The sequence below is a fragment of the Aeromonas sp. QDB03 genome (assembly GCF_027707985.1).
GTDB lineage: Bacteria > Pseudomonadota > Gammaproteobacteria > Enterobacterales > Aeromonadaceae > Aeromonas > Aeromonas hydrophila.
In genome coordinates this window covers 115,343-576,715 of record NZ_JAPCJG010000001.1, presented here as the reverse complement: position 1 = coordinate 576,715, position 461,373 = coordinate 115,343, and the positions used below count along the sequence as shown (strand labels likewise).

Sequence of the window (461,373 nt, the reverse complement as noted above, 5' to 3'; positions counted from 1 at the left end):
CGCCACCAGGTTGGCGATGGCGGAGTTGTCACCGTAGCCGTTGTTCTCTATCTCCATCAGCCCCACCACATCGGCATTGAGGCGGGTGATGGCGCTGACGATCTTGGTGCGCTGCAGCTCGAACTCCGCCACCGTCGGGGCGCCCCGGTTGCTGCCGGTGGGGTTGGCATCGCCCCCCACGACCGTGGTGAAGAAGTTGAGCACATTGAAGCTGGCGACCCGCAGATCCCCCGCCTCGGCAAGTTCCGGCGTTTCCACCCGATCCCAGCCACTGTGATCTATCTGGCTGGCGCCAATGCGGTTGCTGGCCACCAGTCGGAACAGGTTGTAGGAGTAGCCAAGCGCCCCTTCCAGCCCGTTGAGCTTGTCGCCGATGCGCAGGTAACCGTACTCGGCGTTGAAGCCGGGGAACCAGGGCAGCACGCCATCCGGCGCCTTGGCGTCGGTCTCCACCACCAGCTGGTTCTGCTGGTTGCGCAGGGCCCAGTTGCTCGCCTCCTGGCTCATGGCGGCAAATTTCTGGGTCGACTTGATGAGCGGCGCGCCATAGGCCAGCACCAGGTTGTTGCGCTTGCCGTCGTAATCGAAGCTGAAGTTGCGGGTCACCACCAGGCTGGAGCCCGGCACCAGCCGTACCTGCATCCCCTCGTGACGCTCCAGCAGCTGGCTCAGGCTCTCGCCCGCCACCGGCAGCAGATCCACCGCGGCCGGGATGGCCCCCAGCGGCCGGGTCACCACCAGCTCGTCGGCGTTGAGCTGGGTCTGGTTGAAATACTCCTTCACCTTGCCAGAGACGCACACTTCGGCCCCCGGCACGACGGCAGCATTGGCCTTGGTGCTGTAAACGAAGAGGCCGTCGGAGGTGGCCGGATCGCCATCCCCCTGCTCATCCTGAATGAAGAAGCCCTTGTAGAGGCCGCTGACTACCTGGGTCACCACGCCGCGGGTGGCGTAGGCCTGTTCGGACTCGAACTTGCCGGCCGGCACCAGCGGGCTGCTGGTGCCGGGGCCCTGAATGGCGGGCACCGGCACCAGGCTGTCCACCGGGCAGACGAAGGCGGGCGGCTGGGTACCATCGCAGGGACCATCGCCGCTGCAACCCAGGCCACTGCCGTCATCTTTCGGGGCGGCCACGTATTCCAGCGCCGGATCGAAGGGGGCGGTTGCATCAGTCCGACCCATGGTGACGGTGGCCTTGCGGCGCAGGGTCATGTCCAGGGTCGAGACGCCGCCCGACACCCAGGCCGAGCCCGGATCCACCCCCACCTGGCCGAAGCTGTCCACTATCTCGCTGCCGCGATAGAGCACCAGAGCGTCGTCACCGTTGAACACCAGGTTGCCGCTGGTGCGGTTGGCCTTGGCCAGGATCTCGCTGCTGGCGGAGGGGTTGGCCAGCACCAAGGTGGCGCCAGGGGCCAGCGTGCCTTGCAGCGCCAGACTGTTGGTGGGTGATTCGCTGATGGGTTTGCCGTTGGCGTAGAGCGCCAACCGATATTGGGAGAGATCGACAAGGTCGCTGCCGAGGTTGCTCAGCTCCACCGCCTTGTTGTTGCCCGAGCCTTCCAGGTATTCGCTGATGAGCAGCTGTGCCTGTGCCGGTCCCGCCAGCGCCAGCCCGACGGCCAGCGCTACCAGAGAGTGTCTTCCTGACATGCCAGTTTCCTTTTTCTTTTTGATGTTATGTTTTGCGCCCCGCCAGACGGGCCGCAGCACCTGATTACAACCCTGATTGCGCATCATGGCGGCCTTTGCCGACCATGGCGCCTACTCTGCCCGTTTGCGCGAAGGGTCACCGCGAGCTGGCTAACAATTACAGAAAAATGTTGCGACCAGGTGACAAAAAAGGGGGCTTTTTTCAGACCCCTTGCCACTATTTTCCGTTATTTCCCGCCCGCCGGTATTTGCTGCCGCCAATAGGCAAAAGGGGCGCACAAGATGGCGACACAAGCTGACATATCGCGTAAAAACAGTCGCTTGCCACCCCACCAGCTGCCGCACGCAGCAGCCTGTTTATTAATTAGGCGATCTGGTAAGCGACACCGGATGGGTGCCCCCCATTGCCCGCCCAAAATAACCAGATGCACGCTTGAGCGGCGGGGTGAAAATAACCTCCCAGCCTATTTCAGGCGCCGTCATGTCAGTGCCGAACGACGGTTTGCAAGGCTCATCGAGGGGCGACTCCGTCACCCCTTGCAGCACTTCTTCACCGCCCGCACCACGTTCTGATAACCGGTGCAGCGACACAGATTCCCCGACAGGCCTCGGCGGATCTCCGCCTCGGTCAAGGGTCGGCGATCTGTCTTGTCGAGCAGGGCGGCGCTCGCCATCACAAGGCCCGGGGTACAAAAACCACACTGCACTGCCCCCTCGTCGATGAAGGCCTGCTGCACATCGGAGAGCTGATTCCCCTTACGCTCCCCCTCCACGGTGCGAATGGATTTGCCATCGGCCCATACCGCCAGATAGAGGCAGCTGTCGATGGCGGTGCCATCCACCCGCACGGTACAGGCGCCGCACTCACCGACACTGCACCCCTCTTTCACGCTGATCAGCCCCTGGCCGCGCAGGAAGTGGAGCAGCGACATATTGGGGGACACAGCGTAGCAGTAAGGCTTGCCGTTGATTTCGCACTGGATTTCCACGGCGGGACAGGTTTGCGGTTGCATCATAGAATTTTGCCTCCGGCACGTTCGACGGCGCAGGTGATCACCCGCTGCGCCAGGGTCTTGATCAGGTGCAGGCGAAAGGCTTTCTCCGCCCGCCAGGAGGAGCGCGGCGCCACATCGGCCACCACCGCCTCGGCAATCGCGGCCAGCGTGGCGCGAGTCAGGGGTTGCCCCTCGGCCGCGGCTTCCGCGTGAGGCGTGCGCACCGGTGTCGGTGCCGCCACCCCGTAGGCCAGCCGCAGGCATTTGAAGTGGCCATCCTCAATCTGGCAGTAGGCGGCGCAGCCGATGGTGGCGATATCCATGGCACCCCGCATGGCGTACTTGAAGTAGTGGGAGCCCACCTGGGGGTGCGCGTCCGGGGCAAAGTGAAACGCCACCAGGATTTCCGCCGGTTGCAGCGCCACCTTGCCCGGGCCGGTATGAAATCCGGCGATGGGGATGCGGCGCGTGCCATCGGGGCCGGCGATTTCCAGCTCGGCCTCCAGCGCAACCGTAGGCGCCGCCGAGTCGGCACTGGTGGCGCCGTTGCAGATGTTGCCGCCATAGGTGGCCACGTTGCGGATCTGCGGGCCGGCGATGGTGGCGGCGGCCTCGGCCAGCATCGGCAGGCGGCGCTGCACCAGCTCGTTTTCGATGAGCTCGGTAAAGGTGGTGCCAGAGCCGATGCGAATAGAGCCGTCGGCCAGCTCGCTCACCCCCTTGAGTTCGGGCAAGTCGTGAATATCGACGATATGACGATAGGCTGCGTTGAGGTGATGGAGCTGGATCATCACATCGGTGCCACCGGCCAAGAGGCGCGCCTCTGGGTCGGCCTGGCGCAAGGCGATTGCCTCGGCCACGCTGTGGGCCTTGTAGTAACGGGCAATATCAAACATGGCGTTGCTCCTCCCCTGCTCCCTCGCCAATCAGACCCGCCGCGACAAACTCCCGAAACAGGGTCTTGGGGGTGATGGGCAGCTCGTTGATGGCGACCCCGGTCGCCATGCGAATGGCGTTACGGATCGCCGGGCCCGGCGAGATGATGGGCGGTTCCCCCAGGGATTTATGGCCATAGACCGACTGGGGCTCGTAGGTCTGCACGAAATCGCATTCAAGCTCGGGCAAGTCCAGCATGGTGGGGAACTTGTAGTCGAGCAGGTTGGGGTTGCGCACCACGCCGGTCTTGGCGTCGATGATCATCTCCTCGAACAGGGACCAGCCGATCCCCATCCCCATGCCGCCGTGCACCTGCCCCTCCGCCAGCTGCGGGTTGAGGATCTTGCCCGCATCGTGCAGGTTGAGAATGCGGTTGATGGTCACCTTGCAGAGATCGATGTCGACACTGAGATCGACGAAGGTGCAGCCAAAACTGGGCGGGTTGGTGGTGGTCTTGTGGGAGACCTCCGAGGTGATCTGGCCGCCGATGGTGAGGTGGTAATAGGCGTTGACCGATACCTCGGCGACGCTTATCAGCACCTTGTCCGGCGCACCGGCCAGCACCACGTAACCGTCGATCAGGGTGAGCGACCCCACATCCTGATGGCAGAGCTGGGCTGCCAGCGACAAAATGCGGGCCCGCAACTGCAGCGCCGCCTGATGGATGGCGGGGGCCGCCACATAGCTCTGGCGCGAGGCGAACGAGCCCGGATCGTAGGCGGTGATGTCGGTATCCTGGGTCGAAATGACCCGGATCTGCTCAAACGGAATGCCCAAGGTCTGGGCCGCCATCTGGGCAAAGACGGTGTCCGATCCCTGTCCTATCTCGGTGGCGCCGATCTGCAGATTGACGGTGCCATCCTGATTGAGCAGCATACGGGCGCCGGCAATTTCGACCCCCACCGGATAGGTGTTGGAGCCGTAGCTGAAGCAGGCCACCCCGATGCCGCGTCGTACCCGGCTCGCCGGATCCTGTGCCAGACACTCGGCCTTGAGCCGCTCCCACTGGAACTGCTCGCCGCCCCGACGCAGACACTCAGGGAGCCCTGCGCTGTAGATGGTCTTCTGGTTGACCTGATTGACGTCCCCTTCGCGGGCCACGTTGGCGATGCGCACCGCAAGCGGATCCAGACCCAACTCGGCGCAGGCATCGTCCAGCATGCATTCGAGGGCAAACACCACCTGCGGCGCGCCGTAACCGCGCATGGCACCGGCGGTGGGCAGGTTGCTGTAGAAGGTTTTGGCGTCATAGCCAAAGGCGCTGCGCGGATAGAGGTAGCTTATCTTGTTGGCGCCGGCGCTGGCGATGGAGTGGCCGTGGGAGGCATAGCCGCCGGTGTTGGAGAGCACGTCCAGCTGATACCCCTTGAGGGTGCCATCCCGGCTGATGCCGAGGGTGCCGTCGATGGCAAAGCCGTGGCGGGTGCGGGAGGCAAAGAAGCACTCCTCCCGGCTCAGGGTCACCTTGACCGGCACGCCACCGAGCTGGTAGCTCAGAAACGCCGCCATCGGCTCTTCCAGCACATCCTGCTTGTTGCCAAAACCGCCGCCCATGTAGGGCTTAATCACCCGCACGCTCGACCAGGGCAGGCCGAGGGATTTGGCCACCCGGCTGCGCACAATCTGGGGGATCTGGGTGCTGCTGACGACGATGATGTGGTCCGGCTGATCCATGTAGGCGTAGCAGGTGACCGTCTCCAGATGGCAGTGCTGCACCACCGGCGTCTGGTAGTGCCCCTTGAACTGCAAGTCGGCGGCGGCGATGGCCTGCTCCGGTTCCCCCGCCCGGATCTGGCTCTGGCGCAGCAGGTTGCCGGTTGGGTGTATGGGATAGGCCCCCTCGGCCAGGGCGCTGGCCGCATCCGTCATCACCGGCAGCGGCTCGTAGGTCACCTTGACCAGGGCGGCGGCCTTCTCGGCAACCAGGGGATCGCGGGCCACCACGATGGCGACGCCATCGCCGAAGTGACGCACATGGTCGGTGAGCAGGCGCCGGTCTTTCACGTCCCGCTTGGTCTCATCGAGGGACCAGGCGTGACCGGCGGTACGAAAACAGGTGGTGGGCACATCCTCGTGGGTGAACACGGCTTCGACCCCGTGCAGGGCCAGCGCCTCGCTGGCATCGATGGTGAGCACCTTGCCGTGGGCGATATGGCTTCGCACGTACTTGGCGTGGCGCATGCCGAGCATGATGTTGTCGTCGGTGTAGCGGGCGCTGCCGGTCACCTTGGCCTCGGCATCCACCCGCTTGAGCGGTAATCCTATGGACATATGCAAGTCCTTTGTCAGGCAGAAAAAATCAGAACCGGTATAAAAAACAGCAAGATATGCGCCCGTTTCCGGCAAGGCGGGCCAACCGGGGGGCAAAGGCGGCGAGCAAAGGGAAGAAGTGTGAAGAAGATCCCATCCGGCGCCCATCAGGCTCTCCGTCATGGCCGTGGCCAGCCCCGCAGCAGCAGCCCATGGAGGACTCGGCGGCGCCAGTGGTCGGCGGCGTTATCAATCTGGTAAGCCCCGTTATCAAAATGGTATGAGTGCGGTTTGAAGGGCGGGGCCGGCCAAGAGAGGCTGGCCCCGCGATAGAGAAGGACGCGATGCGGACTAGATGGCCCAGCCGCCAGCGTAGAAGAGCACCAGCGCCAGGGCGATGATGACGGTGCCGACGTTGAGCTTGCGCCACTCCTTCGAGCAGATGCGGCCGATCACCAGGGCGCTGAAGCCCAGCATGATGCCGGTGACGATGTTGCAGGTGAGCACGATGAAGACGGCGCACAGCAGGCCGGACATGGCCCCGACGAAGTCATCGAAGTCGAGTCGGGCGACGTTGCTCAGCATCAAGAGACCCACGTACATCAATGCCGGTGCGGTGGCATAGGCCGGCACCAGGTAGGAGAGCGGCGAGAGGAACAACATCAACAGGAACAAGACCCCCACCACGGTGGCGGTGAGACCGGTCTTGCCGCCTGCCGCGGTGCCCGCCGCCGATTCGATGTAGACGGCGGCCGGCGCGGCCCCCACCAGACCGGAGAAGATGCTGCTGATGGAGTCGGCGCTGAGCGCCTTGCCGCTGTTGATGATGTGGCCATCCTTGTCCAGCAGATTGGCCTGCCCCGCCACGGCGCGAATGGTGCCGGTTGCATCAAACACCGCCGTCATCACCAGCGCCAGCACGCTTGGCAGCACCAGCGGCGAGAGCGCCCCCATGATGTCCAGGCTGAAGATGAGGGACTTGCCCTGCTCGTCGGCGAGGCTCGGCATGGCGAACAACCCCTGGTACTTGACCGCCGGATCGAAGATGAGACCGAAAATGGAGATGGCGATGATCACCAAGAGGATCCCGCCCGGCACCTTGAGCTTCTCCAGCCCGACGATGACCGCCAGCCCGATGAGAGACATGATGACCGGCATGGAGGTGAAGGCCCCCAGCGCCACCGGCAGCCCCTCCAGCGGGTTCTTGATCACCAGCCCCACCCCGTTGGCGGCGATCAGCAGCAGGAAGAGCCCGATGCCGATGCCGGTGCCGTGGGCAATCCCCATCGGCAGGTTGTCGAGGATCCAGCTGCGCACTCCGGTCACCGAGATGGCGGTAAACAGCACCCCCATCAGAAAGACGGCGCCGAGCGCCACCGGGATGGCGATCTGCTGCCCCAGCACCAGGCTGAAGGCGGTAAAGGCGGTAAGCGAGATGGCGCAGCCGATGGCCATCGGCAGCTTGGCCCAGAGCCCCATCAGCAGCGAACCAAAGCCTGCCACCAGACAGGTGGCCACGAACACGGCGCCGGGGGGAAAGCCCGCCTTGCCGAGCATGCTGGGCACCACGATCACCGAATAGACCATGGCGAGAAAGGTGGTGAGCCCCGCCAGCACCTCCTGGCGCACATTGCTGCCCCGCTCGCTGATCATGAAGTAGCGATCAAGCGCGCCGCCGGCGGGCTGTCGTCCCGCCGCCGCCCCTTTGTCCGCAACTGCCCCGTCCATCTCGTTTATCCTGCTTGTCTGGCTCATGGCCGACTCCTTCCTGCATCCCTGAATGTGTCGTGACGAAATGGCGGTCGGTGCCGTGGATCTCTGCTGCCACGGTCGCCGGCATCATGGGGTTGGCAGGCAAGGCAAACGTTTGACTTGCCGTCTAAAAAAACCGGGCCATTTCACCTGCTGTGGCGGGGCAAGCGCCTCGCCTGTCGTGCGGCGCAGGCACCACGCTGGTCCCTGCTGCCGTGTTCCCGGGGCGAGCATGCCCGCCCCTCTGCTTTGAAAACCGGATCAACCCCGCTCGTGCACCAGCTGACCATCCACGTAGGTGCGATAGATGGATCTGTCATCCCCCAGGGTCAGCAGCACGAACAGCTTGTCGCGCAAGGTGGTGGAGTTGTCGTAGCGCAGCTGCTGCAACGGGGTGGCGACCGGGTCGAGCACCACGAAATCCGCCTCCTTGCCCACCGCGAAGCTGCCGATCTGCTCGTCCAGCCCCAGCGCATGGGCGCCGCCCAGGGTGGCCAGGTAGAAGGCCTGATAGGCCGAGAGCCGCTCGCCCTGCAACTGCATCACCTTGTAGGCCTCGTTGAGGGTCTGCAGCATGTTGAAGGTGGTACCGGCGCCGATGTCGGTGCCCATCCCCACCTTCACCTGCTTGTGCCACGCCTTGTGCAGCTTGAAGAGGCCACTGCCCAGATAGAGGTTGGAGGTGGGGCAGAAGGCGATGGTGGAGCCGGTCTCCTTCAGGCAATCCCACTCCTGCTCTTCCAGATGGACGCAGTGGGCAAACACGCAGTTGTGGCCGGTGAGCCCGTGCTGGTGATAGACGTCGAGATAGCCCTGATGCTCTGGGAAGAGAGATTTCACCCAGGCTATCTCGGCCTTGTTCTCGCACAGGTGGGTGTGCAGATAGGTGGTCGGGTACTCTTCGCGCAGTCGTCTCGCCATCGCCAGCTGCGCCGGGGTCGAGGTGGGGGCAAAACGCGGCGTGATGGCGTAGAGCAAACGGCCATTGCCGTGCCAGCGCTCGATGAGTGCCTTGCTCTGCGCATAGCTGCTCTCGGCAGTGTCCAGCAGATAATCTGGCGCGTTGCGATCCATCATCACCTTGCCCGCGATCATCCGCATGTTGATGCGACTGGCCGCCTCGAACAGGGCATCCACCGACTCGGGGTGGACGGTGCCGAACACCAGCGCCGTGGTGGTGCCGTTTCGCAGCAGCTGCTTGATGAAGAAGGTGGACATCTCGCGGGCGTACTCGAGATCGTTGTAGCGCCGCTCGGCCGGGAAGGTGTGGCGGTTGAGCCACTCCAGCAGCTGCTCCCCATAGGCCCCCACCATCTCGCTTTGCGGGTAGTGGATGTGGGTATCGACGAAGCCGGGCACTATCATCTTGCCGCGATAATCCCGCACCCGTACCTGGGCCGGAATGCGATCACGGCCCTCCTCCCACTGGCCGAACCAGTCGATGCAGCCGTTGCGGATGATCAGCAGGCCGTCTTCGATGAGGCGGGCATTGGGCTCTATCTCCTCGGGCTGGCTCACCACCCGGGTGATGTCAAAGAAGCTGCCGCGCACCGCCTTGACGGAGTTGTCGTTTTTCATCTCTCAATTCCCTCTTGTTGTTCGTTAGCCGCGATCCACTTGCGGGGCGCGCACCTGGGCCTCGTCCATCGCCAGCCCCTGTTGGCGGGCGGTGGCCGACGGAATGGGCCGGGTGGCAAAACGGGTGTCGGGCTTGTCGCTCAGCTGGATCAGCTCCACCGCCTCGGCGGCATTGGCGGCCGCCTTGCGTCTGCGGCTCTGGGGCAGCACCAGGTTCATGATGATGGCGGTGATGCCGCCGGCGCAGATGGGGTTCTCCACCAGCATGTAGATCCCCGCCGGCAGCACCTTGAAGACGTTCGGGTCGTAGGAGACCCCGAGCCCCAGCCCGAGCGAGGTGGCGACGATCAGGGTCTCGCGCCGATCGAAGCCGTGACTGATGATGATGCGCCCGCCGGCGATGGCGATCATGGAGAACATGATGACCATGGCCCCCCCCATCACCGGTGACGGTATGGTGGTGAAGAAGCGCCCCACCACCGGGAAGAGGCCGAGCAGCACCAGGATGACGGCGATGAACTTGCCCACGTGGCGCGAGGCCACCCCGGTCATCTGGATGACGCCGTTGTTCTGGGCGAAGGTGGTGAGCGGCAGGGAGCCAAGTGCCGAGGCGATCACCGAGACCAACCCATCAGCCAGCACACCGCCGGAGAGCCGTTTTTGAAATTCAGGCCCCTGAATATCCCGGTGGGAGACCATGGCGGTGGCGGTGATGTCCCCCACCGCCTCCAGCACGCTCAGCAGATAGATAGTGCCCGCCAACATAAAGGCGTGAAAATCGAAGGAGAAACCGTACTTGAACGGGATGGGCACAGTGATGAGCGGCAGGTTATCAAGGGCGGAGAAATCCACCATGCCGAGCATCAGGGCCACCGCATAGCCCACCAGCAGGCCGATGGCGATGCCACTCATGCGAAGCAAGGGGCTCTTGCTGCAGTTGAAGGCGACGATGACGCAGAGCACCAAGAGCCCCAGGCCGATGTTCTCGTATTTGCCGAAGGTGCCGCTGCTCATGGCGGAGAAACCGCCGCCAAAGTCGATGATCCCCACCTTGATGAGGCTCAGGCCAATCATCAGCACCACCACCCCGCTCACGGTGGGGGTGATCACCCGCTTGAGATAGGGCAGCACGAAGGAGGAGCCCATCACCAGGAAGGCCCCGACGAAGGAGACCCCGAGCAGGGTCGAGACGATCAGCTCCTCGTGCAGGCCATCTTTTTTCATGGCGCTGCCAAGCGCAATCATCACGGTGACAAAGGAGAAGTTGACCGACTGAATGGAGAGCAGCCCCGAGCCGATGGGGCCGTAGCGGTTCACCTGCAGCCAGGTGCCGATGCCGGAGGCGATCATCGCCATGGAGACCAGGTAGGCGGTGGTCTCGGTGGAGAGGCCAAGGGCCCCGCCCACGATGAGGGCCGGCGTCACCATGGGCACGAAGATGGCCAGCAGGTGGGTCACGGCCCCCATCAGGGTTTGGTAAAAGGGAGGTTTGTCTTCGAGCGCGTAAATCAGGTCCGAGTGCTTGCGTGTTGTTTTAGACATCTTGATTGTCCCATCACACAGAATATGGGCGGAGTACTCATTCCGCTGTCAGGTGCTGGGGGCGAGCCTGCGCCCGCCCCTCACCTTTTCTTTTGTTATGCCGACGCTTGTTGCTCCAGCTTGCCCAGTTCGCGCAGGATCTGCTCCGGCGTGAAGTGCCACTTGCGCAGCCAGACACCGCAGGCGTCGTGGATGGCGGTGGCGATGGCAGGCGCCGCGCCGTTGACCCCGATCTCCGAGATGGACTTGGCGCCGTAAGGGCCGACCTTGTCGTCACTCGGTACCAGGAAGGCCCTAAAATCGCGCGGAATGTCGCCAATTTTGGGCGCGCCATAACTCTTCAGATCCCGGGTGAGCGGGATGCCCTTGCCGTCGTAGCAGATCTCCTCGGTCAGGGAGTGGCCGATGGCCCGCATGGTCGCCCCGTAGATCTGGCCGAGCGCCAGCTCCGGGTTGATGGGGGTGCCGCAGTCGAGCAGGGCGTAGAACTTGTCGAGCCGGATCTCGCCGGTTCTGACATTGACCGCCACCTCGGCGAAGTTGGCCCCGTACGGGAAGGCAAGCTCCGAGGTGATGTAGCTGGCGGTGCCCACCAGGATACCGAAGCCGGTCCCTGTCTCCGCCTTGTGGGCCAGCTTGGCGAGGCTCACCTCCCCCAGCTTGCCGCGCACCAGGCCCGGAAACGCCAGTTCAACATCGGCTACCGGCTCGCCCAGCATGGCGGCTCCGTGGAACAGGATCTTCTCCTTGAGGTTCTCGGCCGCCTTCTTGGCCGCGTTGCCGGAGAAGCAGGTGCCTGACGAGGCGTAGGCCCCCTTGTCAAACAGAGCGTGGTCGGTGTCACCTGAGATGACGTGCACATCCCCGAGCGGACAGTGCAGCACTTCGGCAGTCAGCTTGGCCACCACGGTATCGAGGCCAGTGCCGATATCGGCGCCACCTGAGTGGACGATAAAGGTGCCGTCCGATTCCAGCTTGACCATGCAGTTGGCCTGATCGATGTCCGGGATCCCCGATTTTTGCATGATGATGGCGACGCCACGACCAATGCGCCAATCCCCGTCGGCGGCTTTGGGGCTATCCCACTGGATAAGCTCGCGACCCTGTTTGAGGATGGGTTCGAGGGCGCAGCTGGCCGCATGGGGCACCGAGGTAGGCATCTTGCCCTCGCCGATGGCCCCCAGCACCTTGAGGATGTCCCCTTCGTGCACCCGGTTGTGCTCCACCATGTCGAGCTGATCGATGCCGAGTTTCTCGGCCAGTTCCGCAATGGCCATGGTCAGCGCGAAGTTGCCCTTGGGCGCACCATAACCCTGATAGGCGCCGGTCGGGCAGATGTTGCTGTAGTAGGTGTTGACGGTGAAGCGCACGTTCTCGCACGGATAGAGCGGCAAAGAGAGCGCCGGGCCGTTGCTCGGCACCGTCAACGAGTGGTTGCCGTAAGGGCCTGTGTTGGCACGAAAATCCATGTCGATGGCGGTGATGGTGCCATCCTTCTTGGCCCCCACTTTCACCTTCACCTTGGCCACGTGGCGGGAGGTGTTGCTGATGAACTCCTCTTCCCGGGTGTAGCGGAAGGTAACCGGGCGGCCGGTGACCTTGGTCGCCCAGGCGCACACCTCTTCCAGCAGGATGTCCTGCTTGGAGCCAAAGCCGCCCCCTACCCGCTCCTTGATCACATGCACCTGGTGCTGCTTCATGCCGACGATACGCGCCACCTGACGGCGCACGTGCCAGGGCACCTGGGTGGAGGCATGAATGACCAGACGCTCCCCATCCATGTAGGTAAAGCAGATATGCGGCTCGGTCGGGCACTGCTGGGCCTGGGTTGATTCGTAGGTGCGCTCGACAATCTCGTCCGCCTCGGCAAAGCCCTTGGCCACATCGCCAATCTGGCCATGGACGCTGGCGGCCAGGTTCTCGTGGGGGCGGGAGCCGATGGGGAAGTTGATGATCATGTGCTCGTCGCCGCGGCGCACCGAGCAGGCGTTCTGCTGCTCCAGATCCGCCGGCGCTCCGGCCATGTAGACGATGGGCTCGTCATGCACCAAGGGTGCATTGGGGGCCATCGCCTGGTCTATGTTCATGACCGCCGGCAGCACCTGATACTCGACCTCGATGAGTTTGAGCGCCGCCAATGCGATGGCTTCGCTCTCGGCCACCACGGCGGCCACCCGATCACCGACGTGGCGCAGCTTGCGGCCAAACATGCGGCGATCGAGCGGTGACGGCTCGGGCGCGCTCTGGCCACCCGGGGTGTAGTAGACATCCGGGCAGTTGAGGTGGGTGATGACGTGCACCACCCCCGCCATGGCTTCGGCGCGGCTCACATCGAGCTTGGTGATCACCGCATGGGGATGGGGGCTTCGCAGCATCTTGATGACCAGCGCATCCTCGGTGACCCTGTCCTCCACGTAGCAGGGTTTGGCCTGCACCATTTTTGCAGCGTCCACTTTCGGGCAGCTCTTGCCGATATGGCGCAGGTCGTCACGAAACTCGGGGGCAATCTGGCACAGATAATCGGGATCCTTCATCCGTGAACTGGCAAGCTCGATGGCCTGATAGAACTGCTGGTAGCCGCCATCGCGGTGAAAGAGGCCCGAGAGGGCGTCGTCGATTTGATCACGGTTGGGGTTGGGATGGCGATCAAGCAGGTCGGTGACAATCAGCGCCGCAGCCGGATCGTTGTAACCCGACTGCACCACCCCTACGTCCACCATGGCCTGCTGCACAAGACTGAGCTGGTTCCAGCTGCCCAGCGACTCGGCGGTGCGCACCTGCGCCCCATCCAGCTGGGCGGCGATCAGCAGGGAGGCGTTGATCACCTTGCCGTTGAACAAGATGGCGTCGGAGCCGGCAAAGCCGAAGCCGTCGTCGCTGTTGCGCACCGAGTGCATCCGGCACTGGTTGAACAGCACTCGCTGGGCATTCTCGCCCGCCGGGGTGATGACGGTGCGCAGGGCACCGTTCAGGGTAAAGTTGAGTTCCATCATGCCTGTACCTCCTGCTGCTGGCACTCCACCAGCAGATCCGCCACCACCACGCCGCTGATATAGCGCTTGTAGGCCACGCTGCCACCGAGATCCGCGCGCGGTGCAATCAGCGCGCTCACCGCCGCCTCGAGCGCCGCATCCCGCAGCTCATGACGCTCCACATCCCGCAGACGCATCGGCTGCGGCGTGACGCCCGCCAGGGCGACCCGCATTTCGCCAAGGGCATCGAGGGCCACCGCAGCAGTCATCACCGCCAGGCCGTCGGCGTTGCGGCTGATGCGGCGAGTGGCGCAGCGCAGCTCGGGCTCCGGCAGCACCACCCCCAGCACCAGCTCCTTGCGCTGGCCGGCCAGGTAGGCGTCGATGGGTTGCAGCTGGTTGTTCTCCAGCACCACCACGGCTTCAAGCACCAGCAGCACCGCCAACACTGGGGAGTCCTGCTGCTGGCAGGCAATTTCGCCGCCTAGGGTAGCCTGATTGCGCAGATGGCGGGAGTAGACAAACCCCAGCGCCTCGCACAGGGCGGCCGGGGTGCGGGGGTCATCTTTGAGGGCTTGCAGGGTAACGGTAGCGCCGATGTGGAGCTGACCGTGCTGCTGCTCAATCTGGCCAAGTCCGAGCTTGTCCAGCGAGATGGCGACCTTCTTGTCGGTGCGGGTCGGCGCGGCGTTGAGCTTGCTGCCGCCCCCCATGTAGACGGCGTCGTTACCGAAGCTGGCTTTGAGTTCCAAAGCCTGACCCAGTTGCTCGGGTCGGAAGAATTGCTCAATCATGTGTCGTCCTTACTCTTGCTGCCCGCCGCCGGGAAAATCCACAGAGCGGGCAATCCAGTCCAAACGTGCGGAGGGTGGCCTCAGGCCAGCGCGTCCATTCGTTGCCACAGGCGGCTCGCCACCTTGCTGGCCTGCTCATAAAGGGGCTCGACGTCAAAGGCGAACTCGCGATCCTGATAGACCATACGCCCCTCTACCATCACGCTGTTGACCGAGGATGAGCCCATGCCGAAGGCGAGATGGCCACCGAGGTTGCGCGGCGCCAGCGGGGTCGGTGCGGCGTAGTCGCAGATGGTGAGGTCGGCCTTGTAGCCAGGCTCCAGACGGCCAAATTTGGCGCCGAAGTTTCGCTCAAGCAATGTGTTGCCGTTCCAGAGGAACCGGGCAAAGCTGTCAGGCCAGAGCGCTCCGCCGGCATCCTTGTGTTTGAAGTAGGCGAACTTGAGCTCTTCGAGCATGTCGGAGCCGATACCGTCGGTGCCGAGCGCCAGGTTGCGGTATTCCGGCAGGTGCAGGTTGTAGCCCACGTGGTTGTTCATGTTGGAGCGGGCGTTATGTACCAGGAAGGCATCGCGGCTGTTGAGCAGCTCGATGTCGGCCGGGCTCAGGTAGATGCCGTGGGCGATCAGAGTCTTGCTGTCGACAAGACCAAACTCGTCCAGCCGGGCGATGGGCTCCTTGCCATGGTGGTGGTGGCCGTGGGCCATGTCGTATCTGTCTTCCGCCACATGGATATGCAGCCCGCGACCGGTGACCTGCACCGCTTCGCGCAGCATGGCGAGCCCCTCGTCAGGTACGGTGAAGGGGGCGTGGGCACCGATATGGGCCTCCACCAGATAGGGCTCGTTCCCCTTGGCCTTGGCGGCATCGATTGCTTGCGCGAACAATATGTTCTCCTCCACCCCGGCCTGCAGCTCGGCGAGGCCGCCGTTGCGATCCGTGGTCTCGAAGCAGGTCATGCCGCGCAACCCCGCCTCCACAAACCCTTTGCGCAGCACGTTTAGAGAGCCCTTGATGAGGTTGGGCGAAGCGTGGTGGTCGATCACCGCGCTGCAGCCACTCTTGATCGCTTCCAGCGAGCAGATGAGGCCGCTGTAGTAGAGAGACTCTTCATCGAGCGCCCGATCCAGCCGCCACCAGAGGTTTTTCAGGGTGGAGATAAAGTCCGGGCAAGGGGCGATATTGGCCATGATCCCCCGCGACAGGCCGGAGTAGAAGTGGTTGTGGGCACAGACGATGCCCGGCATCACCAGCTTGCCGCCCATCTCCCGATAGTTGGCCTGCGGGTAGAGGGCCCGCAGATTGGGCCCCACCGCTTTGATAAGGGTGCCTTCGATGGCGATATCCACCCCTTCCAACACCCGGGTCGGCTCCAGCTGGACGGCGGTGACGTTCTTCAGAATAAACATGGTTTGCTCCTTCGCTTATTCGTGGTTCGCTCAGGCCTCGACGGCCCCCAGCAGGTAGTGGTGATGAGCGTGGACATGGCTGATGATGCGGCACATGTCGCCAAGGGCCGCAGGCGCATCCTTGATCCGGCTCTGGGCGTCTATGGTCAGGCGATAGGTCTCGCCGCCCTGACGTACCCGCAGCTCACCGCCATCCGCCAGATAGAAACCGGGGTTGCGGCTGTTGTCGAAGTCCTCGGGCAGGCTGAAGATGGTGACCTTGTCCTGATAGGGCTTGCCCTGCCAGGGGCAGAACTGGGCGCAGTTGCCACATTCGTTGCAGTAGGCATCCAGGTGCAGGGTCTGGAACTGGTCCTTGAAGCCCGGCACAGCGATGGCGACGTTGGCCCGGTTGGGGCAGACGTCCACACACTTGCTGCAGAGGTAGTTGCACTCGAGGCAACGGTGCGCCTCTTGCGCCACGAAGGCCTCCCGCTCGCCCTTGTCCACCAGGGTGACGGCGATGTTTCCCTTGCGGCGGTAGATCTCGTCTTTGCCCGACGGCTGGGTGGTCACGTCACGCTGCTGGCTGGCGATATGCTCGCGGGTCAGCACCAGATCCGCGGCGCGGCGGGCACCGCCGATGGCACCGACGATGGAGGACGGGCCACTTTGCACGTCGCCAATCAAGAAGACGTTGCGACGGCTGGTTTCGCCGGTCTGGCTATCCACCTCGGGCCAGCCATCGCTGCCAAGGGGAATGCCCATGGCTTTCAATACTTCGCAATCAGGCTGCTCGCCGATGGCGGTGATCAGCGCATCCATCTGCATCACTTCGGTCTGCTCGGTGGGCACCGGACGGCGGCGACCCTGCTCGTCAGGTTCCCCCAGCGCCATCATCCGAACTGTGAGCTTGCCATCTTTCTCAAAGCGCTCCGGATTGGTGAGGAAGCAAAAACGCACCCCATCCTCCACCGCTTCCAGATACTCCTCGCGATAGGCGGGCATCTCTTTTTCGCTGCGGCGGTAGATCACGGTGACATCGCTGACACCGGGTACCTTGAGGGCGGCGCGGGCGCAGTCCATGGCGGTGTTGCCGGCACCGATCACCGCCACATGGCGGCCCAGCGGCAGCGGTTTGCCCTGATTGAAGCTTCGCAGGAAGTGGAAGGACTTGTAGACCCGATCATGACCCCCTTCGAGGCGCATGCCACCGTTCTTGTCGGCGCCGATGCCAACGAAGACATAGGTAAAGCCCTGGGCGTGCAGCTTGTCGACGGTGAGCGCCGGATCGCAGCCAAACTCGAACTTGACCCCGTGGGCGGCGACAAAGTCGATGTCGTGCTGGATCAGCTCCGCCGGAATGCGAAACTCGGGGATGATGTGCTTGACCACGCCACCGGCATCGGCTTCGCGCTCGAACACGGTGACCGGATGGCCGGCACGGGCCAGAAAGTAACCGGCGGAGAGACCGGCCGGGCCGGCGCCAATCACCGCAACCGGGTGCTTGTCACCACTGCCTGCCGGTTTGTGCCAGCGCGCCTTGTACCCTTCCCAGCCCCGCTCCAGCGCGACCTTCTTGAGCTCACGGATATTGAGCGGGCTGTCGTAATCGAGACGGGTACAGTTGTACTGGCACTGGTGATCGCAGATATGGCCGGTGATGGCGGGCAAGGCGTTGCGCTGATAAATCAGCTCAAGGGCTGCCACATATTCCCCCTCGCCCATCAGGCGAATGTACTCGGGGATGTCCTGATGCACGGCGCAGGCGGTAACGCAGGGCGCCACGTAGCAGTCAGTCAGCGGCAGGCCGCCACCCACTTCGATGCGATCGTCGGACTTCCACTCCTTCTGGGTGTAATCCATGGTGAGGGCCTTGGCGGCAAGGGTTTCCAGCTTCTCGACATCTACCTGGGTCATGGCCCAGCAATCGGAAGCGTCGATCTCGTTGAGGCACTCGATCTGGCGCAGGTAGCCACCCGGTTTGAGCAGGTCGGTGGCCATTGTGATGGGACGGATGCCGGTCTCGAAGATATCACTGATGTTGAACTTGCTGGCGCCACCGGAGTAGGAGATGGGCAGCTTGCCATCGAAGGCTCGCGACAGCACGGCGGCAACGTTGATGGAGAGCGGGAACAGCGCGCGGCCGGACATGTACATCTCATCCCCCGGCAGCGCCCCCTTGCGGTTGATGGTGCCGAGGGTATTGGTGAGTTTGACCCCAAAGGTGAGCCCCTTCTCGGTCCCCAGCGCCATCAGGCGGGTCAGCATCGCCTTGGCCTGATCCAGCTTGAGGTCGTGATCGAACGACGCTTCGCTCAAACCGATGTAATCAAAACCGCAGGTGTCGAGGATCTCGCGCACCCGCGGGTAGCCCAGCAGGGTCGGGTTGAGTTTGACGAAGGTGTTGAGCCCCTTCTCTTCCAGCATGTAACGGCAGATGGCCTCAATTTCATTCGGTGGGCAGCCATGCATGGTGGAGAGGGTGACGCCGTGCACCAGATTGGCCGGAATGCGCTCCACCAGCTGTTGCAGGCGAGCGCGGCGCGCCCCCAGTCCCAGCTCGGCGATAAACTGCTCGTCGGCCACCAGCTCGCGTACCACCTGCTGGTACTCGGCAAATTTCGGATTGCTGCCGGCATCCATCAGGCTGTGGATGAACTGCTGCATCGGTGGCTGTTTGATGCCGTCTAGGTTGTAGCCCACGCTCATGTTGAAGATGAAGGACTTGGCCTCCCCGTCGAGGCGCGGGTCGAACACCTCCTCCAGCAGGTAGAGGGCAAACCAGGCTTTCAGGTACTCGTCAAACGCCTTGGGCAGGGTGAACTCGGTGGACCATTCGGTGTTGAAGCACTCGTCTTCGGCATCGATGCAGGGCTTTTCCAGTTCGAGACGGTCCAGGATCTGCACCGTCTTGAGCTCGATAAAGCGCCCGCCGGTCAGCCAGGAGGTGACGATGTTCTGGGCCAACTGGGTATGGGGACCGGCTGCCGGGCCGATGGGAGTCTCGCAGGTTTCACCGAACACCTTGATCTTGCGCTCGTCCTGCTTGCGATAGAATTGCGCGGCGGGAATGCCGAAGATGGATTGACTCGCTTTATATTCCGAGAAGATACGGACCAGAAGGTTCTTGAAGGGAACGGGTCGCATAATATCGCCCATGTTGATCTCCTTGCAGCGGCACTGCTCATTGACAGGGTGAATAAATGGGGCCCATCCACAACCACGCATAAAAAGCCCCTTAAAACTGACAAGAGCAACAATCAGGCCAGCGCCGGATCTTTTTATTTTTCAGCCATAAAAACGTGAGGCACCTCCAATTAATAAAACATCGAAAGCCGATACCAGTTTCGACAATGAGAGTGGCTATCAACACCGAGTTTAAATAATGGAAACGCCGCCCTCACGGCTAAAAATGATCTCACTTTGGCGCGGCGCGCTATCAGTTTGATAAAGAGCGAGGCCGCCGCCATTATCAGGCCGGCCAGGATGATAACGGCCGCTGTCGGCCCCGGATAACGGGTTAGACAAGGGGATAAATATGCAAACCAAGGCCGGACAAGCCTCTGCCAGCCGACCCGTTCAGCGCTCGAATGCTTCGTTTTCCAGCAGCGCCTGATAGCGCTCCGGGGTGTCCACATCCTGCAGGATGGCGTCGCTTTGCACCTCGATGAATCGATGGGGGTGCGCCAGCAGCCAGCGGCGCACCGAACCCTGTGCCGGTGCCGCCGCCAGCGCTGTGGCAAGGGCTCTGGGCAACAGCACGGGGTGGCCCGCCTCCCCCTGATAGGAGGGAAAGAGGGTCCCATCCCCCCGCGCCTGCCAGAGCGTGCGGTACACCTCGGGGGGGATGCAGGGCAGATCGCCGTGGCTCACGAAGAGGTGATCGCTGCTACAGGCGGCGAGTCCCGCACGGATGGAGCTGCCGAGCCCCTGTGCATAATCATGGTTGTGTACCAGCCGGATACGGGGGTGATTGACGTAGCGACTGATCAGCTCATCGGCGCGATGTCCCACCACCAGAATGACCCGGTCACACAGCACCAGGGCATTTTTGAGACTCTCATCAAGAATCGTGCTCTGGCGATACGGTAGCATCAATTTCCACGCGCCCATTCGTGATGAGAGGCCGGCCGCCGTAATTAGGCAGTCACACCGCTCGCGCGAATGCCAGTGCTTCTCACTGACCGCGCCTCTATTTTCATCGGTCGTCGCCATGGCTATTTCATCACCCATTTTGCTCACCTCGCCAAATATCGAGAGTGTATTAAACCCGCTCACCGAAAATATTGATGGGCGTACCACTTTAATTAGTCTTTGCGGCGCCGGGGGCAAAACCAGCACCCTCTTCTGGCTGGCCGACTATTTCCATCAACAGGGCAAGAAGGTGCTGCTCACCACCAGTACCCGGATGTTTCTGCCCGCCCCCTCCCCTCGGCGCACCCTGCTGATCGAGGCCGACCCCATCCGGCAGCTGACCCGCTGTCAGGCGCTGCCCGATGAACCGATGCAGCTGGTGCTGTTCAGCCACCTCGATCGGGCCAGCGGCAAGGCGGTGGGGCCAAGCCCTCAGCAGATCGATCTGCTCAAGGGGCAGCAACGCTTCGACATCATCCTGGTGGAGGCGGACGGCGCCCATCACAAGTTATTGAAAGCGCCCGCTTTGCACGAACCTTGCATTCCTCAGCACAGTGATTGGGTGATCGCCCTGGTGGGCGGCGCCATGGTGGGCGCCAGCGCCGACCCGGCGCAGATCCACCGCTGGGCCGAGTTCCAGGCCCTGTGCGGGATTGCGGCCGGTGAGCCACTCGACTGGGCCCTGTTTGACCGGCTCATCGCCCACCCCGAAGGGGCGTTCAAAGGCACCCCGCCCGGGGCGCGCCGAGTCTGGTTTATCAATGGCGATTATCAAAATGAGCAGCAGTGGCTGCCCGCCCTGATAAACCTGCTGCAACGCCACCCCGAGCTCCACGCCATCTGGCAGGGGGCCGTGCGTGAACCCGGCGCCATTCACCATGTTTGCTGTCGGCCTGCCCCCGAAGCCGCGCAGTCGCTGACCCGTTAAGGATGATACGAGGTACCTTATGAATCTGTTTGCACACGCTGCCCGACTGGAGCAGGAGAACACCCCCTTTGCCATGGCCCAGATCATCGAGAGTCGCGGCTCCACCCCGCGCCATCAGGCCCAGATGCTGGTGATGGCCGATGGCCGGATCCTCGGCACCATCGGCGGCGGCATGATAGAGCGGCTGGTGATCGAAGAAGCCATGGCCGCCATTGCCGAGCGCAAACCGCGCATCTTCCACGGCCGGATGGCCCGCAACGGCGAGCATGCGGTGGGCTCGGATTGCGGCGGCGCCATGTCGGTCTATATCGACGTCTACGGCCTGCGCCCCCGTCTGGTATTGATCGGCGCCGGCCACGTCAACCGGGCACTGGCCCATGCCGCGGCGCCGCTCGGCTTTGACATCCATGTAGGGGATTGCTTCGAGGGGAGCCTCAGCCCAGATCGCTTCCCGGCCGGCACCCATCTCAAACAGGCCGACACCATCAGCGCAGTGATCGAGCAGCTTGCCATCGAGCCCGCCAACTTCGTCATCATCGCCACCAACCATCAGGACAAGGAGGCGCTGGAGCGGCTCATCAGCCGTCCCCTTGCCTACCTGGGGCTGCTCGCCAGCAAGCGCAAGGTGCAGACCTTCACCCAGGCCCTGCGCCAGCAAGGGGTGAGCCAAGAGCAATTGCAGCGGCTGCACGCCCCCATCGGCTACAACATAGGTGCCGAGACCCCCGAGGAGATCGCCATCAGCATCCTCGCCGAGCTGCTGCAGGTGAAAAACGGCAAGGCTGGCGGCCTGATGCAGGATGATGTGCGCCTCAAGCGGGATCAGCTGGTGGTGATGCGCGGCTCAGGCGATATCGCCACCGGGGTGGCGCTGCGCCTGCACAATGCCGGCTTCAAGGTGGTGATGCTGGATCTCGACAAGCCCACGGTGATCCGCCGCACCGTCGCCTTCGCCCAGGGGATGTTCGACGGTGAAACCAGTGTCGAAGGGGTGCGAGCCAAGCGGGTCGAGAGCGTCGAGCAGGCGTTCGAGCAGCTGGATCTGGGCGTCATTCCGCTGCTGGTTGACCCCGACTGCGCGACCCTCGCCGAACTCAAGCCCCGCTATCTGGTGGATGCCATCCTCGCCAAGCAGAATCTCGGCACCCACAGGGAGATGGCCCCCATCACGGTGGCCCTTGGCCCGGGTTTCGAGGCGGGGCGCGACTGCGATGCGGTCATCGAGACCAACCGTGGCCACCATCTGGGGCGGGTCATCTATCAGGGCCCCGCCCAGCCCAATACCGGCATTCCCGGGGTGATCGAGGGGCACTCCGCCCGCCGGGTGGTGCGCGCCCCCGTCGCCGGCGTGATGAAGAGCCTGATCAAGCTCGGCGATCTGGTGCAGGAGGGGGACGTGATCGCCCACGTGGGGGACGCCCCCATCATAGCGCCGCTCTCCGGCATGGTGCGGGGGCTGCTCAGCGATGGCATCGAGGTGACCGTCGGCTTCAAGATCGGTGATATCGACCCCAGGGGCGAGCGGGCCGATCCCACTACCGTCTCTGACAAGGCGCGGGCCATCGGCGGCGCCGTGCTGGAAGCCATGATGCATCTGGCCCAGCGCAGATAAGCCAGCGCGCCAACAAAAAGGGCCCGCCATGATGGCGGGCCCTTTTTATTTCGTTGCCGACAATAGACTTAGCCCTGCTTGATGCGGGTCTCCCCCGCCACCGACACCAGGGACCGTTTGCCCTTGCGGCTGATGACGACAAGCGCCAGCACGATAAGGCCGATGCCGCTCCCCTCCACCGGCCCCGGATTTTCACCGAGCAGCCACCAGGAGAGCAGCACGCCGCTCACCGGCACCGCCAGGGTGCTGAGCCCGGCAATCCCGGCCGGCAGCTTTTTCAGCACGAACAGCCAGAGGCTCCAGGCCAGCGCCGTGGCGAAGATGGCGCTGTAGGCGAGCGCACCAAACACGTAGGGCTGCCAGTCAATGGGTCGCTCCGGCACCAGGGCCGCCACCAGCGCCATCACCACGGTGGCGTAGATCATCTGCCAGGTGGTGAGGGACATGAGATCCACCCCGGGGTGGCGGACATACATCCGCTTGGCGATGATGGCACTGATCCCCCAGCAGATGCCGGAGGCGATGCCCAGCAGCGCGCTCTTCATGGAATCCAGGTGCAGCTGCCAGGGCTCGATCACCAACAGCAGGCCGCAGGCGGCCACCCCGACCGCCAGATAGTGCAGCTTGCGCATCCGCTCACCCAGAAAGAGCGCCGCGAAGATCACCACCCAGAACGGCATGGTGTAACTCAGAATGGCCACCTTGCCCGCCCCGCCGCTGATCAGCGCCCACTGGGCCAGCCCCACCATGCCGCAGGTCTGGAACAGGGCGATGGCGAGGGTGTAGCGAAACGGGGTGGGTTTGAGATAACGGCGGCCGCGCAGGCACTGCACCAGCAGCAACACCAGGGATCCGCACAGGCAGCGCAGAGCGGTAAACTCGAACGCCCCCGCGTAGAGCATCACCTGCTTCATCACGATCCAGCTGTAACTCCAGATGGCGGTGAGCAGGACCAATCCCCCCAGCGCCGCCATGTTCAACTTGCTATTCATTGTGCTGCCTTGTTGCTGCGGTCGATACGTCCGCCATTCGGGGCGCCATCTTACTCCTCTGCCGCCCCCCTGCCCACCGCGGATAGAGCTGGCCGGCCCATGCTTTCCCTCTGCCAATCCCTGACACCAGCCAACAGAAAGGGGGCCGACGGCCCCCAGGTTACAACCTTGCTCGCCCCTACTGGCTTATCAGGGTGCCGGTCTTGCCGGCAATGCCGTCGGCGGCCTTATCCAGCAGGGTGATCAGGGATTTGCGCCCCGCCATGGAGGTAGCGAACGAGAGCGCCGCCTCCACCTTGGGCAGCATGGAGCCTTTGGCAAACTGCCCCTGGGCGATAAAGCTGTTGGCATCGGCCACGCTCAGGGTGTCGAGCCACTGCACCTCGGGCTTGCCGAAGTTGATGGCCACCTTCTCCACCGCGGTGAGGATGATCAACATGTCGGCGTCAATCAGTTCCGCCAGCTTGGCACTGGCCCAATCCTTGTCGATCACCGCGCTGGCGCCGCGCAGGTGATTGCCCTCGCGCAGCACCGGAATGCCGCCGCCACCGACGGTGATCACCACCTGACCGGCGGCCAGCATGGCGGAGACGGTCTCTTTCTCGATGATGTCGACGGGTTTGGGGGATGCGACCACCCGGCGATAGCCACGGCCGGCATCCTCTTTGAGCCGCTCGCCCCTGGCCATCAATGCCTCGGCCTCCTCCTTGCTGAAGAAACCGCCGATGGGTTTGCTGGGATCGAGGAAGGCAGGATCGTTTTTATCCACCACCACCTGGGTCACCAGAGTGGCGACCGGCTTGTGGATGCCGCGCACCAGCAGGGCCTCGCGCAGGGCGTTTTGCAGGTCATAACCGATATAACCCTGACTCAGGGCCACGCAGACCGACATCGGCAGATGGGGCGCCTTGGGATCGTGGCGGGCCGCCACCTCGAACGCCTGCTGGATCATCCCCACCTGAGGGCCGTTGCCGTGAGTCACCACCACCTCGTGCCCCTGGGCAATCAGGTCGGCAATGGTGCCTGCCGTGCTCTGCACCGCCTTCATCTGCTCGGGCAGGTTGTTGCCCAGCGCATTGCCGCCAAGGGCCAGTACGATTCGCTGTTTCATCTTGTTATCTCCAGTGAGGGGACAAGCCGGCGCGATACCGGCCCACCTTTGGTTGTTCACATAAGCTTGCGGGTCAGCCTGTTTCGAACGAATTGTCAGCCAGCCACCACGGGGCAAGGCGAGTACCGATCCGGCGCCAAGGCCGGGTCAAAGGGCGCTCTGGCCAGAAAGCGGCCGTGACCACGTCGCCCCAGAAACTCGCCATCGCGGGCCACTGTCTCGCCGCGACTCAGGGTCAGCCTGATCCGGCCGGGGCAATGCATCCCCTCATAGGGGCTGTAGTCGCCGTTGTCGTGCAGCAGTGGGTGAGAAATCAGGGTGTCACCGCGGGGATCCATCACCACCAGATCGGCGTCAGACCCAAGTTGCAGGTTGCCCTTGCGCGGCCAGAGGCCAAACAGGCACGCCGGGTTGGCGCTGGTGAGCGCCACAAAGCGCGACGGCGAGATGCGCCCGCCCAATACCCCGTGGGCAAACAGCAGCAGCATCCGGTTTTCGACCCCGGGCAAGCCGTTGGGGCAGCGGCTGAAATCGCCGCCGGAGAGGGTCATGCGCTGGGCGTGGGAGAAGTTGCAGTGATCGGTCGCCACCGTGTCGATGTCACCAGCTGCGATGCCGACCCACAGCTTGTCCTGCTCGCAACGCCCGCGCAGCGGCGGGCTGAGCAAGTAGTCGACCCCGTTCTCCTTGTAATAACACTGCTCATCGAGCAGCAGGTATTGCGGGCAGGTCTCCACCCAGACCGGCTGGCCCTGGCGGCGCGCCAGTTTCAGATACTCCAGCCCCAAGCCATTGGAGAGATGGACAATATAGAGCGGCGCATTGCCAGCGAGCCCCGCCAGATTGATCATCCGGGCGATCGCCTCCGCCTCGCACTCTAGCGGGCGGCTTTGCGGGTGATACCAGGGCTCACAGTGGCCGGCGGCCAGCAGGGCCGCACGGCGCGCCGCAATGGCGGCGTCGTTCTCGGGATGGACGGTGGCAAGCGCCCCCACCTCTTTGAGGCGGGCCAGGGCACGCAGCACGTCGTGATCCCCCAGCTTGTACTGGTAGGTGAGATAGAGCTTGAAGCTGCTGATCCCCTCCTCCTGCACCATGGCGGCCATCTCGTGGAGGATGGCATCATCCACATGCTGAACAACGCCGTGAAAGCTGTAATCGATCACCGCCTGATCGGCGGCATAGTCGTGATAGCGGGCCAGCTGGTGATGCAGGTTGCACCCCGCCGGGCCAAATCCCATGTGATCGACGATGGTGGTGGTGCCACCACAGGCGGCGGCACGGGTACCGCTGAAAAAGTCATCGCAACTGCGGGCAATCCCGACATCGATGTTGAAGTGGGTGTGGACGTCGATGCCGCCCGGCATCACGTAGCAGCCGCTGGCATCGATCACTTCGGTTTCGCCATCGGGCTGGATATCGGCGGCGCGCTCAAGGATCACCCCGTTCTCGATCAGCAGATCCTGACGATATTCACCCTGCGCATCGACCAGCACACCGTTTTTGATCAGCCGTTTCATCCCCACCACCTCGCACATCCGATCGCGTCAAACAGCAAGGCCCCGCCTCAATGGAGACGGGGCACTTGCAACAGCCGGACGGTGATGGCCATCACCGCCCGGCAGACCCCTTACTTGTCCAGCTCGGCCAGATAGAGCATGGGGATCACCGCGTACATGGCGGCGCACTTGACCAGATGCTCCTTCCAGGTCTTCTCGTTCGGCGCGTGGGCCTCCGGCTCTTTGCCCGGGCCAAAGCCGATGACCGGAATGCCGTGGCGACCCATGATGGAGACCCCGTTGGTCGAGAAGGTCCACTTGTCCACCACCGGCGCCTTGTTGAACAGCTGGGTGTACGCCTTGGAGAGGGTTTTAACCGTGATGTGGTCCTCTTCCACCTTCCAGGTCGGGAAGTAGCACTCGGTCGGGTAGACCAGACCGGTATAGGCCGGACGATCGTACTGATACATGGAGACCTCGGCACCGGCGGCTTGCACCGCAGGCAGGGCGCGGATCTCGTCGAGCGCCCCTTGCCAGGTCTCGCCCCAGGTGAGACGGCGGTCGATGGAGACGGCGCAGCTGTCCGCCACGGCGCAGCGGCTTGGGGAGGTGAAGAAGATCTCGGAGACGGTCAGGGTGCCCTTGCCGAGGAAGTCGTCATGGCCGAGGTTGTGGCTGAGTTCCTGCAATTCGCCGAGGATGGGGCCCATCTTGAAGATGGCGTTGTCACCGCGCTCCGGCGCAGAGCCGTGGCAGCTCACCCCCTGCACTTCCACACGGATCTCCATGCGGCCGCGTTGGCCACGGTAGATCTGGCAGTCGGTGGGCTCGGTACTGACCACAAACTCGGGGCGGATCTTGCTCTGCTCGATGATGTACTGCCAGCAGAGACCGTCGCAATCCTCCTCCTGCACGGTGCCGGTCACCAGCAGGGTGTACTCGTCTTCCAGCCCCAGATCCTTGATGATCTTGCCGGCGTAGACCATGGAGGCCATGCCCCCTTCCTGATCGGAGGCACCGCGACCGCCGATGATCTCGTGATCTTCCATCCCCTCATAGGGGTCGAAGGTCCAGTTGGCCATGTTGCCGACCCCCACGGTATCGATGTGGGCATCCATGGCGATCAGGTGCGGGCCGTGGCCGATATAGCCCAGCACGTTGCCCATGGGGTCGATCTCCACCTTGTCAAAACCGACCTTCTCCATCTCCTGCTTGATGCGCAGCACCACCCGCTCTTCATCGCAGCTCTCGCTCGGGATGGCGATCATGTCGCGCAGGAACTGAGTCATCTCGGCCTTGTACTGGTAGGCCTTCTCCAACACCATTTCAAACGGAATTTGCTTGCTCATTGTGATTCTCCATAACAACTGAGAGTGCGCGGCCTGTTCGTCGGCAGCGCCCTGTGCCCGTTACCGCGCCCCGTTGGTGAGGCGCGATCAATGCTTCAATTCGTGTCTCTGTTCTCACAGGAATTAGTCACAGGCAGGGTGCTTGCCTTCCCACACCACTTCCCGGTAATGGGCCACGTCGGTGTCCCCTTCGGTGTTGATCACCAGCACCACCGACTGCTCATCGAGCCCCAGCCGGGCCATCAGCGCCGCGCGATCCGGGTGGTGGCGCACCGCCGCCAGCACGCCAGTGCCGACCGAGCCGGACTCGCCGGAGATGATGCGGGGATCATCACCAAGGGGGTTGCCGAGCACTCGCATGCCGAGCGCCGAGACCTTGTCGTGACAGGAGATGAACTGGGTGGTGCAGCCACGCAGCACAGGCCAGCCGAGAGGATTGGGTTCGCCGCAGGCGAGACCGGCCATGATGGTGCGCATGTCGCCCCCCACGTTGACCATCTCCCCCGCCACGCCGGAGCGGTAGATGCAGTCGGCCTGATCCGGTTCGACCACGATACTGTGCAGGTTCTTCGCCCCGAAGCAGTCCACCAGATAACCGAGCACGCCGCCCGCCAGCGCCCCGACCCCGGCCTGCAGCAGCACGTGGGTGGGCTGCTTGATGCCCATGGCCTGCATCTGCTCGACCGCTTCGTCGGCCAGGGTGGCGTAGCCCTGCATGATCCAGGTCGGGATCTTGGTGTAACCCTCCCAGGCGGTGTCCTGCACTATGTACCAGCCGCGCTCCTCGGCCATCTTCATGGTCAGGCGCACTGTGTCGTCGTAGTTCATGTCGGTGACGATGCACTCGGCCCCCAGCGCCAGGATGTGGTCCACCCGCTCCTGGGCCGAACCCTTGGGCATGTAGACCACCGCATGCTGGCCTACCTGCTTGGCGGCCCAGGCGACGCCACGACCGTGGTTGCCATCTGTGGTGGTGGCGAAGGTCATCGGCTCCTTGATGGTGCGCTTGATGAGATCGAAGGTGAAATCCTCCACCGCCACCCCGTATTTTTCACAGAGCAGGTTGGCGATGGCGTAGACGCCACCCAGCATCTTGAAGGCGTTGAGGCCAAAGCGCTTGGACTCATCCTTCACCAGGATGTGCTTCACCCCGATATAGCCGGCGAGCGCTGTCAGATCGCACAAGGGGGTGGGCTCATAACCGGCCAGTTTTTTATGAAAGGCGCGGGCCTTTTGCGCCTCGATACGGGAAAACAGGGGCAGCGACTCACCGGTAAAGAAACGGTTATCGGCAATCTCCATCTTCAGGGAAAATTGGGACATGAATACCTCGCAAAGAGTCATCTCGCCGGGGATCATCGAGTGAAAAGCGCCCCGGGGAGAGAACCCGTGACAATAATTGCGTGATGACGACGGCCGGACGGGACTTATTTCCCGCCCGGCCAGGCCATTATTTGACGCGTTTTTGCGCCTCTTTTATCAAGCCTTCGAGGGCGGCGCCCGGTGCCGAGAATTTACGGGCGACAATCATGGCGGCGATAATATAGGGCTTCCAGCTCGCCTCCTTATAAGTGGCGATCCGGTATTTTTCGAATACCCCTTCACTCACTTCCCCTTCCTTGCAGGAGACGCCGGAAATATCCGCCGGCAGACAGTGCATATAGAGTGCCTCGCCCCCCTTGGTGAGGGCCATCATCTCTTCGGTGCAGTGCCAATCCTTGTGCTTGGCGTTCTGCGCCAGACAATGCTGCTCCAGCTCTTTGAGGCCCGCGTGATCGTTGGCCCGCAGCAGCTCGGTGCGCTGCTCCATCACCTTGTAGGGCGCCCAGGACTTGGGATAGACGATGTCGGCATCCTTGAACGCCTCTTCCATGGAAGTGACCTGGCGGAAACTCCCACCGGAGGCCTTGGCATTCTCCTTGGCCACCTCGATCACGTCCGGGATCAGGTCATACCCCTCTGGGTGGGCCAGGGTCACGTCCATGCCAAAGCGGGTCATCAGGCCGATGATGCCCTGCGGCACGGAGAGCGGCTTGCCGTAGCTCGGCGAGTAGGCCCAGGTCATGGCAATCTTCTTGCCCTTGAGGTTCTCGAGACTGCCGAAATGCTCCTGCAGCCAGGCGAGATCAGCCATGGACTGGGTCGGGTGATCAATGTCGCACTGCAGGTTGACCAGCGCCGGGCGCTGGGGCAGCACCCCCTTCTCGAACCCTTCGTCAAGCGCGGCGCCCACTTCACGCATGTAGGCGTTGCCGGCGCCCAGGTACATGTCGTCGCGAATGCCGATGGCATCGGCGCAGAAGGAGATCATGTTGGCGGTTTCACGGACGGTCTCGCCGTGGGCGATCTGGGACTTGCCCTCGTCCAGATCCTGCTGGGTCAGGCCGAGCAGGTTGAGGGCGGAGGCGTAGGAGAAACGGGTACGGGTGGAGTTGTCACGAAACACCGAGATGCCAAGACCGGTATTGAACAGCTTGGTGGCGATGTTTTCGGCGCGCAGTCCCTTGAGGGCCTCGGCCAGTTTGAGCACCAGCGCCAGCTCCTGAGGGGTCTGCTCCCAGGTCAGCAGGAAGTCTTTTTCATGCAGGTTGGACTTGAGTTCATTGATCTCTTTGATTAACTGGTTCACTGCTTTCATCGTTAGCCCCAATCTGTTGATGAGAAATGCATTGCTCCCCTTCCACTCACAGGTCACCGAAACAAGGGCCATTGGGTGAGTTCATCGGTCAGCGTCAAATAAGGGCAATCAATAAGCGTGCCAACGCATAAATAAGCGGGAAATAACCAGAAATGGCGTCTTGAATGTGAGCCGGCGCACAGTCTGAGGATATATGGCGCCCCGCCAAGGCAGGTGAACCGGCTTATTTTCCAGCAGATGGCTGCGCGCTGCTGAAATAGCGCAAGAAGAAACGAAGCCGGCCCTGATAATTATCAGTCCGGCTATCACCAGAGCCTGCCAATTGATAGAACGCGGGGTCACATTCTCATAATGATAACGCCGCGATTGTCGGTCGCGGCGCGGTCAAGCGGGCCACCAGGCGACCCGCTGCGGGCTCAGGCCTGCACGGCTATCTCGTACTTCTTTATCTTGCGATAGAGGGTGGCGATGCCAATCCCGAGCGCCTGAGCGGCCAGCTTCTTGTTGCCAAGACGCAGCAGGGTCTCCTCTATCATCTGCTTTTCCATGTTCTCCAGCCCGTTTTCGCCAAGTGGCAGCGCCAACCCGCGCTCGGCCTGACCGGCGGCCGGCTCTGGCAGGCTTGCCTCTGGCAATGACCAGGGCGCTCCCGTAGCCGATGCCGGGTTGCCAGCGGCAGGGCTAAGCCCAGCATCGGCCAGTACGCCATGGGGATAAGGGTCGGGCGAGAGCGGCATGCGCGCGATCTGCGCCATGCTCCGAGGCGGCTCGTCCGCCCCGCTGCGCTGGTTGCGCAGGATATTGGGGGGCAGCAGGATGCTCTCGATCACCTCCCCCGCCTGCACCACGTTCACCAGGTACTCGATGAGGTTGCTGAGCTCGCGCACGTTGCCGGGCCAGCGGTAGCCCTCCAGCAGAGCCATCACCTCCGGGCTCAGCCCCGGATACAGCAGGCCGATGCGACTGGTGTGCAGGTTGAGGAAGTAGTGGGTCAGCAGCGCCACGTCCCCCTCCCGCTCGCGCAGGGGCGGCAGGTGGATGGGAATGACGTTGAGGCGATAGAAGAGATCCTCGCGAAACTTGCCCTCGGCGATGTACTGCTCCAGATGCTGATGGGTCGCGGCTATGATGCGAATGTCCACCGGCACCGGCCGGCTGGCGCCAATGGGGGTCACCTCCCGCAGCTCCAGCACCCGCAGTAGCTTGGCCTGCATGGTGAGCGGCATGTCCCCTATCTCGTCGAGAAACAGGGTGCCCTGCTGGGCGGCCTGGATCAGCCCCTGCTTGCCGGTGCTGGAGGCGCCGGTGAAGGCCCCCTTCACGTAACCGAACAGCTCGCTCTCGAGCAGCTGCTCGGGGATGGCGGCGCAGTTGATGGCGATGAAGGGCTTGTCACGGCGCGGGCTGAGTCGGTGGATGGCGCGGGCCACCACCTCCTTGCCGGTGCCGCTCTCGCCGCATACCAGCACGCTGGAGGGGCTCAGGGCGATGCGATGGAGCAGCTTTTTCAGGGCCCGCATCGGCTTGCTCTCCCCGATCAGCATGCTGACTCCCTCGTCGGGCTCCAGCGGCGGGTTCGGCGTGCCGTGGGACTGGTGAAACGCCATCAGAAACAGCTGCTGGCCTTGCACGTGGTGCAGCTGGCCGATAATCAGCTCCTGGCGATCCCCCAGGGTGACGATATGCTGCAGGTGGCCAGTCAACCCCTGCTGGGCAAAGGTGAGCGGGCGCAGCCCTATCTCGCAGCCCAGCAGCGCCTCCTGCTGGCAGTTGAGCTGCTTGAGCGCCACCTCGTTGGCGTAAAGCAGCTGGCTCTTCTCGTCGAGCAGCAGGCAGCCCTGATCCATGTGGTTCATCAGGCTCAGAAAGACCTTGTTGACCCCGTCCGACAGGCCGCGCGAGTCGAGCAGCTTGGCCACGAAGATGCTGGATATGTGCTGCACATAGTCGCACACCTCCTGCAGGTTGTTGTTGAGGCGGGCCTGCTGCTCCGGGTTGAAGGCCACCAGGCTGATCACCCCGATGCAGTTCTCCTCCACCATGATGGGCACCCCGAGAAAGGCCCGCTCCCGGCAGCTCTCCTTGCAGCTGCACCCCTCGCAGACCGGATCCTCGCTGGTGTGGGTGACGATCTTCTCGCGCTGATGCTCGATGACGTAGCGCAACAGGCGGGAGTCCCCCTCCAGCTGGCGACCAAAAAACTTGCCATAAGGGCCCGTTCCCGCCACCCGCACCATGTTGGCGTCCACGATTTCCACTTCCAGTTGCAGCACACTGGCCAGCATCTTGGCAAAGCGCAAAATAGTGGGCTGGATCTGCATCAACAAACATTGGTTACTGACGGACATCATGTTGTAAATCCCCTGGCTCCCACCCCGGGTGGGATTCATGCTGGCCAGATACTATGCCAATTCGATGGCAACGACTTCGCCGAGGATCACGAAAAGTGAACTTGCACTCGCCCCGCTACCGGGAGTGAGAGCTGGCGCAGAGTGAGGAAGATAAAAGCAAAGGAGCAGGCCACGGACATCATCTGCTGTGCGCAAAAACGGTGAGAACAGCCGGATCAACTGCCCAGATGCAGGGCCAGCCAGACTGCCAGCGGGATCACCAGGACCGAGAGCGCATTGCCGCCGAGCACGATACTGGCCACCTTCTCGGGCTGGCACTGGTACTGCTCGCACAGCATGTAGTTGAGCACCGCAGGCGGCAGCGCCACCGACAGCATCAGGAGCGGGATCCAGGCCGGTTGCAGCGGCAGCAGCCAGACCGCCAGACCAAGGGAGATGCCGCCCGCCAGCAGATAGAGCAGGTTGCACTTGAGGGCGAGCCCCAGGTGATCCAGCTCCCCTTCCATCAGCCGGATGCCGAGGGCAAACAGCATCAGCGGCACCGAGATCTGGCCGAGCAGAGAGGCGCTGGTCACCAGGTATTCGGGTAGCGGGATATGCAGATTGGCCACCAGCAGGCCCGCCAGGGCGGCCCACAGCACAGGGCTGCGTAACCAGAGCCAGCGGGAGGTGTTGGCCGAGAGGATGAACATGCCCACCGAGAAGTGGAGCAGGTTGGAGAGCACGAACAGTATGATGATGGCGCCCAGCTGCTGCTCGCCAAAGGCCAGCACCATCAGCGGAATGCCGAGGTTGCCGGTGTTGCGAAACATGGCGGGCAGGATCAGGGCCGGTCGGCTGATGCTGCGAAGCCTGAGCAGGGAGAGCAGCAGCCCCGGCAGCAGGATCACCAGGGCCCCCGCCGCGATGAGCGAGAGGTGAGCCATCAGATCCAGCGGGTATTTGACCAGCGCCGAGAACACCAGCGCCGGGGTAAACAGCTCGATATTGGCCCGATTGACGTAACCCAGCGCGCCGCCCGGACGCAACCTGCCGTAGAGGGCGCCGAGCCCCACCACCGCAAACACCGGAATGACGATATTGAGCAGCGCGCTGAACATGGGCGAGTCCTTTACAGTTCGCGGGCGGGGGTTCCCATCAGCAGCACGGGATCCAGAGTCACTTCCTGGCGACCGTTGCTCACCCAGAGCTGGCCGTCGGAGATGGTGCCGGTGAGCTGCATGGTGCGCTCGACCATCTCGGTCAGCGGCAGGGTCTGGCTGTCGGAGAGCTCAATCACGGTGAGGTTGTCGTGCAGGCCGAGTTTGCCCTGGTTCTGCTTCCACCAGACGCTGGTGCCACGGCCGCCGTAGAGGTAGAGCACCACATGACGGGAGCGGTTGCACGCCTTCTTGAGACGGCGCTCGTCAGGCTGGCCGAGCTCGATCCAGAGTTCAATCTCGTCGGAATAGTTCTTGCGCCAGAGTTCCGGCTCGTCATCGGCGGAGAGGCCCTTGGTGAACTCCAGCCGCTCGGCGGCATGCCAGGCGAAGGCCGCCAGCCGGATCATCATCCGCTCGTCGGTCTCGGAGGGGTGACGGGCCAGGGTGAGAGAGAAGTCCTGATACAGATTGCGATCCATGTCGGACAGGCTGAGCTGAGCCTTGAATACGGTTGCCTTGAGAGCCATAGAAAACCTTGAATACCTTGGGAAGCGGGCCGAAACGAAAAACTGCGCGCCAGTGTAATCAAAATCGGCGGCCGGTTCGACCTCAAGCAGCACACATTTGGCCCCAGGACCGCAGATAACGGCCTGCCAGGGCTCAAAAAACAAATGCCAGTCCGAAGACTGGCATTTGGCGGTATGAACGAAAGAAGCGGATCACTTCTCGGCGGACTTGACCCCGAAGGCATTGAGCAGCAGGCAGCAGGTCACTGCCACCGCCACAAACCCGCTCAGGAAGATAAAGGGCATGGCCCCGTATCCCAATACAGTCCAGATGGTTTGTTCAAGCAGACTCATTATGTGTCCTTCATCCAGTGAAATGGGTGTCCCTTTCGTGACGGGGTTATCCCCCCGTTCCTGATGATGCTATTTGACCCCAACCAGCGCCTGAGTCCTATGCCACCAAAGTAATAAATAGGGGGCTAGTTTGAGTTGGATCAACAATTTATCCCTTGCCGAGGAAAAATATGGACGGGATTCAACCAGTTGTCAGCCTGCTGCCCCCGCATTTTCCATCTCGGCGCCAAAAAGAAGGAGGCGACCCCGGGGTCGCCTCCTTGTCGGTTGGCCAGTTGCCGCGAGCGGCGCGCACTCAATAGAAGCGCTGCTGCTCCGCCGCCATCGCCTTGAGGCGATCGCAGGGGGCGAAGCGGTCGCCATGGCGCTTCTGGTAGTGCTCAAGGCGCCCCACCAGGTGCTCGATGCCGAGGCTGTCCATGTAGCGGAACGGGCCGCCCAGGAACGGCGGGAAGCCGATGCCGAAGATGGCGCCGATGTCGCCGTCGCGAGCCGAGGCCACCACGCCGCTGTCCAGCGCCATGGCCGCTTCGTTGAGCATCATCAGCACGCAGCGCTCGGCCAGCTCCGCCTTGGCCAGCTTGGCCTGGGGCGAGATGCCGAGCACACCGTAGACGCTCTCGTCCACCGTCTTCTTGCCCTCCTTGCCGGTAAGCTTGCTGCGCGGGGCCGCCTTGCCGTAGAGATAGAAACCCTTGCCGTTCTTGCGCCCCTTGCGATCGTTTTGCAACAGCTTGTCAAAGGCCGCCGGGGCCTGGAACTGCTCGCCCCCCAGCTCTTTTTCAAGGATCGGGGAGATCTTGGCACCCACGTCGATGCCCACCTCGTCCAGCAAGGTGATGGGGCCGACCGGGAAGCCGAAATCGAGCAGGGCACCGTCCAGCACCTCCACCGGCTCCCCTTCCAGCACCAGGCGCGCCGCCTCGTTCATGTAGGGGGCCAGGATGCGGTTGACGTAGAAGCCCGCCTCGTCCTTGACCACGATGGGGGTCTTGCCCTGAGCGCGAGCAAAGGCCAGGGTGGTGGCCACCGTCTCGGCACTGGTGCCGGCGTGGGGGATGATCTCCGCCAGCGGCATCTTGTCCACCGGGCTGAAGTAGTGCAGCCCCACCACCCGCTCCGGGTGCGCTGCCGCCGAGGCGATCTGGTGGATCGGCAGAGAGGAGGTGTTGGAGGCAAACACTGTGTGCTCGCCGCACTCGCGCTCCACGTCCTTCACCATCTGGTGCTTGAGGGAAAGATCTTCAAACACCGCTTCCACCACCATGTCGACCCGGTGGAAACCGGAGTAGTCGAGGGTGCCGGTGAGCAGGCTCATCTGCTTCTCAAGCTCGCTGCGCAGCAGTTGGCGGCGCTTGAGCTTCTTGGCCAGGATGTCGTAGCTGTAGCGCATGGCATTGCCGATGCCGCTGCTGGCCACGTCCTTGATCCGCACCGGCACGCCTGCCTTGGTGGCGGTGACGAAGGCGATGCCGCCCCCCATCAGACCGCCGCCCAGCACGGCGGCATGACCCACCTTGCGCGGCTCGGCCCCCTGATAGGTGACCTCCTTCTTCATCTCGGTGGTGGCAAAGAAGATGGAACGCAGGGCGGCGGATTCGCTGGTCATCACCAGCTCGCCAAAGTGGCGGGATTCGGCGGCAAGGCCGGCCTGCATCCCCTCTTCCACCCCGATGCGCACCACTTCCAGGATCAGATCCGGGGCCGGGTAGTTGCCGCGGGTCTTCGCCTTCACCCCCTTGCGGGCCTGATCGAACAGCACCTTGCGGCCAAGCTTGTTGGTCTCCAGCAGCTTGCCCTGCAGATCCCGCTTGAGCTCGTGACGGGGCTTGCCCTTCTTGGCCAACTTGATGGCGGCGTCCAGCAGGATGGAGGGCGGCACTACATCGTCCACCAGCCCCAGTTTCTTGGCCTGCTTGGCCCGCACCTGCTTGCCGGTCAGCATCAGATCGAGCGCCTTGGCCACCCCGATGAGGCGCGGCAGACGCTGGGTCCCGCCGGAGCCCGGCAGCAAGCCCAGTTGCACCTCGGGCAGGCCGAGCACCGTCTTGCCGTGATCGGTGACCACCCGGCCATGGCAGGCCAGCGCCAGCTCCAGCCCGCCGCCGAGGCAGGGGCCGTGGATGGCGGCGATCACCGGGATCGGCAGCGACTCGATCTCGGCGAAGATCACCTGCCCTTCCCGCGACAGCGTCTCGGCATCCTTGGCGCTGGTACAGGCTGCCAGCATGCTGATGTCGGCGCCGGCGATGAAGGAGTCCTTCTTGCCGGAGACCACCACCAGGCCGATCAGCTCTTTATTGGCTTTCACCTCGGCCAGCACCGCGCGGATCTCCTCCACAAAGGCGGCCTTGAGGGTATTCATGCTCTCACCCGGCACATCCATGGTGAGAATGCCGATGCCATCCTGGCGCACCGCCAGGGAAAAAGTCTTCTCGCTCATCACTCTACCTCCAACACCATGGCCACGCCGAGACCACCCGCCGCACAGGCGGTGTTAAGCCCCAATCCCCCACCCCGGCGCCGCAGCTCGTGCAAAGTTTGGGTGATCATCCGCGCACCGGTCGCGGCAAAGGGGTGACCAAAGGCCAGCGAGCCACCGAGGACGTTGAATTTGTCCATGTCCACCTCGCCGATGGCCTGATCGCGACCCAGCTTGCTCTGGGCAAACTCTTTGCTGGCAAACATCTTGAGGTTGGCCAGGGTCTGGGCGGCAAAGGCCTCGTGCATGTCGATCAGAGTCAGATCGGCCAGCGTGATGCCGGCGCGGTCCAGCGCCAGCGGGGTGGCGTAGGAGGGGCCCATCAGCATGTCCTGCCACACGTCGATGGCAGAAAACGCGAAACTGCGGATGTAGCCGAGCGGCTCGAGGCCAAGCTCGCGGGCCCGCCCTTCGCGCATCAGCAGCACGGCGGCGGCGCCGTCGGTGAGCGGAGTGGCGTTGGCGGCGGTAACGGAGCCGTGCACCCGGTCAAACACCGGCTTGAGCTTGGCGTAGCTCGCCAGATCAGAGCTTTCGCGGATGTTGTTGTCTCGCTCCAGCGGCGCCTTGTAGGGCGGTACGTGGGCGGTGAACACCTCGCCACTGAGCTTGCCATCGGCCCAGGCCTGCGCGGCCAGGGTGTGGGAGCGGTGCGCCAGCGCATCTTGCGCCTCGCGGCTGATCTGATGGCTCTTGGCCATCTGCTCGGCGGTCTGCCCCATGGAGAGACCGGTGGAGTACTCGGCCACGGCGGGCGGTACCGGCAGCAGATCCTTGACCCGCAACTGGCGCAGGATATTGAAACGCTGCTGCAGATTGCGCGCCTTGTTGAGATCCACCAGAGCGCGGGCCAGCTTCTTGCTCACCCCGATGGGCAGCACGGAGGAGGAGTCGGCGCCGCCGGCGATGGCGATGTCCACCGTACCGGCCATGATGGATTCGGTGACGTTGGCGACGGCCTGGAAACTGGTGGCGCAGGCGCGCGACACGCTATAGGCATCGGTGCTGACGCTCATGCCGGTGCCGAGCACGATCTCGCGGGCGATGTTGGGGGCTTCCGGCATCTGTACCACCTGGCCGAACACCAGCTGGTCGATGAGCTTGGGATCGAGATCGGTGCGAGCGAGCATCTCGCTCACCACCAGTTTGCCCAAATCCACCGCAGGCACACCGTGAAAGGCGGTAGCCTGCTTGGCAAAGGGAGTGCGCAAACCCGCCACGACGGCAATCCGTTCGCCCTGGCGAGTCGTCAGTTTCAATGGCTCTTTCATCCTGACTCCTTGGTTAAACGAGAAGACTAAAGGGAGAGGTCTGACCTCATTGCGCCACATCTTAACAATCCACTCACAAATTTCATACGGCTGATTGAAACTAAATTGCCGCCATCTTGGCCCCCTCCCTCGCCCTTGTGCGCCAACTGGAGTATAAAAAGATCAACTTCTATGAAAACAACGGGTTTATTGCATGGCAGCGGCCGAGTTCAGAGCGCTTGGGGACTATCTGGGTAGTCAAATTCTGGGACAGGGCCCCCTCATCGAGGGGCTGCTGATCGCCCTGTTATGTGAAGGACATGTGTTGATCGAAGGCGCCCCCGGTCTTGCCAAGACCCGGGCCGTCAAGGCGCTGGCCGGCGCGGTGGAGGGGCGCTTTGCCCGCATCCAGTTCACCCCAGACCTGCTGCCCGCCGATCTCACCGGCAGCGAGGTGTTTCATCCCCAGGATGCCAGCTTCGTGTTTCAGCCCGGCCCTCTCTTCAACCACCTGGTGCTGGCAGACGAGATCAACCGGGCGCCGGCCAAGGTGCAGTCCGCCCTCTTGGAGGCGATGGCCGAGCATCAGATCACCGTGGGCAAGAAGAGCTGGCGCCTGCCGCCCCTCTTTATGGTGGCCGCCACGCAAAACCCGATAGAACAGGAGGGGACCTATCCCCTGCCGGAGGCACAGCTCGATCGCTTCTTGCTCAAGCTGCTGGTGGACTACCCGAGCCCCGCCATGGAGCTGGCCATCCTCCAGCTCAACGCCCGCGGCGACACCCTGCCGACACCGCCGCTCACCCTGAGCCAAGCCGATCTGCTGGTGGCCCGCAGCGCGGTGCAGGCGGTGCAGATGCAGGGGCGCCTCGAGCACTATCTGGTGCAGCTGGTCTGCGCCACCCGGCCGGGCAGCGGCCTGTGTCCGGAACTCGAACCCCTTGTCGCGGTGGGCGCCAGCCCCAGGGCCAGCATAGGTCTGGCCAGAGCGGCTCGCGCCAGGGCCTGGCTGGCCGGACGGGATTTCGTGCTGCCCGAAGACATCCAGCAGCTGGCGCCGGCCGTGCTGCGCCACCGCCTCATTCCCAGTTATCAGGCGCTGGCGGACAACCTCGACAACGATGCGCTCATCACCCTGTTGCTGGATGCGATCCCATGCCCCTGAGCCCGCTCGTTTCCTCTGTGCGGGCCCTGTTGCGATGACGCACGCCACCGATCCCCTCGCCCACCCCGATATCGCCCTGCCGCTTGCCAGACTGCTGGCGATCAGGCTGTGGGCCCGGCAGGGGCCGCGCTCGCGCATTCAACCGGCGGCGCAGGGCCGGCTTGGCCGCACGCCGGGGCTCACCTTTCGCGAGCTGCGCGCCTATCAGGCTGGCGACGAGGTGCGCCACATCGACTGGCGGGTGACCGCCCGCCTCGGTCGCCCCTATACCCGGCTCTACAGCGAGGAGCAGGATCAGGCCCACTGGCTGCTGCTCGATCTCTCTCCGGCCATGTACTTCGGCTCTTGCCACCAGCTCAAGGCGCGCCTGGGCTGCGAGCTGGCCGCCGCCCTGCTCTGGCAAGGGGAAAAGCAGGCCAACACCCTGATCTGCCACGGCGTGGAGCCGCATCTGCAGCACCAGCGCGGCCCCCTGGTACCCTTGCTGGAGGCCCTCTGCCACCACTACCGGCTGGGACTGGCACGCACGCCGCCCCCCCACGCCCTGGCCCATACCCTGGCCCAGCTCAACCTGCCCCACGGCGCCAGATTGACCCTGATCACCGATCACTGCCCCCTCGACGAGGCGCTCTGTCGCCAGTTGCAACTGCTCGGCCGGCGCCACGACCTGCATTGCTGGCAAATTCGGGATCCGCTGGAGGCAGCCCTGCCCACTCAGGGCCGCCTGGCGGTGCGCGCCGGCCAGCAGAGCGGCTGGCTCGAGGCCGGCGAACCGAGGTTCGCCTTGCGCTATCAAGAGGCCGCCGAGCAGCTGGCCCGCCAGAGCCATCAGCAACTGCTGCCGCTGGTGCAGCGCCTCTACCGGCTCGACAACGGCCAGCCGCTACAACGCCAGTGGCAGGAGGGGGCATGCCGCCAATTCTGAACTGGCTCGCCAGCGCCGTGCCGGGCAGCAGCGTCCCCACCTCGCCGCTGGCGGCGCAGCTGCGCGACATTCACCCCGGCCCGCCGCTGCAGCTGGCCTCTGATCCCCGCCTGCTGGGCTGGTGGTGGCTGCTGATCGCCCTGTTGGTCGGCGCCATGATCATCCTCGGCGTACAGAGCCTGCTGCGTTATCACCGCTGGCGGCGGCAGCTCGACTGGCAGGCCCCCGATCTGGTGCCCCAACTGCAGGCCGTGTTGCGCGAGGCCGTGCTGCCCCGCTGGCCCGAAGCGGCCGTACTGCAAGGCGCGCCCTGGCTCGCCTTTCTTGACTCTCTGGGGCTCGATGCTCTGGGGGGCAGCCGCTTTCGCGAGCTGGCCCCGCACTGGTCTGCCTGGCTCTACGGTGGTCAGAGCCCGGATGCGCAGCAGCGCCTAGCGCTGCGCCGGACCTATCTCGCCTGGGGACGTCACTGCATCTGCCCGCCATCCTGGTTGCTGGACCTGCGCACTCACTGGCGGCGGGCGCGAACCCGCATGAGCGATGCGCACGCCGGGAGAGAGTCATGACCCTCGCCTGGCCCTGGTTTGCCCTGGCGCTGGTGCTGCCGCTGCTGGTGCGCTTTGGTCTGCCGCCCCGCCCCAGCGGCGCACATGATCCTGGCGTATTGAGCCATGGCGGCTTTCCCCTGCTGCGCCCCCATACCGGCCAGCCCCTGTGGCGGATGGCGCTGTGCTGGTGCGCCCTGGTGCTGGCGCTCTGCCGCCCCCAGTGGCAAGAGCCGCCTCAGGTGAGCTACCAGAGCAGCCGGGATCTCATCCTAGCGGTGGATCTTTCCGACAGCATGCGCACCCAGGACATGCTGGATGAAGGGGAGCAAAAAGACCGGCTCAGCGCGGTGCGCCAGCAGATAGACAGGCTCATCGCCGCCCGCCCCGGCGATCGCATCGCCCTCATCGTGTTCGCCGATCACGCCTACCTGCTCTCGCCCCTGACCCAGGAGACCAATGCCCTGCTCGGTTTGACCCGCGAGCTAGATTTCGAGCTGGTGGGACGCACCACCGCCCTTGGCGAGGCCATCCTGCTTGCGCGCCAGCACAAGGCCCCCAATCGCTCTACCGCCCTGTTGCTGGTCACCGACGGGCGCAACACCGCCGGCAGCGCCGATCCCCTGAGCGAGGCCAAGCAGGCCGCCGCCGCAGGTATTCGCCTCTATACCCTGGGGGTGGGCGCCGATCCGGATACCTTTGCCGAGGCGATGACTCCCGCGCAGGCCCCGGCCCAGAGCGACCCCAGTGCCGAACTCGACGAAGCCCTCTTGCAACAACTGGCCGAGGTGGGCCATGGCCGTTACTTTCGGGCACGCACCCAGGGGGATCTCGAGGCCATCAATCAGTCGCTGGACACCCTGGAGCCCGTCGCCACCGCGCAGACCCGCTATCGCCCCAACCTGGAGCTCTACCCCTGGCCGCTGGCGCTGGCCTGGCTGCTGCTGAGCTGGCCCACTAGGTTGCGCTGGCCGCTGCGGCTGAGCCGCAAAACCGCACTGCCTGACACCCCTTCCCGAGGCGCCCCATGATGGAGCTCACCCTGCTGCGCCCGCTCTGGTTGCTGGCCCTGCTGCCCTGGCTGTGGCAGGGATGGCGCCGTCGTCGCCAGGCTCCGCTGCTGGCCCCCGCCATGCAGGCCTATCTGCTGCCGGGGCAGCGGCGCCACTTTCCCTGGCTCTGGCTGGCCTGCCTGCCGCTGATCCTGGCCTTGAGCGGCCCGGCCCTGCGCCAGCAGAGCCAGAGCGTTCCGAGCCCGGCCCTCGACATCTGGCTGCTGGATCTCTCCCGCTCCATGCTGGCCACCGATCTGCTACCGGACCGGGCCACCCGGGTGCGGGTGTTGCTGCAGGATCTGCTGGCTGACCGAGCGCAGCAGGAAGCGGCCCATCCCATCGCCCTCATCCTGTTTGCCGGGGATGCCTACCTCGCCATGCCGCCGACCCGGGATCACCAGGCCCTCGCCCTGCTGCTGCCCGACCTGCGCCCGGCCATCATGCCAAGGCAAGGCAGCGCGCCCGAGCGTGCGGTGGCGCTGGCGCTCAAGCAGATCCCCGCCGGCCAGCAGGCCCGCCTGCTGCTGATCACCGACGACCTGACCGCCCGTCAGGCTGAGCGGATCAAGACGGTGTGGCCCTGCCAGGGCAGCCTCTTTTGCCACGCCCAGGTACAAGCGCGCCTCGACGTCTTGCTGGTCAACAGCGGCCAGGCCAGTCGCCTGCCCGCCGCCATGGGCGGTGGCTTCGGTCGCACCCTGCCGGCCCCCGACGTGGCCACCCTGCAACAGTTGGCCGGCGATCTCGGCGGTCAACTGCAGTGGCTGCAACAGGAGGCGCCACGCTTTGCCCCCCTGCCCATGAGCCAGAGCACAGGCACACACCAGGCCATGGATCTCGGCCCCTGGCTGCTGCTGCCCCTGCTGCCGCTGGCGCTGCTGGCCCGCATTGGCACCCTCTGGCTGGTACTGGTGGGGACGCTCTTGCTGACCCCCCCCTCCCTGCAGGCCAGCCAGGCATCAACGGCGCTGCCGCCTGCTGCCCATGACAATCAGGCCTGGCAGGCCTTCTTGCAAAAGCGCTATCAGGAGGCCGCCCGCGCCTTTGCGGATCCCGTCTGGCAGGGCAATGGCTGGTATCGGGCTGGCGACTACGCCAAGGCGGCCGCCGCCTATGGCCGGGCCAGCACGGCCACTGCCCACTACAACCGGGGCAATGCCCTGGTACAGCTCGGTCAGCTGGCGGCCGCCGAGCAGGCCTATCTGGCGGCGCTGGCGCTGGAGCCGGGCCATCAGGATGCGCGCTACAACCTGACCTTGCTGCGCGCCCAGCCGCCCGAGGCAACCCCACAGGCGCAGGATCCCAAGCCCATCGATGCCCCCGAGCAGGCCGCCACCCCGGACGCTCCCCTGCCTCCGTCGCCTCCCGTCCTGCTGCTGGAGCAGCGGCTGCGCAAGGAAGATCAGCGCAGGCGCCAGCAGGAGAGCGACCGCGGCCTCGCCCCTGGCACATTGAAAGGAGAGGATCCTTGGTGAGCCGCCTCTTCGCCCCTTGCCATACCCTGTGCCTGTTGCTGCTCTGGCTGATGACGGCGCAGGTTTTTGCCGCCCCGCCCCGGGCCGAGCTGCTGCCGGGGGCCGATCGCCGCGACTGGTTGCTGATCATCGAAGCGGACGGCGAGCGCCAGAGCAATGAGCTTGCCATCACCCCTCTGCTGCGCCAGTTTGCGGTGGGCAAGGTGACCATGAGCCGGATCAGCGCCCCGCAGCAGAGCCTGACCCGCTGGCAGATCCCTCTGCACCTGCTGGATACCAGCCCGCAGCAGGTGCCGGCCCTGCCACTGGGGGCGGAGCAGACTCCGTCCATCCCCTTTCCGCCACGCAGCGAAGCCGGCAACCTGGCGCCAGCGCCTGCTGTTTCCCCCATCGAACTGCAGGCCCGGGTGCTGCAACAGGGGCCGCTCTACCCCGGCCAGCCGTTTGTCTATCAGCTCAGCCTCTGGCTGCCGGCTAACATGGAGGCCCCCAACCTCACCGAGCCGGCCAGCGATGCCTTCACCATTCGCCGCCTCGGCAACGATCAGTGGCAGCCACCGGCGAGCCCCGGTCTGCCCGGCCGCCTGACCCGCAGCTGGCTGCTGCAGGCCAAAGAAGCGGGGCGCCATCCACTGGAATCTCCCCGCTTTCAGGGGCGTTTGCCGCAAGATGACGGTGGCAGTGATCCGCTCTCGGCCCGGGCGGCCACCCTGTTCGTGCAGATCGACGAGCCCCCGCTGCAACCGGTGGCGAGCCAACTCACCCTGAGCCAGCGGCTGGATCCCCCGACGGCAGCCAGAGCGGGTGAGCCGGTGATCCGCACCCTGACCCTCACCCTGGAGGGGGGTGATGGCAACCGCCTCAATCTGACACACCTGCTCGGCTCATCCGCCCTGCCCGCCGGCATCCGGGCCAGACCGGATGGGGAGCAGCAGCAGGAGCGCTATCTCGCCAAGGGGACGCTGCGCTTCGAGCGCGAGTGGCGCCAGGCCTTGACCGTGGACGAACCCGGTGACTATCTGCTGCCCGCCATCGAGCTGGCCTGGTTCAACACCCAGCGCGGGCGTATCGAATATGCTCGGCTGCCCGCCACGCCCCTGCACATCGCCGCAAGCACGCAGGCGCAGCCGGTGCAGGATGGGCCGAACGACGAGAGCCTGCTGTGGGTCATCTGGGCTCTGCTGCTGCGGGCCTGCTGGCGCCACGGGCCGCGCTGGCACGCCTTCTATCGCCTGCAACAGGCGCTGTGTCGGGCCGATGCCGAGCAAGCCCGGGCCCGCTTGCTGGCGTGGGCCCGCCTGCGCTGGTCACTGCCCCATCCCCGCCTCGATGCCCTGCCCTGTCGCCGCGATCCCGCCCTTGCGCCCCACTTCGCCGCCCTGGAGCACTCCTGTTTTGCCGCCGCTTCCCCTGCTGAGAGCCACCCGCAAACCTGGACGGGCTTTGCCAGCGCCCTATGCGGCCACGAAACTTTTGCGATAGCCTATGGCCTCAGGCAACTGGCCAGGATCGGTTGATCCTGGCCTTCATTCAAATAAGGAAGCCCAGCGATGGCTTTAGGTTTTTTCAGAAAAAAAGGTGCCACGGTCGGAAAGGATCCCACGACCTCCCCGGTCTATGGAGGCATGGCAGACAAACAAACCAAATACGAAGCCTTGGTACATGCCCTGCACGGGGACATCTACCGCTACGCCTACTGGCTGTGCCGGGATCCGCAAGTGGCGGAAGATCTGGTGCAAGAGACCTTTCTGCGCGCCTGGAAGAGCATCGACTCCCTGCTCGACGACAAGGCCGCCAAGGCCTGGCTCATCACCATACTGCGGCGGGAAAATGCACGCCGGTTCGAGCGCAAGCAGTTTGACCTCGTCGATCTCGACGAGCATCCCCAGAGCGATCAGGAGGCACTGCACAGCGAGCAGGAGATGGAGAACGAGTGGCTCAGACGCCACATCGCCCGCCTGCCGGCCGAATATCAGGAACCCCTGCTGCTGCAGGTGCTGGGGGGCTTTAGCGGCGACGAGATCGCGGCGCAGCTGGGGCTCAACAAGAACACCGTCATGACTCGCCTGTTTCGGGCCCGCAACCAGATAAAAGAGGCCATGGAGTCAACGACCCAACAGAGAGGACACACCAATGGATGAGCTGGAATTTCGCCGTCGGGCCATAGCCCATCCACATGAGCAGGATCCCGCGTTTCTCGAGCAGGCCCAGCGCTCCCCCGCCAATCGCAAGCATCTGGACGAGATGAAGCAGCTCGATCGCAGCCTGCAGCGAGCCATGGAGGTCGAGGTGCCGGCCGGGCTGGCCGAGCGCATCCTGCTCAGACAGGCGCTGGAAGCCGATCAGCCGCAGGTGGTTCCCCTGCCGGTGCGCCCGCGCAGCAACTGGCGTGCGCTGGCGATGGCTGCCTCGGTCGCTTTTCTGCTCGGCATGAGCACTCGCTGGCTGAGCTGGCCGCTGGCCGCGCCCGACGAGCTCTCGCTGGCCCAGGTCGCCATGGCCCACGTCTATGGCGAGGAGCCCTTCATCAAGGATGTGGACGAGCAGGTGAGCCTGCGCACCATCAACGCCAAGATGGAGAAATATGGCGCGACCTTGATGGGCATGCAGGGGCTGAAGATCACCTATGTCAACCACTGCTCCTTCTATCAGGGGCCGGCGCTGCACATGGTATTGCAGGGCAAGATGGGCCCGGTCACCCTGTTCCTGGTGCCCAAGCACGTGCCACTCACCCTGCAGCCCACCTTTGAAGATGGCCAGCTCAAGGGCGAGATCCTGCAACTCAAGGGGGCCAACATGGTGCTGATCGGTGGGATGGAAGAGCCGCTGGCGCCGGTGGCAGAGCAGCTGGAATCCCGGCTGCACTGGTCGATTTAACAGGCATTAACCCAATCTTGACTCGCCTCAAACCGGGTCAAGCCAACGGGCAGACCAATCAGGTTGGCTGCCCGTTTATCTCCTTTCCCGTCACGATTCTCCCCTATTCGCCGCTCATTCCCCGCAAATACCCAAAAATATTTTTGTGATGCAGATCGCCGTATGTGAGTGTTTTTTATCCGATTAATGGTAAAAGAGACTATTTAAGCGGCGAATTCAAACAAATGATTAACACTCTGGAAACTTTTATGTATTCTGCTGTCACTGGTCTGATTTCTTACCTCCTACCAGATCCATAGAATCACGCCAGAATTGAATGGGAAGAAGCTGAAATAACAACAGATCTTGTCACATACAGAGGCAAAATAGCCCTGATGCCGACGGAAAATCTGCCTACAAGAGAGAACACTATGACAACTGCCTTTTTCAAAAAGAGCCTGATCGCTGCCGCCGTCACCCTGGCCAGTACCCAAACCTTCGCCGCCGCGTTCCAATTGAACGAACACTCAGCCTCCGGCCTGGGTCGTGCGTATGCAGGGGAAGCCGCCGTGGCGGACAACGCCTCCGTGTTGTCCCGCAACCCGGCAGCCATGACCCAGTTTGACAAGATGGCGTTCTCTGTCTCCGGTACCTATATCAAGCCGGACGTGGATGTAAATGGTGACATCTATGCAGGCTCCGCCAAGATGGCCGGTGCCAGCGAAAGCGGCATCGCGCCGAGCGCCTTCGTGCCTGCCACCTACTTCATCCAGCCGCTGAACGACCAGTGGGCCTGGGGTATCGGCCTGTTCTCCAACTACGGTCTGTCGACCGAGTACACCGAGAACTTCAACGGTGGCTCCATTGCCGGCAACACCGAACTGCTCACCTTCAACATCAACCCGAACATCGCCTACCGCGTCAACCAGCACTTCAGCGTCGGCGCCGGTCTGAACCTGGTCTATGCCAAGGCTGAACTGAACCGCCGCGCCGGCGTACTGGCCGCCGTGCCGCCACTGAGCAGCGTACCGGGTATCGGCAAGGACACCATCGTCAGCCACCTGAAGGGGGACGACTGGGGCTACGGCTGGAACGTGGGCACCATGTATGAAGTGAACGAGAACAACCGCTTCGCGCTGACCTATCGCTCCCAGGTAGACCTGAAGTTCAAGGGTGACTATCAGGGCTCCTCTTCCCGCTTCAATACCGTCGGTGGCGAACTGCCACTGGATCTGCCGGCCCAGGCCGAGTTCGCCGGTTACCACCGTCTGAACCAGCAATTTGCCGTGCACTACTCCGTCAACTGGACCGACTGGAGCGCCTTCCAGGAGCTCAAGGCCACCAGCGACAGCTGTAAAGATGGGAATATTGTTGGCCAGTGCCTACAAAAACCAGAGAAGTTCAAGGACTCCACCCGTTACTCTCTGGGCGGTACCTGGTACGTCAACCCGTCTTGGGAAGCTCGTATCGGCTTTGCCTACGACAACACCCCGATCGAGCCGGAATACCGCAGTCTGAGCATCCCGGATTCCGACCGCGTATGGTATAGCGCTGGCGCCACCTACCACATCGACAAGGACATGAGCGTCGACTTCGGCATGGCCTATCTGGATGGCAAGAAAGTGGACGTCAACGAGAAGCTGGTCGAAAGCAACGAAGCCCTACGCTGGAAAGGCACCTCCCACGGCAACGCCTTCCTCGCTTCCGCTCAGTTCAACATGAAGTTCTGATAATCAGCGAATTGACCAGAGCGCCTGCGGGCGCTCTTTTCTATTCCAAATTCATGTTTCAGCGTACATCTGTAGTAAACAACTGTACGCTTTTCTTTTTTTATCAAGCTATTAGCAGTACATCCCCCAGCATTTAATTCCGTTTTCATCCCCTTGCCCCCACGCCCGTTGCCTTACTGGTCATACCATATAAAATCCTGCCTCCAACCATAAGAACGTTCGAACTCCAGGTTCATTTTCAAGGACAATGCAATGCACTCCATCATGAAGCCGTCTCTCATCGCCCTGCTGGTGCTGTCGAGCCAGGCCCAAGCGGCAGGTTTTCAGCTGGCCGAACAATCCGCCACCGGCATGGGCCGCGCCTTCGCCGGCGAAGCCGCCATCGCCGACAATGCCAGCGTGCTCTCCCGCAACGCCGCCGCCATGACCCGTTTCGATACCATGGCCTTCTCCGGTGGCTTCATCTATGTACACCCCGATGTCAACATCGAGGGCACCACCCGGGTGCCGACCCCCAAGGGGCCGGTCAGCCTGGATGCGGCGGCCCACGACATCGCCGATGATGCCTGGGTGCCCAACGCCTACCTCATAGTGCCGCTCAATGACCAGTGGCGCCTGGGGCTGGCTGCTACCTCCTATTACGGGCTCGGCGTCAAGATGCCGGACAACTACAATGCCGGTCACTTCGGCAATGTCTCCGACATCAAGACCGTGGATCTGGGGGCGTCGCTGGCCTACCGCGTCAACCGCGTCTGGTCCGTCGGCGCCGGCCTCTCCGCCATTCAGGGCGAAGGGGAAGTGGGTGGCACCTTCCCGTCCAACAACCAGATCGCCAAGCACCTGAAAGGGGATGGCTGGGCCATGGGCTGGAACCTGGGCACCCTGCTGGAACTGTCGGAGGCGACCCGCATCGGCCTCTCCTACCGCCACGACGTCACCCTGAAACTCTCCGGCGACGCCATCGGCATCGATCAGAACGGGCAGCCCTTCACCGATACCGGCAGCCTGGATCTGCCGCTGCCCGCCACCGCCGAGCTGGCCCTGTTCCATCAGCTGACGCCGGCACTGGCGCTGCATTCGAGCATCAACTGGACCAACTGGAGCAAGTTCGTGCAGCTGGAATCCGAGCTCGATCACCACGGTGTCATGCACATCAAGGATGAGCACTGGGAAGACAGCTGGCGCTACGCGCTGGGCCTGACCTACCAGCTGGCACCGCAATGGCAGCTGCGCTCCGGCCTTGCCTATGACCGCAGCCCGGTCCCGGCGGATCGCCGCACCATCTCCATCCCCGACTCGGATCGGGTCTGGTACAGCGCCGGGGTGGGTTATCAGATCGATCGCAACCTCTCGCTGGATCTGGGGGTGACACTGATCGACGGCAAGAAGGTGGACGTGAGCGAGACCATGCAACTCAAACCCGGCATCCCGCAGACCACCTCCACCTTCCAGGGCACCTCGGAAGGGGACGCCTGGCTGGCCGGTCTGCAGCTCAATTACCTGTTCTGAAGCGGGCGGGCATCCTCTGCCCGCCCACTCAAGCACTATGCCAGTTATTGACCGTTTCTGGCCTCCAAGCGCTGGCATAGTGCGCGGCTTCACAATAAAATCAATCCAGTACACACGCTGGAGAGATGCATGTATTCATACGTAGCAAGGCAGCCCATCCTGGATCGGGAGTTGAACACCCACGCCTATGAGCTGCTGTTTCGCGACAGTCTGGATAACGTGTTCCCCCCCATCTCCTCCCAGCAAGCCACCGCCAGACTGGTGGTCGAACAGTTCCTGCAACAGAACATCGATCAGCTGCTCGGCGGTCGCCCCTGCTTCATCAACTTCCCTCATTCGCTGCTGCTGGAAGGGCTGGCCGAGTGCCTGCCGCCGGAGAAGGTGGTGATCGAGATCCTGGAAGATGCCGATCCCGACGATGCACTGCTGGCCAAGGTGAAACAGTTGCACGGGCTGGGCTATCAGCTCGCCCTCGACGACTTCACCCTGTCGCCGGACTGGGAGCGCTTCCTCCCCTACATACACATCATCAAGTTCGATCTGCGCGCCACGTCGCTGCTGCAGATCAAGGTGTTCATCCAGCAGCATCAGCAGCTCAAGCTCACCTATCTGGCGGAGAAGGTGGAGGACAAGGCGGAGTTTGAGCGGGTCAAGCGCCTTGGTATCGACCTGTTCCAGGGCTTCTTCTTCAGTCGACCCGAGATGGTCAAACAGGCAACCATGGAGCCGGCCCAGGTGGTGGTGATGCAACTGCTCAACGTGGTCAACCAGCCTGAGCCCGACCTCAACCGCATCGAGCAACTGCTGAGTCAGGACATCTCCCTGTCCCTCAAGCTGCTGCGTTACGTCAACCACCTCAAGAGCCACGCCAATCCCATCTCCTCCTTTCGCCAGGCGGCGGTCTATCTCGGCCACACCCAGCTCAAACGCTTCGTGACCCTGGTCGCCGCCACCAGCGCCGGCCACGGCAAGAGTGCCGAGCTCTATCAGATGTCGATGATCCGGGCCCGCTTCTGCGAGCTGCTGGCCCACACCCATGCACCAACTCAGGAAGCCCAGCAGGCCTTCATCACCGGCCTCTTCTCCCTGCTCGATGTGTTGATGGAACAGCCGATGGACAAGCTGCTCGGCACCATTCCACTGATCGAAGAGATCCGGGTCGCCCTGCTGGAACGCAAGGGCAATCTGGGGTTCTATCTGTCGTTTTGCGAGGATTACGAGAGTGCGAACTGGCAGCGGATCACAGCCAGAACGGCCCGACTCGGGCTCAATGAAGAGAAGGTCAGTCAGCTCTATCTGACCGCCACCGCCTGGGTCAACCAGCAACTCCAGGCGATGGCGGAGACAGATTAACCCAGCTCGATGGCGACCGCCGTCGCCTCCCCGCCCCCGATACACAGACTGGCCACCCCGCGTTTGAGACCGCGTTCGCGCAGAGCATGGATCAGGGTCACCAAGATCCTGGCACCACTCGCCCCCAGCGGATGACCCAGCGCGCAGGCGCCGCCATTCACGTTGACCTTGTCATGGGGCAGCTGGCAACCGGCCATCGCCAGCAGGCTGACCATGGCAAACGCCTCGTTGACCTCGAACAAGTCCACCTCCTCCACCCGCCAACCCACCTTGGCCAGCAGCCCCTTGATGGCCCCGATCGGCGCGCTGGTAAACTCGGTGGGCAGGGCCGCGTGGCTCTGATAACCCACCAGTCGCGCCAGCACCGGCAGCCCCAGCTGCGCTGCAGTGTCGGAGCGCATCAGGATCAGCGCAGCCGCCCCGTCCGAGATGGAGCTGGCATTGGCCGCCGTGATGGTGCCCGTCTTACTGAAGGCCGGCTTGAGCTGGGGGATCTTCTCGGGCCTGGCCTTGGCAGGCTGCTCATCCTCGGCCAGCAGCAGGGTATCTGCGGCCATCACCGGTGCCAGCTCCGCCGCAAAGGCCCCGCTGCGCTGGGCCGCCAGTGCCCGCTCCAGCGATGTGATGGCAAAAGCATCCATGTCGGCACGGGTCAATCCGGCGCGATCGGCGCTCAGCTGGGCATAATGCCCCATCAACTGCCCTTCGTAGGCATCCTGCAGCCCGTCGAGGAACATGTGATCGAGCACGCTCTGGTGCCCCATCCGAAAACCGCTGCGCGCCTTGTCGAGCAGATAGGGGGCGCGGCTCATGCTCTCCATCCCGCCGGCGATCACCACCTTGGTATCGCCGAGCCGCAAGCCATCGGCCGCCAGCATCACCGCCTTCATGCCGGAACCGCACACCTTGTTGACCGTGGTGCAGGGGATGCTGTCCGGCAGACCCGCCTTCAGCACCGCCTGGCGGGCGGGTGCCTGGCCGACCCCGGCACTCAGCACGTTGCCCAGATAGGCTTCATCGATCTGCTCTCCCTTGAGCCCCACCTCTGCCATGGCCGCGGCAATGGCACAGGCGCCCAGTTCGGGTGCCGTCAGGTTGGCCAGGGTTCCCTGGAAGGCCCCCATGGGGGTACGTTTGGCCGCAACAATCACGATATCCATCAATTGCACTCTCCTTGTTACATTGAAATAACATATGCTGCCGCCGCTGCGGGAACAAGACTTGCGGGGCAGTTGACGTTTGGGTAAGGTGCCAGCCAGGATTGACAGCCAAGATAGCGCCATGAACCGAACCAAGGATGACACGCGGACCTACAGCATCAGCGAACTGGCCCGTGAATTTGATGTTACGACCCGAAGTATTCGTTTTTATGAAGATCAGGGACTTTTGAATCCTGCCCGTCAGGGACAGACCCGGATCTACAGCCGGCAGGACAGAGTGCGGCTCAAGTTGACCCTGCGCGGCAAGCGACTGGGCTTCAGCCTGGCGGATATCCGCGATCTGTTCGATCTCTACGATGCGGACAAGAGCAGCCGTACCCAGCTGCAGACCATGCTGGGGCTGGTGGCCGACAAGCGGGAGACCCTGCAACAGCAGCTGGAAGACATCAAGATGGTGCTGCTGGAGCTGGACGCCGCCGAGCAGCGCTGCCAGCAGGCACTCGCTCAGCTCGGCTGACGCTCACAGCAACAAGCATAAAGAAAGGGGCCCGCGGGCCCCTTGTTCATTGCAGCTGGATTATTTGTTCCAGCGGTCCGGATCGTAATCCGGGCTGTAGCGGTCGACGATGACGGCGCAGGCCGCATCGCCGGTGATGTTGAGGGCGGTACGGATCATGTCGAACAAACGATCCAGCGCGAACAGCAGCGGCAGCCCTTCGATGGGGATCCCGGCTGCCAGCAGCACGGCGACCACCAGGAAGCTCGGGCCCGGCACACCGGCCTGACCGATGGCCCCCAGGGTGGCGGTCACTATGATGGCGGCCCAGGCACCCATGGAGAGATCGATCTGGTAGACCTGGGCGAAGAAGATGGCGACCAGACCGTAATAGATGGCGTTGCCGCTCATGTTGATGGTGGCGCCCAGCGGCAGCACGAAGGAGGCCGTGGCATTGGTCACCTTCAGCTCCTCCTCGCAGGTCTCCATGTTGACCGGCAGGGTCGCCATGGAAGAGGCGGTGGAGAAGGCGACGATCTGCGGCTTCTTCATGGCAGACAGATATTTGCGTACCGGCGTGTTGGAGAAGAGCACGATCAGCAGCGGATAGACCACGAAGGCGAAGATCAGGATGGCGGCCAGATAGACCACGAACAGCTTGAGCACCAGGGTCAGCACGTCGAAACCGTAGGTGCCGATGGCATCGGCCATCAGGCCGAACACGCCGAGCGGCGCGATCAGCATCACCTTGTTTGTTCTGTTTCTCCTACGTAGTACACTGTCCAAAACCAAGGAGAATCCCATGACCCAAGCAATCCTCTACTCCCGCTTCTCAAGTGCTCAACAGGCCGATGGTGATAGTCTACGCCGTCAGACTGAACTAGCTGAAAGGTTCTGTATGACACATGGCCTTGAATTGAGTTCTATGACGTTTGAAGACCTAGGTGTGAGTGGTTGGAAGGAGGTGCAACGGGATGGCCTTAAATCGCTTCTCAGGGCCGTTGAACGAGGTGTGGTTCCAAATGACAGCTATATCCTTGTTGAAGCCGCTGACCGTCTCTCTCGCAAAGGCTGGGAGGATGTAACTGGAATAGTAAGTGAACTCATCTCTTATGGTTGTTCCTTGGTCACTATAGAGAATGGACAAATCTATAATTCCACCAATTTCAAAACACTCGCTGGTGTCTTACCTCTCATGATATCCGCCGACTTAGCAAAACAAGAATCTGATAGAAAGAGTCAGCGGATCCGTTCTGTCAAAACTTCTAAGAGAACAAACCGAGTAATCCAAGGTAATCAGCCTTTTTGGATTGATATTATTGACGGTGTTCCTGTACTCAACAATAAAGCGTCTCTAGCGCGTCGTATAGTCGATTTAAGCCTTTCTGGTAAGAGACCCCTAGCCATAGTAAGAGAATTCAATACAGAGCGATTGGAGAGCCCTAACGGCGGTATATGGCAAGTTGCTGTTATTCGTTCAATTCTGAAAAACACAATACTATATGGGGCCAAGACATATTTTGAATCTCGTGATGGAGAATATAAGGCGGTTGAAACTGTTGCTGGTCTCTATCCTAAGATATGCACCAAACAAGAATTCGATATTATCAAAACCGGGAGTGGTGAGAAGGGAAGAAAAGCAAAAGGCCCATTCTCTACTCTTCTCCGCTGCTCTTGTGGTCGTCCATTAGTTATTAAAGGACGTAGAGGGAATGATACCTATCGCGTCTGTAGTGGTTCTATTGATGGTGTATGTGATCTGAAAGGATATTATAAGAATATTGATGAAATCCTTCTCGGATTAGTTGCATATATTCAAGTTCCTAATGATAAACCGGCTCCTATTAATAACGATGACCGGATATCTGAACTTGAACAAAGATTGATTGATTTGGATACCATGAGAAAAGAGAACAAGGGTAAAACTCGTATTCTCCAAATGGTATTTGAAGAGATAGAAGAGGTTGAGAATGAGTTAGAGGAATTGAATAAGGAAGAAGTTATAGACCAAACGGAAGTTGATTTGAAAACAATTCTTGATATTGAAGACTCTGATAAACAGAATGCAATATTGAAAAGAATTATCAAGAAGATTGAATGTAAAAAGGAAGGTTATCAAACACACGTTCATATAGTGTTCAAAACGAGATTTCAAAGGAAGTTTATTATTGACCAAAGTAGAAAATTGAAAGGAGGATATGAGATTAAGAAGGTTGGTGTTGGTGATGAAAGATTGAAACAAGAATTGGCTCAATTTGGACAAGAGGAAGAATAGAAATGAGATTGTTTCAGAAAGGCGATATTGAATATCAAGATAATGGTGTGTACGAGTACGAGGGTGAAACATGGATGACGTTGTGGGCGTGGAAAATAGCGAATAACAGGCTTGATAATACTCCACAACAGAACACAATAGTTTCGAAACAGCTTACTGCTAATGGGTGTGAGAGTATTGATACCAGACCGGACAATGACAGATGGGGTAAAGTCAAAGCATTTAAGGTAAAACATCTTGATGCTTATTTATAAAGCGAGAAAAGGGATCTCAATAACGGGATCCCTTTTTATTATGACTTTTGATTTGCTTTATCTTGCATGAGAATATCAAGGTGAGTATTCATCTTAACCAATGTCTTAGCAATATCGTTAAACGTTACCATTGATTGTTTATTGAATTCTTTAACTTCGATATTAAATTCCCGTTGAACTTGGTTCTGTTCGCTTTGGGATCTCAAAGCATAATTGATATTATCATCTGCCTTTTGCAAGTCCAATATCATCTTATAATGCTGCTTTCTAAAACCTTGTTCTTCCGCAACTTGAGTTTTCAAGGTCTGTATTTCCGATTGGGTGTTATAGTAATAAGCATATCCACCTGTTATTATTGCAAATACTATAGTTAATACTTTAGCCCAACCAGCAACATTACCACCTTGATTCCAAATCTCCTTTAGTTTACTCATTTATATATTCCGTTTTGTTAATTAGAGAATAACAATTTATTCCCTTTGTTCATATACTATTTACGGAATAATAAATGAGTATTACAAAAGTATTAATGATTTAAACTCCGGGCCAAGTACCAACAGTAGTTAGTTGTTTCATCCCTTCATTTATATCGTTTCTAAGCTGACTCAATAACGCATCTACTTCTGACTTGGTGTAGTTTCTTTCCCATTTAGTCCAAGCACCGGTACTGTATTGAGCACGAGACCAAACCTCAGATGAGTTATAAACGTAATACACTTGAATCGTTCCCGCTGATGTCATCACTTGGAGGTTGCCAGCTTTCTCAACAGGGTAATGCTTTGCAAGAGTTGCCTTAGCATTAGCTACCTGACTATAGAACCCTGCTGTTTTCATGTTGTCTAAATCATCTGTATCTTTCAGTGCAATAATCGAGCTAAGACTTCCTGAGACAGTTTTATCAACATAGGTTTTATTAGTCAGATGACTACCAGTAGTTGGTACTTGATTATTCAAGATAGTCCCATCAGAACCAAATACAGTTTCACCAGTTGGAGTACCAGAACCATTCGGACGAATCACAATACCAGATGAACCACCACCCAAAATAGTACGGTTATCAAAATAGATACTCTGTTGTGTATTAGTCGCATGTTGTAAAACGTAACCAGATGTAGAAGTCATAAACTTATCGGCAGTAACAACGCCAGTATTAATACCGACTTTCTTACCAGCATGGGTAAATTCGGCCCCGACATCACGACTTATTCTAAGTGTACTTGTATCTGCCGACGAACCATCAGAACCGCGACGATATCTAGAAGCAAGGAACAAAGTCCCCTCATATTCCCCAGCGGTTGTTGTATTAGTTGCTTGCCCAATAATTCTAGATAACTGATCACCAGTATGTGGGTCATATCTATTGGTCGCCCCAGCCCTAAAGCTAACTTCACCTATGGTATATGGAACACCAACAGCAACACCATCACGATACTTTTCCTTGGTATAAGATACATAAGGATAAACACTGTCATCGTTGGTTGCGTTATTGTGTCTCAGGATACCAGTTCTATAGGTGTTTACTTGTTCCCACAAACCCGATGAATACCATGGTTGCCAACCTTCGGTTGCATTAATCCAAATTCTGGTAAACTCACGAGGTTCAACAGAACCACCAACGGTTACCCAGTTACTGTATTTCTGAATAGTGAGGTTATCAAATGCCCTCTGTTTAACTTCTACTACACCAACATGAGCTGTTGCATTTGCAGTATTATCAACTCCATTAGCCCAGTTACCCTCTACAGTGAATGTTCCGGTTGTCTTGATTAGGTTGAAGTCACGAACACCTCCTGTAACGGTTGTAGCGTTCGCAGTACCATCACCAACACCAAGACCCATACCACCAACAGGTTGCTTATTCAGCGAGGTATACATCTCTGCCCATGGTTGCCAAACACCAACATATTGACGACGTACCCATACTCTATTTTCTGTATAAGAAAAGAATATTTGAGCATTCGCCCCATTACCCCACTTGGTAACAAGAAGAGTCGAACCACTAGGACCAGTTCCCAATGGAGTATTCTTTGTATTGGCGAAAATACCATAGTTACCCGGTATTAAGGCTTTATCACAATCGTCGTCGATCGGACGATCATAAACAGCCATTGCCTTAACTTCCTCGGCTGTTGGATAGTTTCCACGGTGAAGAATATCGTAGGTGCTCGCCCCTTCAATTCTGACTTTTGGTTGAGTACCAGCAGCCATCATGATTCTGAATTCACTCAGAGGCGTCCCATACCACCCAGAAATAGACATTCTTTGATCTGTTACATCACGGTCTACTTTCCCACCTTGTACATATGTAATTCCATTGGCTGTGACCATACGTTGACCATATACACCAGTCTGGTCATATACCTCGATTTGACTATTAGATTTAATGCGGTTTGCATCTATCGAATATGGAGTAGTAATCGTACTATTACTTTTCGTAATAGTCAGAACTTTTTCTTGTGCCATTAAAATAATTCCTTGTTTGTTAATTGTTCTCCTTGGTATTTAGGGTTTAGGGAAAATAAAAAGGAGCCCGAAGGCCCCTTGTTATTACTTGAAGAAATACTTTCTACGCCAAAGTTCCTGACCGTTTACTTCGATAACAACATCAGTTTCAAAACGATGGTCGTATGGAAATAAAGAAACCCATGCAATAGGCTGCCCATCCTTCCAAGAAACACCATATTCAACCAGTGGATGAGGTACTTCTTGATACGGTAGGGAAGGCTTATACCACATCGGCGGCTTCATTTCGTAAGGCGGTTCAATACTATCTGGAATCAATACTTCTTTCCGCAGTTCAACACCTCTTTCACGCATCACAATTTCTTGTATCACTTTTTATTCCTTCTTCTATAACCACAATTCAAAGCCTGTGGGTACGGCTTTTAGTTTCACCTCGTAAGCTTTACCAGAAGCGAGAATCAATTGATCACTAAGCAACCTACCAGCGGTAATTTCATCGTAATATCCTTTCACTTCATCTTTCCAACCTTGGATTAATGCATCTCCAATTGTCACACCCTCTAAAATATGAACGGCTTGATTCAATGGAGTTTGAGCAAATCCAGACCCTGTGAAGGTCATTGCGGTTTCTACAATCTCTACTCTTAACATTATTTCTTCCTCGTAACGTCAAGTTCTACTCTCCAATTACCTTTGACCGGCGAGAATGCAGCCTCTGGGTCTGTCTTAGACCAGAATTGAACGTCATAGACCCCCGAATTTCTTTTTTCGGTTCCGTACGGCGCTGCAAGAGATTCAGATAGAGTTTTATTTAGTGTGAAATACCCAATACCATTCTTCGCAGAACCAACTATAGTCCATGGAAGAGTGAATACAGGGGTAAGGTCATCTGGTTGGTATCGAGCTTGAAGAACTACTTCCAGATTAGTGAAATCAACCGGAGCTTCTGCCCCTGTTTGGTCGTCTACGTTAACAAATTTCATCTGAATTCGTTTACTGTCACCACGATATATAACCAAGTCATATGTAACTTGTGGAATTGCCATTTTAAAATACCTCTATTTAGTTAATATAAGTTATTTAGGGAGCCTTAGCCCCCTATATTTGCTTTGTGTTGGTTGAAAGCATCGTAGATAGTTTCCATTTGATCGAAACACATCTGCTTGAACTTAGGTTCGAACGATTCATCAATGGTATTACCAGTTATATTGATACTGGCATCGATTGATGTACTTCCACCACCCTTCTTATTGTTTTCGAGATAAGAGGTTAGGTCTTTGTTTGCTTCTGGTTGAACAACTCGTTCACCACCCTTGAGGATGTATGAACCCGTATTGCTTATCTCACCACCATTTGCATAAGGAACAGAATCCGAACCAGAGTGAAACTGACCTAATGTCACACTGGCGGCACCGGCTACTTGTGCAGCTCCCTGAGCGACAGCAGTTACCTTAGCAACAGCCTTTGAAGCGAAAGTAGGAAGAGACGGGTCTTTATCGATAGCTGCAAGCGCGTCAAACGTTCCCAGAGTGACACGACTAATTGTGGCTGCCTTCTCCATAGCAAACGCTGCCTTCTGCATCTTAGAGCCTTCCTTTAGGTTCTGAGACATACCGCTAAACAGCTCACTCATTGTTCCCAACTGGACATTCATCAAATCACGCTTTGCCTTGGTGGCGTTGGCGTCGATTTCAACCATTCGATCTTGATATGCCTGTTCAGACAACAACCCGAGTTCATGTTGTTCTTCAACGAATTGACGCTTCATTTCCCATTTAAGGATTTCACGTTGTTCGTCACTCTGAACGTCCATCAATTCACGTTCGATTTCTTTATCACGGTGTTCCTGACGAAGAGTAGAAATCTTGTCCTGCTTCATCTGCTCGGTGATTACTTCCTTCCCTGCTTTCTCATTGAGAACAGCCATTTGGTTTTCTGCATCACGAACAGCTATTTCAAGTTCAAGGTCTGCTCTTTCCTGAGCAATAACAGCAAATCCCAACTTACCTTGTAAAATGGCTTGTTGTTCATTAAACAACTTCCGTTCTTCTTCAAGCTCTTTATCTCTCGCCTTCTTACGAATATCAGCCAGAGTATTTTGAAGAGTTTGTTCAGCTAGAATTTTCGCTTGGTCAAATTCAGATTGAGTTAATGACCCATCTTGAAGGAATTTATTGAGTTGGTTCAACTGAGATTGATAAGCATATTTTGCATTATCTTCCTCTGTCTTGTTCAAAGTAGCGAGTGCCGCAAATCGCTTCTGTGCGGCTTCCTGGGCAAACTTACCCTGAGCCTCTACAATACCCTTACGTTCTTCTCCATTAGCCTTTAACAGCTCATTCTGTTGCGATAAACGACTCTGTAAAGCTTTGGTACTTTCTTCCCCAATAGAGTTCTGCAATTCAGTTTCAGTTTTACCAATTTCAGCAAGAAGTTTTGTTCTAGCTTTCGCGTTAGCTTCGGCAGCCTTGTTAGCATCAGAAGATGAACCATAATTGACTATAGGAGCATTACCAACAGTACCAACGTTTTCACGATTAATAGAATCAGCATTTCTAATATCAGCAGCTTTGAGGGTAGAATCACGCCATTTAGCTTCACTCTCAGCAATAAGTTCATCCCTACGTTTGCGGAAGTTAGTAGCATCGAATATCGGACTAAATTCCATAGAAGCAGTACCGGCAGCATCAATTCTCATTTGTGTAAGAATACCAGATGCATTCTCCATTACCTCGTTAAAGTTCTTCGCGTTTATCTCTCCACCAGAAGATATATAATCACCAATCACTTGCTGGCTCTTAGAACTCTCACCAATTTCAAATAATGCATCACTAACCTTTTTAGTCATCCTATCGGCAAGATTGATAAGACCGTGAAAACTGTTTGTTAATGCGGCGTTGAAGTTGTTTGAAAGGGTGTCCATATTGGATTGAATACGGGTAATATCATCCATGGTAGAACTTGCTAAAGATGCTCGTTTTGTTGCATATCCAGCAAGCATATTATTAAGCTCTTGTTCACTCATCCTGAGAACAGGAGTTAGCTTACTTGCATCAGAGGAAAGACTTTCAAGGACGAATGTCTGTTGGGCTGCCGATGCCCCTACCCTGTCTAATTCTTGTTGGATCTTCTTTAGTGCATCAAGACCACCAAGACCTTTCAGATCATTGATTGTCATATCAGATTTGCCCTTGATGGTGTCAAACAGGTCTAATAAAGCCCCCCCACCTGTTGAGATATTATCTCCTATGCGATCTAAAACGTCTTTGGAGATGTCTCCTAGCTTCTCCATATCAAGACCAACACCCTGAACAGCCAGACCATATTTATTCATTTCAGCAACAGAGACACCATTTTGTCTTGCCATTGCTTCCATTTGTTTTTGACTCTTGGCGACTTCCGCCCCCATTTGAGCGAGTTTTACCCCTGCTCCATATGCAGCACCGCCAATGATACCAATCGCACCAGCAACAGGCCCAAGACGTGTTAGGAAACCTGTTATAGCGTTACTAGGAAGATTGAAAGCCCCTGTAACCTCGTTCCCCATATCACCGGCTTTCTTGCCGATGTTGTCCATGGATTTGTTACCTTGAGTTTGGGCTTTTTTTATCCGATCTATGTATAATTGCGTTTGTGCGGAGAGCACAATTGAAACCCCGGCCATTTTTATTACCTCTTTTGTTAATTGTTAATATCTCCTTGGTATTTAGGGTTTCGGAAATAAAAAAGGAGCCCGAAGGCCCCTTAGTTGAATTGGTCTAGGTTACTTGTTTCGAAGTAGTTCCATCAACTCACGATGTTGTTGGTCTTTCTTGTGGTTTGGTTCATAGAATACATAAACCAGTTGCCCAATAGGAGATGTGAACAGACCAATGGTCATACACACAACAAAGTTAGTCCCTCTATTATTTTCAGCACCTTGAGCGATTACGAAGGTAGCAAAGACATAGAGAATTGCGACAATTACTAAAAACATAACAGACATTTAATTTTCCTTTTATTCAATTTATTGGTCACTATAACACGGATCCAAACAGATCTTGAACTATAAAAGGGGAAATTATTCTTTCCCCTCTTCCTCTTCTCGTTTTTGGCTAAGTATCGCCTCGTTTACCTTAGCTTTGACCATGAACAGACGACGTATCAGATAGTCATCCCGATCCTCTTTTCCATACTCTTCAACGATAGTTTCATCTATGGTGTCGATTAGGTGTTGTTTGGCTCTAATCGTGCGAGTGTTACCGAACAACATGAAGGCTTTGTTCACCAATTCATGCTCTAGTTCCTTACTAAGCTCACCCTTGAGGAACGGAAGAAGTTCATCCATACCCTTGTACTGGGATTTCTTGGTAATGTTCTGGTTTCTGATAAGGGATATCAGGTAACCCTGTAATTCGTGGTCTACTCGCTTTGTAAACGGGGTAAGTAGATTGTATGCCTTGTATTCATCAATCAATTGTAGGGGCCATTCCTGAATCTCATGGACGGGTTTACCTAGTGATATACTGAGGTCAAACAGGAATTTTCTATCTGAGTTGATACTTAGCTCACGGGCTTTTTTACTATTGATTCTTCTCTTGCTTTAGGGCCAGATGACTTAGCGATTTCAGCAGCCATCAAACCAATAACTTCAAATGGGAATACATCACCAATATGTTCAAGGGGTGTATCTTCTGGGAATGTCATAGAACCATCTTGTTCACATAGACAGTGACGGATCATAGTGAGTTGACGGATAATATCATCTTGTTGATTACCGATAAACACCGCGAGATTATAAGAAATCGACTTTGAATAGAATTCTTTCTTCTCTCCATCAACTTCAATATACATCTTCTTGGGTTTCAGCCCGAACTTATCAAGCATTTTCATTTTGTTTTTCCTTGTGTGGTTGTTATATCCTTATTTAGGACACAAAAAAGCCACCCCGAAGGATGGCTAATTATTAGGTTGCAGCACTCTCAACGGGTGCGCCGTCAACTGCCAGTGTCCAAGCAACAGTACGCTGAGTATCAAACTCGCTAGAAGTTACTTTGGAGCCAATAAAAGCAGTGAACTTAACTTGAGTACCACCTGTTTCACCCGGAGCATCGTGATAGATTGCTATGAATTGGTGGCGCTTTTTACCTGCCCGCGCAGCTTCCAGAGCCTTATAGGAGGCGGATTCAGGGATATAGGTACAAGTCAGTTCATAAGCATCGACAGAACTCGATCCAGGGCGCTTACGGGAGAACTCGGAGTTGTAATTGAAAAATTCGATGATATTGGTATTAATACCACCACCGGTAAGACTTTCAATATCGGTAACTTCAACGTCATCAATTTTGAAAGTCATATAGTTTGCAACTGTTGCATCGGATAATCCGGCCATTTTATGTTTCCTTATATAGTTTCTTTATGAAGAACAATCAGGCGGTATTGCCTTTCGTATTGTCCAGTTGTTGTTTCAAAATCCTCATATCCATCAAAACGAATAGATAAAAGGTTTTCACTCTTGTATTTAGTGACACTCGAAATAAAGTTCGAATCATCACAAATTGATAGATAGCTTGGGTCTTGACGAATTACGAAAAACAGAGCTTCAGATATCTGATAGTTCATGCTGTAATATTTCGTTCTAATCCTATTCCCAATCCTTCGATAAGATATAGCCACACCTGTTTCGGTATCAGGTATTTTGAATGGGTAGACTTTGGCGAATGGAGTTAAGGATTTAGTGAGTTCTGATTCGATCATCTATTATTCTTCCTCTTTCGATATTTGTCTTGTTTCTTAATCTGGGATTGAAGTTCTTGTTCAAGATTCCTTTCGAAATCAGCCCGTAAAGATTCCTCAGTGTTGAATCTGACCTTCTCTACGAAATGAAGACCTTCAGTTACCCCGATATATCTATGTGTTTCTTCTGTTGGTTTACCGAATGAATGGAACTTAGAAACACCCCTCACCCGCGCCAATGGATTACGACGACCATAATTCATGATGGTTGCCATACCGTAAGCACTCTCTTCTCCATATTCACCCTTACGAGTCCTGAATGTTACTTCTGAATAGAGTTCTGAATACTTGTCATCCTTGATATACCCTTTCTTCACCTTCCCCATCTTCTTGTCTGTGTTTACCTTGGTTTTCACAACAACGTCATCAGGCTTCATATTGGTTGGAAGTGAGTTGATCATCTCTTGCTTAACAGATTCTAACGATTTTTTCGCACTGTTCATTAATGCTCTAGCTCTGAATTTAGGTTCGGTGAGAGAATCAAGAAGTTCGTTTAGTTCTTTCAATCCGGATATGTTGGTTTTTGCCATTTAAATATCCTTCTCAAGATAAACAGTGATGTACTTCTGCAAATTGTTCCAAGACTCATATCCTTTAATAGAATACAAGTTGTCTTGCCAACGGATCTTGAAGCTGTTTTTGTTAGTCAAAGTATCCATCAGTGGAAGTGAATATCTTGTCCTCATCACAAGTCGGTTTGCCCATGCATCAGAGAATTTACTATCTGAATCTTCTGTCTTTTGAAAATCCATCGAGCATCTAAGACCATACATATCCTCTAATACACTCTCCTGCTCTCCTACGGAGTTTTGAGTAATGGTCTTATGCATCACCTTTACTTTGTGCCTCATTGCTCCGATTCTAGCCATTAGTAGACACCCCCAGCAGGAAGTGAATAAAGGTCGAGAATCTTTGAAGCTGTATTTGGGATCTCGGTAACGCTTGCAGCAACTACACTATCCTCTCGTAGCTCATACTCTGTTGCACAGATTTTTAAAATTGCTAATTTAATAGCAGCAGGAAGAGGAACATCTTCTTTAATAAAATCAATTTCTAGAGTTACTGGAAGTTGTACCAGTCTATCTATTTTGACCTTGTTTGTTACTCTATCCCATGTATAACCGGTAACAGGCTTACCAGAAGAGTCTGTAATAGATTTTATGGTAATGTCACCAGTAATAGGTGTGTAGGGTATACGGAACTCATGAACGTTCGCATAGACTCTCCCAGACTGTTTAGTGAGAGGTCTATTCATATATCTTTCAGCCATTCTAATTGCAGACTCACGAAGAATAGGAATTTCGGAATCTGAATCAGGTAACCTCAAATAGTTCTGAATTTCATCTTCTTTTACCAGTACTTCAAAATCTACATCGGAATAATCAATTCTATATTCAACTTGTTTCATCTATTTCTCCTTAGTAGTTTCTTTTATTTAGGGATACAAAAAAGCCACCCCGAAGGATGGCTTAATTGATTTATTCAGCTTTTGCCTTACGGGTATATGTCCGTTTAGCAACTGGTTGATTGGCACTCTCGGTTATACTGAGGTCAGAGGCGTTTAGAATATCGTCTCCACCTTGAAAGATTTCGACTTTATCCAACGACTTTCCATCACTGACAATCAGGGAAGAAGAGGCGGATATTCTCACCTCTCCCAATTTACCGTTACCTTCTCAAGCAGCGGCAGGCAGCATCAGACCAGCGATAGCATCGTTAGCACCCATGATGGCAGCAGAGCGCATAGTGATGTCGTAAACCATGTTACCCGGTACACGGTAGATGTTGCTTACAACGTCCAGAGTATTAGGCAGGTTAACGATCTTGAAACCGGCGTCGAAGTCACCGAACATCACAGGGCTGGTCGGGGTCAGCGTTACATCGATAACCACGTCAAAGCCGAAGATTTTCATGTTCAGTGGGTTAGTCGGATCCGGTTGCATCAGACCGCGACCTTGTGCGTCCTTCACATCATGAATAGCTTCATAAGCGGCTTGGCTCATACCCCAACGGGAGTTGCCGTGATACTCTTGCGGAACTTGCAGAACCAGCTTACGCAGAGCGCTTTCAACGTCTTTGATATCAGCCAGAACGGAAGTATGGAATACGTCAACCTTACGTTCTTCAACAGGCTTTTGACCTTCGGCGGTTGCGTCGAAGTGCTTAACAAGACCCTTCGGCTTATTAGAACCATCACCTTGCAGCAGAGCCAGAGCAGATTGAGCAGCAATACGCTTGAGTGCGTCACCTTGTAGGAATGCATAAGCATCGAAGAAGGAGTCAGCAGCATCGTTTTTGTTAATACGCGGGGAGGCTGTCAGAGTGCCTGCGGTTGCTTCGACGTCAACCAGAACAGGAACGGTTGAGTTATATTCACCTTCCCAAGATGCAACGGTGCCACCCTGTGTCATTTTCTTGCTATAGCTGCGACCAGAAGCGGTTTCAGTACCAAAGTGAGAAACCAGTGCGGATTGCTTCATAATACGTTCGGTCAGGAACTTAGCTACTTCATGAACGATGGTATCACCACCTTGACCAAAGGTATTACCAGCATCGGATTTAACTTTCAGCTTACCGTCTTTGATGATTTCACCAGAGAAGGATTTCATGGCAGTCTTGAAAGCTTTACGAGCAGACTTAGCTTCCATTTCTTCTTTATCTTCGTCGTCTTCACCTTCTGCTTTACGACGCTTCATTTCTTCTACTTCGTCTTCGAGTGCTTTGGATTTTGCTTCTTGTTCTTCCAGAGCAGCAACGATAATTTCGTTTTGTTCTACCAGAGTAGCTACCTGATCAAGAGCTTCAATAAGAGCGTCTTCGGTCGGCAGTTCTTCTTCTTTTACAGACTTACGGGATTTCAGTTTAGCCAATGCGGACATTTTATATTTCCTTTTATAGTTTAAAAATAGGATAGAGAAGGAGAACCATTTCTCCTTTTCTCTGATATTATTTAGGGGTGCTAAAATTAGCGGTTTACGATTTGTTTAAGACGCTTTGCAAAAGCAGAAATATCGGACTTGGAGAAAATAGATTCTTCTACTTCGTCTTCTTTTACTGTTTCGATTACATCTTCTTCTTTGGATTTCTTGTAACGGGACTTGATATCAATAAGAAGGCTTGCTTCATTACATGGGAAAGTAACTACGGATACTTCAACCACATGAACAGCAATCAGATAGTTAATACCATCCCTTTCCTCTTCTTCTAATGTCTCGTACTGAATAGAGAACGAATCAAGGTCGCCAGCTTTGAGGTTTTGATAAATCTGTTTGCCTAGATCTGTTTCTAGGTTGATTTTCCCTTTGAGTAGAAGACCGGTATCATCTGCTTCCATGGACAGCCATTTTCCTACCACTTGATTATCTTCATGGTTAAAGAGGAAGCGTGGCATGGTTCCCATTTCTTTGTGATATTCGATACTCGCATCAAATGCACCGGGGAGTGTTACGTCTCCAGCATGATCCAAATAATTGTAAATGTTGCCATAACATGTAAATTCACCAGTTTCAGAAATGGCGAATTGGCTTAGGTCAATACGATTACCTACGCTCTTAATTTTCTTTTCACTCATTTGTTATTTCTCTCTGTTGTTCCTCTTGTTGCCCAAAGGAGTTATTGTTGCTTTGAATCACATATCGTTCTTCGATACCTTCTGATTCCATATCAGCAGTTGCGCGAGTTTCAATATTGGAAATAAGACCGAGCTTGAACATATCCATACCGAGCTTGACGCGAGTTTCGTAATTGCTATTAAGGAAATCTTTCTCTTGATAGTCGATGATGTATTCATAATTCAGTTTGTTATGAATAGCGTCTTCAATTGCCTTGATGATTGGGTTAATAGTGATAGACAAGAATCCTTGGCGGATCTCATTCATATCTTTATAAGAAGAGTCACCAGTACCACCCAATAGTTGAAGAGGTACACCCATCAACATTGCGATTTGTTCTGTACTCAGCTCCAATGATTCCGCAAGCTGGGTATCTTTCATATTGAATGGGTTAGGTGTGAATGTTGCACCCTTATCCAAAATGACGATATCACCAGTGCTTTCATCATTAGCCAATGAGTTAAGGCGAGCGTCTAAGCGGTTGTAAGTTTCATCCTTAAGCTTTTCTTCGTACTGAATAAAACCAGCGTTCTTAGGGCCACGACGGTGATTTTCAGATGCGGATTGAATACCGTTTAAACTCAGATTGAAAATTTCTTTAGAGTTAAGAAGGATATTAACAACTCGTTCATCCAGAGCCACACCAGTAAGACGAACAATTTCACTAGAGATGATTTTCTTGTTCTGGTTATCTACTCCACCATATACCCACTTACCATCGCTTCCCTGAGTACGTGTAACCTTACCAGTAGGGATACATTCGATTGAGCGCAGACGACCGCCTACCCCGTTCCTAGAGCCCATGGTCTTGATTTGAAGATAAGCTTCTGAGTGACAAACCAAGTTGGCAGCAACTTTAGAACTAAGTTGACTAATCGTTTCGTCTTCATTTGGTTTTCGTACTAGAACCGATACACCTTCTGGAATATTATCTGAAAACTCATTGTACTTTTTACCAGCAAACTTACATTCAACTGGAAGTGAACTAACGGTGTTACAGATAATTTTCAAGCAAGCAAGGGCGGTTGGCTCTTGCAAGTAATTTGGTTTGTGATCTCCAAAACTAGGTATATTAAACGGCCCCGTCGCACCAACAAAAGGTGTAGGATCAGCACTCTTTTTATTAAAGTGTTGACCCAAGTTTTTATTTAACATTTTAAGGGGTCTCCATAGTAGACTTTTATTCTCTATGGTATTTAGACCCCATTAAAAATTAACGTATTGTTGGAGTGCTATCAACGGCAGGAACCAGACTTACACCAATCATGGTTGCAATAAGAGGGTCTATTTTAAGAGCGTTATTACTTGTAGGTTTATGAACCCACATATCACCCTTCAAACCACTTTTAACCCGTGCATTTTGGAGTGCCCAAGCAAGCAAGACATCATTCTTATGGAACTTGAACTTACCTATGAAGGAAGATCGAAGAACACGACTAGCAGCGCCTGATAAGTCATATCCTTGAGGAACAATAATCAGTTCATCTGTAAATTGGTCATAGTGCTTTTTACCAAAGTCGATACCACCCGACGCTGGGTCAATACCGCATTTATCCAGGTCAAAATGACGACTAATAGATTCGATGTAATGGTGAATATTATCTAAGTTGGTATAGTTACCTTCTGTCAACTCCATATGACCAGTGCTAACAGCCTTAGCATATATCGCCTTTATCTTGTCTTGAGTCTTATCAAAAGTCGCCTTGGGTAAGAAACTCTTAGTGAATACATCGAACCCACCACCTTCATGAGGAATAATAGTTGAGACTGTACAGAGGTCGTTCGTTTCAGCGAGATCCACACCCAAGAAAGCTTCTGTTCCCTCTTCATAGTCTTCTAGAGTTTTATCAAAATCTTCTGAACACTTCTCTATTAGGTCGGTATCAATAAAGCCATCTTCATTATATGTGTGCCAACGGTTAAGACGCTTAGTCTCGAAAGCAGCCATAGCAGCTGGAGACATCTGAGCGCCTAAGTAATCAGTCTTAAGAAGAGTTGGAACTACAGCGTGACCATATGAAGGGCTTGCTTGTTCCCATGCTATTGGGTCATTTGCTTGTCTTGTCTCTTCTGCTTCGAATATATGAACAAAATAACGGTCATTCGTCTTGATTCCGTCTAATAGTTCGCAGCAGTAATCATAGGTTTGACGGCAATATGAGAATACATCTGTACCGGCTGTGGTGATCATGTACAACATTGGCTCGGCAGTACCAGAACCCTGTGACGATTCGATTACATCATGGACTGTTGAATCTGGATGAGAATGAATCTCATCTAGGATGCCACATAAAATGCGCTTACCATCGAGGTTTTTTGCAACTGAGGATGTAGCCATGATCCGCCCTTTCGTGGGCTTGTACTCGATGTGGCGGGCCATCACCTTAAAACGCTTCTTAATGCTCTTAGAGCCTGTCTGTATCTGGTGTTTGATATCCTCAAATACAATGCTTGCCTGCTCTCTGGTTGCTGCTGACGACGTACAGAGGGGGCTTCCATCTTCATTCAGGAACAGCATACAAATGGTGATGATGGATGCCATTTGGCTTTTACCATTACCCCGAGCCAGGAAGCTGAATACCTTCTTGTACTTGCGCAAGCCATGGAGTGTTTCATCTTCGTGCTTATCGTTGTACTTAAGAGCAAACAGGTTCATGAAGTGGAATATCTGCCAAGGGAGCAAGTAGATAGGAGAACCTGATATAGGGCCTATGCGGTGCTTTAGAGAGTTTGCAATCACAATCACAACTTCTAGATCGTCATAATCGATATACAGGTCTGGTCGCTTTAGATCCTCTATGAATCGTTCACAGGCTTGTTTCTCTCTTTTGCTTGCATGACGAATACCAGTAAGGACTTGATGAACATATACAAAGGCACCTTGCCAACCTTGGAAATAAGGAGAGTTGATAGGGGTTCCTCTATAGTCCTTCAAATTAGGTTCATTCTCTATAAAGTTGAATTGTTCTATCCCCCTTGATTCATCATACTTAAACATTACTTCTTGCCTCGTTTCTTAATCAGATTGGATAATGGATCATCTTCGTCATCCTCTTTATCATCAGGGTTCGATATATCATTCATAGCCTTAGCAGATAGCCCAAGGATATCGGCATACTTAGCAATTTGAATGGTGGTTTGGTTGAATACCTTACATTGGGGATTCTCTTTCTGAACCTCTCCATGTTGTGTTACTGAATACAATACAACCCCATCAGTTACCATACTCATCATTGCTCGTTGATTCAGATACACCTGATTTGAATACGTAGCGATAATAGGTAATTCGGAGTCGTTCACAATTCGTTGTTTCTTAAGGACGTTCAATACCTTCTTATATATGGGAACCACTTCTGGATGTAGGGTAAAGAGCATGACAGGAACGTTAGTTGTTTTCCGTGCTGCCATGTTTAACCTCTCTCAGGATATCAACAATAAGAACCTCATTATCTAAAGGGCGACCGTAGATATCGATAATGTTAATAGTGGATTCATCAATAATGACTCGATAGATTTTCTCTTCAAGAATGACGACTGTATTGATTACTTTCTTCAAATCGAAATTGATAGTAAATTTGACTGATTGCTTACGCAATGCTTCGCTCTTTGATTTCCTTGATTGTTTCCAACGTGTCACGGCGAGGTGCATTGACTTCCAACCAGAGGAAAGTTTCTCTAGTAGGTTTCTCATTTCTTAATCTCCTTTGTAATTCGGCGGTTTTCTTGTTGTGGCAACTATGGCAACAACAGATTAAATTGGATGGGTCTAGCGAATATTCGTCGCCAAATGGGTAACGGATCTCCCAATAGTGGTCAACTAAATCGCTTGTGTCGGCTTGACAAACTTCACAAATAGGTTTCTCAGCTCGAAGATATTTAGACATTCGAACCCACTTACCAGTCTTGTAAAATCGGTCAGATTCAAAAATTCGTTTTACTTTTGACGGTTTGTCGAATGAGTGAATGTCGCAATACGTCTGGCCTTCCGTGATGTTGGAACACCAAGAATACTTACACCTTTTCTTCATTTTAAATTCTCGGGACGGGCTCGAACTATAGTTTGGAAAAAACTATTTCAAACTCCATTTGCACACAAATAGGGGCGATGGGGGTCTCATTACTATGATTTAATTGGATTTTTAGGCCCCCCTATCGATTTCTTTTCTAATTTGGTATCAGGGTATTGCTTAAGCTAACGATTGCTTAGAGAGCGTTACAGAGACTTATCAAGTAATTCTTGTGCTTGCTTAGAAGTGATGGTGTTGAACAAGGTTTCAATTTGTTGTGTGTTCATTTTCTTGTTCCTTTTATTAGTATTTATAAACCAGAACTTCTGTCAGATGAAATTTGTCAGGATCTGTATTGTCATAACAGAACAGCTCAATGTTTCCGGTATAACCTTTAGGTGGGTAGATGATGTTATCTCGAACTTCTACTTCAATAGATTTCTTACCATCCCAATATGAAGGAATGATTGTGCAACCTTCCACCGGTACGATTTCGAATGTTTCATCAACTTTCATATATGTAAATTTAAGTGGAGTCATTTTGTTTATTCCTTTTTACCAGTGATGATGTTATATGTTCTGGTCAGTGTACTATCAACTAATTCAGCAAAATCGAAATCGTCTTTATTGAGTTTGGAATTGAATACCTGAATAGTATGAGTGAACTTGAAATTATGATTGTAGTATGATGCTTCAATATCAAAGCATGTGACACCTTCAACGCGATATGGGTTTACTACTATGTTATGAATGGTAAAGTTTTTAGTTTCCATTTTTGTTTCCTTATATATGGTGGTTTAAGAGTAAGGACTAATCCCTTACCCTCTTATTTACTGCTTTCAATCCTGCTTTAACTTGTTCTTGGTGAGCTTGGATAATTGCCTTAACTACTGACTTGCTAACTATGATTTCTTCAACTTCATCGATTAGAAGGTCTTGTGGGTCATCGTCAACAATTTGGATTTCGTATTTCATTAGATGAACCCTTTCTCTTTCATTACTTCAAAAACTACTTTCTGTTTGATGGATTCTGGAATCTTCATCTCTAATACTTCTTCTAACAGCTCACGGAAGTTTTCGGTTCTCTTACCATCTAGCCAGTTATCAAGCTTCTCTAATCTCTCTACAATGCTCATAGTCCGATTTCCTCTAGTCTGTTCAGTACTGGGATAATTTGTTTTGCTTTGTTTCTCTTGCTCATGGTAGTGGCAAGGATTGCAATAACCTCATCTGCAATATCATCGATAAATTGTTGGTGCATTTTCTTGTTTCCTTTATGTGGTGGTTTAAGGGTAAGGATTCGTTTCTCTCTTACCCTTATTTACGGCTTTACTTTTTCTTGTTTTTAAAATATTCAAAAACTAGGCGGACTGCCAAGCTGATCCAATCTTCGCGTTTATATGAACTCATTTAGACAACTCCATATACTACGCAAGCACCGATCCCAGCCGCGATTAACACCAGAGCTGGATACTTGATTGCAGGGTGAAGCGGGCTAGATTGGATTTTACCAAACAGCATTTTAAGACCGTTTACCATTTTGTTTTCCTTCTTAAAGTGGAACTGAGATATTCAATTCCTTCATGGTTATTTAGTAACCTTCAAATCCACCAGTCCTGATAGTATTGGTAACTCTTTTTGCTCTATTTGGTACTTGTCTTGCCCAGAGCGAATCTAGAGCGTGTCTAGCAGCTTCTTCATAGTTACCTTTATCAAGTGCTCGCCACATGGAAGGAAAGCCCTGTACACCCTTTGCACCGAGGTTAAACACCATATTCTGGATAGCTGTTTGGCGGCTTTGGTCTAGCTTCAAATAGATTGGAAAGAATGCTTGTTTCTTAATTGAATTCATCACCACACTCAAATCTTGTTTGAATAGTTCCGATACCTCTATATCGCTTATCACACCACCCGTAGAACGTTTCATGAGTTGGTCTAGGCGTTGTATTGCCTGTGCCTTAGAAAGCTTCTCACGAGCTATTAGATGGCCTATCCCAATGGTTGGATACCCAAGATGGTCAAAGTAGAGATTGTTCTTCTTTCCTTCATCTAGGATCAGACATTGTTCAATTGTCTTCATCTTCTTATTTCCTTTCTAAATATGTTTAGGCGTTGTTGCCGTATTTATTTAGAAGGAATGGAAAGATGAGTGAATGGAAAGGCTTACCAGATGGGTTTGAGCCTGAGTTAGGAAAGGATTATGGATTTATCTACCATATTCGTAATGTGGTCACTGGTCAGAGGTATATTGGTTCTAAGCAGTTCTTTAGCCATGTGAAGGAGACAAAGAGAAGTAGCCCTAAGTTTGGTAAGAAGGTTTACAAGGAATCGAATTGGCGTAGATATCAGTCTAGTAATGATAAATTTAAGGAGATGGATCCTAACGACTTGGTGAAGACGGTTATCAAGATAGTGGATAGCAAGTTCATGCTAACTTATGAAGAGTGTAGGATATTGATTGAGAGTAAAGCACTGTTGGATGATAACTATGAAAACTATATGCTTTCCTCGTTCCTGCTTGGTAGAGCACCTGCCAAGGATAGATTCAATAGTTTGGAAGACAAATATAAAGAAGCCTAAATAAAGGTATGAAAGGTTGTTCTAGACATTCAACTTTTCTTATTTGGAAATGAAAAAGCCCCTTCTCTTAATTGAGTTGGGGCTTTGTTGTTTATGCAGACAAAGAAAAACCCCGAACGATGAGGAACGGGGCTATAGGAAAACCAAAGCTGTCTAAGGCTCTGGATGTAGAAATACGAGATCTACGCAGATTTGCGTTCATCTTCTAATAGTATTTACAGACACTCAAAATAGAAAGTTTGACATAATTGTATCAGATCTAAACATTCTTGTTCTTTTAACCTTGTCAACATATGCCATATAAACATTTACTTTTGATAAGAATGTATGACCACAAATGTCTTGTAATGTTTTCCAATAATTCCGAAGATCCTTTAATATTTTGTCGTTTGGCTTACCAGTAATATCATAAAGTTTATATTCTGCATATTTATTAACTAATAATCTGTCTGTGTCTATATCAAACAAAAATGATGGACGTTCTTCTAATTTTTTAAATTTCTTTGGCATATCAGAAATTATAGATAAACCGTTCTTCAATATATTTCTTATCTGAGATTCCTTTCGTCTTACATAATAGTGTTTAAAGGTTATCCTATTATGATTATTAACATAAGGATATCTTATATACATAAGCATATCTTTCTCTAACGGTATCTCTTTTTTCTTTGGTGTGTATTCTTTATACAAATCAACAGGTGGAAATTTACAAAACCTCTTTTTAACTCCATACATATCAATTACCTCATCTGGCATAGAATCATATTCTTTCTGAACGTAGATTCCACCCCTAACCTTTTCGTATCCATACTCTTTCATTAGACGATATGTAATTTCGTTTTCGTCAAGCATATTACCCGGAACGTAAGATATTATTTCTATTGGTTTATGTGTTTTAGTCCAGTATGACCCTTTCCCAGCAACATGTTCTTCAAATCTCTGTTCGACCGGTCTTTCTGTAAACCCTACGTAGTAGTTTCCACCTTCTAGGAGAAGAGTATAAACGTATCCTAGTTTGTTAAGGTAATCATGTTTATCCATTTTCTTACTCACTTCAAAAATCCTCTATTCTTGTTTGTCCCTCTTTGGGGCTCGTTATGTCTTCATCCTATCACACGAAAAACGTCATTTTGATTTTGATTCAAAAGAATGCCACCCCGAAGGATGGCTAATGAGTATTTGAAGTGATAGGAGGAACTGTAAGACTCAATCCGGTGGGCGCCTCTTCCCATGGATCCGGAACATCATACAGGCGCAATAGGTAACGCCATCCCTCTACTGTATTTACCTCTCGAAAAATCGAGGTATGAGTGATTATACAATGGATTCAGGACGTTTTAGAGTTTGAAAAAATGACGTTCTGGAAAAAATGACACTCTGAAAAATGACGTTCTGGAGGCTGTGTATATTGATTTTACTAGGGGTGGCTGCCAATAAAAGATAAAGACAAATAAAACAAATCGAGTCCGCTTCGCTCCCCGTAGACTTAGAATATAAGAGATGCGCGCCAGCGCGGGCGAAGCCCCTTGAAGAAATCATTCAGAGTCTTCAAGGATAAAGTTAAAAGATCTCTAAGTAGTAGTTATAATGCCCTTGACCTTTAAAGATCTCTAAAGAAATACTTAAAAATAAAAAGTGCGAACGTAGTGAGCAGGAGCGAAGCGACCATAAGATAACTACTAAGAATAAAGATCTATAATCCTTAGTGATCTCTTCAAGTGCTCGGCTAAAGCCTGCGCCTGTTCGCTTCGCTCACATTTTCTTATTCTAGATCATCTATAAGGATTCCCTTCAAGTCTCTAGGAAGCTCTCTAAGGACTTTCTAGTTAATCTCTATGGATTGGTATCAAGTTCTATTCAAAGTCTATTAGAGAGCTTCCTAGAAGGTTATAGAGGTATTCAAGGTCTTAATAGATTCTTCAAGAAAAGACTGGAAGACAAAAAGACGTCTTCCTATTTCTTAGGGTATAAATACTTGTATAACTACTCATACAAGGATCTAGAAATGTCTCTTTTAAACTCTATCTATAATCAGGTTGAATCCCTTCCTACTGAATTTATAAACAACTCGTGTTTCATTCTAACTAATCCTGATCTACAAACTGTGAGAATTAAGCTCTCAATGTACTTGGACTTCGATTTTGAAAAACCTCTAGAGGCTGGAACATTACTTGGGTTTCCTGTTTATTTGGATTCTTCAAGATCTGAATCGGTTTTTGGAGATCCGAGGTTCTATGATATCGACCCTAACTCTTTAGTGGTACTTGAGATTTAAAATCTAAAAGTAACAGTCAAGTGTGTTATTATATCTTCATTAGCCAATTCACTAGTTTTGTCAATACTTATCTATTGAAAATATTCATTAGGCTTTGAATTCTATTCCAAACCCTCATAATACACACTTTTAAAATTCACCCCAGATCTGACGCGGCTTAGAGGGGTGCACACCCTGTCATCAGTTATAATAACTTTTCGATACTTTTAAGCATAGTAAGGTGATCCTTATAAAGGGTTCGCCTTATTTTTTGTTCCAAATCGAAAAATGACGTTTTTCTGGTTCATTTTTAATGGCCCTAAATATTAGTACAAGGGAAATGCCTCTCCCAATAATTCAATAGGAAATCAAAATGCAAGTTTATATGAACACCAAATACGAAGCCGATAATCAGTGGGTTATCTCTTCCGTTAAATTGAAAGACAACAAAGTGAATACCGATACTGTAAAGGTTGCGAACATCAAAGCTGTTAACAAAATGTTAAATGGCTTTGGTCTTCAAGCTGCCACCACTGCCGGTAAAGCATTCAAGCGAGCTATTAAAAACGTCTGTGAGTTTAACTTTATCGATCCGGATGATTCCGTATACGTCGATTACAACGAATCCATGGGTCGCCTGACTATGGTTCAACTCGAATATACCAACTACAACAACACCATTACTCATTCCGTGGTTACCATCACTAAAGAAAGCCGTGGTGTTGAAGTGAAAACTTCTAACGATTCCCAATTTAAAAATACTTCTAAAGAGAAAAAATCAATGAGCATTAAAACCGATATGAAAAAACTTGAACTCCGTGGTACTGGTTCTTTGAAACGTGCTAACACCGCCGCCCATAAAACTATCGAAGCTAAGATTCAGCATCTTGAAGATGTTCAGAACTTCAACGCTCGTAAAACAGAAATGATGATGGAAGAAATCCTGAATCGTCTGAACAAGAAAGAAACCAATGAAGGTACTATCGCAAAGTATGACGAAATCATTGCTAAGGCAGAAGCAGAGAAAGCCAAGCTGATTGCTAACAACGCTGAATCCGACCTGATCATCATGGATAACGTTATGTCTCTGGGTGGTGATATCAAGAACACTGATAATACTCTGGAAACCATGGGGCTGTGATGCCCCTTTTATAAGGAACCAAAAATGAAATATCTAATTTACTCACTACTAGCAATCACTCTCTCATCGCCAGCACTCGCCATCAACTGGGATGCGATTAATCAATCCAAGGTGCAAGCATATCACCAGCTTGTTGCTGACCGGATGCGAGAGGAACGTCTGAAAGAAGCTGAGAATCATTCTAAGCCGGTTGAGATGATACATGACTCATACCGTATGGAAGCTTGTATAAAGCGCGTAGACCAATATGCAAAGCGCCATGGCCCAGATCTGGGTACTCTTAATGTAAAGATTATTCAATGTTCTAAGGAGGCACGTATTCCACTAGAGCAATACGAACGTGAAATGGAACAGAGGTATATGAATGAACAATAAGCAAGCTTTAATCGTTCTGGGTGTATGTGTATTGATTGGCTGGGTAATCGTTCCCGGCTTCATGCTGTTCTAAGAGGACACCTCAAAACTGAGGGCTGCTAAATTGGGACAAAGCAAAACTGCTTTCACCATAGCCCAGCGCAAAACTGAGCTCGGCTCTAAATTTGTACTCTGTGTCGAATTAGGTAAATCCAAATCTGGATTATCCATAGATAAGCTCAAATCTGAGCCCACCCCAAAACTGGGGACAGCTCAAATCCGTGCTCTCCTAAAACATCCCTTTTTCGAAGGGGCTAAATAATATCAGATAGAGAGAATAGCTACTCTTGAATCTAAACCATACGGGCATACCCGCCCATTAATCGTTATCGGTTTATTGACGTGTTAAAAGTTATTGGAGACGAAGAGGTTTCTTCACCGATAACGATTACTCTTCTATAAGCTTAGGGGACAATAACCGATAACACTATTCAATAAACCGATAAGGATTATAAAATGCAAACTATTACTCTGGTACTGACCAACAAAGAAATTACCCTGTCTACTCACAATGTAGAAGGTTCCCAACTTTATAAAGCTCAAGACCTTCTGAAAGGTTATGGTCTTGACGTGTTGAAAACCCAAGATACCGTAAAACACTGGAAAACTAGTATGGAGTCTAAACAGGCAGATTTCGCCTGTTATAGTTTTAAAGGTAAAAACGGCGGAACTTACTTGACCAAGCGTCAAATTCTGAAACTTGCCGGTTATGTCTCCTATGAATTTGAAGATGCTGTTTATGAAGCGTTCGAAATGCTTATGGATGGTAAAGGTAACGACGCAATAGAAAAGGCTCTGAGTGTTGCTGTGATTCATCCTGTAATGATGCAACCCCGCCCACTTGGGACTTTGAAGAAGTTGTTCAAGGAATCTGGACTTGAAATCGATGTATTCGTTAAGCAGGTTCTTGTCTCTACTATGAACAACCAAGAAGCAACCATCGACGAACGGCTAAAGATGGCTAAAGCTCTGATTGGTCTTACTGAACTTCCTTATACTGGTAAAGACTTCGCCGGTCATGCTTTGCGAATTCTGGCTGCACAAAATGAAATCCATAAGTACCGCGCCACTAAGATGGGTCAGGCTGGGAACATGAAGAAGACTCTTGCTATCAAGGCGAACAGGAAACTTTCCCGTAAGGCAGAAGCTCTCGAAGTTCTGATTGAAGAAACTGAACTTGAACTTGAAGATATGCGCAATAGAGCTAAGAAGATTGGAACTATCGCTATCGAAGACCGTAAACAAAAGAACGAGCTTGAAGGTAAGATTATCGAACTGGAAGAAAAGCTTGTTTCAATGAAAGAAGAATTGGAAGTAATCCCGTTCTAAACTAATTTTCCTGTGGTGGGAAAGTGGGCAACCTGAGTGTTTTCAAACGAGAACATTTTGGTTGCCCTTTTTGTTATAACTGTTTACTATACACAGTTCACTAAAACGACTAATGAATTAGGTATTTATTAAATGACACGATATATTAATTTAAATATTGTTGTTGAAGATCGCTTTGGTTCTGATGGTAATATATGTTCGGCCAAAGCTACTGCTTATATCAACAATAATTTAGAAGTAATGACGATTGAAAACGGAAAAGTCATATACTCTACCCTATGGGAAGATACACAAGAGTATAACGATACTTTTGATATGCTGTCTTCTGCTGTAGAGGAACACAATAAAAACAAATTGAATAAATAAACAACTTTCAATTTTACTTGGGCTCCTAATCAGGGGCCTTTTCTTTATCCCATCCCTAAATACCTCATATAGCAACTAACAAAGAGGTATTTCTAAAAATGCTTATTTTATCAACAAATGATTTTGATATTCAGGAACTCAAAGTCGAACATGAGACCGCTACCCTCTCAAGCGAAACAGTTAGCTGGAAAGAGATTACTATGGGGCGGGGTCTTCATCGTATTGAGGTGAGCGGCAATATCAAGATGAAAGACCAAGACGACGTACAAGCTTGGCAAGGTTTCTTATTGGGCCTACAGGGTCGAGCACAACCATTCATCCTAGATACTGGCTCCAACAACGATTGGCATAATCCATTCTTCAACAATATTCGCGGTGTTACCTGTGTTCACCAAGTGGGAATTGGAGTAACAAAGATTGGAGTCACTAACGCTAACTTGATGAAGGTTGGTATGAATCTTCAACTCGGCGACCAGAAGAAGGTTTATTACATTACTGGTATTGACCGTGCTTCTAACCAGATAACTATCTTTCCACCTAATCGATATCTAACACCACAAGGCAGCCCACTTTCATTTGATGTCAAACCGGTACTTAGATTATCAGAAGACAAATACTCGATGATATATGGCTCTCGTGGTAATGACGTAACATTTAAAGCTATGGAGGTGATGTTGTGATTATATGCTCTCTTTTCGAACTGGATCTAACTTCGGTTCCTAGTGTAAATCAAAAAGTGCGTATGACAGATGGCCCGTTTGACGTTGAATATAATGGTGAAACTTTTCGGGCATTTGGTTCTCTTCTGAAAATGGATAAGGTAAGTACCAAGAACACACTTGATAATAAGACGATGAAGATTACTCTTTCTGGTCTTGATATGAACACGGTAAAGCTCGTGAATAGTTCCTTCTACAAGAAACAGCCTATTACTGTATACAAGGCTCAAATTCGTGATGAAAGTAACATTGTTGAGACCGCTAGTATTCATTTTGCTGGGATCACAGATACACCCGAAATGGTAGTTGATTACCAATCTCAAACCGTAAATTTGGGTCTTTCTTGTAAATCAATTTTCGACATGAGCCAAACCCCTAATTTGATGAGATCAAACAACGCAACTCACCAGCTATACCATCAAGGTGATAAATTCTTTGAATTCTCAAATAATCAGACTATGGAAGATGAATTGTGGGTGAGATAAAATGGATACGCTAACAGTAATTAATAAGTATAACGGTCAAACACTCGATTTAGGCTCACTAGACTGCCTCACAATGCTCTTTGAGATAAGAGGTGATGCTACCCTAGCCGAACAGTGTGAGGGTCGCTATAAAACGATGATAGGAGCTTTAAGAAGCCTACCTAAAGTAAGTGGGTTTGATACTCTCGAATCTTATATGGAAGGATGGGAAACCATTGCACCCGGTTTCGTTCAGGATGGGGATATCATCATTGCAGAAGGGCGACATTGTTATGTTTACTATCAAGCTCATATCTTTGGTGTGTTTGATGAAAACACCTTCAAATGGAAACCAGTAGATTTACCAATTGATATCAAAAACTCAGTAATATTCAGAGCCCCTTAAATGGGGCTTTTTTGTATCCATCCCTAAATAAAGGAGAATCAACTAACAAGAAGGAAAATAACAATGGCAGTCAGTGCAGCCACAGCCGCATACATCGCAATGGCAACATCGGTCGCAGCCGCAGCCGTATCAGTCGCTATGATGATGAGTGCTAAGGGCAAGAACAACGGCGACATCAGTGATAGTGGAACCTCTATCACAAGGAAAGGAAAAGACGATCCTAAGATTATTTGCTACGGGCGGAGTATTGTTCCAGCAACTAAAGTTTTCACAAACGTAAATGATAACAACCGTAAATGGTTGACCGAAATATTCTCTCTTGGTCATGGCCCCCTGAAATCAATCAATCAGATCTATATCGATGAACAACCTTTGTTTGGTGTAGCAGACCAAGACCGTTCTGAACAATGGTTCAACTCTTCTGTATTCAAAGAAGGATTTTGGAATCTTCAAGTCGGTGTTCGTCGTGGTCTCAAACGTAATGCTACTTGGGATCAGATGGTAACCCATGGTGATGGTCTTTGGACTTATGACCATAGGGGTGATGCAACCGGTACTATCAGTATGCTTATTGAGCGTCCTGACCCTAAGAACTCAGGAAGTGATAAGCATCGTATCCTAAGTGATAAATTCCAAGTTGAAGCACTTGTTGAAGGTATCAAGGTAATTGATCCTCGTGTGGATCCTCAACTGACTGGGTGGAATGATTCGGATAATCGTTATTGGATTGCAAATGGAAAAGAAAGTTATCGAAATCCTGCCCTGTGCCTACTCACATATTTGGCTGATCAGGAATTTGGATTCGGTATCAACCCTAAGTTCATTGATCTGAATAGCTTCATCAACACCGCTAACTGGTGTGAAGCTAATAAAATCACTATGGATGGCTTTGTAGACCAAGGTGATACTTTCGGGAATATCGTAAAACAGTTCGTGGCTGCCTTTAATGGCTATCTGTTCTTGGAGAACGGTCGAATCAAGATCATGCCTGATACTGTATCCCCAGTGATGTTTAACGTCACAGAAGATGATATGCACAAGGATATCACTATCTCTAATAACAAAGGGGATTACTTCAACACTGTTAAGGTGAACTTTCAGAACCGCGATACCGAATATAACAAGGATATGTTGGTATTGCCGAAAGATGCATTGACAGATCCAACAATTAAAGAAGATGGTCGGATTTTCGAGAAGACTATTGATTGTACCCTAAGCACTGACCCAGCTTATGCTAAGTTGGTTGCGAATATGGAATTGAAACGGGCTAAATTGTGTCGCCGTGGTGCTGTTCTACATCTTAATAATCTGAATTTACCTTTGAAGGTCGGTTATGTGTTCACTATCGAACACGCTCTATATGAACTTGATAAGAATACTAAATGGCGGATTACATCCATAGAGAATTCCCTTGATAAGGATACTCTAATATCCAAAATCGAAGCAGAAGAGTACAACGAGCGTGTTTATGATACTACTTCATATGATGATGGAAACCTGAGTGGTTCCCTCCCCCGCCCAGATTTTACTATATTGCCTGTAACCAATCTGAAATTTACTCAGAATGCAAGCAATACCGTAGGTTCTGGTATGTTGAGCTTTGATCCTCAATATATGGGTGATGCACGATTCGTTGTTCAATACAAATTGAGTTCATCTAGTGTCTGGACCCTGTATGGTGAGTTCCCATTCTCGAATATCTCCATGGTGAATCTCGTTACTGGTGTTGAGTATGATTATCGGGTGCAAACAAGAGCCCCAATCGGTGCATCTGCATGGACTACTATCACCAACCAGAAAGTAAATCGGGTTATTAATCTACCTGCTGTGAAGAATCTGAAAGCTGATTTCACATCTGCTGATTGTGTTATTACCTTTGACCCTATCACTGGTGCAATACCTAATACAACCGTTGTTGGTGATGGTATCGACGATATGAGTCAACTGGTTCAACACTATAAGGTTGATGTTCAGCATAATACTGGTACTTCACGTTCTTACTACACCAACACAGGTCGTTTTGTTTATACATACGATACAAACGCCAAGAACGGTCTAGAGAGACGTTTGAACATTACTGTTACCCCTGTATCCCTTTATGGTGATAACGGTGATATCGCGGCTGTGAGTGCTTATAACGCACCCATGGATCAAGCTAGTGGTGTATCTGTTATAAGTGAACTGATCACGTTTACAGTTGAATGGAATAATAGAAGTTCTCAAGTAGCAGACTATAGCCATACTAACATCTATATCAAACCAACTAGGACAGAAGACCTTAATATTTCTGCTCATTATGTTGGTCAAAGTTCTTCTGGTTCTTTCACTAAGAACGTGGACCAAACCGAAGGATGGGTGGTTGTTGAAGATGTTGATATGTTTGGTAGTGCTATTCCTGCTATTACTAGTGCTCCTATCTATTATAAAACCGCGACTATTGACGATCTAATAACTGATAGTGCTTTTGAAGGTCAGTTCAAAGATCTCCAAGACAGCGTAAATCAGATTGATACCGAATTGACCGAACTTGGTAAGGAAGTTGATACTAATAAGGTTGAAGTTGATGACGCTCTAACCAATCAGCAAAACCAAATCAATGCTGAAAAAGACCGTCTTAACGGAACAATCGCGGATTTGGCTGAAACGGAAGCGGGTTTGAATCAAGCCAAACTTGATATTCTCAAGAATGCGACCGATATCAAAACCAACAAGACCGAATTAACTTCTCAGGGCGCACGGTTGACAACTGTTGAGCAAGTTGCATCTGATAACACAGGTTCGATTGCTACTGTTTCCCAACGTGTTGAGGCTGTTAATAAAGACTTGAGCGCGAAGATTGAAACAAACCGTCAAAGCATAGTTACTACCAATGCCGCTATGGCAAGTATGGAAACTCGCTTGAAGGCGGATATCGGTAAGAACACAGCTGCTATCACTCAGACTAATAAGACTGTTGCAACCCTAGATTCAACTGTTGCTTCTATGGATACTCGCTTAACTTCGAAAATCGATAAGAACACGGCTGATATATCGACTGTACAACAATCTGTAGCTGATACAAATGGTTCAATGGCAAGCATGGAGACCAAACTTCAAGCTCAAATTGATACTAACAAGGCTGGGGTTGCTTCTAACAAAACAGCGATTGCCGCAACCGATAAAAATCTGGCTGAGTACAAAACTTCTGTTTCGACTGAATTTGGGAAAACCAATGGACGTATCGATACTGTATCTAGTTCCGTAAGTACGCTTGAAAAGACTGTTGCTACTCAAGGACAGACTATCACAGCAAACTATAATGACTTGAATGGTAAAATTCAGACCAACGCAACTGCAATTGTTGATGCGAACAAGGCGATTACCTCACTCGATACTAAATTGTCTGCTCAAATTAAAGGGGTTGATGATAAAGCTAATGGTATTAGAGCTGATGTGACTCAACAGGGTTTGGCTATTGCCGCAACTGGTAAGGCACTGACTGAGTTTAAAACCTCAACTAATGCCCAATTTGGAACTGTTAATAGTCGAATTGATACTGTTCAAACCAACTTGGCGACCACTGATAAGGCTCTTGCTGATTATAAGATTGAGGCTAACGCCAAGATCGGTAAAAACTCGGCAGATATCAAAATCAACGCAACAGCTATCACGACTACCAACACCGCACTTAGTACGTATCAGACTAAGAATGATGCCGAAGTGAATGGTTTGAAAGCATCTGTTCAGACTATCTCTCAAGCTCAAGTTGGTACTGATGGGAAAGTATCTGCGATATACGGCTTGAAAGTTGATTCTAATGGTAAAGTTGCTGGTATGACCCTTGGAGCAACTGATAAGGGATCTACTGTTGATTTCTTGGCTGACACTTTCCGAATTGCTAGTTCGACTAATGGAACTCCTGTTACAGCGTTTGAGGTACGGGGCGGAACCACATACATTCGCAACGCGATGATAGGTGATCTGACAAGTACCAATATCAGAACCGGTTCCTTGACTGGTAATGAAATTGCTTCAACTGGTGTGATTCGTGCTGGTAGTGGTATGACTTCGGCAACTCTTGATGGTGCTTCACCAGATTGGAGAATATATGCTGGCAATGATAATCCATATGCTGCTAAATTCCGTGTTGATAAATATGGTAATGTTTGGGCAGATAATGCCAGTATCAAAGGAAATATTGTTGCAACATCAGGATCATTTACTGGTGAAATATATGCTCAAACTGGTCGGTTCGACGGTGCCGTTTGGTGTGCTAATAATGCATACATCAGCGGCAACCAACAACATCATTTCCTGAGTGGTGCGAATGGTCGTTTCGTTGTTGACCAAAACGGCAACCTGACTTGCCAATATGCTGTTATAAATGGTGGCGATTTCAAAGGCGTTGTGAGCGTCGAACAGCTCCGAGGCGACGTATACCGTAAAGGTTATTACAGCCAGCGAGTTATTGAACGTAGAATCCTTGATGGAAACAGAAATGAGGAACGTGAGTTTTTTAGAGCTAACATTGGTGCACAACCATTTTCCCAACGCTTAGTACTAAGTAACGTAAACGCACCTGTGCAGATGTATGATGGTTATGGCTCTGCCGATTTCTACTGGCAAATTGAAGGTCAAACCCCAGTTTGGTACAGCAAAATTGACGGTCCGGCTGGATCAAGAATACCTGACCTGATGAACTTCATAACAAATATTCCAGCGAATGCTACTTGGATTCGGTTCTTCTGTGTCACTGGCAACAAGACCACTTGGGGTCGTACAAACGAAATCCCCGGTGTTATTGAAACCATGAAGGCGGAACAAGTTGGTATGAGTGTAACAACCAACTAATTTGAGATAACATGCTTCATGGGTGGGATAACACAACCATCTGTAATTCAAAAGCCTCCTTAATTGGGGGCTTTTTTGTTTCTAATCAATGACTTATGAAATTCAGATAAAAGAAATAGCATCACCTTGTTGATCATCCAGACAAAGGCATCCACCAGGGTATTGAGGCCATCCACCAGCGGTTTGGCCCGCTCGCGGGGTTGCTTGGCCAGGGCGATGCCGAGGAACATGCAGAACACCAGGATCTGCAGGATGTTCGCCTCGTTCAGGGCGCTGAACACGTTGGTCGGGATCATCCCGAGCAGGGTGGCCACGGCGTCCGGCAGAGCCCCTTTGTCGGCATAGTCACCGGAGAACATGGAGGCCATGGAGCCGAACTCGACCCCGACACCGGGCTTGAAGATCTGGCCCATCACCAGGGCCAGCAGTACTGCCAGCGCCGAGGTACCGAGGAAGAAGGCCAGCGTGGTGACGCCAATCTTGCCCGCCGCCGGGCTGGCGCCGAGGTTGGCCGCCCCCGACAGGATGGCCACCGCCACCAGCGGGATCACCAGCATCTTGATCAGCTGGATGAAGAGAGTACCGAGCGGCGCAAATACGGTGGCTTGTTCACCCATGAACGCCCCTACCAGTGCCCCCAGCACCATGGCGACCACGACCTGGAAGCCAACGTTCTTAATGAGTCCTTTTGTTAACACAGAATGTTCCTTTAAGTAGCAAATATTCGCACTTTCCCAGTGCAATCAACCAAACAGGGGATGAACAGCTGTCCATTCCACTGAGCGCGCGCTTTATCTCATATTTATTCGCTGTTTTAAATCGTCAAATCGTTAACGGGAGTTATTGATAAGTTTGCAACAAAGTAAAGATTCAAAAGGCTCACGGCGATTTTTCCCGCTTTATTCATGACAACTGGCAAAAGATTGTGCTACTTTGGCTAGGCAAACGTGCATACAGGGATGAAAACATGCTGAAAGTTAACGAGTATTTTGATGGAAATGTAAAATCCATCGGTTTCGAGCAAAAAGGCGACAAAGCCACCGTGGGTGTGATGGAAGCCGGTCACTACCAGTTCAATACCGCCGCCCCCGAGCGGATGACGGTGGTCAAGGGGGCGCTCACCATCCAGCTGGCCGACGAAGACGAATGGCACACCTATGAGCAGGGTCAATCCTTCGACGTGGCCGGCCACTCCTCCTTCAAGCTGGAAGTGAAAACCCCCACCGCCTATCTGTGCGAGTTTCTCGATTAAACCGCCGGCAACCCTTGCCTGAACACGCACAAAGGAGCCGCCCCCGGGCCGCTCCTTCTTTTTTGGCGCAATCCGCCCTCCTCTTTGCAGCCCATCCTCTCTTTCATTTGCGTGCCGCCATCACACCCCTCGGTTTTCCCGCTTTCCATCGACTACAAAAAATTTACAATATTTAGACGAAACCCATAATCGGAGTGGTGTCATGATCAGTGTCTTCGACCTGTTTTCCATCGGGATCGGTCCCTCTTCTTCTCATACCGTGGGGCCGATGCGCGCCTCCTACGCCTTTGTCAACGCGCTCAAGCAGCAGGGAGTGCTGCCCAGTACCGAACGGGTAGAAGTGGAGTGCTACGGCTCGCTCGGCCAGACCGGCAAGGGCCACGGCACCGGCAAGGCCATCATCCTGGGACTGGCCGGTTTCGAACCCGAGTCGGTGGACATCGAAGCCATCCCCGCCTTTTTGACCGAGGTGGAGCGCAGCCAGTCGCTGCTGCTGGCGGGTGAACAACCGAGCCAGTTTGCCCGCAGCGGCGCCATCATCTTCAACCGGCGCAAGACCCTGCCCGCCCACTCCAACGGCATGACCCTGCGCGCCTTTGCCGGGGAACAGCTGCTGTTTAGCCAGACCTACTACTCCATCGGCGGCGGTTTCATCATCGAGGAGAGCCACTTCGCCAATGCCAAGGAGGAGGCTGCCCGCTTCGATGCGGCCCACCCCATTCCCTACCCGTTCGAGAGCGGCGCCCAGTTGCTGGCCCACTGCCAGGAGAGCGGCCTCTCCATCTCCGGGGTGATGCTGGCCAACGAGAAGGTGTTTCGCACCGAAGCCGAGATCAAGGCGGGCCTGCGCAAGATCTGGCAGGCCATGCAGGGCTGCGTCGAGCGTGGTTGCCGCAGCGAAGGGGTGCTGCCCGGCGGCCTCAAGGTGAAACGGCGGGCCCCGGCGCTCTATCGCCAGCTCAGCTGCGAGACCAATTTCAACAAGGATCCGCTGATGGTGATGGAGTGGGTGGATCTGTTTGCGCTGGCCGTCAACGAGGAGAACGCCGCCGGCGGCCGGGTGGTGACCGCCCCCACCAACGGCGCCGCCGGCATCATTCCCGCCGTGCTGCACTATTACGATCGCTTCGTGCGCAAGGTGGATGACGAGCTGCTGCTGAGCTACTTCCTCGCCGCCGCCGCCATCGGCATCCTCTACAAGAAGAACGCATCGCTCTCCGGCGCCGAGGTGGGCTGCCAGGGCGAGGTGGGCGTCGCCTGCTCCATGGCGGCGGGGGCGCTGACCGAGATCCTGGGCGGCAGCCCGGCGATTGTCGAAAACGCCGCCGAAATAGGCATGGAACACAACCTGGGGCTCACCTGCGATCCAGTCGGTGGCCAGGTGCAGGTGCCCTGCATCGAGCGCAACGCCATGGGGGCGGTCAAGGCGATCAACGCCGCGCGCCTGGCCCTGCGCGGTACCGGCGAGCACAAGGTGTCGCTGGACAAGGTGATCAAGACCATGTGGGAAACCGGCAACGACATGAAGACCAAATACAAGGAAACCGCCCGCGGTGGCCTGGCGGTTAACATCACCGAGTGTTAAAAATCGGTAACTTGCTCCATTTGGTTCCTAAATACCCGGCATTGTCGGGTATTTTTATGGGCAAACGCTTAACAAAATGGATAAGCATCAAAATAAATTTTATACTCGCCCGCTCTGATTCAACAAAAATAGATCTATTTCAACTTTTTTTGGGCTTTGAGCCGTTACACTGTGGCTATCTGGTTCATTGACCTCGGCGACGACGCCCTCGTCCCATGGATCACCCCGTTTCTGCGAGTGGGCATGGCGCCCCCTTCTATCCTGAGGTAATTGTTACATGATCAGCGTTTTTGATATCTTCAAAATCGGTGTTGGCCCCTCCTCTTCCCACACTGTCGGCCCGATGAAAGCTGCCAAACAGTTCGTGGATGAACTGCGTGCAGGCGGCAAGATCCGTGACATCACCCGGATCCAGGTCGATGTCTACGGCTCACTCTCCTGGACCGGCAAAGGTCACCACACCGATACCGCTATCATCATGGGTCTGGCGGGCAACCTGCCGGAAAATGTCGACATCGACGGCATTCCCGAGTTCATCTCGCGCGTCGAGCAGACCGGTCGTCTGCCCATCGGCCTGCACTGCCATACCGTCAGCTTCCCGCGCGATGCCATGGTGTTCCATGACGAAGCCCTGCCGCTGCATGAAAACGGCATGAAGCTGACCGCCTTCATCGAAGATGCTGCCGTCTACAGCAAGACCTACTACTCCATCGGCGGTGGCTTCATCGTTGACGAAGAGAACTTCGGCAAGGCCGACAGCGGCGACATGTCCGTCAGCTACCCGTTCAAGAGCGCGGCCGAGCTTATCGCCCACTGCAGCCAGACCGGCCTCTCCATCTCCGCCCTGATGATGGAGAACGAGAAGTGCTTCAATACCCCGGAAGAGATCTACAAGAAACTTGGCAAGATCTGGACCACCATGCGTGAAGGTATCGAGCGCGGCTGCCGCACCGAAGGCGTTCTCGCCGGCCCGCTGCGCGTACCGCGCCGCGCCGCGCCGCTCTATCGTCAGCTGACCACCAACGAGAACCTCTCCAACGATCCGATGAACATCGTGGACTGGGTCAACATGTTCGCCCTGGCGGTGAGTGAAGAGAACGCGGCCGGTGGCCGTGTGGTAACCGCGCCGACCAACGGCGCCGCCGGCATCATCCCGGCCGTGCTGGCCTACTACGACAAGTTCATCCAGCCGGTTGGCCGCGACGACTACACCCGCTTCTATCTGGCCGCCGCCGCCGTCGGCATGCTCTACAAGATGAACGCCTCCATCTCCGGCGCCGAAGTGGGCTGTCAGGGGGAAGTGGGCGTCTCCTGCTCCATGGCCGCCGCCGGTCTGACCGAGTTGATGGGCGGCAGCCCGGAGCACGTCTGTGAAGCCGCCGAGATCGGCATGGAACACAACCTGGGTCTGACCTGTGATCCGGTCGCCGGCCAGGTGCAGGTGCCCTGCATCGAGCGCAACGCCATCGCCGCCATGAAGGCGGTCAACGCCTCCCGCATGGCGCTGCGTCGCACCTCCAAGCCGCGCGTCTCGCTGGACAAGGTGATCGAGACCATGTACATCACCGGCAAGGACATGGACTCCAAGTACCGTGAAACTTCCCGCGGTGGCCTGGCCATCAAGGTGATGCAAGTCGCCTGCGAATAAGTCGGCGTAGCAACAATAAAAACGGCGGGAATTCCCGCCGTTTTTATTGCCTGTCGTTTGGATATTGCGCCCCCTCTCGTTCAGAGAATTTGCCGCATCCGATCGTTATTCCTACGCTGATGGCTTGCCCCCCATGGCATATCCGGCGGCACCATTCCGATCGCTATTCCCACGCTGGCTGCTTGCCCTCGGCGACAAATCCGGCGGCACCATTATCGATTATTCCACGATACGATCGGCCAGGGTGCCCACCGCCACCACGAAATAGTGGGAGCGATTCCAGTCGCGCAGTACCCGATAATTGGGATAGGCGAGATAGGCTGCCCCGCCCTCCCCATCAGGCTGCACCAGCGAGGCCTGCAGCGACGCCCGCGGCAAGTCTGTCCCATCTGCTTTGCGCACTCCGAGGGCCTGCCATGCCAACAGCGCCCGGCTCTCCTCCAGCCCGATCAGCGCAGGATCCAGCCCTGCCGGCACCCTCACCCGACGACCCCAGGTTTCATCCCCGTGCCAGCCGTTCTGATGCAGATAATTGGCTGCCGAACCAAACACATCCGCCAGATTGCCCCACAGATCCTGCTTGCCGTCCCCGTCCTGATCGACCGCATATTTGAGGTAGGACGAGGGCATGAACTGCACCTGCCCCATGGCACCGGCCCAGGATCCCTTGAGATCGGCTGGCGCCATTTTCTGCTGCTCCAGAATGCGCAGGGCGTCGAACAACTGCCCCTTGAAGAAGGCCTCACGGCGCCCCTCCCAGGCCTGGGTCGCCAGCGACGACATCAGCGGATATTTGCCGGTCAATTTGCCGAAATTGGTTTCAATGCCCCACAGGGCGACAATAAAACGAGGTTGCACATCATATTCCGCCCTTATTTTTGTGAGCAGCGGCAAATACTGACGATATAGCCGTTTGGCTTGATTGACTTTCCATTGCGGCACGGCGCGAGGAATATAAGTGGCGAGGGTCTGTTTAAATTCCGGCTGATTTTTATCGTGCCGAATGGCGACCTCGATCAGGTAAATATCGGCGAAGGCGGCGGTGACCGTCGCCGGCGAGATCCCGGCGGCCAGGGCCTCTTGTTTGAGACCCGTCACATAACGTTCAAAATCGGGGCTGGCCTGCAGCGGGTAACTGACGATCCCGCTTATCAATAACAGAGCCAGCCGACCCTTCATTCCCGTTCGGCCTTTAATTGGGCCTTGTGTTGTTCCAGCAGGTTTTCCGGTGGCGGTGGCACCTGCAGATAGAAGCCCTGGCTCTGCAGCGCCTCCATCACCCGGCTGGTGGAGGCGATCCCCAAGGGCTTGGCTGGGTCCAGTTTGGTCATCAATACCAGTTCGGGACGGCCGAATGCACTCATCAGCACCTCGGGTACGCGGGAAAAATCCTCTCTTCTTTCAACAAAAAGATAGGTCTCGGCTTTTTTGCGACTTTTATAGACTGCACACAACATGGAAATTGATATAATCCAACCGGTTTATTGCCTCTGAGGATGGCAAACTATAACATCGGGAATTGAATAACAATAACGGATTACCGTCTCTGTCTCGGGGAAGATTCATGGTTGAGCGCGATAACGAATTGAAAGGGACCACCTTCACTATTTCTGTGTTGCATATCAGCGATGGCAAACCTGAGCGGATCCGCCAGTTGCTGGCGGCCAAAGTGGCTCAGGCGCCCCAGTTTTTTAATTGTGCCCCCCTCGTCATCAATGTGGAACGGCTCACCGATATCCCCGACTTCGAACAGCTCAAGGAGCTGGTGGAATCGGAAGACTTCGTGCTGGTCGGGATCACGGGGGCCCAGAGCGAGGCGATGAAGACGGCCGCCAAGGCGGCCGGACTGGCGGTGATGGCCTCCGGCAAGAGCCGCAAGGCCGAGCCGCAACCCCAGCCAGAGCCGGCTCCAGCCCCGGCCCCCATCGTCGAGGTGAAAGCCGTGCCGGCTCCGCTGGTAGCGAGCAAGGTGCATGTGGGCCCGGTGCGATCCGGCCAGCAGCTCTATGCCGCCGGCACCTCGCTGGTGGTACTGGGCTCGGTCAGTCCGGGCGCCGAAGTGATCGCCGATGACAGTATTCATATTTATGGCACTCTGCGCGGCAGGGCCATTGCCGGTGCCAAGGGCAACCCCCAGGCACGGATCTATTGCCAGCAATTGCAGGCCGAGCTGCTCTCCATCGCAGGCACATTCCAGCTGAGCGATGCGTTGCCGGCCGGCCTCATCCAGCAACCGGTTCATGTCCGGCTGGATAACGAACAACTCCGTATAGACCGTATCAAATAGAGTTACAAGGAAGCGAGAATGGCGCGAATCATAGTCGTTACATCGGGTAAAGGTGGCGTTGGCAAGACCACAACCAGCGCGGCCCTGAGTACCGGTTTAGCTCAGCGTGGCCACAAGACCGTGGTCATCGATTTTGACATTGGTCTGAGAAATCTGGACCTCATCATGGGCTGCGAACGGCGCGTGGTGTATGACTTCGTCAACGTCATCAATGGCGAGGCCAACCTCAACCAGGCCCTCATCAAGGACAAGCGCTGCGAAAACCTGTTCATCCTGCCCGCCTCCCAGACCCGGGACAAGGACGCCCTCACCCGTGAAGGGGTCGAGAAGATCCTGGATCAGCTGACCGAGATGAAGTTCGACTACATCGTCTGCGACTCCCCGGCGGGGATCGAAGCGGGTGCCCTGATGGCGCTCTACTTCGCCGACGAGGCCATCGTCACCACCAACCCGGAAGTCTCGTCGGTGCGAGACTCGGACCGCATCCTCGGCATCCTGGCCTCCAAATCCCGCCGCGCCGAGCGTGGCGAAGACCCTATCAAGGAACACCTGCTGCTCACCCGCTACTGCCCGACTCGCGTCAACCGTGGCGACATGCTGAGCGTGCAGGACGTGCAGGAGATCCTGGCCATCAAACTGCTCGGGGTGATCCCGGAGTCCCAGGCGGTGCTGCGTGCCTCCAACTCGGGGGAACCCGTCATCCTGGACAAGGAGTCCGATGCCGGTCAGGCCTATGAGGATGCCGTTGCCCGCCTGCTGGGCGACACCAAGGATTTTCGTTTTCTGGAAGAAGAAAAGAAGGGCTTCTTTAGCCGACTGTTCGGGAGTTAAGCATGTCATTATTGGATTATTTTCGTTCCAACAAGAAACAGAGCACCGCACAACTGGCCAAGGAGCGGTTGCAGATCATCGTGGCTCACGAGCGTTCATCCAGAGGGGGGCCGGATTACCTGCCCCAGCTCAAGCAGGATATCCTCGACGTGATCCGTAAATATGTGCAGATCGACCCTGATAAGATCACGGTCCAGCTGGACAAGAAGAGTGATGAGTTGTCCGTGCTGGAGCTCAACATCACCTTCGCCGATGACAAGAAGGGATGAGCTGACGCCCTATGCGTGACCCCTTCCCCCAATGAAGACCGGATCCTGTGTCAGGATCCGGTTTTTTATTGCCACGGCGCCGCCAGCCGTACTCGCCAAGCAAGCAGGGGCCAGCTAGAATACCGCGCGCCACCGGCCGGCCTTGCCGACGGGGTTTTTCTTTTATTTTCAGCTGGAACAGATCGCTTATGTCTTTGAACGACGAAATGCACAGCGTCGAGGAACTGCTCGACACCGCTCTGGAACTCTTCATGGAGCTGGCCTCCGACAACCTGCCGGAGCAGGAGATTGCCCGCTTCAATCAGGAGTTCAACGATCGCGGCCTGCTGGCGGAAACCGATCCGGCCGATGACTGGGAAGCGGATGTCGGGTTCGAAGTCAGTGACGCCGAGTATGCCGAAGTCTGGATCGGGCTTGGCAACGAGCAGGAAGAGTACGAGCACCTGTTCGCCCGCATGCTGCTCTCCCGCCGTGTTGACGAGAAGTTCTGCCACATCGAATGGCTGCCCCAATAATTCCGGATCCCGATGATCCCAGCCACTACGTCTGGGAGCCAGAGCCGGAGCCCGACCCCGTGCGTCCCGCCCTCGCCAGACGCCTGCTGAGCGGGCTCGGCAAACTGCTGCTGGCAGCGCTGCTCAGCACCATCGTCTCGGTGGCATTGCTGCGCTTCATCGATCCGCCCATGTGGACCTGGCGCCTCGAGCGGGCGCTGTTTCCACCGGCCAAGGTGGCCGAGGTCAAACACGACTGGGTGCCGCTCGAGCAGATCTCCCGCGAGCTGCAACTGGCGGTGATCGCCGCCGAAGATCAACGCTTTGCCGAGCACAACGGCTTCGATATGGATGCCATCAGCTCGGCGCTCAAGCACAATCAGCACAGCGAACGGGTGCGCGGTGCCAGTACCCTCAGTCAGCAGACCGCCAAGAACCTCTTCATGTGGAGCGATCGCAGCTTCCTGCGCAAGGGGATCGAGGCCTGGTTCACCCTGCTGATGGAGCTGGGCTGGGACAAGTCCCGCATTCTCGAGATGTACCTGAATATCGTGGAGTTCGGGCCCGGCATCTACGGCGCCGAGGCGGCTGCCAGGCACTACTTCGGCAAACCGGCCGCCCGTTTGACCCGCTACGAGGCCTCCCTGCTGGCCGCCGCCCTGCCCAATCCCTGGCGCTACCGGGTCAAGCCTCCTTCACCCTACGTCCAGCAGCGCTCGGCCTGGATCCGCCGTCAGATGGGCCAGCTGGGTCAGATCACCCTCAACAAGGTGCATCAGGCCGATTGACCAGCCGGCTGCCAAGGCTCAACTGCCGGCAGCCGGATCGTCTGCCGGCGGGCCCAGATGGCCGCCTATGGTGCCCCGATGCAGCGGCAGATAGTGCCACCACCAGGCCTCTCGCCGCCGTTTGATCTGCTGTCGCCTTGTCCGTCGTTTCATGGCACCTCTCCCTTGGCCATCCCCCTTCAACCATACCCCTTTGCCGACGCCCTTGCCCAGACCCGGCACACCATGGCCACTGGTCTGGCCGCCACCGCCAATAATTGCTACAGTAGCGAACCTCGATGTATCTGGAGTGATTTCATGGAACAGCGTACCCCGGATCAACTGGTCGAATGGGCCTATGATCAGTTTCTTGAGCAGGCCGCAGACATGCTGGCCCCCGAACAAATCGTCGACATCACCCTGGAGTTCGAACAGCGTGGCGCCGTCGAGGCGACCCTGCCCAACGCCGACTGGTCAGCCGAACTCGGTGTGCCGGTCGACATGGAACGCTGGGTCGAGGTGTGGGTCGGCTTGCTGGATCATCAGGAGGAATTTGAGGTGATTTTTGCCACCTTCCTGCTGCCCCGTCATCTAAATGAGCACGATGTCCATGTGCGCTGGCACCGCCAGCAACAGGCATGAAAAAGGCGCCCTCGGCGCCTTTCTCTTTTCTGCAAAGCCCCTCAGGGGCGGGCCGCAATGGCCTTGACCAGACAGCGGCGGCACCAGCAGGCGCTGGCCTCCCCCATGGGCAGGGCCGGCAACTGGCTGCACCAGCACTCGGCGATGGTCGCACCGGCTGACACGGCGCAAAAGGCCGGTTCACCGCAGCCGGGGCAGCGGTGGGTGCTGGTTGAACCGTCCAGCTGCGCCATCACCGCCAGCTGGGCATCACTGTCCATGGCGGACCAGCGACCTATCTCGGTCAGGGTACGGCCACAGCCAAGACAGAGGCCGTCTTTCGCCTGGCAATGGCCAATGCAGGGGCTCGGCACTTATTCGCCATCCGGCGCGCTATCGGCAACCACGAGCGTGATGCAGTTGTCCTCGAGCACAATCTTGCCCTGCTTGTAGAGGCCGCCGATGGCCTTCTTGAAGGTGCCCTTGCTCATGCCGAGCAGCTTGTAGATGAGCTCGGGTTCGCTCTTGTCACCCACCGCCAGGCTCCCGCCCTGCTTCTTGAGACGGGCCAGGATCAGCTCACCGGCATCGTCCATCCGCGCCATGCCCGGCTTTTGCAGGGTCAGATCCAGCTTGCCGTCGTCACGCACCTGCTTGACCCAGGCGGTCAGTGGCCGGCCTGTGGTGACCCGGCCGAACACCTCGTTCTTGAAAAGCATGCCGGCGTATTCGCCGTTGACGATCGCCTTGATGCCGAGCGGCGTGCGCTCGCCGGGCAGGGCAGTCACTTCGTCACCCGCCTTGAAGGGGGGCTTGTCGGTGCGCAGGAACCGCTCGATGCGGCTGGTGCCCACCATGCGGCCCTCATGATCAAGCATCAGCCGCACCAGATAGACGTGGCCCACCTGCATCGGCTTGTTCTGCTCACGGGTCGGCACGAACAGATCCTTCTTCATGCCCCAGTCGAGGAAGGCACCGATCTTGTTGGCATTGACCACCTTGAGGCCGACGATGTCGTCCACCATGGCAAACGGCTTGTCAGTGGTGATCACCGGTTCGCAGTCGGCATCCAGATAGAGGAAAACCTTGACCTCACTGCCTTCAGCCACCCCTTCCGGCAGTTGGCGTTTGGGCAGCAGCAGCTCGCCATATTCGTCGGCCGCAAGCCAGGCGCCGCGCTCTTCGAGCTCGACTACGGTAAGGGTGTTCATCTTGCCAATCTGTAGCATGGTGTTCTCTTCTTTCATTGTCCGGATGGCCAATTTTTCATTGTCCGTATGGGCGCGCATGTTACCCCAAGAGCGGTAACAGGGCCTAGTCCCTTGCCCTGTTCGCGGGTGATTTTCAGGGCCTTTTGGCCACTTTACGGCGATATAATCGCCAGTCAGCCGCCCTTTAGCTGCAAATAACCCCACTTTTGGGTAGACTTCGCCGCTGTCAAAATCCAGAGGAACTGTCGATGAATCCATCCACTCGTACCCGTCATCTCAATCAATGGATCCAGACCCACAGTGGGCAGGACATGACCTACCCGGCGCTGCACGGCTTTTTGTGCGCCCGCTTGGTCGGGCCGGATGCCCCTGACTGGCAGGCCCCGCTGGCCGGTCTGTTGCCCCATGACGCCGAGCTGGATGAAAAGAGCAGCGACGCGCTGCACCATCTGATCGCCGAGCTGGAAGCCCAGGCCGATGAGGCCCAGCTCGTCCTGCCGAGCCAGTGCCGCCTCTCCACCGAGAGTCCGGAGCAGGTCTTCGAGCAGAGTCACCCGCTCGGTCAGTGGTGCTACGGCTTCAGCCAGGGCTTTGCCACCTGGCCCAAGCCCAAGGATCTGAACGACCCGACCACCCAGTACCGTTTCAGCCTGGCCGCCGAGCTGAGCCTGTTTCGCGACAAACCCATGGCGCAGATGCTGCACTCGGCCGCCGGTAGCGACCTCCCCTTCATGGAGTTCTGCAAGCGCCAGCGCCAGAACATGAAGACCGCCCTCAACCAGCTGCTGCAACTGGACGAGTATCAGGCCGTGCCAAGCTCGGAGCTGACGCTGGACAGCGAGCAGGCCGAGCAGTGGCAACAGTGGTTCGAACGGGCCGACGCCAGTCGCGATCCGCACAGCCGCCTCGGCTGGTTCGACAAGGTGATCGCCGACGCCGAGCCGCTGTTCGACGCTGCCTTCTGGCAGCAGATTGCCGGCCATGGCTGGAGTGCCCACGAAGCGCGCCCGCTGCTGGCCGCCCGGGCTGGACGGGCCGACTGCCTGCTGCGCCTCGGCCAGCTGGAACAGGCGCGCAGCGAATATCTGGCGCTGCTCGAGCTGTGCGTGGCCGACGAGCTGGGTTGCCGCTATCCCCTCTCCAGCCTCTATGCCCTGCAAGGGGAGTGGCAGGCCCTGCAGGCCCTGCTGGTGCGCTTTGATGAAGCCTCCAGCTGGCTGCTCTACAACAAGGCGCTGATGACATTTGTCTGCGCGGGGGCCGAGGCCGCGCAGCCGCTGCTGAGCGCCGCCACCAAGGCCAACGCCCATGTACCGGCCTGTCTGCTGGGCCAGCGCAAGCTGCCCAAACAGGAGCCCCACAGCTGGCAGGCGGGCAGTCGCGACGAGGCGGCGCTCTACACCCTGCAAAGCCGCGAGGCCTGGCTCAAGCACAACGCCTTGATCTGGCTGCGCAAAGGCTGAGCCCGCAGCACAAAACCAGCCTCGAACAGACCCGGTTGCGGCGGATGACGTGCGCAACCGCACATTTCTCTGGTGCATGTTCAGACAAACGGCCTTGTGTTACGTATCATCAAGGCCAAAGTATCAAGAGAAACTGCACCCGATGCAGCCGTCACAGCAGGATGTCATATGTCAAAGATCATAGAGCTGCTTGCCCACTATCCCCCCTATCAGCTGGTTCACGCCGCCGAGATGGTGCGCGACACCTTTGAGCAGTTTTACCAGCAGCGCTATCAGCTGACGGTGCCCCAATGGCGCCTGATGATGGTGCTCGGCCCCAACTACCCCATCAGCCAGAAAGAGCTGGTCGAGGCGAGCGGGATGGACAAGGTGCGGATCTCCCGCGAAATTCACCGGCTGGTGGAGAAAGGGATCCTCTTTACCGAGAGCAGCGAGCACGACAAGCGGGTCAGCCTGGTCTCCTTCACCCAGGCGGGGCTCACCCTGTTCCAGCAGCTCAAGACCGAAGCGGGCAGCTGGCAGCACACCCTCACCGACTACCTGCCGGCCGAGGCACGCCAATCCATCCGTCTGCACCTGCAAAGCGTCAGCGACGCCATCGAACAACTTCACCTGCTGGATAGCGAGCGACCCTCATGAATCTGAACAACTTTGCCACCATGGACGTCAACATGCTGCTGAGCCTAGTCAACATGCAGCTGCGTGATCGCTTCGATGATCTCGATGATCTCTGCAAGGCGCAGGATCTCGACAAGGCGGCGCTGGTCGCCAGGCTGGCCAGCGGCGATTTCCACTACCAGGAAGATCAGAAACAGTTCAGATAGGGATCCGGATCACAACCCGGCCCATGCCGCTGGCTCCGGCGGCAAAAGCTGCTATGGTGATGGCTACCCCGGTCAACTGACCTGCGGCAAGAGGTATGGATACATCTTGCTGTCACAGACCGTGGTTAGCCTTCTACTCACCAGCCGCAGCCAAGGATGACCCATGATGTTCCTGACCCGCCCGACCAGCCTGATCACCCTCTGTGCACTGCTGATGATCAGCCTCTTGTCACCGCGCCTGCCCGACAGCGCCGAGCAGTGGCTCACCACCTTGCTGCTGGGCTCCCTGGTAGCGGTCTGCCTGATGGTCGGCAGCGGCTGTCGCCGCTTTCTGCGGGATTGACCTGTCCGGCCCCATTCGCCACAAGACCCCAAAACAGACAACGCAGCCCGAGGGCTGCGTTGTCGCTTTCTGACGTCTGGCAAAGTGCCGTCTTGATCAGAGTGCCAGGGTCTCCAGCTGGCCTTTGGCCTGCTCGATGCCCTTGGCCTGGGCATCCGGGCCCATGCCCATGCCTTCGGCGTAGATGAAGTCCACCTCCTTGATGCCGATGAAGCCCAGCACGGTACGCATGTAGGGGGTCACCAGATCGGTGGCGCTGCCGACGTGCATGCCGCCGCGGGGGCTGATCACCAGGGCGCGGGTGTTTACCACCAGGCCGACCGGACCGGTTTCGGTGTAACGGAAGGTGACGCCGGCGCGGGCCACCAGATCGATCCAGTTTTTCAGCTGGGTCGGGATGTTGAAGTTGTACATGGGGGCGGCAATCACCACCAGATCGCTTGCCTTCAATTCGGCGATCAGCTCGTCGGACTGTGCCAGCACGGCCAGTTGACGCTCATTGAGGTTCTCACCACCGCGCAGGCCCATGGCCAGCTCGCCATCCAGCACCGGCAGGTTCAGGGACGCCAGATCACGCACGGTGACGGTGTCGGACTGATGGTCGGCCAGAAAGCCGTCGATCAGGGCGTTGGATTGGGAATATTGGCCCAGGATGCTGGACTTGAGTACGAGGATATTGGCCATGGTGAAACTCCATTTGGTTGTCGGTTGAACAGCGGTGCTGTCGATGGAGGTCACTCTAAACATTGGGCTTCTATACAGATAGCGAAAATAGATGCTCAACTTATTCAAAATATTTGATGTTAGCTCACTCTCTCGCCAGCCACCGTTTCGCCGCCCCGCCAAGGCTTGGCAGAACAAACGATTGCCGTTATGATCCGCCGCACTTTTTTCAGCGTTCCGGATCCCATGACACCCTCGCGCAGGCACTCTCCCTTTGCCGGTGCAGTCTGGATGATGGTAGCGGGCCTCTGCTTCGCCGCCGTCAACAGCCTGAGCCAATATGTCAGCTTCAAGCTCGGCCTTCCTTCGACCCAGGTCGCCTTCCATCAATATCTGATTGCCCTGGTCTGCCTGCTGCCCTGGCTGGTTCGTCACGGTCTGCGCCAGTCGCTGATGACCAACCAGCTGCGGCTGCACTTGCTACGGGTCGCCCTGGCGGTGGTCGGTATCCAGTTCTGGCTGTGGGCGCTGGCGGTGCCCGTACCCATCTGGCAGGGCATCGCGCTGCTGATGACGTCGCCGCTGTTTGCCACCCTGGGGTCGGCGCTCTTTCTCAAAGAGCAGGTGAGCCGGGTCCGCATTCTGGCGACCCTGGCCGGCTTTGTCGGCGCCATGCTGATCCTGGCCCCCTGGACCGACGATTTCAGCTGGGCCTCGCTGCTGCCGGTGGCGGCGGCGCTGTTCTGGGCCGGCTACTCCTTGCTGGTGCGCTATCAGGCGGCGAGCGAGTCGTCCCACACCATCGTCGTCTACCTGCTCATCTTCAGCACCCCGTTCAACGCCATGCTGGCGCTGCCGGAGTGGCAGTGGCCGAGCGAAACCCAGTGGCTGCTGGTGGCTGCCTCCGGCGTGCTGTCGGCACTGGCCCAGATGTCCATCGCCCGCGCCTACAGCGTGGCCGAAGCCTCGTTTGTGCAACCCTTTGATTTTGCCAAGCTGCCGATGAACGTGCTGGCCGGCTGGCTGGTGTTTGGCTGGGCGCCGCCCGGTCGATTGTGGCTCGGGGCCGCCATCATCATCGGCGCCATCACCCTGCTCACCCATCTGGAGCAGCGCGCCCACAAATCCGTTTCCTGAGGTACGCCATGCGTGCCTCTTTTTTTGCCCGCTATTCGCGCAATAGCGGCCATCAACCATCACTCACGACATCAGGAGAGATCACATGTTTGGAACCGCTACCCGCCCCGGCGCCACCCGCGCCCTGCTGCTGGGCTCTGGCGAACTTGGCAAGGAGGTCGCCATCGAGCTGCAACGCTTCGGCATCGAGGTGATCGCCGCCGACCGCTATGCCGATGCCCCCGCCATGCAGGTGGCGCACAGAGCCCATGTACTGGACATGCTGGACGGCACCACCCTGCGCGCCCTGGTCAACGAGGTCAAACCGGATCTGATCATTCCCGAGCTTGAAGCCATCGCCACCGATACCCTGGCCGCCCTGGAGCAGGAAGGCGTCAAGGTGGTGCCGAACGCCCGCGCCACCCAGCTCACCATGAACCGGGAGGGGATCCGTCGCCTCGCCGCCGAGACACTGGGCTTGCCCACCTCCCCCTACCGCTTTGCCCAGAGCAAGGAGGAGTTTGTCGCCGCCGTTGACACCATCGGCCTGCCCTGCGTGGTGAAGCCGGTGATGAGCTCGTCCGGCAAGGGCCAGAGTGTGCTGCGCGATCTCGCCAAACTGGACGAGAGCTGGACCTATGCCCAGGAGGGCGGTCGCGCCGGCCGCGGCAAGGTGATCGTCGAGGGCTTCGTCCCCTTCGAGTACGAGATCACCCTGCTCACAGTGCGCGCCGTCGACGGCATCCACTTCTGTCAGCCCATCGGCCATCGGCAGGAAGATGGCGACTACCGCGAATCCTGGCAGCCGCAAGCCATGAGCGAGCTGGCGCTGGCCCGCTCCAAAGAGGTAGCTGCCAAGGTGGTAGAAGCCCTCGGTGGTTACGGTTTGTTCGGGGTCGAACTCTTCATCAGGGGTGACGAGGTGTGGTTCAGCGAGGTCTCGCCGCGCCCCCACGACACCGGCATGGTAACCCTCATCTCTCAGGATCTCTCCGAGTTCGCCCTGTACGTGCGCGCCATTCTGGGGCTGCCCATCGGCACCATCACCCAGTACGGGCCGAGCGCCTCCGCCGTGGTGCTGCGCGAAGGTCACAGCCAGAACATCCGCTATCAGGGGATTGGCGAGGCATTGGCGCTGGTGCCGGGTGCCCAGTTGCGGCTGTTTGGCAAGCCGGAGATCGCCGGCCGCCGCCGACTCGGCGTGGCGCTGGCTCGGGCTGAAGATTGCCCCACCGCCGTCGAGCAGGCCAAAGCCGTGGCCGCCAGGGTGGACGTGCTCTTCTGACCACTGTTTTTTGTCTCGCACAAACAAACGTTTGCCTGCGTGATCCGGCGCAAGGGGCATGGCAATGCCCCTTTTGCATTGAGGCGCCTCGCTTATAATCCCCCCTTCACCTATGTCAGGAGTACAAGATGTTAACTGCCGTGATCTTCGATATGGATGGTGTTCTGATCGACTCGGAACCCTTTTGGCAACGGGCCCAGATGGCCGTGTTCTCCGAGCTGGGACATCCCCACACGGTGGAAGATTGCGAATCGACCATTGGCGTGCGCATCGATCAGCTGGTGGCCCACTGGTATCGACTGCGCCCCTGGAGCGGCCCCAGCCAGGAAGAGGTGGTGCAGCGCATTCTGGATCGGGTCAACGCGCTGATCCTCTCCGAAGGTCAGGCCAAGGCCGGTGTGCTGGAGGCGCTCGATCTCATCGAGGCCCGCGGCCTCAAGGTGGGTCTGGCGACCTCCTCCCCCTTTGCCATGGTGGAAGCGGTACTCGGCAAGCTCGGCATTCGCGATCGCTTCCTGGCGGTCCACTCCGCCGAGGTGGAGCGCTTCGGCAAGCCGCATCCAGATGTCTATATCCACGCCGCCGAGAAGCTGGGAGTGGAGCCGGTGCATTGTCTGGCCATCGAAGACAGCTTCACCGGCCTGCTGGCGGCCAAGGCGGCCTCCATGAAGGCGCTGATCGTGCCGGACCCTGCATTAGTGGGCGATCCCCGTCTGGCCATCGCCGATCACCAGCTACGCTCGCTCACCGAGCTGGATGCCGAGATGCTGGCCAACTGGGTCAAGTAAACAGCACGCAGGTGCTGTCGGACTGACCTCCTGCCTCCCTTGATCCCGGTCATAAACGTGCGCTTGCTCGCGGTCAGGACAGAGCGAACCAACTAGAATCAGGGGAGATAGGCGGCCCACGGGCCCGAGGAGGTCATCATGATCGAGTACACCAGCAAGCGCATCGTCTGCCCCCACTGTGGCCATCATACCCGGGTCGAGCTGGATGCCAGCCAGGGGGATCAGGAGTTCTACGAGGATTGCATGGCCTGCTGCAACCCCATCCACCTGCGGCTGCACCGGGATGAGGCGCGCGACTGCCTGCAACTGTTTGTGGACGCAGACGACGAACAGATGTTCTGACTGCGAGTGAACCCACCCACAAGATCGCCAAGGGCCTGCATGATGCAGGCCCTTATTCTATGGCAAATGGCCGGGGGCACATTGGTTGGTCAACTTATCCCGGCTGACGGGCCGCCAGTACCCGCTCCACCGTGTCGACGATGGCCTGAGTCTGGGGATCAATCTCGATGTTGGTGTGCCAGCCGGCTTTGACCCAACCCAGGTTGGTGCGGGCCAGCGTCTCGGGAATGAGATTGACGCAGAACTCGTTGCTGTGCACCTCACCCACCGTCAGGCTGATGCCGTCGATGCCGATGTAACCCTTGGTCAGCACGTATTTCATAAGCGTTGGGGCAAGGCGATACCACACCTGCCGGTTGTTGGTGGTGTCGATGACCGACACCACCTGCGCGGTGCCCATGATGTGGCCGGACATCGCGTGGCCACCAATCTCGTCGCCAAAGCGGGCGGCCCGCTCCACGTTGACCTTGTCCCCCGGCTGCAACTGGCCGAGGTTGGTGAGGCGCAGGGTCTCCTGCATCAGATCGAAGCTGACCAGCTCCCCCTCGACCCGGGTGACGGTCAGGCAGCAGCCGTTGTGGGCCACGGAGGCGCCCAGCGCCAGCCCCTCGCCCCAGGCCGGGCTCGGCATGCGGATCACGTGGGTACGAAAGTTGGGCTGCTCGTCGATGGCCACCAGTTCGGCGGTCCCCTGTACTATGCCGGTGAACATGTCTCGTCTCCTGCTACGAAAAAAGGCAGGGTAACCTCGCCCCGGGCCCCAGACAAGCGCGCTGGCTGACAAGCGGGCGGCCGATCGCTATAGTGACGGCATTCAAACCAGCGCTGACAAGGAAATAAAAATGCAGGTATATCAATGCTGTGAGGCCATTCGCATCGCCTACAACCAGATTGGCTCCGGGGAGCAGGGCTATGTGCCGCAGGCCATTGCCGCCACCATCAGGGCGCTCAATGCCGTGGCATCGGACGAGCGGGTACCGGCGGATCTGCGCGAACAGGCCGCCTACGCCGCCGCCAACCTGCTGATCAGCGATCACGAAGACGCCTGATCCGGCCCTTGCGCCAAACGTTTCGTCCCGGATGAATTTCAGGCTAGAATGACCCCCCCGCACTTTGCATTCCCGTTTCGGGAGTGCAAAGGCTCTTCCCGCTACCCGCTCTTTTTACGCTTTATCTGATCCACTCGGAGGTGTCAGTGCAACGTTATTGGTCCGAGGCGAGGCAACTCGTTCGTCTAGCCAGTCCCATTCTGGTGGCCCAGGTGGCCCAGGTCGCCATGAGCTTCGTCGATACCGTGATGGCGGGCCAGGTCAGCGCCGTGGATCTGGCCGCGGTGTCGGTGGCCTCCAGTTTCTGGCTGCCGATCATCTTGCTGACCCAGGGCATCATCATGGCGCTCACCCCCATCGTTTCCCAGCTCAACGGGGCCCGCAAGCGGGACGAGGTACGTCCCGCCGTGCATCAGGGCTTCTGGCTGGCGCTGATGGTGATCCCGATCGCCATGCTGGCGCTCTATTTCAGCCCGCTGGCGCTGCACCTGATGAAGGTGGATCCCGTCATGGCCGCCAAGACCACCGGCTTTTTGCACGCCATCATGTGGGGCCTGCCCGCCTTCGTGATGTTCCAGGTGCTGCGCAACTTCAGCGAAGGGCTCTCCCACACCATGCCGACCATGGTGATCGGCTTCGTGGGGCTGGCGGTCAATATTCCCGCCAACTACATCTTCATCCACGGCCACCTCGGCATGCCGAAACTGGGCGGGGTCGGTTGCGGCGTGGCTACCGCCATCGTGCTGTGGGCCATGCTGCTGGCGATGATCGTCTATGTGAAGCTCTCCTCCCACTTCAAGGAGATCAACCTGTTCTCCCGGCTCGCCCGCCCCAATGGCAGCCGGATCTGGCGCCTGTTCCGCTTGGGCTTCCCCATCGCCATGGCCATCTTCTGCGAGGTGACCCTGTTCACCGTGGTGGCGCTGATGCTGGCCCCCTTCGGTGCGGAGACGGTGGCGAGCCATCAGATAGCCCTCAACTTCTCCAGCCTGGTGTTTATGCTGCCCTTGTCGATTGGGGTGGGTGTCACCATCCGGGTCGGCCACAGCATCGGCGAGGGTCAGCCCGAGCACGCCCGCGTCGCCGCCCGCACCGGCCTGATGCTGGGCATGGCGGTGGCTGCCGGTACCGCCGCCCTCACCGTGCTGCTGCGCGAGCATATCGCCAGTATCTACACCGACGACCTGCAGGTGATCACCCTCGCGGCCATACTGCTGTTCTTCGCCGCCATCTATCAGATCTCCGACTCGGTGCAGGTAGTGGCTGCAGCCGCCCTGCGCGGTTACAAGGATACCAAGGCGATCTTCTACGTCACCATCGTCGCCTACTGGGGACTGGGGCTGCCCACCGGCATGATCCTGGGGTTGACCGACTGGGTGGTGCCGCGCATGGGGCCGCAGGGCTTCTGGATCGGTTTCATCGTCGGCCTCACCGGCGCCGCCCTGATGCTGGGCGCCCGCCTGCGTCATATCTATGGCCGCTTTGCCAGCCCGGAGGCCTGCAGCGCCCTCTCCAAGGCGCAATAGGGCAAACTCGCCTGCAAAATCAACAGGCTGCGCAAGAACTGGGCAAACAGTCTGCTTTGTGCGTGCGGCCTGTTGACAGCCTTGGGGGGCATGGGTAGTATGCCGACCACGCCAGCAGTGCTGGCGTGGTGAAACGGGTTTCTGACCCGGTTTGCAAAGTGGGTTTATAGCTCAGTTGGTTAGAGCACTACCTTGACATGGTAGGGGTCGTTGGTTCGAATCCAATTAAACCCACCACTTTTCCGTGATGCGTCCTTAGCTCAGCTGGTTAGAGCACCACCTTGACATGGTGGGGGTCGGTGGTTCGAATCCACTAGGACGCACCATCATGGAAACCTGTTATGCGTCCTTAGCTCAGCTGGTTAGAGCATCACCTTGACATGGTGGGGGTCGGTGGTTCGAATCCACTAGGACGCACCATAACAGCTTGAATATATTGCAGATGTAAGTTTGATACAGGCTTATAGCTCAATTGGTTAGAACAGTACTTTGACATGGCGTAGGCGATGTCGTTGGTTCGAATCCGGTTGAACGCAGATGTGGGTTTATAGCTCAGTTGGTTAGAGCACTACCTTGACATGGTAGGGGTCGTTGGTTCGAATCCAATTAAACCCACCACTCCCCTGCAATCAGACAAAGTCGCCTTGCGCACCCTGCGTCCTTAGCTCAGCTGGTTAGAGCATCACCTTGACATGGTGGGGGTCGGTGGTTCGAATCCACTAGGACGCACCAGATTAGAAAAGCCCGCTCCTCGAGCGGGCTTTTTGCATCTCCCCTTCCCAGCTTCTCCTGGCGTCCGCACGGCTGAACCCGCCGCACCCTCAACCATGCCTGGCCGGTCAACCTCTCCCCGCGCCACACCGCTTAAAAGAGATCGAGCTGCTGGCCGCAGATCCGCTCGAACGACTCGCCAATAAAGGGGAGGATCGCATCGGCAATGGGCCTTAACTGCTTGTCGATGTAGTGCTCGTAGTCGATGGCGCTGCGCCGGTATTCCAGCGGCTCGGGGCCATTGAGAGTCATCAGGTAGGCGATGGAGCCCCTGTGCTGGTAGCGCTGGGGCAGACCGCGGCGCAGGTTCTCCTCGTCCGCCAGACGCGCCGCCCGCACATGGGGTGGCACGTTCTTCTGGTACTCCTCGAGTTTTTGGCGCAGCCGCTTGCGATAGACCAAGAGCTCGTCGTGCTGGCCGGCCCGGGTCTCGTCCACCATGGTGCGCACATAGCCGCTGGGATCCTGGTCGTGAAACACCATTTCGTAGAGGCGGGTCTGAAACGCCTTGGCAAGGGGCGTCCAGTCGGTGCGCACCGATTCGAGCCCCTTGAACACCAGCTGCTCCTCTTCACCTGCCTGATGGCCCGCCACCAATCCGGCATAGCGCTTCTTGCTCCCCTTCTCCAGCCCGCGAATGGTGGGCATCAGGAAGCGGCGATAGTGGGTCTCGTACTGGATCTCCAGATAGCTCGGCAGGTTGAACTCGCGCGTGATCAGTGCCGCCCAGTTGTCGTTGATCATCTTCGCCAGCCGCCGGCCAATCTCGTCCGCCTGCTCGGGGCTGGCATCCCGCCCCAGGTGCACGAAGGTGGAATCGGTGTCGCCATAGATCACCTCGAAGCCCTCCCCTTCGATCCACTCCCGGGTCTGCTGCATGATGCCGTGACCGCGCAAGGTGATGGAGGAAGCAAGCCTTGGGTCGTAGAAGCGGCAGCCCCCCGAGCCCAGCACCCCGTAGAAGGAGTTCATGATGATCTTGATGGCCTGGGAGAGCGCCTTGTTGCTGGCGGCCTTGGCCCGATCCCGCGCCGCCCACAAGGTGGCGATGAGATCCGGCAGGAAGTGGCGCTCACGGGAGAACATGGCGCCGCGAAAGCCCGCAATGGCGTGCTCGGGATGCTGCAGCCCCTCGATGAGCCCCATGGGATCGATGCAGAAGGTGCGGATGATGCTGGGATAGAGGCTCTTGAAATCGAGCACCAGCACGTGGCGATAGAGGCCGGGTTTGGAGTCCATCACATAGCCGCCGGGGCTTGCGAGCCCGCCGTCGGCCGGCAGATTGGGGGCCACGTAGCCGCCGCGATGTAGCCGTGGCAGATAGAGATTGGTAAAGGCGGCCACCGAGCCCCCTACCCGGTCCAGCTCAAGGCCGGTGAGGGAGGCGCGCTCGATGGCAAAGGGGATGAGGTGGCAGAAATCGAAGATCTCCCACACCAGCCGGCAATCTTCCAGGTTGTAGCGGGCCAGCGCCTCCTTGTCGGAGTGGAACAGCTCGGTGATCTTCTCGCCCCGGTTGGCCACGTCCTCGATATCCTTGCCGCGGCCGAGTAGCTCGCTTGCCACCGCATCCAGACTGTAACTCGGGAACTGCCAGGTGGCGCTTTTGAGGGTGTCGATGCCGTCCAGCACCATGCGCCCGGGGATGATGACGCTGCCGCTCTGGGGGTCGTTGCGCGAGGATCGCCAGAAGCAAAGCTCGTGGCCGCGCCCCAGCCGCAGCCGCCGCTTGTTGAGCTCGGCGCGGCGCAGCAGCAGGCGAAAGTCGAAGTTGACCACGTTCCAGCCAATCACCAGATCGGGGTCGTGCCGCACAAACCAGCGCTCCAGCGCATTCAGCAGGGCGCTCTCGTCCGCCACCCACTCGACCTGGGTACTCCAGCTGTCGGCATCCGCCTCCGGCGTACCGATCATGATGACCCGCGCATCCTCTTCGCTATAGAGCCCCACCGAGAAGAGCGCCCCGTCCATGGCGCACTCCACGTCCAGCGACACCCAGGAGAGGGTCGGCGTCACCGCCTGCGGTGCGCAGCGTGCCTCGTTCACCTCCCAGTAGCCGTGCTTGCCCCCTTTCTTGAGGGTGCGCCCCTCGAAGCGCACGCCGGCGGTGATGAAACGCTCCATCAGATAGCGCTCCGGTAGCCGGATATCCGCCTCGAAGTGCTCCAGCCCGCGGATGAGCAGCAGCTCGATGGCGCGGTGAAAGGCGCTCAAGGTGGCAAAGTAGCAGCCCACCACGGCGCGGCCGTCGAAGGTGTGCATCGGCAGGCGGCGAAACCGCCCGCTCACCCCCGCCCCCTTGAACAGCTCGGCGGCTTCTTCCATATGGCTCTGGGGCAGGAAGAAGACCGGCTCCTGTCCCGGTACCACCAGTCGCACCGGCCCCTGCGCGCTCCAGAGCCACATCACGATCTCGGTGCGTTCGCCATGCCCGTTGCGGCCGCGCACATCCCGCCCGTGACGGGTCAGGATGAAGCCATCGAGTGGCAGAGTAACGGGAGGAACAGGCTGGATTTCGGTCATGCAGGCTACTGGGGTCAACGCTGGGATGGAACCATTGTACGTTCATACAGTGCTTTGCTGCAATTGCCACGCCAGCCGCAATGGCCACGCCAGGCTGCGAGTCGCGCCGCAAACTGGTAAGCTCGGCCAGAGTGGCAGCCACTGCCGGTGGCGGCTTTATTCGCCGTGCTATTCATCACCCACTCTTCACCCGACATCAGGAGGTCATGTGGCGCTCTACTCTCTGCTGGATCAGCTGGCCATTCCCTATCAGCGCATCGATCACGCCCCCGTCTTCACCTGCGAGGAGGCCAGTCGGCTGCTGCCCAAGCTGCCCGCCGCCAAGACCAAGAACCTCTTCCTGCGTGACCCGAAGAGCGAGCGACTGTTTCTGGTGGTGACGCCGGAAGAGAGCCGGGTCGATCTCAAAGGTCTGGCTGCCGCCCTTGGCGTCAAGCGGCTGAGCTTTGGCTCGCCAGAGCGCCTGGAAGCCGTGCTTGGCCTCACCCCGGGTTCCGTCACCCTGCTCGCCATGGTGCGCGACAGGGAAAAAGCGGTGGAACTGGTGGTGGATGAAACGATCTGGCAGGCCGAGCGGGTGCAGTGCCACCCGCTGGTCAATACCGCCACCCTGCTTATCCGCCTCGACGACGTGCGCCGCCTGCTGGCCCACCTCGGCCGGGAGGCCACCGTCATGCGGCTGCCGGTCGTGAGCGACTGACCCAAGAGGGAGGGAAGCATAAACTCCCCGGCGTCATGCCCCGCCCCTGATTAATCGAGTCAGCAGCCCTCTTGTGGCGGTTGTTGCCGCGATCGTGCCCGGATCACTTAAACCATTGCTCAGCGGCGCAATTCATGCTGTGATCCGGTCCAGTCACCCGGCCCTGAGGTCGCTGCGCCGTTCCCGGCAGGAAGAGCCCAAACCCTTGATGCAGAGTCTGTTTTCCTCGGCCCAGTTGCTGAGTCTGGTGCTGTTCGTCAGCCTGTCGCACATCGGGGTCGCGGCCATTTTCGCCTACTTGTGGCATACCCAGCGACCGCTGCGCTCCCTGCTCTACTGGTCGGCCAGCGAACTGGCCATCGCCGCTGCCTTTGGCTGCCTGCTGCTGCGAACCCTCACGGGGGAGAGCTCCCTTGCCAATATCCTGCTTACCAACCTGCTGCTCATCGCCACCCCGCTGCTCTATGAGCGGGGGCTGCGCCACTTCTTTCGGCGCGAGGCCGACCGTTTCGGCTGGCTCTGCCCGCTCCTCGCCCTCGCCGGCTTCCTGCTGTTTGCCGTTACCGCCGCGCAGCTGCCACCGGATGACATACACAGCCGGATCGTGGTGCTCTCCGGGGCCATCTCGCTGCAGATTTGCCTGCTGCTGTGGCAGCTCTGGCGCTATCAGCGGCTGGCCCCCGCCTACCGGGTGCTGCGCTTCGCCATCCTGCTGCTCGCCCTGCAACTGGCCCTGCAGCTGGTCAGAATGGCCAAGCATCAGTGGTGGCCGGAGTCGGCCGCCTCCAGCCTGACCGATCCCCTGCTCGGCCCGGTGATCCTGCTCAGCCTGCTTTTTACCATCGCCCGCAGCTTCATTTTGCTGAGCCTGGTGCACACTCGCCAGCAGCAAGCGCTGCTCGCCACCCAGCGCGAGCTGGAGCGACGCGCCAACCTGGATGCTCTGACCGGGCTGGACAGCCGCCACCATTTCGAGCAGCAGCTGGCGGCGCGCGCCTGTCGCAGTGCCCGCCCATGGCAACTGCTGCTGATCGACCTGGACAACTTCAAGCAGATCAACGACCGCCACGGTCACCCCGCCGGCGACGCCATGTTGCGGGCGGTGGGCCGGGTGATCCGGGAGAGCCTGCCACCGGCGGGGCTGGCCGGCCGCCTTGGCGGCGACGAGCTGGCACTGCTGGTGATGGAGACATCGCAAACGCTGCCGGCCTGCTGCCAGACCCTGCAGCAACGGGTCGCAGACGCCACCCGGCCGCTGGCCGGCGGCCCCATCAGCCTCAGCATCGGACTGACCTCGCTGCAGCAGGGTGAGCGCTTCGAGCAGGCCTATCCGCGCGCGGATCGGGCACTCTATGCCGCCAAACAGGCTGGCCGCCAGCGCGCCTGCATCCAGGAGCCGCACCACAGCAAGCCCAGGCCGCTGTGGCCTCTGGCCACCCAGACCTGATGCAACCCCTCATCGAGTGCCGGGCCGCTCGGCTGACCGACGCCCCCGCCTACCGCCGCTACGTGGCCGAGTGTGGCGCCGCCGGGTTGCCGCTTTATCAGGTGGCGCAATTCGACCCGGAGCAGTGGCTGCAGGAGTTGCTCGCCCAGGCCGATGGACTGCATCTGCCGCCGGGCTACCCGCCCACCACCACCTATTTTGCCCTCGAAGGGGAAGAGATCCTCGCCACCTTGCGCCTGCGCCACGGCGACAACCCGGCCACCCGCCAGTGGCTTGGCCACATCGGTTACGAGACCCGTCCCTCCCGCCGGGGTCAAGGCGTCGCCCGCACCCTGCTCGGCTGGCTGCAGCGCCATGTGCTGAGCGAGCCCGTGCTCATCAGCTGTGACGAGGCAAATCCCGCCTCGCTCAAGGTCATTGCCGCCGCCGGCGGGCAATGGCTGGATCGCCGCTACCATACTGGCGATCGCTGCTGGCTCCGGTTTTACCGACTGGTCCCGGCCAAGGGCCAGGGCTGAGCGGCAGACAATAAAAAAGAGCGCCATAAGGCGCTCTTTTTTCACTGGCCACGGCCACCCGCAGCAAGATCAGTAGCTGTCTTCCTCTTCGGCCTTCATCCTGGCCTGACGGGCCAACGCCTCCTCCTGGGCGCTCTCGATCTCGTGCAGCACTGAGTCGAGATCCACCTGCTCGCGGCTCTCCTCGAACAAGCCGGTTAGCTCGCTGTCCGGGGTCAGCTTGCCATCTTCATACAGGGCCCACATCTCCCGGGCGTAGCGGGTCTTGAGCAGCTCGGGGGCATACATGCCGTAGTAGTTGCGCATGTTGTTGACGTCGCGCTCCAGCATGGCTTTGGCCTGGTTGTTGGCGGCGGCATCCACCACCTGGGGCAGGTCGATGATGACCGGGCCTTGGCTGTCCACCAGCACGTTGAACTCGGAGAGATCGCCGTGGATGAGGCCGGCGCAGAGCATGCGCACCACGTAACGGATCACCTTGGCATGGTCGATGACCGCCTGCTCGGCAGAGAGCGCCACGTCGTTGAGACGGGGAGCGACATTGCCCTCTTCGTCGGTGATGAGCTCCATCAGCAGCACGCCATCGAGGCAGACGTAAGGCCTGGGCACCCGCACCCCGGCCGCCGCCAGTTTGAACAGGGCATCCACTTCGGTGTTTTGCCACACCTCTTCGTGCTGCTTGCGACCGTATTTGGAGCCTTTCTCCATGGCGCGGGCATCGCGACTACCGCGCACCTTGCGCCCTTCCTGATAAACCACGGCCTGCTTGAAGCTGCGCTTGGACGCCTCTTTATAGACTTTGGCGCAGCGGATCTCGTTGCCGCAGCGCACCACATAGACGTCGGCCTCTTTGCCGCTCATCAGCCGGCTGATGACGTCATCGACCAGGCCGTCATCAACCAGAGGTTGGATTCGATTTGGAATTTTCATGGCCGCCCTTTTACCCTATTTGCGCATCAGAAGATAGCCCCTCCCGGGCCACTTGCCTATCCCTGTTTCCTGACGGCACCCCGAGTGCCGGCAACCGCGATGATCCCGGTGCGATAACCCGCGCCGCCGGGTCGGCCGGCCTCACTCCCCGGGAGGGAGATCGCCACGGATCCGCTTAATGCCCTCTTCGTAGAACCCATCCGATCCCTGCTGGTGCTCCATGGTCTCGAAGATCTTGAGAAACCACATGTACTGCTCGGGATGCTGGCGCAGCTGCTGCTCCACCATGGCGTTCATGGCACAGACATCGGCCACCAGATCCGCACCGGGATAAGGGTCGAAAGGCGGCTCGATCTCCAGCCGGTAGCAGCCCTCCTCCTCGTCATAACAGGCGAGAATGGGCACCGCCCTGGCACCGGTCAGTTTCACCAGCTTGGGCAGGGCCGGCAGGGTCGCCTTGGGATGGCCGAAGAAAGGCACGAAGATGCTGGCCTCGCGGCCGTGATCCTGATCCGGCAGGTAAAAGAAGCTGGCGCCGCTGCGGATCGCCTTGATGGCCGGCTTGATGCCGACGCTGCGCTCATATACCTTGCCGCCCTTGGCCCGCTCGCGGTTGATGTACCAGTCAAACACCTGATCCTTCGGGCTCTTCATCATGGTGCACATAGTCAGCCCACGAATGGCGAAGTAGCGGCCGATCATGTCCACCGCCCAGGTGTGGGGCACCACCAGGATCACCGGCCGGCCGGCGGCCCGCTCTGCCTCGATATGCTCCCAGCCACGCACCTTGACGCGGCTGGCCAGATGAGCGGCGCTGCGCAGGGTCAGCTCGGCAAAGCCCATGAAGGTCTTGAGACCGACCCGGATCGATTTGAGCAGCAGGGCCTGACGGCCTGCCTCGTCCAGCTCGGGAAAACAGATCTTGAGGTTGGTCTCGGCAATGTAGGCCTGCTTCTTAGAAATCCGCAGTAGGGTGGGTGCCAAACGGTTGGCGAGCCGGTCGCGCAGGCCATGGGGCACCAGCGCCAGCAGACAGAGCAGACCGAGCGCCAGCCAGCTGCCCCACCAGCGCGGATGCAGCAGACGGGGATGAAATGAGGTGTCAAAAACCGGATCGTGTGAGGACATGGCCGCCATCAAGTCATAGAAAATAAACGGTTATTTTAATTATCCTGACAAATTTTTCCACTTTGGCGGCCAGGCCCCCTGCCACCGGGCTGTCAGGCAAGGAAGCCCTCCCCCCATGGCGGGTCACCATCGCCAACAAAAATGGCCCCGCAGGGCCATATGACATAAAGGCGTGTCGCCTCAGGGCAGCGGCTGCAAGCCACTGCGGATGCGCTGGATCCCCGCCTCGTAGCGGCCATCCAGGCCGACCTGATCCTCGCGGGTATCGAAGATCTTGAGGAACCACATGTACTGACCGGGGTCGCGGCAGAGCTGCTGCTGCACCATGTCGTTCATCCGGCAGGTGTCGGCCATCACGTCATCGGTGGGATAGTTGTCAAACGGCGCGTCGATCTCCAGCCGGTAGCAGTGCTTGGCCTCGTCATAGCAGGCCAGCAAGGGCACCGCCTTGGCGCCGCTCACCTGCACCAGTCGTGGCAACGCCGGCAGCGTCGCCTTGGGGTGCCCGAAGAAGGGGGCAAAGATGCTCTTCTCGCGGCCATGATCCTGATCCGGCAGGTAGAAGAAGCTGCGGCCGCCCTTGATGGTACGGATCACCGCCTTGATGCCGGCACTGCGCTCATAGACCCGGCAACCGTTGCGGGCGCGGGCCCGATTGAGGTGCCAGTCAAAGACCGGGTTGCGTGCCCGCTTCATCATGGTGCACATGGGCACCCCGCGCCGGGTGAAGTAGTAACCGGCCGCATCCACCGGCCAGCTGTGGGGCACCACCAGGATCACCGGTCGGCCGGCGGCCTGCTCAGCTTCGATATGTTCCCAGCCGCTGACCTGCATCCGGCTCATCAGATAGGCGGGGCTGCGCACGGAGAACTCGCCAAAACCGAGCAGACTCTTGAGACCGACCCGGATCGAGGTCATCAGGATGGCGTCGCGTTCGGCCTCGCTCTTTTGCGGAAAACAGAGTGCCAGGTTGGTTCTGGCGATATAGATCTGCTTTTTCGAGATACGGAACACCAGCGGTGCCAGGGCGGCGGCGAGACGGTCGCGCAGACGGACCGGCACGAAGGCCAGCAGCATCAGTACGCCAAGCGCCAGCCAGCTGAGCCAATAGCGGGGATGCAGGAATCTGGCCTCGAAGCGGGTGTCAAACACGGGATCATGGGAAGACATGGATGGGGATCAAGCAAAGAAAATGGAGCTGCATTGTATTCGTCCTGACAGGTAATACCAGTGAAATTCATCATTGTCCCCCCAGGCTGGGCGCTGGCGCAAAAAATGGGGCACCAACGGGCATGAATGGCACCTTTCGCTGCCAGAACCGGTACAAAAAGCGCTTCACCCGAGGGTGAAGCGCTTGGTCATTATCCGGTTGATGGCCCCTGTCTGCGGCAAGGTTGCTCATCAACGCCCCGTATCCCGGCTCTCGCCGTCTTCTGTTTAGCGGCTAACCATGCCGTGCGTCACCTCGTCGCTGCTGCCGAGCGGCAGGAAGAACATCAGGTAGCGCAGAGCAACATAGCCGACGATCAGGGTGGCGGCGCCCAGCTCGAAGTGAGCCAGCAGCCGGATCTGCTCGACATACTCGGCCGCCTGGGGCCACTGCTCGACCAGGTGGCTCACCTTGAACAGGGCGGTAGCGCCGATCACCAGCGGGAAGGTGAAGGCGGCGTAGCCCGGTGAGAACGGCAGACGCAGCAGCTTGATGAAGGCCAGATAGATGATGCCGGTCATCAGCACCGCAATCCCCAGCAGTACGGCCACCAGCAGCAGGGAGGGTTCCTCGCTCACGGTCAGGTAACCGGCCAGTGACAGGCTGGCGGGAGCCGCCAGGATGGCGATGGTCGGCTTGGCGGCATCCGGCACTTCATGACTGAAGATGAGGCGATAGAGCATCAGCGGCAGCATCAGGCCGTAGCAGAGCATGCCGAACCAGAGCAGGCCGTTGGCCAGCGCCGCAAACTGACCGCCCGGGAAGGCGACGTCCGCGACTATGATCCCCACCGGCGGCACGAACCAGCTCGGTACCATGTGGTGGATTTCAAACTGTTTGGCCCGATGCCAGACGAAGGTTGCCAGGAACGCCAGGTGCAGCAGCACGGCAAACAGCCAGAGCCCCTCCCCCAGACCGGCGTCGAGCATGCCGACCGCCTTGGAGACCACCATGGTGCCCATGGCATAGGTGGGCACCACGCTGCCGACCACGGGGTGGGCCAGATCTTGCCACAGCAGGCGCGGGTGCAGCAGAAACTTGAAGGTCAGGATCACCAGCAGCACGGCGGCAACGGCAGCCCCCAGCAACTGCAGGCGGCCATCGAAGTGACCGGCATTTTCCCAGCACCAACCGAGACTGGCGATCCCGAGCGCCAGCCCTGCCATGGGAGTCGGGGCTTTGCCTAAGGATTGACGGGTTCTTGCGATCATGTCTGAAACCTCTGATGAGAGACGATGGGCATAGGATAATGGCCCCATATCGTTTACGATATCTAAATGAATTAAATCAATCGTTCAGGATATCCAAACATGAAGCTGACCCTGCAACAACTCAAGGTCTTTGCCACCATCGCCCGTTACGGCAATCTGGGGCTGGCCGCCAATGAACTGTGCCTGAGCAAGGGCGCCGTCTCCCAGTCGTTGCAGGAGCTGGAGCGCCAGCTCGCCACCCCGTTGTTCGATCGCATTCACCCCAGATTGCAGCTCAACAACGAGGGACGCCTGCTGCAACCGGCGGCCGAGGAGTTGCTGACCCGGATGCAGGACATCGAGACCCTGTTCAGCCCGGATGCCGAACCGAGCGGCCAGCTGCGTCTGGGCGCCAGCCAGACCATCGGCAACTACCTGCTGCCGGCCCTGCTCGCCACCAGCAAGCAGGAGCTGGGACAGCCGCCCCGGGTCACCATCACCAATACCCACCAGCTCTGCCACCTGCTGGCCAACTTCGAGCTGGATCTGGCGCTGATCGAGGGGGAGAACCACCACCCGGACCTGGTCAGCGAGCCCTGGCTCCACGACGAGATGCTGATCGTGGCCCAGCCCGCTCACCCCCTCGCCGGCCGCAGCCGTCTCTCCCTCGCCCAGCTGAGCGATGAGACCTGGGTGCTGCGCGAGCCCCAGTCCGGCAGCCGCGAGCAGTTCGAGCAACAGATCCAGCCCGAACTGCCGCGCTGGCAAGCGGGGCTCGAACTCAACACCCTGGAGGCGGTGATGCTGGCGGTAGAGAAGGGGCTTGGCATCTCCTTCATCTCCCACCTGGCGGTGTCGGATCGGTTGCAGGCCGGCCGTCTGGTGGCCCTGCCCCTGACCCGTCGCTTCCCCCGTCAGCTCTCCCTCATCTGGCACCGGCAGAAGTATCACTCCGCCACCCTGCGCCGCTTTCTGCAATTTTGCCGTGCCCAAGAGGATGGGCTCTCCAGCCAGATCAGCAACACCTGAGCCAATGAGATGATCGGGCAACATATTGCCCTTGCCACCGGGGTATCGGCTGCAATAGAAGAGGGAGAGCCCAGGCTCTCCCTCTTTGTCATTCAACCTTGTGACTCAGCGTTTCGCGGGCTGCAATCCCCGCTCGACCCAGCCCAGCACTTGTCTGCTCAGCGCCTGCGGCACCCAGGGCGAATCGCTCAATCCTTCTCTGACGCAGGCGGCAAAGTGATCCGCCTCGTGCTGCATGCCGCCGCCCCCGACCGGCTGCGCGATGTCGTGCGGCCAGGCTGGCAGGGGGTCGCCACCACGCCACGCTATCTGCTGGGGATTCCACCACTTGCCCACCAGCTCCAGCGCCCAGCCGGGCCCGGACAGCCAGGCCGACTTGTCGAGATCCACCACGATGGAGGCAGCAAGTTCGGCCTTGAGCGGGCCGGCAAAATCAAAGCGGGCGGCTTCGTCCACCTCGCCCTCCTGGCGAGACAGCGTGACCTCGGGCTCACCCGCGGCCAGCCCGAGCTGGTGACAGAGGGCGGCATAGAGCCAGAGCGGATAGACCCCCACATCCCAGGCGGCGCCGCCGGCCAGCGCCGGGTCGAACAGCTTGCCATCCCGCTCCTGCACCGAACCAAAGGCGGCCTGCAGCCTGTCGGGGGCCGGCAGGGCCGCAAGCCGCCCCAGCAATTCGCGCATGGCGGGGAAGCACATCACCTTCATCGCCTCCATCAGCAGCAGGCCTCGCTCGGTGGCGAGCCGCACCAGCCGATCCCAGTCCGCCACCCGGGTCACCGCCGGTTTTTCCACCAGCACGTGCTTGCCCGCCAGCAGCATGAGTTCGATCAGGGCGGCATGCTCCGGGTGGATCACCGCCACATAGACCGCCTCCACCTGGATACTGGCCGCCAATGCCTGATAGCAGCCATAGGCGTGGGGCAAGCCCTGCTCGTCGGCAAAGGCCTGCGCCCGCGCTTGATCACGGGCGGCGATCGCCACCACCCGGCTGCCACTGGCGTGCCCGTTCACATCCTGACAAAAACGGCGGGCAATGGCCCCCGCGCCGGCAATCCCCCAGCGCAGCGGCTGGTCGCTTGATCTCTGTTGCATCCCTGTTTCCTTATGCTGTCTGCCGGTCGGTCATCATGCCTTCGCCAGGCTGCGCAACCAGCGGATCTCGTCGCCCCAGATGGACTCGTCGATGGTCTCCAGGATCAGCGGAATGCCGTCGAAGCGATGGTCATTCATGATGTGATGGAACACCGCCTCCCCGAGGTTCCCCTCGCGCAGGCTGTGGTGGCGATCAACCCGGCTGCCGAAGGTGCACTTGGCGCCGTTGATATGCATCCCCTTCAGGTACTGAAAGCCGACCGTCTGTTCGAACTCGGCAAAGACGGCGGCGCAAGCGTCTGCGGTGCGCAGGTCATAACCGGCGGCAAAGGCATGGCAGGTGTCAAAGCAGATGCCGACCCGGCTCTTGTCTTCCACCCCGTCGATGATGGTGGCCAGATGCTCGAACGACCAGCCGAGGTTGGTGCCCTGACCGGCGGTGTTTTCGATCACTGCCGTCACCCCCTGGCTGCGCTCCAGCGCCCAGTTGATGGATTCGCTCACCAGCTTGAGGCTGGCCGCCTCCGGGATCTGCTTCAGGTGGCTGCCCGGATGAAAATTGAGGTAGCAGAGTCCCAGCTGTTCGCAGCGCTTCATTTCGTCCAGAAAGGCATCGCGAGACTTGGCGAGGCCATCGGGGTCGGGATGACCCAGATTGATGAGGTAGCTGTCGTGGGGCAGGATCTGCTCGGGGCGAAAGCCCCCCTTCTCGCAGGCCAGCTTGAAGGCGCGGATGCTGGTCTCGGAGAGCGGCGCCGCCTGCCACTGACGCTGGTTCTTGGTAAACAGGGCGAAGGCATTGGCGCCGATGGCCTGGGCGCGGGCGATGGTATTCTCCACCCCGCCGGCCGCACTGACGTGGGCTCCGATAAATTTCATCTCATCTCCTCTGCACTGTTGCTGGCTCTGGCCGCGCAGCAAAGGGGCGGCCAACATGGGGCGCCATTATGCCAAGCTGCCCGGCCGGCGCCAAACCGGGATTGTCGATGGCAACCATAGAGAGGCCCGCAGTGCCGGCCGCCGATGAGAGTAACGGCAACGAGTCAATCGACCGCGTCGCTCCCGCTGCTTGGCTGCCCGCTATCGCGCAGTTCGTCAGGCTCCAGGGCTGATGCCAGAATGCCGCTCAGCCACTGGATGAACGCCTGCACCCGGGGGGCCAGCTGACGGCGATGGGCATAGAGGGCGTGAATGGGCAGCGGAGGAGCCTGCCACTTTGGCAGGATGGCCACCAGCTCGCCGCTGGCCAGCAGTGGCTCCACCCCGACTCGCGGCAGCTGGATGATGCCAAGCCCGGCCAGCGCCGCCGCCAGATAGGATTCGCTGTCGTTCACCGTGAGCGCCCCGCTCATCGCCAGCACGGCGCGAGAGCCATCCGCCTGCAGGTACTCGAAACCGCTCTCCCTGGGCCCGCTGCCGCCGCCGTAGTGCACCAGCCGATGATCAGTCAGCTCGCTCAGGTTGCGCGGTGTTCCATGGCGGGCCAGGTAGGCAGCACTGGCACAGTTGATCTGGCGGTAGTGGCCAAGGGGGCGCGCCACCAGGCTGGAGGACTCGAGTGCCCCGACCCGGATCACGCAGTCAAAGCCCTCCCGCACCAGATCAACCCGCCGGTCCGTGCTGCTCAGCAGCAGTTGCAGGTCGGGGTGGGCCGCAAGCCAGGCGGGCAGCGCCGGGATCACCAGATGGCGGGCCATCCGGCTCGGCATGTCCACCCTCAGCTGGCCGCTCAGCAGCCCTTGCTGGCGAAACAGCGCGTTGAACTCCTCCATGTCCGCCAGCAGATCCTGGCAGCGGGCGTAGCAGAGCTTGCCATCCGGGGTCAGCTGCACCCGCCGGGTGGTGCGTTGCAGCAAGCGGGTGCCCATCTGCTCCTCCAGCCGCCGAATGGTCGCCGAGAGCGTCGCCTTGGGAACACTCAACTGTTCGGCACTGCGGGTAAAGCTCTCCAGCTCCGCCACCCGTACAAACATCCTCATCGCATCCAGTTGATCCATGCCGCCATTGTCTCGCCAATTGGAACAGTGCATTCATTATCACCTTATTTATCCAATCAACAACGGACAATAGAGTGATCACACCGGCTCATCCCGAGCGCATTACCCACAGACAGGAGTCCTCACATGGCCCACCCCATCGCACTCATCACCGGCGCCAGCCGCGGCCTTGGCAAACAGGCGGCGCTGGCCCTCGCCGCCCGCGGCATCGATCTCATCATCACCTATCGCAGTCAGGCCGATGAAGCGGCGGCCGTGGTGGCCGAGGCGACCGCACTCGGCGTCAAGGCCCACGCCCTGCCCCTCGATGTGGCCGACAGCAGCAGCTTTGCCACCTTCTCCCACCAGGTGCGCGAGCAGCTGAGTGCATGGCAGCGCCAGCAGATCGATTTTCTGGTCAACAACGCCGGCATCGGCATTCACGCCCCCCTAGAACAGACCACCGAACAGCAGTTCGATACCCTGTTCAACATTCACCTGAAGGGGGTGTTCTTTCTGACGCAACAGCTGTTGCCGTTGATCCGCGATGGCGGGCGCATCCTCAACCTGTCGAGCGGGCTCACCCGCTTTGCGCTGCCCGGTTATGCCGCCTATGCGGCCATGAAGGGGGGTGTCGAAGTGCTGACCCGCTATCTGGCCAAGGAGCTGGGGCCGCGCGGTATCGCCGTCAACGTGGTGGCGCCGGGGGCCATCGAGACCGACTTTGGCGGGGGGGTGGTGCGAGACAACCAGGCCGTCAACGACTTCATCGCCAGTCAGACCGCCCTGGGACGGGTGGGCCAGCCGGAGGACATCGGTGGCGTGATTGCCGCCCTGCTCTCCCCTGACAGCCGCTGGATCAATGCCCAGCGCATCGAAGCCTCGGGCGGCATGTTCCTATAGGTCCGTCCCCGCAGAGGATGCGGCGCTGCCAACAGCGGCAGCCCGTCAGTGGCTTGAGCTGACGTCAGGCGCCTGTCCGCAGGCGGCACACAGCACCTGCGGCAGATGAGCGGCCAGGGTCGCAACCACTTCCACATCGACCCGGTTCTGGCTGGCCAGTTGCTGCAAAAAGCCGAGCGCCTGCCCGGCGCTCAACCCCTCCCGGTAGGGTCGGTTCTGCACCATGGCCTGGAAGATATCGGCCACCCGCAGGATCCTCGCCTCCAGCGGCATCGCCTCGGCGGTTAGGTGGAAAGGGTAACCACAGCCATTGGGCTCTTCATGGTGATAGGAGGCCCACAGGGCGATGGCCTCGAAGCCGTCGATATGGCGCAGGATCTGATAGGTCTCGAAACTGTGGGTATTGATGATGGCCCGCTCCCGCTCATCGAGTGACCCCGCCTTGTCGAGGATCTCGTCAGGTACCCGCAGCTTGCCGAGATCGTGCAGCAACCCGGCAATCTCCAGCTGCTCGCAGTGCCCCTCTTCAATGCCCATCAGCTCGGCCAGCAGCCGGGCCAGTCTGGCCACGCCGAGGGAGTGGGCCACGGTGAAGGGACTCTTGGCATCGACGATGGCCGAGAAGATCCGCGCCAGCTGCTTGAGCTCGCCGTTGCTGGTGAGACAGGGTTCCCGCTCGCTCAGCATGTCGTGCATGTAGTCGCTGATGGCACGCCCCTCCAGTTGCAGCCAGAACGCCTCCGAGCGGGACGCCAAGAGGAAGGCCGCCACCAGCTCGGGATCGAAAAACTCACCGGCACACGCCTCGATCCGTTGCCGGATCTCGTGGGTGTGCATCAACAGGGAGCCGTCGCCGTAATGAGGTGCCGCCAGTGCATCCACCCGGTCCACCAGAAAAATGAGATTGGCCTGGCGCATCACGCCCGCCGCCAGTCCAGGGGTTTTTACCAACCGGTGCCAGTGGGTGTGGTGATAACGGATGGGCTCCGCCAGGGGTGCCAGCGGCGGAAAGTCCTTGAGCAGGTCATGACCGACCTCGCAGTGGCGCTGGGAGGACTCCCAGTCAAACTCGCTGACCAGATGGCTGTGGATGAAGGTGGAGGAGACGCCGATGTCGTGCAGCACCCCCAGCTCGAACAGGCAGGCTCGCTCGCTGGCGTTTGCTCCCAGCACCTTGCCGCACTCGGCGGCCATGATGCCGACCCGCTTGCCGTGCGCCACATCGCCGATGCCGACCAGATCCAGCGACGCCGACAAGGCGTATACCACCTGGCGCAGGTCTACCTGCTGGGAAACGTGCTCACCGTTGCGGGTGTATGGGGTGTTGCTGTTCATGATGCGTGTCCACATCTGCCAACGTGAAACATCCCGTGTCTGGGGCCGGGTAAACACATTGAATTTAAATCAGAATATGAGCTCTGGTGGTAGCCTCACCCAGATACCCCTCATCTAATTGACAAAAAGATGAGTTGGATCAATTTGGCAAGGCACGTGCCGGTTGTGTAATAGATGTGAAGAAAATGAGGCCTTGTGGTTACCTTAAACCATCATCAATAGTCATTCGGAAATGGTCTATGGTTAGAGCGAAACGGCCTCAACAGGCTGGATATCAATAAGTTGCCCATAAGGAACCCACCATGAAAGCGCTAACCTTACCCCTGTTTTACCTCTTGTCTTTACTCTTCTGTGGCCAGGCCTACAGTGCCGATGAGGTGATCCTCAGCGTCGCCGCCAAGGGTTGCTGCAACAACGCCGGCAAGATGGAGTACAGCCGCGCCCAGCTGCAGGCGCTGCCGCAAGCCAGCGTCACCACTACCACTCCCTGGACCAAGGGCTCCCATGTCTATCGCGGCGTCTTGCTCAAGACGCTGCTCGATACCCTCGGCGTCACTGCCGACAAGATAAAAGTGATGGCCCAGAACGACTACTTCGCGGTGATCCCGCGGCAAGATGTCGAGAAATACCCCGTGCTGCTGGCCATCGAGGAAGATGGCAAGGCGCTGACCCTGCGCAACAAGGGCCCAGTCTGGGTCATCTACCCCCTGTCGGACCACCCCGAGCTCAATATCGAGCAATATCACAGCCTGATGGTGTGGCAAGTGCTCAAGCTTGAAGGGATGTAACGATGATCAAGGGCAAGTTCCTCTCCCTTGCCTTTATCATGGTCTCTTTTCTGGGGGTGACCATCTGGTCACTCTTCAATTACGATCGCACCTTCAATGACATGGTCAAATACAACCAGCTCTCCGCCTGGTCTCTGGCCCAGCTGGAACTGGAGCTGCACGGTTTTGACGAGCAGCTGTCGCTCTATCGCAGCGGTCAGACCGATGCCGGGCAGTTGAACAAGGCCTATGACATCGCCTGGAACCGGCTGGACATCTTCCTGACCGGACAAGAGACCGCGCTTATTCGTTCCCGCTACCAGGCCAGCGAGAGAGTCGGCGCCTTCTTTGAGGTGCTCAAGGAGTATGAGCAGGACGTGGTCAACCCCACCCCCGATTCAGCCCGGCTGGCCGAGATGGAAACTAGGCTAAGCAAGCTGTTGCCTTCCATCCGGGACCTGATGGTGATGAACTTCACCGGCCCCTCCGCCATCAAGCAGCGTCAGGAGCTGCAGCAGTCCAAGGAAGGGCACGTACTGGTGCTGGTCGTCCTGCTGGCCATCGGCCTGCTCATCCTGTTCGTGGTCTCCCGGGAGATGAAGCTGCAATACTTCCTGGCCTGGAACGACCCACTGACCCTGCTGCCCAACCGGGCCGCCTTCATGACCCGGCTGGAGCGGCTGGCCAAGGGCAAGCAGCCCACCGACGCTACCCTGACCATCTGTCTGGTCGAGTTGAACAACTTCAAGGAGGTCAACGACAGCCTGGGCTATGCCGCCGGGGATGAACTGCTCACCATGGTGGCCAACCAGATCAGAGAGTATGCCCATGAGCAGGCCTTCATCGCCCGCATGGGCGGCGATGAATTTGCCCTCTTCATCTATGGCGCCATGTCCATCGAGCACCGTGTTCCCTACCTTGTCCGGCTGCTGGATGAGTTGAGGCCCACCGTCTTTCAGGCCGATCCGGCGCATCGGGTGCGCGTCAGCATGGGAATAAGCCAGCACCCCATCACGGCCCACAAGATCGAGGAGCTGATCCTGTTCGCCGACATTGCCCTCGCCAATGCCAAAAAGCTCAAGGAGAACCACCTGCAGGTGTTCAACCACCGGATGTTCGAGCACTACAGCCGCAACCGGAAACTGGCCGCCGAGCTGCGTGAACATTTGAATATCATCTCCAACAGCACCCTCTATCTGCACTATCAGCCGGTGATAAAACCGGGCAATGCCTACAACATGGGGGCCGAGGTGCTGATCCGCTGGCATCACCCCGAATACGGCTTCATCAACCCGCTGGACATCATCGCCATGGCGGAGGAGAACGGCCTCGGCGAACTGCTCGGCAAATGGATCTTCAGCCGGGTCAACCACGACATGTCGCAACTGCCGGCCAGCTTCGTGGACAAGCTGGAGCTGGCCATCAACCTCTCCAACTCCATGTTCACCCCGGCCCTGTTCCACCAGGTCAACGAGATGCTGCAACAGAGCCCGCTGCGCGCCGAACAGCTTATTCTGGAGCTGACCGAAACCATCGCCCTCGACGATCTGCCGCTCAGCCAGCGCATCTTCAAGGAGCTCAAACAGATCCACGTGCGCATCGCACTGGATGATTTCGGCACCGGCTGGTCCTCCTTCTCCTATCTGATGTCCCTGAGCTTTGACAAGCTCAAGATTGACAAGTCCTTCGTCAGCAACATCGAGACCGACCCGCGGCAATTCATGTTCGTCGAGTCCATCACCAAGCTATCCCATCAGCTGGGGCTGGTAGTGGTGGCCGAGGGGGTGGAGAGCCTGCATGAACTGCAGCAGCTGGCCCATATCGGGGTGGACGAGATCCAGGGCTACTACTACTCCAAGCCGCTCTCCCCTGCCGAATTTTTCATCTATGCCATGACCCATCTGGTCCACAGCGCCGAGGAGAGCGTGGACGTCAGCTATCACTGAACGCACATCCCATTGCGGGCCACCCCCTCTTTCGCCTCACCGTATCCTTCCCACCAAAAACAACAGGCCCCGCCGGTGGGCGGAGCCTGTCAAAGTACTGCTGCTCGATTTGCTTAGAGCGTTTTGCCGCCCGAGCTTATCACCGTCTGGTACCAGTAGAAGCTGTCCTTCTTGAGCCGGCGCAGGGAGCCGCCCTGCTCGTCACGCTCCACAAAGACGAAGCCGTAGCGCTTCTGGTAGCCGTTGAGCCAGCTCAGGATGTCGGTGAACGACCAGGCGCAATAGCCCAGCAGTTCCACCCCGTCCTGCAGCGCCTCCTGGCACGCCTTGACGTGGCTGCGCAGATAGTCGATGCGGTAGTCGTCGTGCACCCGATCTCCCGCTGCCAGCTTGTCGAACTCGCCGAGGCCGTTCTCGGTGATCATCAGCGGCAGACCGTAGCGAGAGGAGAGCCGGCGCAGGGCGATGCGCATCCCGGTCGGGTCGATGGCCCAGTCCCAGTTGCTGGTCTCAAGGTGCGGGTTGGGAGCCGTCTTGTAGAGGCCAGGAATGCCGCTCGAGGGAGTGGTGCCCTTCTGCCCCGTGGTGTTGATGCGCTGCAGGGTCTGGCCGCCAAGCGGGTTGTCGGTGAAGGTCAGGGTGTAGTAGTAGTTGACCCCGATGTAATCGGGCGTCCCTTCCCGCAGCAGCTCGAGATCGCCCGGCAGGATGTCCGGCGCCTCGCCGGTTTCCCGCAGGTAGGCAAGCGCCGCCTGCGGATAGCGGCCAAAGCAGTAGGCATCCAGCCACCAGAGGTTGGTGAACTCCTCGGCGTTTTCAAACGCCAGCATATCTTTGGGATCGCACGACGCCGGATAGGCGGGCGAGTAGGCAAAGCTTGGGCCGATGAGGCCGTTCGGCACGTGCTGGCGGAACGCCTTGATGACCCGGGCGTTGGCCAGAAACGCGATGTGGTTGGCGGCAAAGAAGCGCTTGCGGTCCTGCACTGCAGGCGGGTGCGTGCCAAGCTGATAGGCGTTGGTCAGGTTGTAGTTCTGCTCGTTGAGCGATACCCAGTACTTCACCTTGCCGGCAAAACGCTGATACAAGGCCACGCAGTAGCGCTCGAAATCCTCGATGATGCGTCGGTCTTCCCAGCCGCCGTATTCATCCTGCAGCGCCTGGGGCAGATCCCAGTGATAGAGGGTGAGCACCGGCTCTATCTGGTGCGCCAGCAGGGTATCGATGAGTTTCTCGTAGAAGGCCAGCCCCGCCTCGTTCACCTCGCCGCGACCGGTGGGATAGATGCGCGGCCAGCTCACCGAGAAGCGGTAGGCCTTGAGCCCCATTTCCGCCATCAGCGCCACGTCCTCCTCCATGCGGTGATAGTGATCCACCGCCACGTCGCCATTGCTGCCCTCAAAGGTCTTGCCCGGCAACTTGGTGAACAGATCCCACACCGAGGGGCCCTTGCCATCGGCGTTCCAGGCCCCTTCCACCTGGTAGGCGGCGGAGGCGGCGCCCCACAGAAAATCGGCGGGGAAGTCGTTGAATTTGTGGTGATGCATCTGGGTTGCTCCTTCTGCGGCGGTGGCACCGGCCACCTCTATCGCGCCGACTGGCGGCGCCCAATGGAATTGGCATAAGCATCGAACAGTTATAAAATTCCGTCCAATGACAAATCAAACCATTCAACATTCCAAACAGGAATCATAGGGGCCGGGATGGAGTTACGGGATCTGAAAGCCTTCGTCACTTTGGGGGAGGTGCTGCACTTCGGTCAGGCAGCGGTGCGCCAGCACGTCACCCAGTCGGCCCTGAGCAAGCAAATACGGCGGCTGGAAGAGGAGCTGGGCGGCGAGCTGTTCGAGCGCAATGCCAGCAGTACCCGCCTCACCGTACTGGGGCGGGCCCTTTACCAGGATGCCAGCGCGTTGGTGGCGGCCAGCGAGCAACTCGGTCGCACCGCCCGTGACGTGCTGGCGGGCAACAGCGGCACCCTACGCATCGGCTTCGGGGTTGCCACCAAGATCCTGGTGCCCGCCGCCATCGCCCGTTTTCGCACCGAACGCCCACAGGTCACCATAGAGCTCAACGATCTCTCCACTCACCACCAGTTGCTGGCTCTGAGCGAGGGCAAGCTGGATCTGGGTTTTTGCCGCCTGCCCGCCCCCAAGGGGTGGCACTGTCTGCCGGTGGTACGGGCGCACTTTGTCGCCGTGCTGCCGGCCAGCTGCGCCGGCGTGCACGAACTGGCGGATCTGGTGGACAAGCCGCTGGCTATCTTGCGCCGGGACAAGGCCCCTTCGTTTTATGATCACCTGATGAACTATCTGGCCCAGAGCGGGCTGCGCTTTCGCGATATCCAGTACGTCAACGACTTCGCCGCCGGCATCGCCACCGCCGCCGCCGACATCGCCTGGACCCTGGTGCCCTCCTCCACCACCATAGAGCACCCGGATGTACTGACCCTGCCGCTGCGTGATACCGAAGCGAGCTGGATCATCGGCCTGATCCGCCCCCCCCACAGCAAGGGCCCGCTCATCGACGCCTTCTGGCAGGTTGTCGCCGATCTGAGTGAGCCGGCTCCCGCGCTGCAAACGGGGCCTTCTCCAGAGCAGCCATGAGCCAGTTCGGCGCCTCTGTCTCCCCCCTGGCAGGCGGCCGCTTGGTGATAGCGCTGACATCCCTTTGCCGATCAAGTGATTATGGTGAAGAAGGGGGTTGGATAGTGATAGCTTTTCGGCAGTTGGCTCCATTAGAATCAATCGTTTTACGATCACTCACCCTCATCGCGGATGCCACACTGCCATGCTGCTTCACCGGTTATTGAAAATTGATCTGCGTCGTCTGATCCTGGCGCTGGCCGTCGTCGGCGTCATGGCGACCCTGAGCAACAGTTTCTATGCCACCTACGAGGCGCAACGGGAGCTGTTGATCTCCAATACCCTGGATGCCAACCGCGTCTACGCCGCCAAGCTGGCCGACATGACCAATACCATGATCCAGTCCAGCCAGAGCCAGCTGGCCTACAGCGCCACCCTGCTCGCCCCTGCCATGGCCGATGACGATGTCCTGCTGGGTGAAGTCCGACGCTTGCAACAGCAGACCGCGACGTTCAACTCGGTGGCCGTGGTCAATGCCGACGCCGTGGTGGTGAGCGTCTATCCGGATACCCTCAAGATCAAGGGCGCCAAGCTCACCTCCGCCGGTTCCAGAGCCGCCATCACGACCCGGCGGCCGGTGATCACGGATCCCTTTATCTCGCTCTCCGGCAACTATCTCATCAGCCTCTCCAGCCCCATCTTCGACAAGGAGAAGAATTATCTCGGCTATGTGGCGGGCACCATCTATCTCCAGTCACCCAATCTGCTCTCCGGCATGCTGGGCCAGCACTACTACCAAGATGGCTCCTCCCTCTATGTGGTCGATCGCAACAGAACCCGCATCTATCACCCGGACCGTGCCAGGGTCGGTGAAAAAATCCGTGACAACGGGGTGGTCGATCGGGTGTTGAACGGCGAAGAGGGGGCGCTTGAGCTGACCGATGAGACAGGCACCGAGATGCTGGCCGGCTTTGCCCCCATCCGCCAGACCCACTGGGGAGTGGTGGCGCAGCGTCCCCGCGCCGCCACCCTGACCGGGCTGGATCAGCAGATGATGCGGGTGCTGCTCAAGATCATTCCCATCAACCTGCTGATCCTGCTGTTCATCTGGATTTCCGCCATCTTCATCTCCAGGCCGCTGTGGCAGCTGGCACACAAGGCCAAGCTGATGGATCAGCAGGAGTCGCTCAAGAACATCGCCAGGATCCGGGCCTGGTACTTCGAGGCGGCGCAGCTCAAGCAGGCCATGCTCAAGGGGCTGGGGCTGCTCAATACCCGGATCACCCAGCTGCACAATGACAGCCATACCGACGCCATGACCGGTCTGTTCAACCGCCGGGGCATGCAGCAGGTGCTCGACAGCTATCAGGCGCTGAGCCAACCCCTCGCCGTGATTGCACTGGATATCGACCATTTTAAGCAGATCAATGACGGCTTCGGTCATGATGTCGGGGATCAGGTGCTGGCCACCCTCGCCACCCTGATGCAGCAAGGCGCCAGGCAGGCCGATGCCGTGTGCCGCAGCGGCGGTGAAGAGTTTCTGATCTTGCTGCCCGGGCTGTCGCTCCCTCTCGCCTTCGAGATCGCCGAGCGGCTGCGCCAGCGGGTTGCCGCGCACCCCATGCCCGGCGCAGGCCACATCACCATCTCGCTCGGGGTCGCCTATTGGCCAGGCAGCGATGACGATCTCAACGTCGTCCTGAAGCAGGCCGACCAGGCACTTTATGAAGCCAAGCGACGGGGCCGCAATCGTACCGTGCAGGCCGGTCGTGACCAGCAGCTCCCATCTGATGGCGCCCTGCCACCGCCCGAGGAGGCCCCCGAGCGCGTGCAGCACGGCTAGACAACGTCAGTTGGGCAACCAGGTGTACAGACCCGGGGCCATGAGCGTCAGCTACGGTAAGCGGCTTGATGCGATAAGCGGTTCGCCGTCAGCCAGCACATGGCCCGACTCGATGGCTCATTGACCCGGTCAGACGTCGAGCCTGCGCTGGGTCAGCCACTCCACCATGGCCGGATCGCGGTGCGAGAAGAAGGCGCTGACCGCCGTATCGAGCGCCGCTATCTGTACCATCTCCACATGACTGAGTTCAAAGTCGAAGATAGCGAGATTCTCCTCCATCCGCTCCTTGCGCACAGACTTGGCCAGCGCCGCTATGCCCCGCTGGTACAGCCAGCGCAGCACTACCTGCCCCACACTTTTCCCGTGTCTCGCCCCGATGGCGGTCAGTTGTGAATGTTGGAACAGTCCGTTTCTGCCCTCTGCGAAAGGAGCCCACGCCTGCGGCTGTATGTGTCTGCTCTGCATCCAGGGCACGGCATGCAGCTGCTGATTGAAGGGGTTCACCTCTATCTGGTTGATGGCAGGCGCCACCTTGTTGAATGCCATGAGATCCGCCAGCCGGTCCGGGTGGAAGTTGCTGACGCCAATCGCCCGGATCTTGCCGGCTTGCTGCAACTCCGCCATCGCCCGCCAGGCGCCGTGGACATCCCCGTAAGGCTGGTGGATGAGATAAAGATCCACATAATCGAGCTGCAGGCGGTTCAAGGAGCGCTCGAATTGCGCCTTGGCCCCCTCATAGTTGGCATCCTGCAACCAGAGTTTGGTGGTGATGAACAGCTCGCCGCGCTCGATGCCACTCAACCTTATCCCGTTGCCGACCTGGGTTTCATTTTGATAGGAGGCGGCGGTATCGATCAGCCGGTAACCTGCATCGATGGCCTCGATGACGGCACGTTCGCACTCTGCCGCCGCCATCTGGAAGACCCCAAAACCCTGCAGGGGCATCTCGATGTCATTGTTCAGCTTTACTGCTTGCATGATCTGCTCCTAGTTGTTTGTCATTGGCATGTCATGAACCGCCACCATGCCAGATCCAGTCAGCCTGGCTGCGGGTAACCGCGTCTTGATGACCTTCAAGATGGCAACGCCGCTCAATCCCGCCACCAGATTGTGAAACCGGCCCGCCCGATACTGAGCGGAATCCTGATGTTCGGGCAGCCCCGATTGCACTACAGACGAGATGATACCGGCCATCGCGGCTCCTGTGAGTCATAACAACAGAACGGCCCCGGCGAACCGGGGCGACGCGAACCAGCGTCTCGACACGCGGCAGTGGCCGGGCTCGCTTTCCAGCAGGGAGCCTCAGCGCCCCACCAGTTTTCCCAGGTGCGCCGGGTAGCGCCCCCCTTCCAGCTCGATGCCTGCCACGGCGGCGTCAATATCGGCCAGCTCGCGGCTGCCGAGCCTGATGGCAGCCGCCCCCAGGTTCTCTTCCAGCCGGTGCAGCTTGGTGGTGCCCGGAATGGGCACGATCCAGGACCGCTGGGCCAGCAACCAGGCAAGCGCAATCTGGGCTGGCGTCACCCCCTTGCTGGCGGCCAGATCCCCCAGCACCTCCACCAGGCGCAGGTTGGCCGCGCGGGCGCCTTCGGCAAAGCGCGGCACTATGCTGCGAAAATCGTTCGCCTCGAACCGGGTATCAGCCTTGATGGCTCCCGTCAGAAAGCCCTTGCCGAGCGGGCTGAACGGCACAAAACCTATCCCCAGCTCGTCAAGCAGCGGCAGGATCCCCTGCTCCGGCTCCCGCCACCAGAGGGAGTATTCGCTCTGCAGCGCCGCTACTGACTGCACCTTGTGGGCACGGCGGATGGAATCGACGCCGGCCTCGGACAGGCCGAAGTGACGCACCTTGCCCTCCTGAATAAGATCGCGCACCGTCCCTGCGACGTCCTCCATCGGCACATCGGGATCGACGCGGTGCTGGTAGAAGAGATCGATGACGTCGGTGTTGAGGCGGCGCAGCGATGCTTCCGCCACGGCGCGGATATTCTCCGGCCGACTGTCCAGCCCATCAGGCACCTTGCCATTTTTGAAGCCGAACTTGGTGGCGATCACCACCTTGTCGCGAAACGGGGCCAGCGCCTCTCCCAGCAACAACTCGTTGTCGCCCGGGCCATAGGCCTCGGCGGTATCGAAGAAGGTGACCCCGAGCTCAAAGGCACGCCGGATCAGGGCGATCGCCTCTGCCTTGTCGGTCGCGGGGCCATAGCCAAAGCTCAAGCCCATGCAACCCAGACCGATGGCGGACACCGTCAGCCCGCTGTTACCCAATTGACGTGTTTGCATGTTTGCTCCTGTTCTCACAATGCAGCCGGAACTGCCCTGATAACCATGGATGCTCAGCCTCTTGTCTCAACCCAACCGGGGGGAGACAAACGTTAAAGGCTGGCACGTTGGATGGACGAACTATAGATATGGGATAAACATCGAACTAGACGGTAAATAGCGGAATCAGTTACAACCAAATGATGTAAATCCATGAGCAAGACCATGATCAACGAATTGCGATCCATCACCACCTTCGTCCACACGGCCGAGCTGGGCAGTCTCAGCAAGGCGGCCGAGGCTCAGCAGATCTCCCCTCAGGCCGCCAGCAAGGCGCTCGGCCAGCTGGAAGCGTATCTGGGGGTGCGTCTGTTTCATCGCACCACCCGCAGCATGTCGCTGACCGAAGAGGGTCAGCGGTTTCTGGAGGCGTCGCAGCCTGCCCTGCTCGGCCTGCAACAGGCTCTGACGGCAGCGCGCCAGACCCGTGAGGAGTTCGCCGGTCCGCTGCGGATCGTGGGCCCGCGTTCCGTGGTGCAGACCATCATAGGGCCGGTGCTGGAGGAGTACTGCCGGCGCTATCCCGATGTGCAACCGGATATCCAGCTCGATGACAGGGTCGGCAACTGGGTGGAGGAGCGGGTCGATGTGGGGTTGCGCATCGGCATCTCTCCTCAGGAGGGGCTGATCGCGCGCCGCCTGTTCCCCATGCAGCTCATCATCTGCGCCGCCCCCGCTTATCTGCGCAAATATGGCGTGCCCCTCACCCTGCATGATCTCGGCCTGCACCGCTGCAGTGCCTTTCGCCACGCGGGCAACGGTCGCCTGGTGCCCTGGCATGTCAAGATAGGGGACGAACTGCAGGAACATCCGGTACGCCCGGCACTCTCCACCAACGACGAGATGGTGGAGCTGGGGGCCGTGCTGGCTGGCGACGTCATCGGCCAGCTGGCCGGGCCAACGGCAGCGGCGCATATCCGCGCCGGCCGCCTGGTGCCCCTGCTGCTCGAGCACATGACCCAGATGCACGGCCTGTTTCTCTACTATGGCAGTCGCGCCGCCCAGCCCGCCAGGGTACGCCACTTCATCGATCTGGCGATAGCCTGCCTCACGGACAAGCGCGACTATGTGCTCGACATGGATGAACTGGCGCAGGCCCATTTGGCCGGCACGGGGTCACTGCAACCGACATAACGTCCCAAATAAGCGCTCGGGGTTGCTGATTGCTGGGTGCGTTCCGGGCTTGGGCGTTGGTGCACGGCAAGCACTTCTCTTTCGAAAAAGGGTCGTAGCGGGGTGAGAATAAAGAGGATGAAATGGCAATAGAGCCCACGGAAAGTGACTGAAGGGAAAATGCTCGCGTAAGGTGCCGGCCCTGAAGATCAAGGGGAAGTTTGCACCAGACTCCAGGCACCTTGCGGTCGTACCTGATAAGTTGCTGCAGAGGGTCGGAGATCCGAGATTAAGAGGCCTGACTCATCCACATAAAGTGGATTACCAAGAGGTCTGAAGGGGGTAATTAGCTGTAACTTATTGATCTGCAGAAACAAGTGGTGGCCCTACCAGCCACATCCCGGCACTCGAGTCCCCCGCCTTGGCTGCTACCTTCCGGTCCTGACCAGGTCGACGGGTTATCAATGCGAGAGGACCAATAGGACCACCGGCGAGGAGAATAGGCAAACTGGCCTCTCAATGCAACGGCTTTCTGCCCTCGCTCATGCTGTTCGCCTTATTTTTCAACAATCTGGCCAAGGGTTCAGCTAAACAGCATGAATTTGGCGCCCACCAGCAGCATCAGCAGGGCGAATGCCTGCTTGAGCCGCTGGGGAGAGAGCCGGTGCGCCAGCTTGGCCCCCACCCGGGCAAACTGGGTACTGGTGAGCACGATGCCGAGCAGCGCCGGCAGGTAGATGAACCCCAGGCTCCACTCTGGCAGGTCTGGATTGTTCCAGCCGGCGTAGAGGTAGCTGAGGCTGCCCGCCAGGGCGATGGGCATGCTGCAAGCGGCGGAGGCCGCCACGGCGTTGCGCATCGGTACGCTGTTCCAGCTCAGATAAGGCACGGTCAGCGAGCCGCCACCGATGCCGAACAAGGCCGACATCCAGCCGATGACGGTGCCAGCGATGCCGGTGCCGAGCGCTCCCGGCAGATGACGCTCCGCCTTGGGCTTGAGGTTGAGCCCCATCTGCAGCGCCATGGTCCAGGCGAAGCAGCCGATGATGATGTTGAGGGTGCTGGCACTGAGCAGGTTGGCGGTCATGCCGCCGAGCCAGGCTCCGACCAGCATGCCGGCGCCGAGCCGGCGGATCATCACCCAGTCGACCGCACCGGCCTCCTGGTGGGCACGCAGCGAGCTGAAGCCGGTGAAGATCATGGTGGGCAGCGAGGTGCCCAGTGCCAGATGGGTAATGATGTCGGGCGCAACGCCCTGGGCGTGAAAGCTCAGCACCAGCACGGGCACTATGATGAGACCGCCGCCGATGCCGAACAATCCCGCCAGCATGCCGGCGAACGCCCCCAGCAGCAGATAACCCATAAACAGCATAAAAATTCCTTCCGAGGCGGTGCAGCGAACAAATGGAGCGCTGCACATAAAAAAAGAGATGGCCCTTGGGCCATCTCTTTATTGTGCCGGTTAACTCAAGGGAATGGTACCGTCCATCACCTTGTAGAAGGCCAGCACCGCGCAACCGAGCAGGGCCGCCGTCATCCCCTGCTCCAGCCGGTTGAGGCCGCGCAGCCCGTGGTGCTGGCGCGCCTTCCAGTAGATGAAGATGCCGGGGCTGTAGAGCAGTGCCACCAGCAGCAGGTACTCAACCCCGGCGGCATAGACCAGCCAGCAGCCGTAGCCGGTGGCCACCAGCGCCAGGAACAGGTCGCGCTTGCGCTGATGGGGCTGGCCTGCGTAGGTCTCCCCTTTCAGCGCCAGCTTCAGCCCGTAGGCGCCGGAGAAGACGTAGGGCACCAGCGCCGCCGAGGTGGCAATGTTGACCAGCGCCAGATAGGTGCTGCTCTGGAAGTAGATGATGATGAGGAAGGTCTGCACCAGGCAGGTGGAGCACCAGAGCGACACCTGCGGCGAGCCGTTCTTGTTCTCCTTGGCAAACCAGCCAGGGAACACGCCGGTCTTACCCGCGATGTAGGGCACTTCCGCCGCCAGCACGGTCCAGCTCAGCAAGGCTCCCATCACCGAGATCACCAGGCCGATGTTGATGAGCCAGGCGCCCCAGGGGCCGACCACAGCTTCCAGGATCATGGCGGTGGAGGGGTTCTTGAGGGCCGCCAGTTGCGGCTGGTTCATGACCCCCAGCGAGAACAGGGTCACCATCACGTAGAGCGCCAGGGCACCCAGCAGCGCCAGCACGGTGGCACGGCCCACGTCCTTGCGATGACGGGCACGGGCGGAGACCACCACGGCCCCCTCGATGCCGATGAAGACCCAGAGCGTCACCTTCATGGTGGACTTGACCTGATCCATCACCGAACCCAGTTCAGGGGTGCCCTGACCCCAGATATCCAGGGTGAAGGTCTCCATGTTGAAGGCGAGCAGGATGGCCACGCAGAACACGATGAGCGGCACCATCTTGGCGATGGTGGTGACGATGTTCACCAGCGCCGCTACCTGAATGCCACGCAGCACCAGGGCATGCACAGACCAGATGAGCAGGGAGGCGAGCGTGATGGCCACCGGCGTGTTGCCGTCACCGAAGATGACCTTGTCCGGCGTGTCGAAGAAGTAGCTCAGCGCACTGAACACCACGATGGCGTAGGAGACGTTGGCCAGCAGCTGACAGAGCCAGTAGCCCCAGGCGGCGTTGAAGCCGATGAAATCGCCGAAACCGGCCTTGGCATAGCTGAAGATACCGCCATCGAGATCCGGGCGACGCATGGAGAGGTTCTGATATACCAGCGCGAGGCAGATCATGCCGATACCGGTGATGGCCCATCCCAGCGCGACGGCCCCGGCACTGGCATGAGCGGCAATGTTTTGCGGCAGACTGAAGACTCCGGCACCGACCATGGAGCCGATCACCAGCGAGATGAGGGCACCAAGCCCCAGTTTCTTGTCCATCTCAATCCTGTTTAATTAGGCGGCGGCAGAGCGTCCGTATTCATACTGCGCGCAATATGGGAGGGGCTAGAAATCCGTACCCCGTGAAAAAGGCGGCAACTATATTGCATGACTATTCCGACCGCAATCCCTCGTACCGTCAATCATGCACCGTCTTGACCGCGCGCAATTTTACAGCACTGACCCCGGGGGCCTGTGAGCTGGTTCAAATTAAGAAAGACCCGTTGATATTTCACATTTTTCCATGACCTGAGCCCCGTTTTTACGGATCAGACCTGCATGAGAATGCAGCTTGCAGCCGAGGTCGACAAATCCGGCTGCTGACAAACGTTTCAATAAAAATGCCCCTGCGCCGAGGGCCAGGAGCATCTGCAACAGAGCGCCGATATTCAGAGGCGCAAGCCGCCGTCCAGCTCGATCATCCGCCCAGACAGATAGTCATTGGCGAGAATAAAATGCACCGTCTGGGCCAGCTGCGCCGCCTGCCCGAGGGTCCCCACCGGGATGGCCTGCTGCATGCGGGCCATCGCCTCCGGCTTCATCGCCGCCGTCATGTCGGTGGCAAACACCCCCGGAGCGATACCCATCACCCGGATGCCGTGGCGGGCCAGCTCCTTCCCCCAGGTGACCACCAGCGAGGCCACCCCCGCCTTGCTGGCGGCATAGTTGCTCTGACCGATGTTGCCGGCGCGGGCGATGGAGGAGATGTTGATGATGACGCCCCCCTCCCCGCCGGTGGCCATCAGCGCCGCCCCTTCGCGCCCGCACAGGAAGGTGCCGGTGAGGTTGACGTCGATGACGCTCTGCCACTGGGCCAGGCTCATCTTCTCCGTCAGCGCCCCCTCCTTCACCTTGATCAGCATGCCGTCGCGCAGAATGCCGGCACAGTTGATGAGGCCGTGCAGAGCACCGAACTGCCCCTTGATGGCGGCGAAGGTCGCCTCGACCTCCGGCTCGCTCGCCACGTTGCAGACGAACAGGGCGCACTGGCCGTCACGGCTGCGCACTTCCGCCTCGGTCACCTCCAGATCGGTGCGGTTGACGTCGATGAGCGCAAGTTGCGCGCCCTGCTCCGCCAGACTCAGGGCGATGGCGCGGCCCAGCCCCCTGCCCGCCCCCGTGATGGCGATGACTTTCTGTGTGATATCCATAAATGCTCCTGGTGAGATGGCCGGTGACTGTCGAGTCAAAGACTATCGGGTAAAAAGGTAGATAGCGGCCCTTAACCCGGCGCTGTCTTGTCCAGATAGAGTTCGACGATGCTGGAAAAATCCCGAGCCCCCTGCCCCTTGGTGGCGTGCAGGTTGAAGAGGTTGCGGGCCAGGGCCCCCATGGGCACGGCGCTGTGGGCATGCTCGGCCAGGGCCATGGCGAGCCCTAGGTCTTTGACCATCAACCGGGTCATGAAGCCCCCCTGATAGTTGCGCGACGCCGGTACGTTTTCCATCACCCCGGGCCAGGGGTTGTAGCGCTCGAGACTCCAGTTGTTGCCCGAACTCTTGCCCATGATGGTGGAGAGCACCCCCGGATCCAGCCCCTCCTTGACCCCGAGCGCCAGCGCCTCGGCAGTGCCCGCCATGTGGATGGCGAGCAGCATGTTGTTGCACATCTTGGCGATCTGGCCGGCGCCGAGCGCCCCGGCGTGAAACAGGTTCTGCCCCATGCAGGCCAGCACGGGTTTGGCCGCCTCAAAATCCACTTGTTCGCCGCCGACGATGAAGGTGAGCGTGCCCGCCGCCGCGCCGGCCACGCCTCCCGAAACGGGGGCATCGAGAAAACGGATGCCGCGCGCCTGCGCCGCCGCCCCCACCTGACGGGCCGAGGCCACGTCGATGGTGGAGCAGTCGATGACCAGAGCGCCGAGCGGCAGGGCCGCCAGCAGATCCTGCCCGCCCCGTTCACCGGCGCTCTCGCCCAGCCAGAGGCTGCGCACATGCTCGCCCGCCGGCAGCATGCTGATCACCAGCTCGCAGCCGCTCACCGCCTCGCGGGCATCGCCGGCGGCGATACAGCCGGCCTCGATGGCGCGGGTCAGGCTCTCGGCCACCAGATCAAACACCTGCACTGTGTGTCCCGCCCGGGCCAGGTTGGCGGCCATGGGGCCCCCCATGTTGCCAAGCCCGATAAATCCAATCCTTGTCATGGTCTGTTCCTTGTGTGTGATCGCCCGTCAGCAGGGACACAGGGGATTGTTCCCCTCGGGCCAACGATAGAAGTCATCCAACCAGGCCTCGCCCGCCTGCGGGCCCTGCCAGCGGGGTGACTTGTCCTTGTCGATGAGCAGCGCCCGTACCCCTTCCACAAAATCCCCTTTGAGCACGCAGTTGACCGAGAGGGCCAGCTCGTCGGCAAACACCTCGGCCAACGACTGGCGCCGTGCCTGCCAGAACTGGCGCCAGAGGATGGCGCGGCTGATGGGGCTGCCGCTCTGGCAGGTCTCCCGCGCCAGGGCCAGCGTCGGTTCATCCAGCTCGGCGCCCTCGAGGCGAGCCAACACCCCTTGCAGGGAGCGACCGGCCAACAGTGCATCGATGCGGGTCTGATGGGGCAAGAGCACGGGAGCTGGCAGCGTCTGGCCAAGGGATCGCTGCAAACCGGCCAGCAACCCCTCGATCTGCTCGCTGGCATCGGCAACACCAGACCAGTCGAGGGTGGCGAGGCGCGCCGGCAGCTCCATCCGCTCACGGCTCGCCATGGCGTGATCCGCCAGACCCAGACCGATGGCATCCGCCCCGTTGAAGCGGGCCCCGGTGAGGCCGAGCCAGAGCCCGAGCCGCCCCGGCATGCGGCTCAAAAACCAGCTGGCCCCCACATCCGGATAGAGGCCTATGGTCACCTCCGGCATGGCGAACAGGCTCTTTTCGGTCACCACTCTAAAACCAGCCCCGGCAAAGAGACCGATGCCGCCGCCCATGCAGATGCCGTCCGCCACGCAGATGAGGGGCTTGCCATAGCGATGGATGTGATGATCGAGCCGGTACTCCTGCAGGAAGAAGTCGCGAGCATAGCCAAACAGTGCCGACTCGCTCGCCTCCTGTTTGCGGTAGTAGAAGGAGCGGATGTCGCCACCGGCGCAAAACGCCTTCTCGCCGGCTCCCTGCAGCAGCACGCAGACGATGGCGGGATCCTGCTCCCAGCGGGTCAGCGCCGCCTGCAACAACTGGATCATCTCAAGGCTCAAGGCGTTGAGGGAGGCGGGGCTGTCCAGGGTCAGCATGCCGATGTGGCGGCCATCCTCCGTGGGGTGGGTCTCGATGCGCACAGGCTCACTCATGGCGAACCCCCGCAGACAGGGTATCAGCCCCTGCGACATGGCGGGCCGCCATCATTACCTCATTCATCCTTCACACCCTCACTCTTTACCGGCTTGGATTGGTCGTAGTGCCAGCGCGGGGCTCGCTTCTCTAGGAAGGCGGCCACCCCTTCACGCTGGTTGGCATCGTCAAACAGGGTGAGAAACAGGCTGCGCTCGAGCGGCAGTGCCGCGTCCCGATGGCCGCTGCGCCCCTGATTGATGAGGGTCTTGCAGGCGCGCAGCGCGCTCGGGCTCTGGCGCTCCACCAGCTGGGCCATCTGGTGCGCCGCCTCCCAGGCGTGGCCCTCCTTCACCACCTCCTCCACCAGCCCCATCTCGTAGGCCAGGGTGGCGCTCACCTTCTCGCCGCAGAGGATCATCCGCTTGGCCCAGCCCGGCCCCACCAGTTCGGTCAGGCGCTGGGTGCCGCCGGCGCAGGGCAGCAAGCCCACCGAGGCCTCCGGCAGGCCCAGCTTGGCCTGCTGCTCGGCAATGCGGATGTCGCAGGCCAGCGCTACCTCGAGGCCGCCCCCCATGGCATAGCCATTGATGGCGGCGATGCTGACCCCGTGAAAGCGGGCCAGCGCTTCGAAGGCGCGGCCAAAGGCCTCGGCCACTTCGCGGGCGTGCTCCAGGTTGCCGTCGGCAAACATGTTGAGATCGGCGCCGGCACAGAAGAACTTGTCCCCGGCCCCGCGGATCACCAGTGCAACCACGTCGGGGCGGCTGTCGAGCTCCACCATCATCTGCAAGAAGGCCTGCAGGCTGGCGAGGGTCCAGGTGTTGGCGGGAGGATGATCGAGGGTGATATAGGCCACGTGACCGTGATATTCGAGCCTGATCCTTGTCATTGCGTTGTCCTTGTCAAAAAACCTGCCCCATGATGACAGGGTTGAATGGAGCCGACCTTCGGCTGGCTCACAAAGCCTGACGACGCGTCACGCCAGCCGCGTCGTCAGGGTGGGCTGCTGGGCACAGCAGCCCACCCCGCTACTCCAGCGCCAGACCGGGCTCGGCCAGCAGGCGGCGGGCGATGATGAGCCGCATCACTTCATTCGTCCCTTCCAGAATGCGGTGGACCCGGGTATCGCGCAGGTAGCGCTCGAGCGGGTACTCGCGGATATAACCATAGCCGCCAAAAAGTTGCAGGGCATCGTCGCAGACGCGGTGCCCCACGTCGGTGGCAAAACGCTTGGCCATGGCGCACCAGGCGCTCTTGTCTGGCGCCCCCGCATCGAGCCTGGCGGCCGCCTGGCGTACCAGCAGCCGGGCAGCCGCCAGTTCGGTGGCCATGTCGGCCAGGCGGAACTGCACGCTCTGGAATTCGCTGATCGGGTGGCCAAATTGCTGGCGCTGTTGCACATGGTCCAGGGCATCGTCGAGGGCCTGCTGGGCAGTGCCGACCGAGCAGGTAGCGATGTTGATGCGCCCGCCATCGAGCGCCTGCATGGCGAACTTGAACCCTTCCCCCTCCTGCCCCAGCCGGTAACGGGCGGGGATGCGCACGGCGCTGAAGTTCACCTCCCGGGTGGGCTGGCTGTTCCAGCCCATCTTCTCCTCCGCCTTGCCGTAACTCACGCCGGGGGTCTGGGCCGGTACCATGAAGGCGGAGATCCCCTTCGCCCCCTCGCCACCGGTGCGGGCCATCACCACCAGCACGTCGGTGCTGCCGGCGCCCGAGATGAACACCTTGCTGCCATCGAGAAGGTAATCCTCGCCGTCACGCACCGCGCGGGTCTTGAGGGCCGCGGCATCGGATCCGGCGCCCGGTTCGGTGAGGCAGTAGGAGCCCAGCAGCTCGCCGCTGGCCAGCCTTGGCACCCACTCCTCGGCCACCTCGGCAGGCAGCCAGCTGCCCAGCATCCAGCTCACCATGTTGTGGATGGTCAGATAGGCGGTGGTGGAGGTGCAGCCCATCGCGAGGCGCTCGAAGATGAGGCTGGCATCGAGCCTCGGCAGGCCGAGGCCGCCGTACTGCTCCGGGGTGTAGAGGCCACAAAAGCCAAGCGCCGCCGCCTGCTTGATGGTAGGGATGGGAAATTCATGCTCCTTGTCCCAGCGCGCGGCGTGGGGCTTGAGCGCCTCCTCGGCAAAAGCGCTGGCGGCCTCCACATAGGCCTGCTGATCCGGGGTCAACGTAAAATCCATCTTGTTCGCTTCCTTGTACTTGTTCGATCCGTTGCTGTCAGTGGGTGCGCCCGGGCAACCTGCCATCAGCGCAGCTGAATGGTCATGTTGGGGCCGCTGGGAATGTCTTCGTCGAACCAGCGTTCGGTGACCGTCTTGGTCTCGGTGTAAAAACGCACCGCCTGCTTGCCGTAGGCGTGCAGATCCCCGTAGAAGGAGCCGCGCCAGCCGGTGAAGGAGAAGAACGGCAGCGGCACCGGGATGGGCACGTTGATCCCCACCTGGCCCACCGCCACCTCGTGGCGAAACTTGCGGGCGGCAGCGCCGCAACCGGTGAAGATGGAGGTGCCGTTGCCGTAGGGGTTGTCGTTGATGAGGGCGAGCGCCTCGTCGAGGCTCGCCACCTCGAGACAGGCCAGCACGGGCCCGAAGATCTCCTCCTTGTAGATGCGCATCTCGGGGGTCACCCCGCGAAACAGGGTCGGCCCCACCCAGTTGCCCACCGGGTAGCCGGGCACGTCGCAAAAGCGGCCGTCCAGCAGGCACTCGGCTCCCTCGGCGATCCCCGCCTCGATGAGCACCTCCACCCTGACTTTGGCCTCCGGGCTGATGAGGGGGCCGTAAGCGGCCTCGGGATCGTGCCAGACGCCGGGTTTCACCTTGGCGAACTCGGCGGCGAGCTCGGGGATCCACTCCCGGGCACTGCCCACGAACACCGCCACGCTGATGGCCATGCAGCGCTGACCGGCGGCGCCGACCCCGGCCCCCACCAGGTTGCTGAGCACCTGCGCCTTGTTGGCATCCGGCATGATCACCATGTGGTTCTTGGCCCCGACAAAGCATTGGGCTCGCTTGAGCTGCGAAGTGGCGCTGCGATAGACGTGGCCGCCGACCCGGGCCGAGCCGACGAAACTGACCGCCTTGATATCGGGGTGGGCCAGCAGCGCATCCACCTGCTCGGCGCCGCCGTGCACCACCGACAGAATGCCCTTGGGGGCTCCCGCCTCGGCAAACAGCTCGGCCAGCCGCATGGGGGTAAGCGGATCCTGCTCGGAGGGCTTGAGCACGAAGCCGTTGCCGCAAGCCACCGCCAGCGGGAACATCCAGAGCGGGATCATGGCCGGAAAGTTGAAGGGAGTGATGCCAAGGCAGACCCCGAGCGGCTGCACCCAGGAGTGGCCGTCGACCCGCCGCGCCACGTTGCCCATGGTCTCCCCCAGGGTTTGGCTGGCGATGGCGCAGGCCTGCTCCACCACCTCGATGCCGCGCCACACATCCCCCTTGGCATCCGCCAGATTCTTGCCGGTCTCCTGGGCCAGCAGGGCCGCCAGCTCGTCGTGATGCGTCTTCAAGAGATGCTGGTAGTTGAACATCACCCGGGCCCGCTCGGAGGCCGGCACCTCCCGCCACAGCAGATAGGCGTCGTGAGCGGTGCGCACCGCCAGTTCAATTTCCGCCGAGGTGGCCTTCGGCACCCGCGCCAGCAGGCTCTGATCCGCCGGGTCGGTCACCTCGATCCACTGCTCGCTCGCGGAAGGATACGCCTCCCCGCCGATGTGCAGCGGCACGTCACCGAACCGGGTCTGATGGTTGTTCATGGGCACTCTCTCCTTGCTGGCACATCATGGGCCGCTTGCGAACGGACCATGGGCACTCCTGTGACGGGGCCATCACGACCGGGCAATCGCCCTTGCCGTCATGGCGCAACAAATTTACCTTAGACTAACAATCAATTTACGTTTACGCTAACGTAAACTTAAATCACAAATGGACTGACCAGTTTGGCTCCCTGTTTCCGCTCGGCCGCCAAGCTGTCACCCCCTTCATATGAGGAGAGCAAGGATGCATGCAGTGATGGACGAGACCCTGTGCGCCCTGACCGAGCAGGTCGAGGCCTTCTGCCAGAAAGTGATCGCGCCGCGCGCTGGCGACATCGATCAGAGCAACGTCTTCCCCCGCGATCTCTGGCCCCGCATGGGGGAGCTGGGTCTGCACGGCATCACGGTGGCAGAGGAGTATGACGGGGTGAACCTCGGCTATCTGGCCCATGTGCTGGTGATGGAGCAGGTGAGCCGCGCCAGCGCCTCGGTCGGCCTCTCCTACGGCGCCCACTCCAATCTCTGCATCAACCAGATCCACCGCCACGGCACGGCGGAGCAAAAAGCGCGCTACCTGCCCCCGCTGGTGAGCGGCGAGCATGTGGGGGCGCTGGCCATGAGCGAGCCGGGAGCCGGTTCAGATGTTGTCAGCATGCGCCTCAGCGCGGTGCGTGAGGGAGATCATTTCGTGCTCAATGGCAACAAGATGTGGATCACCAACGGGCCCGATGCCGACACCTTCGTCATCTATGCCAAGACCGATCCCGCCGCCGGTCCCAAAGGGATTTCCGCCTTTATCGTCGAGGCGGGGACCCCCGGTTTCTCCACCGCCCAGAAACTCGACAAGCTCGGTATGCGCGGCTCCAGCACCTGCGAGCTGGTGTTCGATAACTGCCGGGTGCCGCAGGAAAACCTGCTGGGCCCCTTGCATGGCGGGGTCAAGGTGCTGATGAGCGGGCTGGATTACGAGCGGGTGGTGCTGGCGGCCGGCCCCCTTGGCATCATGCAGGCCTGCATGGATGTGGTGCTGCCCTATGTGCGCGAGCGCAAGCAGTTTGGCCAGCCCATCGGTGAGTTCCAGCTGGTGCAGGGCAAGCTCGCCGACATGTATACCCGCCTCGCCAGCAGCCGGGCGCTGGTCTACTCGGTGGCGAGCGCCTGCGATCAGGGCCGCACCAGCCGCAAGGATTGCGCCGCTGCCATCCTGTTTGCCGCCGAAAATGCCACCCAGATGGCGCTTGATGCCATCCAGCTGCTCGGCGGCAACGGCTACATCAACGAATACCCCACCGGCCGCCTGCTGCGGGACGCCAAGCTCTACGAGATAGGCGCCGGCACCTCGGAGATCCGCCGCTGGCTCATCGGCCGCGAGCTGATGGGAGATAACGCATGAGCAGGATCCACTCCCGCCTCGACACGGCGAGTCCGGAATATGCGGCCAATCTGGCCGCCATGCAGGCACTGGTCGACGATCTCAATGCCCGTCTGGAGGAGATAGCCTTGGGCGGGGGCGCTGCCAACAACGCCCGCCATCAGGCCCGTGGCAAGCTGCTGCCCCGCGAGCGCATCAACCAGCTGCTGGACCCGGGTTCCCCGTTTCTCGAACTGTCGGCGCTGGCCGGCTGGCAGGTCTATGACGAGCCGGTGCCCGCCGCCGGCATCATCACCGGCATCGGCCGGGTCTCTGGGCGCCTGTGCATGCTGGTGGTAAATGATGCCACCGTGAAGGGCGGCACCTACTACCCGCTCACGGTGAAAAAACACCTGCGCGCCCAGGCCATCGCCGAGCGGCTGCGCCTCCCCTGCCTCTATCTGGTGGATTCCGGCGGTGCCTTCCTGCCGATGCAGGACGAGGTGTTCCCCGACCGGGATCACTTTGGCCGCATCTTCTACAACCAGGCCCGCATGTCGGCCCAGAACATCCCCCAGCTGGCGGTGGTGATGGGCCTCTGTACCGCCGGAGGCGCCTATGTGCCCGCCATGGCGGACGAGTCGATCATGGTCAGGGAGCAGGCCACCATCTTTCTGGCGGGGCCGCCGCTGGTCAAGGCCGCCACCGGCGAGGAGATCAGCGCCGAGGCGCTGGGCGGCGCCGAGGTGCACTGCGCCCACTCCGGAGTGGCGGATCACATGGCCCGCGACGATGGCCACGCCCTGGCCATCGCCCGCACCCTGGTGACCCACCTGGGGAGCGAACCGGTAGAGACCAGCCCCGGTTATGAGCCCCCCTGCTACCCCATCGAGGATCTCTACGGTCTGGTGGGCACCGGCCTCAAGCGCCCCTATGACGCACGGGAGCTGATCGCCAGGTTGGTGGATGGCTCGGACTTTGACGAATTCAAGGCGCTGTTCGGCACCACACTGGTGACCGGCTTTGCCCGCATCTGCGGCATGCCGGTGGGGATCCTCGCCAACAATAGCGTGCTGCACAGCGACAGCGCCCAGAAGGGGGCCCACTTCATCCAGCTTTGCAACCGGCGCGCCATCCCGCTGATCTTTTTGCAAAACATCACCGGCTTTATGGTGGGAAGCCAAGCCGAGCGCGAAGGGATCGCCAAGCACGGCGCCAAGCTGGTCACCGCCGTGGCCTGCAGCCGGGTACCCAAGATCACCCTGATCGTCGGCGGCAGCTTCGGTGCCGGCAACTACGGCATGTGCGGCCGCGCCTATGAACCCGATTTTCTCTTTAGCTGGCCCAACAGCCGCATCTCCGTCATGGGCGGCGAGCAGGCGGCCGGGGTGCTGGTGCAGGTACGTCGGGACAAACTGGCAGCCGAGGGCAAGAGCCTGAGCGAGCAGGAAGCTGCCACCATCCGCGCCCCGGTGATCGAGCAGTATGAGCGCCAGGGTCACCCCTACTACGCCAGCGCTCGCCTGTGGGATGACGGCGTCATCGACCCGGCCCAGAGCCGCACCGTGCTGGCGCTGGCGCTGGCGGCCTGTCAGGGGGCCGAGACCGGCCCGGAACAGTACGGCATCTTCCGGATGTAAGGAGTTCACATGTCCGATCCACTCAGTCACGCTCTCCAGCCCGGTTTTCGGCTGGAGCGACACGGCCCGCTGGCCGAGCTGGTGCTCGACCGCCCGGCCCGCCACAACGCCTTCGACGCCGACCTCATGCTGGGGCTGCTCGACTGCCTCGACGAGCTGGCCCACACCCACGGCCAGGCCCTCGCCGATCGCCCCCACGCCTTGCTGCTGCGGGCCGAAGGCAAGCATTTTTGCGCCGGCGCCGACCTCAACTGGATGCGCAACCTGGCTCATGCCGATTTCGAGCACAACCGGGAAGACGCCCGGGTGCTGGCCCGGCTGATGCAAACCCTGGACGAGCTCCCCTTCCCCACGGTGGCGCTGGTACAGGGCGCCGCCTACGGCGGAGCGCTGGGCCTCATCTGCACCTGCGATCTGGTGCTGGCCGCCGATGACGCCCGCTTCTGCCTCTCCGAGGTGAGTCTCGGGCTGGTGCCCGCGGTGATCAGCCCCTACGTGGTGCGCGCCATGGGGATGCGCCAGGCCCGCGCCCTGATGCTCTGTGCCGAACCGTTCGATGCAGTGACCGCCTGCCGGCTCAACGTGGCACACCGACGCTGCCCGCCGGATCAGCTGCTGGCCGAAGGACGCGCGCAGGCCCTGCGCCTGTGCCGCAACGGGCCGGAAGCGATGAAAGAGACCAAGCGGCTGCTGGCCGCCCTCGAGAGCCACGGCGCCAGCCTGCACGAAGAGAAAACCGTCGAGACCATCGCCCGGGTACGGGTCGGTCTTGAAGCCCAGGAGGGGATGCAAGCCTTCTTCGACAAACGCCCCCCCGCCTGGCGCCCCCGTTTCAAGGACGAAGCATGACTCAATACCACCCCATCAAGCGCCTGCTGATCGCCAACTGTGCTCAATATAACTGGCGTGTGGATCAACACGCTTCGCACTTGTGCGCCTTGAACAACAGGGAGTCAGCATGACCCATCACACTCCAATTAAGCGCCTGCTGATCGCCAATCGCGGCGAAATCGCCGTGCGCATCATCAAGACAGCCCGGCGCCTCGGCATTCACACCATCGCCCTCTACTCGGACGCCGACGCCCGCGCCATGCATGTGCGGGAAGCCGACGAAGCCTGGCATCTGGGGCCGGCCCCCGCCCGGGAGAGCTACCTCGACACCGGCAAGGTGCTGCGCATCGCCCAGCAGGCGAACGCCGACGCCATCCACCCGGGTTACGGTTTCCTGTCCGAAAACAGCGATTTTGCCACCGCCTGCGAGCAGCGGGGCTTGCGTTTCATCGGGCCAAGCGGCGCCGCCATTCTCGCCATGGGCGACAAGTCGGGCGCCAAGGCGCTGATGCAGACAGCCGGCGTGCCGGTGCTGCCCGGTTATCACGGCGCGGATCAGCACCCCGACTTTTTGCGCGATCAGACGAGCCAGGTGGGCTTTCCGCTCCTTATCAAGGCGGCCAGCGGCGGCGGTGGCAAGGGGATGCGCCGGGTCGATCAGCTGGCCGACTTTGACGAGGCCCTGGCGGCGGTCAAGCGGGAGGCAAGTTCTGCCTTCGGTGACGACCACGTGCTGCTGGAGCGCTATCTCGCCCGCGCCCGCCACGTGGAGGTGCAGGTGTTTGCCGATACCCTTGGCAACGCCATCTATCTGGGGGACCGGGACTGCTCGTTGCAGCGCCGTCACCAGAAGGTGATCGAGGAGGCCCCCGCCCCCGACATCGCACCGGCGCTGCGCCGCGCCATGGGCGAGGCCGCCGTCGCCGCCGCCCGGGCCATCAAATATCGGGGAGCCGGCACCATCGAGTTTCTGCTGTGCGGGGAGGAGTTCTTCTTCATGGAGATGAACACCCGGCTGCAGGTGGAGCACCCGGTCACCGAGGCCGTCACCGGCCAGGATCTGGTGGCCTGGCAGCTGGCGGTGGCCGAAGGCAAGCCGCTGCCGCTCACCCAGGAGGAAGTGGTGCTGCGCGGCCATGCGGTGGAGGCGCGCCTCTACGCCGAGGACGTGGCGGCCGGTTTTCTGCCCGCCAGCGGCCCCATCAATTGGCTTCACTGGCCGGCTGGTGTGCGCATCGACACCGGCGTCAGTGCCGGCGATGCGGTGAGCCCCTATTACGACCCCATGATCGCCAAGCTGATCGCCCACGCAGCGAGCCGCAGCGAAGCCTTTGCCAGCCTGGCCGACGCGCTGGCGGCGCTGGAACTCGGCCCCTTGGTGCACAACGGCCCGCTCTTGCTGCGCCTGTGCGAAGAGCCTGACGTCTTGGCCATGGGCCACCACACCCAGTGGCCCATTCCCACCGACACCCTGCCCGTTCCGGCGCTCGCCTGGCCGCTCGCCGCCCTCTGGCTCGCCAGTCGCGAGCACGGCGCCTCCCCCTGGCAGCAGGCCGCAGGCTTTCGGCTGGGCCCCACCCGCAGCTTTAGCGCAGCGGTGCGCATCGGCGAGGAGGCCCGCGTGCTGACCCTCGCCGAGCGGGCAGGCAGCCTGCTCTGGCAGGGCGAGCAGATCCCGTTCGAGCTCGGGGCGGATCAGATCCGCCTGCAGCAGGCCGGCAGCTGGCAGCGCTACCCGCTGCACACCCTCGGCGAGGGCGACTATCTGCTGCAACTGGCGGGCAGGCGCATCCGCTTTTCGGCCGATGATCAGCATCATCAGCTGCACCATGATCACGAGGCAGGCGATGCCCCCGGCATCCTGGCCCCCATGCACGGCATCGTCGTGGCGTTGCAGGTCGAGGCCGGCCAGCCGGTCAGCAAGGGACAACCCCTGCTGGTGCTGGAGGCGATGAAGATGGAGCACGTCCTCAAGGCCGACCGGGATGGGGTGATCGAGGCGCTGCAGTGCCGCCAGGGCGAACAGGTGAGTCAGGGCGCCCTGCTGGTGCGCTTTGCCGAGCAGCATACCGCGCAGGAGGAACGCTCATGAGCCGAGCACAGGAGAGCCGGGACGACAAGGTCAGCCTGGTGGAGATGGGGCCGCGGGACGGCCTGCAAAATGAGGCCGCCACCCTCTCGCTGGTGCAGCGGCTGGAGCTCATCGCCCGCCTGGCCGAGTGCGGGCTGCAGCGCATCGAGGTCGGCGCTTTCGTGTCGCCCAGGAAGGTGCCGCAGATGGCGGATTCCGCCGCACTGTTCAACGCCCTGCCGCGCAGGGGGCCGACCCGCTATGGCGCCCTGGTGCCCAATCTGCAGGGTCTGCAGGCCGCCATTGCCGCCCGCGCCGACGAGATAGGCCTCTTCACCGCCTGCTCCGACGGCTTTACTCAGGCCAACATCGGCATCAGTGTGGAGGAGTCGCTGGTACGTTTCGCCCCGCTGGTGCAGGAGGCGCGCAGCCTCGGCATCAAGGTGCGCGGCTACCTCTCCACTGTCATCGCCTGCCCGTTCGATGGCCCCACCCGGCCCAAGCGGGTCGCCGCCATGGCCGAGCGGCTGCTGGATCTGGGCTGCCACGAGATATCGCTCGGCGACACCATCGGCGTCGGCACCCCGGGCACGGTCGCCCCCATGCTGGATGCGGTGCTGCACGAGATCCCGGCCGGCCGGCTCGCAGTCCATTTTCACGACACCTATGGCCAGGGGCTGGCCAACCTGCTGCCAGCGCTGGAGCGCGGCATCCGCACCATCGACAGCTCGGTGGCCGGGCTCGGCGGCTGCCCCTATGCCCCCGGCGCCTCCGGCAACGTCGCCTCGGAGGAGGTGGTCTACCTGCTGCACGGCCTTGGCATGAGCACCGGCGTCGACCTCGACCAGCTGGCTGCCACCGGCCAGTGGGTCAGCGAGCAGCTCGGCCGCCCCAACGGCTCGCGGGTCGGCCGGGCCCTGCACGCCAATGCCGAGCGGCTGCGCACCCGGCTGTGCCAGTCATCCCCGCAATAAGGAACCCCGCCATGTCCAACACCCTCGCCCACGGGCTCGCCGGCAAGGAGGTGACCTACAGCATCTCCGAGCTGGCCCACGAGTTCGACATCACGCCGCGCACCATCCGCTACTACGAGGACGAGGGGCTCATTACCCCGACCCGGGAGGGGCAGACCCGCATCTACAGCCACAAGGACAAGATCCGGCTCAAGCTGACCCTGCGCGGCAAGCGCCTCGGTTTCAGCCTGGCGGAGATCCGCGAGCTGTTCGACATGTATGACACCGACCGCTCCAGCAAGACCCAGCTCAACTCCATGATCCAGCTCATCGAGGCCAAGCGTCACTCCCTGCGCCAGCAGCTGGAGGATATCCAGATGGTGATGGCCGAGCTGGAGGCGGCCGAGCAGCGCTGTGTTAATTCCCTTAACAGCTTGAAAACCAGCGCAGATTAACCGAATCTGGGATCATCTCTGCCTGCTGGGAGACCCCATGAAACGCTGGTGCTGGTTGTTGCTGCTGCTCTGCTGTACGGCATGGGGCCACCCGCTGATCCGGGTCGGTGGTTACCCCTATGCCCCCTTCGTCGTCAAGGACGACAGCGGCCACTATCGCGGGCTGACCCTGGATCTCATCGCCCTGCTCAACGACATCCAGCAGGATGTGCACTTCGTGTTCGTGCCCACCTCGGCCCCCCACCGCTACAAGGCGCTGGCCCTCGGCCGCTTCTCGCTGATGCTATTCGAGGATATCCGCTGGGACTGGAATGCCGATCAGGTGCGCATCAGCCGTCCGCTGCTGCTGGGCGGTGAGCGCTATGTCGCCCTCAAGGCACCGGGGCGGGATCAATCCTTCTTTGACAACCTGGCCGAGCGCCAGCTGATCGGGGTCAGCGGCTATCACTACGGCATCGCCGATTTCGACGCCAGCGCGAGCATCCTGAAGCAGCGTTTCAATATCACCCTGGTCAAGGACAACATCAGCGCCCTGCAGGGGCTGTTCAAGGGGCGCGGCGAGGTGGCCATCCTCAACCTCTCCTACCTCAACCAGTTCGACAAGGAGTACCCCGAGCAGGCCGACCAGCTGCTGCGCTCCAACCGGTGGGATCAGCAGTATGAGCTGCGCGCCCTGCTCAGCCCGGACGCCGGGATCTCGGTACAGCAGCTGGAGCAGTGGCTGGCCCGGCTGAAAGAGAGCGGGAAATTGGCAAGTCTTTGGACAAAGTACGGCGTACAGCATCAAGTGGCACCATGATCATGCCCTGAAAGTTTGTTACCCTATGCGCATCAATTGGAGACCCTCATGCCCAAGCCTCTGCGTGCCCGTCTGCTGCGCTACGCCCTCTACCTCTGCGCCGCCCTGCTGCTCTCCCTGCTTATTCTGTTATGGCAAGCCCCCACGCTGACCCAGCGCCACCTGCCGAGCTGGCTGGCCAAACACTACGGCCTGCACCTGAGCCTGGGGGAGATCGACGTCGGCCTGCGCCACCCCTCCCTCGCCATCGGCCCCACCACCCTGTTCGATGACCAGCAGCAGCCCCTCGTCGCCTTTGAACGCCTGCAGCTCACCCCCTTGCTAGGGGAAAGCTGGCGCCAGCGCGCCCTGATCCTCGACGAGGCGCGCCTCGTCAAGCCAACCGTCAACCTGGTGCGACTGGCGGATCAAGGCAAAACCGTTCGCTTCAATTTGACCGAGGCGCTGGCCAGCCTGCTCGTGCAAAATGATGTGCCCGCCACCAGCAACGAGGCCCCCCTGCTGGTACAGATCAACCAACTGGCGGCAGAGCAGGGTCACATCATCTATCAGGACAGCCGCAAGCAGAGCAGCCCCGGCTGGGTGCCCAGCCTGACCCTGAGCGGGCTCGACCTGCAACTGCCGACCTTCTCCACCGTCCCTGGCCGCGCCAACCCCTTCGCGCTTGCCGCCACCCTCAACCAGCAGAGCCCGCTCAAGGCGAGCGGTGAGTTCGACATCATGAGCGGCGCCGGCAAGGGTAAGATCAGCCTCGGCAAGCTGGCGCTCGCCCCCTTCGCCCCGCTCTGGGCCCCTTATCTCGACGTCAAGCTGGCCAAGGGCGAGGCCAACGCTGAGCTGACCTACCAGATAGCCGAGGGCAAGCAGGGGCTGAGCTGGCAACTCTCCAAGGGCAAGCTGACCCTCAATGACTGGCAGCTCCAGCGTCGCAAGGGCGGCGAATTTGCCCGCTTCAAGCAGCTGGCGCTGACCGGCATCGCACTCGACGGCAACAAGCAGGCGCTGCAGATCGACCGGCTGGCGCTCAAGGCGCCGGCCGTCAGCGCGGTGCTCGATGCCAACCAGCAGCTGGATCTGGCCACCATGCTGCTCCCCCAGCCGCCGGTCAACACCAGTAAAGCCGCCAAACCGGCGGCGCCGGACCAACCCTGGCGCTGGAGCCTCAAGCAGACTCACATCGAGCAGGGCCAGCTCAAGCTGACCGAATCGAGCAGCTGCAAACCGCTGCTGCGCGAGCTCTCCGCACTGACGCTGGCGCTGGGTCCGCTGGGCAGCCAGAGCGGACAGAGCAGTCCGCTGACCTTGAGCGGGGTGCTCAACAATCAGGCGAAACTGGACTTTGACGGCAACCTCGCCCTCACCCCCTTCAGCCTCAACGGCGAGATCAGGCAACAGGGCCTGCCGCTCAGCTGGGCCCAGCCCTATCTGCAGGATCTGCTGCGCATCAGCGTGCGCGACGGCCAGCTTGCCAGCCGCACCAAGCTGGCGCTGGCCACCGATGCCAAGGGGGCATTGAGCAAGCTGGAGTTGAGTGGCGGGCTCGATATCGAACGGCTCAACGTGCTGGATCGGGCCGACAACCAGCGCCTGCTGCAAATTGAGCAGTTGCAGCTGAGCGGCCTGCACTACGACGGCATCAGCCAGCAGGTAAAGATCGACGACATCCTGCTGCGCAAACCCTTCGCCCGCATCGAGATCAACGAGGACAGGGTCACCAACGTGCAGCAACTGCTGCTGCCGCAACCCGCCACGGCCAAGCCCGCCAGCAGCGGGCCGGCCCCCCGCGTCAGCATCGCCCAGGTGCGCACCGAGCAGGGCAACCTGCGCTTTGCCGATCGCAGCCTGAGCCCGGAATTCGTGGTGGACATCGCGGCCCTCAGCGGTCAGAGCCGCCACATCAGCAACATCCCAGGCCAGCGCTCCGAGCTGGCCTTCAACGGCAAGGTGGACCGCTACGCCCCGGTGACCATCCGCGGCGGCACCAATCTGCTGATCGAGCAGCCGGTGCTGGACGTGGCCGTCACCTTCAACAACCTGGAGCTCACCACCTTCACCCCCTACTCCAGCACCTACGCCGGCTATGCCATCGACAAGGGCCAGCTCTCCATGAAGCTCAACTACCAGTTGCAGGGCAATCGGCTGGAGGGGGACAACGACATCACCATCAAGAAGCTGCAGCTGGGGGAAAAGGTCAAGAGCGAGCAGGCCAAGGATCTGCCGCTGGGACTGGCGGTCGCCCTGCTGAGCGATGCCAACGGCGTCATCCAGATGAACCTGAAGGTGAAGGGCAACCTGGATCAGCCGGACTTCAGCCTCGGCAACATCTTCTGGGACGTGCTCGGCAACACCCTGCGCAAGGCCGTCACCTCCCCCTTCTCGCTGCTCGCCTCCCTGGCGGGCGGCAGCGAGGATCTCGATGAGCTGCCCTTCCTGCCCGGTGAGCCGGATCTCACCCCCACCCAGCAGGAGAAACTGGCCAAACTGGCGCAAGCCCTCAAGGATAGGCCCAAGCTCAGCATGAATATCCGCGGCAAGGTCAACTTCAACGAGGAGCGACCCATCCTGCAGCGCCAGAAGCTGGAGCGAGCGCTGGCCAAGATCACCGGCGGCCCGGTGGACCTCGAGCTGCTGGAGCAGGACCCCGCCATGCAATCGGCCCTGGCACAAGCTTATGAGGCCCGTTTCAACGAAGATCTCGGGGATCTGGCCGATCGGCTGAAGCTCGATGAAGAGAGCCCGGCCCTGCGCGCCCAGGCGGTGCTCCTGCTGCGGGATCAGCAGCTCATCACCGCCAAGTCCCTGCGCAATCTGGCCATGCGCCGCGCCCAGAACACCAAGGAGTTTCTGGTGGACCGCCAGGGGATAGCGCCGGAGCGGCTGTTCGTGCTGGACAGCCAGGTCAAGGAGGCCGACAAGGAGGCCAAGGTGGTGCTGACGCTGGACGATTGAGCCGGTGGCATCAGCAGGATGAGGGGGATGCCATGCCTTTCATCCTGCCCGCTCGTCTCCTCCTGGCGCCCATCGCCAAATCCATCATCTCGCCGCAGTCTTGCTTTACCCTTGCAGCAGCCAGCCACTGGCTCTCTCGGCAATTCAGCCACCACACGGCCACGCCTGCGTGATGACACAGCCACTTATCGGGCCAGGATTTTCTCACCCAGCCCCCTAGCCTTCGGTCGTTTAAGCCCTCAACCGTCTCAGCTAACAAGTCCGGCACCTAACAAGTCCGACACAAAGGCCCCTGCTCAACCTTGTCGATGCTGCGAGCAGACAGCTTGGCCGTTTGCCTTAACCAAGCAATGAACACCTCTTGTCTGATGGCATATGAGGGCATTTTTTATGCCTCAAACGTACTCGGGCTTGGCAATGGGCATCCCGTTGACGGCACTGCTCAGCCCATCCGCCCGAATTGTATGAAACTTTCAGAATCGTGCTGCTCAATACAATTTATCAACCTTGTCCGTACCATTCATTCACCTGCCATCTACCTGGATAGCACGAATGGTCAGTTGGGTAAAAAATCCCGTTATTTTTTTACCGTTTCGACCATTCCCCCCCTTGCCCAGCGCCCAGAGCCTGCCTAAAATCGCGCGTCTTTTATCAACCCCCACCTCTATTTTTGGAGAACGCCACGTGAGCGAAAAATTGGCCAACCCTGCCCCTCTGGGTCTGATGGGTTTCGGTATGACCACCATTCTGCTGAACATCCATAACGCAGGTTTCTTCCCCATCAGCGCCATGATCCTGGCCATGGGCCTGTGCTATGGCGGTCTGGCCCAGATCATCGCCGGTATCATGGAGTACAAGCGCGGCAACACCTTCGGTGTGACTGCCTTCATCTCCTACGGCACCTTCTGGTGGAGCCTGGTGTTCCTGCTGGTGATGCCGACCATGGGTCTGGCCGAAGCCACCCCGCACGCCTACATGGGCTGGTACCTGCTGATGTGGGGCATGTTCACCCTGTTCATGCTGATCGGGACCGTCAACTACCCGCGCGTGAAGCAGTTCGTGTTCGCCTCCCTGACCGTGCTGTTCTTCCTGCTGGCCGCCCGTGACTTCACCGGCAGCACCCTGATCGGCACCATCGCCGGTTTCGAAGGCATCATCTGCGGCGCCAGCGCCATCTACCTGGCCATGGCCACCGTGATCAACGAGCAGTTCGGCCGCACCGTGATGCCCATCGGCGATCACAAGAAAGCCGCCGCCGTTCAGCTCAAAGCCGCTGCCTAAGCACCCGGCCGACACAGCTGTCACGAAAAAGGCACCCCGCGGGGTGCCTTTTTGTTGGGCGCGATTTGCCAGGATCGCCCGGCTAGCCGTGATACTCGGGCTCCCCCGCCAGCAGCCGGGTGGCAGGAAAACGCGCGGCCGGTTGCTGGCCGAAGAAGCGGGTGAATTGCTGGTACACCGCCGGATAGGTGTCGCGCAGGCGCAGCGGATCAGTAAAAAAGCACTCGCTGCACACCGCAAAAAATTCGGCCGGGTGCGAGGCAGCGTAAGGATCGATGGCAGTAGGCTCGTGGCGATCCAGCTGCCCCTGCATGGCATCGAATGCCGCCTGCAGCGCACCGCTCCACTGGCGCGGATCCATGCCCGCCGGCAGTGGCGGCGCCCCGTCGGCCTCCCCCCCCAGCATGTCGAGCTTGTGGGTCAGCTCGTGGATCACCAGATTGAAGCCGTCCCAGTCCCCGTCCTGCTGCAGCTCGCTCCAGGCCAGCACCAGCGGCCCCTGTGGCCAGGATTCGCCGGCGTTCTCCTCTTCGACTTCACTCACCAATCCGAACTCGTCCTGCACCTGCTGGCGGCGCACCACCGGCTCGGGGATCAGGATGATCTCGTGAAAACCCCGATACCAGTCGAGCCCCAGATGCAAAATCGGCAGCGCCGCCTGCAGGGCCAGCACCGCCTGCTGACGGGAAGTGAGTGACACCCCGAGCTGGGTCAGGGTCTTGCGGGCCAGCAGCTGCTGTGCCAGCCCGATCAGGGTCTGCTCCTCCTCCCGGGAAAAACCCTGCAAAATGGGCACCGCAGCCAAGGCTTGCTGCCACTCCAGCGCGCCAGGCCCATTGTCATCTTGCCGGGACGCACCACCAAACACACTTCGTAAGCGGGACCAGAACACGCAGACTCCTCTTGCTGATCAGACTGTTTTCACAAACCGTTTCGGACGCTCGACATATCCTTGCGCCAGATAGAAGCGATGGGCCCCTTCCCGCTTGAGGCTGCTGGAGAGCTCCAGCTGGCTGCAACCCAGCGCTCGCGCCCGCTCCTCTGCCGCCACCAGCAGGGCGGCGCCGACGCCGCGTCCCCTTGCACCCTCATCGACAACCAGCGCCGAGATCAGGCCCCACGCTGGTGCAACGTGCAGCGGGCTCAGCCAGTGCCACACCAGCACGCCTGCTATCTCCTCCCCCAGGCAGGCCACCAGCACCTCGCGGGCCGGATCTTGCACCAGCCAGCGCTCGCCCAGCACCTGCGGGCTGACCGGGTAACCCAGCTGGCCGAACAGGTCGGCCATGGCGGCCGTATCCTCGGCACACACCGGGCGGATCATCGCTATTTCTTGCTCCATCTTCATCCTTGGCCTTGATTTTGCTCTCCTTCTCCCGCCGCAGAACGCCGATGAAAGAGGAGATGATACCGGGCCGGCACCGCATTCTGTCCAGTTGCACCGGCCATTTGTTAATGTCAATTCACAAATTAACAAGATAACAACATATTTCGCTGGGAAGCCCCAGCACAAATCGATATGTTAAAACCCGCGGACTGGCCAGTGGAAACATCCACCGACCCGTCCCACACCATAACGAGTGACCCCAGGGTCACCACCAATTTGAGGGAGCGGGGCACAGACCCCGCCAACAAGACAGCACAACAAAGGAGTTGTTGTACATGAATGAGATCGTCAATGCCATCAATGGTGTGATTTGGAGCCCGGCGCTCATCTATCTGTGTCTGGGGGTAGGCCTCTACTTCTCCCTGCGCAGCCGCTTCCTGCAACTGCGTCACATCAAGGAGATGATCCGGCTGATGTTTGATGGCAAGAGCACGGATGCGGGTGTCTCCTCCTTCCAGGCGCTGGCCATGACCCTGGCCGGCCGGGTAGGTACCGGCAACATCGCCGGCGTCGCCACCGCCATCACCTTCGGCGGCCCGGGTGCCATGTTCTGGATGTGGATGGTGGCCTTCCTCGGCTCCAGCTCCGCCTTCGTGGAGTCCACCCTGGGCCAGGTCTACAAGGAGAAGATCAACGGCGAATACCGCGGCGGCCCGGCCTTCTACATCGAGAAAGGGCTCGGCATGAAGTGGTACGCCTGGACGTTCGCCATCGCCACCATCTTTGCCTGCGGCGTGCTGCTGCCGGGGGTGCAGGCCAACTCCATCGGCGCCAGCCTGCAGACCGCGTTTGATATCGATCCGAACGTCACCGCCGCCGGTCTGGCACTGCTGCTCGGCTTCATCATCTTCGGCGGCGTCAAGCGCATCGCCAACTTCGCCAGTACCGTGGTGCCCTTCATGGCGCTCGGCTACATCATCGTCGCCTGCGTCATCATCGCCCTCAACATCCACGCCCTGCCCGGCGTGATCCTGCTGATCTGGAAGAGTGCCTTCGGCTTTGATGCCGGCTTTGGCGCCATTCTGGGTCTGGCCATCATGTGGGGGGTCAAGCGCGGGGTCTACTCCAATGAAGCGGGTCAGGGTACCGGGCCGCACGCCTCCTCTGCCGCCGCAGTAAGTCACCCGGCCAAACAGGGCCTGGTGCAGGCGTTCTCGGTCTATATCGACACCCTGTTCGTCTGCTCCGCCACCGGCTTCATGCTGCTCATCACCGGCCTCTACAACGTGCAGGGACCGGACGGCGCCGCCCTCTACACCGGCATCGCCGGCGTGGCTGCAGGCCCGGGCTACGTGCAGACCGCCATGGAGAGCATGATGCCTGGCTTTGGCAGCATGTTCGTGGCCATCGCGCTGTTCTTCTTCGCCTTCACCACCATCGTCGCCTACTACTACATCGCAGAAACCAACATCGCCTACATCAACCGCAAGGTGAACCGTCCCTGGCTGACCTTCGTGCTGAAATTGACTCTGATGGCCTCCACCGTCTATGGCACAGTGAAAACCGCCGAGCTCGCCTGGGGCATGGGTGACATAGGCGTCGGGCTGATGGCCTGGCTCAACATCATCGCCATCCTGCTGCTGCAAAAGACCGCCTTTGCCTGCCTGCGCGACTATGAAGCGCAGCAAGCCAAGGGGCTGGATCCGGTGTTCCACCCGGAGAAACTCGGCATCAAGAACGCCGACTACTGGGCCGGTCATCGCTCCGAAGACAACCTGGAGCAGGAAAAATCCGGTCACCCCTTCGAACCGGACCAGGATCGCAAGATCTCCTGATCGCGCACCACTCCCCAACAAAAATGGCAGCCTCGGCTGCCATTTTTGTTTCTTTAATTTCAATAAGTTGTATCAACTCAATTAGTTGAGAGCCAAAAGCATCGACGGCGCCTACCTGGACGATGACGAAGAGGCTGGCACTGCCGCCGATGAGGGCGCCCTGCATGCCGTGGCCTGGGCCAGTTGGTGGGGCATTCGCACCTTCCAGCAGATCGGCGGCACACCGGTCGGGGGTCTGGCGCGAGCTGCCCCGCATCAGCAACGCCAAGAAGCATGCCGATATGGTTGGCCCGCCCAAGCCAGTGCTGCAAGACCCGCGCTTTGAGGCGGCCCGCTTTGCCGCGGATAACGGCATCTTTCGCTGCTACCCGCACGCCATGGGCGGCGCACTGGCCACCCGTGCCGACCCCCCATCAAGCTGGCCCACCTTATCGAGGAGCAGGCCAACAGCCATGGCGAACGCCTGATGGGCATTACCTCCGCTCGCCTGGGCATCAAGACCCGCCTGCAAGGGTGGGAAGTCGTGCCTGCCGGCACCCATGAAGCCAGGAAAGCCGCCGAGGCTGCAGCGAGGGAAGTTGGGGTTAAGACGGGCGACAGCCCGGCACCTTGGAGCTCTGACAATAACTGTACGCGGCCAGATCCTGATGCCTTCGCAGACCAGATCATGAAGGAACAATGGGGGTTATCATCCTTCTCCATTGACCGATTGAGGGCGGGTTCCAACGTCACTGTGGACGGCTTCACCCTCTGGTTGGAGAACGGACAGGTGCAGTCGAGTCGATCGCTCCCAAGAGAACCGGATTGGCAGCCAGAAGGAGTGTGGCCTGCCGAACAGGACCAGCCGGATGAATACGCGGTGCCGGAAGGCGATCCGGACTGGCCGATGCTGGTTGAGCTATGCGGCAAGGTGTACCAGGCACAAGGCCATGCAGGGACACACCAATGGATTGAGATGCTGCCACAGCCCTATCAGTCAGAAATGTGGCGGGTATTGGAGGGGCTGGACACACAGGAGTGGCAACAGGATGACTACAGCGGTGAGTGGGTATGAACAACACACCGAATGCTTGGTGGTGTTTTTCGTCGCCACTCCTTGGTTGTGTTTTTACTCAGCGGCAGAGGTAACGCCAAAAGAAGCCAAACGAATACACCTAGACATATGAGATACACTGGTAATATCATGTTCTAAAAGAGGTTTTTTACTATTAGTTATGAGGGCGTGGTGGGGCTATACAGAAGGCTATATTAACGGATTAATACCTCCGTCCATCTAATTACTGTTCAGCACCACAAGTAGGATTTGCAAATGTCACTAATACAAGAAATCTCACGTGTCCTAGCTGAAAGCCGTGTAGAACGACTGAAAATGATTGTTGCCTTGTTAGCTGGCTTACTCAGCATTGGCGTTTCTTTTTACCAAGCATATGAGAAAGCGCAGTTCAAAAAAGAGAGCCTGACGTTTGAATCTCAAATGGAGACCCTTACCGAAGTTCAAAAAAGTATAAATAACTTATCCACATTTGTTGCAACTCAAAAAGAACAACTAAGACAATCAGAAGAAGCCATTAATTCACTAAAAAAAGAAGAAGAAACCCTTAAACCCATGGTTAACGCTGATCGAGATGTTGTCGACTCAATATTGAGACTACAAGCCGAACGAGCAGCTTCAAGTGCTTGGCAGGAACGACTCATCGGGTTTGGTTTAGGAATTGTAGGTTCACTTATTGCCTCACTAATTTGGTCTGGGTTCAGGCGAGGTAAAAGCGTCTAACCAATGATTCAACAAGCGCAACGTTTTATAACATAGATTGGATATAAACATATAACAGGAGAGCTTTTTGATTGACAGATTTAAAATCTGGGTGAGTTCCAAATCCTGGTTTTGGAAGTTCCTAGCAAGGTTAGGGAAAATTAGTTTTTCCTTCGAGCGCAGCGCGTACAAGATAAGATCCTCCGCCTCAAAAACAAAGGGAAATACTCGCATTTTAGGCTCTTTTATATGGGGTGGCGTGAAAGGCTTGCTTTGGGTTATTTTGTGGTTGGCAATCTTAATGTTGGTTGAACATCTCACCAATAACAACCTATCTTCTCTCCCACTACTTAGCGAAGAAGACAAAAAATTTAATATCGATCAGCTCAGACTGTACGCCCAACTGCTCACTGCAATATTCTCAATCTATTTTGCGACAATTGGCATTATACTGAGCGCTGGTTACACTAGGCTTCGCCGGGATATCATCCAAATGCTCACTAACGAGCAAGTCGGTAGCGTCTACTCTCGAGTTTTGGTTTTTTCAGCTATGTTCTGTTTAGCCGCAACAGCCTTACCTTTGTTTGGTTTAGAACCCGGCCTTTTCGTTTATGTCAGTGGTACTATTTTGACTCTGTTGAGCACATTGGTTTTATTTCCATTGGGCCAGAGATTATTTAATTTCTTTGACCTAAACATTCTAGTTCATAGTGAAATACTTCCCAACATTGTGCGTCATATTGAAGGTGCTTCAAACCATAATAATTCAATTTCTTTAGCTAACCATCATTCAAAGGCTGCAAGACTAGGTCTTGAACAACTCTCATATATTGATGAACGTGTAAAATCTAGCAATGAAGGTTTAGAAGATAACCTTCCTGCGTTGACCGACGACTATACTGCTTTGCTTTTTCATTACCTTCAACGAAAACACTCAATAGACCAGGAAAGCTATTGGTTTCCAAGACGGCGCAAGCATAAGCAATGGTTTTTTGCGGATGACACAGCCACTTCGATGGCACTTAAGATGAGTAGCCAGCAACAGCTAATTGAAGAAAAACCTGATTATCAATGGCTCGAAAACGAGATTATCGACAGATTGGCTGGCCATATTGAACTCGCATTTAAAATCGGAGACCTTGATCTCGCATTAAAACTCATAGCTCGCTTTTCGACTCGAATTCCAGCTTATGCTGCACGGTTTCAATTCGATATTGGCATGCAAGAGATTAAGAGATTCAAGGGCATAATTGAACAGGCTTTCGCCTCATTGAATCCCATGGCTGATGACATTTCAATGAAGGCGCAGATTGGTATTGCTGACATATGGGCTGCACTAGGGAGCAATCTCTGTTTAGAAACACTACGCGGAATAATTACCTTTGAGAAAGAACTGAAAACATTCTTTGAGAAGGACGAGTGGACCGAGCAGTCTCTACGCCGTCTACCCGCCTCTTTGCAAGTAGATCTCGCCCTTATCGTCGAACGTATTGAATTTGAGAAAATGGTCGAAGGGAAACGCCTATCCAAGCCAAAATACGTCCAGCAATTGGCAGTCCAGAGATTGTTGCAGCACTATGCGAACGTTCTACCTGCAGTATGCGACTTTTACCAAAGTTTGCTTCCAGACTTTGTGGACTCACTATCAAAACTCAATATGTCCGAGTCCGCAACACAAGTTGTCCTAGCAAGCTTACATAGTCATTGGAAACTACCAAGATGGTTCGACAATATTACCGAGCTCTTGGAGCGGTATTATGAATATGAGCACTACACCCAAGATCAGTACAAACTACCGGAGATAAACACTGCAGATATGACTCAGCAGCTTTCCTCTGCCCGAGATGTTGCAATTACCAGGCTCGGCAATGGAACCATGGTTAGACATATTTTCGAACAAAAACACAACGATGAACTGCCAGACCATTTTGGGCAGATTTACTTCGAGCTTGCCGAAGCATGTATAAGTGCTCTTGAGCAAAATGATATAAGCAAGCTGGATAAGGTTCTACCGACATTCATGTCCCTTGCGATTCTTGCGGCAGATTCGAGATTTGTGGACCCATCGCTGGATGTAAGCAATGAGTTCAGATTTCATCTCATTTCAACAGTGATCAATGATTTGGCTTCGGTCTTAGGCTTTGCCATTCTTTACGGGGCATACTTCGACAACAAAAAGTTATCTGCGGGTGCAATAGAGAAGTTCGATGCTTGGATTGAGCACGTCAATGACAAGCAGCAGTACTTCAAGAGAATGATACTCCTATCAAACCCGCACAATTTTAGTATGAGCACATCACCGCGAGATCTAATCAGAATTAATTGGAAAATATCGTTTGAACAGCGTGCAAGGCGCGATGGTTTTGAGGTCAAAATGGGAATGATGCGAGGGAAGCTACACCCAAACAAAATTGTGAGGGAATTCTTGATGACGCATTCCGATGCGTCTCACTTGTTTTTCGCAAAACATGTCCTGCCGCAACTCGGCCCAATAGACTTCGAGATAGACTACCGTATCACTAATCTTACTCGCCGGTTGCAAGAGGAAGGTAAAGAGGTTCAGAATGAAAATATTTAGGGCCGAACCTTTACTTTGGTACCATCATGAGGCAGACCTTGGGTTAATTGACAAGCTCTTTATTAAGAGCGTTCAAGAGAGGCCTAATTTCAATCGTCAAATGTTTGACGAAGATTTTACGCGATTCTTTGATTTAATAAATCATCGAAACGGAAATGTCTTCGCAATCGTGTCGAATGATGACAAACTAATGCGAAAGCTACTTGGCAATGATAATACGAGATACGCACCATATACGATTGACGAGTCAATAAATAACGTAGTTAAGGATATTGCTCAGTCGCTAATATGGTCCGGGAAAGCGTACTTCTTCCTTCATGAGGATACAGAGCAAGAAGAAATCCACATACATTCAATCAGCTCATGTGGCGTTATACGCTTCTGTGGTGTAAATATTCAGTGGGTACCCAAAAGATGGGAAAGACACTGGAATCAAGAGGACGAGAAACTTCCAAGAGAAATACGTATCTTGGATGAGACCAAAGTAATGCGTTTCGACATTCCCACACCAATCAAACGCATGTTGTCCACACAGAACAGGACTTTGGCAGTCCTTGACAAAAACCAACTTGGGGATGCTAACTTTTACTCTCAGGCAACATACGAGAACCCGAATCCAACCAGCTATTTCGATTTTCGTGTGTGGAGAGATATGCAAGATCAGGTTTTGTATCGTGCCACTCGAAGAACTGGCTGGAACGGTAGAAAGTATGACTCGAAAAAGCGTTCAGACTTCTTCGATTGTCACCGCCTTATCCGCTTTCGACGAAACCAACTTTTGCTCAGAGACAATATTTTGAACCAGCTCAGCAGTGAGCTCTCGAGGATTGGTAGAGGTTACAATGCCAAATTCTCGATTAAAATATCGGTAACTGATGAATTACCTAATGTTGCACACCTTAACGAATTGGAGGAAAGGCTGGTGCATGAGGAGGTGGGATTCGATGAAATCATCGATTATTGCTACAATCGTTGATTAGCTGCTTCGAAGGCTGCAATGCAGTACGCGAAAGTCTGATGAATGCCAGGTGTGAGCAAGAAATAGTCGTAGATGATTACGTTTATTGATTGCATGGCATACATAACAATGCAAAATTACTCAGGCGCTAAATGCGTTTCTCGTTTCTCACTTTGCATTTTACGTTTTTGATTTTCCGATATTAGGTCGCGACGAAACAACATGAAAAATTTTATTACGATATAGAGTGTAACGAACAAGGGGGCTACTGCGCCCCCAATCCTTTCAATACTAACTGCCGCCCCTCTGGCGTGAGCGACCCCATCAAGCTGAGTACCAGCTGATTGGTGGTCTTGGCCGAAGGGCTTAGGGTGTGGGCGAACGACAAGGTGGCCACCCAGCTGTGGCCACACTCGGCATCGGTGCACTGGCAGCAGAGATCCGAGACATCATCGCTCAGTCGGTTGGCCTTGGTAATGCGGCCTCGCTGGCCACACACTTTGCAATAAACCCGCATTGCCCCCTTTACTACTCAAATCAACAGCCTGTCTTGCCACAGAAAACTCTGAGGCCTAGGATCCGACCTATTACACTGCCGTCATCTAGACCGATCACAATCGCGGGTCCAACTACGGCCCCCCTGCAAGCGCTCAAAACCGCTGAGGTCGATGACCAGCACAAGCGGTTCACCATCCTCTGCCCAAATCGGGATCTCATCTACTTACAACCAGAACGGCCAGTATCCGTTCTGCTCCATCGAGCCGATCGAGCAATTCGCCTACCTGGGGCACACCTACCTGCTGGGCCTCGGCATCACCGATGAGCCCAACCCGCGGATAAGGAAAGGAAACCAGAACCGTTTGATCAGATGCTGGGGGCCCTCAATAGCCTTGGCACCAGATCGATACCATTTCTTGTTTATCCCTGCCTGTCAGAGCGCATTGCGGCGCGGCCCGAACGGCAGGCGCCAGCGAAACAGGCTGTTGAGGGTGGCGCGCCACTGATTCGGCCGACCCAGGATCTGCTTTTGCAGCCGGGTCTCTTCTTTGAGCATCGCCTCGTCGCTGCGGGCCCAGGCCTGGTTGTAGAGTTGCTTGATCCCCGCCAGCGCGTCCGGTGACTTGGTGATGAGGGTTCTCGCGAACTCCCGCGCCTGGGCCAGCGGGTCGTCGCAGACCCGGCTCACCAGCCCGAGGGACTTGGCCTCCGGCGCCGGCAGCTCGCGTCCGCTCATGGCCAGCTCCATGGCGGTATCCACCCCCATCAGGTTGCGCATGGTGACGCTGCCGCTCATGTCGGGGATGATGCCCCACTTGATCTCCATCACCGAGAAGCGGCAATCAGGGGTGCTGAAGCGAAAGTCGGCGCCGAGCGCAATCTGCAACCCACCGCCAAAGCAGACCCCCTGGGTCACGGCGATCACCGGCACCGGCAACTGATGCCAGCCATAAGCCACCCGCTGGGCCAGGTTGGTGGCTTCATCCGCCTCGCGTTTTAAAATCTCGAGCGCCGCCACCGGCTGCTTCAGCATGGATTTCACATCCAGCCCGGCACAAAAAGCCCGCCCCTCCCCGTGCAGGATCACCGCCCGCAGCCCCTTGTGCTGGCGCAGCTGGTCGAGTACCTCGTCGATGGCGCTGAACATGGCCCTGTCCAACGCATTGAGCTTGTCGCCCCGTGCCAGCATCACCTCGGCGATGCCGTCCCGGACCTCGCATTTGACCCTTGGTTTTTCCATTTTCCCCTGTCCTCTCCTGAGCTCACACTGGTCATACCACCACGTTATCAGAGTGTTATCGCCAGGTACAGCGAGGAGCCCGGTTTCCCACTGCCACGGCGCGTGCGACTAAAGTCGGCTGGCTGGTCAGGCGCCGCTTTGTCAGACTGGCTTGACGCCACCGGCCAAGGATTGCCATGACCAGCCTGTTCAACTTTGCCCGCCCGCCGTTTGACTGCTTGAGCGCAGAGGAGCGCCAACGGCTCGAGCAGCACCTCTCCATCTGCTACTTTCGCGCCGGCCAGCCAGTGCTCAAGGCAGGTGATGCGCCCCCCGGCCTCTATCTCGTCCTCAAGGGGGCGGTGGAGGAGTCGAGCCCCCATCACCAGTTTGGCGACTATGGCGAGGGGGATCTGTTCGATGTGCGCGCCCAGTTCGACGGCCACTGCCGCCACCAGTTCAGTGCGCTGGAAGATCTGCTCTGCCAGCTGATCCCCAGAGCCACCTTCATCGAGCTGTGCGAGGGCAATCCCGCCTTCGCCCGCTACTTCACCGCCAGCCTGGCACAGCGGCAACAACAGCAGGAGCAGCGCGCCCAGCTGGGACAGAAGAATCTGGCGGAGTTCATCCTGACCCGCATCGAGCCCGGTCATCTGCAGCCGCCGCTCATCGTCGACAGCCGCCTGTCGCTCTTGGCTGCCACCGAGGCCATGGTGGCCAAGGGCACCGACTGCCTGCTCTACCCGGCCACGGATGGCAGCCTGAGTCTGGCGACCCGCAAAACCCTGCTGCACGCCCTGACGCTCAAGGGACTGCCACTGACGACGCCGCTGGCGGTACTGGATCCGACCCCGCTCATCGGCCTGCCACTGGACAGCTATCTGTTCGACGCCCTGCTGCTGATGACCCGTCATCGCATCAAGCGGCTGGTGGTCTGGCAGGGGCAGGAGGTGGCGGGGATCCTGCACCTGACCCAGGTGCTCGGTCTCTTCTCCACCCACTCCCATGTGCTGACCCTGCGCATCGCCCGCGCCGACACCCTGCCGGCGCTGGAAGCGGTCGCCCGGGAGCAGCAACAGCTGACCCGCTCCCTGTTCGGCCAGGGGATCCACACCGCCTTTTTGATGAAGCTCATCGCCACCATCAACGAGCAGCTGATCGCCAAGGCCTTTGCCCTGGTGATCCCGCCTGCGGTGCAGGAGCGGGTCTGCCTGCTGATGCTGGGCTCGGAGGGGCGCGGCGAGCAGATCCTCAAAACCGATCAGGACAATGCCCTGATCCTGCCCGCCGACCTGCACTGGCCGACCCGGCAGGCCGATTTGGCCGCCTTCAGCGATCTGCTGGCCCGGCTCGGCTACCCACCCTGCCCCGGCCGGGTGATGGTCAACAATCCGGCCTGGGTGAAGCCGCTGGCGCTCTGGCTGCAGGAGATCGAGCGGGCCTGCGTCGAGGCCAGTGAAGCAGACCTGCTCTGGCTCGCTACCCTGGCCGACGCCCACCCCATCGCCGGGGATCGCGGTCTGCTCCCCCCTCTTGCCCGCAAGTTGCGCGATCAGCTGGCCGAGCGGGGAGATCTGCTGGCGGAGATGGTGCGACCGGCGGTGGCCTTCCATGCGCCGCTCACCTTGTTTGGCCGCCTGGAGCGGGCGCCAGAGGGACTGGATCTGAAACGTGGCGGCCTCTTCCCGCTGGTACACGGCATTCGCATGCTGGCGTTGGAAGCCGCCATTCTGGAGACCTCTACCCTGGCACGGATCGAGGCGCTGGTGGCGGCCGGGCGGCTCAGTACCGGTTTTGGCGACAATCTGGCGGAGGCGTTCCGGTTGTTCGTCCGCTTGCGGCTGCGCAGCCAACTCAAGGAGGGGGAGAGCCGGGTGCAGGTCAATGACCTTAGCCACGGTGAGCGGGATCTGCTGCGCCAGGCGCTGCATCAGGTGAAGAAGTTCCAGCAGTGGCTCACCTTGCACTTTCGTCTGAGGCAGTAGCCATGTTGAGCCGCCTGCGCCGTCATTGGCATGGCCGCCGCGTTCAAGACCCGGCGTTTGCCCCGCTCTATGCCGACCCACCCGCCGACGAGTGGGTGGCCCTCGACTTCGAGACCACCAGCCTGGATCCCGCCCAGGCCGAGATCGTCGCCATCGGCGCGGTGCGCATCCAGGGCAACCGGGTGCTGACCGGCGAGGCGCTGTCCATCCGGGTGCAAGCGCCGGCCAGCCTGAGCGAACATTCGGTGGTGATCCACGGCCTGCGCCATCAGGATCTGCAACAGGGCATGACGCTGGAGGCCGCGCTGCGCCTGCTTCTGGCCTTTATCGGCCCGCGCGAACTGGTGGGGTATCACATCGCCTACGACCTGCGGATCCTCAACCTCGCCTGCCAGCGATGTTGGGGGCTGACCCTGGCACAGCGAGGGATAGAGGTGAGCCGGCTATACCACGATCACCTCTATCGCCGCTACCCCGATGCCGCCATCGACCTGCATCTGGCCGCCATCAGCAGCCACCTGGGCCTGCCGGCCCTGCCCGCCCACGACGCCCTAAGTGACGCCATCACCGCCGCCCTCATCTTCTTGCGCCTCACCCGGGGCGGGCTACTGGCTTATCCCAAAGTCTAATTGTCCACAAATAACATTTGATTCACATTTTGCTTACATGAGCAGCCCTGCTGCTCGGTAGGGACCTCCCTTCATTCACCGCCGACACTCAATGTCATGGAGCACTGCAATGGAACAGCAACCGTATCTTCGGATCCAGCAAGATCCCACCTTCCAGGAGCTGGTCGCCAAGCGCCAGCGCTTTGCCTGGTCCCTCTCCATCCTGATGCTGGGGCTCTATCTGGCCTTCATCATGCTCATCGCCTTCGCCCCCGGCTGGCTGGGCACCCCTTTGAGCGAAGGCTCCACCATTACCCGCGGCATCCCGGTCGGCGTGGGGTTGATCCTTTCCTCCTTCGTGTTGACCGGCATCTATGTGTTTCGGGCCAACGGCGAGTTTGACGAACTGAACCAGAAGATCCTCAAGGGAGCCCAATCATGAAAGGCAAGTCTCTGCTGTTGCTGGCCACGCTGGCCTCCTCCCCCCTGCTGGCAGCCGATGCGCTGACCGGCGAGGTGCATCGCCAACCGCTCAATATCTCGGCCATCGTGATGTTCGTGATCTTCGTGGCGGCCACCCTGTTCATCACCTACTGGGCCTCCAAGCGCAACCGCTCGGCCTCCGACTACTACGCCGCCGGCGGGCGCATCACCGGCTTCCAGAATGGCCTAGCCATCGCCGGTGACTACATGTCCGCCGCCTCTTTCCTCGGCATCTCCGCGCTGGTCTACACCTCCGGCTACGATGGCCTGATTTACTCCATCGGCTTTCTGGTGGGCTGGCCCATCATCCTGTTCCTGATCGCGGAGCGGCTGCGCAACCTCGGCAAGTACACCTTTGCCGACGTGGCCTCCTACCGCCTCAAGCAGACCGAGGTGCGCACCCTCTCCGCCAGCGGCTCGCTGGTGGTGGTCGCCCTCTACCTGATCGCCCAGATGGTGGGCGCCGGCAAGCTGATCGAGCTGCTGTTCGGCCTGCAATACCATGTGGCCGTGGTGCTGGTCGGCATTCTGATGGTGCTCTACGTGCTGTTCGGCGGCATGCTGGCCACCACCTGGGTGCAGATCATCAAGGCGGTGATGCTGCTCTCCGGTGCCAGCTTCATGGCCATCATGGTGATGAAGTCGGTCAACTTCGACATCGGCACCCTGTTCAGTGAAGCAGTCAAGGTGCATGAGAAGGGCATCGCCATCATGAGCCCGGGCGGCCTGGTCGCCGATCCCATCTCCGCCATCTCGCTGGGTCTGGCCCTGATGTTCGGTACCGCCGGCCTGCCCCACATCCTGATGCGCTTCTTCACCGTGAGTGACGCCAAGGAAGCGCGCAAAAGCGTGTTCTATGCCACCGGCTTTATCGGCTACTTCTACATCCTGACCTTCATCATCGGCTTTGGCGCCATCCTGCTGGTCAGCACCAACCCGGACTTCAAGGACGCCACCGGTGCCCTGCTGGGCGGCACCAACATGGCCGCCATCCACCTGGCCGATGCAGTGGGCGGCAGCCTGTTCCTCGGCTTCATCTCCGCCGTGGCGTTTGCCACTATACTGGCGGTGGTGGCCGGGCTGACCCTGGCCGGTGCCTCTGCGGTCTCCCACGATCTCTATGCCAGCGTCATCAAGAAGGGCAAGGCCAACGAAGCCGACGAGTTGCGCGTCTCCAAGTACACCACTGTGGTGCTGGGGGTGGTGGCCATCGGGCTGGGCATCCTGTTCGAGAAGCAGAACATCGCTTTCATGGTGGGGCTGGCCTTCTCCATCGCCGCCAGCTGCAACTTCCCGGTACTGTTCCTCTCCATGTTCTGGTCTCGCCTGACCACTCGCGGCGCCGTCTACGGCGGCTGGCTGGGGCTGGTGAGCGCGGTCAGCCTGATGATCCTGGGCCCGACCGTGTGGGTGAAGGTGCTGGGCCATGCTCAGGCCATCTTCCCCTACGAGTACCCCGCCCTCTTCTCCATGGCGGTGGCCTTCGTCGGGATCTGGCTGTTCTCGGTCACCGACAAGTCGCAAAATGCGCTCGACGAGCACGCCAAATTCTTCCCGCAGTTCGTCCGCTCCCAGACCGGACTGGGGGCAGCCAGCGCCAGCTCCCACTGAACCTTCGATTGACGGTTGCAAGCCGGCCCCAGGGCCGGCTTTTTTTATACCGACAGGCAGTAGTCAGCGCCCGTTGCAATCGGATCGACGCGGCCATCGCCGCCGGGGGCGCGAGCGCACAGCACCACCCTCTCTATCCCCTCTGCAATAGGCCCGGATCACAGTTCTTGCTAAAACTTTCGGGGGATCTGTGCCATAATACGCGCCATTTGACAGATCAACCGGGACATTCCAGTGCTTTCGAGTAACAACATCACCATGCAGTTCGGCGCCAAGCCGCTGTTTGAGAACATCAGCGTCAAGTTTGGCGGCGGCAACCGCTACGGCCTTATCGGTGCCAACGGCTGTGGCAAGTCCACCTTTATGAAGATCCTCGGCGGCGATCTGGAGCCCACTGGCGGTAATGTGAGCCTGGACGTCAACGAACGCATCGGTAAGCTGCGTCAGGATCAGTTCGCCTACGAAGAGATGCGCGTACTGGACGTGGTCATGATGGGTCACACCGAGCTGTGGGCCGCCATCGCCGAGCGCGATGCCATCTACGCCAACCTGGAAGCGACCGACGATGACTACATGAAGGCCGCCGAGCTGGAAGGTCTGGTCGCCGAGTATGACGGCTATACCGCCGAATCCCGCGCAGGCGAGCTGCTGCTGGGTGCCGGCATTCCCATCGAGCAGCACAACGGCCCGATGAGCGAAGTAGCACCGGGCTGGAAACTGCGGGTGCTGCTGGCACAGGCGCTGTTCTCCAACCCCGACATTCTGTTGCTGGACGAACCGACCAACAACCTGGACATCAACACCATTCGCTGGCTGGAACAGGTGCTCAACGATCGTGAAAGCACCATGATCATCATCTCTCACGACCGTCACTTCCTGAACTCCGTCTGCACCCACATGGCGGATCTGGACTACGGCGAGCTGCGCGTCTACCCAGGCAACTACGACGAGTACATGACGGCCGCCACCCAGGCCCGTGAGCGCCTGCTGGCCGACAACGCCAAGAAGAAGGCCCAGATCGCCGATCTGCAATCCTTCGTGTCGCGTTTCAGCGCCAACGCCTCCAAGTCCAGCCAGGCCACCTCCCGCCTCAAGCAGATCGACAAGATCAAGATTGAGGAAGTGAAGGTCTCCAGCCGGCAGAACCCCTTCATCCGCTTCGAGCAGGAGAAGAAGCTCTACCGCAACATCCTGGAGATCGAAGGCGTCTCCAAAGGCTATGGCGAGGCCCCGCTGTTCAAGGGCCTCAACATGATGCTGGAAGTGGGTGAGAAGGTCGCCATTCTGGGTACCAACGGTATCGGTAAATCCACCCTGATCAAAACCCTGGTAGGCGCGCTGGCACCGGACACCGGCACCATCAAGTGGTCCGAAAACGCCCAGATCGGTTACTACGCCCAGGATCACGCCGAGGACTTCGACACTGATCTCAACGTGTTCGACTGGATGGCCCAGTGGAAACAGGAGAACGAAGACGAGCAGGCGGTACGCTCCGTACTGGGCCGTCTGCTGTTCTCCCAGGACGACATCAAGAAGCCGGTCAAGGTGCTGTCAGGTGGTGAGCAGGGCCGCATGCTGTTTGGCAAGCTGATGATGCAGCGCCCCAACATCCTGATCATGGATGAGCCGACCAACCACCTGGACATGGAATCCATCGAATCCTTGAACCTGGCGCTGGAGATGTACAAGGGCACCCTGATCTTCGTCTCCCACGACCGTGAGTTCGTCTCCTCCCTGGCGACCCGCATCCTGGAGCTGACTGAAGATGGCATCCGCGACTTCGGCGGCACCTACGAGGATTACCTGCGCACCCAGGGCGTGGTATAACCCCCTCCTGCTCGCATATCCCGTCAATGAAAACCGGCACCTCAGTGCCGGTTTTTTTATGCCTGTGATTCTGCTGGACGATGCGGAACATCCCGTGCGCCATATGCCCTTCCCCCTGCCAGGACTGGATTGTCATCCCTCCAGCAAGGAGACCGAACGGCGCCTCGCAGATAAAGAAACGGCCCCATCAAGGGGCCGTTTTCACATGGATTGGGATCGGTTCGACTTATTCGACCGTGGCTTCCACATCGGTGAAGTACTCGATCTTGGCAGACTTGCGCAGCTCGTCGATGAGAGACTTGTAGCTTACCTGAGCCTTGCCCTGACCCAGCTGGCCTTGCAGCAGCTTGGCCATGCCGGACGGCTCCTTGGCGACAGTCACCTTGTCCAGGGCCACCACCACGCGGTCGCCATTGGCTTCGGTCACCAGCTCGACGCTCGGCTTGCCGTCAATCGGATGAGGCATGCGGAAGGCCTGCGCCACCAGGTTCTGATCCAGATCCTGAGCGAAGCGGGCTACCCCGTCATGATTCTCCACCTTCAGACCCAGCGCGGTCAGCTCGGCCTGGATATTCTCGCCAGCCTTGAGCTTGTCCAGCAGACCCTGCGCCTTGCCACGGGCCACTTCACTGGCCTTGTCGTGCTTGATGGCTGCAATCACCTGGTCTTTCACCTCCGCCAGCGGTTTGGCCGCTTTCGGCTGGTGACCGGTGATGTGCATGACCAGCGCCTTGCCATCCGCCAGCTCGATCACGTCGGAGTTGGTGTTGTCATCGCGCAGCTGCTCGGAGAAGGCGGCGGAGAGTGCCTTGGGATCGTTCAGCGGTGCCGGTGCATCAGCCTGGCTGAAGTAACCGGTGGACTGCACCTTGAGACCCATGGTGTCGGCGGTCAAGTCCAGCGAATCCGGGTTCTCGAAGCTGCTGTCGGCCATCTTCTGCTGCTCGGCAAAGAACAGCTCCTTGGCCTTGTCCGCCTGCAGACGGCTGATGGTCTCTGCTTTCACATCGGCAAACGGCTTGGTCTGGGCCGGTTCAACCCCCAGCAGCTTGATGACGTGGAAACCGAACGGGCTCTTCACCACGGTGGAGAGATCGCCGGCCTTGGTCAGTGCAAACGCGGCCTTCTCGAACGCCGGATCCATCACCCCTTTCTCGAACCAGTCCAGCTCGCCGCCTTTTTTGGCGGAGAAGGTATCGGAGGAGTCGGCCTTGGCCAGCGCGGCGAAATTGTCACCGGCCTTGGCTTTGGCCAGCACGGCCTCGGCCTTCTGCTCGGCGGCTTTCTCGTCCTTGCCGAACGGGATCAGGATATGAGCCACATGACGACGCTCGGCACGCTGGAACAGATCCTGGTGCTGATCGTAGTAATCCTGGGCATCCTGCTCGCTCACCTTGACGTCTTTGCCAAGGGTGGCGGCGTCCAGCAGCAGGTAGTCAACCTTGACCTGCTCATCATTCATGAAGTGGCTGCTGTTGGCCTTGTAGTACTGCTCCACCTCTTCATCGGAGACTTTCACGTCCCCCAGATAGGCAGATGCGGCCAGACGCACCAGACGCAGATCGCGAGTCTGGTTGTAGAGCTTGTCCAGTTGCTCGGCTTCGCCCTTGAGTGCAAATTCGGTGCCCAGCAGGGCGCCCATCAGTTGCTGGCGAACCATGTCCTGGCGCAGGGAGTCACGAAACATCTCCGGGGTCATGCCAGCGCGGCGGATCAGCTGCAGATAGCGATCGTTGTTGAACTTGCCATCTTCGGCAAACTCGGGCATGGCGACGATGGCCTGCTTGATCTGCTCATCGCTGACGCGCAGACCCAGTTCACGAGCCTTGCTGTCGAACAGAGCCTGATCGATCAGACGGTCCAGCACGCCACGGCGGAACTGCTTCATGTAGTCAGGATTGGCGGCCAACTGGCTGAAAGACTCCCCCATTTGGGATTCCATGCGGGCCCGCTCGTTGCGATAGGCATTTTCCAGCGCAGCGGAGCTGATGTCATTGCCGTTGACGGTGGCGGGGGCGGTACGAGCCGGGCCGTTGAGGTAGCTACCTACACCGGCCAAGGCAAAGGAGAGGATGATCAGGCCCAAGATAACCTTGGCTACCTTGCCCTGCGCCCCTTCGCGTAGTTTATCCAACATCATGTTTGTACTTATGCTCCCGAACTCGATGGGCGTAAATAATGAAAAGGCGCACCGATTGCGATGCGCCTTGGTCAATCAGTATGAGGGAGAGCCCTCTCACTTGTCTGGTCTGTGACCAAGGACGGTGGCCGATGTGATATCAGCGCCCGGCTTAGTTGACAGCGTCTTTCAGGGCCTTACCGGCTTTGAAGGCAGGAACTTTACCAGCGGCGATTTCGATGGTCGCGCCAGTTTGCGGGTTACGGCCAGAACGGGCAGCACGCTCGCGCACGGCGAAAGTACCGAAACCTACCAGAGCAACCTGGTCACCCTCTTTCAGGGCTTCACCTACGGCGTCAATGAAAGCATCCAGCGCACGGCCAGCAGCGGCTTTGGAGATATCAGCACCGTCTGCAATCTTGTCAATCAGTTGAGATTTATTCACTCTTATATTCCCCTTTTATCGAACATCGCTGCGGCGCCGATTTCCCTGGCCACAACAAGTGGAGGTTTTATAGCAAGCCTCCTGATCAGTTGCAAGTGACAATCTAGCGCAAACCCGCGCCACATCACGCATTGCGACTCATCATGAGTACCCGATCGGTGGTCAAGGCTACTTCCGTTATCCGGCGCATGCAAGCCTTAACCACCCCCCGAATGCGCCAAATTTGCGGCGCATCAACATTTACACGACAGAAACGCGCTCAAACCCTTGTGGATTGTCCTGCAACGCCAGTTCCAGCACCTCGTCAATCCAGCGAACCGGATAGATTTCAAGGTCTTGTTTGACGTTGTCCGGGATCTCCTCGAGGTCACGCTCGTTCTCTTTCGGGATCAGCACCCGCTTGATGCCACCGCGATGGGCGGCCAGCAGCTTCTCTTTGAGACCGCCAATCGGCAGCACTTCGCCGCGCAGGGTGATCTCCCCCGTCATGGCCACATCAGCACGAACCGGATTACCGGTCAAGCTGGAGACCAGGGCGGTACACATGGCGATACCGGCGCTCGGACCGTCTTTCGGGGTCGCCCCTTCCGGTACGTGCACGTGGATATCGCGCTTCTCGTAGAAGTCGGCATTGATGCGCAGCTTCTCGGCACGGGCCCGAACCACCGTCATGGCGGCCTGGATGGACTCCTGCATCACGTCACCCAGGGAACCTGTGTAGGTGAGCTTGCCCTTGCCCGGCATGTTGGTGGTCTCGATGGTGAGCAGATCGCCCCCCACTTCGGTCCACGCCAGACCACACACTTGACCCACCTGGTTCTGGTCGGTGGCCTTGCCGTAGTCAAAGCGCTGCACCCCGAGGAACTCCTTGAGGTTGGCCTGATTGACTTGAACATGCTTGATGCTCTTGTCCAGCAGGATGCGCTTGACCGCTTTGCGACAAATCTTGGAGATCTCGCGCTCCAGGCTACGCACCCCCGCCTCGCGGGTGTAGTAGCGGATCACCCCGACCAGAGCGGAATCCTCGATGGTGATCTCGGACTCTTTCAGGCCGTTGCGCTGGATCTGCTTGGAGACCAGATGCTGCTTGGCGATGTTGAGCTTCTCATCTTCGGTATACCCGGAGAGGCGGATCACTTCCATCCGGTCCAGCAGCGGACCCGGGATGTTCATGGAGTTGGAGGTGGCCACGAACATCACGTCCGACAGGTCATAATCCACTTCCAGATAGTGATCGTTGAAGCTGTTGTTCTGCTCGGGATCCAGCACTTCCAGCAGGGCTGAGGCGGGATCGCCACGCATGTCCGAGCTCATCTTGTCGATTTCATCGAGCAGGAACAGCGGGTTCTTCACCCCGACTTTCGCCATCTTCTGGATGAGCTTGCCGGGCATGGAGCCGATGTAGGTACGGCGGTGACCGCGGATCTCCGCCTCGTCACGCACCCCGCCCAGCGCCATGCGCACGTATTTGCGACCGGTCGCCTTGGCGATGGACTGACCGAGCGAGGTCTTGCCCACGCCGGGAGGCCCTACCAGACAGAGGATGGGGCCCTTGAGCTTGTTGACGCGCGCCTGCACCGCCAGATACTCGAGAATGCGATCCTTGACCTTCTCCAGGCCATAGTGATCGGCATCCAGCACCTCTTGCGCCTTGCCCAGGTCTTTCTTGACCTTGGAGCGCGCCTTCCACGGCACCTGTACCATCCAGTCGACGTAGCTGCGCACCACGGTGGCCTCGGCCGACATGGGCGACATCATCTTCAACTTGGCCAGCTCGGCCTGCGCCTTCTCACGGGCATCTTCCGGCATGCCGGCCTCTTCAATCTTGCGATTGAGGGCTTCGAATTCATCCGGACTGTCTTCCAGCTCACCCAGCTCTTTCTGGATGGCCTTCATCTGCTCGTTGAGGTAGTACTCGCGCTGGCTCTTCTCCATCTGCTTCTTGACCCGGGAGCGGATGCGTTTCTCGACCTGCAGCAGGTCAATCTCCGACTCCATCATGGCCATCAGAAACTCGATGCGCTCGGACACGGAGGCGATTTCCAGCACCTTCTGCTTGTCTTCGAGCTTGAGCGGCATGTGGGCAGCCATGGTATCGGCCAGGCGCGCCGCATCGTCGATCGCCGATATCGAGGTGAGCACCTCGGGCGGGATCTTCTTGTTGAGCTTGATATAGCCTTCGAACTGACCGATGGCGGAGCGCACCAGCACATCCTGGTCCTTCTCCTCAATCGCCTTGGAGGCGATGTACTGCGCCTCGCCAACGAAGAAGTCCCGGTCGTCGATCATCCGCTCAAGACGGGCACGCTGGCCCCCTTCCACCAGCACCTTGACGGTGCCATCGGGCAGCTTGAGCATCTGTAGAATATTGGCCACTGTCCCGACGGAGAAGATCTCCTCCACCGTCGGCTCATCGGTTGACGCATCCTTCTGGGCCACCAGCAGAACTTTCTTGTCCTGCTCCATGGCCGCTTCCAGACAGCGAATGGATTTTTCCCGCCCCACAAAGAGTGGAATGACCATGTGGGGGTAAACCACCACGTCACGAAGAGGCAGGACGGGAATCTCGATGCGTTCTGAACGCTCTAGGTTCATATATGTCCTCTCGGCTTGTTATACCGTTGGCAAAGCGCTTGGCTGAGTATATGGGGGCGCTTAGATGAGATTCAATCGCCGAAACCGCAAAAAGCATGAAAGGGGCAAAAAGCCCCTTTCATTTGATTAAAAATCAGACATTTACTCTGATGCGGCGGCCTGGGTCTCGGGATTTTCGTAGATCATCAAGGGCGCGGAGTCCCCTTTGATCACGGTTTCGTCGATCACCACCTTGCTGACACCGTCCAGCGACGGCAGGTCATACATGGTATCGAGCAGCACGGCTTCCACGATGGAACGCAGACCGCGGGCGCCGGTTTTACGCTCCATCGCCTTGCGGGCAATGGCGTTCAACGCGTCGTCACGGAACTCCAGTTCCACCCCTTCCAGATCGAACAGCGCGGCATACTGCTTGGTCAGCGCGTTCTTCGGCTCTTTCAGGATCTGGATGAGGGCTGCCTCGTCCAGCTCGGTCAGGGTCGCTACCACCGGCAGACGACCGATGAACTCGGGGATCAGACCGTATTTGATCAGATCTTCCGGCTCCACCTTGGCAAAGCTCTCGCTCAATGTCGCCTTGGCGCTCTTGGACTTGACCTCGGCACCAAAACCGATGCCGGTGCCCTTGACGGAGCGCTGCTCGATCACCTTGTCCAGACCGGCAAAGGCACCGCCGCAGATGAACAGGATCTTGGAGGTATCAACCTGCAAGAACTCCTGTTGCGGGTGCTTGCGACCACCTTGCGGCGGCACGGAAGCGATGGTCCCTTCGATCAGCTTGAGCAGGGCCTGCTGCACCCCTTCCCCGGACACGTCGCGGGTGATGGAGGGGTTGTCCGACTTGCGGGAAATCTTGTCGATCTCGTCGATGTAGACGATGCCACGCTGGGCCTTCTCTACGTCGTAGTCGCACTTTTGCAGCAGCTTCTGGATGATGTTCTCCACGTCCTCGCCCACATAACCGGCTTCGGTCAGGGTGGTGGCATCGGCCATGGTGAAGGGAACGTCCAGCAGACGAGCCAGGGTTTCCGCCAGCAGGGTCTTGCCGCTGCCGGTCGGACCGATCAGCAGGATGTTGGATTTGCCCAGCTCCACACCACCGGACTCGCTGCCGCTGCGCAGCCGCTTGTAGTGGTTGTAGACGGCTACCGCCAGCACCTTCTTGGCGTACTCCTGCCCGATCACATAGTCATCCAGATGAGCGCGGATTTCATGAGGGGTCGGCAGCTCGCTACCATCGCGCTTAGGCGAGATCTCGCGGATCTCTTCGCGGATGATGTCGTTGCACAGCTCGACACACTCATCACATATGTAGACGGAAGGGCCAGCGATCAGCTTGCGCACTTCATGCTGGCTTTTGCCGCAAAAAGAGCAGTAGAGCAGCTTATCACCCTCACCCTTGCGTTTTTCTGTCATTCAGCAACCTCGTTTTATCAATAGAGGATGGATTGTCCTGTTGAGTTTACAACAGTCCGGAACACCCTGCCCATGCCTGATCTGCCGATTGAGGGCATCATCAAACAAGATGATGCCCTCGACGATGATACGGGCTAGCTCGTGGCTCAGCCGCGGCGGCTCAGGACACCGTCAACCAGGCCATAAGCCACGGCCTGCTCGGCCGACATGAAGTTGTCACGGTCGGTGTCACGCTCGATGGTGGCCATGTCCTGACCGGTATGGAAGGCCAGGCGCTCGTTCAGGGTATTCTTGATCTTCAGGATCTCCTGGGCATGGATCTGGATATCAGATGCCTGGCCCTGGAAACCGCCCAGCGGCTGGTGGATCATCACGCGGGCATTGGGCAGGCAGAAACGCTTGCCCTTGGCACCACCGGCCAGCAGGAAGGCACCCATGGAGCAGGCCTGCCCCATGCACACCGTGCTGACGTCCGGCTTGATGAACTGCATGGTGTCATAAATGGACATACCGGCCGTGACGGCCCCACCCGGAGAGTTGATGTAGATGCTGATGTCCTGATCCGGATTTTCAGATTCTAGGAACAGCAGCTGAGCCACCACCAGATTCGCCATGTGATCTTCAACCTGACCGGTCAGGAAGATCACCCGCTCCTTCAGCAGACGAGAATAGATGTCGTAGGAACGCTCCCCTTTCGCGGTTTGCTCTACCACCATCGGGATGAGCGCATTGCGTGGGGATTCAGTCACATCGTTATAGTTCTTGTACATAAGGCATTGTCCCTAAAATAAAATGGCCCGAGTGGAGATCACACGAGCCATTATACTTAACAGTCTTGACCTTAAGTCAAATGTTCTTAGGCAGCGGCACCGGACTTGTTGATCACTTCGTCAAATGCAACTTCCTTCTCGGTCACCTGAGCCTTGGACAGGATCAGGTCGATGGCTTGATCTTCGACTGCCAGGTTGCGAACGCCGTTCAGCATCTGTTCGTTCTTCTGGTAGTACTCGATCACTTCCTTCGGATCTTCGTAGGCAGTGGCCATGGATTCGATAATGCTGTTGACGCGCGCTTCATCAGCCTTGATCTCGTTGGTACGGATCACGTCGCCCAGCAGCAGACCTACGCGTACACGACGCTCGGCCTGGCCCTGGAACAGCTCGGCCGGCAGTTCAGGAGCGTTGCCGCCCTGGAAGCCGCCGAAACGCTGCAGTGCCTGCTGACGCAGGGCATCGATTTCCTGAGCAACAGCAGCCTTCGGCAGATCGATCTGGTTGGCTTCAACCAGACCGTTCAGAACCTGCTCTTTCACGCTGTTTTTCAGGGCTTGAGCCAGTTCGCGCTCCATGTTCTTGCGCACTTCGGCTTTCAGCTCTTCAACGTTGCCGCTTTCGATGCCGAAACGCTTGACGAACTCTTCGGTCAGCTCAGGCAGGATCTGCTCTTCAACCTTGTTCAGCTTGGAAGCGAACTTGGCAGCTTTGCCTTTCAGGTTTTCAGCGTGGTAGTCAGCCGGGAAGGTCACGTCGATGGTGAACTCGTCGCCTGCTTTCTTGCCCATGATGGCGTCTTCGAAGCCCGGGATCATGCGACCGGCACCCAGTACCAGGTTGAAGCCTTCGGCCTTGCCGCCGTCGAACTCTTCACCGTCGATGGAACCGACGAAGTCCATGGTCACACGCATGCCATCGGCAGCGGCGGCGTCCACTTCACTCCAGGTAGCGTGCTGCTTGCGCAGGGTGTCGATCATGTTGGCCAGATCTTCATCCTTCACGGTAGCAACCGGCTTCTCGACCTTGATGGTCTCGAGGCCAGCCACTTCAAACTCGGGGTACACTTCGAAGGTCGCGGTGAATTCGAAGTCCTGACCTTCCTGGATCTCTTTCGGATCCATGGTCGGGGCACCGGCCGGGCTCAGTTTGTTTTCGATGATGGCCTTGATGAAGTTGCTCTGCATCATTTCGTCAGCAACGCGAGCATGAGCCATGGCGCCGAACATCTTCTTGATGATGGCAACCGGAGCCTTGCCAGGACGGAAACCGTCGATGCGACGGGTTTTGGCCAGGCCGTTCAATTCTTTGCGCACGGCGGCGTCAACGGTAGCGGCCGGTACGGTGATGGTAAGACGGCGTTCCAGACCCTGGGTTGTCTCTACAGAAACTTGCATTCTTCTACCTCGTTCAACTCAGCACTGCGTGCTGACCCTTTATTGCCCCTGGGCAAAGCCCGGAGTCTTCCTGTTTATAAAGACAACGACTGTCTTTGTGATGAGAAAATATGACGCGACATTATAGCGGCGCACTTTGATCGAGTCGAGCCACACGTCCCCCAACCGGGCAGGGGATGGCACAATTCCCGCCAAACTGCCCCTTATATGGGGAATAGCGGGGCCGACTTCAAGCACACAAGCCGCAAGAATTTGCACTTGCTCACCTTTTTTCGTGCAAGAGCCTACTTTTTCACCTCATATCTCTCCATCGAGGTCTCTTTTCGCCCCCTGCGACCCAAATTGTCCACCCCGCCCCTTCAACCATTGCGTCCATGACCATCGCTCGTTATGGTGGCAGCCATCTTGATAAGTCTGGAGTCACCGACATGGCCTTTTTCCGCTTCTTGTTCAATCTGCTCTGGTTCGTACTGGGAGGCGTCTTCATGGGGCTGGCCTGGTGGTTGGCCGGGCTGATCTGTTTTATCTCCCTCATCGGGATCCCCTGGGGACGCGCCTGCTTCGTCATCGGCACCTTCACCTTCTTCCCGTTTGGCAAGCAGGCGGTCAACCGCAAGACCATGACCGGTCTGAGCGACATGGGTACCGGCACCATGGGGCTGATTGGCAACATCATCTGGTTCGTGCTGATCGGGATCTGGCTGGCCATCGGCCACATCGCCTCGGCGCTGGCCTGCTTCGTCACCATCGTCGGCATCCCGTTCGGCATCCAACACCTCAAGCTGGCGCTCATCAGCCTGGCCCCCATCGGCCAGATGATCGTCACCAATCAGGAGGCCGAATCCGGTCGTTATATTCGCTGAAGGCGATGCCGCCAGCCGTAAAAAAGGGCAGACTAGGGTCTGCCCTTTTTCATTGCCACTCTTCGAGGTCATCCATGCTGCCCAGCCACTTCTTCGCCAATCTCGCCCGCATGAAGCTCATCTACCGCTGGCCGCTGATGCGCAACATCCAGCCCGAAAACATCGCCGAGCACAGTTTGCAGGTAGCCATGGTGGCCCACGCCCTCGGCCTCATCAAAAACCGGCTCTTTGGTGGCAGCGTGGATGCCGATCGCGCCGCCGTCATGGCCCTCTACCACGACAGCAGCGAAGTGCTGACCGGCGATCTGCCCACCCCGGTCAAGTACTTCAATCCCGAGATTGCCCGCGAATACAAGAAGATTGAGCTGGCCGCCGAGCAGCGCCTGCTGGGCATGTTGCCGCCGGAGCTGGTCGAGGATTTTCGCCCGCTGCTCGATTCAGCAGCCCAGGATGGCGAGCTGGCCAGACTGGTGAAGGATGCCGACACCCTCTGCGCCTATACCAAGTGCCTGGAAGAGATCAATGCCGGCAACCGGGAGTTCGAGCCGGCGCGCAAGCGCCTCGAGCAGATGCTGGCGGCCCGGATGAGCGACGAGATGCGCTACTTCATCGACATCTTCGTGGCGAGCTTCTCGCTGCCGCTGGATGAACTCAACGCCCACTAAACCAGCCAGATCCCCCAAACAGCAGGGCCCGCCGGTTTGCACCGGCGGGCCCTTCGTTTTTATCAGCAGCAAGATGCCGCCTATCAGTGCCCCAGCTCGCGCGACGGCACCAGCCCGCTTGCCCGCCAGGCGGGGTAGAGGGTGGCCAGCAGGCTCATCAGGATGGCGGCGCCGGTCACGATGAGCAAGTCCTGCATGTGCAGCTCGGTCGGCAGGAAGTCGATGAAGTAGATGTCCGGGTTGAGGAAACGGTGGCCAATGAGCTTCTCGATGCCCCCCAGGATCTGGGTCAGCTTGCTGGAGAGCAGGCCGCCCAGCAGGGCGCCGAGCAAGGCGCCCGCCACCCCGTTCACCATCCCCTGAATGACGAAGGTGAGCCGGATCTGGCCCGGGCTCGCCCCCATGGTCTTCAAGATGGCGATCTCGCTGCGCTTCTCGTTCACCGCCATCACCAGGGTGGAGACGATGTTGAAACAGGCCACCGCCACCACCATCAGCATCACCACGTACATCACGGTACGCACCATCTGGATGTCCTGATAGAGGTAGCCCTGCCGGCTCATCCAGCTGCTGATGTAGACGTAGTGCGGGAACTTCTGGGCGGCCGCCACCGTGATGGACTGCGCCTTGAGCACGTCGTTCACCTTGAGGCTGAAGCCCTCTACCGCACTGCCCATGCCGGTAATGGCCTGGGCATCCGCCAGATGCATGAAGCCGAGCACACCGTCCAGCTGGCCACCAATCTCGAGCAGCCCCACCACGGTGAGAGACTCGCGCTTCGGGTTCTTGATGCCGGCGGCATCGCCGCCCTGAGGTAGCAGCAGGGTGACAATATCCCCTATCTTGACCCCCAGCTTGTCGGCGATGGTCTTGCCGAGGATGAGGCCGTGCTCGCCGGCTTCCAGCTCGCGCAGACCGCGCCCCGTCATGTAGTTGCCCGCATCGGACAGATTGGCTTCCAGCTCCGGCAGCACGGCGCGCACCTGCAGTCCCTTGAGGGCACTGCCGTGCTCCAGCAGGCCGTCGAGCCGGATCACCGGGGCGGCAGCCTCCACCCCGGGCTGGGCCAGCAGGTAGTCCCGCAGCTTGGGCCAGTTGGGGAGCGGTGCCTCCATCCCCATCAGCTCGCCGTGGGGCACCACGGAGAGCACCCTGTTTTTAAGCTCCCGCTCAAAGCCGTTCATGGCAGAGAGCCCCAGGATCAGCGCCATCACCCCGAGGGCGATACCGATGAGAGAAGAGGCGGAGATAAAGGCGATGAAGCCGTTGCGACGGCGGGAGCGGCTGTAACGCAGGCCCAGAAACAGGGGCAGCGGTTTGAACATCAGGCGACCTCCGCCATCACGCCGCTCACCAGGGTCACCCGGCGATGGAGCTTGGCTGCCAGGCTGAGATCGTGGGTCACCACCACGAACGCGGTGCCGAGCTCGCGGTTGAGCTCGCAGAGCAGTTCATAGACGGCGGTGGCACTGGCGTGATCCAGGTTGCCGGTGGGCTCGTCTGCCAGCACCAGGCTGGGTTCGTTGACCAGGGCACGGGCGATGGCCACCCGCTGGCGCTCGCCACCGGAGAGCTCGGACGGTCGGTGGTTGAGACGGTGGGAGAGCCCTACCCGCCCCAGCATCCGGCTCGCCTTGTCGGTCGCGCTCTTCACCGACTCACCGGCGATCAGCAGCGGCATGGCGGCATTTTCCAGCGCGGTGAATTCGGAGAGCAGGTGGTGGAACTGGTAAACAAAACCCAGCTCCTGATTGCGAAACTTCGCCTGGGTACGGCTGTCCCAGCGATGGATGTCCTGCCCCTTGAACAGCACGGCGCCGCTGGAGGGGTTGTCGAGCGCCCCCATCAGGTGCAGCAGGGTAGTCTTGCCGGAGCCCGAGCTGCCCACCACCGCCAGCATCTCGCCGGGCGCCACGCTAAGATCGATGCCCTTGAGTACCTGGGTCTCCAGATCGCCCTCTTTATAGACATGGTTGAGGGCCTGACAGCGCAGCAGCGGCTCGCAGGAGACGGATTGATTCATAAAGGAGGCTCCACTTGCACCTGTAACAACGCTGGCGCCGGCAGCAACACCGGCACCAGTAACAACAGAAGATGAATTATTCATAACGCAGCGCCTCGGCCGGTTTGACCCGGGCCGCACGGGCCGCCGGGTAGAGGGTGGCGCTGAAGCTGAGCAGCACGGCGCCCAGCAAAATGGTCACGACCTGGGCGGGTTCGACGATGACCGGCAAGCCCGAGCCGCCGGCCGTCATGTAGAGGTTGAGCCCCACCGCATCGAGCAAGGGGTTGAGCCCCATGGAGAGCGCCAGTCCCGCCAGACCGCCGAACAGGGCGCCGATGACCCCGCTGGAGGCCCCCAGCACCATGAAGATCTTGACGATGCCGGCCTCACTCATGCCCATGGTACGCAGGATGGCCACCTCTCCTTCCTTGTCGGTCACCACCATCACCAGGGCGGAGAGGATGTTGAAGGTGGCGACCGCGATGATCAGTACCAGCATCAGCCCCATCATCCGTTTTTCCATGGCCACCGCCTGGAACAGCTCGCCGCGCTCGCGGCGCCAGTCCTGCCACTCCAGCCCGTCCGGCAGCGCCGTCTTCACCACCTCGTCGGCGGCGAAGGGGTCATCCAGCCAGAGGCGGATGCCACCCACCTGATCCGCAGGCAATCGCAGCATGCGCTGGGCATCCCCCAGCGCAATCAGGGCGACCTGGCTGTCCACGTCGGCACCGACCCCGAAGATGCCGGAGACGGTGAAGAGACGCTGGGCCGGCACCCGGCCAAACGGGGTGAAGCGGGTGCCTTCGGTCAGGATCAGACGGACCTGGTCGCCCATGGAGACCTTGAGACGATTGGCCACCCCCTGCCCCAGCACGATGTGGTATTCGCCCGCCTGCAGGCTGTCCAGACGCCCCATCTGCATCTGGGCGTGCAGGATGTCGTCCTTGGGCCACTGGGCGGGATCGATGCCCTGCACGCTGACGCCGGTGAGCTGACCGGGGCTTTGCAACATGCCTTCGCTGTCGAGCATGGGGGCATGGGCAATCACGTGCGGCAGCCTGGTCAGATCGGGCAGGCCCTGCGGCGCGACATCGATGCGCCCCGCCGGGCTGGTCACCACCACATGGGGGATCACCCCCAGGATGCGGCCCTTGAGCTGCCCTTCAAAACCGTTCATCACCGAGATGACCACCATCAGGGCGGCGACCCCGATGGCGATGCCGAAAGTGGAAAACAGGGAGATAAATGAAACGAAGCGATTGCTGCGTCGCGAGCCTGCATAACGCAGGCCGATGGCCAGCGACAGTGGCTGAAAAAGTCCAGTCTTCAAGGATATCTACATTGCCAACAAAATAAGATACCGGATAATAAAGGGAAACCGTCTATGACAACAAGGGATAGCCTCCATGCAGGAACAGTTCTTCAGTGTCACCCATGCCACACCGGTCAATGTGATCCCCATGCCCGGTGACTTTCATCTGCCCTCGCTGGAAGCACTGGAGGCCGAGCTGCCCGAACCCTTTCGCATCGCCTCCGCCATTACCTCCATCGACATGGTGACCAGCCGCCTGATCCGCAATCAGAACGATTCGATGCACGATCTGGTGGAGATCATCAACCAGCAGTCGCGCAAGATCGACATGATCATGGGCTATGTGCTGTCGGTGCAGGATCACCCGGAACATCGCTTCCACACCCTGCGCTTTGGCGCCGGCCAGCTGACCTACCTGCATCCGCGCCAGGGCCACGGCGAGGTGCCGCACCTGCACCAGATAGTGCGGCTCAAGATCTTCCTGCGCGAAGAGGCCTCCGCCATCTACTGCTACGGCCAGGTCAAGCAGCTGGAACCGAGCGAGCACGGCACCCACGTGATGCTCGACTATGTGCGGATCCGCGAGGATGACCGTGAACTGCTGGTACGTGCCAGCCTGCATATCCAGTCCAAACAACTCAAACTTCGTGCGCAAGACCGTCAACGTTAAAAGAATCGAATGATGCCAATGAAGCTTCCCGCCTTGCCCGCCAAGGCGGGCCAAAAGTTAACGCTCGGCCAGCTGACAGGCAGCAGCCTCTCGCTGATGGCCGCCCGCCTCACCCAGGAGGCTCATCGCCCCGTCCTGCTGGTGACCGCCGATACCCCGAGCGCCCTGCGCCTCGAACAGGAACTGCAATACCTGTTGGCCGACACGGGCTGTCCGGTGCTGCTGTTCCCGGACTGGGAGACCCTGCCCTACGACACCTTCTCCCCCCATCAGGACATCATCTCCCAGCGGCTCGAGACCCTCTACAAGCTGCCGCAGATGAGCAGCGGCGTGCTGATCGTGCCCATCTCCACCCTGATGCTGCGCACGGCGCCCCGGGTCTATCTCGACAAGTACAGCCTGATGGTGAAAAGCGGCCAGCGCCTCAATCTGCAGCAGCTGCGCGCGCGCCTCGCCGAGGCGGGCTATGTGGCGGTGGAGCAGGTGCTGGAACACGGCGAATTTGCCGCCCGCGGCTCCCTGCTCGATCTCTTCCCCATGGGCAGCCGCAGTCCCTATCGCATCGACTTCTTCGACGACGAGGTGGACTCCATCCGCCCGTTCGACCCCGAGACCCAGCGCTCCAGCGAGCCGGTCAAGAGCGTCAGCCTGTTGCCGGCCAGGGAGTTTCCCACCGACGAGGGGGCCATCGAGCTGTTTCGTGGCCAGTATCGCGAACAGTTCGAGATCTCCCGCGCCGAGGGCTCCGTCTATCAGGAGGTGAGCAAGGGGCGCTGGCCGGCCGGCATCGAGTACTATCTGCCGCTCTTCTTCCAGCAGACCGCCAGCCTGTTTGACCACCTGCCGGACCACACCCTGCTGCTGACCGTGGGGGAGATCTACCCCGCCGCCCAGCGCTTCTGGAACGACATCGCTCAACGCTACGAAGACAGGCGCTGGGACAATACCCGGCCCCTGCTGCCCCCCCAGCAGATCTATCTGCCGGTGGAGCAGCTGTTTGCGGCGCTCGGCCAGTACGCGGCCGTGCGGCTGCAGGAGGCCCCCACCGCCGGTGATGCGGGCCAGCACGACCTGCCCATCTCGGCGCTGCCCGAGCTGCAGCTCGATCACAGCAAGGAGCAGCCGCTGCTGGCCCTCAACCAGTTCCTGCAAGGTTTTACCGGGCGCACCCTGTTTGCGGTGGAGTCCGAGGGGCGGCGCGAGGTACTGGGCGATCTGCTGGCCCGCATCGCGCTGCAGCCCAAGGAGTTCGCGTCACTCGATGCCTTCATCACCAGCAAGGCCCGTCACGGCCTGCTGGTGGCACCGCTCGAGCGCGGCTTCTTGCTGCGAGAGCCGGGGCAAGAGGAGCTCGCGCTCATCACCGAGACCGAACTGCTGGGCGGCAAGATCCGCAGCAAACGGCAACGGGAGAAGAGCAAGAACCTGAGCTCGGATGCGGTGATCCGAAACCTCGGCGAGCTGACCCAGGGTCAGCCGGTGGTGCACCTGGATCACGGGGTCGGCCGCTATCTGGGGCTGGAAACCATCGATGCCGGCGGCCTACCCACCGAGTTTCTGACCCTGGAATACGCCGGCGGCGACAAGTTGTTCGTGCCGGTCACCAGTTTGCACCTGATCAGCCGTTATACCGGCTCGGACAACCCGCCCAGCCACAAGCTCGGCGGCGAGGCCTGGGTCAAGGCCCGGCGCAAGGCGGCCGAAAAGGTGCGCGACGTGGCAGCCGAGCTGCTGGATGTCTATGCCATGCGGGCGGCCCGTCACGGTTTTGCCTTCAAACATGACCGCGAGGCCTATCGCCAGTTTGCCGCCGGCTTCCCGTTCGAGGAGACCGATGATCAGCTCAACGCCATCAATGCGGTGCTCGGCGACATGTGCCAGGCCAAGAGCATGGATCGGCTGGTGTGCGGCGACGTGGGCTTCGGCAAGACCGAAGTGGCGATGCGGGCGGCGTTTGTGGCAGTGCACGGCGGCAAGCAGGTGGCCGTGCTGGTGCCCACCACATTGCTCGCCCAGCAGCACTACGACAACTTCCGCGACCGCTTCGCCAACTGGCCGGTGCGGGTCGAGGTACTGAGCCGCTTCCGCTCCGCCAAGGAGCAGACCGCCGTGATGAAAGAGCTCGCCGAAGGCAAGGTCGACATCATCATCGGCACCCACAAGCTGCTCGGCGCCGAGCTCACCTTCAAGGATCTGGGGCTGCTCATCGTCGACGAGGAGCATCGCTTCGGGGTGCGCCAGAAGGAGAAGATCAAGGCGCTGCGGGCCGACGTGGACATCCTCACCCTCACCGCCACCCCCATTCCGCGCACCCTCAACATGGCGATGTCGGGCATGCGGGATCTCTCCATCATCGCCACCCCGCCCGCCAAGCGGCTCGCCATCAAGACCTTCGTGCGCCAGCAGGAGCCGGCGGTCACCCGCGAGGCGGTGCTGCGGGAATTGAAGCGCGGCGGCCAGGTCTACTACCTGCACAACGACGTGGAGAGCATCGAGAAGTGCGCGGCGGATCTTGCCGAGCTGGTGCCGGAGGCGCGCATCGGCATCGCCCACGGCCAGATGCGTGAGCGCGAGCTCGAGCGGGTGATGTCGGACTTCTACCACCAGCGCTTCAACCTGCTGGTCTGCACCACCATCATCGAGACCGGCATCGATGTGCCGAGCGCCAACACCATCATCATGGATCGGGCGGATCATCTCGGTCTGGCCCAGCTGCACCAGCTGCGGGGCCGGGTCGGTCGCTCCCACCACCAGGCCTATGCCTACCTGCTCACCCCCCATCCCAAACTGATGACCAAGGATGCGGCCAAGCGGCTGGAGGCCATTGCGTCCCTTGAAGATCTCGGCGCCGGCTTTGCACTGGCCACCCACGATCTGGAGATCCGCGGCGCCGGCGAACTGCTCGGTGACGATCAGAGCGGCCAGATTGAATCGGTCGGCTTCACCCTCTATATGGAGATGCTGGAGCAGGCGGTCGAGGCGCTGAAATCGGGCAAGGAGCCGTCGCTGGAACAGCTCATGAGCCAGCACACCGAGGTGGAGCTGCGCCTGCCGGCGCTGTTGCCGGACGACTATATTCCGGACGTCAACATGCGGCTCTCCATGTACAAACGGATCGCCAGTGCGGCGGACGAGCAGGAGCTGCGCGAACTGAAAGTGGAGCTGATCGACCGCTTCGGCCTGTTGCCGGAGCCAACCAAAACCCTGCTGGAGCTGGCCGCCTTCCGCCAGCGCGCCACGGCGCTGGGCATTCGCCGGGTGGAGATGAGCGAGCGCGGCGGCTATCTGGACTTTACCCAGGAGACCAAGGTCAACCCTGCCTATCTGGTCAAGCTGCTCTCCGAGCAGCCGCGCATCTACAAGATGGACGGGCCGACCCGGCTGCGCTTCCAGGTGCCGACCCAGGACAGGGCCATGCGCCTCAAGCTGGTGGACGGCCTGCTGGCGGATCTCGCCAGCCACGCCAGCCCCTGAGGGGGCGGTGATGGAGCGGCCAGCCGCTCGCCCAACTAAAACGGGAGCCTTGATGGCTCCCGTTTTTTATCCCGTGACGTTGACCGTCATGCCTGATTGGCCGGGTTCTCGTGCGCGGAGAACTCGCGCATGAAGGCCTCGGCCCGATCCACCATCTTGGTGGAGCCCACGAAATAGGGGGTACGCTGGTGCAGCGCGGTGGGTTGGATGTCCATGATGCGGCCAAAGCCGTCTGACGCCTTGCCACCGGCCTGCTCCACCAGGAACGCCATGGGGTTGCACTCATAGAGCAGGCGCAGCTTGCCGTTCGGCGAGTTGGTGCCGGACGGATAGATGTAGATGCCGCCCTTGAGCAGGTTGCGGTGAAAATCGGAGACCAAGGAGCCGATGTAGCGGGAGGTGTAAGGACGGTGGGTAGCCTCGTCCCGCTCCTGACAATATTTGAGGTACTTCTTCACCCCGTCCGGGAACTTGATGTAGTTGCCCTCGTTGATGGAGTAGATCTTGCCCTCCTCCGGAATGCGGATGTTCTCGTGGGAGAGGCAGAAGCAGCCGATGGAAGGGTCGTAGGTAAAGCCGTTGACGCCAAAGCCGGTGGTGTAGACCAGCATGGTCGAGGAGCCGTAGACCACGTAACCGGCGGCGACTTGGCGGTTGCCCGGCTGCAGGAAGTCTTCCAGGGTGACGCCGGCGCCCGGCTTGCTGACCCGGCGGTAGATGGAGAAGATGGTGCCGACGGAGACGTTGACGTCGATGTTGGAGGAGCCATCGAGGGGGTCGATCAATACCACGTACTTGGAGTGACGGGAGAGCTCGGAATCGAAGGAGACGAAATCTTCCTCCTCTTCGGAGGCCATGCCGCACACTTCGCCACGGGCTTCCAGCGCCGCCTTGAAGCGCTCGTTGGCGTAAACGTCCAGCTTCTGCTGCACCTCGCCCTGCACGTTTTCAGCGCCCATGGAGCCGATGATGTCCGCCAGCCCCGCCTTGTTGATCTCCCGGTTCACCACCTTGGCGGCCAGGCGGATGGAGCTGAGCAGCGAGGTCAGCTCGCCGGTCGCGGTGGGATAATCCGCCTGCTTTTTGACGATGAACTCGCCCATGGTGATCATGTTTCGCATTATTGTTCCTTTAAGATCGTTTCCGTTGGCTTTGAAAACGTTTGCACGCATAGACAAAAAAAGTGCCGATCCTCGGCAGCCTTGTTTTGTAACCTAATGTAACGCCTGTTTTTTGTTTTTGCAGCGAATTAAGCCGCTGAATAAACGCACATCTCCCCCGCCTTTTTCGCCCGAAATAGCCCTCAATCTGGTTTCAATCGGTAACTTTTTCGATGTTAATTCGTGGCAAAAACTCACGAAGATGTCGCCATGAGGGTGGCAAGATCCCCGCCATGCCCCCTATCTGGGACACATGCCATGGGGGACCTGTCTGCCTCTTGAGATCTCGCCATCAATCCCGCACACTGGCCCGGCTTTGGAAGCAAAAAAACATAAGGATATTCAATGAAAAGGACACTCATTGCCGGCACGGTTGCCGCCCTGTTCGCACTCCCCGCCCTGGCAGCCCAGGTACCGGCCGGTACCAAGTTGCTGCCGGCAGAACAGCAAACCTTCATCCGCAACATAGGTACCGAACCCGCCTCTATCGACCCCCAGATGGTGGAAGAGAGCGCGGGCAGCGAAATCGTCAACGATCTGTTCGAGGGGCTCTACACCCTGGACGGGGACGGCAAGCTGCAGCCTGCCGGCGCCCTTGGCTACGAGCTCGACTCCACGGGCACCGTCTACACCTTCAAGCTCAGACCCGATGCCAAATGGTCCAACGGCGAGCCGGTGACGGCGGCCGATTACGTCTATGGCTGGCAGCGGGCGGCGGATCCCAAGAATGCCTCCAACTACGCCTGGTTCATCGAGCTGACCGGCGTCACCAATGCCGCCGAGGTCATTCAGGGCAAGCAGAGCCCGGATACGCTGGGCATCAAGGCGCTCGATGCCCATACCCTGCAGATCACCTTGAAAAACCCGGTGCCCTTCTTCCTGAAGACCCTCTCCCACTACACCACCTTCCCGGCGCCGAGGGCGACCATCGAGAAGTTCGGTCATGAGTGGGTCAAGCCGGGCAACATCGTCTCCAACGGGGCCTTCGTGCTCAAGGAGTGGACCCCCAACGAGCGTCTCATCTCCGAGCGCAACCCCCATTACTGGGACAACCAGCATACGGTGTTGAACAAGGTGTTCTATCTGGAGATCGTCTCCGACACCGCCGCCTACAACCGCTATCGCGCCGGCGAGCTGCACTACACCAGCTATCCGCTCGAGCAGTACAAGCAGCTCAAGCAGCAGAGCCCGCAGGAGCTGGTGAGCGTGCCGACCCTGGCCACCTACTACTACGTGTTCAACACCCAGCGCAAACCGTTCGACAATCCCAAGGTGCGCAAGGCGCTCTCCCTGGCCATCGACCGGGACACCATCACCGAGAAGCTCCTGGGGCAGGGTCAGATCTCCGCCTTCAGCCTGACGCCTCCCATAGTGGACGGCTTCGAGCTCAAGCGACCGGCCAGCGAGCAGATGAGCAAGGAGGAGCGGATCAAGCAGGCCAAGGCGCTGCTCGCCGAAGCGGGTTATGGCCCTGGCAAGCCGCTGGCTGTGGACATCCTCTACAACACCAATGAGGGGCACAAGAAGATAGCCTTGGCCATCTCCTCCATGTGGAAGCACAACCTGGGGGTGCAGGCCAAGCTCAACAACATGGAGTGGAAGACCATGGTGTCGGCCCTCAACGAAGGGGACTTCGGGGTCAGCCGCTACGCCTGGAACGGGGATTACAACGATGCCTCCACCTTCCTCGACATCATGACCTCCAGCAGCAGCGCCAACAGCGGCAAGTGGTTCAACAAGCAGTATGACGCCCTGCTGGCCAAGGCCCATGACGCCAGGGATCCGGCCGAACGCAACCAGCTCTATCAGCAGGCCGAGGCCCTGATCGATGCAGAAGCGCCCATCGCCCCGGTCTATTTCTACGTCAAGTCCCGCCTGCTCAAACCCAACATCAAGGGCTACCCCTATCAGAACCCGCAGGATCTGGTCTACTCGAAAGACCTCTATCTGACCGCGCAATAAGGTTCGCTACCCCGCAGACAAAAAGACCGCCTTTCGGCGGTCTTTTTTCTCACTCGTCCCGGCAGGCGGCCAACGCCACCCTGCGCCGGCGCAGCACCACAGGCTGCACCAGCAACTGGGCCAGCAGCACCCCAAACAGGGTCATGCCGCCGCCGATCAGATGATAACTGGTCAATTTCTCGCCGAGCCAGCTGATGGCCAGAGCGGCGGTCATCACCGGCAGCAGGTTCATGAAGATGGCGGTGCGGCTTGCCCCGAGCAGAGCGATGCCCTGCATCCACAGCCAGGGCGACAGGGCCGAGGTCGGGATCCCCGCATAGAGGATCAGCCAGAGTGCCCGGCCGTCCGGCCATTGCCCGTCCACCAGCAGGTAGAACGGGGTGAGAAACAGCAGGCTGCAGAGCACCTGGCCGTAGAGCATGGACCAGTTGTCGAGCCCCAGATCCCACTTCTTGAGCAACACGCTGTAAAGCGCATAGGTGCCCGCCGACAGCAGCATGTAGACGGAGCCGATGTGGATGCCCTGGGTAAAGAGACGGGCGGGATCCCCCTGCCCCAGCAAAATCGCCAGCCCCAGGATGGAGATGACGCCGCCAAGCAGCGCCCCCCAGGTAGGGCGCTCGTGCAGCAACCAGATGCTGAGCAGCACCGTCATCAAGGGGGTGAGCCCCATCATCAGGCCAATCTCGGTGGCCCCCAGGGTCTGCGCCGCGTAATAGCCGAAGGTCTGGTTGAGCACCATGCCAAGCAGGGCCAACGCCGCCAGCTGATAGAAGCCGGCGCGCAGCTTGGCGCGATCCCGCCAGGCTCGGTGCGCAAGGAACGGCGTCAAGATGATGGCGGCCACCATCCAGCGCGACCAGGCCAGCGCCGCCGGCGAGAGCACCCCCACCGCCAGTTTGCTGACGATGGCGTTGCCGGCCCAGATGGCCATGCAGGAGAAGGGAAACAAGAAGGCAAGTGGCATCACTATATCCAGAAAAAAGCAGCGGGTATTTCTGGCGGCAGTATAGGGGGGTCAACAGGATTAGCAAGCGCCGTGCCGCCAAGGCAGAATTGGCTGACATAAAGGGGTTCGAACAGCGCTGAAGAGGCCGGAGGGAGCCCAAAAACAGTCATGCCCGCACGGTGGCGGGCATGACGCGGATCAGCGAGGTGACGAAGCAATCACGCCGCATCCATGTGCAGCCTCGAGATCAACTCGTTGACCTCGACCACGGTCTGGCGGTGGGGAATGTCCGCCGACGTGGGCATCATCAGCAGGCCGGACTGGAAGTCAAAGCGTCCTCTGCCGTGGATGTAAATCCGCCCCTTGAAGAAGGTTTTGACATGTTTTGCCACCATCAGCGGCAGGTACTTCTTGAACACTCTCATCGTTTGCAACCTCTTGCAGTTGTATCCGTATGACAGCAGCTTCTGCGAAATAATTCCGTAAATTCTGTATAAAAATCCGGAAAAATCGCAACTCTCTTCCCCAAAAAACCAATCTATAACTTTTTATTAACTTTTAGCGTATTGTATGTGGTCCTTCCAACCAGAGCAAGACCCCCTTGCCATCTTGCCACTCGATACAGGCCAGACCTGAGGTGGCAAACATGGGGGCACCGGCTGCCGGACAGAGGCTCTGCACCAGATATCCCACCAGCGGCAGGTGGCTCACCATCAGAATGCTGTCGTGCTTGGCCGCCAGCGCGGTGAGGTAACTTGCCACGAAGGCCGGATCGCCATAGGGGGTGATGTCACCACTCTCTTCGACGGCCCCTGCCTTGGGTAATTCACTGCATATGCTCTGCCAGGTTTGTTTGGCGCGCAGATAGTTGCTGTGGATCACCCGATCCAGCTTGTCGCCAAGCTGAGGGGCCAGCCAGCGGGCCATGTGGATGGACTCTTCGATTCCCTGCTCGGTCAGTGGACGCTGTTCATCTGTTTTCGCATTCATGCCAGCCTGGCCATGACGCATGATGTAGATTTTCATTACAACCTCGCCCAACGGGCCTGTTTTGATAGCGGGGGGATCTTACCCCGCCATGCCGGGGGAAACAATTGCGCTACCTCTCAGAAAAGGGTTTGCCTCACCGGGTAGCGGGGTCGATAATCATGTTTAAATTCAAATAAATCCAACAAGAGTCACGCGCCAATGAGCCCATATGCCAGTCCCAACGACCATCGGCAGTACCACTATCTGGAGCTGGCAAACCGGCTCAGGGTCTTGTTGATCTGCGATCCCGACACCGACAAGTCTGCCGCCTCCCTGGCCGTCAACACCGGCCACTTCGACGATCCGGCGGACCGGCAGGGGATGGCTCATTTCCTTGAGCATATGCTGTTCCTTGGCACCTGCACCTATCCCAAACCTGGTGAATACCAGCAATTTATGAGCCGTCATGGCGGCAGCAACAACGCCTGGACCGGTACCGAGTTCACCAACTTCTTCTTCGAGATCGACAACGGCTTCTTCGAGGCCGGGCTGGATCGCTTCTCCCAGTTCTTCATCTGCCCCACCTTCGATCCCGAGTGGGTAGACAAGGAGCGCAACGCGGTCGACTCCGAATACCGCCTCAAGCTGCAGGACGACGTGCGCCGCAGCTACCAGGTGCATAAGGAGACGGTCAATCCCGCTCACCCCTTCGCCAAATTCTCGGTGGGCAACCTGGATACCCTGGCCGACCTGCCCGGCCGGGATCTGCGCTCCGACCTCATCCGGTTTTACGAAACCCACTACAGTGCGGATCGCATGGCGCTGGTGATGATCTCGCCAGCCACTATCGAGACTCAGCTCGGCTGGTGCGATCGCTTTTTCGCTCCCATTTTGAATCGCAATTTGGGAACGCCGACCCTCGAGATGCCCCTCTACCGGCTCGATGATCTGGGCATTCGCATCCAGATCAACCCGGTCAAGGAGACCCGCAAACTCGCGCTCACCTTCCCGTTGCCCAACGTGGATGAGTATTACGACAAGAAGCCCCTCACCTTCCTGAGCCACCTCATCGGCTACGAAGGGGATGGCAGCCTGCTCTCTCTGCTGAAAGCGAAGGGCTGGGTCAACCAGCTCTCCGCCGGCGGTGGCATCAGCGGCGCCAACTTCAAGGATTTTGGCGTCAACTTCGGGCTGACCCCGCTCGGGCTCGAGCACGTCAACGAGATAGTGGCGGCCCTGTTCGGCTACTTGAAGCTCATCGAGCGCGGCGGGGTGGAAACCTGGCGTTATGAAGAGAAACGCACCGTGCTTGAGTCCGCCTTCCGCTTCCAGGAGCGGGGCCGGGCGCTCGACACTGTCTCCGGGCTGGTGTTGAACCTGTTCAGCTATGCTCCCGATGACCTGCTCTACGGCGACTACATGATGCGCGCATACGACGAGCCGCTCATTCGTCGCCTGCTCGCCAAGCTCACCCCCCACAACCTGCGCCTGACCATCACGGCGCCGGAGCTCGGCACGGACCGGCTGGCCCGCTGGTATCAGACCCCCTACAGCGTGACCACCATCACCGAGGCGGAGAAGATCCGCTGGCAGCAGAGCGAACCGGATCCGGCGCTGGCCCTGCCGCTGCCCAACCCCTTCATCAGCAACCGGCTCGACGTGCGCACGCCCGAGCTCATCGCCGACATGCCCGCCTGTCTCATCGATCGGCCCGGCTTTCGGCTCTGGCACCTGCACGAGCATCAGTTCAGCGTGCCCAAGGGCAACCTCTACATCTCCATCGACAGCGAGCACGCGGTCAAGAGCCCGCGCCACATCGCTATGGCACGCCTCGCGGTGGAACTGCTCACCGACCACCTCAACGCCCTCACCTACCCGGCGGAGCTGGCGGGGCTCGGTTACCAGATCTATGCCCACCAGGGCGGCTTTACCATCAACCTGAGCGGCTTTGCCGACAAGCAGCCACTGCTGCTCGACATGATCCTCGGCAACCGCACCTTGGGTTACCCGGATCCGGCCCGCTTTAGCGAGATCAAAGAGCAGCTCATTCGCAACTGGGATAACCAGTCCAAGGCGCGCCCCATCTCCCAGCTGTTCAACCAGCTCACCAGCCTGCTGCAGCCCAACAACCCGCCGTTCGAGCAGTTGTTGCGCCACCTGCGCAGCGTCGAGCTGAACGAGATGCCCGCCTTCGTGGCGAGCCTCTTTGCCGAGGTGCACGTAGAGACCCTGGTGCACGGCGACTGGACCGCCGCCGAGGCCCTCGAGCTCGCCGCCCTGCTGGAGCGCCACCTCGGCGTCAACAGCCAGCCCAGTGCCGAAACCCGTCGCCCGCTCATCTCCATTCAGGACAGGGGCACCCTCATTCGCGAACAGGGCTGCGAGCATGAAGACTCGGCCCTGCTGGTCTACTACCAGTCGCACACCACCCGGGCGCGGGATCTGGCCTGCTTCACCCTGGCCAACCACATCATGTCCTCCACCTTCTTTCACGAGCTGCGCACCCGCCAGCAGCTCGGCTACGTGGTGGGGGCCGGCAACCTGCCCCTCAACCGCCATCCCGGTCTCATCTTCTACATTCAGTCGCCGGTGGCCGGGCCGCAGATCCTGCTGGATGCGGTGGAGGAGTTCATCGACCTGTTTCCGCTGGCCATGCTCGAACTCACCGCCCGCCAGTGGCAGGACAGCAAGGCGGGCCTGCAGGCTCAGCTGAGCGAGCGGGATGCCAACCTGCGCAGTCGGGGCCAGCGGCTGTGGGTCAGCATCGGCAACAAGGATCTGGGCTTTGATCAGCGCGAAAGGGTGTGCGAAGAGGTGGGCAACCTGAGCCGCGCCGATCTGGTGCGCTTTATCACCCAGCTGAGATCGAGAACGTCGGATCGGCTGATCCTCTGCAGCTATGGCCAGGGCCACGAGCACGACGAGCGCATCACCGGCCAGTTCATAGACGACCCGCGTTCGTTCCGACTCAATGCCGTCACCTTCGAGGCCTGATCAGGCCTCCTGTTCCCCTTCTTGCAGCCAATAAAAAGCCGACCCCGTGGGGTCGGCTGGAAAAACCATAATCAATTGCGACCAGAGCCGCCAAAAGTGAACATGAGCGTGAAAATCAGACACTGAGTTGATGGTCGGCGGGCAGTCCCAAACCAGAGCGCGCCTGCCGATGACAACAGTGATTGAGAAACAGGCTCATCTTAGGCACTCCCCTCCCTTGTCACGTTGATCTATGTCAAAGGAGGTAATAAAGAGTCAACCAGCTGCAGCTTTATGGCGAATTTTATCGCCTCGGCTCACGCTTTTGGTCAAGCCTCTGGACGGCGCACCAGCCGGTAGGCCACCTCGTCGAAGTAGGAGAGCTGGCCCGACAGCACCCTGGGGTGATCAAGCTCGGCCGCTCGCCCCAGCACCTCAACCTGGAAGTGGCGCTCGAACAGGGTGCGCACCTCCATCTCCCCCACCGAGAACGGCGGCTGGCGCTGCTGCTCCGGCTGATATTCCAGAGTCACCAGCAGGATCTGACCACCCGCCTCGATAAGCCGGCTCATCAGCTCGGCATATTGACGGCGCATGGCGGTCGGCAGCGCGATGAGAGCCGCCCTGTCGTAGGCCAGCCGATAGCGGCGGCCAAGTTCGGGGGCGGCGAAAAAATCCCCCTCATAGATGCGCAGGCTGTCGTGCTGATGGCACTGATAGGGCCCCTCGGCACTCACAGTGTCGCTCAGCTTGTTCTCGCTGAAAAAGCTGTTGATGGCGACGGACGAGAGCTCGAACCCGTCGACCGGATGGCCCTGCCCGCTCAGCCAGAGCATGTCGCGGGACTTGCCGCACAGGGGCACCAGCACGGGCTCGCCCTGCTGCTGGGCCGACCACCAGGATTGCAGCCAGCGATTGAAATCCGCCTGATGAAAGCCGATCCGGTTCTCTTCCCAACGCTGATGCCAAAAAGCCGCTTCCATCCAGTCACCCCTGTCATGTAAAGATGCCTCAATATCACAACTTAGCCCGCTGCACGCAAGCACCAACAAGGCGGCAGCCGCAACTTTTGCCCAAAAAAGCGGAACAAAACAAAAAAGGGCCCGAAGGCCCCCTTTTGACATCTTTTTGTCATCCACTCCTGCTCTTTTTCGCCTGCTTTGCGCCTGCTACTACCGCGACGGCAGGGCGAGCCGGATCAGAGCAAAACTGGCTCGGCGCAGATGACCGGCGCCACCGCAGCAAGCCTTGCGGCAATCTCGGCAAAGCCGGGACGCACCGCCACCACCTCGGCAAGACAGTCATCCACTAGCGCATGCAGGGCATCCAGCCTGTTGTCACGGGAGGCACAGCGGGCCAGCAGCTCTTCCAGCAGGCAGCCGAAGGCTCTCACTTCCAGGCGCTCCAGCAAGCCGGCCAGCTCACCATCGGTTCGCTCATAACAGGAGGCGGCGCCGAAATCCCCGAGCAGCAGCCGCCCCTCCTCTTGCAAGGAGTGCAGCATGTTGTGGGCGTAGAGATCGCCGTGCAGGATGCCGCGCCCGTGCAGATGCAGCGCAGCGCTCGCCACCCCCTGCACCATGGCCAGCAGCGCAGCCGGAGTAAAGCGGGCATCGGCCGGGTAGATGTCGCGAGTGCAGGAGTCCAGGCTCGGCGGCCCCGCCAGGTTGATAAAATCAGGGTCTATCAGCGCCATCACCAACGCCGGGATGCCGGAGGGGTGATCGCCCACCCGCCCCTCGACCCCGACCAGATGGGGATGACGACCAGCCGCCAGCGACACCGCCAGCTCGCAGCGGGGCAGCCCATCGCTGGTCACGGCCCCCTTGAAGCATTTGACCGCCACCGCCCGCGGCCCCGCCGGCGTGGCCAGCTCCGCGCGATGGATGACACCGGATGCCCCCTGCCCCAGCAGCTCGCCCACCGTCAGTGCAGCCCACGGGATGTCGACTACCGAGGCACACTGGCCAAGCCGCTGCTCCTGTTTGTCGCTGAAGGGGTTGCCCGCATACGCCAGCCAGGCAAGACGCGGCAGCCTCATCAGCCAATCCGAGAGCGCGTCGAGCCGGTTGGCGGCGATGCGCACCAGCTCCAGACGCTGGCAGTTGGCAAGGGTCACCGGCAGCTCGCGCAGGCGATTGCCTGAGAGCATCAGCTTTTGCAGGGCGCCGCACTGACCCAGCTCATCGGGCAGCTGCTCCACCGCGTTGTCGGTCAGGATCAACCAGCGCAGCCCCATCGGCAGCGACGCAGCAGGCACAGTGACAATCTGGTTGGCCTTGAAGCCCACCATGGTGAGTGCCGGGCAGCGCCCCAGCACCTCGGGCAGCTCGGTAAAGCGGTTCTCGGAGCAGAAAATGATGCGCAGCTTGCTGAACTCGGCCAGCTCATCAGGCAGTCGACTCAGCTGGTTGCCGGTGAGATCCAGCACCTCCAGCGTCTCTTTGAGACTAAAGATTTCGGGCGGGAACTCCGTCAGGTTTTCGGCGAGTTTGAGGTGGCGGGCGCCGCAGAGTTCACCTGCGCGCAGCTGTTCCAGGGTATGCATGACATCGTCTCTATCGGGGTGGCCGGTTCGCGGCCAACGGCGCTGCCGGTGGTTGGCCCAGCAGTCAAACCGGCAGTCAAAAAAAGAGGGGGCATTATAGAGAATGACGGCCGAAGATCCCCTGTTTTGTTGCCGCAAGGGCCTGCATCGGCGCACGGTACCGTGATAGGGGGGCAAAGAGAGCAAGATCCGGGTCGTGCCAGCGAGGGCCGGTTGCCATAGTGGGGTCTGAGCGGGGTCAAACCAGAGTGGGTCGACCCCGTTGAAAGTCCAATCCACTGCCAACCCTGTGCGCCCGCACAACACATCTGCGAGGGAACTGCCATGTCATTACTGTCCAACAAGGTCGCCATCATCACCGGCGCCAGCTCCGGCATCGGCCGCGCCAGCGCCATCCTGTTTGCCCGGGAAGGCGCCAGCGTCGTCGTCGGCGCCCGCCGCCAGCCCGAGCTGGATCTGCTGGTGGAGGAGATCCGCCACGAGGGGGGCCAGGCGGTGAGCCTGGCGGGAGATGTGAAAAGCGAAACCTATGCCCGCGCCCTGGTGGATCTCGCGCAGACCCGTTTCGGCGGGCTCGATATCGCCTTCAACAACGCCGGCACCACGGGGACACCGGGCAGCGTGCCGGCGCTTGAACTGGCGCAGTGGCAAGAGACCCTGGATACCAACCTCACCAGCGCCTTTGTGGGGGCCAAGTACCAGATCCCCGCCATGCAGGCACGCGGCGGCGGCTCGCTGATCTTTACCTCCACCTTCGTCGGCCATACTCTGGGGCTGCCCGGCATGGCGGCCTATGCCGCAAGCAAGGCGGGCCTGATTGGCCTGACCCAGGTGCTGGCTGCCGAGTATGGGGCACAAGGGGTGCGGGTCAACGCCCTGCTGCCGGGGGGTACCGACACCCCCATGGGACGGGCCTTTACCGATACGCCGGAGAGCCTTGCCTTTGTGCAGAATATGCATGCCCTCAAACGGCTGGCCCAACCGGAGGAGATCGCCCGCTCGGCCCTTTATCTCGCGTCCGATGCATCCAGCTTTACCACCGGCATTGCCCTGCTGGCCGATGGTGGGGTATCTATTTGTCGCACATGACCTTGTCGCACCCCATATCCTGCGGCTGCAAACCTATCGTGAGAGCGCCTTATGTCTGATTACGCCCGCATCGCCGATGCCATCCGTTTTATCGCAAGCCAGGTGGCGCGCCAGCCCACCCTGGACGAGATAGCGGCGCACGTTCACTTAAGCCCCTTTCACTTCCAGCGGCTGTTCAGCCGCTGGGCCGGGGTGACGCCCAAACGCTATCTGCAGGTGCTGACTCTGGAGCGGGCCAAGGCACTGCTGCAGGAGTCACGCCCGCTGCTGGAGGTGGCCGATACCCTGGGCCTGAGCAGCGGCTCGCGGCTCTACGATCACTTCGTGCAGCTCGAAGCGGTGACGCCGGGCGAGTACAAACAGCGCGGGGCCGGGCTGGTCATCGATCACGGGGTGCACGACACCCCCTTCGGTCAAGCATTTGTCGCCCTGACCCCGCGGGGGGTGTGCAACTTCTCATTTCTCGATGACCAAGCCCCACAGGCGCCGCTGACCGCCCTCACCCACAACTGGCCAGAGGCAGAACTGAGGGAGGCGCCATCACGCACCCAGGGGGTCATCGACACCATGTTCGATGGCAGCAAGGCACAGGATCGCCCCATCTCCTTGCACGTGAGCGGCACCAACTTTCAGATCAGCGTCTGGCGGGCGCTGCTGCAGATCCCGCCCGCCAAGGTGGTGAGCTACGCCCAAGTGGCGAGCGCCGTCGGCAACCCCAAGGCCGCCCGCGCCGTGGGGCTGGCGGTGGGCGCCAACCCCGTCGCCTTGATGATCCCCTGCCACCGGGTCATCCAGCAAAACGGCAGGCTCGGCGGCTATCACTGGGGCGAGACCCGCAAACAGGCGATACACGCCTGGGAAGCGGCGAGGTATGAGTGAACCTGGCCTTTTCTGTTCGCCCTGATGGGGGAGAAACAGGAGTGTTGGTTGTGAGTCAGCAGACAATCAGGCAGCGCCAGACAAGCGTGCGGCGATATAAAGCGGGGACATTAAAAGAGTCGGGGGCAGATCGCCCCTTCTGTTTCTTTGGTTACGGGGTATGGCGATCAGTAACACCACCAGCTTTTTGGCAAGGTATGAAGTGGACAAATTAGCGGTGCAATTCACGTTGTTCATTGTGGGCTGCGGACTAGGAGTTATCACTTATGACACATATGTCTCAATCAAAGATCACACAACCATCCCAATCGCTAAGCTTTTGGAAGATTCTGTGTACGGACAGATCTGTAGGAATGCACTGACAGTTTTGGTAACAAATTTCACAGTCAGAAACAAATGGTAATATTAAAAATTTATCGACATGCGATTCATCTTCTAGAAGATAAACAAATGAAATATTAAAGTCATAACGCTGTTTAATTTCATTTAAATGTCTAAAGTATTTACATGCACCCTTTTTCATTCTGATGCCATTAGCTGCATTAGAATATCTATAATCTATCAGTCCATTGCAAAAGACAAAACAAATTATTTCAACGTCAAAGTCAATCCTGTGCATTTCATTTAATTGCTGTTCGACTTCGTATAAAGAGCCATAAATGCTATTTACGTCAATCTCAGTCGAAATCACAACTTCTCTTTTTACCCCTGAAACCTCGAACTTAATATAACTGTCTTTGCATGCTTTTATTTCTTGCGGTGGATAATGTTTACATAAAACATTATAAATCACTATTGCTCTCCACCAGTTGAATCTTACACTGTAATAACCTGAGTCAAACATCAACTTTCCAAGATTTCTATTACTTAACTCAAGAGAGCTATTCCTATTATTTGATTCATGTTTAAATTTCATTTCTTTTAAAAATTCTACTGTATACGTTCCCTCATCATTATCTATTAATTTGTGATGTGTGGGGCACAAAATAATTAGGTTTTCTTCGGATCGTCTTTTCTCATCATTACTATATATATTATACCTTGCTCCATCCGGTTTACGAGCCTCTATATGACATATTTCTCCAATCAAGTTATTTTTGTCTTGAACTAATTTAGTTGTACAGTCAGTGAAGGCGCATTCATTTCCGGACAGTGCAAAGAGAACTTTAATTGTTGATTCTTTTGGCTTGGTATTATTCATTAAAAGAAAATGCTCCTGAAATAAATATGATAAAGAACATACACATAATATCTCAATAACCAGGATGCGTTAGTGTACTAGGCACCGTAGCTGCACAGTTGATTGACTTGCTATGAGTCCAGGTCACCCAGCTCTCGCCATTTTCCACACTCAATAACGCCCTCATCTTCTAGTTGTTCGTACATTAACCCTTTTTGCAACCAAATAAGTACTGAACGTCCATCATTTTCAAGAGGAATAACTATTTCCTCATATAGGGTCTGGCTATCATTGAAGTGTAATTCGACTTTATTCATTAAGTTTCGAGCATGGAAAAGTGCCTTCTCAATGCCTGCCCTTGAAACTCCAGGCAGAGGAGAGCCATATTCATCTAGAGCAACTACTAAATCGTTGTGCGCTACTCGTTTGTTACGAATTTCTCTAAATTTCTCACATGCAATCGAGAGTTCTTCAAGTTCAGCCTGTAATTCATCTGCAAGCTCAACATTATCACTCTCTCTGACTTTCTCGATTAGGTAATAGAACGACAGATTGTCAGCTCCTCGCATTCTGGCTCTATCAGTTAGCTTGCTCAAAGAAATAACCATATAATCTATTATCAACCACTGAAACTCTACAAAAATATTCGAAGATGTTTTGTTTATTAGCCTAATCCTGCGTGGATTAGTTCCGAACATCTGACGATATAGAGTCCACCGGTAATGAATTTGATTTAACTCTTGCTTCATTCGATCAAATACTTTATGAAGATGCTCATCCACATTGATGCCCTCATTACATCTGCTCATGACGCTTTATTAAGGGGGGGAATACAAATTCTCTGCAAACCACCTCAAAAAATTTAATTAACCCATAGTAAAAATGTCACGCTTTGAAAATAACCCTTCACAATTTATCATTTAACACAAACCTCTCCCAACCTAGTCCTAATTGTATCGCACGCACTATTTATCAAGGCAACAATTTCCTGTTGATTCTTCCTAGCCTCTATATAGTACTCGGGATTATTCCTTTCTACATATTCACTATCAATGCTTTCATGACGACACTTCTCACAAACATGTTTTAATACCGCATATATCTCATGAGGATAGAATAGGCGATTATGCTCTAATACTTTAAATACTGCATTAAATTTTCTGCAAAAAAAATGTAGACGTTCACGAACCCGTTCCTCTTGACTTTGGTTTGGATCAACATAGTCCATAGTCGGCCTTAACTTTAACGTAGCAATTTCAAGCTCAACTAATAGAGCCCAGATATCTTGATAGATCTTGTATTCATGCTCCAACTGCATCTGAGAAATATATGTTGCACTCTGTAGTTCAGCATTAAGTTTTTTGCTGGAATTATCAACCTCCGCTCGAACTTCGAGTAGTTTCTGTTGAATGTTGGCTTTATATGTTTCAATCATTCTTGCCAACCGAACCTTTCCAGTAAACCCAAAGAGTGCAGCTAAAACTACAGTTGTACCTCCGAGTGCCTTAATTATTTCTTTATAATTTTCCACGATATAACCTTGATACTATTAACAAGGTTAAATGGGAGGGAGCTCTGATAGATAAAACAACAGAGCCTTGCATAAAGTCAAAACTTATTACAAATATAAAAAACCAATTAAAAAAATAACATTGAAAACCGACTCATGACAGCTGAACTGTATTTTTCTTACTTACTTTTTTGCCTTATAACTTACGACGAACGGAATACAAAAAGAAATCAGCCAGAGAAAGCGCAACCAAACTACGCCTGCATGAACGAGTCAGGACAGTGATGTGCTTGCATCGCTACAGCATCCATACAGAAAAGTCCTGCTGGTACTCAGTCGCCATTCTATTCCATGAACTGCGGTCCTCACTTGCGCTCGGGATGCTCGCTCCATACTCAAATAACAGCCAAGCTACCGCAGGGCAGCCTCCCATTTGCTGCCTTTGACCCATGTGGTATCTCTGGTCTGGTTCATAGGTGACTCCAAAGAGGCCATATCCAGACGGATATCCTAACGAGCGTGAGAGACAAGGCAAAGAGGAAGATGGGCGTTTCTCAAGCCAGATCAATAAATTACCCCATCTTGGGAGGCGCATCAGCAACTCGTATCACCCTCTTGCATCAATATGGAGCATCAAAGCAGCGGGTATCCGACTCCATTACACGCGCGGCACCAGACGCTCCCCCCCAGCCTAGAGAGGCAACAGCCTGCCGCCATGTGTGGACGCGATAGATGATACTCTGACGATCGACTCGGGCACTCAACACGACAACGTTGGCAACACGGCTTCCAATCCCTGCGCCAGGGGCAAACTTTTCTCGCAAACCATTGGAAAATGAAAAGACGCCCTAAGGCGTCTTTCTTATTGCTGGTTGTTAGAGCCAACCGGTTAGTGGCTATTCCACCTCCCCGCCTTGCCTCGCAACCTAATCAGATCGGGGTGATGGAGGTGATATGGGCCGATCCATCCAGCGACTGGAAGATCTGCACCACGGCTTCCCCGTGGATCGGGTTGGGCAGCGGCACCGTGGTTTTGCATTTGAAGCGGTAGTTGGTGCCGGCGACGACCTGGGTGGAGACTTCAAAGGGGGTGTACTGCACCCCGACAAATCCTTCCAGCGCCTGGTTGAATACGGCCTGATCTTTGGCGCTCAGCTTGTGGTAGGCAGTCCATCCGCCCAACAACACTGCTTGTTCTGACATAACAAACCCTCCGTGATCTCTTGTCCCTACTCGTTTGGCTGTTCGGGTTCCGCCCCGTTTATTCAAGTGGTGTCCGGACTCCACCGGGGGCCACACCAGATATCGGTGCGTTCAGTGTCGACAGCGCACATGAAGGCGTTGCTGTCGCCACCATCCCCTGCTGCCACGACCGCCGCCTCACAGCGTCGGTCTCAATTGGCATGGCTGAGCCTAGTGCGAGATCCATAAAACACCCCCTGTCAGATATGACAGAGGCAGGGAGGTGAGAAAGCGGCTAGCGAGGGGAAAAGTGAGGCGCAAACGATTGGAAAAAGAAAAGACGCCGCAAGGGCGCCTTTTTTACATTTTTATGCCTGAAGGGCGAAAGGGCGTGCGCCGCTTATTCCCATTCGATGGTTGCGGGCGGCTTGCCGGAGACGTCGTACACCACGCGGGAGATGCCGTTGATCTCGTTGATGATGCGATTCGACACGTGACCCAGGAAGTCGTACGGCAGGTGGGCCCAGTGGGCGGTCATGAAGTCGATGGTTTCGACGGCGCGCAGCGCAATGACCCAATCATATTTGCGACCATCGCCCATCACGCCAACGGAGCGCACCGGCAGGAACACGGCGAATGCCTGGCTGACCTGGTTGTAGAGGTCGGCCTTGCGCAGCTCTTCGATAAAGACGGCGTCAGCCTTGCGCAGCAGATCGCAGTACTCTTTCTTCACTTCGCCAAGCACCCGCACGCCCAGACCCGGGCCCGGGAACGGGTGACGGTAGAGCATGTCGTAGGGCAGACCCAGCTCGAGGCCAACACGGCGCACTTCGTCTTTGAACAGCTCGCGCAGCGGTTCCACCAGACCCATCTTCATCTCTTCCGGCAGGCCGCCGACGTTGTGGTGAGACTTGATGACGTGGGCCTTGCCAGTCTTGCTGGCAGCGGATTCGATGACGTCCGGGTAGATGGTGCCTTGCGCCAGCCAGCGGGCGTTTTTCAGCTTTTTCGCTTCATCGTCAAACACTTCGACGAAGACGCGGCCGATGATCTTGCGCTTGGCTTCCGGCTCATCTTCACCCGCCAGGGCAGAGAGGAAGCGCTCTTCGGCATCGACCTTGACGATGTTCAGACCAAAGTGATCGCCAAACATCTCCATCACCTGCTGGCCTTCGTTCAGGCGCAGCAGACCGTTGTCGACGAAGACACAGGTCAGGCGATCGCCGATGGCGCGGTGCACCAGCATGGCAACCACGGAGGAGTCCACCCCGCCGGAGAGGCCCAGGATCACCTCGTCGTCACCCACCTGCTCGCGGATGCGGGCAACGGCGTCGTCGATAATGGTGGCCGGGGTCCACAGGCATTCACAGCCGCAGATGTCTTTGACGAAGTGCTCCAGCATGCGGGCACCCTGACGGGTGTGGGTCACTTCCGGGTGGAACTGCACACCGTAGAAACGCTTGGCCTCGTTGGCCATGGCCGCGTGCGGGCAGGTGGCGGTCTGGGCGATGGTGGTGAAGTCTGCCGGGATGGTGGTGACCTTGTCACCGTGGCTCATCCACACATCCAGCAGCGCATTGCCGTTGTCGGCGATGGCATCTTCGATGTTGCGCAAGAGGGCACTGGTCTTGCCAGAGTTGCCCAGCACTTCCACCTTGGCGTAACCGAATTCACGCTCGGTGGAGGATTGCACCTTGCCACCCAGCTGTTCGGCCATGGTCTGCATGCCGTAGCAGATGCCGAACACCGGCACGCCGGCGTTGAACACGTACTCGGGCGCGCGCGGGCTGCCCGCTTCGGTGACGGACTCGGGCCCGCCGGAGAGGATGATGCCGCTCGGATTGAATTCGCGGATCTGCTCTTCGGTCACATCCCAGGCCCACAGTTCGCAGTAGACGCCGATTTCGCGCACGCGGCGGGCGATCAGCTGGGTGTACTGGGAACCGAAGTCGAGGATAAGGATACGGTGCTGGTGAATGTCTTTAGTCATTTTATTCCTGCATCAGGCTGCTGTTGTCACAAAAAGCACGGGATAAAAAAGCGGTGGAGAAACGGGGCCGCAGCCCCGTTTTATCAGCCCATCCGATAGTTGGGGGCTTCTTTGGTAATGGTCACGTCGTGAACGTGGGACTCTTTCATCCCGGCGCCCGAGATGCGCACGAATTCAGCCTTGGTGCGCATGTCGTCGATGGTGGCGCTGCCGGTCAGCCCCATGGAGGAGCGCAGGCCGCCCATCTGCTGGTGGATGATCTCTTTGAGGCGGCCCTTGTACGGCACGCGGCCTTCGATCCCTTCCGGCACCAGCTTGTCGGCGGCGTTGTCGGTCTGGAAGTAGCGGTCGCTGGAGCCCTTGGACATGGCGCCCAGAGAACCCATGCCACGGTAGGATTTGAAGGAGCGACCCTGATAGAGCTCGATCTCGCCCGGCGCCTCTTCGGTACCGGCGAACATGGAGCCCACCATCACGCAGCTGGCGCCCGCGGCGATGGCCTTGGCCACGTCACCGGAGAAGCGGATGCCACCATCGGCAATCACCGGGATACCGGTGCCTTCCAGCGCGTCGACGGCGTCGGAGATGGCGGTGATCTGGGGTACGCCCACGCCGGTCACGATACGGGTAGTACAGATGGAGCCCGGGCCGATACCGACCTTGACGGCGTTGACGCCGGCAGCGGCCAGCGCTTTGGCACCGGCGGCGGTGGCGACGTTGCCACCGATGATCTGCAGATCAGGGTAGGCTTCACGGGTCGCCTTGATGCGATCCAGCACGCCCTGGGAGTGGCCGTGGGAGGAGTCGATCAGCAGCACGTCCACACCGGCTTCCACCAAGGCGGCGACGCGCTCTTCGTTGCCGGCACCGGCACCGACCGCAGCACCGACCCGCAGACGACCCTTGTCATCTTTACAGGCGTTCGGCTTGCGCTCGGCTTTCTGGAAGTCTTTGACGGTGATCATGCCCTTGAGTTTGAAGTCGGCGTTGACCACCAGCACCTTCTCGATACGGTGCTTCTGCATCAGGCCAACCACCTCTTCGCGGGGGGCGCCTTCACGCACGGTGACCAGACGATCCTTCTGGGTCATGATCTGTTCGACAGTCTGGGAGAGATCGATCACGAAGCGCACATCACGACCGGTGATGATGCCCACCAGCTGATTGCCTTCGGTCACCACCGGATAACCGGCGAAACCGTTCTTGTGGCTCAGCTCTTTGATCTGGGCGATGGTCATGTCGGGGCGTACGGTGACGGGGTCAGTGACCACGCCGCTCTCGTACTTCTTGACCTTGCGCACTTCGGCAGCCTGCTGCTCGATGGACATGTTCTTGTGGATAAAGCCGATACCGCCTTCCTGGGCCAGTGCGATAGCCAGACGGGCTTCGGTCACTGTGTCCATGGCAGCGGAGATCATGGGGATGTTCAGGCTGATGGCAGAGGTCAGCTTGGTACGCAGATCGGCAGTATTGGGAAGAACTTCGGAGTGGGCGGGAACCAACAGTACATCGTCGAAGGTTAACGCTTCTTTGGCAATCCTGAGCATGGCAATATCTCACCGTTGAGGAAGTGGGGGTGTAAAATATTGCCGACGAAGTTTACTCACGCATTGGTCACTGGTAAAGAAGTTTTTTGAATTTTTTATGGCGTTTTGGCCTTTTCAGCCGCCAAGCCGCTAAAAAACCAACATTTTCAGTCGCAAAACAGCCTTTTGGGGACAAAAGAGTTGTCTCATTGCGGTTTTATGCAAAAAAGTTCCCGTTTCATTTTTTCAGGCAGCCCCGCTTCCCCTCCCCCGTTGCAGACCGTTTGGTGCTGCTCGAGCGCACTCGACAACCAGCTCATGCGCGCCTGGCCGTCCCCCTCAAACCCTGAGTCAGGCAGAGCAACATCCGGGGTGTTTCACCCAAACCGGCACACCCAACGCGGGGGCCTTTTCGTGGTGCGGGTTTCCTTTGTGCCTGTGCCTGCGTATCATGATTAACAGTCTGAATTGAAATGGAATTTCATGATGAGCCACGGACACCAGCAAGGGCGCATGGCCATTACCCTGGCGGCACTGGGGGTCGTCTATGGCGATCTCGGCACCAGCCCGCTCTACGCCCTCAAAGAGAGCTTCGCCGGACACCTGGGTCTGCAGCCCACCCCGGAGGGGATCCTCTCCATCGTCTCCCTCTTCTTCTGGACCATCATGATCGTGGTCTCATTCAAATATGTGCTGCTGGTGCTCCGGGCTGACGACAAGGGTGAAGGGGGGATCCTCACCCTCGCCTCACTGGCCTCCCGCCGCCTTCCGGCCAAGCCGCGCGCCCTGCTCATGCTGCTCGGTCTGGTCGGCGTAGGGCTGTTCATCGGGGATGCGGTGATCACCCCCGCCATCTCGGTGCTCTCGGCGGTCGAAGGGTTGCAGGTGATCACCCCGGAGCTGGCGCCGTTCGTGCTGCCCATCACCCTCACCGTGCTGGTGATCCTGTTCGGGGCCCAGCATTACGGCACCGCCGGCATCGGTCGCCTGTTCGGCCCGATCATGCTGCTCTGGTTCGGGGTGCTGGCGGCGCTCGGGGCTTATGAAATCGCGCAAAACCCCGCCATCCTGCAGGCTGTCAACCCGCTCTACGCCCTCGATTTCATGGTCAACCGACCGGGTGTCGCCTTCATCACCCTGGGGGCCGTCGTGCTCTGCGTCACCGGGACGGAGGCACTCTACGCCGACATGGGCCACTTTGGCCGTGGCGCCATCCAGCTGGCCTGGGGTTCTCTGGTGATGCCCGCCCTGCTGCTCAACTACTTTGGCCAGGGGGCCCTGCTGCTGCGCAATCCTGCCGCCATCGAGAATCCCTTCTACCTGCTTGCCCCCTCCTGGCTGGCCTTTCCCCTGCTGATCCTCGCCACCCTGGCCACCGTCATCGCCTCCCAGGCGGTGATCTCGGGCACTTACTCGGTGGTGCGCCAGGCCATTTTGCTCGGTTACCTGCCGCGCCAGGAGATCCGCCACACCTCGGAGCACGAGATAGGCCAGATCTACCTGCCGCTGGTGAACTGGCTGCTGCTGGGGGGCATCGTCATCGTCATCCTCTGGTTCCAGAGTTCAAGCAACCTGGCCGCCGCCTACGGCATCGCGGTGACCGGCACCATGGCGCTCACCACTTTGCTGTTGATGGTGGTGGCCGCCCGCCGCTGGAAGTGGTCGCGCTGGCTGATTGCGCTGGCGTGCGCGCCACTGCTGCTGGTCGATGTCACCTTCTTTGCCGCCAATACCACCAAGTTTCTGGCCGGTGGCTGGCTCCCCATCCTGTTTGCGCTGCTGGCCATCATAGTGATGACCACCTGGAAGCGCGGCCGGGAGCTGGTGCTCGACAAGCTGGAGCACAAGTCACTGGCGCTGAAGGGGTTTGTCGACAACATGCAGGCGCACCCGCCGCTGCAGGTCCCCGGCACCGCCGTGTTTCTCTCCAAATCGGTGCAGGTGGTGCCCCACGCCATGCTGCACAACCTCAAACACAACAAGATCCTGCACGAACGGGTCATTTTTCTGACCGTTCAGATCAAGGACGAACCCTGGCTCTCCTTCAAGGAGCGCATCGAGCTCACCCACCTTGGCGAGGGTTTCTGGCAGGTGGTCGCCCACTTTGGCTACAAGGAGGTGCCCTCCATGGAGGAGATCTTCCAGGCCTGCGCCCAGGAGGATCTGAAGGTCACCATGGCCAAGACCTCTTTCTTCCTCTCCCACGAGAACCTGGTCAGCACCGATCTGCCCGGCATGGCGCGCTGGCGAGAAGGCCTGTTCGTCTGGATGAACCGCAACTCCCTCAAGGCGACCGACTTCTTTCATATTCCCGCCAACCGGGTGGTCGAACTGGGGGTATTGCTGGAGTTGTGACGCATCCAGACAACAGGGGGGCAAGACCGATGCCGGCCCACACCGCTCAACCCGTTGCCAGCCGGGAACGCCGCTTGCCGGCCAGGCTTCTTAATTTCCTGCGAGCCAGCCTCACTACGATTAAAATGCGATTGATAATGGTTGTTGTTTGTGATTCTTATTATCAGGCATGCTAGCGGCCTGACGCCTGTTCTGGCGCCTTCACACTAGCCGTTTGAGTATGAATATGAAGACCTGGAAGGGAGACAAGTGATGGACTCCTGCAGCCCGAGACCAACACTGCCCGCCAACGATCCCGACGCCGCCCGTCTCGTTTGCCTTGCCATCGCGATCGCCCTGCATCTTGCCGCCTTCTGGTGGCTCTATGCACACCAGCCTGCGCCCATCACCCCGCCCTTGCCGCTGACCCTGTCGGCCCGCTGGGTTGGCGAGGCCGCAACCAATGACGCGCCAGCCAAGGCGGCCCCCGCCCCTGCTCCCACAGCGCAGCAAGTACAAAAAGTACCGCAAAAAGCCAAGCCGTTGCCGACCCCCAAAAAACCGCCGCTCAAGCCAGTCAAGAAAAGCGTCAAGCCGGTGGTCAAACCGCTTAAACACCGTACCCCGCCGGTGCAGCCCGCCAAGGTCATGCCGGTGAGCAGTCCGCAACCGCCAGTCACTGCGCCCGCCCCTGCCACGACGGCAACGGCCGCACAGGCGAGCGGCGGAAGTACAAGTCAGAGTCCTGCCCGTAAGGCTGGCGGCGGCGCGGGCAACAGCGCCCCCATCGCCCGCGATGCTCGGCTCAACAACCCCGAGCCCCAATATCCCTATGAGTCGAGACGACGGGGAGAAGAGGGGCGGGTCATCCTCAATGTGCGGGTGACGGCCGAAGGCACCGCCGCCTCGGTGGAGGTGGACAAGAGCAGCGGCTATCGGCGGCTGGACATGACGGCCCGCAAGACCGTCAGCCGCTGGAAATTCATTCCTGCCAAACAGAACAACGTGGCCGTCGAGGCCTCGGCAAAAGTCACCATCATTTTCAAATTAAGGGCTTGAACATGGATCCTGAAATCGCAAGCAACGGCATGGGCATCGCCCACCTGCTCAGCCAGAACAGTGGCGTGGGGCTGATCCCCTTCATCCTGCTGGTATTGATGTCCCTTGGTACCTGCTACTACGCCCTGCTCAAGGGCTACCTCGCGCAGCGGGAACAACGCCTCAACGCCAGCTTCATCGCCGATTTCTGGCAGCATGACAGCGTGCAGGAGATGGAGCGCCAGCTGGCCCACCTACCGCCGCAGGAGGCCTATGGCCGGCTGACCGGCGCCGCACTGGCGGCCGTGGCCCAGCTGAACCGGGCCGAGGAGCGTGCGGTCAGCTGCAAACTGGGCTCGCCGGATGAATATCTGCTGCGCGCCATGCGCCGTGCCATCACCCAGGAGCGGGTGCGGCTGGAGCAGGGGCTGGCCTTCCTCGCCTCGGTGGGCTCGGCAGCCCCCTTCATCGGGCTGTTCGGCACCGTCTGGGGCATCTACCACGCCCTGCTGGCCATCGGCGCCGCCGGTCAGAGCAGTCTGGACAAGGTCGCCGGCCCCGTGGGTGAAGCGCTGATCATGACCGGCTTCGGCCTCGCGGTCGCCCTGCCGGCCGTGCTCATCTACAACTTCTTCGTGCGGCGCAATCGCCTCAGGCTCGCGGCGCTGGAGGAGTTTGGCCACGATCTGTTCACTCTGCTGGTGACCGGCTTCGAGCAGGTCGCCACCAACAACGTCACCCCGCTGGTCGAGCGGGAAACCAGACAGGGGCGCGGCTGATGGCATTTGGCAAACTGTCGGACGAGGGGGACGATCAACCCCTCTCCGAGATCAACATGATCCCGATGATCGACGTCATGCTGGTGCTGCTCATCGTCTTCATGATCACCGCCCCCCTGCTCACCAACGCGGTCAAGCTGGAGCTGCCAGAGGCCAGCAGCCAGCTCAACCAGCCAGACAAGCAGGACATCAATCTCGCCATCGATGGTGCCGGCAAGATCTACTGGAACGATCAGGAGGTCGACGAAGCCGCCCTGCTCGCCAAGATGGAGAGCGCCGGCCAGGCCGAGGGGGAGCTGCCCGAGATCCAACTGCGCATCGATCGCAAGGTGGAGTACGGCATCATCGCCAGGGTGATGGCCCAGGCCTCCCAGCACGGCCTGCACAAGATTGCCTTCGTGAGCCAGCCGGAGCCGTAACGTTCCCGTCACCCACACGCCGGTACCACAGGGCATGGATGCCCTGTTGCCATCCAGGCAGTTGCCAGCACAGGCACCTTGTCGGCATCATGCCGATGCAGCGCCAATATTGGCCACCATCACCTCAAGGACGACACCATGAAACCTGCCGATTATGGGCGCCTGCTTCTGCTGGCCGCCATCTGGGGCGCCAGCTTCCTGTTCATGCGCATCGCCGCCCCGGCGTTTGGCGCCGTCAACACCACCTTCCTGCGGGTACTGTTCGCCCTCATCGGGCTTGCCGTCATGCTCCTGCTGCTGCGCGCCCCCATGGGGTTTCAGGGCAAGCTCAAGTCCGCCATGCTGCTCGGCGTCATCAACTCCGCCATCCCGTTTCTGATGTACGCCATCGCCGCCCTCTGGCTGCCGGCCGGCTACTCGGCCATCCTCAACGCCACTACGCCGCTGATGGGGGCCCTCATCGGCTTTTCCTGCTTCAACGAGCGCCTTGACCGGCGCAAATGGCTGGGGGTGGTATTGGGGGTGATCGGGATCAGCCTCATCACCACCACCGGCGAGGTGAGTGCCGGTGGGCATCTGCTGCCTGGGGTGCTGGCCTGCCTGTTTGCCACCGCCTGCTACGGCCTCGCCGGCTTTCTCACCCGCAGCTGGATCACCCATCGCGGCGGACTCGATGCCAAGCTGGTGGCCTTTGGCAGCCAGCTGGGTGCCAGCCTGTTTCTGCTGCCCTTTTTCGCTTACCAGCTGGCGGCCGGCCCTGCGGTCGACTGGGCCGTGCCCACCGCCTGGGCCAGCGTGCTGGCGGTCGGCGTGGTCTGCACCGCCCTCGCCTACCTACTCTATTTTCGACTGATCGCCGATATCGGCCCGCTGCGCAGCCTCACCGTCACCTTCCTCATTCCCCCCTTCGGCATCTTGTGGGGTGCGCTGGTGCTGGGCGAGACCTTGAGCCAGGGCTTCGTGCTGGGGGGCCTGGTCGTCTGCCTCTCGGTCTGGCTGGTGACCAGCCAGACCAGCACCCCGGCCGTTCAGGCCCGGGCGCAGCCTCAGGATCCGGACGCACGATGAACCCGACAGAGCCAGCGCCGCTCGGCGTTCGCCCTGAACTGCGTTAAGATGGCGCCATTGTTTTATGCCCCCGCCCCCACGGCGGGGCACACAGTGCAGGACCAGCCTTGAACTACCGCAACGAACCGAGTCAAAGCAGACAACAGCAGGTCTTTACCGTCACCCGCCTCAACAGCGCCGTGCGCATGATCCTGGAGCAGGATCTGGGGCTGGTGTGGTTGACCGGCGAGCTCTCCAACCTGGCGATGCCAAGCTCCGGCCACTGGTACTTCTCCCTCAAGGACATGTCGGCCCAGGTGCGCTGCGCCATGTTCAAGGGCAACAACCGGCGGGTAGCATTTCGCCCGCAGGATGGCATGCAGGTGCTGGTGCAGGCGCGGGTCTCGCTCTATGAGCCGCGCGGCGACTACCAGCTGATCATCGAATCGATGCAGCCGGCGGGCGACGGCGTGCTGGCGCTGCGCTTTGAGGAGCTCAAGCGCCGCCTTGGCGCCGAGGGGCTGTTTGACGAGGGGCGCAAGCGCCCCCTGCCCCGTGAACCACGCGCGGTGGGCCTCATCACCTCCGCCACTGGCGCTGCCCTGCACGACATGCTGACCGTGCTCAAACGCCGCGCGCCGGATCTGCCGGTGTTTATCTACCCGACCCAGGTGCAGGGCAGCGCTGCCATCGGCCAGATCGTCTCTGCCATTGCCCTGGCCAACCGCCGCGCCGAGGTGGATGTGCTGATCGTCGGGCGCGGCGGCGGGTCGCTCGAAGATCTCTGGTGCTTCAACGAAGAGGCGGTGGCGCGCGCCATCGCCAACTCCGCCATCCCGGTGGTGAGCGCGGTGGGCCACGAGGTGGACGTCACCATCAGCGACTTTGCCGCCGACCTGCGCGCCCCGACCCCGTCGGCGGCGGCCGAGCTGGTGGCGCCGGATCAGAGTGCCCGCACCCAGCGCCTCGCCCATCTCAAGCAGCAACTGCTGCAGGCGATGAACCGCCAGCAGACCGCCGCCCGCCACGATTTCATCCTGCTGCAAAAGCGGCTCGATCATCAGGATCCGAAGCGGCGGCTGGAGCAGCAATCCCAGCGCCTCGACGAGCTCTCCGCCCGTTTGCAGCAGCTGATGAACCACAGACTGCATCAGGGGGAGCGGCGCCTCGCCAATCTGGAGCTGCGCCTGCAGGGCAAGAGTCCGGAGCGCTTGCTGGCCGCCGGCAAGCGTCGCCACCAGCTGGCCGAGGAGCGCCTCCATGCCCTTATCGCCAAACGCCAAGACCTTGCTAGCCACCGCCTCGCCATGCTCAGCGCCCGCCTCGACGGGGTGAGCCCGCTCGCCACCCTGGGGCGCGGCTACTCCATCACCCGCACCCAAAGCGGTGAGGTGATAAGCCGCGCCGCCCAGGTGGATGCCGGCCAGACGCTGGTCACCCAGCTTGCAGAGGGGCAGCTGCGGGTACGGGTGGAAGAGGTCCACCAGCCATAACGAACAAGGGGGCACATCAGGTGCCCCCTTGTTTATCATCCCCTCTTTACCCGGCCCTCTCGGCCAGCGCACTCACACCAGCACACTCACACCAGCGAATGGCGCACCGCCTGCGCCGGATCGGCTGGCGCCGTACCCGACCCCGCCAGCGGGTTGAGCTGCAAGTATTCAAACAGCCCGGCCTGCAGATTGACGTTCCAGAAACGCCCCGCCAGGGTGAGCTCAAGCCGCGCCTCGCTCAGCGTTGCCAGCCCGTGCTGTTGCCAGGCTTCGAACAAGGGCTGCAGATGTACCCGCAGCGGCGTAGGCAGGCGGGCCAGCGCTAGCCAGCCGCTGTCGAGCGCGCCGCGCAGCAGGCCATCGAGGCGGCCATTGGGATTGCGCCCCATCACCATGCCGGGGGCCCGCAGATCCGCCGCCAGCGCCTCGTGCCAGAGCGCCAGATCCCGGCCATACATGAGGCCGTGCCCATGCACGTTGCCGCCGGCCCCGGCCCCGAAGGGGAGGATCTCGGCGCCGCGCTTGGCCATCTGGTTGTAGCGGCTCTGTTCGGCCTCGCCGCGCCGCCAGTGGCTGCAGGAGAGCCGCTGCCAGTCCCCCTGCTCCAGCGTCTGGGCGCCATAGGCATACATGGTGGCCCGCTGCTGGCCATCGGCGGCCCAGCCGAGTTTGCCCTTTGCCTCGGCACGGGCCAGATTGGTGCCGGCCATGGCGATGAGTTGATAGAGATCCACCCCGTGCACCCCGCTTGCCATCACATCCGCGATGTCCTGACGCCACACGGCATCATCCTGGCCCGGCAGGCCGAAGATGAGATCGGCCACGATCACCGCGTCGTCGTGACGGGTCAGCTCCCCCAGCCGGGTCAACAGGGTCTCCCGGTCGTCGAAGCGGGCCGCCTCCTGGCGCACCTCGGTATCAAAGCTCTGCACCCCGAACGAGAAGCGGTTGAAGCCACCCGCCAGCGCACTGTGCCACTTGGCATCATCAAAGCCATTGAGGCGCCCCTCCAGGGTCACCTCCGCATCCGAAGTCAAAGGAAAACGACGGATGGCGGCGGCCAGCATCGCCAGCTCGTCGGCGCTCATGTCCGTCGGCGTGCCGCCCCCCACATAGACGGCCGAGAAGGGGCGGCTCTGGGTGAAGGGTGTCTCAGCGGCCCGAACAAGCGCGCTGCAGAGCGCGTTGACATAGCGGGTGATGCGGGCCGGGTTGGCGCCATTTTCAAAGAAATTGCAGAAGCTACAGCGCTTGCGGCAAAACGGAATGTGGATATAGAGCGCTCGCTCATCCGCCTCGCTCTCGCGGCGCCACCAGGCTTGCCAGTCGGCATGGTCGAGGGTGAGCGGGCGCATGCCGCCGCGACTGGCGTGGGCCGAGGTCTTGGCGCCAAAGGCAAACTTGAGGGGATCCGGGGTGGCAAGACCGGTCATGGTCGGGGTCAGCAGTGGTGTCATCGCAGGCAAGGTTATCAAGTGAAATAATGCAAATGATAACCAATATCAATAAATACCAAGTTTGTGCTGGATCAACTCAACGACGAACAGCTCTCGTTTGCTACGCACCATTAACCTCCAACACGGATCCAGTTAACAGATAATTTACTCAAGATGAGGTAGGGTGTGCCGATAGAGAACCATCTCCCCCGTTCTGATGAGCGAGCGCGGGGAGAGTCATCAACCATTGACGATCGCTCACCTGCGCATGGACCTGCCAACGATGCAAAATCTGTCTCTGAACTGGAAAATCTTTCTCCCCCTCGCCCTGGTCATCGGCTGCACCTTCGCCCTCAGCTTCGAGCTCTCCGCCTGGCTGCAACGGGATCTCGCCATCCGGCTGGCGGGTGAAAAGGTGGAGAGTGCCGCCAACACCTACATGGATCAGCTCAACGTGCTGATGATGACGGGGGCCATCGCCAACCGCCAGATCGTGCAGACCAAGCTCAAGAGCGAGGCCGGCATCGTCGAGGCCCGTCTGATCCGCGCCCCGGCGGTGACCAGCCTGTTCGGCCCCGGCCACCCGGATCAGCAGATTGAAGACAAGCTGGACGAGCGTGCCATCAACCAGGGGGAGACCATTCTCGAGCAGCAGGGCAACCAGCTCACCCTGATCAAGCCCTTCAAGGCCTACAAGGAGTACCGTGGCACCCAGTGCACCACCTGCCACCAGGTGGCGGAAGGCACCGTCATGGGCGCGGTGCGCATCAGTTACGATCTCAGCCACACCTTTGGCGAGATCCACCGCAACAACCTGATCCTGAGCGGCAGCCTGGTGGCGGTGTTCGGGCTGGGCTTCGGCCTGCTGGGTTGGGTGCTGCAGCGCTACATCAAGCGACCGGTACGCCATCTGCAGCTGGCCATGACCCGCATGGCCAAGGAGCGGGATCTCTCCCTCCCCTTGATCAATCCCAACCGGGATGAGCTGGGCGAGATGACCCGCGCCGTCAGCGACATGGTGCAGGGGTTTCGCCACAGCCTGCAGGAGGTGGAGAGCGCCACTCACCAGCTCTATCAGGAGTCCAACCAGATCCGCCAGGTGGCGACCCAGACCGAAGGCTCGGCCCGCCAGCAGGAGAGCATGACGGTTCAGGTGGCCGCCGCCGTGAGCGAGCTGGCCGCCAGCTCCCACGAGGTGCGCGAGCACGCCCGCAAGAGTGCCGAGCTCTCCGCCCTCACCAACCAGGATGCGGCCAACACCAGTCGCCTCGCCCAGCACTCCATCAACGACATGGGTGAAATGTCGGCGGAGATCGAACGGGTCGACAGGGTGATCCAGCAGCTCGACAACCGCTGTCTGGCAGTCGACGGGGTGCTGGAGGTGATCAAGGGCATTGCGGATCAGACCAATCTGCTGGCCCTCAACGCCGCCATCGAAGCGGCCCGGGCCGGCGAGCAGGGCCGTGGCTTTGCGGTGGTGGCCGACGAGGTGCGCGCCCTCTCCAACCGCAGCCGCGCCGCCAGCGAGGAGATCTCCCAGATGATCGCCGCCCTGCAGAACGAGGCCCAGAGCGCGGTGTCGGTGATCGGGGATGCCAAGGCCAAGGCGGACGAAAGCATCCACAAGACAGAGGCGACCCTGGCCGCCATGCAGAACATCATCGGCCGCATCAGCAGCATCAACGATCTCAACGCCCAGATGGCGCAGTCCGCCGAGGAGCAGGACAGGGTCTGCAACGAGGTGGACGGCTCGGTGAGCGACATTCGCAACACCTCCAACGACACCCTGGGCCAGGCTCACGCCGCCAACCTCGCCAGCGTCCAGCTGGTGGAGCAGTGCCGCAAGCTCGAGCAGTTGCTCAAGACCTACCGCTGGTGATCATGCCTGCCGCCCACTGCGGCCAATAAAAAAGCGCGACCCAGGGTCGCGCTTTTGTTGTGTGTGTCGTAGCTCAGGCGCGCCACGCGGCGCCGCCAGGCCGGGATCAGCCTGCGTTGCGGGTGGCCACCGCATCGGCCAGATTGCGCAGCAGGATTTCGGTGTCGGCCCAGCCGATGCAAGCATCTGTGATGCTCTGACCGACGGTGAGCTCGCACCCTTCCACCAGATCCTGGCGCCCCTCCACCAGATGGCTCTCCACCATGACGCCGAACACAGCCCGGCTGCCGGCACGCAGCTGACCGGCCACGTCCTCGGCCACCAGCATCTGGTTCTTGAACTGCTTGCTGCTGTTGGCGTGGCTGAAGTCGATCATCACCTTCTGCGGCAGACCGGCCTTGTCCAGCCCCTTCACCACCTCGTCCACGTGGGCAGCGCTGTAGTTCGGCTCACGACCGCCGCGCAGGATGATGTGGCAGTCCGGGTTGCCTCGGGTCGCGACGATGGCGGAGTGGCCGTACTTGGTCACCGACAGGAAGTGGTGCGGCGCACTGGCGGCCCCGATGGCGTCGATGGCCACCTTGATGGTGCCGTCGGTGCCGTTCTTGAAGCCCACCGGACAGGAGAGACCGGAGGCCAGCTCGCGGTGTACCTGGGATTCGGTGGTACGGGCACCGATGGCACCCCAGCTCATCAGATCCGCCACGTATTGCGGGGTGATCATGTCGAGGAATTCGGAGGCGGTCGGCAGCCCCATGTCGTTGAGATCCAGCAGCAGCTTGCGACCAATGCGCAGGCCGTCGTTGATCTGGCAGCTGTTGTCGAGGTAAGGGTCGTTGATCAGCCCCTTCCAGCCCACCGTGGTACGCGGCTTCTCGAAGTAGACCCGCATCACGATCTCCAGCTGGCCCTTGAGTTCGTCACGCAGCACCTTGAGGCGCTTGCCGTACTCCAGCGCGGCGGCGGGGTCGTGAATGGAACAGGGGCCGATCACCACCAGCAGGCGCTGATCTTCACCGGCCAGGATCTGATGGATGGCCTGACGGGATTCAAAGACGGTACTTGATGCGGTCTCGGTGGCCGGAAACTTCTCAAGCACCGCAACCGGGGGCAATAACTCTTTGATTTCACTGATACGAACGTCGTCGGTTTGATGCTGCATGACAAGGCTTCCTGCTAGATGACTGCGATAAAGAAACTTCAATCTAGCCCGCACGGACAGCGGTGTAAATAGAAAATTACATTATCCAGGAAGGAATTTTCTTATCCCACCTTGCAAGTTTTAATAATACTGCTAGGCGAGGATGAAGAGAGAGAGGTAGCAGAGCGGGACAGCCCAAAGAAACAGGCCCGCAGCGAGGCGGGCCTGGGTTCATCACGCGCGCTGACTGATGCTGGCCAGCTTGTCGAAGTAGTCCGGGAAAGTCTTGGAGGTACAACCCGGATCATTGATGGTGACGGCGGTATCGGACAGCGCCACCAGCGAGAAGCACATGGCGATACGGTGGTCGTTGTAGGTATCGATGGCCGCATGCTTGAGCTGCGCTGGCGGGGTGACGGTGATGAAGTCACGCCCCTCCTCCACCTCGACACCCAGCTTGCGCAGTTCGGTCGCCATGGCGTGCAGGCGGTCGGTCTCCTTCACCCGCCAGTTGTAGATGTTGCGAATCGAGGTGGGCCCCTCGGCGAACAGTGCGGCAACGGCAATGGTCATGGCCGCATCGGGGATGTGGTTCATGTCCATGTCGATGCCGTGCAACGGCGCCTGCTCGGCCTCGATGAAGTCGTCACCCCAGGTGATGTGCGCGCCCATCTTCTCCAGCACGTCGGCGAAGTGGATGTCGCCCTGAATGCTGTGCTTGCCGATGCCGGTGACTCGTACCTTGCCCTTGATGGCGCCTGCTGCGAGGAAGTAGGAGGCGCTGGAGGCATCCCCTTCCACCAGGAAGTCACCCGGGCTGACATAGCTCTGGTTGCCCTTGATGTAGAACAGCTTGTAGTTGTCGTGCTCGATGACCACCCCGAACTGCTTCATGATGTGCAGGGTGATGTCGATGTAGGGCTTGGAGACCAGCTCCCCCTTGATGTGGATGCGAGTGTCACCCGCCGCCATCGGCGCCGCCATCAAAAACGCCGTCAGGAACTGGCTGGAGACGGAACCGTCGACGTGCACATCGCCGCCCCACAACCCCTTGGCATCCACCACCAGGGGCGGATAACCATCTTTCTTCAGGTACTGGATATGGGCGCCCGCTTCGCGCAGGGCATCCACCAGATGGCCGATGGGGCGCTCTTCCATGCGCGGTTCCCCGCCCAGGGTGTATTCACCGGAACCCAGACACAACGCGGCGCACAGCGGTCGCATGGCGGTGCCTGCGTTGCCGAGGAACAGATTGACCGGCGCCGATACCGCGAAGCTGCGACCCAGACCGTGCACGGTGCACTCGGTCTTGTCGGCGGAGAGCTTGTACTTGACCCCGAGCTGGGTCAGCGCCGCCAGCATGTGACGAATGTCATCGCTGTCGAGCAGGTTGGTGAGCCGGGTGGTGCCACGGGCCAGGGCTGCCAGCAGCAGCGCCCGGTTGGACACGCTCTTGGAGCCGGGCAGATTGACCTCACCGGCCACACGAGAAATGGGTTCCAAACGCAACGAATTCATAGACTTCCTGTACGATCTCAAAAAAATGACCTGACCGGACGTTAGCAGCCCGCGCCCTGCTCGGCAAGACTGCGGGTGGCACAAAAGCAGACCGCGAGGGCGGCCGGTCCGGCATCACGGAAAAAACAGACGCCGGGGAGTCCCCGGCGTCGGCAATCGGGGAAAAACGCCTCAGCCGTGGCGCTTGGCAAAGCCGTCCATAAAGCTGACCAGCGCCTTCACCCCTTCCAGCGGCATGGCGTTGTAGAGGCTGGCGCGCATGCCGCCGACGATGCGGTGGCCCTTGAGTGCCAGCAGGCCTGCGGCTTCCGATTCGGCCAGGAACAGCTTGTCCAGTTCGGCATTTTTCAGCTGGAACGGGATGTTCATCCGCGAACGGCAGCTGGCATCCACCTGGTTGCCATAGAAGCTCGACTGATCGAGATAGCCGTAGAGGAAATCGGCCTTCTCCTTGTTGCGCGCTTCCATCGCCGCAAGGCCACCCTGCTCCTTGAGCCACTCGAACACCAGCCCGGCCAGATACCAGGCATAGGTGGGCGGGGTGTTGAACATGGAGTCGTTCTTGGCGGTGAGCTGGTAGTCGAAGATCGACGGCACATCGGCGCGGGCCTGGTTCAGCAGATCGTCGCGCACGATGGCGATGGCCAGCCCCGACGGGCCGATGTTCTTCTGGGCGCCGGCATAGATGATGCCGAAGCGGCTCACGTCGATGGGACGGGAGAGGATGGTGGAGGAGAGATCCGCCACCAACGGCACCTTGCCGGTAGCCGGGATGTCGAACATCTCGATGCCGTCGATGGTTTCATTCGGGCAGTAGTGCACATAGGCCGCATCGGCGCGAAACGCCGGGGTCGGCAGCAGGTGGGAGATGCCCTCGGCACTCTTGGCCACCCCGTCAAAGGTCTGGATATCGCCGTACTTGCGCGCCTCGTCCACGGCACTCGCAGCCCAGACACCGGTCAGCAGATAGTCAGCCTTCTTGTTGGCGCCGCCGAGCAGGTTCATGGGCACCGCGGAGAACTGGCCACGGCCGCCGCCGTGCATGAACAGCACCTTGTAGTTGTCCGGCACCGCCAGCAGCTCGCGCAGATCGGCTTCGGCCTTGGCGGCGACCGCCATGTAGGGCTTGCCGCGGTGGGAAAGCTCCATGACCGAGGCTCCCAGCCCCTGGAAATTACAAAATTCGCGCTGGGCGCGCTCCATGACTTCGACCGGCAACATGGCGGGGCCGGCGCAGAAGTTGTAAATCTGTTTGCTCATGACGCTTTCCGTGAGTGGATGAGTGTGATCGGTGACTTGTCTGGTTTTACACAAGTGCAGCCCCCGGATCAAAGGCTTTTTGGGAGCTGGCTCAACCTTTTGTCGACCCGCCGCCAGCACAGTTGGCAGAAAAAAGCCCTGAACGGGTCAGGGCTTGCAGAGAACATGCGTGGAAACGGGCGCTTGCCGGCGCTCAATGCCCCCGGCCCCCTTTTTTCACCAGGTTACAGCTTGGCAGTGAGCTCCGGCAGCAAGGTGAAGAGATCCCCCACCAGCCCGTAGTCGGCCACCTGGAAGATGGGGGCCTCGCTGTCCTTGTTGATGGCGACGATCACCTTGGACTCCTTCATCCCCGCCAGATGCTGGATGGCGCCGGAAATACCGACCGCGATGTAGAGCTCGGGGGCCACCACCTTGCCGGTCTGGCCCACCTGCAGATCGTTGGCGACAAAGCCCGCATCCACCGCCGCCCGCGACGCCCCCACCGCGCCGCCCAGCTTGTCGGCCAGCGCCTCGATCAGGGCGAACTGCGCCTTGGAGCCCAGTGCCCGCCCACCGGAGACCACCACCCGCGCCGCCGCGAGCTCGGGTCTGGCGGAGCGCACGGCGCGCCGTTCGATGAGGCGGGTACGGCAGGCCACCTCGCTCACCGGCAACCGCGCTACCTGAGCCTGGCCGCCGCTCGCCGCCTTGGCGAAGGCGGTGGGCCGGATGGTCAGCACCTTGATGGGTGCGCTGCTCGCCACCCGGGCCACGGCGTTGCCCGCGTAGATGGGGCGCAGGAAGGTGTCGCCGCTCTCGATGCCGGTCACCTCGGAGAGCATCTCCACCCCGAGCCTGGCCGCCACCCGCGGCAGCAGATCCTTGCCCTGGGTGCTGGCGGCCATCAGGCAGTGCTGATAATCCCGCGCGATGTGGGCCAAGAGCGGATCGACCCCATCGCTCAGCCCCTCCGCCAGCATGGGATGCTCGGCCAGCAGCACCTTATCCACTCCCTGCAGGGCGGCGGCCTGCTCGCCCGCCTCGGTCAGCCCCTGCCCCAGCAACAGCAGATGCACCTCGCCGCCCAGCTGGCTCCCTGCCGTGACCAGGCGGGCCACGTTGTCGGCCAACTGGCCCTGATGATGTTCGGCAATGATCAATACGCTCATGACTGCCCCTTGCTATCGTCCGTTGATGTCCCTGCCTGTGCGCCCATCACGCCCTCGAGCTTGCCGCCGACGGGTGGAGTTCTGTTGATTGCTGGCAGCATCAGAGTACCTTCGCTTCGTGCTTGAGTTTTTCCAGCAGCTCGTCCACCGAGCCCACCATGATGCCGGCGCTGCGGGCCGCGGGGGCCATCACCCCGAGCAGCTGGGTCTGAGCGGCCGGCTCAACGCCGAGGTCAGCAAAGGGCGCGCTCTCGAGCGGCTTGCGCTTGGCCTTCATGATGTTGGGGAGCGAGGCAAAGCGCGGCTCGTTGAGGCGCAGATCCACGGTCACCACCGCCGGCAGCGGCATGCCGAGGGTCTCGAGGCCACCGTCAATCTCGCGGGTCACCTGCAATTCCCCCTCCACCAGCTTGATGGCGGAGGCGAAGGTGGCGAGCGGCCAGTCATTGAGTGCGGCCAGCATCTGGCCCACCTGGTTGTTGTCGGAATCGATGGACTGCTTGCCGAGCAGCACCAGATCGGGCTGCTCCAGCTCGCACACCTGTTGCAGGGCGCGAGCCACGGTGAGCGGAGTCAGGGTCTCGCCAGTCACGTAATGACGGGCCCGATCCGCCCCCAGCGCCAAGGCGTGACGCAGTTGTTCGGCCGCCGCCTCGGGGCCGAAGGTCACCACCACCAGCTCGCTCGCCACGCCGGCTTCACGCAGCCTGACCCCCTCTTCCACCGCAATTTCACAAAACGGGTTGATCCCCATCTTGACGTTGGCCAGCTCCACGTCTGAGCCATCGCTCTTGACCCGGACCTTGACGTTGTAATCCAGCACCCGCTTGACCGCGACCAGCAGCTTCATGACGCGCATCCCTCGCTTCTGTTGAGTGAATCCATGAAAACCCTCACATTTTTTTGCTTACATTTACTTTACGTTTACGTAAACTACCAGCACTACCCTAGGCCAAGTCGAGCACAGAGGCAAGATGGAACGCGAAGCAATGGAATTTGATGTCGTCATCGTCGGTGGCGGCCCGGCGGGACTCAGTGCCGCCATCGCCCTCAAACAACACAATGCCGAGCTGTCGGTCTGCCTGCTGGAGAAGGGGGCGGAGATCGGCGCCCATCTGCTCTCCGGCGCCCTGCTGGATCCCGTCGCCCTCAAGGAGCTGCTGCCAGAGAGCTGGCAACAGGCCCCGCTCGGGGTCGAGGTCAACGACGATCAGGTGCACCTGCTGCAAAGCGACAGCCGCGCCCTGCAACTCCCCAACTGGGCGGTGCCGCCGCGCATGCACAACGAGGGCAGCCGCATCATCAGCCTCGGCAACCTCTGTCGCTGGCTCGGTCAGCAGGCCGAACAGCTGGGAGTCGAAATATACCCTGGTTTTACCGCAAGCGAACTCATCATGGAAGCGGGACGGGTCAAGGGTGTGATCACCGGCGATCTCGGGCTGGATCGGGCGGGCAATCCGAAAGCGGATCACGTACCCGGCATGGCGCTGCTCGGTCGCTACACCCTGTTTGCCGAAGGGGCGCGCGGCCATCTCGGCAAGCAGTTGATCGCCGACTTTCAGCTGGAAAACGCCGCCCAGCCGCAGCATTACGCCATCGGCTTCAAGGAGCTGTGGCAACTTCCCCCCGGTCAGGGCAAACCGGGCCGGGTGCTGCACGGCAGCGGCTGGCCGCTCTCTGAGGGGAAGGAGGACAAGAGCCAGGGCGGCTTCTACCTCTACCATCTGGAGCAGGATCAGGTGGCGATCGGTCTCATCGTCGATCTCAACTACCGCAACCCCTGGCTCAGCCCGTTTGACGAGTTTCAACGCCTCAAGCACCACCCGCTCATCGCCGCGGCATTGCAGGGGGGCGAGCGCATCAGCTACGGCGCCCGCGCCATCGCCAAGGGAGGCTGGCACTCCCTGCCCCGCATGCACTTTCCTGGCGGCCTGCTCATCGGTTGCGATGCCGGCACCCTAGACTTCTCCCGCATCAAAGGGATCCACACCGCCATGAAGTCCGGCATGCTGGCGGCCAAGACAGTCGCCATGAGTCTGCGCGGCGGTGATGAAGGGGGCCGGGATCTGGCCGAATACGGCGATGCACTGCAACAGAGCTGGCTGGCCCATGAGCTCAAAACAGCGCGCAACTTCGGCGCGGCCCTGCACCGCTGGGGCCCCTGGCTCGGCGGCGCCTTCAACTGGCTGGAGCAGCGGCTGTTTGCTCGCTCGTCGCCGTTCACCCTGCTGGACAAGGAGCCGGACTACCGCCAGCTGCGCATGGCCAGCCGCTGCCAGCCCATCGACTACCCCAAGCCGGACGGCAAGCTCAGCTTCGACAAGCTCTCGTCGGTGTATCTGGCCAACACCAGTCACGACGAGGATCAGCCCTGCCATCTCAAGCTGCAGGATGAGACGATTCCGGTGGCGGTCAACCTGCCCACCTGGGCCGAACCCGCCCAGCGCTACTGCCCGGCCGGGGTGTTCGAGATCCTGGGTTCAGAGAGCCTGCCCCGCCTGCAGATCAACGCGGCCAACTGCATCCACTGCAAGACCTGCGACATCAAGGATCCGAGCCAGAACATCATCTGGACGCCGCCGCAAGGCGGCTGCGGCCCCAACTATCCCAACATGTAACAGGCTTGCCCATGCAGACCTGCGCAGATAACAAGGATGCGCAGCCCTGGCACATCGTCTGGACGCCACCGCAGGGCGGCTGCGGCCTCAACTATTGCAATATGTAATGAAAAGCGCGCGGCCGGGGGCTGTCGCAGGGCACTCGGCAGCCCACCATCCCGACCGGTGAACCTGACTCCTCCCGCGTGCCAAGGGGAATAAAGGAGGCGACGCCGGGATCACCCGTTTCAAGGTCGGCGTGGCTGCTCCGACCTCGCTGTTTTTTTGAGCGAACAGGCTGAACCTCCGATGAATAGGCCCTGACAAGCGCGGCCCGCCCCTGTATAGTTCGCCGCATTCAGGTTTTCCATCGGCCCGTTCAGCTTGTCCACGGGATCGCTTTCTACGCGCTCTAAGGCCGCATGACCTGTGCAACCATCCCTGATTACCCATGACTTCTTAAGGGGGGACAGATGATCACCGCCTACATTCTCAATAACAAGGTACTGGACATAGTCACGCTCGGGCCTGACGACATAGTGCCTGACAACACCGTCTGGCTGGATGCCTACAAGCCGGACACGGCGGAACGAGAATGGTTGACGGGCCTGTTTCTGGAAGAGGTGCCTGACAAGGAGGAGCTGGATGACATCGAAGCATCCGCCCGTTTCTACTGGGATACCGACGGTCTGCACATTCACTCCCTGTTTCCCCAGCGGATCGGCCGTGACACCAAGGGTGTCCACGTCTCCTTTACCCTGCGCAACAACCTGCTGATCAGCATCCGCGAGGATGACATCGGCCTGGTGCGCCTGCTGCGCCACTATATGCGTCAGGATCGGCTGGAGGTGGAGGATGCCCTCGACATCCTGCTGGAGGTGCAAAACCTCAAGGTAGAGTACCTCTCCGACCTTATCGAAGACGGTTACAAGACCCTGGAAAACACCGCCGATCAGATCTTCGAACCGGATCAGATCAATCCCATGCTCAAGGAGTTGATGGCTCAGGAAGAGGCCAACGGCCAGATCCGTCTCTCCCTGCACGATACCCGTCGCGCCCTGCGCTTCTTGAAGCGCAGCCTGCGCCAGCGGATGAGCAACGAGCAGAACAAGTGGATCGACGAGATGCTGCACGACGTGGAGTCCCTGCTGCCCCACACCCAGTTCCTGTTCGACAAGATCAACTTCCAGCTGGAGGCCTCCATGGGGGTCACCAACCTGGAGCAGAACAAGGTGATCAAGATCTTCTCGGTGGCCGCGGTCATCTTCCTGCCGCCGACGCTTATCGCCAGCATCTACGGCATGAACTTCGGCCGCATGCCGGAGCTCGCCTGGGAGTACGGCTATCCGCTCTCTCTGGTGCTGATGGTGATGTCATCACTCGGCACCGGTCTGTTCTTCAAGCGAAAAGGCTGGCTATGACACCGGCGGCCCAACACCAAAAGAGACAAGCGGATTGGGGGGCATGGCCCCCCGATTAATTCCCGCCCCTCGCCCGCCTTGCAAAGGGCGCCCCTTCGCCCCATATCCCCTTCATCCTTTGCACAAACGACCCCGGGCAACCATGACCCTCTACCCCGAACACCGATATGACGATCACGGCCAGCTGCGCCCCCCTCTCTGGTTCTGGCCCATCGCCCTCTTGTTGACCCGCTCGGTCTGGCTGTTTCTGATGGCCGGCGTCACCCGCGAAAGCGGCAGCGCCATCCTGACTCTCTTCTACCCGGACCGGCTAGCCCTCTACATCAGCCTGCTGACCGACGTGCCCGCCATACTGGCGCTGCTCGCCTGCGGCGGCACCTATCAGCAGACCCGCAGCCTCCGGGCCTGGCTCAGACGCCACAGCCCATTGCTGCTGCTCTGCTCTGCCATCAGCGGCCTGCTGATGCAACTGCACAGCCTCAATCTGCAGAAGTGGTCGTTCAGCTGGCCCACCGCCCTGGTGCTGGTCGCTACCCTCTGGTCACTCTGGTATCTGCTGCGCAGCCGCCAGCTGCGTGAATACGCAGCCGATCAGCCCCACGCCGGCAACTGATCAGCCAGGTTCAACCAAGATGACCAGTCACCCGAGGGGCGAGCCGATCAACCAGGCGCCTCACTGGCGCGTGACCCGGATCTGCAGGGTCTGGCGATCGCTCTGACTGCCACTGCCCCCCTGCAACTGGGTGCCCAGACTGCTGCCCTGCTGCGCCGCGCTGGTGGAGAGCTCCCCCACCGTCAGCCACTGACCGGGGGCACCGCTCACCTCGGTGGCGCTCTGTCCCCGGTTGATGGTGCCCTGCTCCAGCCTGGCCTGCTCGCTGCTGAGCGCTATCTGTACCCTGTCGCCGATCAGGGTGGCGGTGGCATAGAGGCCGTTCACCAGCGGCATCAGCCCCACTACCTGGCCTCCGCGCCACTGATAGAAGGTGACCGGTTGATAGGTGCCCATCTGCAATAACACCGGCCGACCCGACAAACCGCGAACCTGCCAGCTGTCGTTCTGGCTGCGCTGATACTGCTGGGCATTGCCCTCCAGCAACCACTGCCGCTTGGCGGCATCCTGACCCAGCCCCACACCGGCCTGCTGACTGCTGGAGGCGCCATCCACCCGCCACTCGATGAGCAGGCTCTGGGGCGGCTGGTTGAATTTGGCCAGCGCCGCTTCGGCCTCCTGCAGCTGGGCGGCGCTGCCGCTCAGCACCAGCTGGTTGCCCATGGCGCTCACCCCCAGCTCCGGATAGAGATCCTTGAGGGTCTGCACCGCCGCCTGGGTCTCGAATACCGGAATAACCTTCACCTCGGCCCGCAGCGGCAGGCACCAGAGCCCCCACAGCAGCCAGAATCCAAACCCGCGCCATCTTCTCATCTTCTCCTCCCCTCCCACTCGGCGGCCAACGAGATCATGGCCCGCTCATCACCTCGTCATCATGGGCCATCCACCCCGCTTTTCAATGACTTTGCCCGTGAGCGGTGAATGCCGTGAAGGTCAGGCCCTTCATTTTTCTATGAAAAGAGCGGAGACAGATCAAATAACACAAATAAAAATGATTACCATTTGTTGTCACGAAAAAATCGCTCGGATACAATTCGGTCTCATTTTTTTGAGCTTGCCGTCGATGAAGCCAGTGACCACCCCCCCCGCCGCCATCCACCTGGCCCTGCTTGTCAACATGCTCTCCATGGGCAGCATGATGATGGTGATGCCGCTCGGGCCGGATCTGGTCATCAGCCTCGGCATGCAGCCGGAACAGACCGGCTACTTCAGCGGCGGTGCCACCCTGGGTGCCGCCCTGATGGGGCTCATCGCCGCCCCCTGGCTCGATCGGGTCAACCGAAAACCCGCCCTGCTGGTGCTGCTCACCTTACGTTTTCTGCTGCTGATGGCCTGCGCCCTGGTGCAAAACAGCCAGCAACTGCTGGTGCTGTTCGTCCTGTCGGGCTGTGTGGCCGGGCCGCTCGCCGCCATCCTGATGGCCGCCGTGCTGGATCTGGTGCCGCCTGCCGAGCGGGGCCGTCGTCTCGCCTACGTGGGCATGGCGTTTTCGCTGGCCGCCATCCTGGTGGTGCCCATCGCTCTGGTGCTGGCCCAGTGGTTTGGCTGGCAGAGCCCCTTCCTGCTGTTTGGCGTCTGCGGCCTGCTGCTGGCCCTGCTCTGCGCCGCCCTGCTGCCTTCGCTGCCGGTCAGTCGCGCCCCTCACGGCAGCGGCCTGCGCCAGTTGCTGGCCTCCCCGCTCTGCCAGGGCGCCCTGTTCATCCTCTGTTTGCAGATGTTCGGTCACTTCCTGCTGATCCCGCACTTTGCCAACTACTTCCAGTTCAACCTGGCGTTCCCGCGCGAGCAGATCGCCGCCCTCTATCTGTGCGGCGGCCTCGCCAGCATGGCCACCATGCGGCTGTGCGGCAGCTGGATTGATCAGGGCCGGGCCCAGGCCGCCATCCTGATCACCAGCCTGCTGCTGGCGCTGATCACCCTGCTCGGTTTCGCCATGCCGGTCGGCGTGCCCGTCTACCTGCTGTTCACCCTGTTCATGGCGCTGAGCTCGGCCCGCTCCAGCACCACCCTCGCCATCACGGCCTCCATCCCGGCCCCGCATCAGCGCGCCGCCTTCATGTCTTTTCAGGGCACGGTCACCAATGTAGCGGCCGGGCTCGGCAGCCTGCTCTCCGCCAGGTTGCTGGTGTCGGATGAGAGTGGCGTGCTGCACGGATTTGCCCATCTGGCCTGGATCAATATCGGCTGCGGCCTGCTGGCCTGCGGCGGTGTCTGGCTCCTGCTCAAGGGGCTGGCACAGACAAGGAATAACAATAACCCCGAGTCTGGCACCGCCAGACAAGGAAGTCAGTGAGCCACCGGCCCCAGAGCCGGACCCCATAACCTCTGTTTTATTCATGGAGTTTTGACTATGCAGTTGCAGCCTGGCGTATTTCGCTTGAACCCGATTTTGCTCTCCCTCGGCCTGTTTGCCTTGCCGGGCCTGGCCCAGGCCGAAGCGGTCAAGGCCAACGAGACCATGGTGGTCACCGCCACCCAGACCCAGCACACCGAACTCTCCGCCCCGGCCAGCGTCTCTGTGGTGACCCGCGCCGATCTGGACAAGATGAACGCCAACAACGTCGGCGAAGCGCTCAAGCACGTGCCCGGCGTCAACATCATCGGTACCAACCCCACCGGTCGCAGCGAGATCAAGATCCGCGGCATGGGCGGCGACTACACCCTGCTGCTGATCAACGGCAAGCGGGTCAACGCCCGCGAAACCCTGGGCAGCTCGTTTGGCAATGACTTCGACTTGAGCTCCATCCCCATGGCCGCCATCGAGCGCATCGAGGTGATCCGCGGTCCCGTCTCCTCCCTCTATGGCGCCGACGCCCTCGGCGGCGTGGTCAACGTGATCCTGCGCCAGGCCAAGGAGCAGACCGAGGCGGCCTTCGGCTACACCCACACCATGCCCACCAAGGGTGATGGTGGCGATGCCAACCGTGGCAACGCCTTCGTCTCCGGCGCCCTGATCGACAACAAGCTGCTCGGCAGCCTGGTGGTGGAAGGCTATCAGCGCGACCGCTGGCACAGCGATCAGTCCAACAACAAGGACGCCGACGCGCTGGAGAAACGGGAAGTGGTCAACATGCTCTCCAGCCTGAAGTGGCTGGTGGCCGACAACCAGGATGTGGAGTTCGATCTGGGCTACAACCAGAACGACATGGACAGCTATTTCAACAACGTGCCGCGTGCCCCCACCGCCCCGGCCACCCCGCACAACGTGCAAAAACTCGATCGCCTGAGCCTGGGGCTGACCCACAACGGTCGTTGGGAACACTTCGACAGCCGGGCCCGCTACTACTTCGAGCAGACCGATCTGATGGATGACTCCCAGCTCAACGGCGGCGCCGCCGATGTCACCCAGACCAACCACACGGTCGACGGCCAGCTGAGCGGCTACCTCGGGGAGCATCTGCTGACCTCAGGGGCGGAATTCCGCAAGACCGAGCTGGAGCACAGCCGCAGCATCACCAATGGCAGCGTGGATGCGAGCCAGAGCGCCCTCTACCTGCAGGATGAGTTCAGCCTGGGGGATCTGGCGCTGACCCTCTCCGGTCGTCTGGATCACCACGAGACCTATGGCAACGAGTTCAGCCCGCGCGCCTATGCGCTCTACAAGCTGAGCGACGAGTGGGTGATCAAGGGCGGCGCCGGCAAGGCGTTCAAGGCCCCGACCCTGGCCCAGTCCAGCGAAGGCTTCGCCACCACCGCCTGCCGCGGCGCCTGCAAGGTGATCGGCAACCCGGATCTGAAACCGGAAACCGCCGTCAGCTACGAGCTGGGCACCGCCTATGAAGCCGCTCGCTTTGGCGCCGGCCTCACCGGTTTCCACAACGACATCGAGGATCTGATCCAGAGCGATCAGTGGGGCCCGGGCTACCGTCCGACCGTGATGACCTACCTCAACGTCAAGAAGGCCCGGGTCAAGGGGCTGGAGCTGACCGGCTGGGTCGATGTGATGGACGACCTCAAGCTGACCGGCAACTGGACCATGCTGGACTCCGAAGACAAGAGCACCGGCGACGATCTGGCCAAGACCCCGGATCACACCGGCAACCTGAGCCTGGATTGGCAAGCCACCGAGATCGTCAGCACCAACCTGGCCTGGCAATACGTAGGCAGCCAGTTCATCAAGGTGCCGATGCACAACTCCCAGGCGCTCAAGTCCGACAGCTACCAGACCCTGGACGTCAACACCAAGTGGAAGGTGACCCCGGCGCTCGACTTCAAGCTGGGCATCACCAACCTCACCAACACCCAGCGTGACCAGGTCGCCACCGACGCCGACTTCATTCTGGAAGGTCGTACCGTCTACGCCGGCGTGGATTACAAGCTGTAAACCCCGCAGGGAGCCCGTCAGGGCTCCCTTTTCTGCTGTTATTGCCTCGACGTGAAGGAGTAGCCGGGTGCACAGACACCAAACACACCTGTTCTGGCTGGGAGTGGTTCTCCTGTTCCTGCTCATCTGTCTCTCACTGGCCACCGGCGCCGGTGTCTATGGTGGCCGCGAGGTCGCCGGATTTCTGCTGGGCGATCCCGCCCTCATGGCCGATGAAAAGCTCGCCATGATCGTTCATACCCTGCGTCTGCCCCGCACCCTGTGTGCCCTGGTGGTGGGCGTCTGTCTCGCGCTGGCGGCCTCCATGCTGCAAAGCGCCACCCGCAATCCACTGGCCGAACCCGGCCTGCTCGGGGTCAACGCCGGCGCCGTGTTCGCCCTGGTGATCGGCCTCACCTATTTTGGCGTCGAATCCGCCTACGGTTACCTGCTCTGGTCCGGCATGGGGGCCCTGCTCGGCAACCTCATCGTGCTCGGCCTCGGCCTGATGGTGGGGCGATCCAACCCCCTCAAGCTCATCCTGGTGGGGGTCGCCCTCTCCGCCACCTTCGGCGGCCTCTCCAACTTCCTGCTGCTCTCCAACCAGGTAGTACTGGAGCAGTTCCGTTTCTGGAATCTGGGGTCGCTGGCCGCCTCGGATCTCGATGCGGTGCTCACCGTGATGCCCTTTGCCCTGCTCGGCCTGCTGCTGACCCTGGCGCTCTGTCGTCAGCTCACCCTGATGCAGATGGGTGACAACCAGGCGCTGGCGCTCGGCATCCGGCCGACCCGGGTGCGCATCGGCGTGCTCCTGGCCGCCACCCTGTTTACCGCCTGCGCCATCGCCATTGCCGGTCCCATCGGCTTCGTCGGTTTTCTCGCCGCCTACTGCGCCCGCCTGGTGGAGCCGGTGCGCCTCGCCATCCAGGTGCGCTTCTCCGCCCTGTTCGGGGTGCTGTTTCTGCTCGGCGCCGACATCCTGGCGCGCTGGCTGATCCAGCCGTTCGAACTGCCCAACGGGGTGATCCTGGCGCTGATCGGTGCCCCCGTGCTCATCCTGGTGGTGCGCAGCGGCGGCTTCCGCTCCCTGCTGGCCGTCAAATAAGGTTGCCTGCCTCATGAACAATTCCATCCATCCCTCCCTCACCACGGCACTTCCCACCGGCACCGTCTGCCTGCGCGTTGGCAGCCGCACCCTGTTGCTGCACCGCCGTGCCTGGCTGATCACGCTGGGGCTCTTGGTCGCCCTGGTGCTGCTCTCCCTGCTGGCGCTGACCCTGGGCTCGGGCAAACTCACCATGCTGGGGGTGATCCAGACCCTGCTTGGCGAAGGCAACCGGCTGAGCGAGGTGACCGTCTTCAAGATCCGGCTGCCACGCATCGTCGCCGTGCTGGTGGCGGGCGCCGCCATGGGCCTCTCCGGCTGCCTGGTGCAGACCCTCATTCGCAACCGCCTCGCCACCCCGGACATGATCGGGGTCAACGAGGGGGCCTCCTTGGCCATCATCGCCTTCTCCCTCTACCTGACCCTCGGCAGCTGGCCTTGGTGGGCCGCCCCGCTCGGCGCCCTGTTTGCCGCCGCCGTGCTCTATGCCCTGTGCAACAAGCCGGGGGAGCAGGGCTACCTGTTCGTGGTGATCGGCATCGGCGTCTCCGAGCTGATGAACGCCATCGGCCAGTTCGTGATGTCCACCCAGTCGCTGGTGCACCTCACCAGCCTCTATCTGTGGAACATGGGCAACTTCGTCGGCCAGGGCTACAGCACCGTGCTGCCGGTGGGGATCCTGATCCTGCTGGTCTGCCCCTGGATCATTTATCTCTCCCGGGCCCTGGGCGTACTGCGTCTGGGCCCCGTCACCGCCCAGAGTCTGGGGGTGAACGTCAACCGGGTGCAGCTCGGCGTGCTGGCCCAGGCCATCGTCGTGGCGGCGCTCGGTACCGCCATCGGCGGCCCCGTGGTGTTCATCGCCATGGCGGCCCCGGTGCTCGCCTCCTGGCTCAGCCGGGATCGCATCGTGCCGCTGTGGATTGCCGCCCTGTGCGGCGCCCTGCTGCTGCTGGCCAGCGACACCCTGGTGCGGGTGCTGGCCAGCCCCCACGAGGTGGCCACCGGCATCATGACCCGTATTCTCGGCGGCCTGCTGCTGCTGTTCATCCTGCTCAAAGACCGCCAGAAGGCCGACTGACGATGCCATTCATCCATTTTCAAGACAGACCGAGGGCCGCCTGATGACGCTCACCATCAATCACCTGCAATTTGGCTATCAGCACAAGCCCGTCTTCAACGACATCTCCTTCACCATTCCCCAGGGCAAGCTGGTGGGGATCGTCGGCCCCAACGGCGGCGGCAAGTCCACCCTGCTCAAACTCCTGGCAGGCCAGGAGCAGCAGCAAGCCGGCGAGATCCTGCTCAAGGGCAAGCCGCTGGCAAGCTACGGCAAGAAGGCGCTGGCCCGCGAGCTCGCCTACCTGCCCCAGCGTCCGCTGGTGCCCGCCGGCATCCAGGTCGAGCAGCTGGTGCAGTACGGCCGCCACCCCCATCAGGGCTGGTTCAATCAGTGGAGCGAGGAGGATGCGCGCATGGTGCGCTGGGCCTGCGAACGGATGCAGCTGGGCGACATTCTGCAGCAGAGCGCCAGCTCCCTCTCCGGCGGCCAGGCCCAGCGGGTGTGGCTCGCCATGGTGCTGGCCCAGGATGCGGACATCATCCTGCTGGATGAACCCACCAGCGCCCTCGACATCGGCCACCAGACCGAGGTGATGGAGGCCATCCACCAGATCACCGCCGAGGGCAAGACGGTGCTCATCGTCATCCATGATCTCGCCACCGCCGCCCGCTACTGCGACGAGCTGATCGCGCTGGGGGATGGCGGCATCCAGGCCATGGGGCCGGCCCGCGAGGTGGTGACCAAGTCCCTCATCGACCGCCTCTACCAGACCGACGTGGACATACTGCACGCCCCCGGCGACGGCGCCCCCATCATAGTGCCCCGCCGCAGACCGCATGCCTTTGCCATGCGCCAACCGGCCTGAGCCCCATCAAAAAACCGCCGAGAGGCGGTTTTTTTATGCTTGTGTCTCTGCGCGCCGCCATTCACAGCAGCAGGCTGGTGAGCACCCCGCCCTGCTGTGTTTGGCAGTGCCCTGTTTGCCAATGCAGTGTTTGCCAGTACATTGGCTGCCAGTACACAGTGCAGCGCCAACCGGCGGGCAGTGTCGGGGTCAGTCCGCCCACCAGTTCGAGGGTGAGGGTCTGCGCCGTCATGGTCAGCCAGCGGGCATCGAGAAAGTCAAAATAGCGCCCCACCCTGGGGTAGAGCGCCTTGAACAAACTCTCCTTGGCCGAAAAAATCAAGGTAAGCGCCTCAGCCCTGCTCAGGCCGATGGCAGGGGCAGTTGCCGCCAGCCGGGCCCACTCCTCTCCACTAACAATGCCGGGCCAGAGCTCGCTCGCCTGCCCCTCTGCCAGCCAGCCCTCCAGATCCAGCCCCATCCCCGCCCGGCCGGGGCGCACCGCACACAGCGCCATGCCGCGCCCCTGCAACAGGCTGTGGCTGATGCTGCCCTCAAACCCCGCAGGCCAGCAGGGTTCGCGGGCGGCCCCGATGCTCACCTGCTGCTGGCCCAGACCAAAGGGGTGCAAGGCCCGGCGCGCCGCCAGCCGGCCGGCCAGAAACTCCCCCAGCCGCTTGGGGGCCGCGCGCTGCAAGCTGGCGGGCAGCACCATGCCGGCCGCGTCGTAACAGGCCGGGGTGAAGGCGGCGGGGTCAAAGCAGACCCGTTGCAGCGCCAGATGCGCCGCGCCGGGCAGCGGCAGGCTGTCGGCTTGCACGATAAAGCGGTCCAGTGAACAGGCTGGCGCGGTGGCAATGAACATCACGAAGAGCCCTTGGTGGATGAGCCAGCATGGTAGCAAACCGCCCCCTCTCCACGCCACAAACACAAATGACAATTCTTATCATTTGAATTTGTGGTAGCATGAGTTCGCCCGTTTGGGACCCAGTGTTCCACTGATTTCACCAAGAAGGATGTAACGATGAAGATCTCCTCTCCCCTGGCTGCCGTGCTGATGCTGGCCAGTCTGGTCGGCTTCCAGGCACAGGCCGGCAGCGAGACCCGTCAGGTGACCGATGCCGACGGCAAGACCCAGGTCGTACCGGCCCAGCCCAAGCGGGTGGTGGTACTGAGCGAAATCGATCTGGACAGCGCCCTGACCCTGGGGCTGCAACCGGTCGGCACCGTCAATGGCCGCGGCCAGTCCACCCTGCCCCGCTACCTGCTGCAACAGGCGGGCAAGGAGATCGCCGTGGTCGGCGATCTGGACAACCCCAACCTGGAGAAGCTGATCGATCTGGAACCCGACCTCATCCTCACCGGCCAGACCAAGCCCGAGCTGCTGGCCCTGCTCAAGGAGATCGCCCCCACCGTGGTCACCGGCAACTGGGGTGACTCCTGGAAGGAGATCTTCAATCGCAGCGCCCACGTGCTCAACCGGGACGCCGAAGCCAAGACCTTCCTCGCCCAGTATGACGCCCGCCTGCAGCAAGCCCGCAGCAAGCTCGCCAAGCATCAGGGCGAGCGCCTGAGCATTGTGCGCTGGAACCCCAAGGGCCCGAGCTACATGCACAGCGGCACCTTCGCCAGCAGCGTGGTGGAAGAGATGGGGCTGACCCGGCCGACCCACCAGATCGGTGACAAGACCCCCCACTCCCCGGCCCTGAGCCTCGAATCCCTCAACCTGCTGGACGGCGACTGGCTGGTGATTGGCACCCTGAGCGCCAGCGGCGACGCGGTGGATGCCATGAAGCAGGCCGAGCAGACCCCGGCCTTCCAGCAGCTCGGCGCCATCAAGAGCAAGCGCTTCGGCGCCGTGGACGGATCGCTCTGGACCTCCACCGGCGGCCCCCAGGCGGCCCTCAAGGTGATCGACGACGTCGAGCAGCTGCTGGCCAAACCCGATGCGGCCCCCATCACCCAATAAGCTCTCGTGACTAGCGCCCACAAAGAAGCCCGCATATGCGGGCTTCTTTTTTATCCATGGCTTTTAACGTCCAACTTATTCCGGCAAGGGCAGCGCCTTCCTGTCCAGCTTGCCGCTGCCGGTCTTGGGCAGGGCATCCAGCAGCATGAGCCGCGCCGGCACCATGTAGTGCGGCAGCGTCGCCTGCAGCCCCTTGCGCAGGGCGAGGCGATTGAGGGTCACACCGCTTTTCGCCTCCACGTAGCCCACCAGCATGGCCTCGTCCCCCTCGCCCACCAGACGCACCGCCGCCTCCTGCACCCCGGCCTGGCGACGCAGCCCCGCCTCCACCTCGCCGAGCTCGATGCGAAAACCGCGCAGCTTGACCTGATCGTCGCGCCGTCCCAGATAGAGGAAGCGGTCCGCCCCCAGTCGTCGCACCCGATCGCCGGTGCGATAGAGGCGATGGGTGGCAAGGCGCAGGAAGGCGGCGCTGGTCAAAGCCGGCTTGCGCCAGTACCCCTCGCACAGGGCCGGGCTCTCGATACAGAGCTCGCCGCACTCCCCCTCTGCCACCGGCTGCCCCGCCTCATCCAGCACCCAGTGCCGATAGCCGGGCAGGCTGTGGCTGATGGTGATCTGGCCATCAGTCGGTGGCCAGCGCACCTCGCTCACCAGCGACCAGACGGTGGCCTCGGTCGGCCCGTAGCAGTTCCACAGCCGCCGGGTGCGGGCACAGAGCTGCTCGGCCAATCCTGAGTCCAGCGCCTCACCGCCACACAGGGCGGTGAGGGTATTGCGCCCCTGCCAGCCCGCCTTGAGCAGCATGCGCCAGCAGGCCGGGGTGGCCTGCAGCCAGTTAATGGAGGGATCGGCCTCGAGCAGCGCCAGCATCCCCAGCGGATCCTTGTTGTGCTCGCCGCCGGCCACCGTGAGCCGGCCACCGCCCCAGAGCGGCCCCAGCATCTCCAGCAGGGAGATGTCGAAGGCCGGGGTGGTGATAAAGAGCCAGTGGCAGCCAGGTGAGAACCCGAGCCGCTCGCGGATCCCGTCGAGGAAGCAGAGCAGGGCCCGCCGGCTGATGACCACCCCCTTGGGCTCGCCGGTGGAGCCCGAGGTGAACATCATGTAGGCAGCCAGGGCGTCATCCACCTGGGGCCAGGAGACGGGCCCTGCCGCTGCCGGTCCGTCGAGGGTGCGCAGTGGACAGCCGAAGGCGGGAGCCGGCCTGTCGCCGTCGCAGATCACCGCCGACAGGCGCGCCTGGCGGGCGATCCCCTGCAGCCGCTCCACCGGAAAGTCCGGCTCAAGGGGCACGAAGGTGAGGCCGAGCCGCAGGCAGGCCAGCAGGCTGGCCACCAGATCGGGGCTGCGGGAGAGATAGAGGCCGACCCGCTCCCCCACCGCCAGCCCCTGCAATCGGGCGGCAATCTGGGCCACCCGATCATTGAGCGCGCCGTAGCTAAGCCACTGCTCATCTGATCCGCCCTCACTGATGCCCTCCCCGCCCATACGGATGGCGGGGGCCAGCGGGGTGGCGGCCAGACATGCCGCCAGCCGCGCACCCAGATTGGCCGCCCCCTCGCGGGGGGCAGGCCGGGTTTGCACGAGCGAAGCCTCATGCTTGATGGTCACCGTCATAGCGCGGCCTCCGTTTGGCGCACCAGCCAGTGTCGATAGAGCCGGCTGGGGGATGGGTGGGCCTTGAGCGTCTGCAGGGTGAGCGACGCCCGCTCCTGGCCAAACGCCTCGTTGAGGGCCGCCAGCAGGGCGAGCTGCTGCACCGAATCCACCCCGAGTTCACACAGGGTCTGCTGCCAGATGCCGGGTACGCCGCACTGGCGCTCCCACAGGGCCACCAGCACACGGGCCTCGGCCGGCGGCTGAGCCAGGCCGGACTCCGCCCTGGTGGAGGCCACCTGTGGCATCACCGGGGGCTGTGCCGCCGCCACTCTGGCCGGCTGGCTCAGATCCGCCTGCGCCAGCCAGTCGAGCTCGGCCAGCCAGGCAGCCAGCACCGCCTCGGCCCAGTCCTCGGGGATCTGCTCGCCGTCGAATTCGAGGCGCAGCTGGAGCGTCTCGCCCCGGCTGCTGACCACCAAGGAGAGCGGCAGCTCCACCTTCTCCACCACGGTGCCAAAGCGCGGCACCAGCTGGTGGGGTTCGGGGGCAGCAGGGACCGCCGGCATGGGGTAGTTCTCGAACACGAACAGACTCTGGAACAGGCGTGCTCGGCCTTTGGTCAGTGCCGCCAGTGACTGGGTGCCGTGCTCGTTGAGCGCCATCAAATCGGTCTGCAACCGGGCGATATGCTCGGCCAGGGTCAGCTCGGTGCACCACGCCAGCGCCAGTGGCAGGCTGTTGATGTAGAGCCCGACGCTCGCGGTGATCCCCTCGATGGGGTAATCCCTACCCGGGGTCACATTGCCCACCAGGGTGACGGCATCGCCAGAGCGGCGTGCCAGCAGACGGTGCCAGGCATATTGGGCCAACAGGCCCGCAGTCACGCCAAGCTCGCGGGCACGGTGCGCGAGCAAGGTCGCCACCTCGGCCGGCAATGCCGTGGCGCGCACCGCCGGTCGCTGCTGGGTATGGCGCCCGCTTGAGCTAGCGTCCAGCGTCACCCCAAACAGGCAGGCGAGATCGTTAGGCATTGCCAAGAGCTCGCCCCGCCCCTGCCAGTAGGCGTCGGCGCTGCGGGCTTGGCTGGCGATATGGCGGCCAAATTCGAGCCAGGCCGTATCCGGCTCGCGCTGCGGCAACAGGCCGTTCATCAGCGCCTGATAGCCGCGATGCAGGGAACCCAGCAACACGGGGCCGCTCCAGCCATCCAGCACGCCGTGATGGGCGCTGAAGATCACCTTGTGGTGATCGGGGGCCAATTTGAAGCAGGCAAGGCGCAGCAGGGGCGCCTGATCGAGCGGGATCGGGCGGGCCAGATCCTGCTCGCGATAGGCCTGGACCCGTGCCTCGGCCTCTCCCGCCTCATTCCCTACCTCGGACAAGTCCTCATAGTGGAATGGCAACTCGGCATGCTTGAGGATGCGCTGCAGCGCCACCCCGTCCGCCAGCACCAGTTCGCTGCGAAGGGCCGGCCAGCGGGCGATCTGCCCCTGCCAGGCCTGACGGTAGACCGCCACGTCCAGCGGCTGGTGATAGTCCATCTCGGTCTGCAGGTGATAGGCGTGATCCCCGGGCAGCAACGCCCTGTGATGGAACATGCTCTGCTGCAAAGAGGTCATCGGCAGCAGAGTCTCCACCTCGCGCCCGCTCAGCACCCGATCGAGCGCGCTTTGCGAGAGGCCAAGCCCCGGGAAGTCGCTCGGGGTATGGCGTGGGGCCTTCACCGCGCAGCAGTGTTCCACCAGCGCCGTCAGGTTGTCCGCCAGCCGCGCCATCAAGGCGTCGCTCGCCTGCTGGTTGAGGGCGCCCACCTGGCGCAGGGTGAGGCGCCCGTCATAGACGCCCCCGTGCAGACTGACCAGCTCGCGCGGCAGGTTGTCAGGGGACGTGGGAGCCCCCGGTGCCAGCGGCAGGGGCTGCCAGGGTTGAACAGCCTCGCCCTGATGGCTGACCCCCAGGTAGTTGAAGACCACCAGGGCTTCGGGCAGTGCCCAGCCACGTGGGTGGTGCAAGCGCAGGGCGTTGAACCCCACCCCCTTGTCCGGCACGGCGCGCAGCTGCTCCTTGGTGGCGCACACCAGCGCATCCCACGCCCCGGCATCCGCCAGCGCCAACGGGTAGGTGCTGGTGAACCAGCCCAGGGTACGGCTCACGTCCAGTTCCGCATCGATGGCCTCACGGCCGTGTCCTTCCAGCATCACGCAGTGACGGCTGCCGTAACCCTGCTCGCTCAGGGTACGGGTCAGTGCCGCCAGCAGCAGGTCGGGCACCCGGGTGAAGTAGGCCTGGTTGGCGGTGTCGATGAGACGGGCCGTGGTCTCCTGACTCAGTTGCAGCAGGCTGGCGGCGGCGCGGCCATCGGCGGCGCGGGCCGCTTCCAGCAAGCCTGGCTTGCTGGCCTCCCCCTGAGCCAGCCAGAAGCCAAGCTGATCCTCTTCCCGTTTGGCATAGGCCGCGAGCCCCTCGCCCCACTGGCGATAGCTGCTGCCCTTGGCGGGCAGCGGCTCGCCCCTGCTCACCCGAGCCAGATCTTCGGCCAGGATGCGCCAGGAGACCGCATCGATGACCAAGTGATGGAAGGCGAGGAAGAGCCCCTCTACCGTCTCGCCCTCGCCCTCCAGCTCACCTTCCAGAGAGAGATTGCGCAGGCGGGCCCAGGCCAGGGTATGGCCGCTGGCAGGGTCGAGATCCCCCTGCAGCTCGGTCAGGCGGGCCTGCAGCTCGGCCTCATCGAGATTGGCTGCATCCAGGGTCGGCAGCGGCGGCAATGGCAGTTCGGCCAGGTAGCGCTGGCCGGCCGGGGTCACCGCCAGACGCAGGGCATCGTGGTGCTGGCGCAGGGTATCCAGCCAGCCGCGCAGGGCCTCATCGTCCACCCCGGCCGGCAGGTGCAGGATCACCCCCTGGTTCCAGTGACCGGGCTTGGCAAAGCCCTGCTCGAAGAACCAGTGCTGAATGGGGTGGAGCGGGAACTCGCCGGTCAGGCTGCCCTGCTCGCTTCTGTGGCTGACCGCCTGCTGCTGGCCGAGCTGGCGGCAGAGACGGCGCACCGTCTTGGCTTCGAACACGTCCTTCACGCTGCAGTGCAGCCCCGCATCCCGCAGCCTGGTGGTGAGCTGGATGCTGAGGATGGAGTCACCGCCCAGACGGAAGAAGTCATCCTCCACCCCGAGCGGTTGCTTGAGCACCCCTTGCCAGATGGCGAGCACGGTCTGCTCCAGTTCGTTTTGCGACTCGCCCTTGCTCTGCTGCCAGACGATGGCGGGCAGGCGGCGCAAGTCCAGCTTGCCGTTGGGGGTGAGCGGCATCTCGGGCAGCCAGCAGAGGCGCGCCGGCACCATGTATTCGGGCAGGCACTCGCCAGCCCGCTGCAGCAGGGCGTCGCCGTCGGGCTCGCTCGCCCCGGCCTGCAGACAGGCGTAAGCGAGCAGGCGCCCCTCCTGCACCACCACCTTGATCTGGCGCATCGCCGGGCACAATTCGGCAAGCCGGGTCTCTATCTCCCCCGGCTCGATGCGATAGCCGCGCAGCTTGATCTGCTCGTCTATCCGGCCCAGATACTGGATGTTGCCATCGCGGCGCAGCAGGGCCCGATCGCCGGTGCGATAGAGGCGATGGGGTCGATCCGCCAGCGCCAGCTCGATAAAGGCCTCCTGGGTGCGCTCCGGCAGATTGAGATAGCCGCGGGCCAGCCCCAACCCTGCCAGGCAGAGCTCGCCGGGCACCCCCACCGGGCAGAGGTTGCCCGCCTCGTCCAGGATCAGCGCCCTCAGGTTGTTGACGGGGCGACCAATGGTGATGGGCGCCCCCGGGGTGAGCCGCGCGCAGAGCGCGGTGACGGTGCACTCGGTCGGGCCGTACATGTTGAACAGGGCCACCCGCGCCCCCCAACGCTCCACCAGGCTGCTCGGGCACGCCTCGCCGCCAAAGCCGATGGCTTTGAGGGAGCCGAGCTCCGCCGGTGGCAGCAGGTTCGCGAGCAGGGCGGTCGGCAAAATCATGTGGCTGGCACCGCAAGCGATCGCGGCACCGATCACCCCTTCACCCGGCTCGCCGAAGTGCAGGGCCGCGCCACAGTAGAGCGGCAGCAAGCTGGTCATGTTGCCCGCATCAAACGAGAGGGACATGCAGTTGAACATGGCCCCACCCTTCCCAAGGGCGATGCGCTCACCGTGATCCGCCATCAGGTTGACCAGGCTACCCTGCTCCACCATGACTCCCTTGGGCAGGCCGGTGCTGCCGGAGGTGTAGATGATCTGGGCCAGCATGGCGGCGTCCCGGGGCAGTGCGGGCGTGCTGGTTGGCATCTTGTCCAGCGCCAGCTGGTGCAGGTTGTGGTAACCGGCATCTGTGCCCTTGATGGCCTCGGCAAGCCGAGCATCCGGCTCTCCCCCGAGCACCAGCGCAATACTGGCGTCGCTCAGGATATGGGCCAGCCGCTCGGCGGGATAGGCAGGGTCGAGGGGCACATAGGCCGCCCCCGCCTTCCAGCAGGCGAGCAGGGCGATGACGAAGGCGACATCGCGTCTGGCCTGGATGCCGATGGCGGCGCCCGGGGTAACGCCGCAGGATTGCAGCCAGTGGGCCAACCGGTTGGCACGCACCTCCAGCTCGCCATAGGTCAACGATTGCGCGCCGTCGCTGACCGCCAGCGCGTCCGGCAACTGAATAGTGCGCCGCTCGATATGACAGAGCAGGGTGTCACGGCTCGGGTAGTCCCGCGGCAGGTCGGCAAGCTGTGCGGCCAGCGCCGCCTGGTCGGTGCCCGCCTCCAGCGGCAGTTGCCAGATGTCGGTCTCGGGGGCCGCCACCACAGCGCGCATCAGGTGCAGCAGGCGATCGGCAAACGCCTGGATGGTCTCTCGCTCGAACAGGGCGGTGGCAAACAGCCAGTCCACCCTGACGGAGTCCATCAGCTCGGTCACCTTGACCGAGATGTCGGTCTTGGCCGGCAGCACAGGCGAGGTCTCCTCCACCAGTTGGCAGCCGGGGATGAGATCGTTGAAGTCCACCTTGGCCTGATAGACCAGCATGATCTGGAAGATGGGGTTGATGGCGGTAGTGCGATCGGCGCCGATGGCCTCGGCCAGCGCCTCGAAGCGGTAGAGCTGGTGATCGAAGGCCGCCAGATCCTCCTCCCGGCACTGCTGCAGATAATCGACAAAGCTGGGCTTGCCGCTGAGTTGAGTGCGCAGCACCAGGGTATTGACAAAAAAGCCCACCAAGGACTCGATCTCGTGGCGCTCGCGATAGGCGAGCGGGGTGCCGATCACCACCTCCTTCTCGCCGCTCTGACGCACCATCAGCAATGCAAACAGGGCGTGCAGACCGATGAAGTTGGAGGTGCTGTGACGCTGACAGAGGCGCTTGAAGCTCTCCCACAGATCGTTGTCGATGGTGGAGAAGACCAGCTCGCCGCCGCTGTCCTGATGGGCCGGGCGCGGCTTGTCGAGCGGCAGGCCGTGCACCTCGGGGCTGCCACCGAGCCGGTCGACCCAGAACGGCTTGAACTCGGCGTGATAATCGAGAAAACGCGGTGAGTTGAACCAGCGGGCATAGTCGATGTAGGTGAGCGGCAGCTCGCTCACCTGCAGGGGCTCGCGGTTCTGATGGGCAAGAAAGGCGCGCTTGAGATCCGCAAACATGTTCTTGACAGACCAGCCGTCGGAGATGATGTGGTGCTGGGTGATCAGCAGCACGTGCTCGCGGCTGCCCAGCCGGATCAGGTGCACCCGGCTGAGATCCCCCTGGGTCAGGGAGAAGGGGCGGCCGATCTCCTCGCGCACCCGGCGGGCCACATAGGCCTCGCGCTCGGCAGCGGGCTCTGCGCTCACGTCCTCAATCTGCAGCGTGAAGGGCGTGTGAGGCAGGATCTCCTGCGCCCCCCTGCCCGCCTCGTCCTTGATGAAGCGGGTGCGCATGCTGGGGTGGCGGGCAAACAGGTGGTCGAAGGCAAACTCCAGCGCCGCCGTGTCCAGCTCTCCCTTGACGCGAAAATAGACCGGCATGTTGTAGAGGTGGGAGGCCTCCTCGTATTGCTCGATAAACCAGAGCCCGCTCTGGGATGACGAGAGCGGCCCCTGCCGGGCGCCCTCGGCGACAATGGGCGCCTCGAAGGCGGCACGGGCCGCCAGGCAGCGCACCAGCTCATCCTTGTGGGCCTTGATGGTGGCGCCGATGGCCGGTGTCACCGCCTCCTTGCTCGACTGGGAGATAAGCTGGCCCTTGTCGTTCAGCGCCAGCTTGACCCCCTGCCGTTCCAGCTGTTTCAACAGCAAAATCATATTGTTCATCTGTTTCTCAAGCCTCAGGCACTCAGGGTGGCGCCGCCGTCGACGACCAGATCCTGCAGCGTGATGTGGCTGGCCAGATCCGAGGCCAGGAAGAGGACGGTATGGGCGATCTCCGCCGGGGTGGCGACCTTGCGCAAGGGGATGCCGAGCTTGAACTGCTCCGGCAGCCCGGCAATGGTGCGGGCCATGGCCTCCTCGCTTGGCAGCATGCCACGCAGCATGGGGGTATCCGTCGAGCCCGGCGACACCAGGTTGGCGCGCACGCCGAAGGGGGCCAGCTCCAACCCCACCGTCTGGGTCAGGCTGGTGACCGCCGCCTTGGAGGCGCAATAGGCCGCCATCTGCATGCGCGGCACATGGGCGGCGTTGGAGCCGATGGTGACGATGGCACCGCGCCGCTGCCCCTTGAAGTGGGGCACCAGGGCCCGCAGCAGATAGAAGACGCCGCTGGCGTTGACCGTCATGCAGTCGTGCCAGTCGTCATCGCTCAGGGCGTCGGTGGGGCCGAGGCGCAGCACCCCGGCCCCGTTCACCAGCACATCCAGCCCGCCGTCTGCCAGCAGCGCTGCGCAGCAGGCGTTGACCGCCTTCGAATCGCCAATATCGAGCAGCCGGGTGGCATAGGGGTAGTCGGCTTCGGGAAACGCCAGATCCAGCCCCACCACACAGGCGCCGGCCGCCACGAACTGCATTGCCACCTCGCGGCCGATGCCGCGCCCGGCTCCGGTCACCCAGACCCGCTTGCCAGTGAAATCAAAGGCCATTGCTTGTTGCTCCTTGCTCATCACCACACCATCTCCACGCTCTCTTCGTCCTCGGCAAGCAGGCCGTCGAGGAAACGGCAGAAGTCGTCGAGGCGCGGGTGATCAAACACATCGGAGACCTTGACCTGCACCCCGAACTCGGCGCCGAGCCGGTTGACGATCTGGATGGTCTGCAGGGACTGGCCCCCCAGTTCGAAGAAGTTGTCGGCGGGCGCCATGGTGGCGAGCCCCAGGATCTGCTGCCAGATGGTGCCGACCCGGTTCTCGGTCTCGCTGCCCAGGGTCAGGGCTTCGCCTCCCGCCTGGTAGGCGGCCAGCAGGGCCTTGCGATCCAGCTTGTTGGAGCCGGTGCGGGGCAGCTGGTCATAGTGGCGATAATCGGTAGGGATCATGGCGGCAGGCAACACCTTGGCCAGCTGCGCCTTGATGACCCGGCTGTCGCGCTCAGGCCCCGCCACGAAGGCCACCAGCCGGCGCACGCTGCCGATGTTCACCCCCTGCACGCAGGCCTCGTCCACCCCCGGCAGGGCCAGCAGCTGCGCCTCCACCTCGCCGGGCTGGATGCGATAGCCGCTTATCTTGAATTCGTTGTCGCGCCGACCGAGGTAGACCAGCCGGCCGGCCACCAAGCGCACCCGATCGCCGGTGCGATAGACGGGCACATCCTCCTCACCGATCCGCAGGGTGCCAAAGCTCCCTTGCACGCCCCCCACATAGCCGTTGGCCAGCTGCGGGCCGAGCAGCACCAGCTCCCCCTCGCTGGCGGGTTGCTCCCCCGCCCCCAGGATAAGTGCCTGCATGCCGGGCAGCGGCAGGCCGATGGGCAACTGGGCCTGGCTCGGGTCTTCCTGCTGCAGCTCCTGGGTGGTCACCGCCACTGTGGTCTCGGTGGGGCCGTAGGTGTTGAACAGGCGCACATCGGAGCGCCCCTGGCGCTGCCACTGGGCCAGCTGCTCAGGGTAGACCGCCTCGCCGCCGATGATGACGGTGGCCAGATTGGCAGGAATGTGGGCCTGACCCGCCGTCAGCGCCACCACCCACTCGTTCCAGAACGCGGTGGGCAGGTCGAGGTGGGTGATCCCCATCTGCTCCACCCCGGCCGCAAAGGCGGGCATGGATTCAAGCAGGGCGTCGGTGCGCAGCACCAGGGTGGCACCGGCGCTCAGGGTGGCGAACACCTCCTCGATGCTGGCGTCGAAGTTGAAGGGGGCGAATTGCAGCATCCGCGCGTCTTCATCCAGGTGATAACGGCAGCGGGCGGCGGCGGCGAAGTGATCCAGCGCGCCGTGGCTGACCGCCACCCCTTTGGGCAGACCGGTCGAGCCAGAGGTGAACATCAGGTAGGCGACGGCGCGGCCGGCGGCCGGCTGGTTCAAGCGGTTATCGCTCACCAGATCCCCCGCCAGCAGATCCCCAACCAAGAGAGTACGGCCCTCAAACAGGCTGGCCAGCTTGTGACGGTACTCGGCCTGAGTGATCAGGGTCTTGACCTCCCCCAGCCGCAGAATATGGCCCTGGCGCTCCAGCGGCTGCTCGGGGTCGAGGGGCACATAGACGGCGCCTGCCAGCAGCACCGCCAGCTGGGCGAAGATGGCCTGGGGGCTGCGCGCCAGCATGACACCGACCCTGTCTCCCGGCTGAACACCGGCGGCCTGCAGGGCGGCTGCCATCTGTTCAGATCTGGCCAGCAGCGCCTCGTAGCTGAAGCGGGCCTCTCCCTGCTCCGTACTCTGAATCAAGGCGATCTTGTCCGGGGTCTGGGCGGCGAAGTGGCAGAGCGCCTCCAGCACCGGCAGTGTCTTGATCACTTCATGAGCGGGGCCGGCGATCAGGGCGCTGGCCCGCTGCTCGGCCAGCCAGTCGGCCTTGAGCGCCCCCAGGGTCTGGGTAGGCTCGGCCAGCCAGCGACCCAGCAAGGCGAACAGGGTATCGGCGATGGCCGCCAGATCGGCCTGCTGGTAGCAACCCGGGTTGGCGTCCAGATCCAGTCTGGGCTGGCCATCGACGCCAACCTGCACCTCGATGGTGAGATCTTCCACCGGGCCGGCGCTGATGTTGAGAATATGGGCAGATAGCGGCCCGAAGCGGCGAGCGTGATCAAACGGCATGATGTTGACCAGCGGGCCGAACAGGCGCTTGTCGCCACCCACCAGACCGAGGTCGCGGCGCAGCAGCTCGTAGCGGTAGTGCTGATGCTTGCGCACCCCGCGCTTGGCCTTGGCCACGGCGTCGGCGGCAACCACCAGACTCAGCCCCTCATCGAGCGCCAGTGCCAGCGGAGTGATGTTCATCTGCATGCAGGGCACGGTCAGGGAGGCCGAGCCGATGCGGTTCATCATCATCAGGCCAAACAGGGTCTTCTCCTGACCACTGGCAAGGGACAACTGGGCCGAGAGCCCGGCCAGCAGCAGATCCGGCCAGCCCAGCTTGTTGTCATCGGCAAAGCGCACCAGGGTCTGCCACAGCTCGGTGGGCAGCGGGCGGCTCTCGCGGATAAACTCGGCAGCGATGGGGGCGCGGGCTTCGCTGAAAGATTTCACCTCGGGCCAGCCTTGCAGCTGCTCCTGCCAGAAGGCGCGGGCGGCGGCGTTCTTGCCGCTCTGCTCGCGGTTCGCCTCTTCCGCCAGCACCTCCGCCAACGAGCCGAAGGGGGATGGGGAGTTCATCTCACCGGCCAGCCCCTCTGCATACAGCTCAGCGATGCGCTGGAACAGCAAGGTGGTGCCAAAGCCGTCGAGGGCAATGTGGTGCACGCAGCTGTAGAGGTAATCGCGGCCGGGGCCGCGCAACAGGGCGAAGCGGCAGGGCGCCTCTTTGGTCAACTCGAACGGGCGGCGCAGATCGGCCCAGGCCCAGGCGCGGGCGGCGGCCTCGTCATCACTCGCAAGGTTCACCTCGCCATAGGCGAGCTGTGCCTCGTCCGAGACGAAGCAGACCGCCTCCCCATCGGCTTCGAAGTGGCCCTTGAGCGCCTCGCACTCACCCACCGCCTTGGCAAGGGCCGCGGCCAGCACGGCCGCCTCGACCTTGCCATCGAAGGCGATGCACTCGGCGGTGTTGAACATCGCCTTGTCGTCGTTGAGCAGATGTCCGGACCAGAGCCCCTGCTGGGGAATGGTCAAGGGGAAGCGGTTCATGGGGTCACCTCCAGCGCCTGGGCTGCCAGCTTGGCCTCGATGAGGCGCCACCAGCCATTGAGGGTCGGCAGCTTGGCGAGATCCACGAAGCCCAGCTCCACCCCGGCGGCGCGCCACTCGGTTAGCAGGGCCATGATCCGCACCGAATCCAGACCGTAGTCGATGAGGTTCTCGTCGGGGTCAAACTCCCCCTCGTCTTCGTCGATATGACTCAGCAGCCGCGCCTTGAGCCCCTCATACGTCAGCAACGGATTGGTCAGGAGCGGACTGGTCTGGGCGGCAGAAGCGGAGGCCGGGGCGAGCGCCAGCACCTCCTCGCAGCGGATCACCTTGCCGCAGCGGGTCGCCACGTAGTCCAGCGCCATCTGGTGATCGGCCAGGGAGAAGTCCGCCACCCCGTCCGCCAGGAAGAAGGGCTGGATGTCGCGCATGAAGGCGTCGCAGGCGGTCATCATGCAGCCAATATGGCCGTAGATGCCGCCGATGATCAGCTGATCCCGCCCCAGCGCTTTGAGCATCTGCTCCAGCTCGGAGCGCTGGAAGGCGCTGTAGCGCCACTTGACCAGCACGGTGTCGTCCCGCTCCGGGCGCAGTGCTGCCACCACCTGCTGCTGCTCGGGCCGTTTGTTGAGCCCCGGGCCCCACATGTCGTTGAGCAGGGCGCGATCTTCAGGAGATTGGTCCTTGGGCTGGGCGGTGTAGAAGACCGGAATGCCGAGGGCCTTGCACTGCTTGCGTACGGCGGCCAAGCGCTCGGTCAGCGCCGCGATCAGCGGGCTGTTTTCGCCATAGAAGGCGGTGAAGTACTCCTGCATGTCGTGGATCAGCAGGGCGGCACGTTTGGGATCCAGAGACCAGTTGACCTTGTTGGCCTTCCACTGGCTGGGCATGGCGTAATTGTTCAGGGTTGGGATAGCCATAACGTCATGATTCCTTTTTTAGTTTTATGCTGTTGTCAGGGACTGGTTGGCGGCGATGGCGTGCGCAATGCGCGCCCGCAGCCCCTGCTTGTCAATCTTGCCCACCGCCGTCATGGGCAGGGCGTCCAGGGTTTCGAAACGGTCGGGCAGCTTGAAGTCCGCCACCCCGCGCTCGCGCAGAAACTTGCGCAAGGCCAGCGGCTTCAAGGCGGGATCCGTGCTGACGATGAAGGCGCAGCTCTTCTCCCCCATGGCGCTGTCGGGCATGGAGACCAGGGCCGCATGGGTGATGGCCGGGTGGTGCAGCAGCTGGTTTTCCACCTCTTCCGCCGCGATCTTCTCACCGCCCCGGTTGATCTGATCCTTCTGCCGCCCTACCACGGTGAGGTAACCATCGGCATCCTGTACCACCAGATCGCCGGAGCAGTAGAAGCCCTCGGCATCAAACACCCGGGTGTTGTGAGCCGGGCTCTGGTAGTAACCGCGGAAGGTATAGGGGCCGCGGGTGTGCAGGGCGCCAGACTGGCCGGGGGCGACCGGATTGCCCGCCTCATCGAGGATGCGCACCTCGTCGTCCGGGCTCATGGGGCGGCCCTGGGTATGGATCACCTTCTCGTCGGGGTCGTCCAGCCGGGTGTAGTTCACCAGCCCCTCCGCCATGCCGAACACCTGCTGCAGCCGGCAGCCGAGCAGCGGCCCAATCTTGCTGGCCACCGCCTCCCCCAGCTTGGCGCCACCCACTTGCAGCAAGTCGAGGCTCTCGAGCTGAGTGCGCGCGGTGGGGTCCGCTTCCGCTGCCTGCAGCCAGAGCGAGACCGCCGGCGGCACCAGCGAGGTGAGATTGACCCGGTGGCGGGCGATCAACGGGAAACAGCTGATGGGGCTGGGATCCGGTGCCAGCACCACTGTGCCGCCCGCTTCGAACACCCCCAGGGCGCCAGGGGAGCTCAGGGGGAAGTTGTGGGGCGCCGGCAGGGCGCACAGATAGCGGGTATGGGGGCCGAGGCCACAAATTTCGTTGCTGCGGCGCACGCTGTACAGGTAATCGTCATGGGTGCGGGGAATGAGCTTGGGGGTGCCTGTGCTGCCACCGGAGAGCTGGAAGAAGGCCACCTCGTCCGCCGGGGTCGGGCCATATGTCACCGGCTCACCCTCAGCCCCCTTCGCCAACCAGCGGGTCAGCCCCAGCTCCCCTGCGTCACCATCCAGCAGCACCAGTTCGACGCCGATGGTTGTCAGCAGCTCGCTCTCGCGCCCCTTGCTCGCAAACAGCGGATGGGTCAGCGAGCCGATAAAGAGGCGCGGCGTGATCTGCTCGGCATAAGAGAGGAGCTCCAGCCGGTTGTGGCTAAAGAGCGCGTTGACCGGCGCGATGCCGGCCTTGAGCAGGGCGAAAAACACCAGATAGAACTCGGCCACGTTGGGGAGCTGCACCAGCGCGGTATCCCCCACGCCCAGGCCGTGGCGGGCCAGATTGGCGGCCAGCCGGCTCGAGGCGGCGTCCAGTTCGCCATAGCTGAAGCGCCGCTCGCCGCAGAGAATGGCCTCGGCGTCGGGGGCCAGCTCACACTGGCGCGCCAGCATGGCGGTCAGCGGCTCGCCGCGCCAATAGCCCTTGGCGCGATACAGCTCCGCCAACGCGTCAGGCCAGCGGGTATAGGGCAGGAAGCGGTTGGGCTGGGTCATTGCGCCACCTCCAAATCCAGGCCCAGGGCCTTGAGCATGGTGCCCAGCTTGGTGCCGGTCTCGGCCCACTCCATGGCGGGATCCGAGCCCGCGACGATGCCGGCGCCAGCGAACAGCTCAACCTGATGGCCGTCGAGCACGCCACAGCGGATCACCACGGCCCACTCGCCGTTGCCCTGGCTGTCGCACCAGCCGACGATGCCGCTGAACAGGGCGCGCCGGAAGGGCTCCTGCTCGCGAATGAACTCGCGCGCCAGATCGGTGGGATAGCCGCACAGGGCCGGGGTCGGATGAAGCTGGCAGGCAAGTGACAGTACCGATGCCTCGCCACCATTGAGCCGCCCGGCAATGGGGGTGCCCAGATGCCAGAGGGTATCCGTGCTCATCAGCGAGGGGCTGGACGGGATCGCCAGCTCGCGGCAGTGGGGCGTCAACACCCGGCGGATCTCGTCGATCACCAGGCGGTGCTCATGCTGATCCTTGCGAGAGGCCAGCAGATCCCGGGCCACCATTTCGTCTTGCGCCGGCTCGCTCGCCCGACGGGCGGAGCCCGCCAGCGGATGGGTGAACACCTCTCCCCCGCTGACCCGCAGCAGCAGCTCGGGGCTGGCGCCCAGCAGGCGGCGGTCCTGGCCGAGCGGCAGGGAGAAGTGGAAGGCATGGGGATTCTGGGCCATCAAGCGGGCCATCACCTGCTTAGGGTCGGCAGGCTGGTGCAGGGTAAGGGTGAGCTTGCGCGACAGCACCACCTTGGCGAGCTTGCCTTGTGCAAACGCATCCAGCGCCGCGCTGACCGAGGCCTGAAATTCGCTGGCCGGCGGGGTGCTCTGCACCGAGATGACCCGGTTGGCCTCGACGACCTGCTCTGCCATCGCCGCTATTGCCGGCACCTGTGCCGGCGGGACAGGGCGATCGCCCCGCTCATAGTGGCCGGGCACATAGAGGCAGGAGGCTTCCGCCGGGTCGAACGCAAAGGCACCGATGAGCAGGGGGTTGGCCTGGCCGGCGGCACTGGCCGCTGCCAGCGCACCGGCAATCTGTTGTTCTAGCAAAGGCCATTCACAGGCGGGGGTGGTGATAGGCTGGCCCAGATCAGTGGCACTGAGCGTGCCCTGACCCGAGGTAAACAAGAATTCGGGCGAAGACGCAGCCTGGGCAGGCGCGCTATTTTCCATCACAAGAGTATCCACGTTACACCCTCAAATATGATTCAAAATGATAATGATTATCAGTTTGTATTTGTGCGGCGGTAAAATACTCGCTTTGAAATCCCCCGGTCAATGGGATTTTTATGCCGATAAAACTGGAACTTATCTGTGGATATGGCGGGTGCCACGGCTGCTGCGGCCCACCGTGCAGGTCCGGCCAGCCTTGTCCGTATGAGCACCGCAGCCAACCCCCCATATGAGGCTGCGACAAAAACCGCGGGCTCGCCGCCCGCGCTGGCAGCGAACGCCATTTCCCCCTAAGATGGCGCCATCTTTATGACCATTGTCTCAACCCACGGGATCCTCGATGTTAAAGCACCTGCTTCTGCTCCCCCTCAGCCTGCTGCTGGCCGCCTGTTCACTCACCCAGTACAACGTCAGCGAAGGGGAGATCAACCAATACCTCAAAGAGAGGGTCGCCTTCGAAAAGCAGCTGGGGATCCCCGGCATCATGTCGAGCAAGATCCGCCTCGATGAGATGCAAAGCCGCATCGGTCGCCGCCAGGCCGACCGGGTCGAACTGGATGCCGCTGGCGATCTGCAGGTAGCGAGTCCCCTTGGCAGCCAGCAGATGAAGATCCGCCTCTCCCTCAGCGCCCGCCCCGACTATGTGGCCGAGCAGGGCGCCATCTACCTGCGCGATCTCGAGCTCATCTCGGTCAAGACCGAGCCGGCCGACGTGGGCACCGCCCTCACCCCGCTACTGCCCACCTTCAACCAGTCGCTCTCGCTGTTCCTCTCCCAGACCCCCGTCTACCGGCTGGATGGCAGTCGCAAGAACGAAGCCAGGATCAAGGATAAAGTCGAAGCCCTCAAGGTGGAACCGGGACGACTGGTCATCCCCTTCAAGCTGCTCTGACCCCCAACCGCGCCCCTCTTATCTTCAACTCCAGGGGCGCGGTTTTTTCTTCTCAAGCTTCCCCCTTTGCCTCATAATGCACACCATTCTCATTTAGATTCATGAGAAGCGTCATAATAAAATCAAACATATGGTGAGAAGGGACATGAGAAAAACCGTACTGGTCCAGGCAATCGCCTGCGCGCTCCTGAGCGGCGCCGCACACGCCGCCGTCAAGGTAGAAGACAAAACATTCAACACCGCCGCCAACATGCTGGCCTACACCGAGTTCGAGCTCTCCGGCGAGCCGCTGGCCGAGGCCCTCGGTCTGGATCTGGATGTGCTGGACGCCAATCGCGCCGATGAGCCGACCCCGTTCGACTTCGCCGCCGGCATCGAATCCTACGAATACTCCGAAGAGGCGATGTACGCCCTCAATTATCAATCCGGCATGGGCCCCCATCTGGTGAACGGTCCGCAAAACCAGGCTCGCGGCGGCACCATGGCCTCCCTCGGCCAGCGGGTGCTGGCCATGGCCGATGCGGTCGGTTTCCCGGCCGATGAAGTGCCGCAGGGCATGTATCCCCTCTCCCTGCCCTACTCCTCCGCCAACCCGGAGTTCGCGCAAGCCGTCAACGCCACCCCGGTCAACGGCGACCAGATCACCATCAAGACCGCCAAGGGCAACGAGAAGAGCGTCAAGACCCAGGTACCGGCCTACTTCCGCGACTACGCCACCCTGCGCTGGAGCGGCAGTGACAACCTGCTGGTGCCGGCGGCCGTGGGCGGCATCCTGCTCAAAGAGGTGATGTGGTCCCAGGACTTCCTCGGCGGCATGCACGTGGCCGAGACCGATGAAGAGGTGGAAGCCGCGTCCGCCACCATGGATCAAGACGGCAAGCACAAGCTGGGGGTCTCAGCCGCCGACGGCTTCAATGGCATGATGCTGACCGAGCAGTCCATCGACAAGCTGGCCATCCTGCAGGGTCAGCTCGGCTTTGACGGCAAGCAGCTGGGCGCCAAGATCACCCCGCAGTACGATCCGGCCAAGGGTATCGTCTACTTCCCCCATCAGGTGAAAGTGACCGAGACCGGCAAGAACGACGTCGGCGCCATCGGCAAGCTCGAGGTGGTGGACGGCTCCGCCCAGCTGCGCGACGCCTGGATGATGCTGTGGCCGCTCTCCGAGTTCTACGCCTTCACCGATCAGCGCAGCGCCAACACCAACCAGAACCCGGCCTTCCACGCCGTGTTCGACGGTGCCCCGTTCGCCGCCACACCGGCTGCCAACAAGGGCAGCGATGCCGCCAAGCTGGTGGCGGGTGACGATGCCTTCTCCCTGGCGCTGAACCTCTCCGGCATGGTGTTCAAGAACCTCAATGCCCTGCACTTCGAACCCAAGGCCGGCACCCTGGTCGACAGCTGGCAGGCAGGCAAACAGGGCAAGCACGTCACCACCTTTGACGCCGCCTACAGCCTGGTCGCCCTGCAGATCTCCCAGCGCGCCCAGGATGCGCTGCCGGTCGGTTACGCCGCCGGTGACAATGGCGAGCTGAACCTGAAAACCGCTCAGGGCCAGCAGGCGCTGGTGCTCATTCGCCAGCAGGCTGACTTCATCCTCGCCAATCTCAAGGGCAAAAATGGGCTGGTGCACGATGGGGTCACCCTGGGTGGCAAGCTCGATGCCGGCCAGTCCATCGATGCGCAGTTTGCCGCCATCCGCGGCCTGACCGCCGCCTTCCTGGCAACCTCGGATGCCAAGTACCGCACGGCGGCGCGCGAGCTGTTCATCGCCGCCGATAAAGCCTACTTCAACCAGAAGGCCGGTACCTGGCTCGCCGGCAAGCAGGGTGAATACACTCCCTGGACCCAGGCCGCCATCTCCGGCGCCCTGCGCTCCGCCATGCTGAACCTGCGCAACGAAGGCGGCGAGAAAGCCCCGGCGCTGGAGCTGGCCCAGCTGACCCAGCGCTACGTGGGCTGGTTCCGTGGCACCGTCAACGGCGGCATGCAGATGGCCGAGTGGATCGGCGACTCCGGCGAGAACGTCATCGAAGGGGCCGGTGGTGACACCGACGAAGATGGCGTCCCGCAAGTGACCGCCGCCGGTGGCAAGCACGGCACCGCCATGGTGATGGCCGCCAAGGCGCTGATCACCGAAAAATAATCAGCCACTCGCTGAATAGAAAAAGGGAGCCTTATCGGATCCCTTTTTAGTTGTGGCGTCTGGCGTTGGGCGTGACATCACCCCAGCTTGGCCAGCATCTCCTTGGTTACCAGCACGATACCCTGCTCGGAGCGATAGAAGCGGCGGTTGTCCTCGTCGGCGTTCTCTCCCACCACCAGCCCGTCGGGCAGCTTGCAGCCCTTGTCCACTACCACCCGCCGCAACCGGCAACCCGAGCCAATCTCGACGCCGGGGAAAATGATGGCCTGATCCAGGGTGCAGAAGGAGTGCACCCGCACATGGGTGAACAGCACGGAGTTGAGCACGAAGGAGCCGCTGACGATCGAGCCCCCCGCGAACATGGAGTTGATGGTCATGCCGTGCTGGCCGTTTCTGTCCTGCACGAACTTGGCCGGCGGCGTCATGGTCTGGCTGGTCCAGATGGGCCAGTTCTCGTCATAGATGTCGAGCTCGGGCACCACGGAGGCGAGATCCATGTTGGCCTCCCAGAACGAATCCAGGGTACCCACGTCGCGCCAGTAAGGTTTCTGTCCCTCCTTGGCCCCCACGCAGGACATGGTGAACGGGTGGGCAAACGCCTTGCCCTCTCCCACGATGCGCGGGATCACGTCCATGCCGAAATCGTGTTTGGATTCCTGATTGTGAATGTCCTCTTCCAGCAGCTGATAGAGGTACTCCGCCTCGAAGATGTAGATGCCCATGGAGGCCAGGGAGACATTCTCGTTGCCCGGCATGGCGGGCGGATTGGCCGGCTTCTCCACGAAGGCGCGGATCTTGCGCTGCTCGTCGATGTCCATCACCCCGAAGGCGGAGGCCTCCGCGCGCGGCACCTCGATGCAGGCCACCGTCACCTTGGCGCCGAGGCGCACGTGATCGAGCAGCATGGCGGCGTAGTCCATCTTGTAGATGTGATCCCCCGCCAGCACCACTATGTATTTGGGGCCGTAGTCACGGATGATGTCGACGTTCTGGTAGATGGCGTCGGCGGTGCCGCGATACCAATGCACCTCGTCCACCCGCTGCTGGGCGGGCAGCAAGTCGATGAACTCGTTCATCTGGTAGCGCAGGAAGGACCAGCCGGATTGTAGGTGGCGCAGCAGGCTGTGGGACTTGTACTGGGTCACCACCCCGACCCGGCGAATGCCGGAGTTGATGCAGTTGGAGAGCACGAAGTCGATGATGCGGAACTTGCCGCCAAAATGGACGGCAGGCTTGGCGCGGTTGTCGGTCAACTGCTTCAGGCGACTGCCCCGTCCCCCCGCGAGCACCAAGGCCATACTCTGGTTCAATAGTTGCCGTGCTTTGGCAGTATTTACGGGTTCTAACAACATAATTACCTCTGCCTTGTTTTGGTCCATTTTCGATTCATCTTCGCCTGTTTCTGGCGCCATGAAAGTGGTTTCACTCACATTTAACTGATTTCAATTGACCCTTTTCCAGGAGTTGAGCGGGATCTCATGCTTTGCGGCGCGAGCTTGGTTAGAATTTCAACATCAACGACATCATCAAGGATGACACCATGTTGAACAAGCTCGGGAGCAACCAGCTGCTGGTGATCGCTCTCCTCTGTGCTCCCCTGCTGCTGTTGCAGGGGCTCTGGCTCGCCTTCACCAGCACGCTGCTGACCCTGCTTATCATCCTCGCCACCAGCCTGCTCGGTTTTGGCTTGCTGAGCATGCTGACCCTGCGCCTCCAGCAGGCCGAGCGCAGCCATCAGGAGCAGGTGTGGTGTCGGGCGCTGCAACTGCGCGACCCCACCTGCCTGACCACCCCCGAGGCCCAGGCCGCCCTGCAGCAGCTGCTCGCCCACTTCAACGAGGCCGAGCGCGATGCCCACCGCCAGATCAGCGAGCTGCACAACCAGGCGACCCAGGACGAGTTGACCCAGCTGCAAAACCGCCACGCCTTTCGCCGTGACATGACCGAGCTGCTGCAGCGGGATCAGGACACCCAGACCGCCACCCTGGTGCTGATCCGCGCCACCGAGCTCGGCAAGCTCAACGCCCAGCGCGGCTTTCAGTCGGGGGATGCCTACATCAAGGATATCGCCAATATCATCACCAGGGTGGTGAGCCGCTTCCCCGGCCATCAGGTCTACCGCATCTCGGGGGCCGACTTCGCGGTGCTGGTGCAGCCCGTCGCCAACATCCCGCCCCCCCTGCTCGGGCGGGATCTGAAGATCGCCTTCGATCACTATCAGCAGCAGCATGAGCTGGAGAGCGCCGCCTACTCGGGGCTGACCCGGCTCAGCAGCGGCCAGAAGATAGAGGCCATTCTGGCCAGGGCGGATCTGGCGCTGGCCCGCGCCCAGACCGAGACGGTCAACGGCTGGGCCATCCAGCAGGATGACAGCGTGGTGGAGCTGCAGGGGCAGCATCACTGGAAGCTGGTGCTGACCGAGCTGCTGGAGCAGGAGCGCATCAGCTTCACCTACCAGCCGATCCAGCCGATGCACCGCAGCATGCTGGCCTACAACGAGATCTACACCCGCTTCAGCAGTGCCGACGGCACTGTGCTGCCCACCGACACCCTGTTCGCCATGGCCCAGCGGCTGGACATGGTGATGCGGCTGGAGCAGATGCTGGTGACCCACGTCATGCGCCAGTACCGGGCCTTTGGCTCGAATCAGAGTCGCTGGGGCATCAACCTCTCCAGTAACCTGCTGCAAAACAGCGCCTTTCTGATCTGGCTTGACCGACAGCTGCTCAACGACCCCAACACCAGCGCCAACCTGGTGTTCGAACTGGATGAAGAACATCTGGAGCGCAACCTGACCGGAGCCAAGCGGGTGTTCGAGCTGCTCAGGCGCAACGGCAGTCGCTCCGCCATCTGCAACTTCGGCAAGGGGATAGGGTCATTCAACCTGTTTCGCGAGCTCAAGCCCGACTACATCAAGCTGGATCCCGCCCTCATCACCGGGCTGGAGCAGGATCTGACCAACCAGCAGTTCGTGCGGATGATCGTCGACGTGTCACACCGGATGGGGTGTCAGGTGATTGCGGAAGGGGTGGAGCAGCTGGGCCAGAAGCAGCTGCTGCAGGGCATGTATGTGGACGGGCTGCAGGGCTATCTCATCGCCAAGCCCCAGCAGTTGCGGCCGGACATCAGCCAGCTCGGGCTGTTTACTGAGGATGCTTCAACTTCAACAGAGTCAGAATGATGTCGTTGAGCTGGCGATAGCGCTCCAGCTCCTTCTGATCGTAGCGGGTCGCCAGGGTGGTGGGATTGTGGCGATTCTTGAGGTAACGGTTGATCTGCAGCCGGTTGAAACCGGCCACCTGATAGACCTGCCCCAGCAGGGCATTGAGCTCTTCGTGTTCAAGACCGGCCTTGGCGAGGTAATCCTCCTGGGCCGGGCTCTCCAGCTGGCAGCTCTGCTTGGCGATGCGGCCGGTCTCCTGCAGATAGCTGAGCCACTGCTCCAGGTAGAGCGGCTTGCAGCCCGCCAGCAGATTGAAGAAGCCCACCGCATCGCAGCGGCAGTCGGTCAGCAGCAGCACCGCCAGTTGATCGTCATCGCAGCGGAAGGTGACGGGGCCGCTCTGCCCCCAGTCCAGCGCCTGAACCCGGATCTCGGCTCGCGCCCCTGCAACGCCGGTGACGTCGAATACAAACATGGCTCCTCCCGCTCGGCAAAAGTTTGATGATGGACCATCCCTCTGACGGGTGCAAAGCCAAATCACCTTTTCATTCAGTATTCTGCAAGCCGGCCATAAAAAAACCGACATCCTCGCGGATATCGGTTCTCGTCAGACGGGCCCAAGCCCGGCTCAATGCAGTGTGGTTCAGGCGTCCAGTTCCACCAGCGCCTTGGCCAGCTCGATGGGTTCGAGCTCCTGCCCTTCCAGATCGGCGTTCCAGTTCGGGCCGACCAGCACGTCGTCTTCGTCCAGATCGTTGATCCAGATGTCGAGAAACTCTTCCAGCTCGATCACTTCCGGCTCGTAGTCGGCCCACTCGTCCACGCAGTGCAGGCGGGCATCCCCTTCGGCGGACCAGAGCGGCATCACGTCGGCATCTTCGAACTCGGCAGAGCGGCAGACGACCCAGTCTTCACCGTAACGCAAGCCCCATACCTGACCCGACTCGCGGACTTCTTCGATGAACAGTTGGAAATTGGCGTCAAGATTGTCAGTTAACTTACTCATGGGGCTCTCTCTCTATCGGGTGCTGCGGCCACGGCAGTGCCGAGTGGCAATGCGGTGGCCAAATGGTGTCGCAAAAGTGACATGGACTCAAGCATCTTGGGGTTTATCACACAAAAAACTGCCGGCGGCCGGGTTTTACCTGACAAAACGCCTCCCGAAGGAGGCGTTTTCAGCGCAAGGGGCGAGATCAACGCTCCCAGTACACCTCTTCCAGGCTGTCTTCCTTCTCCGGCAGACCGCGCGACAGACGTGGGCTGCTCTGGGCCAGCACCTCGTAGCTCACCCGGTTGGCGTACTTGCACACCTGGGAGAGCGAGGAGTAGGTGAGGAACTCGGCCACGTGCTTGGCGGAGTTGGGCACGGCGCTGCGGTGATAGGCGTTGGCCACCATGTCGTGCAGCACGGCGGAGAGGGCCCCGTCCCCTGCCCCGTTGGTGTTCTTGATCTTCTCCGGTCCGCCCATGTAGGGAGAGATGTGGGAGTAGATGCGCTTGGGCACGCGGCAGCCGCTGCGGGTCATGGGGCGGCTGAACTCGTACATGTTAAACTCGGGGATGACACCGGGCAGCAGCGGCAGCGTGGTCTCGCGCTTGAAGTCCTCTTCGGTGTAGGCAGCCATGTAGAGCCCCACCGGCCCTGCGGTGCAGAGCACCATGTCGGCCCAGTCCAGCGCCTTGTCGGCGGCAGCCAGCGGATCGGAGAAGCCGGTCAGGGCCTCGCCCTCCTCCTCGTTCATGGCGAGCACGGTGACGTTCTCGCTGATGAAATCGCGCCACCACTGGGGGTCGGACTCGATGACGAAGCGGGTACCCAGGGTCAGCACCACCGGCACGCCGGCCTCGCGGGCATAGCGCACCGCGGTCATGGCCGCGTCCTTCATCGGGGTGCCATCTTCACCGCGCACCAGGTAGGCGGTGATGACCAGGGCGGAGGACTCCTTGATGATGGTCTCGGGGATGTGGGCCACATCCAGATGGTCCATCTTGCCGGCGTTGATGCCGAAGCTGCGCTCGCCCCCTTCGGTGATGAAGGTGAAGCAGCGGCCGACCGGGCCGTCTACCGGCTGCAAGTAGTCGAGGTTGACCCGTGACGAGGTGTTGCACAGGTAACGGTAGGCGTAGCTGCCGATGCGAATGTCCTGGCTCATGACGCCGAGCAGGATGGAGTGGGAGTCCGCCAGCACCGAGTAGTTGTGCATGGTGTTGCCGATGGTGCCGCCGGCAAATTCGCTCACCACCATGTTGTTGCTCTTGAGCTCGTCGTAGATTTGCTCGGCCACGTCATCGGAGATGAGCATGGAGTGGCCGCGGCTCAGGCCGTAACGCTCGAGAAATGCCAGATCAACGTGCGCCTCGATGTCGACCAGTGTCTGGTCAATCCCGACCACATAGGCCTTGCCCCGCTCCGCAAGCACCGCGCTCTGGGAGATGAGGGGATCACGACGATCCACTGGAAAGTAGTGTTTGGACTTGCGCTGACCGGGAAATTTCATGGCAATGTTCTTGTGCTCTGGGGGAAAGAGGGGCGGGATTTTAACACAATCCGCCGCGCCGAAAAGTCGCCTGATTAAAATATGAAGTCAGTATAGACACGGGCTGCAGAGGAAAACGTTTACCAAAACCCATCAAAAAAACCACCTCGCAAGGAGGTGGTTTTTGCGGCGAACAAGACTCAGCCGGCGGCCAGCCCCTGTGCCAGCGCCAGCACCGAGAAGAGCCCCAGCGCCAGCCAGAACAGCAGGGTACCGACCAGCCTCGGCAGGTTGGGTGCCTTGGGGATCTGGATGCCGATGGCATGCAGGATGCGTCCCACCAGCAACGCCAAGCCACCGACATGGAGCCACAACGCCCCGACGCCCGCCAGCTCGCACAGCGCCATCAGCAGCAGGGTGAGCGGCACGTACTCGGCAAAGTTGCCGTGGGCCCGGATGGCGGCGCGCATCTCGGGCGCCTCCCCTTCCCCTATCATCACCTTGAACTGGGCCCGGCGCTTGACCACCCAGAAGGAGAGCAAGAGGAACAGCAGCCCCAAGAGGCCGGCGTAAATCAGGGTGATATGCATCATGGTGAAACTCCTTCTCCTTGGATAGCGAACGACTGGCAACCGGTGCCGATGGGCGGCACCGGCTGTATGTCTGTCAGGCCAACTCGCGGCAGATCAGCGACACCATCATGCGGATGTGGGCCTGATCGCTGTTGAGGGCCGGAATGTATTCAAACTGCTCGCCACCGGCGGCCATGAAGATCTCCCGGTTCTGCACCTGGATCTCCTCCAGGGTTTCGAGACAGTCGGCGGCAAAGGCGGGGCAGATCACGTCAAGCCGCTTGATCCCGGTGGCCGGCAGGCCACCGATGGTCACGTCGGTGTAGGGCTTGAGCCACTCCTCCTTGCCAAAGCGGGACTGGAAGCTGGCGGTCCACTGGCTGGCCTCCAGCCCGAGCGCCTCGGCCAGCAGGGCGGCGGTGCGCCGGCACTGGTGACCATAGGGATCCCCTTCCCGCTCGTAGCGCTCGGGAATGCCGTGGAACGACATCAGCAGGTGCTCGCCCTGGCCGTGCTGTTCCCAGTGGCGGCGCACGCTCATGGCCAGCGCCTGGATATATTCGGGGTGAGCATGGTAATCACGAATGAGCCGCACCACCGGCAGGTTGCGCTCTTTTTTCATCGCCTTGGCCCAGCCATCAAACACCGAGGCGGTGGTGCTGACCGAATACTGGGGATAGAGCGGCAACAGGATCACCCGGTTGACTCCCTTGGCCTTGAGCGCCTGCCAGCCCTCATCCAGCGAAGGGGAGCCGTAGGTCATGGCCAGCTCCACCGGCACCTCGACCCCTTCGCGCTTGAGCTCCTGCTCCAGCGCCGCGCGCTGCTGCTTGCTTATCACCATCAGCGGCGAGCCCTGCTCGGTCCACACCTGCTGATAGAGCTTGGCCACCTTGGGGGAGCGGGTCGGCAGGATGATGAAATGGAGCAGAGGACACCAGAGGTAGCGCGGCAGGTCGACGACCCGCTGATCGTGCAGAAACTGGCTGAGAAACGCCTTGACGGCGGCCGTGGTGGGCGCGGCTGGGGTACCCAGATTGACCAGCAAGATCCCGGTTTTCGTGGTCACGTATGCTTCCTGTCGTTCTGTTGTTATGTCTGAATGCAAGAAAGGGCCCATGCCGGGCCCTTGTCTCACTGGCACATTGCCGCAGGCCCCTTGGGGACGATGGCAATGGCGGGCTTAGCCCAGGATGGTCGCCAGCTGCTTGCTGACCAGATCTACCGGCTGGGTGCCATCAATCTTGACGTAACGGGTGTTGCCCGCTTCCGCTTCCTTGCCGTAGAAGCCGATGAGCGGTGCGGTCTGCTGATGGTATACATCCAGACGCTTGCGCACTGTGGTCTCTTCGTCGTCGGCACGGATCACCAGATCTTCACCGGTCACGTCGTCCTTGCCTTCCACTTTCGGCGGGTTGAACACCACGTGGTAGGTACGGCCGGAGCCGGAGTGAACGCGACGACCGCTCATGCGTTTGACGATCTCTTCGTCCGGCACGTCGAACTCCAGTACGAAGTCCACGGCAACACCGGCGTCCTTCATGGCCTGCGCCTGGGGAATGGTGCGCGGGAAACCGTCCAGCAGGAAGCCGTTGGCGCAATCCGGTTGGGCAATACGCTCTTTGACCAGGCCGATGATGATGTCGTCAGAGACGAGCTGACCTGCGTCCATCACGGCTTTGGCCTTGAGGCCCAGCTCGGTGCCCGCCTTGATCGCGGCACGCAGCATGTCGCCGGTGGAGATCTGCGGAATACCGTGTTTTTCCATGATGAACTGAGCCTGAGTACCCTTGCCGGCACCCGGAGCCCCCAACAGAACAATGCGCATACACGCTCCTATTGATTGGTTATTCAATTCTTGAGAAGGCAAAAAACTACACGGTTTCGCCCATTTTCACAAGCTTGCCCCGTGTGAGTGGCTTATTTTTCACCATCTTTCCGACATGGCAATACGACCATTGGCGCAGATCCGTGTACGAAAAATGAGTGAAAATGCAGCAGCGCTGCACGCAACTGGCGCCCACCCCAGACGGGGCAGGCGCCAGAAAAGAAAGAGCCCACTGCACGCAGTGGGCCCAAACATCATGCCTGGAGTAACAGACGATTGATACGGGAGACGAAGCTCGCCGGATCATTGAGCCCGCCCTGCTCGGCCAGCTGGGCCTGTTCGTGCAAGAGGGTGACCCATTCGCCGAACAGCGCCTCGTCCTGGATGGTGTCGAGTTTCTTCACCAAGGCGTGGTCGGGGTTCAGTTCCAGAATGTACTTCTGCTCCGGCACCGGCTGACCGGCGGCGCGCATCAGCTTGATCATCTGGGTGCTCATGCCGTGGGCATCGGTGACGATGCAGGATGGTGAGTCGGTCAGACGGTGGGTGACCCGCACCTCTTTTACCGCATCCCCGAGGCTCTGCTTGACCCGCTCCACCAGACCGGCGTTGGCTTTTTCAGCCTCTTCCTGCGCCTGTTTGGAGGCTTCGTCTTCCAGATCGCCCAGATCCAGCTCGCCACGGGTGACGGAGACCAGCTGTTTGCCGTCGAACTCGGTCAGGTGGCTCATCAACCACTCGTCGACCCGCTCCCACATCAGCAGCACTTCGACGCCCTTCTTGCGGAAGATCTCGAGGTGCGGGCTGTTCTTGGCGGCAGCGTAAGAGTCGGCGGTAATGTAGTAAATCTTCTGCTGGCCTTCCTTCATGCGGCCAACGTAATCCTCCAGCGACACGGTCTGGGCTTCGCCCTCGCCGGCGGTGCTGGCAAAGCGCAAGAGCTTGGCGATCTCTTCGCGGTTCGCGTAATCCTCGGCCGGGCCTTCTTTCAGCACATTGCCGAACTCGCTCCAGAACTTGGCGTACTTCTCGGCATCATCCTTGGCCAGCTTGGCCAGCATGGTCAGCACGCGCTTGGAGCAGGCCTTGCGCAGGGAGACGGTCACCTTGTTGTCTTGCAAGATCTCACGGCTGACGTTGAGCGGCAGATCGTTGGAGTCCAGCACCCCTTTGACGAAGCGCAGGTAAGCCGGCATGAACTGCTCGGCGTCGTCCATGATGAAGACACGCTGTACGTAGAGCTTCAGGCCATGCTTCTGCTCGCGGTTGTAGAGGTCGAACGGTGCGCGGGCCGGCACGTAGAGCAGGCTGGTGTACTCCTGCGCCCCTTCCACCCGGTTGTGACCCCACAAGAGCGGATCTTCGAAGTCGTGAGCGACGTGCTTGTAGAACTCCTGATACTCCTCGTCCTTGATCTCTTTCGGGTTGCGGGTCCACAGCGCAGTGGCGCGGTTGACCTGCTCCCACTCGCCCGGGGTGCCGACGATGGTTTCACCGTCTTCTTCCCGATCCGGGGAGCCCTCTTTGAACATCTCTACCGGCACGCTGATGTGGTCGGAATATTTGCTGACCACGGAGCGCAGGCGCCAGTCGTCGAGGAACTCGTCCTCTTCGGCGCGCAGGTGCAGGATGACGTCGGTACCGCGGCCCTCCTTGGTCACGTCAGCCACGGTGAAGGAGCCTTCCCCTTCCGATTCCCACTGCACGCCCTGCTCCGCAGCAGTACCGGCGGCGCGGGACACCACGGTCACCTTGTCGGCGACGATGAAGGCGGAGTAGAAGCCCACCCCGAACTGACCGATCAGCTGGGAGTCGCGGCCCTGATCACCGGAGAGGTTCTTGAAGAACTCGGCGGTGCCGGACTTGGCGATGGTGCCCAGGTGCTCGATCACTTGATCACGGGTCATACCGATCCCGTTGTCGGAGATGGTCAGGGTCCGATTTTCTTTATCAACCACCAGGCGAACGCGCAACTGGCCGTCGTTTTCGAACAAAGAGGCATCGGAAAGCGCCTTGAAGCGCAGCTTGTCCGCCGCATCGGAGGCGTTGGAAATCAGCTCGCGCAGGAACACTTCTTTGTTGGAGTAGAGGCTGTGGGCCATCAGGCTCAGCAGTTGTTTGACTTCAGTCTGAAACCCGTGGGTTTCGGCATGAACGCTTTGGGTCATCGACACTATCCTCAGGCGATTCGGGTTGAACATATTCCCGATCCAAGATGGGGCCGGCGATCGCCATTTCAAGGGGGACAAAACGTCGAGGCGTGCGAATGGCGATTTTTGCGCCAATCGACCCTCTTGCCCAACAAAAAACCCGCCGGGGCGGGTTCTGGTATTGCGGACTGAGTCGCCACGCAGGGCCTGTTGAAGAACAGAGGCTGACTCAGTTAAGGGGCTGGAGCTGACTCAGTTCAGTGGCTGGCGCCCCATCAGGGAGTGGGAGAGCGTGGTGCCGTCCACCAGCTCCAGCTCGCCCCCCACCGGCACCCCATGGGCAATCCGGCTCACCTTGACGCCGGCGGCGCGGGCCATGTCGGCGATGTACCAGGCGGTTGCATCCCCCTCGATGGTGGGGTTGGTGGCCAGAATGAGCTCGCTGATCGCCTCGTCTTTCAAGCGTCGCTCCAGGATCTCCAGCCCCAGCTCCTCCGGGCCAATGCCGTCCAGCGGCGAGAGGTGACCCATCAGCACGAAGTAGCGGCCGGAGAACTGGCCGGTCTGTTCGATGGCGGCCACGTCCGCCGGGCTCTCCACCACGCACAGCAGGCCGTTCTCTTCGCGCTTGGGATTGGCGCAGATCTCGCAGCGCTCGTTCTCGGTGAAGGTGCGGCAGTGGCTGCAGTGGCCAATCTCGGTCAGGGCGCGAGAGAGCAGCTGGGCCAGTCGCAGGCCGCCGCTGCGCTCACGCTCGAGCAGGGTAAACGCCATGCGCTGGGCCGACTTGGGGCCGACACCCGGCAGCACCTGCAGGGCTTTCATCATCTCATCCAGCAGCGGGCTGAATTTCATGGGCTTGGTATCCTTTGACGCTGTGTCGGCCGCGGCGCCCTGACGGGCAAGGAGCGCGACCGGACCTATCTTGTTGGCGCAGGACTATACCCGAGCCAACCCCGAGCGCCAATGGCCTTGTGCCCTCAGCCCTCTGCCGAAACGGGGGATGACGCCGCGCTCGCCAGCAGGATGCGCTGGCGACCGCTGTAGATCTCCGCCCGCCCCGGGCGACAGAAGCCCACCAGGGTAAGCCCGGTCTGCTCGGCCCGCTCGACTGCGAGCTCGGTGGCGGCGGAGATGGCGAGCAAGATCTCTACCCCGGCGCTGGCGCACTTTTGCACCATCTCGAAGCTGGCGCGGCTGGTCACCAGGATGGCGCCGTCGCGCCGGCCACTGCGTTGCAGGTGACCCACCAGTTTGTCCAGCGCGATATGGCGCCCCACGTCCTCGCGAATGGCGAGGATGTTGCCCTCGCCATCCACGTGCACGGCGGCATGGGTCGCCCCCGTGCTCTGCCCGAGCAGCTGGAGCGGGCGCAGCGCGCTCAGCACCTTGTCGATATGGCCCACCGCAAAGCGCTGGCTGTCGGGCAGCCTTGGCTGGGCGCGCACCACCTGTTCCAGGCTCTCGCTGCCGCAGATGCCGCAGCCGGTGCGCCCGGCCAAGGTGCGCCGTTTCTCTTTCAGGCGATGAACGCAGCGATTAGCCAGGGTGATGTGCAGCTCGATGCCGCGACAGGCGCTCTGCTGCTCGATGTCGTGGATATCGAGCAGACTGTCGATAATCCCCTCGGAGAGCGAGAAGCCGATGGCAAAATCCTCCAGATCGGCGGCCGAGCACATCATCACGCTGTGGGCGATGCCGTTGTAAACCAGCGCCACCGGGGTTTCGCAGGGCAGCTGCATGGCACTGTCGGTGGTGACGCCGCGCTGATGGTAATGGACCACCTCGCGGTGGGCGCTGAGCGCCTGCGGGGTGTCGGGGTCGAGTTCAAGCAACATCTGGGGGCCTTAGTTGAGGGTGCGGGGATCTTTGGCCGAGATCCCGAGCCGTTTCATTTTCGACAGCAAGGTGGTGCGCTTCATCCCGAGGCGCTGGGCCGCGCCCCGCTCGCCGGCAACGATGCCGTTGCACGCCTTCAGCGCCCGGATGATGCTGGCTCGCTCATCCTCCCCCTGTATCTCTTCACCTTGCGGCAAGGCGGGCAGCGGCTCGCGAAACAGCTCATGAGCCGGCTCGTCATAGACCAGGGTCTCTATCTTGTGAAAGCCCTTGAGGGGCAGCAACTCGTCCGGCGAGAGGTTGAGCACATGGCCGCGGGTCATCACTACCGCCCGCTCTATGATGTTTTCGAGCTCACGGATGTTGCCGTACCAGGGGAGCGACACCAGCATCTTCATGGCGTCGGCCGGGATGGAGGTGATGGTGCGGCGCATCCGCTTGGCGATCTTCTTGATGAAGAAGTTGACCAAGAGCGGAATATCCTCGCGCCGTTCGCGCAGGGGCGGCAGCTCGATGGGAAAGACGTTGAGCCGGTAATAGAGGTCGCTGCGAAAGCGCTTGTTCTTGACCATGGAGAGCAGATCGCAGTTGGTGGCCGCCACCAGCCGCACATCGATGGCAATGGGATTGCTGTTGCCCACCCGCTCCAGCTCGTGCTCCTGCAAGACCCGCAACAGTTTGGGCTGCAGATCGAGCGGCATGTCCCCCACCTCGTCGAGAAACAGGGTGCCCTTGTGGGCCCGCTCGAAGCGGCCGATGCGCTGGGTCAGCGCCCCGGTGAAGGCCCCCTTCTCGTGGCCGAACAGATCGCTCTCGATAAGGCCGGTGGGAATGGCGGCGCAGTTCACCTTGACCATCTCGTGATCGTGGCGGGCACTCAGGGCGTGAATGGCCTGGGCGATCAGCTCCTTGCCGGTGCCGGTCTCCCCCAGAATGAGCACGGTGCAGTCGCTCTGGGCCACCAGCTTCACCTTCTCCAGCACCTTCTCCATCACGGCGCTCTGGTAGATGATGTTGGCAAAGTCCCCCTGCGGCGCGGGTCCGTCGACCCGAAGGGTCTTCTCCCTGGCACCGGTGGTGTTGGAGATCTCCTGCTGCGCCTGCACGTTGTTCATGGCAATGGCCGTGCGCGCCGCCACTTGTTCGAGCAGCGAGATATCGAGGTCGGCGAAGAAATCCGCCTCGGGGTGTGAGAGGATCAGCACCCCCAGCAGGTTGCCCCGATAGCGCAGCGGCAGGATGCAGGAGCTGTCGGCGTCGGGGGGCAGGATCTGGGAGGTGAAACGGCAGCTCGACTGGCAGCCGTGACCCTGCTCACGATAGAGGAAGAAGGGCTCGCTGTGGCCGAGGGCCCCCTGCAGGCAGTTCTTCTCAAAACACGAATGGTTGATGATGCCGGGCTGTTCGCGCTGCTGCTGATTGACCAGGTAGCTCTTGAAGCTGTCGGAGGTGGCGTTGTACTCGGCCAGGCACAGGCTGCTGATGCCAAAGTGGTGGTGCAGGATGGTGAACAGGCTCTGGGGCAGCTCGGCGATGCGCACCAGTTTGATCACCGCGTTGGTCACATCCACCAGGATCTTGCAGCTGTCGCGCTCAAGGCGCAGGGAGTTGGCCTGCTCCAGGGTGCGCTCCTTGTCCAGCACGTTCTCCAACGCAATGGCGACGATGGCCGCCAGCTGGGTCAGCTTGGCCAGGGTCTCCATCGGGAAGGCGTTGGCCTCGCGGCTGATGAACTCCACCCCGCCCAGGTGGCTGCGGGCGGTGGTGATGGGCAGCTGGCAGTAGGAGTGCAAACCGTCATAGACAGGGGTGCTCGCCAGCTGTTCGCAGCGGTGGCGAAAGCGGCTCGCCGGCAGCACGATGGCCTGCTCGCGGGAAAAATGGAGATCGGCCTTGCGGCAGATGAGGTGAGCCGGCCCCTGCTCCCCCAGGTAGTAGAAGACCGCCTCCTCCCCCGTGCCCAGGTTGAGAATGAGGTTGACCCGATCCACCTGGCGAAAGCAGGGCTGGATCCGGTTCAGCTTGTGGATGAAGTCGTCCAGGGTGACGGCGGAGAGCAGGTTCTTGGAGAGGGAGAGAAAGCCGTCATCCCAGATGGGTGAGATGTCGGTCAACGGAATGGCACTCACATTCAGCATTCAGGCCTCGCATTACATCTAGATGGGTACCCTTGCCGGCCAATTGCAGCACGGCAACAACGGTAAACAATGCATCAGCCATCGCAGTCAGATGTTATAATTAATTTTTAAAAACTTAACGCTTAATTATAAAAACTAACATGCACCGAAATAGCATCGCGCAGATTATCGCAGGATGGCTGGCATAATAAGTTAGCCCCATCCCCATTACAACCAAGCCGGCCCTGGCACATATTACAGCTCCGTCAGCGGATATTTCCCGCCACGCCAAAATATGGCGTCACTATCGCCGTCATTCGCCGCATATCGCCGCCAACTGGCCCATCCTCTGCCCCTGTTGCCGCTGTCGCAGGCTCATGAGGAGAGCAGCCGGTAGTTGTGCAGCTTCAGTCCGCCGAAGATGAAGGCGGCCGAAAAGAGCTGAAGCCCCAGCAATAACCCACTGATATTGTCAGCTATTTCCACCGACACTACCCGATGGGTAAGATAGACCCCGAGCCCCAGCACGCCCGCCAGCAGGCAGTTGACCAGGGTGGTGGAGAGAAAGGCGATGAGCCAGGCCGCCTGCACGCTCAATGCCGCCAGCACGGCGCTCATGGCGATGCGTGCAGCGATAAAACAACCGAAGAAGGCAAACCCCAGCAGAAATATCAATTCGTCGTGCCATAGAAAACACCCAATCCCTAACAACATCACCAGCAAATAAGCGGAGACATAAAAGATCCCGAACGAAAGATTTAATTCATTTTTCATGATGGACACCTGCCAGCTGAAAAAAGGATGAGCGGATCCGGGCCCTGTATACAGAGCCTGGATCCACTTTATTAACGACGATTACCCTTTGGCGGCGCTGCGCAATTTCGCCTTGAGCGCGCTGTATTCAGTCTGGACGTACACTTCCGCCCCTGGCTGATCCTCGATACGCTCAATTTTCACTGCGCAGTACTTGTACTCCGGCGTGTAGGAGACGGGATCCACGTGCTCGATGGTGAGCTCGTTGCAGGCCCCGATCCACCACTGGTAGGTCATGTAGACCACCCCGGCGTTGACCCGCTCGTTGTAGTTGGCCCGGGTGATCACCTTGCCACGGCGCGACGAGATCCAGACCAGCGCCTGATCCTTCACCCCGAGCGTCTTGGCATCGCTCGGGTGGATCTGCACATAGCCAGGCTCATCGGCCAGGGTTTGCAGTGCCGAGCAGTTGCCGGTCATGGAGCGGCAGGAGTAGTGACCGACCTCGCGCACGGTGGAGAGCACCAGCGGATACTCGGCACAAGGCTGCTCCAGCGGCGGCCGCCACTCGGAGGCAATCAGCTGGCCCTTGCCGCTCGGGGTGGTGAACACATTCCCCTCGAACAGGGTGCTGGTGCCCGGGTGATCCTCGGTCGGACAGGGCCACTGCACGCTCTTGAGATCGGCCATCTTGTCATAGCTGACCCCGGCGTAGAGCGGGCAGAGTCCGCGCAGCTCGTCCCAGATCTGCTCGGTGTCGCGATACTCCATGGGATACCCCATGGCGGTCGCCATCAGCGAGAAGATGGCCCAGTCCGGCTTCACGTTGTCCGGCGGCGTCACCGCCTTGTAGAAGCGCTGGAAGCCGCGATCCGCCGAGCTGTAGACCCCCTCGTGCTCGCCCCAACTGGTGGCGGGCAAAATGACGTCGGCCATCTCGGCAGTCTGGGTCATGAAGATATCCTGCACGATCACCAGCTCCATCCCTGCCAGGGTACGGCGGAACTGACCGAGGTCTGCCTCGGTCTGGGCCGGATCTTCCCCGAAGATGTAGAAGGCCTTGCACTTGCCCTCCTCCACCTTGTGGCCAAGCTCGGTCAGGCGATAGCCGGGTTTCTGGGAGAGCGCATCCACCCCCCACGCCTTGGCGAACTTGGCGCTGATGGCGGGGTCGCTCACCGACTGATAGCCCGGGAACTGGTGCGGCAGCATCCCCATGTCGCAGGTGCCCTGCACGTTGTTCTGGCCGCGTACCGGTCCGCAGCCGGTGCCACGGCGACCGAAGTTGCCGGTCAGCAGCGCAATACCCGCCAGCCCCTTGACCACGTCCACCGCCTGACCGTACTGGGTCACCCCCATACCCCACAGGATCATGGAAGCAGGCGATGCGGCATAGGTGCGAATGGCGGCGCGGATATCGGCGGCTTTGAGGCCGGTGATCCCCTCCACGTATTCCGGGGTGTACTTGGCCACCGTGGCCTTGAAGGTGTCAAACCCTTCGGTGTAGTTGGCGACGAACTCCTTGTTGTAGAGCCCTTCATTGATCAAGACGTTGGCGAAGGCGTTGACCAGCGCCATGTTGGAACCGTTTTTGAGCGGCAGCCACTGATCGGCGATGCGGGCGGTCTCCACCATGCGGGGATCACACACAATCACCTTGGCCCCGTTTGCCTTCGCCTTGAGGATATGGCGGGCGACGATGGGGTGAGAGTCAGCAGCGTTGTAACCAAACACCAGCAGGCACTTGGTCTCTTGAATTTCGGGAATGGCGTTGCTCATGGCGCCGTTGCCTACCGTTGTCTCCAGACCGGAGACTGAGGGTGCGTGTCACACCCTCGCGCAGTGGTCGACGTTGTTCGTCCCCAGCACAGCGCGGGCAAATTTCTGCATCACATAGTTGGCTTCATTGCCGGGGCCACGGGCAGAGCCGGTGGTCATGATGGCGTCCGGGCCATACTTCGCCTTGATGGCAGCCAGACGACTGCTGGCGAACTCGATGGCTTCGTCCCAGGAGACGGCTTCGAGCTTGCCACCGCGCTCTCGGCGGATCATCGGGCTCTTGAGACGGGGGGTCAGCAGGTTGGTGTCGTTCAAAAAATCCCAACCGTAATAGCCCTTGAGGCAGAGTTGCCCCTCGTTGGTCCGGCCGTTGGCGCCTTCGGCCCCCACCACCTTGTCGTTTTCAACCAGCAGGTTGATCTTGCAACCGGTGCCGCAATAAGGGCACACGGTAATGACTTTTTTCATGACTCACACTCTTGTTTGTTAACGAAAAACGGCTCGGCAAGCCCGCTCACACCCGCGCCGGCATCGCCAGCAGGGCCTCGGCACTGGCCAGCTGTTTCTGCCGGTTCAGGGTGTCAAGATGGGCCGGCGTGACCAGCCGCAGCGCCTGGGTCGGGCACACCTCGACACAGGCGGGGCCCGCCTCACGGTGCTGGCAGAGATCGCACTTGAGCGCCTGCGCCTTGGTCTGCGGCCGTTTGAAGAGCGAATCGGCCGTGGGGGCCACCTCTTTCACCACCACCGCCATGGCGCCGTAAGGACAGGCCACCACGCAAGACTTGCAGCCGATGCAGCGCGCCTGCAGCACCTTGACGCAGCCATCCTCGCTGACGATGGCGTTGTTGGGGCAGGCCATGGCGCACGGCTTGTCTTCACACTGGCGGCAGAGCACCGGCGTGGTCACCTTGCTGCCCACGATCACCTTCAGGCGCGGCTGAAAATGGCTGTCCTTGGAGACCAGATGTCCATCCTCGATGGCAAGATGCAGGCCGCCCTCCCGCTCAAGGGTCCCGCTGCAGGACCCTGACTGGTGTGAAACGGCGCAGGCCACCTCACAGGTACGACACCCAATACAGAGACTGGGATCTGCAATCACGAAGCTGTTCATAGAGAGGGATCCTAAATGGTTCGTTACACCCGACCGCCCTCACCCACCTGGCAGGCGACAACGCGGTCTGCCCCCACAAAGCATTTATCAGACCAACACGGGAAGATGACCCACCATAAAATCACAACCATATGAAAATAAAGGGATAATATGGATAGCGAAGGCGGTATTTGCCGTAACTGACGAGGGTGACTAAGGGGCCGCCCCCCTGCTCGACATGACAAAAGTGACGAGGTCGACACCCCAGTAACAACCCTCTGTCCCATCGGATGGGGCGACATCTCGACGGCGTGTTGAGAGGCATAGCGGTAAGAGAGCTCAAGGCTGCGCCTAACAGCCCTTCTAAACGGTAGATCGCCGGCGATACTGTTTAGTTTGGTTATCTAGATAACTGAACACACAAAGAAAGGTTTCTCCCCTATTAATAAAGAATTTGTTGAGCCAAGTCAGGTTTCTAACGCCTCCCACTTCTGTTTTTCACCCAGCCGATTAGCATGTCCCAGATGGTAACCAACTCTGTTGGGATTTTTCCATGGAATGGATAGATCAAACAACGCGGGTTAATAGAAGCAAACTGGGGGCAGAATTTTTGGAAAGATAATATATATTCATGTAGGTTAAAATGAATACAACAACTTTATTTATTACTACAGCAATGAAATACAAAGCAAATTAAGTCTCAATATAATTATAAATACAACCACCGGTTAATTATACTAGCAGCATTGATGTTATATATAAAATCAGGGAGAAGAAATGGAATTTCAGGTCATATCTAGAAAATCATGGGTGCCAAGTAATGGACGTGACACCGTATATTTAAAAATAGACAATTGGAATGATTACTCATTCGTTACCATGTTTCATATGTCATACTACGATCATAGTGGTGTATTATATGACATTGGAGATGTAAAAATTGCATTTAAAGGACAGTCGATAGAGGTTGAGACTCATAGTAAGCTCCCCAAAAAGTTCAGTTTCTTAAGTGATGAATTCTTTTCTTTAGGTGAGAACGTTGATTTTTACAAAAAAATATCATCCTTACAAAATTCGGTTGGAATTAATATATTAAATGCTATAAGAGATATTGTAGTACAACAAAATATTATTGATGATATTTTAGATGAGGATGTTTTCAGAGTTTCTTTGCTACGTAGCGCTAGCCTTTCTATGATAAAAGGACAGTACTCTAGAATACTTGAAAATAAGCCTGAGCTAACAAATTTTAAATTCAGGTTCATTCGTGATGATATAGAATTACAAGAAAAAACATCACTAGACTTTGAAGTTCAAGTAGGGGCTACACCAAGCACTAACATTCATGCAATAATTGGTAGGAATGGTGTAGGTAAAACAACTTTGCTAAATGCTATGATTGATGCCATTACCGATAGAGAAAACTCCACATCTAAATTTATGGATATGGAACAATGGGGGGAATCAAGAATTTCATCTGATTATTTTAGTAGCCTAGTCTCTGTATCGTTTAGTGCCTTTGACCCGTTTCCTCCCCCTAAAGAACAACCAGACCCAACGAAAGGAACATGTTATTTTTATATCGGATTAAAGGACCCTAATGATCATAATAGGAACTTAACTATTCGAGATCTTCAAAAAGGCTGTGTTGATGCATTAATTAGTTGCTTTTACAAATCCCCAAAATATGACCTTTGGAAAAAATCCATAGAAAAACTAGGTTCAGATGATAATTTTTCCAATATGAAACTGGATATATTGCATGATATATATGTAGATATGCACAGGCGACTTTCAAATCATAAAAAACAAGGTAATGAATATTTTAAAGAAAAATATTTTGATGCTATTACCCCATATCTTTCTAAAATGAGCTCTGGTCACGCTATTGTACTACTTACCATAACGAAGCTAGTCGCTACCGTAGAAGAAAAAACAATCGTATTACTTGATGAGCCAGAGTCTCATTTACACCCACCGCTTTTATCTGCTTTTATTAGGACCCTTTCTGATTTGCTGTATGATAGAAATGGCCTTGCCATCATAGCTACACATTCTCCTGTTGTTTTACAAGAGATTCCCCGATCTTGTGTTTGGAAAGTATATCGAGTAGGTTCTAGTATTTCATTTAACCGCCCAGATATTGAGACCTTTGCGGAGAACGTGGGCATATTAACAAGTGAAGTTTTTAATTTAGAAGTTGAACTTTCTGGATTTCATGACATCTTGGCAAGAGCAGTTAGTTCTGGAAAGAACTATACAGATATAATCTCTGATTTCGATGACAACATCGGATTTGAAGGCCGTGCAATTCTTAAAGCACTTATTGTAAATCGGGATCGGAGTTCTACAGATGATTAAACTAAACAATCCAAATTATGACTTTGAAGAAGCCATTGATGAATGTATTTATGGCATAGTTGGAAATGATGAATTAAGATATAAAGTAATAAATAACAAACCAGCTTTAATTGATTTTGGAAATCAATACTCAAAGGTAGCAGGTATTGGTAAGTTATATTCCATTGCACCTATCAATACCGATGTTGAAAATGATCCAAATGTTATAGATACGCTAAAAAAATCTGATTTAGTGAAACTCTATGACCAATATTTCGTTCCGGAAAATAAAGCGGCTAGAAAGATATATGATTCACTATTGAACTCAGCACAAGAGAAATGTCCATTCTGTGGAGGAATTGGTACGCCCAGAAATCTAGATCACTTCTTACCTAAAGCACATTTTCCGCAATTTTCTGTTCTTCCGTGTAATTTAGTACCTTCATGTCGTGACTGTAATATGGATGGTAAAGCGCAAAGCTTTGCAATTAAACCTGACGAACAAATAATTCAACCTTATGTGGACAATCCTCGTTTTTTTATAGAGCAATGGATTTATTGTGAATATAGTATTGAAGATAATGATGAAATAGGTGTATTTAATTATTTCACTAATCCTCCTGAAATCTGGGACCCTATAGATAAAAATCGAGTAATAAAACATTTTTGTGATTTTAACTTGGCTAAACGTTACTCAACAAAAGCAGCTGAGCAATTAGGAATAATTAGAATGCAGATAAGAAAAATGCAAGAATCACATTTACCTAGCGATGCCATAATAAATATATTATTACAACCAGGTGTAGATGCTGCACCATTCCCCAACCATTGGCAAAAAAGTATGTATCAAGCTTTGATTAATTATTACCACCCTTAACATCTTAAGCCAGTGGTGCAATTCACTCCATTAATTGCACCATACATTTGTATTAATTATTATCACCTAATTTTAAAGGGGCCGTCTTTTCGACTGTTTTTTCCCCACTTTTTGTCCTTCCCCTAAACAATAAAGACCCTATTGATCCTCATTCATGTTCTCTTTGGGCACTGATAAGTAATTTATTGGCTAGCATTTTATCGTTTATTTCTTAGCCAGCTTGATGCAAAACGCTGGCAAAAATGGATCGCCAGCTAAAACAATCACTTGCCAGGGTGTGGGCGGGGTATTTCAATCAGTGGCCAATTAATAATTTCGTTAGCCACCCCTTTTTGATTATTTATACCTGAGCATAAACCTACGACGGGTGTGTCATTATACCCTTAACGGCAGATGAACAGACTGTGTCCCATGATGAGCCTCTTTATATCCAGTTAGCTCCCTTTCCCATCGCAATCCATTAATGCGTTCCTGCGGCACCTGCCGCACGCCCGATAGACGGGGGCGGCCCGTGCTGGCCAATCGTCACCATCAAACTGACAGACAACTTCATGAACGGTAATCACAAACAAGCCCTGTCCGGCGTTACGCTGGCGGCGATCGGCGTGGTCTATGGCGACATCGGCACCAGCCCGCTCTATACCCTGCGCGAGTGCCTCTCCGGCCAGTTCGGTTTCGGGGTGGAGCCCGCCTCCATCCTGGGCTTTCTTTCACTGATCTTCTGGCTGCTGATCCTGGTGGTCTCGGTCAAGTATCTCTCCTTCGTGATGCGGGCCGACAACGCCGGCGAAGGGGGCATTCTCACCCTGATGTCGCTGGCCACCCGCAACACTCCGGCCAAGTGGACCCCCTTGCTGATCATCCTGGGGCTGATTGGCGGCAGCTTCTTCTATGGCGAGGTGGTGATCACCCCGGCCATGTCGGTGATGTCGGCCATCGAGGGCTTGAACATCGCCGCCCCCTCCCTCGACCCCTATATAGTGCCGCTCTCGGTGCTGGTGCTGACCCTGCTGTTCGCCATCCAGAAACACGGCACCGCCACCGTGGGCAAGCTGTTCGCCCCCATCATGCTCACCTGGTTCATCACCCTGGCGGCGCTGGGTCTGAACAGCATCTTCCAGCACCCCGAGGTGCTGGGAGCGCTCAACCCCGTCTGGGCGCTGCGCTTCTTTGCCAAGTACCAGACCGCCTCCTTCTTTGCTCTCGGCGCCGTGGTGCTGGCCATAACAGGGGTGGAGGCGCTCTACGCCGACATGGGCCATTTTGGCAAGAGCCCGATCCGGCGCGCCTGGTTTATGGTGGTATTGCCCTCCCTGGTACTCAACTACTTCGGCCAAGGGGCGCTGCTGCTGGCCCATCCCGAGGCCATCACCAACCCCTTCTTCCTGCTCGCCCCGAAATGGGCGCTGCTGCCATTGCTGCTGCTGGCGACCCTGGCGACGGTGATCGCCTCGCAGGCTGTTATCTCCGGGGTCTTTTCGCTGACCCGGCAGGCGGTGCGCCTCGGTTATCTCTCACCCATCCGCATCGTGCACACCTCCGAGCAGGAGTCCGGCCAGATCTATATTCCAGTCATCAACTGGATGCTCTATATCTCGGTGGTGATCGTCATCATGAGCTTCGAGCACTCCAGCAATCTGGCGGCGGCCTACGGCATCGCCGTTACCGGCACCATGGTGCTCACCTCCATCCTCTCCTGCTCGGTGGCTCGCCACAGCTGGCACTGGAACAAGTACCTGGTGGCCGCCCTGTTTATCGCGCTGCTGGCAATCGACGTGCCGCTGTTTGCCGCCAACCTCGCCAAGATCTTCTCCGGCGGCTGGCTGCCGCTCACCCTGGGCGCGGTGATGTTCACCGTGATGACCAGCTGGAAGAGCGAGCGCTTTCAGCTTATTCGCCGCCTCAACGAGCACGGCAACTCGCTGGAGCCGATGATCGCCTCGCTGGAAAAATCCCCGCCGACCAGGGTGGCCGGCACGGCGGTCTATATGTCGCGGGTGGTCAACGTCATCCCCCACGCGCTCCTGCACAACCTCAAGCACAACAAGGTACTGCACGAGCGGATCATCCTGCTCACCCTGCGGGTGGAAGAGGTGCCCTACGTTCACAACGTGCGCCGGGTCTGCATCGAGCAGCTCTCCCCCACCTTCTGGCGGGTGGTGGCAAGCTACGGCTGGCGCGAGACCCCCAACGTGGAGGAGATCTTCCACCGCTGCAACGCCGAGGGGCTGAGCTGCCGGATGATGGAGACCTCCTTCTTCATGGCCCACGAGTCGCTGATCATGAAGGAGCGCCCCTGGTATCTCTACCTGCGCGGCAAGCTCTTTATGCTGCTGCAGCGCAACGCCCTGCGCGCGCCGGATCAGTTCGAGATCCCGCCCAACCGGGTCATCGAGCTGGGCTCGCAGGTGGATATCTGATGGCGTGAGTTGCGCTAAAGAGAGAGGGCGGCATTGGCCTCCCTCTCTCTTTTTACCGTTAATCCCAATGACCGCCCCTCATCCCCAGCCCTTCTCCCACGAGGGAAGAAGGGAGCACACCACGGCGACCATATGCTGCAAACGGTGCAATTCACTTCGTTCTTTGCACCCTACCTCCCGGCATGCTGCCGATATGTTTCCGTTCTCGTGCGTCCGATTACGCTTCGCTAATCGAACCTACGGTTTCAAGACAGACGGTTTCTATCCGAACAGACTCGCCGCCGTAGGGTGCGTTTTCCAAGGTGACGAACCCTCCCGGCGGCTTCGTCACAAGTGACGAACGTCACGCTTCGACAGCAAGACAAGGCCTCAACACCCGTCGATGCTATTTTTAACATCTTTTAAAAACAAATACTTACACTCATCCGGCCAGGCAAAACCAAGCTGGCCCGTATCTTGCCAACCTGCCCCTACTTTCTCCGTTCGCGACACGACAAGGTAGGCTATGAACCGCTTCGTTATCGCTGACCCCAAGCTTTGTATCGGCTGTGGCACCTGTATGGCTGCCTGCAGCGAGGTACACAAGGCGCAAGGTTTGCAACAAGCCCCCCGTTTAACCGTTATGCGACACGAGCAGGCGACCATGCCGGTTCAGTGCCGTCACTGTGACGATGCCCCCTGCAGCAAGGTGTGCCCGGTCGAGGCAATTCGCCAGACCGGCGATTGCGTGCAACTCAACGAGTCGCTCTGCATCGGCTGCAACCTCTGCGCCGTGGCCTGTCCCTTTGGCGCCATCCAGAGCGGCGGCAGCCGTCCGGTGGCCGTGGCCACCAGTTACGACACCTATATCCCCTGCTCCATCCGCTCCAGCAACCCCTCCACCTCTGCCGGCCTGCGCTGCTTTGGCGAGGATCTGCTGAGCTGGGAGCCGGGCGTGCGCAGCATCGCGGTCAAGTGTGACCTGTGCGAATTTCGCGCCGACGGCCCGGCCTGTGTCGATGCCTGCCCCTCCCAGGCGCTGAAGCTGGTCAATGACGGCGACACCGAACGCGCCGCCCGTATCCGTCGCCAGCAAGCGGCCGACACCAACCCGCAAGGGGCCTCTGCCTTCTCGGCGCCCGCCACGGCGCGCCCTGCATCCGATTTATCTACCACAGAGGGAGCGTGCTGATGTTGTCCCCCCTTGTTATGGCCACGCTCCTGCTCTTTTTGCTGGGCGCTGCCGCCGGTCTGCTGCTGCAAAAGCTGCCCGCACTGGCCAACCGCCTCAACAGTGGCTTTGCCCTGCTGGGCTCGCTCGCGGGTCTGGTCGCCGCCATCCAGATCTTTGCTCAAGGCGCCCCCGTCGACGGCCAGCTCTGGCTGCTGGGCTCAGTGCACCTCGACATGCTTGCCGCGCTGATGCTGCTGGTGATTGGCACCGTCGGCGTCGCCGTCGCCCTCTACTCCTTTGCCTATATCCGCGAATATCAGGGCAAGGGGGATGTGGCCATCGGCGCGCTGATGAACCTCTTCCTCTTTGCCATGGTGGGCATGGTACTGGCCGACAACGCGCTCGGTTTCTTGCTCTGCTACGAGCTGGTGACCCTCACCACCTACTGGCTGGTCAAGACCAACCCCGAGGCCGCCAAACAGAGCCGGCTTTACTTGGTGATGAACCATATCGGCATGGCGCTGGTGCTGATCGCCTTCTGGCTGCTCTGCCGCGAAAGCGGTTCGCTGGAGTTCGCCGCGCTGCGCGAGCACCATCTGGCGGGCGGATTGGCCTCCCTGGTGTTCCTGCTCAGCTTCTGCGGCTTTGGCCTGCGCGCCGGTTTTGTGCCACTGCACGGCTGGCTGCCGGTGGCCGAGCCCGTCGCCCCTTCCCATATCTCGGCGCTGATGTCCGGCGTCATGGTGAAGCTGGGTCTGTTTGGCATCTTGCGGGTCAGCATCGATTTTCTCGGCGCCAGCCAGCTCTGGTGGGGCTATGTGGTGCTGATCTTCGGTGCCTGTTCGGCGGTGCTCGGGGTGCTGTTTGCGCTGGCCGAGCATGACCTCAAGCGGCTGCTCGCCTACCACACGGTGGAGAACATCGGCATCATCCTGATGGGGATGGGGATCGGCATGATCGGCATCGCCAACCAGCAACCTGCACTGGTGGTGCTGGGGCTGCTCGGCGCCCTCTATCACCTGCTCAACCACGCCATCTTCAAGAGCCTGCTCTTTATGGGCACCGGCTCTGTGATGTTCCGCCTGCACACCCGTGACATGGACAAGATGGGGGGGCTGGCCAAGCTGATGCCCTGGACCGCGCTGGCGTTCCTCATCGGTGCCATGGCCATCTCGGCGCTGCCACCACTGAACGGCTTTGTCAGCGAGTGGTTTATCTATCAGTCGCTCCTTTCCATGACCAAGCTCGGCACCTCTGTCGTTGCGCCGCTCGCGGTGGTGATGCTGGCGGCGACCGGCGCCATGGCGGTGATGTGTTTCGTCAAGGTGTACGGCATCTGCTTCTGCGGCGCCCCGCGCAGCGAGAAGGCGAGCCACGCCCGCGAAGTGCCGGGCGCCATGGTGGCAGGCACCCTGTTGCTGGCCGCGGTCTGTCTGGTGCTGGGTCTGGGCGCCCCCTGGATTGCCCCCCATATCGCCAGCTATGGCCAGGCATTGGTAAGCGGCCAAATGAACGTGGCCACTAGCGCCACCCTGCTGCCACTCGACAGCTCACAAGCGATCCTCTCCCCGCCCGTTATCGCCATCACCCTGCTGGGGCTGTTCCTCATCCCGCTGCTGGTACTGGCCATCTTCAAGGGGCCCAAGCTGGGTCGTCGTCACGCTGGCACCCCCTGGGCCTGTGGTTACGCCTATGAGGAGCGCATGAGCCTCACCTCGGGCGGTGTCACCCACACCTTGCGCCAACTTTGCGCGCCGCTCTATCGCAAGCAGCCGCAGCTCGATCTGGCCAGCGCCCTGCACGGGGTGAGCGATACCAGCGGGACGACCGGCTGGCTGCTGCATGGCGTGGTGCTGGCGCTCTTTATCCTGATGGCTGTAGGAGTCTGATATGCCTGTTCTTGAAATGCCGAGCTGGGGCATGGTTGCCCTCGCCCTGACCCAGGCCATCGCCATGCTGGCGCTGGCGCCGCTCGCCACCGGTTTCAACCGGGTGCTGCGGGCCAAGATGCACTCCCGTCAGGGGCCGGGCCTGCTGCAGGATTACCGGGATATCGGGAAGCTCCTGCGCCGTCAGGAGGTAACCCCCGAGCCTGCCGGCATCCTCTTCAACCTGATGCCTGCGTTGCTGATCGCCGCCTTGCTGCTGGTAGGGATGGCACTGCCGACCCTGACTCACGAGTCCCCCTTCCCCATCGCCGGGGATCTCATCACCGACATCTATCTGTTCGCCATCTTCCGCTTCTTCTTTTCGCTGGCGGGGCTCGACAGCGGCAGCATGTTTGCAGGGATCGGTGCCCGCCGCGAACTGACGCTGGGCATTCTGGTGGAGCCCATTCTGGTGCTCGCCTGTTTCATCATGGCGATGATGGTGGGCAGCTCGGATCTGGGCAACATCAGCAGCTATGTGGCGACCCAGCCACTGGCCGCGCCCATCGCCACCCTCTTGGCTGGCGCCGCCTGCGCCTTTGCGGTGTTTGTCGAGATGGGCAAGCTGCCCTTTGACTGCGCCGAAGCCGAGCAGGAGCTGCAGGAGGGGCCGCTCACCGAGTATTCCGGTGCGGGTCTGGCCCTGCTCAAGCTCTCCATCGGCCTCAAGCAACTGGTGGTGGTGCAGCTCTTTCTGGTGATTTTCCTGCCCTTCGGCAAGGCGACCAACTGGAGTCTGCCGGCACTCATCGGCGCGGCGCTGATCCTCGCCTGCAAGCTGCTGGTGGCCTTTTTGCTGGCTGGCATCATCGAAAACGCCATGGCCCGTACCCAGTTCGTGCGCACCCACAAGCTCACCCGCTACGGCTTGGGGCTGGCCCTGCTGGCGCTGCTCGCCTATCTGGTCGGGATCTGAATCATGCCCGCCAGCACAGCAACTTTTTCCGATTTCATCATTTGTGAATGCTCATTCCCGAACATTAAAGTGAGAACTGCATGACCATCGCCATTTCGGATCGCATCGGCTGCGACTACATCCAGCAGGTGCGAGCCCAACTACCCCACGCCATCGTCGACGAGGAGTGGCAAACCGCCGATCAGGCCACCATTACCGTCAAGCCCACCAGTCTGGTCGAGACGGCCAGCCTGATCTTCCACCAGCTGGGGGGCTGGCTTCCGCTCTCCTTTGCCAATGACGAGCGCAGCCTCAACGGCCACTTCGCCGTCTACCACGTCTTCTCCATGGAGGGTGACACCAAGTGCTGGATCACAGTCCGGGTGCTGGTGGATGCCGATACTCAGGAGTACCCCTCCATCACCCCGACCATTCCGGCAGCGGTGTGGGGCGAGCGGGAGATCCGTGACATGTACGGCCTGCGCGCCATCGGCTTGCCGGACGAACGTCGTCTGGTACTGCCGGATGACTGGCCGGAGGATATCCATCCCCTGCGCAAGGACGCCATGGATTATCGCCAGCGCCCGATGCCCACCACCGACACCGAGACCTACCCCTTCGTCAATGAGCTCGGCAGTGATGCCAACCGCATCGTGCCGGTCGGCCCGCTGCACATCACCTCGGATGAACCGGGGCACTTTCGTCTGTTCGTCGATGGCGAAGACATCATCGATGCCGACTACCGCCTCTTCTATGTCCATCGCGGCATGGAGAAGCTGGCGGAAACCCGCATGGGCTACAACGAAGTGGCGTTTCTGACCGACCGGGTCTGCGGCATCTGCGGCTTCACCCACAGCGTCGCCTATACCACCTCGGTGGAGAACGCCATGGGCATTGCGGTGCCGGAGCGGGCCAAGATGATCCGCGCCGTGTTGCTGGAAGTGGAGCGCCTGCACAGCCATATCCTCAACATCGGCCTGTCGAGCCACTTCACCGGTTTCGACACCGGCTTTATGCAGTTCTTCCGGGTGCGGGAGAAATCCATGACCCTGGCCGAGCTGCTGACCGGTGCGCGCAAGACCTACGGTCTCAACCTGATTGGCGGGGTGCGCCGCGACATCTTCAAGGAAGATCGCATCAAGGGTGCCCAGCTGGTGCGCGAGCTCCGTGATGAGCTCAAACCCCTGGTGGCCATGCTGCTGGATACCGCCAACATCTCCTCCCGCCTCATCGGCATCGGCAAGCTCGACCCGCAGATTGCCCGCGATTTCAGCTGCGTCGGCCCCATGGTGCGGGCGAGCGGCTTCAAGCGCGACGTGCGCCGGGTCCACGACTTTGCCGGTTACCGCGAGCTGCCGATGGAGATCCAGACCAAGGCGGGTTGCGACGTGCAATCCCGGGTGCTGGTACGCATCCACGAGCTCTACGACTCCCTCGACATGATTGAGTTCGGTCTTGAGCACCTGCCCGAAGGGCCGCTGCTCACCGAAGGCTTTACCTATCAGCCAGGCAAATTTGCGCTGGGCTTTACCGAAGCGCCCCGCGGCGAGAACGTCCACTGGAGCATGACTGGCGACAACCAGAAGCTGTTCCGCTGGCGCTGCCGCGCCGCCACCTACGCCAACTGGCCTGCTCTGCGCTACATGCTGCGCGGCAATACCGTGGCGGATGCGCCGCTGATTATCGGCAGTCTGGATCCCTGCTACTCCTGTACCGACCGGGTTACTCTGGTCGACCCCAAGAAGGGCAAATCCACCGTGGTCTCCTACAAGGAGATCGAGCGCTACGGCATCGATCGCAAAAACTCTCCGCTGAAATAAGGGGTCATCATGATCAAGCTGTTCAAGACCATCCTCAAGGCTGGCACCCCAACCGCCAAGTACCCCTTCGCTCCTATTGATGTGAACCGGGATTTTCGCGGCAAACCGAAATATCAGGCGGATCAGTGCATCGCCTGCGCCGCCTGCACCAAGGCCTGCCCGGCCAACGCGCTGGTGATGGAAGTGGACATGGAGACCGGCGAACGGCGCTGGGAGATCTCCATGGCGCGCTGCATCTTTTGCGGCCGCTGCGAGGAGGTCTGCCCGACCCGCGCCATCGCCCTCTCCCCCGAGTTCGAGCTGGCGGTAACCAACAAGGCGGATCTCTATGAGGAGGCCCGTTTCGCGCTGGCCCCTTGCACCCTGTGCGGCACCTACTTTGCCCCGAGCAAGCTGGTGGCGCTGGTGGAGGACACCCTCAAGCAGGCAGGCACACCGCTCGCGACCCCGCAGCGGCTGCACCACTGCCCCGACTGCAAACGAAAACAGAGCATGCTGAGCCAGCCTGACTCGGCCCTGATCACACCGATAGCCACACCGATGGCCGCACAACAGGAGTGGATGTGATGAGCAAGATCAAAGGCATAGAACCGGTTGTCGGCCATGCCCATACCCGCGCCGTGCCGCTGGCACAGGATCCCGAGATCACCAAACTCAAGAAGACCCTGCTCAAGGACATTCGCCGCTCGGCCTATGTCTACCGGGTCGATTGCGGCGGCTGCAACGCCTGCGAGATCGAGATTTTCGCCACCATCACCCCGCTGTTTGATGCCGAGCGCTTCGGCATCAAGGTGGTCGCATCCCCCCGCCACGCCGACATCCTGCTCTTTACCGGCGCGGTGACCCGGGCGATGCGGGTACCCGCCCTGCGCGCCTACGAGGCGGCGCCCGATCCCAAGATCTGCATCGCCTACGGCGCCTGCGGCTGTGACGGCGGCATCTTCCACGACCTCTACTGCGTCTGGGGCGGCACCGACAAGATCGTGCCGGTGGATGTCTATATCCCCGGCTGCCCTCCGACACCGGCAGCCACCATCTACGGCTTTGCCGTGGCACTCGGTCTGCTTGAGCAGAAACTCAAAGCCACCAGCCACGAGGTGCAACCGGGTGAACGGGTCGAACTGCGCCACACCGGCATCCCCAACGAAATTCGGGTGATGATCGAGCGCGAAGCGCGCCGCATGGCCGGTTATCGGCAGGGGCGGATCATCGCCGACGAGTTTATGGCCCTGCTTGAAGGGGCGACCCAGCAGGATGTGGATCTGCGCATCCAGAGCTACCTCGATCAGCACGACGATCCGCGCCTGGCGGAGATCGTCAACAACCTCGCAAACGCCTGCCTCAACCGGGCGGCCGGCAAGGGAGAGGCGGTGCATGGCTGACGAGGTTTTCTTCTACCGCCTCTCGCGCAAGTTCGTCGACGAGCAGTTCGACGTGCCGGAAGAGGCCAAGGAGGTGATGTACTACAGCCTCGCCATCGGCCACCACCTCGGCATCGTCGATTGCCTGCGAGCAGACCTGGTCTGCTCGCTGACCGGTTATCGCGACTGGGTGGCCAAGCTGCCAGAGGGGAGCGAGGCGCGCCGCAAGATGGAGGGGTTTCTCACCTTTGGCGAGATCACCATCTATCGCGAGCACTGCCATATGCTGGCCTGTGCCTTCGACCGGCTGCGCAAAACCGACAATGTGCTCGATGAGCAGGAGCTGGGCTGGACCAATACCTTTATGGATCAGCTCACCGCCCTCTTTAACGACCCCCATATGTACCTGATGGTAAGGAGCCGCTGATGGGCTGCAATCTCGTGTTGACCGTGGGCAATGCCATGATGGGGGACGACGGTGCCGGCCCCTATCTTGCCGACAAACTGCAAGCCGCCCCCCTGCCCGGCTGGATCCATATCGATGGCGGCATCGCGCCGGAAAATGTGGTCTACAAGGTGCGGGAGCTGCAACCGGAGCGGGTGGTGCTGGTGGATGCCGCCGAGATCGGCGAGAAGGCGGGAACCCTGCAGGTGATCCCCCCCGAGACCATCGCCGAGATGTTTATCTTCTCGACCCACAATATGCCGCTCAATTTCCTGATCGACGAGCTCAAGACCTTTGTCCCCGAGGTGATCTTTGTCGGGGTACAACCGGCCATCGTGGCGTTCTCCTTCCCGATGACCGAGATGGTGAGCGGGGCCATGGATTATCTTTACGATCATCTGGAAGAGGCTAAAGATAGCGAGTTGTTAATAAACCGGCTGGCCCAGTGGAATATCACCAATGCGGCCACCGATTATTTGCCGACTTGTTAACAGCGGCAGTTACCACTCCCTCTAAAGGCATATAAAAACGCCCGATGTTAAATTAAAAACATCGGGCTAATTGCCATGAAATTGATATAAATCAACGCGCGGACATTTTTCAGGAAATTGGCCAACTCGCTATTTTTAAACATAAAAAAGCGTTGCCAGTCACAGAAAATTGCCACAAAATGGTGGCCATTGCGGAAGCTGATGGGGTCTGGTGGCCTCCTCGGTCTTCAAAACCGATGAGAGCCGAGAAGGCTTTGGCAGGTTCGATTCCTGCCTCTTCCGCCAAATTTCATATATTGGAGAGAAACCGTCAATTATTTTTCAGGCTGGTTGACGACTGTTTCACATATTGTTCTAACAAGGCGCCTGTCGCATTGCCAATATAATCTGAATGCGCTCCGACACGCTTATTTATCTGCTCGAACATTAATTTATCAATTCGCCTTTTTTATTAATTCATGAATGGCGAAAAGCAGCAAATAAGCAGCGTCGCAGCGGCCTTCCCCCGGCAAGGCGGCGTGCATGTCACTCCCACGCACAGCCCGGGTCATCCCATGCCAACTCCGTCTGACGTATCCTCCCTCGCCCCCAGCGCCTCTTATGCCGCGACTCCAGCAAATCAGCGTCGCTTGCCACAAGTGGAACAGCTGCTGCAGCAACCCTTTCTCGCCGGTTTTATTGATGAACTGAGCCGCCCGCTGGTGACCCAGGCGGTGCGCGACACTCTGAGTGAACTGCGCCAGAGCGAGGCGTTTCGCCAGCATGGGGTTGCCCCCGAGCACATCGAGGCGCTGATTGCCAAGCGCTGCCAGCAGCAGTTGCGCCAGCGTCAGACCCGGGTGATCAACGCCACCGGCACCCTGGTGCACACCAATCTGGGGCGCTCGCCGTTAAGTGCCGATCTGTGGGACGAGGTGCGTGACCTCAACACCGGCTACAACAATCTGGAGCTGGATCTCGCCACCGGCAAGCGCGGTGGGCGCAAGGGGCTGATCGCCCCCCTGCTCCGTTGCCTCACCCAGGCCGAAGATTCGCTGGTGGTGAACAACAACGCAGCCTCGCTCTTTTTGCTGCTGCAGGAGGTGGCCAAGGGGCGCGAGGTGATCGTCTCGCGCGGCGAGCAGATCCAGATTGGCGGCGGCTTTCGCATTCCCGACATTCTGGCCCTCTCCGGCGCCAAGCTGGTGGAGGTGGGCACCACCAATATCACCACCGCCAAGGATTACCTGGATGCCATCACAGAGCAGACCGCCTTGGTGCTGATGGTTCACAGATCCAATTTCGCCATTCGCGGCTTTACCGAATCCCCCGATATCGGCGAGGTGGCCCGCGCCCTGCCCGAGCACGTGGTGCTGGCGGTGGATCAGGGCTCCGGCTTGACCACCGAGGAGTTTGCGCCGGATGAAACCTCGGTGCGCCAGTACATCAAGGCAGGGGCGGATCTGGTCTGCTACTCAGGCGACAAGCTCTTGGGGGGCCCGCAATCGGGCATCATCAGCGGCCGCAGCGACCTTATCAAGCGGCTGGAAAAACACCCCATGATGCGCACCTTCCGCCCGAGCCGCATCGTCTACTCCCTGCTCGAACGGCTGCTCATCCACAAGCTCAACAAATCTCCCGTCGGCGAGGGCATCGCCCAGCAAGTCTTAAGCAACCCGGCCGCCATGCAGGCGAGAGCAGACCAGCTGATGGCCGCCCTTCCCGGCTGCTTTGTGCCGGTTCCCGCCCAACTGGTGGTGGGCGGTGGCACCTTGCCGGACGAGTTCTACCCGGCCCCTGCGCTGGAGTGCACCGACCCGCGCCCGGCCCAGCAGCTGCTCGATGATTTGCGCGAACTGCCCGTCCCTGTCATCGCCACCGTGCGCCAGCAGAAGGTACTGCTCAATATGGCCACCCTGCTGCCAGCGGAGATGGAGCTGTTGATCGTCCAACTCAGGGAGTTGCTACTGCCCGCCCCGTTCAATGCAACAAATGCGACCGAGGAGCCCTGATCCCATGACCCCCTATCGCGCCGTTATCGGTCTTGCCGGCCACGTGGATCACGGCAAGACCCTGCTGATCAAGGCCCTTACCGGCATCACCACCGCCCGCGCCCACGAGCAGGCCATCGGCATGACCCAGGATCTCGGCTTTGCCCACTTCGACGACGGTCAGGGCAACACCATAGGCGTCATCGACGTGCCCGGCCACGAGCGCTATATCCGCAACATGGTGGCGGGGCTCTGGAGTCTGGATCTGGTGCTGCTGGTGATTGCCGCCGACGAGGGGTGGATGCCGATGACCGGCGATCACCTGCGCCTGCTCAAGGCGATGGGGGTGCCGCGCCTCTTGGTCTGCATCAACAAGTGCGATCTGGTCTCTCCCGACGAGCTGGCACTCCTCGAAGATAGCCTGCTGGAGCGGGTGATGGACGAGAGCGGCATGGTGCCCGATATCGTCAGCGTCAGCGCCAAAACCGGTGCCAATATGGCTGCCCTGCACGCCGCCATCGTGCGCCAGTTGGGGGATATGGCCGAGCATCATGCCCTCCGCGAACAGGCCGCTCCGCGACTGTATGTAGACCGGGTCTTTACCGCCAACGGCACCGGTACCGTGCTCACCGGCACACTGCAGCAGGGCAGCCTCAAGGTAGGGGACAAGCTGCGCCTCTACCCTGCCGATCGGGAGGTGCAGGTGCGCTCCCTGCAGGCCTATCACCAGAGCGTCGACGAGATCGGCGCCGTCTGCCGGGTGGCGGTGGGCCTTAAAAAAGTGCCTCACAAGGAGGTGGCACGCGGCCACTGCCTTACCAGCGCCGCTGGCCAGTGCGAGGCGGCAACCCACCTTATCGTGCGACTCAACGCCGAGAGCCTGAGCGCCAAGGCGCTTCGCACGCAGGAGGTAGAGGTGGCCCTTGGCAGCTGGCATGGCCGAGCCCGTTTTGTTCCCATCAAGGATACCCAGCTGGTACGGCTGATCTTTACCAGCCCCATCCCCTGCTTCTTCGGCCAGCCGCTCGCCATCATTCGCCACGGCAGCAGCGAACTGCTGCACGGCGCCCGCATCGTCTGGTGCGGCGACATCCATCCCGCCAGACGCAAGGCGCTGCACGCCCTGCTGGGCGAGCTGCCTGAAGAGCTCGAGCACTACAACCCGGCCACCCTGCAACTGGGGCTCAACGGCTATGTACTGACCAGCCGCTTTGACCAGCGGCCAGAGCAGGTCACCCCCCTCGGTGACTGGCTGCTGGATAACCACTGGCTGGCCCAAAGCCGCGACCAGCTGCTCGCCACGCTGGCCAGCGAACCGCTGAGTGCCGCCGAGCTGGCAACCCGCTTTGGCATCGCCCTGCCGGTCACTCAGGCCCTGCTCCAGCAGTTCAAGAGCGAGCAGCTCATTCGTCTGCACCATGACAAGTGGCAACCGGGCAGCGGCGAGTCGGAAGATGATTTGGGGGAAGAGGCACAGCTGGTGCTCAAGGTGGTGCGAGATCAAGGCAAGGAGGGGTACGAGCCCGGTAAACTGGGCCCCGGCGGCGTGGCGCTGGATCCCTTTATCACCCGCAAGCTACCCGCGGCCCTGCAGCAGGGCTTGCTACAAAAAGGCGCGTTGCAAAAGCAGCTGCGCAATCTGGCGCGACTCAAGTATCTGGTGCAGCTCGATGGCCCCATCTACTACGACGCCGCCCTTTACAACCAGATGGTCGCCGCCGTGCTGGCGGGCCAGCAGGTGGGAGATCTGATCGACATGGCATCCTTCAAGGAGATCACCGGCTTGTCGCGCAAATACGCCATTCCGTTCTGCCTGCGCATGGAGATGGATGGCTGGGTGCGGCGCGAGGAGAACGAGCGCCGGGTGCTGCGTTTGCCAGCCACTCAAGATGAGATGGAGCCAGCATGAGCGCCACCATCGCCCCCTCTATCTCTCCCAATCCTGTGGCCAACCGGCTGCGCCGCGAATTTCATATCGACGGTATCGTGCAGGGGGTCGGCTTTCGCCCCTTCGTCTATGGACTGGCACTGCGCCACGGCCTTGCCGGTTATGTCTTGAACGATGCCAATGGCGTCACCATTGGCGCCGAAGGCTCCCCCGAACAACTCGCCAGCTTTGCCCGCGAACTGCGAGAATTGGCGCCGCCACTTAGCCGTATCGATCATTTCAGCGAACGGGAACTGCCCTTCGCTCATGATCCCGACTACAACGGCGCCTTTCATATCAAAGCCAGCCAGCAGCAGAGCGCCGCCACGGTCGCTATCTCGCCGGATCAGGGAATGTGCGAGGCGTGCGCCAACGATGTGGCCAACCCCAACGATCGCCACCATCGCTACCCCTTTACCAACTGCACCCACTGCGGCCCGCGCTACACCATCATCCGCCGCCTCCCCTACGACAGACCCCACACCGCCATGGCGGGCTTTGCCATGTGCCCGCGCTGCGCAGCGGCCTATGAAAACACGCTGGACAGACGCTACCACGCCCAGCCGGTGAGCTGCCCCGAGTGCGGGCCCCATCTCAGCTGGCGTAGCGGCCACGGCGATGCGCTGTCCGAGCGCGAGGATGCGCTGCACACCGCCGCCCACGCCCTGCAAGCGGGGGCGCTGATTGCGGTCAAGGGGATGGGGGGGTATCACCTGATGTGTGATGCCCGCAATGAACAGAGTGTTGCCAGATTGCGAACGCTCAAGCGGCGCGCGCGCAAGCCGCTGGCGGTGATGATGGGCTCCCTTGCCGAGGCCAAACGGCATGTCACCGGCAGCGAGGAGGAGTGGCAACTGCTCGCCTCTCAGGCCAGACCCATCACCCTGCTGCGCAAGCGCATTAACGATGATCGGCTTTCAGAAACTGGGCAACCAGCGGCCCCGCTGGCCGAGGGGATCGCCCCCGGCATCCCCTACCTTGGGGTCATGCTCCCCTACACCCCGCTCCATCAGCTGCTGCTGGATGCCTGCGCCATACCGCTGGTGGCCACCAGCGCCAATGGTCGCGGCAGCCCGATCCTTATCGACTGCAAGGCGGTGGTCAGGGAACTCGGCAGCGAGATTGACGGCATCCTGGATCACAACCGCCCCATCCTGCACCCGTGCGACGACAGTCTGGTGCAGTGGGCGGGTGGGCGACGCCAGACGTTGCGCCTCGCCCGGGGTTATGCCCCCTGTACCCCCAGCCTGCAAGAGGCGGTCAAGGCGCCGCTGCTGGCAGTCGGGGCGCAGCAGAAGAACCAGCTGGCGCTGGCCTTTGGCCGCCAGCGCATCTACAGCCCCTATATCGGCGATCTGCACAGCCTGCCGATGCAGGGCCACTTCGAGCAGACTCTGGCGACCTTTCGCGATCTCTACGATCTCAAGCCAGAACTGCTGGTATCGGATCGCCACCCGGGCTATCTCAGCCACCAGTGGGCCAAGGGCTATTGCCGCGATCACAATGCAACCCATCTCGAGGTGCAGCACCATCACGCCCACCTGCTGGGGGTGATGGCCGAGCACGACATCACGGGCCCGGTGCTGGGCGTTGCCTTCGATGGCACCGGCCTTGGCGATGACGGCACCCTCTGGGGCGGCGAGCTGCTGCTGGCCGATGTAAAGGGCTTCGAGCGCGTTGCCCACCTCAAACCCTTCAAGCTGATCGGCGGCGAAGCAGCCATCCGCGAGCCGGTACGTCAGCTGCTGGGGCTGCTGTTTGAATCGCACAGTCCTGAGGAGATCAGCGCCCTCGATGTTCCGGCGATCAAGCAACTGCCCCTTAAGCGGATCAGCAACCTGCACCAGCTCTGGCATCTCGGTCGCAACGCCCCCTACACCAGCTCCATCGGTCGGCTGTTCGATGCCGTGGCGGCGCTCTTGGGGGTGATCGACACCCCGGATTACGAAGGCGAGGCCGGACTCTTGCTGGAGGCGGCCGCCTCGCGGCTAGCCCCCGATGAATTGCCCTTCCCCCTCGCCTTTGATCTCAGCCAATCAGCAGAGGGGCCACTGCAGATCGAGTGGGCCGAGCTCATCAATACCCTTGTCAACGAGCGGCGCCAAGGCACCGCCACCGCCAGCCTGGCCGCCGGTTTTATCCGCGCCATCAGCAATCTGGTGGTTGCCTTGGCCGAGCGCTTCCCCGGCTATCCGGTGGCGCTCGGGGGCGGCGTCTTTCAAAACCGGGTGCTGATGGACCAGCTGGTGCCCGCTCTCAAAGCGGCTAGCCGGCAGGTATTGACCAGCGAAACCCTGCCGCTCAATGACGGTGGCATCGCCGCCGGTCAGCTCTGGTTTGCCATCCACCATCTTGCCACGCACCAGCCTGTCACCACCAGTTGTGCCACCTTGTCGGAGTCCTGAAATCCATGTGTCTATCCATCCCCTCTCAGGTGGTGCAGCTGCACCCCGAAGATAACTGCGTCACCGTCGACACCCTGGGGGTACAACGGCGCGTCAGCTGCATGCTGCTCGAAGAGCCCCTCCAGGTGGGCGACTATGTGCTGCTCCATATCGGTTTTGTGATGAGCAAGATTGACGAAGAGGAGGCGCAGGCCAGCCTCGAGAGCTTCCGCCAGATGGTGGCCCTGATGCCCAAACAGGATATCTTGCCATGCTGACCTTGAATGATCTCTTTCAGGGCTTTCGCCAGCCAGACGTCATCCGCGCCCTCGCAGCCCAAATTAATGAACTGGCCAAAGATCTGCCCGAGCCGCTGCGGGTGATGGAGGTGTGCGGCGGCCATACCCACACCATCATGAAATACGGCCTGCACCAGCTGCTGCCGGCCAGCATCGAGTTTGTCCACGGCCCCGGCTGCCCGGTCTGCATCATGCCCAAAGAGCGCATCGATCAGGCTATCGAGCTCGCCTGCCAACCGAACGTTATTCTGGTCACCCTGGGGGATATGATCCGGGTGCCGGGCTCCAAGGGCACGCTGGCCCAGCAGCGGGCCAAGGGGAGCGATATCCGCCCGGTCTATGACCCCCTCGATGCCCTGCGCATCGCCCGTGAGAACCCTGAGAAAACCGTGGTCTTCTTCGCCATCGGGTTTGAGACCTCTACCCCGATGACCGCCGCCTTGCTGGCTGCCGCTGAAGAGCAAGAGGTCGAGAATCTGCTGTTTCATATCAACCATGTGCTGGTGCCCCCCGCCATTCATGCGGTGATGGCCGACGGGGTGGCCAAGGTGAACGCCTTTATCGGCCCCTCTCACGTCAGTGTCATTACCGGCGCCGATATCTACCTGCCCATCGTCGATCGCTATCAGGTACCGGTGGTGGTGAGCGGCTTCGAACCGGTGGATGTGATGGAGGCGCTCTTGATGATGGTGCGCCAGAAAGTGGAGGGTCGCTACGCCCTGGAGGTGCAATACAGCCGCGCCGTCACCGCCTGTGGCAATAAAGCCGCCCAGCGGCTGGTCGAGCGCTTTTTCGAGACCCGCGAGCACTTTCGCTGGCGAGGTCTGGGGGACATCAACGCCTCCGCCCTGCGCCTGCGCGATGCCTTCGCCAAGCGCGATGCAGAGCGTCACTTTCAACTCAGTGAGACCCCCATCGATGATCACAAGGCGTGCCAGTGCGCCGATATCCTGCGCGGCCTGGCCAAGCCGAACCAGTGCAAAGTCTTTGGCCGGGGCTGCACCCCGACCCAGCCCATGGGCAGCTGCATGGTCAGCTCCGAAGGGGCCTGCAATGCCTACTACCGATATATAGGGATCCAGGAACGATGAGAGAAATCCAGTTAAGCCACGGTGGCGGCGGAGTGGAAATGAATCAGCTGATCAACCAGCTCTTCTTTCGCCACTTTGGCAACGAGATCCTGCTGCGCGGTGAAGATGCCGCCCTGTTGCCGGTGAGCGGCCCCGTCGCCTTCACCACCGACAGCTTTACCGTCTCGCCACTGTTCTTCGAGGGGGGCGATATCGGCAAGCTGGCCATTGCCGGCACGGTCAATGATCTCGCCATGATGGGGGCCAAACCGGAATACCTCAGTTGCAGCTTTATCATCGAGGAGGGTTTCCCCTACGCCGATCTGGCCCGCATCGTCGAATCGATGGCGGCTGAGCTTGCCAAGAGCGGTGCCCGCATCGTCTGCGGCGACACCAAGGTGGTGCCCAAGGGGGCGGCCGACAAGATCTTTATCAACACCAGCGGGGTCGGCACTTTCCCGCTGCCCGAACAGAGCCGGGGCATCTCGGTGCGCAGCCTCAAGGCCGGTGACGCCATTCTGGTGTCGCGGGATATCGGCAGCCACGGCGCCTGCATCCTGATGGCCCGTGACGCCCTGCAACTGGGATCTGATCTCAAGAGCGACTGCACCACCCTCTGGCCACAGGTAGAAGCGCTGCTGCAGGCCGGTATTACCCCTCACGCCCTGCGCGATGCCACTCGCGGTGGCCTTGCCGCCGTGCTCAACGAGTGGAGCAGCGCCTCCGGTGTTGCCATCGAGCTGGAGGAGTCCGCCATTCCGGTGTGCGATCCGGTGCGCGGCCTGTGCGAGCTCTACGGCTTCGAGCCCCATGATCTCGCCAACGAGGGAACCATGGTGCTGGCCCTGCCTACGGAACAGGCGCAGGACGCACTGGGCATCTTGCGGCAATTCAACCCCGCCGCCAGCCAAATCGGCGTGGTGCAGGCAAGCGATCGTCACAAGGTGATCCTCAACAACCCCTGGGGCAGCCGCCGCTATCTGGAGCTGCCGCAGGGGGAGCTGCTTCCGCGGATCTGTTGAGCGGCCATGCCGTTCAGCCAATGACAGAGGGGAGTCACACCTCCCCATATCGGTTAAGGAGCCACCATGCACGAAATGTCTCTGGCCATGGCCGCCATCGATCTGGCGGCCGAGCAGGCCACCCAGCGGGGCTTTACCAAGGTGACCGCCCTCTGGCTCGAGGTCGGCAGCTTCTCCTGCGTCGACCCGGACACCATTGCCTTCTGTTTCGAGGCGGCCGCCAAGGGCACCGCCGTCGAAGGGGCCCAGCTGCACTTTCAGCACCAGGCGGCAGAAGCCTGGTGTTACGACTGCAACCAGACGGTCACCCTTACCGAACGCGGGCAAGCCTGTCCCGAGTGTGGCGGGTACAAATTACGAGTCGCGCAGGGTGATAGCCTGCGCATCACCGACATCGAGGTAAGTTGATATGTGTAGCGTATGCGGATGCGGCCAGGCGCGGATCGCCGGCCATGAGCACGATCATGAGCACGATCATGAGCATCATCACGAACATGCTCATGAACATCACCATGAACATGGTCATGAGCACGACCATCATCATGACCACGAACAGAGCGCGCCGCGCACCCTGATCATTCACCACCACTATCACCATCAGGGGGATGTCCATCACCACTACCACGGGGTACGGGCTCCCATGAGCCATGAGGGTCATGATCAGACGCATGAGCACCACCATGATCACCCCCACGACCATCATCATGAACATGGCCACTCTCATGAGCACAACCATTCCCACGCGCATCCCCATGACCACAGCCATGAGCATGAGCAGGCTGATTTGCACTACGGCAAAGGGGAAGCGGGATTGTCGGTGCCCGGCATGGGGCAGCGCCAGCTGATCGCCATCGAGATGGATGTGCTGGCCAAGAACAACGCGCTGGCCGCCCACAACCGCGAACACTTCGACGAGGCGGCCCAGCTGGTGCTCAATCTGGTGTCGAGCCCGGGTTCAGGCAAGACCACCCTGCTGTGCGAAACCCTGCGCCAGCTGGCCGACAAGCGCCCCTGCGCGGTGATTGAAGGGGATCAGCAGACCAGCGCCGATGCGGATCGCATCCGTGCCACCGGCGTCCCTGCCGTGCAGATCAACACCGGCAAGGGCTGCCATCTGGACGCCAAGATGGTTCACGACGCCTGCCACCAGCTGCCTGCCAATGAAGGGGGCATCCTCTTTATCGAGAACGTGGGCAATCTGGTCTGCCCCGCCAGCTTCGATCTCGGCGAGAAGTACAAGGTGGCGATCCTCTCCGTTACCGAGGGGGAAGAGAAACCGCTGAAATATCCGGACATGTTTGCCGCCGCCCAGCTGATGGTGATCAACAAGATCGATCTGCTGCCCTACGTCAGCTTTGACGTGGCCCGCTGCATCGAGAACGCCAAACGGGTCAACCCCTATATTCAGGTGATCCAGGTCAGCGCTACCACGGGCGAAGGGATGGATGCCTGGCTCAACTGGCTGGCTACAGCCTGAACCAGAACCGGTTAAATGCCGTTACCAACGGCGGATAGCAAGAGAGGGAGGCTGATGCCTCCCTCTCTTTTATCTGTAGACCTTGTCGGCCGTGCTATCTGTCTCGAATGGCCAGCGCCTCACACTCGCGTCCCCTCACCCAGGCCCTCTCCCCAGGGAGAGGGAACCGGTTCGTGGATGCCGAATTCCGCTCTCTTTTCAACAGTGAAAGGGGAGCTTGTTCATGGATGCTGACAATATGCTCGAAGTACGCGCAGCCCCCCGGAGAGTCTGCGAGCATAACAACCAGCATTGTGCCCCCCAAGCTTGGAGAGAGGCACCTTCCGCCCCCTTCTCCCCTTGCGGGAGAAGGGTTGGGGATGAGGGGAACCAACTTTCAAGCCGCGCTTTCGGTCAGCGCCCCAGATTCGGGCTGCATCTCGCCAAAGCGCAGCACCCGATGGCAGATCTGGCGCAGCAGTGCCTGCTGGTGACTGAAGACAAGCATGCCAAGCCCGCGCTGCTCGCATTCAACCATCAGCTCCCGCCAGAGCTGGCGCTGAATCTGCGGATCCAGCTGGGCGGTCACCTCGTCGGCAATCAGCAATCGAGTGCGGGGATCGAGGGCACGCAGCAGCGCGATGCGGGCCAGCTCGCCGCCGGAGAGCTGACCGGGTTTACGACCTAGCCACGTAGGCTTGACCATAAAGCGGGCCAGCATGGCGTCATCGGGGCGCCATACATCCCACAGCGCCTGTCCGGTAGTGCGATAGGGATTGAAGGTGAGTTCCGGGTGTTGGGGCACCAGCTGGATGGGATTGTAGCCTTTCACCTGCTTAGGCAAAGGCTGCCCATCGAGCAGGATCTGCCCGCCAGCCCGAACCGGTTGCCAACCGGCCAATACCCGCCCCAGCGTGGTCTTGCCATGGCCACTCGGCGCAGAGATGCCGAGCCGCTCGCCCGCTTTCACCGTCAGCGACAACCCCTGCCAGAGAGGGCGTTCCCCCTGGGCGATGGTGAGATTTCGTAGTTCCAACATCAGGAAACCTCCGGCGCAGAGAAGAGCGCATTGAATTCCGGCAGCGCCTGCCAATGGGCGCGCAGCATCTCGCTCCCCTGCCCCTGGCGCAGATGGTGGCAGCTCAAGGTGTCACTCACCTGGCCCTGATGCAGCGCGACGATGCGATCGGCAAAGCGGGCCGCCAGCGCCAGATCGTGGGTCACCCAGAGGATACCGCTGCCCTGATTGGCCAATTCACGCAACTGGCCGAGCAGCTGACACGCCAGCCCCTCGTCGAGCCAGGCGGTGATCTCGTCTGCCAGAATGTAGCGGGCGCCGCCAAGGGCCGCGGTGCAGGCCAGAATGCGCTTGGCCATGCCGCCGGAGAGCTGGCGCGGATAGCTGTCTAGGGTGGCGGCGGGCAGCTGGTAGCGCAGCAACTGCTGACCGAGCCGCTCGCGAGAACCATTCTGGCCGCAGAGGCGTGCCGCCCGGCCCAGCTGGCGCTCCACCGTCAGCAACGGATTGAGGGCGCTTACCCCCTGCGGCACATAGCAGAGGGTGTGGCCGCGCAGTCCGGCCCGGCTGGCGTCGCACAGGGACACGCCATCGAGGGAGATGGTGCCGCGCATGCGCAGATTGTCCGGCAGCAATGTCAGAGCGCTTTGCAACAGCAGGCTCTTGCCCTCGCCGCTCCCCCCCACCAGCGCCACGATTTCGCCGGGCGCCAGTTGCAGGCTGATATCGGTCAGCAGCGGTCGCCAGCTGCGCCGCCCCAGCCAGGAGTAGTGGGCCGCCTCTATGGTCACCTGATCAAAACTCAGCATGGTTCACTCCTGTGCCACGGCACCTGTTGCAGAGCCCGCGAGTCATCTGAGCGAACAGCAGCGCCAGCCAGACTGTGCTGACGCCAGATGGCGCTTTCAAAACTCAGCATGCTTCACTCCCAAACCAGAGTTGTTGCAGTGCTCGGGTAGCCTGATCAAACAGTAAAACCAAGGTCAGCAGCATCAGACCGGGGAAGAGGGCCAGCCACCAGCCGCCGCCGGCCAGATAGCGCAGGGCATCGGCCAGCAGCAGACCAAGGGAGGCCTCGTGGGCCGCCAGACCAAAGCCGAGGAAGCTCAGCGCCGCGCTGTGCAGCACCGCGTGGGGAAACATCAGCAGGGTGCCGATAAACCACTGGGGCAACAGCCCCGGCAACAGATGGGTACGCCAGCGGCGCAGCGCCCCCATCCCCTGACAGCGCGCCAGCACCACGTAGTCGCTGCTGGCGATGCGCCGTGCCTCAGCGCAGAGAATGAGCGCCAGCTTGGGCCAGTGGGTGAGCGCCACCGCCAGGATCACCCCACGCATGCCGCCCCCTGCGGTAAAGCAGATCAGGATCAACAGCAGCATATGGGGCAGCGCCAGCATGGCATCGATCACCAGCCGCACCGTCGCATCGCACCTGGGATGAATGAGCGAGAGGCTGGCCGCCGCCATGGCCAGCAAGCCGCTGCACAGCGCCGTGCTGATGCCAAGATCCAGACTGGTGAGGGTACCCTGAAAGGCCCGCAGCCAGAGGTCCCGTCCCATCTGATCGGTGCCGAACCAATGCACCAGCGAGGGGGGCTGCTGGCGGGCCAGCAGATCCATCGGCACATCCTGATGAGAGAGGCTCCAGCCATAGCTGGCCAGCAGCAGCAGGCAGATCAGCGCAAAACCCAGACGCAGCAAGGAGGGGAGCGGATTAAACAGCATGCACACCCTCCCAACCCCGGTTGATGCGGGCCAGCAGCACCCGCGCCGCCGTGTTGCCCAAAAAAACCAGCAGGGTACAGAAGAGCACGATCCCCATCAGCAGGGGGATATCCCCCCTGAGCCCCGCATCCACGGTGGCCTGGCCGAGCCCCGGATAGGAGAAGACCTTCTCGGCCAAGAGCGATCCGCCAATCAGCTCACCGAGGGAAGCAAACTGCAGACAGATGGCCGGGGTCAGGGCATGACGCAGCACGTGAAAGCGCAGCATGGGCCAGCCGTCATCCCCCTGGGCGCGGGCGTAGCGAATAAAGTCGCTCGCCAGCACCTCGGCCACTCGCTCCCGGGTGTGCAGCGCGATATTGCCAAGCCCCAGCAGCGCCAGGGTGGTCACCGGCAACAGCAGATGACGCAAGCGCATCAGCCAGTCCGCCTCATCGGCAGCGAGCCCCGGCGTCCAGGCGCAGCAGACCGGCAACAGTGGCCAGTGCACCGCAAACAGCGCCAGCAGCAACAGGCCGACCCAGAAAGTGGGCAAGGAGGCGAGCAAGTAGGCAAAGCGGCAAATCAGGCGATCGGGCCAGCGGTTGAGATAGCGACCGGCGCAGAGGCCCAGCAAAATGCCGAAACAGCCGGAGAGCAGCCAGGCGCCCGCCAGCAGCAGGAAGGAGGCGGCAAAGCGCTGGCCAATGACCTCGCTCACCGGCGCGTTGTAGAGCATGGAGTAACCGAGATCCCCCTGCAGCACCTGGCTAAACCAGTGCCAGTAGCGCAGCCACAGCGGCTGATCCAGCCCCCAGCGAGCGGCGATGCGGGCGTACTGCTCGGGCGGCACATGGAGCAGATCGTTGCCGATATAGGCCTTGATGGGATCGATGGGGGAGTAGCTCAGCAGCACAAAGGTGGCGACCGAGACCAGACAGAGCAGCCCTGCCAGTCGCAGCAGGGCTTTCAGTGTTGCAGTCATCATGGTGGACGAACTTAGCGGCACGTCCACCGCCAATCCTGCAGGTTGTTGAGCAGTGACCAGCTACCGTGAATTTCCGGCGCCCCCTTGCCAAGGTCGATGCAGCGGTTGGCCAGATAAGTGTGCTGCACGTTGAGCAGCCAGGCCCAGGCGGCATCCCCCTGCACCCCGGCGCCGCTCTTGCCATCCCACTCCACCTGCTGCCAGAACGGTACGGCCGCCTGCCAGTCGGTGGCATCCAGCGCCTGCTTGAGGTGACCATCCACCACCGGATTCTGGTAATAGCCCGGGTTGTAAAACTCCACTCCGGCGGAACCGCTCTGGTAATGGTGATAGAGCTCCATGGGATCCAGACTCCCCCACCCCATCAGCACCGGATTGGCGTGCATCTCGCGCTCCACCTGCTCCCAGCTGCCGGACTTGAGGCTCACCTCGAGGCCGATGGGTTTGAGCATGGCCCGCACCGCTTCCGCCAGATCCCGGCGGGTGCTGTCACCGCTGGTGTACCAGAGGGTAAAGGCGGCGCGCTGGTCGCCCTTGTGGCGAACGCCGTCGCTCCCCCTCTGCCAGCCAGCCTCATCGAGCAGGGCGTTGGCATGGGCCGCATCCCCGTCCTTGAAAGCGGTGGCTTTATTCAGCCAGGGCAGGCCTTCTACCGCACTGTAGGCCGGGATGGCGTGCCCTTCCAGCAACTGGGCGGCCAGCAGCTTGCGGTCGATGGCGTAGTTGATGGCGCGGCGCACCGCCACGTCCGAGGTCACGTCGTTGCCGATGGGATAACCCTTGGCATCTTTTTTACCAGCAGCAGGAATGGGGAAGACGATACCGCGGTTCTCCACGCTCGGCCGCACCCACAGCTTGAGGGTGTCGGGTACGGTGGGCGCCAGCGACGGAGCGATGCGCACTAGGTCGAGCTGGCTGCTCTGGGCGGCGGCGTAGGCGCTCTCTTCATCGATAAAGACAAACACCAGCCGCTTGAAGTCATTGCTGCCGCCGGCGTAATGGGGGTTGGCCTCTACCACCAGCTGCTGGCCGGGCAGGAAGCTCACCAGCCGGTAGGGGCCGGCGCCGACCGGATGGCGGGCATAGCGCTTGGGATCGTAATCCCGCTTCGACACGATTCCGAGCGATCCCAGCACGTTGACGAAGGTACTCTGGGGGGCGCTTAAAGATATGGCAACCTCGGTAGGCGAGAGCACCTTGGCCGAGACAAAGTTGCCCATGTCGATCTTGCCGCCACCCTGGGCTGCGCTGTTGTAGGTAAAGGCCACGTCTTCGGCGGTGAGCGGCGCGCCGTTGGAGAATGTCAGATCCGGCTTGAGGCGGATAAGCCACCCCTTGCCATCCTGATTCGGGGTCACCGCTTGGGTGAGCACGTTCTGCCAGCTGAGATCGGCGTTTTGTTTGAGCAGCGGGCTGTGCAGCAGTAGGTAGCTGCCGTGGCTCCAGCCAAGCAGCGGGTCAAACCCTTCGGTGGGCTCACTGCCGATGGCGAGCTTGAGCTCGGCGGGGACGGGCTGGGCCGCCAGCGCCATGGAAGAGAAACCGCCCGAGAGCAGGGCCAGCAAGGCGGCCGCCGTGGCAGAGAAGCCTTTATGGCGGCCGGCGTTGCTGCCTGAGTGACAGCCAAAGCATTGAATGGTCATAAGATCCCTTGTTCGTTTTACCACTCACTATCAAAAAACAGGGGCACGACAGAAGCGAGTGAGGGGCCAAAACGGCCCCTATTCTAAACCTGATTGCAGATGAGACCTAGCGCTGGGTGTCGCCCACAGGGTCGCCACGCCGGCCGCTGAACAGGCGGCGCCGGCTCAAGTTCACGCCGCCCTCCCCCTGCTGCACCGGAAGCGAAAGCAGCATCTTGAGGGTGCTGCTCACCAGCGCGCGCCCCTCGTCGGCCCCCAGATGCGGGTCGATGGGGGACATGAGCGAGCAGGCCAGCAACTGCCCCGTCTCGGGCAATGCCCCCACCATAAAGGTCAGGTTGCCGCAGGGGAGCTGCAGGGCGAGCCGATCGCTGCTGCTGCGCACCGGCCAGAGCTGATCCGGCCCAGGCAGCACTACCACGCTCAGCATCCAGGGGGTGAGCACGCAGCCGAGCCACTGCCCTTCAAACAGCACGCACTCCGCAACTATGGGCATGGTGGCGTGATAGAAGGGCAACGCCTGCATCTCTTCGCGAGCGATCCGCTCGTACTGGGCTACCAGCAATGGCGCGGGATTCACGGCAAAACCGGCAAATTCCTGCACCGACTCTGTCGCGGCTTCGTTCACTGCCTCATTCACAATGGATTGCGCCATACGCCCTCCCGCGCTCGCTCGGCCTTCTCCTGCTCAGAGAGCGGGATGGCCGGAGCACCCAGACTGGCCAACAGGGTCAATATCCGATCCGTCGCCTCCTCCAGCGCCGCCACCACCACGGGGGTGAGGCCGATGCGGGGTTCGAGGGATTCGGGCTCGACCCCGATCAGGGTGAGCCGCCTGGGGGATTCCCCCGTCATGTGCAGCGCCGAGAGCACATCCGCCAGCCCCAGCTGATGGGGGGAGATCTTGCGACCGAACAGGGTCGGGATCTCCTCATCCTTCAGGGTCACCACGGTACCCGGCGGATTGCCGCTGCGCACCGCGTCCGCCAGTATGATGTGGTCGCGACTGGCCATCGCTTCGAGCAGCTCCATGCCGGCGGTGCCGCCATCGAGCAGCTCGATGCCGGGGGCGAAGCGGTAGTCGCGTTCCAGCCCCTCGACGATGCGCACGCCGACGGCCTCATCGCTCAACAGCAGATTGCCCACGCCCAGGATCAGGGTGTTCATCACAGCACCTTCACCTGAGTCACGTCGCCACTCTGGGTATCCACCACATGGACCGCGCAGGACATGCAGGGGTCGAACGAGTGGATGGTACGCACCACCTCCAGCGGCTTGGCCGGGTCGGCCACCGGGGTGCCTACCAGGGATTGCTCGTAGGGGCCGGGCTCGTCGTTGAAGTTGCGCGGGCCCGAGTTCCAGGTCGATGGCACCACCGCCTGATAGTTCTCGATCTTGCCGCCCTTGATGACGATCCAGTGGGAGAGCATGCCGCGCGGTGCCTCTTCAAAGCCCACCCCGCGAAACTCCTTGTCCGCCGGGATCTCGGTCTTGATGTAGGCGCTGACATCCCCCTTGCCGATGTTGTCCACCAGCGCCTTCCACTGATGAGACAGGGTGTCTTTGAGCACACAGCAGCGCACCGCCCGGCCGATGATGCGGCCCAGGGTGGAGTGCAGCTGTTCGGTCTTGATGGCTGAGCCGGTAAGCGTTTTGTAGAGGCCGTTCAGCTGATCGAAGTGCGTCACCGTCTCCGGGTGCTTGGCAGCGAGCTTGACCAAGAGGTCTGCAAGCGGCCCCACCTCAACCACCTTGCCGTAGAAGGTGGGGGACTTGACCCAGGAGTACTTGCCGTCATCCTGCCAGCCGGTGTAGTTCGGCTCGGTCTTGCCCTCCCAGGGCTTGAGGGGGGCGTCATCCTTGTACCAGGCGTGCTTGTTGCTCTCGGCGATGCCATCCATCAGCCAGGCATCCTGATGGCTCTCGATGGGACGATAGCCGGCCAAATCGCCATTCTCGATGTAGCCACCCGGCATCAGGAAGCTGCCACCGTCACCGTCGGTGGGTAGCTCCGGCACGCTCAGGTAGTGCTTGGCCCCCTGCCCCAGGTTCAGCCACTCGGGGTAGTGCGCGGCTATGATGGCGGCATCCACCTTGTAGACCTGCTCGATGAATTCGCCGAGCCGGTCGATGAAGCTCTTCACGTAGAGCAGCCGCTCCAGGTTGAGCACGCTCGGCGCATCCAGGTTGATGGGGTTGGCCACGCCGCCCACCGCCAGGTTCTGGATGTGGGGGGTCTTGCCGCCGAGGATGGCGACGATGCGGTTGGCATCGCGCTGACACTCCAGTGCCTGCAGATAGTGGGCCACGGCGATGAGGTTCACCTCCGGGCTCAGTTTCATCGCCTTGTGGCCCCAATAGCCGTTGGCAAAGATGCCGAGCTGGCCGCTCGCCACCAGGGCGCGGATCTTGTCCTGCACCTTGGTCAGCTCGTCGGCGCTGTTGAGGGACCAGGTCGATACCCCCTTGAGCAGGTCGGCCGCCTTTTGCGGATTGGCCTCAAGGGCCGCGGTGATGTCCACCCAGTCCAGCGCGGAGAGCTGATAGAAGTGGACGATGTGATCGTGAATGTTGTGGGCCGCAATGATGAGGTTGCGAATGAACTGGGCGTTGACCGGCACCTTGGCGCCGATGGCGTTCTCCACCGCCCGCACCGAGGCGATGGCGTGAATGGAGGTGCACACCCCGCAAATGCGCTGCACTATCATCCAGGCATCGCGTGGGTCGTTGCCCTTGACGATCTCCTCCATCCCGCGCCACATGGTGCCGGATGACCAGGCCTTGGTGACGACGCCGCCTTCGATTTCACAGTCGATACGCAGGTGACCCTCGATGCGGGTGATGGGGTCTATGGTGATACGTTGGCTCATACGTTGGCTTTCCCTCGGGCCTGATAATCTTGGTGAACACGTTCAAGTGATGGCAGTACCGGCAGCAGCCGGATCAGCAGCAAATAGGCACACACCTCGATGGCGACGAAGCCCAAGGAGATCAGCACTTCCGCCGCGGAGGGGAAGTAGTGGTAGCCATTGCCGGGGTTGAAGGCGAGCAGGGAGTAGTCCAGTCGCCAGAGGGCGGCGCCCAGCAGCATGCTGAGGGCCCCCAGGAACAACATGCGCGAATCGCGGCGGCTCTTGTCCCAGTGGAACACCAGCAGCGGGAAGATCATCAGCGCGATCTCGCTCCAGAACATCAAGGCGTAGCGATCCCACTGGGAGAGGTACTCCGACTTGTCGTTGATGACGATCTCGGCAAAGCGCAGCGCCACAAACAGGATCAGGAAGATGTCGATCACCTGGGTCAGTTTGTAGAACAGCGGCTTCTCGTTGGGGCCGCGTCCCGCTAGCCCCGCCTGCACGAGGGAGCCTTCAAACACCACGATGGAGAAACCCATGATGAAGGCGGTGAGCAAGGAGAAGACCGGCAACAGCTCGTAGCTTTGCCAGAGCGGATGGATCTTCTCCCCCGCCACTATCATCAGGGATCCCATGGAGGATTGGTGCATGGTGGGCAGCAGGGCCCCCAGCGCCAGGATGAAGAACATGACCTTGTTGATCCGCGCAAGGGAGACCTTCCAGCCGAACTTCTCCATCAGCACGGGGGCAAACTCCAGCGCCATCACCCCGATGTAGATGGTCATGCAGACCGCCGTCTCGAACAGCACCGAAGAGGTGTTGAAGAAACCCGGAATGTAGAAGTAGGGCAGGTTCCAGTAACGGCCGACGTCGATGGTGATGGAGAGGCCGCCCAGCGAATAGCCGAACAGGCTGGCCAGCAGGGCCGGCCGCACCAGGGGGTGATACTCGCCCCGGTTGAAGACGTAGACCGCCCAGGCCAGTGCCCAGCCGCCGCAGGCGAAACCGGTGCCGATCAGCAGATCAAAGGAGATCCAGAGCCCCCAGGGGTAGCCGCCGTTCAGATCGGTGACCGAGCCCAGCCCGAAGATCAGGCGTTTGAGGATCAGCATGCCGCACAGGATGACGAACGGCGCCAGCACCATGACCGGCCAGCTGACCAGCCTGCCTCCCAGCGGATGTGCCTTGTGATTACTCATGATCCTTGCCTCCCGATTGCTTGTCATGGCCCGCGTGCGAGTCATGATCGTCGCCATCCTGATGGTCCTTGGTGTTGCGGCGAATGAGCACCGACAGCCCGGTCAGCACCACCAGCGGCAGCACCATCCCCTTGTAGAGGGTGTGCTGGATATGCTCGGAGCGCGCCCCGGAGGAGAGCTCCGGCAAGTCAGGCATGTCGAGCTTGGTGTAGGGCACCCCGGCCAGCACCAGCACCTGGGTGCCGCCCCCCTCCTTCTCGCCATAGACGTAAGGCTGGTAGTTGGGCACCTCGTGCAGGTAGGGATCGTTGGCGCTGAAAGTCTGGCGCGGGTAGGCATATTCGCTGCCCGGGGTGGCCAGCAGCCGGCGCTTGGCCTCGGCCATCAGCGCCTCGCGGGTGCCGAAGATGACGGCGCCGGTGGGGCACACCTCGACGCAGCCGGGCAACTTGCCCTGATCAATGCGCTCAAGCCCCTTCTGGTTGCAGAGCTCACACTTGTGGATCGCCCCGAACGGGTTGTCGTAGTCATATTTGGGCACGTCGAACGGGCAGCCCACCATGCAGTAGCGACAGCCGGTGCAGACATCCGGGTCGTAGTGGACGATGCCGGTCTTGGGATCCTTGGTCAGCGCCTGCACCGGGCAGACGGAGACACAGTTGGGATCGACACAGTGCATACACTGCTTCTTGATGTAGGCATAGCCATCCACCAGCTGATCCTTGTGCTCACCCGTGCCGCTCTTCCACACCTGAATGATGTTGTTGGTGTAGGGGCTCAGCTTGTCGTTGTTGGACCAGGTTGCTTCCCCAGCCGGATTGGCCGGGTTGCCGTTGAGGCGCTGGCACTCCGCCACACAGGCCTGGCAGCCGATGCAGAGGGTGGAGTCGTAGAGCATGCCGAGCGCGCCGGGAATGGGCGGCTTGTTCTCGGCCGCCGCCAGGGCAGTGCCGGAGACGGTGGTGCCCGCCGCCAGCGCACCGACGGAGGCGAATTTGAGGAAGTTGCGTCTGTTCACGGTCACTCCTCCCGTGAGGTGTGCTGCCCGGCTTCATGGCGCTTCTGCTGGCGACCGAGCTCGCGCACCGTCATCAGACTCACCCCGACCAGCACCCCGAGCGCCCCACCGATAAGGCCGGTGGCGGTGGGCGACATGTGTCCTCCCTCCTGGATGGCCACGTCGGGCTTGTTCACCCGCGGGGTGGGATTCTCCACCTTGGCGAGCTGGAAGATCCCCTTGCTGAAACCCACTCCCTGCTCGTTGCAGCCGTAGCAGGGATGGCCTATGCCCACCGGCCAGATGCCGCCGCCCACATCGCAGAACTCCAGGGTCGAGCAGTTGCCGTAGGTCTCCGGCCCCTTGCAACCAAGATGGTAGAGACACCAGCCCTGCCGGTGGCCCTCGTCGCCAAACTCCTTGGCGAAGCGGCCGGCATCGAAGTGCGGGCGGCGCTCACAGTTTTCGTGGATGAGCCGCTCATAGGCAAACAGCGGCCGCTTCTTGGCATCGAGCGCCGGCAGCTTGCCGTAGGTGATGTAGTAAGCGACCGTGGTGAGGAAGTTGTGGGGGTTGGGCGGGCAGCCCGGGATATTGATAATCGGCGTGCCGAGGTTGCCGAGGGCCTCCTCCAGGCTGACGGCACCGGTCGGGTTGCCGCCGCTGGCAGGCACCCCGCCCCAGGCGGCGCAGGAGCCGATGGCGATGACGGCAGCCGCATCGGCAGCCGCGCGGCGAATATGGTCGACGATGGGTTCACCGGCCACCATGCAGTAGATGCCGCCATCCTTGAGCGGGATGGAACCATCCACCACCAGCACATACTTGCCCTTGTAGCGTTCGATGGCATTGTGCTTGTTCTCTTCGGCCTGATGGCCGAAGGCCGCCGAGAGCACCTCGTGGTACTCCAGCGAAATGGTGTTGAGGATCAGGTTCTCGATGGTGGGGTGGGTGGCGCGCAGCAGCGACTCGGTGCAACCGGTACACTCCTGCGCCCCTATCCAGATCACCGGTGGCCGCTCGGGGCTGGTGAGCGCGGTGGCCATCTTGGCCACGGCATGCTGGCTTAATCCAAGGGTTGCGGCCATCCCGGCGCACAATTTCATAAAGTCACGGCGATTAATTCCATGAGCCGATAAAAAAGTATCCTCGACCATTCTTTTTATTCCCGTAGTGAGCACTTGTTTGATAAATGCTTAATAGCGGAAATGCTAAGTACTCCCCCCCTGCCCCGCGTTGATCTCCATCAAGTGACGGAAGATTATCCAAATAGAAAACTCATCAGCATGGATTTAAAAAAATCATATGTAGCATAGACTTAGAAAGCATGCCACACACTGTAAAAATACCCACTAGGGGGTAATTTGGCGTGTTAATGAATTTAATTCATTTAAATTACCCGTTAATTCGTGATGTTAAATAATCAGAATGAAAGCGTTGTCACACTATTTAACCCGGTCTTTATGTTACCAGCCATAGGCTATTTTACCTCGCCTAAAGTGGCTGATAATATATACCTTTATATTTGTATAATTATATGTAAACAAGTGGAATGGACGCGCGAACGATATTTATTATCAGCTTCTCAAATAGGCTCCTCTGCCTATTTCAAGAAATATCTCCCTTGCTTGATTAATTAACTGTCATCAACAGGATATCTGCATTTCCCCCCTATTCCCCCGCTTGCAACAGGTGATCCGCCCCCTCCTTCCCGGCCCGGTTGCACCACCTGCCCCGTACAACTGGCGCCATTTGTCTCTATTAGTCAGTGATGACATAAAAATCTCTCCAACATCAAGCTGTTGAACAACAATTATCACTGAGCCCTGTGCGGGCTCTGCCCTTGGCGCTAAGGGCAAGGAACCCATGAAGTCGATGAGGATGACCGATGAGCAAAACCATACTGGTGGTGGATGATTCCGTGGGGATCAGGGCGGCCATCACCATGACGCTCAGCAGCGCCGGTTTTGAGGTGATTGAGGCCGGCGACGGCGAAGCCGCCCTCATCGAACTGGATCAGCGGCGGGTACACCTCATCATCTCCGATCTCAACATGCCCGGCATGGATGGCATGACCCTGCTAAGACGGGTCAAGGCCCAGCAGACTACCCGCTACCTCCCCTTCATCATGCTGACCACCGAAGACTCCGAGCAGATCAAGCGGGAAGGATTCGAGGCCGGCGCCCGAGTCTGGCTCACCAAGCCGTTCGAACCGCTCAAGCTGCTGGACGATGTCTGCAAGGTGGTGCAGCCATGAGCCTGGCGATCGACACCCGGCAAACGCCGGTGACCGCCACCCTGAGCGGCGAGCTCAGCGTCATCACACTGGGGGATCTGCAGGATGATCTGTTCGGCCTGCTCAATTTCTCGGTATTGACGCTGGATCTCACCCCGCTGGAGATGCTCGATGGCTGCGGTGCCCAGCTTATCGCCATCCTGCAGCAGGAGGCCGGCCAGCAGGGCAAGCAGCTGCGACTCGAGGCCGCTGAAGGCAGCCAGGCCCGCCATGTCTTGAGCCTGATGGGATTGTGGCCAGCCGACCATGGGGAGGGCCGCGCGGATGGATATCAATAAGGCCCGCGCCCTCTTTTTCGAGGAGGCCTACGAGCAGTGCGACAATCTGGAACACGCCCTGCTGGATCGCGACACCTATCCGGCCAACCCCGACACCTACAACCTGATGTTTCGCACCGCCCACACCATCAAGGGCTCGGCTGGCATGCTGGGACTGGCCATGCTGGTGCGCTTCGCCCACGCCATGGAGAACATGCTGGAGCGGCTGCGCAGCGGCGAGATCGCGCTGGACGAACACCTCATCAACCTGCTGCTGGCCTGCAACGATCAACTGCACGACCTGCTGCAGGGGGCCGAACACAACCCCGAGCTGCAACAGACCGAGACCCAGCAGATCCTGGCCCTGCTCTCCCAGCTGCAAGGGCACCAGACCCTGCCCAGCCAGCCGCTGATCATGCCGGCTCCCGCACCGGTCAATCAGACGGATCGGCGCGCCTGGCACCTCTCCCTGCGCTTCTATCCCGCTCTCTATCAGGACGGCTTCGATCTGCTGGCCTTCATCCGCTACCTCGGCAACCTGGGGGAGATCCGCGTCATCCAGCCGGTCTGGCAGGAGTGGCCCCCGCTGCAACTGCTCGATGCCACCGAGTGTTTTCTCGGCTACGAGATTGGCCTGCTCAGCGCCGAACCGGCCGAGCGGATCCGGAGTACCTTCGATTTCGTTGCCCACGCCAGTCTCATCTGCCTGCTCAGCCCCCATCAGGATCTGGCGCAGTTTTCAGAACAGGGGCAAAAGCTGGCGGCCTGGTGCAATGAGCCGCTCGCGGCCCAGTTGCAGCGCTGGGTGCAGGCCGGCGCCCTGAGCAAAGCGGAAGCGGCCTGCATCGCGCAGGGCGAACTGACGCCCGGCGCGGCAAGCGTCGAACCGGCCTTGGCACCCCCCACCCCGCCAACCCAGCCGCCGCAGGAGGCCCCCCCACAGCAGACCAGACCCGCACCGCTGCGAGCGGAGGGGCACTACATCCGCATCGAGGCGGCCAAGCTCGATCGGCTGATCAATCGGGTCGGCGAGCTGGTGATCGCCACCTCGGCAACCACCCTGCAGGCGAGGATGAGGGGCGATGCGGAACTCATCGAATCAGTGGCCATCGTCAACACCCTGGTGGAAGGGATCCGCGACGACGCGCTCACCCTGCGCATGGTGCCCATCAACGAGATCTTCAACCGCTTCCCGCGACTGGTGCACGAACTCTCCCAGCAGACCGGCAAGGAGATCCAGCTGCAGATCCGCAACGCCGATACCGACATCGACAAGTCGATGGTCGAGAAGCTGACCGACCCCCTGATGCACCTGGTGCGCAACGCCGCCGACCATGGCCTCGAAGAGCAACAGATCCGGCTCGCCGCCGGCAAGCCGGCGCAAGGAACCATCACCCTCAACGCCTATCACGACGCCGGCGCCGTGGTGGTGGAGGTCAGCGACGACGGCCGCGGCATCGACCGCGACAAGATCCTCGCCAAGGCCCATGGCCAGGGGCTGCTGCCGGAAGGCAAGGTATTGAGTGAACAGGAGATCTTTCAATTGCTGTTTCTGCCCGGCTTCTCGACGGCCAGCGATGTCAGCGATCTCTCCGGGCGGGGAGTCGGGCTCGACGTGGTCAAGCGCAATCTGGAGTTTCTGCGCGGCGAAACCACCATCGACAGCCGGCTGGGGCTGGGCACCACCTTTAGGCTGAGACTGCCGCTCACCCTGGCCATCATCGACGGTTTTCGCATCGAGGTGGATCACGCCTCCCTGGTGATCCCCCTCGACATGATGGTCGAGTGCATCGATCTGCCGCCGGATGCCCTGCGTACCCCGGCCCGCCAGATCAACGTGCGCGGCGAGTGGGTGCCCTTCATCGTCCTGCGCGAGCTGTTTGCCCTGCCCCCTGCCGACGAACCCGAGTTCGTGGTGATGGTGGACTATGCCGACCATCGTGCCGGCATCGTGGTGGATCGCCTGATTGGCGAGGTGCAGGCCGTCATCAAGCCGCTCGGCGAGCTGTTCAAGTCCCTGCGCTACGTGAGCGGCTCCACCATTCTGGGCAACGGTCAGCCGGCGCTCATCCTCGACGTCCCCCAGCTCATCCAGCTGGCCTGGCGGCGGGAACAGCATGCGCTCCGGCAACAGGCCGATACCCTCTACAGCCTCAGAGATTGACCACACACCTTAAGCACATCAACGGAATTGACGGAGTCAGACCATGGACTGGTTTCACAACTTGCAAGTCAGAACAAAGCTGGTGTTCTCGTTCTCCATCCTCATGGTGCTGCTGGTGGTGCTGTCGCTCACCAGCTACTACTCCACCAGGACCATGGTGCAGCTGGTCAGCAACATGCACGCCAACCAGCTGTTGCCGATCAAGGACATCGCCAACGCCAACATCTATGCGGTCTACCAGAACCGGGCCCTCTATCGCTACATCGGCGAGGTTGACCCGGATCTCAAAGCCCAGGCGTTGGTCAATGTCGACAAGTTCGAGAAGGGGATGTGGGATTTTCTGGCCAGCTACCGCAAGACCTACCTCACCCAGCGGGAGGTGGACCTGCTGACCCGCTTCGATCAGGCCTGGGCCACTTACAAGCAGTACGCCAGCGAGATCCTGAAGCTGGCTCAGACACCGGGCCAGGATGGGGAGCCCGAGCGCAACGCCTTTCGGCTGATGGGTGACAAGGGGCGCCCGGCCTTCGACATCGCCGATGGACTGCTGAGCGATCTGGTCAAGGTGAATGCCGAACTGGCATCCCAATCCATGGATGAGAGCCAGGCCATCTATCAGGACAACCTGCAGATCCTCATCGCCATCGCCAGCGCCGCCTTTCTCATCTGCCTCATCCTGGCCCTGCTGGTGACCCGCAGCATATTGCGCCAGCTGGGGGGTGACCCTTCCTACACGGTGCAGGTGGTGGCCCGGGTCGCCGAGGGGGATCTCTCCACTCCGGTGCAGCTCAAGGCCGATGACACCTCGAGCCTGCTCTATGCAATCAAGAGCATGGCCCACCGCCTCTCCGACACCCTCAACGAGGTGGGCGCCATGTCGGAAGCCATCGGCTCCGCCTCCGAGCAGGTGGCCGCCACCGCCAATGCCCTCTCCCAGACCTCCTCCGAGCTCGCCTCCAGCGTCGAGCAGACCAGTGCCTCGGTCGAGGAGATGACCGCCACCGTCAGCCAGAATGCCGACAATGCCAAGGTGACCGAGAACATCTCCACCAAAGCGGCCAGCAGCGCCACCGAAAGCGGCAAGGCGGTCGGCGAGATGGTACACGCCATGAAGGAGATAGCGTCGCGCATCACCGTCATCAACGACATCGCCAACAAGACCGACCTGCTGGCCATCAACGCCGCCATCGAGGCGGCCCGCGCCGGCGAGCACGGCAAGGGCTTTGCCACCGTCGCCGCCGAGGTGCGCAAACTGGCCGAACGCTCCCAGACCGCCGCCAAGGAGATTGGCGAGCTGGCCGGGCGCTCGGTCAGCGTCGCCGAGCAGGCGGGATCCTTGCTGCGTGAAATGCTGCCAGGCATCGATCAGACTGCCACCCTGGTGCAGGAGATCGCCTCCGCCTCCCGCGAGCAGCGGGCCAGCGTCTCCCAGATCAACATCGCCGTGACCCAGATAAGCGACGGCATGCAGGCCTCGGCCGCCTCGGCGGAAGAACTCAGTTCCACCTCGGAAGAGCTGAGCTCCACCGCCCTGCAGTTGCAGGAGCTGATGCAGCAGTTCACCCTGCGCGGCGGCAACAGCCGCCAGCCCTATACCCCGCACGGCGGCGCCCATGTCATCCGGCGCAGCAAGCCAAAGTCTGCATTCTCCCGCCCCTACCCTTTTCATGAAGAGGATCTGGAGCGAGAGATAGACGATGGCAAGTTCACCAACTACTAGGAGCCGGCGATGAGAGACAAGCTTGCCCCTGATACCAGCGCCCACTTTCACTGCGTCACCTTCATGCTGGGCGGCGAACTATACGGCATCGACATCGGCTGCATTCGCGAGATCATCGAGTTCGAGGGGATGACCCCGGTGCCCATGATGCCGCGCTTCGTGCGAGGCATCATCAACCTGCGCGGCGCCGTGGTGCCGGTGATCGACCTCTCCATCCGTTTCGGCCGGGGCCAGACCCTGCTGCAGCCCACCACCTGCGTCGCCATCCTCTCCCTGCCCAACAGCACCGGCGAGGAGCAGGAGATCGGCATGCTGCTGGATGCGGTCTGCGAGGTGCTGGAGATCCGCAGCGACGCCATCGAACCGGCCCCCACCTTCGGCACCCACATCCGCGGCGACTTCATTCAGGGGGTGGTCACCATCGATCAGCAGTTCGCCATCCTGCTCGACATGCACAGGGCCCTCTCCATCGCCGAGCTGAGCGCCATGGCCGAGGCGGCCACCGAGCAGCAGTTCTCCCCGGAACAGGGCGGCTGACCATGGTGGCGCCCCCCTTCACCGCCGAACTCACCCCGACTCTCAGCCAGGGCGAGTTCGATCTGTTTCGCCGCTTCATCCTGAATTCGGCCGGCATCGACCTTGCCCCCTGCAAGCGGGCGCTGGTGCAATCCCGGCTCGCCAAGCGGCTGCGGGCACTGCACCTCACCAGCTATCATGCCTACTGGGAGCGGATCAATCAGTCCATCGATCCCCACGAGCGGCAGCTCGCCATCAATCTGCTCTCCACCAACGAGACCTATTTCTTTCGCGAATCCCAGCACTTCAGCTGGCTCAAGCACCATGCCGAACAGCTGCTTGCCACTCGCCGCCAGCCGCTGCGAGTCTGGTCCGCCGCCTGCTCCACCGGGGAAGAAGCCTACTCCGCCGCCATGGTGCTGGCCGAACAGCTCGGCATCAACGATCGCTGGAGCATCCACGGCACCGACATCAACACCCGGGTCATCCCCTTTGCCCGCCGCGCCGTCTACTCGGTCGAGCGGGCCCAGCACGTGCCGCCCCATCTGTGGCTGCACTATTTTCAGCGCGGCCATGACGAGTTCGCCGGCAAGATCCGGGTCAAGCCGGAGCTGGCCGGCAAGGTCACCTTTGCCAACCTCAACCTGCTGACCTGCGGCGACTATCCGGAGCGCAACTTCGACGTCATCTTCCTGCGCAACGTGCTCATCTACTTCAATGACGAGACCAAGGCCCGGGTGCTGTCGCAGCTCTGCAACCTGTTGCGCCCGGACGGCTACCTGCTGGTCGGCCACTCCGAGATCATCCGCCAGCAGGATCTGCCGCTGGTGCAGGAGGCCCCCTCCCGCTACCGCTGCCTGCCCCTTCAGCCCAAGGAGCTGCCATGACCATACGCGTGCTTATCGTCGACGACTCGGCCCTGGTACGAGAGGTACTGACCCAGATGCTGAGCAAGGCGGAGGATATCGAGGTGATCGGCGCCGCCTTCGACCCCATCTTCGCCATGCAGCAGATGAAGAAGTGCTGGCCCGACGTCATCATCCTCGACATCGAGATGCCGCGCATGGACGGTCTCACCTTCCTCAAGAAGATCATGGCCGAGCACCCCACCCCGGTCATCATCTGCTCCTCCCTCACCGAAGAGGGGGCCATGATCACCCTGGAGGCGATGTCGGCGGGGGCCATCTCCATCGTCACCAAGCCCAGCGTCGGCATCAAGAGCTTCCTGCAACAGTCCGCCAACGACTTCATCCAGGAGATCCGGGGCGCCGTCGGCGCCAAGCTGCGCAATCTGCTGCCCGGTGCCGCCCCGCTGCCGGTCACCCCGAGGCGCAATGCCGACGAGGTGCTCTCCCCGCCGGCGGAGCGGATCTCCTTTCGCACCACCGAGAAGATAGTTGCGCTCGGCACCTCCACCGGTGGCACCCAGGCGCTGGAGTACCTGCTCTCCCGCCTGCCCGCCACCTGCCCGGGGATCGCCATCGTCCAGCACATGCCGGCCCGCTTCACCGCCTCCTTTGCCGAGCGGCTCAACGGCCTCTCCCAGCTGGAGGTGAAAGAGGCCGAAACCGGCGATCGCCTGCTGCCCGGGGTCGCCATCATAGCGCCGGGTGGCAAGCACCTGCTGATCCAGCGCAGCGGCACCCAGTATCTGGCGGAAGTCAAAGAGGGGCCGCCGGTCTCCCGTCACTGCCCCTCGGTGGACGTGCTGTTTCGCTCGGTGGCGGTGAGTGCGGGGCGCAACGCCCTCGGCGTCATCATGACCGGCATGGGGGATGACGGTGCCCGCGGCATGCGGGAGCTGCACGACTCGGGCGCACGCACCATTGCCCAGGATGAAGCCAGTTGCGTGGTGTTCGGCATGCCCAAAGAGGCCATAGCCCACGGCGGAGTGGATGAAGTCATGTCCCTCACCCACATTACCCAGACGCTCAGCCGTCCGGATCTACGAGGCGTGTAATTATGTCATTGGAAAAATGGCAAGGCCGCAGTGCCATGGTGGTGGATGACTCCCGCACCCAGCAGTACGAAGTGACCTGTCTGCTGCAGGAGCTGGGGTTCGGCCAGATCCACGTTGCCCATGATGGCCAGGATGCCCTGAACAAGCTGCAGCAGCTCGAGCGCATCGATCTGCTGCTGACCGACCTCAACATGCCCGGCATGGACGGAGTCGAGCTCATCAGCAACCTGGAGAAGAACACCCACTACCGGATGTTCGTGGCCGTGATGAGCGGGGTGGAGCGGGACGTGCTGGACGTGATCCACGCCATCGCCGATGCCAGCACCCTGGAGGTGATCGGCGTGCTGTCAAAGCCGCTGCGACAAAGCGATCTGCGCAACATGCTGCAGCATTGCGATCCGCTGGCACACCGGGAAAACAAGAAGTGGATGCAGCTCACCTTCACCGCCGAGGATGTACAGCAGGCGCTGGACAACCGCCAGCTGATCCCCTTTCTGCAACCCAAGGTGCTGATGGCGGACGCCAGTCTCTACGGCTTCGAGGCGCTGGTGCGCTGGATCCATCCTGAACACGGGGTCATTCCCCCCATCTGCTTCGTTCACCACCTGGAAGAGGGGCAGCTGGCGCTCGATTTCTTCTACCAGTTTCTGCATGCCACCTGCGAGGCGCTTACCACTCTGGGCGCACTGTCCGAGCACCCCACCTGCTCCATCAACATGCCGGTCAGCCTGCTGCTGACGGACAAGCTGGTCGAGAACATGATTGCCATCGTGCAGGCCCATCAACTGCCCTGCAGCGCCATCATCATCGAAGTCACCGAGACCACCTTCATGTCCAACCTCGCCATGTCGCTTGGCACTCTGGCACGATTGAGACTGCGTGGATTCGGCATCGCAATGGATGATTATGGCACCGGCTACTCCTCCATGAAGCAGCTATCTCGCTGTCCTTTCACCGAGATCAAGATTGACAAGGAATTCGTGCACGACGCCCATAGCAGCCCCAAGAAGCTGGCTATATTGACCTCAGCGATCGTCATGAGCCAGAAGCTCAACCTCAAGACGGTCGCCGAGGGAGTGGAGACCGAAGAGGACTGGAAGCAGCTGGCACTGCTCGGCTGCGAGCTGGCGCAAGGCTATTACATCAGCCGACCGCTGCCGGTCGATCAGATTGAAAAATGGTTTGCCGAATGGCAGGCCAGAGCGACCTGAATCGTGTCCCTTTGCGCTATTGAGGAACCCCGCTCTGAGAGGGCGGGATAACAACAACACCGGCAGTATCGACATCGCTGCATGGACGCTTGAAACAAGCATGAGGCTACCATGAACAACCTACTTCGCCAGCTCTCCATCAAGACGCGGCTTATCGTCTCCTTCCTGTTGCTGAATCTCATCCTGATCGGGGTCGGGCTCTACGGCAAACAGAACACCAACACCGTCAATGAGATGCTCAACGGCATGTATCTCAATAATCTGACGCCCATCACCGATATCGCCAACGCCAACATGCAGGCCATCTATCACAACCGCTCACTGTTCGACTACGTCATCGAGCCGACCCAAAGCGGCATGGACAAGATTGCCAGGGATATGGATCTGCACGAGCAGAAGATGGCCGCCCTGCTGGACAAGTACCGGGCAACCGAGTTGACCGAGCCGGAGAAACTGGCTCTGGCGGACTTTGACCGCACCTGGCCGCTCTACAAGGAAGCGGCACACAAGGCGATGGCGGCAAGTGCAGCCAACGACAACGACAGCGCCATCAAGCTGATGAAGGGCGAGGCCGCCACCACGTTTCAGGTGGTGGACGATCTGCTCAGCAAGCTGGTCGACATCAATCAGGGGCTGGGCAAGCAGGCCTTTGATGAGAGCGACGTGATTGCCAGCGACATCACCACCGCCACCTACACCATACTCGCCATCTCGGTACTGCTCTCCTTGCTGCTGGGCTGGTTGCTCAGCAGCAGCATCAACCAGCCGCTGCTCGCCATCATGCAGGACCTGCAGCAACTGGCGCAGGGCCGGCTCACCGCCCCGGAGCAGGCCGAGGGCAACGACGAGCTGACCCGTATGCAGCAGGCGATGATCAGCACCCGCCGCAGCCTGCGCGACATCGTCTCGACCATGCAGCATGCCGCCGAGAGCCTCACCGCCAGCGCCTCCCAGTTGGGAGCGGCGGCCGAGCAGGTCAATACCAGCTCCCAGCAGCAGTCCCTCGCCACCGCCAACACGGCTGCGTCGGTCGAAGAGCTCACCACCTCCGTCTCCCAGCTCTCCTCGTTTGCCAATCAGGCCAACAGCGTGGTGATGCAATCCGGGGAAATTGCCCAGGCCGGCGAGAAGCAGGTCAAGCACGCCTCCCAGGAGGTGCTCAGAGTCACCACGGCGGTCAACGACTCCGCCAAGCAGGTGCAGGGATTGTTTGACGACATCACCCGCATCAGCCAGATCTCGGTGATGATCCAGGGGGTCGCGGATCAGACCAACCTGCTGGCGCTCAACGCCGCCATCGAAGCGGCCCGGGCCGGCGACATGGGCCGCGGCTTCGCCGTGGTAGCCGACGAGGTGCGGACCCTGGCGGCACGCACTACCCAGGCCACCCAGGAAATCAACGAGATGCTCACCTCCATCCAGCAGGGGGCCACCAGCGCGGTCAAGGGGATGAGCGCCTGCTCCGACAGCATGAGCACGGTACGGGAGACCACCGAGGGATCCAGTGAAACCATGGCCCAGGTGGATCAGAGCTCCCGCAAGGTGGTGGAGCTGATCCAGGAGATAAGCTCCATGCTTCACGAGCAGGCCGCCGCCAGCCAGCTCATCGCCCAGTCGGTGGAAGAGATCACCCAGATGTCGCTGGAGAACGTCTCCGCCGCCGAGAGCGTCAATCACGACGCCTCCCAGCTGACCACCATCATCCAGCAGCTCAACCAGGGCATCGGGTTCTTCAAGGTATAACCACGACCCGCCCGGCCATGGGCCGGGCGGGTCCCTCCTCCTTATCCTGCCATCAAGACCCCATCTTGACCCCGCCTCCTTGCCACGGGCTCACAGCGGTCCGGCGCTGGAATGCCAACATCAGCACGGCATTCACTCAACCATCCATCAAAAACAGTCCAAAACAGCCTCATTCCCCTCCCGTTTGGAGGGACAAAACCAGTGATAAATACTGGGTCATAGGGAGCCAGAGAAAGCGTTGGCAGGCAAATTTATACAGAGGAATATCCCGTATTTTGCGCATTTTCACATTCCCATTCGCCACATAATTTACCAATCAAAAAACAACTGATAACATCTTTTTACATTTTAAGGCATATAAAACAACATGATTCAGTGACCCCCCGTTTGCTCGTCGCGGCAGCCAGGATCACCGGATCAGGATTGAAACCAGCAGCCAACTTCTCATCGAGCAGACACCCGACCCCATGATGAACACAGTTACGGCCAGCATCGATATCGATGCACTCCAGCACAATTTCGCCGTGGTGCGCCGCCATGCCCCCCACAGCAAAATCATCGCGGTACTCAAGGCCAATGCCTATGGCCACGGGCTGCTGCCGGTGGCCCATGCACTCGCCCAGGCCGATGCCTATGCGGTGGCTAGGGTCGAGGAGGCGCTGGTGCTGCGCGCCAACGCCATCACCAAGCCCATTCTGGTGCTGGGAGGCTTCTTCAGTGCCGAAGCGCTGCCGCTGCTGGCGAAACACGAACTGCAAACCACCTTGCATACCTGGGAGCAGCTGGCACTGCTCGAGCAGGCCAGTCTGCCCGCCCCCATCAAGGTGTGGCTCAAGCTCGATACCGGGATGAACCGGCTCGGGCTGCGCGCCGAGGAGTTGCCCGCCTTCATCGAGCGGCTGAGCCATTGTCGCAACGTGGTGCAGCCGTTCCATCTGATGACGCACTTCAGCCAGTCCGATGAGCAGGATACCCAGGCCACTCAGTTGCAGATCGAGGAGTTCAACCGCCTCTCTGCTCATCTGCCGGGCGAGCGGGCCATGGCCAACTCCGCCGGCATCCTCGCCTGGCCGGCATCGCGCAGCGACTGGATCCGGCCTGGCCTCATACTCTACGGCGCCTCCCCGTTTGCCGGTCAGCTCGCCGCCGACCATGACCTGCGTCCGGTCATGACCCTCAAGAGCCAGCTCATTGCCACCCGCGCCTGTGCGCAGGGCGAAGCGGTCGGCTATGGGGGACACTGGGTGGCGGATCGAAATACCATCCTCGGCGTGGTGGCGGCGGGCTACGGGGATGGCTATCCGCGCATGGCGCCCCAAGGGACCCCCATGCTGATCAATGGCCGCCGGGTACCCATCGTGGGCCGGGTTTCCATGGACATGATCACCGTCGATCTGGGGCCGGCGGCCCGCGACAAGGTGGGAGACGAGGTGACTCTGTGGGGGGAAGGGCTGCCGGTGGAACTGGTGGCCGAAAAGATAGGCACCATCCCCTACGAGCTGCTGACTCGCCTGACCAGCCGGGTCCATCTCAGGCACTGCGACAAACGCGAACAGATGCCGATGTTGAAGCTGGCCTGAGCAAGCGAGTACGGGCCTGCGATATGGGCCCTGTTATACCGTCATCAGGCAATAAGTTGGCCGCTCCTCATGGCGGGAGCTGCAATACCACAGTAGGGGCCCCCTTCCTCCCAGCGTTGGGATGAAGGGCGCCCCTGCTGCCCGGTTCAAGAAAGATCGAAGCCGACCAGGCTCTGCTCGATGCGGGCGTCAGGCATCATGCGCCGCAGCCCGTCCACCAGCTTGGCACCGGCCTCCTGCAAGGCCGCCAGCGGCATCTCTGGCAGGCTCTCCAGAATGAACCACATCTGTCTGGCATCGCTATCCAGGCGCGTTCTCAGCCCCTGACGCCAGTTCCAGCGCCGGCAGGTAACACCCAGATCGTCGCGCCAGATCACCTCGCCCGCCTCCGGGCACTCCTGCGCCGGCGCCCCCTCTTTCATGGTGTCAAAGGATTCGCTGCCATCGGCAATGACCAGTCGGGGCGTCCCGACATAGGCGGCCAGGTTTTCCCCGCCGACCGGGAGGGCATAGGCGAGGCTGATGGCGTTGTAGAGATCCACCACGGGATCGATGCTGGGCAGAGCGCCATCACGCAGCACCCGCTTGCGCAGGGCATCCGCCGAACAGGGAGTACGCTGGGGCTTGGCGCCAAACCCCTTGAATACCTCGGCCCAGGCGGTCAGATGCGCCTCGGTCCAGGGCGCGGGGTCGTGCAGAACCCGCTGGCAGGCCTGTGCCAGCTCATCGACGGCGATGGCCGGATTGACGATCTCGTCGGTCTGCAGGGTAATGCTGATAGCCCGAAATCCCGGGGCCAGCGTCGCCAGCGCGGGATCGATTGACGGTTGTACCGATCTCATGGAATATCCTTATATCGACTATTTTATTTCATGATAATGACCGATGACCAAGAGAGTCAATATAACGACCGATGCCGGCGCCGATGTGGGGCATGTCACTGCCGCCGTCTCCCGCCGGCTCAAGGAGTACAGACAACAGGGCCGGCTGTCGCTCGATGAGCTGTCGCGCCGGGCCGGGGTGAGCAAGGGGATGCTGGTCGAAATCGAAAAGGGGGCGGCCAATCCCAGTATCGCCATCCTGTGCAAGCTGGCCGCCGCGCTCGGGGTATCGGTTGCCGATATCGTCGACGTGGCCAGCACCCCGACGCTGCATCTGATCGAGCCGCAAGCCATCCCGACTCTGTGGCAGGGCCCGCTCGGCGGCTCGGCCCGCCTGCTGGCCGGCACCCGGGGGCCGGACATGATAGAGCTGTGGCATTGGCTGCTGTACCCCGGCGAGCAGTTTGACTCTGACGGCCACCCGCCCGGCACGGTGGAACTGTTTCATGTCGAGCAAGGTACCCTGCAACTGCAGTTGGGAGAGAGCGAGCTTGCTGTCACTCAGGGTTGTTCGGCCGTGGCTCGCACCGACCTGCCCCACGCCTATCGCAACGCAGGCGACAGCGTGCTGCGCTTTACCATGACGGTAGTGGAACCGCACGGCTGAAGCTGACCGCTGCGAGGTGACAAACCGTGTCCTGATAAACAACGCCTCCTGATAAACAAAAGGCCCCATCTTGCGACGGGGCTTTTGCGAATTGGTGGCGAGCACGGATATTACTGCGCCCAAAGCAAAAAACCGACCATCAGGTCGGTTTTTTGTAATTTGGCGGTGAGGGAGGGATTCGAACCCTCACTTTTATATATCACCGCAAAAATATAACCTTTTCATTCAATGACTTACGCAGAAACCGCCGACCATAAAAACAGCGTAATTGACTCAAGCTATTGCCATGAGTTTTCTACGTCTTTTATAAAGAAAAATTCTTAAATGTCAAGAACGTGAACATACATTCTGACTATCGGAATCATGCTGTTGATCTAAATAAACTGCTGATAACTCATGATCATATATTTTTTGTTTTGGCTCGTAGAAGGGGATCACAATTAAGTATAGTTACCACCGCTTACCGTTAAATTACGATTATATCCCCATTACCTAACTTCAGAAATAACAATTGACTTCACTTTAGTTATAAGTTAATAAATGGTTGTTTCTACAATTATGTAGAAACATTTGAGCAAAGACTCAAAGGAGGATAATTATGTTAACTAATATTTTTGAATAGATCATAAAGCTGATGGCTGTTCGTCTAGTGTAGATGACAATTGACTTAGTTACATTTATATTTACGGGGATGTATTTTGATCTTTACCATAATACGTTTGCTCTGTATCTTATAAAAAAACTGATTGTTGAACCTATACTTAGACGATTAAAGTAAGCTTATCTATACGCCCACTGCATATGCAGTGGGTTTTTAATGATTTCCAATGAAATTATATTTATTAATTGTTATACTGTTAGATTTTTATGAAAAATCACAGTCCTATATTTAATCTAACAGTGCATTTTCTGTATTTTTTATAAACTCGGAAAGAGTCATGCCTTTTGATGCAAGTACATCTATGCTAAAACACTCAGTTCCACCTTTTGCATTTTTAAGAATATGGCCTCGATATTCTAAGTGTGCACCAAAAACTCTTATAAATTCATGTTCAATTTTTAAGGCCATCTGAATGGTAGTGCTAATTTGTTGCGAGTCAGCAATGATTACATCGTCTTTTACAAGTAATTTATAGCGTATATCAATGCTTTTTGTGGTAATTCCAATCTTCCAAAAAAAATGCCCCTTATATAAAAGTTTCAAATAGTATACTATACAAAAATCATCTGGTGACCTATTGGCTAGAAGATTACGTTCAACTCCACAAGCAGGACATCCTCTCCCATCAAGATGGCGGTTAGGCGTCTGTTCAAAAGGCCCATGCTCACGACAAATTATGGTTATATACTCTTTTGTGTTAATATATTTAACGGCAGTGTAGTCGTATAAATTACCATGTGTATTTATAGCCTTTGCCAAAAAATCATCCTGTGTAAATTGTAAGCATTTAGGGCACCCCTCTGATAGGGGTAAACGAAAAGCTTGTTTTTTAAATTCCCCATGTTGACGGCAAATTACGCTTACTTCATTAAAGGCACCGGTATATTCAACCGATGAATAATCATAATCGTCCCCAAACTTATCTTTTAAACGTTGTATATATTGCTCGTTTGTTATATCAGGACGCCCTGAGCATGCTTTACAACCGCCATTTCCATGTAAGTGGCTATTGGGTATTATTGAGAAGTCACCGTGTTCTGGGCATGTTATTGTAACGTGCGTGATAGCATTTATATATTTCACTTTATCATATTCAAATCTTGATTTAAATTTATCTTTTGATTTCGCTATGAAGATTTCAGTTGTTACTTCGGGTCGCCCAGCACAAGCCTTACAGCCCTGTTTTTGTTTTCCAGCATGAGCGCTAGCCCTCATTTCAAACTCGCCATGCTCTGGACAAATAATTACAATTTTATTATTCGCCCCAGTATATACCGTCTTGTCATAGATGTATTTATCACCGTGAATCAACTTACATTTTGATATAAATTCATCTGTAGTGATCATGCTACCTTTTACTGGCATATAACTCCTGCGATTTACTAATTGTAGTATTACGTGATATTTATCAGTTAAAAATAAAATCGCTTCATCAATGTATAATGATCAATCTATCATTTTGGATGTATGCAAAATAGAGTTGAGAATCCAAACACCATTGTAACAACAACCTTACGCCAGGGGGGTGACAATAAGTATATCGTGTGCAAAATTTGCAAACTCATTCATTTAGTATAAATACTTACACATCCATTGAGGCCTCCGCGAATATGTTGAATCAATTAAACGAGAAACCTAAAATCAACCCAGTCATATGTTCAACTATATCATAATGTTACGACCAGGAACATGAGCTATATCACGACTAAAAACAATATTAACAATCAAAAGACTTTGCTGCTTGGCATGGCTCGTCCGGCCTGATAATCACCAACAAGGACGCAGTGGGGTTGATGTGGCGAATCTGCCGTTGAGCACTCAACGGCAATAAGAAAATCTGAGTCTCCCTACGTTTTACAACCTCATGCCCTAATTCACCTGTCGAGTGGTGGTGTTCGGTACTCTTTATTGGATGTTATGGGTTGCTCTGGTTAGATGCTGATTAAGCGAGTGAATCCCCCCTTACTCAGCCTCAAACCCTTGCCATGACTGCGCTTGAGGTAATGATGGTTAAGCTGAGTAAGTGAAGTTGCTATGAAGCGTGGTGAGTGCTGGATGGGCTCTTATCAAGGTTTACTCACTGTTTATATATAAATCACCTCAATCAATTAACCAAACACCACTGAAGCCCTGTAATGGCGATGGTTTGAGGCTGGTTAAGAAGCTAGAAAAACCACTTAACATGCACTTAACCAATTAATCATCTACCCAATAGATGAGCAGAAAAAAGCCCCGCCTTATCGGCAGGGCTTAAGAGTCACTTGTCGGCTTTGCCCTTCTCTTTGGGGCTATCGACGGGCAGCAGGTACTCGGTCCTATTAGAACGCTCCTTGCGGCTCTGGAGCTTGCCCTCGCTCGCTAACACCCTGAGGGCTTTACCCCAGTTGCTCGCCATGCTCAACTTCTCACCGTGGCGGGCGCACAGCTCGCTCGCCGTGAGCCATTCAGATGAGGCCAGTGGACGCGATAGATGGTGATGGTAAATCACCTCATAGAACGGGCCCTTGTCCGTGTGGGCATCGTTTGCACTAGCTGCCAGCGCTGCGGTCTCGTCATCCAGAAACCACGTTGCTCCAGACTCATAACGTTCCCTTACCTCCAGCCAGAACTGGCGCAGTTGCTCAGGGTCTGTCTGGGACAAACGGCCTGTATTCCAGCTCCATCCAAGGATCGAATTCAGGCCCTCAACATCAGCTGCCGCAGCCAGCTCGATAACAGCAAATCTCGCGTTACCGGTTGTATCTTTGAGAAAATCCGACCCGTTCACCGTGGCAATAAATGAAGTCTGGCGCTTTTTGGTGGTCATGCTACGGGCATAGGGCAGGCGGAAACAGTCGCTCTCCCTGGTTAGGAACGCTTTGAGCGAGCCCGCCTCATGTCTGGTCGTGCTCTCTAGCTCAGCCAGTTCCACAATCCACGCTGACACAGCGCGGCGCACGTCATCCGGTCTGTCTGGATTGATGGAGCAATCGAGGGTTGAACCTGGCACCACGGCAGCCAGACGGCTAATCCATGCGGATTTACGGAAGGACTGCGCGCCCGCCAGCACCGGCACGAGTTTTGAGCACCAGCGTGGGTGATACAGCGCAGCGACACACCCAACCAGCCATGCATGTAACACCGCACTTGCATAGGCAGGATTTGCCGCATTGAGGGTAGCAATTACCGCATCGATGCGCGGTTTCCCATCCCACGGTGCCCCACGTTCGAGCCACTGACGCACAGGGTGATAGCTGTGGCGCTCACAAATTGCGATCAGGTGCTCCTCAATCACGGCATCCGGCACACCTGCCAACTGGCAGGCATCAACCAGCGCGGATCGCTGACCCGCCTCAGAGCCTCCCAGACGCTCACCATCCGCATCAGCCAGTTCTGCCTCACCCGTCATCAGGTTGTAGCGTGGATCCCAACCGTTGAATGTGATGAGAGCAAACAAATTCGAGCTGGTTTTGATGGGGCGGCCAGTAGGGCTCATATCCGGCAGAGTCAGCAGTTTATCCTGCATCACCGACCTGACAGCCTGCTGCACCTGTTGTGTGGCAGCACCGTCCTTCTGACCGTCATATGACGAAATATCATGCCCCGCTGTTTTGTTTTTATTATTTTTCATTTTTATTATCCTCGGTGTTATCACCTGATTGTTGTTATATATAACCTCTGCCATTTTCTACTTTTTAATTGAGTGGGGTAGTTAAAATATAAACAGCTCCACTCAATTAATTTCAAACAATTTTTATGAATGGTATTGCGCCATCAATATGGGATGACCGTCACCGAGATATAGGCGTCAAGGTTGTTCCTCCTCGTCCCGAGTCAGACTCCACCTTGACCCCTATACCCGCCTCCTTCGTCATCCCATATTGACCGCTTCATACCATCCATAAAAAAGGGTTCTCCACCCCACTCCGGTCGCTGCGCAACCTACGGGGGTTCCGGTCTCGTAACCTCGACACACCCCCATACTTACGTGCGTAAGTATGGTTTTCAATAGCGTGCTTACGGTTATATTTCTTTGCGTACTTACGATTGTTTTCATGGCGCACTTACGTGCGCATTCGTAAGTGTCACATGTTATATTTACGCCAATGAAGATCATAGTTAGGTGTTTGTATTTTCTAGCATGTTTATTTTATCGAGTGATAGTGGTTCTGATTATCGCGAAAGACCATCATCTTTTTGTTTATTTCTTTTTATATAGGCAGCCATCCCGGTTGATTTATCTTTCGCATTTGAACCCTCATTTGGCTCGACTACCAAAATTGGTGTGCTCGGCTGGATGTAATTTTTATTATCTGTAGACCTCACGCTATGAGTCACTCTAATATGGCTCAGGTCAGCATCAGCAGGACAGCTCGGCAAGCGCCCTCCTTTTGCTGATTTTCGATTTCCGTAACGATCAATCGAGGCTGTCGCTTGGTGCCCCATCAAATAGGCAATTTGTAAACGCCCCATACCTGATGCCTTGAGCTCAGAACCCATTTGATGGCGCCAGCTATAAAATGTAGGGAGATGTTTGCGCTTCGGCCATAAATTCTTCCCCGCAGCGCGTAGTTTGTCTTGCAGACACCCAACATTTACTTTTTGTGCTAATGTAACAAGCATATACAACGTCAGTGCTGTTATTCCATCCAGCTGTAACACTCTGTCAGCTCCGCGTGTACCATGATGGCTCTTTTTTGCTCCGATAACAGTTAGCCGATTACTATCGACTGTTACGTCAGCCAGCTCTGTGGGTCTGATACCGGTGAGTTTGAACAGTTTAATCGCAGCCACCATGCACTTATCATTCCGTGCATTAAAATAGTCAATAAGCGCAGTTTCATCTTCTGCTGCGATCGACTTAACTCGAGTCTGCTTCTGTTTAACGGAAAGCGTGCTGCCTTTGGCTGTGACTGGGTTATGCAATGCTAGAATGCGTGTAGCTGCATCGTCATATCCTAAGGTGCGTTGATGATGTGCAAGAGCCCCGCGTAGGCGACGCCAGTAGGCGGGCCGATATTCAGGAGCACAAGCCAACAATTCATCTGAGATATTTTTAGCAGTAAGTTTGATACATTTTCTTTCCAAACGAATATAAAAATGCTTTGCAATCTTTTCATATTCAATTTTTGTTTTATCAGTCGCCATCATTTTTCCTTAGGCTCTTAACGGCCCTTATTTAACGTGTTATCGAATCAATAATATATCGATGTGAATCACAGTAGTTATCGCTAATCTGATTGAGAATGCGGTTCACCAACATGTATGTTTTTCATTGATTGAGCAACCAGCCCTAATAAATATTGCTGAATTTGTGGGTCGGCAATTAATTTAGTCATGTCCAGTTCTGAGTTGTTGGCCGGAACCAGAGCCTGCGTCTCATTAAGGCGGAAACAACGAGCAAGAGCGTTTTCGGCTAATGTTTTGAAATCCGCAGCATCCTCAACTAACCATTTTCCATAATGACGCCTGATCATTGCGGTACTTGTATGCCCCATCTGTTTGGCAATCCATTCGATATTAACACCTGCGGACAACAGTTGACTGGCATAGGTATGTCTAAATTGCGATGGCCCTCGGTAGGCAACCCCCGCTGTGGCACAAAACGGCTCAAAAAAATCCTCTCTGAATTCATCGACGCTGGTGTATTGACGTCGCTTATCCGGATAATATGCTAATAAAGTCCGGCGCAGTTTGATCCGTGTACGATTGTCAGCACACATGACCGAAATCGCTTTCTCTTTGCGATGCCTAGCATGCTCCAGAAGAGTGCGTAGTGCCTGCACTGCGGGGACAGTCAACTCGACTGTTCGGCAGGAGCTTTTGGTTTTCGGCGTTTTATAGCAACCATCTACCAGGGCCAGATCAACACGCAGTGTGCGTTTATCCAGGTCGATAGCCTCACGGCTAATTGCCAACAATTCGCTGATCCGCAGTCCAGTGGAAATACCAACCTGGATTATTGCTGCACCAATAGGGTTGATATGTTGATGTGCAATAAATAACTGGATCTCTGATTGCAGGAATGGCTGAGGCTCTACCACCTCAAATCGACAATTTTTGACATGACACATCGGATTGATTTTTATAATGCCATCTCGATAGGCCCTGTTAAATACCTGTCGCATAATGTCAATATACTGATTGACCGTGTTCCCTTTGAGGCGTTTTAGCAGTTTGGCAATATACATTTCGATGTCGGTTGCATTAATATCAACCAACTTCTTTTTTCCCCATTTACGGATAAGCTGCCTGGCCTTTCTACACAAAACATCATAGGTTGCGTCTGATACCTGTTGGAATTTTATGTTCAGGTGTTCCTCTACTGCGGTTTTGAACGTTTTTTCACGAGGATCTGATTTTAGATTCTTGTTGTTTTTCATGTGCACCCTGTTTTTATTATTATAATTTTGCGCAGGATTACATTCAGCAAAAACCAAGTCAAATAAAAAGTGAAACCTAACAAAAACTAATTTAATGTCAATTTTCAATATATTTGAAATAAATAAATTGTCAAATTAACGACCAGTAACAGCAGAAGCCTGTCACACTATTTTAATGATGAAAATCAACATGTTACTTTGCCAGGCAAGCACGTGAGTGGGTATACCTCACCCACTCAAATGCCTATTTGGCCTGATATTCAAAATTCGACTAAATCGCTGGGGATTGACTCGATTTTTTCTCGCAGCAACGCGATACCTAGTCGCTTGCCGTAGCGCCCAAACGTGAGCCCCTTTTTGCTATGACCCACCAATTCCGCCACGATGTGCTCAGCCACATCGGCCTGTTGCAACTCATCGATAAAGGTATGCCGCAGCCCGTAAATGGTGGGGCGGCCTTTGCCGATGATACCTGCATCATTGAGATGACGCTGAAAGCGACACACAAGGTTATGTGACCAATCGTCATCCTTGCCTGACGGTTTGTCATCGAACAGGAACGTCTGCCCTTGGTGGCGACGATGGGACACATAGTCCAGGAATTGGTGCGCAATCAGCGCATGGTGCAGTGGAATTGTGCGATAGGCGTTGCTGGTCTTGAGGGCTTGACCGACTTCACCGGCCTCCACCACCAGACACCAGATGCCGTCTACCTGTTTGATGTTTTGGGTTTTTAGCTGACAAGCCTCGGAGGGCCGCAGTCCGCCATACAGACACAGCAGCGGCACCCACCAATCCTGGATTTTCAGTCTTTTGCCCTTTTGAGCTTGTTTGCTGCGCAGGCTCGCAAACAGTTGGGCCAGTTGAGGGCGCTGCCAGCGGATGCGCTCCTCATCGGCTCGTCGCGTGACGGGTTTCTTACCGGCGGTGAGTCCGTCGAACGGGTTGCGCGCGCAATATTCTAAGGCCACACACCAGCGGAAGAACTGTTTGAGTGCGGCTAAGTAATCCCCTTTGGTTTTGAAACTGAGCTCAGATTTGCGCAATAGGGCATTACGGTACGTCTGTGCCAATGCGGGCGTCACCTCATCGATTTTGACGCCTTTGGCCCAGGTGACGAAGGCGTTGATCCGAAGTTGGAGCTGGCCCATCGACTTGTGCTGGATCCCCTCACTGGCTTTAGTCTCGATGAATCTCGCCAGTGCATGACTGAGCGTGATCCCACTGCTGGGGCAAGCTGAGGCATCAACAGAAGGTTCACGAGGTGTGGAAGGTGTTTGAGGAGGGATGAACCCCGCAGCCTTGAAAGCGTCAAGATCGGCGCGGATCCAGCGATAGAAACTGCGAGGGGAAGTATCAGCAGGGGTAGCTGCGATAAGTGCGCGAGTACGAGCTGCCACAGCCAGGTTTCGGTCTACTGCGAGCTGACGATCTTTGGTGCAAAGGGAAGTACGGATAGCGAAGGGCAAGCCACGGTCACGTAATGACTTAGGCAGCGGGAGACGAGTGTAGTAGGTGCCGGAGGCATTTTTGCTCAGATACATGATTGTTCCACCCAGTTGATCCAGGAAAAAATCACGTAAGTCTAGAAATGAAAAAACCCGTTGAAATTCAACGGGTTATATTTGGCGGTGAGGGAGGGATTCGAACCCTCGATACGTTGCCGTATACACACTTTCCAGGCGTGCTCCTTCAGCCACTCGGACACCTCACCAAATTTTGGTCTGTTGTTTAACGTGCTCAGCCAGCACGATGTTCGCTACACTGTTGCGCTGGAACGGGGCGTAATGTACGGGATACGACGGCATGCGGTCAATGCAATTTTTCACTTTTTGCGTTCGTTTGCTCATTATCCGAACCAAGTGACTAAAAACATGCCGTTTTGTATCCCTTTCCATCAATTTCCAGTCGCTTCGTGCAAGTGCTCGCCTTTGAGCGCCTCTTCCAGCGAGCCGTAAAACTCCAACTGACCGGGCACCGGACGTACCTTGGCGCGCGCCAGGGTCTTGAGCGGCTGGAACTGCAACTCGGCCACCCGCAGTTGCACCCCCGCCTTGGCCATCTGCTTTTCAAACTGCAGGAAGGCGGAGAGCCCGCCGGCGTCCAGGATGGAGACCGCCTCCATCTGCAACACCAGCAGCTTGTGGCCCTTGACCTGGGCTACCAGCTCGCCGAACACCCGCTCGGCAGCGGCAAAGAACAGCGGGCCGTTGATCTTGTAGAGCAGCGCCTGCTCCGGCACCTCATGGGCATAGCGCTTGTGATCCGCCAGATCGTGCAGCTTGGTCATCTTGGCAATTTCGCGCATGAACAGCAGGGAGGCGAGGATCACCCCGAAGGTGATGGCGATGACCATGTCGAAGATGACGGTCAGCGACAGACAGACCAGCAGCACCAGCACGTCGGATTTGGGTGCACGCCGGATCAGCTCCACCACCTTGTGCGCCTCGCTCATGTTCCAGGCGACGATGAGCAGCAGGGCCGCCATGGCCGAGAGCGGCAGCCAGGAGAGCCAGGGCGCCAGCACCAGGATGGCCGCCAGCACCACCAGCGCATGCACGATGCCGGAGATGGGAGAAGTTGCCCCGGCCCGCACGTTGGCGGCGGAACGGGCAATGGCGGCGGTGGCGGTGATGCCGCCGAAGAAGGGAGCGACTATGTTGCCAAGCCCCTGCCCCACCAGCTCGGCGTTGGAGCTGTGCTTGCGACCCGTCATGCCGTCCAGCACCACGGCGCAGAGCAAGGATTCGATGGCCCCCAGCATCGCCATGGAAAAGGCGGCGGGTAACAGGCGCTCGATGGCGGCCAGGTTCCACTCCACTGGCGAGCCATCCGGCCCCGGCAGAGCCCAAGGCATCACCAGAGTCGGCGCGATGGGCGGGATCCCCATGCCCTGACTGCCGTCGGCCAGGGTATAGCTGAACTTGCTGCCGATGGTGGCGACGTCCACCCCGAACTGATGCAGGCCAAAGCCAAGGCCCACCCCTACCAGCACGGCGGGCAGGTGGCCTGGCACCGGCAGCCGCAGGCGCGGCCAGAGCAGCAGCACCGCCAGGGTCGCAATGCCGACCAGCGTATCCCCCCACTGCCAGCTGGGCAGGGCATGGGCCAGCGCCTCGACCTTGCCGATGTAGGTTTCCGGCATCTCGGGCACGTGCAGGCCGAAGAAGTCCTTGATCTGCAGGGTTGCAATCACGATGGCGATACCACCGGTGAAGCCCAGGGTCACCGAAGGCGGAATGTACTCGATAAGGCGTCCGAGCCGGGCCACCCCCATGGCCACCAGAAAGAAGCCCGAGATCAGGGTCGCCATCAACAGGCCGCCCACGCCAAACTGCTGGGCTACCGGATAGAGGATCACCACGAAGGCGGCAGTCGGCCCCGAGATGGAGAAGCGGGAGCCGCCGGTCACGGCGATGACGATGCCGGCGATGATGGCGGTATAGAGACCGTGCTGCGGCGGCACGCCACTGGCGATGGCCAGCGCCATGGCCAGCGGAATGGCGATGATGCCGACCGTGATGCCGGCGATCAGGTCGCGACCGAAGCGGGGAACGCTGTAGGGTTCGTCAATACAGGATTGGCGTAAAGCAATGGCCAGCTTCACGCTTTGCAAAGGTGCTTGGTTGTGCATGTATTCGTAATACCAGAAGAGGGAGATAAAGGCCGGATTGAACCGGCGCCCGATCATCATCAAGGGCCGGCAGAGCTGTCGACACGGCGATGGTATCCTGGCCAACCATACCCCAGCCGATGAAATATTTCGATGGGCGGGATCAATGAATGGCCGTTACCACGCAGAATTACCGTTTATTGTCAGCATATCGACCACTTTTCTCACCATTACGCAGCACACTCACTTCGCCTGCTAACCAATTTCTCCCGCCCTTATGCGTACCCCTGCCCCCTCCTTTTATATCTGTCATTGCTCGGCCCTAAGCCAGCTGCTTATCCCGGACTATGCCATCCCGGGCATCGGCACATCCTCATCCATCCCCTCTTCATGCCACTGAGCCGTCTCGACGAACCCGAGAGGCCAGCGCCAAGCTGCTGATTGTGCTGAAAATAGTCCGCAGCGGCCAAGTTTTGGGCAAACGGGCCAAAATCCCCTTTTTGCAGCGGATCGCGGGTTGACACCCGGCGGATGGGCCATTAATATCCGCACCGTCTCGACGAGACAGGCAATTCCTCCTTAGTTCAGTCGGTAGAACGGCGGACTGTTAATCCGTATGTCACTGGTTCAAGTCCAGTAGGAGGAGCCAATTCCCTCGTAGTTCAGTCGGTAGAACGGCGGACTGTTAATCCGTATGTCACAGGTTCAAGTCCTGTCGAGGGAGCCACATTCGAAAGCCCAGCCTTATGGCTGGGCTTTTTTCGTTTTCCCTTTCTCTGTCGCCATCAGCCCTCTGTACGCAAACAGGGATGCCCTCGATGGCGGATCCGCGCCATAATCAGCGCAACCTCACCCTCTTCAGGAGTTTTCATGCGCCGTTTCAACTTCATGCTCAATGGCAGCCGGTTGATGATGTTCCCCTTCTATGTCTGCATTCTGGTCTGCGTGGCCCTGCTGATGGTGAAATTCGCCATGCTGCTTTATGCCCTGTGCATCGACATCGTGGGCATTCACTACATGGACCTCATCACCGGCGTCCTCACCCTGGTGGACTTCGTGCTGGTGGCCCAGATGCTGATACTGGTATCCATCTGCGGCTATGTGCAGTTCATCCAGACCCAGGAACAACGTGAGGCGCTCGGCAACAACTGGCTCAGCAAGATCAACTTCGCCTCCCTCAAGCTCATCGTCATCAACTCCCTGGTCACCATTGCCGGGATTGAAGTGCTCAAGGCCTTCCTGGATGACGGGGTCGGCAACGAGGTGGAGATGAAGTGGTCGGTGATCGTGTTCCTCGCCTTCTCCACCGCTGCGCTCATCTACGCGGTGACCGAGCGGCTGGCCGACCACAAATAGCGCCGGTTTTCATTCAGCCTTTATTCATCAAGAGCGGAATTGATAACTCTTTTCATTACCTTTCCTGCATTGTAAACTTGCTCCCCCGGGCTGCACTGCCCGGGCGTTGGAGCACCTATGACAAGCCTTTCCCTCTCACCACGACACTGCTGGCAGTGGCTGGCCTATCACCATCAGGCCGCCGAGGGCTCCCTCTATCTGATGTTCTTCTCTGGCCTGCTGCTGTGGGAACCGCTGACCCCGCTCTGGTCGCTGGCACGCTGGAACTTGTTCCTGCACGTCGCCCTCTCGCTCACCCTGTTTCCCCTGCTGTTCGGCGCGTTCTGGCTCTCTCATCGCAGCCTGCTGCGCAAAAGCCGCAAGCCTTTCTTGCGCACCACCGGCCGCATCATCGAGGCCTTGCTGCTGGTCTGTCTGGCCAGCGGGTTGTTGCTGGTACTGCACGGCACCCCGGGCGATGGCATGGGCAACCTTGCCAGCTGGGCCCACTGGCTGAGCGCGCTCGCGTTGACTCCCCTGGTGCTGCGCCACGCCTGGCGCTGGACCATCCTAAAATGGCGCACCTGATCTTATGTTGAAGTTGTTGTTATCCCTGATGTTGACCGCCCTACTGCTGGGGACCGCCTCGGCCCAGGAGATGGGCGCCGCCATGATTGCCTATGACGAGGGGAACGCTCCGCGCCTGGTCACCGCCAACCAGAGCGCCGGCTCGGTCACCCTGCTTGAGCGCGATAGCGGCAAGCGACTCAAAGAAGTGCAGCTGGGGGGCGATCTGCGCCAGCTGGCCCGCGCCGATGACGGCACCCTGCTGGTGAGCGATTATCGCGGCGATCGCCTGCTGCTGCTGGATGATGATCTCACCCTGGACAAGGCGATCCCCACCGGCCATCGTCCCTACGGGGTCATCTTCGATCCCAAGCGGCGCTGGTTCTGGGTCACTCTGTTCGAGGCTGGCCGCCTGCAAGCCTATGACACGGCGGGCAAGCTGCAGCTGGATGTGGCCACTGCCGAGACCCCGCGTGGACTGGCCTTGACCGACGACGATCGCCTGCTGCTCACCCACGCCATGACCGGCCAGCTTGCCATCTATGATCTCGCCAAGCTTGAGAAGGACGCGAAGAGTGCTGTCCTGCCCAAGCCCAGACTCATCACCCTGGCCGAGACCCACAGCGACACCCCAAGCGACTCGCAGGGCTTGCCGCGCCTGCTGGACGGCATCACCCTCTCCCCCGATGGCAGCGAAGCCTGGCTGCCCCACGTGCTGTGGAGTTTCGACCACCCTTTCCAGTTTCAGAGCACCGTCTTCCCGGCCGTCTCCATCATCGATCTCGATGAAGAGAAAGAGCGGGTGGACGAGCGCAAGCAGCTCTTTTTGCAGATCAACCTGCCCAGCGTCGGCAACCACAGCCAGATCGTCTCCAACCCGTTCGCGGCGCGCTTCGCCGCCGACGGCAAGCGGGTCTATCTGATCCTGGCGGGCTCGGAAGATCTGCTGGTGTTCGACCTGTCGCGCAGCGGCAAGCAGAACAGCAACCGTCACCGCCGCAAGAAGTTTCAGGGGGGCGCCAAGGCGACCCAGCTCCTTCGCCACCTGCCGGGCCAGAATCCGCGCGATCTGCTGATCGATGGCGACCACATCCTGGTGCACAACGTCATGGGGCAGGATCTCACCCGTCTCAACACCGGCGGCAGTGGCCCGTTTGCCCGAGTCACCGTCGATCTGCCCCACTTCGCCAAACTGGTAGAGACGGATCCGCGCCCCGAACCGCTCAAACGCGGCGAGCGGCTGTTCCATCTTGGTAACACACTCGGCAACAACGGCGCCAACAGCCGCTTCCCCATGGCGGGGGACAACTGGATGAGCTGCAACTCCTGCCATCTGGATGGGTTCAACTTCACCAACCGCTATCTGATGGCGGCCCACCGCCAGCAGAGCGGCGACAATGCCATCAACGGCCACGCCAACCTCGCCAACATGGTGGCAGGGGACTTTATCGGCGAATACCTGCGCATGACCCAGCAGACCCAGGGTGGCATGGGCCATGACACCCGCGATGGCGCCGAGCCGGTTGACCCCGCCAAGCCCCAACCCGAGGTGAAGGCGATGATGGAGGATCTGCACGCCTTCGTCACCGCCGATGGCAACCTCCCCTATCTTGCCAACTGGCTCAGGCTCGATGCCCCGCGCACGGATCCCGCCAAGGCGCCGACCACTCATCCCAGGGAGTGGCTCAACTCCGCCTCCTGCCAGAACTGCCACCAACAGGCGTTCCAGGACTGGAGCGAGAGCAACCACCGGCTGATGGGCAACTCCCACCCCTACTACAAGGTGGTGCAGGCGCTGGCCCGCGAAACCGAGGGGGAAGCCTTCGGCCAGTGGTGCCAGGGCTGCCACATGCCCCAGCAGGTGATGAACGGCCAGCAGGATCTGCCCAAGGGCTCCCACATGTTTGAGCGCGGCGGCGCCTCGCTGATCGCGGCCCACCAGAAAGGCGAGCCCGTGGTGGAAGAAGGCACCGGCTGCGTGCTCTGCCATCGCATCACCCGGCTCGAGGATGCCGGCGGCAACAGTGCCTTTACCGTGAATCTGAAAGACCGCGAGAGCTATGTGTTCGAGGATGCCGCCGGTGGCAGCCTCCAGCATTGGCTGGCCGAGCGGCAGATCAACGCCCGCCCCGCCATGCACAAGGCCTCTTACCAGAAGGATTTCTACCAGGATGCGGCCCTGTGCAAGTCCTGCCACAACGAGTTTGCCCCGGGCACAGGCGCCAACATCGTCAACACCTGGGACGAGTGGGAGAAATCCAGCTTCGCCAATGCCGAGGATCCCGCCAGGCGGCGCACCTGTATCGACTGCCATATGAACCCGGAGCCGGGCAACGGCGGCGCGCCGGTGGCCGGCCAGTCCACCGAAAACGGCACCGTGAAAGAACGGCTCTATCGCCACAACTTCACCGGCGCCCAGCATCAGCTGGTGGGGCTGAGAAGTGCAACGCTCGAGCAGGAGAGCCTGGCGCTGCTGCGCTCAAGCGCTACCCTCTCGGCCCGTATCGAACAGGCTGCCGCGAGCCCGCAGCTGGTGGTGCGGGTCGCCAATACCGGCACCGGCCACGCCCTGCCCACCGGGGTCGCCGATTTCCGTGAACTCTGGCTCGAGCTGACCGTCACCGATGCCAGCGGCAAGCGGGTGCTTGCCAGCGGCCAGCCGGTGGATGGCGCTGTCCCTGAAGATGCGCGGCTGTTCAGAAAAGTGTTCGGCGATGCCGAGGGCAAGCCGGTGGGGCTCAAGTTCTGGCGCTACGCCAAGCTCTTGGAAGACACCCGCATCCCGGCCGATGGCTGGCGCGATGAAGCCTGGCCGCTGCCGGCGGATGCCAGGGGGCCCTTCAAGGCCGATATCAAACTCAATTTCCGCACCTACCCCAAGTGGGTCAATGATGCGGTGCGCGCCGCCGAGCCGAGCTTGCCGGAGCCACCCATAGTGCTACTCAATCGGCTGCAACTCACCCTGCAGCCCCTCCCCGTCACGCCCGCTACGGAGCCTCAAACCTGATGTTTGCAAGTTTTCTCATTACCCTGCGCGAGGGGCTGGAAGCCTTCCTGCTGGTCGGCATCTGCCTCTCCTACCTCGCCAAGCTGGGGGCGAGCCGCTACAACAAGTTCGTCTATCTGGGGGTGGGGCTGGGTCTTATCGCCTCCCTCGTCGTCGCCTTCCTGTTCCAGGTGGTGGTGAGCCAGTTCGAGAGCGAGCGCTACAACCATTTGCTGATGGCGGGGATCCTGATTTTCGCCACCCTGGTGCTCACCTACATGGCGGTCTGGATGCAGAAGCAGGCCAAATCCCAGGTGGGGGCCATGACGGCGCGCATCGATGCCGCCATCGACGGCGGCAACCTGTTTGGTCTGGTGCTGCTCGCCTTCCTGGCGGTGATGCGCGAAGGCTTTGAAACCGTGCTGTTCTTCTCGGCCCTGGTCTACTCCGGACAAGGGGTGGATCTGCACGAGGGGCTGATGGGGGCGCTGGGCGGCCTGCTGCTGTCGGTGGTACTGGTGTGGGGGCTGCTGCGCTCCACCCGCAAGGTGGCGCTGGCCCCCTTCTTCCGCTGGACCGGCCTGCTCATCATCATCATCGCCGCCGGGCTGCTGTCGTCCGCCGTCAACATGCTGCAGGCGGCCGGGCTCATCACCTTCTGGACGACGCCTGTCTTCAACATCAGTCACATTCTCGACGATCAGGGGGTATTTGGTACCTTCCTGCGTGCCCTGTTTGGCTACAATGCCTCACCAGCCGGCCTGCAGTTGCTGACCTGGGCCAGCTACCTGGTTATCTTCGTCACCGTCTGGCATCGCAACTATCGTCCCCAGCGCTGATCGCCCAGCGCGGCGCAGCAGCCGATGACAAGGCGGCTCAGCGGGGCCGCCTTTTCCACTTCTTCTCTTTTGGTCAGCGTTTCGGATAAAGAGTCATGAGCGACAACAACACACAACACATTGCGGTACTGGGCGCCGGCCCTGCCGGTCTGATGGCCGCCTGGCGCCTGCGCCAGGCCGGTTTTGCAGTCACCCTGTTCGAGCAGGAGAGCGTGGTGGGCGGCATGTGCGCCACCCAGACCTTCAAGGGGCGCGACGGTGAGTATCGCTTCGACTACGGCGGCCACCGCTTCATCACCAAGAACCCCGAGCTGCTCGCCTTTATCGACGACCTGATGGGGGACGATCTGCTCCACGCGGAGCGCAAGAGCGTGATCCGCTTTGGCGGACGTACCTATGACTACCCCTTGAACCTGCCCAACCTGCTCAAGACGGCGCCGCTCGCCCTGATGGCCGGGGCGGTGAAGGATCTGCTGCTATTGCCCTTTGCCAAGAAGCCCACCGATTTTGCCAAGGCGAGCTTTGCCGAGTGGATCCAGAGCCACTTTGGTCGCACCCTCTACCGCCAGTTCTTCGAGGGCTACACCGGCAAGCTGTGGGGCATCAACCCGGACAAGCTCTCCGCCGACTGGGCCGGCCAGCGCATCAGCCTGATCGATCTCAAAGACGTGGCGCGCCGCCTGCTGCCAAGACGCAACGGCAGCATTTCGGTGCGCACCTATGCCCGCAAATACCGCTACCCCAAGTACGGCTTCGGCCAGATTTTCACCACCCTGGGGGAGCGGCTGGTTGCCGAAGGGGTTGAGCTGAAAACCGGCGCCACCATCACCCGCCTCGAGCAGTCTGATGGCCGAATTGAACGGGTTTATTGGTCACAAGATAACTTGGAGCAGAGCGAGCGATTTGATCAGGTGATCTCCACCCTGCCACTGCCGCTCACCTGCCAGCATCTGGGCTTGCCGTGCGATCTGCACTACCGGTCGCTTCGCTTCGTCAACATGCCGCTCAAACAGGAGAATTTGTCGGACAACACCTGGCAGTACCTCTCCGACCCCCATATTCTGGCGACCCGCTTGCAGGAGCCGCGCCGGCGCAGCCCCTTTATGGCGCCAATGGGGCAAACATCCGTGATGCTGGAGATCCCCTGCAACCCGGGGGATGCTACCTGGCAGGCACCGCTCGCTGATCTGCGCGGTCGGGTCACCGCCGATCTCGCCAGCCTCGGTGTCGATACCGCCAAGCTTGGCGATGAGACCTTCGAGGCTCGCAGCGAATACGCCTATCCGCTGATGGATCTCGGCTATCAGGCCCGCCGCAACGACGCCATCAAGGCGCTGATGCCCATCAACAACCTCATCATGACCGGCCGTCAGGGGACATTCCGCTACATCTTCACCGACACCGCCATGGAGATGGGGATGATGGCTGCCGACATGGTGATCGACGGGGTGGACAGACGTCACGCCATCTTCAATCATCGCAACGAAAACACCGTGATCGAAACCCAGAGCGTGGCCTGATGGCCCCTGAATGTGGTGAACGAAGGAGGTGGACAGACGCCGCAACACCTTCAATCATCGCAACGAAAACACCGTGATCGAGACCCAGAGCGTGGCCTGACCGCGCCATTGGCATAAGTGAGGAGAACAGGATGACCATCCGCCCGGGTTTACTCGCCCTCCCCCTGCTGCTGACCCTCTGCGGGCAGGCGCAGGCTTACTCCTACGCCGCCGCCGGCAAGGAGCCGCTGATCGATGCCCGCGAGGCACTGCTGGGCGCAGCCACTGACGGCAAGGATGCCAGCCCTACCTTGAGCGACATCGCCGAGGAGCTGACCTATCTGGAACAGCACCACAAGGTCGAGCTGCAAGCACCGCTGGCCGCCGCCATCAAGGCCAAAGACGCCGCAGCTACCGCCGCCCTGCTCAACCGGGCCTACAAGGCGGAGATCGAGCGCCGCCTCGAGGGGGCCAGCCAGAACCTTGGCGACTACCAGACCGCCAAGGTGCTGGTGGTCAAGAGCAAGCGCTTCTTGGATTTGATCCTCCCCTCCCTCGATGAAGGGGATCGCAAGGCCGCCGAGCAGGCGCTGGCCAAGGTGCTGGATGCCATCGGCAACCCTGGGGTGTTCGGGGTGGGCGCCAAGCCCGCCGATGCCGCTGCCTTCGCCGAGGCGGAAAAAGCACTGATGGCCGTGCTGGCGCCGCTTTGATGGCCTCTCATTGATGCCGACGGCCCCCCTCATCCCCGACCCTTCTCCCGCAAGGGGAGAAGGGGGGCGTCACCACGGCCGATTACGCTTCGCCAATCGACCCTACTTGCTTGCCCTGCTGCAACTAGCCTGGCTCGGCTGGCTGCTGACCTTCCCGGTGGCACTCGATTCTGACGATGCCCTCAATTTCGCCCATGGGGTGACGCGCTTTAGCGTGCTGGAGTTCTCCCCCCACTTTCCGGGCTACCCCGCCTTTATCTGGCTGGCACGGCTGATCAATCTGCTACTGGACGATCCCGCCCGTGCGGTGCAGTGGGCAAGCCTCTTGGGTAGCAGTTTGCTGGCGCCGCTCGCCGCCTCCCTCGCGGTGAGATTGTGGCAACGGCCAAGCCTGCTGGCGCCGGTCTGGCTGCTGGTGCTGGCCCTGCCGCTCACCCCGACCCTGGCGCTTTCCGGCCTCTCGGACGGGGCGGCGCTGGCCGCCTGGCTCGGCGCGCTCCTGGCTTTGCAACAGCGCAAGATAGCGCTGGCGGGTCTGCTGCTGGGCCTTATGCTGGCGCTGCGCCCCTCCTACTTCGTGCTGGCCCTGCTGCCCCTTTGGCTGGGGATGGCGCAGCAGGGAACGCGCGTCAGGTTTGTGCTCCCCATCGTGCTGGTGGGGCTAGCCTGCCTGCTGTTTGTCTGGCAGGCCGATGGCTGGGCCTATTTCAGCGAGGGGCGCCGCTTCACCGACGGTCACTTTACCCTGTGGGGCAACACGGCGGCGGCCCACGGCGATCGGCTGCTGAGCTGGGCCCGTACCTTCCACGAGCAGCTGACCCCGCTCTGGCCCCTGTTGATGGTAGCCTTGCTGGTACTGCCACTCTGGCAACGCTCAAAGGATCACAATCCAGCCCCCTCCGTGCTCTGGACCCTCTACTGGTTCGTCCTGCTGCAGTGGACCCTGTTTGGCCAGAACCCGGACAATCCCCGCCATCTGGCGCCCGTCACCCTGCTCGGCCTGGTGCTGCTGGCAGGCTGGCTGCCGCGCCGGGGCGAGCTGCCAGCCATGCTGGGAGCCCTGTTGCTGCTGCTCTGCACCCTCACCCCGCCGGCGGCGCCAGCCATGACCCGGGCCGCCAGGCTGGCCGAGCAGGCGTGCCCGGCGCTGGTGACCCAGTGGGGAGTGCGGCTGCTGCGCGAAACCACGGCCCTGCCCGTCACCGACGGCTGGTATCAGGGGGATGCCCACCTCGCATTGGCGCAAGGGGCCTGCCGGCTCAGCCGGCGTCCCCTCGGCCCGGAGGATCTGCCTGCCAGCGGCCAACGGGTCTGGTTTGCCCCCCGCTTTCACGCCGAGCCCGGCCTTTGGCTCGGCATACAGGATCACCCCCGTCACCAAAACTGGTAGACTGGATGTTTGTCACTCCCTGACTTCGCACTCATCAAGACTGGATAGCCTATGCCCCACGCCCCCCTCTCCCCCCGTTTTCTGTTCATCCTGCTCGGCGCGCTGGCGGGCCTGACCCCGCTCGCGGTCGACATGTACCTGCCCGCCATTCCGGCCATCGCCCGGGATCTGGCCACCAGCATCGACGGCGCCCAGCTCACCATCAGCGCCTTTCTGGGTGGCTTTGCCATCGGCCAGCTGTTCTACGGCCCGCTCGCCGACAGCTATGGCCGCAAGCCGGTGATCCTGGCGGGACTGGTGATGTTTGCCATCGCCTCGGTGGGCTGTGCCATGGCAGACTCCCTGCCCGAGCTGCTGGCGTATCGGATGTTGCAGGCAGCTGGCGGGGCGGCCGGCTCGGTGGTGGTCAATGCGCTGCTGCGCGACCTGTTCGAGAAGGAGGCCTTCTCCCGCGCCATGTCGTTCGTGATCTTGGTGATGACGCTCGCCCCTCTTGTCGCGCCAGTGGTGGGCGGCTACATCAGCGCCCACAGCGACTGGCGGGTGATCTTCTGGCTGCTGGTGGGTATCAGCCTGCTCATCTGCCTGATGATGCAGTGGAAAATTCAAGAGACCCTGAAGCCCGAGCACAAGCAGCCCCTCAACCTCGGCCAGATCCTGAAGAACTACTGGGGCGTGCTCTCCCATCGCGGCGCCATGGGCTACGTGCTGTGCGGCTCGCTTTCGAGCTCCGGCATGTTCGCCTTCCTGAGCGCCTCCCCCTACGTCTACATCGAGTACTTCAAGGTACCGACCGAGCACTATGGCTGGCTGTTTGGCCTCAATATCCTGCTGATGATGGTGGTCACCTTCGTCAACAGCCGGCTGGTGAAGGGGGTGGGCGCCGAGCGGATGCTGCAATACGGTCTGCTGGTGCTGCCCTGTGCCGGCGCCCTGCTCATCTACAACGCCTGGAGCCAGACCGGCGGCCTGTGGGGCATCGTCATTCCGGTGGTGCTGTTTGTCGGCCACATCAGCCTGGTGGGGGCCAACGCCATGACCGGCCTGATGGGCCACTTCCCGCAATCGGCAGGCACAGCCTCGGCGCTGGCTGGCACCTTGCGCTTTGGCATCGGCGCCGTGGTGGGGATCCTGGTCAACCTCAATCCCCCCGAATCGCCGCTGCCGATGGCCATCGCCATCGCCGGCTGCGGGTTCGGCTCGACCCTGAGCTACTGGCTGCTGACCGGCAAAAAATAAGCCCAGACCATCAATAAGTAACAAGCAACAAGCAACAAACAACAAGGCCGCCCACCTGCATCGCAGGGGGCGGCCTTGTGTTATCTGCACCTTGTCAACGCGTCCTCTGCCCCGAGGGATGAGGGCTCAGCCTACTTCTTGCCAAACCCCGAGCGCTTGAGGGTGTAGCCGGCGCTGTTTTGCCAGGCGTCCAGCCCGCTGCGGTTGTTGCCCGCCACCAGGCTGGCGGCCAGGCTCGGGCTGTTGAACAGCTGATCGGCAGTAAAGACGAAGCCCCCTTCGCTGCGCGGGGCCAGGATCCCCTTGCCCAGCAGCTCCTGGCGCAGTTCGATCACCGCCTCGCGTAAGGAAGCCGCATCCTCGCCGTTGGCGGTGGAGCCTGCCAGCACCATGAAGCCGGGGTTCTGCCGCTTGCCCACCGGATAACCGTGCGCCTCGGCCCCCTTGCCGTTGAAGTGGTAGAGCTCGCGCTCGCCCGGCTTGTTGTCGGAGAGCGCCTTTTGCAGGGTCATCAGCTCGTTGTAAATCTCGATGGGGACCACGGCAGCCTGCTTGTTGCCCTTGCTGTCGATGATAAAACTGACTTGCTTGTGTAACATCCTTGCGCATCCTGTGACCCATGGAGGCCCCTATTCTAACCACCACTGGCGAGCGGGATCCAGCCAGGATCCTCACCTCTTTTGCAGCCTTGATCACTAACTGGCACTCTCGCGCAAAGGCAAAGCCGCGTGATCATTAGGCAGGGGAGCAACGTACATGGCATGATGAAAGCCATTGACCATCAACCGGTTATCCCATGCTGACCCTGCGTAACCTCGGCAAGAGCTTCGATAATGGCAGCGAACGGCTGCCGCTGTTTCACCACCTTGATCTGACCCTGGCGGCCGGCGAGATCACCCTGCTGCTGGGGCAGAGCGGCTGCGGCAAGTCGACTCTGCTCAACCTCATCGCCGGCCTCCTCCCCCCGGATGAGGGGGAGATCTGGCTGGGGGAGACCCGCCTTGACAACCAGTCGGCGGACGAGCGGGCCCGCCTGCGCGGCCGCCACTTCGGCATCGTCTATCAGGACTTCAACCTGCTGCCGACCCTGACCGTGGCCGAGAACCTCGCCCTGCCCCTTGCCATCAACCAGCTTGCCCGCGATGAGACACGCATTGACGGCCTGCTGGAGCGCCTCGATCTGGCCCACAAGCGCCACGCCTGGCCGGAGCAGCTCTCCGGCGGCCAGCGCCAGCGGGTAGCGCTGGCCCGTGCCCTCATTCATCAGCCCCAGTGGCTGCTCGCCGACGAGCCCACCGGCAGTCTCGATGAACACAACGCCGAGCAGGTGATGGCGCTGATGATGACAGCGGTGCGGGGCACCGGCGCCGGCCTCTTGCTGGTGAGCCACAACCCCGCCTATGGCGCCCTGGCGGATCGGGTGCTGCGCCTTGAAGGGGGCCAATTGGTCGAGCTCAAGGGGCGCCGCCATGACTGACGCCCGCCACGGAGGGCAGTGATGTTGCCGCTGCCGCTCAAGGCGCTGCTGCGCCTCTATCGCGCCCACCCCTGGCTGCTGCTGATGAGCCTGGTCGGGCTCACCCTGGGGGTCTCTTTGGTGGTGGCCATCGAGCTCTTGAACCACAGCGCCCGCACCAACTTCGTCGCCGCCCGCAGCCAGCTGGCGGGGGAAGCGAACTACCGGCTGGCGCCGGACGGCGGGCTGGACGAGCAGCTCTATGTGACGCTGGTGCGCAGCCAGCCTAACCTCGACGCCATGCCCCAGCTGCACGGCTGGCTGCAAGATGAGCAGGGGCGCAGTTTTCAGCTGCTGGGGATGGATCTGTTCAACCCCGGCCCCTTGCGCCGGCTGTTTGGCGCCGCGCCGGACAAAGAGCCCACCTTCTCCCTCACCCGCGCCGACAGCGTCTGGCTGGCCGCCCCCGAAGCGAGCCGCCTTGGCTGGCAAACAGGCCAGAGCCGGCACTTCGTGCTGGGTGGCGGTGAAGGGGCGCCGCCCCGCCCGCTGACCCTCACCCTGGCCGGCACCTTCGAGCCCGGTGCCGTGCCCATGGAGCGGCTGCTGGTGACCGACATCGGCCTCGCCCAGCCGATGCTTGGCAAGGAAGGGCGGCTCGATCGCATCGTCTTCAAGCTCAGCGAGCATGAGGCCACGGCCTTGCAGGCGGCCCTGCAATCCTATGCCCCCCATCAGCCCCTGTGGCTTGAGCCCATCAGCCCGGCGCTCGATGCCAGCCAGCTCGGCGATGCGCTGGCCCTCAACCTCACGGCACTCTCCCTGCTTGCCATGGCGGTGGGATTGTTTTTGGTGTTCAACGCCCAGCGCTTCGTGCAGAGCGTACGCCGCCCCCAGCTGGCCCAGCTCATCATCCTCGGCATGCCGCCACGCCGGCTGCTGCGCTGGCTGACCCTGGAGATCCTGATCCTCGCCAGCATCGGCACCCTGCTCGGGCTGCTGCTGGGGAGCCTCCTGGCCCTCGCCCTGATGGGGCAGCTCACCCAGGCGCTGGCCGATCTCTATGGCCCCAACCCCATCGATCTGCTACGCCTCTCCCCCGCCAGCCTTGGCAAGGCGCTGGTGATCGGCCTGCTGGGCACGCTCGCCGCCAACCTGCCCGGCTGGTGGCAACTGCTGCGCCAATCCCCCCTTGAGCTGCGAGAGGGCAACAGTCGCCCGCCGGCCCATCCCTGGCAACGTCGGGGGCTCGCCATCGTCATCTTGCTGCTCTGTGCGCTTTGTCTGTGGCGGCCAGAAACCGGGCTGGGCGGCGCCCTCTTCGTGGCCGGTGGCTGGCTGCTGGCCATGGCGCTCGCCCTGCCCGATGTGCTGCGCGCCGTGCTGGGCCGGCTGCGCCGACGCGAGCGCGGCCCCCTCAGCGCCCGGCTCGGGGTAGCCGAAACCCTTTATCACCTGGATCGCACCGCCATCGCGGTGATGGCGCTGCAACTGGCCATCGCCGCGGCCATCGGCATCGGCGTCATGGTGTCGAGCTTTCGCTCGAGCGTGGAGATCTGGCTCGGCCAGCGCCTGGCCGCCGATCTCTACGTCACCGCCCCCAAGGGGGTGGCCGGCAGCAAGGGCGCCCTGAGCGAGCAGACCCTCGACACCATCCTCGCCCAGCCAGATGTGCGCGCCGCCTCGCGCCGCTCGGTGCACCCAGCCCGCTGGCAGGGGCAGCCCATCGAGTGGGCGCAGATGGACTTTATTCCCGAGCTTAGAGCCGCCTATCCGCTGCTAGCCGGACGCTGGCCCGCCACCCCCGCTGAGGTGCTGGCGAGCGAACCGCTGACGGTGCGCCTCGGGGTCAAGGTGGGGCAGCGCCTCGAGGTGAGCGGCGAGCAGGGGCCACGCACGTTCACCGTCACCGGCGTCTATCAGGATTACGGCAGCGACAAGGGGCAGATACTGCACGCCTTCGAAGGGGGCAAGGTGCAATCCCTGGCCCTCTTCAGCCCGCACGTTGATCGCCTCGCCGATCGCCTGCGGGCCCAGTTTGGCGAGCGGGTGAACCTGTTGCCCGCCCCCGCCATCCACGCCGCCGCCCTCAGGGTGTTCGACCAGACCTTCGTGGTGACCGAACTATTGAAGTTGCTGATCCTGGGGATCGCGTTCGTCGGCATCGGCTCGGCCTTCATGGTACTGGGGCTGGCCCGGCGCGGCGAGTTGCAGACCCTGCAAAGTCTTGGATTGAGCCCGCGCCACTGCCGCCGGCTGCTGGTGTGGCAAGGGGCGGGATTGGGGCTGCTCACCGCGCTGCTGGCCCTGCCGGTGGGCTATGGCCTTGCCTGGGTGCTGATTGAGGTGGTCAACCCTCGTGCCTTCGGCTGGCGGCTGACCTTCGAGGCCGCCCCCCTGCACGCCGTCACGGCGCTCCTGCTCGCCCCCGTCTGTGGTGCGCTCGCCTCCTGGTACGCTGCAAGGAGAGTGGTATGAAAACATTCAACATCTGGTCGCTGGCGCTGATCTGCACCCTGTATGGCGCCGGGATCAGTGCCAACGATCTGGGCGCCATCCTTGGCGGCGGCAACGATCACTTCAAAAAGGCCCTGCCGGGTCAGTCCATCCGCCTGCCCGCGGATCACGCTGCCCACCCCGACTACCGCTCCGAGTGGTGGTATCTCACCGGCAACCTGAAAGACGAGCAAGGGCGCGGCTACGGCATGCAGTGGACCCTGTTTCGCCAAGGCATTGAACAGGAGATCACCTCGGAGAACCCCTGGCTCACCCCTCAACTCTGGTTGGCCCAGTTCGCCATCACCGATGTGAGCAAAGGCAGCCACCAGCAGGACGAGCGCACCAGCCGCCAGGGGCCAGGGCTCGCCGGTGCCAGCGGCGGTCAGTATTGGCTGAAAGAGTGGGTCTTGGCCTCTCATGGAGAGACGCTTTTTCCCGCCACCCTCAAGGTGCAGAGCAAGGCGGGGGATCTTGATGTGAAGGTGAGCGCCGCCAAGCCCGCGGTACTGCAAGGTAAAGCGGGTTTCAGCGAGAAGAGCCCGGGCAACGCCTCCTTCTACTACTCCTACCCGCGCCTGACCATCAGCGGCACCCTGACCCTGGATGGCGAGACCCGCCACGTCAGCGGTGAGGGGTGGTTTGATCACGAGTGGAGCAGCTCGGTATTGGCCCAGTGGCAATCGGGCTGGGACTGGTTTTCGCTGCAGTTTGAAGATGGCCGCGAGCTGATGCTGTTTCGCCTGCGCACCAAGGCAGGACGCTCTGAACCGGAGAACCGCTACGGCATCCTGATTGAACGAGACGGCAGCAGCCGGGTGCTGAACCCTGCGCAGATCCGCCTCACCCCCGGCAAAACCTGGCGCGGCCCCAAGGGGCAAGCCTACCCCATCGAGTGGCAGCTTAAGGCCGGGGATCTCAACCTCCGCATTCAGGCTCGACAGCCCAATCAGGCCATGACGGGACGCTTTGACTACTGGGAGGGAGCTGTCTTAGTCTCTGGAGACGCAAAAGGCGTTGGCTATCTGGAGATGACGGGGTATTGATCACCCAACCTCATACAGAAACGCATAAATCTGACCGCCGTCAAAAAAAAAAAAATTATTTCCGCACATTAGAGTGTTTTTCACTCAACAGATAAACCTATTCTTGGTATCGTCCTCAAGTGGTCCCTTTCACAATATAGGTGTGCTCTTGACTGATTCAAATCCGCAACTATTGAATGTTAAATGTAAGGGGCAAGTACCCTGTAAAGCGGCTCTCTTACTTACCAATCTAGTCAAATTTAATACATTATCCATGTCGTAAATACGGAACTCTTACATGCCTGAGAATATTACTTTTAGGACACAATTGATTGGTGGCGTAACTGAGTTCTGCCAAGAAAGTCAATTGCACTTCCTAAACAACGCTCTTCATTTGGTTGAATTGATAGTAATGCTGGCCCATTATAGAGAAGAAGGTGTAAGCTTATTTCCAAAGGTATATCTGACCAATAGCAAGCATCTTTTAACAGCTATGTTACCAGAAGGTGAAATCCTTAAAATAGGTACATCTAGACTGGATGTAACAGGTATAAATAGCGCGGTTAAAAAATGTGCTCCTTTGGCCACCAATGGCTGGCTTATATATATTGAGGCTTCCGAGCATTCTTTAGAGTATGGAGTTTTCAAGGGTTCAGGAAATCCCATCTCCGTATTGGTTGATGATGTACTGATGACAGAAAGTGAGGGATTTATTGTCGTTAAGGCATCACAAGTCGCTGGTGATTGCGTTGAAATTCGCTCAAATCGTGGAGGTCTACACTTTATATTTCTAAATCATAGAAAAGAAAATAGCCCTCCACCACTTCAATATCTCGGTCAATTAATACGCGCCATTACTGAAAAAACACCTGAAGAGTACAAAGAACCAACAGTTAGTTTTCTAAATCGCCTATTTTTAAATGCACTAAGAGAATCACATGGTTGTATTATTGCCGTCACTAACATGTCCAAACCTCCAAGGTTCTTATCTGATGATGGTGTCATACTTGATACTCCAATAGATTTCACAAATCTTGTTTTTCGCTTAAAAAAAGGAATGATTCAAGCAAGCGACTTAGAAAGTAAAGGACATTTACTTAAAGGTATGTTGAATTCAGATGGAATAATACTTTTTGATAATCGAGGTAGATTGCTCGGGTACAATTGTTTTGTAAAAGTCAATAATAAAGATAGTATAATCGGTGGTGCCAGAAAACGTGCTTTCGCAAGTTTGAAAGGGAAATTAGGGCGGGGCCTATCAGCAACATTTATACAGTCGCAAGATGGCTGGACTGATTTTGAGGGTACAAACAATGAATAATATCGTACTTTGGCAGCCTGATAGTGGCGAATTAATACCTGCATCAGCAAAAACACCATCAGACATTTCAAATTATGCAGCACAACTCAGCATAAGAGATAAAAGACAAATAATATCCGCATTCGAAGCTGGTCATTTCGAAATGGGAATAAACTATCTTTGGGGGAAAACTACTACTGCATTAAAAAAAGAACTATCCGCTGTTGGTATTGGGCTACTTGGAGAGATGTTAGGAAAAGCAGATGTCGATGAAGATGACGACATTGAAGATATAATAACAACGAAAGAATCTATCACCCTAGCGGAAGAGCTAGGGATAGTATCATCCACAGATGCTATGAGGCTCAAGCATACTCATGAGTTAATAACTCATTTCTCTCGCCTTGAAATTGAAGAAAGTAATTTCGAAGAGATTGATGAGTCTGAGGCAATTGCTTCACTTAAAGCATGCATAAAGGCAGTGTTAGGTAGGCCTAAAGTAGAAGTTTCCAAAAAATTCGTTGAATTCAGAGAGGCATTAGAAGGTGAATCGTTAGTTGAAAGTGATCCTCGCGTCGATATGCTAAGAAGCTCTCCTTACTTTTTCAACAAATTAACCGTTAGCGTATTAATGAACGCAGCAAAAAAGAATACTGGAGCTAATCTAGAGCATGCTCTTGCAAATATTAATGTTCTAATTCCTGCTATATGGACAAAGCTACGAGAGTCCGAAAAATGGCAAGTTGGTCATGCGTATGCTGAAGCATTTTCGGATGGAAAAACAACTTCCGTTGGTGGTCTAAAGAGTGCTTTATTGAAGGTGAAAGGGTTTGACTATGTCCCGGAAAATCTGAGAAGCGATACTTTTATAAAAGCAGCAGAGGCAATTTTCAAAGCTCATGACGGTTTGAATAATTTTTATAATGAACCTGCTACTGTGAAAAATTTAGCAAAACTTGGTAGCACTATACCTACGCCTGCGCTGCCAACCTGTTTTAGTGCACTCTTGTGTGTGATTCTTGGCAATAGCTATGGCGTCTCATGGGCCGCAGCGTCGGAAGCCAATTCAATTTTGAAAAACTTATCCACTGACCGATGGGCCTATTATATAAATAATGTTCTTCCTAGCGACATAAGGATTCTGGGTAAATTAAGAGTAACTAAACCGTTGAATCAGTGGATGCGCATTGTTGATGAATACAAACTAGATTCGTTAGAAATTAAGAATGTAACTGTGTCCCATCTATTGAAATCGTCTGCAGAAAAAAAAGAATCAAAGATTAACTCCGTTATAGGGAAGTTATTCGAAGAATATTACGGAAAAAACAAATGACATACTACTCTTGCTTATTTCAGAGTCCAGCACTCAGTTTTTCAAGCTGAATATTGTTAATTGTACTGACCTAGTAATCACCTAACACCGGCCTTAAGCCGGTGTTTTGTTAAAAAATATTTAGCTTACTTCTATTTCCAGTGCAAAACAGAAGAGCAGGAGCGATTAGCTCAGCGTGATTAGATCTACTACAAAAACTTCAATATTCTGCCCTACTCCATCAAATGGATGGAGTTTTGACCTCTGCCTAGATAAAAAAATGCCAACAACTGCCGATCAAAGTGATCCGTCTACTCCACATTGCAGACATGGCTGCAGTTTTTTATGATCTCGAGCTAGCTGTAAGAATCGCAGGCCACCTGCTCGCGCATCAGGACAATAAAGATAGAGACGAAACTCTTGGGCCCCCGCCTTCTTGAGCCACCGCACCCTAATCTCCCTGCTGGCGCCATAAATTGAAAGGCAAGGTAAATGCACCGGCATAACGCTTACTACTCCCTTTCGCTCTCTGCCTTGATGGCGCCCAGTATCCGGCGCCGGATCAGGCCGCTGACGGGGCGGATCAGATAGCAGTAAGGTGCGAATTTGAGGCGGCAGGCCAGATCCGGGCAGAACACCCTTGTCTGGGTGGTCAACCGGGTGGTGCCGTTTGGCTGGCGGCTGGCCGAAAACCCCAGGGCGAGCTTGGCAACGCCTGGCGCCGCAAAGTCCAGATACGCCTGACTGTCCGCTATGGTCACCAGACCAAAGTCCGGCCGCCAAAACCGGCCGACAAGGCCGTAGAGCAGCGTGTTGTCGTCATGGCTGTCGAGCTGCACGAATCTGTCCAAGCCAAAGGGAGGCGGGCTGGCGCTCTGTTGGCGACCGAGAAGATGCCCAAGGCGCATCGGCACTTCCCGCAAGCCGATCAGGTGGCGAAAGGCCGGATCCGCTTCCGGTCGATAGTTGGACGCTGCCTGGATGACGGTGCGCGGGTCGGCGGCAATGTCGCGAGCGTGCTCTTCACAGAAGTGATAGGCAGGCAGATAGTGGTTCAGCGACGTCATCAATCCTTCCTTGCCATCGTTCGTATCAGCATCGGCCCCTTTCATAGCACGTAGCACCAGACAAGTCCCGTTTTTAAGCCACCTTGTTCACCCCATTGAAAACGGCAGGATAGTTATCCTGCCGTTTTTTGTTTCCCTATTTCGCCGCCTGATCCACCAGATAGAGGATGCTGTGATAGGGAATGCCGGCGTGCTGGCTGAGCCCCATTTCGCAAGTGCGGCTGTTGCTGAATCCCTGACGGCAATCCCTGGGCACCTGAGCGGGCAGGCTGGCGAGGGCGGCGGCGTTGAGCTCCGGGGTCATCAACCCTTTGTCACCGGCAAAGCCGCAGCACTGGATATGCTCTGGCACGATCACCTCGCGGGCACAGGCGCGGGCCACCGCCTGCATCTTATCCCCCAGCCCCATGCGCCGGCTGCTGCAGGTGATATGGAGCATCACAGTCTCATCGAGGGGGGTCAGCTCAAGGTATGGCAGCAGGTGTTCCAGCACAAAAGCGGAGGGTTCGAACACCCGAAGCCCCTTGCCGAGCGCCCCCGAGAGCAGTCGCTGCACACAGGGGCTGGTGTCGAGCAGCACGGGCCAGCGGCCCTGCTCGCTTGCCTGCCACAGGGCCTCGGCCAGCTCACTGCGCTTGGCTTCCGCTACCTCGCTCATCCCCTTGCTGTCATAGGGCATGCCGCAGCAGAGCCCCTCGATACCTTGCGGCACTATCACCCGGCAGCCCGCCTTCTTGAGCAGGGACTGCACCACATCCGGCAGTGAAGGGGCATCCTCCTGCTGGCCGAACACCCGGCTGGCGCACGACGGCAGATAGACCACAGCGCGCTCGCTGGAGCCGCGATGGTTCCCCTCCCCTTGCGGCCACCGGTAGCGGCTCGGCCCCGGCAGGGTCGGCAGCCAGGCAGGCGTGCGCTGGCCGCTCAGATGGCAAACCCCGTTCACCAATCCTGCCAGCGCCTTGTCTCCTAACACCTTGCCGGCAATCCCTTTGAGGCCCAGCGCGCCGCGCGCCGTGCGGGTAACGCCGGCGAAGTGATCGGCGCTCCAGCGGGCGATGGGTACGAAGCGCCGGTATTTGTCTGTGCGCAGCTTCTTGATAAGCGTTCCGGTGTTGATACCGACCGGGCAGCGATCGGCGCAGAGTCCGGTCGCGGCGCATGTGTCGATGCCCTGATAGTCAAACAGCCGGGCCAGCTGGTTGGAGGGCTCATCGGCACGATTGCGGCGGGCCAGTTCGCGGTAGAGCACGATGCGCTGACGCGGCGAGAGCGACAGGGTGCGCGAGGGGCAGACCGCTTCGCAAAAGCCGCACTCGATGCACGGATCGACGATGGCATCGCTCGCCGGCATGGGCTTGAGGTGGGCCAGGTGGGCCTTGGGGTCGTCGTTGATGATGACGCCGGGATTGAGCAGGTTATCGGGGTCCAGCAGCGCCTTGATGCGCCGCATCAGCGCCATCCCCTCCGGCCCCCATTCCAGCTCCACATAGGGGGCCATGTTGCGGCCGGTGCCGTGCTCGGCCTTCAGCGACCCGCCAAAGCGCACGGCGACCAGCTCGGCCACCGCATCCATAAAGGCGCCGTAGCGGGCCACCTGCGCCGGATCATCGAACCCCTGGGTAAAGACGAAGTGCAGGTTCCCCTCCAGCGCGTGGCCAAAGATGATGGCTTCAGCGTATTCAAAGCGATCGAACAGTTGCTGCAGCCCAGCTACCCCTTCGGCCAGACGCTCGATGGGAAAAGCGACATCCTCGATGATGACGGTGGTGCCTGTGGTGCGCACCGCCCCCACCGCCGGGAAGAGCCCCTTGCGAATGGCCCAGAGCCCGGCGCTATCGGTAGTAAAGGGCACAGAGGCGACCTGGGCGAACTCGGCGGCCATGGCCGTCACCTGCTCGCAGCGATCGACCAGCTCCTCTTTCGATTCCCCATGCACCTCGACAAGCAAGGCGCAGGCAGCCAGGTCCAGCGCCTTGATAAAGTCCGGCAGGCCGGGCTTGCCCGCCACCGAGCGCAGGGATCGCCCATCCATCAGCTCCACCGCCGCCACAGGCGCGCTTTTCAGGCGCGAGGTGGCCAGACAGGCCTGCTCGGCATCCCGAAACACCAGCAGGGCCGAGGCCTTGTGGGGGTATTCGGGCACGGTATCGAGCACCACCTCGGCGATAAAGCCGAGGGTCCCCTCCGAGCCAATCATCAGGTGGGTGAGGATATCGATAGGGTCCTCATGGTCGAGCAGGGCATTGATGGCGTAGCCTGTGGTGTTCTTGAGCCGGTACTTGTGGCGAATCTTGGCGGCAAGCTCGGCGTTCGCCAGCACCTCGGCGCGCAGGGCGGCGAGCACCGTGAGCAGCTCCGGGCGTTTGGCCGCAAAGGCAGCGCGGCTTTGCGGATCGCGGCTGTCCAGCACAGTGCCATCGGCCAGCAGCAAGGTCATGGCATGCAGGGTGTGATAGCTGTTGTGGGCGGTGCCGCAGCACATGCCGCTCGCGTTGTTGGCGGCGATGCCGCCAAGCTTGCAGGCGTTGATGGAGGCGGGATCCGGCCCAATCTTGCGGCCCAGAGGCGCCAGATAGCGGTTGGCATCGGCGCCGATCACCCCGGGTTGCAGGGCAATGCGCGCGCCCTCGTCCAGAATGCGGTGGCCGCGCCAGCTGTCGGTCAGGGTGATGAGCACCGAATCGCTCAGGGCCTGGCCCGAGAGGCTGGTGCCGGCGGCGCGAAAGGTGCACGGCAGGTTCAATTCGCGGCACACCGCCAGCACAAAGCGCACTTCATCGAGGGAGTCGAGGCGCACGATGCGCTCTGGCACCAGCCGGTAGAAACTGGCGTCCGTGCCATGGGCCAGCCGAAGATCCGGGTCGCTCACCAGCCGCTCGCGCGGGATACGCTCAAGCACGGCGGCGTCAAATTGGTTCCAACCCATCAGCAATCCTCCACCAGCACTACCAAGAGGCGGCTCGGGCCATGGGCGCCGTAGGCCAGGGTCTGCTGGATGTCGGCGGTCTTGGAGGGGCCGGAGACCAGCAGCAGGTTGGTGGGCATGGCCTGCTGCCAGCGCCCGCCCGCCACCAGCCCCGCCAGGTTGTCGGCGATGGTGGAGGCCGCCAGCAGGGCGATATGGCAGGGGGGCACCAAGGATAAGGTGCGCGGCTCGCCGCCATCGGGTAGCAACACCAGGGTGCCGGTGTCGGCGATGGCCCCCGCGCAGTGGGTGATGCCCGCCTGACAGGCATCGAACAACTCGTCCTTCCAGCTCGCGAACTCGCCAGAGGGGGTCAACACAGAGCACCCGGCGCAGGCGGCCGCGACCGCCGCCTGCCAACGGCCGCCCTGACCACAGGCCAGACTCGTCACGCTTTCTTCATCCAGCCAGGCGCTCAGCTCCCTGGCAAGGGTCGCCTCCTTGACGGTGAGGATCTCGGCATGGCTGGCGCTGATCCCGGCTACAAAGCGCTCGCGCCGTGCCTGTTCATCCTCCCCGCGCCAGGGCTGCCAGCCATGGGGAGCATGGGCAATGGGGGTGGCGGCGCCGCGCAGGCGACTTAATATGGCCTCTTTGCTCGACATCTCAGGACTCCTTCTTCTTCTGGCGCAGCAGGGCGTGCAGGCTCTGGGGGGCGGGTTTGGGGGCCTCGCGGCACTGGGTCCAGGGGCCCAGGTGTTTGGGCATCAGCCCCCGCAGGCGACCGGCCACACCGGTCGCGGCGTGATAGAGGCGCGGGTGGGTGGCGGCAAAGGCAAAGCCCTGCATGGCAAGCGTCTCGAGCCGGCTCTTGGCCGCCCCCTGCCCCGCCAGCGGCGCGTGGCCAGGCATAGCGTCGTGTTTGGCCTCCCGGCGCAGGCGCTGCAACAGGTCGGGAATGGGGATGCGCACCGGGCACACCTCGCCGCAGGCGCCGCACAGACTCGATGCGGTCACCAGATCCTGGGTACTTTCCAGCCCCAGCAGATGGGGGGAGATGATTTTGCCGATGGGCCCCGGGTAGATGGTGCCGTAGGCGTGGCCGCCGATGCGGGTGTAGACCGGGCAGTGGTTCATGCAGGCGCCGCAGCGGATGCACTGCAGGGTCTTGCGCAGCTCCTCGTCCCGGTAAGCCTGGCTGCGGCCGTTGTCGAGCAGCACCAGGTGCACCTCGTCCGGGCCGTCCAGCTCCCCTGCTCGGCGCGGGCCGCTGATGACGTTGAAGTAGGTGGTGATGGCCTGGCCGGTAGCCGAGCGGGTCAGGGCGCTGTAAAGCGGCGGCACGTCGGATAAGAACTCCACCACCTTCTCGATGCCGGTGATGGCCACGTGCACTTTCGGCACCGTGGTGCACATGCGCCCGTTGCCCTCGTTCTCGACCAGACACAGGCTGCCGGTCTCCGCCACCGCGAAGTTGACGCCGGAGAGCCCAATGCCGGCGCGGCGAAACTCTTCACGCAGGGCCCGCCGCCCGGTCTGGATCAGGGCGTCCACGTCGGTGGTGGGGGTGAAATCCGCCAGATTGCCGGCAAAGGTGTCGCTCACCTCCTGCTTGTTCTTGTGGATGGCGGGCATGATGATGTGGGACGGGGTATCGCCGTCGAGCTGGACGATAAACTCCCCCATGTCGCTCTCAAGGCAATGGATGCCGTGGCGCGCCATCTCGTGATTGAAGCCCACCTCCTCGCTCACCATGGACTTGCCCTTGACGATGCTGCTCACCCCATGTTGCTGGGCGATGCCGAGGATGATGGCATTGGCCTCCGCCGGCGTCTGGGCCCAGTGCACCCGGATGCCGTTGCGCTCGCAGTTGGCTTCGAGCTGCACCAAAAGATCGGGCAGGCGCGAGAGGCAGCGCTGGCGGATCTGCTCCGCCGCATCGCGCACCGATTCTTCTTCGGCCGGGTCTGCGAAAGCATCCCGCCGCTTGCCACGCAGGTAATCCATGGCGCCGCGAAAGTTCTGGCGCAACACCGGGTCGGCCAGGGCCGCCTCGGCCTGGGGATGAAAGCGGCGCGGCGAATACTTGGCGTGCTCACTCATGATGGGCCTCCTGTTTTGGCTCTTGTAAGCACTGAACCACCGGCTCGCTGTGGGCGAGCAGGAAGCTGGCCAGGTGCATGGCGGGCAGTATCTTGCCCTGATAGGCCAGGGATCCCTTGATGTTCAAGAGACACCCCCAGTCGGCGCTCACCAGGGTGTCAGCGCCGGTGGCCAGCAGGTGGCGGGTCTTGTCCTCCACCATGGCCTGGCTGATGTGGGGATGGCGCACCGAGAAGGTGCCACCAAAGCCGCAGCACTCGCTCTCGTAGGCCTGCTCATGCAAGGTGACCCCATCGAGCTGGCCCAGCAGAGCGCGGGCCCGGCTGTGTACCTGCATCTCGCGCCGGGCCGAGCAGGAGGTGTGCATGACGATGCTTGCCCTCCCCACCCCGTGCCAGCGCACCCGGCAGACCTGGGCCAGAAACTCGGTGAGCTCGAACACCCGCTCGCAAAACGCCACCACCTCGGAGCTCTCGGGGAAGAGTCGGCGGTAGTGGTGGTGCATCATGCCGCCGCAGGAGCCCGACAGCACCACCACCGGCCAGGGCTCGGGGAAGAGCGCCATCTGGCTTTGCGCCACCTGGCGCGCCTCCTCTTCATGGCCCGAGGTGTAGGCCGGCTGCCCGCAGCAGGTCTGTTTCTCGACAAAGTGCACCCTTATCCCTTCCCGCTCGAGCAGGGCGATGGCATCGAGCCCCGCCACCGGGTCGAACAGGTCCACCAGACAGGTGGCGTAGAGATAGACATCGGCCGGCTTGGCCGGATAGACCCGAATTACCTTCATCACTTGCTCTCCTTTACTTCAACTGCAGCAGGACGTCCGAGATGTGGAAGCTGTACATGAGCGCCAGCCCGATAAGGCCGGTGGCCAGCAGGTAGTAGAGGGTCGGCAGCGCCGTCTTGCGCAGCGTCGCCCCCTCACGACCGAGCAGCCCCACGGTGGCCGACGCCGCCACCACGTTGTGAATGGCAATCATGTTGCCGGCGGCCGCACCCACCGCCTGCAGCGCCAGCATGGCGGCGGTGGAGACCCCCAGGGTCTGCGCCACTTCAAACTGGAACTGGCTGAACATCATGTTCGACACCGTGTTGGAGCCGGCGATAAAGGCCCCCAGCGCGCCGATAGTGGCGCTGAGCGCCGGGAAGAACTCCCCCACCAGCCCGGCGGCAAAATTCGCGGTGGTCACCGGCATGCTGGCGAGATCCGCCCCGTTGACGCCGGAGTTGATGAAGATGCGCACCATGGGCACGGTGAAGATCAGCACGAAGCCGGCGCCGATCAGGGTGCGGCTGGACTCCCCCAGCGCCCGCCCGAAGGGAGCGAGGGAGCGCGATTGCAGCAAGGTGGCGAGCAGGGAGCAGAGCACCAGCAGGCCCCCCGGCAGGTAGAGCGGCTCAATGGAGGCGCTGACCCCCTTCTCCCCCAGGAGGTCGGTGAAGGCGAGGCTCACCGACAGGAGGCTGGCCTTGAACTCCGGGCTAACCCGGCTGGCCACCAGCAAGAGGGCCAGCGCCACATAGGGGAGCCAGGCCAGCAGCAGCGACATGGGGCGGGCGGCGGCCTCTTTGAGATCGAGCTTGAGGGAGCCGAGCCACTCGGCGGGCCACTCCTGCTCGGGGGCGAAATCCCAGCTGGCTTTCGGCACCAGAAAACCTGCTCGCGCCGCCGTCACCACCAGGGCCAGCCCCACCAGGCCGCCGATGAGGGACGGAAACTCGGGACCGAGCAGCATGCCGGTCAGGGCATAGGGCACGGTGAAGGCGAGCCCGGCGAAAATCGCGAACGGCAGGATGGCGAGCCCCTCGGTCCAGCTGCGATGACGGCCGAAGAAGCGGGTCAGCATCATCACCATCAGCACCGGCATCAGGGTGCCGACCACGGCGTGAATGAGGGCCACGTTGGTGGTCACCTGTTGCAGGTAGATGTCCCAGCTGCTGCCACCGGCGCTCAGGGTCTGGCCGATGGCCTGGCTGTCGAGCCCCTTGTTGATCCCCACCAGAATGGGGGTGCCCACCGCACCGAACGAGACCGGGGTGGACTGGATCATCATGCCGAGCAGCACCGCGGCCAGCGCCGGAAAGCCGATGGCCACCAGCAGCGGCGCGGCGATGGCGGCCGGGGTGCCAAAACCGGAGGCCCCTTCGATAAAGGCGCCGAAGCACCAGGCGATGATGATGGCCTGGATGCGCCGGTCCGGCGAGATGTTGGTAAAGCCGCCGCGAATGGCGCTGATGGCGCCGGTGTGTTTGAGGGTGTTGAGCATCAGGATGGCGCCGAACACGATCCAGAGCACGGTCACCGTGATCACCAGCCCCTGCAGGGTGGAGGCAAAGACCCGGGTCGGGCTCATCTGCCAGCCCCACAGGGCGATGAACACGGTCAACAAAAAGGCGACGGGCATGGCGCGCTTGGCGGGCCAGTTGAGGCCGACCAGCAGCACGGCGGCCACCAGGATCGGCGAGAAGGCCACCAGGGCCAGCAGGGTGTCTGTCATCATTGCGTCCTTGTCCGAGCGGTGCAGAGGCGCACCTTGTTGTTGTTTTGTTAAGCGGACGTGACCTTACCCTGTTCCTTTTTCGCGATATATGGAAATAATGAACAACATTCATTCCAAAAATTGATCAATATGGCCAGTACCGACGACCTCATCCTCTTCGCCCAGGTGGTGGAGGCCGGCTCCTTCAGCAAGGTAGCTGAACAAAATTCCCTGACAAATTCGGTAGTTAGTAAACGGATCGGGCGCCTGGAGGAAGAACTCGGGGTGCAGCTGCTCTATCGCACCACCCGCCGGCTCACCCTGAGCGAGGCGGGCAAGGCGCTCTATCAGGGTGCCAAAAATGTGAAGGCCGCCGCACTGGACGCCTTCGATGCGGTGGCGGGTTTTGGTGAAAAGGTGAGCGGCCATGTGCGGATGTCGGTGCCCACCATCTCCGGCGAGCTGCTGCTGGCCGACGCGGTGGCCGATTTTTGCCAGCAGCACCCTGGGCTCACGGTGGAAATGTCGCTGGACAACCGCTTCGTCAATCTGGTGGAAGAGGGGTTTGACCTGGTCATTCGCACCGGTTATCTGGATGACTCGAGCCTGATTGCCCGCCACATCCTCGACTCCCAGTGGGTGATCTGCGCCGCCCCCGCCTATGTGCGCCGCTTCGGGGCGCCGCGCGAGCCGTCAGACTTGCTCGCCCACAACTGCCTGCGCTACGCCTACCAGAGCACGGGGGCCTCGGAGTGGGCCTTCAAGGGGGAAGAGGGCAACTACCTGCTGTCGGTATCGGGCAGCTTTTGCACCGACAACGCCGGCGCCCTGCGCAAGGCGGCGCTGGGGGGGCGCGGCATCGTCTATGTGCCGCGCTGCCTGGTCTATCACGATCTAATGAATGGCGAGCTGGTGGACCTCTTCCCCGATCAGGTGGGCAAGAAGCTCGGCATCTACGCCGTCTACCCCTTTACCCGCCAGCCGCCGCGCAAGATCCGGCTGCTGATCGAGCACATCCGCCAGCGCTACCTCGACATCGCCCACTATTTTGGCTGACGGGGGATGGCGCTCATCCCGTATCAACGGGGGGCTTTTTTGACCCGGGCGGCAGAGTTGCCTACCATGGCCCTCCCCTTTACCGCTCAGGACCAGCCCATGTGCACCGTCTTCTCCGGCCAGGATCCCAGTCACTACGCCTGCACCACCCGCTCGGTGCGGATCTGCGGCCACAGCACCAGCATCCGGCTGGAAAACAAGTTCTGGACCATCCTGGAGCAGCTCTGTCAGGCCCAGGGGCGCTCCATGGGGCTGTTTCTCTCCGAGCTCTATCAGGAGGCGCTCGGCAACGGCATGGAGATGAGCAACTTTGCCTCCCTGCTGCGCTGCTCCTGCCTGATCCATCTGGAAACAAGACAGGAGCCGGACGTCGCCGCCTGAGGGGCGCCGCTTTCTTCCCCATGAAAAAAGGGCCGCAGCACCAGGCTGCGGCCCCTTCCTATTCCACGCTTCAAGCTCAGACGAAGCGGCCGGCCCGCTCGATGAACTCGATCTGGTAACCATCGGGGTCGGTCAAAAAGAACAGCCGGGCCAGCAGGGTGCCCTCATGGTGCATCGCCTTGACCTGCGCAGGCGCCAGACCCAGGGCCGTCAGACGCTGATGCGCCGCCTCGATGTCTTCCACCGTCACCGCCAGATGGCCATAACCGTTGCCGTGGCTGTAGGGCTCGGCTTGGCCCTCGTTGTGGGTCAATTCGAGCTCGAAACCACTCTGATCATTGGCAAGGTAGGTGAGGGAAAAACCGTCGAAGGGGAAGTGATCCCGCACCGCCAGCTCGAGGGCCTCGCGGTAGAAACGCACGGATCTGTCCAGGTCACGAACCCGGATCATGGTGTGGATGAGTTTGGTCATAGGGACTCCTTGGTGATGGGAGTCACAGGGTAACCAGGGGCTCAGCCGGCCGGGTAGTAGTGGACTAGCACCCGGTGATTGGCGGCCAACACCTGACATGACCTCGCAGGCTCAAGCCACCAGGGCCGCATCAAAGCGGCGGCTGGCGCCAATTCAGCCGGGCTGGGCGGTGAGAAAGGCCAGCGACTGGCGGTTGAAGTGCTCGGGCCGCTCCACGTTGCAGACGTGGCCGCAGCCGTCGATGATCTCGAGCCGGCTGTAGGGATCGCGCGCCACCTGCTCGCGCACCGGCGCCAGGAACATGTGATCTTCCTCCCCCATTACATAGAGGGTCGGAATGGGCAGGGCCCGCTCCTTGAAGTAACGCATCAGGGGATTCACCTCGGTGGCGAGGCGAAACCAGCGCTTGAACTCTTTTTGGCACAATTTGCGCGCCTCGCGCACGAACAGGTTGCGCGACTCCTGATGGTGCTGACGGGGCATGATGATGAAGGCAAACAGCCGGTAGAGCCACATGTAAGGCAGGATATGCTGGCCGAGGCGGCCGAGCTGCACCAGCACCCGCGAGCGGATGTCGAGCCGCAAAATGGCGCCGCCCAGCACCATGCTCTTGACCCGCTCGGGGCAGAGCTCCGCCAGATGGCGAATGAGGATGGTGCCAAGGGAGATGCCGACGAAGTGGGCGCGGCGAATATTGAGGTGATCGAGCAGTTGCAGGATATCTTCGGTCACCGCCCGAAAGCTGTAGTGGCCCTTGATCACCTGCTGCAGCTTGTGGGACTGGCCGTGACCGCGCAGGTCCAGCAGCAGCACGTTGAAGTGTTCGCGATAGGCGCGCAGCTGCTTGAACCAGATGGAGGAGCTGCCGCCCGCCCCGTGCACGAAGACTACCCAATCCCGCTCGGGACCCAGCTCGAAGGTCTTGTGATACAGCATCTTGCGACTCCCTCATCGACGGCATTGGGGTATAGTAGGCGCGCATCTTAGCAGATTTTTTCACCCGACTAATACGTTTGCACCGCAAGCGGCCAGGAGCATGACCATGGAGTTGACCCGTTTGAGATCCTTTCTGCTGACCCTGCCGGGCGCTCAGGAGGATACCCCCTTCGGCCCAGAGATCCTGGTCTATCGCATCGCCGGCAAGATGTTTGCCCTGCTGGACTGGCAGGCCGAGCCGCTGCGACTGAACCTCAAGTGCGAACCCGAGCTGGCCCTGCTGCTGCGTGAACTCCACCCCGAGGTCAAACCGGGCTGGCACATGAACAAGCAGCACTGGAACACGGTCACCTTCAGCGACGGCCTGGCCGACGACCTCTGGCAGGGCTGGGTGCATCACTCCTACGAGCGGGTGGTAGCCGGTCTGCCCAAGGCCAAGCGCCCGCAGGCGCCGCAGCGATGAGCCCCGCCATGGCGGCAGAGCCCAGGCTCGTTCAGCTGAACGAGCAGCATATCCCCGCCCTTTGCGCCCTGTTCGAGCAGTCGGTGCGAAGGATTGGCCCCCAGCACTACAGCCCGGAGCAGGTGGAGCAGTGGGCCCTCGGCGCCCATCATCCCGGCTTTGCCGGCCAGCTGCGCGAGCACCATGGCTGGGTGCTGGAGCAAGGCGGCAAGCCACTTGGTTTCGTCACCCTGAGCCAGGATGGTCACCTCAGCCTGCTCTATGTGAGCGCCGCTCACCCGCGCCGGGGCTATGGCAGCCTGCTGCTGGCTGCGGCCCTCGCCGAGGCAAAACAGCTCGGACTCACACAGCTGACAACGGAAGCCAGCGCCTTCAGCTATGGGCTATTTTTACGGTATGGCTTTGAGCTGACCGGATTGGAGAGCGTGGAGCGCGGCGGGGTCGGTTTTATCCGTTATCGCCTGCACTGCCGCTTGCCAAGCTAGGTCCAGCCACTAAAATACGCACAGTTTTTTCGTATTGTTGAGGATTGAGGCCGCCATGGTTGTAGAAAGCGAAGGCTATATCGCCCTGATTGAGTATCTGGTGGAGAGTCTGGGACTGTTTGAAACCCAGCAACAGAGCAGTGGTGAACAGACCATCGAAGATCTGGTGAGCGGCCGGGTGGCCAGCAACCTGATGGCCATCTGCGAACAGAACCCGCAGCTCGATCCCAAGTTGCGCTTCGTGATCATGCAGGAAGCCGATGCGGTGGTGGCCGATCTGGAAGAGGTGCTCTCCGCCGTCTGGCTGCGCGCCCCGACCCCGGAGCAGAAAGCCTTCCTCGAAGAGTTCATCGATCTTATCAAGAACCTGTTTGACGGCGCCATCAGCTGATCACAATGGCGAACGCCCAGTTCGCCACTCCCTCGCAAATTTTCCGCACCGCCAACATGAAAAGGGCCGCCTTCAACGGGCAGCCCTGCTTGCTATCATTTCAACTCATCAAGCTTTTCAATGACTTTTATGAATTTTCGAGGCAAGAAATGTGTCTGGTCTTAGCCGCCATCCATGGTGGCTACTAGGTTAGGCAAAGTAGGTTCAATTTAGTTCCCGCCCATGACACATTTTTTTATGATTTTTTTCACTCTCCTGACAACGCCCGATAAAAAGGCCGCAAACGCGGCCTTTTCTTTTCACCATCAATGACAAGTCACAGATACCCGTCATCTTCACCTAGCGGTTGAGGCTCGGTGGCAGGCAGACGCCGATGCCACCCAGGCCGCAATAACCGTCCGGATTCTTCTCCAGATATTGCTGATGGTAATCCTCGGCGTAATAGAAGGGCGCCAGCGGCAGAATGCGGGTGGTGATGGTGCGCCCGTCACCGCTGGCCGTCATCGCCTGCTGATAGGCGGCCAGGCTCTGCTGGGCAATCGCCTCCTGGGTGTCGTCCCCGAAGAAGATGACGGAGCGATACTGGGTGCCGATGTCGCCGCCCTGGCGCATGCCCTGAGCCGGATCGTGCTGCTCCCAGAACAGCTTGAGCAGATCACCGTAGCTGATCACCTTGGGATCAAACACCACCTGCACCGTCTCGGCATGGCCGGTCAATCCGCTGCACACCTCCTTGTAGGTGGGATTCTGGGTCACCCCGCCCTGATAGCCGGCGGCGGTGGAGTAGACCCCGGGCTGCTGCCAGAACAGGCGTTCCACACCCCAGAAGCAGCCCATCCCGAACCAGGCCACCGCCATCCCTTCAGGCCAGGGTCCCTGAGTCGGGTGACCATTGACCGCATGCTGCTGGCCAATCACCATCGCCTCGCGGCGTCCCGGCAGCGCGTCTGCCGGCGAAATAATCTGTTCCATGCACCCTGTCCTTGTATAAAAACCTGTGCGATCGCACAGCTGACGAAAAGGAATATCGAAGATAACAGTTTATGGGCCGGGATCAACCTGAGGCGCACCGTCATACCGCTGACACCCCTGCCCCGCCTGGTGTCGCCGCTGTTCGGGCCGCCAGGCCGTTCCGATGACAATATCGCGACAAATCAATATTTAATCTTGATTTGTGCATTTATTTTCATATATTGAGCCCATTGCTGTTTTTTTATGGAAGAAGCCTCAAGTGCGTGAACGCGAACCCAGCCTGGTCTATGCCTTTCGGCAGTCTACCCCCTACGTCAATGTGCACAGAGGCGCCACCTTCGTGCTGATGATGGGGGGGGAAGCCCTCTGCCACCCCAATTTCGCCAACATCGTCAGCGATATCGCCCTGCTGCAGACCTTAGGGATACGCCTGGTGCTGGTATTCGGCTCCCGTCCGCAGAACGACGAAGCGCTGGCCCGTGCCGGCATCGAGGCCCAGTACCACAAGCGCATCCGGGTCACCGATGACGAGAGCTTCACCATCATCAAGCAGGTGTGCGGCGGCTTGCAGTACGACATCACCGCCCAGCTCTCCATGGGGCTCGCCAACACTCCCATGCAGGGTGCCCGCATCAGCGTGGTGAGCGGCAACTTCGTCACCGCCCAGCCGCTCGGGGTGGATGACGGCATCGATTTTTGCCACAGCGGCCGGGTGCGCCGCATCGACGTGGAGGGGATCACCCGCCAGCTCGATCAGAAGAGCCTGGTGCTCATCTCCCCCATCGGCTGCTCGGTCACCGGTGAAAGCTTCAACCTGAGTTCGGAAGAGGTGGCCCGCCGGGTGGCGGTGGATTTGAAAGCGGACAAACTCATCTGCTTCAGCAGCACCCAGGGGGTGATGGACCGCCACGGCGAAGCCATCTCCGAGCTCTTCCCCGAGCAGGCCGAGGAGCTGCTGGTAGAGCTGGAGCAGGCGGGGGAAGAGATGTCCGGCACCGCCCGCTACCTGCGCGCGGCCATCGCCTCCTGCCGCGGCGGCGTGCCCCGCTCCCACCTGGTGAGCTATCAGGATGACGGCGCCATGCTGCAGGAGCTGTTCAGCCGCGATGGCCTCGGCACCCAGATCGTGCGGGAAAGCGCCGAGCAGGCGCGCGCCGCCACCATCGAAGACATCGGTGGCATCCTGGATCTCATCCGCCCGCTGGAGGAGGAAGGGATCCTGGTGCGCCGCTCCCGCGAGCAGCTGGAGATGGAGATCGACAAGTTCACTATCATCGAGCGCGACGGCCTCATCATCGGCTGCGCGGCGCTCTACTGCTTCATGGAAGAGGCGATGGCAGAGATGGCCTGCGTCGCCATCCACCCCGACTACCGCAACTCCAACCGGGGGGATCAGCTGGTGGCCAAGGTGGCTGAGCGGGCCAAGCGGCTCGGTATCCGCCGCCTGTTCGTGCTCACCACCCGCTCCATTCACTGGTTCCGGGAACGGGGCTTCGATCCGCTGGAGGTGGAAGATCTGCCGGTGGCGCGCCAACGCCTCTACAACTGGCAGCGCCGCTCCAAGGTTTTGTCAAAGACAATCGTATAACCCATTGATTTTGCGTTGGCTTGGCTGACTTTTTGAACTTTTTCACAAACTCGATTGACAGTGCAATCCAACGCAAGGTATTTCTAAATGCACTCCACCGCCCTGGTGGAGCCAGAAGAGGAGCGCTGCCCAGGCAGCCCGAGGGAGGACACCAGTGTCCGGTGAACTTGGGTCAGGGGGAGCAGCGCCGAGACATCTGAGGCAACTGGATACCTCAGTGTCGGCTGCGGGGGCTGAATCCCCCGGGTTGTCATCGGTAGTGGTCATCCCCCACCGCGCCCCGTCAGGGGCGGGTACGGGATGGGCTCTGCGGGTGGAGTGCTTCTGGCCGGGATAGCTTCGATCATTCCTGCCATTTTCAGCCTCCTCCTCTCTTTTTGCCCGATGGATCCGGATTTTCATATTAAGACAGGAGTAAGCAATGAGCCCGATCAATGTCGCCAAGTTTGGCGGAACCAGCGTCGCCAACGCGGCAGCCATGAACAACTGCGCCGATGTGGTGCTGGCCAACCCGGCCACCCGGGTGGTGGTGCTGAGTGCCAGCGCCGGTGTCACCAATCTGCTGGTGGCACTGGCTCAGGGCGATCTGGACGAGGCGGGCCAGGAGGCGCAACTGGCCAGGCTCACCGAGATCCAGCAGGCCATTCTGACGGCGCTGGGCGACTCAGGCGATCTGAGTGACCTCATCCACGGCCAGCTCGGTGAGATCCGCACCATGGCACGCCAGGCCCATCTGCACACCGATGCCGAGCTGGCCGACAGGCTCATCGCCTGCGGCGAGCTGATGTCCACCCGCCTCTTTACCGAACTGCTGCGCCAGCGTGGCGTCAAGGCCTGCTGGCAGGATGCGCGCCAGTTGCTGCGCACCGACAGCCGCTTTGGCAAGGCCAGCGTGGATCTGGCCGCCACCCGCGCCCTCTGCCAGGCCGCGCTGGGCCCCCTGCTTGGCGACAGCCTCATCATCACCCAGGGCTTTATCGGTGCCGACGGCGATGGGCGCACCACCACCCTGGGCCGGGGCGGCTCCGATTACAGCGCAGCTCTGTTGGCCGAGGCACTCGACGCCGGCTCCATCGAGATCTGGACCGACGTGCCCGGCATCTACACCACGGATCCGCGCCTGGTCACCCGGGCCCGCCCCATCCCCGAAATAAGCTTCGTGGAGGCGGCCGAGATGGCCACCTTCGGCGCCAAGGTGCTGCACCCGGCCACCTTGCAGCCGGCGGTGCGCCAGGACATCCCGGTGTTTGTCGGCTCCAGCAAGGATCCGGCCGCCGGCGGCACCTGGATCCGCGCCAGCACTCGCACCAATCCACTGTTTCGCGCCGTGGCCCTGCGCCGCAACCAGGTGCTGGTCACCCTGCACAGCCTCAACATGTTCCACGCCTACGGTTTTCTGGCCGAGGTGTTCGGTATCCTGGCCCGCCACCGCATCTCGGTGGATCTCATCACCACCTCGGAGGTGAGCGTGTCGCTGACCCTGGATCACACCGGCAGCCAGAGCAATGGCGAGCCCATCCTCGGCGACAAGGTGCTGGCGGAGCTTGGTCAGCTGTGCAAGGTGCAGGTGGAGACGGGGCTGGCACTGGTGGCGCTCATCGGCAACCGGATGAGCGAGGCGGCCGGGGTGGGCAGTCAGGTCTTTGACGCCATTCGCGAGCACAACATCCGCATGATCTGTTACGGCGCCAGCGCCCACAACCTCTGCTTCCTGGTCAAGGAGGACGAGGCCGGCCACATCGTCAACCGCCTCCACCAGGAGCTGCTCGACTGATGTACTGACACAACATGGAAATAAAAGAGGGGCCGGCTGGCCCCTCTTTTTATATAGGGTGGCATGAAGATGCGATATGAGTGCGGTTCTCCCTAACCCACCAGGGTCGGTACCGGCAGCAGGTTGGCCCGGATCTCCTCGCGCAGCCCTTCCAGCCGGCTCAGCAGCGCCACCTGACTTAAGCCCGCCTCGTCGGGGCCCAGGTTGTCCACCAGCTCGGCGAAGTGTTCGGTCACCGCCTGCTGCAACCAGTCGAGCCGGCGCAGAGTGAGCGGGCCGCAGCTCTTGCCGCTGAGATCGTCGGCAATGTCGAGCCGGTGGCTGCGATACATGTCGCGCCACCAGTTGGCAGCCAGCGCTTCCTCGCTGGCCAGCGCCGAACGCCACTCCCCCAGCAGGCTCTGCAAGCGGGCCAGCACCGGTGCGCTCGCCCCCTCCCGGGTCAGGTGTTGCAGCTCCCGCTGCGCCCAATTGATACACAGGCCGCGCCAGTAACGAAACTGCGGCAGCGGATCCGGCTCGTCAAGCCACAGGCCCGAGAGGGTGCGGGTCTCCAGCCGCTCCGGTACGTGAAATGCGGGATCGGTGAGGCCGTTGGAGTTGAATTCATGGCGGGGGTCAAAGGGCCACATGTAGCCAAAGTCGAACACGCTGATCTGCTGGCCGTCGTCGAGCAGGTTGCCGGGGCTCGGATCCCAGTCGAACCAGCCCCAATGGGCCAGCTCCGCCTGCACCGCCAGCATCTGCGCCAGGTTGCGCTCGTTCAGTTCATGCACCGGCACGCCCCGCAGCCAGGGAGAGACCAGCACGCCGGCGCGGGCCGAGCCAAAACAGGTACAGACCACGTTGGCCAGGATGGTGGGGTGCAACTCCCGCAGGGCCTCTATCTCGCGGCGGCGCTCCAGCTCGGTCAGGAAGGCGGTTCTGCCGTCCACGTTGGCCACCAGGGAGTCGTGCCGGCGCCGCTTCAGGCACCAGTGATGTCCCTCCACCTTGAGGTGGAACACCTCGGCGGTGAGGCCGTGACGATAGACCTTGAGCACCGCCGGATGATCCTCCTTGAGTCGCACCAGCTTGGCCACGGACAAGGGACAGTCCTGCTCGCGCCCGATCCGGATCTCCTGTTTGCTCTCCAGCATGCGGAGCAATCTTGCCTGACGTGCCGCTACTTTGGGATTCATACATGTACCTCCATCCATATTGAGAGACTAAGCAGCAAGGCAGAGGCAGGCCAGTGGCAAAGCGCCATGATGACGCTTTCATCACAGAATGAGTGCGGCCCCCGGATCGGGATCACAGTTTGCATGGTTTCACGGTCACGCAATGTTCATTGTTCGGTCATTAAATTGACAACAAGGAACAAGCCCATCACCATCGGGTCAAATTAAATGCAGCAGCCATGTTTCATCGTCACTCGCTCAAAGGATGAGCCCATATGAAAGCCCCCACTTCAGCGCGCTTGTCAGCCAGGGTGCCCGCTCTGCCCGCCGTGCTGCTCGCCCTGCTGGCCGCGCTGCTGCTGCTGACCCTGTTGCTGCCGCAGATCAACCCCGCCAGCTGGCTCGGTCGGGCCCAGCCACTGGTGCTGGGGCCGGCGGACAACCCCATCGCCACCCTCACCCGTCACGCCCTGCTCTACAAGAGCGACAGCCGCGGCCTCTATCTGGTGGTTCGCAGCCAGTGGCAGTTGCGCGGGCCGCTGCAGGAGGGTGACAAGGTCAGGGTGGAGCTGCTCAATGAGAGGGGCGAGCGCATCGATCAGCTGAGCCAGCCGGTGGACAAGCGCCAGCAGTGCCGCAAGGGGCGCTGCACCCTGGATCTCAACAGCACCCTGCGCGCCCCCGACGACGCCCTGGCCAGCCGCTATCAGCTGCGGATCGGCCTGCTGCTCAAGGAGAGACCCGAGAGCGGTGAATTCAGCCAGATCCTGCAGACCCTGCCGGAGCGGGGTTTCAACCTCACCTATCTCTGCACCAGCCTGCTGCTGGTGCTGGCCCTGAGCGCCGCCGTGCTGAAGGTGGTGCTGCCCACCCTCAGGCGCAATCTGCGCTGGCGCATCGCCGGCAGCCTGCTGCTCGGCAACCTCACCTTCGTGCTGCTGCACGGCTTCGTGGTGTTCAAGCTGGGGGAGTTTCTGCTCTGGTCAGGCTTTCGCCCGGAGCACTACTACCTCGCCTGGGGCAGCATGGTGCTGGGCTGGAGCCTCTGCGCGCTGGCGGGCTTCAACCTCTACATGGGGCTGGTGTTCACGGCGCTGTCCGGCATCGGCCTGCTGGCGAATTTCATGAAGATCGCCATCTACGGGGTACCGCTCGGGGGGGACGATCTCGGCAACCTGGTGGCGCTGCTGCGCATCCTGCTGGAGCAGCACCCGGTGCTGCCGCTGCTGGGTGGCGTGCTCGCCCTCTTCTTGTGCTGGCGCTTCGCCCTGTCGCGCTGGATCCTGCGCACCCTGGCCGCCACCGCCGCCTTCTTTGCGCTGTGCGTGTTCGCCACCCAGACCGGCAACAAGCTGCTGGGGCCCAACATTCGTTACGTGGACAGAGCGGTCAACTACCACAGGGACATCATCCGCTCGGGGCCCGGCCTCTATCTGTTCAACCTGGTGGACGAGATGCTGCAAAGTGGCAGCGTGTTTCGCTATCCCTTGCAGATCAACGAGTTCACCCCTCAGCTCAGCCACGTCAGTCTGAGCCAGCCGCCCCGCTTCGATCTGGTGATCGTGCTGCAATATGAATCTCTCTGGCTCGGCTGGCAGGGCAAGATCTGCGCGCCGCCCCCCACCCTGAGCCTGCCGGCCAGCGTGCAACAGTGGCACAAGACCATCCACTCCCCCACCACCGGCGGCATGACGGTACTGGCGGAGTTCGAGATGAACACCGGTCTGCCGGTGGGGCTGCTCAAACAGGGGGTGGTGCCCTACTACTACCTCTCGGAGCAGGTGCCGGGCCTGGCGCAAAGTGCGAAGCAAAGTGGCTACCAGACCCTGTTTGCCCACCCCTATGTGGAAAAATTCTGGGGCCGCGCCAAGGCGATCCCGGCCCTTGGCTATGAGGAGCGCTGGTTCGACACCCGCTTCACCACACTCGAACACAAGGGGCTCTATATCTCGGATGATGCGTTGATCGACCACCTGCTCAAGCGCAGCGAGCAGGATGAGCAGCCGCTGTTTGCCTACGCGGTCACCATGCAGGGGCACGGCCCCTTCGACGGGGATCGCTACCAGGCCCAGCAGCTCGACAAGGCCTGCCCGGATCAGAGCGATGCCGATCGCCAGCTGCTCAACACCTACTACACCGGCGTGGTGGATGCCATGGCGTCGCTGGAGCATCTGCTCACCAGCCTGGATCGCTCAGGCAAACGCTACCTGGTAGTGGCTTTTGGCGATCACCAGCCGTTCCTGATGTCCGCCGGCAAGGGCATTCACGGCGACAAGCCGCCCCGCGATGCCAGCTACCAGATCCCCATGATGGCCTTTGCCCGTGCCGATGACTCCCTCAATCTGGCGACCCAGTTTGCCCCGGTGCGCCAGCTCTATCAGATGGGCCAGGCCACTCGCCAGCTGCTGGCGGGCGACATGACCCCCATCCCGGATCTGGCCCTGCTCCACCCGGTGCTGGGAGAAGAGAAGGGTTTCGATGTTGCCCCCCTGGTGCCGCAGATCCGCGCCAGCTTCCGGCCCGACGCCCTGCCCTGAGCCCCGCTACCGCGGGACAGATGACAAAGAGGTCGCCTGGGCGACCTCTTTGTCTATTTGTCGATGCGGCCATGGCAGCCAGAGCGGGCTCACTCGCCGAGCCAGGGCTCGCACAGGGTGAGACGCTGGGCATCGAGATCCAGCATCGCCTCGATGCCAAGGGGCAGGGTCAGCATGGGGTGGGTGTGGGCGCAGTCATACTCCGCCAGAATGGGGAAGGTCGGCTCCCCCACCACCTCCAGCAGGATATCGAGCGGCCGCCGGCCGCTGCCCTGGCTGTCGAACAGCTCGTGTTTGCCGAGCACCAGGGCACCGATGCGATCAAACACCCCGCACAGCTTGAGGTGGGCAAACGAGCGCTCCACCGTCGCTGCCACATGGAGGCTGTCTTCCAGCAGCAGAATGTCCCCCTGCTCGATGGCCGGCATATAGGGGGAACCCCAGATCCCCGCCATCGTATTGAGGTTGCCGCCGATAAGCCGGCCACGCACCCGACCAGTGCCCACCGAGATCAGCCGGTTTGGTTGGCACTGCTTGGCCCGGGTCTGGTTCTCCCAGTCAAGCCGCTCCTCGGTCCATTGCGCCGGGGTCGGCAAGGTGTGGGGCACGGCGCCACCACCGGCCTGGCAGATCTGGCGAAAGCCCGCCAGCGTCTCGTCCACCAGCGGAGAGAGCTCGCCGAAAGAGGCCACCAGCGCCGGTCCGTAGAAGGTGACGAGGCCAGTGCGGGCATGAATGCCGAGCAGCAGGGCCGTCACGTCGGAGTAGCCGATGACTATCTTGGGATCGCGCTTGAGCGCATCAAAATCGAGGTAGGGCAGCAGGGAGTTGGAGTTGTTGCCGCCAATCACCGACATGATGCAGCGCACCGCTGGATCGCGAATCAGGGCATTGAGCTCGTCAGCCCGGGCGGCGATGGAGCCGGATCGCCAGTGATCCTGCTGGCCGGTGAGGCTGCCCGCCTTGAGTCTGAAGCCCTGCCCCTCCAGAAACGCTCCGGCACGGGCAAAGCGGTTTGGCGCCCAGGCGGTAGCCGCACTGGAGGGAGAAAAAAAGCCGATGGTATCGCCGGGCTTGAGCCCCGGCGGTTTGAGCAGAGCCATGAATTGCGTACTCCCTGACAGCGATGATGGGGCCCCGCTCCCGGGGCTGAGGATAAAAACGTCCCCATACTAGTCCCTTCCTGGCCTGCTTCACAAGCAGTCAAGCAACCCCTTTTGTTTATGAAAACAAAACGACTGATTCAAAATTTACAGATATACCGAACAAAATCCCCTGCCTAGAATGAACCCAATCAGCTCGCCAGCCCGCTGCTGGCCTTTCTAATACGGCTCTGTTTGGCCGGATCATCGATGAGGCGTCAGTCATGAATACACACCCATCCCCCAGCGCTCTGGTTGTCGAAGGCGGCGCCATGCGCGGCATATTTGCCAGCGGCGTGCTGGATGCCTTCATCGAGCATGACTATCGCCCGTTTGACTTTGCCATCGGCGTCTCGGCGGGGGCCACCAACCTGATGGCCTATCTCGCCAGCCAGCATGGTCGCAGCCACGACATCCTGACCGAGCTGGCCTGCCGCCAGGAGTTCATGGATCCGCTGCGTTTTGCCAAGGGTGGCAATCTGGTGGATATCCACTGGCTGTGGAACACCAGCTGCCGCAAGTACCCCCTCGACATTCACGCCTACCGGGAGACCGGCATTCCCTTCTACGCGGTGGTGACCAATACCCTGACCGGCAAGGCGGAGTACATCCGGGTCAAACCGGAGAACATGAACGAGGTACTGCCCGCCAGCTGCGCCATTCCCCTCGCCTCTCGCGAATATCCCGAGGTGCACGGGGTGCCGATGACCGATGGCGGGGTGGCCGACTCCATCCCGGTGATCGAGGCCTACCGGCGCGGTGCCCGTCAGCTGACGGTGATCCTCTCCGAACCGCTGGGCTATCGGCTCAAGCCGATGCCCTTCCCCTGGATGATCCGCACCCTGCTGAAAACTCGCCCCGCCCTGGCGCTGGCACTGGAGCAGCGGGATCGCAGCTACAACGAGGCGCTCGATTTTATCGCCAATCCGCCGGCGGACTGCCAGATCGAGGTGATAGCACCGGCCGACTACTTCCCGGTCTCCCGCTTTACCCGAGATCCCGACAAGCTGGAGCTCGGTTACGTGATGGGCAAGTGCGCCGGCTATCAGGCAGCGCGGCTGAATTGACCGTTCACACAGGCATGACCCGACCTGCCGCGACGCACGCGCCGCCCACAACAACAATCGGGTCCGTTGAGCAACATGAGTCATAAAAACAGACCGTGGCGAGGCAAGCGCGGCCAGCACAGGTGCCAGACACTCTGATCGGCCCGCGCCTCATCCCTATGCCAGGGCATCTCGCCCTCATACAAGGTGTTTATTTATGTCGTTTCTTCTCACCCAGCCCGTGCTGGCGCAGCTGTTCGAGCGGCTGTTGCCCGATTACCGGATCATGGCCCCTGCGGCCGAATATCGGGGCGGTCGCTTCTCCGACACCGACAACGTCACCTACCACAGCATCCGCCATCCGGCCGAGCTGGTGTGGCAGAATAAGTCCCACTTCTCCCCGAAAGAGGTGGTGCTCCCCATCACCCAGACCCTGTTCCACTTCGACAATCTGGAGCTGCGCGAATCAAAGGTGGAGGCCAAACCCACCCTGCTGTTCTTGCGCAGCTGTGATATCCACGCCCTGCGCCGGCTGGATCAGGTCTATCTCAAGAACGGCCAGAACAGCGACGTCTACTACGCCCGGCTGCGCAGCAAACTCAAGCTGGTGCTGCTGGAGTGCCGCGAGAGCTTCGAGAACTGCTTCTGCGTATCCATGGGCAGCAACGAGACCCGGGACTACGCCGCCGCCATTCGTCTGAGCGATGAGGGGGCCCGTATCGAGGTGAAGGATCCCGAGCTGCTCGGCTACTTTGCCGAGCTGGGTGAATCCGACGATTTCACCCCGGAATTTGTTCAGAGCAACCCGGTCAAGGTACGCACCCCGGACAGCGTCTGTGACGACCCGCAGCGGATCCGCCAGATCCTCACCGCCCATCCGGTCTGGGCCGAGTACGACAGCCGCTGCATCGGCTGCGGCCGCTGCACCACCTCCTGCCCGACCTGCAGCTGCTACAGCGTGCACGACCTCACCTATGCGGAGAACCCCAAGCAGGGTGAACGCCGTCGCCAGTGGGCCAGCTGCATGGTGGATGGCTTCAGCGACATGGCCGGTGGCCACGGTTTTCGCGCCAAGCATGGCGAGCGCCTGCGTTATCGCGCCCTGCACAAGGTCAACGACTACAAGGCCCGTCAGGGGGAGGAGCACATGTGCGTCGGCTGCGGCCGCTGCGACGATCGCTGCCCTCACTACATCTCCTTTAGCAACATCATCAACAAAATGACCGATGTGGTCGAACAGACCATCGCGGCCGACCACGCGCAGGGGGCGAACTGATATGTGCCAGTGCCAGCAAACCGCAACAGCAGAACAACAGCAGGACGTGGTCGAAAACCGCCTGTTGCCCAAGGCCTACACCATCTTGGCCATCGAGCGTCACACCGAGCTGGAGTGGAACTTTCGGGTCTCACGCGACTTTGATGTCCACTACGGCCAGTTTGTGGAGATCTCTCTGCCCACCGTGGGCGAAGCGCCCATCTCGGTCTCCGACTATGGCGATGGCTATGTGGATCTGTTGATCCGCAAGGTCGGCAAGGTGACCGATGCACTGTTTGCCCTCGATGTGGGCGACAAGGTGTGGATGCGCGGCGTCCACGGCAACGGCTATCCGCTGGAGACCTACCGCAACCAGCACCTCATCGTGGTGGCGGGCGGCACCGGCGTCGCCCCGGTCAAGGGGCTGCTGCGCCGCTTTAGCAAACATCCGGAACAGGTGAAGTCCCTCGACATGATCCTCGGCTTCAAGAACGAGCAAGCGGTGCTCTATCGCCACGAGATGCCGCTCTGGGCCGAGCGCCAGAATCTCATCGTCACGCTGGATGAGGGTGAGGAGAGCGAACAGTTTCGCATCGGCCGGGTCACCGACTACATCGACCAGCTAGACCTCTCGGATAGCGAGGATATCCAGGCCATCGTGGTCGGCCCTCCCGTCATGATCCATTTCGTGGTGCTCGCCCTGCTTGAGCGCTGCATCCCCAAGGATCGCATCTGGGTCGACTACGAACGCCGCATGGCTTGCGCCGTCGGCAAGTGTGGCCACTGCCGGATGGGCGACACCTATATCTGCGTGGATGGACCGGTCTTTCGTTTTGACCAGGCCCAGCATCTGATCGACTGAGGGAGAACACCATGAGTCTCGATATCGACATCATCAAGGCCCGCGCCAAGAACGAATACCGACTCTCCAAGGTGCGCGGTGAAGCGATGATCAGCGTGCGAATTCCCGGCGGGATCATGCCCGCCCACCTGCTGGCGGTGGCCCGGCAGATCGCCGAACAGTATGGCAACGGCCTGATCCACCTCACCACCCGCCAGAAGCTGGCGATGCCCGGCATCAAGTATCAGGACATGGACAAGGTCAACGCCGCCCTCGAGCCCTTTATCAAGGAGATCGAGGTGGAGACCTGCGGCATCGAGGTAGAGGACACCACAGCCGGTTACCAGACCATCGGTGGGCGCAACATCGTCGCCTGTCAGGGCAACACCATCTGCCAGAAGGGCAATATCGACTGCACCGGGCTGGCCCAACGGATGGAGAAACACCTCTACCCCAACCCCTATCACCTCAAGATGGTGATCGCCGGTTGTCCCAACGACTGCGCCAAGGCCAACATGGCCGACTTCGGCATCCTCGGCATCGCCAAGATCCACTTCAATGCCGAGCGCTGCATCGGCTGCGGCGCCTGCGTCAAGGCATGCAGCCACCACGCGGTGGATTGCCTCGCCATCAAGCATGGCAAGGCGGTCAAGGAGGAGAGCAAGTGCATCGGTTGTGGCGAGTGCGTGCTGGCCTGCCCGACCCTGGCCTGGCAGCGGGATCCCAAGCAGCTCTACATGGTCAAGCTGGGGGGACGCACCAGCAAGAAGACCCCCCGTACCGGCAAGCTGTTCCTCAACTGGGTCACCGAAGAGGTGCTGCATGCGGTGATCAAAAACCTGTTCGAGTTCGAGGCCGAGATGCTGGATGGCAAACCCATCTACCTGCACATGGGTCACCTGATCGATCGGGCCGGTTATCACAAGTTCAAGGAGCGGGTGCTGCGCGGTGTCACCCTCAACCCGGAAGCCATGGTCGCTGACCGCATCTTCTGGGCCGAAGATCAGTACGTCGCCAACATGCATGTCAAAGCGGTGCAATAGGAAAAACCTCGTTTGGGGAAGCTGATCATAGTGGCCGACACCGGTGGGGATCTGTCGTTGGCCCGGGCGTGGATCACGCTTCCCCCTTTTTCCTCTCACTGCGTTGCAACGCCTTCTCCTCTTTTCGTCCTGCGCAGCCCTCCGCTGCCGGACCTATATCCGGAGCCCGTTATGGACTTTCTCCCTCTCTTCTGTCAGCTGCAACACAAGCCGGTGCTTATCGTCGGCGGCGGTGAGGTGGCAGTGCGCAAGGCGCGCCTGCTGCTCGATGCCAAAGCCCGGGTGACCATCAATGCCCCCCATCTCGAGCACCAGCTGATGAGCTGGGCCGAGCAGGGGTTGCTCACGGTCTGCGCCGCCGACTTTCACCCCGAGCTGCTCGATGGCAAATGGCTGGTGATCGCCGCCACTGACAATCCAGAGGTCAATCATCAGATCTTCAGCGAGGCGAGCCTGCGCCAGACCTTCTGCAACGTGGTGGACTCTCCTGCCCATTGCAGCGCCATCATGCCCGCCATCATCGACCGCTCGCCGCTGATGGTGGCCATCTCCAGCGCAGGGGCGGCACCGGTACTGAGCCGCCAGCTGCGGGAGAAAATTGAAGCCATGCTGCCGCAACACCTCGGCCAGCTCGCTACCCTGGCCGGACGCCTGCGCGAGCGGGTCAAACTCATTCCGGACAAGCTGGCTCGCCGCCACTTCTGGGAGCGGCTGTTCCGGCACGAACGGCTGGCCCGCCAGCTGGCGCGCGGCCAGCAGCAAGCAGCCGAAGAGAGCATCAACGCGCTGCTCAATGAGCCACAACAGAGCAAGGGATGTGTCACCCTGGTGGGCGCTGGCCCCGGCGATGCTGGCTTGCTCACCCTGAACGGCTTGCAGCAGCTGCAACAGGCGGATGTGGTGGTCTATGACCGGCTAGTCTCAGACGACGTGCTGTCACTCATTCGTCGCGATGCCGAGCAGATTTTCGTCGGCAAAGAGGCGGGCCGCCACTGCGTCCCCCAGCAGGCGATCAACCAGCTGTTGCTGGATCAGGCCCGGCAGGGCAAGCAGGTGGTGCGGCTCAAGGGGGGCGATCCCTTTATCTTTGGCCGGGGCGGCGAGGAGCTGGAGACCCTGGCCGAGGCGGGGATCCCCTTCTCGGTGGTGCCGGGCATCACCGCCGCATCGGGCTGCGCCGCCTATAGCGGCATTCCCCTTACCCACCGCGACCACGCCCAGCGGGTGCAGTTCATCACCGGCCACGACAAGGAGGGCAATATCGCGCAGGAGTGGTCAGCGCTGGCCGCCCCCCGCCAGACGCTGGTGTTCTACATGGGGCTGGCCCATGCAGGCCGCATTCAGGACGAGCTGCAGACTCACGGCCTGCCCGGTCACACCCCGGTAGCACTGGTGGAACAAGGCACCCACCTGCAGCAGCGGGTGGTACGCGGCGAGCTGCAGCAGTTGGCGCAGCTGGCAACCCAGGTCGGCAGTCCTAGCCTGATCATCATCGGTTCGGTGGTGACGCTGGCCGACAAGCTGGACTGGTACGGCGAAGCCAATACCCTGGCGGGGATGTAACCGCTCATAGCGCGTCCCTTCAGTAAACCAGTAAAAAAGCGACGCAGGCCATGGCCTGCGTCGCTTTTATCGGAATGGGGAAACGGATTTATTCAAAGGAGATAGGGCCGGTCGAGCCCGCATCCGTATCCTGCCAGCTGCTTTCGCTGCGTACTCGCGGATCGCCCTGCAGGGTATAGAGGATCATCCCCTGACGAAACTGCAGGGCACCGTCGGTGCGCTTGGCCTTCACCTTGACCTCGTTGACCCACACCTGCTCCTTGCCGTCGATCCGGATCTCGGCCACGGTCTGGCCGGTGCCGCTATTCTTGGCGGTCCACTTGCCCTGATAGGGAGAGTCCCCCTTGGCCATCGGCAACGCGGCCGCCTTGCCTGCCGACCAGGATTGCACGGTACAGATGCCATTAGCGCGGTTGTCGTGCTTGATGGCGTAGTCGATGCTGGGCTCGCTGGTGGCGGAATCCGAGGTGATGCCGATCATGATCTTGCCGCTCTGGGCCGAATAGGCATTGGGGGCATCGGTTTTCAGGGTGGCCTTCTTGCCGTTGATGTAGACGCTGCCCCCTTCTCCCTTGACCTGGATATTCATGGGGCAGCTGGCGCTGAAATTGGGCACGGCCGCCGCAACGCGGCCAGCATGGGCGGTGATGGCCAGGGTGATGATGGTCAACAGAGCAGATTTCTTGTGCATCTTGATACGCCTTGAGAGAGATGAAATGTCATCCATGCCGGATGTCGTCCTGATGGCACACACTCTAGTGCTGACGGCTCACCGCCGCCCAGTTAAAAAAGATGAAATCGGCAGCGGACCATCATTAAAAAATATTAAAGATAGCAATCAACAAGTTATGAGCATGCATTGGCACATTTTCCGCTGATGGCCAGGGAAGCGGCACCGCCAGCCCCCACAAAAAAGCCGATAACCAGGTTATCGGCCTTTGCCAAAGCAGGGGGAGCGCAGGCTTAAACCAGCACGGCGGTTCCGCTGATGCTTACCATCAGCATGCTGCCGCTTTGCCCCACCACCTCGTAGTCGATGTCGATGCCGACCACCGCATTGGCCCCCAGCGCCGCGGCGCGCTCCTTGAGCTCGTCGAAGGCGATTTCCCGGGCCCTGGCCAGCTCTTTTTCATAGGCGCCGGAGCGGCCGCCGATGATGTCGCGGATCCCGGCGAACAGATCCTTAAACACGTTGGCGCCGAGAATGGCTTCACCCACGACGATGCCGCGGTACTCGCGAATGGTCTTGCCTTCCAGGGTGGGAGTGGTTGAGAGGATCATCTTGTTTTCCTTGTGGAGTGTACTGGGGAGACAGCCTAAAGCAGCGCAGAAGACCAGGCAAGCAGGCAGACTCGATACGTGCCAGCCAGACCCTGGCTGATCGTGCCCCATATCCCGGAGCCACTGCCCGATGGCCGGCCTGTTTGCCGGCAGAAGTTATCGGAAAAAGGCAACACCGGGCCGCCAAAACGCCCCCTGCAGACACCCCTTTCATTAGCCGATCCGGCTCAAACATCAAGTGACAAAACTATCAGTTGTGACCCATTTTGCCTTTCCCTAGGGTGAGTCTGTCCCGGCACCAGCGCGGGGACAGACCCACTTCGTCACGAGGAGAGCAGCATGATGCAGCAGGATACCCGACTACCTCACCCCACCCTCGCACTGGGGGCATGTTCCCCCGCCAGCCCGCTCGCAGACACCGCTATGGAGACCATGTCATGACCACGATCGCCACCCTGGATCTGGGGGATCAAGGTCTGCTGGCCGCCTACCTGTCGGCGACCTCACCCGCCCTGCTCAACCAGACCTATGCGAACTTGCTGTTGATGCAGCAGTCCTTGGCCAACAGCGAGATCGACTCCACCCTCGCGGTAAAAATCGAGGCCTACCAGGCCCAGATGATGAATCAGGCACGCTATTACCAGCAGACCAACCTGTCCGGTCTTATCCATCTGCTGAGCAACGGCTCCAACTTCTACGCCCTGGTCGCCGCGTTCAACCGCCTGCTGAGTCAGGAAGACGACGCCGCCGTTCTCGCGGGCGGGGCCCGGCTGGGACAGCAACTGACGTCCCTCGTCGATCAGGCCCAGAGCTACCGGCTCAATGCCCAGGCGCTCAATACCCGCGTGCAGGTGGCCTGGGGCTCCCTGCGCCCCCTGATGACGCAGTTCAACGGCGTCATCACCCAGCTCGAGCAGGATCTGATGGCCGACGCCAAGCGTCAGACCGAGATCATTGACGCCCTCAACCAGGCTATCGCCGCCAATATTCAGGCGATCGTCGATGAGGGCGGCAAGGCCGGTGAAGGGGTCAACCAGCTGGGACGGGCCATCGTCACCTCGCTGACGCTGGAGCAGAAACCGGCCGACAAGGGAGCCAAACCCGCCACCTCGCAGGAGATAGCCAAAGAGACCGATCAGCAGACCCAGTACATGATCTCCGGCCTCGAGGCGCTCTCCTCAGGCATCGCTGGCTCCAGCCAGGCGGCCCGCGAGCTCAAGACCAACACCGACAAGCTGGCCCAGGCCTACCAGGCACTGGCCGCCACCAACACCCTGCTGAGCGTGGCCAAGTCGGTGCAGGCGCAAAACCAGCTGTTTGTCGACACCTACAGCCGGGTTGCCGACACCGTCACCCAGTTGCCCGCAGGCTGGCAGAAGGTGGCCGACGCCTATCAAGGGGCCGTGCCCGTGGTCACTGACCTCAACAGCCCCGACGACGTACGCCAGCTGCGGCGCACCGTGGCGCTCAACACCCAGTCCTGGCAGCTGCTCTCGAGCCAGGTTGACGACATCAAGGCAGCCTACGCCGGCAACGGCATCCTGCCCGACGCTTAATCCCACCACGCAAGGACACGCCAAATGACCAACGCAACAACCATCACCATGGACCAGGGTATGGCCAACCAGGCTTCTCAAGCCATGCAGATCCAGACCTACTGCAACAGCGTCAAGCAGCAGGTGCCGGTGGACTTCAGCCAGTTCCCGAACCTCAAGGACAACCAGATCCAGATCAACCAGGGGCTCGATCTGGCGAAGGGGCACGCCGACCTCTATCTCAATACCATCCAGCCGCAGATCATCACCAACATCAGCAACATCTCCAACTACTTTGCCCTGCAAAACGCCATTCCGGCCGTGCTGCCGCCCGGCTCCACCAAGGCGCAGTGGCTCAGACAGCTGAGCGTCATCAAGGAGCAGGCCACCGAATATCAGCGGCTCTCCGCCGACACCCGACTGGTGATCGTCAATCTCAACAACAACCTCATCACCGACTCCAGCAACTTCCAGGGAATCGTGGTGAACCTCAACAGCAAGGTGCAGGGGGATAACGGGGTGCTCGCCCAGCTCAACGGCGACATCGACAAGGTGAATGCGGCCATCGACGGCGCCATCGCCGGCATCGTCGCCGGGGGGCTGCTGGTGATTGGCGGCGCCTTCGTCACCGCCATCGGTGCCGTGGCCGACTTCGTCACCGCCGGCACCTCGACCCCGGTGGTCATCGGCGGGGTCGCCATGATGGTGGCCGGTGCCGGCGGCATCACGGCTGGCGCCATTGTGCTGCACAACTCGCTGGGCGCCCGCCAGGATCTGTACCAGAAACGCAGCAGCCTCAACAGCGAGGTGCTCATCGCCACCCAGATCGGCAACGGCTACAAGGGGCTGCAGGTGCAGGCGCAAAACGCCGTCACCGCCGCCACCCAGATGAGCAACGCCTGGGACTCCCTCACCTCCGATCTGGGCAGCCTGATCACCGACCTGGACAAGGGGATCACCAGCGGCGACGACATCCGTCAGCTCTGGCTGACCGCCGCCGACACCACGGTCAAGACGGTGCTCACCGACGTGACCACCATCAAGGCCCAGATGGCCGGGGTGAGCCCGCTGCAAGTGCCGCAGACCGACACCATCGCCAACTTCGTGGCGCGCCTGGCCGCCTAAACCACGGGAGGGCGGCCTGGCCGCCCTCTTTCATAAGGAGACCCCATGAGCAACGGCATTCTTTCCCAATCCATTGCCAACATGCAGCAGGCCGAAGCGACCATTCAGTCCTTCAGCGGTCTGCCGCAAAACGCCGTCAACATCCAGCAGAACGTCGGTGAGGTGGTTGCGGCCCTGCTGCCCCAGGTGCAAACCATGCAGCAGCAGGTCCTGGCATTTGCTGCCCGCCTGGAGCTGCAACTGACCCAGCAGCTGGCCAATACCGGCCCCTTCAACCCCGAGGCGCTCAAGGCGTTCGTCGATCTGGTCGAGCAGGAGATCGCCCCCATCCAGACCCTGACCGCCCAGACCCTGACCGCCAGCCAGAGCGCCAACGATCGCATCACGCAAGACAACATCGCGTTGCAACGGATCGGCGTGGAGTTGCAAGCCACCATCGCCGGGCTGCAATCCAACCTGGATGGCGCCCGGCAGGAGCTGGACTCCCTCAACAAGAAAAAACTCTACCTGCTGGGGCTGGGATTGCTGGGGCTGCCGGGTCTCATCGCCCTGGCCGTCACCCTGACGCAGACCCAGAACAAGGTGAGCAGCCTGGAGGAACAGGTGAACCAGATTGAGGGGCAGATCCAGCGTCAGCAAGGCTTCCTCGGCCAGACGACGGTCTTCTCCCAGCAGTTCGGCTCCCTCATCGATCGAGTCAGCAAGGTCGGCAACACCATCACCCTGCTCGGCGGCGACATTGCCAACGTCGCCCGCGATGCCGGGCAAGGAGACCCGGAACTGGCGCGGCTGTTCTTCACCGCCGCCCTCACCGAGGTGCGCACCCTGCAGGTGGACGCCTCCTGATACGCCTGCAACAAAAAAGGAGAGGCCAGGGCCTCTCCTTTTTCATGGTACGCGTTTCATGGTGCGCGGGACCGTTGCCGCCCCGCCACGTTTGCCCCAGGCGGCTTAGTGCAGCTTCAGGGTCGGGCGCAGCACCCGGTTGATGCGGCCCACCAGCATGATGAGGCCGGTCTTGACGTAGCCGTGCAGGGCAATCTGGTGCATCCGGTAGAGCGAGATGTAGACCAGACGGGCGATGTAGCCCTCCACCATCATGGAGCCGCGCATCAGGTTGCCCATCAGGCTGCCCACGGTGGAGAAGCGGCTCAAGGATACCAGCGAACCGTGGTCGTGGTAGAGGTAGGGCTTGAGCTCGCCACCGTTCATCTTGGCCAGGATGTTCTTGAACGCCTGGGTCGCCATCTGGTGGGCGGACTGGGCGCGCGGCGGCACGAACTTGCCGTCCGGCTGCGGGCAGGCGGCACAGTCACCGATGACGAAGATGTTCTCGTCGCGGGTGGTCTGCAGGGTCTCTTTCACCACCAGCTGGTTGATGCGGTTGGTCTCAAGGCCGGCGATATCCTTCATGAAGTCCGGCGCCTTGATACCGGCCGCCCACACCATCAGGTCCGCTTCAATCAGCTCGCCATCCTTGGTGTGCAGACCTTCGGCTGTCGCTTCGGTGATCATGGTGGCGGTACGCACGTCCACGCCGAGCTTGACCAGCTCCTGATGGGCAGCGCCGCTGATGCGCTCCGGCAGGGCCGGCAGGATGCGGGGGCCCGCTTCCACCAGGGTCACCTTCAGGCTGTCGGTGGTCAGGTTCTTGAAGCCGTAGGCATAGAGCTGCTCGACCGCGTTGTAGAGCTCGGCGGAGAGCTCCACCCCGGTGGCGCCGCCGCCGACGATGGCAATCTTCACCTTGTCGCCCGGCTGGTATTCGGTGGCGAACTGCAGGAAGCGGTTCATCATGCTGTTGTGGAAACGGTGCGCCTGGGTGGGGCTGTCCAGGAAGATGCAGTGATCCTTGATGCCCTTGGTGTTGAAGTCGTTGGAGACGGAACCGATGGCCATCACCAGGTAGTCGTAGGGCAGCTCGCGCTCGTTGACCACGATGTCGCCGTTATCGTCGACGATCTTCCCCAGCACGATGCGTTTCTCGTCGCGCTTGATGTCGGTCAGGGTTCCCAGCTGGAAGTCGAAGCCGTGATTCTTGGCGTGGGACTGGTAGCTCAGGGCGTCGATGCCCGCGTCCATGGAGCCAGTGGCCACTTCGTGCAGCAGGGGTTTCCACAGGTGGGTACGGTTGCGATCAACCAGGGTGATCTTGGCCTTGTTCTTCTTGCCCAGCTTGCGGCCCAGGCTGGTGGCCAGCTCCAGACCGCCGGCACCGCCGCCGACGACAACAATATTGGTCATGGTTAATTACCTCGGTTCCATTAAAGCGAAGGGAGCCATCGGCTCCCTTGATAGTTGAATCCATGACGTGACGATCAATCAGGCTTCTTTGAAAGCCTTCATCTGTTGCAGGTGATGAGAGATGTTCTTGAACTTGTGCGTCTCTCGCTCATCCCACACGATGTTGTAATAATTCTTCAATTCACGCTCAGTTTCGCCATTATCGCGCACTTCATCCTGAACGGAAAGGATGCAGAGGCAATTTCCTGAATTTTTACTACGAAATTCAGACACACATTTGGTGCCGATATCCTCGTACTCTTCCGGTCGGTCGATCTTGCCCTGCATGGTGATTTCGGGGTGCAGGTTGGGGTTGAAGATCACCTGTTTGATGCCGCACAGGAAGCCGATGCGCTCGCTCCAGTACCCACCCAGCCCCACCCCGCAGATGAGGGGTTTGGGATCGGTGCTCATGTCGAGCTGCTTCTTCACTTCCTTGAGCAGGTGGCTCATGTCATGACGGGGGTGAACCGTGCTGTAGTGCACGAAACGCACATCATCATCAATAAACTGCAACTGCAGCACTTTCTCGTGATTGCCCGGGCTGGTGGCATCGAAGCCATGCAGATAGATGATCATGGATAAGACCTCAGGATCTGTGTCGGTTTTATCGAAACTACCCCAGCGGCATGGCCCTGCGCCACCAAAACATCCTACTTTCTTGCTTTGGATCACGCCCTCGGTTACGGATGAAACCAGACGGCGTACCGCCATCCACTACCGGCTATCAATCTGAGAGCCCGGCCGACCGAAATGATAACCGGGCTACCAATCTGAAAGTCCGGCCCCATCGACTGGCAAACGATCGTCAGTCGTCGGCGCGAGCAAGCGTGATCCCGCCTGCAAAAATACGCATGAACAGGGCCAACAGACACCCATACCTGCCGGCTGAGCACGGTTCCTGCACTCCCCCTGCGATACCGCGCGAAGGCAACCTTCGCCTGCGCGGCCGGATCCAGGGCGACCCGGACCCCATCCATGAACGGGACAGCCAGCCTGCCCCATCTTGCCCGGCTCTCGCCGCCGGGTCGCAAGGAGTGATCTGTTCATGAACCAGAACCAGACCCAGCCCCCCGGGGCGGCCAAGGGCCGCGCCATCGACGAAGTGGAGCGCCTGCTCCCCCCCGGCCAGCTCTTTACCCTCGGCCTGCAGCATGTGCTGGTAATGTATGCCGGCGCCGTGGCGGTGCCGCTGGTCATCGGCGGCAGCCTGGGGCTGCCCAAGGATCAAATCTCCTATCTCATCAGTTCGGATCTCTTCTGCTGCGGCATCGTCACCCTGCTGCAGTGCCTTGGCATCGGCCGCTTCGCCGGGATCCGCCTGCCGGTCATCATGTCGGTCACCTTCGCCGCCGTCATGCCCATGCTGGCCATCGGCGCCAACCCGGCGCTGGGGCTGACCGGCATCTTCGGCGCCACCATCGCCGCCGGCATCCTCTCCACCCTGCTGGTGCCGCTCATCGGTCGGCTGATGCCGCTCTTTCCCACCGTGGTGACCGGGGTGGTCATCACCTCCATCGGCATCAGCATCATGCAGGTGGGCATCGACTGGATGGCGGGGGGCAAGGGCAACCCCGAGTACGGCAGCCTTCGCTACATCGGCACCAGCTTTCTGGTGCTGGCCTTCATCCTGCTGGTGACCCGCTTCACCAAAGGCTTTTTCAGCAACATCTCGGTGCTGCTCGGCATCCTGTTCGGCTTCGGGGTGGCCATCGCCATGGGGGAAGTGAGCCTGGACGGCCTGAGTGAAGCGGCCTGGTTCGCTCCCATAGTGCCGTTCGCCTTCGGCTGGCCCACCTTCGATCCCATCTCCATCGCCACCCTCACCGTCATCATGCTGATCACCTTCATCGAGTCGATGGGGATGTTTCTGGCGCTCGGCGACATCGTCGGCCACCCGGCCAGCCGGGGCGACATAGTGCGCGGCCTGCGGGTGGATGGCATCGGCACCATCATCGGCGGCATCTTCAACAGCTTCCCCCACACCTCCTTCTCCCAGAACATCGGGCTGGTGAGCGTGACCGGGGTATCGAGCCGCTGGGTCTGCGTCATGTCGGGGGGGATCCTGCTCGCCTTCGGCCTGGTGCCCAAGATGTCGGTGCTGGTCGCCTCCATTCCCCCCTTCGTGCTGGGGGGCGCCGGCATCGTGATGTTCGGCATGGTGCTGGCCACCGGCATCCGCATCCTGGCCAGGGCCGACTACAACAGCAATCGCCACAACCTCTACATCGTCGCCATCAGCCTAGGCATCGGCATGATCCCCACCGTCTCCGGCCACTTCTTCCAGCACTTCCCCGCCGCCCTGCAACCGCTGTTTCACAGCGGCATCCTGCTGGCCACCCTCAGCTCGGTGCTGCTCAACCTCTTTTTCAACGGCTACCAGCCGGACCTGCGCCACCAGCCCAGGCCCCTGCTGGTGGGGCCGGTGCGCCCGCCCGCTCAGCCGCAACCAGGCAAACCCGCCCCATAAAAAACCGCCGGGCAGCATGGCTGCCCGGCGGTTTCATTCAGCAAGCCTGTGTTAGCTGCGGGTCTGGGCAAAACGCTCCACCGCCGCTGCCACCAGCGCCAGGCTGCCCTGCCAGAAGACGGGCTGGCGGATGTCCTGGCCCAGGTGCTTGGCCACCAGATCTTCGGCGCTCATGCGGCCAGTATCGCGCAGCAGGTCGCGATAGGCCTGGGCCACATTCTGTTCTCCCGCCTTCTGGCGATGCATCAGTTGCTGATAGACGCCGAGGCTGAACAGATAGCCGAACAGGTAGGGATAGTTGTAAAAACCCAAGCCCGCGATGGAGAAGTGCGCCTTGGCCGCCCAGAACAGGGGGTGATAGCGGCACAGGCTCTGCTCATACCAGCGGCCCCAGGCCTCGTCGGTCAGCACCTTGAGCCGGGCCGGCGAGACATAGCCCGCCGCCCGCTCCGCCACCAGGGCGCGCTCGAAATCGAAGCGGGCCGGGATGTTGACCAGGAAGGTGGCGGCGCCGTCGGCTTCCGCCCAGGCGATGGCCTGCTGCTCTTCGGGGGTCTGCGCCTGCTCGAACAGGGCGCTGCGCACCAGGGTCTCGGCGAAGATGGAGGCCGTTTCGGCCAGCGTCATGGGGTAGCTGCGCTGGCTCATAAGCAGATCGCGAATGAGCCAGTTGTGCCAGGCGTGGCCGAGCTCGTGGGCCAGGGTGATGACGTTGTCCATGGTGCCGGCATAGGTGATGAACACCCGCGGCTCCACCGGCTCGGCAAACTTGGTGCAGTAGGCCCCGGTGCGCCGGTTGGGGGTGGGCGCGGCATCGATCCACCCCTTTTCGGCCATCATGCGGGCAAATTCCCCCATCTCGGGATCAAAACGAGAGAACGCCTCGGCGATGATCTCGATGGCCTCCTCGAACGGGATCTCGCGGCTCACCGCGGCCGGCGGCGGGGCAAACAAATCCTCCGGCCCCAGCTCTTCGATGCCGAGGCGCTCGGCCATCAGCCCCAGCGCCCGCTGACCGAGCCCGCGTGCGCGCCAGGTCTCCTGCATCAGGGTATCCAGGGTCGCCCGCTCGATGTGGCTCTGATGGCAGGAGAGGTCGAGCGCATCGAGCTGGCGGCTGCGGCCGCGCTGGCGCGAAAGCTCAAGCCGCCAGCCATTGATGGCGTTGAGAATGGCGGCCACCGTCTCCTGCTCCCCCTCCCAGCCGGCGCTGATGGCATCGAACGCTTCCCGGCGCAGGGCACGCAGTGGGCTGGAGAGCAGGTTGCTCGCCTCGGCCAGCCCCATCTCGCGGCCATCGATCACCAGCCGGATCTTGCCCACCAGATCGTTGTAGAGGTTGCCCCAGGCGTGCAGGCCGTCGGTGCCAAGACCGATCACCAACTGCTCCGCCTCCACCGGCAGGCGCTGATCCTGCAAGCGGCGCTCGTGACGCAGCCGGTACGCCTCCTCCCCCAGCAGGGAGTCGGCCATCAGCTGCTCAAATTCAGCCTCCGGCAGCGCCAGCATCAGGTCTTCCACCGGCGCCAGCGTCTTGAACAGATCGGCATTGAGGGCGCGGGCGCGGGAGGCCAGCTGCTTGGCCAGCTCGTCGCGGGCATCCTGACTGCCCTGACAGGCCGCCAGCACGGCCAGGTTCCAGCCGATGTTGCGAATGCGCTGGGCCCGCAGCCGCACCTCGCGCAGAAAATCCTGCAGCGCCTGCGCATTGGCCCGCACGGCGCCAAGCCCCTCGATGAACAGGCCGAGCTCGTCCACACTGGCGCGCGCCAGGGCGAGATCGGCTGCCACCTGCGGGCAGTCGAGGGCGGGATAGATATGCTGGTTTTGCCACTGTTGTGGGTAGATTCGTTGCTGCATCAAATGCTCGTCATCAGGTTGCGGGGCCGAGCCCCTTTGAATGCGCGTGGCGAGCCACAGGGCCCGCCACCAGGATAAAAACCGCCGCGCTGCCTACACCAGCCGCTCGAGGCGGGCGACCGCCTCTTCCACATAATCGAGGCTCTCCTGCCAGAAGGCGGGCTCACGGATGTCGACCCCCAGGTGCTTCTCCACCAGCTCTTCTGCGCTCATGCGGCCGGTGTCGCGCAGCAGCTCCCGATAGGCGTGGACGAACTCGCGCCCCGCCCGCGCCTGCTGGGCATAGAGTCCCAGGCTGAACAGGTAGCCAAACAGATAGGGGTAGTTGTAGAACCCGAGCTCGGCGATGGAGAAGTGGCCCTTGCTGGCCCAGAACAGCTCGTCATATTGACTCAGGGTGTCACCATACCACTGCTGCTGCGCCGATTTCATCATCTGCCGCAGCTGGCCGGCCCCCACGTAGCCCTCCTCCCGCGCCGCCACCAGGGCCCGCTCGAAGGTAAAGCGGGCCGGCACGTCGAGCAGCAGGCTGGCGGCGCGCTCCCCGTCCAGCCAGGCGATGGCCCGGCGCTGCTCCATGTTGTCGGTGGCCGCCAGCAGGGCATCGCGCACCAGCGCCTCGGCAAACAGGGAGGCGGTCTCCGCCAGCGTCTTGGGGTAGTCACGCTGCTCCAGCGGCAACTCCCGCAGCAGCCAGCTGTGCCAGGCGTGCCCCAACTCATGAGCGAGCGTGATGACGTTGTCCAGGGTCCCCTCGAAGGTGAGAAACACCCGCGGCTCGGGCGGATCGGCATACTCGGTGCTGTAGGCGCCGCTGCGCCTGTGCTCGCTCGGGGCGGCGTCGATCCAGCCATCGGCCGCCATCATGCGGGCAAAGGCCCCCATCTCGGGGTCAAAGCCGGCGAAGGCATCGGCCACCAGCGTCAGCGCCTGCTCGAAACTGATCAGGCCGCTCGCCGCAGCCGGCGCCGGGGCATAGAGATCCCAGGGGGCGAAGTCGTTGATCTGCTGGGCGCAGGCCATGGCGCGCAGGGCCCGCCGCCCCAGCTCCTTGTGCTCGCCGGCCGCCGTCATCAGGGTCTCCAGGGTGACCCGCTCCAGGTGCCCCTGATGGCAGGAAACGTCGAGCGCATCCCACCTGCGTTCCCTGCCACGCTGGCGGGTCAGCTCGTTGCGCCAGCCGTTGATGGCATTGAGGATGGCGGCCACCGTCTCCTGCTCCGCCCCCCAGGCAGCCTGGATGGCGTGCCAGGCGGCGGCGCGCCGCGCCCGCTGCGGGTGGGCCAGCAGGTTGTCCGCCTGAGCCAGCCCCATGGGCTGCCCCTCCACCACCGGCCTGAGCCTTCCGACCAGGTTGCCGTAGAGATCCCCCCACCCCTGCAGGCCATCCACGCTCAGCCCCGCGATCAGCTGCTCGCTCTCGAGCGACAACCACTGATCCCGCTGGCGCCGGTCGTGGCGAATGGCGTAGGCGAGCTCGAACAGCTCGGGATCCTGCAGCAGGGCACGCACCTGCTCCTCGGAAGCGCGCACCCAGAACAGGGTCACCGGCTTGCAAAGCTGGGCCAGGCTTGCCTGCAACTGCTGGCCACGGGAGAGCAGCACCCGGGCCGCCTCGTCGCGCCCATCCCGGCTGAGCCGGTTGTAACCGTAGGTCTGGCAGTTCCACTCCAGCAGGCGAACCTCGCGCCAGCAGGCCCGGATGGCCCGAAGCAGATGGCGCAAGGCATTGATGTCGTTGGTTTTGGTGAGTTCATCCAGCAGGGGTGGCAGGCGGTTAAGGGCCTCGCGGGCACGCTGGAAATCGGCGTCGATCGCCGGGCTGTCGGGGGCGGCATAGATGTGATCATCCAGCCAAACGGGTGGTTTCATGACCTTCCTTGTCTGTTTGCGTCCATGTTGGCTGACCCCGCCTCTGTGAGCGGGTGTCAGCCGGATAGTACGAAGGGGGCAGGCCCTTGCCTAGCCCCCATCCGAGGCAACAGACGAGACGAGCAATCACATCTGCGACGGCCTCTGTCGGCCGAGCACAAACAGTGGACAGACCGCCGTTATTTGGCGGGCTTGAGCTTGCTCACCAGGGTCATGGCCAGCACCAGCACCAGCCCGGCCACCACGCCGGCCACGGCGTTGAGCAGGGTCGGCGTCACCAGCGCGAGGGCGGCGCCGACCGCAGGCAGAGTAGCCACGGCGGTGGCGGCCCCTTCAATCAGGTGATGCACAAAAGGCCAGCCGTGCACCAGGATGCCGCCCCCCACCATGAACATGGCGATGGTGCCGACCAGGGCCAGCAGGTGCATCAGCCGTGGCGCCGTCACCAACAGCCCCTGCCCCACCGCCCGGCGCAAGGCACTGCCATCGGGCTTTTGCAGCAGGTGCAGGCCGATGTCGTCGAGCTTGACGATGAGCCCCACCAGGCCGTAGACCCCCACCGTCATCAGCAGGGCGATGCCCGCCACCACCGACAGCTGCAGCGCCAGGCTCGCCCCCTGAACGGTGCCAAGGGCGATGACGATGATCTCGGCCGACAGAATAAAGTCGGTGCGAATGGCCCCCTTTATCTTCTGCTGTTCAAACGCCACCAGATCATCGGGAATGGGTGCGGTGTGCGCCTCCCCCTCGCTCGCCTCATGGGGCAGAAACTTGTGGGCCAGCTTCTCGGCCCCCTCGAAGCAGAGGTAGGCCCCCCCCAGCATCAGGAGCGGAGTGATGAGCCAGGGTACCAGGGCACTGATGGCGATGGCGGCCGGTACCAGAATAAGCTTGTTGCGAAACGACCCCTTGGCCACCGCCCACACCACCGGCAGCTCCCGCTCGGCGCGCACCCCGGAGACCTGCTCGGCATTGAGGGCCAGATCGTCCCCCAGTACCCCGGCGGTCTTCTTCGCCGCCATCTTGGTCATCAGCGCCACGTCGTCGAGCACGCTGGCAATATCGTCGAGCAGGGCCAACAAACTGGTTCCGGCCATATCAGAGAATCCTTATGTCAGTAGAAGAGGGCTTCCTGCAGCACACCGCCCCCCTGTTGGCCACGTCATCAGCGCCAGACCATCGAGTACATTGGCAATGTAATCCGACAGGACCGGCCAACCGGTTCCGGCCGAAGGGGGATCCCTATTGCGGGAAAAGATGGCACAGTGTAACGAGAAGCCGCCCGTTCGGCAGCAACCACATCAGGGTCATTTGGCCTTGATTCATCCGGTGCCCGCAGGCCCAAGGAGTATTCCATGCAACCCTGGCAACCGCTGATCACATTCTGGTTTGGCGAACAGACCGACGACGTCACCCGCGCCAAACGCCAAGCGCCCCTCTGGTGGGGCAAAAACAGCGACACCGACGCCCTGCTCGCCAGCCACTTCGGTGAACTGGCCGCCGCAGCCGCCGCCGGCGAGCTCGCCCACTGGGCCGATTCGGCCGAGGGCCGGCTGGCCCTTATCCTGCTGCTGGACCAGCTGCCTCGCAACATCCACCGCGGCACCCCCGCCGCCTTTGCCCAGGATGCCAAGGCGCGGGATCTCTGCCTCAAGGGGCTCTCTCTGGGGGCGGATCTGGCACTGCCCCCGCTGGGGCGGGTCTTTTTCTACCTGCCGCTGGAGCACACCGAATCCCGCGAGCAACAGGCCAGAAGCGTGACCCTGTTCGAGGGGCTGGCGGCCGAGCAGGCAGACGGCCCGGCGCGGGAGACCTTCGCTGGCTTTGCCGACTTTGCCCGCCGCCATCAGGTGATCGTCGAGCGTTTTGGCCGCTTCCCCCACCGCAACGCCATCCTGGGCCGCCAGGACACGGCCGAGGAGGCCGCCTTCTTGCTGCAACCTGGCTCGGGCTTTTGAGCCTCATTTCAGCTGCGCATAAAAAAACGGGCCCGAGGGCCCGTTTTACATGGGAATGGCGGGGTCACGCCGCCTCCGCCAGCTCCTCTTCTTTTTTCTGGTAAGCCTGCGGCGAGAGGCCCAGCAGCTCCTGCACGGTGGAGGCCACCGTGATGGAGGAGATGGTGCCCACCAGGATGCCGGCGAACAGGGTGAAGGAGAAACCGTAGAGGGCGTCGCCACCGAACAGCAGCAGGGCTCCCACCGTGAACAAGGTGGTGCCCGAGGTGATCATGGTGCGGCTGAAGGTGGCCTTGATGGCCACATCGGAGCAGTCGTGGATCCCCATCTGGGTGCGCGAGCTGAGCAAGTCCCGCAAGCGGTCGGAGATGACGATGCTGTCGTTGAGCGAGTAGCCGATCACCGCCATCAAACCGGCGATGACGTTGAGATCGAACTCGATGTTGAACAGCGCCAGCAGCCCCAGCGCCACCAGACCGTCGTGCAGCACCGACACCAGGATGCCGATGGCTTGGCGCCACTCGAAGCGCACCGCCAGGTAGGCGGAGATGGCGAGCGAGGCTACCAATACCGCCAGCATCCCCTGCTGGAACAGCTCGGCGCCCACCTGGGGGCCGACGATGGTGGTGCGCAGCAGCTCCACCGGCAGGTTGAGCTGCTGACCCAGCATCACCGCCAGCTCCTCGGCCGCCCAGGGCAGCTCGTGGGGCGGCAGCTTGATCAGCCACTCGCCGGGCACACCGGCACCGTGCAGCTCGACCACGCCCGCCAGGGGGGCCGTCAACAGGGCGTTGAGCTCATGGGCCTCCTTCAGGGTCTGGATGCGAAACTCCAGCAGGATGCCGCCGGTGAAGTCGAGACCGAGGGAGAGGCCGTTGATGGCGAGCACCGCGATGCTCGCCACGGTCAGCAGCACGGAGGCCCACAGGCCGATGTAACGCCAGCGGGTCAGCCCCATGGCAATGATCATTCTCAGCATTGTTGTTCCCTCGACAGCAGATGGCTCTGGCTTCCCGCAGGGAAGCGCGTGACGCGGGCGCGGAGCAGGCTCGAACGCGCGGCGCGATGACACAGGTGGTGGTCAGTCATGGTCACACCCTCAGCAGCTTGGCGCTGCTCTTGCCCCACAGGGGGTTGATGATGGCGCGCGTGCCCCAGATGCCGGTCACCATGCTGGAGATGAGGCCCAGGATCAGGGTGATGGAGAAGCCCTGCAGCGGCCCGGAACCAATGGCATAGAGCACCACGGCGCAGATGAGCGTGGTGATGTTGGCATCGAAGATGGTGCGAAACGCCGAGCGGTAACCAAAGTCGATGGCGTTGGCCAACGAGCCCCCTTCCCGCAACCGGTCCTTGATCCGCTCAAAAATCAGCACGTGGGTATCCACCGCCATGCCGACGGTGAGCACCAGACCGGCGATCCCCGGCAGGGTCAGCACGGCGCCCGGCAGCACTGCCAGCATGCCCACCTGCATCAGCAGGTTGGCGATGAGCGCGGTGATGGCGACCCAGCCGAACTTGCGATACCAAGCCATCATGAACAGCATCATGCCGGCCATACCGAACGCCAATGCGGTGAAACCCGCTTCGATGTTCTGCAGACCCAGGGTCGGGCCTATGCTGCGCTCTTCCAGGATCTTGAGGGGCGCGGTGAGGGCGCCGGCCCGCAGCAGCATGGCCAGCTCCTGGGCTTCCGGCAGGCTACCGATCCCGGTGATGCGGAACTGGTTGCCAAGAGCGGTCTGGATGGTGGCGACGTTGATCACCTCGCTCCTGGCCCGCAGCTTGCCTTCGGCATTGGTCTTGTACTCGGTAAAGACGGTAGCCATCGGCTTGCCCACGTTCTGGCGGCTGAACTGGTTCATCTTGCTGCCGCCCAGGCTGTCGAGCACGATGTTGACCTGGGGTTGCCCCATCTCGCCCATGTTGGCGCGGGCATCGACGATGTGCTCACCGGTCAGCACCGGCTTGCGGGCCAGCCCCACCGCCTGACCGTTGCGATCCGCCATGAAGAAGCGGCTGTCGGCCTGGGCCTCGTAGAAGGCCAGCGAGGCGGTGGCCCCGATCACCTCTTTCGCCTGCTTGGGATTGTGCACCCCGGGCAGCTCGATGCGGATGCCGTTCTGACCCTGACGCTGGACCGAGGCCTCGACAATGCCGAGCTCGTTGATCCGCTTTTTCAGGATCGACAGGTTCTGGGTCACCGCGTTGTTGGCCAGCAGGGTGCGCTCGGCCTCGCTCATCACCAGCCGCAGCTCGTTGCCGCTGCGCTTGAGGGTCCACTGATCCTGCCGGGTGCCGGCGGAATCCTTGATGATGGTGAGCCAGGGCGCCTGATCGGCCACCTCAGGCAAAATCACCCTCACCTCCCCTTCGCTCACCCGGGCCACGTTGGCGCCGCGCAGGCGCGCCTCGCGAAACTGGGTGCGCAGCATGTCCACCAGGTTCTTGGTCTGGTTGTCGACCACGAAGCTCAGATCGACCCCGATCAGCAGCTGGGAGCCGCCGCGCAGATCCAGCCCGAGCTTGATGGGGGCGGCGCCAAGCTGGCTGATCCAGCCCGGGGCGTTGGAGTAGAACTCCAGGGTCAGCGCCGAGCTGTCATAGCCCTGCTGCTCCAGCAGCTGCTTGGCGCGCTGCTGTTCGGCCTGGCTGGCAAACACCAGCTCGACCCGCTCGCCCTGTTGCACCTGTTTGAGTGGCTCGATGCGGTTGTCGGCCAGCAGGGTACGCTGCGCCTCGGTCAGGCTGGTCTGGCCGTGCAGACCAAGGGAAGGCTGCTCACCGAAGAAGGTGGGCAGGGAGTAAAACGCAAAGGTGAACAGCATGAGCAGCAGCAGGGCGTACTGCCACATGTTCATGCGGTTCAAGGTGATACGACTCTTTTTTCTCATGAAATCAGCCTCTGTCAGGAGAAGGCTGCGCACTCGCCACGCAGGCGGCACGCAAGAAAATACGAATGAGACAGTGGCCCGTTCACGCGCGGTGAGCAGGCAGCAGGAGGCGATGAGGTGGTGCGAAAGGACCGGACCCCATCGGGATCAGGCGAGGTAACTCTGACAGAAACGGTATTGCAGGTGCTGGCGTTGCAACCGGTGCCGATGGATGGTGGCAAACCGATCGCGGAAACTGTGTTTGCGATAGAAGAGGGCGGCATAGAACAGCAGGCCGCACAGCAGCAGCAGGATCGCCTGCTGGGACCAGCTCATGATCAGCTGGTATACCACGTTGCCGGGCTGATGATCGCTGCGCAGGGAGTGTTCGAGCCGCAGCAGGTGATTCTGGTGGGAGCTGACGAACTTGACGACCCCGTCGTCGCTGTCGCTGGCACTGTGGATCACCGGAGCGCCATCGGTCGGCGCCACAGTATCCCCCATCAGTTGTACCTGCTGGCTCGACTGCTGGGCTGCGGGCAGCTTGAACCCCTCCACCGAGAGGGTAGAGAACAACAGAGCGAGGGTGATGAGCAGGGTCATCAGCGCCAGTTTCACTTTGTCGGTCAGGCTCAAAAAGTTAATTCCCGCATAATAGAAAGGGCAAACTACCACAGGGGCCCCGCCAGAACAAGGGCATGGGGGCCGGCCGGCCCCTGCCCTGCGGCCCCCTTGGCGCAATTATCCCTCCGACATCTGCCTGAAATCGCGGGCATAGCCCTTGAGCAGGCTGTAGAGGTGGGCCCGCTGGGAGATGTCCAGCGACTGGCTGAGATCGCTCAGCCAGTTGACGGTGCGCTGGCGCGACTGATCGGTGTAGCCGGTGAAGCGGCCATCCATCAGGCCGTCCCCCTGTTGCAGCAGGGCGGTGAGCTGGGCGCCGAAGTCCTGGCTCTGGCGCTGCTTCATCAGCCGGTCCAGCTCCTTGGTCCAGGCGGTCTGAAACTCAAGCCAGGGGGCCTGCAGCTCGTACTGCCACTGGGCCCACTGGGCCACCAGCGGCGCCTGGGCCGGTTTCACCTCGCCAATCCAGAACACCAGCCGCTCGTTCATCTTGTCGCGAAACTCCTTGAGCATCTCCTCCCTCGGCTTGTCGGCAAACTCCTTTTCCCGTTCCGCCTGACGGGTGAGCCGGTCCTTCATGAACATGGCCACCTGCGCCTCGGTCAGAGTGCGCGCCAGCCGCACCGCCCGCGGCACCGTGTTCTCCAGGGTACGGGTCAGGCTCTGCTGGGCCGCATCCAGATGGCGGGAGACCTGGGCCGGGGTCATGGGGCTCGCCACCGCCTTGGCCAGCGCATCCAGATCGTCGGCATAACGGGGCACCTCGCGCTGGCGGTGCCAGGCCATCAGCCCCTTCACTTCGTTGTCCAGCAAGCGCTTCTGGCCGCGATCCAGCGAGAAGTAGTCGTCCAACTGCCAGACGATGGCCACGTCGAGCCAGTAATAGACGACCCGGGTGGAGCAGCCGGCCAGCAGCAGACAGAGCAGCAGCAGACTCCAGCTACTGGGCTTGCGCCAGGAAAAGGTGGTCACCATGCAAGGCTCCAATGTTGATGAAACAGGGTTGACGCAACGGATGATTCATAATGCCTGATGCCTACTCCAGCCGCTGCCGGTTGAGATCGATCAGCGCCTGGTAATCGGGCCCCGGCTGCTGCTCGGCCATCAGCAGCGCCCACAACAGCCCTATGTAGTCGACCCAGGGCAAAAATGCCCGGCTCTGAAAACCGCGCGGGCCGACCGGCCCCCCTGCCCGCTCGCAATAGCTTTGCTCCAGTGCCTCGCGCTGGGCATCCTGCCAATTGTGGGTGCGCTGGATGCTGGCCACCTCGAAACCGGGATGCCCGGCGGCGCCATACTCCCAGTCGATGACCCAGGGCCGGCTCCCCAACAAATTAGCCGGATTGAGATCATGATGGCAAGGGAGCCAGCAATCGGCGGGCTCGCGGCTGGCCAGCAGCCCCCGCTCCAGCGCCGGCAGCCAGGCAGGCACCCGGGCCAGCCGGGCACGATAGCCGGCACTGTGGGCCCGCACCGCCATCACCACGCTCGGCACCGGCAGCCGGTGCAGCCGCGTCAGCACCCCGGCCAGCAGCCCTGGCTGCAACGCAGCCGGGGGCGGCGCCGCCAGCCAGTTCGGCTCGTCGCACCAGTCCAGCAGCATCAGGCCACTGGCAGGATCGCTGTGATGGCAGGGCAAGGCCAGCCCCTGCCCCACGGCCCCCTGATAGAGCTGCCATTCGGTGGCCCGATCGATGCCAAGGCGCACCGGATCGGGGTGGCCCTGGCGCAAAAAGTGACTGCGCCCCGAGGGGAGGCGCAGTCGATAGTTGCAGTTGGTCAGGCCGCTGGCCAATGGCGCCAGCCGGCCCGAACGCCAGGGCGGCGGCAGACGGGCCAACAGGGCGCGCTCGGCGGCCTCCAGAGAGACCTCGCTCGACTTACCAGCCAAAGGTGGACTTCTTGGCCTGCTTGCGGATCTCCTTCTGATCGGCCCACAGCAGCTCGCCGTTTTGCAGATCCATCAGGTTCATGGTCATCTGGTAGTAGACATCCTTCACCTTGCCGTTGTCCTTGACGATGCTGGCGAGGTTGCCATAGACCATGTAGCGGGCGCCGGTCTGCTTGCCCAGGCGCACCATGGAGGCAGGATCCACCATGCCGCTGCTCTGCTGGTATTCGAGCTGCTGCTTGACCGCCGCCACCTTGCTCATGTCGACAAAGCGGAACTTGCCGGCGCGCAGCAGCTTGGTGCGGATGGTGTCGGTGATGGCCTCGGTGTCGATGTGCTCGGAGGTCTTGTTGCGGATGGAGTCCATGAACATCACCGGACGGCCGCCGGCGGTGATCTCGCTGGTGGCCGGCGACGCCAGCATGGAATCCGCCATCTTGTCGGCGATGGCCTGCAGATCGCTGGAACCGTAATCGACGGTCACCGTCTCGGTTTCGGTCGGATCGCCATAGCTGACGGTGGTGCTGGAGCAGCCGCCCAGCAGCAGGGCGCCGGTCAGGATCAGCAGGGCATGATTCATTTTCATCAGTAGGATTCCTCAATCACTTCGCGTACGTAAATCCGGTAGCCCCGGGCGGCCGGGCTCGGCGCCAGGGCAGACAGGGTGCGGGTCTGATAGCCGTGCAGCTTGAGCGGCGTCCAGCCGCGGCCATCGCTGGCCACCTCCTGCCCCGCCTCATCATACCAATAGAACAGGTATTGCAGCTTGTTGTCGCCGCGCTGGGTGCTGGCCGCCGCCACATTGACCTGCAGCAGGCCGTTCTGTTCGCGCCGGCTGAGCTCGGTCAGGGTGACATTGACGTTTTGATGCTGCTCCGCCACTGGTGCGGCTCCCGCCGCCCCATACAGCGCCACGCCGGAGGTATTGGTGGCGCAGCCTGCCAGCAGCAGAACCAGGCCCAGGGCCAACCCGTGTGCTTTCATCTTGCTCTCCTTGCCGGCGACCCCGAGGGGCCCGACCGGTCACTCATGTGTATTGCCATCGTTCGCCGTCACAGCGGCATCACCCGGGTCGTCAACCCGGCGCCGAGCCGCTGCACCCACACCAGGGTGGTGCGTCCCTGGTGGATGGTGAGCGGCAATTGCCGCTGCGCAGCACCGGCTCCCAGGGTGAGGTTCACGTCGCCCGCAGGCAGCATCCCCTGCCAGCTCGCAGCCTGCGCCGGCAACGTCAGCCAGCTGCGGGTGTCAGCCCGCTCCGAGAGGGTGTTGAAGATGCCGACCAGAATGTTGCCCACATCGCCCCCCTCCTTGGCCGCGGTGCGCCGCACCTGCTCCTTGGCCACCAGCCGCAGCGCCTGGCGAGTCAGCATGCCGGGCAGCCGCTCCTGCAGATCTTTGGCCGCCAGCGCCTCCAGCCTGACCAGCTCGCTGGTCTGCTCGACCCGCTTGCCCACCGATACCGTGAGCGGCCCGGTGTCGCTGGCCCGATTATCGTAATAGGGGATGGCGACGGTAAAGGTGCGAAAATCACCGCCTGAGGTGGCGATGGGCAGCGGCAGGAACAGCTCGCGCCGTGCCGGGATCAGCCCATCTTCAAACAACACCACCAGCTGGCCCTGACTCTTGGCTAGGGGCGGCGCCTTGCGACCCACTTTTTTCTCGGTCTCGCGGATCTCGTCTGCGGCGCCGCGCAGCACAGCCAGGCGCAGCAAGGCATCCTGCAGGCTGCGGTTGTCCGGCGCTATCTGGTAGCCGCGCTGATAGTCGACCCAAGCATCGTTGAGATCGCCGGCCGCCTCATAGAGCACGCCGGAGAAATAGAAGGTGTAGGCGTTTTGAAAACCGTTCTTGACCCGTCCGATCAGCCGGTCGAGCTCGGGAGCGCCGCGCGACATCAGCTGGCGCATCTCCCCTTCGGCCTCGACTTCTTCGCTCTTTTGCTTTGCCTTGCGCACCTCGTCGGCCCGCCGTTTGAGGGCCTGCTCCTGCACCTGGTTGGCGCGGCGCACCTCCACCAGGGCCCCCTCGGCATCCCCGCGCTGCAGGTAGTTGAGAGCCAGATAGTGGTGCAGCATGGTGCGCTCGTAATCGGGCGCACGGTAAACCATGGTCTGGTCATTGGTGAGCAGGCTGCCCGCCTGGGCCAGCCCCTGGCTGACCCGGTACTCGGCCTGATTGTCTTCCCACGCCAGCCGGCTGTCGGCGGCCACAAAGGCCTGCTTGCTGGCGGCATCCTGACTCGCCAGCCAGGCGATACGCCCCTGCTCCAGCCGGTCCAGCACATAGGTATCGTCCCCCGGCGTGGAGTCGCGCACCTCGGGCAGCGCCTCGGCGGCATGACCCAGCAACAGCTGGTTGCGCAGCGGCACCATCTGATCGGAATAGGAGACGAACATGTCTTGCCAGTGGGAGGCACAGCCCCCCAGAAGGGAACCGGCCAGCAGCAGACCGGCCAGAGGAAGGCGCGGCATCACAGGCTGAGCAGGGGTCCCAGCGGCTGGCCGCCGACCAGATGCAGGTGGATGTGGTAGACCTCCTGCCCGCCGTGGCGGTTGCAGTTCATGATGAGGCGGTAGCCATCCTCGGCAATGCCTGCCTCGCTGGCCAGCTTGCGGGCGACGGTGAACATCCGGCCCAGCGCCAGTTCGTGATCCGGCTCCACGTCGTTGACGGTGGGGATCAGCACGTTGGGGATGATCAGGATATGGGTCTTGGCCTTGGGCTGGATGTCGCGAAAGGCGGTCACCAGGTCGTCTTGATAAAGGATGTCGGCGGGGATCTCTTTGCGGATGATTTTGCTGAAAATGGTTTCTTGCGCCATGGATAACTCCTTTATATGAAAAAGAAAATTCAATGCCTGTCTCAAGCGGTTCCAACGCCCGTCATCAAGGCCCGGCAAGTGTGACACAAGCCGACATTTGACACAGCCGTTGTCCCATTCTCTTCAGTTATTGTTAAAAATACCGATAGCCGGAAGACGTCTGCCGACGTTGCTCGCCCACAGTGGTAGCAGGGTATCAAATGGACGGGGTATTCAGGCAAGGGACTTTTGCATATACAGCGGGACAATAATGAAACAAACAATGTCAGACCTCTCCATCTTGCAGAGGGTCTATCTTGGCTTTGCCATCCTGGTGGCCGTGATGGCGGCCACCTCGGTACTCACCTTCCGCAGCCAGAGCGAGCTCAATCAGGCGCTGGATCAGGTCACCCGGCAGACCATGCCGCTGGTGATCGCCAGCAGCCAGACCCAGATCAGCCTGCTCAGCGCCAACAAGTGGCTCACCGACGTGCTGACCGAGCAGGATCTCAAGCAGATCCCGGCCGAAGTGGCCGAGCTGCAGCAGGCCAAGGCGCTGGTCGACCAGACCCTCGCCACCCTCGCCCGGCAGGCGGCGGAACACCCGGAGCTGCAGGGAGAGCTCGGCGCGCTCAACCAGCTGGTCAAGGACTACCTGCAGCTGACCGACACCCTGCCCACCGAACACCAGGCCCTGCTCACCCGGCTCTACAAGGTGAACCAGGCCAAGGGCCAGTTCCAGGTCAGCCTGCCCCAGTTCAAGAAGAACCTCGGCGACATGATGATCACCATCGACGACAGCTTCATCAAGATGCTCTCCGAGACCCTGACCACCAAGCTCTCCGCCATTGAACTCTCCACCATGGATGCCCTCAACCAGAGCATCCCCGCACCCATCGAGGCGGCGCTCAAGCGCAACAAGATGCAGATCGAGGGTTTCAACAGCACCATCAAGGATCTGCAGGGGGAGCTCAAGGATTTTGACAACAACATGGGCCACTACGTGCACGGCTTCGTACGCGACACCACTGCCAGCGACGGCGTGCTGGCCCAGTACCTGGCGCTGATGCAGCAGCAGGAGCGGATGCGCGAGCAGAGCAAGCAGGCCAGCAAGCTCATCGTCAACATCCAGAGCAAGCTCGAGCAGATCACCGCCCAGAGCCAGCAGCTGATGAACAACAGCATCCGCGCCTCCGGCAAGGTGCAGACCCAGAGCACCCTCACCCAGGGGGTAGCACTGGTCATCGCCATCACCATCGCCATCCTGGTGGCCTACACCCTCGGCAAGGCCATTCGCCGTCCGCTCAAGGAGCTGCTGCGGGTGCTGACCGAGGTGACCCAGGGCGACATGACCCAGCGCATCGGTTTTCGCAGCAACAATGAGTTCGGCCGGCTCGGCAGCCAGGTCAACCTGCTGATCGAGCAGATGGGCGAAGTGCTGAGCCAGCTCTCCCAGGCGTCAGCCCAGCTCAACAACGCCGCCCACGACAACCGCCACACCACCGAATCGGTGCGGGCGGATCTGGAGAAACAGCGCCAGGAGACCGCCTCGGTCGCCGCCGCCATGACCCAGATGGAGGCCTCGGTGCGCGAGGTGGCCCAGGCCGCCAACCAGACCCTGGAGCGGGTGATGGACGTGGAGAAAGCCTCCGAGACCGGTCGCAAGGTGATGGCCGGCAACATCACCACCACCCACCAGCTGGCGGGCAAGCTGCAGCAGACCGGCAAGGTGATCGGCGACGTGAGTGCCATGAGCGGCCAGATCGGCAACATCCTCGACGTCATTCGCGGCATCGCCGAGCAGACCAACCTGCTGGCCCTCAATGCCGCCATCGAAGCGGCCCGGGCCGGCGAGCAGGGACGCGGCTTTGCGGTGGTGGCCGACGAGGTGCGCAGCCTGGCCGGGCGCACCGCCCAGTCCACCAGCGAAATCCAGACCATGATCGAGAACCTGCAGCAGGGGGTCGCCAAGGCGGTGACCGTGATGCAGGAGTGCTCGCGCGAGATGGACAGCTGCATGGATCAGAGCTCCCACGCCAACAACGCCATGGAGGAGGTGCAGGGCATAGTGGTGCTCATCAGCGACATGTCGAGCCAGATCGCCTCCGCCGCCGAGCAGCAGCAGGCCACCAGCGCCGACATCGCCACCAACCTCAACCGCATCTCCGACATCTCGGATCTCAACTATCAGGGCATAGAGCGGGTGGCCGAGACCAGCCAACAGCTCGACTCGCTGGCCGAGCAGCAGGAGAGTCTGGTCAAGCGCTTCCGGCTCAGCGCCTGACGTCCACACCAGCCCCGGCAACGACAAGGCCCCGCAGATGCGGGGCCTTGTTTTTTTACTGGCAAGCAGCGCGGGATCAGGCGTAGGCGATGGCGCCCTTGCCCACCCCTTCATAGGCGACAATCTTGATGAACTTGTCGCCCACGCTCTTCTTCACCTCGCGGGCGATGTAGTGGGCCAGCAGCTCGATGGTGGTGTCGGTGTCGATCATCTCCACCTCCGCCGCCGGCATGGCCAGCTGGAACAGCCCTTGCGGCGCCACATACTTGAAGCCGACGTAGTGCTCACCGGCCTCTTGCAGGATGGCCTTGGCCTGCTCGCTCAACGCGAGATCGCCGAGGGCCACCCGATCCTCGTCAGTCCCCAGGTAGATGTCGGCCCAGCGCTCGGCCCAGTTGAGCTCAAGCTCCTGGTCGCGCTCGCCATCCACGTGGATCTCGATGGGAGAGCGGTGGCCGTGGGCGATGCGCTGGCAGTTGCCGTCGTGCTTCTTGAGGCCGTGGCTGTAGTGGTAGAAGGCGCCGTCGATGGCCTCCTGGCGCAGGGTCAGCGACAAGTCCTTGATGTTGCCCGGCAGCCGTTTGGCCAGCACCGCCAGCAGATAACGGGTGACGGACTCCTTGTCCACCTGGGGGGCCGGAATGAAGGCAAAGCCCTGGCTCGGGCAGCGCAGGTGAATGGAGCGACCCGGCCGCAGCAGATCGACGGTGCTCTCGTCACCATCCAGCTGGGCCACCTGCACCAGGGGGCATTCGGTCGGCACCAGCAGCTTGTGATCCACCTCATCGTCGATGATCGACTTGATCAGTTTCTTGACCCGGCCGAAGTCCAGCAACATGCTCATCTCGTTGAGCTCGCCGCTCATTTCGATGTCCACCAGCCAGCTCTCCCCCACCATACCGCGGCGTTCGCACAGGTAGCTGGAGTCGATCACGGTCAAATCTTTTACAAATAACTTCATCAGTCAGGCCTTGCTACAGAGAAAGGGCGGTTTGCGCTATTATGACCCGCGATTATCGGCAAAGGAATGATTGATTGCTACCTGGATCCTCGCTAAAGCCGCTTGGCAAAAGGCTTTCAGCTTGATTTTCAACGATCTTCCCACCCATAAGAACACCGCATTCCACCGCATTTTACCTATCACTTTGCCCCAAAATTGCCCCAAAAAATCCCCGGCTTTTCCCTGCCGAGCGCGCATAGAAAAGCCCGCTCAATGGCGGGCCAATCTGAACCGGCTGCAACCTCATGAAGCAGCGCTCAGCTCATCGCGAAGTCTTTCAAGAATGCGCGCGATCTTCTCTTCCTCCACCCTTGTCATGTCCAATGCCTCAAGAAAACTCTCAAGCTCAGTTAGTGAATCCATCCGTTCAGGCCCCCCGCTTATCCGCCCTCAGTCTCTCGACTGTGGCGCACTGTATACCCATACAGTACACCAACGAATTTACCACTTTTTGCGGGACCGTGGGAGTCCTTTCTTTGCCCCTCCTTCTACCCATCATCCTGGTGTCAAAACAACCCCGTGCTCTATTGCTCGCCATACAACCACTAGACTCCGTCGTTACTGGTAATTTGGCGGTGACTACTGTGCGTTCTACTTCTTATTTTTAACCTACAATTTACATGACCCTTATGTGCCAATACTGAGCAGTTACACTATGGGCGGCCCATATTTGGGACAACAATAAAAACTTGATCTAGAGCACGGTTGGCCACCACAGATAAGGAAGATCCATGAAGCGGTATCTGACCCGCGCTAGCCTCGATTACGTCCATCGTACAAAGAAGAAGGTTCGCAAGCTGATGGCTGAACGGAAGCTCAGCCAGACCAAGATCAGCAAGCTGACCACCATCCCCCGCTCCAGCATCAGCAGATGGCTTTCGCCACACCACGACGACTTCATGGGGCTGGCCGAGGCCGTAATGGTCTCGACGGCGATGGGGATCTCTGTCCAGGCAATCCTGGCGGACCCGGATTGGAGTGTGTCAGACGATGAGCACATGGGGCTGATCAACCGCGCAGCACGGCTGCCGAAGCCACACTTGGCGTCGATTCTGAATTGCTACGCTGAAATTCTTGGTGTGAGAGTTGGATAGCTTCGCTGCGAATTGCTGCAAGCAGAGAGTCGGCTCGTTGGCGCTCTACCTGCGACAGGTCGAGATGCATGAGCATATCTTCAAGGGAGGAAATGTTGGCAAGAATGGTCATCGTGAAAGCTCCATAACACAAGTCACCGCCGCGTGTGGATAGTCCACTTGCAGGCAGTTGTTTAAAGGTTATGGTTCACGGTTGGCGCACAAGTAGCGCTGAAATTAAGTAAATTAGGCACTGCTTACCATAACCAGAAAAGGCAATCTCCAGGTTATGGTTTTAAAAACCCACTCATCCGAGCGGCATCATTTGATGCCTGCGCACATTACGACAGCCCCTGGCAAAGTGTCAACAAAAATGGGGCCGAAGCCCCACCATTATTACTCTGCCTGTTCAGGCATCATCCGCTCTATCCGCGCCGTGATATCAGCCCACTCAACCCTGCTCATATCAATGCCTTCCAGCTTGCTCAGCAAGGCTGTCAGCTCTACCTGCAGTTGGGTGGCGCTCATGACAGCAACCTCCCCTGGTCCACAGCCCACAGCTGCTGCAACTTTGACAGCCCCTTACCTGTTACCAAAGCAACTGACCGCTTCTGCAGGCCAAACTCAGGATGCTCCCAAGGGCTGATCTTCACATCCATCAAACCCTGCTCAATCTTGGCTTGGTAGGGCTCATTTTTGCGGCTGACCCAGCCAATCTGGCGCAAATACGCATAAAGGCGCTTTTGCCCGGTGCCAATGATTTTGGCGGCTTGCGCCACGCTGATGGCATCTGGAGTTACCTCCACCTGCTTGGCAAAGCGAACCAGCGGAGCATCCGTCTCGATCTTCTGCTCCAGCTCTTGGTTAACGGTCAGTAGGCGCAGGCGCTCCCGTTCTGACTGCATGGCGATCTGCAGGATCTCGATGGTTGTGAGTTGCTGCGGAACCGGTGCCAGCTTCCCGGTGCGGTAATCAAGGAACACCTGATTGACCTGGAGCTGGAATGCTGGGCTGATCCAGCCGGCGTAGGATATCGCCAGTAGCTCGTGGGCGAAAGTGCCGCCATTACGGCCTTCGATGGAAACTATGCAGATTTGCATAGTTTGTTTTTCTACCTCTGCGACCAACTCTTGTGCCTGCTTGGTACGCAACCACTGGGCAGGCGCCTTACTTGCGCCAAGACCGCTCGCCCGATGAAGGGCATTGAGATTGAACCGCCCGGCATCATCAGTAGCGATCTCCACCCCGGCAATCACCGGCATGGAATTCTGCGGCCCTGTCAAAACTTTGGTTTGCTGATACTGTTGTTGTATAGTCATAAAGTAACTCCAATCATTTGCGTGCTTGGTTTACATTCCTCGGCCTTGGCGGTTGCACCCGCTGGGGCCGAATTCTTTTCCCCTAGGCCACCTCTCTCTCAGCATCCTCACCCACTCTTTTCATTTCGGTGTAAAGGATGGAGATAACCTCCTTGGTCAGGCTTACGCCGTTATCAACAGCTCTATGCCCCAACCACTTCTTCAGATCTTCCGGTAACCTGATTGATGTCGGCGGTACTTGACTGCTCACCTTGATCTCCTGACTTGTTGCTGAAGCATGAATGTACAGAGAGTCAACAACATGGCCCTCAACATCAGGCTAGATTCAAAAAGATTCAGAGTCAAATAGAATCTTTGATTTGTGAGTCTTTAAGAGTCATTATCACTAGTGATAATGCTTAAATGCCTGCATAGAAACACCGGAAAAAACCATGAGCCAGCCGAAGCCATACCCGCTACGAATGTCGGATGAGATGCGCAGCTTCCTTCAAGAGCAAGCTGATAAATCAGGTCGCTCTCTCAACGCAGAAATCGTCAAGAGGCTCCAGTTCACTATCGATGAAGATATCGAGTCAGCAGATGGCGAAAGATTTAAGATCTTGGATGGGTTAGACATTGCCCGCCCTGAACACACGCTACCTTCTGGGGCTTTACTCATCCCCCGAAAAATCAACAAATCTCGTTACGAACCGCTTAGCGATCAATTGCAAGAGATGCGGGAGTTGCTGGAGGTCATCCGAAAGGAAATTAAAAATGCCCCCCATAGCTTTGATGTTGATCACATCACCCCAGCTTCTAAAGATAAATAATATGTCATTTACTGATAGAAGAAGGAGAGTCTTGATGCGTTTAGCAACTGCCGCTATAACTTCCATGCTTCTTTTTGCTGGGGCCGCATCTGCCGAGTGTATCGGTTCTGGCAGTCTAAAAACCTGTTTTGATGACAGTGGAAACACTTATACGGTACAGAAATTTGGTGATTCTACCTACGTAGATGGAAGCAACTCTAGAACTGGCTCGACATGGAGCCAGCAAAGCCAGAAGTTAGGCAATAACACCTATACCTCCGGCCGAGATGCTGATGGGAATTCGTGGGATAGCACCGCAACCAAAATGGGCGACTCTACTATAATTAATGGCTCAGATAGTGATGGCGATTCCTTCTCCGTTATTTGCAATGAGTATGGGTGCGACTAAATGATGTTTCGATTAATTCCACTAGCCATTCTTTTCTCATTGCTAAGTTTTAGTTCACACGCAGGATTTTACTCAGGAAATGAAATTCTTGATCGCTGCTCTAGTGATGAGAGGAGTGATGATCACTTTCAAAAAGATGCTTTTTGCATGGGGTATTTAGTTGGGGTTTATGATAGCTATGAAGGCATAACAATTTGCCCTGGAAATAACGCCAACAATATAACAGTAGGTCAGTTGCAGCTAATATCAGTTAAATATATGCGAGAGCACCCAGAAAAATTAAATTGGTCGGCGATAGATTTAATTGAGCGAGGCCTTAATCAAGCATTCCCATGCATAAAGAAATAATTAAAAGAGCTGAGCAAGCTCTACAACGGCAAATCCAACCAGGACAAATAAAAAGCTGTATGCCATAAAGTCATCCAGATCACTCCGGCTGGATTTGCTGAAACACCAGCAGCCGGCAGCAAACGGGATCAGTGCCAAGGTGAAGCTAAAGCTGAACGCCTTAAGCGCCACCACCATCATTATCAATGCAAACAATAGCCACATGGTCTGGGTCCTCACTGGTCAGGGCCCAGCTTACCCGCTCTTGTCAGGGGTAAGCCAGGGCCGCGATTCCCCCCTTACTCCCAGTTCGCCTTGTTCTTGTTTACCGCCTGGTACACCAGGTCATTGCGGCGAGCCAGCAGTTCGTCAATGCGCCGGCGCTTCTCCTCTGCGTTCATGGTGCGGTCACGCTGGATCAGCTCAATCTTATTGCGCACCACCCTCACCTGCTGCTGGGTGCGACTCAGGCTGCGGCGCGCCTTCAAGATCCCGCCTTGCTCATCCAGTAGCTCGTTCGCCTTGTCGTTCAACCCCTCGCTGCGATACTGGTCAACCGTGCGCTTGAGCTGGTTCACCTCGTTGAGCATCCGGTAAAACTCCTCCATGTGCTGGGTGGACTTGGCCGGGCCGGTGCCGCGGTATACGGCTTTCACCAGCGGGATTTCGTCTGCCCGCCAGCTTGCCGACTCGCCTGGTCTGGCTGCCCGGATCAGACCATCGGCGGCGGCCATGACGTAGCTACCCATGGTGCCGGTATAGCCAATCACCAAATGTTCAAGCTGCTTGGGCGAGAAACCAGACAGCTCGCCAAGCTCGCGCATCAGCAAGCTGGTCTGCTCGTTGTAGCGAGCCTCGGCCTTGACGGCCAGATCCTGCGGGCTATCGATGGGGCCGCCACGGAAACTGTCATAGTTGAAGGCAGCCTCCACCATCGGCTTGACGACCTGCGGGGTCGGGTTAAGGGCAAAGGTATCGCCGATCGCCCGCGCCACCGCCTTGCCGAACTGAGCACCTGTGTCCTTGTCGCCCATAGCGCGCACCATACGCTCCGGGATGGTGCCGAACATCACGCCAATCTCGAATGGCTTGGGGATCCGGAAGTGCTGATCACCTACAAAGAAATGCCAGTTGGCGTCCTTGTCCCAATCCGGCAGCTCTTCATATCGCTCATCGTCCCAGTTGGCGGCCAGCAGGCCGAGCGACATGGCGGTGATCATGCCGGCACGCTTGGCAATTTCACGCGGATTGTCACGCAGTTCCCTGGTCAATTTACCCAGGCCCTGCAGGCGGGCGTTGAAGAATGGCAGGATCATGGCCGCGCCTTGAATGGCTCTTGCCGCCCCAAGCATGGAGAAGTCCATCAAGTCCTTTGACTCGAAAGCAGCCTGCGCGTGGCTCTTGCCAGCCTTGATTGCCGCATCATAGACAGCCTCACGGTTGGCGTTCTCCAGAGCCTCGCCATAGCGGTTGTACTTCTCCCACACATTTGCGACCACACCCTTGGCTTGAGCTGCGTTGCGGATGATGCTCTTTTCGTAGCGGGCAATCTGCTCCGGCGTCATCCCCTTGCGGCGCAGCGACTTGCGCACGGTATCGGCCATGGCCGTCGGGTCGTTGCCGTTGACATAGCCGCCCAGGAAGCTGGCTCCACTGAACATCACATCTATGGTGCTGCCATCCATCGCCAATGTCTTCTTAACCCCCTTGATGGAGTCGATCACAGGCTTGAAGCCATCCTTGCTGATCGCCCAGCTGGATAGCGAGTCGCGCAGGAAGTTGCGCAGCATAAATTCCGGTGAAGCGGTCACCCCTGCAGTCAGCAGCCGCTTGGCTTTGGATGCCATATTGACCATTGAGCCGAATGGCTGGCGGTCAAAGAAAGTCATGGCCCGGTAAAGGTCAGGATCCTCAACCCGGACCATGTAGTCCTCCCCTTCCAGCTTGACGGTGATCAGGTCCTTGCCGTTTTTGAGTGCACGCCAGTCCATCATGTTGGGCTTGGCTACCACCTCGATGAGGCCAGTATCCGCAAGATTCCAGACCGTCTTCTGTGCCGCCATGTTCTTCATCGAGGCGTCGATCAGCTTGCTGGTGCTGGTGAAGATGTTCTCGAGTAGGTCGTTGGTATTGGCCTCGCCACCCTTGAGCTTCTTGATGCCGGCGTTCTGGTTGGCAATCCCCTTTGGCTTGAAGGGGGCGATCACATCGCCGTCTTCGGATTCCCGGAAGAACGGGATGTACCACTCGTTTTCGAACTCGGCCCGCGCCTCTTTGGTGAACAATCCCGCCTCCTGCGCCAGATCCAGCGTTGCTGCATTGAGCCGATTCCAGCGCGCCTTGGCCTCTATAAATTTGGCCTCCTTACCCTTGCCAAGCCCTTTCAGCGCTGCAATATCCTGCTCGCTCAGCAGGTTCTCACGCCCCTGCTCCATCAGCAGTTCCGCCCGGTGGCCGGCCATCCAGCCCAGCCAGTTGTGCAGATCTGTCCCCAGACTGGAGAAAATGCCCAGCAGCGCGTCTTTCTCGCCGGTACCAACCTTGCGCTGGATCACCCCATCCTTCCACTCCGGCAAGCCATAGAGCATGGTCGCCTGCATGGTGGAGGCCGCGCCGGTGGCCATCCGTGCTGCCACATAGCCAGAATCGGCAGCGTCGGTGATGCCTGCTGCATCCTCGGCGTATTTGATGGGGGCCAGGGCGTCGAGCACCTCGGTGTTGGCCTTCTTGATAAAGCGGTCCACCCATGACTCCACCACGCCGCGGTCTACCTTGCGCATCTTGTCCAGGTTGATTTTGGTCTTGTCGATGATGTCTGGCTTGGGGCCGAGATTGAGCTTTTCCATAGCCTTGTCTGTAGCGGTATTAGCCTGACTAAATTTCAGGCTACGTTTGACAATGTCTTCCTCACTAAGTACATTTGTAACTGAACCATCCATGCTTGAACCTAAGGGCAATTGCAGCCCAGTGAGTAAAGAGCCAGGATGGTTTTTCTTTATATATCTTGTCATGCCATCAGCAACCCATCGGCCAACCTGTTCATCAGGGCGCCCATGAATACTGGCAATTCTATTTACTTCAAGATACTTACCTGCATTGACACCTAATTGAATGGCAGTTACTACAGGCTTGCCAGATTTGTCTTTTGCATCAAGTAACACTACAAGTGATTCACCGGTATGGGTTTTCGAATCAAATATTGCCAATGGGTCACTTAATAATTCAGGTAGCTTTTCTACTGTCGTTATATCTACGTCATGCTTCACCCCGTTTATAGCCTTGCGCACAGTATCCCGACTAATTCGCATTGTTAGGTTTGGGGCCCCAACAGCCATGAGAACTGCAGGAGTTGAGCCAACATCAATAGCGATATCGCCGGATCGAAGTGAGCTCATTGCTTTAGTCAACTGCTGGCGATATCCATATGCCTCTTTACTGTCGGGAGTGAATGGCTCATTACCGGAGCTTGTCTCTTGGCTAAATTTCTTGCCACCATCAGGGCCGTTATCATCTGGGCCGTTGCGCTGCAGCTTCTTGCCCAAACCCTCAATCAGGGAGCGCGTCTCTGCGGCGGTGATACCATCAGGCACAAAGCCGACCGCACGCAGCGCCCGGGTGACCCAGGCCACAACCCTATCCCAGCCGCGCCCCCAGGCCCCCTGTTCCAGTTCGGCGAGGTGGGCCACCACCTCTTCAGCCTTGGTACCGATATCCTCGTCGGCATAGTGGGTGTTTACCCAGTCCCACACCGGTTTCATGCTGGGGTTTTTCTGCGACTGAATGAGCCGGCTCATGAGTTTGGTGTACTCTCCATCGCCAAGCACGTTGGCGAGGCCATAGTGGGCCAGCACCTCATGGCGCAGGATCTCGCGCATCCGCTTGGGGTCAGAGATGGTGTCGGCCGCCACGTGCAGGGTTGCTGCGTCGTCGTCGAATGCCGCACGCCGGATCAGTCCATCCTTGGCATCTAACCCAAGCACCCCCTCAAGCTCACCCTGGGTAGCATGGATCTGCACCTTGATGCCGCTCGCCCCCCGGTACTCCTTGAACCAGCCACTGGATACAAGCTCAGCCTCTTTACGGCTCAAGTACTTGGTTGGCTTGTTGCCTTGGGCCATAGCCTGCTTTGAGAAGCTGACCGAATTCGCAGCCCCACCCACTGCCTGAGCTGCGACCGGAGATTTCGTATCACCCTCCTTCACCCATCGTTTGAACTCTTCAACCGGCATTGCCTTGATGGCGCTCAGCCCCTTCCACCCCTTCTCATAGTTGGCAAGGTAACCAGCCCTGGCCGCCTGTTCATCGGCGAACCCCATCATCACTTTGTGCTCGTCAAACTTGCCGGTCTTGGGGTCCACCTGGTCCACCACATAGACCGTGTTGCTCTCCGGCTTATCACCGATGAATACATCGACATGATCGCCGTCAGCCCCCATGGTGCGCTTGATGTAGCCGTAGTCATGGGCCATGGTGGATTGCCACACCTTGCCGTCCCGATCGGTACCGGAACGGGTAGAGCCCTTGGGGTTCTCAAGCGCGACATCCAGCCCCTGCAGCGTGAGGTGACCCTTCTTGTAGTTGCCGGCCTCCTTTTGTGCCTCGGTGGGATCCGGCGCCACCTCAGCGCGGGCCACTTCGATTTGTTGCACAGGTTCACTGGGGGCAGTCGCCACATATTCACGCACCTTGGCCGCCGATGACTTGGCCACCAACACCCCCCCCTTGCCCGGGATCACCTTCACGCCGCTATCCTTGGCCCACTGCTTGATGATCGGCACTTCACCTTTCAGGGTGATGGTTCCATCAGGGTTATTGATTGCTTCCGCCCACGGCGTTGGCGCGGAGTCAGGCTTCGATGCCACTGGCTCGGGTTGCGCCCCCTCAGAAACAACAACCCCAGCATCAGTGGCCGGGGTTGTCAGTGTCTGGTCATTTTGCTGCTGTCCATCAGGTACAAATGCAGGCGCAGCGATATCTGCCCGATCTCCGGCTCCAGCTCCCTCGGTGAGCCCGGCAATGGCTGGGTCAGCACCTGCTGCAGTTGGTTCGCCTGCGCCAGGCTGATCACCTTGTCGTTCACTGCCGATTGCAGGTACTGGGGTAACTGGCTCATTGCTCACCTCTGCTTGCGGTTGGTTGGCGGGGATCACCTCGCGGTATCCGGTATCGATTGCTGGCGCGAGTTGGCTGGTGTCGCCTGCTGGTGCGGGCTGGGCCGGGACTGCTTCATCGGTTGTGCTTGCCGCTGACAGGTCAGAAGGTTGACTCGAGTCGGCAATACCTGTGTCACTCAGCGGTAGGGGGCTGGGTTGCGTGGTTGCGGCCGCCTGCGCCTGCTCCACTTCGGCGATCTCGGCCACACCAAAGCCGCCACCATTGAGCGGCACCGGCATCTCCTTGCCCTTGCGGCTGGCCATGGCGGCCTCTTTCTCGGTTGCAAACGGGTTGCCCTTGCGGGTGATGCGGAGTGTCTGGAGTGGGCCAACAACTGCATCCAGTGCGGGAGGCTCGGTTGACTGCGCCAATGGTGGCTCCGAGACATCTTCGGTGGGGGACAGCTGCTGCTCTGCCATCACGGGCTCGAGGATCGCCTCATCCTGCTGAGGCGTGGCCTGCGAGAGAAGATCGTCAACGGCAGGGGCCGGGGATCCGGCAAGCACCTCCTGCGTCTGGCTATTCTCTGCCATGCCTTTGAAGCGATCGGCGGTATCGTCGCGGCGCAAATAGGCCGGCACATCGCGCATCTCGTCAAACTGGCTGGCACTCGGGCCAAGCGGGTTTTGCTCACCGACAGGCATCACCGGTTCAGCAACAGTATCGACAGCAGGGGCCAGACCCGGCTCCACCGGAGCGGAAACCGTATCAGCCGGCACTGGTTCACCCTGCTCAATGGGTGCTACCTCTTCCGCCGAGGCGGGGCCTACCTGGGCGCCGACTTCACTTTCTACCTGCGACTTGCCGCCGCGCATGTCACCGACGCCACCCAGCGCGCCACCGGTCCCCATGCCAATCAAGCCGCCTTCCAGCGCACTGGACACAACACCTTTCATGGGGTCGATATCAGCGGCGGCCACTTCGTTGAGGGATTCGTTGACGGCGTATTGCTGCACCCCTTCCTCCAAGGTTTCGCTGATACCCTCACCTGCAGCCCCCTTGGCGACCCCTTTCAGCACGCCGCCAGTTGCGGCCTTGCCAGCCAGCATCTTGAACAGCATGGCGTCGCCCATCATGGAGCCCATGGCGGCGGCCCCCCATACCTTGGCGTCGCTCATGGTGGCGCGGCTGGCCAGGTTGGCAGTTTCCTCCCTGGCCAGCCCCAGCTTCTCCTGATCGGAGAGATGTTGTGTCTGCTGATCCTGGTCGATTCGCGTGAAGGACTGGCGGAAGGTGTCACTGGCAGCCAGCTCATCAAAGCTCATCCCCAGCACGGTGTCACGGGTGTTCACCCCAGCGCTGCCCACCGACCCAGTCGCCCCCGTAGTCACGGCAGCACCGGTGGCGATTCTGGAAACGGCCTTGGCGGCAACCGCTTCGGCTACCTCTTTGGTTGCGCCACGCTTCACCATGGAGGCGGTGACGGCGCGGCCAATAGAGGCTTTAGCAGCCACACCTGTGACGCCGCCAGCCATCAAGGTCGGCAGTATGGAGCCGACGCCCTGTGCCATTTTCATGGCCCAGACATCGATATCCCCCGCACCATCCCCCGGGGTCAAACGCCCTTCCGGCGTTTCATCAACCAGCCGGCGCCCCATGGCCTCCTTGGCATCCGCGCTCATCCCCTCGGTCAGTGATTCAGCCCCTGATGTAGCCAGATCGCCGGCGCCGGCCACCATATCAAGTACGGGACTCAGCCTGTTGGCCATCTTGGCGCGGGCCTGCTCCAGGTAGTCCCCCCCCTGCTTACCAGCGTTCTCCTTGCCGAAGTTGCTGGCCTGCCGTGCCAGCTCGCCAATGCCGCCGACCAGGTCCAGTGCGCCCGCCCCCACCCCGCGCGCCACATCGCCCAGACCGACATCAAGGTCGCGCTTGGCGGTAGATTGGCCGGCTTGTGCTGGAGCAGCAGTGGCAGCTGACAGGCTGCTATCGAGATTGCTCCAGAATGGATCGGTGCGAGTGTCAGATGATTGCGGCTTTGGCAGGGCGTCACGCAGTCCAGGCTTGTCCATGGTGTCCTCGGGTTTCAGGCAAAAGAAAAGCCCCGACCGGCGAACCGATCAGGGCTTTATTGGATGGGGTGGCCAGCATGCAGACTGACCGACTATGGGGAGATGCTAACGCTGGGGTGGTTGAAAGGCAACTAGCGGCGGGCCTGTGCCAGGCTCATAGCCTGATAGGCATTGACTTGTGTATCGCGCAGCCGGTTGGCGGTCACAGTCGCCTGCTCCGCCTTCTTCTGCCCTGCAGCCTGTTGGCGCCACAGCTCGAATGCGGTGTTCATCCTGGTGGGGTTGTCCAGTAGCCCGTTCAGCTTGCCATGATGGTTCGCTTCCTTGATGAACTGCAGGCGCTCTGGATCTCCACCAGTCCACGCCTTGATTGGCGCCTCCTGCTTTGGCTCATCAGTTTTGCTGGTCAAGCCGTAGGTGTCCGCAAGCGCCGCCTTGCTCTGCTCCAGCTGGGCATCCAGGGCATCCAGCTGCAGGTCTTTATCCTCAGCGTTGCTGGCAGAGATGCGCGCCCTGTTCTGGCCGTGCTGCTTCTCCAGCTCGGTGACCGCCTTCTTGTAGCCACCCTGGTCAGGCCCGGACGTCAGGCCGAGAGAGGTGCGCAGCTGATCTGCACTGCCAATCATGTGCTTGGCCAGGGCTGCCCGCTGGTACGCTGGTTTCAAGAAGTCGTTGATGGGGATGACCTTGGGGTGATCGTCCGGCGCCGCAGTTCGGTTATTGGTGACTGGCCGAACCGCCTTGCTGCCATCGTCATAAGTCACCTCCACCCCCAGCACCACACCGCGCCCGTCCGGGGTGATCATGATGTTGTTCAGCTGCTTGCCGGTGATGGTCTTGCCGCTCTCCGGGTCAATGTCACCAACCCCTTTGTTTACTTCATCCTGATAGAGGGTGCCGGCCGCCTTGATAAACTGCGGGTTATTGACCGCGGCATGCCCCTCCGGCGTGGTTGGATCGAGCTTGCCCTCCTGGGCCTGGCGCACGAGGTTACCGGCATAAGTGACAAAGGTCTTGCCGGCGTCGGCATAATCCTGCTGCAGGTAGCGCTCCGGGTTGAAAGCTCCGGCCCGTGGATCTCGCACGATCCACCAGAATTTCTCGCCCGGGTCTTTGCCCTCGGCCACAGCCTGCCAGCCAGACTGGATGATCGGTAAGTTCTCCTGCTGGAACAGTTGCTTATTGCGCTGCTCTTTCTGCCACTCATACTCCTGCTGTTGGCGGGCATCCTGCGCCGCAGCGCGACGTTCCGCAGCACTGGCGCGCGCCTCTGACGTTTTTACCTGCCTCTCTGTCAGAGCGAACTGTCGGTCATAGCGGGCATCAGCCAGCTTATCGCGACCCATGCTGTACTCCCGCTCCCCCTGATATCGCTCGTCGGCCACCTTCTGCCGCTCCTGCTCGTTCTGCCACATGGCATCCCGCAGGCTCATGGCCTTATCCATCCGCTCATCTTCTTTCTGGCCCCGCTGATAGCGGTCCATGGTGTTGAAGCCGGCCAGAAACCCTTCTGCCAATCCCGATACGCTCATCATGCCCCCTTAAAATAAGCTGCTTGCCAGAAAACCAACGCCCGCCCCAATGAGCGCGCCGACGGGACCACCAACCGAACCATAGGATGCGCCGATCATGGCGCCAGTGGCGGCGCCGGCACCTGCAGCAGACATCTTGGCCTGCTTCTCCTGCGTCTTGAGTTGCTTGTTCCCCATCTCAATTTCGTTCTCACGGTTGGCTGCATCACGCAGCCCCGCCATGCCCTGTTGGCGCGTTTGAGCGCCGATATCCAGAATTCCGTAACCCATCAGACCTTACCCCCTGTCTTGATAGCTTCCCGCAGTCCAGCATCCGCCCCTGTCAGAATGCCCATCTGGCGTGATTGCTCTTGCTCACGAAGGCCGTTCTCAGTGCCGGCAGTCATCAAAGCCATACGCAGACCCTGGCTATTGTCGTTGGCGGCCAGGCTGGAGCCAACGCCCATCCTTGCCATTCGGTTGTCAGTTGCTTGCTTGGCGGCCGCCAGGGCATGCTGGTTGTTTTGGTCTACCCGACCAAGTTGGTCCCGCAGCAACTGGCCATTCGTGGCCAACTCCATCAGTTCCTGCTGCTTGGGGTAAAAGCGGGCCTTCCAATCCTGGTAACTCTCCCGGGTAATCGTGGCAAATTTGTCTGCGGCATATCCCATGGCTAACCCCTTAATAACCTTTGTTTTGCAACACTGATGCAGTAGGGCTGATCTTCCTGCTTTCCACTGCCGCCGGTGCTTTCAACTGGCCAAGGCCATATGCTGTGCCTGCTCCGGCCACCGCCCCAACCAACCCCGCAGTCGCCTGCTTGCTCTGAAACGATGTCTGAGCATCACTGGCGGCCTTACGCAGGCTGGTATTGGCCACATCTCCCATCCCAGCAAGTGCCTCAGCTTTCTGGCCGGCACCAATGCTGACCACATCCTTGAGCCCTGCCAAATAACGGTCTTGCTGACTGGACTGCGCTCGGTTGGTTGTATCGGTCTGACTCAGAGCCTGATCCGTCTCCAAATTGGACATGGCAGATTGGTACTTGCCACTGGTAGGGTCCACGCCGCCAGCGGTCAGGGAATCAGCCAGCCCGGCGCGCGCCTCACCAAAGGATTGAGCGGTGCCCAGCGCGGCGGTGCCAGCAAGCTTGTCGTATTCGCGTTCGCTGTTGAGGTCATCCACCTTGTCCATGAAGACGCCTTCATACTGCTGCAGGTCACTCTTGTAGATATTCCACTGCTCTGTGGCCACATCAGCCGCAGCCTTCTGGGCTTCTGTTTCCTTGATTTCGTTTGAACCGCCCTTTCCCATCCCCTCACCTCACCTCACAGGTTGATCTGAAAAACAAACAGGCCGTCAGCATCATCTGGCTGACGCACCCACCCCATTCTTGGTGCGACCTTGAGCCACCCCTTACGCGTAGAATGGAAGCGGAGCCAGCGGGCACCAATCATGCGGGCAAGCCGTTTCACTTCCGGCAGGTGGCGCTCGGGCGCCCCACCATCCCCCCATCCAACCCAAACCAGGACCCCGGTAATGCCTTGCTCCACCACCGGTTTCAGCACAAAACCATCAGCGCCGCGCACAAACAAAAACGCCACCCGATTTCGGATGGCGTCTTGCAGTTCGGAGGATAGGTTCGGGTTGCAGGTGTCTCTGGTAATGCGGTGAAGATGACGCATCTTCCCAGTAGTCCGCTCCATAAAAGTTTCCTCTAACAAACAAAACCAGACACTTGGCTAGGCATTATGAGAGCAATATTTTAGGCTGCGTAGAAATTGCCACCTCGCTTGTTCAAGTAGAACAAGCGTCGCTGAGAAGGCATGTCCCACATCGTTTTACGGTCTGCCACATAGTAGAAGGTCACCACATTATGCCCTGCAGGAATAGGGACGGTTGATGGCGGGATGAAACTCATCCCCCCTCCCATAGCTAAAAGCACCCCTGGACCATCCCCAGCCCTAGCATATATTTCTGTGCGAGTGGCACCAGACTCATATGGCCTAATGCTGACATCAATCCTTTCAATCGTCAGCTCCTGCTCAAACGGAGCTTGATCAAAGTGCACTGCCAGCAAAGTTATTGGTGTTCCACCAGGAATAATTGCCACCGTTGGCTTATTCGGCAGCTCAAACGCTTTCACCTTTGTCAAGTCACCCACAATCCGCTCAGCAGCCAACCTACCTAGAATTAGGCAATTCTCGTTGATGGTGACATTGTTCAGCACGCCATTGTTGGCGTTCACGGTGCCGGAAAATGTGCCATTCGACGCATACAGGCGATCGGTATAGATCGAACCATCTGCGTAGATGATCGTGTGCCAACCCCATCCCCAGCCGCCATGCGGCCCCCCCTTGCCAAAGCCAGCCGCCCCGCCAGCCATGAAGGCGTTGCCCATGTCGATCTGACCGCCATTGATCAGCGGAGAGCTGATACTCACCCCGGCTTTGATGTAGTCGGCGGTGATCTTCTCCGAGGTCAGGATCTGGATGGTTGCCTTGCGGATGATGGCCTCGGCAATGACCGCCTGCCCATTGTCGATGGCGAATAGTGGCGCCATTGGTGTAGAGCTATTGGGGTCGAACACAAAAACCTGGCTGGCGGATATGGCGACCTGGCTGGTTCCGTCCGACTTGGCAATCAGGCCGATCCCGGCTGTGATTTGTCCGGCACTGGCCTTGGCGGTCCACATTGCCTGTGCACCGTTTTGCAGGTCGGCAATCGCCTTGCTCTGCTGTTGGACCGCTGCCGCATTGGCTGCGACTCTCGGGTCATCGGTAGCCACCCACGCTGTTCCGCTGTAACGGTAAGGCCTGTTGTTGTTGGCAGTGTCAAACCACAGGTCACCAGTACCCATGCCAGTACCTGGTGCGGTGGCTTGGAAGAACGTCTTGTTCTTGCTGCCGGCGACGGCGGAGACCGTGCTTATCTGACTGGCCAACGACTGTACTGCGTTAGCCCGAGCCGTAGACTCTTCGGTAATCTGGGCAGTCAGGCGCTCATCAGCCCCTTTGTAGTCGGCGGTCACCTGCTGGATCTGACTGGCCAATGATGAGTCTGCATCAGCCCTTGCCTTGGCCTCACTGTTGATTGCAGCAGTATTTTTCGCGACACCTTGACCGGCTTGGTCGGCACTAGCCTGAGCCCCGGCGGCGGCGTTGCCTGCCGATTCAGCGGTAGCTTTCACCTGGCTTAGCCGTTCGGAGAGTGCTTGACTGGCTTGAGCGCTGACCCTGGAAACCTCGTCAATGCTGGCAGCCAGCTCCTGCTCAGCCCCCTTGAATTCGGCATCGAGCGTAGATAAACGCTCAGCAAGAGCGCTATCCGCATCGCTTCTCGACCTGACCTCTTCAGCTATAGCGGCATTGGTAGCCTTGTCAGCAGCCTTGAACTCCGCATCAACAACGCTGATCCGCTGAGATATAGCCTCATCTGCCGTTGACCGAACGACTTGCTCATTGGTGATTTGCGCCTTGAGGTCTGCACTGGTAGCGCCGAACTCGGCCGTCAGTTGCTCGACCGTTCTTGCTTGCGCTTCCTGCTGGTTAGCCAACGTACTCTGTTGCTGGAGGATGGCGCCTCGAGCCTTCCGGTTCTCCCTGTCTCGCTCATCGCCGGCAAGCGCGCCTTCAACCTGGCTGATAGCCCCGACATCAACCTCGGATTCCATCTTGTCCTGGCGCTGGCTTAGCGATTCTTCATTGCTGACCACCACGCGCTGCAGTTCGGTTATGCTGGCAGTGTTCTCCCCGACTTTTGCATCAGTGGCGCTGATCCGCTCACCAAGCGCTCTGTCGGCATCTGCCAGGGCCTTGCTCGACTCCGAAAGTGATGCAGACAGAGCTGTATTGGCGGCCTTGAATGCAGCATCGACAGTGTTGATCTGCTGGGCAAGCGCCTCATCCTTGGTTGCCCTTGCCTGTGCCTCTGCCGCAATCCTTGCGTTGGCTCCATCAAGCTCGCCGCCAAAATGGGCTTCCACCTCGCTTACCCGTTTCGATATCGCCTCATCAGCGGTGACCCGGGCCGACTCCTCGTTGGTGATGCTTGCGGTAAGCTCTGCGGTGATCGTGGACAGCTTGGCGGCCAGCTTATCCTGCCGGAGAGACAGCGCCTCATCGGCAGACGCGCTCGATTGCGCCAGCGCTTTGATATCGGCATTTGCCTGCGCATCGGCCGCCTTGAACTCCGTGGTGACGTTATCAATGCGCTGAGCTAGTGCCGAATCAGCATCAGAGACAACCTTCTCAACTGACGAGATCCTGGCTTGTGTGGTGGCATCCTTCGCTTCAAACTTCACATTCATGTCAGTGATGCGCTGGGCCTGAGCCTGCTGTTCAGTCAGGATCACCTTCTGCTCTGTGCGAATGGAGCCAAATGCCTTCCTGTTCTCCCGATCCCGCTCATCACCAGACAGGGCGCCATCTATGCTGGCAGAAGCATTGTCATTATCTTGACCGCGCTGCAGCTCAAGCTCTGCGACAATGGAGTCAAAGCGACCAGCCGTAATACCGCCATCATCCTCGATGATCTCCTCAAGCGCTTGGATCTTCGCCTCAGAAGTCCCTGCCCGCACCTCGAGTCCACTGACCCGCTGGGCAGTGACCTGTTCGCTCTCTGCAGTAACGCGAGCCAATTCAGTGATGCTGGCACGCAGGGTTTCATCTCCCTGGGTGACCTGCGCCATCAACCCATCAATTCGCTGGGCCTGACTGGAAAGCTCGTTTGTATGAACCGTCAACTTGCTTTCGGCGTTAGCCAGCCGTTCGCCCTGCTCATCCACCTCCTGCTGTGTCGCCTTCTGGCTCAACTCCCCTTTGGTGGCGTTGAGTTCTTGCCCAATCTCGGTGACCTTCTTCTGCGCGTCGGTGAACTCCCCCTTAGTCACCGTCTGGCTCAGGCTGGCATCGAGGCCATTGATGCGCTGCTCTGCCTCGGTGATGCGTTTTCCCTGGCCATCAACGGTGACATTGTCCGCCTTGCTGGAGATTTGGCCGGCGACGGCATCCAGCCCTTGGTGAACTTCGGTAATGGAGGTATGCAGCTCGTCTCGAACAGCATTGACGGCATCCATCGTGATGCTGCCATTTTCTGGATCGACGATAAACACAGCGTCTCGGAATGAGTCAAAGTCACCCTTGTACTTGTCGAGCTTTGCATTAAGGCGATCCTGCACTAATCCGATCTCAATACTCGACATTCCAAGCTGCTGCTGGGCATCGTCCAGCAGATCTTGTGCAACCTTCTGCCGCGCATCCAGCCCGGCCAGCTCCTGCTCAATGCTGGGGATCTTGTCCTCAATGGCAGTGACCTTGGGACGGATAACCTCGATTTCATCGACCTTCGGTTTCAGAATCGAGACTTCAAGCTGTAGCTGTGGAACCGCCTCAATAGGCTTGAGCAGCTCCTGCACCAGGTGGCTTTTTTCTATCTTGCCCTGCAGCTCATCAAGGATGTCCTGCACATCACGGCTTGTCTCTGCTGCAACACCCTGCACGCCCTGGAAAGGCCCACGGTCATCCTTGCCATTGACGAAGCGCACCCAGTAGTAAAACTTTGCACCTTTACCAATCGCGTCAGAGAAGAGGTTGGCCGACGCCGTACCCACCAAGGAGGCGTCAGCTTGGTTGTCGCTCTCAGCTCGCCATATCTCGGCGTGAGTATGCCCCCGATACCGGGGCGGGTCCCACTCCACCAAGACTGTGTGAAACGCACCATTGGCGACCACGTTGACCGGAGCATGCGGAAACTCCATCTGTCCGGGCGGGAAAAGGTCTGGATTCTTGCCTGGAACATAAACGCCGCCAGCACCAGGGCGCAGTTTAGACAGCCCAAGGGCAGCCAACTCCCTGTGGGTGACCGCCTTGTCGAGGCGATCGCCACGCTGACCGGTCAACAGTTCCACGTTTTCCGATGTGGCCGCCGGATCCCGGCCGGCACGGTAGGCTGGTTTCGTAGCCATTAGCTCACCATCTCCGCCATGCTGCTCGTGAGGGTGATCCTGTAAACCACCGAGTTTCCAAATACCTCCACCTGCCACATGCGACCACGCGCCGGCGGCAGCCGGAATGCCCCCGGTACCAGATTGCCAGGCGACAGTTCCATCAGTTGCTCGCCATCAACGAAGAGCTTGAGCCCAACCTTCGCCACATCTTTAGCCTGAACTCGGCAGCAACTGAAGGATGCCCCATCCGGTAACATGAACAGCTTTGATCGCCATCTGTACTCTGCGTTGTAATCGCTGCCGCCCCGCCAAATGTGCAGATTTCGCCCCTTTGCGACATAGAGGGAGTCGCTCTCCATATCAGAAACGGCGGCATCCCAGCGGTTTGTCAGCTCTCGGATATCACCGCTTTTGGGGTCAAAGATGAAGCCATGGGTGTCCGTCAAGGCCACATACTTGCCTTCGTGATGCCATGCCCGGATGGTTTCTGGCTTCATGGCACGCCACTGCCTGCGGGTGATCACCTGCTCCGTGACTACCTGGCCACCGTTGGCACCAACACCTACAAGACCGTCTGGGGAGGCGTACAACACCACTCCATCCATCGCTACCATGGAACGCCCACTGATGCAGGCTTGTGGCAGCTGGCTTAACTTCTGGGTGGTTGCAGAGGCAGGGCTTACTCCCTGAGCCAGATAGGGGTAGCCCTTGGTGCCGATCACCAACGTGGTATCAATTGCAGCGATCGCAACGATGTCGTGCTCTGTGGTCAGCCGGTACTTCTCCGGCCAGGCGTAAGGGAGATAGGGCTCGCAGAGGTACAGCGAGTTACCCGCAAAACCGGCACACATGCCGTTTGCCATCTGGCACAGGCCGCGCAGGCCATCGGGCGGCATGGTGTAGCCGTAAGTCTCCAGCACGGCGCCCAGCTCCCCATCAGCTCGGTTATCAACGAAAGACGCTTGAGCGATCGGCAGCTCGGCAACAAGCAGGTAGTCCGCCACCCCGCCGCCTGACACCGACCGGTAGACGCGACGCTTGGTGATGTTGCTGTTCTGGGCTGTCGGAGGTGTCAGCGCCAGTGTCACTGACGAGCCAGGGATTGTGATTGTGGCTTTCCCGCTCACCGGCCCCGGTGGTCCTTCCTCTCCCATCGCACTGACGAAGGTGTCAACGTAGAAGCGGGTTTCGTCATCGATAGGGTCATCATCGACACCACCGTTCGGCGGCGTAATGGCGCTGATGCCGACAGGCACTCCTGGGGCCGGTATGCCAAGGCGGTACCACGCCGTTGGCTTGTTGGCCCCACCAGTCGCAATCTGGGCATGAGTGACCTTGGGGTATTCGCCGTCGGTGTAGTAAACCCGGCCATAGGGGTCCTGAGCGATCGGGGAGCGCATCGCCTCGACCACTTTGTTCCATGCAAGCCAATGCTGGCCATAGTGAAGCAACGTGGTTGGTACGATCGGCAGTTCAACCCCGGCGCTGGCATCATCCTCCAGCGGAGAGATAACGCCATGGTCAAAATGACAGTCACAGGCAATCACCGCGACTTCATCAGACAATAGGTGTGGCTCCACGCGCGGCATAGTCCCTCGCATGGTGACGATATCGATTACGGGCATGGGGATCTCAGGGAGGCAGAAATGAAAAGGCCCCACTCGTGAGAGCAGGGCCATGATGGGTAAATCCTAACGCCGGCCGAGCGAGGAGGCAAGCACTGGGCTCAGGCCCACACCCTCACAGGCGTTTCGGGGTACGTTCGCTGGGCATCGAGGGCCGCGGCCATTGCTTCCGACTTGGTGCGCACGTTGACGTGGTAGCCAGGGACTGGGGCCATCACATCTTCCTGGCGTCCATCTACCATCACCTTTTCGCCAGTTGGCTGGTAGATGGTGCCGATCACATCGAGCGCCGCATCCTGATGATAGAGCTCCCCACTCTCGGGATCCTGGCTAAAGCCCGCCGTCTTGAGGGCCAGCGTCATGGCCGACTTGCTGCCAGCCTTGAGGTAGAGATCAATCATGGTCATGGGTCTTGTCCTTCCAGAAATACCAGCCGCCAACGCGGCAGGCGGCCCAGAACAGCCAGGCCAACAGAGGCTTGCTCTGGGCGATCATGCACTGGCGCAAGCGCCTGTCAGCCTCGGCGCGGGATACCGTGCCTTTGGCGCCATAGTCGTTGTCGTGCTGCTTACAGCAGCTGTTAGTTCCAGGGGAGACGGGGCCAAGCCCCGTGCAGTAGTGGCGGGTCATCGCAGCGGCTTAATCTGCGCATCAGATGCTTCTTGATGCCAAATCTTGATGTTGCGAACGTGCCCAAAGAAATGGCGGCCGGTGCTGCCCTTTTGACTACCAATGGCAAGCGAGGGGCCAATCCCATACTTGATGCCTTGAGTTCCGACGTTTTTGTTTCCGGCGGTATAGGCATTCAGGCCTGTGTCAGAGCGAACCATGGACACCACGCCTCGATTAGTGAATCCAGATACGATAGATGATGCTCCACTGACCCCACCGAACGCATTGAAACGGCCATCCGAATAGATGGTTGTTTCAATTGATGCTCCTGCATCACCGCCGGTAATGGACAAGATTCGAGGTGCTGTGTTTGGTGCAGTTTTCCCAAGCCATGGCACGTTAACTTGAGCAGTAGCAGTGAATTTGCCAGGAGGAATATTTCCAGCCGTGGGGATCTCGCAAATATCAGGCGCTCTTGTCACTGCTGCATTGCTGGTAAGAATGAACGATGAGGGATACGCGCTCTCTTCTAGTTGGAAGCCGACAACGCACAAAGACCAATCCGCTTCAGGAGCTTGCGCACCACCTTGCGCATTCAGGAAGAACATGTCTACAGATCCACCGCCGCTTGTGCTGGCCTCTGCAGAAGAGGTTGTGGTCGCCGTGACAATCAGCAAATCACCAATCTTTCGGATTGTTCCTGACGTATCAGCCGTTACTGATAAAATATTGCCATCGGTGTCGAAGTTTATCTGGCGACCGTTTGGCCAGTTCGCTCCATACGCGAACTGAATCCGCAGGCGCTTACCTGGTACGTTGCTGTTTGATACGTCAATGATCACAGTGGCGGTGTACGTGGTGGAGTTTTTGATCGGCTCCCTAGACGCACCGAACATTACAGCATTAGAACCGCCAGTGACCTTTTTAGCGGTTATCCCTGGATACTTAGGAGAAGTGACTGACGACAGCACTCCTCCATCAGCAGCAAGGCGGGTTGCGTCCCAACGAAACAGGTTGGTACTTCCCCCTTCTATCAGGAGGCCTTCCGATTCAAAGCGGGGTTCATTGATTGCAGCAATCCGTAACACCCCAGATTTATCTAAATACCAGGCAGAGGATGACCGCTCGAAACTCACATAGCGGCCAACAACATCATCCCCGACCTTAACCTCCCGGCCATATCCGGTGATAAGGCGCAAGCTGTCAGACAATGGTGCCCACACATCAGGCAGAGGCATGGCGGCATCTCTTACAACATTAACCGCCAGTGAAGCGGCAGCCTGAGCCTTGTCCGCCTCCACCTTGGCGCGAGCCGCCTGCCCCTCCCCTTCACTAGTCACGCGCTTCCAGGGGACCATCTTGTGGGTTGTGCCATCAGGAGCGGTTACCGTGATCTCGGCTGCATCACTGGTCAGCAGCGCCTGGAGAGCATCACTCTGCTGCTGATATGCCCCCAGGGTGGCGTTCAGTCGGCGGGCAAACTCTGGGATGGAGTCCGTCCGAGATGTGTCGATGGCATAGGCCTTTCCGGTACCAGACTCCCCCCGATACGCCTCGACCAGGTAAAACACCGTGTTCGACTCTGCATAGTCAACCTCATACAGGTCTACAGCTGTACCGGCCACCATCACCAAAAGGTGCCCCTTTGCTGCGGCATTCTTGGGGTCAGCAAAGGTGGTGCCTGTGCCCACCACCTTCTTGCTCCCTTTGGTGACGGCGATAGTGCCATCACGCTTCCACACTCCAGCCATGCTGCCCCCTTACTGCCCGGTCACGCGGGAGAAGCCTTCGGTCTTGCGCTGCTCCATGTTGGCATCAACCTGGGTTTTCTCGCCCAGCTGTTGCAGATAGGCGTTGTAGTGGCCGACGGCGCGATTGGAGTTGGCGCTGTATTCCGAGTCCTTCGAGAAGGCCCGGTACATGATGAAGTCGATCAGCGGGTTGATGTAGATGTCGTCCAGATCGGCAAGCGCCGGGGATCCTGTGCTCTCCACATCAGTCAGCACTTTGGATTGCGGTGCCACCGAGTAGATCACGTCCACCTTCACAGCGGCAGCCGGGCCTGGGTAAAGGTAGAAATTCTTGGGGTCCCGGTCATCGTAGGTGTAGGCGGCCACACTGGTGCCATCCTTACCTGCATGCCAATCCGGGTAGCTGTCATCCAGCGCACGCCGTGGCACGAAGCGGATCACCTTACCATCTGCATTTCGCAGCACCTCGATCAGCCGCAGGGCATCGGCCGGCAGGGTCTGCTTGGTGCCGGCAGCGCAGTTGAACTGCACGTTTTTGGTGTGAGCATCGGGACGCATCAGGACGATCGCCTTGGCCGCGTCGTTGTAATAGTCCAGCAGCTCCTGCTTGGGCCAACGAACCCAAGTACGATCGTTGAGCAGGGTGTTCACCCGCTTGAGGATCGAATCAACGGTAACAGTTGCCATGTTGGGGTCCTTTAAAAAAATGAGTGCTTACGGGGAGGGTTTTGAAACTCGACCTGGGTCGGGGCGCTGTGCTGTTTGCGGAACCGGCCGGCACGGCGCCACCCTTCGACAAACTCGGCGCGGTGGTAACCAGCTCGCTTTGGGTCGGACCATGGGCGGTCTGGCTGGGCATAAAGCAGCGCCGCCACGCCGTGGGCGATGGCCTCGGAGTGATCGTTGTAAAGCTGGGCGGGCAGCTCCTTGGCATCTTTTACCGGAGCAGCCACAAACCAGATCCGCACATCACTGAGGTCGGTCAGGATGCTCAGTTCATTTGCAGAGATGGCGAAGTAATCACGCCCGGAGTCCAGCGGGACGCCATCTGCATCGGTGAGGCGCAGTACATTGCAGGAGGTAACCCCGTCCACATTGCACACCACCTCCAGGCTGCCGGCTGGCGCGCTGGGAAGGAGGCGATCGAGAGTAATCAGCTCCGATTCACGGCAGAAAGTGATCGCCGCTTCGGTCACGGCCTCCTCCAGCAGCATCTCGAGCGGGCCGGTGATGTACAGCCTGACGGTAGGCAGGAACTGCTCGCGGGGCACCATCTGCATGCTATTCCCCCTGATCTGCCAGCTTGGCCTTCAGGGCATCACGCACGCGCAGTCGGTAGTCGCCCACCTTCTCTTGGGGGGCTTGCGGCTCAACCTGCAAGTCCTCTCCCTCCACCAGAGTGGCCAGCTGGGCGCTGGTCATCTTGGTGAGGTCGCGGTCGCCGACCACAAAGCTTTGCTCTTCGGCCAGGCGGGCAGCTTCGGCTGCAAGGCGTTCCTGCTCTTCAGCCTCTGCCTTGGCAATGGCCTCCTGCCGCTCCAGCTCATCAGCCAGCGCGTCATGGCGGATCCAGACAGTGGGGAACTCCAGCAACTGCATGGCGATGTGACTCTCCACATCAACAGCTGTGTGGCGCGGGAACACCAGGCGGGAGCCGGTGACGGTGTCTTTCTTGCTCGGCTTGTCGCCGATATAAACCACGGCAATCTTGTCGCTCACGGTAATATCTCCAATCCAGAAATGAAAAAGCCCGGCGCGGGGCCGGGCATGGTGAGGTGGGCACGCTTACAGGTTGCCCATCACCTCATAGTGCAGCTTGAGCTTGACCGTGCCCGTCGCCGCACCACCGGCCACAATGAGGCTGATCTCCTGCCCCTCCTCGGTCAGGAGATCGTCCACAGGGATGTATTTCGCCACTGCCGTCGCCGTGCTCTCGGCATTGATGATGGTGGTCGTGCCGATCTTGGCCGTGATGGTGGTGCTGGCCCCCAGAGCACTGGCGATGAAGGTGGCCCCCACAACTTTCAGGTTGGGCTCCACTTTGTCGCCAAACGCGACGACGTCGCCGGCCGGTACCGCCGCCAACTTGGCCACCAGGGTAGGAGAGATGGAAAGGTTGCCGAACGCACCGACAAACCAGCGGTACGCTTTGGCGATCAGGGTAGTTTTAGCCATGACATTGCTCCTTATTGGGTCTGATAAACAGGGAGGGGGCGCTTACCCCCTCTGGTTTAGGGCTTAGCGGCCGATGGGGCTCACTGCGGTATCCAGCACCATGCAGCCATGGTCTTGGATGTTGCCGTTGCGCTGCTTGAAGCGGATCTTCTGCAAACCGGACACCCAGTTGATGGAGAGCTCGGTCGCGTTGCCGTGGTCGGTTTTCTCTTCGTGCATACCGAAGGAACCACCCTGCTCGCCAGAGCCGAAGGCATTGGCCAGTGCCTGGCCGCCCAGCAGCACGGCGCGATCGATGGTGGTACCAGCGATCTTGTCCACTTCCACCCCGGTTGCGGAGTTGGTCGCGCACACCTTGACGGCGCTGCCTTGGTTGAAGCGGATCGGCATACCCTTGTACTGCTTGACCAGGATGCCGCGCCACATCGCACCTTCACCACGGAAGATGGGGTGATTCCAGCCCTTAGCGCGCTCTGCCACCGCGGCCAGCATGGCAGTCCAGTCTTTACCAGAGCTGGAGGTGTAAAAGTCGTGCCATTGGCGCGGGGTGACGTAGAGCACATAGAGTGGCTCGCCGCCGGAGGGGTCTGCCACCATGCGGATCGGCTGGATGGGGTTGGCCATCTCGGACAGATAGAGCGCCATGTTGTCCACGCAGCCGAGGTTGAACCGGTCCGCGGCGTCAATGGCTTCGAAGGTGGTAGCATCCCCGCCGAAGAAGTGGCGCTCGTAGGTCGGCGCGGTCAGCGGGTTGATCATGATCTCCGAGAACTCGGGATCATCAGCCAGCGGCAGGATGATGTCGGTTGCCGAGTAATCGCCGCGAGCACCGGCCAGCTGGGCAAAGCCACGCTGGTCAACCAGGCGGCCGTAGTAGCCATCACCCAGCAGCACGCGTGCAGTCTTGATCAGGTCATGCTTGGTGCGCTTCTGGCTCATCTTGCCGCCGGCATCCACACCATGGCGGGTCTGGTTGATCTTGAGCGAGAAGTCGGCGAAGGACATGCTCTCCAGACGTCCAGCCAGCTTCTTGTCACCCATGGTCGGGCGGCCAGACAGTTGGTGGAACAGCTGCATATCTACTTCATCGCCCGCCCCCTTGCCGAGATCGGTGATGCGGACCACCGGAGCGCCGGCGCTGGTCTGCTTGCCGCCGTTGACTTTGGCGCCCTTGGGGGCCTCTTCGGTCAGCATGTTCACCAGCGAGTGGGAACGGTTGGCCGTCGTGAACAGGGCGGCCTGTAAAATCTTGTTGGCTTGCGCCGAGGTGACTTGGGTCATGATCCTCTCCTACATGAAAACAAAAACCCCGACACAGTGGTCGGGGTTGGCTTGTATAGATGGGTTGTGGGTTAAAGCCCGGACTGTTCCAGCAGGGCGTCAATCTGGGCGTCGGTCATGTTGCCGAACTCCCCGACCAGCTCGGTCTGGGACATGGCGCTATAACGCTCAACACCGGTAGCCGGCGCGTGATGGGTTTGGCCCAAGGCTGATGGACTGGACGGGATGTGGTCAGTAGGCTTTTCCGCTTCCTTGCTGGGTGCCTTAGCGGGAGGTGGCGCGGAGTCCACAGCATCACCAAAGGCCAGCTTGGTGCGACGAGCAGCCTCTGCAAATCGCTCATCCAGCGACTTTCCTTTCCACGCGGGGTCAGCCTGGAGTTTTTCATCGACGATGATGGCGAAGTCGAAACGGTCCTGGTCCTTTTCCCGCCAACTCACCAGATCAGGTACCGCCTGCAGTGCGGCCTGCACCGGGGTGAGTGTGGGTTGAACCTGCTGCGGGGCTGCTTGTGGCTCCAGCTTTTGGAGCTTGCGAGCAATGGCTGCGATTGACTTGCCGAGATCCGGGTAGTCCTGCGCCAGCTGCTCGAGCTCCTCCTGACTGATGTCGTCGGGGTCCACATCGGGGTTGATCCCGTGCTTCTCCATCAGCGCCTGCAGTTTGTCCCGTTCAGCCTGGGCCTGCTGCGATAACGCCAACTGCTCACGCAACTGCTTGGCTTCATTGCGCGCCTGCTCCAGCACTTCATACGGGATGGTGTGTTGACCATTCTTGGCCAGGATCACCTTCTCAGGCTCCGTGGCCCCTTCACCGCCCTGCTCGGTGCTGGCTTGTTCTTGACCGGCTGCCACCTCGCCCGCCGACGGCGCGGGTTGCTCTACGTCCGTTTGCTTGGTGCCAGTGCCATTGTCCAGCTCGGCATCGGGCTCACGCTCGATCGCCTCCAGCATGGCTTCCAGTTCGTCCAGGCTTTCAGTCCCGGTCAGGTTGTCGATGTTCGTATCCATGGTTGTCCTCGTGGGTTTTCAGTGGGTGGTATCGCTGCCCAAGCGGGGGAAGGTTCTCAGTGAGAGCGCTCCCCGGCTGGGGCTGGTCACAAAAAAGCCCGCACAAGGCGGGCTCAAATAAGAGACGATACGTTTAGGCGATGTGTCGATTTACACGGAATGCGTGCTTATCTTGAAATGTAAAGTCACTTCCAGCGGGCAGCTTAATATCTTGATGAAAATAGCTTGTTCTCAATGAGCCTCGAAAAATACCACCGCCAAGCAACATTACATTTTGAATATAAACGTCATTTCCCCGATGCCTTAAAACAACTGCATCCCCATTTTCGATACGAAGGTGCTTCATCAACTGCTCGATGTTTCCTCCATCAGCATGAACCCCTCTCACCTCAGGGGGCATAGCACTTTCGTCAAAATCCTTAGCGTCAGCATCAGTCATTGTAAAACTCCGTTGTTGATAGAGCTGATAACTATGATAAATAATCACCTAAGCGCAAATGAAAAAGGCCCAATCTCGAGAGACTGGGCCATGTTGGAGAAATCGTAACGCTGGGCGATTAGGAAAGCAACTATCAGAGCGAGATCGCGTCTATCTGCTGCTGAATGGTGTCCAACAGCTGAGCCTGCAGGGCTGCCTGCTCGGTCTGCATCGCCTCCTGCTGGGCTGCCAGCTGCTCCATCTCCTGCAGCGTCTTGCCGGTCTGGGCCTGCTTGAGGGCATCCTCGAAGCGGATGGAGTCGGTCAGCTTGGTGATGCGCTGAGCCTCTGCCTGCCACTTGGCGGCTTTGCCTTCCAGTTCTGCCAACTTGGCCTGCATCTCGCGCATGGCCATCTCCTGCTGCATCTGTGCAACCTTGGCCTGCTGCTCTGCCGCGGCACGCTCCTCGTCGTTCATCTCCTCCGGGTCTTTCTGGATGTTCAGGGCATTTCGGATCCGCTCCACAAACTCGGCCTTGCGCGGTACATCCATCAGCTCGACCAGCAGGTCAAAGCATGCTGCTGCAGCTTCTGGCGGCAACTGGGCCATAGCCTGGGTCATCCGTTCGGCCAACTGCTGCTTGTAAGCGGCTGTTTGCTGGATCGGCGCCAGGGCGATATGAGCTCGCAGCCTGGTCACATCGTTGGTCAGCTTGCCGTCCTCTTGCTCCACGTTGAGAACCACCGCTTTGCGCCGGCGCGGATCGTCACGGTTCACCGTCACCTTGTAGTTGCGCTTGTTGGCCATATCCTCCAACAGGTATGCCAGAGCCAGCTGCCCCACCTGCTGGCAGCCCATCCGGTAGTTGTCGTTGATCTCGGAGAGAGTCGTAGCGCCCTGCTCTACCAGGTTGCTGATGGCCACCCCTGACTGGCCGGTTGAGCCCTGCCCCAAGAAGGCCGCATAAACCCCCATGGTGTCCTGGATCAGCTTCACCGAGTCTTGCATCACCTGGAACTGCTGGGCCGCCACGTTGAAGTCCTGTTCCACCTTGAAGGCGTCGCTCACGCTGGTCTTGTTGGCACGGTCCGGGTTGAGCTCGATATAGCCATCCGGGCGTTCCACCTGCTCAAGCACCTGATCCCGGCTCATGTTCGTGGCGTCCTTATCCATGATGACGCGCTTGGCCTGCAGCAGGAACGTCAGCTTGATTCGCCGCAGGTTCACCTCGTCTTGCGCCGGCATGGCTCGGACAATCAGCCCATAGGGTTCGCCGGTGCGGTCTTTCCGGTACCCCCAGAACGGCACCAGCGGATACATGTTGTGGGGCGCCGAGCAGGGGCGATCCACCAGATGATGGGGGCCGACAAACCAGGACTCCCGGATCACGGCCACCGGGCGGCGTTCCAGCCTGGCCCGGCCCATGGCGAGCGCGGCGAGGTGCAACTGATTGGTCTTGTCGTACTCCAGCGCCCGGCCGGAATCGAGCATCAGCACCTGACGCATCGTGTAGGTGCGGTAGTAGACCACCTGCAGCAACACCCGGTCCCGCTCTCGGCTGCACCACTCGACTTCCTTGCCGCTGAACTGGCTCCATTCGTCGTAAGCGCTGACCAGGTTGGGGTCGAGCCCCTCTACGACGCTCAAGCTGACAACCCCTGCCCAGTCATTCACGCCCCACTCCAACGCCTGAGCCTTGCTCGGGAACATGGTCTTGGCCTCATCCAGATCGACCCAGCGGCGGCGCATCAGCCAGCGGCAGTCGCTCAGGTCCGGCTCTCGGCTGTGCCAGTCCCAATAGACTTCATCACGATGGACGTTGCTGAACTTGTAGCGCGGGCCGAACGGGTCATCACGCCGGCACACCTCCACCCAGCCCATGCCGGTCTTTATCTGGCCGCCGTAGGCCTCGCCCCGAGCACGATCCAGTCCGCCCAGGCGGCACATGTCGGCGTATTCAGCATTGACGGCCTCGGCCAGCTGCTCGAGCTCATCGTCATGGTCATCGGCGATCACCATCAGATCGGTGCGGCTCTTGGCCTCCATCCCCAGCACGCCGTCGATAGTCGGGGCGATGAGATTGTGGATGGTGGTGGGCTGGCCCCGCTCCTTGAGCACCTTGACCACCTCAGGGGGTAGTTGGTCCCCGTCGTAGTAGGCGCAAGCCCGGTTCGCCATTGAGCGCCAGTCAGGCTGGCCGTTGATATCGCTCATCAGTTTGAGCAGTCGCGGGGTATCGAGGCCACCTTTCTCAGGGGCCTTGGGTTGGGCGTTGATCATCAGTTGGCCATCCAGTGCTTGGGTTTGCGGGAGGTTTCGGATTTGACGATGCGGGCCGGCATCCGGGCGCGCATCTCTTGGGCAATCATGTAGCTCATCAGCTGGTCGTCGTAGCAGCCGTCCTGGGCGTTCATGCTGCCGCTCTTGTCGTAGACGTAGGTGGTAGCCTCGTGAATGGTGCCTATCCAGCGGATCCCGGACTGCCCGGCACGCAGCAGGGCCTTGAGGCCATCAACCAAGATCGGCTTGGACTGCCGGGTGGTGAGCCAGCCGAGGCGCGGCGTCTCGTCGTCGCGGTCCCGGTCGAGGTGTTCCTGGGTGTAGATGCGCCGGGTCGGGTAGATTTCACGGAGCTTGAGCAGCACGGCGTGACCGTGGTTGTTGCGCTCCGGGCCGATGTAGGCAGGGCCATGCTCAGCGGTGCCGTAGAACCTGCCAACGTGGGCCAGCAGCTGGGCAAACAACCCGGGATCGAGGTGCCCGAACCAGTGGGCCACCTGCCGACCGTCGCTCTTGGCGGTCACGTCGAGGCTTGAACGGTCGCCGTGCTCCAGCCCTTCCGCAACGTCGGCGCCGATGGCGTAATCCTCGTCAGGGTCTGGCAGCTCCCAGACCAGTAGCATGTTCTCGAGCGAGCGCTGCCCCCGCTCGTCCAGCTTCTCTGGCTTGCGCGCCTTCTCCCGCTTGCCGGTCACCGGGTCGATGTCATAGACGATGAGCGGGGCCATGCAATCGCCCTCTGCATCCATGGTATGGATGGGGTCGAACACCCGGCGCCCAGAGGTCAGGAAGGCCTCCAACGGCGTGCTGGGGAACTCCTGCTTCATCTCTGCGCCCAGAGTGGACTCTTTCAGCACGTACCATTGCCGCTGCTCGTCGGTGATGGTGCAATTCATCGCCTTCTCTACCGCGGCGAAATATTCTGCCTGGGTCTTGCTCATCACCACGCCGGATGCCGGCACGTCGGCGCGATACTTGGGGTCCTGCCACCAGGCGAAGAAGTGGAACTTCCAATCCAGCTGGCTGAGCTCACCGGAGGCGCGTGCCAGTTCGAGGGACTTCATGCTCATGGCGTGGAAGTCGCCGCCCACACCTTCTGCTGTTGATTCGATGAAGGCCACGGCGCCCGGGTGGATTGCCTGCAGGGTACCGGTACGCACCTCCTTGGCCTTCTCGGGGTACTTGGCGCAGATCTTCCCGTGCTCGGAGACATGCAGGCGCTGGACGGTACCGGAGCGGAAGGAGGTGGCCACCTGGATGCTGGAACCATGCCGGAACAGGATGTGACCGCCATTCGCCCCGCCGCGCCGGGTCACCACCTTGAACTGGGCCTTGAGCCAGCCCGGCAGGTTATCGAACGGCACTTCAATCTTGGTGCGGTAGATCTCACCGGCGGCCGTCAGGTCCTGGGCGATGATCCCGCACTTGATGTTCTTGTTGAACAGCGCCTCATCCAGTAGGTAGATGTCGATGGCCGTGGAGAACCCAAGCTGACGCGCCTTGAGGATGATGTTCAGCCACCACATGGTCCGGAACAGCAGCTCCTGCGCTGGGCGCAACCGGAAGCGCACCAACTGGCCCTGCTCGTTCTCGATCATGTAGAGGTTATTCATTCGCCACCACTTATCGCTGAGCTTCGAGCGGATGTAGGCCATCTGCTCCTGCTCAGTCATGGCGGAGGTATCGGGTTCAGTCATCGGGGATCTCAGGCAATAAAAAACCCGCCGAGGCGGGTTTATCTTAATATTGGACTCTAAATAATAAACTGGCTTGTTAAATACGATATGGCGCTAATGCAGGCTAACCAAGATGGCAGTTTTGCATGACAAAACTCTGGATACTTATAGGCACACTGTAAATATGACACTGCGTATGAAAAATAAAACTGAAGATGTTCAACAACACCCTTCACCCTCTCCATCTTCCATCCAACAGCCCTATCACTGTCTCTATCTATTAATGTCACACATACGATGATTTTATAAAAAGATGAAACGCAGATGCTTATGGGGTAATTATATGGTTCGTGCTCATCGAACAATTCTTTCCACGCTGTGCGATAGTATCTCACACTCCTGAACTTTCCTTCATAGTCGCCTGGGCCGTGATAGTATGTTGATTCAGCCCCGAGGGCCTTTACTGAAATTCTTCGGCTAATTCTAGTATTTTCGTAAACCTGCGCTTTGAGCTTTTCATTCTCCTCAAAGGAAAATTGTTGATGCCTCAACCAGAGGTATCCCATAACGGCTAGCGCAGCCCATTCCAACCAGTTAGGGCGACTGAATATCAGCTTCACCCCAAACATCACAATTTCTGTAGCATTAGCGTTCGGATCTGCCTTGCTAAGAGACCCGCCTGCAATTACAAAAATAAGTATTCCAGTCGCCACAACCATTAGTCGTTTTCGGTACAGCTCTTCCATTTCCGCGTTAGAAGCCACCATCACACTCCAATTATACCGGTTGCTATATTTTGTATGCTATCACGACATCAATCCACCAGTCCCCATCCCCTGCAGCTCAGTCACCATCTCGCTGACCGGCGTGGCCTCGCTGCCCCCATCCTTCTCGAGCCGGTCTGCTTCGGCGGTCAACTTGCGAGTGGCGGCCCGGATGCGGCGGGTGTCCTCCTCGATCTTTGGCACGTTAGCGGCATCAACCATCAGGGCGCTCAGGGTCCGCTCGATGGACTCAATCCGCTGGATGTTCCGGTCGAGGGCTTGCTCGGCTTTCAGGATCTTGTCGTAGAGCGCAATCCGGTCGGTCATCTCGGTGGCCGTGACCAGGTCCTGCTGCAACCCCTTGAGCAGCTTGGTGACAGAGATAACGCGCGCCCGGGTGAACTCCAGCTCATCACGTAGTTGCAGCTCTCGAGCCTGGTCGAACAGCTCCTCAGCATCGAGGAACTTGGCGTAACCACCGTGGGTCAACGCCGGCCGGTCGCCGGGTTTCCACTTCGTGACCGGGTTGGGGTTGCCAGGGTTGCCCTCGGTGAAGCGGCCGCTGCTGTCCCGGCCGTTTGTTTTCGAGTTCTGGGCTGAGTCTGCCGAGGTGTGTGGGGATGCGGAGGACCTTCCACCTCTTCCCTCTCCCCCTTTGGCCTTGGCCTCATTCCCTTTGGCTTGCGCACTTTGCGCTGATTGCGCAGTTTTGCGCACTTCGGAATGCGCAGTTTGCGCAGCTACGCGAGATTTTTTATAGGGCTCGGAAGATTGCCCCCGAGATTTCAAATAGCGACGTGCCGAGTTGTAGTTAAGGCCGCGGCTGTCGCACCAGTCTTTCGCACTGATGCCTGTCGCTTCATGCTCTTGCAGGAACTCTGCATTGAGCTGTGCCCAGTCGGTCTTTGCCATTTAGATGGATAGCTCGCCTTCAACGATGGCATCACCAGGTACTGGCTCATGGGTTGCCGGTACCACGACGGAGACGCCGGTGTTCAGGACGACCAGGGCATGACAGCCGTCATACTTCACCACGTTGGTGATCACCCCGGTCACGGTAATGCCATTAACCACTGCATCGCTCCAGTGCATCGAGATAGTCCAGTAGGTCTGCTGTGGATTCCCCAGAAAGACAAACCCCGCCGTTATTGGCGGGGCTCCATGTCAGCCTGGGACTTGGTGGCGGGCAGTTTGCTGGTTGACTCGGGGCCGACTGGCAACTGGCCAGAAGCAGCACCGAAGCGCTCAGCAAAGCGCCCTTGTGGATCAGCATGATTCTTGTCATGGTTTTCCTGCACCTCCCTTGCCCTCTCCTGCTTAAGCCAACGGCCCAGAAGGGCCGTTAGAATATCGAGCAGTTCGAGCAGGCCGTTCATGCTATTGCTTCCTCGCCTTCTCAGCCGGCAGGTTCATTGCCAGCTTGTCCAGCACCTTGGTCAGGCCGACCAGAAAGGCTTGCACCTTTCCGATAACCTCGTCGTCCCGAGTGGACGGGGTGACGGCTGCGATCTTGGCCAGCCCCTGTACCACCATGGACGCGCCGCCCACTACAGCCATCAGGATGACAATCCAGTTGATGACCACCTCAACGATGTGCTCCATCGCGCTCTCCTCTCTGCTGTTACCGGTCGCCCGGCGATATTGGCAAGGCTTTCGCCTATGCCTCTGACTTCGAGAACTCGGCCGCGGCCATCACCGGCAACTCACCCGCCAGCATTGGCTCGCCAGCTGGCCAGCGGTATGCGGTCACCCGGGAGCGGGGGAAAGCCTTCACGTTCACGGCATCCGCCTGGTTACCGCCCAGCACCAGCAGATTGCCGGCTTTGTCCTGCCCCACTACGAACCCGACATGCCCGCCACCATCCCGGGAGAACACCACCACACAACCTGCAACCGGCTTTTCCAGCTTCTCCCCCCAGGAGGCATAGGAGCGCGCCCCCTCAAACCGGGTAGACTGAATGCCGACCCGCTCCAGGCATGCCCCGACAAAGGCGGCACACCACGGGGTTTCATCATCACGGATGCCGCCCCGCTTGATTGCTTTCCACATCGCCACGATCTCGGGGTTGTGCTGCGGCCCCTTGATCTCCGTCAGCCCGATATGCCGGCGGGCCTCTGCCACCCAACGCGTTTGCGCCATCACTCCTTTCCTCCCATCCAGCCGGTTGCCCGGCGCTCATACAACTCCAGGGCCTTAGACCCCATCAAGCCAGCCAAGCCGGCCATGAAGCCACACAGGGGCAATGGGGCCGCGATGTACCAGCTCAGCAGCATGGTCAGCATGCCGGCGAACCCTGACACCACCACCTGCAGCAGCGCCTCGGCCCACCGGAACTGTCTTCCCTCGCGTTTCACCGTCTGTATGTAGGTCACCAACCCGCCCCACACGCTCAACCCGCCGAATGCCAGATAGGCGAGCACGCTGTAGTTCTGTGGATCCTTGTCAGGCGTCATCGCCCCTCCAGAAACGACAAAGCCCGCACGAGGCGGGCCAGAAATGAAAAAGGCCAGGGTCACGGGGACTCTGGCCATCTTTGAGCAATACTAACGCTGGGGCGGCGGGGATTCAATCCCCGCTACTTTACTCTTAATTTTTGTGTTGTGAGCTTATGTCGCCAACATGTGCCAATATTGGCACATCCCCGTCAGCCACTGCTATTGACTCTTCCCCCCAATGGAAGCCAAAAGGACTTGCACGTAATTCTCTCTTAGGGGTTGCATCACTAAATGTGACTCGCTTTTTTCTGCGCTTGCTGTACCAACGTGCCATTAATTTCACCTTAAATTCTGCCTTTGGGCCATGGTACCTTTTGATGGTTCAGGAGGGCAAGTTGGTATGTTGTAGCGTTCCCTCACTCCGTCACTTCACCTTCCGATACCGCTCGACCTGTTGCAGGAAGTAGGTCTGCATTTCTCCCTTGTAGTTCCCGGCCTCGCTCTCGGCTGGGATCTTGATCTCGGGGTTTCGCTCCTTCCACACCGCGTAGGCGGCAGCCTTCTCTATCTCCACCCTCTCCTGCTCTTCTTTCGGCTGGGAACACAGATTGAACGACATTGGCGACTCCACACTCTGAATTTGCCGAGATCTTACCTCAATCTGGAGTCAATCGCTCCATGATGATCTTCATCGTTGGCACCGCTATACTGTATTTATATACAGCGCAATAGAGCTCCAAACATGTACGCAGTTCCCGACCTTGACGCCCCGGCGTTGGAAATCCCCCTGTTCCTCTCCCCGGCCGCCTGTGGCTTCCCGTCCCCCGCCCAGGACTACGTGGAGCAAACCATCGACCTGAACCAGCTCTGCATCGCGCACCCGGCCGCAACCTACTTCGTTCGAGCGGCCGGCGACAGCATGGTTGATCACGGGATCCGTGATGGTGACCTGCTGATAGTGGACCGCAGCCGCAAGGCGCGCCATGGCAGTGTGGTGGTCGCCACGGTCGATGGCGAATTCACGGTGAAGGAGCTGCAGCTTGAGCCGTCGATAGCGCTTCTGCCTGGCAACCTGGCCTACCGGCCTATCCATTTCAGTGAGGGGCAGGAGCTGGAAATCTTCGGAGTGGTGACCGGTGTCGTGCACCTGATGCCAAGCCCATGAACAAACACTGCGCTGTTGCCCTGGTCGATGTGAACAACTTCTACGCCTCCTGCGAGCGGCTGTTCCGGCCTGACTTGAAGGGGCGCCCCATAGTGGTGCTCTCCAACAACGACGGCTGTGTGGTGGCCCGCTCAGCGGAGGCCAAGGCGCTCGGCATCAAGATGGGGGTCCCCTACTTCCAGATCCGCCAGTTCTTTGAGGCCATGGGCGGGGTCTGGTTCTCCAGCAACTACGCGCTCTACGGTGACATGAGCCAGCGGGTGATGAGCATTCTGGAGGGGATGGCCCCGGCGGTGGAGGTATACAGCATCGATGAAGCGTTCATCGAGCTGAACGAGAGATGGGCAGGCGATCTGGCGGAGTATGGCCGCCAAGTCCGCGAGCGGGTGCTGCAGTGGACGGGCCTCACCGTCGGGGTGGGTATTGCCCCGACAAAGACCCTGGCCAAGCTGGCGAACTACGCCGCCAAGAAGTGGCCGGCTACCGGGGGCGTGGTGGATCTGCGGGATGAAGGGCGGCGCGCCAGGCTGATGGCCATCACCCCGATCGAGGAGGTATGGGGCATTGGCCGGCGGCTAACCGCCAAGCTTGAAGCCCAGGGGATCAAGATGGTGGCCGATCTAGTAGCCGCTGACCCCAAGGCACTGCGCCGCCGGTATGGCGTGGTGGTCGAACGCACGGTGCAGGAGCTGAGGGGGATCCCCTGTGCCGAGCTGGAACAGGAGGCCCAAGCCAAGCAGCAGATCATCTGCTCACGCAGCTTTGGGGAGCGCATCACCCAGATCGGCCCTATGCACCAGGCGCTGGCCGGCTACATGGAGCGGGCAGCTGAGAAGCTCCGGGGGGAAGGGATGTGCTGCCGCCACGTCACCCTGTTCATCCGCACGAGCCCGTTCAGCGACAAGGCCCCCTACTACGGCAACCAGGTGAGCACCAAGCTGGCCATGCCCACCAATGACACCCGGGCGCTGCTGGCACTGATCCCCCTACTACTTCCCAGGATCTGGCGCGATGAGCAACGTTATCAGAAAGGGGGGATCATGCTGGCCGACTTCACCCCGGCCCACATGCAGCAGGGCGACCTGTTCGCTGCGGAGCAGCAGTCACCGCGCAGCGAGGCGCTGATGCAGGTCATCGACAAGATCAATCATGGGCGACTGGGCAAGGTCTACTTCGCGGCCCGCGGCCGGGATACCCGGGAATGGATGATGAAGCGGGAGCAGCTCAGCCCCCGTTACACCACATGCCTCAGCGAGCTCCCCGAGGTGAAGGCATAGCCTTAGAAAGGCGGACCAACTTCGACCGCAACACATTTAGCCTGAAAGACTGTACATCTGGAATCGGCTCTGGATGAATAGCCAGCACCTTGATAAACACTCGCTGAGGGCTTCTCTTCCCTGCCTCACGCTTGCAACTGCGTGTCTCTGCCAGCGTGTCCACATAGCGAAGGGAGCGGAGGTAAACGACTGCATCGCGAGCCATCTCAGCAGAAATGCCCAGCCGCTCTACCACCTCGTGAAAGTCAAAGAAATCGCCATGGAGAAGCCCCCAGCCAGCCACTTCAAGAGCAGTAGGTTTCAGCTTGCTATCCATTTACCCCACCCAACAAACGATTGGAACAAGGTAAACAGATAGCACCTGAACCACGCTTTACTCAAGCGGCTCTCATCTCCCGCACCTGCCGATCCATGACCTTGGCCAGATCTGACGCCTGGTGGATCACCTCATCAACCAACCGCTCGACACTCTGGCGCATCTCCTGGCCGAACCGGCGCGACACCAACTCAGCATCGGGCACTACTCGCCCGGTGCCATGGCACTTCTGGCACTCGTCCCCGCGGCGTGGCCGCAATCCGGTTCCCCTGCAGTGCGGGCAGCGCCCTGATTGCATCATCTCGGCCACGCAGTGGTCATTGGCCAGGGACAGGATCCCGTTTCGCTCATCCAGCAGGCGCTGGTATTCGTGATCATTCCCCGCGCGGTGCGCCCGCTTGGCCTTTTCCATCACCACGGCCGCCCGGCGGCGCTCCTTGTCATAATGCGGGTGGGACAGCACCAGGCGCTCCAACTGCTCAGGCAAAGGGCGGCGCAGCAGGATAGCCATGGCCATGCCGCCGGCATCACTGCTGCCAAGAGTAGTGCAGAAGTGGGCCAGCAGCCCTTGAATCGCCCCCTCATCACTTAGGTGATCAGCCATCAGGAACTGGAGCCCCAGGGGGTTGTTCTTTGCAGCAACCTGCAGGGCGCCGATGAACTCGTCCCGGCCCAGAGCATTGAACTGCCTGCCGGCGGCGGGCTCATGGAGCGCCCCCTTCGGCGAGAATAGGCGCAGAGCCATTTCGATAGAGTTGGTCATGGGTTGGTCCTCTGGTCTTTGGTCTGGTCGAAAGCGGCAAGCAGCCAGGCGCGCAGCTGGCCGGATTGGATGTGCTCTGGCGTGGCTTCGATGACGGTCCACCCCAGCAGGGCTGCCTCGTTCATCTTGGCGCGGTCCTCCACGAACCCCTTGCCGCGGGTGTGCCGGCCGCCGGAGTGGATCCCGCCATGGATCTCGACGGCGATCATGCGGGTGGGCCAGGCGAAGTCGAGGCGCCAGCGGCGCTTGGGGTGGAATACCAGCTCGGTTGTGGGGTCAGGGAAGCCAACCAGCTGGGCCAGCACCTTGCCGTGCAGGGCATCCACCTGCTGCGCCTTCTTGACCTTGTTCACTACGGTCTTAGCTTTCGGGTGTTTGTCCAGCATGCGGGCCGCGTCGAGAGCAGAGAGACGGATCATGCCGCCCTCCCGATGGTGTTCTTGCGCAGCTCGGCCACTTCCCGGGCTACCTGCTCCAGCAGGGCCTCCTCGCTGCCGTGCTCAACCTGCCAGCTCCTGGGGGCGGCGTGGAATCCGGTGGGGTAGCAAGCGCGGTGGTGCCGTGGGCACAGCGGCAGCACTCTGGTGTGCTCGGCGCGCTGGGCCATGCCAGACCCAGCGCGCACATGATGGATTTCCGCTGGTGTGGCGCCCTGCCCTGCATTGCGGCAGGCGATACAGCAGAGCGAGCTCACATCGTCCAGCCACTTCTTGTCAGCCTTGGTTTTGCTCATCGCGCGCTCCTTTCATCGTGTGAGACTGCAGCGATTGCAGGTTCAGCAATGTGAATGCTCCGCCTTTTTGCGGGCACCATCCGGCCGTATCGATATGGATCACGTTGCCAAGCGCTACCGGGCTGCTCACTGGGGTGTGACCAACAACGAGGGCATGCACATCAGGCACACCGCTCTCATCACCAAGCTCCACACGCCGACGCGACCACATGCAGGCGTTCTTAATCGAGCGCAGCAATCCAGGATTCCCCTCTGCGCCATCCTCAAGCTTTTCAATCAGGTATCGCCAGGACGGGAATGGGCAATCTGCATGGATCAGGCCAATCAACCCACTCGGCGTATCCACCTCGATGGCGATAGGTAGCTCGCGGAACTGGGCTGCGTACTCGCCGCGCTCCACATCGAGCAGGGACATGAACCAAGCCCCACCGTTCTGCAACCAGTTTCCTGTGTCACAGGTGTCGTGACGGCACACATAGTCGTCGTGGTTGCCACGCACCGGGTGGAACCATGGCTTGGCCAGCCACTCCAGCACCAATTCGCATTCAGGGCCACGATCAACCAAGTCTCCGACAGAGAACAGGCGATCGCGGGCGGAGTCAAAGCCAACCTTATCGAGAGCCTGCTGCAGCAGGGTGAAGTGGCCGTGGATGTCGCCTACCGCGAAGTCTCTCCCTGCTGTATTCGCTGAAAATTTCTTGACCAGTGCGCTCATGCTGCCGCCCTCCCGTATGCCGCCACCCAGTCGAAGCCGCGGCGGGATTCATCCCCGAACTTCACGCCCTGCTGGGCGCCGAAGGATTGGGCCAGCTCGATGAGATCGCGCATCTCGCGCACGGTCATCTTGGAGGTGGACTTGCCCAGCACCACGAACCCGGTGCCGTCGATGTTCGGTACCACGTCTTGCTGATACAGGGCGGCGGAGAGAACGTGCTTCCAGTCCTCCTTGGAGAGCTTGCGGCCGTGCCAGTTGACCTGCTCGGCGATGTCGGTCATGACAGCCCAAAACAGAGCGTTCTGGGCCAGGCTGCGAGTCATCTCCTTGATTTCGATAACCAGCGGCTTGTCCTGGTCAACCGGCAGGCTTGCTACCAGTTGGCAGGCGCGGGCTCGGATTTCCGGGCTGCGCAGGAAGTGCTTTGGATATTCGCTCACCTTCACCCCCGCTTGGCTTGGTTGCGGCGACGGCGGGCGGCGCGTTTGGTGGCTGCGACCCGGTCATTGCGCGGGTTCGATGCTGGCCAGCTGCGGTTTTTCAGTGCGATTGGCGAGCGAGAAGGGCCAACCCAGGCACGCATGCCGGCCAGCATGGCAAGGCGAACCTGCAAGCGCAGTGTGGTACCGAGCTGGCGAGCCATGCTGAACGTGGAGGAGAACAAGCTCATGCCGCCACCGCCTTAGCCGCGACGGCTTCCGCAGTGGGGAACGGGGTCAGGTGGTAATGCCACACCTGCTTGCCGTCGATAGTCTGGTTGCTCGAGTGCTTCACCCAGCCGTGGCAGCAGACTTCGCGCAGTCTGGCGCTGATGGCGGCCTGGGTGTCAGCGTGGCCGTAGCGGCTCCAGCACTCGCGCTCGATGTCGCGCAGGGTGCGGGATTTGCCGTCGCTCATGATCGCAATTACGCGGCCCAGCTGGGTCGCTACGGATAGATCTCGGGTATGTGGTTTGGTCATGGTCTGGGTCCTTTGGTCAAACTACCGGGTGGTCTAAGTCCGGCACTGGCAATGGTACGGCGCGCTACACCCCGTGTCACTGGTTGGCAAGGCCCTCCCCTTCGAAGTTATCCACAGCCCCAAACGCAACACCACACCGCAACACCAGTACTGGCGCGCCTCTCAGCCGTTCGACCTCCTCCGCCACTTGCTCAGGCGTCGTGTCGAGCACCAGCCAGTGCCCTGCCCCACGCTGGCAGTCCGTATGCCCCAGTGTGGCGATCTCGTCTGCCACCTCCAGCAGCAACCGCTCCCCGCACCATCCCCGAACGGCCGGATAAATCACCACCCGGCAGAATTTCGCGGCCTTGACCGCGGCGATTACGTCAGGATTGAACATTGGCCATCCCTCCACGCTTGAACAGGGCCTTGAGGCTTTCCACGCCGCGCTGGCCGGTCTGCTGGTAATACTCTGGGCTGTGCTGGATTTGTTCCCGCGAAGGCAACCCCTTGCGAACTTCGGCCCCCAAGTCCTCCCCGGCGACAACCCGGCGCAGCAGTTGGGCGTATGCCTGCTCGAACACTGGCCGGTAGGCTTCCAAGCCCAGGGTCTGGCGCTCCCAGCTCGTAGCCTTGGCGGCCAGCTCCACTGCAGGATGGGTAAACCGGCGGGTGCGCACCTCGACCAGGGCGGCGTCCACTGTTGGCAGGCCCAGCGACTCCGGCGTTATCTCGCACCACTTGATGAACATCCCAGGGCTTGGAAAAAACGGGATCCCCTGAGATCGGGCAACCCGCATACCCTGCGCCAGCTGATCACGACTGGTGCAATTGGCCTCAACCAGCGCAACCGTCCATTCCCGAAGCGCTCGCTCCTGCACCTGCGGGGTGGGGAACGAACGCAGCCAGGCAGGAAAGATCACCTTGAGCTGCTCGAGCAACTTGCTCACCACCTGGGTATCCCGATCGGTAACCACTGCGGCCACCTGGCGCACCGGCGTAACGGGCAACTCGCTCGGCATGCTGGTCAGCACCTCACTCAACGGTTTCATGACCATCAGTACCCCTCCTGAATCAACTGGTTGAGCTTGTCGGCAGTCATGGTTTTGGTCAGATCCCATTCATCCCCGCGAGCTGGCTGGCGCACCACCCCGGCACGCTTGGCGGTGAGCTTGTCCCACTGCTTGCGCAGGGTCTTGGGGCACAGCACGTTGGCTGACCAGAACGAGTCGAGATTGGCCCACTTGAACAGCGAGCAGATTTCGTGATGGGTGTACCCCAGTTGGGTTCGCATCAGGCGGATGTCGTTCGCCCACTGCGCCCAGTTGGGGGTCTTGGCCGTCGGGTTCACCACAAGCACCTTGCCGTGGATAAACTCGGCAGCGGTCAGGTCGTCCTGAGTGCCCCAGAATTTCCCACTCGGGGTCTGGATGGCGGCATCTGGCCGAACCTTCTCGGCAACAGCAGAAACCGATTCAACAGCTTCGGCGTCGGGGAGCGCGTCAGCGTTCTTCGACGAAGAGGTTTTTATATTGTCTTTGGTAAGATTGTCTTGGGTGTTGGGTGTTTTCACCCGGTTTGAAAGGCCAAAACACCCAGGAATCTGGGTGATTTTACCCGGATTTTTTTGGGTGTTTTTACCCGGATTTTCATCTTGTACGGTAGGCGTTTTCGGCTGTTTTTCTCTGGAGCATTCCCACTCGCTCACCACCTTGTTCACGCCCACGATCTTCATGTGCCCGTGCTTTTCGAGGGTGATAATGCGGCGGCGAGCCAACACCTGGAGAGCCTTGTTCACATCCGACGGATCCATGTCGCACAGCTCGGCCAGATAGGTATTCGTGAGCCTGTCCTGCTTCTTGTTCCAGCCATAGGTGGAGTAGATCACCGCATCAAGCACGTTGAGCTCGCGACCGGCCATACGCAGCCGGCACTTGGCTTTCTGGATCTCATTTGCCGTACGGGTGAACCCATCATCAAGATCTGCGACCACACGGGCCTCCTTCTGAGGGGGGTTATGTGGGGCGCTAGGCCCCGGGAATTTAAGGACGGTGCTCATGCTGCCTCCACCTGCGCATCTGCGCACATCTCAGGCAGGTTGGCGCGCACCAGAGCTGCAGCCAGTGGCGGACACACTGCATTCCCGCAGCGGGCGACCTGCGCAGTTTTGGTGAACTTCTTGCCGGTGGCGTCGTGGTCGAACACGTAGTCGGCCGGGAACCCCTGCGCAGCGAACAGCTCATGGGGCTCGAGCATGCGCATCCCGATATCGACGATCTGGTAATCCTCGCCGCGCACGGTGACCAGACCGAAGCGGTCCCGGGTGGTCACGGTATGCAGTGGCTCAGAGCATGGGATGGTTGAGTCGGTGCCGTAGTACTTGAGCAGGAAGGCCCGCACTTCGCCGATATGCAGCCCGCCGGCTGTGACGGTTGGCATGGGCTCTGTTACAGGCTGGCCGTGCTGGCAGGTACCACGCAGTTTCACCAGGTGGCTGGTGACCAGCGCATTGTGGTCAACGGTAGTCACGGTCGGCAACGGCTGGGTCAGCTCTGCCCCCACGACGCCGGTGTAATGCTTGGCCAGGAAGGCTGTCACCAGCTGGCTCTTGTCGGCCTTGGCCATCACTGTGCCCAGCGGGTCTTCCACTGACTGGCCGACAGAGTTACCGAACTGGCGGGCGATGACCGGCGCCACCAGAGCGAAGTGCCCGCCCTTTACCTGGGCGCAGATGGTGCGCAGCGGCTCATCCGCCGGCATGTTGCGCTGCTGGCTGGCGTTGGCATGTTCAGTGATGAAGGGGGCAAGAGTTGAATCCCGGTCAACTGGCACAATGAACGGCTCGGCGGCATTGATGACGAACCGCTCCAGCCCTTTGGCAATCCTGCGCAGAGTATTCTCTGCCAGCGGCCGCTTGCGCTCGAAAATGGATGGGCACGGGATCGACCAGTCGATCACGTCAGCAGCGGTTGGCCACGGCAGCAGCTTCCCGGCGTTCACCTCAGCACTGGCGGGATCGCCATGGGTCGGCTTGGGCCACACGATGGGGGCGCCATCCCGGCGAGCAATCAGGAACAGGCGCTTGCGGATGGTCGGGGTGCCGTAGTCACAGGCCCGCAGCTCCCGCCACTCCACCTTGTAGCCCTGGCGGCGCAGGGCGTTGATGAAGCTGTTGAAGGTTCTGCCCTTCTTGGCCGGGTTCGGGCGAGCGTTGCCATCAGAGTCGATCAGCAGCGGGCCCCATGTCTGAAACTCCTCGACGTTCTCCAGCATGATCACCCGGGGGCGAACAGTCGCAGCCCAGCGCAGGGTGACCCACGCCAGCCCCCGGATCTTCTTGCTGACCGGGGTCGAGCCCTTGGCCTTGGAGAAGTGCTTGCAGTCGGGAGACAGCCATACCAGCCCGACAGGGCGGCCAGCTACCACATCGCGCGGCACGATATCCCACACCGACTCGCAATAGTGCTCCGTGCCTGGATGATTGACCGTGTGCATGGAGATCGCGTCGGGGTCGTGGTTGATGGCGATCTCCGGGCTGCGGCCCAGCGCCATCTCGATCCCCGTGCTAGCCCCACCGCCGCCGGCGAAGTTGTCCACCACGATCTCGTCGAACAGGTTCAAGGTATTGCGGCAGATTGAGGAGATCGGTGATTTACGCATGGATCACCTCCTGCTCGGTGTAGGGGCAAGCCGGGCACTCAAAGGCGTGATCGTCGGTACCGGAACGCAGCTCACTGCCGCACAGCGGGCAGTGGTTGAGATCGTGCGGCAAGAGGTGGCCCCCATGGGCCATGGTTGAATTGGTCATTTCTTGGGTCCTGTTTAAAAAAGCCCGGTGGTAAGGCGGGCCTGGGGAAATTAGGCGCTAGGCTGCGCCTCGGCACGCTCAACAGTGCGGGCCTCGAGTTCGCGAGCAAGGCGAACGGCTTGGCGATCGGTGCCAGCGGCATGTGCGGTCGAAATCAGCGGCTCATCGAGGGCCAGGGCCAGCTCATGCATGACGGCCTTCAAAACGATGTTGTCGCGATCGCTGACGTACTGGGATGCCGGTCGCGGCGGTCTGGCTAGGGTGTTCATTGGTTACCTCCCGAGAACGAAATTGATGAGTTTTTGCAGTGGGCGGAGTGGGCGCTCTTCGTTGTATGCGGCCTCATCCTCCTGGGTGAACTGCAGCAGGCCCCGCTCGGGCAGGCCGGATCCCTCAAGGATTTCTTCGACGGTCACGGGTGGGAACCCTTGTTCAACCAGGCTCCGGTTGGCTCGTTTTACGGCTCTCGCCAGGATCTGCGGCTCATGCTGAGATATTGCCTTGAGCAAGATGAGCAGCGAGGTGCGGGCGAATGCAGTTTCGGTCATGTTCATTTCGGCGCCGACTTCCTTCCATACCTGGCGCTGCGCGGGGTTTCCGCGAACGCGAAGTGGAGAAATGGTGCTCAGATTTTCATGGTCTGGCTGGGCAATTCTTCCCATTGGGGTGGTCCTCTGTTGGTACTGAACCAGGCCGGTGGTCAGGCGGCCTGTTGGGTTTCAGGTTGATCGGGGCGGTAATCCTCAAGACAGAAGTCAAGACGACCACCGGAAGCGAAATGAATGCGCGTGGCATACTTGGCCGGGATTACCTCCGGCCACTCAGATACGGTGCTTTTGGTAACGCCCAAGGCGCGAGCCATTGCGTTACTTCCGCCAAAAAACTGGATGGCTTGATGTTTCTTCATTGGTCTGGGTCCTGTTATGGGTACTGACAATACAGAGCTCATTTTGGTTCGCTTTTCCGAACAAGTCAACCATCGGCATCGCGCACAAGAAATAGGACAGAATAGGGAAGTGTTTTTTTATTCGAACGAGAGCGACATGACCTCTTTCAGAGATCGACTGAAATACATGCTCAATGAGCGCGGCTGGAAGCAGGCCGATCTGGTGCGCAAGTCAGGTGTAAGCAAGGCGGTCATATCCGTTTTGTTTTCTGACCCGCTCAAGGATCTGCGCGTCAGTAGCCTGCTCTCTATCGCCAAGGCTCTCGGCTGTGACCCGCTATGGCTCTATACCGGCAAAGAGAGCGGCACCTATGTAGCAGATACGCACCTCGGCAAAGTAGCGGTATGGGAAATGTCAGACCTCACCGAGCACCCAACCGATGCCCTGCACACCCTTGATGGGCGCGACACCATATACAGTGATTACGATGGGCAGCTAATCGGAATCATTGCTAACGATGACAACCTCGCGGGCTCCGGCATCAAGAGCGGCGACATCTGTGTTATCGACCTGGCAGATCGCACTCCCCGCCACAACGACGTGGTGCTGGCAAGGATAGTCAGTAGCCAACAAGATAGACTGCTCAAGGCGCTTGATGGCCTGTCTGGCATAACCCTGGTGACTGACGACCAGCGCCTGGGTGTGGTGCCCATCAAGGACGCGATTGTCTTCGGCCGCATGGTTGAACTGCGCCGGAACACAAAAGAGTAAAAGCATGCACCTCAATTAAGCCCGCATCGCGCGGGCTTTTTTGTGCCCGCTCTTTGGCGGAACAGCACCCTGTCAAAAAATAGTTCGCAAAGCCGAACATTTTCTATTGACGCAAGTGTTCGGCAATATTAACCTTTGCCTTGTTCGGTAAAGCAATCGAACAGACCAAGACCGATAGCAGCAAGGGGCAGCGTGGAAGGCGGCCAATCGTGGTGAAGGTCTTGGGGTGGTGGCAGTGAACAATGAGGCGGCAACTGCCATCGATCCCGCCTAGTTCGTAGCAACACGCGCAGCGTGTTTATCCGAACCGAGCTTGCTGGAAGGTGAGCGTACAACGAACCGACCGGGCTACAGCCTTTAACTGGATGCTAGCGGTCGCCGGATCAGGTAACCGGCAACATCGGAGATTAGGCAAGCGGTATGCCACCTCATTTGGGATGAGGGCTTCACAGGTTCGAACCCTGTATCTCCGACCAAGTTATGACACCAGGCAACAGGACCCGGCCCCTCACCAGGGCAGCAGTGAGAAGCGCCTGACCAGCGCGTAAGAACGACAAAGCCCGCACAGGGCGGGCTTTGAAGGACTGGGGTACCACCCCCAATCGGAAGTCGCCAGGGGACCAACCCCGGCAAACAGGACCCAGCATGACGAATCAAGTGGGTATTAGCGAGGACCAACTCGCCAACAGGAGTGAATGTACCATGACCAAGCGCATTTTTTCCAGAGCCGCGAAACGAGCTGACCAGATCGTTGCCGCCATCGCCGACCGCCTGAACGGCAACGCCGCACGACGCCGGGCCATCAAGCAGCGACTGCATATCGCCATGCTGGCCACCGAGCAGCATCACATCGTCGCCGCCCGCGCCGCCCAGCGCCGCACTACCGGCTTCACCAAGCACAGCGCCCTCCTCCACTGGCGCGCCGAGTTCCACCGCAACGCCGTCTGACCCGGGTCTGGCGCTTCCCTCATAGCGCCGTAGCCAAAGCCTCTTTCTCAAGCACCGCAAGGATGCTTTGGCTTCGCTCACGCCAAATTCGGCTGAGCTCGCTCTTTAACAGTCTGGAACCGGCTCACAACCACGAATCCCAATGCCGGTAGGGATGCGCCGATAACCCGTCAATTCGGAAAGCGGTGCGTGAAAGTGAAAGGTGGCCACTGGCAACAGTGGCCAGCCTGGAGCCCCTTGCATCAGGGGGTTGCAGGCTGACAGTCGCCCCAAACAGATCCATAATAGCCCCTTCGAAACAAGGAGGGGATATGAATCAAGTAGGGGGTTGGATCGGGGCTGTGTTGCTTGGGTTGTCATTGCTGGTGATGCCAATGGCACACGCAGAGTCTGACAATACTGACATAGCCAAGATTATGAAGCAGGCTGAGGCTGGCAACAGGGACGACCAATATCGCCTTGGGTTTAGCTATGACATTGGTGACGGCGTACCTCAGGATAGCAAGCAGGCGGTGTTGTGGTACCAGAAAGCAGCAGAGCAAGATCATGCAACTTCACAGTTCTTTTTAGGTGGCATGTATGAAGATGGCAGAGGAGTGCCACAGAATAGCAAAAAAGCCTTGTTCTGGTTTAAAAAAGCAGCCGACCTTGGTTTGATTGCCGCGCAAAACCAGCTTGGTTGGATGTACGCCAGTGGTACGACTGTGGAGCAGGATAAAAAACTGGCGTTCTACTGGTACAGCAAAGCAGCCCAGCAAGGCTTTCCTTCAGCGCAATACAACATTGGCGTAATGTACGATCAAGGCCAAGGTATAAAACAGAATTTTAGCAAGGCATTGTTATGGTACAGCAAGGCTGCCGAACAAGGCATTTCCGAGGCTCAGTACAATCTTGGGGTGATGCACCATCAAGGGCGAGGCGTGCGGCAAGACTTCAAAAAGGCTGTCTCTTGGTATCGAAAAGCCGCAGAGCAAGGTTTACCAGATGCACAATACAACTTAGGTGCAGGATATGCGCGAGGTGAAGGGGTACCGCAGGATTATGTGAAGTCATACGCTTGGTATTCTGTTGCTGCAGCAAATGGCGAGCGGAGCTCCCACGATGCGCGTGATAATGCCGCGAAGCGACTTACCCCAGATCAACTAGCCAAAGGCCAAGAACTGGCCGCCAGCTACTTCGAGAAATACCAGCCCAAGTAGTCACCACTTAGACCATCCGACCAAGCCCAGCAAATGCTGGGCTTTTTCGTTTTCACCACCACAGGACCCAGACCATGAAGCAACTGACCGAAGCCCAGCTGATGGGATTTCGCGGCTCTATGCCGCCCCGCACCCAACACCGCTACAGCGTGACCGTCGAACCCAGCGCAGCAGAGCGCCGGCTTGCCCACCAACGCACCGCTGCCCGCCGCGCCATTGAGGAGTATCACGAAGCGCGCGCCCTGCGGCTTGAAATGGAGATGTAGCCATGACCAACGAAACAGCTCTTCTAGCCCTGCTGGAGAGCCAGGAGGCCGAGGTCAACGCCAAGGCTGAGTGGGTTGCACAGTGGGTTGAGAGCAACCTCCCGCGGCTGCTGGCCGGCCAGCTCGATACCGACGCTGCCACCCTGCTCGCCGAGGTGGACGCCGAGCGAGCCACCCAACTCAACCAGGCCATCTACCTGCTGATGGTGTCCGGTGACAAGGTGCCGCTCACCCTGCAGATCCAGCAGGTGCTGGACGCCGGGCTGAGAACCCTCGCCCAACAGGCATGGAATGATCACGTTGCCCAGCTGCACGACGCCATGAGCGACGAGCAGTGGGAGCAGTACCAATTCAACCACCAGAGGACCGCCGCATGAACGCCCCCGCCAACACCCTGACAATGCGCCAGCAACACCAAGCCTACTGCGAGAAACTGCTGGCAGCTATCGACCAAACAGCCCTGAGTCCAGACGAACTGTGGCACTTGCGCCGCCGGCTCGGCATCGGAGGATCCGAGATTGGAACCATCCTTGGCCTGAACAAGTATCAAACTCCGTTCGACCTGTGGCTGGTCAAGACCGGCCGCAAGACACCGGATGACCTGTCCGACAAGCCCGCCATCCACTGGGGTCACAAACTGGAAGCGGTGGTTGCCGACGAATACGCCGAGCGTACCGGGCAACTGGTGACGGTCGATGTCACCCACTACCAGGCAGAGGTGGCACCATGGATGGTCGGCAACGTTGACAGGATGGTCGGAGAGCACAAGGTGTTGGAGTGCAAAACGGCCAGCGGATTTGCCGCCAAGAAAGCAGGTTTCGGTCCCGGCAACGTCTACGACGAGCGCGGTAACCTCATCACCGCGTGCGATGAAGTGCCAGAGAGCTATCTGCTCCAGTGCCAGCACTACATGCTGGTGACCGGGCGGCAAGAGTCAGACCTTGCCGTACTCATTGATGGGCGCGACTACCGGATTTACACCATTCCGCGCAATGAGGATCTGATCGCCGCAATGGTTGAAGCAGCAACCAACTTCTGGTTCGACTGCGTGATCGCCGACCTTCCGCCGGAGGGGGCTGCTCAGCTCGAGGTAGTGGAGCAAGATGCCGCTGCGGAAGTGGTTGAGGCTGACAGCAAGGTGATGTCGCTCATCATCGAGCGCAAGGAGCTCAGCGAAGCAATCACCGAGCTGGAAAGCCAGAAGAAGGAGGTGGACGGCCAGATCCAGGGCTTTATGGGTTCGGCACAGGTGCTCAGTCGCAACGGCGCCACCATGGCCACTTGGAAGCCGGTCACCACCAATCGCTTTGACTCCACAGCCTTCAAAAAGGCAGACCCGGCAACTTATGCCGCATACACCAAGTCATCCACTTCCCGCACGTTCCGAGTCAATTAAGGGGTAACCATGAATAACATTGCCACCATCACTCAAAACAAGGGCGGCTTCCTCATGGAGCCACAGAACCTGCAAGAGGCCATGCAGCTGGCAGATATGCTGGCTAACTCCAACCTTGTGCCAAAGCCCTATCAGGGGAAAGCTGGGGATGTGCTGGTTGCCTGCCAGTGGGGCTCTGAAATTGGCCTGAAGCCTCTGCAAGCCCTGCAAAACATCGCCGTCATCAACAACGTGCCAGCGGTATGGGGTGACGCTCTAGTCGCCCTGGTGCGCGGCTCCGGCCTGTGCGAATACATCAAGCAGGACTGGGATGCGGCCACCAAAACCGCCATCTGCAGTGTCAAACGCCGTGGCGAACCGGAAGAGACTCGCACATTCTCGGAAGAGGACGCCCGCCTTGCTGGCCATCTCAACAAGGACACCTACAAAAAGAACCTGCAACGGATGCTCTCCATTCGCGCTCGCGCCTTTGCACTGCGCGATGTGTTTGCCGACGTACTCAAGGGCCTCAAGGTGGCCGAAGAGGTAGAGGACTACCCAGTCGAGAAAGACATCACCCCAGCAACTGCCAACGTTCAACAGGCAAAGCCTGTAAGCCGCACCAGCGCGGTGCTGGATCGCATCAAGTCAGCTCGCCAGCCTGCCACCACCGAGCAGCAGGAGACATCGACCGCCATCGACACTGAGCCGCAATCCGCTCAGGTAGACCACGCCAGCGCCTACGCCGACCACTGCGCCGCCATCGAGGGGGCATGTGATACCACCGAATGGCAACAGGCCTACACCACCGCCTGGGCCTGGGCCAACGAAACCGGCGACCAGAACATCATTGCCGGTATCAAGCAGATCGCCGGCGAGCGCAAGAAGCAACTCAGTGCCGGGAACGGCGCCCAGCAATAACTCATCAGGCCCGCACTAAGCGGGCCTCTTCACATCCAAGGACCCGCCATGACCGAACAAGCCAAAACAGAGACAACCCAGGCCCAACTGGTTGTCATCGAACCCACCTCCGCCGTCGCCCTGTTCACCGAGGGCCAGGGTGTCGCTGAACTCCTGGCCGACATCCGCCAGAAGGCAACCAGCCTGGTGCCCGACATCACCACCGTCAAGGGCCGCAAGGAGATCGCCAGCGTCGCCCACGCTGTTGCCCGTACCAAGACTTACCTGGACGGGCTCGGCAAGGAGCAAACGGACAAGTACAAGGAGATCCCCAAGCGCATCGACGCCAACCGCAAGGTGCTGCGCGACACCCTGGACGCCCTGAAAGACGAGGTGCGCGCCCCGCTCACCCAGTACGAAGAGGCAGAAGAATCTCGGGTTGCATCACTGCAAGGCCGCCTCGCCCGCTTTAATGAACTTGGTTCCAATGCCAGTATCGAGATTACTGCGGCTGACCTGCAGTTTTTGCTGGCTGAAGTCGATCAGACCGCGCTGGACGATAGCTGGCAAGAGCTGCTGCCCCAGGCGACCGTCGCCAAGGAGCTCGCAACCAAGCGCCTCGGTGAGGCCCTGGCAGCCCGCCAGAAGTACGAAGCCGAGCAGGCAGAGCTGGAGCAGCTGCGCCAGAAGCAGGCCGAACAGGATCGCATCGATCGCGAGCGCCTGATAGCCGAGCAGGCGGCGGAGCAAGCCCGCCAAGAGGAAGAGGATCGCCAGCGCCTGGAGCGTGAAGCGGCCCAGCACCGTGAGCTGGAGGCGCAGCGCCAAGCCCAGGCGGCCCGCGAGCGTGAAGAGCAAGCCCGGCGCGATGCCGAAGCCGCCGAGCTGGCCCGCCAGCAGGCCGAAGCAAACGCCGCGCGCCAGGCAGCGGAGGCTGCAACCCGCGCCGCCGAGCAAGAGCGCCAGCGCATCGAGCACGAACAGCGCCTGAAGGCCGAAGAAGATGCCAATCGAGCCGCCGACCGCGCACATCGAGGTCGTATCAACAGCGCCATCCTGATGGACCTGATGGGCCTGGGGATTGAGGAGGAAAAAGCCATCAACCTCATCAAGCACATCGCCAGCAACAAGATCGACCACCTGACCATCAACTACTGATCACCCGCCCCGCCACCAACGGGGCTTTCGCTTTCCAAACAGGACCCCGAGTCATGACCACCGAACTGAACCCCAGCGAGGCAACCAGCCTTGCCCTGAACACCCTCACCAGCCAGATCCGCAACATCCTGCTGATGCCGGACGGCCCGGCCAAGGCCGCCATCGGCAGCTTTGAAACCCTGCTCACAGCCAACCTGACCATGATCAGCGAGGCCGCCAACGCCCACATCGACGAGTTCAACACCCTGATCGGCGAGCTGGAAGGCCGGGATGGCGAGCTGAATGCCCAGGTCTCCCTGGTCAGCGAGCTGCGCCAGCAGGTTGCCGAAGCCGAGCAGCGCATCGCAGCAGCACGGCAAGAAGGTGCCGCCGAGCTGGAGACCATGGCCGACGAGCTCTACAAGGCCCAGCGCGCCCTGAACGATGTTCAGACCAAGTACAGCGCACTGCAGTACACCTCCCGCCAGCTAGAACGCCAGTTGAGCGACCTCAACGCCATGGATCCTGCCGGCATGAAACGTCGCATCAAGGAGAAGAACGAGCTGCTGGAGGAGCAGCGCACTGCGATCGCCAAGCACAAGAGCAACGAGGCCGCCTACCGTGCGGAAGTGTTAAAGCTGGAGCGCCGTATCAGTGAGCTGCTGAGCGCCATCAACGAGCAGGATCGCGAGCTGGAGCGCCGCCACACCGTCATCATGGAGCTGGAGAGCGCCCGCGCGGCCAAGCTGGTCTGGCACAAACACCTCGGCAACACCTACAAGGGTGAGGATGGCACGCTCTGGAACGTCTACCTGGTGGATCATGGCCTGAAATCCAACCTCCCTTACCTCATCAACGACCTCAACTGGAAGCTGCACGCCATGAAATCCGATGGCTCCGGCTGCTCGGTCATGCTGAGCCAGTGGATGAACCCCATTTACCCGACTCCCTATGGAGCCGGGGCCCCGGACGAAATGACCCGGGACATCTTCGCCTTCATGCAGGAGGCCCTGGAGCAGAGTCACCCCCACCTGCAGCCCCGCACCGAATGGGCAAAGACGGTCAGCATCCATGAATGCGGCCTGCCGCCGCGCACCATCAAGCCGCTGGAGGAGGCCGGGATCGACACCCTCTACAAGGTGATGAGCCACCAGGGGAACAAGCTGGACAAGGTGAAGGGGATCGGCGAGAAGCTGGTCGGCCAGATCGTCTACGCCTGCGAGCTCAAGGTGAAGCTGTGGGAGGAACAGTTTGCAGCCGGCCAGCACGCTGAGCAGCACAAGGAGGCGGCATGAGCACCCAGCAAGCGAAAAATGATTTTCTGCGCGACACCTCTGAACACACCATGAAGGTGCATCGTGATGATGGCCTTTACCGTCACCTTGAGTTTTCTAACCGTGGCAGTTCTGTCTACCGCTTCGACCTGGTTACATGGCCTGGCCACCTCACGGTCTGCGGCGACATGGGGACATGGGCATTCAGCCGAACCGCCGACATGTTCAAGTTCTTCGGTGGCAACTTCGAGAAGGGCGTCAATCCGCGGTACTGGGGCGAAAAACTCCAGATGGGAGCTTCTGGCCGCCGCGATGAAATCTGCATGGAGTTTGACGAGGAATCGTTCAAGTCAGGGCTTCGCGAGCTCCTTGCCGAGTATCAGGAAGAACCCGACGACGCGTCCGACTTTGCCATCGCCATCAACGAGATTTTAGAAGGTGACTACAGCCACGAGCACCAAGCGTGCCAAGCCATTTATGATTCAGACCTCCCCGACCCGTATGAGCTGATGGAGGGGCTGACGATGAAACGATACAGCCACCACTACCTGTGGATCCTGCACGCTATCGTCTGGGGAATTCAGCAGTACAACACCAGTAAGGAGGCCGTCAATGGCAATCCTGATTGATAGCGGCACCGCGGCCAGCGACAAGAACTTCTGGGCCACCACCTGGGAGTGCTTTGCCGATGCGCAGGCGCTCTACGGACGCAACTTCGAGTGCGATATCGCCGCCGAGCCGCTCACTGCCAAGTGCAGCCACTACTTCACCAGCCACCTGCTGCTGGAAAAGCTGCTGGACTACCGCACCCGTGATGATGTTCGCGCCCAGATACGCGAGGCGGAGCAGGCAGGCACCATCTGCATGGGCATCGACAGCCTCAACCTTGACTGGCCAGAGCACTGGTGGTGCAACCCGCCGTTCGATCTGAAACCCGAGTTCATCACTCAGGCCCGCCAGCAGCAAGCCAATGGCAGGCCAGGGATGATGCTGCTGCCATACGAACCGCTGACGACGTGGTGGCGCCGCTTACTGGCCGAAGATGTGATCATCTACGAGCCGGATGGCCGCTACCAGTTCTACGAGCGCGATGGCGTGACCAGAAAGAACGGGGCGAACTTCGGTTGCGCTCTGATTGCATTCCCCACGATGAAGGTGGGCGCATCCCCTCGCATCCCCTTTATTCGCGGCATTGGCGTCAGAAAGGCGGCCTGATACCCACCAGTTACTAACCGCCTCCATCACAGATTCTGTTGATAAGTCGAGGAACCCCATGAAAGCCACTGAAAACCCCTACTGCGGCGCAGTAGTCATCGGGTTGGGCGTCGTCATGCCCCACCCCAAGCTGCACGGGAAGTTCGTTCTTCCTGGCGGCATCACC

The 461,373-nt window shown here is 60.0% G+C and carries 409 protein-coding genes, 10 tRNA genes, 1 other RNA gene, 4 pseudogenes and 1 riboswitch (2 of these 425 only partly in view); of the genes and pseudogenes, 190 read left to right on the top strand and 234 right to left on the bottom strand.

Going from position 1 to position 461,373, the window contains the following annotated elements:
- From PG900_RS02615 to mocA, 12 genes are all read right to left on the bottom strand, one after another.
- On the bottom strand, positions 1-1,653 hold the 5' portion of the coding sequence (locus PG900_RS02615; RefSeq protein ID WP_270830861.1) for an ExeM/NucH family extracellular endonuclease. The gene continues 1,566 nt to the left of window position 1, outside the view; 1,653 of the gene's 3,219 nt are visible here — the first part of the coding sequence; it begins with the start codon at positions 1,651-1,653; its stop codon lies beyond the left edge, outside the window.
- 530 nt (positions 1,654-2,183) lie between these two features.
- Positions 2,184-2,669 carry a xanthine dehydrogenase iron sulfur-binding subunit XdhC gene (gene xdhC, locus PG900_RS02610; RefSeq protein ID WP_270830860.1) on the bottom strand — a complete coding sequence of 162 codons (486 nt, stop codon included), beginning with the start codon at positions 2,667-2,669 and terminating at the stop codon, positions 2,184-2,186.
- Positions 2,666-3,544 carry a xanthine dehydrogenase FAD-binding subunit XdhB gene (gene xdhB / locus PG900_RS02605; RefSeq protein ID WP_270830859.1) on the bottom strand — a complete coding sequence of 293 codons (879 nt, stop codon included), beginning with the start codon at positions 3,542-3,544 and terminating at the stop codon, positions 2,666-2,668. Before xdhB ends, xdhC begins: the two co-directional genes overlap by 4 nt.
- Positions 3,537-5,855, bottom strand: coding sequence for a xanthine dehydrogenase molybdenum-binding subunit XdhA (gene xdhA / locus PG900_RS02600; protein WP_270830858.1), 2,319 nt, complete (start codon positions 5,853-5,855; stop codon positions 3,537-3,539). Before xdhA ends, xdhB begins: the two co-directional genes overlap by 8 nt.
- 330 nt (positions 5,856-6,185) lie before the next feature.
- Positions 6,186-7,562, bottom strand: a complete 1,377-nt coding sequence (locus PG900_RS02595) for an NCS2 family permease (RefSeq protein WP_270831003.1) — start codon at positions 7,560-7,562, stop codon at positions 6,186-6,188.
- Positions 7,563-7,847: 285 nt separating this feature from the next.
- Complete coding sequence (guaD, locus tag PG900_RS02590; RefSeq protein ID WP_270830857.1) at positions 7,848-9,164, bottom strand: guanine deaminase; 1,317 nt, start codon at positions 9,162-9,164, stop codon at positions 7,848-7,850.
- 24 nt (positions 9,165-9,188) lie between these two features.
- On the bottom strand, positions 9,189-10,706 hold the full coding sequence (locus PG900_RS02585; protein ID WP_270830856.1) for a nucleobase:cation symporter-2 family protein: 1,518 nt from the start codon (positions 10,704-10,706) through the stop codon (positions 9,189-9,191).
- 95 nt (positions 10,707-10,801) lie between these two features.
- Entirely contained in the window at positions 10,802-13,699 is a 2,898-nt protein-coding gene (locus tag PG900_RS02580; RefSeq protein ID WP_270830855.1) for a molybdopterin-dependent oxidoreductase Mo/Fe-S-binding subunit, read from the bottom strand.
- The gene (gene ygfM / locus PG900_RS02575; RefSeq protein ID WP_065477400.1) at positions 13,696-14,472 is read right to left on the bottom strand and encodes a molybdopterin-dependent oxidoreductase FAD-binding subunit; all 777 of its coding nucleotides are present in this window, start codon (positions 14,470-14,472) and stop codon (positions 13,696-13,698) included. Before ygfM ends, PG900_RS02580 begins: the two co-directional genes overlap by 4 nt.
- 80 nt (positions 14,473-14,552) lie before the next feature.
- Positions 14,553-15,881 carry a putative aminohydrolase SsnA gene (gene ssnA, locus PG900_RS02570; protein WP_270830854.1) on the bottom strand — a complete coding sequence of 443 codons (1,329 nt, stop codon included), beginning with the start codon at positions 15,879-15,881 and terminating at the stop codon, positions 14,553-14,555.
- A 30-nt stretch (positions 15,882-15,911) separates the two neighbouring features.
- Positions 15,912-19,022, bottom strand: coding sequence for a putative selenate reductase subunit YgfK (ygfK, locus tag PG900_RS02565; protein ID WP_270830853.1), 3,111 nt, complete (start codon positions 19,020-19,022; stop codon positions 15,912-15,914).
- A gap of 420 nt (positions 19,023-19,442) precedes the next feature.
- Complete coding sequence (gene mocA, locus PG900_RS02560) at positions 19,443-20,078, bottom strand: molybdenum cofactor cytidylyltransferase (RefSeq protein ID WP_270831002.1); 636 nt, start codon at positions 20,076-20,078, stop codon at positions 19,443-19,445.
- Here mocA and yqeC point away from each other — a divergent pair.
- Both yqeC and yqeB read left to right on the top strand, forming a co-directional pair.
- A complete protein-coding gene (gene yqeC, locus PG900_RS02555; RefSeq protein WP_270830852.1) occupies positions 20,077-20,925 on the top strand; it encodes a selenium cofactor biosynthesis protein YqeC in 849 nt (282 codons plus the stop codon). The genes mocA and yqeC overlap by 2 nt on opposite strands.
- A gap of 19 nt (positions 20,926-20,944) precedes the next feature.
- The gene (gene yqeB, locus PG900_RS02550) at positions 20,945-22,537 is read left to right on the top strand and encodes a selenium-dependent molybdenum cofactor biosynthesis protein YqeB (protein ID WP_270830851.1); all 1,593 of its coding nucleotides are present in this window, start codon (positions 20,945-20,947) and stop codon (positions 22,535-22,537) included.
- Between the two features lie 68 nt (positions 22,538-22,605).
- On the opposite strand, the gene PG900_RS02545 is transcribed toward yqeB, so the two are convergent.
- From PG900_RS02545 to fadI, 12 genes are all read right to left on the bottom strand, one after another.
- Positions 22,606-23,529 carry a DMT family transporter gene (locus PG900_RS02545; RefSeq protein ID WP_270830850.1) on the bottom strand — a complete coding sequence of 308 codons (924 nt, stop codon included), beginning with the start codon at positions 23,527-23,529 and terminating at the stop codon, positions 22,606-22,608.
- A 178-nt stretch (positions 23,530-23,707) separates the two neighbouring features.
- Positions 23,708-24,640 carry a carbamate kinase gene (arcC, locus tag PG900_RS02540; protein WP_270830849.1) on the bottom strand — a complete coding sequence of 311 codons (933 nt, stop codon included), beginning with the start codon at positions 24,638-24,640 and terminating at the stop codon, positions 23,708-23,710.
- A gap of 95 nt (positions 24,641-24,735) precedes the next feature.
- Positions 24,736-26,160, bottom strand: coding sequence for a dihydropyrimidinase (gene hydA, locus PG900_RS02535; protein WP_270830848.1), 1,425 nt, complete (start codon positions 26,158-26,160; stop codon positions 24,736-24,738).
- Between the two features lie 110 nt (positions 26,161-26,270).
- Positions 26,271-27,488, bottom strand: a complete 1,218-nt coding sequence (locus PG900_RS02530; protein WP_045789705.1) for a YgeY family selenium metabolism-linked hydrolase — start codon at positions 27,486-27,488, stop codon at positions 26,271-26,273.
- A gap of 123 nt (positions 27,489-27,611) precedes the next feature.
- Positions 27,612-28,811 carry a diaminopropionate ammonia-lyase gene (dpaL, locus tag PG900_RS02525; protein ID WP_270830847.1) on the bottom strand — a complete coding sequence of 400 codons (1,200 nt, stop codon included), beginning with the start codon at positions 28,809-28,811 and terminating at the stop codon, positions 27,612-27,614.
- Between the two features lie 127 nt (positions 28,812-28,938).
- Positions 28,939-30,126, bottom strand: a complete 1,188-nt coding sequence (gene ygeW, locus PG900_RS02520; RefSeq protein ID WP_017782784.1) for a knotted carbamoyltransferase YgeW — start codon at positions 30,124-30,126, stop codon at positions 28,939-28,941.
- 416 nt (positions 30,127-30,542) lie between these two features.
- Positions 30,543-32,477, bottom strand: a complete 1,935-nt coding sequence (locus PG900_RS02515; protein ID WP_270830846.1) for a sigma 54-interacting transcriptional regulator — start codon at positions 32,475-32,477, stop codon at positions 30,543-30,545.
- A gap of 215 nt (positions 32,478-32,692) precedes the next feature.
- Complete coding sequence (locus tag PG900_RS02510; RefSeq protein ID WP_010633898.1) at positions 32,693-33,577, bottom strand: AEC family transporter; 885 nt, start codon at positions 33,575-33,577, stop codon at positions 32,693-32,695.
- Positions 33,578-33,588: 11 nt separating this feature from the next.
- Complete coding sequence (locus PG900_RS02505; protein ID WP_270830845.1) at positions 33,589-34,146, bottom strand: YaeQ family protein; 558 nt, start codon at positions 34,144-34,146, stop codon at positions 33,589-33,591.
- Positions 34,147-34,338: 192 nt separating this feature from the next.
- Positions 34,339-34,479 (bottom strand): TIGR02808 family protein, encoded by a 141-nt coding sequence (locus PG900_RS02500; RefSeq protein ID WP_005301193.1) that lies wholly within the window; start codon positions 34,477-34,479, stop codon positions 34,339-34,341.
- 295 nt (positions 34,480-34,774) lie between these two features.
- Positions 34,775-36,922 carry a fatty acid oxidation complex subunit alpha FadJ gene (gene fadJ, locus PG900_RS02495; RefSeq protein ID WP_270830844.1) on the bottom strand — a complete coding sequence of 716 codons (2,148 nt, stop codon included), beginning with the start codon at positions 36,920-36,922 and terminating at the stop codon, positions 34,775-34,777.
- Positions 36,922-38,232, bottom strand: a complete 1,311-nt coding sequence (fadI, locus tag PG900_RS02490; RefSeq protein ID WP_024945337.1) for an acetyl-CoA C-acyltransferase FadI — start codon at positions 38,230-38,232, stop codon at positions 36,922-36,924. Before fadI ends, fadJ begins: the two co-directional genes overlap by 1 nt.
- Positions 38,233-38,425: 193 nt before the next feature.
- On the opposite strand from fadI, the gene PG900_RS02485 reads away from it, so the two are divergent.
- From PG900_RS02485 to PG900_RS02435, 11 genes are all read left to right on the top strand, one after another.
- On the top strand, positions 38,426-39,376 hold the full coding sequence (locus tag PG900_RS02485; RefSeq protein ID WP_270830843.1) for an AAA family ATPase: 951 nt from the start codon (positions 38,426-38,428) through the stop codon (positions 39,374-39,376).
- 34 nt (positions 39,377-39,410) lie between these two features.
- The gene (locus PG900_RS02480; protein ID WP_270830842.1) at positions 39,411-40,301 is read left to right on the top strand and encodes a DUF58 domain-containing protein; all 891 of its coding nucleotides are present in this window, start codon (positions 39,411-39,413) and stop codon (positions 40,299-40,301) included.
- Positions 40,286-40,867, top strand: a complete 582-nt coding sequence (locus tag PG900_RS02475; RefSeq protein WP_270830841.1) for a DUF4381 domain-containing protein — start codon at positions 40,286-40,288, stop codon at positions 40,865-40,867. The genes PG900_RS02480 and PG900_RS02475 overlap by 16 nt, the downstream gene beginning before the upstream one ends.
- Positions 40,864-41,877, top strand: coding sequence for a VWA domain-containing protein (locus PG900_RS02470; RefSeq protein ID WP_270830840.1), 1,014 nt, complete (start codon positions 40,864-40,866; stop codon positions 41,875-41,877). Before PG900_RS02475 ends, PG900_RS02470 begins: the two co-directional genes overlap by 4 nt.
- Positions 41,877-43,376, top strand: coding sequence for a tetratricopeptide repeat protein (locus PG900_RS02465; protein WP_270831001.1), 1,500 nt, complete (start codon positions 41,877-41,879; stop codon positions 43,374-43,376). Before PG900_RS02470 ends, PG900_RS02465 begins: the two co-directional genes overlap by 1 nt.
- On the top strand, positions 43,373-44,893 hold the full coding sequence (locus PG900_RS02460) for a hypothetical protein (RefSeq protein ID WP_270830839.1): 1,521 nt from the start codon (positions 43,373-43,375) through the stop codon (positions 44,891-44,893). Before PG900_RS02465 ends, PG900_RS02460 begins: the two co-directional genes overlap by 4 nt.
- A 33-nt stretch (positions 44,894-44,926) precedes the next feature.
- Positions 44,927-45,517 (top strand): sigma-70 family RNA polymerase sigma factor, encoded by a 591-nt coding sequence (locus PG900_RS02455; protein WP_017408325.1) that lies wholly within the window; start codon positions 44,927-44,929, stop codon positions 45,515-45,517.
- Positions 45,510-46,253, top strand: coding sequence for a DUF3379 domain-containing protein (locus PG900_RS02450; RefSeq protein ID WP_029302941.1), 744 nt, complete (start codon positions 45,510-45,512; stop codon positions 46,251-46,253). The genes PG900_RS02455 and PG900_RS02450 overlap by 8 nt, the downstream gene beginning before the upstream one ends.
- Positions 46,254-46,663: 410 nt before the next feature.
- Complete coding sequence (locus PG900_RS02445) at positions 46,664-47,962, top strand: outer membrane protein transport protein (protein WP_139387753.1); 1,299 nt, start codon at positions 46,664-46,666, stop codon at positions 47,960-47,962.
- A 252-nt stretch (positions 47,963-48,214) separates the two neighbouring features.
- The gene (locus tag PG900_RS02440; RefSeq protein ID WP_168754746.1) at positions 48,215-49,471 is read left to right on the top strand and encodes an OmpP1/FadL family transporter; all 1,257 of its coding nucleotides are present in this window, start codon (positions 48,215-48,217) and stop codon (positions 49,469-49,471) included.
- 129 nt (positions 49,472-49,600) lie between these two features.
- Positions 49,601-50,824 carry an EAL and HDOD domain-containing protein gene (locus tag PG900_RS02435; protein WP_024945326.1) on the top strand — a complete coding sequence of 408 codons (1,224 nt, stop codon included), beginning with the start codon at positions 49,601-49,603 and terminating at the stop codon, positions 50,822-50,824.
- Here PG900_RS02435 and PG900_RS02430 read toward each other — a convergent pair.
- A complete protein-coding gene (locus PG900_RS02430) occupies positions 50,821-51,984 on the bottom strand; it encodes a thiolase family protein (protein ID WP_270800071.1) in 1,164 nt (387 codons plus the stop codon). The two genes, PG900_RS02435 and PG900_RS02430, sit on opposite strands and share 4 nt — an antisense overlap.
- Before the next feature lie 121 nt (positions 51,985-52,105).
- Between PG900_RS02430 and PG900_RS02425 the strand changes: the two genes are divergently transcribed.
- Positions 52,106-52,501: a MerR family transcriptional regulator gene (locus PG900_RS02425; RefSeq protein WP_016350830.1), complete on the top strand. Its 396-nt coding sequence runs from the start codon at positions 52,106-52,108 to the stop codon at positions 52,499-52,501.
- Positions 52,502-52,561: 60 nt separating this feature from the next.
- Here PG900_RS02425 and PG900_RS02420 read toward each other — a convergent pair.
- A pseudogene (locus tag PG900_RS02420) lies at positions 52,562-53,233 on the bottom strand (dicarboxylate/amino acid:cation symporter); the annotation flags it as partial.
- A gap of 49 nt (positions 53,234-53,282) precedes the next feature.
- On the opposite strand from PG900_RS02420, the gene PG900_RS02415 reads away from it, so the two are divergent.
- Both PG900_RS02415 and PG900_RS02410 read left to right on the top strand, forming a co-directional pair.
- A complete protein-coding gene (locus tag PG900_RS02415; protein WP_270830838.1) occupies positions 53,283-54,755 on the top strand; it encodes a recombinase family protein in 1,473 nt (490 codons plus the stop codon).
- A 2-nt stretch (positions 54,756-54,757) separates the two neighbouring features.
- Positions 54,758-55,009 carry a hypothetical protein gene (locus PG900_RS02410; protein ID WP_270830837.1) on the top strand — a complete coding sequence of 84 codons (252 nt, stop codon included), beginning with the start codon at positions 54,758-54,760 and terminating at the stop codon, positions 55,007-55,009.
- 38 nt (positions 55,010-55,047) lie between these two features.
- Here the strand turns inward: PG900_RS02410 and PG900_RS02405 are convergent, their stop codons facing one another.
- The 26 genes from PG900_RS02405 to PG900_RS02280 form a co-directional block, all read right to left on the bottom strand.
- Positions 55,048-55,443, bottom strand: a complete 396-nt coding sequence (locus PG900_RS02405; RefSeq protein ID WP_270830836.1) for a hypothetical protein — start codon at positions 55,441-55,443, stop codon at positions 55,048-55,050.
- A gap of 100 nt (positions 55,444-55,543) precedes the next feature.
- The gene (locus PG900_RS02400) at positions 55,544-57,472 is read right to left on the bottom strand and encodes a pyocin knob domain-containing protein (RefSeq protein WP_270830835.1); all 1,929 of its coding nucleotides are present in this window, start codon (positions 57,470-57,472) and stop codon (positions 55,544-55,546) included.
- An 84-nt stretch (positions 57,473-57,556) separates the two neighbouring features.
- The gene (locus PG900_RS02395; protein ID WP_270830834.1) at positions 57,557-57,844 is read right to left on the bottom strand and encodes a hypothetical protein; all 288 of its coding nucleotides are present in this window, start codon (positions 57,842-57,844) and stop codon (positions 57,557-57,559) included.
- Positions 57,845-57,859: 15 nt separating this feature from the next.
- A complete protein-coding gene (locus PG900_RS02390) occupies positions 57,860-58,123 on the bottom strand; it encodes a hypothetical protein (RefSeq protein ID WP_270830833.1) in 264 nt (87 codons plus the stop codon).
- Positions 58,123-58,518 (bottom strand): hypothetical protein, encoded by a 396-nt coding sequence (locus tag PG900_RS02385; protein ID WP_270830832.1) that lies wholly within the window; start codon positions 58,516-58,518, stop codon positions 58,123-58,125. Before PG900_RS02385 ends, PG900_RS02390 begins: the two co-directional genes overlap by 1 nt.
- A gap of 44 nt (positions 58,519-58,562) precedes the next feature.
- Positions 58,563-61,049: a hypothetical protein gene (locus tag PG900_RS02380; RefSeq protein WP_270830831.1), complete on the bottom strand. Its 2,487-nt coding sequence runs from the start codon at positions 61,047-61,049 to the stop codon at positions 58,563-58,565.
- Positions 61,050-61,235: 186 nt separating this feature from the next.
- The gene (locus PG900_RS02375; RefSeq protein ID WP_201899407.1) at positions 61,236-61,457 is read right to left on the bottom strand and encodes a hypothetical protein; all 222 of its coding nucleotides are present in this window, start codon (positions 61,455-61,457) and stop codon (positions 61,236-61,238) included.
- Between the two features lie 75 nt (positions 61,458-61,532).
- On the bottom strand, positions 61,533-61,799 hold the full coding sequence (locus tag PG900_RS02370; RefSeq protein WP_270830830.1) for a hypothetical protein: 267 nt from the start codon (positions 61,797-61,799) through the stop codon (positions 61,533-61,535).
- 215 nt (positions 61,800-62,014) lie between these two features.
- Complete coding sequence (locus PG900_RS02365) at positions 62,015-62,344, bottom strand: hypothetical protein (protein ID WP_270830829.1); 330 nt, start codon at positions 62,342-62,344, stop codon at positions 62,015-62,017.
- Positions 62,345-62,417: 73 nt separating this feature from the next.
- Positions 62,418-62,843 (bottom strand): hypothetical protein, encoded by a 426-nt coding sequence (locus PG900_RS02360; protein WP_270830828.1) that lies wholly within the window; start codon positions 62,841-62,843, stop codon positions 62,418-62,420.
- A gap of 11 nt (positions 62,844-62,854) precedes the next feature.
- Positions 62,855-63,208: a hypothetical protein gene (locus PG900_RS02355; protein ID WP_270830827.1), complete on the bottom strand. Its 354-nt coding sequence runs from the start codon at positions 63,206-63,208 to the stop codon at positions 62,855-62,857.
- Positions 63,205-63,777, bottom strand: coding sequence for a hypothetical protein (locus PG900_RS02350; protein WP_270830826.1), 573 nt, complete (start codon positions 63,775-63,777; stop codon positions 63,205-63,207). Before PG900_RS02350 ends, PG900_RS02355 begins: the two co-directional genes overlap by 4 nt.
- On the bottom strand, positions 63,778-64,116 hold the full coding sequence (locus PG900_RS02345) for a phage head completion protein (RefSeq protein WP_270830825.1): 339 nt from the start codon (positions 64,114-64,116) through the stop codon (positions 63,778-63,780).
- Positions 64,116-64,655, bottom strand: a complete 540-nt coding sequence (locus tag PG900_RS02340; RefSeq protein ID WP_270830824.1) for a hypothetical protein — start codon at positions 64,653-64,655, stop codon at positions 64,116-64,118. Before PG900_RS02340 ends, PG900_RS02345 begins: the two co-directional genes overlap by 1 nt.
- A gap of 268 nt (positions 64,656-64,923) precedes the next feature.
- Positions 64,924-66,126 (bottom strand): phage major capsid protein, encoded by a 1,203-nt coding sequence (locus PG900_RS02335; protein ID WP_135319820.1) that lies wholly within the window; start codon positions 66,124-66,126, stop codon positions 64,924-64,926.
- A gap of 86 nt (positions 66,127-66,212) precedes the next feature.
- On the bottom strand, positions 66,213-66,818 hold the full coding sequence (locus PG900_RS02330) for an HK97 family phage prohead protease (RefSeq protein WP_270830823.1): 606 nt from the start codon (positions 66,816-66,818) through the stop codon (positions 66,213-66,215).
- Positions 66,811-68,013 (bottom strand): phage portal protein, encoded by a 1,203-nt coding sequence (locus PG900_RS02325; RefSeq protein ID WP_270830822.1) that lies wholly within the window; start codon positions 68,011-68,013, stop codon positions 66,811-66,813. Before PG900_RS02325 ends, PG900_RS02330 begins: the two co-directional genes overlap by 8 nt.
- Before the next feature lie 58 nt (positions 68,014-68,071).
- Positions 68,072-69,856, bottom strand: a complete 1,785-nt coding sequence (locus PG900_RS02320; protein ID WP_270830821.1) for a terminase large subunit — start codon at positions 69,854-69,856, stop codon at positions 68,072-68,074.
- Positions 69,856-70,266: a P27 family phage terminase small subunit gene (locus PG900_RS02315; protein ID WP_270830820.1), complete on the bottom strand. Its 411-nt coding sequence runs from the start codon at positions 70,264-70,266 to the stop codon at positions 69,856-69,858. Before PG900_RS02315 ends, PG900_RS02320 begins: the two co-directional genes overlap by 1 nt.
- Positions 70,244-70,549, bottom strand: coding sequence for a hypothetical protein (locus PG900_RS02310; RefSeq protein ID WP_270830819.1), 306 nt, complete (start codon positions 70,547-70,549; stop codon positions 70,244-70,246). Before PG900_RS02310 ends, PG900_RS02315 begins: the two co-directional genes overlap by 23 nt.
- Before the next feature lie 619 nt (positions 70,550-71,168).
- Positions 71,169-71,405, bottom strand: coding sequence for a hypothetical protein (locus PG900_RS02305; RefSeq protein WP_270830818.1), 237 nt, complete (start codon positions 71,403-71,405; stop codon positions 71,169-71,171).
- Between the two features lie 5 nt (positions 71,406-71,410).
- Entirely contained in the window at positions 71,411-71,638 is a 228-nt protein-coding gene (locus PG900_RS02300) for a hypothetical protein (RefSeq protein ID WP_270830817.1), read from the bottom strand.
- 37 nt (positions 71,639-71,675) lie between these two features.
- Positions 71,676-71,840 carry a hypothetical protein gene (locus PG900_RS02295; RefSeq protein WP_270830816.1) on the bottom strand — a complete coding sequence of 55 codons (165 nt, stop codon included), beginning with the start codon at positions 71,838-71,840 and terminating at the stop codon, positions 71,676-71,678.
- The gene (locus PG900_RS02290) at positions 71,840-72,001 is read right to left on the bottom strand and encodes a hypothetical protein (RefSeq protein WP_167825075.1); all 162 of its coding nucleotides are present in this window, start codon (positions 71,999-72,001) and stop codon (positions 71,840-71,842) included. The genes PG900_RS02295 and PG900_RS02290 overlap by 1 nt, the downstream gene beginning before the upstream one ends.
- Positions 71,998-72,126 carry a hypothetical protein gene (locus PG900_RS02285; protein WP_270830815.1) on the bottom strand — a complete coding sequence of 43 codons (129 nt, stop codon included), beginning with the start codon at positions 72,124-72,126 and terminating at the stop codon, positions 71,998-72,000. Before PG900_RS02285 ends, PG900_RS02290 begins: the two co-directional genes overlap by 4 nt.
- A gap of 330 nt (positions 72,127-72,456) precedes the next feature.
- Positions 72,457-72,945, bottom strand: a complete 489-nt coding sequence (locus PG900_RS02280; RefSeq protein ID WP_270830814.1) for a glycoside hydrolase family protein — start codon at positions 72,943-72,945, stop codon at positions 72,457-72,459.
- A gap of 65 nt (positions 72,946-73,010) precedes the next feature.
- Between PG900_RS02280 and PG900_RS02275 the strand changes: the two genes are divergently transcribed.
- Positions 73,011-73,445: a hypothetical protein gene (locus tag PG900_RS02275; protein ID WP_270830813.1), complete on the top strand. Its 435-nt coding sequence runs from the start codon at positions 73,011-73,013 to the stop codon at positions 73,443-73,445.
- Between the two features lie 225 nt (positions 73,446-73,670).
- Here the strand turns inward: PG900_RS02275 and PG900_RS02270 are convergent, their stop codons facing one another.
- Positions 73,671-74,498 carry a hypothetical protein gene (locus tag PG900_RS02270; protein WP_270830812.1) on the bottom strand — a complete coding sequence of 276 codons (828 nt, stop codon included), beginning with the start codon at positions 74,496-74,498 and terminating at the stop codon, positions 73,671-73,673.
- A 1,574-nt stretch (positions 74,499-76,072) separates the two neighbouring features.
- On the opposite strand from PG900_RS02270, the gene PG900_RS02265 reads away from it, so the two are divergent.
- The 8 genes from PG900_RS02265 to PG900_RS02230 all read left to right on the top strand — a co-directional run bounded on the left by PG900_RS02265 (position 76,073) and on the right by PG900_RS02230 (position 85,368).
- A complete protein-coding gene (locus tag PG900_RS02265) occupies positions 76,073-76,840 on the top strand; it encodes a hypothetical protein (protein ID WP_270830811.1) in 768 nt (255 codons plus the stop codon).
- Between the two features lie 24 nt (positions 76,841-76,864).
- Positions 76,865-77,215, top strand: a complete 351-nt coding sequence (locus tag PG900_RS02260) for a hypothetical protein (protein ID WP_270830810.1) — start codon at positions 76,865-76,867, stop codon at positions 77,213-77,215.
- A 495-nt stretch (positions 77,216-77,710) separates the two neighbouring features.
- On the top strand, positions 77,711-78,583 hold the full coding sequence (locus tag PG900_RS02255) for a hypothetical protein (RefSeq protein WP_270830809.1): 873 nt from the start codon (positions 77,711-77,713) through the stop codon (positions 78,581-78,583).
- 132 nt (positions 78,584-78,715) lie between these two features.
- A complete protein-coding gene (locus tag PG900_RS02250) occupies positions 78,716-78,949 on the top strand; it encodes a hypothetical protein (protein WP_135319833.1) in 234 nt (77 codons plus the stop codon).
- Positions 78,950-79,047: 98 nt separating this feature from the next.
- Positions 79,048-79,629 carry a hypothetical protein gene (locus tag PG900_RS02245; protein WP_270830808.1) on the top strand — a complete coding sequence of 194 codons (582 nt, stop codon included), beginning with the start codon at positions 79,048-79,050 and terminating at the stop codon, positions 79,627-79,629.
- On the top strand, positions 79,626-80,153 hold the full coding sequence (locus PG900_RS02240; protein WP_270830807.1) for a hypothetical protein: 528 nt from the start codon (positions 79,626-79,628) through the stop codon (positions 80,151-80,153). Before PG900_RS02245 ends, PG900_RS02240 begins: the two co-directional genes overlap by 4 nt.
- Position 80,154: 1 nt before the next feature.
- Positions 80,155-80,538: a DUF6950 family protein gene (locus tag PG900_RS02235; protein WP_270830806.1), complete on the top strand. Its 384-nt coding sequence runs from the start codon at positions 80,155-80,157 to the stop codon at positions 80,536-80,538.
- Between the two features lie 63 nt (positions 80,539-80,601).
- Positions 80,602-85,368: a phage tail tip fiber protein gene (locus PG900_RS02230; protein WP_270830805.1), complete on the top strand. Its 4,767-nt coding sequence runs from the start codon at positions 80,602-80,604 to the stop codon at positions 85,366-85,368.
- Positions 85,369-85,484: 116 nt separating this feature from the next.
- Here the strand turns inward: PG900_RS02230 and PG900_RS02225 are convergent.
- Positions 85,485-86,066 (bottom strand): annotated as a pseudogene (locus PG900_RS02225) (dicarboxylate/amino acid:cation symporter); the annotation flags it as partial.
- A 269-nt stretch (positions 86,067-86,335) separates the two neighbouring features.
- Between PG900_RS02225 and ppnP the strand changes: the two are divergent.
- The 3 genes from ppnP to PG900_RS02210 all read left to right on the top strand — a co-directional run bounded on the left by ppnP (position 86,336) and on the right by PG900_RS02210 (position 89,853).
- A complete protein-coding gene (gene ppnP, locus PG900_RS02220) occupies positions 86,336-86,620 on the top strand; it encodes a pyrimidine/purine nucleoside phosphorylase (RefSeq protein WP_010633884.1) in 285 nt (94 codons plus the stop codon).
- 202 nt (positions 86,621-86,822) lie between these two features.
- Positions 86,823-88,205 carry an L-serine ammonia-lyase gene (locus PG900_RS02215; RefSeq protein WP_011705997.1) on the top strand — a complete coding sequence of 461 codons (1,383 nt, stop codon included), beginning with the start codon at positions 86,823-86,825 and terminating at the stop codon, positions 88,203-88,205.
- A gap of 277 nt (positions 88,206-88,482) precedes the next feature.
- Complete coding sequence (locus PG900_RS02210) at positions 88,483-89,853, top strand: L-serine ammonia-lyase (protein ID WP_011705996.1); 1,371 nt, start codon at positions 88,483-88,485, stop codon at positions 89,851-89,853.
- Positions 89,854-90,072: 219 nt separating this feature from the next.
- Here the strand turns inward: PG900_RS02210 and PG900_RS02205 are convergent, their stop codons facing one another.
- A complete protein-coding gene (locus tag PG900_RS02205) occupies positions 90,073-91,032 on the bottom strand; it encodes a lytic murein transglycosylase (RefSeq protein WP_270830804.1) in 960 nt (319 codons plus the stop codon).
- Entirely contained in the window at positions 91,029-91,310 is a 282-nt protein-coding gene (locus PG900_RS02200; protein WP_011705994.1) for a YcgL domain-containing protein, read from the bottom strand. The genes PG900_RS02205 and PG900_RS02200 overlap by 4 nt, the downstream gene beginning before the upstream one ends.
- Positions 91,311-91,417: 107 nt before the next feature.
- Here PG900_RS02200 and minC point away from each other — a divergent pair, with 107 nt between their 5' ends.
- The 5 genes from minC (at position 91,418) to mtgA (ending at position 94,522) form a co-directional block, all read left to right on the top strand.
- A complete protein-coding gene (gene minC / locus PG900_RS02195) occupies positions 91,418-92,140 on the top strand; it encodes a septum site-determining protein MinC (protein ID WP_024945321.1) in 723 nt (240 codons plus the stop codon).
- 18 nt (positions 92,141-92,158) lie between these two features.
- The gene (gene minD / locus PG900_RS02190; protein ID WP_011705992.1) at positions 92,159-92,971 is read left to right on the top strand and encodes a septum site-determining protein MinD; all 813 of its coding nucleotides are present in this window, start codon (positions 92,159-92,161) and stop codon (positions 92,969-92,971) included.
- 2 nt (positions 92,972-92,973) lie between these two features.
- Entirely contained in the window at positions 92,974-93,240 is a 267-nt protein-coding gene (gene minE, locus PG900_RS02185) for a cell division topological specificity factor MinE (RefSeq protein WP_011705991.1), read from the top strand.
- A gap of 188 nt (positions 93,241-93,428) precedes the next feature.
- On the top strand, positions 93,429-93,755 hold the full coding sequence (locus PG900_RS02180) for an HI1450 family dsDNA-mimic protein (protein ID WP_043162467.1): 327 nt from the start codon (positions 93,429-93,431) through the stop codon (positions 93,753-93,755).
- A 59-nt stretch (positions 93,756-93,814) separates the two neighbouring features.
- Positions 93,815-94,522 carry a monofunctional biosynthetic peptidoglycan transglycosylase gene (gene mtgA, locus PG900_RS02175; RefSeq protein ID WP_011705989.1) on the top strand — a complete coding sequence of 236 codons (708 nt, stop codon included), beginning with the start codon at positions 93,815-93,817 and terminating at the stop codon, positions 94,520-94,522.
- An 18-nt stretch (positions 94,523-94,540) separates the two neighbouring features.
- Here the strand turns inward: mtgA and PG900_RS02170 are convergent, their stop codons facing one another.
- Complete coding sequence (locus tag PG900_RS02170) at positions 94,541-94,675, bottom strand: hypothetical protein (RefSeq protein WP_256681954.1); 135 nt, start codon at positions 94,673-94,675, stop codon at positions 94,541-94,543.
- 144 nt (positions 94,676-94,819) lie between these two features.
- Here PG900_RS02170 and PG900_RS02165 point away from each other — a divergent pair, with 144 nt between their 5' ends.
- Entirely contained in the window at positions 94,820-95,143 is a 324-nt protein-coding gene (locus tag PG900_RS02165; protein WP_016350838.1) for an HI1450 family dsDNA-mimic protein, read from the top strand.
- Positions 95,144-95,184: 41 nt separating this feature from the next.
- Here PG900_RS02165 and PG900_RS02160 read toward each other — a convergent pair whose 3' ends face one another.
- Both PG900_RS02160 and PG900_RS02155 read right to left on the bottom strand, forming a co-directional pair.
- Positions 95,185-95,496 (bottom strand): DUF1289 domain-containing protein, encoded by a 312-nt coding sequence (locus PG900_RS02160; protein WP_016350839.1) that lies wholly within the window; start codon positions 95,494-95,496, stop codon positions 95,185-95,187.
- A complete protein-coding gene (locus PG900_RS02155) occupies positions 95,497-96,369 on the bottom strand; it encodes a CvfB family protein (RefSeq protein ID WP_045526749.1) in 873 nt (290 codons plus the stop codon).
- Between the two features lie 212 nt (positions 96,370-96,581).
- Here PG900_RS02155 and PG900_RS02150 point away from each other — a divergent pair, with 212 nt between their 5' ends.
- The 4 genes from PG900_RS02150 to PG900_RS02135 all read left to right on the top strand — a co-directional run bounded on the left by PG900_RS02150 (position 96,582) and on the right by PG900_RS02135 (position 98,963).
- Complete coding sequence (locus tag PG900_RS02150) at positions 96,582-97,796, top strand: UPF0149 family protein (RefSeq protein ID WP_270800085.1); 1,215 nt, start codon at positions 96,582-96,584, stop codon at positions 97,794-97,796.
- A 168-nt stretch (positions 97,797-97,964) separates the two neighbouring features.
- Positions 97,965-98,435, top strand: a complete 471-nt coding sequence (locus PG900_RS02145; RefSeq protein WP_016350842.1) for a MarR family winged helix-turn-helix transcriptional regulator — start codon at positions 97,965-97,967, stop codon at positions 98,433-98,435.
- Positions 98,432-98,620 (top strand): DUF4250 domain-containing protein, encoded by a 189-nt coding sequence (locus tag PG900_RS02140; RefSeq protein WP_016350843.1) that lies wholly within the window; start codon positions 98,432-98,434, stop codon positions 98,618-98,620. The genes PG900_RS02145 and PG900_RS02140 overlap by 4 nt, the downstream gene beginning before the upstream one ends.
- 163 nt (positions 98,621-98,783) lie before the next feature.
- Positions 98,784-98,963 carry a hypothetical protein gene (locus PG900_RS02135; RefSeq protein ID WP_039214394.1) on the top strand — a complete coding sequence of 60 codons (180 nt, stop codon included), beginning with the start codon at positions 98,784-98,786 and terminating at the stop codon, positions 98,961-98,963.
- Between the two features lie 96 nt (positions 98,964-99,059).
- Here the strand turns inward: PG900_RS02135 and PG900_RS02130 are convergent, their stop codons facing one another.
- Positions 99,060-99,647 carry an FMN-dependent NADH-azoreductase gene (locus tag PG900_RS02130; RefSeq protein ID WP_270800088.1) on the bottom strand — a complete coding sequence of 196 codons (588 nt, stop codon included), beginning with the start codon at positions 99,645-99,647 and terminating at the stop codon, positions 99,060-99,062.
- Positions 99,648-99,872: 225 nt separating this feature from the next.
- On the opposite strand from PG900_RS02130, the gene PG900_RS02125 reads away from it, so the two are divergent.
- The 4 genes from PG900_RS02125 to PG900_RS02110 all read left to right on the top strand — a co-directional run bounded on the left by PG900_RS02125 (position 99,873) and on the right by PG900_RS02110 (position 103,157).
- Positions 99,873-100,763, top strand: a complete 891-nt coding sequence (locus PG900_RS02125; protein ID WP_052213274.1) for a DMT family transporter — start codon at positions 99,873-99,875, stop codon at positions 100,761-100,763.
- An 85-nt stretch (positions 100,764-100,848) separates the two neighbouring features.
- The gene (gene purT / locus PG900_RS02120; protein WP_270830803.1) at positions 100,849-102,027 is read left to right on the top strand and encodes a formate-dependent phosphoribosylglycinamide formyltransferase; all 1,179 of its coding nucleotides are present in this window, start codon (positions 100,849-100,851) and stop codon (positions 102,025-102,027) included.
- A 128-nt stretch (positions 102,028-102,155) separates the two neighbouring features.
- A complete protein-coding gene (hxpB, locus tag PG900_RS02115) occupies positions 102,156-102,815 on the top strand; it encodes a hexitol phosphatase HxpB (RefSeq protein WP_043123203.1) in 660 nt (219 codons plus the stop codon).
- A gap of 138 nt (positions 102,816-102,953) precedes the next feature.
- Positions 102,954-103,157: a CPXCG motif-containing cysteine-rich protein gene (locus PG900_RS02110; RefSeq protein WP_005301298.1), complete on the top strand. Its 204-nt coding sequence runs from the start codon at positions 102,954-102,956 to the stop codon at positions 103,155-103,157.
- Positions 103,158-103,251: 94 nt separating this feature from the next.
- On the opposite strand, the gene PG900_RS02105 is transcribed toward PG900_RS02110, so the two are convergent.
- Entirely contained in the window at positions 103,252-103,869 is a 618-nt protein-coding gene (locus PG900_RS02105) for a riboflavin synthase subunit alpha (protein ID WP_270830802.1), read from the bottom strand.
- Positions 103,870-103,999: 130 nt separating this feature from the next.
- On the opposite strand from PG900_RS02105, the gene PG900_RS02100 reads away from it, so the two are divergent.
- The 7 genes from PG900_RS02100 to PG900_RS02070 all read left to right on the top strand — a co-directional run bounded on the left by PG900_RS02100 (position 104,000) and on the right by PG900_RS02070 (position 106,464).
- The gene (locus tag PG900_RS02100; protein ID WP_005301307.1) at positions 104,000-104,206 is read left to right on the top strand and encodes a YaeP family protein; all 207 of its coding nucleotides are present in this window, start codon (positions 104,000-104,002) and stop codon (positions 104,204-104,206) included.
- A gap of 146 nt (positions 104,207-104,352) precedes the next feature.
- Complete coding sequence (locus tag PG900_RS02095; protein WP_270830801.1) at positions 104,353-105,732, top strand: MATE family efflux transporter; 1,380 nt, start codon at positions 104,353-104,355, stop codon at positions 105,730-105,732.
- A 160-nt stretch (positions 105,733-105,892) separates the two neighbouring features.
- A tRNA-Val gene (locus PG900_RS02090) sits at positions 105,893-105,969 on the top strand.
- 12 nt (positions 105,970-105,981) lie between these two features.
- Positions 105,982-106,058, top strand: a tRNA-Val gene (locus tag PG900_RS02085).
- A gap of 17 nt (positions 106,059-106,075) precedes the next feature.
- Positions 106,076-106,152, top strand: a tRNA-Val gene (locus tag PG900_RS02080).
- Positions 106,153-106,273: 121 nt separating this feature from the next.
- Positions 106,274-106,350 (top strand) — tRNA-Val (locus PG900_RS02075).
- A gap of 37 nt (positions 106,351-106,387) precedes the next feature.
- Positions 106,388-106,464: transfer RNA gene (locus PG900_RS02070), tRNA-Val, on the top strand.
- A 132-nt stretch (positions 106,465-106,596) separates the two neighbouring features.
- On the opposite strand, the gene PG900_RS02065 is transcribed toward PG900_RS02070, so the two are convergent.
- Complete coding sequence (locus tag PG900_RS02065; RefSeq protein ID WP_270830800.1) at positions 106,597-109,026, bottom strand: DNA polymerase II; 2,430 nt, start codon at positions 109,024-109,026, stop codon at positions 106,597-106,599.
- A gap of 208 nt (positions 109,027-109,234) precedes the next feature.
- Between PG900_RS02065 and PG900_RS02060 the strand changes: the two genes are divergently transcribed.
- From PG900_RS02060 to PG900_RS02050, 3 genes are all read left to right on the top strand, one after another.
- Complete coding sequence (locus tag PG900_RS02060; RefSeq protein WP_269381910.1) at positions 109,235-109,726, top strand: prolyl-tRNA synthetase associated domain-containing protein; 492 nt, start codon at positions 109,235-109,237, stop codon at positions 109,724-109,726.
- A 208-nt stretch (positions 109,727-109,934) separates the two neighbouring features.
- Positions 109,935-111,173, top strand: a complete 1,239-nt coding sequence (locus tag PG900_RS02055) for a GGDEF domain-containing protein (RefSeq protein WP_270800105.1) — start codon at positions 109,935-109,937, stop codon at positions 111,171-111,173.
- Positions 111,173-111,691 carry a GNAT family N-acetyltransferase gene (locus PG900_RS02050; protein ID WP_270800107.1) on the top strand — a complete coding sequence of 173 codons (519 nt, stop codon included), beginning with the start codon at positions 111,173-111,175 and terminating at the stop codon, positions 111,689-111,691. The genes PG900_RS02055 and PG900_RS02050 overlap by 1 nt, the downstream gene beginning before the upstream one ends.
- 69 nt (positions 111,692-111,760) lie before the next feature.
- Here the strand turns inward: PG900_RS02050 and PG900_RS02045 are convergent, their stop codons facing one another.
- The 4 genes from PG900_RS02045 to PG900_RS02030 all read right to left on the bottom strand — a co-directional run bounded on the left by PG900_RS02045 (position 111,761) and on the right by PG900_RS02030 (position 116,170).
- Complete coding sequence (locus PG900_RS02045) at positions 111,761-112,621, bottom strand: PA4780 family RIO1-like protein kinase (RefSeq protein ID WP_076360669.1); 861 nt, start codon at positions 112,619-112,621, stop codon at positions 111,761-111,763.
- A 141-nt stretch (positions 112,622-112,762) separates the two neighbouring features.
- Entirely contained in the window at positions 112,763-113,758 is a 996-nt protein-coding gene (locus PG900_RS02040) for an LpxL/LpxP family acyltransferase (RefSeq protein WP_060389247.1), read from the bottom strand.
- A 171-nt stretch (positions 113,759-113,929) separates the two neighbouring features.
- On the bottom strand, positions 113,930-114,919 hold the full coding sequence (gene lpxM / locus PG900_RS02035; protein ID WP_207136410.1) for a lauroyl-Kdo(2)-lipid IV(A) myristoyltransferase: 990 nt from the start codon (positions 114,917-114,919) through the stop codon (positions 113,930-113,932).
- A 267-nt stretch (positions 114,920-115,186) separates the two neighbouring features.
- Positions 115,187-116,170, bottom strand: coding sequence for a TDT family transporter (locus PG900_RS02030; RefSeq protein WP_270830799.1), 984 nt, complete (start codon positions 116,168-116,170; stop codon positions 115,187-115,189).
- A gap of 99 nt (positions 116,171-116,269) precedes the next feature.
- Here PG900_RS02030 and PG900_RS02025 point away from each other — a divergent pair, with 99 nt between their 5' ends.
- Entirely contained in the window at positions 116,270-117,178 is a 909-nt protein-coding gene (locus PG900_RS02025; protein ID WP_270830798.1) for a LysR substrate-binding domain-containing protein, read from the top strand.
- Positions 117,179-117,283: 105 nt separating this feature from the next.
- Here PG900_RS02025 and PG900_RS02020 read toward each other — a convergent pair whose 3' ends face one another.
- The 3 genes from PG900_RS02020 to PG900_RS02010 all read right to left on the bottom strand — a co-directional run bounded on the left by PG900_RS02020 (position 117,284) and on the right by PG900_RS02010 (position 120,270).
- Positions 117,284-118,273 (bottom strand): Gfo/Idh/MocA family protein, encoded by a 990-nt coding sequence (locus PG900_RS02020; RefSeq protein ID WP_270830797.1) that lies wholly within the window; start codon positions 118,271-118,273, stop codon positions 117,284-117,286.
- A gap of 33 nt (positions 118,274-118,306) precedes the next feature.
- Positions 118,307-119,152 (bottom strand): deoxyribonuclease IV, encoded by an 846-nt coding sequence (nfo, locus tag PG900_RS02015; protein WP_077095525.1) that lies wholly within the window; start codon positions 119,150-119,152, stop codon positions 118,307-118,309.
- 164 nt (positions 119,153-119,316) lie between these two features.
- Entirely contained in the window at positions 119,317-120,270 is a 954-nt protein-coding gene (locus PG900_RS02010) for a LysR family transcriptional regulator (RefSeq protein WP_270831000.1), read from the bottom strand.
- A gap of 126 nt (positions 120,271-120,396) precedes the next feature.
- Between PG900_RS02010 and PG900_RS02005 the strand changes: the two genes are divergently transcribed.
- Positions 120,397-121,152, top strand: coding sequence for an SDR family NAD(P)-dependent oxidoreductase (locus PG900_RS02005; RefSeq protein ID WP_270830796.1), 756 nt, complete (start codon positions 120,397-120,399; stop codon positions 121,150-121,152).
- Positions 121,153-121,197: 45 nt separating this feature from the next.
- Here PG900_RS02005 and PG900_RS02000 read toward each other — a convergent pair whose 3' ends face one another.
- Positions 121,198-122,487, bottom strand: coding sequence for an HD-GYP domain-containing protein (locus PG900_RS02000; RefSeq protein ID WP_270830795.1), 1,290 nt, complete (start codon positions 122,485-122,487; stop codon positions 121,198-121,200).
- Between the two features lie 302 nt (positions 122,488-122,789).
- Here PG900_RS02000 and PG900_RS01995 point away from each other — a divergent pair, with 302 nt between their 5' ends.
- Entirely contained in the window at positions 122,790-123,275 is a 486-nt protein-coding gene (locus tag PG900_RS01995; protein WP_158197367.1) for a molybdopterin-dependent oxidoreductase, read from the top strand.
- 2 nt (positions 123,276-123,277) lie between these two features.
- Positions 123,278-125,200 carry a putative bifunctional diguanylate cyclase/phosphodiesterase gene (locus PG900_RS01990; RefSeq protein WP_270830794.1) on the top strand — a complete coding sequence of 641 codons (1,923 nt, stop codon included), beginning with the start codon at positions 123,278-123,280 and terminating at the stop codon, positions 125,198-125,200.
- Positions 125,201-125,313: 113 nt separating this feature from the next.
- Here the strand turns inward: PG900_RS01990 and PG900_RS01985 are convergent, their stop codons facing one another.
- On the bottom strand, positions 125,314-126,747 hold the full coding sequence (locus PG900_RS01985; protein WP_270830793.1) for a glycoside hydrolase family 1 protein: 1,434 nt from the start codon (positions 126,745-126,747) through the stop codon (positions 125,314-125,316).
- Between the two features lie 156 nt (positions 126,748-126,903).
- Here PG900_RS01985 and PG900_RS01980 point away from each other — a divergent pair, with 156 nt between their 5' ends.
- Both PG900_RS01980 and PG900_RS01975 read left to right on the top strand, forming a co-directional pair.
- On the top strand, positions 126,904-127,806 hold the full coding sequence (locus PG900_RS01980; protein ID WP_270830792.1) for a LysR family transcriptional regulator: 903 nt from the start codon (positions 126,904-126,906) through the stop codon (positions 127,804-127,806).
- Positions 127,807-127,990: 184 nt separating this feature from the next.
- Entirely contained in the window at positions 127,991-129,628 is a 1,638-nt protein-coding gene (locus PG900_RS01975) for a sensor domain-containing diguanylate cyclase (protein ID WP_270830791.1), read from the top strand.
- 129 nt (positions 129,629-129,757) lie between these two features.
- Here PG900_RS01975 and PG900_RS01970 read toward each other — a convergent pair whose 3' ends face one another.
- From PG900_RS01970 to PG900_RS01960, 3 genes are all read right to left on the bottom strand, one after another.
- Entirely contained in the window at positions 129,758-130,606 is an 849-nt protein-coding gene (locus PG900_RS01970) for an aldo/keto reductase (protein WP_270830790.1), read from the bottom strand.
- A 9-nt stretch (positions 130,607-130,615) separates the two neighbouring features.
- On the bottom strand, positions 130,616-130,822 hold the full coding sequence (locus tag PG900_RS01965; protein WP_270800132.1) for a hypothetical protein: 207 nt from the start codon (positions 130,820-130,822) through the stop codon (positions 130,616-130,618).
- 108 nt (positions 130,823-130,930) lie between these two features.
- Positions 130,931-131,914 carry an aldo/keto reductase gene (locus PG900_RS01960; protein WP_041218643.1) on the bottom strand — a complete coding sequence of 328 codons (984 nt, stop codon included), beginning with the start codon at positions 131,912-131,914 and terminating at the stop codon, positions 130,931-130,933.
- Positions 131,915-132,106: 192 nt separating this feature from the next.
- Here PG900_RS01960 and PG900_RS01955 point away from each other — a divergent pair, with 192 nt between their 5' ends.
- Entirely contained in the window at positions 132,107-133,087 is a 981-nt protein-coding gene (locus tag PG900_RS01955; RefSeq protein WP_270830789.1) for a LysR family transcriptional regulator, read from the top strand.
- Between the two features lie 363 nt (positions 133,088-133,450).
- On the opposite strand, the gene ffs is transcribed toward PG900_RS01955, so the two are convergent.
- The 9 genes from ffs to PG900_RS01910 all read right to left on the bottom strand — a co-directional run bounded on the left by ffs (position 133,451) and on the right by PG900_RS01910 (position 142,985).
- Positions 133,451-133,547: signal recognition particle sRNA small type (ffs, locus tag PG900_RS01950), an RNA gene on the bottom strand.
- Between the two features lie 102 nt (positions 133,548-133,649).
- Complete coding sequence (locus PG900_RS01945) at positions 133,650-134,438, bottom strand: sulfite exporter TauE/SafE family protein (protein WP_011705953.1); 789 nt, start codon at positions 134,436-134,438, stop codon at positions 133,650-133,652.
- A gap of 90 nt (positions 134,439-134,528) precedes the next feature.
- Positions 134,529-135,965, bottom strand: a complete 1,437-nt coding sequence (gene arcD, locus PG900_RS01940) for an arginine-ornithine antiporter (protein WP_029300698.1) — start codon at positions 135,963-135,965, stop codon at positions 134,529-134,531.
- A gap of 389 nt (positions 135,966-136,354) precedes the next feature.
- Positions 136,355-137,116: an SDR family oxidoreductase gene (locus PG900_RS01935; RefSeq protein ID WP_104467483.1), complete on the bottom strand. Its 762-nt coding sequence runs from the start codon at positions 137,114-137,116 to the stop codon at positions 136,355-136,357.
- Between the two features lie 71 nt (positions 137,117-137,187).
- Positions 137,188-138,108 carry a 3-hydroxyisobutyrate dehydrogenase gene (gene mmsB / locus PG900_RS01930; RefSeq protein ID WP_073350497.1) on the bottom strand — a complete coding sequence of 307 codons (921 nt, stop codon included), beginning with the start codon at positions 138,106-138,108 and terminating at the stop codon, positions 137,188-137,190.
- A gap of 27 nt (positions 138,109-138,135) precedes the next feature.
- On the bottom strand, positions 138,136-139,239 hold the full coding sequence (locus PG900_RS01925) for an enoyl-CoA hydratase/isomerase family protein (RefSeq protein ID WP_029300692.1): 1,104 nt from the start codon (positions 139,237-139,239) through the stop codon (positions 138,136-138,138).
- A 59-nt stretch (positions 139,240-139,298) separates the two neighbouring features.
- The gene (locus tag PG900_RS01920; protein ID WP_029300690.1) at positions 139,299-140,111 is read right to left on the bottom strand and encodes an enoyl-CoA hydratase; all 813 of its coding nucleotides are present in this window, start codon (positions 140,109-140,111) and stop codon (positions 139,299-139,301) included.
- Between the two features lie 139 nt (positions 140,112-140,250).
- A complete protein-coding gene (locus PG900_RS01915; RefSeq protein WP_029300689.1) occupies positions 140,251-141,408 on the bottom strand; it encodes an acyl-CoA dehydrogenase family protein in 1,158 nt (385 codons plus the stop codon).
- Between the two features lie 65 nt (positions 141,409-141,473).
- On the bottom strand, positions 141,474-142,985 hold the full coding sequence (locus PG900_RS01910) for a CoA-acylating methylmalonate-semialdehyde dehydrogenase (RefSeq protein WP_270830788.1): 1,512 nt from the start codon (positions 142,983-142,985) through the stop codon (positions 141,474-141,476).
- Between the two features lie 244 nt (positions 142,986-143,229).
- On the opposite strand from PG900_RS01910, the gene PG900_RS01905 reads away from it, so the two are divergent.
- The 9 genes from PG900_RS01905 to PG900_RS01865 all read left to right on the top strand — a co-directional run bounded on the left by PG900_RS01905 (position 143,230) and on the right by PG900_RS01865 (position 155,315).
- Positions 143,230-144,378 (top strand): isovaleryl-CoA dehydrogenase, encoded by a 1,149-nt coding sequence (locus PG900_RS01905; RefSeq protein ID WP_270800804.1) that lies wholly within the window; start codon positions 143,230-143,232, stop codon positions 144,376-144,378.
- On the top strand, positions 144,375-145,976 hold the full coding sequence (locus PG900_RS01900) for a carboxyl transferase domain-containing protein (RefSeq protein ID WP_270800803.1): 1,602 nt from the start codon (positions 144,375-144,377) through the stop codon (positions 145,974-145,976). The genes PG900_RS01905 and PG900_RS01900 overlap by 4 nt, the downstream gene beginning before the upstream one ends.
- A gap of 9 nt (positions 145,977-145,985) precedes the next feature.
- The gene (locus PG900_RS01895; RefSeq protein ID WP_076360645.1) at positions 145,986-146,825 is read left to right on the top strand and encodes an enoyl-CoA hydratase-related protein; all 840 of its coding nucleotides are present in this window, start codon (positions 145,986-145,988) and stop codon (positions 146,823-146,825) included.
- 109 nt (positions 146,826-146,934) lie between these two features.
- Positions 146,935-148,899 (top strand): acetyl/propionyl/methylcrotonyl-CoA carboxylase subunit alpha, encoded by a 1,965-nt coding sequence (locus PG900_RS01890; RefSeq protein ID WP_270800802.1) that lies wholly within the window; start codon positions 146,935-146,937, stop codon positions 148,897-148,899.
- Positions 148,896-149,852, top strand: coding sequence for a hydroxymethylglutaryl-CoA lyase (locus PG900_RS01885; protein ID WP_242798898.1), 957 nt, complete (start codon positions 148,896-148,898; stop codon positions 149,850-149,852). The genes PG900_RS01890 and PG900_RS01885 overlap by 4 nt, the downstream gene beginning before the upstream one ends.
- An 11-nt stretch (positions 149,853-149,863) precedes the next feature.
- Complete coding sequence (locus PG900_RS01880; protein ID WP_016350898.1) at positions 149,864-150,286, top strand: MerR family transcriptional regulator; 423 nt, start codon at positions 149,864-149,866, stop codon at positions 150,284-150,286.
- A 37-nt stretch (positions 150,287-150,323) separates the two neighbouring features.
- Entirely contained in the window at positions 150,324-151,085 is a 762-nt protein-coding gene (locus tag PG900_RS01875) for a substrate-binding periplasmic protein (protein ID WP_270800799.1), read from the top strand.
- Between the two features lie 48 nt (positions 151,086-151,133).
- Positions 151,134-154,034 (top strand): DUF748 domain-containing protein, encoded by a 2,901-nt coding sequence (locus PG900_RS01870; RefSeq protein WP_270830787.1) that lies wholly within the window; start codon positions 151,134-151,136, stop codon positions 154,032-154,034.
- Between the two features lie 684 nt (positions 154,035-154,718).
- A complete protein-coding gene (locus PG900_RS01865; RefSeq protein WP_011705937.1) occupies positions 154,719-155,315 on the top strand; it encodes an acetate uptake transporter in 597 nt (198 codons plus the stop codon).
- 82 nt (positions 155,316-155,397) lie between these two features.
- Here PG900_RS01865 and PG900_RS01860 read toward each other — a convergent pair whose 3' ends face one another.
- Together PG900_RS01860 and PG900_RS01855 are read right to left on the bottom strand one after the other, a co-directional pair.
- Entirely contained in the window at positions 155,398-156,207 is an 810-nt protein-coding gene (locus tag PG900_RS01860; protein ID WP_024943952.1) for a zinc-dependent peptidase, read from the bottom strand.
- A gap of 18 nt (positions 156,208-156,225) precedes the next feature.
- Positions 156,226-156,663, bottom strand: coding sequence for a GNAT family N-acetyltransferase (locus PG900_RS01855; RefSeq protein ID WP_270800796.1), 438 nt, complete (start codon positions 156,661-156,663; stop codon positions 156,226-156,228).
- 314 nt (positions 156,664-156,977) lie between these two features.
- Here PG900_RS01855 and PG900_RS01850 point away from each other — a divergent pair, with 314 nt between their 5' ends.
- The 5 genes and pseudogenes from PG900_RS01850 (at position 156,978) to PG900_RS01830 (ending at position 163,784) form a co-directional block, all read left to right on the top strand.
- Positions 156,978-158,477, top strand: a complete 1,500-nt coding sequence (locus tag PG900_RS01850) for an alanine/glycine:cation symporter family protein (protein WP_011705934.1) — start codon at positions 156,978-156,980, stop codon at positions 158,475-158,477.
- A gap of 91 nt (positions 158,478-158,568) precedes the next feature.
- Positions 158,569-159,531, top strand: a pseudogene (locus tag PG900_RS01845) (replication endonuclease); the annotation flags it as partial.
- Positions 159,532-159,786: 255 nt separating this feature from the next.
- Positions 159,787-160,251 (top strand): hypothetical protein, encoded by a 465-nt coding sequence (locus tag PG900_RS01840; protein WP_270830786.1) that lies wholly within the window; start codon positions 159,787-159,789, stop codon positions 160,249-160,251.
- Positions 160,252-160,318: 67 nt separating this feature from the next.
- A complete protein-coding gene (locus tag PG900_RS01835; protein ID WP_270830785.1) occupies positions 160,319-162,808 on the top strand; it encodes a hypothetical protein in 2,490 nt (829 codons plus the stop codon).
- Complete coding sequence (locus tag PG900_RS01830) at positions 162,795-163,784, top strand: hypothetical protein (RefSeq protein WP_011705929.1); 990 nt, start codon at positions 162,795-162,797, stop codon at positions 163,782-163,784. Before PG900_RS01835 ends, PG900_RS01830 begins: the two co-directional genes overlap by 14 nt.
- 247 nt (positions 163,785-164,031) lie before the next feature.
- On the opposite strand, the gene PG900_RS01825 is transcribed toward PG900_RS01830, so the two are convergent.
- Positions 164,032-164,283, bottom strand: coding sequence for an ogr/Delta-like zinc finger family protein (locus PG900_RS01825; RefSeq protein ID WP_270830784.1), 252 nt, complete (start codon positions 164,281-164,283; stop codon positions 164,032-164,034).
- Between the two features lie 414 nt (positions 164,284-164,697).
- Positions 164,698-165,504 carry a crotonase/enoyl-CoA hydratase family protein gene (locus PG900_RS01820; RefSeq protein ID WP_270830783.1) on the bottom strand — a complete coding sequence of 269 codons (807 nt, stop codon included), beginning with the start codon at positions 165,502-165,504 and terminating at the stop codon, positions 164,698-164,700.
- 176 nt (positions 165,505-165,680) lie between these two features.
- Between PG900_RS01820 and PG900_RS01815 the strand changes: the two genes are divergently transcribed.
- The 5 genes from PG900_RS01815 to PG900_RS01795 all read left to right on the top strand — a co-directional run bounded on the left by PG900_RS01815 (position 165,681) and on the right by PG900_RS01795 (position 171,997).
- Positions 165,681-167,468 (top strand): putative nucleotidyltransferase substrate binding domain-containing protein, encoded by a 1,788-nt coding sequence (locus tag PG900_RS01815; protein ID WP_270800790.1) that lies wholly within the window; start codon positions 165,681-165,683, stop codon positions 167,466-167,468.
- A 2-nt stretch (positions 167,469-167,470) separates the two neighbouring features.
- Positions 167,471-168,097 (top strand): 3'-5' exonuclease, encoded by a 627-nt coding sequence (locus tag PG900_RS01810; RefSeq protein ID WP_270800788.1) that lies wholly within the window; start codon positions 167,471-167,473, stop codon positions 168,095-168,097.
- 109 nt (positions 168,098-168,206) lie between these two features.
- The gene (locus PG900_RS01805) at positions 168,207-168,518 is read left to right on the top strand and encodes a DUF485 domain-containing protein (protein ID WP_270800786.1); all 312 of its coding nucleotides are present in this window, start codon (positions 168,207-168,209) and stop codon (positions 168,516-168,518) included.
- Positions 168,515-170,170, top strand: a complete 1,656-nt coding sequence (locus tag PG900_RS01800; protein WP_017408234.1) for a cation acetate symporter — start codon at positions 168,515-168,517, stop codon at positions 170,168-170,170. The genes PG900_RS01805 and PG900_RS01800 overlap by 4 nt, the downstream gene beginning before the upstream one ends.
- A gap of 234 nt (positions 170,171-170,404) precedes the next feature.
- Entirely contained in the window at positions 170,405-171,997 is a 1,593-nt protein-coding gene (locus tag PG900_RS01795; RefSeq protein ID WP_011705884.1) for an ABC-F family ATPase, read from the top strand.
- 226 nt (positions 171,998-172,223) lie between these two features.
- On the opposite strand, the gene ppiD is transcribed toward PG900_RS01795, so the two are convergent.
- The 6 genes from ppiD to tig all read right to left on the bottom strand — a co-directional run bounded on the left by ppiD (position 172,224) and on the right by tig (position 180,739).
- The gene (gene ppiD / locus PG900_RS01790) at positions 172,224-174,137 is read right to left on the bottom strand and encodes a peptidylprolyl isomerase (protein ID WP_270800784.1); all 1,914 of its coding nucleotides are present in this window, start codon (positions 174,135-174,137) and stop codon (positions 172,224-172,226) included.
- Positions 174,138-174,288: 151 nt separating this feature from the next.
- A complete protein-coding gene (gene hupB, locus PG900_RS01785; RefSeq protein WP_005315375.1) occupies positions 174,289-174,561 on the bottom strand; it encodes a nucleoid-associated protein HU-beta in 273 nt (90 codons plus the stop codon).
- 240 nt (positions 174,562-174,801) lie between these two features.
- Positions 174,802-177,156, bottom strand: a complete 2,355-nt coding sequence (lon, locus tag PG900_RS01780) for an endopeptidase La (RefSeq protein ID WP_011705882.1) — start codon at positions 177,154-177,156, stop codon at positions 174,802-174,804.
- A gap of 141 nt (positions 177,157-177,297) precedes the next feature.
- Entirely contained in the window at positions 177,298-178,572 is a 1,275-nt protein-coding gene (clpX, locus tag PG900_RS01775) for an ATP-dependent protease ATP-binding subunit ClpX (protein WP_005301524.1), read from the bottom strand.
- Positions 178,573-178,718: 146 nt separating this feature from the next.
- Positions 178,719-179,342 (bottom strand): ATP-dependent Clp endopeptidase proteolytic subunit ClpP, encoded by a 624-nt coding sequence (clpP, locus tag PG900_RS01770; RefSeq protein ID WP_005301526.1) that lies wholly within the window; start codon positions 179,340-179,342, stop codon positions 178,719-178,721.
- Positions 179,343-179,428: 86 nt separating this feature from the next.
- Positions 179,429-180,739, bottom strand: a complete 1,311-nt coding sequence (gene tig, locus PG900_RS01765; protein WP_016350912.1) for a trigger factor — start codon at positions 180,737-180,739, stop codon at positions 179,429-179,431.
- A 428-nt stretch (positions 180,740-181,167) separates the two neighbouring features.
- Here tig and PG900_RS01760 point away from each other — a divergent pair, with 428 nt between their 5' ends.
- Positions 181,168-181,602, top strand: a complete 435-nt coding sequence (locus PG900_RS01760) for a YccF domain-containing protein (RefSeq protein WP_011705879.1) — start codon at positions 181,168-181,170, stop codon at positions 181,600-181,602.
- 74 nt (positions 181,603-181,676) lie between these two features.
- Positions 181,677-182,267 (top strand): 5'-deoxynucleotidase, encoded by a 591-nt coding sequence (yfbR, locus tag PG900_RS01755; RefSeq protein ID WP_011705878.1) that lies wholly within the window; start codon positions 181,677-181,679, stop codon positions 182,265-182,267.
- Between the two features lie 83 nt (positions 182,268-182,350).
- Here the strand turns inward: yfbR and lolE are convergent, their stop codons facing one another.
- From lolE to PG900_RS01740, 3 genes are all read right to left on the bottom strand, one after another.
- Complete coding sequence (lolE, locus tag PG900_RS01750; protein WP_270800778.1) at positions 182,351-183,592, bottom strand: lipoprotein-releasing ABC transporter permease subunit LolE; 1,242 nt, start codon at positions 183,590-183,592, stop codon at positions 182,351-182,353.
- The gene (lolD, locus tag PG900_RS01745; protein WP_020480138.1) at positions 183,592-184,290 is read right to left on the bottom strand and encodes a lipoprotein-releasing ABC transporter ATP-binding protein LolD; all 699 of its coding nucleotides are present in this window, start codon (positions 184,288-184,290) and stop codon (positions 183,592-183,594) included. The genes lolE and lolD overlap by 1 nt, the downstream gene beginning before the upstream one ends.
- A 76-nt stretch (positions 184,291-184,366) precedes the next feature.
- Positions 184,367-185,602, bottom strand: a complete 1,236-nt coding sequence (locus PG900_RS01740) for a lipoprotein-releasing ABC transporter permease subunit (RefSeq protein WP_270830782.1) — start codon at positions 185,600-185,602, stop codon at positions 184,367-184,369.
- A 76-nt stretch (positions 185,603-185,678) separates the two neighbouring features.
- On the opposite strand from PG900_RS01740, the gene PG900_RS01735 reads away from it, so the two are divergent.
- Entirely contained in the window at positions 185,679-186,254 is a 576-nt protein-coding gene (locus tag PG900_RS01735) for a hypothetical protein (RefSeq protein WP_011705874.1), read from the top strand.
- 9 nt (positions 186,255-186,263) lie between these two features.
- Complete coding sequence (gene mfd, locus PG900_RS01730; RefSeq protein WP_270830781.1) at positions 186,264-189,728, top strand: transcription-repair coupling factor; 3,465 nt, start codon at positions 186,264-186,266, stop codon at positions 189,726-189,728.
- Positions 189,729-189,814: 86 nt separating this feature from the next.
- Here mfd and fbp read toward each other — a convergent pair whose 3' ends face one another.
- Complete coding sequence (gene fbp / locus PG900_RS01725; protein ID WP_024943968.1) at positions 189,815-190,849, bottom strand: class 1 fructose-bisphosphatase; 1,035 nt, start codon at positions 190,847-190,849, stop codon at positions 189,815-189,817.
- A 384-nt stretch (positions 190,850-191,233) separates the two neighbouring features.
- On the opposite strand from fbp, the gene PG900_RS01720 reads away from it, so the two are divergent.
- On the top strand, positions 191,234-192,850 hold the full coding sequence (locus tag PG900_RS01720; RefSeq protein ID WP_270830780.1) for a peptide ABC transporter substrate-binding protein: 1,617 nt from the start codon (positions 191,234-191,236) through the stop codon (positions 192,848-192,850).
- Between the two features lie 49 nt (positions 192,851-192,899).
- On the opposite strand, the gene PG900_RS01715 is transcribed toward PG900_RS01720, so the two are convergent.
- The 3 genes from PG900_RS01715 to sixA all read right to left on the bottom strand — a co-directional run bounded on the left by PG900_RS01715 (position 192,900) and on the right by sixA (position 194,825).
- Positions 192,900-193,817: a DMT family transporter gene (locus PG900_RS01715; RefSeq protein WP_270800770.1), complete on the bottom strand. Its 918-nt coding sequence runs from the start codon at positions 193,815-193,817 to the stop codon at positions 192,900-192,902.
- A gap of 200 nt (positions 193,818-194,017) precedes the next feature.
- Positions 194,018-194,224, bottom strand: a complete 207-nt coding sequence (locus PG900_RS01710) for a DUF1107 domain-containing protein (RefSeq protein ID WP_016350921.1) — start codon at positions 194,222-194,224, stop codon at positions 194,018-194,020.
- 133 nt (positions 194,225-194,357) lie between these two features.
- The gene (gene sixA / locus PG900_RS01705) at positions 194,358-194,825 is read right to left on the bottom strand and encodes a phosphohistidine phosphatase SixA (RefSeq protein WP_011705868.1); all 468 of its coding nucleotides are present in this window, start codon (positions 194,823-194,825) and stop codon (positions 194,358-194,360) included.
- A 162-nt stretch (positions 194,826-194,987) separates the two neighbouring features.
- Between sixA and PG900_RS01700 the strand changes: the two genes are divergently transcribed.
- Positions 194,988-197,762: an insulinase family protein gene (locus tag PG900_RS01700; protein WP_270800767.1), complete on the top strand. Its 2,775-nt coding sequence runs from the start codon at positions 194,988-194,990 to the stop codon at positions 197,760-197,762.
- Between the two features lie 308 nt (positions 197,763-198,070).
- Here the strand turns inward: PG900_RS01700 and PG900_RS01695 are convergent, their stop codons facing one another.
- Together PG900_RS01695 and PG900_RS01690 are read right to left on the bottom strand one after the other, a co-directional pair.
- Positions 198,071-198,724, bottom strand: a complete 654-nt coding sequence (locus tag PG900_RS01695) for a thiopurine S-methyltransferase (protein WP_016350923.1) — start codon at positions 198,722-198,724, stop codon at positions 198,071-198,073.
- 215 nt (positions 198,725-198,939) lie between these two features.
- The gene (locus PG900_RS01690) at positions 198,940-200,289 is read right to left on the bottom strand and encodes a leucine-rich repeat-containing protein kinase family protein (protein ID WP_270830779.1); all 1,350 of its coding nucleotides are present in this window, start codon (positions 200,287-200,289) and stop codon (positions 198,940-198,942) included.
- A gap of 324 nt (positions 200,290-200,613) precedes the next feature.
- On the opposite strand from PG900_RS01690, the gene PG900_RS01685 reads away from it, so the two are divergent.
- Together PG900_RS01685 and PG900_RS01680 are read left to right on the top strand one after the other, a co-directional pair.
- A complete protein-coding gene (locus tag PG900_RS01685) occupies positions 200,614-201,378 on the top strand; it encodes an SDR family oxidoreductase (RefSeq protein ID WP_270830778.1) in 765 nt (254 codons plus the stop codon).
- A gap of 51 nt (positions 201,379-201,429) precedes the next feature.
- Complete coding sequence (locus tag PG900_RS01680) at positions 201,430-202,257, top strand: bifunctional transcriptional activator/DNA repair enzyme AdaA (protein WP_043161705.1); 828 nt, start codon at positions 201,430-201,432, stop codon at positions 202,255-202,257.
- A gap of 280 nt (positions 202,258-202,537) precedes the next feature.
- Here the strand turns inward: PG900_RS01680 and PG900_RS01675 are convergent, their stop codons facing one another.
- The 6 genes from PG900_RS01675 to guaB all read right to left on the bottom strand — a co-directional run bounded on the left by PG900_RS01675 (position 202,538) and on the right by guaB (position 209,666).
- A complete protein-coding gene (locus PG900_RS01675) occupies positions 202,538-203,458 on the bottom strand; it encodes an HNH endonuclease (RefSeq protein ID WP_139835214.1) in 921 nt (306 codons plus the stop codon).
- A gap of 110 nt (positions 203,459-203,568) precedes the next feature.
- Positions 203,569-204,219, bottom strand: a complete 651-nt coding sequence (locus tag PG900_RS01670) for an AbiU2 domain-containing protein (RefSeq protein ID WP_085735070.1) — start codon at positions 204,217-204,219, stop codon at positions 203,569-203,571.
- Between the two features lie 134 nt (positions 204,220-204,353).
- On the bottom strand, positions 204,354-204,968 hold the full coding sequence (locus tag PG900_RS01665) for a hypothetical protein (protein WP_152545713.1): 615 nt from the start codon (positions 204,966-204,968) through the stop codon (positions 204,354-204,356).
- Positions 204,969-205,877: 909 nt separating this feature from the next.
- The gene (locus PG900_RS01660) at positions 205,878-206,150 is read right to left on the bottom strand and encodes a hypothetical protein (RefSeq protein WP_010633780.1); all 273 of its coding nucleotides are present in this window, start codon (positions 206,148-206,150) and stop codon (positions 205,878-205,880) included.
- A 379-nt stretch (positions 206,151-206,529) separates the two neighbouring features.
- Positions 206,530-208,119 carry a glutamine-hydrolyzing GMP synthase gene (guaA, locus tag PG900_RS01655; protein ID WP_016350936.1) on the bottom strand — a complete coding sequence of 530 codons (1,590 nt, stop codon included), beginning with the start codon at positions 208,117-208,119 and terminating at the stop codon, positions 206,530-206,532.
- An 83-nt stretch (positions 208,120-208,202) separates the two neighbouring features.
- Complete coding sequence (gene guaB, locus PG900_RS01650) at positions 208,203-209,666, bottom strand: IMP dehydrogenase (RefSeq protein WP_011705859.1); 1,464 nt, start codon at positions 209,664-209,666, stop codon at positions 208,203-208,205.
- 465 nt (positions 209,667-210,131) lie between these two features.
- Here guaB and PG900_RS01645 point away from each other — a divergent pair, with 465 nt between their 5' ends.
- The 6 genes from PG900_RS01645 to xseA all read left to right on the top strand — a co-directional run bounded on the left by PG900_RS01645 (position 210,132) and on the right by xseA (position 216,755).
- On the top strand, positions 210,132-212,000 hold the full coding sequence (locus PG900_RS01645) for a potassium transporter Kup (protein WP_043161702.1): 1,869 nt from the start codon (positions 210,132-210,134) through the stop codon (positions 211,998-212,000).
- Between the two features lie 252 nt (positions 212,001-212,252).
- Complete coding sequence (locus PG900_RS01640) at positions 212,253-213,038, top strand: energy transducer TonB (RefSeq protein WP_085735072.1); 786 nt, start codon at positions 212,253-212,255, stop codon at positions 213,036-213,038.
- Between the two features lie 2 nt (positions 213,039-213,040).
- Complete coding sequence (locus tag PG900_RS01635) at positions 213,041-213,796, top strand: MotA/TolQ/ExbB proton channel family protein (protein WP_041218533.1); 756 nt, start codon at positions 213,041-213,043, stop codon at positions 213,794-213,796.
- The gene (locus PG900_RS01630; protein ID WP_011705855.1) at positions 213,796-214,215 is read left to right on the top strand and encodes an ExbD/TolR family protein; all 420 of its coding nucleotides are present in this window, start codon (positions 213,796-213,798) and stop codon (positions 214,213-214,215) included. Before PG900_RS01635 ends, PG900_RS01630 begins: the two co-directional genes overlap by 1 nt.
- Positions 214,216-214,353: 138 nt before the next feature.
- A complete protein-coding gene (locus tag PG900_RS01625; protein WP_041218534.1) occupies positions 214,354-215,283 on the top strand; it encodes a DMT family transporter in 930 nt (309 codons plus the stop codon).
- Positions 215,284-215,390: 107 nt separating this feature from the next.
- On the top strand, positions 215,391-216,755 hold the full coding sequence (gene xseA, locus PG900_RS01620) for an exodeoxyribonuclease VII large subunit (protein ID WP_139432585.1): 1,365 nt from the start codon (positions 215,391-215,393) through the stop codon (positions 216,753-216,755).
- 86 nt (positions 216,756-216,841) lie between these two features.
- On the opposite strand, the gene hutW is transcribed toward xseA, so the two are convergent.
- Positions 216,842-218,212 carry a heme anaerobic degradation radical SAM methyltransferase ChuW/HutW gene (gene hutW / locus PG900_RS01615; RefSeq protein WP_270830776.1) on the bottom strand — a complete coding sequence of 457 codons (1,371 nt, stop codon included), beginning with the start codon at positions 218,210-218,212 and terminating at the stop codon, positions 216,842-216,844.
- Positions 218,213-218,474: 262 nt separating this feature from the next.
- On the opposite strand from hutW, the gene PG900_RS01610 reads away from it, so the two are divergent.
- Complete coding sequence (locus tag PG900_RS01610; protein ID WP_043123356.1) at positions 218,475-220,070, top strand: methyl-accepting chemotaxis protein; 1,596 nt, start codon at positions 218,475-218,477, stop codon at positions 220,068-220,070.
- Between the two features lie 106 nt (positions 220,071-220,176).
- Here the strand turns inward: PG900_RS01610 and aroG are convergent, their stop codons facing one another.
- The 5 genes from aroG to PG900_RS01585 form a co-directional block, all read right to left on the bottom strand.
- The gene (gene aroG / locus PG900_RS01605) at positions 220,177-221,232 is read right to left on the bottom strand and encodes a 3-deoxy-7-phosphoheptulonate synthase AroG (protein ID WP_011705850.1); all 1,056 of its coding nucleotides are present in this window, start codon (positions 221,230-221,232) and stop codon (positions 220,177-220,179) included.
- A 213-nt stretch (positions 221,233-221,445) separates the two neighbouring features.
- The gene (gene aroA, locus PG900_RS01600; RefSeq protein ID WP_270830775.1) at positions 221,446-222,729 is read right to left on the bottom strand and encodes a 3-phosphoshikimate 1-carboxyvinyltransferase; all 1,284 of its coding nucleotides are present in this window, start codon (positions 222,727-222,729) and stop codon (positions 221,446-221,448) included.
- 171 nt (positions 222,730-222,900) lie between these two features.
- Positions 222,901-223,989 carry a 3-phosphoserine/phosphohydroxythreonine transaminase gene (gene serC, locus PG900_RS01595; RefSeq protein WP_011705848.1) on the bottom strand — a complete coding sequence of 363 codons (1,089 nt, stop codon included), beginning with the start codon at positions 223,987-223,989 and terminating at the stop codon, positions 222,901-222,903.
- 224 nt (positions 223,990-224,213) lie between these two features.
- Positions 224,214-225,140: an electron transfer flavoprotein subunit alpha/FixB family protein gene (locus PG900_RS01590; protein ID WP_226031803.1), complete on the bottom strand. Its 927-nt coding sequence runs from the start codon at positions 225,138-225,140 to the stop codon at positions 224,214-224,216.
- Between the two features lie 100 nt (positions 225,141-225,240).
- Positions 225,241-225,990, bottom strand: coding sequence for an electron transfer flavoprotein subunit beta/FixA family protein (locus tag PG900_RS01585; protein ID WP_226031804.1), 750 nt, complete (start codon positions 225,988-225,990; stop codon positions 225,241-225,243).
- 124 nt (positions 225,991-226,114) lie between these two features.
- Here PG900_RS01585 and PG900_RS01580 point away from each other — a divergent pair, with 124 nt between their 5' ends.
- The 3 genes from PG900_RS01580 (at position 226,115) to PG900_RS01570 (ending at position 229,771) form a co-directional block, all read left to right on the top strand.
- The gene (locus PG900_RS01580) at positions 226,115-227,758 is read left to right on the top strand and encodes an electron transfer flavoprotein-ubiquinone oxidoreductase (RefSeq protein WP_270830774.1); all 1,644 of its coding nucleotides are present in this window, start codon (positions 226,115-226,117) and stop codon (positions 227,756-227,758) included.
- Positions 227,759-228,210: 452 nt separating this feature from the next.
- A complete protein-coding gene (gene corA / locus PG900_RS01575) occupies positions 228,211-229,158 on the top strand; it encodes a magnesium/cobalt transporter CorA (protein ID WP_011705843.1) in 948 nt (315 codons plus the stop codon).
- Positions 229,159-229,300: 142 nt separating this feature from the next.
- Positions 229,301-229,771: a DUF2919 domain-containing protein gene (locus PG900_RS01570; RefSeq protein ID WP_270830773.1), complete on the top strand. Its 471-nt coding sequence runs from the start codon at positions 229,301-229,303 to the stop codon at positions 229,769-229,771.
- Positions 229,772-229,831: 60 nt separating this feature from the next.
- Here PG900_RS01570 and PG900_RS01565 read toward each other — a convergent pair whose 3' ends face one another.
- Positions 229,832-230,584, bottom strand: coding sequence for a hypothetical protein (locus PG900_RS01565; protein ID WP_270830772.1), 753 nt, complete (start codon positions 230,582-230,584; stop codon positions 229,832-229,834).
- 250 nt (positions 230,585-230,834) lie between these two features.
- Here PG900_RS01565 and PG900_RS01560 point away from each other — a divergent pair, with 250 nt between their 5' ends.
- The 5 genes from PG900_RS01560 (at position 230,835) to PG900_RS01540 (ending at position 237,107) form a co-directional block, all read left to right on the top strand.
- The gene (locus PG900_RS01560; protein ID WP_270830771.1) at positions 230,835-232,064 is read left to right on the top strand and encodes a siderophore amonabactin export MFS transporter; all 1,230 of its coding nucleotides are present in this window, start codon (positions 230,835-230,837) and stop codon (positions 232,062-232,064) included.
- A 57-nt stretch (positions 232,065-232,121) separates the two neighbouring features.
- The gene (locus PG900_RS01555) at positions 232,122-234,095 is read left to right on the top strand and encodes a siderophore amonabactin TonB-dependent receptor (protein ID WP_106552435.1); all 1,974 of its coding nucleotides are present in this window, start codon (positions 232,122-232,124) and stop codon (positions 234,093-234,095) included.
- Between the two features lie 67 nt (positions 234,096-234,162).
- Positions 234,163-235,179, top strand: coding sequence for an amonabactin ABC transporter permease subunit 2 (locus tag PG900_RS01550; RefSeq protein ID WP_011705838.1), 1,017 nt, complete (start codon positions 234,163-234,165; stop codon positions 235,177-235,179).
- Positions 235,180-235,192: 13 nt separating this feature from the next.
- A complete protein-coding gene (locus tag PG900_RS01545) occupies positions 235,193-236,260 on the top strand; it encodes an amonabactin ABC transporter permease subunit 1 (protein WP_039213545.1) in 1,068 nt (355 codons plus the stop codon).
- A 43-nt stretch (positions 236,261-236,303) separates the two neighbouring features.
- Positions 236,304-237,107 carry an amonabactin ABC transporter ATP-binding protein gene (locus PG900_RS01540; protein ID WP_016350955.1) on the top strand — a complete coding sequence of 268 codons (804 nt, stop codon included), beginning with the start codon at positions 236,304-236,306 and terminating at the stop codon, positions 237,105-237,107.
- Positions 237,108-237,168: 61 nt separating this feature from the next.
- On the opposite strand, the gene amoD is transcribed toward PG900_RS01540, so the two are convergent.
- Positions 237,169-237,954 carry an amonabactin biosynthesis phosphopantetheinyl transferase AmoD gene (gene amoD, locus PG900_RS01535; protein WP_085735331.1) on the bottom strand — a complete coding sequence of 262 codons (786 nt, stop codon included), beginning with the start codon at positions 237,952-237,954 and terminating at the stop codon, positions 237,169-237,171.
- Positions 237,955-238,110: 156 nt separating this feature from the next.
- Here amoD and PG900_RS01530 point away from each other — a divergent pair, with 156 nt between their 5' ends.
- Positions 238,111-239,055: an amonabactin ABC transporter substrate-binding protein gene (locus PG900_RS01530; protein WP_017786862.1), complete on the top strand. Its 945-nt coding sequence runs from the start codon at positions 238,111-238,113 to the stop codon at positions 239,053-239,055.
- A 75-nt stretch (positions 239,056-239,130) separates the two neighbouring features.
- Here PG900_RS01530 and amoH read toward each other — a convergent pair whose 3' ends face one another.
- The 7 genes from amoH to amoC are packed head-to-tail and all read right to left on the bottom strand — an operon-like array spanning position 239,131 to position 254,647.
- On the bottom strand, positions 239,131-240,675 hold the full coding sequence (gene amoH, locus PG900_RS01525) for an amonabactin biosynthesis glycine adenylation protein AmoH (RefSeq protein WP_118881096.1): 1,545 nt from the start codon (positions 240,673-240,675) through the stop codon (positions 239,131-239,133).
- On the bottom strand, positions 240,672-246,950 hold the full coding sequence (gene amoG, locus PG900_RS01520) for an amonabactin biosynthesis non-ribosomal peptide synthetase AmoG (protein ID WP_270830770.1): 6,279 nt from the start codon (positions 246,948-246,950) through the stop codon (positions 240,672-240,674). Before amoG ends, amoH begins: the two co-directional genes overlap by 4 nt.
- Before the next feature lie 14 nt (positions 246,951-246,964).
- Positions 246,965-247,714, bottom strand: a complete 750-nt coding sequence (gene amoA / locus PG900_RS01515; protein WP_118881095.1) for an amonabactin biosynthesis protein AmoA — start codon at positions 247,712-247,714, stop codon at positions 246,965-246,967.
- A 20-nt stretch (positions 247,715-247,734) separates the two neighbouring features.
- Entirely contained in the window at positions 247,735-250,851 is a 3,117-nt protein-coding gene (gene amoF, locus PG900_RS01510) for an amonabactin biosynthesis non-ribosomal peptide synthetase AmoF (RefSeq protein WP_270830769.1), read from the bottom strand.
- Positions 250,848-251,771 carry an amonabactin biosynthesis bifunctional protein AmoB gene (gene amoB / locus PG900_RS01505; RefSeq protein WP_118881093.1) on the bottom strand — a complete coding sequence of 308 codons (924 nt, stop codon included), beginning with the start codon at positions 251,769-251,771 and terminating at the stop codon, positions 250,848-250,850. Before amoB ends, amoF begins: the two co-directional genes overlap by 4 nt.
- Before the next feature lie 24 nt (positions 251,772-251,795).
- Entirely contained in the window at positions 251,796-253,457 is a 1,662-nt protein-coding gene (gene amoE, locus PG900_RS01500) for an amonabactin biosynthesis (2,3-dihydroxybenzoyl)adenylate synthase AmoE (RefSeq protein ID WP_118881092.1), read from the bottom strand.
- The gene (gene amoC / locus PG900_RS01495) at positions 253,454-254,647 is read right to left on the bottom strand and encodes an amonabactin biosynthesis isochorismate synthase AmoC (RefSeq protein ID WP_118881091.1); all 1,194 of its coding nucleotides are present in this window, start codon (positions 254,645-254,647) and stop codon (positions 253,454-253,456) included. Before amoC ends, amoE begins: the two co-directional genes overlap by 4 nt.
- A gap of 325 nt (positions 254,648-254,972) precedes the next feature.
- Between amoC and PG900_RS01490 the strand changes: the two genes are divergently transcribed.
- Positions 254,973-255,524: a lipoprotein gene (locus PG900_RS01490; RefSeq protein ID WP_024944003.1), complete on the top strand. Its 552-nt coding sequence runs from the start codon at positions 254,973-254,975 to the stop codon at positions 255,522-255,524.
- Positions 255,525-255,669: 145 nt separating this feature from the next.
- A complete protein-coding gene (locus PG900_RS01485) occupies positions 255,670-257,670 on the top strand; it encodes a hypothetical protein (protein WP_270830768.1) in 2,001 nt (666 codons plus the stop codon).
- 77 nt (positions 257,671-257,747) lie between these two features.
- Here PG900_RS01485 and glgC read toward each other — a convergent pair whose 3' ends face one another.
- Positions 257,748-259,022 carry a glucose-1-phosphate adenylyltransferase gene (gene glgC / locus PG900_RS01480; RefSeq protein WP_270800699.1) on the bottom strand — a complete coding sequence of 425 codons (1,275 nt, stop codon included), beginning with the start codon at positions 259,020-259,022 and terminating at the stop codon, positions 257,748-257,750.
- A 188-nt stretch (positions 259,023-259,210) separates the two neighbouring features.
- Between glgC and PG900_RS01475 the strand changes: the two genes are divergently transcribed.
- Complete coding sequence (locus PG900_RS01475) at positions 259,211-260,851, top strand: EAL domain-containing protein (RefSeq protein ID WP_011706314.1); 1,641 nt, start codon at positions 259,211-259,213, stop codon at positions 260,849-260,851.
- Here the strand turns inward: PG900_RS01475 and PG900_RS01470 are convergent.
- The 13 genes from PG900_RS01470 to PG900_RS01410 all read right to left on the bottom strand — a co-directional run bounded on the left by PG900_RS01470 (position 260,814) and on the right by PG900_RS01410 (position 275,462).
- Complete coding sequence (locus PG900_RS01470) at positions 260,814-261,308, bottom strand: hypothetical protein (RefSeq protein WP_017408190.1); 495 nt, start codon at positions 261,306-261,308, stop codon at positions 260,814-260,816. The two genes, PG900_RS01475 and PG900_RS01470, sit on opposite strands and share 38 nt — an antisense overlap.
- 168 nt (positions 261,309-261,476) lie before the next feature.
- Entirely contained in the window at positions 261,477-261,839 is a 363-nt protein-coding gene (locus tag PG900_RS01465) for a DUF2750 domain-containing protein (RefSeq protein WP_010674427.1), read from the bottom strand.
- Between the two features lie 187 nt (positions 261,840-262,026).
- Entirely contained in the window at positions 262,027-263,331 is a 1,305-nt protein-coding gene (locus PG900_RS01460) for an inosine/guanosine kinase (RefSeq protein WP_011706316.1), read from the bottom strand.
- Positions 263,332-263,510: 179 nt separating this feature from the next.
- The gene (locus tag PG900_RS01455) at positions 263,511-263,903 is read right to left on the bottom strand and encodes an MAPEG family protein (RefSeq protein WP_041217031.1); all 393 of its coding nucleotides are present in this window, start codon (positions 263,901-263,903) and stop codon (positions 263,511-263,513) included.
- Positions 263,904-263,976: 73 nt separating this feature from the next.
- Positions 263,977-264,951, bottom strand: a complete 975-nt coding sequence (gene hemH, locus PG900_RS01450) for a ferrochelatase (protein ID WP_026080103.1) — start codon at positions 264,949-264,951, stop codon at positions 263,977-263,979.
- 114 nt (positions 264,952-265,065) lie between these two features.
- Complete coding sequence (gene adk, locus PG900_RS01445) at positions 265,066-265,710, bottom strand: adenylate kinase (RefSeq protein ID WP_011706319.1); 645 nt, start codon at positions 265,708-265,710, stop codon at positions 265,066-265,068.
- Positions 265,711-265,964: 254 nt separating this feature from the next.
- The gene (htpG, locus tag PG900_RS01440) at positions 265,965-267,878 is read right to left on the bottom strand and encodes a molecular chaperone HtpG (protein ID WP_270830767.1); all 1,914 of its coding nucleotides are present in this window, start codon (positions 267,876-267,878) and stop codon (positions 265,965-265,967) included.
- Between the two features lie 234 nt (positions 267,879-268,112).
- Complete coding sequence (gene recR, locus PG900_RS01435; protein ID WP_010633741.1) at positions 268,113-268,715, bottom strand: recombination mediator RecR; 603 nt, start codon at positions 268,713-268,715, stop codon at positions 268,113-268,115.
- Between the two features lie 125 nt (positions 268,716-268,840).
- Positions 268,841-269,698, bottom strand: a complete 858-nt coding sequence (gene fdhD, locus PG900_RS01430; RefSeq protein ID WP_263678423.1) for a formate dehydrogenase accessory sulfurtransferase FdhD — start codon at positions 269,696-269,698, stop codon at positions 268,841-268,843.
- Positions 269,699-269,707: 9 nt separating this feature from the next.
- Positions 269,708-271,837 (bottom strand): sigma 54-interacting transcriptional regulator, encoded by a 2,130-nt coding sequence (locus tag PG900_RS01425; RefSeq protein WP_270830766.1) that lies wholly within the window; start codon positions 271,835-271,837, stop codon positions 269,708-269,710.
- A 354-nt stretch (positions 271,838-272,191) separates the two neighbouring features.
- Positions 272,192-272,590: a hypothetical protein gene (locus PG900_RS01420; RefSeq protein ID WP_005301849.1), complete on the bottom strand. Its 399-nt coding sequence runs from the start codon at positions 272,588-272,590 to the stop codon at positions 272,192-272,194.
- A gap of 81 nt (positions 272,591-272,671) precedes the next feature.
- Complete coding sequence (fdhF, locus tag PG900_RS01415) at positions 272,672-274,816, bottom strand: formate dehydrogenase subunit alpha (protein ID WP_270830765.1); 2,145 nt, start codon at positions 274,814-274,816, stop codon at positions 272,672-272,674.
- Between the two features lie 46 nt (positions 274,817-274,862).
- Entirely contained in the window at positions 274,863-275,462 is a 600-nt protein-coding gene (locus PG900_RS01410; RefSeq protein WP_017781341.1) for a 4Fe-4S dicluster domain-containing protein, read from the bottom strand.
- A gap of 756 nt (positions 275,463-276,218) precedes the next feature.
- On the opposite strand from PG900_RS01410, the gene PG900_RS01405 reads away from it, so the two are divergent.
- The 19 genes from PG900_RS01405 (at position 276,219) to hypA (ending at position 298,251) form a co-directional block, all read left to right on the top strand.
- Complete coding sequence (locus tag PG900_RS01405; RefSeq protein WP_270830764.1) at positions 276,219-277,802, top strand: AAA family ATPase; 1,584 nt, start codon at positions 276,219-276,221, stop codon at positions 277,800-277,802.
- A complete protein-coding gene (locus tag PG900_RS01400; RefSeq protein ID WP_257684881.1) occupies positions 277,795-278,658 on the top strand; it encodes an HNH endonuclease in 864 nt (287 codons plus the stop codon). Before PG900_RS01405 ends, PG900_RS01400 begins: the two co-directional genes overlap by 8 nt.
- A gap of 551 nt (positions 278,659-279,209) precedes the next feature.
- Entirely contained in the window at positions 279,210-281,078 is a 1,869-nt protein-coding gene (gene kup / locus PG900_RS01395) for a low affinity potassium transporter Kup (RefSeq protein ID WP_270798694.1), read from the top strand.
- Positions 281,079-281,583: 505 nt separating this feature from the next.
- Positions 281,584-282,249: a 4Fe-4S dicluster domain-containing protein gene (locus PG900_RS01390; RefSeq protein ID WP_270798697.1), complete on the top strand. Its 666-nt coding sequence runs from the start codon at positions 281,584-281,586 to the stop codon at positions 282,247-282,249.
- On the top strand, positions 282,249-284,120 hold the full coding sequence (hyfB, locus tag PG900_RS01385) for a hydrogenase 4 subunit B (protein ID WP_270798698.1): 1,872 nt from the start codon (positions 282,249-282,251) through the stop codon (positions 284,118-284,120). The genes PG900_RS01390 and hyfB overlap by 1 nt, the downstream gene beginning before the upstream one ends.
- A 1-nt stretch (position 284,121) precedes the next feature.
- Positions 284,122-285,075 (top strand): respiratory chain complex I subunit 1 family protein, encoded by a 954-nt coding sequence (locus PG900_RS01380; protein WP_270798701.1) that lies wholly within the window; start codon positions 284,122-284,124, stop codon positions 285,073-285,075.
- Positions 285,076-285,155: 80 nt separating this feature from the next.
- On the top strand, positions 285,156-286,874 hold the full coding sequence (locus PG900_RS01375) for a hydrogenase large subunit (RefSeq protein ID WP_270798704.1): 1,719 nt from the start codon (positions 285,156-285,158) through the stop codon (positions 286,872-286,874).
- Between the two features lie 9 nt (positions 286,875-286,883).
- Positions 286,884-287,441 carry a formate hydrogenlyase complex iron-sulfur subunit gene (locus PG900_RS01370; RefSeq protein ID WP_270798706.1) on the top strand — a complete coding sequence of 186 codons (558 nt, stop codon included), beginning with the start codon at positions 286,884-286,886 and terminating at the stop codon, positions 287,439-287,441.
- On the top strand, positions 287,441-288,256 hold the full coding sequence (locus PG900_RS01365; protein ID WP_005301886.1) for an NADH-quinone oxidoreductase subunit B family protein: 816 nt from the start codon (positions 287,441-287,443) through the stop codon (positions 288,254-288,256). Before PG900_RS01370 ends, PG900_RS01365 begins: the two co-directional genes overlap by 1 nt.
- On the top strand, positions 288,249-288,662 hold the full coding sequence (locus PG900_RS01360) for a formate hydrogenlyase maturation HycH family protein (RefSeq protein WP_270830763.1): 414 nt from the start codon (positions 288,249-288,251) through the stop codon (positions 288,660-288,662). Before PG900_RS01365 ends, PG900_RS01360 begins: the two co-directional genes overlap by 8 nt.
- Complete coding sequence (hycI, locus tag PG900_RS01355) at positions 288,662-289,171, top strand: hydrogenase maturation peptidase HycI (protein WP_124253044.1); 510 nt, start codon at positions 288,662-288,664, stop codon at positions 289,169-289,171. The genes PG900_RS01360 and hycI overlap by 1 nt, the downstream gene beginning before the upstream one ends.
- A 193-nt stretch (positions 289,172-289,364) precedes the next feature.
- Positions 289,365-289,456 (top strand) — tRNA-Sec (locus tag PG900_RS01350).
- Between the two features lie 269 nt (positions 289,457-289,725).
- Positions 289,726-291,162: an L-seryl-tRNA(Sec) selenium transferase gene (gene selA / locus PG900_RS01345; protein ID WP_270830762.1), complete on the top strand. Its 1,437-nt coding sequence runs from the start codon at positions 289,726-289,728 to the stop codon at positions 291,160-291,162.
- A 4-nt stretch (positions 291,163-291,166) separates the two neighbouring features.
- Positions 291,167-293,050: a selenocysteine-specific translation elongation factor gene (selB, locus tag PG900_RS01340; protein ID WP_270830761.1), complete on the top strand. Its 1,884-nt coding sequence runs from the start codon at positions 291,167-291,169 to the stop codon at positions 293,048-293,050.
- Positions 293,047-295,473: a carbamoyltransferase HypF gene (gene hypF / locus PG900_RS01335; RefSeq protein WP_270830760.1), complete on the top strand. Its 2,427-nt coding sequence runs from the start codon at positions 293,047-293,049 to the stop codon at positions 295,471-295,473. The genes selB and hypF overlap by 4 nt, the downstream gene beginning before the upstream one ends.
- Before the next feature lie 5 nt (positions 295,474-295,478).
- Positions 295,479-295,730, top strand: coding sequence for a HypC/HybG/HupF family hydrogenase formation chaperone (locus tag PG900_RS01330; RefSeq protein WP_040065728.1), 252 nt, complete (start codon positions 295,479-295,481; stop codon positions 295,728-295,730).
- Positions 295,724-296,842 carry a hydrogenase formation protein HypD gene (hypD, locus tag PG900_RS01325; protein WP_270830759.1) on the top strand — a complete coding sequence of 373 codons (1,119 nt, stop codon included), beginning with the start codon at positions 295,724-295,726 and terminating at the stop codon, positions 296,840-296,842. Before PG900_RS01330 ends, hypD begins: the two co-directional genes overlap by 7 nt.
- Positions 296,839-297,843, top strand: coding sequence for a hydrogenase expression/formation protein HypE (hypE, locus tag PG900_RS01320; protein ID WP_270830758.1), 1,005 nt, complete (start codon positions 296,839-296,841; stop codon positions 297,841-297,843). The genes hypD and hypE overlap by 4 nt, the downstream gene beginning before the upstream one ends.
- 66 nt (positions 297,844-297,909) lie before the next feature.
- Entirely contained in the window at positions 297,910-298,251 is a 342-nt protein-coding gene (gene hypA, locus PG900_RS01315; protein ID WP_024944968.1) for a hydrogenase maturation nickel metallochaperone HypA, read from the top strand.
- Here hypA and PG900_RS01310 read toward each other — a convergent pair.
- Positions 298,229-298,597, bottom strand: coding sequence for a hypothetical protein (locus tag PG900_RS01310; protein ID WP_270830757.1), 369 nt, complete (start codon positions 298,595-298,597; stop codon positions 298,229-298,231). The genes hypA and PG900_RS01310 overlap by 23 nt on opposite strands.
- Here PG900_RS01310 and hypB point away from each other — a divergent pair.
- Entirely contained in the window at positions 298,484-299,320 is an 837-nt protein-coding gene (hypB, locus tag PG900_RS01305) for a hydrogenase nickel incorporation protein HypB (RefSeq protein ID WP_217807450.1), read from the top strand. The two genes, PG900_RS01310 and hypB, sit on opposite strands and share 114 nt — an antisense overlap.
- A gap of 376 nt (positions 299,321-299,696) precedes the next feature.
- On the opposite strand, the gene PG900_RS01300 is transcribed toward hypB, so the two are convergent.
- The 11 genes from PG900_RS01300 to hybO form a co-directional block, all read right to left on the bottom strand.
- Entirely contained in the window at positions 299,697-300,338 is a 642-nt protein-coding gene (locus PG900_RS01300; RefSeq protein WP_041217648.1) for an ATP-binding cassette domain-containing protein, read from the bottom strand.
- A complete protein-coding gene (locus PG900_RS01295) occupies positions 300,338-301,126 on the bottom strand; it encodes an ATP-binding cassette domain-containing protein (RefSeq protein ID WP_041217647.1) in 789 nt (262 codons plus the stop codon). The genes PG900_RS01300 and PG900_RS01295 overlap by 1 nt, the downstream gene beginning before the upstream one ends.
- 103 nt (positions 301,127-301,229) lie before the next feature.
- The gene (locus PG900_RS01290; RefSeq protein ID WP_041217646.1) at positions 301,230-302,042 is read right to left on the bottom strand and encodes an ABC transporter permease; all 813 of its coding nucleotides are present in this window, start codon (positions 302,040-302,042) and stop codon (positions 301,230-301,232) included.
- Positions 302,032-303,036, bottom strand: coding sequence for an ABC transporter permease (locus tag PG900_RS01285; RefSeq protein ID WP_080697792.1), 1,005 nt, complete (start codon positions 303,034-303,036; stop codon positions 302,032-302,034). Before PG900_RS01285 ends, PG900_RS01290 begins: the two co-directional genes overlap by 11 nt.
- Positions 303,021-304,652 (bottom strand): ABC transporter substrate-binding protein, encoded by a 1,632-nt coding sequence (locus tag PG900_RS01280; protein WP_041217645.1) that lies wholly within the window; start codon positions 304,650-304,652, stop codon positions 303,021-303,023. Before PG900_RS01280 ends, PG900_RS01285 begins: the two co-directional genes overlap by 16 nt.
- A gap of 106 nt (positions 304,653-304,758) precedes the next feature.
- Positions 304,759-305,307: a hydrogenase-2 assembly chaperone gene (gene hybE, locus PG900_RS01275; protein WP_041217644.1), complete on the bottom strand. Its 549-nt coding sequence runs from the start codon at positions 305,305-305,307 to the stop codon at positions 304,759-304,761.
- Positions 305,289-305,819 carry a HyaD/HybD family hydrogenase maturation endopeptidase gene (locus PG900_RS01270; protein WP_041217643.1) on the bottom strand — a complete coding sequence of 177 codons (531 nt, stop codon included), beginning with the start codon at positions 305,817-305,819 and terminating at the stop codon, positions 305,289-305,291. Before PG900_RS01270 ends, hybE begins: the two co-directional genes overlap by 19 nt.
- On the bottom strand, positions 305,819-307,522 hold the full coding sequence (hybC, locus tag PG900_RS01265; RefSeq protein ID WP_085734886.1) for a hydrogenase 2 large subunit: 1,704 nt from the start codon (positions 307,520-307,522) through the stop codon (positions 305,819-305,821). The genes PG900_RS01270 and hybC overlap by 1 nt, the downstream gene beginning before the upstream one ends.
- Positions 307,519-308,706, bottom strand: coding sequence for a Ni/Fe-hydrogenase cytochrome b subunit (gene hybB / locus PG900_RS01260; RefSeq protein WP_011706348.1), 1,188 nt, complete (start codon positions 308,704-308,706; stop codon positions 307,519-307,521). Before hybB ends, hybC begins: the two co-directional genes overlap by 4 nt.
- Positions 308,699-309,724 carry a hydrogenase 2 operon protein HybA gene (gene hybA, locus PG900_RS01255; protein WP_042015680.1) on the bottom strand — a complete coding sequence of 342 codons (1,026 nt, stop codon included), beginning with the start codon at positions 309,722-309,724 and terminating at the stop codon, positions 308,699-308,701. The genes hybB and hybA overlap by 8 nt, the downstream gene beginning before the upstream one ends.
- A gap of 2 nt (positions 309,725-309,726) precedes the next feature.
- Positions 309,727-310,860, bottom strand: a complete 1,134-nt coding sequence (gene hybO / locus PG900_RS01250) for a hydrogenase 2 small subunit (RefSeq protein WP_011706350.1) — start codon at positions 310,858-310,860, stop codon at positions 309,727-309,729.
- 731 nt (positions 310,861-311,591) lie between these two features.
- Here hybO and PG900_RS01245 point away from each other — a divergent pair.
- The 10 genes from PG900_RS01245 (at position 311,592) to alr (ending at position 323,150) form a co-directional block, all read left to right on the top strand.
- Positions 311,592-311,960 carry a response regulator gene (locus PG900_RS01245; RefSeq protein WP_024941904.1) on the top strand — a complete coding sequence of 123 codons (369 nt, stop codon included), beginning with the start codon at positions 311,592-311,594 and terminating at the stop codon, positions 311,958-311,960.
- Positions 311,957-312,277, top strand: coding sequence for an STAS domain-containing protein (locus PG900_RS01240; protein ID WP_041217640.1), 321 nt, complete (start codon positions 311,957-311,959; stop codon positions 312,275-312,277). The genes PG900_RS01245 and PG900_RS01240 overlap by 4 nt, the downstream gene beginning before the upstream one ends.
- A complete protein-coding gene (locus PG900_RS01235) occupies positions 312,264-314,420 on the top strand; it encodes a chemotaxis protein CheA (RefSeq protein WP_270830756.1) in 2,157 nt (718 codons plus the stop codon). Before PG900_RS01240 ends, PG900_RS01235 begins: the two co-directional genes overlap by 14 nt.
- Before the next feature lie 43 nt (positions 314,421-314,463).
- Positions 314,464-316,140: a methyl-accepting chemotaxis protein gene (locus PG900_RS01230; RefSeq protein ID WP_270798755.1), complete on the top strand. Its 1,677-nt coding sequence runs from the start codon at positions 314,464-314,466 to the stop codon at positions 316,138-316,140.
- Between the two features lie 9 nt (positions 316,141-316,149).
- Positions 316,150-316,677, top strand: coding sequence for a chemotaxis protein CheW (locus PG900_RS01225; RefSeq protein ID WP_011706355.1), 528 nt, complete (start codon positions 316,150-316,152; stop codon positions 316,675-316,677).
- A 2-nt stretch (positions 316,678-316,679) separates the two neighbouring features.
- A complete protein-coding gene (locus PG900_RS01220; RefSeq protein ID WP_270798758.1) occupies positions 316,680-317,543 on the top strand; it encodes a CheR family methyltransferase in 864 nt (287 codons plus the stop codon).
- Positions 317,540-318,616 (top strand): protein-glutamate methylesterase/protein-glutamine glutaminase, encoded by a 1,077-nt coding sequence (locus tag PG900_RS01215; protein WP_270830755.1) that lies wholly within the window; start codon positions 317,540-317,542, stop codon positions 318,614-318,616. Before PG900_RS01220 ends, PG900_RS01215 begins: the two co-directional genes overlap by 4 nt.
- A 2-nt stretch (positions 318,617-318,618) precedes the next feature.
- Positions 318,619-319,827 (top strand): EAL domain-containing response regulator, encoded by a 1,209-nt coding sequence (locus PG900_RS01210; RefSeq protein ID WP_011706358.1) that lies wholly within the window; start codon positions 318,619-318,621, stop codon positions 319,825-319,827.
- A 111-nt stretch (positions 319,828-319,938) separates the two neighbouring features.
- The gene (locus PG900_RS01205; protein WP_270830754.1) at positions 319,939-321,570 is read left to right on the top strand and encodes a methyl-accepting chemotaxis protein; all 1,632 of its coding nucleotides are present in this window, start codon (positions 319,939-319,941) and stop codon (positions 321,568-321,570) included.
- Between the two features lie 467 nt (positions 321,571-322,037).
- Positions 322,038-323,150 carry an alanine racemase gene (gene alr / locus PG900_RS01200; RefSeq protein ID WP_205421757.1) on the top strand — a complete coding sequence of 371 codons (1,113 nt, stop codon included), beginning with the start codon at positions 322,038-322,040 and terminating at the stop codon, positions 323,148-323,150.
- 146 nt (positions 323,151-323,296) lie between these two features.
- Here alr and PG900_RS01195 read toward each other — a convergent pair whose 3' ends face one another.
- Entirely contained in the window at positions 323,297-323,992 is a 696-nt protein-coding gene (locus PG900_RS01195; protein ID WP_118881053.1) for a B3/B4 domain-containing protein, read from the bottom strand.
- A gap of 43 nt (positions 323,993-324,035) precedes the next feature.
- Here PG900_RS01195 and PG900_RS01190 point away from each other — a divergent pair, with 43 nt between their 5' ends.
- Entirely contained in the window at positions 324,036-324,638 is a 603-nt protein-coding gene (locus tag PG900_RS01190; RefSeq protein ID WP_118881052.1) for a helix-turn-helix domain-containing protein, read from the top strand.
- 160 nt (positions 324,639-324,798) lie between these two features.
- Here the strand turns inward: PG900_RS01190 and PG900_RS01185 are convergent.
- The 8 genes and pseudogenes from PG900_RS01185 to dauA form a co-directional block, all read right to left on the bottom strand.
- A pseudogene (locus tag PG900_RS01185) lies at positions 324,799-324,871 on the bottom strand.
- Positions 324,872-325,527: 656 nt separating this feature from the next.
- Positions 325,528-326,664, bottom strand: a complete 1,137-nt coding sequence (locus tag PG900_RS01180) for a DUF723 domain-containing protein (protein WP_270830753.1) — start codon at positions 326,662-326,664, stop codon at positions 325,528-325,530.
- A gap of 892 nt (positions 326,665-327,556) precedes the next feature.
- Positions 327,557-328,909 carry a VapE domain-containing protein gene (locus PG900_RS01175; protein WP_270830752.1) on the bottom strand — a complete coding sequence of 451 codons (1,353 nt, stop codon included), beginning with the start codon at positions 328,907-328,909 and terminating at the stop codon, positions 327,557-327,559.
- Positions 328,910-329,451: 542 nt separating this feature from the next.
- Complete coding sequence (locus PG900_RS01170) at positions 329,452-330,426, bottom strand: site-specific integrase (RefSeq protein ID WP_270830751.1); 975 nt, start codon at positions 330,424-330,426, stop codon at positions 329,452-329,454.
- Positions 330,427-330,509: 83 nt separating this feature from the next.
- Complete coding sequence (locus tag PG900_RS01165) at positions 330,510-331,661, bottom strand: tyrosine-type recombinase/integrase (RefSeq protein ID WP_270830750.1); 1,152 nt, start codon at positions 331,659-331,661, stop codon at positions 330,510-330,512.
- 260 nt (positions 331,662-331,921) lie between these two features.
- Positions 331,922-333,205 (bottom strand): tyrosine-type recombinase/integrase, encoded by a 1,284-nt coding sequence (locus PG900_RS01160; protein WP_270830749.1) that lies wholly within the window; start codon positions 333,203-333,205, stop codon positions 331,922-331,924.
- An 82-nt stretch (positions 333,206-333,287) separates the two neighbouring features.
- A tRNA-Ser gene (locus PG900_RS01155) sits at positions 333,288-333,375 on the bottom strand.
- A gap of 183 nt (positions 333,376-333,558) precedes the next feature.
- Positions 333,559-335,355 carry a C4-dicarboxylic acid transporter DauA gene (gene dauA / locus PG900_RS01150; RefSeq protein ID WP_175610140.1) on the bottom strand — a complete coding sequence of 599 codons (1,797 nt, stop codon included), beginning with the start codon at positions 335,353-335,355 and terminating at the stop codon, positions 333,559-333,561.
- A 492-nt stretch (positions 335,356-335,847) separates the two neighbouring features.
- On the opposite strand from dauA, the gene PG900_RS01145 reads away from it, so the two are divergent.
- The 10 genes from PG900_RS01145 (at position 335,848) to PG900_RS01100 (ending at position 345,842) form a co-directional block, all read left to right on the top strand.
- A tRNA-Asn gene (locus tag PG900_RS01145) sits at positions 335,848-335,923 on the top strand.
- Positions 335,924-335,925: 2 nt separating this feature from the next.
- A tRNA-Asn gene (locus PG900_RS01140) sits at positions 335,926-336,001 on the top strand.
- A 143-nt stretch (positions 336,002-336,144) separates the two neighbouring features.
- Positions 336,145-336,630, top strand: a complete 486-nt coding sequence (locus PG900_RS01135; RefSeq protein ID WP_011706364.1) for a YqhA family protein — start codon at positions 336,145-336,147, stop codon at positions 336,628-336,630.
- Positions 336,631-336,747: 117 nt separating this feature from the next.
- Positions 336,748-337,197 carry a hypothetical protein gene (locus PG900_RS01130; RefSeq protein WP_011706365.1) on the top strand — a complete coding sequence of 150 codons (450 nt, stop codon included), beginning with the start codon at positions 336,748-336,750 and terminating at the stop codon, positions 337,195-337,197.
- A gap of 4 nt (positions 337,198-337,201) precedes the next feature.
- Positions 337,202-340,183, top strand: a complete 2,982-nt coding sequence (locus PG900_RS01125; RefSeq protein ID WP_270830748.1) for a YncE family protein — start codon at positions 337,202-337,204, stop codon at positions 340,181-340,183.
- Positions 340,183-341,001 carry an FTR1 family iron permease gene (locus tag PG900_RS01120; RefSeq protein ID WP_076360940.1) on the top strand — a complete coding sequence of 273 codons (819 nt, stop codon included), beginning with the start codon at positions 340,183-340,185 and terminating at the stop codon, positions 340,999-341,001. Before PG900_RS01125 ends, PG900_RS01120 begins: the two co-directional genes overlap by 1 nt.
- A 95-nt stretch (positions 341,002-341,096) precedes the next feature.
- Positions 341,097-342,521 carry an FAD-dependent oxidoreductase gene (locus PG900_RS01115; RefSeq protein WP_270830747.1) on the top strand — a complete coding sequence of 475 codons (1,425 nt, stop codon included), beginning with the start codon at positions 341,097-341,099 and terminating at the stop codon, positions 342,519-342,521.
- A 131-nt stretch (positions 342,522-342,652) separates the two neighbouring features.
- Positions 342,653-343,213, top strand: coding sequence for a hypothetical protein (locus PG900_RS01110; RefSeq protein WP_270830746.1), 561 nt, complete (start codon positions 342,653-342,655; stop codon positions 343,211-343,213).
- 106 nt (positions 343,214-343,319) lie between these two features.
- Positions 343,320-344,603 carry a hypothetical protein gene (locus tag PG900_RS01105; protein ID WP_270830999.1) on the top strand — a complete coding sequence of 428 codons (1,284 nt, stop codon included), beginning with the start codon at positions 343,320-343,322 and terminating at the stop codon, positions 344,601-344,603.
- A gap of 51 nt (positions 344,604-344,654) precedes the next feature.
- The gene (locus PG900_RS01100; RefSeq protein ID WP_016351032.1) at positions 344,655-345,842 is read left to right on the top strand and encodes a Bcr/CflA family multidrug efflux MFS transporter; all 1,188 of its coding nucleotides are present in this window, start codon (positions 344,655-344,657) and stop codon (positions 345,840-345,842) included.
- A gap of 131 nt (positions 345,843-345,973) precedes the next feature.
- Here the strand turns inward: PG900_RS01100 and PG900_RS01095 are convergent, their stop codons facing one another.
- A complete protein-coding gene (locus tag PG900_RS01095) occupies positions 345,974-346,441 on the bottom strand; it encodes a DUF4357 domain-containing protein (protein ID WP_016351033.1) in 468 nt (155 codons plus the stop codon).
- Between the two features lie 197 nt (positions 346,442-346,638).
- Here PG900_RS01095 and PG900_RS01090 point away from each other — a divergent pair, with 197 nt between their 5' ends.
- From PG900_RS01090 to PG900_RS01070, 5 genes are all read left to right on the top strand, one after another.
- Positions 346,639-347,319, top strand: a complete 681-nt coding sequence (locus tag PG900_RS01090) for an ABC transporter ATP-binding protein (RefSeq protein ID WP_139389854.1) — start codon at positions 346,639-346,641, stop codon at positions 347,317-347,319.
- A 21-nt stretch (positions 347,320-347,340) separates the two neighbouring features.
- A complete protein-coding gene (locus PG900_RS01085; protein WP_270830745.1) occupies positions 347,341-349,776 on the top strand; it encodes an FtsX-like permease family protein in 2,436 nt (811 codons plus the stop codon).
- A complete protein-coding gene (locus PG900_RS01080) occupies positions 349,773-350,840 on the top strand; it encodes a lipocalin-like domain-containing protein (RefSeq protein ID WP_270830744.1) in 1,068 nt (355 codons plus the stop codon). The genes PG900_RS01085 and PG900_RS01080 overlap by 4 nt, the downstream gene beginning before the upstream one ends.
- Before the next feature lie 277 nt (positions 350,841-351,117).
- Positions 351,118-352,140, top strand: coding sequence for a hypothetical protein (locus tag PG900_RS01075; RefSeq protein ID WP_270830742.1), 1,023 nt, complete (start codon positions 351,118-351,120; stop codon positions 352,138-352,140).
- Positions 352,133-353,452, top strand: a complete 1,320-nt coding sequence (locus PG900_RS01070) for a hypothetical protein (protein ID WP_270830741.1) — start codon at positions 352,133-352,135, stop codon at positions 353,450-353,452. Before PG900_RS01075 ends, PG900_RS01070 begins: the two co-directional genes overlap by 8 nt.
- A 491-nt stretch (positions 353,453-353,943) precedes the next feature.
- On the opposite strand, the gene PG900_RS01065 is transcribed toward PG900_RS01070, so the two are convergent.
- The 6 genes from PG900_RS01065 to PG900_RS01040 form a co-directional block, all read right to left on the bottom strand.
- Positions 353,944-354,498: a hypothetical protein gene (locus PG900_RS01065; RefSeq protein ID WP_270830740.1), complete on the bottom strand. Its 555-nt coding sequence runs from the start codon at positions 354,496-354,498 to the stop codon at positions 353,944-353,946.
- A gap of 136 nt (positions 354,499-354,634) precedes the next feature.
- Positions 354,635-357,427, bottom strand: coding sequence for an FAD-binding and (Fe-S)-binding domain-containing protein (locus tag PG900_RS01060; RefSeq protein WP_270830739.1), 2,793 nt, complete (start codon positions 357,425-357,427; stop codon positions 354,635-354,637).
- Positions 357,427-358,071, bottom strand: a complete 645-nt coding sequence (locus tag PG900_RS01055; protein ID WP_270830738.1) for a LutC/YkgG family protein — start codon at positions 358,069-358,071, stop codon at positions 357,427-357,429. Before PG900_RS01055 ends, PG900_RS01060 begins: the two co-directional genes overlap by 1 nt.
- A gap of 1 nt (position 358,072) precedes the next feature.
- A complete protein-coding gene (locus PG900_RS01050; RefSeq protein WP_118881041.1) occupies positions 358,073-359,509 on the bottom strand; it encodes a LutB/LldF family L-lactate oxidation iron-sulfur protein in 1,437 nt (478 codons plus the stop codon).
- Positions 359,502-360,293 carry a (Fe-S)-binding protein gene (locus PG900_RS01045; RefSeq protein WP_118881040.1) on the bottom strand — a complete coding sequence of 264 codons (792 nt, stop codon included), beginning with the start codon at positions 360,291-360,293 and terminating at the stop codon, positions 359,502-359,504. Before PG900_RS01045 ends, PG900_RS01050 begins: the two co-directional genes overlap by 8 nt.
- Before the next feature lie 13 nt (positions 360,294-360,306).
- Positions 360,307-362,004 (bottom strand): L-lactate permease, encoded by a 1,698-nt coding sequence (locus PG900_RS01040; RefSeq protein WP_118881039.1) that lies wholly within the window; start codon positions 362,002-362,004, stop codon positions 360,307-360,309.
- Positions 362,005-362,064: 60 nt separating this feature from the next.
- On the opposite strand from PG900_RS01040, the gene PG900_RS01035 reads away from it, so the two are divergent.
- Both PG900_RS01035 and PG900_RS01030 read left to right on the top strand, forming a co-directional pair.
- Positions 362,065-363,042 (top strand): LysR family transcriptional regulator, encoded by a 978-nt coding sequence (locus PG900_RS01035; RefSeq protein ID WP_017408124.1) that lies wholly within the window; start codon positions 362,065-362,067, stop codon positions 363,040-363,042.
- Positions 363,043-363,108: 66 nt separating this feature from the next.
- On the top strand, positions 363,109-363,423 hold the full coding sequence (locus PG900_RS01030) for a ribbon-helix-helix domain-containing protein (RefSeq protein WP_118881038.1): 315 nt from the start codon (positions 363,109-363,111) through the stop codon (positions 363,421-363,423).
- Between the two features lie 76 nt (positions 363,424-363,499).
- On the opposite strand, the gene PG900_RS01025 is transcribed toward PG900_RS01030, so the two are convergent.
- Together PG900_RS01025 and PG900_RS01020 are read right to left on the bottom strand one after the other, a co-directional pair.
- On the bottom strand, positions 363,500-363,895 hold the full coding sequence (locus PG900_RS01025) for a VOC family protein (protein ID WP_118881037.1): 396 nt from the start codon (positions 363,893-363,895) through the stop codon (positions 363,500-363,502).
- A 153-nt stretch (positions 363,896-364,048) separates the two neighbouring features.
- Positions 364,049-364,831: an alpha/beta fold hydrolase gene (locus PG900_RS01020; protein ID WP_005302068.1), complete on the bottom strand. Its 783-nt coding sequence runs from the start codon at positions 364,829-364,831 to the stop codon at positions 364,049-364,051.
- Between the two features lie 106 nt (positions 364,832-364,937).
- On the opposite strand from PG900_RS01020, the gene PG900_RS01015 reads away from it, so the two are divergent.
- From PG900_RS01015 to PG900_RS01005, 3 genes are read left to right on the top strand one after another with little or no spacing between them, the layout of a single operon-like run.
- Positions 364,938-365,294 carry an MmcQ/YjbR family DNA-binding protein gene (locus PG900_RS01015; protein ID WP_016351046.1) on the top strand — a complete coding sequence of 119 codons (357 nt, stop codon included), beginning with the start codon at positions 364,938-364,940 and terminating at the stop codon, positions 365,292-365,294.
- Positions 365,291-365,779 carry a GNAT family N-acetyltransferase gene (locus PG900_RS01010; protein ID WP_118881035.1) on the top strand — a complete coding sequence of 163 codons (489 nt, stop codon included), beginning with the start codon at positions 365,291-365,293 and terminating at the stop codon, positions 365,777-365,779. The genes PG900_RS01015 and PG900_RS01010 overlap by 4 nt, the downstream gene beginning before the upstream one ends.
- Positions 365,780-365,834: 55 nt before the next feature.
- On the top strand, positions 365,835-366,170 hold the full coding sequence (locus PG900_RS01005) for a DUF3802 family protein (RefSeq protein WP_024944925.1): 336 nt from the start codon (positions 365,835-365,837) through the stop codon (positions 366,168-366,170).
- A 339-nt stretch (positions 366,171-366,509) separates the two neighbouring features.
- On the opposite strand, the gene msrA is transcribed toward PG900_RS01005, so the two are convergent.
- Positions 366,510-367,142 (bottom strand): peptide-methionine (S)-S-oxide reductase MsrA, encoded by a 633-nt coding sequence (msrA, locus tag PG900_RS01000; protein ID WP_024944924.1) that lies wholly within the window; start codon positions 367,140-367,142, stop codon positions 366,510-366,512.
- A 259-nt stretch (positions 367,143-367,401) separates the two neighbouring features.
- Between msrA and argA the strand changes: the two genes are divergently transcribed.
- Together argA and lysC are read left to right on the top strand one after the other, a co-directional pair.
- Positions 367,402-368,730, top strand: a complete 1,329-nt coding sequence (argA, locus tag PG900_RS00995) for an amino-acid N-acetyltransferase (protein WP_118881034.1) — start codon at positions 367,402-367,404, stop codon at positions 368,728-368,730.
- Positions 368,731-368,837: 107 nt separating this feature from the next.
- Positions 368,838-369,062, top strand: a riboswitch (Lysine riboswitch).
- Between the two features lie 89 nt (positions 369,063-369,151).
- On the top strand, positions 369,152-370,504 hold the full coding sequence (lysC, locus tag PG900_RS00990; protein ID WP_118881033.1) for a lysine-sensitive aspartokinase 3: 1,353 nt from the start codon (positions 369,152-369,154) through the stop codon (positions 370,502-370,504).
- 92 nt (positions 370,505-370,596) lie between these two features.
- Here lysC and PG900_RS00985 read toward each other — a convergent pair whose 3' ends face one another.
- The gene (locus PG900_RS00985; RefSeq protein WP_011706391.1) at positions 370,597-371,685 is read right to left on the bottom strand and encodes a hypothetical protein; all 1,089 of its coding nucleotides are present in this window, start codon (positions 371,683-371,685) and stop codon (positions 370,597-370,599) included.
- A gap of 254 nt (positions 371,686-371,939) precedes the next feature.
- Here PG900_RS00985 and PG900_RS00980 point away from each other — a divergent pair, with 254 nt between their 5' ends.
- Entirely contained in the window at positions 371,940-374,201 is a 2,262-nt protein-coding gene (locus tag PG900_RS00980; RefSeq protein WP_270830737.1) for an LTA synthase family protein, read from the top strand.
- 89 nt (positions 374,202-374,290) lie between these two features.
- On the opposite strand, the gene PG900_RS00975 is transcribed toward PG900_RS00980, so the two are convergent.
- Positions 374,291-375,304, bottom strand: coding sequence for a S66 family peptidase (locus PG900_RS00975; RefSeq protein ID WP_270830736.1), 1,014 nt, complete (start codon positions 375,302-375,304; stop codon positions 374,291-374,293).
- A 263-nt stretch (positions 375,305-375,567) separates the two neighbouring features.
- Here PG900_RS00975 and PG900_RS00970 point away from each other — a divergent pair, with 263 nt between their 5' ends.
- The 5 genes from PG900_RS00970 to cysG all read left to right on the top strand — a co-directional run bounded on the left by PG900_RS00970 (position 375,568) and on the right by cysG (position 381,091).
- Positions 375,568-376,410, top strand: a complete 843-nt coding sequence (locus tag PG900_RS00970; protein ID WP_270830735.1) for a patatin-like phospholipase family protein — start codon at positions 375,568-375,570, stop codon at positions 376,408-376,410.
- Between the two features lie 196 nt (positions 376,411-376,606).
- Entirely contained in the window at positions 376,607-377,665 is a 1,059-nt protein-coding gene (gene asrA, locus PG900_RS00965) for an anaerobic sulfite reductase subunit AsrA (RefSeq protein ID WP_270830734.1), read from the top strand.
- A 1-nt stretch (position 377,666) separates the two neighbouring features.
- Positions 377,667-378,506 carry an anaerobic sulfite reductase subunit AsrB gene (gene asrB, locus PG900_RS00960; RefSeq protein WP_270830733.1) on the top strand — a complete coding sequence of 280 codons (840 nt, stop codon included), beginning with the start codon at positions 377,667-377,669 and terminating at the stop codon, positions 378,504-378,506.
- An 11-nt stretch (positions 378,507-378,517) separates the two neighbouring features.
- Entirely contained in the window at positions 378,518-379,528 is a 1,011-nt protein-coding gene (gene asrC, locus PG900_RS00955; RefSeq protein WP_270830732.1) for a sulfite reductase subunit C, read from the top strand.
- Positions 379,529-379,699: 171 nt separating this feature from the next.
- A complete protein-coding gene (gene cysG / locus PG900_RS00950) occupies positions 379,700-381,091 on the top strand; it encodes a siroheme synthase CysG (protein ID WP_270830731.1) in 1,392 nt (463 codons plus the stop codon).
- Between the two features lie 88 nt (positions 381,092-381,179).
- Here the strand turns inward: cysG and PG900_RS00945 are convergent, their stop codons facing one another.
- Positions 381,180-381,782, bottom strand: coding sequence for a hypothetical protein (locus PG900_RS00945; protein WP_270830730.1), 603 nt, complete (start codon positions 381,780-381,782; stop codon positions 381,180-381,182).
- Between the two features lie 25 nt (positions 381,783-381,807).
- Here PG900_RS00945 and PG900_RS00940 point away from each other — a divergent pair, with 25 nt between their 5' ends.
- On the top strand, positions 381,808-381,969 hold the full coding sequence (locus PG900_RS00940) for a hypothetical protein (protein ID WP_270830729.1): 162 nt from the start codon (positions 381,808-381,810) through the stop codon (positions 381,967-381,969).
- 85 nt (positions 381,970-382,054) lie between these two features.
- Here PG900_RS00940 and PG900_RS00935 read toward each other — a convergent pair whose 3' ends face one another.
- The gene (locus tag PG900_RS00935; protein WP_011706400.1) at positions 382,055-382,372 is read right to left on the bottom strand and encodes a heavy metal-binding domain-containing protein; all 318 of its coding nucleotides are present in this window, start codon (positions 382,370-382,372) and stop codon (positions 382,055-382,057) included.
- A gap of 437 nt (positions 382,373-382,809) precedes the next feature.
- On the opposite strand from PG900_RS00935, the gene PG900_RS00930 reads away from it, so the two are divergent.
- The 3 genes from PG900_RS00930 to PG900_RS00920 are packed head-to-tail and all read left to right on the top strand — an operon-like array spanning position 382,810 to position 385,878.
- Positions 382,810-383,928, top strand: a complete 1,119-nt coding sequence (locus tag PG900_RS00930; protein ID WP_270830728.1) for a hypothetical protein — start codon at positions 382,810-382,812, stop codon at positions 383,926-383,928.
- A gap of 24 nt (positions 383,929-383,952) precedes the next feature.
- Complete coding sequence (locus PG900_RS00925) at positions 383,953-385,032, top strand: HBL/NHE enterotoxin family protein (protein ID WP_270830727.1); 1,080 nt, start codon at positions 383,953-383,955, stop codon at positions 385,030-385,032.
- A gap of 45 nt (positions 385,033-385,077) precedes the next feature.
- A complete protein-coding gene (locus tag PG900_RS00920) occupies positions 385,078-385,878 on the top strand; it encodes a hypothetical protein (RefSeq protein WP_270830726.1) in 801 nt (266 codons plus the stop codon).
- A gap of 105 nt (positions 385,879-385,983) precedes the next feature.
- Here the strand turns inward: PG900_RS00920 and PG900_RS00915 are convergent, their stop codons facing one another.
- Both PG900_RS00915 and ycfP read right to left on the bottom strand, forming a co-directional pair.
- Positions 385,984-387,276, bottom strand: a complete 1,293-nt coding sequence (locus tag PG900_RS00915; protein WP_044800224.1) for an NAD(P)/FAD-dependent oxidoreductase — start codon at positions 387,274-387,276, stop codon at positions 385,984-385,986.
- Positions 387,277-387,354: 78 nt separating this feature from the next.
- Entirely contained in the window at positions 387,355-387,894 is a 540-nt protein-coding gene (gene ycfP, locus PG900_RS00910; protein ID WP_016351064.1) for an alpha/beta hydrolase YcfP, read from the bottom strand.
- 469 nt (positions 387,895-388,363) lie between these two features.
- On the opposite strand from ycfP, the gene PG900_RS00905 reads away from it, so the two are divergent.
- Positions 388,364-389,785 (top strand): nucleobase:cation symporter-2 family protein, encoded by a 1,422-nt coding sequence (locus tag PG900_RS00905; RefSeq protein ID WP_270830725.1) that lies wholly within the window; start codon positions 388,364-388,366, stop codon positions 389,783-389,785.
- A gap of 51 nt (positions 389,786-389,836) precedes the next feature.
- On the opposite strand, the gene PG900_RS00900 is transcribed toward PG900_RS00905, so the two are convergent.
- From PG900_RS00900 to PG900_RS00890, 3 genes are all read right to left on the bottom strand, one after another.
- Positions 389,837-391,645, bottom strand: coding sequence for a M3 family oligoendopeptidase (locus PG900_RS00900; RefSeq protein WP_270830724.1), 1,809 nt, complete (start codon positions 391,643-391,645; stop codon positions 389,837-389,839).
- Positions 391,646-391,738: 93 nt separating this feature from the next.
- A complete protein-coding gene (locus PG900_RS00895) occupies positions 391,739-393,517 on the bottom strand; it encodes a M3 family oligoendopeptidase (protein ID WP_270830723.1) in 1,779 nt (592 codons plus the stop codon).
- Positions 393,518-393,696: 179 nt separating this feature from the next.
- The gene (locus PG900_RS00890) at positions 393,697-394,614 is read right to left on the bottom strand and encodes a DUF808 domain-containing protein (RefSeq protein ID WP_016351068.1); all 918 of its coding nucleotides are present in this window, start codon (positions 394,612-394,614) and stop codon (positions 393,697-393,699) included.
- A gap of 258 nt (positions 394,615-394,872) precedes the next feature.
- Here PG900_RS00890 and PG900_RS00885 point away from each other — a divergent pair, with 258 nt between their 5' ends.
- Entirely contained in the window at positions 394,873-395,475 is a 603-nt protein-coding gene (locus tag PG900_RS00885) for a DUF924 family protein (protein WP_270830722.1), read from the top strand.
- 64 nt (positions 395,476-395,539) lie between these two features.
- Here the strand turns inward: PG900_RS00885 and secF are convergent, their stop codons facing one another.
- The 9 genes from secF to hinT form a co-directional block, all read right to left on the bottom strand.
- Entirely contained in the window at positions 395,540-396,454 is a 915-nt protein-coding gene (gene secF / locus PG900_RS00880) for a protein translocase subunit SecF (RefSeq protein ID WP_024944906.1), read from the bottom strand.
- A 112-nt stretch (positions 396,455-396,566) separates the two neighbouring features.
- Positions 396,567-398,369 carry a protein translocase subunit SecD gene (gene secD, locus PG900_RS00875; protein ID WP_270830721.1) on the bottom strand — a complete coding sequence of 601 codons (1,803 nt, stop codon included), beginning with the start codon at positions 398,367-398,369 and terminating at the stop codon, positions 396,567-396,569.
- Positions 398,370-398,516: 147 nt separating this feature from the next.
- A complete protein-coding gene (locus tag PG900_RS00870; RefSeq protein WP_073350666.1) occupies positions 398,517-399,023 on the bottom strand; it encodes a hypothetical protein in 507 nt (168 codons plus the stop codon).
- A 66-nt stretch (positions 399,024-399,089) separates the two neighbouring features.
- The gene (locus PG900_RS00865) at positions 399,090-399,947 is read right to left on the bottom strand and encodes a DUF6279 family lipoprotein (RefSeq protein ID WP_011706414.1); all 858 of its coding nucleotides are present in this window, start codon (positions 399,945-399,947) and stop codon (positions 399,090-399,092) included.
- Between the two features lie 61 nt (positions 399,948-400,008).
- A complete protein-coding gene (locus PG900_RS00860) occupies positions 400,009-400,863 on the bottom strand; it encodes a choline kinase family protein (RefSeq protein WP_270830720.1) in 855 nt (284 codons plus the stop codon).
- Positions 400,853-401,449 (bottom strand): penicillin-binding protein activator LpoB, encoded by a 597-nt coding sequence (gene lpoB / locus PG900_RS00855; RefSeq protein WP_005302153.1) that lies wholly within the window; start codon positions 401,447-401,449, stop codon positions 400,853-400,855. Before lpoB ends, PG900_RS00860 begins: the two co-directional genes overlap by 11 nt.
- Positions 401,449-401,847, bottom strand: coding sequence for a YcfL family protein (locus tag PG900_RS00850; protein ID WP_010633660.1), 399 nt, complete (start codon positions 401,845-401,847; stop codon positions 401,449-401,451). Before PG900_RS00850 ends, lpoB begins: the two co-directional genes overlap by 1 nt.
- A 68-nt stretch (positions 401,848-401,915) precedes the next feature.
- Positions 401,916-403,337: a COG3014 family protein gene (locus tag PG900_RS00845; RefSeq protein WP_270830719.1), complete on the bottom strand. Its 1,422-nt coding sequence runs from the start codon at positions 403,335-403,337 to the stop codon at positions 401,916-401,918.
- Positions 403,337-403,687 carry a purine nucleoside phosphoramidase gene (gene hinT / locus PG900_RS00840; RefSeq protein WP_010633658.1) on the bottom strand — a complete coding sequence of 117 codons (351 nt, stop codon included), beginning with the start codon at positions 403,685-403,687 and terminating at the stop codon, positions 403,337-403,339. The genes PG900_RS00845 and hinT overlap by 1 nt, the downstream gene beginning before the upstream one ends.
- A gap of 262 nt (positions 403,688-403,949) precedes the next feature.
- Between hinT and PG900_RS00835 the strand changes: the two genes are divergently transcribed.
- Positions 403,950-405,950, top strand: coding sequence for a methyl-accepting chemotaxis protein (locus PG900_RS00835; protein ID WP_227656830.1), 2,001 nt, complete (start codon positions 403,950-403,952; stop codon positions 405,948-405,950).
- Between the two features lie 76 nt (positions 405,951-406,026).
- On the opposite strand, the gene PG900_RS00830 is transcribed toward PG900_RS00835, so the two are convergent.
- On the bottom strand, positions 406,027-406,911 hold the full coding sequence (locus PG900_RS00830) for a 6-carboxytetrahydropterin synthase (RefSeq protein WP_029302773.1): 885 nt from the start codon (positions 406,909-406,911) through the stop codon (positions 406,027-406,029).
- A gap of 770 nt (positions 406,912-407,681) precedes the next feature.
- Between PG900_RS00830 and PG900_RS00825 the strand changes: the two genes are divergently transcribed.
- Positions 407,682-408,044, top strand: coding sequence for a helix-turn-helix domain-containing protein (locus PG900_RS00825; RefSeq protein WP_270830718.1), 363 nt, complete (start codon positions 407,682-407,684; stop codon positions 408,042-408,044).
- Positions 408,045-408,419: 375 nt separating this feature from the next.
- Here PG900_RS00825 and PG900_RS00820 read toward each other — a convergent pair whose 3' ends face one another.
- From PG900_RS00820 to PG900_RS00810, 3 genes are all read right to left on the bottom strand, one after another.
- Positions 408,420-408,551: a hypothetical protein gene (locus PG900_RS00820; protein ID WP_270830717.1), complete on the bottom strand. Its 132-nt coding sequence runs from the start codon at positions 408,549-408,551 to the stop codon at positions 408,420-408,422.
- Positions 408,548-409,342: a KilA-N domain-containing protein gene (locus PG900_RS00815; RefSeq protein WP_270830716.1), complete on the bottom strand. Its 795-nt coding sequence runs from the start codon at positions 409,340-409,342 to the stop codon at positions 408,548-408,550. Before PG900_RS00815 ends, PG900_RS00820 begins: the two co-directional genes overlap by 4 nt.
- Positions 409,343-409,424: 82 nt before the next feature.
- Positions 409,425-409,592 carry a hypothetical protein gene (locus PG900_RS00810; RefSeq protein ID WP_270830715.1) on the bottom strand — a complete coding sequence of 56 codons (168 nt, stop codon included), beginning with the start codon at positions 409,590-409,592 and terminating at the stop codon, positions 409,425-409,427.
- A 181-nt stretch (positions 409,593-409,773) separates the two neighbouring features.
- Here PG900_RS00810 and PG900_RS00805 point away from each other — a divergent pair, with 181 nt between their 5' ends.
- From PG900_RS00805 to PG900_RS00795, 3 genes are read left to right on the top strand one after another with little or no spacing between them, the layout of a single operon-like run.
- On the top strand, positions 409,774-410,151 hold the full coding sequence (locus PG900_RS00805; protein ID WP_270830714.1) for an Arc family DNA-binding protein: 378 nt from the start codon (positions 409,774-409,776) through the stop codon (positions 410,149-410,151).
- A 34-nt stretch (positions 410,152-410,185) separates the two neighbouring features.
- A complete protein-coding gene (locus tag PG900_RS00800; RefSeq protein WP_270830713.1) occupies positions 410,186-410,539 on the top strand; it encodes a hypothetical protein in 354 nt (117 codons plus the stop codon).
- The gene (locus PG900_RS00795) at positions 410,540-410,887 is read left to right on the top strand and encodes a Rap1a/Tai family immunity protein (RefSeq protein ID WP_270830712.1); all 348 of its coding nucleotides are present in this window, start codon (positions 410,540-410,542) and stop codon (positions 410,885-410,887) included.
- Here the strand turns inward: PG900_RS00795 and PG900_RS00790 are convergent, their stop codons facing one another.
- The 29 genes from PG900_RS00790 to PG900_RS00650 all read right to left on the bottom strand — a co-directional run bounded on the left by PG900_RS00790 (position 410,888) and on the right by PG900_RS00650 (position 442,138).
- Positions 410,888-411,091 (bottom strand): hypothetical protein, encoded by a 204-nt coding sequence (locus PG900_RS00790; RefSeq protein ID WP_270830711.1) that lies wholly within the window; start codon positions 411,089-411,091, stop codon positions 410,888-410,890.
- Positions 411,092-411,165: 74 nt separating this feature from the next.
- The gene (locus PG900_RS00785) at positions 411,166-418,032 is read right to left on the bottom strand and encodes an LPD38 domain-containing protein (protein ID WP_270830710.1); all 6,867 of its coding nucleotides are present in this window, start codon (positions 418,030-418,032) and stop codon (positions 411,166-411,168) included.
- Between the two features lie 131 nt (positions 418,033-418,163).
- Positions 418,164-419,564, bottom strand: a complete 1,401-nt coding sequence (locus PG900_RS00780; RefSeq protein WP_270830709.1) for a hypothetical protein — start codon at positions 419,562-419,564, stop codon at positions 418,164-418,166.
- A gap of 9 nt (positions 419,565-419,573) precedes the next feature.
- Positions 419,574-419,834, bottom strand: coding sequence for a bacteriocin (locus tag PG900_RS00775; RefSeq protein ID WP_041215994.1), 261 nt, complete (start codon positions 419,832-419,834; stop codon positions 419,574-419,576).
- The gene (locus PG900_RS00770; RefSeq protein WP_270830708.1) at positions 419,834-420,214 is read right to left on the bottom strand and encodes a hypothetical protein; all 381 of its coding nucleotides are present in this window, start codon (positions 420,212-420,214) and stop codon (positions 419,834-419,836) included. The genes PG900_RS00775 and PG900_RS00770 overlap by 1 nt, the downstream gene beginning before the upstream one ends.
- A 10-nt stretch (positions 420,215-420,224) precedes the next feature.
- Positions 420,225-420,857: a hypothetical protein gene (locus PG900_RS00765; RefSeq protein ID WP_270830707.1), complete on the bottom strand. Its 633-nt coding sequence runs from the start codon at positions 420,855-420,857 to the stop codon at positions 420,225-420,227.
- Between the two features lie 14 nt (positions 420,858-420,871).
- Entirely contained in the window at positions 420,872-421,249 is a 378-nt protein-coding gene (locus PG900_RS00760) for a hypothetical protein (protein ID WP_270830706.1), read from the bottom strand.
- A 59-nt stretch (positions 421,250-421,308) separates the two neighbouring features.
- The gene (locus PG900_RS00755; protein WP_270830705.1) at positions 421,309-425,508 is read right to left on the bottom strand and encodes a phage tail tip fiber protein; all 4,200 of its coding nucleotides are present in this window, start codon (positions 425,506-425,508) and stop codon (positions 421,309-421,311) included.
- A complete protein-coding gene (locus PG900_RS00750) occupies positions 425,508-427,115 on the bottom strand; it encodes a hypothetical protein (RefSeq protein WP_162901899.1) in 1,608 nt (535 codons plus the stop codon). Before PG900_RS00750 ends, PG900_RS00755 begins: the two co-directional genes overlap by 1 nt.
- Positions 427,116-427,216: 101 nt before the next feature.
- The gene (locus tag PG900_RS00745) at positions 427,217-427,522 is read right to left on the bottom strand and encodes a hypothetical protein (RefSeq protein WP_270830704.1); all 306 of its coding nucleotides are present in this window, start codon (positions 427,520-427,522) and stop codon (positions 427,217-427,219) included.
- Positions 427,509-427,745, bottom strand: a complete 237-nt coding sequence (locus tag PG900_RS00740; protein ID WP_270830703.1) for a hypothetical protein — start codon at positions 427,743-427,745, stop codon at positions 427,509-427,511. Before PG900_RS00740 ends, PG900_RS00745 begins: the two co-directional genes overlap by 14 nt.
- A complete protein-coding gene (locus PG900_RS00735) occupies positions 427,742-429,478 on the bottom strand; it encodes a phage head spike fiber domain-containing protein (RefSeq protein ID WP_270830702.1) in 1,737 nt (578 codons plus the stop codon). The genes PG900_RS00740 and PG900_RS00735 overlap by 4 nt, the downstream gene beginning before the upstream one ends.
- Before the next feature lie 9 nt (positions 429,479-429,487).
- Positions 429,488-430,165: a phage adaptor protein gene (locus PG900_RS00730; protein WP_206817342.1), complete on the bottom strand. Its 678-nt coding sequence runs from the start codon at positions 430,163-430,165 to the stop codon at positions 429,488-429,490.
- Positions 430,166-430,176: 11 nt separating this feature from the next.
- The gene (locus tag PG900_RS00725; RefSeq protein ID WP_270830701.1) at positions 430,177-430,758 is read right to left on the bottom strand and encodes a hypothetical protein; all 582 of its coding nucleotides are present in this window, start codon (positions 430,756-430,758) and stop codon (positions 430,177-430,179) included.
- Between the two features lies 1 nt (position 430,759).
- The gene (locus PG900_RS00720; protein ID WP_270830700.1) at positions 430,760-431,197 is read right to left on the bottom strand and encodes a hypothetical protein; all 438 of its coding nucleotides are present in this window, start codon (positions 431,195-431,197) and stop codon (positions 430,760-430,762) included.
- Positions 431,198-431,263: 66 nt separating this feature from the next.
- Positions 431,264-431,653, bottom strand: a complete 390-nt coding sequence (locus PG900_RS00715; RefSeq protein WP_270830699.1) for a hypothetical protein — start codon at positions 431,651-431,653, stop codon at positions 431,264-431,266.
- 63 nt (positions 431,654-431,716) lie between these two features.
- Positions 431,717-432,934 (bottom strand): phage capsid family protein, encoded by a 1,218-nt coding sequence (locus PG900_RS00710; RefSeq protein ID WP_118880998.1) that lies wholly within the window; start codon positions 432,932-432,934, stop codon positions 431,717-431,719.
- Between the two features lie 71 nt (positions 432,935-433,005).
- Complete coding sequence (locus PG900_RS00705; protein WP_270830698.1) at positions 433,006-433,944, bottom strand: hypothetical protein; 939 nt, start codon at positions 433,942-433,944, stop codon at positions 433,006-433,008.
- Positions 433,945-434,077: 133 nt separating this feature from the next.
- Positions 434,078-434,383: a hypothetical protein gene (locus PG900_RS00700; protein WP_270830697.1), complete on the bottom strand. Its 306-nt coding sequence runs from the start codon at positions 434,381-434,383 to the stop codon at positions 434,078-434,080.
- 133 nt (positions 434,384-434,516) lie between these two features.
- The gene (locus PG900_RS00695) at positions 434,517-436,643 is read right to left on the bottom strand and encodes a portal protein (RefSeq protein WP_270830696.1); all 2,127 of its coding nucleotides are present in this window, start codon (positions 436,641-436,643) and stop codon (positions 434,517-434,519) included.
- A complete protein-coding gene (locus PG900_RS00690; RefSeq protein ID WP_270830695.1) occupies positions 436,643-438,340 on the bottom strand; it encodes a terminase in 1,698 nt (565 codons plus the stop codon). Before PG900_RS00690 ends, PG900_RS00695 begins: the two co-directional genes overlap by 1 nt.
- 56 nt (positions 438,341-438,396) lie before the next feature.
- Positions 438,397-439,083 carry a hypothetical protein gene (locus tag PG900_RS00685; protein WP_270830694.1) on the bottom strand — a complete coding sequence of 229 codons (687 nt, stop codon included), beginning with the start codon at positions 439,081-439,083 and terminating at the stop codon, positions 438,397-438,399.
- Between the two features lie 42 nt (positions 439,084-439,125).
- Positions 439,126-439,995, bottom strand: coding sequence for a terminase (locus PG900_RS00680; RefSeq protein ID WP_270830693.1), 870 nt, complete (start codon positions 439,993-439,995; stop codon positions 439,126-439,128).
- The gene (locus tag PG900_RS00675) at positions 439,996-440,157 is read right to left on the bottom strand and encodes a hypothetical protein (RefSeq protein WP_240687609.1); all 162 of its coding nucleotides are present in this window, start codon (positions 440,155-440,157) and stop codon (positions 439,996-439,998) included. It lies immediately after the preceding gene.
- Between the two features lie 71 nt (positions 440,158-440,228).
- On the bottom strand, positions 440,229-440,459 hold the full coding sequence (locus PG900_RS00670) for a hypothetical protein (RefSeq protein WP_043159006.1): 231 nt from the start codon (positions 440,457-440,459) through the stop codon (positions 440,229-440,231).
- A 1-nt stretch (position 440,460) separates the two neighbouring features.
- Positions 440,461-440,685: a hypothetical protein gene (locus tag PG900_RS00665; RefSeq protein WP_042880547.1), complete on the bottom strand. Its 225-nt coding sequence runs from the start codon at positions 440,683-440,685 to the stop codon at positions 440,461-440,463.
- Positions 440,686-440,740: 55 nt separating this feature from the next.
- Entirely contained in the window at positions 440,741-441,223 is a 483-nt protein-coding gene (locus tag PG900_RS00660) for a TIGR02594 family protein (RefSeq protein ID WP_270830692.1), read from the bottom strand.
- A complete protein-coding gene (locus PG900_RS00655; protein WP_042880552.1) occupies positions 441,223-441,537 on the bottom strand; it encodes a phage holin family protein in 315 nt (104 codons plus the stop codon). The genes PG900_RS00660 and PG900_RS00655 overlap by 1 nt, the downstream gene beginning before the upstream one ends.
- Positions 441,538-441,943: 406 nt before the next feature.
- The gene (locus tag PG900_RS00650) at positions 441,944-442,138 is read right to left on the bottom strand and encodes a DUF3283 family protein (protein ID WP_270830691.1); all 195 of its coding nucleotides are present in this window, start codon (positions 442,136-442,138) and stop codon (positions 441,944-441,946) included.
- A 123-nt stretch (positions 442,139-442,261) separates the two neighbouring features.
- On the opposite strand from PG900_RS00650, the gene umuD reads away from it, so the two are divergent.
- On the top strand, positions 442,262-442,684 hold the full coding sequence (gene umuD / locus PG900_RS00645; RefSeq protein ID WP_270830690.1) for a translesion error-prone DNA polymerase V autoproteolytic subunit: 423 nt from the start codon (positions 442,262-442,264) through the stop codon (positions 442,682-442,684).
- Entirely contained in the window at positions 442,681-443,961 is a 1,281-nt protein-coding gene (gene umuC / locus PG900_RS00640; RefSeq protein WP_270830689.1) for a translesion error-prone DNA polymerase V subunit UmuC, read from the top strand. The genes umuD and umuC overlap by 4 nt, the downstream gene beginning before the upstream one ends.
- Positions 443,962-444,338: 377 nt before the next feature.
- Here umuC and PG900_RS00635 read toward each other — a convergent pair whose 3' ends face one another.
- The 15 genes from PG900_RS00635 to PG900_RS00565 form a co-directional block, all read right to left on the bottom strand.
- The gene (locus PG900_RS00635) at positions 444,339-445,040 is read right to left on the bottom strand and encodes a TIGR02642 family protein (RefSeq protein ID WP_270830688.1); all 702 of its coding nucleotides are present in this window, start codon (positions 445,038-445,040) and stop codon (positions 444,339-444,341) included.
- Positions 445,037-445,459 (bottom strand): hypothetical protein, encoded by a 423-nt coding sequence (locus PG900_RS00630; protein WP_270830687.1) that lies wholly within the window; start codon positions 445,457-445,459, stop codon positions 445,037-445,039. The genes PG900_RS00635 and PG900_RS00630 overlap by 4 nt, the downstream gene beginning before the upstream one ends.
- On the bottom strand, positions 445,456-445,773 hold the full coding sequence (locus PG900_RS00625; RefSeq protein WP_270830686.1) for a Ref family recombination enhancement nuclease: 318 nt from the start codon (positions 445,771-445,773) through the stop codon (positions 445,456-445,458). Before PG900_RS00625 ends, PG900_RS00630 begins: the two co-directional genes overlap by 4 nt.
- Positions 445,754-446,488, bottom strand: coding sequence for a metallophosphoesterase (locus PG900_RS00620; RefSeq protein ID WP_270830685.1), 735 nt, complete (start codon positions 446,486-446,488; stop codon positions 445,754-445,756). The genes PG900_RS00625 and PG900_RS00620 overlap by 20 nt, the downstream gene beginning before the upstream one ends.
- Positions 446,485-446,928 carry a recombination protein NinB gene (locus PG900_RS00615; RefSeq protein WP_270830684.1) on the bottom strand — a complete coding sequence of 148 codons (444 nt, stop codon included), beginning with the start codon at positions 446,926-446,928 and terminating at the stop codon, positions 446,485-446,487. Before PG900_RS00615 ends, PG900_RS00620 begins: the two co-directional genes overlap by 4 nt.
- 2 nt (positions 446,929-446,930) lie before the next feature.
- Entirely contained in the window at positions 446,931-447,158 is a 228-nt protein-coding gene (locus tag PG900_RS00610; protein ID WP_077096172.1) for a hypothetical protein, read from the bottom strand.
- Complete coding sequence (locus PG900_RS00605) at positions 447,155-447,448, bottom strand: hypothetical protein (RefSeq protein WP_270830683.1); 294 nt, start codon at positions 447,446-447,448, stop codon at positions 447,155-447,157. The genes PG900_RS00610 and PG900_RS00605 overlap by 4 nt, the downstream gene beginning before the upstream one ends.
- A gap of 76 nt (positions 447,449-447,524) precedes the next feature.
- Entirely contained in the window at positions 447,525-447,827 is a 303-nt protein-coding gene (locus tag PG900_RS00600; RefSeq protein WP_270830682.1) for a hypothetical protein, read from the bottom strand.
- Positions 447,814-448,479 carry a replication protein P gene (locus PG900_RS00595; protein WP_179101403.1) on the bottom strand — a complete coding sequence of 222 codons (666 nt, stop codon included), beginning with the start codon at positions 448,477-448,479 and terminating at the stop codon, positions 447,814-447,816. Before PG900_RS00595 ends, PG900_RS00600 begins: the two co-directional genes overlap by 14 nt.
- Before the next feature lie 5 nt (positions 448,480-448,484).
- Positions 448,485-449,420, bottom strand: coding sequence for a replication protein (locus tag PG900_RS00590; protein WP_270830681.1), 936 nt, complete (start codon positions 449,418-449,420; stop codon positions 448,485-448,487).
- A gap of 62 nt (positions 449,421-449,482) precedes the next feature.
- Positions 449,483-451,087: a DNA cytosine methyltransferase gene (locus PG900_RS00585; RefSeq protein ID WP_270830680.1), complete on the bottom strand. Its 1,605-nt coding sequence runs from the start codon at positions 451,085-451,087 to the stop codon at positions 449,483-449,485.
- Positions 451,080-451,235 (bottom strand): hypothetical protein, encoded by a 156-nt coding sequence (locus tag PG900_RS00580; protein WP_270830679.1) that lies wholly within the window; start codon positions 451,233-451,235, stop codon positions 451,080-451,082. Before PG900_RS00580 ends, PG900_RS00585 begins: the two co-directional genes overlap by 8 nt.
- A gap of 50 nt (positions 451,236-451,285) precedes the next feature.
- Entirely contained in the window at positions 451,286-451,504 is a 219-nt protein-coding gene (locus tag PG900_RS00575) for a hypothetical protein (RefSeq protein WP_047234856.1), read from the bottom strand.
- Positions 451,505-451,507: 3 nt separating this feature from the next.
- Entirely contained in the window at positions 451,508-451,897 is a 390-nt protein-coding gene (locus PG900_RS00570) for a hypothetical protein (RefSeq protein ID WP_047234855.1), read from the bottom strand.
- 38 nt (positions 451,898-451,935) lie between these two features.
- The gene (locus tag PG900_RS00565) at positions 451,936-452,142 is read right to left on the bottom strand and encodes a Cro/CI family transcriptional regulator (RefSeq protein WP_047234854.1); all 207 of its coding nucleotides are present in this window, start codon (positions 452,140-452,142) and stop codon (positions 451,936-451,938) included.
- A 16-nt stretch (positions 452,143-452,158) separates the two neighbouring features.
- On the opposite strand from PG900_RS00565, the gene PG900_RS00560 reads away from it, so the two are divergent.
- The 13 genes from PG900_RS00560 to PG900_RS00500 all read left to right on the top strand — a co-directional run.
- Entirely contained in the window at positions 452,159-452,893 is a 735-nt protein-coding gene (locus PG900_RS00560) for a helix-turn-helix domain-containing protein (protein ID WP_270830678.1), read from the top strand.
- A 401-nt stretch (positions 452,894-453,294) separates the two neighbouring features.
- Positions 453,295-453,369: transfer RNA gene (locus PG900_RS00555), tRNA-Pro, on the top strand.
- A 226-nt stretch (positions 453,370-453,595) separates the two neighbouring features.
- Positions 453,596-453,841 carry a hypothetical protein gene (locus PG900_RS00550; protein ID WP_047234852.1) on the top strand — a complete coding sequence of 82 codons (246 nt, stop codon included), beginning with the start codon at positions 453,596-453,598 and terminating at the stop codon, positions 453,839-453,841.
- Between the two features lie 311 nt (positions 453,842-454,152).
- Positions 454,153-455,040, top strand: a complete 888-nt coding sequence (locus PG900_RS00545; protein WP_270830677.1) for a tetratricopeptide repeat protein — start codon at positions 454,153-454,155, stop codon at positions 455,038-455,040.
- A 74-nt stretch (positions 455,041-455,114) separates the two neighbouring features.
- Complete coding sequence (locus tag PG900_RS00540) at positions 455,115-455,306, top strand: hypothetical protein (protein WP_270830676.1); 192 nt, start codon at positions 455,115-455,117, stop codon at positions 455,304-455,306.
- Between the two features lie 2 nt (positions 455,307-455,308).
- The gene (locus PG900_RS00535; protein ID WP_270830675.1) at positions 455,309-455,683 is read left to right on the top strand and encodes a hypothetical protein; all 375 of its coding nucleotides are present in this window, start codon (positions 455,309-455,311) and stop codon (positions 455,681-455,683) included.
- On the top strand, positions 455,680-456,702 hold the full coding sequence (locus tag PG900_RS00530) for a YqaJ viral recombinase family nuclease (protein WP_270830674.1): 1,023 nt from the start codon (positions 455,680-455,682) through the stop codon (positions 456,700-456,702). Before PG900_RS00535 ends, PG900_RS00530 begins: the two co-directional genes overlap by 4 nt.
- A gap of 9 nt (positions 456,703-456,711) precedes the next feature.
- The gene (locus PG900_RS00525; protein ID WP_270830673.1) at positions 456,712-457,602 is read left to right on the top strand and encodes a hypothetical protein; all 891 of its coding nucleotides are present in this window, start codon (positions 456,712-456,714) and stop codon (positions 457,600-457,602) included.
- A gap of 48 nt (positions 457,603-457,650) precedes the next feature.
- Positions 457,651-458,739, top strand: a complete 1,089-nt coding sequence (locus PG900_RS00520) for a hypothetical protein (protein WP_270830672.1) — start codon at positions 457,651-457,653, stop codon at positions 458,737-458,739.
- A gap of 53 nt (positions 458,740-458,792) precedes the next feature.
- Positions 458,793-460,013, top strand: a complete 1,221-nt coding sequence (locus PG900_RS00515) for a hypothetical protein (RefSeq protein WP_270830671.1) — start codon at positions 458,793-458,795, stop codon at positions 460,011-460,013.
- Positions 460,010-460,621, top strand: a complete 612-nt coding sequence (locus PG900_RS00510; RefSeq protein ID WP_270830670.1) for a hypothetical protein — start codon at positions 460,010-460,012, stop codon at positions 460,619-460,621. Before PG900_RS00515 ends, PG900_RS00510 begins: the two co-directional genes overlap by 4 nt.
- On the top strand, positions 460,605-461,207 hold the full coding sequence (locus tag PG900_RS00505) for a DNA N-6-adenine-methyltransferase (RefSeq protein WP_270830669.1): 603 nt from the start codon (positions 460,605-460,607) through the stop codon (positions 461,205-461,207). The genes PG900_RS00510 and PG900_RS00505 overlap by 17 nt, the downstream gene beginning before the upstream one ends.
- Before the next feature lie 58 nt (positions 461,208-461,265).
- Positions 461,266-461,373, top strand: partial view of a hypothetical protein gene (locus tag PG900_RS00500; protein ID WP_135320238.1) — the 5' portion only. It continues 72 nt past the right edge of the window; the window shows 108 of its 180 coding nt (coding positions 1-108); its start codon is at positions 461,266-461,268; the stop codon falls past the right edge of the window.

What these genes read in the sequence shown, in the direction of transcription:
- hydA (WP_270830848.1), bottom strand. Translation starts at nt 26,160, where the DNA reads ATGAAACGGCTGATCAAAAACGGTGTGCTGGTCGATGCGCAGGGTGAA.
- PG900_RS01715 (WP_270800770.1), bottom strand. Translation starts at nt 193,817, where the DNA reads ATGCCACTTGCCTTCTTGTTTCCCTTCTCCTGCATGGCCATCTGGGCC.
- PG900_RS02205 (WP_270830804.1), bottom strand. Translation starts at nt 91,032, where the DNA reads ATGAAGGGTCGGCTGGCTCTGTTATTGATAAGCGGGATCGTCAGTTAC.
- ygeW (WP_017782784.1), bottom strand. Translation starts at nt 30,126, where the DNA reads ATGAAAGCAGTGAACCAGTTAATCAAAGAGATCAATGAACTCAAGTCC.
- PG900_RS00980 (WP_270830737.1), top strand. Translation starts at nt 371,940, where the DNA reads ATGAAAGCCCCCACTTCAGCGCGCTTGTCAGCCAGGGTGCCCGCTCTG.
- PG900_RS00535 (WP_270830675.1), top strand. Translation starts at nt 455,309, where the DNA reads ATGACCAACGAAACAGCTCTTCTAGCCCTGCTGGAGAGCCAGGAGGCC.
- umuD (WP_270830690.1), top strand. Translation starts at nt 442,262, where the DNA reads ATGTACGCAGTTCCCGACCTTGACGCCCCGGCGTTGGAAATCCCCCTG.
- PG900_RS00970 (WP_270830735.1), top strand. Translation starts at nt 375,568, where the DNA reads ATGAATACACACCCATCCCCCAGCGCTCTGGTTGTCGAAGGCGGCGCC.
- hypD (WP_270830759.1), top strand. Translation starts at nt 295,724, where the DNA reads ATGCTGACCTTGAATGATCTCTTTCAGGGCTTTCGCCAGCCAGACGTC.
- PG900_RS02485 (WP_270830843.1), top strand. Translation starts at nt 38,426, where the DNA reads ATGGCAGCGGCCGAGTTCAGAGCGCTTGGGGACTATCTGGGTAGTCAA.
- aroG (WP_011705850.1), bottom strand. Translation starts at nt 221,232, where the DNA reads ATGCAGCATCAAACCGACGACGTTCGTATCAGTGAAATCAAAGAGTTA.
- PG900_RS02530 (WP_045789705.1), bottom strand. Translation starts at nt 27,488, where the DNA reads ATGAGCAAGCAAATTCCGTTTGAAATGGTGTTGGAGAAGGCCTACCAG.
- PG900_RS01130 (WP_011706365.1), top strand. Translation starts at nt 336,748, where the DNA reads ATGACAAGCCTTTCCCTCTCACCACGACACTGCTGGCAGTGGCTGGCC.
- PG900_RS00825 (WP_270830718.1), top strand. Translation starts at nt 407,682, where the DNA reads ATGAAGCGGTATCTGACCCGCGCTAGCCTCGATTACGTCCATCGTACA.
- PG900_RS01065 (WP_270830740.1), bottom strand. Translation starts at nt 354,498, where the DNA reads ATGACGTCGCTGAACCACTATCTGCCTGCCTATCACTTCTGTGAAGAG.
- PG900_RS00775 (WP_041215994.1), bottom strand. Translation starts at nt 419,834, where the DNA reads ATGGGTTACGGAATTCTGGATATCGGCGCTCAAACGCGCCAACAGGGC.
- PG900_RS00790 (WP_270830711.1), bottom strand. Translation starts at nt 411,091, where the DNA reads ATGTGGCTATTGTTTGCATTGATAATGATGGTGGTGGCGCTTAAGGCG.
- msrA (WP_024944924.1), bottom strand. Translation starts at nt 367,142, where the DNA reads ATGGAACAGATTATTTCGCCGGCAGACGCGCTGCCGGGACGCCGCGAG.
- PG900_RS01090 (WP_139389854.1), top strand. Translation starts at nt 346,639, where the DNA reads ATGCTGACCCTGCGTAACCTCGGCAAGAGCTTCGATAATGGCAGCGAA.
- PG900_RS01455 (WP_041217031.1), bottom strand. Translation starts at nt 263,903, where the DNA reads ATGATGCATATCACCCTGATTTACGCCGGCCTCTTGGGGCTGCTGTTC.
- PG900_RS00705 (WP_270830698.1), bottom strand. Translation starts at nt 433,944, where the DNA reads ATGGATACGAACATCGACAACCTGACCGGGACTGAAAGCCTGGACGAA.
- PG900_RS01235 (WP_270830756.1), top strand. Translation starts at nt 312,264, where the DNA reads ATGGATATCAATAAGGCCCGCGCCCTCTTTTTCGAGGAGGCCTACGAG.
- mocA (WP_270831002.1), bottom strand. Translation starts at nt 20,078, where the DNA reads ATGGCGACGACCGATGAAAATAGAGGCGCGGTCAGTGAGAAGCACTGG.
- PG900_RS00740 (WP_270830703.1), bottom strand. Translation starts at nt 427,745, where the DNA reads ATGACCCGCCACTACTGCACGGGGCTTGGCCCCGTCTCCCCTGGAACT.
- yqeB (WP_270830851.1), top strand. Translation starts at nt 20,945, where the DNA reads ATGAATCTGTTTGCACACGCTGCCCGACTGGAGCAGGAGAACACCCCC.
- PG900_RS00525 (WP_270830673.1), top strand. Translation starts at nt 456,712, where the DNA reads ATGAATAACATTGCCACCATCACTCAAAACAAGGGCGGCTTCCTCATG.
- PG900_RS00985 (WP_011706391.1), bottom strand. Translation starts at nt 371,685, where the DNA reads ATGAATCCCAAAGTAGCGGCACGTCAGGCAAGATTGCTCCGCATGCTG.
- PG900_RS01820 (WP_270830783.1), bottom strand. Translation starts at nt 165,504, where the DNA reads ATGGAAAAACCAAGGGTCAAATGCGAGGTCCGGGACGGCATCGCCGAG.
- fdhD (WP_263678423.1), bottom strand. Translation starts at nt 269,698, where the DNA reads ATGTTGCTTGAACTCGACCCCGACACCCCGCAGGCGCTCAGCGCCCAC.
- adk (WP_011706319.1), bottom strand. Translation starts at nt 265,710, where the DNA reads ATGCGCATTGTTCTGTTGGGGGCTCCGGGTGCCGGCAAGGGTACTCAG.
- PG900_RS01970 (WP_270830790.1), bottom strand. Translation starts at nt 130,606, where the DNA reads ATGCAAGCAGTAAAGCTGAACAATGACATCGAGATGCCCCTGCAGGGT.
- PG900_RS01475 (WP_011706314.1), top strand. Translation starts at nt 259,211, where the DNA reads ATGTTGAACAAGCTCGGGAGCAACCAGCTGCTGGTGATCGCTCTCCTC.
- PG900_RS02350 (WP_270830826.1), bottom strand. Translation starts at nt 63,777, where the DNA reads ATGGCAAAAACCAACATATCCGGATTGAAAGAACTAAACGAACTTCTT.
- clpP (WP_005301526.1), bottom strand. Translation starts at nt 179,342, where the DNA reads ATGTACAAGAACTATAACGATGTGACTGAATCCCCACGCAATGCGCTC.
- hypA (WP_024944968.1), top strand. Translation starts at nt 297,910, where the DNA reads ATGCACGAAATGTCTCTGGCCATGGCCGCCATCGATCTGGCGGCCGAG.
- fadI (WP_024945337.1), bottom strand. Translation starts at nt 38,232, where the DNA reads ATGAAAGAGCCATTGAAACTGACGACTCGCCAGGGCGAACGGATTGCC.
- PG900_RS01895 (WP_076360645.1), top strand. Translation starts at nt 145,986, where the DNA reads ATGTCCGATCCACTCAGTCACGCTCTCCAGCCCGGTTTTCGGCTGGAG.
- fadJ (WP_270830844.1), bottom strand. Translation starts at nt 36,922, where the DNA reads ATGAGCGAGAAGACTTTTTCCCTGGCGGTGCGCCAGGATGGCATCGGC.
- PG900_RS02020 (WP_270830797.1), bottom strand. Translation starts at nt 118,273, where the DNA reads ATGCAACAGAGATCAAGCGACCAGCCGCTGCGCTGGGGGATTGCCGGC.
- hybO (WP_011706350.1), bottom strand. Translation starts at nt 310,860, where the DNA reads ATGGTCGAGGATACTTTTTTATCGGCTCATGGAATTAATCGCCGTGAC.
- PG900_RS00550 (WP_047234852.1), top strand. Translation starts at nt 453,596, where the DNA reads ATGACCAAGCGCATTTTTTCCAGAGCCGCGAAACGAGCTGACCAGATC.
- PG900_RS00905 (WP_270830725.1), top strand. Translation starts at nt 388,364, where the DNA reads ATGAACCAGAACCAGACCCAGCCCCCCGGGGCGGCCAAGGGCCGCGCC.
- PG900_RS00830 (WP_029302773.1), bottom strand. Translation starts at nt 406,911, where the DNA reads ATGAAGTTATTTGTAAAAGATTTGACCGTGATCGACTCCAGCTACCTG.
- PG900_RS00540 (WP_270830676.1), top strand. Translation starts at nt 455,115, where the DNA reads ATGAAGCAACTGACCGAAGCCCAGCTGATGGGATTTCGCGGCTCTATG.
- PG900_RS02250 (WP_135319833.1), top strand. Translation starts at nt 78,716, where the DNA reads ATGACACGATATATTAATTTAAATATTGTTGTTGAAGATCGCTTTGGT.
- PG900_RS01720 (WP_270830780.1), top strand. Translation starts at nt 191,234, where the DNA reads ATGAAAAGGACACTCATTGCCGGCACGGTTGCCGCCCTGTTCGCACTC.
- PG900_RS02385 (WP_270830832.1), bottom strand. Translation starts at nt 58,518, where the DNA reads ATGGCAATTCCACAAGTTACATATGACTTGGTTATATATCGTGGTGAC.
- PG900_RS01920 (WP_029300690.1), bottom strand. Translation starts at nt 140,111, where the DNA reads ATGACAAGGATCAGGCTCGAATATCACGGTCACGTGGCCTATATCACC.
- PG900_RS00835 (WP_227656830.1), top strand. Translation starts at nt 403,950, where the DNA reads ATGTCAGACCTCTCCATCTTGCAGAGGGTCTATCTTGGCTTTGCCATC.
- PG900_RS01645 (WP_043161702.1), top strand. Translation starts at nt 210,132, where the DNA reads ATGAGCCACGGACACCAGCAAGGGCGCATGGCCATTACCCTGGCGGCA.
- PG900_RS01270 (WP_041217643.1), bottom strand. Translation starts at nt 305,819, where the DNA reads ATGAACACCCTGATCCTGGGCGTGGGCAATCTGCTGTTGAGCGATGAG.
- PG900_RS01855 (WP_270800796.1), bottom strand. Translation starts at nt 156,663, where the DNA reads ATGAAGATGGAGCAAGAAATAGCGATGATCCGCCCGGTGTGTGCCGAG.
- xdhB (WP_270830859.1), bottom strand. Translation starts at nt 3,544, where the DNA reads ATGTTTGATATTGCCCGTTACTACAAGGCCCACAGCGTGGCCGAGGCA.
- PG900_RS01215 (WP_270830755.1), top strand. Translation starts at nt 317,540, where the DNA reads ATGACCATACGCGTGCTTATCGTCGACGACTCGGCCCTGGTACGAGAG.
- PG900_RS01850 (WP_011705934.1), top strand. Translation starts at nt 156,978, where the DNA reads ATGAATGAGATCGTCAATGCCATCAATGGTGTGATTTGGAGCCCGGCG.
- PG900_RS02310 (WP_270830819.1), bottom strand. Translation starts at nt 70,549, where the DNA reads ATGAGAAACCTACTAGAGAAACTTTCCTCTGGTTGGAAGTCAATGCAC.
- PG900_RS01070 (WP_270830741.1), top strand. Translation starts at nt 352,133, where the DNA reads ATGAATAATATCGTACTTTGGCAGCCTGATAGTGGCGAATTAATACCT.
- PG900_RS01660 (WP_010633780.1), bottom strand. Translation starts at nt 206,150, where the DNA reads ATGTCAGAACAAGCAGTGTTGTTGGGCGGATGGACTGCCTACCACAAG.
- aroA (WP_270830775.1), bottom strand. Translation starts at nt 222,729, where the DNA reads ATGAATTCGTTGCGTTTGGAACCCATTTCTCGTGTGGCCGGTGAGGTC.
- PG900_RS01560 (WP_270830771.1), top strand. Translation starts at nt 230,835, where the DNA reads ATGAAGCCAGTGACCACCCCCCCCGCCGCCATCCACCTGGCCCTGCTT.
- PG900_RS02260 (WP_270830810.1), top strand. Translation starts at nt 76,865, where the DNA reads ATGAAATATCTAATTTACTCACTACTAGCAATCACTCTCTCATCGCCA.
- PG900_RS00755 (WP_270830705.1), bottom strand. Translation starts at nt 425,508, where the DNA reads ATGGCTACGAAACCAGCCTACCGTGCCGGCCGGGATCCGGCGGCCACA.
- PG900_RS00940 (WP_270830729.1), top strand. Translation starts at nt 381,808, where the DNA reads ATGTCATCCATGCCGGATGTCGTCCTGATGGCACACACTCTAGTGCTG.
- dauA (WP_175610140.1), bottom strand. Translation starts at nt 335,355, where the DNA reads ATGATGATCGGGCGCCGGTTCAATCCGGCCTTTATCTCCCTCTTCTGG.
- PG900_RS01360 (WP_270830763.1), top strand. Translation starts at nt 288,249, where the DNA reads ATGGCTGACGAGGTTTTCTTCTACCGCCTCTCGCGCAAGTTCGTCGAC.
- PG900_RS00805 (WP_270830714.1), top strand. Translation starts at nt 409,774, where the DNA reads ATGAGCCAGCCGAAGCCATACCCGCTACGAATGTCGGATGAGATGCGC.
- PG900_RS02365 (WP_270830829.1), bottom strand. Translation starts at nt 62,344, where the DNA reads ATGAAAATGCTTGATAAGTTCGGGCTGAAACCCAAGAAGATGTATATT.
- PG900_RS01470 (WP_017408190.1), bottom strand. Translation starts at nt 261,308, where the DNA reads ATGTTTGTATTCGACGTCACCGGCGTTGCAGGGGCGCGAGCCGAGATC.
- PG900_RS01640 (WP_085735072.1), top strand. Translation starts at nt 212,253, where the DNA reads ATGGACTCCTGCAGCCCGAGACCAACACTGCCCGCCAACGATCCCGAC.
- PG900_RS00820 (WP_270830717.1), bottom strand. Translation starts at nt 408,551, where the DNA reads ATGAGCGCCACCCAACTGCAGGTAGAGCTGACAGCCTTGCTGAGCAAG.
- PG900_RS01965 (WP_270800132.1), bottom strand. Translation starts at nt 130,822, where the DNA reads ATGGCCGGTATCATCTCGTCTGTAGTGCAATCGGGGCTGCCCGAACAT.
- PG900_RS01490 (WP_024944003.1), top strand. Translation starts at nt 254,973, where the DNA reads ATGTTAAAGCACCTGCTTCTGCTCCCCCTCAGCCTGCTGCTGGCCGCC.
- amoA (WP_118881095.1), bottom strand. Translation starts at nt 247,714, where the DNA reads ATGGCCTTTGATTTCACTGGCAAGCGGGTCTGGGTGACCGGAGCCGGG.
- PG900_RS02045 (WP_076360669.1), bottom strand. Translation starts at nt 112,621, where the DNA reads ATGAAAATTCCAAATCGAATCCAACCTCTGGTTGATGACGGCCTGGTC.
- PG900_RS01885 (WP_242798898.1), top strand. Translation starts at nt 148,896, where the DNA reads ATGAGCCGAGCACAGGAGAGCCGGGACGACAAGGTCAGCCTGGTGGAG.
- PG900_RS02030 (WP_270830799.1), bottom strand. Translation starts at nt 116,170, where the DNA reads ATGATCGCAAGAACCCGTCAATCCTTAGGCAAAGCCCCGACTCCCATG.
- PG900_RS02410 (WP_270830837.1), top strand. Translation starts at nt 54,758, where the DNA reads ATGAGATTGTTTCAGAAAGGCGATATTGAATATCAAGATAATGGTGTG.
- PG900_RS00505 (WP_270830669.1), top strand. Translation starts at nt 460,605, where the DNA reads ATGGCAATCCTGATTGATAGCGGCACCGCGGCCAGCGACAAGAACTTC.
- PG900_RS01110 (WP_270830746.1), top strand. Translation starts at nt 342,653, where the DNA reads ATGACCATCCGCCCGGGTTTACTCGCCCTCCCCCTGCTGCTGACCCTC.
- PG900_RS02275 (WP_270830813.1), top strand. Translation starts at nt 73,011, where the DNA reads ATGAGTGAATGGAAAGGCTTACCAGATGGGTTTGAGCCTGAGTTAGGA.
- PG900_RS01050 (WP_118881041.1), bottom strand. Translation starts at nt 359,509, where the DNA reads ATGAGTGAGCACGCCAAGTATTCGCCGCGCCGCTTTCATCCCCAGGCC.
- PG900_RS00725 (WP_270830701.1), bottom strand. Translation starts at nt 430,758, where the DNA reads ATGCAGATGGTGCCCCGCGAGCAGTTCCTGCCTACCGTCAGGCTGTAC.
- PG900_RS01135 (WP_011706364.1), top strand. Translation starts at nt 336,145, where the DNA reads ATGCGCCGTTTCAACTTCATGCTCAATGGCAGCCGGTTGATGATGTTC.
- PG900_RS02595 (WP_270831003.1), bottom strand. Translation starts at nt 7,562, where the DNA reads ATGGACGGGGCAGTTGCGGACAAAGGGGCGGCGGCGGGACGACAGCCC.
- PG900_RS02010 (WP_270831000.1), bottom strand. Translation starts at nt 120,270, where the DNA reads ATGGATCAACTGGATGCGATGAGGATGTTTGTACGGGTGGCGGAGCTG.
- yqeC (WP_270830852.1), top strand. Translation starts at nt 20,077, where the DNA reads ATGGCTATTTCATCACCCATTTTGCTCACCTCGCCAAATATCGAGAGT.
- PG900_RS01125 (WP_270830748.1), top strand. Translation starts at nt 337,202, where the DNA reads ATGTTGAAGTTGTTGTTATCCCTGATGTTGACCGCCCTACTGCTGGGG.
- PG900_RS00580 (WP_270830679.1), bottom strand. Translation starts at nt 451,235, where the DNA reads ATGACCAATTCAACCATGGCCCATGGGGGCCACCTCTTGCCGCACGAT.
- PG900_RS02435 (WP_024945326.1), top strand. Translation starts at nt 49,601, where the DNA reads ATGTATTCATACGTAGCAAGGCAGCCCATCCTGGATCGGGAGTTGAAC.
- PG900_RS00935 (WP_011706400.1), bottom strand. Translation starts at nt 382,372, where the DNA reads ATGATCCTCTCAACCACTCCCACCCTGGAAGGCAAGACCATTCGCGAG.
- PG900_RS01095 (WP_016351033.1), bottom strand. Translation starts at nt 346,441, where the DNA reads ATGTTACACAAGCAAGTCAGTTTTATCATCGACAGCAAGGGCAACAAG.
- PG900_RS00620 (WP_270830685.1), bottom strand. Translation starts at nt 446,488, where the DNA reads ATGAGCGCACTGGTCAAGAAATTTTCAGCGAATACAGCAGGGAGAGAC.
- mfd (WP_270830781.1), top strand. Translation starts at nt 186,264, where the DNA reads ATGATGCCAATGAAGCTTCCCGCCTTGCCCGCCAAGGCGGGCCAAAAG.
- PG900_RS01875 (WP_270800799.1), top strand. Translation starts at nt 150,324, where the DNA reads ATGAAACGCTGGTGCTGGTTGTTGCTGCTGCTCTGCTGTACGGCATGG.
- PG900_RS00565 (WP_047234854.1), bottom strand. Translation starts at nt 452,142, where the DNA reads ATGAAGAAACATCAAGCCATCCAGTTTTTTGGCGGAAGTAACGCAATG.
- PG900_RS02285 (WP_270830815.1), bottom strand. Translation starts at nt 72,126, where the DNA reads ATGCACCAACAATTTATCGATGATATTGCAGATGAGGTTATTGCAATC.
- PG900_RS02180 (WP_043162467.1), top strand. Translation starts at nt 93,429, where the DNA reads ATGTCTTTGAACGACGAAATGCACAGCGTCGAGGAACTGCTCGACACC.
- hybE (WP_041217644.1), bottom strand. Translation starts at nt 305,307, where the DNA reads ATGGCGCAATCCATTGTGAATGAGGCAGTGAACGAAGCCGCGACAGAG.
- PG900_RS01230 (WP_270798755.1), top strand. Translation starts at nt 314,464, where the DNA reads ATGGACTGGTTTCACAACTTGCAAGTCAGAACAAAGCTGGTGTTCTCG.
- PG900_RS00765 (WP_270830707.1), bottom strand. Translation starts at nt 420,857, where the DNA reads ATGGGAAAGGGCGGTTCAAACGAAATCAAGGAAACAGAAGCCCAGAAG.
- nfo (WP_077095525.1), bottom strand. Translation starts at nt 119,152, where the DNA reads ATGAAATTTATCGGAGCCCACGTCAGTGCGGCCGGCGGGGTGGAGAAT.
- PG900_RS02355 (WP_270830827.1), bottom strand. Translation starts at nt 63,208, where the DNA reads ATGATCGAATCAGAACTCACTAAATCCTTAACTCCATTCGCCAAAGTC.
- hybB (WP_011706348.1), bottom strand. Translation starts at nt 308,706, where the DNA reads ATGAGTAATCACAAGGCACATCCGCTGGGAGGCAGGCTGGTCAGCTGG.
- PG900_RS01460 (WP_011706316.1), bottom strand. Translation starts at nt 263,331, where the DNA reads ATGAAATTTCCCGGTCAGCGCAAGTCCAAACACTACTTTCCAGTGGAT.
- PG900_RS00715 (WP_270830699.1), bottom strand. Translation starts at nt 431,653, where the DNA reads ATGGCTAAAACTACCCTGATCGCCAAAGCGTACCGCTGGTTTGTCGGT.
- PG900_RS01205 (WP_270830754.1), top strand. Translation starts at nt 319,939, where the DNA reads ATGAACAACCTACTTCGCCAGCTCTCCATCAAGACGCGGCTTATCGTC.
- PG900_RS01330 (WP_040065728.1), top strand. Translation starts at nt 295,479, where the DNA reads ATGTGTCTATCCATCCCCTCTCAGGTGGTGCAGCTGCACCCCGAAGAT.
- PG900_RS01420 (WP_005301849.1), bottom strand. Translation starts at nt 272,590, where the DNA reads ATGAAAAATGAATTAAATCTTTCGTTCGGGATCTTTTATGTCTCCGCT.
- xdhA (WP_270830858.1), bottom strand. Translation starts at nt 5,855, where the DNA reads ATGTCCATAGGATTACCGCTCAAGCGGGTGGATGCCGAGGCCAAGGTG.
- PG900_RS02390 (WP_270830833.1), bottom strand. Translation starts at nt 58,123, where the DNA reads ATGTTAAGAGTAGAGATTGTAGAAACCGCAATGACCTTCACAGGGTCT.
- PG900_RS01975 (WP_270830791.1), top strand. Translation starts at nt 127,991, where the DNA reads ATGCTGCTTCACCGGTTATTGAAAATTGATCTGCGTCGTCTGATCCTG.
- PG900_RS02335 (WP_135319820.1), bottom strand. Translation starts at nt 66,126, where the DNA reads ATGTCCGCATTGGCTAAACTGAAATCCCGTAAGTCTGTAAAAGAAGAA.
- PG900_RS00975 (WP_270830736.1), bottom strand. Translation starts at nt 375,304, where the DNA reads ATGGCTCTGCTCAAACCGCCGGGGCTCAAGCCCGGCGATACCATCGGC.
- PG900_RS02055 (WP_270800105.1), top strand. Translation starts at nt 109,935, where the DNA reads ATGCAGAGTCTGTTTTCCTCGGCCCAGTTGCTGAGTCTGGTGCTGTTC.
- ygfK (WP_270830853.1), bottom strand. Translation starts at nt 19,022, where the DNA reads ATGGGCGATATTATGCGACCCGTTCCCTTCAAGAACCTTCTGGTCCGT.
- PG900_RS02150 (WP_270800085.1), top strand. Translation starts at nt 96,582, where the DNA reads ATGAATCCATCCACTCGTACCCGTCATCTCAATCAATGGATCCAGACC.
- PG900_RS00595 (WP_179101403.1), bottom strand. Translation starts at nt 448,479, where the DNA reads ATGAAACCGTTGAGTGAGGTGCTGACCAGCATGCCGAGCGAGTTGCCC.
- PG900_RS01870 (WP_270830787.1), top strand. Translation starts at nt 151,134, where the DNA reads ATGCCCAAGCCTCTGCGTGCCCGTCTGCTGCGCTACGCCCTCTACCTC.
- mmsB (WP_073350497.1), bottom strand. Translation starts at nt 138,108, where the DNA reads ATGACAAGGATTGGATTTATCGGGCTTGGCAACATGGGGGGCCCCATG.
- PG900_RS00570 (WP_047234855.1), bottom strand. Translation starts at nt 451,897, where the DNA reads ATGGGAAGAATTGCCCAGCCAGACCATGAAAATCTGAGCACCATTTCT.
- PG900_RS01530 (WP_017786862.1), top strand. Translation starts at nt 238,111, where the DNA reads ATGAAGATCTCCTCTCCCCTGGCTGCCGTGCTGATGCTGGCCAGTCTG.
- recR (WP_010633741.1), bottom strand. Translation starts at nt 268,715, where the DNA reads ATGAAATTCAGCCCGCTGCTGGATGAGATGATGAAAGCCCTGCAGGTG.
- PG900_RS02445 (WP_139387753.1), top strand. Translation starts at nt 46,664, where the DNA reads ATGACAACTGCCTTTTTCAAAAAGAGCCTGATCGCTGCCGCCGTCACC.
- yfbR (WP_011705878.1), top strand. Translation starts at nt 181,677, where the DNA reads ATGCTGCCCAGCCACTTCTTCGCCAATCTCGCCCGCATGAAGCTCATC.
- PG900_RS01985 (WP_270830793.1), bottom strand. Translation starts at nt 126,747, where the DNA reads ATGCATCACCACAAATTCAACGACTTCCCCGCCGATTTTCTGTGGGGC.
- PG900_RS01165 (WP_270830750.1), bottom strand. Translation starts at nt 331,661, where the DNA reads ATGAAAAACAACAAGAATCTAAAATCAGATCCTCGTGAAAAAACGTTC.
- lolD (WP_020480138.1), bottom strand. Translation starts at nt 184,290, where the DNA reads ATGAATCAATCCGTCTCCTGCGAGCCGCTGCTGCGCTGTCAGGCCCTC.
- PG900_RS01565 (WP_270830772.1), bottom strand. Translation starts at nt 230,584, where the DNA reads ATGAGAAGATGGCGCGGGTTTGGATTCTGGCTGCTGTGGGGGCTCTGG.
- PG900_RS01630 (WP_011705855.1), top strand. Translation starts at nt 213,796, where the DNA reads ATGGCATTTGGCAAACTGTCGGACGAGGGGGACGATCAACCCCTCTCC.
- fbp (WP_024943968.1), bottom strand. Translation starts at nt 190,849, where the DNA reads ATGCGAAACATGATCACCATGGGCGAGTTCATCGTCAAAAAGCAGGCG.
- PG900_RS01025 (WP_118881037.1), bottom strand. Translation starts at nt 363,895, where the DNA reads ATGACCAAACTCATCCACACCATGATCCGGGTTCGTGACCTGGACAGA.
- PG900_RS02040 (WP_060389247.1), bottom strand. Translation starts at nt 113,758, where the DNA reads ATGGCGGCCATGTCCTCACACGATCCGGTTTTTGACACCTCATTTCAT.
- PG900_RS02500 (WP_005301193.1), bottom strand. Translation starts at nt 34,479, where the DNA reads ATGAGTCTGCTTGAACAAACCATCTGGACTGTATTGGGATACGGGGCC.
- amoG (WP_270830770.1), bottom strand. Translation starts at nt 246,950, where the DNA reads ATGAACAATATGATTTTGCTGTTGAAACAGCTGGAACGGCAGGGGGTC.
- PG900_RS01365 (WP_005301886.1), top strand. Translation starts at nt 287,441, where the DNA reads ATGAGCAAGATCAAAGGCATAGAACCGGTTGTCGGCCATGCCCATACC.
- minD (WP_011705992.1), top strand. Translation starts at nt 92,159, where the DNA reads ATGGCGCGAATCATAGTCGTTACATCGGGTAAAGGTGGCGTTGGCAAG.
- amoF (WP_270830769.1), bottom strand. Translation starts at nt 250,851, where the DNA reads ATGAACCGCTTCCCCTTGACCATTCCCCAGCAGGGGCTCTGGTCCGGA.
- PG900_RS00710 (WP_118880998.1), bottom strand. Translation starts at nt 432,934, where the DNA reads ATGACCCAAGTCACCTCGGCGCAAGCCAACAAGATTTTACAGGCCGCC.
- PG900_RS02050 (WP_270800107.1), top strand. Translation starts at nt 111,173, where the DNA reads ATGCAACCCCTCATCGAGTGCCGGGCCGCTCGGCTGACCGACGCCCCC.
- PG900_RS01410 (WP_017781341.1), bottom strand. Translation starts at nt 275,462, where the DNA reads ATGAACAGCTTCGTGATTGCAGATCCCAGTCTCTGTATTGGGTGTCGT.
- PG900_RS00575 (WP_047234856.1), bottom strand. Translation starts at nt 451,504, where the DNA reads ATGAACACCCTAGCCAGACCGCCGCGACCGGCATCCCAGTACGTCAGC.
- PG900_RS01935 (WP_104467483.1), bottom strand. Translation starts at nt 137,116, where the DNA reads ATGGATATCACACAGAAAGTCATCGCCATCACGGGGGCGGGCAGGGGG.
- PG900_RS02245 (WP_270830808.1), top strand. Translation starts at nt 79,048, where the DNA reads ATGCTTATTTTATCAACAAATGATTTTGATATTCAGGAACTCAAAGTC.
- PG900_RS02255 (WP_270830809.1), top strand. Translation starts at nt 77,711, where the DNA reads ATGCAAACTATTACTCTGGTACTGACCAACAAAGAAATTACCCTGTCT.
- guaA (WP_016350936.1), bottom strand. Translation starts at nt 208,119, where the DNA reads ATGACTAAAGACATTCACCAGCACCGTATCCTTATCCTCGACTTCGGT.
- PG900_RS01625 (WP_041218534.1), top strand. Translation starts at nt 214,354, where the DNA reads ATGAAACCTGCCGATTATGGGCGCCTGCTTCTGCTGGCCGCCATCTGG.
- PG900_RS00695 (WP_270830696.1), bottom strand. Translation starts at nt 436,643, where the DNA reads ATGATCAACGCCCAACCCAAGGCCCCTGAGAAAGGTGGCCTCGATACC.
- PG900_RS00585 (WP_270830680.1), bottom strand. Translation starts at nt 451,087, where the DNA reads ATGCGTAAATCACCGATCTCCTCAATCTGCCGCAATACCTTGAACCTG.
- asrA (WP_270830734.1), top strand. Translation starts at nt 376,607, where the DNA reads ATGTCGTTTCTTCTCACCCAGCCCGTGCTGGCGCAGCTGTTCGAGCGG.
- PG900_RS01245 (WP_024941904.1), top strand. Translation starts at nt 311,592, where the DNA reads ATGAGCAAAACCATACTGGTGGTGGATGATTCCGTGGGGATCAGGGCG.
- PG900_RS01485 (WP_270830768.1), top strand. Translation starts at nt 255,670, where the DNA reads ATGAGAAAAACCGTACTGGTCCAGGCAATCGCCTGCGCGCTCCTGAGC.
- PG900_RS02125 (WP_052213274.1), top strand. Translation starts at nt 99,873, where the DNA reads ATGACACCCTCGCGCAGGCACTCTCCCTTTGCCGGTGCAGTCTGGATG.
- PG900_RS01960 (WP_041218643.1), bottom strand. Translation starts at nt 131,914, where the DNA reads ATGCAAACACGTCAATTGGGTAACAGCGGGCTGACGGTGTCCGCCATC.
- minE (WP_011705991.1), top strand. Translation starts at nt 92,974, where the DNA reads ATGTCATTATTGGATTATTTTCGTTCCAACAAGAAACAGAGCACCGCA.
- arcD (WP_029300698.1), bottom strand. Translation starts at nt 135,965, where the DNA reads ATGGACAAGAAACTGGGGCTTGGTGCCCTCATCTCGCTGGTGATCGGC.
- PG900_RS02415 (WP_270830838.1), top strand. Translation starts at nt 53,283, where the DNA reads ATGACCCAAGCAATCCTCTACTCCCGCTTCTCAAGTGCTCAACAGGCC.
- PG900_RS01425 (WP_270830766.1), bottom strand. Translation starts at nt 271,837, where the DNA reads ATGCTGAATGTGAGTGCCATTCCGTTGACCGACATCTCACCCATCTGG.
- PG900_RS01370 (WP_270798706.1), top strand. Translation starts at nt 286,884, where the DNA reads ATGATCAAGCTGTTCAAGACCATCCTCAAGGCTGGCACCCCAACCGCC.
- PG900_RS02375 (WP_201899407.1), bottom strand. Translation starts at nt 61,457, where the DNA reads ATGTCTGTTATGTTTTTAGTAATTGTCGCAATTCTCTATGTCTTTGCT.
- PG900_RS02315 (WP_270830820.1), bottom strand. Translation starts at nt 70,266, where the DNA reads ATGGCAGCACGGAAAACAACTAACGTTCCTGTCATGCTCTTTACCCTA.
- PG900_RS00530 (WP_270830674.1), top strand. Translation starts at nt 455,680, where the DNA reads ATGAACGCCCCCGCCAACACCCTGACAATGCGCCAGCAACACCAAGCC.
- secF (WP_024944906.1), bottom strand. Translation starts at nt 396,454, where the DNA reads ATGCTGAGAATGATCATTGCCATGGGGCTGACCCGCTGGCGTTACATC.
- PG900_RS01290 (WP_041217646.1), bottom strand. Translation starts at nt 302,042, where the DNA reads ATGCTGTTTAATCCGCTCCCCTCCTTGCTGCGTCTGGGTTTTGCGCTG.
- ppnP (WP_010633884.1), top strand. Translation starts at nt 86,336, where the DNA reads ATGCTGAAAGTTAACGAGTATTTTGATGGAAATGTAAAATCCATCGGT.
- PG900_RS01635 (WP_041218533.1), top strand. Translation starts at nt 213,041, where the DNA reads ATGGATCCTGAAATCGCAAGCAACGGCATGGGCATCGCCCACCTGCTC.
- PG900_RS01905 (WP_270800804.1), top strand. Translation starts at nt 143,230, where the DNA reads ATGCATGCAGTGATGGACGAGACCCTGTGCGCCCTGACCGAGCAGGTC.
- selB (WP_270830761.1), top strand. Translation starts at nt 291,167, where the DNA reads ATGACCCCCTATCGCGCCGTTATCGGTCTTGCCGGCCACGTGGATCAC.
- PG900_RS00945 (WP_270830730.1), bottom strand. Translation starts at nt 381,782, where the DNA reads ATGCACAAGAAATCTGCTCTGTTGACCATCATCACCCTGGCCATCACC.
- PG900_RS01685 (WP_270830778.1), top strand. Translation starts at nt 200,614, where the DNA reads ATGTCATTACTGTCCAACAAGGTCGCCATCATCACCGGCGCCAGCTCC.
- PG900_RS00780 (WP_270830709.1), bottom strand. Translation starts at nt 419,564, where the DNA reads ATGAGCGTATCGGGATTGGCAGAAGGGTTTCTGGCCGGCTTCAACACC.
- PG900_RS00925 (WP_270830727.1), top strand. Translation starts at nt 383,953, where the DNA reads ATGACCAACGCAACAACCATCACCATGGACCAGGGTATGGCCAACCAG.
- PG900_RS01760 (WP_011705879.1), top strand. Translation starts at nt 181,168, where the DNA reads ATGGCCTTTTTCCGCTTCTTGTTCAATCTGCTCTGGTTCGTACTGGGA.
- PG900_RS02170 (WP_256681954.1), bottom strand. Translation starts at nt 94,675, where the DNA reads ATGAAACGACGGACAAGGCGACAGCAGATCAAACGGCGGCGAGAGGCC.
- PG900_RS00850 (WP_010633660.1), bottom strand. Translation starts at nt 401,847, where the DNA reads ATGAAAGCACACGGGTTGGCCCTGGGCCTGGTTCTGCTGCTGGCAGGC.
- ygfM (WP_065477400.1), bottom strand. Translation starts at nt 14,472, where the DNA reads ATGATTGAGCAATTCTTCCGACCCGAGCAACTGGGTCAGGCTTTGGAA.
- PG900_RS02430 (WP_270800071.1), bottom strand. Translation starts at nt 51,984, where the DNA reads ATGGATATCGTGATTGTTGCGGCCAAACGTACCCCCATGGGGGCCTTC.
- lpoB (WP_005302153.1), bottom strand. Translation starts at nt 401,449, where the DNA reads ATGAAAATGAATCATGCCCTGCTGATCCTGACCGGCGCCCTGCTGCTG.
- PG900_RS02545 (WP_270830850.1), bottom strand. Translation starts at nt 23,529, where the DNA reads ATGAATAGCAAGTTGAACATGGCGGCGCTGGGGGGATTGGTCCTGCTC.
- PG900_RS01180 (WP_270830753.1), bottom strand. Translation starts at nt 326,664, where the DNA reads ATGCCAGTAAAAGGTAGCATGATCACTACAGATGAATTTATATCAAAA.
- PG900_RS01030 (WP_118881038.1), top strand. Translation starts at nt 363,109, where the DNA reads ATGGCCCTCCCCTTTACCGCTCAGGACCAGCCCATGTGCACCGTCTTC.
- PG900_RS02130 (WP_270800088.1), bottom strand. Translation starts at nt 99,647, where the DNA reads ATGGCCAATATCCTCGTACTCAAGTCCAGCATCCTGGGCCAATATTCC.
- PG900_RS01170 (WP_270830751.1), bottom strand. Translation starts at nt 330,426, where the DNA reads ATGGCGACTGATAAAACAAAAATTGAATATGAAAAGATTGCAAAGCAT.
- PG900_RS00610 (WP_077096172.1), bottom strand. Translation starts at nt 447,158, where the DNA reads ATGAGCTTGTTCTCCTCCACGTTCAGCATGGCTCGCCAGCTCGGTACC.
- PG900_RS01880 (WP_016350898.1), top strand. Translation starts at nt 149,864, where the DNA reads ATGTCCAACACCCTCGCCCACGGGCTCGCCGGCAAGGAGGTGACCTAC.
- PG900_RS02100 (WP_005301307.1), top strand. Translation starts at nt 104,000, where the DNA reads ATGCAGGTATATCAATGCTGTGAGGCCATTCGCATCGCCTACAACCAG.
- hxpB (WP_043123203.1), top strand. Translation starts at nt 102,156, where the DNA reads ATGTTAACTGCCGTGATCTTCGATATGGATGGTGTTCTGATCGACTCG.
- PG900_RS01220 (WP_270798758.1), top strand. Translation starts at nt 316,680, where the DNA reads ATGGTGGCGCCCCCCTTCACCGCCGAACTCACCCCGACTCTCAGCCAG.
- PG900_RS01240 (WP_041217640.1), top strand. Translation starts at nt 311,957, where the DNA reads ATGAGCCTGGCGATCGACACCCGGCAAACGCCGGTGACCGCCACCCTG.
- PG900_RS01465 (WP_010674427.1), bottom strand. Translation starts at nt 261,839, where the DNA reads ATGAGTAAGTTAACTGACAATCTTGACGCCAATTTCCAACTGTTCATC.
- ssnA (WP_270830854.1), bottom strand. Translation starts at nt 15,881, where the DNA reads ATGTTTATTCTGAAGAACGTCACCGCCGTCCAGCTGGAGCCGACCCGG.
- PG900_RS01310 (WP_270830757.1), bottom strand. Translation starts at nt 298,597, where the DNA reads ATGGGGATGCGCGTGGGAATGGTTGTGCTCATGAGAGTGGCCATGTTC.
- PG900_RS00600 (WP_270830682.1), bottom strand. Translation starts at nt 447,827, where the DNA reads ATGTTCAATCCTGACGTAATCGCCGCGGTCAAGGCCGCGAAATTCTGC.
- PG900_RS01800 (WP_017408234.1), top strand. Translation starts at nt 168,515, where the DNA reads ATGAAAGGCAAGTCTCTGCTGTTGCTGGCCACGCTGGCCTCCTCCCCC.
- PG900_RS00770 (WP_270830708.1), bottom strand. Translation starts at nt 420,214, where the DNA reads ATGGGATATGCCGCAGACAAATTTGCCACGATTACCCGGGAGAGTTAC.
- PG900_RS01020 (WP_005302068.1), bottom strand. Translation starts at nt 364,831, where the DNA reads ATGCTGTATCACAAGACCTTCGAGCTGGGTCCCGAGCGGGATTGGGTA.
- lon (WP_011705882.1), bottom strand. Translation starts at nt 177,156, where the DNA reads ATGAACCTAGAGCGTTCAGAACGCATCGAGATTCCCGTCCTGCCTCTT.
- hutW (WP_270830776.1), bottom strand. Translation starts at nt 218,212, where the DNA reads ATGACACCACTGCTGACCCCGACCATGACCGGTCTTGCCACCCCGGAT.
- PG900_RS02105 (WP_270830802.1), bottom strand. Translation starts at nt 103,869, where the DNA reads ATGTTCACCGGCATAGTACAGGGGACCGCCGAACTGGTGGCCATCGAC.
- PG900_RS01555 (WP_106552435.1), top strand. Translation starts at nt 232,122, where the DNA reads ATGCAGTTGCAGCCTGGCGTATTTCGCTTGAACCCGATTTTGCTCTCC.
- PG900_RS01100 (WP_016351032.1), top strand. Translation starts at nt 344,655, where the DNA reads ATGCCCCACGCCCCCCTCTCCCCCCGTTTTCTGTTCATCCTGCTCGGC.
- guaD (WP_270830857.1), bottom strand. Translation starts at nt 9,164, where the DNA reads ATGAAAAACGACAACTCCGTCAAGGCGGTGCGCGGCAGCTTCTTTGAC.
- alr (WP_205421757.1), top strand. Translation starts at nt 322,038, where the DNA reads ATGATGAACACAGTTACGGCCAGCATCGATATCGATGCACTCCAGCAC.
- PG900_RS00510 (WP_270830670.1), top strand. Translation starts at nt 460,010, where the DNA reads ATGAGCACCCAGCAAGCGAAAAATGATTTTCTGCGCGACACCTCTGAA.
- asrC (WP_270830732.1), top strand. Translation starts at nt 378,518, where the DNA reads ATGAGTCTCGATATCGACATCATCAAGGCCCGCGCCAAGAACGAATAC.
- glgC (WP_270800699.1), bottom strand. Translation starts at nt 259,022, where the DNA reads ATGTTGTTAGAACCCGTAAATACTGCCAAAGCACGGCAACTATTGAAC.
- PG900_RS00785 (WP_270830710.1), bottom strand. Translation starts at nt 418,032, where the DNA reads ATGGACAAGCCTGGACTGCGTGACGCCCTGCCAAAGCCGCAATCATCT.
- hyfB (WP_270798698.1), top strand. Translation starts at nt 282,249, where the DNA reads ATGTTGTCCCCCCTTGTTATGGCCACGCTCCTGCTCTTTTTGCTGGGC.
- hypE (WP_270830758.1), top strand. Translation starts at nt 296,839, where the DNA reads ATGAGAGAAATCCAGTTAAGCCACGGTGGCGGCGGAGTGGAAATGAAT.
- selA (WP_270830762.1), top strand. Translation starts at nt 289,726, where the DNA reads ATGCCAACTCCGTCTGACGTATCCTCCCTCGCCCCCAGCGCCTCTTAT.
- PG900_RS00915 (WP_044800224.1), bottom strand. Translation starts at nt 387,276, where the DNA reads ATGACCAATATTGTTGTCGTCGGCGGCGGTGCCGGCGGTCTGGAGCTG.
- PG900_RS00735 (WP_270830702.1), bottom strand. Translation starts at nt 429,478, where the DNA reads ATGGCTGGAGTGTGGAAGCGTGATGGCACTATCGCCGTCACCAAAGGG.
- PG900_RS01015 (WP_016351046.1), top strand. Translation starts at nt 364,938, where the DNA reads ATGGAGTTGACCCGTTTGAGATCCTTTCTGCTGACCCTGCCGGGCGCT.
- lysC (WP_118881033.1), top strand. Translation starts at nt 369,152, where the DNA reads ATGAGCCCGATCAATGTCGCCAAGTTTGGCGGAACCAGCGTCGCCAAC.
- PG900_RS01295 (WP_041217647.1), bottom strand. Translation starts at nt 301,126, where the DNA reads ATGCTGAGTTTTGATCAGGTGACCATAGAGGCGGCCCACTACTCCTGG.
- PG900_RS01225 (WP_011706355.1), top strand. Translation starts at nt 316,150, where the DNA reads ATGAGAGACAAGCTTGCCCCTGATACCAGCGCCCACTTTCACTGCGTC.
- lpxM (WP_207136410.1), bottom strand. Translation starts at nt 114,919, where the DNA reads ATGTCTTCCCATGATCCCGTGTTTGACACCCGCTTCGAGGCCAGATTC.
- secD (WP_270830721.1), bottom strand. Translation starts at nt 398,369, where the DNA reads ATGAGAAAAAAGAGTCGTATCACCTTGAACCGCATGAACATGTGGCAG.
- PG900_RS02405 (WP_270830836.1), bottom strand. Translation starts at nt 55,443, where the DNA reads ATGAGTAAACTAAAGGAGATTTGGAATCAAGGTGGTAATGTTGCTGGT.
- PG900_RS00650 (WP_270830691.1), bottom strand. Translation starts at nt 442,138, where the DNA reads ATGTCGTTCAATCTGTGTTCCCAGCCGAAAGAAGAGCAGGAGAGGGTG.
- PG900_RS01805 (WP_270800786.1), top strand. Translation starts at nt 168,207, where the DNA reads ATGGAACAGCAACCGTATCTTCGGATCCAGCAAGATCCCACCTTCCAG.
- amoB (WP_118881093.1), bottom strand. Translation starts at nt 251,771, where the DNA reads ATGGCTATCCCAACCCTGAACAATTACGCCATGCCCAGCCAGTGGAAG.
- PG900_RS02210 (WP_011705996.1), top strand. Translation starts at nt 88,483, where the DNA reads ATGATCAGCGTTTTTGATATCTTCAAAATCGGTGTTGGCCCCTCCTCT.
- PG900_RS00690 (WP_270830695.1), bottom strand. Translation starts at nt 438,340, where the DNA reads ATGACTGAACCCGATACCTCCGCCATGACTGAGCAGGAGCAGATGGCC.
- hybC (WP_085734886.1), bottom strand. Translation starts at nt 307,522, where the DNA reads ATGAGCCAACGTATCACCATAGACCCCATCACCCGCATCGAGGGTCAC.
- PG900_RS01120 (WP_076360940.1), top strand. Translation starts at nt 340,183, where the DNA reads ATGTTTGCAAGTTTTCTCATTACCCTGCGCGAGGGGCTGGAAGCCTTC.
- tig (WP_016350912.1), bottom strand. Translation starts at nt 180,739, where the DNA reads ATGCAAGTTTCTGTAGAGACAACCCAGGGTCTGGAACGCCGTCTTACC.
- PG900_RS01075 (WP_270830742.1), top strand. Translation starts at nt 351,118, where the DNA reads ATGCCTGAGAATATTACTTTTAGGACACAATTGATTGGTGGCGTAACT.
- PG900_RS01190 (WP_118881052.1), top strand. Translation starts at nt 324,036, where the DNA reads ATGACCAAGAGAGTCAATATAACGACCGATGCCGGCGCCGATGTGGGG.
- PG900_RS01585 (WP_226031804.1), bottom strand. Translation starts at nt 225,990, where the DNA reads ATGAAGCTGCTGGTCGCGGTCAAGCGGGTGCTGGATTACAACGTCAAG.
- hycI (WP_124253044.1), top strand. Translation starts at nt 288,662, where the DNA reads ATGGGCTGCAATCTCGTGTTGACCGTGGGCAATGCCATGATGGGGGAC.
- amoH (WP_118881096.1), bottom strand. Translation starts at nt 240,675, where the DNA reads ATGACGGTGACCATCAAGCATGAGGCTTCGCTCGTGCAAACCCGGCCT.
- PG900_RS01695 (WP_016350923.1), bottom strand. Translation starts at nt 198,724, where the DNA reads ATGGAAGCGGCTTTTTGGCATCAGCGTTGGGAAGAGAACCGGATCGGC.
- PG900_RS02300 (WP_270830817.1), bottom strand. Translation starts at nt 71,638, where the DNA reads ATGGAAACTAAAAACTTTACCATTCATAACATAGTAGTAAACCCATAT.
- PG900_RS01300 (WP_041217648.1), bottom strand. Translation starts at nt 300,338, where the DNA reads ATGTTGGAACTACGAAATCTCACCATCGCCCAGGGGGAACGCCCTCTC.
- PG900_RS01980 (WP_270830792.1), top strand. Translation starts at nt 126,904, where the DNA reads ATGGAGTTACGGGATCTGAAAGCCTTCGTCACTTTGGGGGAGGTGCTG.
- PG900_RS00865 (WP_011706414.1), bottom strand. Translation starts at nt 399,947, where the DNA reads ATGGTGACCACCTTTTCCTGGCGCAAGCCCAGTAGCTGGAGTCTGCTG.
- PG900_RS01810 (WP_270800788.1), top strand. Translation starts at nt 167,471, where the DNA reads ATGTTGAGCCGCCTGCGCCGTCATTGGCATGGCCGCCGCGTTCAAGAC.
- PG900_RS00930 (WP_270830728.1), top strand. Translation starts at nt 382,810, where the DNA reads ATGACCACGATCGCCACCCTGGATCTGGGGGATCAAGGTCTGCTGGCC.
- PG900_RS02340 (WP_270830824.1), bottom strand. Translation starts at nt 64,655, where the DNA reads ATGAAACAAGTTGAATATAGAATTGATTATTCCGATGTAGATTTTGAA.
- PG900_RS02110 (WP_005301298.1), top strand. Translation starts at nt 102,954, where the DNA reads ATGATCGAGTACACCAGCAAGCGCATCGTCTGCCCCCACTGTGGCCAT.
- PG900_RS01925 (WP_029300692.1), bottom strand. Translation starts at nt 139,239, where the DNA reads ATGAGTGAGCCTGTGCGCATCGAGACCCACCCCACGGAGGATGGCCGC.
- PG900_RS02585 (WP_270830856.1), bottom strand. Translation starts at nt 10,706, where the DNA reads ATGTCTAAAACAACACGCAAGCACTCGGACCTGATTTACGCGCTCGAA.
- purT (WP_270830803.1), top strand. Translation starts at nt 100,849, where the DNA reads ATGTTTGGAACCGCTACCCGCCCCGGCGCCACCCGCGCCCTGCTGCTG.
- PG900_RS02480 (WP_270830842.1), top strand. Translation starts at nt 39,411, where the DNA reads ATGACGCACGCCACCGATCCCCTCGCCCACCCCGATATCGCCCTGCCG.
- PG900_RS02510 (WP_010633898.1), bottom strand. Translation starts at nt 33,577, where the DNA reads ATGTTCAGCGCGCTGCTCAATATCGTCATTCCGGTGTTTGCGGTGGTG.
- cysG (WP_270830731.1), top strand. Translation starts at nt 379,700, where the DNA reads ATGGACTTTCTCCCTCTCTTCTGTCAGCTGCAACACAAGCCGGTGCTT.
- PG900_RS01945 (WP_011705953.1), bottom strand. Translation starts at nt 134,438, where the DNA reads ATGCTGTTTATGGGTTATCTGCTGCTGGGGGCGTTCGCCGGCATGCTG.
- PG900_RS02580 (WP_270830855.1), bottom strand. Translation starts at nt 13,699, where the DNA reads ATGATGGAACTCAACTTTACCCTGAACGGTGCCCTGCGCACCGTCATC.
- PG900_RS00750 (WP_162901899.1), bottom strand. Translation starts at nt 427,115, where the DNA reads ATGCCCGTAATCGATATCGTCACCATGCGAGGGACTATGCCGCGCGTG.
- PG900_RS02145 (WP_016350842.1), top strand. Translation starts at nt 97,965, where the DNA reads ATGTCAAAGATCATAGAGCTGCTTGCCCACTATCCCCCCTATCAGCTG.
- PG900_RS01085 (WP_270830745.1), top strand. Translation starts at nt 347,341, where the DNA reads ATGTTGCCGCTGCCGCTCAAGGCGCTGCTGCGCCTCTATCGCGCCCAC.
- PG900_RS02155 (WP_045526749.1), bottom strand. Translation starts at nt 96,369, where the DNA reads ATGAAAGAAGAGAACACCATGCTACAGATTGGCAAGATGAACACCCTT.
- PG900_RS01055 (WP_270830738.1), bottom strand. Translation starts at nt 358,071, where the DNA reads ATGTCGAGCAAAGAGGCCATATTAAGTCGCCTGCGCGGCGCCGCCACC.
- PG900_RS00630 (WP_270830687.1), bottom strand. Translation starts at nt 445,459, where the DNA reads ATGATCCGTCTCTCTGCTCTCGACGCGGCCCGCATGCTGGACAAACAC.
- PG900_RS02320 (WP_270830821.1), bottom strand. Translation starts at nt 69,856, where the DNA reads ATGTTTAAGTATGATGAATCAAGGGGGATAGAACAATTCAACTTTATA.
- PG900_RS00660 (WP_270830692.1), bottom strand. Translation starts at nt 441,223, where the DNA reads ATGGCGCAAACGCGTTGGGTGGCAGAGGCCCGCCGGCATATCGGGCTG.
- PG900_RS01680 (WP_043161705.1), top strand. Translation starts at nt 201,430, where the DNA reads ATGTCTGATTACGCCCGCATCGCCGATGCCATCCGTTTTATCGCAAGC.
- PG900_RS01825 (WP_270830784.1), bottom strand. Translation starts at nt 164,283, where the DNA reads ATGCGGGTTTATTGCAAAGTGTGTGGCCAGCGAGGCCGCATTACCAAG.
- serC (WP_011705848.1), bottom strand. Translation starts at nt 223,989, where the DNA reads ATGAGCAAACAGATTTACAACTTCTGCGCCGGCCCCGCCATGTTGCCG.
- PG900_RS02370 (WP_270830830.1), bottom strand. Translation starts at nt 61,799, where the DNA reads ATGGATGAACTTCTTCCGTTCCTCAAGGGTGAGCTTAGTAAGGAACTA.
- PG900_RS01210 (WP_011706358.1), top strand. Translation starts at nt 318,619, where the DNA reads ATGTCATTGGAAAAATGGCAAGGCCGCAGTGCCATGGTGGTGGATGAC.
- hypB (WP_217807450.1), top strand. Translation starts at nt 298,484, where the DNA reads ATGAGCCATGAGGGTCATGATCAGACGCATGAGCACCACCATGATCAC.
- kup (WP_270798694.1), top strand. Translation starts at nt 279,210, where the DNA reads ATGAACGGTAATCACAAACAAGCCCTGTCCGGCGTTACGCTGGCGGCG.
- PG900_RS01675 (WP_139835214.1), bottom strand. Translation starts at nt 203,458, where the DNA reads ATGAATAATACCAAGCCAAAAGAATCAACAATTAAAGTTCTCTTTGCA.
- PG900_RS01545 (WP_039213545.1), top strand. Translation starts at nt 235,193, where the DNA reads ATGAACAATTCCATCCATCCCTCCCTCACCACGGCACTTCCCACCGGC.
- PG900_RS00745 (WP_270830704.1), bottom strand. Translation starts at nt 427,522, where the DNA reads ATGACCATGATTGATCTCTACCTCAAGGCTGGCAGCAAGTCGGCCATG.
- PG900_RS01060 (WP_270830739.1), bottom strand. Translation starts at nt 357,427, where the DNA reads ATGGGTTGGAACCAATTTGACGCCGCCGTGCTTGAGCGTATCCCGCGC.
- PG900_RS01400 (WP_257684881.1), top strand. Translation starts at nt 277,795, where the DNA reads ATGATTAAACTAAACAATCCAAATTATGACTTTGAAGAAGCCATTGAT.
- PG900_RS02425 (WP_016350830.1), top strand. Translation starts at nt 52,106, where the DNA reads ATGAACCGAACCAAGGATGACACGCGGACCTACAGCATCAGCGAACTG.
- PG900_RS00730 (WP_206817342.1), bottom strand. Translation starts at nt 430,165, where the DNA reads ATGGCAACTGTTACCGTTGATTCGATCCTCAAGCGGGTGAACACCCTG.
- PG900_RS00680 (WP_270830693.1), bottom strand. Translation starts at nt 439,995, where the DNA reads ATGGCAAAGACCGACTGGGCACAGCTCAATGCAGAGTTCCTGCAAGAG.
- PG900_RS00655 (WP_042880552.1), bottom strand. Translation starts at nt 441,537, where the DNA reads ATGACGCCTGACAAGGATCCACAGAACTACAGCGTGCTCGCCTATCTG.
- corA (WP_011705843.1), top strand. Translation starts at nt 228,211, where the DNA reads ATGATCACCGCCTACATTCTCAATAACAAGGTACTGGACATAGTCACG.
- PG900_RS02005 (WP_270830796.1), top strand. Translation starts at nt 120,397, where the DNA reads ATGGCCCACCCCATCGCACTCATCACCGGCGCCAGCCGCGGCCTTGGC.
- PG900_RS01710 (WP_016350921.1), bottom strand. Translation starts at nt 194,224, where the DNA reads ATGAGAGTGTTCAAGAAGTACCTGCCGCTGATGGTGGCAAAACATGTC.
- PG900_RS02265 (WP_270830811.1), top strand. Translation starts at nt 76,073, where the DNA reads ATGCAAGTTTATATGAACACCAAATACGAAGCCGATAATCAGTGGGTT.
- PG900_RS02515 (WP_270830846.1), bottom strand. Translation starts at nt 32,477, where the DNA reads ATGATGTCCGTCAGTAACCAATGTTTGTTGATGCAGATCCAGCCCACT.
- asrB (WP_270830733.1), top strand. Translation starts at nt 377,667, where the DNA reads ATGTGCCAGTGCCAGCAAACCGCAACAGCAGAACAACAGCAGGACGTG.
- PG900_RS01610 (WP_043123356.1), top strand. Translation starts at nt 218,475, where the DNA reads ATGCAAAATCTGTCTCTGAACTGGAAAATCTTTCTCCCCCTCGCCCTG.
- PG900_RS02465 (WP_270831001.1), top strand. Translation starts at nt 41,877, where the DNA reads ATGGAGCTCACCCTGCTGCGCCCGCTCTGGTTGCTGGCCCTGCTGCCC.
- PG900_RS02505 (WP_270830845.1), bottom strand. Translation starts at nt 34,146, where the DNA reads ATGGCTCTCAAGGCAACCGTATTCAAGGCTCAGCTCAGCCTGTCCGAC.
- PG900_RS00760 (WP_270830706.1), bottom strand. Translation starts at nt 421,249, where the DNA reads ATGGAGCGGACTACTGGGAAGATGCGTCATCTTCACCGCATTACCAGA.
- PG900_RS02330 (WP_270830823.1), bottom strand. Translation starts at nt 66,818, where the DNA reads ATGAGTGAAAAGAAAATTAAGAGCGTAGGTAATCGTATTGACCTAAGC.
- PG900_RS01955 (WP_270830789.1), top strand. Translation starts at nt 132,107, where the DNA reads ATGAGCAAGACCATGATCAACGAATTGCGATCCATCACCACCTTCGTC.
- PG900_RS02140 (WP_016350843.1), top strand. Translation starts at nt 98,432, where the DNA reads ATGAATCTGAACAACTTTGCCACCATGGACGTCAACATGCTGCTGAGC.
- PG900_RS01830 (WP_011705929.1), top strand. Translation starts at nt 162,795, where the DNA reads ATGAAAATATTTAGGGCCGAACCTTTACTTTGGTACCATCATGAGGCA.
- PG900_RS02215 (WP_011705997.1), top strand. Translation starts at nt 86,823, where the DNA reads ATGATCAGTGTCTTCGACCTGTTTTCCATCGGGATCGGTCCCTCTTCT.
- PG900_RS01735 (WP_011705874.1), top strand. Translation starts at nt 185,679, where the DNA reads ATGCAGGAACAGTTCTTCAGTGTCACCCATGCCACACCGGTCAATGTG.
- PG900_RS01990 (WP_270830794.1), top strand. Translation starts at nt 123,278, where the DNA reads ATGATCAAGGGCAAGTTCCTCTCCCTTGCCTTTATCATGGTCTCTTTT.
- lolE (WP_270800778.1), bottom strand. Translation starts at nt 183,592, where the DNA reads ATGTTCAAACCGCTGCCCCTGTTTCTGGGCCTGCGTTACAGCCGCTCC.
- PG900_RS00795 (WP_270830712.1), top strand. Translation starts at nt 410,540, where the DNA reads ATGATGTTTCGATTAATTCCACTAGCCATTCTTTTCTCATTGCTAAGT.
- PG900_RS00845 (WP_270830719.1), bottom strand. Translation starts at nt 403,337, where the DNA reads ATGCCGCGCCTTCCTCTGGCCGGTCTGCTGCTGGCCGGTTCCCTTCTG.
- PG900_RS00900 (WP_270830724.1), bottom strand. Translation starts at nt 391,645, where the DNA reads ATGCAGCAACGAATCTACCCACAACAGTGGCAAAACCAGCATATCTAT.
- PG900_RS01840 (WP_270830786.1), top strand. Translation starts at nt 159,787, where the DNA reads ATGTCACTAATACAAGAAATCTCACGTGTCCTAGCTGAAAGCCGTGTA.
- PG900_RS01005 (WP_024944925.1), top strand. Translation starts at nt 365,835, where the DNA reads ATGGTTGTAGAAAGCGAAGGCTATATCGCCCTGATTGAGTATCTGGTG.
- PG900_RS00670 (WP_043159006.1), bottom strand. Translation starts at nt 440,459, where the DNA reads ATGAACGGCCTGCTCGAACTGCTCGATATTCTAACGGCCCTTCTGGGC.
- PG900_RS02065 (WP_270830800.1), bottom strand. Translation starts at nt 109,026, where the DNA reads ATGACCGAAATCCAGCCTGTTCCTCCCGTTACTCTGCCACTCGATGGC.
- PG900_RS02360 (WP_270830828.1), bottom strand. Translation starts at nt 62,843, where the DNA reads ATGGCCGGATTATCCGATGCAACAGTTGCAAACTATATGACTTTCAAA.
- hypF (WP_270830760.1), top strand. Translation starts at nt 293,047, where the DNA reads ATGAGCGCCACCATCGCCCCCTCTATCTCTCCCAATCCTGTGGCCAAC.
- PG900_RS01815 (WP_270800790.1), top strand. Translation starts at nt 165,681, where the DNA reads ATGACCAGCCTGTTCAACTTTGCCCGCCCGCCGTTTGACTGCTTGAGC.
- PG900_RS00920 (WP_270830726.1), top strand. Translation starts at nt 385,078, where the DNA reads ATGAGCAACGGCATTCTTTCCCAATCCATTGCCAACATGCAGCAGGCC.
- PG900_RS00885 (WP_270830722.1), top strand. Translation starts at nt 394,873, where the DNA reads ATGCAACCCTGGCAACCGCTGATCACATTCTGGTTTGGCGAACAGACC.
- PG900_RS01580 (WP_270830774.1), top strand. Translation starts at nt 226,115, where the DNA reads ATGGAACGCGAAGCAATGGAATTTGATGTCGTCATCGTCGGTGGCGGC.
- PG900_RS01700 (WP_270800767.1), top strand. Translation starts at nt 194,988, where the DNA reads ATGAGCCCATATGCCAGTCCCAACGACCATCGGCAGTACCACTATCTG.
- ppiD (WP_270800784.1), bottom strand. Translation starts at nt 174,137, where the DNA reads ATGATGTTGGATAAACTACGCGAAGGGGCGCAGGGCAAGGTAGCCAAG.
- PG900_RS01080 (WP_270830744.1), top strand. Translation starts at nt 349,773, where the DNA reads ATGAAAACATTCAACATCTGGTCGCTGGCGCTGATCTGCACCCTGTAT.
- PG900_RS02025 (WP_270830798.1), top strand. Translation starts at nt 116,270, where the DNA reads ATGAAGCTGACCCTGCAACAACTCAAGGTCTTTGCCACCATCGCCCGT.
- PG900_RS01900 (WP_270800803.1), top strand. Translation starts at nt 144,375, where the DNA reads ATGAGCAGGATCCACTCCCGCCTCGACACGGCGAGTCCGGAATATGCG.
- PG900_RS01390 (WP_270798697.1), top strand. Translation starts at nt 281,584, where the DNA reads ATGAACCGCTTCGTTATCGCTGACCCCAAGCTTTGTATCGGCTGTGGC.
- PG900_RS02290 (WP_167825075.1), bottom strand. Translation starts at nt 72,001, where the DNA reads ATGAGCATTGTAGAGAGATTAGAGAAGCTTGATAACTGGCTAGATGGT.
- amoE (WP_118881092.1), bottom strand. Translation starts at nt 253,457, where the DNA reads ATGACCCAGCCCAACCGCTTCCTGCCCTATACCCGCTGGCCTGACGCG.
- PG900_RS01115 (WP_270830747.1), top strand. Translation starts at nt 341,097, where the DNA reads ATGAGCGACAACAACACACAACACATTGCGGTACTGGGCGCCGGCCCT.
- PG900_RS00815 (WP_270830716.1), bottom strand. Translation starts at nt 409,342, where the DNA reads ATGACTATACAACAACAGTATCAGCAAACCAAAGTTTTGACAGGGCCG.
- PG900_RS02165 (WP_016350838.1), top strand. Translation starts at nt 94,820, where the DNA reads ATGGAACAGCGTACCCCGGATCAACTGGTCGAATGGGCCTATGATCAG.
- PG900_RS01175 (WP_270830752.1), bottom strand. Translation starts at nt 328,909, where the DNA reads ATGAAAAATAATAAAAACAAAACAGCGGGGCATGATATTTCGTCATAT.
- PG900_RS01375 (WP_270798704.1), top strand. Translation starts at nt 285,156, where the DNA reads ATGACCATCGCCATTTCGGATCGCATCGGCTGCGACTACATCCAGCAG.
- PG900_RS02200 (WP_011705994.1), bottom strand. Translation starts at nt 91,310, where the DNA reads ATGTTGTGTGCAGTCTATAAAAGTCGCAAAAAAGCCGAGACCTATCTT.
- PG900_RS01045 (WP_118881040.1), bottom strand. Translation starts at nt 360,293, where the DNA reads ATGAAGGTAATTCGGGTCTATCCGGCCAAGCCGGCCGATGTCTATCTC.
- PG900_RS02380 (WP_270830831.1), bottom strand. Translation starts at nt 61,049, where the DNA reads ATGGACAACATCGGCAAGAAAGCCGGTGATATGGGGAACGAGGTTACA.
- PG900_RS01160 (WP_270830749.1), bottom strand. Translation starts at nt 333,205, where the DNA reads ATGTATCTGAGCAAAAATGCCTCCGGCACCTACTACACTCGTCTCCCG.
- clpX (WP_005301524.1), bottom strand. Translation starts at nt 178,572, where the DNA reads ATGACAGAAAAACGCAAGGGTGAGGGTGATAAGCTGCTCTACTGCTCT.
- PG900_RS01010 (WP_118881035.1), top strand. Translation starts at nt 365,291, where the DNA reads ATGAGCCCCGCCATGGCGGCAGAGCCCAGGCTCGTTCAGCTGAACGAG.
- PG900_RS01910 (WP_270830788.1), bottom strand. Translation starts at nt 142,985, where the DNA reads ATGAACAACCATCAGACCCGGTTCGGTGACGTGCCGCTGCACATCGGC.
- hinT (WP_010633658.1), bottom strand. Translation starts at nt 403,687, where the DNA reads ATGGCGCAAGAAACCATTTTCAGCAAAATCATCCGCAAAGAGATCCCC.
- htpG (WP_270830767.1), bottom strand. Translation starts at nt 267,878, where the DNA reads ATGACCCAAAGCGTTCATGCCGAAACCCACGGGTTTCAGACTGAAGTC.
- PG900_RS01590 (WP_226031803.1), bottom strand. Translation starts at nt 225,140, where the DNA reads ATGAGCGTATTGATCATTGCCGAACATCATCAGGGCCAGTTGGCCGAC.
- ycfP (WP_016351064.1), bottom strand. Translation starts at nt 387,894, where the DNA reads ATGATCATCTATCTGCATGGCTTCGATGCCACCAGCCCGGGCAATCAC.
- PG900_RS02450 (WP_029302941.1), top strand. Translation starts at nt 45,510, where the DNA reads ATGGATGAGCTGGAATTTCGCCGTCGGGCCATAGCCCATCCACATGAG.
- PG900_RS00890 (WP_016351068.1), bottom strand. Translation starts at nt 394,614, where the DNA reads ATGGCCGGAACCAGTTTGTTGGCCCTGCTCGACGATATTGCCAGCGTG.
- PG900_RS02325 (WP_270830822.1), bottom strand. Translation starts at nt 68,013, where the DNA reads ATGTTAAATAAAAACTTGGGTCAACACTTTAATAAAAAGAGTGCTGAT.
- PG900_RS02400 (WP_270830835.1), bottom strand. Translation starts at nt 57,472, where the DNA reads ATGGCACAAGAAAAAGTTCTGACTATTACGAAAAGTAATAGTACGATT.
- PG900_RS01195 (WP_118881053.1), bottom strand. Translation starts at nt 323,992, where the DNA reads ATGAGATCGGTACAACCGTCAATCGATCCCGCGCTGGCGACGCTGGCC.
- PG900_RS02305 (WP_270830818.1), bottom strand. Translation starts at nt 71,405, where the DNA reads ATGACTCCACTTAAATTTACATATATGAAAGTTGATGAAACATTCGAA.
- PG900_RS02280 (WP_270830814.1), bottom strand. Translation starts at nt 72,945, where the DNA reads ATGAAGACAATTGAACAATGTCTGATCCTAGATGAAGGAAAGAAGAAC.
- dpaL (WP_270830847.1), bottom strand. Translation starts at nt 28,811, where the DNA reads ATGTCCCAATTTTCCCTGAAGATGGAGATTGCCGATAACCGTTTCTTT.
- PG900_RS00895 (WP_270830723.1), bottom strand. Translation starts at nt 393,517, where the DNA reads ATGAAACCACCCGTTTGGCTGGATGATCACATCTATGCCGCCCCCGAC.
- PG900_RS02235 (WP_270830806.1), top strand. Translation starts at nt 80,155, where the DNA reads ATGGATACGCTAACAGTAATTAATAAGTATAACGGTCAAACACTCGAT.
- PG900_RS00625 (WP_270830686.1), bottom strand. Translation starts at nt 445,773, where the DNA reads ATGAGCAAAACCAAGGCTGACAAGAAGTGGCTGGACGATGTGAGCTCG.
- PG900_RS02455 (WP_017408325.1), top strand. Translation starts at nt 44,927, where the DNA reads ATGGCTTTAGGTTTTTTCAGAAAAAAAGGTGCCACGGTCGGAAAGGAT.
- PG900_RS00665 (WP_042880547.1), bottom strand. Translation starts at nt 440,685, where the DNA reads ATGGAGCACATCGTTGAGGTGGTCATCAACTGGATTGTCATCCTGATG.
- PG900_RS00635 (WP_270830688.1), bottom strand. Translation starts at nt 445,040, where the DNA reads ATGACCAACTCTATCGAAATGGCTCTGCGCCTATTCTCGCCGAAGGGG.
- guaB (WP_011705859.1), bottom strand. Translation starts at nt 209,666, where the DNA reads ATGCTCAGGATTGCCAAAGAAGCGTTAACCTTCGACGATGTACTGTTG.
- PG900_RS01690 (WP_270830779.1), bottom strand. Translation starts at nt 200,289, where the DNA reads ATGCATACCCTGGAACAGCTGCGCGCAGGTGAACTCTGCGGCGCCCGC.
- PG900_RS00800 (WP_270830713.1), top strand. Translation starts at nt 410,186, where the DNA reads ATGCGTTTAGCAACTGCCGCTATAACTTCCATGCTTCTTTTTGCTGGG.
- PG900_RS01890 (WP_270800802.1), top strand. Translation starts at nt 146,935, where the DNA reads ATGACCCATCACACTCCAATTAAGCGCCTGCTGATCGCCAATCGCGGC.
- PG900_RS01995 (WP_158197367.1), top strand. Translation starts at nt 122,790, where the DNA reads ATGAAAGCGCTAACCTTACCCCTGTTTTACCTCTTGTCTTTACTCTTC.
- PG900_RS01540 (WP_016350955.1), top strand. Translation starts at nt 236,304, where the DNA reads ATGACGCTCACCATCAATCACCTGCAATTTGGCTATCAGCACAAGCCC.
- PG900_RS02295 (WP_270830816.1), bottom strand. Translation starts at nt 71,840, where the DNA reads ATGAAATACGAAATCCAAATTGTTGACGATGACCCACAAGACCTTCTA.
- PG900_RS00545 (WP_270830677.1), top strand. Translation starts at nt 454,153, where the DNA reads ATGAATCAAGTAGGGGGTTGGATCGGGGCTGTGTTGCTTGGGTTGTCA.
- PG900_RS01570 (WP_270830773.1), top strand. Translation starts at nt 229,301, where the DNA reads ATGACCCTCTACCCCGAACACCGATATGACGATCACGGCCAGCTGCGC.
- xdhC (WP_270830860.1), bottom strand. Translation starts at nt 2,669, where the DNA reads ATGATGCAACCGCAAACCTGTCCCGCCGTGGAAATCCAGTGCGAAATC.
- PG900_RS01280 (WP_041217645.1), bottom strand. Translation starts at nt 304,652, where the DNA reads ATGACCATTCAATGCTTTGGCTGTCACTCAGGCAGCAACGCCGGCCGC.
- PG900_RS00700 (WP_270830697.1), bottom strand. Translation starts at nt 434,383, where the DNA reads ATGACTGATGCTGACGCTAAGGATTTTGACGAAAGTGCTATGCCCCCT.
- PG900_RS01040 (WP_118881039.1), bottom strand. Translation starts at nt 362,004, where the DNA reads ATGACAGACACCCTGCTGGCCCTGGTGGCCTTCTCGCCGATCCTGGTG.
- sixA (WP_011705868.1), bottom strand. Translation starts at nt 194,825, where the DNA reads ATGAAAATCTACATCATGCGTCATGGCCAGGCTGGCATGAATGCGAAA.
- PG900_RS00515 (WP_270830671.1), top strand. Translation starts at nt 458,793, where the DNA reads ATGACCACCGAACTGAACCCCAGCGAGGCAACCAGCCTTGCCCTGAAC.
- PG900_RS02440 (WP_168754746.1), top strand. Translation starts at nt 48,215, where the DNA reads ATGCACTCCATCATGAAGCCGTCTCTCATCGCCCTGCTGGTGCTGTCG.
- arcC (WP_270830849.1), bottom strand. Translation starts at nt 24,640, where the DNA reads ATGAAACAGCGAATCGTACTGGCCCTTGGCGGCAATGCGCTGGGCAAC.
- PG900_RS01380 (WP_270798701.1), top strand. Translation starts at nt 284,122, where the DNA reads ATGCCTGTTCTTGAAATGCCGAGCTGGGGCATGGTTGCCCTCGCCCTG.
- minC (WP_024945321.1), top strand. Translation starts at nt 91,418, where the DNA reads ATGGTTGAGCGCGATAACGAATTGAAAGGGACCACCTTCACTATTTCT.
- PG900_RS00520 (WP_270830672.1), top strand. Translation starts at nt 457,651, where the DNA reads ATGACCGAACAAGCCAAAACAGAGACAACCCAGGCCCAACTGGTTGTC.
- PG900_RS00605 (WP_270830683.1), bottom strand. Translation starts at nt 447,448, where the DNA reads ATGACCAAACCACATACCCGAGATCTATCCGTAGCGACCCAGCTGGGC.
- PG900_RS02135 (WP_039214394.1), top strand. Translation starts at nt 98,784, where the DNA reads ATGATGTTCCTGACCCGCCCGACCAGCCTGATCACCCTCTGTGCACTG.
- PG900_RS00560 (WP_270830678.1), top strand. Translation starts at nt 452,159, where the DNA reads ATGGGTACTGACAATACAGAGCTCATTTTGGTTCGCTTTTCCGAACAA.
- PG900_RS01405 (WP_270830764.1), top strand. Translation starts at nt 276,219, where the DNA reads ATGGAATTTCAGGTCATATCTAGAAAATCATGGGTGCCAAGTAATGGA.
- PG900_RS02345 (WP_270830825.1), bottom strand. Translation starts at nt 64,116, where the DNA reads ATGGCTAGAATCGGAGCAATGAGGCACAAAGTAAAGGTGATGCATAAG.
- PG900_RS02000 (WP_270830795.1), bottom strand. Translation starts at nt 122,487, where the DNA reads ATGAACAGCAACACCCCATACACCCGCAACGGTGAGCACGTTTCCCAG.
- PG900_RS02470 (WP_270830840.1), top strand. Translation starts at nt 40,864, where the DNA reads ATGACCCTCGCCTGGCCCTGGTTTGCCCTGGCGCTGGTGCTGCCGCTG.
- PG900_RS02475 (WP_270830841.1), top strand. Translation starts at nt 40,286, where the DNA reads ATGCCGCCAATTCTGAACTGGCTCGCCAGCGCCGTGCCGGGCAGCAGC.
- PG900_RS01915 (WP_029300689.1), bottom strand. Translation starts at nt 141,408, where the DNA reads ATGGATTTTACGTTGACCCCGGATCAGCAGGCCTATGTGGAGGCCGCC.
- umuC (WP_270830689.1), top strand. Translation starts at nt 442,681, where the DNA reads ATGAACAAACACTGCGCTGTTGCCCTGGTCGATGTGAACAACTTCTAC.
- PG900_RS02230 (WP_270830805.1), top strand. Translation starts at nt 80,602, where the DNA reads ATGGCAGTCAGTGCAGCCACAGCCGCATACATCGCAATGGCAACATCG.